391 protein-coding genes, 10 tRNA genes, 12 pseudogenes and 2 riboswitches (2 of these 415 only partly in view) are annotated in these 459,078 nt (G+C 67.7%); of the genes and pseudogenes, 178 read left to right on the top strand and 235 right to left on the bottom strand.

Annotated elements, in window-relative coordinates:
- The 7 genes from NSQ78_RS14635 to NSQ78_RS14665 form a co-directional block, all read right to left on the bottom strand.
- Window positions 1-704 carry the 5' portion of a sugar ABC transporter permease gene (locus NSQ78_RS14635; protein ID WP_005410323.1) on the bottom strand. 178 nt of this gene lie to the left of the window's left edge, so only the first 704 of its 882 coding nucleotides appear in the window; it begins with the start codon at window positions 702-704; the stop codon falls past the left edge of the window.
- Complete coding sequence (locus NSQ78_RS14640; RefSeq protein WP_064238878.1) at window positions 701-2,041, bottom strand: sugar ABC transporter substrate-binding protein; 1,341 nt, start codon at window positions 2,039-2,041, stop codon at window positions 701-703. The genes NSQ78_RS14635 and NSQ78_RS14640 overlap by 4 nt, the downstream gene beginning before the upstream one ends.
- 4 nt (window positions 2,042-2,045) lie before the next feature.
- Window positions 2,046-3,650: a glucoamylase family protein gene (locus NSQ78_RS14645; RefSeq protein WP_064238879.1), complete on the bottom strand. Its 1,605-nt coding sequence runs from the start codon at window positions 3,648-3,650 to the stop codon at window positions 2,046-2,048.
- A 243-nt stretch (window positions 3,651-3,893) separates the two neighbouring features.
- Window positions 3,894-6,950 (bottom strand): TonB-dependent receptor, encoded by a 3,057-nt coding sequence (locus NSQ78_RS14650; protein WP_049414530.1) that lies wholly within the window; start codon window positions 6,948-6,950, stop codon window positions 3,894-3,896.
- A 78-nt stretch (window positions 6,951-7,028) separates the two neighbouring features.
- Window positions 7,029-8,066 (bottom strand): LacI family DNA-binding transcriptional regulator, encoded by a 1,038-nt coding sequence (locus NSQ78_RS14655; protein ID WP_049465024.1) that lies wholly within the window; start codon window positions 8,064-8,066, stop codon window positions 7,029-7,031.
- 148 nt (window positions 8,067-8,214) lie between these two features.
- Window positions 8,215-8,490, bottom strand: a complete 276-nt coding sequence (locus tag NSQ78_RS14660; RefSeq protein ID WP_064238880.1) for a BolA family protein — start codon at window positions 8,488-8,490, stop codon at window positions 8,215-8,217.
- Complete coding sequence (locus NSQ78_RS14665) at window positions 8,487-8,786, bottom strand: YciI family protein (RefSeq protein ID WP_064239671.1); 300 nt, start codon at window positions 8,784-8,786, stop codon at window positions 8,487-8,489. Before NSQ78_RS14665 ends, NSQ78_RS14660 begins: the two co-directional genes overlap by 4 nt.
- Window positions 8,787-9,161: 375 nt before the next feature.
- On the opposite strand from NSQ78_RS14665, the gene NSQ78_RS14670 reads away from it, so the two are divergent.
- From NSQ78_RS14670 to NSQ78_RS14685, 4 genes are all read left to right on the top strand, one after another.
- Window positions 9,162-10,067, top strand: coding sequence for a ScpA family protein (locus NSQ78_RS14670; protein ID WP_005417635.1), 906 nt, complete (start codon window positions 9,162-9,164; stop codon window positions 10,065-10,067).
- A gap of 13 nt (window positions 10,068-10,080) precedes the next feature.
- Window positions 10,081-10,950, top strand: a complete 870-nt coding sequence (scpB, locus tag NSQ78_RS14675) for an SMC-Scp complex subunit ScpB (RefSeq protein WP_049465020.1) — start codon at window positions 10,081-10,083, stop codon at window positions 10,948-10,950.
- Window positions 10,943-12,577, top strand: a complete 1,635-nt coding sequence (locus tag NSQ78_RS14680) for a pseudouridine synthase (protein ID WP_053460875.1) — start codon at window positions 10,943-10,945, stop codon at window positions 12,575-12,577. The genes scpB and NSQ78_RS14680 overlap by 8 nt, the downstream gene beginning before the upstream one ends.
- A gap of 212 nt (window positions 12,578-12,789) precedes the next feature.
- A complete protein-coding gene (locus tag NSQ78_RS14685; protein WP_053091662.1) occupies window positions 12,790-13,035 on the top strand; it encodes a hypothetical protein in 246 nt (81 codons plus the stop codon).
- A 98-nt stretch (window positions 13,036-13,133) separates the two neighbouring features.
- On the opposite strand, the gene NSQ78_RS14690 is transcribed toward NSQ78_RS14685, so the two are convergent.
- From NSQ78_RS14690 to NSQ78_RS14700, 3 genes are all read right to left on the bottom strand, one after another.
- Window positions 13,134-13,568, bottom strand: coding sequence for a hypothetical protein (locus NSQ78_RS14690; protein ID WP_005417639.1), 435 nt, complete (start codon window positions 13,566-13,568; stop codon window positions 13,134-13,136).
- A gap of 110 nt (window positions 13,569-13,678) precedes the next feature.
- A complete protein-coding gene (locus NSQ78_RS14695) occupies window positions 13,679-14,485 on the bottom strand; it encodes an amidohydrolase (protein WP_064238881.1) in 807 nt (268 codons plus the stop codon).
- A 14-nt stretch (window positions 14,486-14,499) separates the two neighbouring features.
- On the bottom strand, window positions 14,500-15,648 hold the full coding sequence (locus NSQ78_RS14700; protein ID WP_339206588.1) for a pyridoxal phosphate-dependent aminotransferase: 1,149 nt from the start codon (window positions 15,646-15,648) through the stop codon (window positions 14,500-14,502).
- A gap of 187 nt (window positions 15,649-15,835) precedes the next feature.
- Between NSQ78_RS14700 and ccmA the strand changes: the two genes are divergently transcribed.
- From ccmA to NSQ78_RS14755, 11 genes are all read left to right on the top strand, one after another.
- Window positions 15,836-16,465 (top strand): heme ABC exporter ATP-binding protein CcmA, encoded by a 630-nt coding sequence (ccmA, locus tag NSQ78_RS14705; protein ID WP_049465012.1) that lies wholly within the window; start codon window positions 15,836-15,838, stop codon window positions 16,463-16,465.
- Window positions 16,462-17,157, top strand: coding sequence for a heme exporter protein CcmB (ccmB, locus tag NSQ78_RS14710; RefSeq protein WP_057493565.1), 696 nt, complete (start codon window positions 16,462-16,464; stop codon window positions 17,155-17,157). The genes ccmA and ccmB overlap by 4 nt, the downstream gene beginning before the upstream one ends.
- Before the next feature lie 43 nt (window positions 17,158-17,200).
- On the top strand, window positions 17,201-17,971 hold the full coding sequence (ccmC, locus tag NSQ78_RS14715; protein ID WP_064238882.1) for a heme ABC transporter permease CcmC: 771 nt from the start codon (window positions 17,201-17,203) through the stop codon (window positions 17,969-17,971).
- Window positions 17,968-18,156 (top strand): heme exporter protein CcmD, encoded by a 189-nt coding sequence (gene ccmD, locus NSQ78_RS14720; RefSeq protein ID WP_057493567.1) that lies wholly within the window; start codon window positions 17,968-17,970, stop codon window positions 18,154-18,156. The genes ccmC and ccmD overlap by 4 nt, the downstream gene beginning before the upstream one ends.
- Complete coding sequence (gene ccmE / locus NSQ78_RS14725) at window positions 18,153-18,614, top strand: cytochrome c maturation protein CcmE (RefSeq protein WP_014647764.1); 462 nt, start codon at window positions 18,153-18,155, stop codon at window positions 18,612-18,614. The genes ccmD and ccmE overlap by 4 nt, the downstream gene beginning before the upstream one ends.
- Window positions 18,615-20,534 (top strand): heme lyase CcmF/NrfE family subunit, encoded by a 1,920-nt coding sequence (locus NSQ78_RS14730; RefSeq protein WP_064238883.1) that lies wholly within the window; start codon window positions 18,615-18,617, stop codon window positions 20,532-20,534.
- Between the two features lie 8 nt (window positions 20,535-20,542).
- The gene (locus NSQ78_RS14735) at window positions 20,543-21,160 is read left to right on the top strand and encodes a DsbE family thiol:disulfide interchange protein (protein WP_049465004.1); all 618 of its coding nucleotides are present in this window, start codon (window positions 20,543-20,545) and stop codon (window positions 21,158-21,160) included.
- Between the two features lie 4 nt (window positions 21,161-21,164).
- Entirely contained in the window at window positions 21,165-21,623 is a 459-nt protein-coding gene (locus tag NSQ78_RS14740) for a cytochrome c-type biogenesis protein (RefSeq protein WP_064238884.1), read from the top strand.
- The gene (locus NSQ78_RS14745) at window positions 21,617-22,603 is read left to right on the top strand and encodes a cytochrome C biogenesis protein (protein ID WP_064238885.1); all 987 of its coding nucleotides are present in this window, start codon (window positions 21,617-21,619) and stop codon (window positions 22,601-22,603) included. The genes NSQ78_RS14740 and NSQ78_RS14745 overlap by 7 nt, the downstream gene beginning before the upstream one ends.
- 148 nt (window positions 22,604-22,751) lie before the next feature.
- Window positions 22,752-23,864, top strand: coding sequence for a homoserine O-acetyltransferase (locus tag NSQ78_RS14750; RefSeq protein ID WP_064238886.1), 1,113 nt, complete (start codon window positions 22,752-22,754; stop codon window positions 23,862-23,864).
- Window positions 23,865-24,209: a DUF1294 domain-containing protein gene (locus NSQ78_RS14755; protein ID WP_049464997.1), complete on the top strand. Its 345-nt coding sequence runs from the start codon at window positions 23,865-23,867 to the stop codon at window positions 24,207-24,209. It abuts the gene before it with no gap.
- Window positions 24,210-24,300: 91 nt separating this feature from the next.
- On the opposite strand, the gene cydC is transcribed toward NSQ78_RS14755, so the two are convergent.
- Together cydC and cydD are read right to left on the bottom strand one after the other, a co-directional pair.
- A complete protein-coding gene (cydC, locus tag NSQ78_RS14760; RefSeq protein WP_064238887.1) occupies window positions 24,301-25,974 on the bottom strand; it encodes a thiol reductant ABC exporter subunit CydC in 1,674 nt (557 codons plus the stop codon).
- Entirely contained in the window at window positions 25,971-27,716 is a 1,746-nt protein-coding gene (cydD, locus tag NSQ78_RS14765) for a thiol reductant ABC exporter subunit CydD (RefSeq protein ID WP_064238888.1), read from the bottom strand. Before cydD ends, cydC begins: the two co-directional genes overlap by 4 nt.
- Before the next feature lie 228 nt (window positions 27,717-27,944).
- Here cydD and NSQ78_RS14770 point away from each other — a divergent pair, with 228 nt between their 5' ends.
- The 10 genes from NSQ78_RS14770 (at window position 27,945) to pgaD (ending at window position 38,631) form a co-directional block, all read left to right on the top strand.
- On the top strand, window positions 27,945-29,534 hold the full coding sequence (locus NSQ78_RS14770; protein WP_049464990.1) for a cytochrome ubiquinol oxidase subunit I: 1,590 nt from the start codon (window positions 27,945-27,947) through the stop codon (window positions 29,532-29,534).
- Between the two features lie 15 nt (window positions 29,535-29,549).
- Window positions 29,550-30,701 carry a cytochrome d ubiquinol oxidase subunit II gene (gene cydB, locus NSQ78_RS14775; RefSeq protein WP_049464989.1) on the top strand — a complete coding sequence of 384 codons (1,152 nt, stop codon included), beginning with the start codon at window positions 29,550-29,552 and terminating at the stop codon, window positions 30,699-30,701.
- 53 nt (window positions 30,702-30,754) lie between these two features.
- Complete coding sequence (gene cydX, locus NSQ78_RS14780; RefSeq protein ID WP_021204639.1) at window positions 30,755-30,871, top strand: cytochrome bd-I oxidase subunit CydX; 117 nt, start codon at window positions 30,755-30,757, stop codon at window positions 30,869-30,871.
- Between the two features lie 55 nt (window positions 30,872-30,926).
- A tRNA-Pro gene (locus NSQ78_RS14785) sits at window positions 30,927-31,003 on the top strand.
- A 139-nt stretch (window positions 31,004-31,142) separates the two neighbouring features.
- Window positions 31,143-31,219 (top strand) — tRNA-Pro (locus NSQ78_RS14790).
- A gap of 221 nt (window positions 31,220-31,440) precedes the next feature.
- On the top strand, window positions 31,441-32,646 hold the full coding sequence (locus NSQ78_RS14795) for an MFS transporter (protein WP_064238889.1): 1,206 nt from the start codon (window positions 31,441-31,443) through the stop codon (window positions 32,644-32,646).
- Between the two features lie 341 nt (window positions 32,647-32,987).
- A complete protein-coding gene (pgaA, locus tag NSQ78_RS14800; RefSeq protein ID WP_064238890.1) occupies window positions 32,988-35,018 on the top strand; it encodes a poly-beta-1,6 N-acetyl-D-glucosamine export porin PgaA in 2,031 nt (676 codons plus the stop codon).
- Window position 35,019: 1 nt separating this feature from the next.
- Entirely contained in the window at window positions 35,020-36,906 is a 1,887-nt protein-coding gene (gene pgaB, locus NSQ78_RS14805; RefSeq protein WP_064238891.1) for a poly-beta-1,6-N-acetyl-D-glucosamine N-deacetylase PgaB, read from the top strand.
- Window positions 36,907-36,913: 7 nt separating this feature from the next.
- Window positions 36,914-38,164 carry a poly-beta-1,6-N-acetyl-D-glucosamine synthase gene (gene pgaC, locus NSQ78_RS14810; protein WP_188238400.1) on the top strand — a complete coding sequence of 417 codons (1,251 nt, stop codon included), beginning with the start codon at window positions 36,914-36,916 and terminating at the stop codon, window positions 38,162-38,164.
- Entirely contained in the window at window positions 38,161-38,631 is a 471-nt protein-coding gene (gene pgaD, locus NSQ78_RS14815) for a poly-beta-1,6-N-acetyl-D-glucosamine biosynthesis protein PgaD (RefSeq protein WP_049468144.1), read from the top strand. The genes pgaC and pgaD overlap by 4 nt, the downstream gene beginning before the upstream one ends.
- 108 nt (window positions 38,632-38,739) lie before the next feature.
- Here pgaD and NSQ78_RS14820 read toward each other — a convergent pair whose 3' ends face one another.
- From NSQ78_RS14820 to NSQ78_RS14870, 11 genes are all read right to left on the bottom strand, one after another.
- On the bottom strand, window positions 38,740-40,011 hold the full coding sequence (locus tag NSQ78_RS14820) for a glutamate-5-semialdehyde dehydrogenase (protein WP_064238893.1): 1,272 nt from the start codon (window positions 40,009-40,011) through the stop codon (window positions 38,740-38,742).
- Window positions 40,008-41,165, bottom strand: coding sequence for a glutamate 5-kinase (gene proB, locus NSQ78_RS14825; protein ID WP_064238894.1), 1,158 nt, complete (start codon window positions 41,163-41,165; stop codon window positions 40,008-40,010). The genes NSQ78_RS14820 and proB overlap by 4 nt, the downstream gene beginning before the upstream one ends.
- An 11-nt stretch (window positions 41,166-41,176) precedes the next feature.
- Window positions 41,177-41,440 carry a YciI family protein gene (locus NSQ78_RS14830; protein ID WP_064238895.1) on the bottom strand — a complete coding sequence of 88 codons (264 nt, stop codon included), beginning with the start codon at window positions 41,438-41,440 and terminating at the stop codon, window positions 41,177-41,179.
- Window positions 41,440-42,735, bottom strand: coding sequence for an argininosuccinate lyase (gene argH / locus NSQ78_RS14835; RefSeq protein WP_064238896.1), 1,296 nt, complete (start codon window positions 42,733-42,735; stop codon window positions 41,440-41,442). The genes NSQ78_RS14830 and argH overlap by 1 nt, the downstream gene beginning before the upstream one ends.
- A gap of 20 nt (window positions 42,736-42,755) precedes the next feature.
- Complete coding sequence (gene argC, locus NSQ78_RS14840) at window positions 42,756-43,709, bottom strand: N-acetyl-gamma-glutamyl-phosphate reductase (RefSeq protein WP_064238897.1); 954 nt, start codon at window positions 43,707-43,709, stop codon at window positions 42,756-42,758.
- Complete coding sequence (locus NSQ78_RS14845) at window positions 43,706-44,308, bottom strand: GNAT family protein (RefSeq protein ID WP_064238898.1); 603 nt, start codon at window positions 44,306-44,308, stop codon at window positions 43,706-43,708. Before NSQ78_RS14845 ends, argC begins: the two co-directional genes overlap by 4 nt.
- A 3-nt stretch (window positions 44,309-44,311) precedes the next feature.
- Window positions 44,312-45,640, bottom strand: coding sequence for an acetylglutamate kinase (locus tag NSQ78_RS14850; protein ID WP_064238899.1), 1,329 nt, complete (start codon window positions 45,638-45,640; stop codon window positions 44,312-44,314).
- A 75-nt stretch (window positions 45,641-45,715) separates the two neighbouring features.
- Window positions 45,716-46,804, bottom strand: a complete 1,089-nt coding sequence (locus NSQ78_RS14855; RefSeq protein WP_053460902.1) for an acetylornithine deacetylase — start codon at window positions 46,802-46,804, stop codon at window positions 45,716-45,718.
- Window positions 46,805-46,955: 151 nt separating this feature from the next.
- Complete coding sequence (locus NSQ78_RS14860) at window positions 46,956-48,152, bottom strand: argininosuccinate synthase (RefSeq protein ID WP_049468128.1); 1,197 nt, start codon at window positions 48,150-48,152, stop codon at window positions 46,956-46,958.
- A 119-nt stretch (window positions 48,153-48,271) separates the two neighbouring features.
- Window positions 48,272-49,282 (bottom strand): N-acetylornithine carbamoyltransferase, encoded by a 1,011-nt coding sequence (locus NSQ78_RS14865; protein ID WP_057493584.1) that lies wholly within the window; start codon window positions 49,280-49,282, stop codon window positions 48,272-48,274.
- Window positions 49,283-49,600: 318 nt separating this feature from the next.
- Window positions 49,601-50,164, bottom strand: a complete 564-nt coding sequence (locus NSQ78_RS14870; RefSeq protein WP_053460905.1) for a hypothetical protein — start codon at window positions 50,162-50,164, stop codon at window positions 49,601-49,603.
- Window positions 50,165-50,351: 187 nt separating this feature from the next.
- Between NSQ78_RS14870 and cysS the strand changes: the two genes are divergently transcribed.
- From cysS to NSQ78_RS14885, 3 genes are read left to right on the top strand one after another with little or no spacing between them, the layout of a single operon-like run.
- Complete coding sequence (cysS, locus tag NSQ78_RS14875; protein WP_064238900.1) at window positions 50,352-51,728, top strand: cysteine--tRNA ligase; 1,377 nt, start codon at window positions 50,352-50,354, stop codon at window positions 51,726-51,728.
- A 56-nt stretch (window positions 51,729-51,784) separates the two neighbouring features.
- Window positions 51,785-52,237, top strand: coding sequence for a SufE family protein (locus tag NSQ78_RS14880; protein WP_053460907.1), 453 nt, complete (start codon window positions 51,785-51,787; stop codon window positions 52,235-52,237).
- The gene (locus NSQ78_RS14885; protein WP_049468118.1) at window positions 52,234-53,481 is read left to right on the top strand and encodes an MFS transporter; all 1,248 of its coding nucleotides are present in this window, start codon (window positions 52,234-52,236) and stop codon (window positions 53,479-53,481) included. The genes NSQ78_RS14880 and NSQ78_RS14885 overlap by 4 nt, the downstream gene beginning before the upstream one ends.
- Before the next feature lie 383 nt (window positions 53,482-53,864).
- Here NSQ78_RS14885 and dksA read toward each other — a convergent pair whose 3' ends face one another.
- A complete protein-coding gene (gene dksA, locus NSQ78_RS14890) occupies window positions 53,865-55,055 on the bottom strand; it encodes an RNA polymerase-binding protein DksA (RefSeq protein ID WP_064238901.1) in 1,191 nt (396 codons plus the stop codon).
- 329 nt (window positions 55,056-55,384) lie between these two features.
- On the opposite strand from dksA, the gene yidD reads away from it, so the two are divergent.
- The 3 genes from yidD to NSQ78_RS14905 are packed head-to-tail and all read left to right on the top strand — an operon-like array spanning window position 55,385 to window position 57,775.
- Entirely contained in the window at window positions 55,385-55,582 is a 198-nt protein-coding gene (yidD, locus tag NSQ78_RS14895; RefSeq protein WP_229302008.1) for a membrane protein insertion efficiency factor YidD, read from the top strand.
- Between the two features lies 1 nt (window position 55,583).
- Window positions 55,584-56,930: a dihydroorotase gene (locus NSQ78_RS14900; protein WP_064238902.1), complete on the top strand. Its 1,347-nt coding sequence runs from the start codon at window positions 55,584-55,586 to the stop codon at window positions 56,928-56,930.
- Window positions 56,930-57,775, top strand: coding sequence for a M23 family metallopeptidase (locus tag NSQ78_RS14905; protein ID WP_053460910.1), 846 nt, complete (start codon window positions 56,930-56,932; stop codon window positions 57,773-57,775). The genes NSQ78_RS14900 and NSQ78_RS14905 overlap by 1 nt, the downstream gene beginning before the upstream one ends.
- Before the next feature lie 89 nt (window positions 57,776-57,864).
- Here the strand turns inward: NSQ78_RS14905 and NSQ78_RS14910 are convergent, their stop codons facing one another.
- The 5 genes from NSQ78_RS14910 to efp form a co-directional block, all read right to left on the bottom strand.
- Window positions 57,865-58,569, bottom strand: a complete 705-nt coding sequence (locus tag NSQ78_RS14910; RefSeq protein WP_064238903.1) for a phytoene synthase — start codon at window positions 58,567-58,569, stop codon at window positions 57,865-57,867.
- An 11-nt stretch (window positions 58,570-58,580) separates the two neighbouring features.
- The gene (locus NSQ78_RS14915; RefSeq protein WP_064238904.1) at window positions 58,581-59,276 is read right to left on the bottom strand and encodes a phosphoglycolate phosphatase; all 696 of its coding nucleotides are present in this window, start codon (window positions 59,274-59,276) and stop codon (window positions 58,581-58,583) included.
- Window positions 59,273-59,989, bottom strand: a complete 717-nt coding sequence (gene ubiG / locus NSQ78_RS14920) for a bifunctional 2-polyprenyl-6-hydroxyphenol methylase/3-demethylubiquinol 3-O-methyltransferase UbiG (protein WP_032956138.1) — start codon at window positions 59,987-59,989, stop codon at window positions 59,273-59,275. The genes NSQ78_RS14915 and ubiG overlap by 4 nt, the downstream gene beginning before the upstream one ends.
- A 24-nt stretch (window positions 59,990-60,013) precedes the next feature.
- Complete coding sequence (locus tag NSQ78_RS14925; protein WP_064238905.1) at window positions 60,014-61,357, bottom strand: TRZ/ATZ family hydrolase; 1,344 nt, start codon at window positions 61,355-61,357, stop codon at window positions 60,014-60,016.
- A 205-nt stretch (window positions 61,358-61,562) separates the two neighbouring features.
- Entirely contained in the window at window positions 61,563-62,129 is a 567-nt protein-coding gene (gene efp / locus NSQ78_RS14930; protein ID WP_005410381.1) for an elongation factor P, read from the bottom strand.
- Window positions 62,130-62,249: 120 nt separating this feature from the next.
- Between efp and epmB the strand changes: the two genes are divergently transcribed.
- Window positions 62,250-63,266 carry an EF-P beta-lysylation protein EpmB gene (gene epmB / locus NSQ78_RS14935; RefSeq protein ID WP_053460914.1) on the top strand — a complete coding sequence of 339 codons (1,017 nt, stop codon included), beginning with the start codon at window positions 62,250-62,252 and terminating at the stop codon, window positions 63,264-63,266.
- Window positions 63,267-63,332: 66 nt separating this feature from the next.
- On the opposite strand, the gene NSQ78_RS14940 is transcribed toward epmB, so the two are convergent.
- The 3 genes from NSQ78_RS14940 to NSQ78_RS14950 are packed head-to-tail and all read right to left on the bottom strand — an operon-like array spanning window position 63,333 to window position 67,205.
- Window positions 63,333-65,459: an EAL domain-containing protein gene (locus NSQ78_RS14940; RefSeq protein ID WP_064238906.1), complete on the bottom strand. Its 2,127-nt coding sequence runs from the start codon at window positions 65,457-65,459 to the stop codon at window positions 63,333-63,335.
- Window positions 65,456-66,388: a phosphate/phosphite/phosphonate ABC transporter substrate-binding protein gene (locus tag NSQ78_RS14945; protein ID WP_080355555.1), complete on the bottom strand. Its 933-nt coding sequence runs from the start codon at window positions 66,386-66,388 to the stop codon at window positions 65,456-65,458. The genes NSQ78_RS14940 and NSQ78_RS14945 overlap by 4 nt, the downstream gene beginning before the upstream one ends.
- 46 nt (window positions 66,389-66,434) lie before the next feature.
- Window positions 66,435-67,205: an RNA methyltransferase gene (locus NSQ78_RS14950; RefSeq protein WP_064238907.1), complete on the bottom strand. Its 771-nt coding sequence runs from the start codon at window positions 67,203-67,205 to the stop codon at window positions 66,435-66,437.
- Between the two features lie 120 nt (window positions 67,206-67,325).
- Here NSQ78_RS14950 and NSQ78_RS14955 point away from each other — a divergent pair, with 120 nt between their 5' ends.
- On the top strand, window positions 67,326-68,153 hold the full coding sequence (locus NSQ78_RS14955; protein WP_049468091.1) for an inositol monophosphatase family protein: 828 nt from the start codon (window positions 67,326-67,328) through the stop codon (window positions 68,151-68,153).
- Between the two features lie 671 nt (window positions 68,154-68,824).
- On the opposite strand, the gene htpX is transcribed toward NSQ78_RS14955, so the two are convergent.
- On the bottom strand, window positions 68,825-69,691 hold the full coding sequence (htpX, locus tag NSQ78_RS14960; protein WP_049466767.1) for a protease HtpX: 867 nt from the start codon (window positions 69,689-69,691) through the stop codon (window positions 68,825-68,827).
- Window positions 69,692-69,784: 93 nt separating this feature from the next.
- On the opposite strand from htpX, the gene gluQRS reads away from it, so the two are divergent.
- From gluQRS to phaR, 3 genes are all read left to right on the top strand, one after another.
- Window positions 69,785-70,720, top strand: a complete 936-nt coding sequence (gluQRS, locus tag NSQ78_RS14965) for a tRNA glutamyl-Q(34) synthetase GluQRS (RefSeq protein WP_064238908.1) — start codon at window positions 69,785-69,787, stop codon at window positions 70,718-70,720.
- Window positions 70,721-70,737: 17 nt separating this feature from the next.
- Window positions 70,738-71,478 (top strand): beta-ketoacyl-ACP reductase, encoded by a 741-nt coding sequence (locus tag NSQ78_RS14970; RefSeq protein ID WP_049466763.1) that lies wholly within the window; start codon window positions 70,738-70,740, stop codon window positions 71,476-71,478.
- 184 nt (window positions 71,479-71,662) lie between these two features.
- The gene (gene phaR / locus NSQ78_RS14975) at window positions 71,663-72,190 is read left to right on the top strand and encodes a polyhydroxyalkanoate synthesis repressor PhaR (RefSeq protein ID WP_049466761.1); all 528 of its coding nucleotides are present in this window, start codon (window positions 71,663-71,665) and stop codon (window positions 72,188-72,190) included.
- Between the two features lie 74 nt (window positions 72,191-72,264).
- Here phaR and NSQ78_RS14980 read toward each other — a convergent pair.
- From NSQ78_RS14980 to NSQ78_RS15005, 6 genes and pseudogenes are all read right to left on the bottom strand, one after another.
- A pseudogene (locus NSQ78_RS14980) lies at window positions 72,265-73,226 on the bottom strand (TraB/GumN family protein).
- Window positions 73,227-73,228: 2 nt separating this feature from the next.
- Window positions 73,229-74,158, bottom strand: a complete 930-nt coding sequence (locus tag NSQ78_RS14985) for a DUF1684 domain-containing protein (RefSeq protein WP_064238910.1) — start codon at window positions 74,156-74,158, stop codon at window positions 73,229-73,231.
- An 11-nt stretch (window positions 74,159-74,169) separates the two neighbouring features.
- Window positions 74,170-76,068, bottom strand: a complete 1,899-nt coding sequence (gene mutL / locus NSQ78_RS14990) for a DNA mismatch repair endonuclease MutL (protein WP_057493596.1) — start codon at window positions 76,066-76,068, stop codon at window positions 74,170-74,172.
- Window positions 76,069-76,219: 151 nt separating this feature from the next.
- Entirely contained in the window at window positions 76,220-77,803 is a 1,584-nt protein-coding gene (locus NSQ78_RS14995) for an N-acetylmuramoyl-L-alanine amidase (protein WP_064238911.1), read from the bottom strand.
- Between the two features lie 82 nt (window positions 77,804-77,885).
- Window positions 77,886-78,368: a tRNA (adenosine(37)-N6)-threonylcarbamoyltransferase complex ATPase subunit type 1 TsaE gene (gene tsaE, locus NSQ78_RS15000; protein ID WP_053460923.1), complete on the bottom strand. Its 483-nt coding sequence runs from the start codon at window positions 78,366-78,368 to the stop codon at window positions 77,886-77,888.
- Window positions 78,365-79,849, bottom strand: coding sequence for a bifunctional ADP-dependent NAD(P)H-hydrate dehydratase/NAD(P)H-hydrate epimerase (locus NSQ78_RS15005; protein ID WP_064238912.1), 1,485 nt, complete (start codon window positions 79,847-79,849; stop codon window positions 78,365-78,367). The genes tsaE and NSQ78_RS15005 overlap by 4 nt, the downstream gene beginning before the upstream one ends.
- A 23-nt stretch (window positions 79,850-79,872) precedes the next feature.
- Here NSQ78_RS15005 and queG point away from each other — a divergent pair, with 23 nt between their 5' ends.
- On the top strand, window positions 79,873-80,943 hold the full coding sequence (queG, locus tag NSQ78_RS15010) for a tRNA epoxyqueuosine(34) reductase QueG (RefSeq protein WP_064238913.1): 1,071 nt from the start codon (window positions 79,873-79,875) through the stop codon (window positions 80,941-80,943).
- A 44-nt stretch (window positions 80,944-80,987) separates the two neighbouring features.
- The gene (gene xseA, locus NSQ78_RS15015) at window positions 80,988-82,319 is read left to right on the top strand and encodes an exodeoxyribonuclease VII large subunit (protein ID WP_057493599.1); all 1,332 of its coding nucleotides are present in this window, start codon (window positions 80,988-80,990) and stop codon (window positions 82,317-82,319) included.
- Window positions 82,320-82,639: 320 nt separating this feature from the next.
- On the opposite strand, the gene NSQ78_RS15020 is transcribed toward xseA, so the two are convergent.
- The gene (locus tag NSQ78_RS15020; RefSeq protein WP_049466747.1) at window positions 82,640-83,536 is read right to left on the bottom strand and encodes a M48 family metallopeptidase; all 897 of its coding nucleotides are present in this window, start codon (window positions 83,534-83,536) and stop codon (window positions 82,640-82,642) included.
- 89 nt (window positions 83,537-83,625) lie between these two features.
- Window positions 83,626-85,518, bottom strand: a complete 1,893-nt coding sequence (locus NSQ78_RS15025) for a formylglycine-generating enzyme family protein (RefSeq protein ID WP_064238914.1) — start codon at window positions 85,516-85,518, stop codon at window positions 83,626-83,628.
- A gap of 84 nt (window positions 85,519-85,602) precedes the next feature.
- On the opposite strand from NSQ78_RS15025, the gene rnd reads away from it, so the two are divergent.
- Window positions 85,603-86,682, top strand: a complete 1,080-nt coding sequence (gene rnd / locus NSQ78_RS15030) for a ribonuclease D (RefSeq protein ID WP_049466743.1) — start codon at window positions 85,603-85,605, stop codon at window positions 86,680-86,682.
- 131 nt (window positions 86,683-86,813) lie between these two features.
- Here rnd and NSQ78_RS15035 read toward each other — a convergent pair whose 3' ends face one another.
- Window positions 86,814-89,144 (bottom strand): TonB-dependent receptor, encoded by a 2,331-nt coding sequence (locus NSQ78_RS15035; protein WP_049466742.1) that lies wholly within the window; start codon window positions 89,142-89,144, stop codon window positions 86,814-86,816.
- A gap of 232 nt (window positions 89,145-89,376) precedes the next feature.
- Between NSQ78_RS15035 and NSQ78_RS15040 the strand changes: the two genes are divergently transcribed.
- Window positions 89,377-89,452: transfer RNA gene (locus NSQ78_RS15040), tRNA-Ala, on the top strand.
- A 61-nt stretch (window positions 89,453-89,513) separates the two neighbouring features.
- On the opposite strand, the gene NSQ78_RS15045 is transcribed toward NSQ78_RS15040, so the two are convergent.
- Window positions 89,514-89,684, bottom strand: a complete 171-nt coding sequence (locus NSQ78_RS15045) for a hypothetical protein (protein WP_188238399.1) — start codon at window positions 89,682-89,684, stop codon at window positions 89,514-89,516.
- A 158-nt stretch (window positions 89,685-89,842) separates the two neighbouring features.
- Between NSQ78_RS15045 and NSQ78_RS15050 the strand changes: the two genes are divergently transcribed.
- Window positions 89,843-90,328, top strand: coding sequence for a hypothetical protein (locus NSQ78_RS15050; RefSeq protein ID WP_064238915.1), 486 nt, complete (start codon window positions 89,843-89,845; stop codon window positions 90,326-90,328).
- Between the two features lie 6 nt (window positions 90,329-90,334).
- On the opposite strand, the gene NSQ78_RS15055 is transcribed toward NSQ78_RS15050, so the two are convergent.
- Window positions 90,335-91,096, bottom strand: a complete 762-nt coding sequence (locus tag NSQ78_RS15055; protein ID WP_064238916.1) for an SDR family oxidoreductase — start codon at window positions 91,094-91,096, stop codon at window positions 90,335-90,337.
- A 132-nt stretch (window positions 91,097-91,228) separates the two neighbouring features.
- On the opposite strand from NSQ78_RS15055, the gene NSQ78_RS15060 reads away from it, so the two are divergent.
- Complete coding sequence (locus NSQ78_RS15060) at window positions 91,229-92,071, top strand: methylated-DNA--[protein]-cysteine S-methyltransferase (RefSeq protein WP_064238917.1); 843 nt, start codon at window positions 91,229-91,231, stop codon at window positions 92,069-92,071.
- Between the two features lie 45 nt (window positions 92,072-92,116).
- Here the strand turns inward: NSQ78_RS15060 and NSQ78_RS15065 are convergent, their stop codons facing one another.
- A complete protein-coding gene (locus tag NSQ78_RS15065) occupies window positions 92,117-93,142 on the bottom strand; it encodes an NADP-dependent oxidoreductase (RefSeq protein ID WP_049466733.1) in 1,026 nt (341 codons plus the stop codon).
- A 367-nt stretch (window positions 93,143-93,509) separates the two neighbouring features.
- Between NSQ78_RS15065 and NSQ78_RS15070 the strand changes: the two genes are divergently transcribed.
- The 7 genes from NSQ78_RS15070 (at window position 93,510) to dxs (ending at window position 99,912) form a co-directional block, all read left to right on the top strand.
- A tRNA-Phe gene (locus NSQ78_RS15070) sits at window positions 93,510-93,585 on the top strand.
- Window positions 93,586-93,653: 68 nt separating this feature from the next.
- A tRNA-Phe gene (locus tag NSQ78_RS15075) sits at window positions 93,654-93,729 on the top strand.
- 123 nt (window positions 93,730-93,852) lie between these two features.
- Window positions 93,853-94,404 carry a lipocalin family protein gene (locus NSQ78_RS15080; protein ID WP_064238918.1) on the top strand — a complete coding sequence of 184 codons (552 nt, stop codon included), beginning with the start codon at window positions 93,853-93,855 and terminating at the stop codon, window positions 94,402-94,404.
- Window positions 94,405-94,568: 164 nt separating this feature from the next.
- On the top strand, window positions 94,569-95,045 hold the full coding sequence (locus NSQ78_RS15085; protein WP_049466943.1) for an LEA type 2 family protein: 477 nt from the start codon (window positions 94,569-94,571) through the stop codon (window positions 95,043-95,045).
- A gap of 64 nt (window positions 95,046-95,109) precedes the next feature.
- Window positions 95,110-96,900 carry an acyl-CoA dehydrogenase C-terminal domain-containing protein gene (locus NSQ78_RS15090; RefSeq protein ID WP_064238919.1) on the top strand — a complete coding sequence of 597 codons (1,791 nt, stop codon included), beginning with the start codon at window positions 95,110-95,112 and terminating at the stop codon, window positions 96,898-96,900.
- A 333-nt stretch (window positions 96,901-97,233) separates the two neighbouring features.
- Window positions 97,234-97,899 (top strand): HNH endonuclease, encoded by a 666-nt coding sequence (locus tag NSQ78_RS15095; protein WP_032956174.1) that lies wholly within the window; start codon window positions 97,234-97,236, stop codon window positions 97,897-97,899.
- Window positions 97,900-98,004: 105 nt separating this feature from the next.
- Window positions 98,005-99,912, top strand: a complete 1,908-nt coding sequence (gene dxs / locus NSQ78_RS15100; RefSeq protein WP_049466971.1) for a 1-deoxy-D-xylulose-5-phosphate synthase — start codon at window positions 98,005-98,007, stop codon at window positions 99,910-99,912.
- Window positions 99,913-100,045: 133 nt separating this feature from the next.
- Here the strand turns inward: dxs and NSQ78_RS15105 are convergent, their stop codons facing one another.
- The 3 genes from NSQ78_RS15105 to NSQ78_RS15115 form a co-directional block, all read right to left on the bottom strand.
- The gene (locus NSQ78_RS15105) at window positions 100,046-100,249 is read right to left on the bottom strand and encodes a hypothetical protein (RefSeq protein ID WP_005417823.1); all 204 of its coding nucleotides are present in this window, start codon (window positions 100,247-100,249) and stop codon (window positions 100,046-100,048) included.
- Between the two features lie 185 nt (window positions 100,250-100,434).
- Entirely contained in the window at window positions 100,435-100,998 is a 564-nt protein-coding gene (locus NSQ78_RS15110) for a DUF3011 domain-containing protein (protein ID WP_049466947.1), read from the bottom strand.
- 131 nt (window positions 100,999-101,129) lie between these two features.
- A complete protein-coding gene (locus tag NSQ78_RS15115) occupies window positions 101,130-101,336 on the bottom strand; it encodes a hypothetical protein (protein ID WP_049466948.1) in 207 nt (68 codons plus the stop codon).
- 402 nt (window positions 101,337-101,738) lie between these two features.
- Between NSQ78_RS15115 and NSQ78_RS15120 the strand changes: the two genes are divergently transcribed.
- From NSQ78_RS15120 to NSQ78_RS15130, 3 genes are read left to right on the top strand one after another with little or no spacing between them, the layout of a single operon-like run.
- The gene (locus NSQ78_RS15120; protein WP_049466949.1) at window positions 101,739-102,023 is read left to right on the top strand and encodes a hypothetical protein; all 285 of its coding nucleotides are present in this window, start codon (window positions 101,739-101,741) and stop codon (window positions 102,021-102,023) included.
- Between the two features lie 12 nt (window positions 102,024-102,035).
- Window positions 102,036-102,269 (top strand): DUF1653 domain-containing protein, encoded by a 234-nt coding sequence (locus NSQ78_RS15125; RefSeq protein ID WP_064238920.1) that lies wholly within the window; start codon window positions 102,036-102,038, stop codon window positions 102,267-102,269.
- A gap of 33 nt (window positions 102,270-102,302) precedes the next feature.
- Window positions 102,303-102,635 carry an SMR family transporter gene (locus tag NSQ78_RS15130; RefSeq protein ID WP_049466951.1) on the top strand — a complete coding sequence of 111 codons (333 nt, stop codon included), beginning with the start codon at window positions 102,303-102,305 and terminating at the stop codon, window positions 102,633-102,635.
- Window positions 102,636-102,659: 24 nt separating this feature from the next.
- On the opposite strand, the gene NSQ78_RS15135 is transcribed toward NSQ78_RS15130, so the two are convergent.
- Window positions 102,660-102,833, bottom strand: a complete 174-nt coding sequence (locus NSQ78_RS15135; RefSeq protein WP_049466953.1) for a DUF1328 domain-containing protein — start codon at window positions 102,831-102,833, stop codon at window positions 102,660-102,662.
- A 94-nt stretch (window positions 102,834-102,927) separates the two neighbouring features.
- On the bottom strand, window positions 102,928-103,569 hold the full coding sequence (locus NSQ78_RS15140) for a LysE family translocator (protein ID WP_049466973.1): 642 nt from the start codon (window positions 103,567-103,569) through the stop codon (window positions 102,928-102,930).
- Window positions 103,570-103,730: 161 nt separating this feature from the next.
- Between NSQ78_RS15140 and NSQ78_RS15145 the strand changes: the two genes are divergently transcribed.
- The gene (locus tag NSQ78_RS15145; RefSeq protein WP_053460936.1) at window positions 103,731-104,423 is read left to right on the top strand and encodes an aspartate/glutamate racemase family protein; all 693 of its coding nucleotides are present in this window, start codon (window positions 103,731-103,733) and stop codon (window positions 104,421-104,423) included.
- 9 nt (window positions 104,424-104,432) lie between these two features.
- On the opposite strand, the gene NSQ78_RS15150 is transcribed toward NSQ78_RS15145, so the two are convergent.
- Complete coding sequence (locus NSQ78_RS15150; RefSeq protein ID WP_053460937.1) at window positions 104,433-104,828, bottom strand: hypothetical protein; 396 nt, start codon at window positions 104,826-104,828, stop codon at window positions 104,433-104,435.
- Between the two features lie 241 nt (window positions 104,829-105,069).
- Here NSQ78_RS15150 and NSQ78_RS15155 point away from each other — a divergent pair, with 241 nt between their 5' ends.
- Both NSQ78_RS15155 and NSQ78_RS15160 read left to right on the top strand, forming a co-directional pair.
- Window positions 105,070-105,585 (top strand): DUF3011 domain-containing protein, encoded by a 516-nt coding sequence (locus NSQ78_RS15155; RefSeq protein ID WP_057493609.1) that lies wholly within the window; start codon window positions 105,070-105,072, stop codon window positions 105,583-105,585.
- 86 nt (window positions 105,586-105,671) lie between these two features.
- Window positions 105,672-106,121, top strand: coding sequence for a GNAT family N-acetyltransferase (locus tag NSQ78_RS15160; RefSeq protein WP_064238921.1), 450 nt, complete (start codon window positions 105,672-105,674; stop codon window positions 106,119-106,121).
- Window positions 106,122-106,189: 68 nt separating this feature from the next.
- Here the strand turns inward: NSQ78_RS15160 and NSQ78_RS15165 are convergent.
- The 9 genes from NSQ78_RS15165 to thrS form a co-directional block, all read right to left on the bottom strand.
- A tRNA-Pro gene (locus tag NSQ78_RS15165) sits at window positions 106,190-106,266 on the bottom strand.
- A gap of 68 nt (window positions 106,267-106,334) precedes the next feature.
- On the bottom strand, window positions 106,335-106,691 hold the full coding sequence (locus tag NSQ78_RS15170; RefSeq protein WP_005410431.1) for a MerR family transcriptional regulator: 357 nt from the start codon (window positions 106,689-106,691) through the stop codon (window positions 106,335-106,337).
- The gene (locus NSQ78_RS15175) at window positions 106,672-106,971 is read right to left on the bottom strand and encodes an integration host factor subunit alpha (RefSeq protein ID WP_005410432.1); all 300 of its coding nucleotides are present in this window, start codon (window positions 106,969-106,971) and stop codon (window positions 106,672-106,674) included. Before NSQ78_RS15175 ends, NSQ78_RS15170 begins: the two co-directional genes overlap by 20 nt.
- A 27-nt stretch (window positions 106,972-106,998) precedes the next feature.
- Entirely contained in the window at window positions 106,999-109,395 is a 2,397-nt protein-coding gene (gene pheT / locus NSQ78_RS15180; RefSeq protein ID WP_064239672.1) for a phenylalanine--tRNA ligase subunit beta, read from the bottom strand.
- A 102-nt stretch (window positions 109,396-109,497) separates the two neighbouring features.
- Entirely contained in the window at window positions 109,498-110,493 is a 996-nt protein-coding gene (locus tag NSQ78_RS15185; protein WP_049466965.1) for a phenylalanine--tRNA ligase subunit alpha, read from the bottom strand.
- A gap of 193 nt (window positions 110,494-110,686) precedes the next feature.
- Window positions 110,687-111,046 carry a 50S ribosomal protein L20 gene (gene rplT, locus NSQ78_RS15190; protein ID WP_005410435.1) on the bottom strand — a complete coding sequence of 120 codons (360 nt, stop codon included), beginning with the start codon at window positions 111,044-111,046 and terminating at the stop codon, window positions 110,687-110,689.
- Window positions 111,047-111,057: 11 nt separating this feature from the next.
- A complete protein-coding gene (gene rpmI, locus NSQ78_RS15195) occupies window positions 111,058-111,255 on the bottom strand; it encodes a 50S ribosomal protein L35 (protein ID WP_005410436.1) in 198 nt (65 codons plus the stop codon).
- A 265-nt stretch (window positions 111,256-111,520) separates the two neighbouring features.
- Window positions 111,521-112,048 carry a translation initiation factor IF-3 gene (infC, locus tag NSQ78_RS15200; RefSeq protein WP_074725076.1) on the bottom strand — a complete coding sequence of 176 codons (528 nt, stop codon included), beginning with the start codon at window positions 112,046-112,048 and terminating at the stop codon, window positions 111,521-111,523.
- Between the two features lie 63 nt (window positions 112,049-112,111).
- Window positions 112,112-114,013 carry a threonine--tRNA ligase gene (gene thrS / locus NSQ78_RS15205; protein ID WP_049466967.1) on the bottom strand — a complete coding sequence of 634 codons (1,902 nt, stop codon included), beginning with the start codon at window positions 114,011-114,013 and terminating at the stop codon, window positions 112,112-112,114.
- Window positions 114,014-114,441: 428 nt separating this feature from the next.
- Here thrS and NSQ78_RS15210 point away from each other — a divergent pair, with 428 nt between their 5' ends.
- Genes NSQ78_RS15210 through NSQ78_RS15220 form a run of 3 tightly spaced genes read left to right on the top strand, consistent with a single transcriptional unit; the run spans window position 114,442 to window position 116,571 of the window.
- Window positions 114,442-114,738, top strand: a complete 297-nt coding sequence (locus tag NSQ78_RS15210) for a hypothetical protein (RefSeq protein WP_064238922.1) — start codon at window positions 114,442-114,444, stop codon at window positions 114,736-114,738.
- On the top strand, window positions 114,738-115,001 hold the full coding sequence (locus NSQ78_RS15215; protein WP_049469462.1) for a hypothetical protein: 264 nt from the start codon (window positions 114,738-114,740) through the stop codon (window positions 114,999-115,001). Before NSQ78_RS15210 ends, NSQ78_RS15215 begins: the two co-directional genes overlap by 1 nt.
- A 10-nt stretch (window positions 115,002-115,011) precedes the next feature.
- Window positions 115,012-116,571 (top strand): PepSY-associated TM helix domain-containing protein, encoded by a 1,560-nt coding sequence (locus NSQ78_RS15220; protein ID WP_339206654.1) that lies wholly within the window; start codon window positions 115,012-115,014, stop codon window positions 116,569-116,571.
- 24 nt (window positions 116,572-116,595) lie between these two features.
- Here the strand turns inward: NSQ78_RS15220 and NSQ78_RS15225 are convergent, their stop codons facing one another.
- The 29 genes from NSQ78_RS15225 to NSQ78_RS15365 all read right to left on the bottom strand — a co-directional run bounded on the left by NSQ78_RS15225 (window position 116,596) and on the right by NSQ78_RS15365 (window position 146,057).
- A complete protein-coding gene (locus NSQ78_RS15225; RefSeq protein WP_049469454.1) occupies window positions 116,596-117,000 on the bottom strand; it encodes a VOC family protein in 405 nt (134 codons plus the stop codon).
- Between the two features lie 94 nt (window positions 117,001-117,094).
- The gene (locus NSQ78_RS15230; protein ID WP_049469450.1) at window positions 117,095-118,285 is read right to left on the bottom strand and encodes a glycoside hydrolase family 18 protein; all 1,191 of its coding nucleotides are present in this window, start codon (window positions 118,283-118,285) and stop codon (window positions 117,095-117,097) included.
- Between the two features lie 287 nt (window positions 118,286-118,572).
- Window positions 118,573-120,681 (bottom strand): polyribonucleotide nucleotidyltransferase, encoded by a 2,109-nt coding sequence (gene pnp, locus NSQ78_RS15235; RefSeq protein WP_049469447.1) that lies wholly within the window; start codon window positions 120,679-120,681, stop codon window positions 118,573-118,575.
- 151 nt (window positions 120,682-120,832) lie between these two features.
- Window positions 120,833-121,093, bottom strand: coding sequence for a 30S ribosomal protein S15 (gene rpsO, locus NSQ78_RS15240; protein ID WP_005417886.1), 261 nt, complete (start codon window positions 121,091-121,093; stop codon window positions 120,833-120,835).
- Window positions 121,094-121,267: 174 nt separating this feature from the next.
- Window positions 121,268-122,176 carry a tRNA pseudouridine(55) synthase TruB gene (truB, locus tag NSQ78_RS15245; RefSeq protein ID WP_049469444.1) on the bottom strand — a complete coding sequence of 303 codons (909 nt, stop codon included), beginning with the start codon at window positions 122,174-122,176 and terminating at the stop codon, window positions 121,268-121,270.
- 91 nt (window positions 122,177-122,267) lie between these two features.
- On the bottom strand, window positions 122,268-122,651 hold the full coding sequence (rbfA, locus tag NSQ78_RS15250; RefSeq protein ID WP_049469441.1) for a 30S ribosome-binding factor RbfA: 384 nt from the start codon (window positions 122,649-122,651) through the stop codon (window positions 122,268-122,270).
- Between the two features lie 150 nt (window positions 122,652-122,801).
- Complete coding sequence (gene infB, locus NSQ78_RS15255) at window positions 122,802-125,447, bottom strand: translation initiation factor IF-2 (RefSeq protein WP_053460943.1); 2,646 nt, start codon at window positions 125,445-125,447, stop codon at window positions 122,802-122,804.
- Window positions 125,448-125,539: 92 nt separating this feature from the next.
- Window positions 125,540-127,051, bottom strand: a complete 1,512-nt coding sequence (nusA, locus tag NSQ78_RS15260; RefSeq protein ID WP_014647859.1) for a transcription termination factor NusA — start codon at window positions 127,049-127,051, stop codon at window positions 125,540-125,542.
- Window positions 127,052-127,055: 4 nt separating this feature from the next.
- Window positions 127,056-127,646 carry a ribosome maturation factor RimP gene (gene rimP, locus NSQ78_RS15265; RefSeq protein WP_019660578.1) on the bottom strand — a complete coding sequence of 197 codons (591 nt, stop codon included), beginning with the start codon at window positions 127,644-127,646 and terminating at the stop codon, window positions 127,056-127,058.
- A 367-nt stretch (window positions 127,647-128,013) separates the two neighbouring features.
- Window positions 128,014-128,090, bottom strand: a tRNA-Met gene (locus tag NSQ78_RS15270).
- Window positions 128,091-128,172: 82 nt separating this feature from the next.
- A tRNA-Met gene (locus NSQ78_RS15275) sits at window positions 128,173-128,249 on the bottom strand.
- A gap of 127 nt (window positions 128,250-128,376) precedes the next feature.
- On the bottom strand, window positions 128,377-129,837 hold the full coding sequence (gene nuoN / locus NSQ78_RS15280; protein ID WP_032957446.1) for an NADH-quinone oxidoreductase subunit NuoN: 1,461 nt from the start codon (window positions 129,835-129,837) through the stop codon (window positions 128,377-128,379).
- A 15-nt stretch (window positions 129,838-129,852) separates the two neighbouring features.
- A complete protein-coding gene (locus NSQ78_RS15285; protein ID WP_019660580.1) occupies window positions 129,853-131,361 on the bottom strand; it encodes an NADH-quinone oxidoreductase subunit M in 1,509 nt (502 codons plus the stop codon).
- A gap of 23 nt (window positions 131,362-131,384) precedes the next feature.
- Complete coding sequence (gene nuoL, locus NSQ78_RS15290) at window positions 131,385-133,553, bottom strand: NADH-quinone oxidoreductase subunit L (protein WP_064238924.1); 2,169 nt, start codon at window positions 133,551-133,553, stop codon at window positions 131,385-131,387.
- A 7-nt stretch (window positions 133,554-133,560) separates the two neighbouring features.
- Window positions 133,561-133,866 carry an NADH-quinone oxidoreductase subunit NuoK gene (nuoK, locus tag NSQ78_RS15295; protein WP_005417921.1) on the bottom strand — a complete coding sequence of 102 codons (306 nt, stop codon included), beginning with the start codon at window positions 133,864-133,866 and terminating at the stop codon, window positions 133,561-133,563.
- A complete protein-coding gene (locus NSQ78_RS15300) occupies window positions 133,863-134,519 on the bottom strand; it encodes an NADH-quinone oxidoreductase subunit J (RefSeq protein WP_064238925.1) in 657 nt (218 codons plus the stop codon). The genes nuoK and NSQ78_RS15300 overlap by 4 nt, the downstream gene beginning before the upstream one ends.
- Before the next feature lie 9 nt (window positions 134,520-134,528).
- Window positions 134,529-135,017, bottom strand: a complete 489-nt coding sequence (nuoI, locus tag NSQ78_RS15305) for an NADH-quinone oxidoreductase subunit NuoI (protein ID WP_005417924.1) — start codon at window positions 135,015-135,017, stop codon at window positions 134,529-134,531.
- A gap of 4 nt (window positions 135,018-135,021) precedes the next feature.
- Entirely contained in the window at window positions 135,022-136,116 is a 1,095-nt protein-coding gene (gene nuoH / locus NSQ78_RS15310; protein ID WP_014037948.1) for an NADH-quinone oxidoreductase subunit NuoH, read from the bottom strand.
- Entirely contained in the window at window positions 136,113-138,347 is a 2,235-nt protein-coding gene (gene nuoG / locus NSQ78_RS15315) for an NADH-quinone oxidoreductase subunit NuoG (protein WP_064238926.1), read from the bottom strand. Before nuoG ends, nuoH begins: the two co-directional genes overlap by 4 nt.
- A complete protein-coding gene (nuoF, locus tag NSQ78_RS15320) occupies window positions 138,344-139,684 on the bottom strand; it encodes an NADH-quinone oxidoreductase subunit NuoF (RefSeq protein ID WP_005417934.1) in 1,341 nt (446 codons plus the stop codon). Before nuoF ends, nuoG begins: the two co-directional genes overlap by 4 nt.
- A 4-nt stretch (window positions 139,685-139,688) precedes the next feature.
- Window positions 139,689-140,216, bottom strand: a complete 528-nt coding sequence (nuoE, locus tag NSQ78_RS15325) for an NADH-quinone oxidoreductase subunit NuoE (RefSeq protein WP_014647867.1) — start codon at window positions 140,214-140,216, stop codon at window positions 139,689-139,691.
- A gap of 97 nt (window positions 140,217-140,313) precedes the next feature.
- On the bottom strand, window positions 140,314-141,621 hold the full coding sequence (locus NSQ78_RS15330; RefSeq protein ID WP_049470672.1) for an NADH-quinone oxidoreductase subunit D: 1,308 nt from the start codon (window positions 141,619-141,621) through the stop codon (window positions 140,314-140,316).
- Complete coding sequence (locus tag NSQ78_RS15335; RefSeq protein WP_014647869.1) at window positions 141,618-142,367, bottom strand: NADH-quinone oxidoreductase subunit C; 750 nt, start codon at window positions 142,365-142,367, stop codon at window positions 141,618-141,620. Before NSQ78_RS15335 ends, NSQ78_RS15330 begins: the two co-directional genes overlap by 4 nt.
- Window positions 142,368-142,400: 33 nt before the next feature.
- A complete protein-coding gene (locus NSQ78_RS15340; protein WP_005417936.1) occupies window positions 142,401-142,955 on the bottom strand; it encodes an NADH-quinone oxidoreductase subunit B in 555 nt (184 codons plus the stop codon).
- The gene (locus NSQ78_RS15345; RefSeq protein ID WP_005417937.1) at window positions 142,946-143,302 is read right to left on the bottom strand and encodes an NADH-quinone oxidoreductase subunit A; all 357 of its coding nucleotides are present in this window, start codon (window positions 143,300-143,302) and stop codon (window positions 142,946-142,948) included. Before NSQ78_RS15345 ends, NSQ78_RS15340 begins: the two co-directional genes overlap by 10 nt.
- Window positions 143,303-143,413: 111 nt before the next feature.
- Window positions 143,414-143,498: transfer RNA gene (locus tag NSQ78_RS15350), tRNA-Leu, on the bottom strand.
- 51 nt (window positions 143,499-143,549) lie between these two features.
- The gene (secG, locus tag NSQ78_RS15355; protein WP_014647871.1) at window positions 143,550-143,987 is read right to left on the bottom strand and encodes a preprotein translocase subunit SecG; all 438 of its coding nucleotides are present in this window, start codon (window positions 143,985-143,987) and stop codon (window positions 143,550-143,552) included.
- Between the two features lie 31 nt (window positions 143,988-144,018).
- Window positions 144,019-144,774: a triose-phosphate isomerase gene (tpiA, locus tag NSQ78_RS15360; protein WP_064238927.1), complete on the bottom strand. Its 756-nt coding sequence runs from the start codon at window positions 144,772-144,774 to the stop codon at window positions 144,019-144,021.
- A gap of 305 nt (window positions 144,775-145,079) precedes the next feature.
- Window positions 145,080-146,057: a 2-oxoglutarate and iron-dependent oxygenase domain-containing protein gene (locus NSQ78_RS15365; protein WP_049470666.1), complete on the bottom strand. Its 978-nt coding sequence runs from the start codon at window positions 146,055-146,057 to the stop codon at window positions 145,080-145,082.
- Window positions 146,058-146,210: 153 nt separating this feature from the next.
- On the opposite strand from NSQ78_RS15365, the gene NSQ78_RS15370 reads away from it, so the two are divergent.
- The 3 genes from NSQ78_RS15370 to NSQ78_RS15380 are packed head-to-tail and all read left to right on the top strand — an operon-like array spanning window position 146,211 to window position 150,104.
- Window positions 146,211-148,088: a sulfatase-like hydrolase/transferase gene (locus NSQ78_RS15370; protein ID WP_064238928.1), complete on the top strand. Its 1,878-nt coding sequence runs from the start codon at window positions 146,211-146,213 to the stop codon at window positions 148,086-148,088.
- A gap of 20 nt (window positions 148,089-148,108) precedes the next feature.
- Window positions 148,109-149,254 (top strand): glycosyltransferase family 4 protein, encoded by a 1,146-nt coding sequence (locus NSQ78_RS15375; RefSeq protein ID WP_064238929.1) that lies wholly within the window; start codon window positions 148,109-148,111, stop codon window positions 149,252-149,254.
- Window positions 149,247-150,104 (top strand): polysaccharide deacetylase family protein, encoded by an 858-nt coding sequence (locus NSQ78_RS15380; RefSeq protein WP_064238930.1) that lies wholly within the window; start codon window positions 149,247-149,249, stop codon window positions 150,102-150,104. The genes NSQ78_RS15375 and NSQ78_RS15380 overlap by 8 nt, the downstream gene beginning before the upstream one ends.
- Before the next feature lie 80 nt (window positions 150,105-150,184).
- Here the strand turns inward: NSQ78_RS15380 and glmM are convergent, their stop codons facing one another.
- The 5 genes from glmM to trpB all read right to left on the bottom strand — a co-directional run bounded on the left by glmM (window position 150,185) and on the right by trpB (window position 155,387).
- A complete protein-coding gene (gene glmM, locus NSQ78_RS15385; RefSeq protein WP_049470657.1) occupies window positions 150,185-151,546 on the bottom strand; it encodes a phosphoglucosamine mutase in 1,362 nt (453 codons plus the stop codon).
- Window positions 151,546-152,421, bottom strand: coding sequence for an acetyl-CoA carboxylase, carboxyltransferase subunit beta (accD, locus tag NSQ78_RS15390; protein ID WP_005410473.1), 876 nt, complete (start codon window positions 152,419-152,421; stop codon window positions 151,546-151,548). The genes glmM and accD overlap by 1 nt, the downstream gene beginning before the upstream one ends.
- Before the next feature lie 260 nt (window positions 152,422-152,681).
- A complete protein-coding gene (trpA, locus tag NSQ78_RS15395) occupies window positions 152,682-153,491 on the bottom strand; it encodes a tryptophan synthase subunit alpha (RefSeq protein WP_064238931.1) in 810 nt (269 codons plus the stop codon).
- Between the two features lies 1 nt (window position 153,492).
- Window positions 153,493-154,173: a hypothetical protein gene (locus tag NSQ78_RS15400; protein ID WP_064238932.1), complete on the bottom strand. Its 681-nt coding sequence runs from the start codon at window positions 154,171-154,173 to the stop codon at window positions 153,493-153,495.
- Window positions 154,170-155,387: a tryptophan synthase subunit beta gene (trpB, locus tag NSQ78_RS15405; protein WP_053460952.1), complete on the bottom strand. Its 1,218-nt coding sequence runs from the start codon at window positions 155,385-155,387 to the stop codon at window positions 154,170-154,172. The genes NSQ78_RS15400 and trpB overlap by 4 nt, the downstream gene beginning before the upstream one ends.
- 97 nt (window positions 155,388-155,484) lie before the next feature.
- On the opposite strand from trpB, the gene NSQ78_RS15410 reads away from it, so the two are divergent.
- On the top strand, window positions 155,485-156,372 hold the full coding sequence (locus tag NSQ78_RS15410) for a LysR family transcriptional regulator (protein ID WP_064238933.1): 888 nt from the start codon (window positions 155,485-155,487) through the stop codon (window positions 156,370-156,372).
- 73 nt (window positions 156,373-156,445) lie between these two features.
- Here NSQ78_RS15410 and NSQ78_RS15415 read toward each other — a convergent pair whose 3' ends face one another.
- From NSQ78_RS15415 to prmB, 13 genes are all read right to left on the bottom strand, one after another.
- Window positions 156,446-157,555: a toxic anion resistance protein gene (locus NSQ78_RS15415; RefSeq protein WP_064238934.1), complete on the bottom strand. Its 1,110-nt coding sequence runs from the start codon at window positions 157,553-157,555 to the stop codon at window positions 156,446-156,448.
- 44 nt (window positions 157,556-157,599) lie between these two features.
- Window positions 157,600-158,301 carry a hypothetical protein gene (locus NSQ78_RS15420; RefSeq protein ID WP_194434388.1) on the bottom strand — a complete coding sequence of 234 codons (702 nt, stop codon included), beginning with the start codon at window positions 158,299-158,301 and terminating at the stop codon, window positions 157,600-157,602.
- Between the two features lie 2 nt (window positions 158,302-158,303).
- On the bottom strand, window positions 158,304-163,691 hold the full coding sequence (locus tag NSQ78_RS15425) for a DNA repair ATPase (protein ID WP_064238935.1): 5,388 nt from the start codon (window positions 163,689-163,691) through the stop codon (window positions 158,304-158,306).
- Window positions 163,692-163,776: 85 nt separating this feature from the next.
- Window positions 163,777-165,795, bottom strand: a complete 2,019-nt coding sequence (locus tag NSQ78_RS15430) for a hypothetical protein (protein ID WP_053460957.1) — start codon at window positions 165,793-165,795, stop codon at window positions 163,777-163,779.
- A complete protein-coding gene (locus NSQ78_RS15435) occupies window positions 165,792-166,466 on the bottom strand; it encodes a hypothetical protein (RefSeq protein WP_064238936.1) in 675 nt (224 codons plus the stop codon). Before NSQ78_RS15435 ends, NSQ78_RS15430 begins: the two co-directional genes overlap by 4 nt.
- 168 nt (window positions 166,467-166,634) lie before the next feature.
- Entirely contained in the window at window positions 166,635-167,291 is a 657-nt protein-coding gene (locus tag NSQ78_RS15440; RefSeq protein WP_049414718.1) for a phosphoribosylanthranilate isomerase, read from the bottom strand.
- Window positions 167,288-168,058 carry a tRNA pseudouridine(38-40) synthase TruA gene (gene truA, locus NSQ78_RS15445; protein ID WP_064238937.1) on the bottom strand — a complete coding sequence of 257 codons (771 nt, stop codon included), beginning with the start codon at window positions 168,056-168,058 and terminating at the stop codon, window positions 167,288-167,290. Before truA ends, NSQ78_RS15440 begins: the two co-directional genes overlap by 4 nt.
- Before the next feature lie 32 nt (window positions 168,059-168,090).
- Entirely contained in the window at window positions 168,091-168,453 is a 363-nt protein-coding gene (locus NSQ78_RS15450; protein ID WP_149901961.1) for a VOC family protein, read from the bottom strand.
- Window positions 168,454-168,479: 26 nt separating this feature from the next.
- The gene (locus NSQ78_RS15455; protein ID WP_149901962.1) at window positions 168,480-170,504 is read right to left on the bottom strand and encodes a FimV/HubP family polar landmark protein; all 2,025 of its coding nucleotides are present in this window, start codon (window positions 170,502-170,504) and stop codon (window positions 168,480-168,482) included.
- A gap of 147 nt (window positions 170,505-170,651) precedes the next feature.
- Window positions 170,652-171,680 (bottom strand): aspartate-semialdehyde dehydrogenase, encoded by a 1,029-nt coding sequence (locus NSQ78_RS15460; RefSeq protein WP_057493228.1) that lies wholly within the window; start codon window positions 171,678-171,680, stop codon window positions 170,652-170,654.
- 90 nt (window positions 171,681-171,770) lie between these two features.
- Window positions 171,771-172,808, bottom strand: coding sequence for a D-glycerate dehydrogenase (locus tag NSQ78_RS15465; protein WP_064238939.1), 1,038 nt, complete (start codon window positions 172,806-172,808; stop codon window positions 171,771-171,773).
- Entirely contained in the window at window positions 172,801-173,904 is a 1,104-nt protein-coding gene (gene aroC / locus NSQ78_RS15470; RefSeq protein WP_057493230.1) for a chorismate synthase, read from the bottom strand. The genes NSQ78_RS15465 and aroC overlap by 8 nt, the downstream gene beginning before the upstream one ends.
- Window positions 173,901-174,830 (bottom strand): 50S ribosomal protein L3 N(5)-glutamine methyltransferase, encoded by a 930-nt coding sequence (gene prmB, locus NSQ78_RS15475; protein WP_049470635.1) that lies wholly within the window; start codon window positions 174,828-174,830, stop codon window positions 173,901-173,903. Before prmB ends, aroC begins: the two co-directional genes overlap by 4 nt.
- A gap of 122 nt (window positions 174,831-174,952) precedes the next feature.
- Here prmB and NSQ78_RS15480 point away from each other — a divergent pair, with 122 nt between their 5' ends.
- Window positions 174,953-175,603 carry an SCO family protein gene (locus tag NSQ78_RS15480; protein WP_149901963.1) on the top strand — a complete coding sequence of 217 codons (651 nt, stop codon included), beginning with the start codon at window positions 174,953-174,955 and terminating at the stop codon, window positions 175,601-175,603.
- On the top strand, window positions 175,600-176,442 hold the full coding sequence (gene asd, locus NSQ78_RS15485; protein WP_064238940.1) for an archaetidylserine decarboxylase: 843 nt from the start codon (window positions 175,600-175,602) through the stop codon (window positions 176,440-176,442). Before NSQ78_RS15480 ends, asd begins: the two co-directional genes overlap by 4 nt.
- Before the next feature lie 91 nt (window positions 176,443-176,533).
- Here the strand turns inward: asd and NSQ78_RS15490 are convergent, their stop codons facing one another.
- Both NSQ78_RS15490 and NSQ78_RS15495 read right to left on the bottom strand, forming a co-directional pair.
- Window positions 176,534-176,881, bottom strand: coding sequence for a ribonuclease E inhibitor RraB (locus NSQ78_RS15490; protein ID WP_064238941.1), 348 nt, complete (start codon window positions 176,879-176,881; stop codon window positions 176,534-176,536).
- A gap of 23 nt (window positions 176,882-176,904) precedes the next feature.
- Window positions 176,905-178,515 (bottom strand): transglycosylase SLT domain-containing protein, encoded by a 1,611-nt coding sequence (locus NSQ78_RS15495; protein WP_049470625.1) that lies wholly within the window; start codon window positions 178,513-178,515, stop codon window positions 176,905-176,907.
- 122 nt (window positions 178,516-178,637) lie between these two features.
- Between NSQ78_RS15495 and NSQ78_RS15500 the strand changes: the two genes are divergently transcribed.
- Both NSQ78_RS15500 and greB read left to right on the top strand, forming a co-directional pair.
- Window positions 178,638-180,143, top strand: a complete 1,506-nt coding sequence (locus NSQ78_RS15500; protein WP_064238942.1) for a helicase HerA-like domain-containing protein — start codon at window positions 178,638-178,640, stop codon at window positions 180,141-180,143.
- An 88-nt stretch (window positions 180,144-180,231) separates the two neighbouring features.
- The gene (gene greB, locus NSQ78_RS15505) at window positions 180,232-180,738 is read left to right on the top strand and encodes a transcription elongation factor GreB (RefSeq protein ID WP_064238943.1); all 507 of its coding nucleotides are present in this window, start codon (window positions 180,232-180,234) and stop codon (window positions 180,736-180,738) included.
- A 157-nt stretch (window positions 180,739-180,895) separates the two neighbouring features.
- Here the strand turns inward: greB and NSQ78_RS15510 are convergent, their stop codons facing one another.
- Both NSQ78_RS15510 and rimO read right to left on the bottom strand, forming a co-directional pair.
- Complete coding sequence (locus NSQ78_RS15510) at window positions 180,896-181,732, bottom strand: DUF3025 domain-containing protein (protein WP_064238944.1); 837 nt, start codon at window positions 181,730-181,732, stop codon at window positions 180,896-180,898.
- Window positions 181,729-183,090 carry a 30S ribosomal protein S12 methylthiotransferase RimO gene (rimO, locus tag NSQ78_RS15515; RefSeq protein WP_049470615.1) on the bottom strand — a complete coding sequence of 454 codons (1,362 nt, stop codon included), beginning with the start codon at window positions 183,088-183,090 and terminating at the stop codon, window positions 181,729-181,731. Before rimO ends, NSQ78_RS15510 begins: the two co-directional genes overlap by 4 nt.
- A 204-nt stretch (window positions 183,091-183,294) precedes the next feature.
- Between rimO and NSQ78_RS15520 the strand changes: the two genes are divergently transcribed.
- From NSQ78_RS15520 to NSQ78_RS15530, 3 genes are read left to right on the top strand one after another with little or no spacing between them, the layout of a single operon-like run.
- The gene (locus NSQ78_RS15520; protein WP_053460970.1) at window positions 183,295-183,966 is read left to right on the top strand and encodes a dienelactone hydrolase family protein; all 672 of its coding nucleotides are present in this window, start codon (window positions 183,295-183,297) and stop codon (window positions 183,964-183,966) included.
- Window positions 183,963-184,385 carry an HIT family protein gene (locus tag NSQ78_RS15525; RefSeq protein ID WP_014037994.1) on the top strand — a complete coding sequence of 141 codons (423 nt, stop codon included), beginning with the start codon at window positions 183,963-183,965 and terminating at the stop codon, window positions 184,383-184,385. Before NSQ78_RS15520 ends, NSQ78_RS15525 begins: the two co-directional genes overlap by 4 nt.
- A 15-nt stretch (window positions 184,386-184,400) precedes the next feature.
- On the top strand, window positions 184,401-184,568 hold the full coding sequence (locus NSQ78_RS15530) for a DUF5668 domain-containing protein (RefSeq protein WP_005418011.1): 168 nt from the start codon (window positions 184,401-184,403) through the stop codon (window positions 184,566-184,568).
- Window positions 184,569-184,636: 68 nt separating this feature from the next.
- On the opposite strand, the gene dcd is transcribed toward NSQ78_RS15530, so the two are convergent.
- Window positions 184,637-185,209, bottom strand: a complete 573-nt coding sequence (gene dcd, locus NSQ78_RS15535; RefSeq protein WP_014037995.1) for a dCTP deaminase — start codon at window positions 185,207-185,209, stop codon at window positions 184,637-184,639.
- 77 nt (window positions 185,210-185,286) lie between these two features.
- Window positions 185,287-186,141: an iron-sulfur cluster carrier protein ApbC gene (gene apbC, locus NSQ78_RS15540; RefSeq protein ID WP_049470685.1), complete on the bottom strand. Its 855-nt coding sequence runs from the start codon at window positions 186,139-186,141 to the stop codon at window positions 185,287-185,289.
- 214 nt (window positions 186,142-186,355) lie between these two features.
- On the opposite strand from apbC, the gene NSQ78_RS15545 reads away from it, so the two are divergent.
- From NSQ78_RS15545 to NSQ78_RS15580, 8 genes and pseudogenes are all read left to right on the top strand, one after another.
- Window positions 186,356-189,145 carry a TonB-dependent receptor gene (locus tag NSQ78_RS15545; protein ID WP_049470610.1) on the top strand — a complete coding sequence of 930 codons (2,790 nt, stop codon included), beginning with the start codon at window positions 186,356-186,358 and terminating at the stop codon, window positions 189,143-189,145.
- A gap of 402 nt (window positions 189,146-189,547) precedes the next feature.
- The gene (locus tag NSQ78_RS15550) at window positions 189,548-192,454 is read left to right on the top strand and encodes a TonB-dependent receptor (RefSeq protein ID WP_049470608.1); all 2,907 of its coding nucleotides are present in this window, start codon (window positions 189,548-189,550) and stop codon (window positions 192,452-192,454) included.
- A gap of 107 nt (window positions 192,455-192,561) precedes the next feature.
- Window positions 192,562-194,556, top strand: coding sequence for a prolyl oligopeptidase family serine peptidase (locus tag NSQ78_RS15555; RefSeq protein ID WP_064238945.1), 1,995 nt, complete (start codon window positions 192,562-192,564; stop codon window positions 194,554-194,556).
- Between the two features lie 129 nt (window positions 194,557-194,685).
- Window positions 194,686-195,513, top strand: a complete 828-nt coding sequence (locus NSQ78_RS15560; RefSeq protein ID WP_149901965.1) for a sel1 repeat family protein — start codon at window positions 194,686-194,688, stop codon at window positions 195,511-195,513.
- A 187-nt stretch (window positions 195,514-195,700) separates the two neighbouring features.
- Window positions 195,701-197,803, top strand: a complete 2,103-nt coding sequence (locus tag NSQ78_RS15565) for a M13-type metalloendopeptidase (RefSeq protein WP_064238947.1) — start codon at window positions 195,701-195,703, stop codon at window positions 197,801-197,803.
- 257 nt (window positions 197,804-198,060) lie between these two features.
- Entirely contained in the window at window positions 198,061-200,070 is a 2,010-nt protein-coding gene (locus tag NSQ78_RS15570) for a M13 family metallopeptidase (RefSeq protein WP_053460975.1), read from the top strand.
- A gap of 126 nt (window positions 200,071-200,196) precedes the next feature.
- Window positions 200,197-200,691: a VOC family protein gene (locus NSQ78_RS15575; protein ID WP_064238948.1), complete on the top strand. Its 495-nt coding sequence runs from the start codon at window positions 200,197-200,199 to the stop codon at window positions 200,689-200,691.
- Window positions 200,692-200,766: 75 nt separating this feature from the next.
- Window positions 200,767-202,349: pseudogene (locus NSQ78_RS15580) on the top strand (NAD(P)/FAD-dependent oxidoreductase).
- Between the two features lie 91 nt (window positions 202,350-202,440).
- Here the strand turns inward: NSQ78_RS15580 and NSQ78_RS15585 are convergent.
- From NSQ78_RS15585 to NSQ78_RS15615, 7 genes and pseudogenes are all read right to left on the bottom strand, one after another.
- Entirely contained in the window at window positions 202,441-203,112 is a 672-nt protein-coding gene (locus tag NSQ78_RS15585; protein ID WP_014647919.1) for a rhomboid family intramembrane serine protease, read from the bottom strand.
- A 93-nt stretch (window positions 203,113-203,205) separates the two neighbouring features.
- Window positions 203,206-203,634: an MGMT family protein gene (locus NSQ78_RS15590; RefSeq protein ID WP_223224825.1), complete on the bottom strand. Its 429-nt coding sequence runs from the start codon at window positions 203,632-203,634 to the stop codon at window positions 203,206-203,208.
- Complete coding sequence (locus NSQ78_RS15595; protein WP_019660628.1) at window positions 203,541-204,461, bottom strand: DMT family transporter; 921 nt, start codon at window positions 204,459-204,461, stop codon at window positions 203,541-203,543. Before NSQ78_RS15595 ends, NSQ78_RS15590 begins: the two co-directional genes overlap by 94 nt.
- A 100-nt stretch (window positions 204,462-204,561) precedes the next feature.
- Window positions 204,562-205,920, bottom strand: coding sequence for a glutathione-disulfide reductase (gorA, locus tag NSQ78_RS15600; RefSeq protein ID WP_064239673.1), 1,359 nt, complete (start codon window positions 205,918-205,920; stop codon window positions 204,562-204,564).
- A pseudogene (locus tag NSQ78_RS15605) lies at window positions 205,901-206,080 on the bottom strand (hypothetical protein); the annotation flags it as partial. The gene gorA and the pseudogene NSQ78_RS15605, both read right to left, overlap by 20 nt.
- A 23-nt stretch (window positions 206,081-206,103) precedes the next feature.
- Window positions 206,104-207,348, bottom strand: coding sequence for a DUF418 domain-containing protein (locus NSQ78_RS15610; RefSeq protein WP_064238949.1), 1,245 nt, complete (start codon window positions 207,346-207,348; stop codon window positions 206,104-206,106).
- 99 nt (window positions 207,349-207,447) lie between these two features.
- The gene (locus NSQ78_RS15615) at window positions 207,448-207,930 is read right to left on the bottom strand and encodes a peptidylprolyl isomerase (protein WP_014647924.1); all 483 of its coding nucleotides are present in this window, start codon (window positions 207,928-207,930) and stop codon (window positions 207,448-207,450) included.
- Window positions 207,931-208,041: 111 nt separating this feature from the next.
- Here NSQ78_RS15615 and NSQ78_RS15620 point away from each other — a divergent pair, with 111 nt between their 5' ends.
- The 3 genes from NSQ78_RS15620 to NSQ78_RS15630 all read left to right on the top strand — a co-directional run bounded on the left by NSQ78_RS15620 (window position 208,042) and on the right by NSQ78_RS15630 (window position 210,745).
- Entirely contained in the window at window positions 208,042-208,581 is a 540-nt protein-coding gene (locus NSQ78_RS15620) for a C40 family peptidase (protein ID WP_014038010.1), read from the top strand.
- A gap of 131 nt (window positions 208,582-208,712) precedes the next feature.
- Window positions 208,713-209,486 (top strand): C40 family peptidase, encoded by a 774-nt coding sequence (locus tag NSQ78_RS15625; RefSeq protein WP_053091670.1) that lies wholly within the window; start codon window positions 208,713-208,715, stop codon window positions 209,484-209,486.
- Window positions 209,487-209,830: 344 nt separating this feature from the next.
- A complete protein-coding gene (locus tag NSQ78_RS15630) occupies window positions 209,831-210,745 on the top strand; it encodes an IS110 family transposase (RefSeq protein WP_064238742.1) in 915 nt (304 codons plus the stop codon).
- 175 nt (window positions 210,746-210,920) lie between these two features.
- Here the strand turns inward: NSQ78_RS15630 and NSQ78_RS15635 are convergent, their stop codons facing one another.
- Entirely contained in the window at window positions 210,921-212,255 is a 1,335-nt protein-coding gene (locus NSQ78_RS15635) for a dicarboxylate/amino acid:cation symporter (protein ID WP_005410518.1), read from the bottom strand.
- A gap of 153 nt (window positions 212,256-212,408) precedes the next feature.
- Between NSQ78_RS15635 and NSQ78_RS15640 the strand changes: the two genes are divergently transcribed.
- The 5 genes and pseudogenes from NSQ78_RS15640 to NSQ78_RS15660 all read left to right on the top strand — a co-directional run bounded on the left by NSQ78_RS15640 (window position 212,409) and on the right by NSQ78_RS15660 (window position 217,654).
- Window positions 212,409-214,115: an alkaline phosphatase gene (locus NSQ78_RS15640; protein WP_057493242.1), complete on the top strand. Its 1,707-nt coding sequence runs from the start codon at window positions 212,409-212,411 to the stop codon at window positions 214,113-214,115.
- Window positions 214,112-214,657 (top strand): WG repeat-containing protein, encoded by a 546-nt coding sequence (locus NSQ78_RS15645; protein ID WP_064238951.1) that lies wholly within the window; start codon window positions 214,112-214,114, stop codon window positions 214,655-214,657. The genes NSQ78_RS15640 and NSQ78_RS15645 overlap by 4 nt, the downstream gene beginning before the upstream one ends.
- 546 nt (window positions 214,658-215,203) lie before the next feature.
- Window positions 215,204-216,475 (top strand): annotated as a pseudogene (tilS, locus tag NSQ78_RS15650) (tRNA lysidine(34) synthetase TilS); the annotation flags it as partial.
- A 50-nt stretch (window positions 216,476-216,525) separates the two neighbouring features.
- Window positions 216,526-216,786, top strand: coding sequence for an exodeoxyribonuclease VII small subunit (locus NSQ78_RS15655; RefSeq protein WP_049412480.1), 261 nt, complete (start codon window positions 216,526-216,528; stop codon window positions 216,784-216,786).
- On the top strand, window positions 216,776-217,654 hold the full coding sequence (locus NSQ78_RS15660; protein WP_064238952.1) for a farnesyl diphosphate synthase: 879 nt from the start codon (window positions 216,776-216,778) through the stop codon (window positions 217,652-217,654). The genes NSQ78_RS15655 and NSQ78_RS15660 overlap by 11 nt, the downstream gene beginning before the upstream one ends.
- 91 nt (window positions 217,655-217,745) lie before the next feature.
- Here the strand turns inward: NSQ78_RS15660 and NSQ78_RS15665 are convergent, their stop codons facing one another.
- Together NSQ78_RS15665 and pmbA are read right to left on the bottom strand one after the other, a co-directional pair.
- Window positions 217,746-218,117 carry a DUF4870 domain-containing protein gene (locus NSQ78_RS15665; RefSeq protein ID WP_049467833.1) on the bottom strand — a complete coding sequence of 124 codons (372 nt, stop codon included), beginning with the start codon at window positions 218,115-218,117 and terminating at the stop codon, window positions 217,746-217,748.
- A gap of 87 nt (window positions 218,118-218,204) precedes the next feature.
- Window positions 218,205-219,572 carry a metalloprotease PmbA gene (gene pmbA, locus NSQ78_RS15670; protein ID WP_053460986.1) on the bottom strand — a complete coding sequence of 456 codons (1,368 nt, stop codon included), beginning with the start codon at window positions 219,570-219,572 and terminating at the stop codon, window positions 218,205-218,207.
- Window positions 219,573-219,640: 68 nt separating this feature from the next.
- On the opposite strand from pmbA, the gene yjgA reads away from it, so the two are divergent.
- Window positions 219,641-220,228 (top strand): ribosome biogenesis factor YjgA, encoded by a 588-nt coding sequence (gene yjgA, locus NSQ78_RS15675; protein WP_049467839.1) that lies wholly within the window; start codon window positions 219,641-219,643, stop codon window positions 220,226-220,228.
- 41 nt (window positions 220,229-220,269) lie between these two features.
- On the opposite strand, the gene tldD is transcribed toward yjgA, so the two are convergent.
- The 4 genes from tldD to NSQ78_RS15695 are packed head-to-tail and all read right to left on the bottom strand — an operon-like array spanning window position 220,270 to window position 227,747.
- Entirely contained in the window at window positions 220,270-221,715 is a 1,446-nt protein-coding gene (tldD, locus tag NSQ78_RS15680; protein WP_049467842.1) for a metalloprotease TldD, read from the bottom strand.
- 58 nt (window positions 221,716-221,773) lie between these two features.
- Window positions 221,774-225,628, bottom strand: a complete 3,855-nt coding sequence (locus NSQ78_RS15685; protein ID WP_064238953.1) for a YhdP family protein — start codon at window positions 225,626-225,628, stop codon at window positions 221,774-221,776.
- 30 nt (window positions 225,629-225,658) lie between these two features.
- Window positions 225,659-227,146 carry a ribonuclease G gene (gene rng / locus NSQ78_RS15690; protein WP_019662105.1) on the bottom strand — a complete coding sequence of 496 codons (1,488 nt, stop codon included), beginning with the start codon at window positions 227,144-227,146 and terminating at the stop codon, window positions 225,659-225,661.
- Window positions 227,139-227,747, bottom strand: coding sequence for a Maf family nucleotide pyrophosphatase (locus tag NSQ78_RS15695; protein WP_049467849.1), 609 nt, complete (start codon window positions 227,745-227,747; stop codon window positions 227,139-227,141). The genes rng and NSQ78_RS15695 overlap by 8 nt, the downstream gene beginning before the upstream one ends.
- 130 nt (window positions 227,748-227,877) lie before the next feature.
- Here NSQ78_RS15695 and NSQ78_RS15700 point away from each other — a divergent pair, with 130 nt between their 5' ends.
- The 4 genes from NSQ78_RS15700 to arcD all read left to right on the top strand — a co-directional run bounded on the left by NSQ78_RS15700 (window position 227,878) and on the right by arcD (window position 234,055).
- Complete coding sequence (locus tag NSQ78_RS15700; protein ID WP_049412455.1) at window positions 227,878-228,615, top strand: SIMPL domain-containing protein; 738 nt, start codon at window positions 227,878-227,880, stop codon at window positions 228,613-228,615.
- Between the two features lie 215 nt (window positions 228,616-228,830).
- Window positions 228,831-229,481, top strand: a complete 651-nt coding sequence (locus tag NSQ78_RS15705; RefSeq protein ID WP_057494615.1) for an energy transducer TonB — start codon at window positions 228,831-228,833, stop codon at window positions 229,479-229,481.
- A 200-nt stretch (window positions 229,482-229,681) separates the two neighbouring features.
- On the top strand, window positions 229,682-232,477 hold the full coding sequence (locus NSQ78_RS15710; RefSeq protein ID WP_053460991.1) for a TonB-dependent receptor: 2,796 nt from the start codon (window positions 229,682-229,684) through the stop codon (window positions 232,475-232,477).
- Window positions 232,478-232,633: 156 nt separating this feature from the next.
- Window positions 232,634-234,055: an arginine-ornithine antiporter gene (arcD, locus tag NSQ78_RS15715; RefSeq protein WP_064238955.1), complete on the top strand. Its 1,422-nt coding sequence runs from the start codon at window positions 232,634-232,636 to the stop codon at window positions 234,053-234,055.
- A 49-nt stretch (window positions 234,056-234,104) separates the two neighbouring features.
- On the opposite strand, the gene NSQ78_RS15720 is transcribed toward arcD, so the two are convergent.
- From NSQ78_RS15720 to NSQ78_RS15760, 9 genes are all read right to left on the bottom strand, one after another.
- On the bottom strand, window positions 234,105-235,070 hold the full coding sequence (locus NSQ78_RS15720; protein ID WP_064239675.1) for an alpha/beta hydrolase: 966 nt from the start codon (window positions 235,068-235,070) through the stop codon (window positions 234,105-234,107).
- Window positions 235,071-235,206: 136 nt separating this feature from the next.
- Window positions 235,207-235,283 (bottom strand) — tRNA-Asn (locus tag NSQ78_RS15725).
- Between the two features lie 22 nt (window positions 235,284-235,305).
- On the bottom strand, window positions 235,306-235,776 hold the full coding sequence (gene rlmH, locus NSQ78_RS15730) for a 23S rRNA (pseudouridine(1915)-N(3))-methyltransferase RlmH (RefSeq protein ID WP_014647944.1): 471 nt from the start codon (window positions 235,774-235,776) through the stop codon (window positions 235,306-235,308).
- Between the two features lie 64 nt (window positions 235,777-235,840).
- Window positions 235,841-236,251: a ribosome silencing factor gene (gene rsfS / locus NSQ78_RS15735; RefSeq protein WP_005410536.1), complete on the bottom strand. Its 411-nt coding sequence runs from the start codon at window positions 236,249-236,251 to the stop codon at window positions 235,841-235,843.
- 58 nt (window positions 236,252-236,309) lie between these two features.
- The gene (nadD, locus tag NSQ78_RS15740) at window positions 236,310-236,975 is read right to left on the bottom strand and encodes a nicotinate-nucleotide adenylyltransferase (protein ID WP_064238956.1); all 666 of its coding nucleotides are present in this window, start codon (window positions 236,973-236,975) and stop codon (window positions 236,310-236,312) included.
- Window positions 236,976-236,978: 3 nt separating this feature from the next.
- Window positions 236,979-238,016 carry a DNA polymerase III subunit delta gene (gene holA / locus NSQ78_RS15745; protein ID WP_053460993.1) on the bottom strand — a complete coding sequence of 346 codons (1,038 nt, stop codon included), beginning with the start codon at window positions 238,014-238,016 and terminating at the stop codon, window positions 236,979-236,981.
- A gap of 12 nt (window positions 238,017-238,028) precedes the next feature.
- Window positions 238,029-238,613 carry an LPS assembly lipoprotein LptE gene (gene lptE, locus NSQ78_RS15750; RefSeq protein ID WP_053460994.1) on the bottom strand — a complete coding sequence of 195 codons (585 nt, stop codon included), beginning with the start codon at window positions 238,611-238,613 and terminating at the stop codon, window positions 238,029-238,031.
- 136 nt (window positions 238,614-238,749) lie between these two features.
- The gene (gene leuS / locus NSQ78_RS15755) at window positions 238,750-241,392 is read right to left on the bottom strand and encodes a leucine--tRNA ligase (protein WP_064239676.1); all 2,643 of its coding nucleotides are present in this window, start codon (window positions 241,390-241,392) and stop codon (window positions 238,750-238,752) included.
- Between the two features lie 105 nt (window positions 241,393-241,497).
- Window positions 241,498-242,097, bottom strand: coding sequence for a DUF998 domain-containing protein (locus NSQ78_RS15760; RefSeq protein WP_064238957.1), 600 nt, complete (start codon window positions 242,095-242,097; stop codon window positions 241,498-241,500).
- A gap of 251 nt (window positions 242,098-242,348) precedes the next feature.
- Here NSQ78_RS15760 and trxA point away from each other — a divergent pair, with 251 nt between their 5' ends.
- The 5 genes from trxA to NSQ78_RS15785 all read left to right on the top strand — a co-directional run bounded on the left by trxA (window position 242,349) and on the right by NSQ78_RS15785 (window position 247,928).
- The gene (gene trxA / locus NSQ78_RS15765) at window positions 242,349-243,206 is read left to right on the top strand and encodes a thioredoxin (protein WP_064238958.1); all 858 of its coding nucleotides are present in this window, start codon (window positions 242,349-242,351) and stop codon (window positions 243,204-243,206) included.
- Window positions 243,207-243,314: 108 nt separating this feature from the next.
- Window positions 243,315-245,015 (top strand): FecR domain-containing protein, encoded by a 1,701-nt coding sequence (locus NSQ78_RS15770; RefSeq protein ID WP_064238959.1) that lies wholly within the window; start codon window positions 243,315-243,317, stop codon window positions 245,013-245,015.
- Window positions 245,012-246,637 carry a CHASE2 domain-containing protein gene (locus tag NSQ78_RS15775; protein ID WP_064238960.1) on the top strand — a complete coding sequence of 542 codons (1,626 nt, stop codon included), beginning with the start codon at window positions 245,012-245,014 and terminating at the stop codon, window positions 246,635-246,637. The genes NSQ78_RS15770 and NSQ78_RS15775 overlap by 4 nt, the downstream gene beginning before the upstream one ends.
- A gap of 74 nt (window positions 246,638-246,711) precedes the next feature.
- Window positions 246,712-247,164 carry a DUF4442 domain-containing protein gene (locus tag NSQ78_RS15780; RefSeq protein WP_053460998.1) on the top strand — a complete coding sequence of 151 codons (453 nt, stop codon included), beginning with the start codon at window positions 246,712-246,714 and terminating at the stop codon, window positions 247,162-247,164.
- A 47-nt stretch (window positions 247,165-247,211) separates the two neighbouring features.
- The gene (locus tag NSQ78_RS15785; protein ID WP_064238961.1) at window positions 247,212-247,928 is read left to right on the top strand and encodes a hypothetical protein; all 717 of its coding nucleotides are present in this window, start codon (window positions 247,212-247,214) and stop codon (window positions 247,926-247,928) included.
- Window positions 247,929-247,936: 8 nt separating this feature from the next.
- Here NSQ78_RS15785 and NSQ78_RS15790 read toward each other — a convergent pair whose 3' ends face one another.
- The gene (locus NSQ78_RS15790; RefSeq protein ID WP_064238962.1) at window positions 247,937-249,253 is read right to left on the bottom strand and encodes a hypothetical protein; all 1,317 of its coding nucleotides are present in this window, start codon (window positions 249,251-249,253) and stop codon (window positions 247,937-247,939) included.
- Between the two features lie 76 nt (window positions 249,254-249,329).
- On the opposite strand from NSQ78_RS15790, the gene NSQ78_RS15795 reads away from it, so the two are divergent.
- From NSQ78_RS15795 to rnfB, 9 genes and pseudogenes are all read left to right on the top strand, one after another.
- Complete coding sequence (locus NSQ78_RS15795) at window positions 249,330-250,013, top strand: DUF502 domain-containing protein (RefSeq protein WP_049427719.1); 684 nt, start codon at window positions 249,330-249,332, stop codon at window positions 250,011-250,013.
- The gene (locus NSQ78_RS15800; RefSeq protein WP_053461001.1) at window positions 250,010-250,795 is read left to right on the top strand and encodes a queuosine precursor transporter; all 786 of its coding nucleotides are present in this window, start codon (window positions 250,010-250,012) and stop codon (window positions 250,793-250,795) included. The genes NSQ78_RS15795 and NSQ78_RS15800 overlap by 4 nt, the downstream gene beginning before the upstream one ends.
- A 370-nt stretch (window positions 250,796-251,165) precedes the next feature.
- Window positions 251,166-252,826, top strand: a pseudogene (locus tag NSQ78_RS15805) (DUF885 family protein).
- Window positions 252,827-252,842: 16 nt separating this feature from the next.
- A pseudogene (locus NSQ78_RS15810) lies at window positions 252,843-253,914 on the top strand (serine hydrolase domain-containing protein).
- Window positions 253,915-253,922: 8 nt separating this feature from the next.
- Window positions 253,923-254,327, top strand: coding sequence for a VOC family protein (locus NSQ78_RS15815; protein ID WP_057494626.1), 405 nt, complete (start codon window positions 253,923-253,925; stop codon window positions 254,325-254,327).
- A gap of 374 nt (window positions 254,328-254,701) precedes the next feature.
- Entirely contained in the window at window positions 254,702-255,145 is a 444-nt protein-coding gene (locus tag NSQ78_RS15820; protein WP_049465074.1) for a DUF2147 domain-containing protein, read from the top strand.
- A gap of 100 nt (window positions 255,146-255,245) precedes the next feature.
- The gene (gene metG, locus NSQ78_RS15825; protein ID WP_064238965.1) at window positions 255,246-257,327 is read left to right on the top strand and encodes a methionine--tRNA ligase; all 2,082 of its coding nucleotides are present in this window, start codon (window positions 255,246-255,248) and stop codon (window positions 257,325-257,327) included.
- Window positions 257,328-257,405: 78 nt separating this feature from the next.
- Window positions 257,406-257,996, top strand: coding sequence for an HAD family hydrolase (locus tag NSQ78_RS15830; protein ID WP_064238966.1), 591 nt, complete (start codon window positions 257,406-257,408; stop codon window positions 257,994-257,996).
- A 26-nt stretch (window positions 257,997-258,022) separates the two neighbouring features.
- Window positions 258,023-258,436, top strand: coding sequence for an Rnf electron transport complex subunit RnfB (rnfB, locus tag NSQ78_RS15835; RefSeq protein WP_049465097.1), 414 nt, complete (start codon window positions 258,023-258,025; stop codon window positions 258,434-258,436).
- A gap of 50 nt (window positions 258,437-258,486) precedes the next feature.
- On the opposite strand, the gene NSQ78_RS15840 is transcribed toward rnfB, so the two are convergent.
- Window positions 258,487-258,834: a RidA family protein gene (locus NSQ78_RS15840; RefSeq protein ID WP_049465077.1), complete on the bottom strand. Its 348-nt coding sequence runs from the start codon at window positions 258,832-258,834 to the stop codon at window positions 258,487-258,489.
- A gap of 194 nt (window positions 258,835-259,028) precedes the next feature.
- Here NSQ78_RS15840 and mprF point away from each other — a divergent pair, with 194 nt between their 5' ends.
- Window positions 259,029-261,593 carry a bifunctional lysylphosphatidylglycerol flippase/synthetase MprF gene (gene mprF, locus NSQ78_RS15845; protein ID WP_064238967.1) on the top strand — a complete coding sequence of 855 codons (2,565 nt, stop codon included), beginning with the start codon at window positions 259,029-259,031 and terminating at the stop codon, window positions 261,591-261,593.
- 96 nt (window positions 261,594-261,689) lie between these two features.
- Here mprF and NSQ78_RS15850 read toward each other — a convergent pair whose 3' ends face one another.
- The 4 genes from NSQ78_RS15850 to NSQ78_RS15865 form a co-directional block, all read right to left on the bottom strand.
- On the bottom strand, window positions 261,690-263,036 hold the full coding sequence (locus NSQ78_RS15850) for an AcvB/VirJ family lysyl-phosphatidylglycerol hydrolase (RefSeq protein ID WP_064238968.1): 1,347 nt from the start codon (window positions 263,034-263,036) through the stop codon (window positions 261,690-261,692).
- Window positions 263,037-263,115: 79 nt separating this feature from the next.
- Window positions 263,116-263,733: a DUF998 domain-containing protein gene (locus NSQ78_RS15855; protein WP_053461009.1), complete on the bottom strand. Its 618-nt coding sequence runs from the start codon at window positions 263,731-263,733 to the stop codon at window positions 263,116-263,118.
- On the bottom strand, window positions 263,730-263,903 hold the full coding sequence (locus NSQ78_RS15860) for an oxidoreductase-like domain-containing protein (protein WP_074724965.1): 174 nt from the start codon (window positions 263,901-263,903) through the stop codon (window positions 263,730-263,732). Before NSQ78_RS15860 ends, NSQ78_RS15855 begins: the two co-directional genes overlap by 4 nt.
- 47 nt (window positions 263,904-263,950) lie before the next feature.
- Complete coding sequence (locus NSQ78_RS15865; protein WP_053461010.1) at window positions 263,951-264,553, bottom strand: hypothetical protein; 603 nt, start codon at window positions 264,551-264,553, stop codon at window positions 263,951-263,953.
- Window positions 264,554-264,783: 230 nt separating this feature from the next.
- On the opposite strand from NSQ78_RS15865, the gene NSQ78_RS15870 reads away from it, so the two are divergent.
- Complete coding sequence (locus NSQ78_RS15870) at window positions 264,784-265,935, top strand: transglutaminase-like domain-containing protein (RefSeq protein WP_053461011.1); 1,152 nt, start codon at window positions 264,784-264,786, stop codon at window positions 265,933-265,935.
- Between the two features lie 7 nt (window positions 265,936-265,942).
- Here NSQ78_RS15870 and NSQ78_RS15875 read toward each other — a convergent pair whose 3' ends face one another.
- Window positions 265,943-266,278: a zinc ribbon domain-containing protein YjdM gene (locus NSQ78_RS15875; protein ID WP_010482882.1), complete on the bottom strand. Its 336-nt coding sequence runs from the start codon at window positions 266,276-266,278 to the stop codon at window positions 265,943-265,945.
- 180 nt (window positions 266,279-266,458) lie between these two features.
- Here NSQ78_RS15875 and NSQ78_RS15880 point away from each other — a divergent pair, with 180 nt between their 5' ends.
- The 3 genes from NSQ78_RS15880 (at window position 266,459) to NSQ78_RS15890 (ending at window position 268,538) form a co-directional block, all read left to right on the top strand.
- The gene (locus NSQ78_RS15880; protein ID WP_064238969.1) at window positions 266,459-267,820 is read left to right on the top strand and encodes an Hsp70 family protein; all 1,362 of its coding nucleotides are present in this window, start codon (window positions 266,459-266,461) and stop codon (window positions 267,818-267,820) included.
- A gap of 275 nt (window positions 267,821-268,095) precedes the next feature.
- On the top strand, window positions 268,096-268,344 hold the full coding sequence (locus NSQ78_RS15885; RefSeq protein ID WP_229302009.1) for a YkgJ family cysteine cluster protein: 249 nt from the start codon (window positions 268,096-268,098) through the stop codon (window positions 268,342-268,344).
- A gap of 11 nt (window positions 268,345-268,355) precedes the next feature.
- Entirely contained in the window at window positions 268,356-268,538 is a 183-nt protein-coding gene (locus NSQ78_RS15890) for a hypothetical protein (protein ID WP_005410566.1), read from the top strand.
- Between the two features lie 49 nt (window positions 268,539-268,587).
- Here the strand turns inward: NSQ78_RS15890 and NSQ78_RS15895 are convergent, their stop codons facing one another.
- The 3 genes from NSQ78_RS15895 to NSQ78_RS15905 are packed head-to-tail and all read right to left on the bottom strand — an operon-like array spanning window position 268,588 to window position 270,588.
- Window positions 268,588-269,469, bottom strand: coding sequence for a DUF4097 family beta strand repeat-containing protein (locus NSQ78_RS15895; RefSeq protein ID WP_049465089.1), 882 nt, complete (start codon window positions 269,467-269,469; stop codon window positions 268,588-268,590).
- A 10-nt stretch (window positions 269,470-269,479) separates the two neighbouring features.
- Window positions 269,480-270,013 carry a hypothetical protein gene (locus NSQ78_RS15900; RefSeq protein WP_064238970.1) on the bottom strand — a complete coding sequence of 178 codons (534 nt, stop codon included), beginning with the start codon at window positions 270,011-270,013 and terminating at the stop codon, window positions 269,480-269,482.
- On the bottom strand, window positions 270,010-270,588 hold the full coding sequence (locus tag NSQ78_RS15905) for an RNA polymerase sigma factor (protein ID WP_064238971.1): 579 nt from the start codon (window positions 270,586-270,588) through the stop codon (window positions 270,010-270,012). The genes NSQ78_RS15900 and NSQ78_RS15905 overlap by 4 nt, the downstream gene beginning before the upstream one ends.
- 126 nt (window positions 270,589-270,714) lie before the next feature.
- On the opposite strand from NSQ78_RS15905, the gene NSQ78_RS15910 reads away from it, so the two are divergent.
- Both NSQ78_RS15910 and NSQ78_RS15915 read left to right on the top strand, forming a co-directional pair.
- Entirely contained in the window at window positions 270,715-270,894 is a 180-nt protein-coding gene (locus tag NSQ78_RS15910) for a hypothetical protein (protein WP_049465095.1), read from the top strand.
- A 34-nt stretch (window positions 270,895-270,928) separates the two neighbouring features.
- Entirely contained in the window at window positions 270,929-271,522 is a 594-nt protein-coding gene (locus NSQ78_RS15915) for a mechanosensitive ion channel family protein (protein WP_080355517.1), read from the top strand.
- Between the two features lie 513 nt (window positions 271,523-272,035).
- On the opposite strand, the gene NSQ78_RS15920 is transcribed toward NSQ78_RS15915, so the two are convergent.
- A complete protein-coding gene (locus NSQ78_RS15920; RefSeq protein ID WP_053461018.1) occupies window positions 272,036-272,302 on the bottom strand; it encodes a DksA/TraR family C4-type zinc finger protein in 267 nt (88 codons plus the stop codon).
- A gap of 170 nt (window positions 272,303-272,472) precedes the next feature.
- On the bottom strand, window positions 272,473-273,030 hold the full coding sequence (locus tag NSQ78_RS15925; RefSeq protein WP_049467917.1) for a DUF2058 domain-containing protein: 558 nt from the start codon (window positions 273,028-273,030) through the stop codon (window positions 272,473-272,475).
- A gap of 62 nt (window positions 273,031-273,092) precedes the next feature.
- On the opposite strand from NSQ78_RS15925, the gene NSQ78_RS15930 reads away from it, so the two are divergent.
- The 3 genes from NSQ78_RS15930 to NSQ78_RS15940 all read left to right on the top strand — a co-directional run bounded on the left by NSQ78_RS15930 (window position 273,093) and on the right by NSQ78_RS15940 (window position 276,060).
- Window positions 273,093-273,593: a M48 family metallopeptidase gene (locus tag NSQ78_RS15930; protein WP_043035443.1), complete on the top strand. Its 501-nt coding sequence runs from the start codon at window positions 273,093-273,095 to the stop codon at window positions 273,591-273,593.
- Between the two features lie 47 nt (window positions 273,594-273,640).
- A complete protein-coding gene (locus NSQ78_RS15935) occupies window positions 273,641-274,339 on the top strand; it encodes an RNA pseudouridine synthase (protein ID WP_064238972.1) in 699 nt (232 codons plus the stop codon).
- Between the two features lie 152 nt (window positions 274,340-274,491).
- Window positions 274,492-276,060 carry a phospholipase D family protein gene (locus tag NSQ78_RS15940; protein ID WP_064238973.1) on the top strand — a complete coding sequence of 523 codons (1,569 nt, stop codon included), beginning with the start codon at window positions 274,492-274,494 and terminating at the stop codon, window positions 276,058-276,060.
- A 3-nt stretch (window positions 276,061-276,063) separates the two neighbouring features.
- Here NSQ78_RS15940 and NSQ78_RS15945 read toward each other — a convergent pair whose 3' ends face one another.
- Window positions 276,064-277,140: an HDOD domain-containing protein gene (locus NSQ78_RS15945; protein WP_064238974.1), complete on the bottom strand. Its 1,077-nt coding sequence runs from the start codon at window positions 277,138-277,140 to the stop codon at window positions 276,064-276,066.
- A 277-nt stretch (window positions 277,141-277,417) separates the two neighbouring features.
- On the opposite strand from NSQ78_RS15945, the gene NSQ78_RS15950 reads away from it, so the two are divergent.
- Window positions 277,418-278,515 (top strand): Glu/Leu/Phe/Val dehydrogenase dimerization domain-containing protein, encoded by a 1,098-nt coding sequence (locus NSQ78_RS15950; protein WP_049467908.1) that lies wholly within the window; start codon window positions 277,418-277,420, stop codon window positions 278,513-278,515.
- 46 nt (window positions 278,516-278,561) lie between these two features.
- On the opposite strand, the gene NSQ78_RS15955 is transcribed toward NSQ78_RS15950, so the two are convergent.
- Window positions 278,562-281,405 (bottom strand): autotransporter serine protease, encoded by a 2,844-nt coding sequence (locus NSQ78_RS15955; protein ID WP_064238975.1) that lies wholly within the window; start codon window positions 281,403-281,405, stop codon window positions 278,562-278,564.
- 182 nt (window positions 281,406-281,587) lie between these two features.
- Here NSQ78_RS15955 and NSQ78_RS15960 point away from each other — a divergent pair, with 182 nt between their 5' ends.
- The 3 genes from NSQ78_RS15960 (at window position 281,588) to NSQ78_RS15970 (ending at window position 283,795) form a co-directional block, all read left to right on the top strand.
- Entirely contained in the window at window positions 281,588-282,763 is a 1,176-nt protein-coding gene (locus NSQ78_RS15960) for a thiolase family protein (protein WP_053461025.1), read from the top strand.
- A 122-nt stretch (window positions 282,764-282,885) separates the two neighbouring features.
- Window positions 282,886-283,227, top strand: coding sequence for a hypothetical protein (locus NSQ78_RS15965; RefSeq protein WP_049467903.1), 342 nt, complete (start codon window positions 282,886-282,888; stop codon window positions 283,225-283,227).
- 157 nt (window positions 283,228-283,384) lie between these two features.
- Complete coding sequence (locus NSQ78_RS15970) at window positions 283,385-283,795, top strand: hypothetical protein (protein WP_049467900.1); 411 nt, start codon at window positions 283,385-283,387, stop codon at window positions 283,793-283,795.
- Between the two features lie 170 nt (window positions 283,796-283,965).
- Here NSQ78_RS15970 and NSQ78_RS15975 read toward each other — a convergent pair whose 3' ends face one another.
- Window positions 283,966-285,603 (bottom strand): acyl-CoA dehydrogenase family protein, encoded by a 1,638-nt coding sequence (locus tag NSQ78_RS15975; protein ID WP_064238976.1) that lies wholly within the window; start codon window positions 285,601-285,603, stop codon window positions 283,966-283,968.
- Between the two features lie 113 nt (window positions 285,604-285,716).
- Between NSQ78_RS15975 and NSQ78_RS15980 the strand changes: the two genes are divergently transcribed.
- The 4 genes from NSQ78_RS15980 to pdeM are packed head-to-tail and all read left to right on the top strand — an operon-like array spanning window position 285,717 to window position 291,406.
- Window positions 285,717-286,715, top strand: a complete 999-nt coding sequence (locus NSQ78_RS15980) for a ligase-associated DNA damage response exonuclease (protein WP_049467895.1) — start codon at window positions 285,717-285,719, stop codon at window positions 286,713-286,715.
- Entirely contained in the window at window positions 286,712-288,319 is a 1,608-nt protein-coding gene (locus NSQ78_RS15985) for an ATP-dependent DNA ligase (protein WP_064238977.1), read from the top strand. The genes NSQ78_RS15980 and NSQ78_RS15985 overlap by 4 nt, the downstream gene beginning before the upstream one ends.
- Window positions 288,316-290,775: a ligase-associated DNA damage response DEXH box helicase gene (locus tag NSQ78_RS15990; RefSeq protein WP_064238978.1), complete on the top strand. Its 2,460-nt coding sequence runs from the start codon at window positions 288,316-288,318 to the stop codon at window positions 290,773-290,775. The genes NSQ78_RS15985 and NSQ78_RS15990 overlap by 4 nt, the downstream gene beginning before the upstream one ends.
- Window positions 290,765-291,406: a ligase-associated DNA damage response endonuclease PdeM gene (gene pdeM / locus NSQ78_RS15995; RefSeq protein WP_049467890.1), complete on the top strand. Its 642-nt coding sequence runs from the start codon at window positions 290,765-290,767 to the stop codon at window positions 291,404-291,406. The genes NSQ78_RS15990 and pdeM overlap by 11 nt, the downstream gene beginning before the upstream one ends.
- A 1-nt stretch (window position 291,407) precedes the next feature.
- Here the strand turns inward: pdeM and NSQ78_RS16000 are convergent, their stop codons facing one another.
- The 9 genes from NSQ78_RS16000 to rlmD form a co-directional block, all read right to left on the bottom strand.
- Window positions 291,408-291,677 (bottom strand): hypothetical protein, encoded by a 270-nt coding sequence (locus tag NSQ78_RS16000; RefSeq protein WP_049467888.1) that lies wholly within the window; start codon window positions 291,675-291,677, stop codon window positions 291,408-291,410.
- Between the two features lie 180 nt (window positions 291,678-291,857).
- Window positions 291,858-293,126, bottom strand: coding sequence for an NAD(P)/FAD-dependent oxidoreductase (locus NSQ78_RS16005; RefSeq protein ID WP_064238979.1), 1,269 nt, complete (start codon window positions 293,124-293,126; stop codon window positions 291,858-291,860).
- Window positions 293,127-293,227: 101 nt separating this feature from the next.
- Window positions 293,228-293,434, bottom strand: coding sequence for a cold-shock protein (locus NSQ78_RS16010; protein WP_005410590.1), 207 nt, complete (start codon window positions 293,432-293,434; stop codon window positions 293,228-293,230).
- Window positions 293,435-293,522: 88 nt separating this feature from the next.
- On the bottom strand, window positions 293,523-294,269 hold the full coding sequence (locus NSQ78_RS16015) for an S-methyl-5'-thioinosine phosphorylase (protein WP_049467884.1): 747 nt from the start codon (window positions 294,267-294,269) through the stop codon (window positions 293,523-293,525).
- A gap of 82 nt (window positions 294,270-294,351) precedes the next feature.
- On the bottom strand, window positions 294,352-294,906 hold the full coding sequence (locus tag NSQ78_RS16020; protein ID WP_005418223.1) for a hypoxanthine-guanine phosphoribosyltransferase: 555 nt from the start codon (window positions 294,904-294,906) through the stop codon (window positions 294,352-294,354).
- On the bottom strand, window positions 294,906-295,913 hold the full coding sequence (gene nagZ / locus NSQ78_RS16025) for a beta-N-acetylhexosaminidase (RefSeq protein WP_064238980.1): 1,008 nt from the start codon (window positions 295,911-295,913) through the stop codon (window positions 294,906-294,908). The genes NSQ78_RS16020 and nagZ overlap by 1 nt, the downstream gene beginning before the upstream one ends.
- Window positions 295,914-296,076: 163 nt before the next feature.
- Window positions 296,077-296,772, bottom strand: coding sequence for a DsbA family oxidoreductase (locus NSQ78_RS16030; RefSeq protein WP_064238981.1), 696 nt, complete (start codon window positions 296,770-296,772; stop codon window positions 296,077-296,079).
- Between the two features lie 115 nt (window positions 296,773-296,887).
- Entirely contained in the window at window positions 296,888-297,373 is a 486-nt protein-coding gene (locus NSQ78_RS16035) for a CYTH domain-containing protein (RefSeq protein ID WP_053506380.1), read from the bottom strand.
- Between the two features lie 34 nt (window positions 297,374-297,407).
- The gene (gene rlmD, locus NSQ78_RS16040; protein WP_064238982.1) at window positions 297,408-298,742 is read right to left on the bottom strand and encodes a 23S rRNA (uracil(1939)-C(5))-methyltransferase RlmD; all 1,335 of its coding nucleotides are present in this window, start codon (window positions 298,740-298,742) and stop codon (window positions 297,408-297,410) included.
- Between the two features lie 127 nt (window positions 298,743-298,869).
- On the opposite strand from rlmD, the gene NSQ78_RS16045 reads away from it, so the two are divergent.
- The gene (locus NSQ78_RS16045) at window positions 298,870-299,598 is read left to right on the top strand and encodes a response regulator (protein ID WP_057493175.1); all 729 of its coding nucleotides are present in this window, start codon (window positions 298,870-298,872) and stop codon (window positions 299,596-299,598) included.
- 533 nt (window positions 299,599-300,131) lie between these two features.
- On the opposite strand, the gene recO is transcribed toward NSQ78_RS16045, so the two are convergent.
- The 9 genes and pseudogenes from recO to rpoE all read right to left on the bottom strand — a co-directional run bounded on the left by recO (window position 300,132) and on the right by rpoE (window position 308,778).
- Window positions 300,132-300,851, bottom strand: coding sequence for a DNA repair protein RecO (gene recO / locus NSQ78_RS16050; protein ID WP_064238983.1), 720 nt, complete (start codon window positions 300,849-300,851; stop codon window positions 300,132-300,134).
- 18 nt (window positions 300,852-300,869) lie between these two features.
- On the bottom strand, window positions 300,870-301,766 hold the full coding sequence (gene era / locus NSQ78_RS16055) for a GTPase Era (protein WP_005410599.1): 897 nt from the start codon (window positions 301,764-301,766) through the stop codon (window positions 300,870-300,872).
- Window positions 301,763-302,443, bottom strand: a complete 681-nt coding sequence (gene rnc / locus NSQ78_RS16060) for a ribonuclease III (RefSeq protein WP_053461035.1) — start codon at window positions 302,441-302,443, stop codon at window positions 301,763-301,765. Before rnc ends, era begins: the two co-directional genes overlap by 4 nt.
- Entirely contained in the window at window positions 302,433-302,816 is a 384-nt protein-coding gene (locus tag NSQ78_RS16065; protein WP_049464366.1) for a DUF4845 domain-containing protein, read from the bottom strand. The genes rnc and NSQ78_RS16065 overlap by 11 nt, the downstream gene beginning before the upstream one ends.
- 37 nt (window positions 302,817-302,853) lie before the next feature.
- The gene (gene lepB / locus NSQ78_RS16070; RefSeq protein ID WP_049464368.1) at window positions 302,854-303,648 is read right to left on the bottom strand and encodes a signal peptidase I; all 795 of its coding nucleotides are present in this window, start codon (window positions 303,646-303,648) and stop codon (window positions 302,854-302,856) included.
- Between the two features lie 55 nt (window positions 303,649-303,703).
- Window positions 303,704-305,497 (bottom strand): translation elongation factor 4, encoded by a 1,794-nt coding sequence (lepA, locus tag NSQ78_RS16075; protein ID WP_049435304.1) that lies wholly within the window; start codon window positions 305,495-305,497, stop codon window positions 303,704-303,706.
- A gap of 179 nt (window positions 305,498-305,676) precedes the next feature.
- Window positions 305,677-307,208 (bottom strand): annotated as a pseudogene (locus tag NSQ78_RS16080) (DegQ family serine endoprotease).
- Between the two features lie 72 nt (window positions 307,209-307,280).
- Window positions 307,281-308,161 (bottom strand): annotated as a pseudogene (locus NSQ78_RS16085) (sigma-E factor negative regulatory protein).
- Window positions 308,158-308,778: an RNA polymerase sigma factor RpoE gene (gene rpoE / locus NSQ78_RS16090; protein ID WP_014038091.1), complete on the bottom strand. Its 621-nt coding sequence runs from the start codon at window positions 308,776-308,778 to the stop codon at window positions 308,158-308,160. Before rpoE ends, NSQ78_RS16085 begins: the two are co-directional and overlap by 4 nt.
- A gap of 235 nt (window positions 308,779-309,013) precedes the next feature.
- On the opposite strand from rpoE, the gene NSQ78_RS16095 reads away from it, so the two are divergent.
- The 4 genes from NSQ78_RS16095 to NSQ78_RS16110 all read left to right on the top strand — a co-directional run bounded on the left by NSQ78_RS16095 (window position 309,014) and on the right by NSQ78_RS16110 (window position 314,165).
- On the top strand, window positions 309,014-311,077 hold the full coding sequence (locus NSQ78_RS16095; RefSeq protein ID WP_049466844.1) for a 3-hydroxyacyl-CoA dehydrogenase NAD-binding domain-containing protein: 2,064 nt from the start codon (window positions 309,014-309,016) through the stop codon (window positions 311,075-311,077).
- Between the two features lie 728 nt (window positions 311,078-311,805).
- Window positions 311,806-312,669, top strand: coding sequence for a pirin family protein (locus NSQ78_RS16100; protein WP_064239677.1), 864 nt, complete (start codon window positions 311,806-311,808; stop codon window positions 312,667-312,669).
- A gap of 121 nt (window positions 312,670-312,790) precedes the next feature.
- Window positions 312,791-313,510 (top strand): aquaporin Z, encoded by a 720-nt coding sequence (gene aqpZ / locus NSQ78_RS16105; protein ID WP_057493448.1) that lies wholly within the window; start codon window positions 312,791-312,793, stop codon window positions 313,508-313,510.
- Between the two features lie 196 nt (window positions 313,511-313,706).
- Window positions 313,707-314,165: a hypothetical protein gene (locus NSQ78_RS16110; protein ID WP_049467474.1), complete on the top strand. Its 459-nt coding sequence runs from the start codon at window positions 313,707-313,709 to the stop codon at window positions 314,163-314,165.
- Window positions 314,166-314,293: 128 nt separating this feature from the next.
- On the opposite strand, the gene NSQ78_RS16115 is transcribed toward NSQ78_RS16110, so the two are convergent.
- Window positions 314,294-315,145 carry a pirin family protein gene (locus NSQ78_RS16115; protein WP_064238987.1) on the bottom strand — a complete coding sequence of 284 codons (852 nt, stop codon included), beginning with the start codon at window positions 315,143-315,145 and terminating at the stop codon, window positions 314,294-314,296.
- Between the two features lie 215 nt (window positions 315,146-315,360).
- Here NSQ78_RS16115 and NSQ78_RS16120 point away from each other — a divergent pair, with 215 nt between their 5' ends.
- Complete coding sequence (locus NSQ78_RS16120; protein ID WP_064238988.1) at window positions 315,361-317,442, top strand: carbon starvation CstA family protein; 2,082 nt, start codon at window positions 315,361-315,363, stop codon at window positions 317,440-317,442.
- Window positions 317,442-317,666, top strand: coding sequence for a CstA-like transporter-associated (seleno)protein (locus tag NSQ78_RS16125; RefSeq protein ID WP_049467479.1), 225 nt, complete (start codon window positions 317,442-317,444; stop codon window positions 317,664-317,666). The genes NSQ78_RS16120 and NSQ78_RS16125 overlap by 1 nt, the downstream gene beginning before the upstream one ends.
- A gap of 202 nt (window positions 317,667-317,868) precedes the next feature.
- Here the strand turns inward: NSQ78_RS16125 and NSQ78_RS16130 are convergent, their stop codons facing one another.
- The 3 genes from NSQ78_RS16130 to NSQ78_RS16140 form a co-directional block, all read right to left on the bottom strand.
- Window positions 317,869-319,119, bottom strand: a complete 1,251-nt coding sequence (locus NSQ78_RS16130) for a DUF819 family protein (RefSeq protein ID WP_057493449.1) — start codon at window positions 319,117-319,119, stop codon at window positions 317,869-317,871.
- Between the two features lie 117 nt (window positions 319,120-319,236).
- Window positions 319,237-320,523 carry a HAMP domain-containing sensor histidine kinase gene (locus tag NSQ78_RS16135; RefSeq protein ID WP_064238989.1) on the bottom strand — a complete coding sequence of 429 codons (1,287 nt, stop codon included), beginning with the start codon at window positions 320,521-320,523 and terminating at the stop codon, window positions 319,237-319,239.
- Window positions 320,510-321,223: a response regulator transcription factor gene (locus NSQ78_RS16140; protein ID WP_053461045.1), complete on the bottom strand. Its 714-nt coding sequence runs from the start codon at window positions 321,221-321,223 to the stop codon at window positions 320,510-320,512. The genes NSQ78_RS16135 and NSQ78_RS16140 overlap by 14 nt, the downstream gene beginning before the upstream one ends.
- A gap of 131 nt (window positions 321,224-321,354) precedes the next feature.
- Here NSQ78_RS16140 and NSQ78_RS16145 point away from each other — a divergent pair, with 131 nt between their 5' ends.
- From NSQ78_RS16145 to NSQ78_RS16160, 4 genes and pseudogenes are all read left to right on the top strand, one after another.
- Window positions 321,355-323,058, top strand: a complete 1,704-nt coding sequence (locus NSQ78_RS16145; RefSeq protein ID WP_064238990.1) for a glycosyltransferase family 39 protein — start codon at window positions 321,355-321,357, stop codon at window positions 323,056-323,058.
- A 111-nt stretch (window positions 323,059-323,169) separates the two neighbouring features.
- The gene (locus tag NSQ78_RS16150) at window positions 323,170-323,937 is read left to right on the top strand and encodes a phosphatase PAP2 family protein (RefSeq protein ID WP_064238991.1); all 768 of its coding nucleotides are present in this window, start codon (window positions 323,170-323,172) and stop codon (window positions 323,935-323,937) included.
- Window positions 323,934-325,583: a phosphoethanolamine--lipid A transferase gene (locus tag NSQ78_RS16155; RefSeq protein ID WP_064238992.1), complete on the top strand. Its 1,650-nt coding sequence runs from the start codon at window positions 323,934-323,936 to the stop codon at window positions 325,581-325,583. The genes NSQ78_RS16150 and NSQ78_RS16155 overlap by 4 nt, the downstream gene beginning before the upstream one ends.
- 688 nt (window positions 325,584-326,271) lie before the next feature.
- Window positions 326,272-328,232: pseudogene (locus tag NSQ78_RS16160) on the top strand (M2 family metallopeptidase).
- Window positions 328,233-329,220: 988 nt separating this feature from the next.
- Here NSQ78_RS16160 and NSQ78_RS16165 read toward each other — a convergent pair.
- The 3 genes from NSQ78_RS16165 to NSQ78_RS16175 all read right to left on the bottom strand — a co-directional run bounded on the left by NSQ78_RS16165 (window position 329,221) and on the right by NSQ78_RS16175 (window position 331,960).
- On the bottom strand, window positions 329,221-329,613 hold the full coding sequence (locus NSQ78_RS16165) for a hypothetical protein (RefSeq protein ID WP_057493454.1): 393 nt from the start codon (window positions 329,611-329,613) through the stop codon (window positions 329,221-329,223).
- A gap of 82 nt (window positions 329,614-329,695) precedes the next feature.
- Window positions 329,696-330,592, bottom strand: coding sequence for a siderophore-interacting protein (locus NSQ78_RS16170; protein WP_064238994.1), 897 nt, complete (start codon window positions 330,590-330,592; stop codon window positions 329,696-329,698).
- A 141-nt stretch (window positions 330,593-330,733) separates the two neighbouring features.
- Window positions 330,734-331,960 carry a multidrug effflux MFS transporter gene (locus NSQ78_RS16175; RefSeq protein WP_049468834.1) on the bottom strand — a complete coding sequence of 409 codons (1,227 nt, stop codon included), beginning with the start codon at window positions 331,958-331,960 and terminating at the stop codon, window positions 330,734-330,736.
- Window positions 331,961-332,260: 300 nt separating this feature from the next.
- Window positions 332,261-332,363: riboswitch (glycine riboswitch) on the top strand.
- A 62-nt stretch (window positions 332,364-332,425) separates the two neighbouring features.
- Here NSQ78_RS16175 and gcvP point away from each other — a divergent pair.
- On the top strand, window positions 332,426-335,293 hold the full coding sequence (gcvP, locus tag NSQ78_RS16180; RefSeq protein ID WP_064238995.1) for an aminomethyl-transferring glycine dehydrogenase: 2,868 nt from the start codon (window positions 332,426-332,428) through the stop codon (window positions 335,291-335,293).
- A gap of 87 nt (window positions 335,294-335,380) precedes the next feature.
- On the opposite strand, the gene NSQ78_RS16185 is transcribed toward gcvP, so the two are convergent.
- From NSQ78_RS16185 to NSQ78_RS16195, 3 genes are all read right to left on the bottom strand, one after another.
- Window positions 335,381-335,791, bottom strand: coding sequence for a VOC family protein (locus NSQ78_RS16185; RefSeq protein ID WP_053461053.1), 411 nt, complete (start codon window positions 335,789-335,791; stop codon window positions 335,381-335,383).
- A gap of 103 nt (window positions 335,792-335,894) precedes the next feature.
- Window positions 335,895-337,262 carry an amino acid permease gene (locus NSQ78_RS16190; protein WP_049468828.1) on the bottom strand — a complete coding sequence of 456 codons (1,368 nt, stop codon included), beginning with the start codon at window positions 337,260-337,262 and terminating at the stop codon, window positions 335,895-335,897.
- Between the two features lie 82 nt (window positions 337,263-337,344).
- Entirely contained in the window at window positions 337,345-338,067 is a 723-nt protein-coding gene (locus NSQ78_RS16195) for an AraC family transcriptional regulator (protein ID WP_049468825.1), read from the bottom strand.
- A gap of 112 nt (window positions 338,068-338,179) precedes the next feature.
- Between NSQ78_RS16195 and NSQ78_RS16200 the strand changes: the two genes are divergently transcribed.
- Both NSQ78_RS16200 and NSQ78_RS16205 read left to right on the top strand, forming a co-directional pair.
- Window positions 338,180-340,270 carry a catalase gene (locus NSQ78_RS16200; protein WP_064238996.1) on the top strand — a complete coding sequence of 697 codons (2,091 nt, stop codon included), beginning with the start codon at window positions 338,180-338,182 and terminating at the stop codon, window positions 340,268-340,270.
- 22 nt (window positions 340,271-340,292) lie between these two features.
- The gene (locus NSQ78_RS16205) at window positions 340,293-340,721 is read left to right on the top strand and encodes a hypothetical protein (RefSeq protein ID WP_064238997.1); all 429 of its coding nucleotides are present in this window, start codon (window positions 340,293-340,295) and stop codon (window positions 340,719-340,721) included.
- A gap of 8 nt (window positions 340,722-340,729) precedes the next feature.
- On the opposite strand, the gene NSQ78_RS16210 is transcribed toward NSQ78_RS16205, so the two are convergent.
- On the bottom strand, window positions 340,730-341,431 hold the full coding sequence (locus NSQ78_RS16210; protein WP_064238998.1) for an alpha/beta hydrolase: 702 nt from the start codon (window positions 341,429-341,431) through the stop codon (window positions 340,730-340,732).
- A 135-nt stretch (window positions 341,432-341,566) separates the two neighbouring features.
- Between NSQ78_RS16210 and NSQ78_RS16215 the strand changes: the two genes are divergently transcribed.
- Window positions 341,567-341,854, top strand: coding sequence for a hypothetical protein (locus NSQ78_RS16215; RefSeq protein ID WP_064238999.1), 288 nt, complete (start codon window positions 341,567-341,569; stop codon window positions 341,852-341,854).
- An 86-nt stretch (window positions 341,855-341,940) separates the two neighbouring features.
- Here the strand turns inward: NSQ78_RS16215 and NSQ78_RS16220 are convergent, their stop codons facing one another.
- Window positions 341,941-344,064 carry a methyl-accepting chemotaxis protein gene (locus NSQ78_RS16220; protein ID WP_064239000.1) on the bottom strand — a complete coding sequence of 708 codons (2,124 nt, stop codon included), beginning with the start codon at window positions 344,062-344,064 and terminating at the stop codon, window positions 341,941-341,943.
- Between the two features lie 216 nt (window positions 344,065-344,280).
- Between NSQ78_RS16220 and NSQ78_RS16225 the strand changes: the two genes are divergently transcribed.
- The 5 genes from NSQ78_RS16225 (at window position 344,281) to NSQ78_RS16245 (ending at window position 350,477) form a co-directional block, all read left to right on the top strand.
- On the top strand, window positions 344,281-345,630 hold the full coding sequence (locus NSQ78_RS16225) for an AAA family ATPase (RefSeq protein WP_064239001.1): 1,350 nt from the start codon (window positions 344,281-344,283) through the stop codon (window positions 345,628-345,630).
- Complete coding sequence (locus NSQ78_RS16230) at window positions 345,617-346,999, top strand: hypothetical protein (protein WP_064239002.1); 1,383 nt, start codon at window positions 345,617-345,619, stop codon at window positions 346,997-346,999. Before NSQ78_RS16225 ends, NSQ78_RS16230 begins: the two co-directional genes overlap by 14 nt.
- 90 nt (window positions 347,000-347,089) lie before the next feature.
- Window positions 347,090-348,046: a L,D-transpeptidase family protein gene (locus NSQ78_RS16235; RefSeq protein WP_057493461.1), complete on the top strand. Its 957-nt coding sequence runs from the start codon at window positions 347,090-347,092 to the stop codon at window positions 348,044-348,046.
- 4 nt (window positions 348,047-348,050) lie between these two features.
- The gene (locus NSQ78_RS16240; RefSeq protein WP_064239003.1) at window positions 348,051-348,707 is read left to right on the top strand and encodes a M23 family metallopeptidase; all 657 of its coding nucleotides are present in this window, start codon (window positions 348,051-348,053) and stop codon (window positions 348,705-348,707) included.
- Window positions 348,708-348,848: 141 nt separating this feature from the next.
- Window positions 348,849-350,477: a DUF4185 domain-containing protein gene (locus NSQ78_RS16245; protein WP_149901969.1), complete on the top strand. Its 1,629-nt coding sequence runs from the start codon at window positions 348,849-348,851 to the stop codon at window positions 350,475-350,477.
- A 111-nt stretch (window positions 350,478-350,588) separates the two neighbouring features.
- Here NSQ78_RS16245 and NSQ78_RS16250 read toward each other — a convergent pair whose 3' ends face one another.
- The 5 genes from NSQ78_RS16250 to hflK form a co-directional block, all read right to left on the bottom strand.
- On the bottom strand, window positions 350,589-351,233 hold the full coding sequence (locus NSQ78_RS16250; RefSeq protein WP_064239005.1) for a hypothetical protein: 645 nt from the start codon (window positions 351,231-351,233) through the stop codon (window positions 350,589-350,591).
- Window positions 351,234-351,348: 115 nt separating this feature from the next.
- A complete protein-coding gene (locus NSQ78_RS16255) occupies window positions 351,349-352,641 on the bottom strand; it encodes an adenylosuccinate synthase (protein WP_049468806.1) in 1,293 nt (430 codons plus the stop codon).
- Window positions 352,642-352,962: 321 nt separating this feature from the next.
- On the bottom strand, window positions 352,963-353,148 hold the full coding sequence (locus NSQ78_RS16260) for a DUF2065 family protein (RefSeq protein ID WP_005410640.1): 186 nt from the start codon (window positions 353,146-353,148) through the stop codon (window positions 352,963-352,965).
- Between the two features lie 68 nt (window positions 353,149-353,216).
- A complete protein-coding gene (locus NSQ78_RS16265; protein ID WP_014648031.1) occupies window positions 353,217-354,080 on the bottom strand; it encodes a protease modulator HflC in 864 nt (287 codons plus the stop codon).
- Window positions 354,077-355,210, bottom strand: a complete 1,134-nt coding sequence (gene hflK, locus NSQ78_RS16270; protein WP_057493463.1) for an FtsH protease activity modulator HflK — start codon at window positions 355,208-355,210, stop codon at window positions 354,077-354,079. The genes NSQ78_RS16265 and hflK overlap by 4 nt, the downstream gene beginning before the upstream one ends.
- Window positions 355,211-355,363: 153 nt before the next feature.
- On the opposite strand from hflK, the gene NSQ78_RS16275 reads away from it, so the two are divergent.
- Window positions 355,364-356,359: a YhdH/YhfP family quinone oxidoreductase gene (locus NSQ78_RS16275; protein ID WP_053461062.1), complete on the top strand. Its 996-nt coding sequence runs from the start codon at window positions 355,364-355,366 to the stop codon at window positions 356,357-356,359.
- Between the two features lie 88 nt (window positions 356,360-356,447).
- On the top strand, window positions 356,448-356,819 hold the full coding sequence (gene pilH / locus NSQ78_RS16280; protein WP_005410644.1) for a twitching motility response regulator PilH: 372 nt from the start codon (window positions 356,448-356,450) through the stop codon (window positions 356,817-356,819).
- Between the two features lie 85 nt (window positions 356,820-356,904).
- On the opposite strand, the gene NSQ78_RS16285 is transcribed toward pilH, so the two are convergent.
- Window positions 356,905-357,792, bottom strand: coding sequence for a DnaJ C-terminal domain-containing protein (locus tag NSQ78_RS16285; RefSeq protein WP_057493465.1), 888 nt, complete (start codon window positions 357,790-357,792; stop codon window positions 356,905-356,907).
- 262 nt (window positions 357,793-358,054) lie between these two features.
- Here NSQ78_RS16285 and NSQ78_RS16290 point away from each other — a divergent pair, with 262 nt between their 5' ends.
- Window positions 358,055-358,537, top strand: a complete 483-nt coding sequence (locus NSQ78_RS16290; RefSeq protein ID WP_064239006.1) for a peroxiredoxin — start codon at window positions 358,055-358,057, stop codon at window positions 358,535-358,537.
- Between the two features lie 29 nt (window positions 358,538-358,566).
- On the top strand, window positions 358,567-359,142 hold the full coding sequence (locus NSQ78_RS16295) for a ferritin-like domain-containing protein (protein WP_049468795.1): 576 nt from the start codon (window positions 358,567-358,569) through the stop codon (window positions 359,140-359,142).
- 77 nt (window positions 359,143-359,219) lie between these two features.
- Here NSQ78_RS16295 and pbpC read toward each other — a convergent pair whose 3' ends face one another.
- From pbpC to prpB, 9 genes are all read right to left on the bottom strand, one after another.
- Window positions 359,220-361,601: a penicillin-binding protein 1C gene (pbpC, locus tag NSQ78_RS16300; RefSeq protein WP_064239007.1), complete on the bottom strand. Its 2,382-nt coding sequence runs from the start codon at window positions 361,599-361,601 to the stop codon at window positions 359,220-359,222.
- Window positions 361,602-361,650: 49 nt separating this feature from the next.
- Window positions 361,651-366,558: an alpha-2-macroglobulin gene (locus NSQ78_RS16305; protein ID WP_339206806.1), complete on the bottom strand. Its 4,908-nt coding sequence runs from the start codon at window positions 366,556-366,558 to the stop codon at window positions 361,651-361,653.
- Between the two features lie 154 nt (window positions 366,559-366,712).
- Entirely contained in the window at window positions 366,713-368,173 is a 1,461-nt protein-coding gene (locus NSQ78_RS16310; protein WP_064239009.1) for a bifunctional 2-methylcitrate dehydratase/aconitate hydratase, read from the bottom strand.
- A 71-nt stretch (window positions 368,174-368,244) separates the two neighbouring features.
- Window positions 368,245-369,423: a 2-methylaconitate cis-trans isomerase PrpF gene (gene prpF / locus NSQ78_RS16315; RefSeq protein ID WP_064239010.1), complete on the bottom strand. Its 1,179-nt coding sequence runs from the start codon at window positions 369,421-369,423 to the stop codon at window positions 368,245-368,247.
- A gap of 23 nt (window positions 369,424-369,446) precedes the next feature.
- Window positions 369,447-369,773 carry a type II toxin-antitoxin system RelE/ParE family toxin gene (locus tag NSQ78_RS16320; protein ID WP_064239011.1) on the bottom strand — a complete coding sequence of 109 codons (327 nt, stop codon included), beginning with the start codon at window positions 369,771-369,773 and terminating at the stop codon, window positions 369,447-369,449.
- Complete coding sequence (locus tag NSQ78_RS16325; RefSeq protein WP_019338677.1) at window positions 369,760-370,017, bottom strand: type II toxin-antitoxin system ParD family antitoxin; 258 nt, start codon at window positions 370,015-370,017, stop codon at window positions 369,760-369,762. Before NSQ78_RS16325 ends, NSQ78_RS16320 begins: the two co-directional genes overlap by 14 nt.
- 100 nt (window positions 370,018-370,117) lie before the next feature.
- Window positions 370,118-372,736, bottom strand: a complete 2,619-nt coding sequence (gene acnD, locus NSQ78_RS16330; RefSeq protein WP_064239012.1) for a Fe/S-dependent 2-methylisocitrate dehydratase AcnD — start codon at window positions 372,734-372,736, stop codon at window positions 370,118-370,120.
- 97 nt (window positions 372,737-372,833) lie between these two features.
- Complete coding sequence (prpC, locus tag NSQ78_RS16335; protein ID WP_005418357.1) at window positions 372,834-373,991, bottom strand: 2-methylcitrate synthase; 1,158 nt, start codon at window positions 373,989-373,991, stop codon at window positions 372,834-372,836.
- 35 nt (window positions 373,992-374,026) lie between these two features.
- Entirely contained in the window at window positions 374,027-374,920 is an 894-nt protein-coding gene (gene prpB, locus NSQ78_RS16340) for a methylisocitrate lyase (RefSeq protein WP_005418360.1), read from the bottom strand.
- Between the two features lie 154 nt (window positions 374,921-375,074).
- Between prpB and prpR the strand changes: the two genes are divergently transcribed.
- Window positions 375,075-376,658, top strand: a complete 1,584-nt coding sequence (gene prpR, locus NSQ78_RS16345) for a propionate catabolism operon regulatory protein PrpR (RefSeq protein ID WP_064239678.1) — start codon at window positions 375,075-375,077, stop codon at window positions 376,656-376,658.
- Between the two features lie 56 nt (window positions 376,659-376,714).
- Here prpR and NSQ78_RS16350 read toward each other — a convergent pair whose 3' ends face one another.
- Genes NSQ78_RS16350 through pdxH form a run of 3 tightly spaced genes read right to left on the bottom strand, consistent with a single transcriptional unit; the run spans window position 376,715 to window position 378,128 of the window.
- Entirely contained in the window at window positions 376,715-377,074 is a 360-nt protein-coding gene (locus tag NSQ78_RS16350; protein ID WP_057493473.1) for a hypothetical protein, read from the bottom strand.
- Window positions 377,071-377,532 carry an aminoglycoside N-acetyltransferase AAC(6')-Iak gene (aac(6')-Iak, locus tag NSQ78_RS16355; RefSeq protein WP_064239013.1) on the bottom strand — a complete coding sequence of 154 codons (462 nt, stop codon included), beginning with the start codon at window positions 377,530-377,532 and terminating at the stop codon, window positions 377,071-377,073. Before aac(6')-Iak ends, NSQ78_RS16350 begins: the two co-directional genes overlap by 4 nt.
- Entirely contained in the window at window positions 377,529-378,128 is a 600-nt protein-coding gene (gene pdxH / locus NSQ78_RS16360; protein WP_057493475.1) for a pyridoxamine 5'-phosphate oxidase, read from the bottom strand. The genes aac(6')-Iak and pdxH overlap by 4 nt, the downstream gene beginning before the upstream one ends.
- 40 nt (window positions 378,129-378,168) lie before the next feature.
- Between pdxH and NSQ78_RS16365 the strand changes: the two genes are divergently transcribed.
- On the top strand, window positions 378,169-378,996 hold the full coding sequence (locus tag NSQ78_RS16365) for a kinase (RefSeq protein WP_057493476.1): 828 nt from the start codon (window positions 378,169-378,171) through the stop codon (window positions 378,994-378,996).
- 6 nt (window positions 378,997-379,002) lie between these two features.
- Here the strand turns inward: NSQ78_RS16365 and NSQ78_RS16370 are convergent, their stop codons facing one another.
- Window positions 379,003-379,206, bottom strand: a complete 204-nt coding sequence (locus NSQ78_RS16370) for a dodecin family protein (protein ID WP_005410663.1) — start codon at window positions 379,204-379,206, stop codon at window positions 379,003-379,005.
- Between the two features lie 98 nt (window positions 379,207-379,304).
- On the opposite strand from NSQ78_RS16370, the gene NSQ78_RS16375 reads away from it, so the two are divergent.
- The 5 genes from NSQ78_RS16375 to mdtD all read left to right on the top strand — a co-directional run bounded on the left by NSQ78_RS16375 (window position 379,305) and on the right by mdtD (window position 383,894).
- Window positions 379,305-379,847: a shikimate kinase gene (locus NSQ78_RS16375; RefSeq protein WP_049468779.1), complete on the top strand. Its 543-nt coding sequence runs from the start codon at window positions 379,305-379,307 to the stop codon at window positions 379,845-379,847.
- Window positions 379,844-380,956 (top strand): 3-dehydroquinate synthase, encoded by a 1,113-nt coding sequence (aroB, locus tag NSQ78_RS16380; RefSeq protein ID WP_064239014.1) that lies wholly within the window; start codon window positions 379,844-379,846, stop codon window positions 380,954-380,956. Before NSQ78_RS16375 ends, aroB begins: the two co-directional genes overlap by 4 nt.
- Window positions 380,957-381,043: 87 nt before the next feature.
- Window positions 381,044-381,283, top strand: a complete 240-nt coding sequence (locus tag NSQ78_RS16385; protein WP_064239015.1) for a WGR domain-containing protein — start codon at window positions 381,044-381,046, stop codon at window positions 381,281-381,283.
- Window positions 381,284-381,309: 26 nt separating this feature from the next.
- A complete protein-coding gene (hemE, locus tag NSQ78_RS16390; RefSeq protein WP_064239016.1) occupies window positions 381,310-382,392 on the top strand; it encodes a uroporphyrinogen decarboxylase in 1,083 nt (360 codons plus the stop codon).
- Between the two features lie 92 nt (window positions 382,393-382,484).
- Window positions 382,485-383,894: a multidrug transporter subunit MdtD gene (gene mdtD, locus NSQ78_RS16395; protein ID WP_103282599.1), complete on the top strand. Its 1,410-nt coding sequence runs from the start codon at window positions 382,485-382,487 to the stop codon at window positions 383,892-383,894.
- 645 nt (window positions 383,895-384,539) lie between these two features.
- Here mdtD and NSQ78_RS16400 read toward each other — a convergent pair.
- Entirely contained in the window at window positions 384,540-388,067 is a 3,528-nt protein-coding gene (locus NSQ78_RS16400) for a hybrid sensor histidine kinase/response regulator (RefSeq protein ID WP_149901971.1), read from the bottom strand.
- A 96-nt stretch (window positions 388,068-388,163) separates the two neighbouring features.
- The gene (locus tag NSQ78_RS16405; protein WP_064239018.1) at window positions 388,164-391,706 is read right to left on the bottom strand and encodes an ATP-binding protein; all 3,543 of its coding nucleotides are present in this window, start codon (window positions 391,704-391,706) and stop codon (window positions 388,164-388,166) included.
- 164 nt (window positions 391,707-391,870) lie between these two features.
- Here NSQ78_RS16405 and NSQ78_RS16410 point away from each other — a divergent pair, with 164 nt between their 5' ends.
- The 3 genes from NSQ78_RS16410 to NSQ78_RS16420 are packed head-to-tail and all read left to right on the top strand — an operon-like array spanning window position 391,871 to window position 393,660.
- Window positions 391,871-392,515, top strand: coding sequence for a YceI family protein (locus NSQ78_RS16410; RefSeq protein WP_053506781.1), 645 nt, complete (start codon window positions 391,871-391,873; stop codon window positions 392,513-392,515).
- Window positions 392,512-393,084 carry a cytochrome b gene (locus NSQ78_RS16415; protein WP_049465672.1) on the top strand — a complete coding sequence of 191 codons (573 nt, stop codon included), beginning with the start codon at window positions 392,512-392,514 and terminating at the stop codon, window positions 393,082-393,084. Before NSQ78_RS16410 ends, NSQ78_RS16415 begins: the two co-directional genes overlap by 4 nt.
- Window positions 393,085-393,087: 3 nt before the next feature.
- Complete coding sequence (locus NSQ78_RS16420; RefSeq protein ID WP_021202032.1) at window positions 393,088-393,660, top strand: YceI family protein; 573 nt, start codon at window positions 393,088-393,090, stop codon at window positions 393,658-393,660.
- Between the two features lie 93 nt (window positions 393,661-393,753).
- Here NSQ78_RS16420 and NSQ78_RS16425 read toward each other — a convergent pair whose 3' ends face one another.
- A complete protein-coding gene (locus tag NSQ78_RS16425; protein WP_053461085.1) occupies window positions 393,754-393,984 on the bottom strand; it encodes a glutaredoxin family protein in 231 nt (76 codons plus the stop codon).
- A 100-nt stretch (window positions 393,985-394,084) separates the two neighbouring features.
- On the opposite strand from NSQ78_RS16425, the gene NSQ78_RS16430 reads away from it, so the two are divergent.
- Together NSQ78_RS16430 and NSQ78_RS16435 are read left to right on the top strand one after the other, a co-directional pair.
- Window positions 394,085-395,467, top strand: a complete 1,383-nt coding sequence (locus NSQ78_RS16430; RefSeq protein ID WP_024956918.1) for an L-serine ammonia-lyase — start codon at window positions 394,085-394,087, stop codon at window positions 395,465-395,467.
- A gap of 204 nt (window positions 395,468-395,671) precedes the next feature.
- Window positions 395,672-396,667 (top strand): alpha/beta hydrolase, encoded by a 996-nt coding sequence (locus tag NSQ78_RS16435; RefSeq protein WP_064239019.1) that lies wholly within the window; start codon window positions 395,672-395,674, stop codon window positions 396,665-396,667.
- A gap of 58 nt (window positions 396,668-396,725) precedes the next feature.
- Here the strand turns inward: NSQ78_RS16435 and NSQ78_RS16440 are convergent, their stop codons facing one another.
- Genes NSQ78_RS16440 through NSQ78_RS16450 form a run of 3 tightly spaced genes read right to left on the bottom strand, consistent with a single transcriptional unit; the run spans window position 396,726 to window position 400,053 of the window.
- The gene (locus NSQ78_RS16440) at window positions 396,726-397,793 is read right to left on the bottom strand and encodes a homoserine dehydrogenase (protein ID WP_064239020.1); all 1,068 of its coding nucleotides are present in this window, start codon (window positions 397,791-397,793) and stop codon (window positions 396,726-396,728) included.
- Window positions 397,790-399,025, bottom strand: coding sequence for an O-succinylhomoserine (thiol)-lyase (locus tag NSQ78_RS16445; protein ID WP_049465652.1), 1,236 nt, complete (start codon window positions 399,023-399,025; stop codon window positions 397,790-397,792). The genes NSQ78_RS16440 and NSQ78_RS16445 overlap by 4 nt, the downstream gene beginning before the upstream one ends.
- Window positions 399,022-400,053, bottom strand: coding sequence for a homoserine O-succinyltransferase (locus tag NSQ78_RS16450; RefSeq protein ID WP_049465649.1), 1,032 nt, complete (start codon window positions 400,051-400,053; stop codon window positions 399,022-399,024). Before NSQ78_RS16450 ends, NSQ78_RS16445 begins: the two co-directional genes overlap by 4 nt.
- Before the next feature lie 77 nt (window positions 400,054-400,130).
- A riboswitch (SAM riboswitch) is annotated at window positions 400,131-400,249 on the bottom strand.
- A 148-nt stretch (window positions 400,250-400,397) separates the two neighbouring features.
- On the opposite strand from NSQ78_RS16450, the gene NSQ78_RS16455 reads away from it, so the two are divergent.
- The 4 genes from NSQ78_RS16455 to NSQ78_RS16470 all read left to right on the top strand — a co-directional run bounded on the left by NSQ78_RS16455 (window position 400,398) and on the right by NSQ78_RS16470 (window position 405,807).
- Window positions 400,398-401,282 (top strand): M23 family metallopeptidase, encoded by an 885-nt coding sequence (locus NSQ78_RS16455; protein ID WP_064239021.1) that lies wholly within the window; start codon window positions 400,398-400,400, stop codon window positions 401,280-401,282.
- 66 nt (window positions 401,283-401,348) lie between these two features.
- Entirely contained in the window at window positions 401,349-402,953 is a 1,605-nt protein-coding gene (locus NSQ78_RS16460; protein ID WP_049428108.1) for a peptide chain release factor 3, read from the top strand.
- Between the two features lie 160 nt (window positions 402,954-403,113).
- Complete coding sequence (locus tag NSQ78_RS16465) at window positions 403,114-403,752, top strand: hemolysin III family protein (protein ID WP_049465643.1); 639 nt, start codon at window positions 403,114-403,116, stop codon at window positions 403,750-403,752.
- A gap of 81 nt (window positions 403,753-403,833) precedes the next feature.
- Window positions 403,834-405,807: an AsmA family protein gene (locus NSQ78_RS16470; protein WP_064239022.1), complete on the top strand. Its 1,974-nt coding sequence runs from the start codon at window positions 403,834-403,836 to the stop codon at window positions 405,805-405,807.
- A gap of 482 nt (window positions 405,808-406,289) precedes the next feature.
- Here the strand turns inward: NSQ78_RS16470 and NSQ78_RS16475 are convergent, their stop codons facing one another.
- The 3 genes from NSQ78_RS16475 to mtgA all read right to left on the bottom strand — a co-directional run bounded on the left by NSQ78_RS16475 (window position 406,290) and on the right by mtgA (window position 408,513).
- Entirely contained in the window at window positions 406,290-406,721 is a 432-nt protein-coding gene (locus NSQ78_RS16475) for a CBS domain-containing protein (protein WP_049469311.1), read from the bottom strand.
- Window positions 406,681-407,700, bottom strand: coding sequence for a glycosyltransferase family 2 protein (locus tag NSQ78_RS16480; protein WP_049469308.1), 1,020 nt, complete (start codon window positions 407,698-407,700; stop codon window positions 406,681-406,683). The genes NSQ78_RS16475 and NSQ78_RS16480 overlap by 41 nt, the downstream gene beginning before the upstream one ends.
- Before the next feature lie 63 nt (window positions 407,701-407,763).
- Window positions 407,764-408,513, bottom strand: coding sequence for a monofunctional biosynthetic peptidoglycan transglycosylase (gene mtgA / locus NSQ78_RS16485; protein WP_064239023.1), 750 nt, complete (start codon window positions 408,511-408,513; stop codon window positions 407,764-407,766).
- A gap of 77 nt (window positions 408,514-408,590) precedes the next feature.
- Here mtgA and NSQ78_RS16490 point away from each other — a divergent pair, with 77 nt between their 5' ends.
- The 3 genes from NSQ78_RS16490 (at window position 408,591) to NSQ78_RS16500 (ending at window position 413,587) form a co-directional block, all read left to right on the top strand.
- On the top strand, window positions 408,591-409,484 hold the full coding sequence (locus NSQ78_RS16490) for an Hsp33 family molecular chaperone HslO (RefSeq protein ID WP_049469301.1): 894 nt from the start codon (window positions 408,591-408,593) through the stop codon (window positions 409,482-409,484).
- 116 nt (window positions 409,485-409,600) lie between these two features.
- Window positions 409,601-410,449: a hypothetical protein gene (locus tag NSQ78_RS16495; RefSeq protein ID WP_057493486.1), complete on the top strand. Its 849-nt coding sequence runs from the start codon at window positions 409,601-409,603 to the stop codon at window positions 410,447-410,449.
- A gap of 384 nt (window positions 410,450-410,833) precedes the next feature.
- On the top strand, window positions 410,834-413,587 hold the full coding sequence (locus tag NSQ78_RS16500) for a TonB-dependent receptor (RefSeq protein ID WP_064239024.1): 2,754 nt from the start codon (window positions 410,834-410,836) through the stop codon (window positions 413,585-413,587).
- A gap of 137 nt (window positions 413,588-413,724) precedes the next feature.
- On the opposite strand, the gene NSQ78_RS16505 is transcribed toward NSQ78_RS16500, so the two are convergent.
- Entirely contained in the window at window positions 413,725-414,327 is a 603-nt protein-coding gene (locus NSQ78_RS16505) for a TetR/AcrR family transcriptional regulator (RefSeq protein ID WP_005418411.1), read from the bottom strand.
- A 152-nt stretch (window positions 414,328-414,479) separates the two neighbouring features.
- On the opposite strand from NSQ78_RS16505, the gene NSQ78_RS16510 reads away from it, so the two are divergent.
- From NSQ78_RS16510 to NSQ78_RS16525, 4 genes are all read left to right on the top strand, one after another.
- Window positions 414,480-415,397, top strand: a complete 918-nt coding sequence (locus NSQ78_RS16510) for an alpha/beta hydrolase (protein ID WP_064239025.1) — start codon at window positions 414,480-414,482, stop codon at window positions 415,395-415,397.
- Complete coding sequence (locus NSQ78_RS16515; protein ID WP_064239026.1) at window positions 415,394-417,871, top strand: acyl-CoA dehydrogenase; 2,478 nt, start codon at window positions 415,394-415,396, stop codon at window positions 417,869-417,871. Before NSQ78_RS16510 ends, NSQ78_RS16515 begins: the two co-directional genes overlap by 4 nt.
- A gap of 74 nt (window positions 417,872-417,945) precedes the next feature.
- The gene (locus tag NSQ78_RS16520; protein ID WP_064239027.1) at window positions 417,946-418,413 is read left to right on the top strand and encodes a hotdog fold domain-containing protein; all 468 of its coding nucleotides are present in this window, start codon (window positions 417,946-417,948) and stop codon (window positions 418,411-418,413) included.
- Window positions 418,414-418,662: 249 nt separating this feature from the next.
- A complete protein-coding gene (locus NSQ78_RS16525) occupies window positions 418,663-418,788 on the top strand; it encodes a hypothetical protein (RefSeq protein WP_274601302.1) in 126 nt (41 codons plus the stop codon).
- A gap of 140 nt (window positions 418,789-418,928) precedes the next feature.
- Here the strand turns inward: NSQ78_RS16525 and NSQ78_RS16530 are convergent, their stop codons facing one another.
- Together NSQ78_RS16530 and NSQ78_RS16535 are read right to left on the bottom strand one after the other, a co-directional pair.
- A complete protein-coding gene (locus tag NSQ78_RS16530) occupies window positions 418,929-419,279 on the bottom strand; it encodes a DUF1304 domain-containing protein (RefSeq protein ID WP_064239028.1) in 351 nt (116 codons plus the stop codon).
- 76 nt (window positions 419,280-419,355) lie between these two features.
- Window positions 419,356-420,642 carry an MFS transporter gene (locus NSQ78_RS16535; protein WP_188238397.1) on the bottom strand — a complete coding sequence of 429 codons (1,287 nt, stop codon included), beginning with the start codon at window positions 420,640-420,642 and terminating at the stop codon, window positions 419,356-419,358.
- A gap of 326 nt (window positions 420,643-420,968) precedes the next feature.
- On the opposite strand from NSQ78_RS16535, the gene NSQ78_RS16540 reads away from it, so the two are divergent.
- Window positions 420,969-422,369 (top strand): serine hydrolase domain-containing protein, encoded by a 1,401-nt coding sequence (locus NSQ78_RS16540; RefSeq protein ID WP_049469759.1) that lies wholly within the window; start codon window positions 420,969-420,971, stop codon window positions 422,367-422,369.
- A 141-nt stretch (window positions 422,370-422,510) separates the two neighbouring features.
- On the opposite strand, the gene NSQ78_RS16545 is transcribed toward NSQ78_RS16540, so the two are convergent.
- Window positions 422,511-423,269 carry an SDR family oxidoreductase gene (locus NSQ78_RS16545; protein WP_064239030.1) on the bottom strand — a complete coding sequence of 253 codons (759 nt, stop codon included), beginning with the start codon at window positions 423,267-423,269 and terminating at the stop codon, window positions 422,511-422,513.
- Window positions 423,270-423,383: 114 nt separating this feature from the next.
- On the opposite strand from NSQ78_RS16545, the gene NSQ78_RS16550 reads away from it, so the two are divergent.
- Window positions 423,384-424,277 (top strand): LysR family transcriptional regulator, encoded by an 894-nt coding sequence (locus tag NSQ78_RS16550; protein WP_064239031.1) that lies wholly within the window; start codon window positions 423,384-423,386, stop codon window positions 424,275-424,277.
- Between the two features lie 119 nt (window positions 424,278-424,396).
- Here NSQ78_RS16550 and NSQ78_RS16555 read toward each other — a convergent pair whose 3' ends face one another.
- The 10 genes from NSQ78_RS16555 to nudE all read right to left on the bottom strand — a co-directional run bounded on the left by NSQ78_RS16555 (window position 424,397) and on the right by nudE (window position 431,842).
- The gene (locus tag NSQ78_RS16555) at window positions 424,397-424,891 is read right to left on the bottom strand and encodes a hypothetical protein (RefSeq protein ID WP_049469766.1); all 495 of its coding nucleotides are present in this window, start codon (window positions 424,889-424,891) and stop codon (window positions 424,397-424,399) included.
- Window positions 424,892-425,666: 775 nt separating this feature from the next.
- Window positions 425,667-426,062 carry a glycine cleavage system protein GcvH gene (gene gcvH, locus NSQ78_RS16560; RefSeq protein ID WP_049469771.1) on the bottom strand — a complete coding sequence of 132 codons (396 nt, stop codon included), beginning with the start codon at window positions 426,060-426,062 and terminating at the stop codon, window positions 425,667-425,669.
- A gap of 94 nt (window positions 426,063-426,156) precedes the next feature.
- On the bottom strand, window positions 426,157-427,269 hold the full coding sequence (gcvT, locus tag NSQ78_RS16565; protein ID WP_057494970.1) for a glycine cleavage system aminomethyltransferase GcvT: 1,113 nt from the start codon (window positions 427,267-427,269) through the stop codon (window positions 426,157-426,159).
- A gap of 130 nt (window positions 427,270-427,399) precedes the next feature.
- Window positions 427,400-427,843: an NfeD family protein gene (locus NSQ78_RS16570; protein WP_064239032.1), complete on the bottom strand. Its 444-nt coding sequence runs from the start codon at window positions 427,841-427,843 to the stop codon at window positions 427,400-427,402.
- A gap of 1 nt (window position 427,844) precedes the next feature.
- Window positions 427,845-428,804 carry an SPFH domain-containing protein gene (locus NSQ78_RS16575; RefSeq protein ID WP_049469781.1) on the bottom strand — a complete coding sequence of 320 codons (960 nt, stop codon included), beginning with the start codon at window positions 428,802-428,804 and terminating at the stop codon, window positions 427,845-427,847.
- Between the two features lie 66 nt (window positions 428,805-428,870).
- Window positions 428,871-429,173 (bottom strand): DUF962 domain-containing protein, encoded by a 303-nt coding sequence (locus tag NSQ78_RS16580; RefSeq protein WP_064239033.1) that lies wholly within the window; start codon window positions 429,171-429,173, stop codon window positions 428,871-428,873.
- Window positions 429,174-429,298: 125 nt separating this feature from the next.
- Window positions 429,299-429,628: a YnfA family protein gene (locus NSQ78_RS16585; RefSeq protein WP_064239679.1), complete on the bottom strand. Its 330-nt coding sequence runs from the start codon at window positions 429,626-429,628 to the stop codon at window positions 429,299-429,301.
- Window positions 429,625-430,464: a nucleoside triphosphate pyrophosphohydrolase gene (gene mazG, locus NSQ78_RS16590; RefSeq protein WP_064239034.1), complete on the bottom strand. Its 840-nt coding sequence runs from the start codon at window positions 430,462-430,464 to the stop codon at window positions 429,625-429,627. Before mazG ends, NSQ78_RS16585 begins: the two co-directional genes overlap by 4 nt.
- 14 nt (window positions 430,465-430,478) lie before the next feature.
- Complete coding sequence (gene cysQ, locus NSQ78_RS16595; protein ID WP_049469789.1) at window positions 430,479-431,282, bottom strand: 3'(2'),5'-bisphosphate nucleotidase CysQ; 804 nt, start codon at window positions 431,280-431,282, stop codon at window positions 430,479-430,481.
- Window positions 431,279-431,842 carry an ADP compounds hydrolase NudE gene (gene nudE / locus NSQ78_RS16600; protein WP_064239035.1) on the bottom strand — a complete coding sequence of 188 codons (564 nt, stop codon included), beginning with the start codon at window positions 431,840-431,842 and terminating at the stop codon, window positions 431,279-431,281. Before nudE ends, cysQ begins: the two co-directional genes overlap by 4 nt.
- Before the next feature lie 77 nt (window positions 431,843-431,919).
- On the opposite strand from nudE, the gene bioA reads away from it, so the two are divergent.
- The 4 genes and pseudogenes from bioA to NSQ78_RS16620 form a co-directional block, all read left to right on the top strand.
- On the top strand, window positions 431,920-433,311 hold the full coding sequence (bioA, locus tag NSQ78_RS16605) for an adenosylmethionine--8-amino-7-oxononanoate transaminase (protein ID WP_057494967.1): 1,392 nt from the start codon (window positions 431,920-431,922) through the stop codon (window positions 433,309-433,311).
- Window positions 433,302-434,039 (top strand): 16S rRNA (uracil(1498)-N(3))-methyltransferase, encoded by a 738-nt coding sequence (locus NSQ78_RS16610; RefSeq protein ID WP_064239036.1) that lies wholly within the window; start codon window positions 433,302-433,304, stop codon window positions 434,037-434,039. The genes bioA and NSQ78_RS16610 overlap by 10 nt, the downstream gene beginning before the upstream one ends.
- Before the next feature lie 166 nt (window positions 434,040-434,205).
- A pseudogene (locus NSQ78_RS16615) lies at window positions 434,206-434,310 on the top strand (16S rRNA (uracil(1498)-N(3))-methyltransferase); the annotation flags it as partial.
- A 161-nt stretch (window positions 434,311-434,471) separates the two neighbouring features.
- Window positions 434,472-434,576 (top strand): annotated as a pseudogene (locus NSQ78_RS16620) (16S rRNA (uracil(1498)-N(3))-methyltransferase); the annotation flags it as partial.
- Window positions 434,577-434,679: 103 nt separating this feature from the next.
- Here the strand turns inward: NSQ78_RS16620 and NSQ78_RS16625 are convergent.
- The 7 genes from NSQ78_RS16625 to pilG all read right to left on the bottom strand — a co-directional run bounded on the left by NSQ78_RS16625 (window position 434,680) and on the right by pilG (window position 446,678).
- Window positions 434,680-435,144: a chemotaxis protein CheW gene (locus NSQ78_RS16625; RefSeq protein WP_064239037.1), complete on the bottom strand. Its 465-nt coding sequence runs from the start codon at window positions 435,142-435,144 to the stop codon at window positions 434,680-434,682.
- Entirely contained in the window at window positions 435,141-436,466 is a 1,326-nt protein-coding gene (locus tag NSQ78_RS16630; protein ID WP_064239038.1) for a chemotaxis protein CheB, read from the bottom strand. The genes NSQ78_RS16625 and NSQ78_RS16630 overlap by 4 nt, the downstream gene beginning before the upstream one ends.
- Window positions 436,453-443,187: an Hpt domain-containing protein gene (locus NSQ78_RS16635; protein WP_064239039.1), complete on the bottom strand. Its 6,735-nt coding sequence runs from the start codon at window positions 443,185-443,187 to the stop codon at window positions 436,453-436,455. The genes NSQ78_RS16630 and NSQ78_RS16635 overlap by 14 nt, the downstream gene beginning before the upstream one ends.
- 100 nt (window positions 443,188-443,287) lie before the next feature.
- Window positions 443,288-445,324 (bottom strand): methyl-accepting chemotaxis protein, encoded by a 2,037-nt coding sequence (locus NSQ78_RS16640; protein ID WP_049468083.1) that lies wholly within the window; start codon window positions 445,322-445,324, stop codon window positions 443,288-443,290.
- Between the two features lie 41 nt (window positions 445,325-445,365).
- Window positions 445,366-445,896, bottom strand: coding sequence for a chemotaxis protein CheW (locus NSQ78_RS16645; protein WP_049468081.1), 531 nt, complete (start codon window positions 445,894-445,896; stop codon window positions 445,366-445,368).
- On the bottom strand, window positions 445,896-446,258 hold the full coding sequence (locus NSQ78_RS16650; RefSeq protein WP_005410717.1) for a response regulator: 363 nt from the start codon (window positions 446,256-446,258) through the stop codon (window positions 445,896-445,898). Before NSQ78_RS16650 ends, NSQ78_RS16645 begins: the two co-directional genes overlap by 1 nt.
- A gap of 18 nt (window positions 446,259-446,276) precedes the next feature.
- Window positions 446,277-446,678 (bottom strand): twitching motility response regulator PilG, encoded by a 402-nt coding sequence (gene pilG, locus NSQ78_RS16655; protein ID WP_005418455.1) that lies wholly within the window; start codon window positions 446,676-446,678, stop codon window positions 446,277-446,279.
- Between the two features lie 240 nt (window positions 446,679-446,918).
- On the opposite strand from pilG, the gene gshB reads away from it, so the two are divergent.
- Both gshB and NSQ78_RS16665 read left to right on the top strand, forming a co-directional pair.
- Window positions 446,919-447,866, top strand: coding sequence for a glutathione synthase (gene gshB / locus NSQ78_RS16660; RefSeq protein ID WP_064239040.1), 948 nt, complete (start codon window positions 446,919-446,921; stop codon window positions 447,864-447,866).
- Window positions 447,866-448,750 carry an energy transducer TonB gene (locus NSQ78_RS16665; RefSeq protein ID WP_053461113.1) on the top strand — a complete coding sequence of 295 codons (885 nt, stop codon included), beginning with the start codon at window positions 447,866-447,868 and terminating at the stop codon, window positions 448,748-448,750. Before gshB ends, NSQ78_RS16665 begins: the two co-directional genes overlap by 1 nt.
- Window positions 448,751-449,398: 648 nt before the next feature.
- Here NSQ78_RS16665 and tsaB read toward each other — a convergent pair.
- From tsaB to mrcB, 4 genes and pseudogenes are all read right to left on the bottom strand, one after another.
- Window positions 449,399-450,115: pseudogene (gene tsaB, locus NSQ78_RS16670) on the bottom strand (tRNA (adenosine(37)-N6)-threonylcarbamoyltransferase complex dimerization subunit type 1 TsaB).
- A gap of 9 nt (window positions 450,116-450,124) precedes the next feature.
- Window positions 450,125-452,173 carry an ATP-dependent DNA helicase gene (locus NSQ78_RS16675; protein ID WP_339206859.1) on the bottom strand — a complete coding sequence of 683 codons (2,049 nt, stop codon included), beginning with the start codon at window positions 452,171-452,173 and terminating at the stop codon, window positions 450,125-450,127.
- 452 nt (window positions 452,174-452,625) lie between these two features.
- Window positions 452,626-453,162 carry a hypothetical protein gene (locus NSQ78_RS16680; RefSeq protein WP_080473153.1) on the bottom strand — a complete coding sequence of 179 codons (537 nt, stop codon included), beginning with the start codon at window positions 453,160-453,162 and terminating at the stop codon, window positions 452,626-452,628.
- A complete protein-coding gene (mrcB, locus tag NSQ78_RS16685) occupies window positions 453,159-455,585 on the bottom strand; it encodes a penicillin-binding protein 1B (protein WP_064239043.1) in 2,427 nt (808 codons plus the stop codon). Before mrcB ends, NSQ78_RS16680 begins: the two co-directional genes overlap by 4 nt.
- A gap of 96 nt (window positions 455,586-455,681) precedes the next feature.
- Between mrcB and NSQ78_RS16690 the strand changes: the two genes are divergently transcribed.
- Window positions 455,682-457,781, top strand: coding sequence for a glycosyltransferase (locus tag NSQ78_RS16690; RefSeq protein ID WP_064239044.1), 2,100 nt, complete (start codon window positions 455,682-455,684; stop codon window positions 457,779-457,781).
- Here the strand turns inward: NSQ78_RS16690 and NSQ78_RS16695 are convergent.
- On the bottom strand, window positions 457,778-459,078 hold the 3' portion of the coding sequence (locus NSQ78_RS16695) for a hypothetical protein (RefSeq protein ID WP_064239045.1). The gene runs 265 nt beyond the window's last position; 1,301 of the gene's 1,566 nt are visible here — the last part of the coding sequence; the start codon falls outside the window, past its right edge — the gene reads right to left on this strand; its stop codon occupies window positions 457,778-457,780. The two genes, NSQ78_RS16690 and NSQ78_RS16695, sit on opposite strands and share 4 nt — an antisense overlap.

The raw sequence follows: 459,078 nt of genomic DNA on the forward strand, positions 1-459,078 counted from the left end.
ACATACGGCTCGGCGAACAGCTGGAAGTAGCCCGACACGGTGATCACCCCGACCACCAGCAGCACCGGGCCGAGCATCGGCAGGGTGATGTGCAGGAACTGCTTCCAGCGCGAGGCGCCGTCGATGCGCGCGGCCTCGTACAGGTCATGCGGGATCGCCTGCAGGCCGGCCAGGAAGATCACCATGTTGTAGCCGAAGTTCTTCCACACCGCGAACAGCATGATGGTCGGCATGGCCCAGTTGGGATCACCCAGCCAGTCGATCGGACTGATGCCCAGGTGGCCCAGGCCGTAGTTCACCAGGCCGTAGCTGGTGTGGAACAGGTAGCGCCAGATCACCGCCACCGCCACCAGCGTGGTCACCACCGGCGCGAACAGGGCCGTGCGGAACAGGGCCTTGAAGCGGGCGGCCGGCGCATTGAGCAGCATCGCCGCGCCTAGCGACACGCCGATCGACAATGGCACCCCGATCAGCACGAAGTAGGTGGTGTTCCACAGCGACTTCCAGAACATCGGCGTCTGCAGCAGGTCGATGTAGTTGCCCAGGCCGACGAAGCGCAGGTTGCTGCTGTCGGCCAGCGCGTACAGGTCGAAGTCGGTCACGCTCAGCGCGAGCGCCGAGGCCACCGGCAGGCCGAAGAACACGCCCAGCACGATCAGCGAGGGGCCGGCGAAGATCCAGCCGGCCAGCGAAGTACGTTTCATTGCGGGCTCCCGGCGGCCACGGCGCTGCTCGAGTGCGGCGGCGGCGCGCGCTCCTGCAGGCGTTGTTGTTCATGCATCCAGCGGCGCTTGGCCAGCACCTTGTCCACGCGCTGGTCGAGTTCTTCGACGGCCTTGTCCTGCGGCAGGCCACCGCGCACCACCTTCTCGGTGACGATGCGCATTTCCTGCACGATGCGCTCCCATTCGAGCACCTTCGGCGTCGGCTTGACCCGCTCCAGCTGATCACGGAACGCGGCAGCCAGCGGATCGCTGGCCAGCGACGGCGCGTTCCAGGCACTGCGACGCGGCGGCAGGTCACCGATGATTGAATGGAAGCGCGCCTGGATCTGCGGGCGCGACAGGAATTCGATCAGCTTCCAGGACGCTTCCTTCTGCTGCGATTTGCGGAAGATCACCAGGCTGGTGCCGCCGGCGATGCCCGCGCCCGGACCGTCCGGCCCCGGCAGCGCGGCAGTGCCCCACTGCCCTTCCAGTTCCTTCGGCTGCAGCTTCTTGAACTCGCGGATGTTCCAGGGGCCGGAAATGTAGAACACGTTGAAGCCGCGGAAGAACTCATCCCAGACGTTGGAGATCTGCGTCTCGGACATCTTCGGCGCCCAGCCCTGCTCGAACATGTTGGCGTAGAAGGCCAGCGTGCGGCGGAATCCCGGGCTGGCGAAATTGCCGCGGGTATCGTCGTCGCGCAGCAGTGGATCCGGCTGCTGCAGGGCCAGCGACAGCTGCTGCTCGAACTCGTTGATCGGCATCAGCACCGCATAGCGGTTGGGCCCCTGCATGCGCTTGATCGCTGCCATCTGCTCCTCCCACTCCGCCCACGTGCGCGGCGGGTGGTCGTAGCCGGCCTTGGCCAGCAGGTCCTTGCGGTAGTAGATCAGGCGCGTATCGACATACCACGGCACGCCCACCAGCTCGCCGTGGATCACGTTGGTGTCCCAGATGCCCTGGAAGTAGTCCTTCGGGTCGACCACGGCCGAGTGCTGCACGAACGGCTGCAGCGGGGTCAGTGCATCCAGCTCGGCGAACTCCGGCACCCAGGTGTTGCCGAGCTGGCATACATCCGGCAGGCCATCGGCCGCGAATGCGGTCAGCAGTTTCTCGTGCGCGGCCGTCCATGGGATGTTCTGCACATCCACCTTGATGCCGGGGTTTTCAGCCTCGAATTCGTGGATCAGCTCGCTGACCACCTCCGCTTCGCGACCCATCGCCCAGAAGCGTACGGCGGTGGTGCCCGTCTCGGGACGGGCGCAGCCGGCCACCGCCAGCGCGGCCAGGGCAGGCAGCGCCCAGCGGCGCAGGCGGTCGGTCCAGTTCGGCATCAGGTTACTTGCCCTGGCCTGTGGTGCGGTTGGCATTGTTCTTCTGTTCCTGCGCGGCAGCCGCGCGTGATTCGGCGATACCCACCGCGCGTGCTGCCGCGGCCTTCTCATCCTTCTGCAGTTCCAGGGGCTGGAACGACCCTTCCGGCGCCAGCCAGCCGCCACTGAACCCGGCCCGCTCCAGGCCCTTGCGGATGTACGGGTTCTTCTTCATCACTTCCCACACGAAATCATCGCGGTAGTTGGCGATCATGGTCAGGATCGGGCCCTGGTCGATGGCGATGTAATCGCTGGCGACCCAGCCACGATCCGGGATGACGCGGCCGGTCTTGATCGGGATGTCGTAGTTGAAACTGGGGTTGAACGAATCCAGGAAGCCGTAGCTGGAATAGATGTAGTCGCCGTAGCGCTTGTGCATCTCCAGCGTCGCCGGAATCACCTGCTCGGGTGCGAACACCACCGATGCGATCGCGGCAGTGGGGGCGATGGTGCCGTCATCGAAGTTCTCGCGCAGGCCGGCGCCGCGCGAGGAGTAATGGCGGAACTGGCGCTGCTCGCCGCGGTACTCCTGCGTGGTGTTCTGCGGGCCATCACTGGCGGTCAGGCCCCAGACGTTCTCGCCATAGTCCTTCCACTGCATCGGGTTGGCGATGGCGTATTCGCGCTGGGCCAGCGCGGCCGAGCGGCTGTTGAGGAAATAGGTGCTGCCGCGCTCGCGCATGTACGCGTCCTGGATGTCGCGGAAGTCGATCCAGACGTGGCTGTACTGGTGGCCGAACAGCGGGCCGAAGGACAGGTATTCCTGACCCTGGTAGACACCCCAGTCGTTGTCGTAGGTGCGCGTCCAGACCGTCCACGCGTCCGGGCTGACCGGATGCGTGGGCGAACCCAGGGCGAGGATGTAGACCATCATCGCCTCGTTGTAGCCCATCCAGTCGTGGTCGATGAAACCGCTCTCCGGGAACCAGCCCATCGAGATCAGCGGCGAACGCTGCTGCAGCCACGGCCAGTCGACCTTCTTGTACAAGGTATCGGCGATCTGGCGGATTTCCTTCTCGCGCGGATCGTCACCGTCGTAGTACGACTGCGCGAACAGCACGCCCATCATCAGCAGTGCGGTATCCACCGAGGACAGTTCGACCCAGCTGTCGTAGCGACGGCCTTCCTGCATGTCCAGGAAGTGGTAGTAGAAGCCCTTGTAACCGGCCTTGCCGGTGCGCTGCGGGCCCATCGGCACGTCGCGGAAGAATTTCAGGGTGGTCAGCGTGCGGTCGATCGCCTGGTTGCGGCTGACCCAGCCGTTCTCGATGCCGATCGGATAGGCGGTCAGCGCGAAGCCGACCGAGGCGATGCTGGCGAACGGCCGCGATGGGTAGCGGTCCGGGGTCAGCCCGTTGACCTCGTTGGTGGTGTCCCAGAAGAACTGGAAGGTGCGGCGCTCGATGTCATCGAACAGCGGCGGCAGCTCCGGCTTCATCGGCCGCGGCGGTGCGTCGGCCTCGATCAGGATCACCGGCGGGCGGGGCTTGGCAGGTTCCTGCTGGGCCGGCTGGCAGGCGGCCACGGCCAGGCTCAGCGCTGCGGCGGACAACAGATGGCGTGCCTGCATGGCGCGGTTCCTCCGGTGGTCTGATCGATGGGAAAGCATACCGTCCAATGATCTGAAATCGTTTACAAGGTGTGTGCTTAAAAAACCACGAAAAACGTGGCCTGACACCGCGATCATTGCCCACGCCGCTGCCCCCTGGCCGGCAGCGGCGTGGGCAATGGACCGGCACGGGGCCGGCCATTGCCGTTTTCACCGATGCCGCCAGCAAGCCAGCGGCATCGGGTCATGCATCACCGCCCGGGCTTAGAAGCGGAAGCCCACTTCGGCCTTGACCTGGCGCGGCGTACCGATGATGTCGCCGGTCTCGTTGTAGCTGGCCTGCAGCTTGCCGTTGGTCTTGACGTAGTTGTAGGTGGAGAAGTTGTCGAAGTTGAACACGTTGATGATGTCCAGGCGGGCGTACAGCTCGGTGTTGCCCGCCAGCTTGAACGTCTTCGTCGCCTGCAGGTCGACCGAGCGGTAGCCGAAGATCTTGCCACCCACCAGGAACTTGCCGGTGGCGTTGGGCACGGCCGCCTGCGGAGTCGGCAGGGTGTAGCCGCTGGCCTGCATCACCGGGTACCAGTCGTTGACGGCGGTCGGGGTGGCCAGGGTGATCTTGCCGCCGAAGGTGATGCCCCAGAAGCCCGCGTACGAACCGGTCACCACCAGGCGGTGGCGCGGTGCACCGTTGGAACGGATGGTCGGGTAATCACCGATCAGGCCGCGATCAAAGGCGTACTTCTCGTTGATGTCGCGGTTGTGGCGCGCGGTCGTCCAGGTATAGGCGATCGAGGTGCCCCAGCCGCTTTCCTTGGTGAACGGCTTCTGCGCCGACAGCAGGACCTGGGTGGCACGGGTCTTGATGCCCTGCTGGCCGATGATCAGGCTGCCGAAGCCCGGTACGTTACAGCTCCAGGCCTGGCTCAGGCCCGGGGAGGTGCCACCGCACAGGCGCGGATCATCGAAGAACTGGCCGGTCGGATAGCGGTTGCCCAGGGTGAAGGCGAAGCCGTCGTAGCTCAGGGTACGAGCGATGGTGGCGTCGGTCAGCCAGTCGCCGATCTGGTTGCTCATGCCCAGGCTGAACTGGTCCGAGTACGGCGCCTTCAGCTTGTTGTTGAGCAGGTCCACTTCCAGGCCGGCATTGCTGGTCGCGCCGACCAGTGCCTGCAGGTTGCCGATGCCGTTGAGCAGATTCGGGTTCCAGTCATAGCAGGCGGCCTGGCCGTTGATGCAGGCGCCGGTGGCCGGGTTGCGGAAGTAGATGGTCGGCTGCGGCAGGGCCAGCTTGGTGGTTTCCAGCTGCAGGTTGTCGAACAGGTCACGGTCGTAGGAACGGCCGGCACCACCGTGGATCACGTGCTGCTCGTCGGCATTGATGTCATACGAGAAGCCCAGGCGCGGCTGCCAGGCATCCTTGAATGCCTTGCGGTTGTGACCGTTGCTGATGTAGTCGCTAATGTCCAGGCCGCCCAGTGCCAGCGAATCGGCATAGGTCTGGCCGGCGGGGGCGCGCGGATCCTGCGAATAGATGGCGTCGACCACCTGCTGCGGGGTCACGAAGTCCAGGTAGGACGGGGTCTTTTCGTAGTCCCAGCGCAGGCCGATGTTCAGCTGCAGGTGGTCGTTGACCTGCCAGTCGTCTTGGATGAACACGCCGTACTGCTTGGACTTCGAACGCACTTCGCCGGACACGCCGGTCACGCCGGTGACCGGCTTGACGAACTGCGCCTTGTACGGAATGGAATCGGGGAAGTCCGGATCGCCCAGCGAGTAGGTGAAGGTCGGGTTGATCTGCGCCGCATCGGAAGCGTACAGGTCGATCTGCTTGTACTTCACGCCCATCTTGATGGTGTGGTCGCCCGCCCACTGGATGCCATCCAGGGTCAGGTTGTCTTCGATCGACCAGCCCTTCTGGCCCTTCACCTGCGAATCCAGTGCCGAGGCGCCACCGATCTTCACGATGGTGCGGTCTTCGGGGCCGTCCGGTGCGGTGTAGGTGATGCCGTTGGCCAGCGTCAGCGGGGTCGGGTTGTTGAACGAGTCTTCGTGGGTGACCATCAACTCGTTGTAGTAGCGCTCACCGCTGTGGTTCCAGCGCAGGGCGTAACGACGGTCGGTGTTGACCACTTCACGGCCGGCTTCCGGCGAGGTCTGGCCACTGAACTGCGACTGGGTTTCGTCGCGGTCCTGGAAGGTCAGCTCGATGCGATCGTTGTCGGTCGGCTCGAAGTCAATCTTGCCGAAGATCAGGTCCTGCTGGAACGGCTGGCTGGCCGGGCCAAGGCCGGCGGCGCCAGCCGGCGGCAGCAGGCCGGCAGCGCCGGTGACCGCGCCATCCGGCGCGATGGTGACCGGCAGGTCGAAGCGCTTCGCTTCGTAGGTCACGAAGAAGTGCGCCTTGTCCTGGATGATCGGGCCGCCCAGGGCGAAGCCGTATTCCTTCTCGGCCGAGACCATCTTCTCCTTGCCACCCTGGCGCTCGGCCGGGGTCTTGGCACGCATGTCTTCATCGGTGTAGCGGTAGAACGCCTCACCCTTGAACTCATTGGTGCCGGACTTGGTTGCAGCCGTCACCGCGGCGCTCGACACCTGGCCGTACTCGGCCTTGTAGTTGCCGCTGATGACCTTGTATTCGCCGATGGCCAACTGCGGGAACGGGTTGCCGGCGCTGCCGGACTGGCCGGCCACGCCGCCGCCCTTGACGTAGCTCTTCTGGCCCACGCCGTCGATGTACACGTTGGTGCCATCGGCATTGGTAGCGCCGCCGCGCAGCGAGGTGTTGCCCTTGGCGTCGCGGGTGAAGATCAGGCCCGGCACCGCGTCGGCGAACTCCAGGAAGTTGCGCGACACCTGCGGGGTGGTCTGGATCTGCTGCAGGCTGACGGTCTTGCCGACTTCGGAGGTGCGCACTTCCTGCAGCAGGGTCGGCGCAACAACGTTGACGGTGTCCAGGTTGGTGGCTGCGGTCGAACCCGGGGTGCTGCTGGCGGCACCGGCAAAGTTCAGCGTCGCGGTCGAGGCCACGGTGACGGTGACCTTCTGGGTCTGGCCGTTGGCGACCACGTTGTAGGTGCCCGGATCCAGGCCCATCAGCGAGTAGCTGCCGTCGGCGCGGATGGTGCCACGGCGGACGGTACCGGTGGCCACGTTGGTGGCGGTCACTTCGGTGCCTGCCTGGGCGCCGGCAACCTGGCCGCGCAGGCTGGCGTTGGCCGACTGCGCCATGACGTTGGGGGCGGCAGCCAGCATCAGGCAGCTGACCAGTGCGGTGCTCAGCAGCCGGCGCGCCGGCATGCGGAAGGTGGTATGCATCATCAACTCAATCTCCGGGTGGCGGTAACCGCTTGCGCGGTCCCTGCGATCAGTCAAAAAAAAGAAGGAACGCCTCTGGCTTCAACGGCCGGATGGCGGAGTGGTGGAATCGCGAACTATCAAGCGGGGAACCAGGGTCTGCTTGTCCCCTGTCCCATCCGTGGAGGTGCCGTCCATCAACTGCATCAGACGCGTCATGGCCCGGTCGCCGAGCTCGGCGATGCTGACCTGCATGGTGGTCAGCGACGGGTGGACGAAACGCGCCAGTGGAATGTCATCGAAACCTGCCAGGGCAACATCGGCCGGCACACGGACCCCTGCCTGCGTGAACGCATACAGGCAGCCCAGGGCCATCATGTCGTTGGCAGCGAACACGGCATCGGGCAGCGCTCCGGCTGCCAGCAACTCCTGACCGGCGCGATGGCCGGAAGCTTCGTCGAAATCACCGGGCAGCTCGATGCCCTCGGCGCCACTGCCGAATGCCACCAGCGCGTCACGGAAGCCGCGCAGGCGCTCGCGCGCGTCGAAGTTGAGGTCCGGACCAGAAATGAAGGCAATGCGGCGGTGGCCGGCATCCAGCAGGTGGCGGGTCATCGCCATGGCGCCAGCGTGGTCGTCGATGCTCAGCACCGGGTGGTCCTGCCCGGGCAGGTAGGTGTTGATCAGCACCGTGGGCAACGACTGCGGCAGGTTGTCGGTCAGGAAGCCCGGGCTCTCGGCATAGGGCGAGAGCACCAGCAGGCCGTCCACGCGGCCGCGCATGGCGCGCAGGGCAGCGCCCTGCTGTTCCTGGTCGCCGTGGTAGCTGGACACCAGCAGGTGCTGGCGGCGGTTGCGGGCCACGCCGTCGATGCCGCGCATCAGCTCGGAGAAGAATTCGCCGTACAGGTCCGGCAGCACCACGCCCACCGTATTGGTGCGGCGGCTGCTCAGGCTGCGGGCGGCGGCGTGCGGGGTGTAACGCAGCCGTGCGGCGACCTCCAGCACAAGCTGGCGGACCGGTTCGGCGACATTTTCATGCCCGTTCAGCGCGCGGGAAACCGTGGCCACGGAGACCCGAGCTTCGCGTGCGACGTCTTTGATTGTGATAGCTGCCTTGTTCACGAAGCCGCCCTCCACGGCTTGGACCTACCAGCATTGGCGCGGAATGTAAGCGTTTCCATCTGGGCTTGTAAACAGTCCGTTAGGCGAATGTCCTGAAATGGACATGAAAATCTGTCCGTGGCGCGGCCCGCAGGGACCGGCCATGACAGTGCGGGACAAGGGCTCAGCCCTGTTCTGACGGGGTCTGTGCGCGGATGGACAGCGCGTGGATATCGGTGTCCATCATCGACCCCAGCGCGGCATAGACCGCGCGATGCCGGGCCAGCGGCCCCAGTCCGGCGAACCGCTCACTCACCACATGGACGTTGAAGTGGCCGCGCCCGTCGCGGGCACCGGCATGGCCGGCGTGGCGATGGCTGTCGTCCTCGATCTCAAGAATGGTGGGAGCCAGTGCCTGCTGCAGCGCGTCACGGATCCGCTCGATCCGTTCCGTGCTCACGGCAGGACCTTGCGGAACGGCCGCACCTGCACGTGGGTGTAGACGCCTGCGGCGACGTACGGGTCGGCATCGGCCCAGGCCTGTGCCTGTGGCAGCGACTCGAACTGCGCAATCACCACCGAACCACTGAACCCGGCCGGGCCCGGGTCTTCACTGTCCACCGCCGGGCACGGCCCGGCCAGCAGCAGGCGTCCCTCGTCGCGCAGCGCGTGCAGCCGCGCCAGGTGTTCCGGCCGCGCCTGCAGCCGCTGTGCCAGCACATCCTGGCCGTCATACCCTTCGATCACATACCACACCGGCATTTCCTCGCGTGCGTTGTCGGTGCGCCGATTCTAGCCAATGCCGGCCCGCTCCCGGCCCCGGCTGGACACTGGCGCGGCAAAGGCTTACCCTAGTGTCCATTGCACGTGGCTGGATGCAGCAGCCCGTCGGTTTTTGCGGCCAACGCAGCCCCCGACGATCGTCCCGCTGCTTCAAACCGGACCACCCGGCCGGGCCACGTAGACGACCTCCCCGTAGTTCCGTCGCTGCCGTCTCCTGCGGCGCGTCCTGCTGTTTGATATGTGTGGAATCGCGCCGATCCCGGCGTGTCTGGTGCCCTGGGGCTCCGTGGCGTTGGCCCGGCGAACCCGGTGCCGCGACTGGTCCGTTGCAATCCTGATGTCCATTAGATGACTTCCGAACTCGCGCTCGACGCGAACCCGCCAACCCGGCCGCCCGCCCCCCAGCAGCAGGAAATGCCGCTGGCCGTGGTGCATGGGCAACCGGTCCTGCAGATCCCGCAGGACCTGTACATCCCGCCGGACGCGCTGGAAGTCATCCTGGACGCCTTCGAAGGCCCGCTGGACCTGCTGCTGTACCTGATCCGCCGCCAGAACCTGGATGTGCTGGACATTCCCGTCGCCGAAATCACCCGGCAGTACGTGGAATACATCACCGTGATGCGCGAGCTGCGCTTCGAGCTGGCTGCCGAGTACCTGGTGATGGCCGCGATCCTGGCCGAGGTGAAGTCGCGCATGCTGCTGCCGCGCCCGGTCAGCGAGGAAGGCGATGAAGCCGACCCGCGCGCCGAGCTGGTGCGCCGGCTGCAGGAGTACGAACGCTTCAAGCAGGCCGCCGAGGACATCGACGCCCTGCCCCGCCAGGACCGCGACACCACGGTGGCGCACGCCTTCATGCCCGAGCGCGCCACGGTGAAGCTGCCGCCGCCGGTGGACCTGAAGGAAATGCTGCTGGCCCTGCACGACGTGCTCAAGCGCGCCGAGCTGTTCAGCGGCCACGCCATCAAGCGCGAGGCACTGAGCGTGCGGCAACGCATGGGCGAGGTACTCGGCCGCCTGGAAGACGGCAAGTTCTATCGCTTTGAAGGGCTGTTCACGGCAGAAGAAGGCAAGCTGGGCGTGCTGGTCACGTTCCTGGCGGTGCTGGAGCTGGCCAAGGAACAGCTGCTGGACATCGTCCAGGAAGAACCGCTGGCGCCGATCTACGTCAAGTCGCTGGCGGCCGGCAACACCAACGCCCCGCTGCAGTTCAGCAGCGAGTTCGACGACAACGACGCCGCCAATGCCAATGAGTGAGCGCTGACTGCCGATGGATCAATCGCTGATCGACCGCATTGTCGAGGGTGCCCTGCTGGCTTCCAGCCAGCCGCTCACCCTGGCCCAGCTGAAGGACCTGTTCCCGGAGGAGGAGCCGGCGCCGCCGGGTAGCATCGAACGTGCGCTGGAACGGCTGCGCGAGGCCTGCGAAGGACGCGGCGTGGAACTGGTCGAGGTCGCTTCGGGCTTCCGCTACCAGGTCACCAGCGAAGTGCATGGCTGGATCAGCCGGCTGTGGACCGAACGCAAGACCCGCTACACCCGCGCCACCCTGGAAACCCTGGCGCTGATCGCCTACCGGCAGCCGATCACCCGCGGCGAGATCGAACAGGTGCGCGGCGTGGCGGTCAGCAGCAACATCATCCAGGCACTGGAAGAACGCGAATGGATCCGCGTGGTCGGCCACCGCGACGTGCCCGGCAAGCCGGCACTGTTCGGCACCACCAAGGGCTTCCTGGACTACTTCGGGCTGAAGCGGCTGGACGAACTGCCGCCGCTGTCGGAACTGAAGGACCTGGGCGAGCTGGAACCGCAACTGGCGCTGGACCGCGATGCTCCGGCCGTTGCCGGCGCCGACGGTCCGGACGTCTCGGCCGACGGCGCTGCCGCCAACGACGACGCCGGCCTGGCCGGCAGTGACACCCCCGATTCCGCCGATGCAGCGCCTGCGTCGGCCACCGATGAGCAAGCACCTTCGCCCCTCGATGATGGGCACCCCGATTCCGCGCCGGGCGAGCGCGCGGTGCCCCTGAACGAACGCGAAGACAACGCCGTCGCGATGACGACCGTGGCTGTTGACCAAGCCGATTCCGAACCAGAGGCCGACCTCGAAACCGTCGGCCGGAGCAAAACTGATGAGTGACACCCCCCGTAACAAGCTCTCGCTGAAGCGCGAAGCCACCTCCGAACAGTTCAAGCTGGAAGAGCGCCTGCACAAGGTGCTGGCCCAGGCCGGCCTTGGCTCGCGCCGCGCGCTGGAACAGCGCATCGCCGAAGGCCTGGTCAAGGTCAACGGTGAAGTCGCGCAGACCGGCATGTCGGTCAAGAGCGGCGACAGGATCGAACTGGACGGTCGCGGCTTCGTCGCCACCGCGCTGGCCGAACCGTCGCGCGTACTGGTCTACAACAAGCCCGAAGGCGAAGTGACCACCCGCGAAGATCCCGAAGGCCGCCCGACCGTGTTCGAATCGCTGCCGCCGCTGAAGGGCGCGCGCTGGATCGCGATCGGCCGCCTGGACATCAACACCACCGGCCTGCTGCTGGCCACCACCGACGGTGAGCTGGCCAACGCCATGATGCACCCGTCGTTCGAGGTCGAGCGCGAGTACGTGGTGCGCGTGCGTGCACCGGAAGGCGAGGAAAAGGTCTCCGACGCCATCGTCGACCGCCTCAGCCGTGGCGTCGCGCTGGAGGACGGCCCGGCCAAGTTCGACGAGATCGAACGCATCGGCGGCACCGATTCGCACGACTGGTTCCGCGTCGTGGTGAAGGAAGGCCGCAACCGCGAAGTGCGCCGCCTGTGGGAATCGCAGGGCTGCCAGGTCAGCCGCCTGAAGCGCACCCGCTACGGCAAGGTCAGCCTGCCGCGCGAACTGGCCCGTGGCCATTCGGTGGAATTGAGCACCCCGCAGGTTGAAGCCCTGCGCGCGCAGCTGAAGCTGGAAGAAGGCGCACCGTCGGCGCTGACGCTGCAGCCGGTGATCGGCCAGCGCCGCGCCGCCAAGACCACCGTGCGCGTGCGCGAAGGGGGCCGCGGCAACGCCTACGTCAACGGCCACAACACCGCTGACGAAGGTCGCGAGCTGCGCCGTTTCGACAACGTCCGCGAAGATCGCGGCCGTGGCCGCGGTGGCAAGGGCGGTGGCTTCAAGGGTGGCCTGACGGTCAGCGGTGAAGCGGCGGCCAAGCAGTCGCAGAAGCCGTTCAAGCAGCGCGCCCCGAAGAACGATCGCTCGCTGCCGGAAGGCAACCCGGCCGCGTTCCGCACCTGGTACGTGCCGGATGGCGTGAGCACCGGCCCGAGCGGCCATCGCAACGCCGGTCCGGGCGCGCGTGGCCCGGGTGCCCGTGGTCCGGGTGCTGGCGGCCAGGGCCGTCCGTACGGCAAGCCGAAGGGCCCGGGCGCTGGCGCCGGGGGCGGCCAGGGCCGTGGCGGTTTCGGTGGCGAAGGCCGTGGTGGCGCAGGCGGCCAGGGCCGGCCGGCCGGTGCGGGCAACCGCTCGCAGGGCCAGGGCAACAAGCATCCGTATGGCCATCCGGGCAATGCTCCGAGCTTCCCGTCCGACCACGCCACGCCGGGCTTCAACCCGTACGGCAGCCCGAAGCCGGCGCAGGGCGCCCGTCCGGGCGGTCGTGGTCCGGGTGGTGGCAACCGTGGGCCGGGCGGCAATCGCGGCCCCGGCGGTCCGGGTGGCAACCGTGGCCCGGGCGGCCCCGGTGGTAACCGCGGTCCCGGCGGCCCGCGCCGCAGCGGCCCGCGCGGCGGCTGATCGTTGGCCACGCTGACATGAAAAACCCCGGCTCCGGCCGGGGTTTTTCTTTACCTGGCAGGTCGCCCCCCGGGTGGATCCACGCCATGGGCGGACGCAAAGCGAGAACTAGGAATTCTTTGAAAACGAGCTGTTTGTGTCACGCGTCGCTGCATGACGCGCGAGGCCTAACTATCGTGCCTGTGTCATCCACACTACACACAGGAGCCGCAATGGCTTGGCACACCTCCGAATCCGTCCTGGGGCTGGGCACTGCCACCAACCGGTGGTGGAACACCATTTATGGGCCTGCCGACAAGGTTGAGGTTTCAGGCATCTATCGATGCCTGGGCTGCAAGCGCGAGGTCACCTGCAACAGGAACGATCCCTTCCCGCCCCAACCCAAGCACGTGCATACCCCGCAACAAGGCCCGATCCGTTGGAAGCTCAACGTACGCACCAACACCGAAGGCACCTGACAGCACCTTCGGCAAGAAAAAGGGGACGGAGGGGATTAAGTCGCTTTCGCCCCTTTGAGGCAAAAGCGACTTAATCCCCTCCGTCCCCTTTTTTGTTGTCAGCGCCGGCTGATGGTGAAGGCGGCGCCGTCCACGCCCAGGTCCCAGCCCTTGCCGGTGCCGGACAGGGCCAGCGAGATGTCGCCCTTGGTCATCACCTGCGCATTGCTGGATTTCACCGCGCCGGCATGCGCACCGACCGAGGCGTAGGTGCCCAGCAGCTCGTTGACGCTCACGGCGCCGGTGAAGCTGCCACGGCCATTGGTGATCTTCGACTTGCCCACGGTCAGGCCGCCGCCCTTCACTTCAATGCGCACCGGCAGGCTGGCGCCGTTGCTGCAGCTGACGGTGCCGTTGCCCGACGCGGTCTTGTAGATCAACGACCAGCCGGACAGGTTGTAGCGCAGCTGGCAATCGAGGTTGCCGGCGGCGTGCGCGGCCGGGGCCAGCGTGGCAGCGGACAGGGCCAGCAGCAGGGCGAAGGGCTTGTTCATGGCGGGACTTCCAGTTCGATCGACTGCCGGCGAATCTAGCAGCGCGCACGTGCACGTTGGATGCAGGCGCGCGCGCTGCGTGGCAGGCATTCAGCCGCCGTCGTGCTGTATCAGGCCTGCCCGTCCAGGTGGAAGGCATCGGCATCGAGCATCGCCGGGAAACGCGCGCGGTGGGCGGCCAGCGCCTCGGCCGAGATGGTGGTGGTGACCACCTGTTCGCGCTCGCGGATCTCCACCTGCGGCTGGCCGAGGAAATCCAGCACTGCGCTGTCGCCGGCGTAGTGCAGCTGGTTGCCATCGACGCCGATGCGGTTCACCGCCGCCACGAAGCACAGGTTCTCGATTGCCCGCGCACGCAGCAGGGTCTTCCACGCATAGGCGCGCGCCGACGGCCAGTTGGCGACGAAGATCTGCAGGTCGAAATCCAGCTGCTGCGGGCGTTCGACGTTGTAGCGGTTGCGGCAGAACACCGGGAAACGCAGGTCGTAGCAGACCTGCGGATTGATCCGCCAACCCTTCCATTCCACGCTCAGGCGTTCGCGGCCAGCAGCATAGCGTTCGTGCTCGCCGCCGTAGCGGAACAGGTGGCGCTTGTCGTAGTACTGCAGCTCGCCCTCCGGCGTGGCAAACAGCAGGCGGTTGTACACGCCCGCGCCATCACGCAGCTGCATGCTGCCGATCACCGCCGCGTCCAGCGCCTTCGCTTGTTCGTGCACCCAGGCCACGGTCGGGCCATCCATGCCTTCGGCCTGGGCGATGGCGTCATTGGAGAAGCCACTGGTGAAGGTCTCCGGCAGGATCACCAGGTCGGTGGTGCCGGCCAGCGGTGCGAGCAGCGCGCCGTAGTAGGCGCGGTTGCCGGCCGGATCGTGCCAGCGGGTGTCACCCTGGACGAGGGAAATGCGCAGGTCATTCATGTCCACGCCTCCGCTCACAGCAGCCGCAGGCGTTCGATCGCCGCGTCCATGGTCGCTTCGTTCTTGGCAAAGCACAGGCGCACCAGGCGCTGGCCGGCCGGCGGAGTCTCGTAGAACGGCGACAGCGGAATGGCGGTGACGCCCTTCTCGATGGTCAACCACTTCACGAACTCATGGTCGGGCAGGTCGCTGATGGCCGAGTAGTCCACCAGTTGGAAGTAGCCACCCGGCACCGGCAGCGCCTTCAGGCGGGTACCGGCGAGCTGCTCGCGGAAACGGTCGCGCTTGGCCTGGTAGAACGCGCCCAGTTCCAGGTGGTGTTCGGGTTCGTCGCGGATGATCGCGGCGAAGCCGTACTGGGCCGGGCCGAAGCTGGTGAACGTGTTGTACTGGTGCACCTTGCGGAATTCAGCGGTCAGCAACGGCGGCGCCACGGCGTAGCCGATCTTCCAGCCAGTGCAGTGGTAGGTCTTGCCGAAGCTGGAGATGACGAAGGTGCGCTCGCGCAGTTCCGGATAGCGCAGCGCCGACTCATGGCGGCGACCGTCGTAGATGATGTGCTCGTACACCTCATCGGAGATCAGGTAGATCTGCGTGCCGCGCAGCAGCGCGGCCAGCGCCTGCATGTCAGCCTCGTCCAGCATCGCACCGGACGGGTTGTGCGGGGTATTGACCATCAGCATGCGGGTGCGCGGGGTGATCGCCGCGCGCACGCGGTCCCAGTCCACGGCGAAGGTCTGCGGGTCCAGCGGCACGTGCACGGCGGTGGCCCCGGCCAGCTCGATCGCCGGCTCGTAGCAGTCATAGGCCGGATCGAGCACGATGACTTCCTCACCGGCACGCACCACGGCGTGGATGGCATTGAAGATAGCCTCGGTGGCGCCGCTGGTGACGGTGATTTCGGTGTCCGGGTCGATGGTGGCGCCGTACAGGTCCAGCGACTTCTGCGCGATGGCCTGGCGCAGCGGCGCGACGCCGGTCATCGGCGGATACTGGTTGAGGCCGGCCGCCATCGCCTTGGCGGTCTCGTCGATCAGGCGCTGCGGCGCGGAAAAGTCCGGGAACCCCTGGCCCAGGTTGACCGCGCCGTGTTCGGCGGCGAGCTGGGACATCACGGTGAAGATCGTGGTACCGACCTTGGGCAGCTTGGTGGTGGGTTGCATCGGCCTGGACTGTGGGGGAACAAGGGATCCGAGTTTACGCAATCCGCGCGCCGGTAGTGCCGGCCGCTGGCCGGCGCCTCGGCACACGCGGCTGGCACCCCGGGAAATTGCCGGCCAGCGGCCGGCACTACCATCGGCATTCACCGCTACAATTGCCGCCGCACTCCGGCATGAAGACCCCTGCCCCTTGAACACCCCTGCATTGCTGGCCGCCAGCGGCCTGAGCTTCTCCCGCAATGACGAGCCGGTGTTCGGCCCGCTGGAGTTCCATGTGGACGCCGGCGAGGCCCTGCTGGTGCAGGGCGGCAATGGCGCCGGCAAGACCACCCTGCTGCGCGTGCTGGCCGGCCTGGCCCGGCCCGGTGCCGGCCAGGTACGGATCGACGGCAAGCCGGCCAGCAATGCCGAGCGTGCGCGCTACGTGGCCTACCTCAGCCATCTGCCGGCGCTGAAGCCCGACCTCGGGACGCTGGAGAACCTGCACTTCCTGTGCGGCCTGCATGGCCGGCGTGCCCGGCAGATGCCCGGCAACGCACTGGCGATCGTCGGCCTGGCCGGCTACGAGGACACCCTGGTGCGGCACCTGTCGGCCGGGCAGAAGCGGCGGCTGGCACTGGCGCGCATCTGGCTGTCTCCAGCGCCGCTGTGGCTGCTCGACGAGCCCTATGCCAACCTCGACCTGGAGGGCATCACCCTGGTCAACCGGATGATTTCGGCGCACCTGCGCGCCGGTGGCGCTGCGCTGGTCACCACCCACGGCGCCTATGCCGCACCGCCGGTGCGCACCCGCCAGCTCGACCTCGGCGGTGCCGCATGATCGCGCCGGGCACCGAACCGGGCCTGTGGCAGACCGCAAGCGCCCTGCTCAAGCGCGACCTGCGCCTGCTCTGGCGCCGCCGCGGCGACGCGCTGCAACCGCTGCTGTTCGCGGTGCTGGTAGTGGTGCTGTTCGCCCTGGCCCAAGGCCGCGAACCACAGCTGCTGGCCGCCACCGCCGGTGCAGTGCTGTGGCTGGCCGTGTTGCTGGCCGGACAGCTGTCGCTGGATTCGCTGTTCCGTTCCGACGCCGAAGACGGCTCGCTGGAACAATGGCTGCTGGCGCCGGTGCCGCTGGCCTGGCTGGTGCTGGTGCGCGTGCTGCTGCATTGGGCCACCACCGCGCTGCCGCTGATCGTGGTCAGCCCGCTGCTGGCCGAAATGCTGCATCTGCCGCATGACCAGCTGCCGATGTTGCTGGCATCGTTGCTGCTGGGAACGCCGTTGCTGAGCCTGATCGGGGGCGTGGTCGCCGCGCTGACCGTCGGCATCCGACGCTCTGGTATTCTCGTGGCGCTGCTGTCGTTGCCGTTGTACGTGCCGGTGCTGGTGTTCGGCGCGGGCAGCCTGGCGGCAGCCGGGCGCGGGCAGGATCCGGTCGGTGCGCTGCTGATGCTGGGCGCTGGCCTGCTGGTCGCGCTGGTGCTGGCGCCGCTGGCCACTGCCGCTGCAATACGCATTTCTCTGAGTTGACCGAGCTGAGAGCCAATCCACCCCTGCTGGATAGCCGCCACGCATGAATCCGATTGTCCGCTGGTTCCACCAACTCGGTTCGCCTCCCACGTTCGATCGTTTCGCTGCCCGCTGGTCGCGGGTGTTCTACCTGGTTGCGGTACCGGTGCTGCTGGTCGGCATGTGGCAGGCGCTGCTGGTGGTGCCACCGGAAGCCAAGCAGCTGGACAGCTTCCGCATCCTCTACATCCACGTGCCCAGCGCCTGGATGAGCCTGTTCGTGTTCGCGCTGATGGCGCTGTATGCGGCCATCGCGCTGATCTGGCGGATCAAGGTCTGCGAGATCCTGGCCATGGCCTGCGCGCCGATGGGCGCCGGCTTCACCCTGATCACCCTGTTGACCGGCAGCATCTGGGGCGAGGGCACCTGGGGCACCTGGTGGGACTGGGACCCGCGCATGACCAGCGAGCTGGTGCTGCTGTTCCTGTACCTGGGCGTGATCGGCCTGTACCACGCCATCGAGGACCGCCGCAGCGCCGCGCGCGCGGCCGGCCTGCTGGCCATCGTCGGTGTCAGCCTGCTGCCGGTGATCCGCTACTCGGTGGACTGGTGGGGCGGCCTGCACCAGCGCCAGTCGATCAGCGTGTTCGGTGAATCGGCCATCAGCAGCGCGATGATCGCGCCGCTGTGGTGGATGGTGATCGGCACCAAGTTCTGGTTCGCCGGTTCGGTGCTGGCCAAGGCCCGCGCCGACAATCTCGACCGCGAGGCCGGCAAGGCCTGGGTCGGTGGCCGCGTCGATGCCCAACGCCCGGCCGGGGAGGCACAGCCATGACCCACCTGCCCTATGTGATCGGGGCCTACGCCGTGTTCGTACTGGTGCTCGGCGCCGATGCCATCGGTTCGTGGCTGCGCCTGCGCGTTGCGCGCCGGCTGGCACTGGCCCGCCAGCAGCGCCAGCAGACCCGCGCCGGGAGGCCGGACGCAGCGACGCCGCTGTCGACGGAGCTGGAACGATGACCCCGGTACAGCGTCGCCGCCTGGTGTGGGTGCTGCTGGCCCTGCTCGCCTCCGGCCTGGCCACCGCACTGGTGGCGATGGCACTGGAGCGCAACATCGCCTACCTGTACACGCCTTCGGAAGTGCTGCGCGGCGATGTCGATGCACAGTCGCGCTTCCGCCTCGGTGGCATGGTGGTGAAAGGTTCCTTCAACCGACCGGTCGGCTCGCTGGAGGCACGCTTCGAGGTGACCGACGGCGACGCGCAGCTGGCAGTGACCACGTCGCGGATCCTGCCGGACATGTTCGCCGAAGGCACGGCGGTGGTCGCCAGCGGCCGCCTGCAGGACGGCACCTTCGTTGCCGACGAAGTGCTGGCCAAGCACGATGAGAAGTACGTGCCGAAGGAAGTGGCCGACAAGATGGGCGACGCCCATCGCAAGCACGACGTGCCGGTGACGGCACCCGAGGTGCGCTGAGTGCTGCCCGAACTGGGTCAGATCCTGCTGTTGTGCGCATTGCTGGCCTCGCTGCTGCAGGCCGGCCTGCCGCTGGCCGGTGCGCATCGCAACAATGCGGCCTGGATGGCGGTGGCACGGCCGGCCGCCGTCGCGCAGCTGCTGCTGCTCGCCGGCGCGTTCGCGGTACTGACCGCCGCGTTCGTGCAGCAGGATTTCTCGGTGCGCTACGTGGCCGAGAACTCCAATTCGCTGCTGCCGATGATGTACCGCTATTCGGCGGTCTGGGGCGCGCACGAAGGCTCGCTGCTGATGTGGGCGCTGGTGCTGGCGCTGTGGACCGGCGCGGTGGCGCTGTTCTCGCGCCAGCTGCCCACGCCGGTGCTGGCGCGCGTGCTGGCGGTGATGGGCGTGGTCAGCGTCGGTTTCCTTGCCTTCCTGATCTTCACCTCCAATCCGTTCCTGCGCCTGAACCCGGCACCGCTGGAAGGCCGCGATCTCAACCCGCTGCTGCAGGACCCGGGGCTGATCATCCACCCGCCGATGCTGTACATCGGCTACGTGGGCTTCGCGGTGCCGTTTGCATTCGCGGTGGCGGCACTGCTGGAAGGCCGTGTCGACGCACGCTGGCTGCGCTGGACGCGGCCGTGGACGAACGTTGCGTGGGGCTTCCTGACCCTGGGCATCGCACTGGGCAGCTGGTGGGCCTACTACGAGCTGGGCTGGGGCGGCTGGTGGTTCTGGGATCCGGTGGAAAATGCCAGCTTCATGCCGTGGCTGGTCGGTGCGGCACTGATCCACTCACAGGCCGTCACCGAAAAGCGCGGCACTTTCGGCAGCTGGACCCTGCTGCTGGCGATCGCCGCCTTCGCACTGTCACTGCTGGGCACCTTCCTGGTGCGCTCGGGCGTGCTGACCAGCGTGCATTCGTTCGCCGCCGATCCGTCGCGCGGCCTGTTCATCCTGGTGTTCCTGTCGGTGCTGGTCGGCGGCAGCCTGTTGCTGTACGCGCTGCGTGCCAGCCAGCTGAGCGTGGATGCCGATGACCCACGCCGCGGCTTCACCGCTGCCTCGCGCGAGACCCTGCTGCTGGCCAACAACCTGCTGCTGGCCACCGCCTGCGCGATGGTGCTGCTCGGCACGCTGTACCCGCTGCTGGCCGACGCGCTGTCGCTGGGCAAGATCTCGGTCGGCCCGCCCTACTTCGGCAGCCTGTTCCTGCTGCTGATGGCGCCGATGATCCTGCTGCTGCCGTTCGGCCCGCTGGTGAAATGGCAGCGTGACCAGCCCTCGCGCGCCTTTGCGCTGCTGGCACCGTGGCTGGGCCTGGCACTGCTGCTGGGCGCGCTGGCCTGGTGGCGGGCGCCACAGAACGGCTGGAAGGCCGGCATCGGCGTGGCTGCAGCGGCCTGGGTTGCACTCGGCACCGCACGCTTCGTCTGGCAGCGACTGCGCGGCAATGGCCGCTTCACCGCCGAAATGCTCGGCATGATCGTCGCCCACGCCGGCATCGCCGTGTTCCTGGCTGGCGCGCTGCTGGTGGAGGCACTGAACGTGCAGCGCGAAGTTGCATTGGCACCGGGCCAGCAGCTGGTGGTCGGCCGCCACGAAGTCCGCTTCGAAGGCGTGGACCATCGCGAAGGCCCGAACTTCATCGCCGACCGTGGCCATCTGCGCGTCTACCGCGACGGCCGCGAGCTGGCCCTGCTGCACCCGGAGAAGCGCCAGTACGCCAGCGGCGGCCAGGTGATGACCGAGGCCGGCATCGATGCACGCTTCGACGGCGATGTCTACGTGGCATTGGGCGAGCCGCTGGGCAACAATGCATGGGCGGTCCGGGTCCACATCAAGCCGTTCGTGCGCTGGATCTGGCTGGGCGCGCTGTTGATGGCCCTGGGCGGATTCATCACCGCCGCCGACCGCCGTTTCCGTCGTCCGTAGGAGTTTCCATGTCCGAGTCCCCCGCCCCTCGCCCCTCCCGCCCGCTGCCGCCGGTAGCCATCGTGATCGGCGTGCTGTTCTTCTTCGGCCTGCTCGGGCTGATGATCTATGGGGTGATGAAATCGGGCGACCCGCAGCGCGACATACTGCCGTCGCCGCTGATCGACAAGCCGGCACCGGCGTTCGCGCTGCCGGTGCTGCACGATCCGGAGATGATCGTGCACAGCGACGACCTGCGCGGTGCGCCGTACCTGCTGAATGTGTGGGGCAGCTGGTGCGCGGCCTGCCGCGAGGAACACCCGGTGCTGACCCGCTTTGCCGAGAGCAAGCGCGTGCGCGTGATCGGCTACAACTGGAAGGATGATCCGAAGGACGCGCTGCACTGGCTGGAACAGCTCGGCAACCCGTTCATGGTCGTGCTCAGCGACGTGGAAGGCCGCACCGCGATCGACTGGGGCGTGACCGCCGCACCGGAAACCTTCCTGGTCGACGGCAGCGGCATCGTGCGCTGGAAATACAGTGGTGCGATGACCCAGCGCGTGGTCGACGAGAAGCTGATCCCGGCACTGCAGAAGATCGAGAAAGCGCAGGGCAGTGCCGGCAACACCCTGCATACGGCGCCCTGAACCCATGCGCTGGCTGCTGGCGTTGCTGCTTCTGATGCTGCCGCTGGCCGCGCTGGCCGCGCTGGCCCAGCAGCCACTGCACGACCCGCAGCCGCTGCAGTTCCGCGACGGCGCCGAAGAACGCCGCTTCCACGACCTGGCCGCGCAGCTGCGCTGCGTGCAGTGCCAGAACCAGTCGCTGGCCGACTCCAACGCGCAGATCGCCCAGGACCTGCGCCGGGAGGTGCTGCAGTTGATGCAGCAGGGCCACGACGACGCACAGATCAAGCAGTTCCTGGTCGCCCGCTATGGCGACTTCGTGCTCTATCAACCGCCCCTGCAGCCGGGTACCTGGCTGCTGTGGGGCGGCCCCTTGCTGGTGCTCGGCGCCGGCGCGCTGGTGGTGCTGCGCATCGTCCGCCGCCGTGGCCGGGACGTCACGGCCGCACCGGCCGGCAGCACCGATGAAGGAGACGGATGGTGAGTGCCGGGCTACCGCTCGTGGCCGGTCTGGTGGCAGCGCTGACGGCCGCGCTGGTGCTGTTGCCACTGCGCGGCCAGGGTCGCCGTGGTTTCGCGCTGGGCGTACTCGCACTGGGCGTGGCCGGCGCCTGCCTGTACCTGCTGGTCGGTGACCCGCGTGCCGCGCAGGTGCCGCCGACGGCCTCGGTGGCGACGCTGCGCGATGGCGTGCAGGCCCTGCAGGATGCGCTGAAGGATGACCCGCAGCGGGCCGATGGCTGGGCCCTGCTGGGCCGTTCGCAGGCCGAACTCGGCAACGTGGCCGCCGCAGCGGATGCCTTCGCACGCGCCGCCGCACTCGCCCCGGAAGATCCCGGCGTGCTGGTGGAAGCCGCACAGGCGCGTGCGCAGGCCGATGCCGGCAAGCAGTTCGATGACACCGCGATGGCCTGGCTGCAGCAGGCGCGTGCACAGGCACCCGATGCCGAACGTGCCAGCTGGCTGCTCGGCATCGCCCTGCGCCAGCGCGGAAAGAACGCCGAGGCCGCTGACGTGTGGAGCGACCTGCTGCCCCGGCTCGAACCGGGCGCCGCGCAGGCGTTGCAGGCGCAGATCGCCATCGCCCGCGAGGCCGCCGGCCAGGCGCCCGATACCGGCGCGGCGCCGCCGGCGCTGCTGCAGGTGCGCGTGCAGCTGCCTGCGCTGAAAAGCACTGAGTGGCCCGCCAGTACCCGGGTGTTCGTCATGGCCCGCGCCGTGGGTGGACCGCCGATGCCGGTGGCCGCACGCAAGCTGCCGCTGGCCGGTTTTCCGGACCCGGTCGGTCTGAGTGATGCCGACAGTCCGATGCCGACCGCGCCGCTGTCGGCCCATCGCGAAGTGGAAGTGCTGGCGCGCATCTCGCGCTCCGGCAGCGCCAACCGCAGCGAGGGCGACCTGCAGAGCGTGCCGGTGAAGGTGAGCCTGCCCCACGACGGTGTTGTAGAGCTGCGCTTCCCATAACGCGCCGCGGTAGTGCCGGCCGCTGGCCGGCAACCACGCAGGCGCATCAGGATTCATGAGGTTGCCGGCCAGCGGCCGGCACTACCTGCATCGCCGATGGAAACCAGCGTGTCGCCAGCTCCACATGCCGCCCCGCTAGAATGCCTGCATGACCGAATTCATCCCGCCCGGCACCCGCTTCCACGCCCTGCCCTCACCCTTTCCGTTCAAGCGCGGCGGCACCCTGCACGGCGCACGCGTGGCCTACGAAACCTGGGGCACCCTGGCGGCCGACGCCAGCAATGCGATCCTGATCGTGACCGGCCTGTCGCCGGACGCGCATGCGGCGGCCAACGAGGCCAACCCCGCACCCGGCTGGTGGGAAGCGATGGTAGGCCCCGGCAAACCGATCGACACCCATCGCTGGTTCGTGGTGTGCGTGAATTCGCTGGGCAGCTGCAAGGGCTCGACCGGCCCCGCCTCGCTGGATCCGGCCAGCGGTGAGCCCTATCGCCTGGACTTCCCCGAGCTGTCGATCGAAGACGGCGCGCGCGCCGCCATCGAGGTGGTGCGGGCACTGGGCATCACGCAACTGGCGTGCGTGATCGGCAATTCGATGGGCGGCATGACCGCGCTGGCCATCCTGATGCTGCATCCGGGCATCGCGCGCAGCCACATCAACATTTCCGGCAGTGCGCAGGCGCTGCCATTCTCGATCGCGATCCGTTCGCTGCAGCGCGAGGCGATCCGCCTGGATCCACGCTGGAACGGCGGCCACTACGACGATGCCGAGTACCCGGAGTCCGGCATGCGCATGGCGCGCAAGCTGGGCGTGATCACCTACCGCTCGGCGCTGGAGTGGGATGGCCGCTTCGGCCGCGTGCGGCTGGATTCGGACCAGACCGATGATGATCCGTTCGGCCTGGAGTTCCAGGTGGAAAGCTACCTGGAAGGCCATGCACGACGCTTCGTGCGTTTCTTCGACCCCAACTGCTACCTGTACCTGAGCCGCTCGATGGACTGGTTCGACCTGGCCGAGTATGCCGACGGCGACGTGCTGGCCGGGCTGGCGAAGATCCGTGTGGAGAAGGCGCTGGCGATCGGCGCCAACACCGACATCCTGTTCCCGGTACAGCAGCAGCAACAGGTTGCCGATGGCCTGCGGGCCGGCGGTGCCGATGCGCACTTCATCGGCCTGGAATCGCCGCAGGGCCACGACGCCTTCCTCGTCGACTTCGAACGTTTCGGCCCGGCCGTGCGCGGCTTCCTCGACGCGCTGTAAGTGGCCTGGCGGCGCAACCTCGCGCTGGCCGCGTTCGGCGCGCTGGCCGCATTGATGGTCAGCGGTGTGCTGCCGCTGTGGCTGGGTGGCTGGTGCCTGTTGGCCAGTGCGGTGTCGTTCGGCCTGTATGGCCACGACAAGCGCGCCGCGCAGCGCAAGCAGTGGCGGATTCCCGAGCGCACCCTGCAGCTGCTGGCCTTTGCCGGCGGTTGGCCGGGGGCGCTGCTTGGCCAGGCGCTGTTCCGCCACAAGCACCGCAAGGCTGCGTTCCAGTGGGTGTTCTGGCTCTGCGTGCTGGCCAACGTGGCCTCGATCGCGGTGATGCTGCGCGAGCTGTCGCGGTAACCACCCGCTGAGGTAGTGCCGGCCGCTGGCCGGCAATTCCGTATCCGTATCAAGTGCCACGAGGTTGCCGGCCAGCGGCCGGCACGACCGTTCACGCTTCGCGCACCAGGACCCCATCACGCAACCTGTACTGCGCGTCGACCACGCCGTCGGGCAGATCGTCGTGGGTGATCATCAGCAGGCTGCGCCCGTCCAGCAGGCCGGAAAGGTCCTGCAGCAGCGCGCGCGCCGTATCCACGTCGAGGCCCTCGGTCGGTTCGTCCAGCAGCAGGATCGGCGCAGCGCGCAGCAGCGCGCGCGCCAGCGCCAGCCGCCGTGCCTGGCCGGCCGACATCGTCGCGCCGTTCTCGCCCACCCACGCCTGCAGGCCACCGTTGCGCTCGGCCCATTCCCCCAGGCGCACGCGGCGCAGCACTGCCCACAATGCGGCGTCACTGGCCTCGGGATCACCCAGCCGCAGGTTCTCGGCCACGCTGCCGGCAAACACCGGCGCGTTCTGTGGCAGCCACGCAAGCTGTCGGTGCCACTCGGCCTGGGCCACGTCGCGCAGGTCGCGGCCACCATAGGTGATTCGCCCGTGCTGCGGGTCCCACAGCCGCAGCAGCAGGCTGGACAGCGTGGTCTTGCCGCTGCCGCTGTCGCCGCGGATGGCGATGCGTTCCCCCGGTGCCAGGGTCAACTGCAGGCCGGACAACACCGGCCGCGCGGCACCCGGCCACTGGAAATGCACGTCATCCCAGTGCACGCGCGCCGCCTGCGGCACCGGCTGCGGTACCTGGGGATCCTCCACCGCCGGGGGCTGCCCGACGATGGCCTGCAGGCGATCAGCGGCGATGCGCCCGGACTGCAGCGACTGCCAGGCCAGGCCCATGCCGGCCCACAATTCAATCAGCGCCACCGTCAGGAACATGAGGCCCGCAGCCATCTCCGCTGCAATGCGCTGCTGTTCGGCTGCGTGCAGGGTCAGCGCCAGCATCGCCACCAGGCCCAGTCCGGCAACCAGGCCGTGCAGGGTCGAGGCCGCGATCAGGCGCCAGCGGCGGCGGCGATCACGCGAGGCCAGCTGCTTGGCCGCCACGCGCACCTTCAATTGCCACGCTGCATTGGCGTGCAGCGCGGCCAGGTCGCCGGCGCCTTCCAGCCCTTCAAAGGCCGCGGTCCGCAATGCGGCGCGATGCGCGGCGCGGTCGGCCTCTTCATCGTCACGCCCCCGCACGCCCAGCCATGGCACGCCGAAGGCGATCAGCACCGCCAGCACCGCCAGCAGCAGCGCCGCCGACGGCAGGATCAGCGCCGCCGATGCCACCGCGACCAGCGACAGCGCGGCCAATGCCAGCAGTGGCCCGATGGCACGCACCAGCAGGCCGTCCACTTCGCCGATGTCGCCCAGCAGCCGGGCCAGCAGCTCGCCGGTGCGGGTAGCACCCAGCCGCGCCGGTGCCAGTGGCAGCGCGCGGCGGAAGAACCACACGCGCAGATCGCGGGCGATGCGCAGCGTGGCATCGTGGCCGATCAGCTTTTCGAAGTAGCGCGACACGATGCGCGCCATGGTCAGGCCGCGGATGCCCGCCGACGGCGAGAAGAAATTGAAGCCCTGGCCGAGGCCGGCCGCACCGGCCAGCGCGGCCGCAGTGAGGAACCCACCGGACAGGCCCAGCAGAGCGGTGCCGGCCAGCATCGTGGTCCACAGCAGCAGGACGGTCAGCAGCAGGCGCGGGCGATGGCGCAGGAACACCGCGCGCAGCGTATCGGGTGAACGGCTCATGCGCGCACCGCCTGTGCTGGTTCCAGCAGACGCCCTTCCGGCAACAGCAGGCAGCGGTCGGCCCAGGCGATCACGGCCGGGCTGTGGGTGGCGACCACCACGCTGCGGCCACGCGCATAGGCCGCCAGGCTGCGCAGCAACGCGGCTTCGGTGTCGGCATCCAGGAACGCGGTGGGCTCGTCCAGCAGCAGCACCTGCGGGTCCCGCAGCAACAGCCGGGCCAGGCCGATACGGCGCGCCTCGCCACCGGACAGGCCGAAGCCGCGCTCGCCGATCACCGTGTCCAGCCCCTGCGGCAGGCGCTGGGCAAACTGCACTACCTGCGCGGCCTCGGCGACCGCGCGCAGGCGCGCCTCGCTGGCACCGGGATCGGCCAGGCGCAGGTTGTCGGCGATGCTGCCGTGGAACAGGTACGGCCGCTGGCTGGCATAGGCCACCTGTACGCCCGGCCGCACCTGCAGCTTGCCGGCACGGGGTGGCAACCACCCGGCCAGCGCCTCCAGCAACGTGCTCTTGCCGGAACCGCTGGGACCGACCAGCGCCAGGCGCTGGCCCGGTTCCAGCAGCACGTCCAGATCCTGCAGCACATCATGCGGCGCCCCCAGCGGGCGCAGCGCCAGGCCTTCCGCGCGCAGCGGCGGCAACGCGGCCTCGGCCGGCTCCACCGCGAGCGGCACAGCCTCGCTTTCGATCAGGCCCTGCTCGTCCGGCAGCGACTGCAGCAGGCGTTCCACTTCGGCGGCGGCGGCCAGTGCATTGGCGCGGTCGTGGTAGTGCGCGGCCAGCCGGCGCAGCGGCGCGTAGAACTCCGGCGCCAGCAACAGGCAGAACAGGCCCGCGCCCAGTGTCGGCACCACTGCGTGCAGCGACATCATGCCCAGGTAGCTCAGGCCCAGGTACAGCGCCACCATCGCCACGCTCACCGAGGCGAAGAACTCCAGCACCGTGGACGACAGGAAGGCGATGCGCAGCACCTTCAGGGTGCGCACGCGCACGCCTTCGGCGGCGGCCTCCACGCCGGCCAGTTCGGCGTCACCGCGGCCATACAGCCGCAGCAGGCCCAGGCCTTTGATGCGATCGGCGAAATGGCCACTCATCCGCGCCAGCTCCCCCAACTGGGCGCGGCCAGCGGCTTCGGCGCCCCACCCCACCAGCATCATGAAGAACGGCACCAGCGGCGCGGTGAACAGCAGGATCAGCGCCACCACCCAGTCAACCCAGGCGACTGCGGCCAGGATCAGCAGCGGCACCACCACCACTTCGGTGCGCACCGGCAGGAACCCGCTGTAATAGCTCTCGATCGCATCACCGTGATGCAGCATCAGTTCGCCCAGTTCGCCGGTGCGGCGCTGGCGCAGCCACAGCGGGCCATGGCCGAGCAGGCGCGCGAACACGCGTTCACGCAGGGCCAGCCGCGCGGCATCGGCCACATCGCCGGCGGCCGCCTGGGTGGCGCTGCCCAGCAGCGTGCGCAGCACCAGGATCACCGCCAGCCCTGCCAGCACAGGCAGCCCCGAGGCCAGCGGCACGCGCTCCACCAGTACCTGCTGCACCAGCCAGGCGATGGCAGCCGCCTGGCCGATCAACAGGGCGCCGGACAGGCTGATGCACATCGCCGCCAGGCGCTGGCGGCCGCGCGCGGGCCGTGCCAGATCGGCCAGCCATGCACTGCGGGCGCGCCGCTGGCGGGTCGTTTCGGCGTCCTGGGACAGGCCGTCAGGGGTCGGTTCGGCGGCGCTCAAGGGGTCTTCACGGCAAACAGGGGAGACACGGCATTGTAGGCGCAGGCAACCGCCCACCCCTGCGGCCGGCGGTCGCAGTCTTCATCAGGTTGGCATACGATCAACCGGGGCACCTGTTCATACATTGATCTGGATCAAGGCTGTTTGAAGTAGTCGGTCACATCATTCACGTCGTAGACCACCCTTCCCGCCACCTGCAACGGCACTATCCAACGAGGTAGCCAGGCCATGATTGATCAGACAGTCGTAGAACTGTCGCGGCTGCAATTCGCGCTGACCGCGATGTACCACTTCCTATTCGTACCGCTCACTCTCGGCCTGTCCTTCATGGTGGCCATCATGGAGAGCGTGTACGTGATGACCGGCAAGGAGATCTGGCGCAGGATGACCCTGTTCTGGGGCGTCCTGTTCGGCATCAACTTCGCCATGGGCGTCGCCACCGGCATCGTCATGGAATTCCAGTTCGGCATGAACTGGTCGTACTACAGCCACTACGTGGGTGACATCTTCGGTGCGCCGCTGGCCATCGAAGGCCTGATGGCCTTCTTCCTGGAAGCCACCTTCGTCGGCCTGTTCTTCTTCGGCTGGAACCGCCTGACCAAGGTCAAGCACCTGATGGTGACCTGGCTGATGGCGCTGGGTACCAACCTGTCGGCGATCTGGATCCTGGTCGCCAACGGCTGGATGCAGAACCCGACCGGTGCGGTGTTCAACCCGGAAACCATGCGCATGGAAGTGGTCGACTTCATGGCGGTGGTGTTCAACCCGGTGGCGCAGGCCAAGTTCGTGCACACCGTCAGCGCCGGCTACGTGACCGGTGCGGTGTTCGTGATGGCGATCAGCGCCCTGTTCCTGCTGCGCAACAAGCACAAGGACCTGGCCCGTCGTTCGTTCGCGGTGGCCGCAGCGTTCGGACTGCTGTCGTCGCTGTCGGTGGTGGTGCTGGGTGACGAGAGCGGCTACGCCGCCAGCGAACACCAGAAGATGAAGCTGGCCGCGATCGAAGCGATGTGGGAGACCGAGCGTGCGCCGGCCGACTTCACCGCCTTCGGCATTCCCAACCAGACCACTCACCAGAACGATTACGCGGTGAAGATCCCCTACCTGATGGGCCTGATCGCCACCCGTTCGTTGAACCAGCCGATCCCGGGCATCCTGGAGCTGGTCGAGCGCGCCGAACACCGCGTGCGTGGTGGCCAGCTGGCCTACGGTGCGCTGGAACGCCTGCGTGCCAACAAGAACGACCTCGAAGCACGCGAGATGTTCGACCGCCACTGGCAGGACCTGGGCCACGGCCTGCTGCTCAAGCGCTACCGCGATGACATCCTCAACGCCACCCCGCAGGAGATCTCGCAGGCGGCGATGGACACCGTGCCGCGCGTGATGCCGCTGTTCTGGACCTTCCGCGTGATGGCCGGCCTGGGCTTCTACCTGATCGCCTTCTTCGCGCTGGCGTTCTACTACTCGTGCCGCAACAACTTCCAGGACAAGCGCTGGTTCCTCAAGCTGGCCCTGTGGACGCTGCCGGCACCGTGGATCGCGATCGAGTGCGGCTGGTTCGTCGCCGAGTACGGCCGCCAGCCGTGGGCGGTCGATGGCGTGCTGCCGACCTTCTATGCGGCATCGGGCCTGGCCCTGCATGAAATCGTGCTGACCCTGGCCGGCTTCACCGCGATCTACACCGCACTGATCGTGGTCGAGATCAAGCTGATGCTCAAGGCGATCCGCAAGGGTCCGGACGAACTGCTGCCGTCGCTGCAGTCGCCCCAGCCGCATGCTTCCCACAATGCCTCGGCGCCCGCCGCCGGCCAGGCCTGAGGCAGGAGAACCAAGATGGACTTCATTCTTCTGGACTACACCACGCTGCGCGTGATCTGGTGGCTGCTGCTCGGCATCCTGCTGATCGGTTTTGCCGTGATGGACGGCTTCGACCTGGGCGTGGGCACCCTGCTGCCCTTCGTCGCCCGCAACGATGCCGAACGCCGCCGGGTGATCAACACCATCGGCCCGGTCTGGGAAGGCAACCAGGTGTGGCTGATCCTGGGCGGCGGTGCGATCTTCGCCGCCTGGCCGCCGCTGTATGCGGTCAGCTTCTCGGGCTTCTACCTGGCGATGTTCGTGATCCTGTTCGCGCTGATCCTGCGCCCGGTCGGCTTCAAGTTCCGCAGCAAGATGCCGAGCGAGCGCTGGCGCAACACCTGGGACTGGGCGCTGTTCATCGGCGGCTTCATCCCGGCGCTGATCATGGGCGTGGCGGTGGGCAACGTGGTGCTGGGCGTGCCGTTCCACTTCGATGACAGCATGCGCATCTTCTACACCGGCTCGTTCTTCGGCCTGTTGATGCCCTTCGCGCTGCTGGCCGGCCTGCTCAGCGTGTCGATGCTGGTCGCCCACGGTGCCGCCATGCTGGTGCTGAAGACCGATGGCCCGGTGGCCGAGCGTGCCGCCCGCTTCGGCAGCATCGCGGCGATCATCGCCTTCGTGCTGTTCGCGGTGGGCGGCGCCTGGGTGGCCTTCGGCCTGCCGGGTTACCAGATCACCTCGCAGGTGGTTACCGATGGCGCCACCAATCCGTTGCTGAAGACCGCCGAACTCGGCGCCGCCGGTGGCTGGATGCGCAACTACAGCGCGATGCCGGCCACGATCCTGGCCCCGCTGCTCGGCCTGGCCGGCCTGCTGGCCAGTGCGGCGCTGCTGCGGGCCCGTCGCGGCGGACTGGCGTTCATCGCTTCGGGTGCGGCCATCGCCGGCATCATCCTGACCGTCGGTTTCGCCATCTTCCCGTTCCTGCTGCCGTCCTCGAGCCAGCCCACCTCCAGCCTGACCGTGTGGGATGCCTCGTCCAGTCACCTGACCCTGTGGATCATGCTGCTGGCCACGGCGGTGTTCCTGCCGATCATCCTCGCCTACACCACCTGGGTGTACCGCGTGCTGAAGGGCAAGACCACCACCGAAGAGATGGGCAACAACCCGAACGCCTATTGATTGCCGGTGTGCCGGCCGACCGCCGGCACACCCTTGAACTAAGGAGATTGACCATGTGGTACTTCGCCTGGATTCTCGGTGCCGGTCTCGCCTCGACGGTGGCCATCCTCAACGGCATGTGGTTCGAAGCCCGCGAGCAGAACCGCATCGAGAATGAAAATCGTCGCTGAGCTGTAAAAAAACCTTGCCGCCCTGGCCTTCACACGGTATCTTAGGCGGCTCCTTCGGGGTGTAGCTCAGTCTGGTAGAGCGCTACGTTCGGGACGTAGAGGTCGCAGGTTCGAATCCTGTCTCCCCGACCACTTCGGTGGTCGCATTGAAGCCTGGTGAAGTCATCCAGGCTTTTTTGTTCCCTGAAGTGACACCGCTTCGGCAGTGTGAAGGAACAGCATTTACCCCTTGCCGCCACCGGGGTGAATCGCTAGAATAGGCGGCTCCCTTCGGGGTGTAGCTCAGTCTGGTAGAGCGCTACGTTCGGGACGTAGAGGTCGCAGGTTCGAATCCTGTCTCCCCGACCACTTCGGTGGTCACCAAGAAGCCTGGAAGACGTCACTGTCCTCCGGGTTTTTTTGTATCAGCCGCCAGGCCGCCCGCATGACGGGACCTTGCCGGAGCGCGCACGTACAATGGCCGCGCTGCCGGCTTGCCTGCAGCCACTCCCCCACCTGCCGCTTCGGCGTAGACCGATGCCGGCGCTGCATGCCATTGCCCGGGCATGCGACACCTGCAAGGACCACCGATGAGTTCCTCCCCTTCCGATTCGCCGTCGCTGCTGCACGGACGCGTGCTGGCTTTCGCGGCCATCCTGCTGGCCGCGATCAACCTGCGCACGGCAGTCACCTCGATCACGCCACTGCTGGACGTGCTCGGCCAGCAGTTCGGCTTCGGCACCACCATGACCGGCGTGCTGGGCATGCTGCCGACCGCCTCGTTCGCGCTGTTCGGCGTGGCCACGCCGGCGCTGGCGCGGCGCCTGGGCCTGGAACGCACCACGCTGCTGGCGATGGTGATGGCGATGGCCGGCCTGCTGCTGCGCTCCAGCGCCGGCAACGTCGGCACGCTGCTGCTCGGTTCGGTCGTGGCGCTGGCCGGCATGGGCATCGGCAACGTGGTGGTCCCGCCGCTGGTGAAGCGCTACTTCGCCAACAAGGTCGGCACCATGAGCACCCTGTACATCAGCGTGCTGCAGCTGGGCACGATGCTGCCGGCATTGCTGGCGGTGCCGGTGGCCAATGCGGCCGGCTGGCGGGTCTCGCTGGGCATGTGGGCGCTGCTGGCGCTCGCCGCTGCACTGCCATGGCTGCTGCTGGCCAGGCGCGCACCGGCGCCGCAGGCCGACGCCACCGATCCGGCCGCGCAGCCACACGGCAGGGTCTGGCGCACGTCACTGGGCTGGAGCATGACGCTGATGTTCGGCATGACCTCGCTGATGACCTATTCGATGTTCACTTGGCTGCCGCGCATCGTGGTCGAAGCCGGCGGCACGCCCGCGTTCGGTGGCGTGATGGTGGCGGTGTTCTCCGCGTTGGGGCTGCTGCCGTCGCTGGTCATCCCGTCGATGGCGGTGCGCATGCAGAACCCGTTCCCGCTGGTGCTGATCGGCTATTCCTCGTTCGTGATCGCGTTCGCCGGCCTGCTGCTGGCACCGCTGAAGGCACCGCTGCTGTGGGCCTGCCTGCTCGGCGTGGGCCCGTCCACCTTCCCGCTGGCGCTGACCCTGATCAACCTGCGCACCCGCACCCCGACCGGTTCGGCCGCGCTGTCCGGCTTCATGCAGGGCGTGGGCTACAGCTTCAGCTGCCTGGGCCCGTTCCTGGTCGGCTGGCTGCACACCGTCAGCACGGGCTGGACCCTCCCGTTCAGCTTCCTGTTCGGCTGCGCCACGCTGATGCTGTGCGCCTCGTGGGTGGCCTGCAAGCCGCGCAAACTGGAAGATCTCTGGTAACCGGCCGGGGCCGCCAGACAGCCCCAGCTACCGCTCGTCAGCCACCCGGGGAATTTTGACGCCGGGCTGACAATTCCGGGCGGATAGTGCCCACGAATGCCCATCCTTGCCGCGTGCCGGCATCGGGCATGGGGGCGGCACCGCCGCCCAGGCCACCACTCGGTGTGCGGGGGACTCTCGTTTCAGACAAGACATTGCAGGTCGCTGTCCGGGTTGTATCCGTCTTCGCTGGGCGGGAATGCACGAAGGGAGTGACGCGGGCCACGGCCACGCCAAAAGCTGGCATGTGATGTGCGTCACATTTTTCAGGTTGTCTGGTTTGGAAGCCAAGGGGGTCCCCAATGGTTGTCCACCGTCGGCTGGCGCTCTGCGTCGGCCTTGCCTGTACCGCGCTGGCCTGGGCCAGCAGCGCTGCTCCACCGAGCGGCCGCGAGGCGGCCCTGGCCGAGATCGGCCACTACCGCGACCAGGCCCGCTGGCTGGATGCCCTGGGCGCGATCGAGCGCGCCAGCCAGCAACAGCCCGATGACGACCTGCTGTTCAAGCTGCGCGTATTGACGCTGGGCGACATCGGCAACGCCTGGCGCGCGTGGGAGCTGTACCAGCAGCGCCCGCAACTGTTCGATGCCGCCCAGAAGCAGCGCCTGGAAGGTGACTACCTGGCCAAGCTGGTGGTCTGGAGCCTGGCCTACAGCAGCAGCGAGGACAGCCGCCTGCAAGAGGCCGAATCGACCCTGGCCCGCATGCAGCGCTACCTCGGCGGCGAAGGCACCCCACCCTCGCAGGCACCACTACGCATCCGCATGGACCGGCTGATCCTGCTCAACCGGCTGGGCCGCCATGCGCAGGTGCGCGAGGAAGCACGGGCGCTGCAGGCCGAAGGCCACACCCTGCCCGACTACGTGCTGCCCGCCGTCGGCGATTCGCTGATGGGCACCCTGCACCCGGAGGAAGCCATTCCGGTACTGCAGGCGGCGGTGGCAGGCGACCCGACGCGCGATGCCTCGCATTCGGAGCTGGCCTATGCCTATCTGGAAAGCGAACAGCAGGAAAAGGCCATCGACCTGTTGCAGGCATGGCGCGACAAGGAACCGGCGTGGCGCTGGAGCAACGGCAAGGCACCGTACGCGAACTGGTCGCGCTACGAGGCCGATCTCAACCTGGCGATGGTGCGCGCCTACAGCGGTGACCTGCGCACCGCGCAGCACGACCTGGAATCGATGGTCGACATCGCACCGGGCAACGGCGGCCTGCAGAGTGCGCTGGGCAGCGTCTACATGATGCGCGGCTGGCCACGCCGGGCGCTGCAGCGGCAGCAGATGGCACACGCGCTCGACCCGCGAGACATCGAACCGCGGCTGGGCATGGAAGAGGCCTATGTCGCCCTGCAGCGCGACGACCTGGCGCGGCCGCTGCACGATGACCTGGTCGCGCGCTACCCCACCCAACCGGCGGTCGAACGCATGGACCAGGCCTGGCGCGCGCATCGCGGCTGGCAGCTGAAGGCCTGGACCGACATCGGCCGCAGCTCCGGGGGCGGTGGCACCTCGCCACTGGGCAACAACGACCGCCACTACGGCGTGGAAGTGGAGACACCGCTCCTTGATGACCGCTGGCGGTTGTTCGCCCTGGCCGACCGGCGCTCGACCGACTTCCAGGACCAGCGCATCGATCCGCTGTGGCTGGGTGCGGGCGTGCGTTACCGCTTCGGGCGGCTGGATGCGGAAGCGGCGGTGCTGCGCGCCAACGACCACATCGGCGACACCGGCCTGCGCTTCGGCGTCGGCTGGCAGTTCAACGATTCCTGGCACGCCGGCCTGGTGGTCGCACGCAATGACCCGGAGGCCTCGATGCAGGCGCGTGCGGCCGGCATCACCGCCGACAGCGTGAGCGCACAGGTGGACTACCGGCGCAGCGAGCTGACCCACTGGACGTTCGGCGCGAGCCGCTTCCGCTATGACGACGGCAACCACCGCGAGCTGTTCGGCACCAGTGTCCAACAGCGCCTGCTGACCCGCCCGCGCTGGCTGATCGATGGCCTGGCCAGCGCCTACACCAGTCGCGGCAGCCGCGACGATGCGCCCTACTTCAACCCGAAGCGCGACCGCATGGTCGAGATAGGGCTGCGCATCGACCAGCAGCTGTGGCGGCACTACGAGCGCCACTTCCGGCATCGCCTGACCGTCTCGCTGGGCGACTACTGGCAGGACGGTTTCGGCAGTGCACTGGTACCGACGGTGTCCTACATGCACGAGTGGCAGCTGGGTCCCGGCCGCGTGTTCGAGTATGGCGTGCGCTGGTCACGGCCGGTCTACGACGGCCACCGCGAGCGCCACATCGGCTTCGAAGCCGCATTGCGCTGGGGAGACTGACATGGCCCGCATCCTGCGACTGATCGTGCTCCTGCTGCTGGCCATTGCGCCATCGGCCCCGGCGCAGCAGGCCCTGGATCTCGATGCGATCGACAACGGCCTGCTGATCCTCAGCTACCACGACATCCGCGACCAGGTCGCCGCCAAGGGCGATGCCGACAGCTACGCGGTGAGCACGCAGAACTTCGCCGCGCACCTGGACTGGCTGGGCGCACACGGCTACCACCCGGTTTCGCTGTCGCAGCTGATCGAGGCCTCGCAGGGCCGCGCCACGCTGCCTCCCAAGCCGGTGCTGCTGACCTTCGACGATGGCCTGCGCAGCGTCTACGACAAGGCCTTCCCGCTGCTGCAGGCCTACCGCTACCCGGCGCTGGTGGCGGTGATCACCGACTATGTGGACATGGCACCGGGCCGCACCATCGACTACGGCTACCGCCGGTTCGGCCACGATGACTTCGTGACCTGGGCGCAGCTGAAGCAGATGCACGACAGTGGCCTGATCGAAGTGGCCAGCCACACCGATGACCTGCACCACGGCGTGCTTGCCAATCCGCAGGGAAACTCCACGCCCGCCGTGGTCACCCGCATCTACACCCCGGCCACGCGCAGCTACGAGAGCGAGACGCAGTATGAGCAGCGCCTGCGCACTGATCTTTCGCGCAGCGTGCAGCGCATCCAGCAGCACCTGGGCGTGCGCCCGCGCGCCATCGTCTGGCCATATGCCGCGTACAACCAGTTGAGCAACGACATTGCCGAGCAGCTGGGCATGCCGGTCTCGTTCGACCTGGAAGGCCGCAGCACGCCGGTGGCCAGCGACCTGCACGGGCTGGCACGGTTGCTGGTGAGCAACAACCCGACCGTGGAGGGCCTGGCCTACGAACTGCGCCGTGACGTCGCGCTCGACGGCATCCGCGCCCTGCAGATCGACCTGGATGATGTCTACGACGCGGATCCGGCGCAGCAGGCACGCAACCTCGACGCGCTGGTCGAGCGGGTCAAGCGCATCGCGCCCACCCACGTCTACCTGCAGGCCTTCGCCGACCCGGACGGCAACAACACGGCCGACGCACTGTACTTTCCCAACCGGCACATGCCGATGCGCGCGGACCTGTTCAGCCGTGTTGCCTGGCAGCTCAAATCGCGCGCGGGCGTGAAGGTCTACGCATGGCTGCCGGTGCTCGGCTTCGAACTGCCCCACCCGGCGCAGCGCAAGACGCTGGCGATCCGCAACGGCGATGCCGACGGCATGTATCGGCTGGACTTCACCAACCCGAAGGCACGCCAGATCATGCTCGACATCTACGAAGATCTGGCGGTCAATTCCTATTTCGAGGGGCTGCTGTTCCATGACGATGGCTACCTGCGCGACACCGAGCTGCCCGCGCTGGCCGCCGGTGCCGACGGCAGCGCGCGTACCCAGGCCCTGATCGACTTCACCCTGGCCCTGCGCAACAGCGCGCAGCGCTGGCGGCCGAAACTGGCAACGGTGCGCAACCTGTATGCCGAACCGGTACTTCGTCCGCAGAGCGAAGCCTGGTTCGCGCAGCGCCTGGACCTGTTCAACCGGGCCTACGACCAGACCGCGCTGATGGCGATGCCCTGGATGGAAGGCAGCAAGCAGCCGGAACGCTGGCTCGACCAGCTGCTGGCTGCGGTACGCGCGCACGACCCGCAGCTGCAGCACACGCTGTTCGAACTGCAGACCGTCGATTGGCGCAGCGGGCAGCCGATTCCCGCCGAACGCCTGCGTGCGCAGATCCGCCAGCTGCAGGCGCAGGGCGTGCACCACTTCGCCTGGTACCCGGACGACTTCATCGGTGACCAGCCTTCCACCCACGATGCCCGCGCGGCGATGTCCGCCGGCAACTTCCCGTACCCGGAGAAGTGACGTGGACATGCATCCGCTGCTGCAGGTTCTGTTCCAGTTCGCCTTCTACTACCCGATGGTGATGGCGTTCTTCTGGATGTCCGGCGGCCTGTACTACTACTTCCGGCGTGAACGCCACTCGCGCCCGCGCAACGATCCCCCGTTGATGATCGCTCCCCCCTTCGCCACCCTGCTGGTGCCCTGCCACAACGAAGCGGAGAACCTGGACGACACGCTTGCCGCGGCGCTGGCGCAGCGCTACCCCGCCGACTATGAGGTGATCGCCATCGACGATGGCAGCAGCGATGACACCGGCGCGCGGCTGGACGCCCTGGCAGCGAAGCACCCGCGGCTGCGCGTGCTGCACCTGGACCGCAACCTGGGCAAGGCCAATGCGCTGCGCATGGGCGCGCTGGCCGCGCGCTCGGAATACCTGGTCTGCATCGATGGCGATGCCATGCTGGAGGAACATGCGCTGCACTGGATGGTCTGGCATCTGGTCAGCGGCAACCGGGTCGGTGCAGTCACCGGCAACCCGCGCATCCGCAACCGCTCCACCCTGCTTGGCCGCCTGCAGGTCGCCGAGTTCTCCTCCATCATCGGCATGATCAAGCGCGCACAACGCGTCTATGGCCGCATCTTCACCCTCTCCGGGGTGATCGCCGGCTTCCGCCGTACCGCCCTGCACCAGGTGGGCTGGTGGTCGGATGACATGGTGACCGAGGACATCGACATCAGCTGGCGCCTGCAGCGCGCGCACTGGGACATCCGCTACGAGCCCAATGCGCTGTGCTTCATCCTGATGCCGGAGACACTCAAAGGCCTGTGGCGGCAGCGGCTGCGCTGGGCGCAGGGCGGCGTGGAGGTGATGCTGCGCCACGCGCGCTCGCTGCTGCACTGGAAAGAGCGGCGCATGTGGGGCGTGCTGCTGGAGTACGTGCTGAGCGTGATCTGGGCCTACACCATGCTGTTCATCGTGCTGCTGTGGGCGCTGGGCAAGTTCTTCGAGCTGCCACCGCAGCTGCACATCGCCACCCTGCTGCCGGAGTGGCATGGCGTGATCCTGGCAATGGTCTGCCTGCTGCAGTTCGCCAGCAGCCTGATCATCGACCGGCGCTACGAGACACAGATTGGACGCAACTACTTCTGGGTCATCTGGTACCCGATGGCGTACTGGCTGATCAGCCTTTCCACCACCCTGGTGGCGCTGCCGAAGACGCTGCTGCGCCGTCGCAGCAGGCGCGCCACCTGGACCAGCCCTGACCGGGGGATCCGATGAACGCGCACCACCCGTCCAACCGCTTCGACTCGCGGATGATCCGCAAGCCGCATCGCCAGCCACGCTTCCAGCGCACCGCCTGGGGATTTGTCACCCTGGCGTTCTGGGGCTTCTACTTCTACCTGTGGGCACCACTGGTGACTCTGCTGTCGTGGTTGATCGGCGGCCAGCTGGCCTGGCGGCAGCTGTACGAACGACAGGGCCAGTTCGACCCGTACGTGCTGGTCGCGCTGCCATTGCTGCTGCTGTGCGCCAGCGTACTGCTGATCACCTGGGCCGAGTACAACCGCGCCCGCTTCCGTGGCCGCGAACGTCGCCAGCCAAGGCCACTGGCCAGCCTCAACGAAGTCGCGGCCGATCTGGGGGCCAGCGCAGGACTGGCCGAACGGCTGATGGGCTGCAAGGCCGCCACCCTGCACATGGATGACCACGCACGGCCGGTCGGCATCCGCCGCGAGGTGGTGTAGCCCGACGACCTGGTGGATGCCGACCTCGGTCGGCGCTTGGGCCTGGTGGGTGCCGACCTTGGTCGGCACCGGGGTCTACCGCGAAGAGCATCCACGCATGGCGTGGATCTACTTGCGCGTCTGCCCTTCACCGCGCACGACAAATCGTTCGACGGTGAGTGCTTCCAGGCCCATCGGGCCATACGCATGCAGGCGCGTGGTGGAGATGCCGATCTCGCTGCCCAGGCCCAGCTGGCCACCATCGGAGAAGCGCGACGAAGCGTTGACCATCACCACCGCCGAGCGCAGCGCGTTGACGAAGCGCTCGGCATGGCCGGCGTCTTCGGTCGCGATCACTTCGGTGTGGTCGGAGGTATAGGTGCGGATGTGGGCGATGGCCGCCTCGAGATCATCGACCACGCGCACCGCCAGCACCAGATCGAGGAATTCGGCGGCATAGTCCTCTTCGGTGGCCGCCGTGCTGCCAGGTAGCAGCGGCTGTGCCTGCGCATCGGCGCGCAGCTGCACGCCGCGCTCGCCCAGCGCCTGCGCTACGCGCGGCAGGAACGTTCCGGCGACCTCGCGGTGCACCAGCAGCGTTTCCAGGGAATTGCACGCCGCCGGCCGGCTGCACTTGCCGTCCACCAGCAGGTCGATGGCTTTGCCGAGGTCGGCACTGGCGTCCACGAACAGATGGCAGACGCCCTTGTAGTGCTTGATCACCGGCACCCGTGCATGCTCGGCAACAAAGCGGATCAGGCCTTCGCCGCCGCGCGGGATCGCCAGGTCGATCAACTCGTGCAACTGCAGCAGTTCCAGCATCGCTTCGCGGCGCAGATCGGTCAGCACGGTCACTGCCGCCGCCGGCACACCGTTGGCGTTCAGGGCACCGGCCAGCGCCTGGGCGATGGCGGTGTTGGAATGGATCGCCTCGGAGCCCCCGCGCAGGATCACGCCGTTGCCCGCCTTCAGGCACAACGCCGCGGCTTCGGCGGTGACGTTCGGGCGAGCCTCGTAGATCATCGCGATCACGCCCAGCGGCACGCGCACCTTCTGCACGCGGATGCCGTTGGGACGTACGTCATCGCGGGTCACCTGGCCGACCGGGTCAGGCAGCGCGGCCACCTCGCGCACCGCCTCGGCCATCGCGAACAGCCGCGGCGGGTCCAGTGCGAGGCGGTCGAGCATGGCACTGCCAACGCCCTTGTCGCGCGCGGCGGCGAGGTCGCGTGCGTTGCCGGCCAGGATCAGTCCGGCATTCACCTCCAGGGCCTGCGCCATCGCCAGCAGCAGCGTGCGTCGCGCCGCACTGTCCAGGCCGGCAACGATCTGCGCTGCATCACGGCAGGCGCGCGCCTGGGCTTCGATTTCGCTCATCGGGGTGTCCTTCAAACCGGTCATGGCAGCACCAGGTCGTCACGATGGACGACGCTCCCACCGTAGTTGTAGCCGAGCACGGCCTGGATGTCGCGCGAATGATGGCCGGCGATGCGGCGCACGTCGTCGGCCGCGTACTGGCTGACCCCGCGGGCCACGCAGACGCGGCCCTGCGGCGCGTTCCAGCAGACCTGCACCATGTCGCCGCGCCGGAATGCCCCCTCCGCAGCGGTGATGCCACCGGGCAGCAGCGAGGCCCCCTTCTCGCGCATCGCCTGTGCCGCACCGGCATCGACGACGATCGCGCCTTCAGCCAACGGCGCGTGCCGCAGCCAGTGCTTGCGGGCGGCCTCACGGCTGCGTGCGGCATGGATGCGGGTACCGAACAGGCGGTCCTGTGCCAGCGCGCGCACCACATCAGCGCTGCGGCCGTTGAACAGATAGGTCTCGATGCCGAGGCGGCCCGCCTTCGCCGCTGCCTCCAGCTTGGTGCGCATGCCGCCGGTGCCAGCCCGCGAACCGGCACCGCCGGCCATCGCCAGCACCGGGTCGCTCAGTTCCGGCACATCATGCAGCGGCCGTGCGTCGGGCACCGTGCGCGGATCGGCGCTGTACAGGCCATCGATGTCGGTGGCGATGAACAGCGCATCGGCATCGACCAGCGCCGCCACGGTGGCCGCCAGGTTGTCGTTGTCGCCGAGCTTGAGCTCGTCCACCGACACGGTGTCGTTCTCGTTGACCACCGGCAACGCCCCCAGCCGCAGCAGTTCGCTCAGCGTGGCGCGCGCATTGAGGTAGCGGCGGCGGTTGCGCAGGTCGTCGTGGGTCAGCAGCACCTGCGCCACGGGGCGCTCGAAGAAGCGCTGCCAGAGCCCGATCAGCTGGGCCTGGCCGAGCGCGGCCAGGGCCTGACGCGCCGCCATCGCCGCACCCGGTTCATCGGCCCGTGGCAGGATCGCGCGCCCTGCGGCGACCGCACCGGACGACACGATCACCACCTCGCGCCCGGCCGCTACATTGGCCGAGACGAACTGCGCCAGGCCCAGCGCATGGCGCGGCGACAGGCCGCCACCATCGGCCGCCAGCAGGCTGCTGCCGACCTTCAGCACCGCGCGCCGCCACGGCGGCAGCGCCTGTTGCGGGAACGGCGAAGCGACGTTGGCAGCGTGCAGGGTCATTGGTCAGGCTCTCAGCGGATGTTCCATTCGTGCAAGGTCAGGTCGGAGGCCTGCATCGTCACCAGCGGGTCGGTGGCGACGATGGCCTGCGCCTGCGCCAGGCTGTCCACGTTGCACAGCACGTAGGCGCCACCGCTGCCATCGGCGAAGCCGCCGGTCAGCTGCAGCTTGCCCTGTGCCTGCAACGCATCGAGGAAATCGCGGTGTGGTTGCACCGCCGCAGCATTGAAGTCCGGACGGCGCATCGCCAGCACCAGGTAGACGGTGCCCGCCATCAGGACAGCGCCTGCCAGCGTGCGTGCAGTTGCTCCAGGCGCAGGTCGGCCGCCGAGCCGGGCGACACGCGCGCAGCCAGGCTGCCTTCCGGCGTGCGCCCCTGCCCTGCACTGTCGGCACCTGCCGCTGCCGCCTTGTAGGCCTCGCGGAACGGCACACCGGCCACGGCCGCTTCCACCGCCACGTCGGTGGCGTACATGCCCGAGTCGATCGCTGCGCGCAGCCTGTCGTCGCGCCATTCCAGGTTGGCCAGCAATGCCGGCAGCAGCTCCAGCGCGGCCAGGCCGCGGCCGAAGCCATGGAAGATGGCGCCCTTGGACGATTGCAGGTCGCGGTGATAACCCGAGGGCAGCGACAGCAGCTGCTCGATCTCGGTGCGCGCGGCAGCAACGCTGGCGTGGGTGGCGCGCATCAGCTCGATCACGTCCGGATTGCGCTTGTTGGGCATGATCGAACTGCCGGTGGTGTACTGCGCCGGCAGCGCGACGAAGCCGAACTCGGCACTGGTGAACAGCGACAGGTCCCAGGCGATGCGGCGCAGGTCCAGCGTGGCGCCACCGAGGGCTTCCAGCGCTGCCAGCTCGAACTTGCCGCGCGACAGCTGCGCATAGATCGGCGAGATCTGCATGCGCGCGAAGCCGAGCGCCGCCGTGGTGTGCTCGCGGTCCAGCGGCAGGTTCACGCCGTAGCCGGCAGCGGTACCCAACGGATTGGCGTCGACCAGCGCATGGGTGTCGCGGGCGCGGATGGCGTTGTCGATGAAGGCCTCGGCCCAGCCGGCCCACCACATGCCCGCCGAGGACACCACGGCGCGCTGGATGTGGGTGTAACCGGGAATCGGCAGGGCCTTCTCGGCCTGCGCACGGTCGAGCGCGACCTTGGCCACTTCCGCGCTGAGCTGCGCCACGCGCTGCAGCTTCTCCTTCAGCCACAGGCGCGTGGCCACCAGGATCTGGTCGTTGCGGCTGCGACCGGTGTGGATCTTGCGGCCGGCATCGCCGAGACGCTCGGTCAGCCGTGCTTCGATCGCCGAGTGGCCATCTTCGTACTGCGTATCCAGTATGAAGCGGCCCTCACGGAAGTCCTGCGCCAGCACCTCCAGTTCGCGCAGCAGGCCGGCCCGCTCATCGGCGCTGAGGATGCCGATGTGCTGCAGGCCCTGCGCGTGCGCGGCGCTGGCGGCAATGTCGTGCAGGAAGAACTCGCGGTCGAGGATCACGTCGTCGCCGGCGAGGAAGGTCTGGATCTGGGCGTCGACGGCGACGCCGGGCTTCTGCCAAAGAAGGTCTGCCATGGGGGCTCCGGAAGGCGGGTTCAGTGCGGGATCGACGTCAGTTCGTCGATGCCCAGCGCGAGGTTGAGGTTCTGCATGGCCTGGGTGGCCGCGCCCTTGAGCAGGTTGTCCAGGGTCGCCACCACCACCACCCGCTTGCCGCCCGGGGCGAGGGTGAAGCCACCGACCTGGGCACCGTGGCGGCCGGCGATGCGCCTGACCCACGGCGCTTCATCCACCACGTCGATCAGGGGTTCACCGGCATAGGCCTGCTGGAAGCGCTCGACGATCTGTTCGCGGGTCTGCACGCGGTTCAGCCACAGGTTGGCGGTCAGCGTGATGCCCCGGAAGTGCGGCGCGACGTGCGGCATGAATTCCACGGCCACGCCCAGCTGCACCGACACCTCGCGCTCGTGCACGTGGTTGGTCAGCGCATACGGCATCAGGTTGTCGGCCAGCAGTTCGACGTTGTTCTTGTCCGACGGCGTGGTGCCGGCGCCGGAGTAGCCGGACACACCGAAGCACTGCGGCGGGCCGGCCAGCAGGTCCAGCAGCGGATGCACCGCCAGCTGCATCGCCGTGGCATAGCAGCCCGGGTTGCTGATGTGCTTCTGGCCGGTGTAGCGGCCGCGGGTCAGCTCCGGCAGGCCGTAGTACCAGCCGTTGTCGAAACGGTAGTCGGCCGAGAGATCGACGATGACGGTATCCGGCTTCGCTGCGTCCAGCGCGGCCACGAACGGCGCGGCCAGGCCGTTGGGCAGGGCCAGGATCACCGCGTCCACACCCTTGGCCGCCACCGCGTCGGCGTCCAGGTTCTCGTACTGCAGGTGCCCCTGGAATTCCGGATGGTGGTCGGACAGGCGCTGTCCGGCGCGCTCGCGCGAAGAGACGAAGGCAAGTTGCAGCCGCGGGTGGGCGGCCACCAGCTTGATCAGCTCGGCGCCGGTATGGCCGCGGGCACCGACGATGCCAAGGGTAAAGGTCGAATCGTTCATGCGTGGCTGTCCAGGCGGTACTGCAGGTGGCGCTTCACGCCCTGCCATTCCGCGTCGATGATGGAGAAGATGACGGTGTCGCGCGGCGTGCCGTCGGCGTGCCGCTTGTGGTTGCGCAGCACGCCATCCTGCTTGGCGCCGAGGCGGGCGATGGCGGTGCGCGAGGTGAGATTGAACCAGCTGGTTTCCAGCACCACACTGATGCAGCCCATCACCTCGAACGCATGCTGCAGCAGCAACAGCTTGGCTTCGGTGTTGGCACCGGTGCGCTGCACGCGCGGCGTGTACCACGTGTAGCCGAGGCTGAGCCTGGGCACGCTGGCATCCATGTCGTAGAAGCGCGTGCTGCCGATGATGGCGCCGGCCGCATCGCGGATCACGAACGGCAGTACCTTGCCTTCGCTCTGTGCCTGCAGCGCCGCCTGCACATAGGGCTCGACCTGCTGCGGCGACGGCACCTGGGTGTACCAGAGCTGGTCACGGCCACTGCCTTCGAGCGCATCGCGCAGGCCCGGCACGTGTGCAGGCTGCAGCGGCTGCAGCGTCACGTGCTGGCCGCGCAGGGTGGGAACCGCGTTCCAGGCGTCAGGAGGGCTCATCGCTCACCCCAGCAGGCTCGGCGCGCGCTGGGCGCAGTGGTCGACATAGGTCTTGATGCGGTCGATGCCATCGGCACCGAACCAGAACACCTTCCAGTGATCCTGCTTGTAGCAGCCATCGGATTCGGCGTAGTAGAAATGATTGATCGGATTGCCATGGCGCGAACGCCAGAACAGCTGCGGGGTTTCCTCCAGCATCACGTTCCAGACCGCACGGCCCAGGCCTTCGCCCTGCGCATCGTCGAGCACGGCGAACTTGTCCAGGTACACGCCCTCGGCCTCGTCGGTGAGGATCACGGCGGTGCGGTAGTTCTCGCTGACATAGGCACGCAGCAGCCGGGTCTTCTCGAAGTAGTCCGGCACCAGGGTGCGGCCGAAGCTGGACTCGATCAGGCCCTTCAGGCGCGGCAGGTCCAGTTCGTCCCAGGCGGTGGCGCGCAGCACCTTCTCGCCCTTGCGCACCAGCGTGCCCGAGCCCTTGTGGGTGAACAGTTCCTTGGCCAGGTCGGCCGGCCGGGTGATCGATACCGACGATTCCAGCGGCAGGCGATCAAGCAGATCCTTGATCTGCTCGATCTTCACCTTCATGCCGCCATGAATCCATGGCTGCGCGATCAGGTGGTCGTACTCGGTGGACAGGTTGATCGAATCGATCACGTTGCCCTGCTCGTCCAGCAGGCCACCGGTGCCGGTCAGGAAGATGATCTTGTACGGCTGCAGTTCCTGCACCAGTTCATTGGCGGCAAAGTCGGCGTTGACGTTGAGGATCTGCCCGCCCGCGGTTTCGCCCAGGCTGGTGATGACCGGGATCGAGCCGGCGCGCAGGCTGGCCTCGATCGGGGCCAGGTTGACCTTCTTCACCTCGCCGACCAGGCCGTAGGTGTCCACGTCCAGGTACTCGGCCTCGAACACGCCACCGGTGATCGAGGTGGCACGCGCACCGTTCTGCTGCAGCGCTTCGACCAGGCGCAGGTTGGACTGCTGGAACACCCGGCGCACGATCGCCAGCGCTTCCGGCGAGGTCACGCGCAGGCCGTTGACCGTCTGCTTCTCGATGCCGGCGGCCGACAGCTCGGCGTCCAGCTGCGGACCGGCGCCGTGCAGCACGATCGGGGTCAGCCCGACTTCCTGCAGGAACGACAGTGAGGAGGTCAGCGCGTCGAGGTCGTCGCGCAGCACTGCGCCGCCGACCTTGACCACGGCGAAGCGCTTGGCATCCAGCTGCGAGAAGCGCTTGAGGTACTGGCTGATCTCCTTCGCGCTGGCCATGCTGGAGAGCAGGCGCACGATGGTCTGGCGGGTCTGGCGGTGAGGCTGGAGGGCAGGAGACATTTCGGTTTCGTCACAGGCGGCGGTCGCCGCGTTGCAGGTCCACCCGGCCGGGGCCGGGCGGCGTTGTAGGGTCGATCAGGCGCCGGCGGCGATGATCCGGTGCACGGCGTGGGTATAGCGCTGCAGCTGGTCCAGCGTCACGAACTCGTCGGCGGTGTGGGCCTGGGCGATGTCGCCCGGGCCGAACACCAGCGTGGTGTAGCCAGCGGCCGAGAACAGCGACGCCTCGGTCCAGAAATCCACGGCATTGCCGATCGGCAGCTCCAGCGCATCGGCCACGTCACGCGCCAGCAGGCGGCGGTTCTCGGCTTCGGCGATGTCACCGGCCGGCAGGCTCGGGCCACGGAAGGTCTCGGTGAACACGGCAGCGTCCGGTTCGGCGAATCCGGCGAAGGTCGCCAGCAGGCCGTCGATGTCCATCGACGGCAGCGGGCGGAACCCGAACCGTACTTCGGCAGCCGGTGCGATCATGTTGGCCTTGATCCCACCTTCGACGCGGCCGATGTTGAAACGCAGGCCGGTCAGCCCACCAAAGCGCGCCGAGGCCAGCGATTCCACATGGTCCAGCGCGCGGTTGCCCCAGCGCATGGCCTGGTGCAGCGCGCTGGCGGCCGCATCCTGCTTGCCCGAGGCGTGCCCGGCACGGCCGGCGAACTGCATCAGCACCGAACTGATGCCACGGTGCGCGAGCACCGCTTCGCTCATCGTCGGTTCGGCCACCAGTACCGCTTCATACGGCAGGCCACGGGCCAGGAAGGCGGCGATGCAGCGCGGATCGTTGGCTTCCTCGTCGCTGGAGAACAGGAACGCGGCATCACCGTCGCTGGCATTGGCCGCGGCCACCAGCGCCGCGGCCGCGCCCTTGATGTCGCACACGCCGAGGCCGACCACGCGGTCATCCAGCCGGCGCATCACGTGCGGGTCGGCACTCCAGTGCGGCGAATCGGGCACGGTATCCAGATGCACGTTGAACAGGTACTTCGGCGTACCACGCACGGCATACAGGCTGACCGCACCGGCGCCATGGTCGATCACCTCGACATTGAAGCCGGGCAGGTTCGCGCGCAGGTAATCGAAGATGCCACCGGTGGTGATCGCACGCGGCGGGTTGCGGGTGTCGAAGGACACCAGGGCCTGCAGGTGATCGAGCGTCTGGTCAAGCATGTGTCTGAATATCCGTAGGGTTCGAAATCGGTAGTGCCGGCCGCTGGCCGGCTCCGCAATGATCCAGCCGTGCCACGAGCCGGCCAGCGGCCGGCACTACCTTCCATTGACGTTGCGAGGCGCCGGCCAGCGGCCGGCCCCCCGTCACAGGTCAACCGCGATTGACCTGCGCATAGACAGTGGAGCTCATCCCGAACAGCTTGATGAAACCTTCGGCCTCCTCCACGCCCCAGTCGGCCGACTGCGCGTAGGTGGCGCCCTTGGTGTTGAGCAGGTGCGGCGACTTCACGGCCACCGCATCGACGCGGCCACCACGGGTTTCCAGCACCACTTCACCGTTGACCTTGGCCTGCGAGGACTTCAGGAAGGCTTCGATGTCGGTCTTCAGCGGGTCGTGGTAGAAGCCTTCGTACACCAGCTCCACCCACTTGCGCGCCACGTCCGGCTTGAAGCGGTTCTGCTGCTTGGTCAGCACCGCATCTTCCAGCGCGCGGTGTGCGGCCAGCAGCGAGACCAGGCCCGGGGCCTCGAACACGATGCGGCCCTTCAGGCCGATCACGGTGTCGCCGGTGTAGACGCCGCGACCCACGCCGTACGGAGCGAACAGCTTGTTGAGCTGGGCCAGGATCTGGTCGCCCGGCAGCGCCTTGCCATCCAGTTCGACGGCTTCGCCCTCAACGAACTTCAGGGTGACGGTCAGCGCCTGTTCCGGCCACTCGCTGCGCGGTGCGCACCAGCCGCGCGCGCCCTCGCCCGGGGCTTCCCACCGGTCGATCTCGCCGCCGGACATGGTCAGGCCCAGCAGGTTCTCGTTGATGGTGTAGGCCTGCTGCTTGGCGCGCACGCCGAAGCCACGCTCTTCCAGGTACTTCTGCTCGTAGGCGCGGGTCTGGGTGTGTTCCTTCTGGATCTCGCGGATCGGCGCGATGATCTGGTAATCGCCCAGTGCCTTCACGGCCAGGTCGAAGCGGACCTGGTCGTTGCCCATGCCGGTGCAGCCGTGGGCGATGATGTGGGTACCCAGTTCGGCGGCACGCTTCAGCGCGGCATCGACGATCAGGTAGCGGTCCGAGACCAGCAGCGGGTACTGGCCCTGGTAGCCTTCGCCGGCCCATACGAACGGCTTGACGAAGCCTTCCCAGATGGCCGGGCCACCGTTGACGGTGACGTGGCTGGCCACGCCCAGTTCGGCGGCGCGCTTTTCGATGAAGTCGCGCTCCTCATCATCCACGCCGCCGGTGTCGGCGAACACGGTGTGCACGTTGTAGCCACGCTCCTGCAGGTACGGCACGCAGAAGCTGGTATCCAGGCCGCCGGAGAAGGCGAGAACGACGTCTTTGTTGCTCATGGGGGTCAGGTCCACTTGGGGGATGAGAATTCGGTAGAGCCGACCATTGGTCGGCCGAAATGTTGGGTGCGCCGCTGCGGGAGCAGCCGACCAGCGGTCGGCCCTACCCCTTGTGCGATCTAGCGCCCGGCAACTGCCGCCATGATCGCCTTCTGCACGTGCAGGCGGTTCTCGGCTTCGTTGATGGCGATGCACTGCGGCGAATCCATCACCGCGTCGGTGGCCTTCACGTTGCGGCGCAGCGGCAGGCAGTGGCTGAACACACCGTTGTTGGTCAGCGCCATCTTCCGTTCGTCGACGATGAAGTGCTTGAACTGGTCACGGATCGGCTTCTCCGGTTCCCAGTTGCCGAAGAACGGCAGCGCGCCCCAGCTCTTGGCGTAGACCACGTCGGCGCCGGCGTAGGCGCTGTCGATGTCATGGCTGATCTTCAGCGAACCGCCGCTCTCGGCCACGTTCTGCTCGGCCCAGCCCATGTAGCGCTCGTCGAGGATGTAGTCGGCCGTCGGGCACAGCAGGGTCACGTCCATGCCCATGCGGGTGGCGATGGTCAGCGCCGAGTTGGCCACGGCGGTGTTGAGCGGCTTGGGGTGGTAGGTCCAGGTCAGCACGTACTTCTTGCCACGCAGGTCCTGGGTGCCGAAATGCTCCTGCAGCGCCATGATGTGGGCCAGCTCCTGGCACGGGTGGGTGATGGTCTCCATGTTGATGACCGGCACCGGCGAATACCTGGCGAAGCTGTTGAGGACGATGTCTTGGCGGTCGTACGCCCAGTCCTGGAATTTCGGGAACGCACGCACGGCGATGATGTCGCAGTAACGGCCCAGCACCTTGGCCACTTCCGCAATGTGCTCCTCGGTATCGCCGTCCATCACCGTGCCGAGGTTGAACTCGATCGGCCACGCATCCTTGCCCGGCTGCAGCACCACCGCATGGGCGCCGAGCTGGAACGCGCCCAGTTCGAAACTGGTGCGGGTGCGCATGGACGGGTTGAAGAACACCAGCGCGATCGACTTGCCCTTGAGCTGGTCGCCGAGCTTGTTGCGCTTGAACAGCGCCGCCTGGGTCAACAGCGCATCAAGATCGCTGCGGCTCCAGTCCTGGGTGTTCAGGAAGTGCTTGGGGGACATCATCTTTCCTTGCGTGGCGGCGCCGGGTTCGACGCGGTGGAAGGGAAAACAGGAAGCAAAGGTGAAGCGAAAAGATTGCAGTTGCAGCTTTCAGAACGCGGAAACGAAAAAACCCAGCCGGCGGGCTGGGTTTTTTTCGGACGAACAGCAAAAAGCTCCGGTTACCCAGCGAGAATGTGGGGTTCCGGTCGACGCGCACGCGAGGTCATGCCCGACGCCTGTCGGGCTGCGCTGCTGTCGTGCTGGAAGTCGGTGAGCTTCATGGCCGGATATCTTTGCATGCGACCGGGGCCGGCGCAAGGGGCCGGGGTCGCAGAATCAGGGATTGCTGGCCGTGCCCTGCTCAGGGCCGACCCACGGGGTGATCGACACCCGGATCTTGAGCCGGTTGCCGGGGTCTTCCGGCAGCCGCGAGCGGTACTTGGTGCCCTTGTAGACGTAATCCACGTCATAGGCGATGGGGCGGCGGAATTCACGCCCCACCGGCACGATGCGGCAGTCGCGGGTCAGCATCGGCCCGTTGCTGGCCGGGGCGGGGGCGGGCGTCTCGGCAGCGGGGTCCTCGGAAACCTCGTCATCGCTGCGCTTGAACATCGAGCGCACCGAGTCCCAGAAGCGGCTGATCCGGCCCTTGTCCTCGACCGGTTCCTCGCCGGTCACGTTGACCGGGGCCAGAGTACGGGTCGACACCGGCTCGCAATGCTCCTCGGTGCGGGTTGCGCGCAGGGTCTGGAACACCGGTTCGACATTCAGCACCTGGGCGTAGTCGAACTTCACGTTCTCCACGATCACCACCCGGTTGCGGGGCTCGGCCTCCTGCGCCAGCACCACGGCGGGCAGCGCCGACAGGCAGGCCAGGGTCAGCAACGCGGTGGGTTTCATTGGCGACGGGAGCAAGGACACGGCAATAGTGTAGGCAGTGGCGAGCGCAAGGGGCTGAACATTACCCGTCCACGCCGCTCCTGCCCACCCCACCCTGGAACAACCGGCGTCCACCGGTGGCAACCGGTGCCCCCAAAGGGGCGCGACACGTTCTAAAATCACAGGCTTGTCCCCCAGCCACAGCCCCATGACCCTGCGCCTGCACAACAACCTGACTCGCCAGCTCGAACCGTTCACCCCGCTCGACCCGGCCTGTCCGACCCTGTATGTGTGCGGCCCGACGGTCTACAACTACGTGCACATCGGCAACGCCCGTGGCCCGGTGGTGTTCGGGGTGCTGGCCGACCTGCTGCGGCGCCGTTTCGGCGCACTGCGCTACGCCCGCAACATCACCGATGTGGACGACAAGATCAACACCGCCGCGCGCGAGCAGGGGGTGCCGATCAGCACCATCACCGACCGCTTCGCCGCCGCCTACCGTGAAGACATGGCCGCGCTGGGCGTGGTGCCGCCGGATATCGAGCCGGAAGTGACCGCGCACATGCCGCAGATCATCGCGATGATCGAGCAGCTCATCGCCAATGGGCATGCCTATGCCGCCGAGGGCCACGTGCTGTTCGCGGTGGCCAGCTTCGACGGCTACGGCAAGCTTTCGCGCCGCGACCCGGACGAAATGCTGGCCGGTGCCCGCGTCGACGTGGCACCGTACAAGCGTGACCCGGGCGATTTCGTGCTGTGGAAGCCGTCCAGCGACGACCTGCCCGGTTGGGAATCGCCGTGGGGCCGGGGCCGTCCGGGCTGGCATATCGAATGCTCGGCGATGGCCGCCGCCCACCTGGGCGAGACCATCGACATCCACGCCGGCGGCGTCGACCTGCAGTTCCCGCACCATGAGAACGAGATCGCGCAGAGCGAATGCGCCCACGGCGGCAGGATCTTCGCCCGCTTCTGGCTGCACAACGGCATGCTCAACTTCGGCGGCGCCAAGATGAGCAAGTCGCTGGGCAACATCGAGCGCGTGCACGACCTGGTGCGCCAGCATCCGCCGGAAGCGCTGCGCCTGGCCCTGCTGTCGGCCCACTACCGGCAGCCGCTGGACTGGTCCGATGCACTGATCGAGCAGTCGGTGCGCACCCTGGACCGCCTGTACGGCACCCTGCGCGAACTGGCATCGGTCGAGGCGGTCGTGGCGATCCCGGCCACGGTCGAGGCCACCCTGGATGATGACCTCAACACGCCGCAGGCGCTGGCCGAAGTGGCCCGCATCGCCGCCGATGCGCGCCGGGCCACCGACCCGGCAGAGCAGGCACGCCTGAAGGGTGAGCTGCTCGGTGCCGGCCTGGTGCTCGGACTGCTGCAGGCCGATCCGGAACAGTGGTTCGGCACCACCGCCAGCGATGACGGCGACGATGCCCGCATCCAGGGCCTGATCGATGCGCGTGCCGCCGCCAAGAAGGCGCGCGACTTCGCCCGTTCCGACGCCATCCGCGACCAGCTGGCCGCCGAAGGCATCGTGCTGGAAGACACCCCGCAGGGCGTGCGCTGGTCGCGCAAGCGCGGCTGACGACCCGCCCTGCCCCGTGGCCGGTCCGCCGGCCACGCCCCACCGTAGAGACTGTTGTGACCGACTCCCCGTTCCCGCTTGAACCCACCGCCGCCGAGGCCCAGGCCGCCATCGCCGAGGAATTCGGCTTCTTCGGCGACTGGTCCGAGCGCTACCAGTACCTGATCGACCTCGGCCGCAAGCTGCCGCCCTTCCCTGAAGACTGGAAGACCGAACAGCATCGCCTGCTCGGCTGCCAGTCGATGGTCTGGATCGTGCCCGAAGGCAACGCGCAGTCGCTGCGCTTCCATGCCATCAGTGATTCGGCGATTGTCTCCGGCCTGATCTTCCTGGCCCTGCGCGTGTACTCCGGGCGCTCGGCGCAGGAGATCCTGGACACCGAGCCGAGCTACATCCAGGACATCGGCCTGGCCCGCCACCTCTCGCCCACCCGCAGCAACGGCGTGGCGGCGATGCTGGCCTTCATCCGCGAGACCGCGCAGGCCCAGCTGCAGCGCGACCCGTCGTGAGCGAGCCTGCCACGGCCGAAGACACCGCGCTGGGCCTGCTGTCCCGGCCCGGCTTCGCCAGGCTGCTGGCGTACCGCATCTTTGCGATGCTGTCCTACCAGGTGGTCGCGGTCACCGTTGGCTGGCACATCTACGAAGTCACCCGCAATCCGTTCTCGCTGGGCCTGATCGGCCTGGCCGAGGTCGTGCCGTTCTTCTGCGTGGCGCCGTTCGCCGGTTACCTGGTGGACCACCTGCCGCGCCGCCGTCTCGGCATGGTCGCCTGCTGCGGATTGATCGCCACCGCCCTGGTGCTGACCAGCGTGGCCATGGGCGGGCTGCCGATTGCCGGCGTGTGGCCGATCTATGCGGCCATCGCACTGACCGGCATGGTCCGCGCCTTCCTGTCGCCGATCTACAACGCCCTGTTCGCCCGCGTTCTGGCCCGTGACCAGTTCGCCCGTGGCGCCGGCCTGGGCGCGGTGGTGTTCCAGGCCGGCATGATCGCCGGCCCGGCACTGGGCGGCGTGCTGGTCGGCTTCGGTGGCAAGGGGCTGTCCTACGCGGTGGCCACCGCCTTCGCGCTGGTGGCGATGGCCTGCCTGGCCACGCTGAAAGTGGAAGAACCGGTGCATGCCGGCCCGGCCGCCCCGATCTTCAAGAGCATCGCCGAAGGCGCGCGCTTCGTGGTCGGCAACCGGATCATGGTCGGCGCGATGGCGCTGGACATGTTCTCGGTGCTGCTGGGGGGCGTGGTGGCGATGCTGCCGGCGTTCCTGCACGAGATCCTGCACCACGGCCCGGAAGGCCTGGGCATCCTGCGCGCCATGCCGGCGCTGGGCTCGGTGTGCGTCGGCCTGTGGCTGGCGCGCCACCCGCTGCACCGCAATGCCGGCCGCGTGCTGTTGTTCGCGGTGGCCGGGTTCGGCCTGTGCGTGATCGGCTTCGGGCTGTCGCAGCACTTCTGGCTGTCGGCGCTGATCCTGCTGTTCTACGGCGCCTTCGATGGCGTTTCGGTGGTGATCCGCTCGACCATCCTGCAGCTGGCCACGCCGGAAGAGATGCGCGGTCGCGTATCGTCGATCAACGGCATCTTCATCAGTTCGTCCAACGAGCTGGGCGCGTTCTATGCCGGCACGATGGCAAAACTGCTCGGCCTGGTGCCGGCCGTGGTGCTGGGTGGGTTCGCCGTGCTGAGCGTGGCCGGGATCACCGCGTGGAAGAACCCGACGCTGCGGAAACTGAATCTTCGCGACCTGCAGTGACGCTGCGAACAGCGGATTCGGCGGCGCCGGGCGTTTGGCTGGGGCCGTTGCTCTCCGTCGATGATTGGGCTTGTCACCTTCTTTTCGCGAAAAGAAAGTAACCAAAGAAGCGCGCCGCCATCCGCGAGCCGGTGCTGCGCACCGGTGTCCTGTGCTCCTCGGTGAATCAGGGGACGGCGCGGAGAGCGAGCCGACTAGCAGTCGGCTCTACGGGATAGAGCGGCCTCTTCGCCCCTGATTCCCCTGCGGTGCTCGGCTCGCTACAAGGCGGACCCAACAAGGTTCACCACTGCCCGTGCCAGCCACGATCGCGCACCAACGATCCGCCAACAAAAAACCCGGTCAAGGCCGGGTTTTCTGCATGACCAGACAACGATCAGGAATCAGTCGCCCTGCTGCTTCTGCAGGTGCTCCCAACGCTCCTGGGCGTCGATGGTGCGCTCGGCGGTCAGGCGCGCTTCCAGGCGCTCCAGGCCAATCTCTTCGCCGGTGTCGACGCAGTAACCGTAGTCGCCGGCTTCCAGGCGCTTCAGGGTGCTGTCGATCTTGCCGATCAGCTTGCGGTAGCGGTCGCGGGTACGCAGTTCCAGCGAGTTCTCGGTCTCGCGCGTCGCGCGCTCGGCTTCGTCACCGATGTCACGCACTTCCTCGCGCAGGTTCTCGATGGTCTGCTTGGACTCCTCCACCAGGTCCGCGCGCCAGTTCTGCAGGCGCTGGCGGAAGTATTCCTGCTGCAGCGGGCTCATGTATTCCTCTTCCGAGGACGGCTTGTAGCCAGCCGGGAGGATCGGGCGGCCGGTGGCCTCGTCGGTCTTGTATTCGACCACCTTGTACTTGCTGCGCGGGGCCGGTGCTGCCGAGCGGGCGGCGACGGCCACGGCAACCTTGCCGACAGGGCGCGACACGGTCTTCGGGGCGGAATCGGATTTCACGGCGGATTTGGCAGGCGATTTCGAAACGGGCACGGGATTCTTGGATTGCGGGGCCTTCGCAGCGGCAGGGGCGGCGGCCGGGGCCGGCTTGGAAGCCGGTTGGGCTGCTGCCACTGCCACGGTCTTGGCCGGGACAGGCTTGGCCGGAGCCGCCTTGGCGGCAGGCTTCGGTGCGGACTTCACTACAGGGGCCGGCGTCGGCTTTGCGGCCGGCGCGGCGACATTCTTGGCAACCTTCTTTGCAGCAGCGGGCGTGGCGACCGGCTTGGCCGCTGGCGCCTTCTTCACCGTCGCCTTCGGCGCCGGCTTGGCGGCTGCTTTGCTGGCCACCGGCTTGGCGGCGGCCTTCTTTGCCGGCGCGGCCTTGCTGGTGGCCTTCTTCACCACTGGCGCCTTCTTGCCAGCAGCAGGCTTGGCCTTGGCGGGCGCGGCAGCGGCCTTCTTTGCCACCGGCTTGGTTGCCTTGGCCGGCGCTTTCTTTGCGGTGGCCTTCCTGGCCGCCGGTTGCGAGGACGCTGCCTTGCTGACCGGCTTGCTGGCCGGCTTCTTGGCAACGGGCTTTGCCGCCAACTTCTTCACAACAGGCTTGGCGGTTTTCTTGGCGGCCGTTGCGGCCTTCTTTGCAGTTTTTTTAGCAGCCACGAAACGCTCTTCCTTGGATTTCCCGGGGCCCGGGAAAGCGGGCCTTTATAGCCTACCCGACCCGCAGCAGCAACCTTGGCACCCTGCTCCATTCAGTCCTGGAGCCAAGGCGCCCTGGAGGGCAGTCCGACGAACACGGACCGCCTTGCGCGGTACGGAACCTGGCCAGCACCCGACGGTGCTGGTACCGGTCGCAGGCCATCGGCGACATGCGACCAACGGCCCATCCTGCACAAATGCGGCCTTCATGCCAACTGGCATAAGATGACTGGGTGATCTCGCGCCTGCTCATCGCCCTGCTGCGCTTCTACAAGCGCTTCATCAGCCCCATGCTGGGGCCGCGCTGCCGTTTCGTGCCGAGCTGTTCTGAATACGCGATGGACGCCATCTCGCGGCACGGCCCGCTGCGCGGCAGTTGGCTGGCTGCGCGCCGGCTGGGCCGCTGCCATCCGTTCCATCCCGGCGGCTTCGATCCCGTGCCCGAGTCCCCCAACGCCCCCTCTTGCCGTTGCACAGGAAAACACTGACATGTCCTCCACCCTCATCACCAACGCCCGCATGGTCAACGAAGGCCGCACCTTCGATGGTGACCTGCGCATCGAGAACGGCCGCATCGCGCAGATCGGCAGCGGGCTCGCGCCGCGCGACGGCGAGCAGGTGGTGGACGCGGCCGGGCGCTGGCTGCTGCCCGGCATGATCGATGACCAGGTGCACTTCCGCGAACCGGGCCTGACCCACAAGGGCGACATCGCCAGCGAGTCGGCGGCGGCCGTGGCCGGTGGCCTGACCAGCTTCATGGACATGCCCAACACCAACCCGCCGACGCTGGATTCGACCATCCTGGAAGCCAAGTACGAACTCGCGCGCGGCCGTGCCTGGGCCAACTATGGCTTCTACCACGGCGCCAGCAATGACAACCTGGAGGCGATCCGCGCCCTGGACCCGAAGAAGGCCCCGGGCGTCAAGGTGTTCATGGGCGCGTCCACCGGCAACATGCTGGTCGACAATCCGGAAACGCTGGACGCGATCTTCCGCGAATGCCCGACCCCGATCATCACGCACTGCGAAGACACGCCGATGATCGATGCCAACCTGAAGGCCTTCCAGGAGAAGTACGGCGACGCGCTCACCCCGGACATGCACCCGGACATCCGCTCGCGCGAGGCCTGTATCAAGTCGACCCGGCTGGCGATGTCGCTGGCACGCAAGCACGGCACCCGCCTGCACGTGCTGCACATTTCCACCGCCGACGAGCTGGCGCTGTTCGAGAAGGGCCCGCTGATCCGTGCCGACGGCAGCCGCAAGCAGATCACCGCCGAAACCTGCGTGCACTTCCTGCATTTCGCGCGCCCGGACTATGCGACCAAGGGCAACCTGATCAAGTGCAACCCGGCGATCAAGGAAGTGTCCGACCGCGAGGCGATCACCGCTGCGCTGGCCGACGACGTGCTGGACGTGCTGGCCACCGACCATGCGCCGCACACCTGGGAAGAGAAGCAGAAGCCCTACGCGCAGGCGCCCTCCGGCCTGCCGCTGGTGCAATATGCGCTGGTGGCCGCGCTGGAGCGCGTGCACGAAGGCAAGCTGACCCGCGAGCAGGTGGTGCAGAAGTTCGCGCATGCCCCGGCGCAGCTGTTCGATGTGGAGGAGCGCGGTTTCCTGCGCGAGGGCTACTTCGCCGACCTGGTGCTGGTCGAGGACGTGCCGTTCACGGTCAAGCGCGAGGACGTGCTGTCCAAGTGCGGCTGGTCGCCGTTTGAAGGCACCACCTTCCGTTCGCGCATCGCCTCCACCTGGGTCAACGGCCAGCTGGTGTGGGACGGCAACAAACTGGTGGGCGAACCGGCCGGCCAGCGCATGACCTACGACCGCTGATGCGTTCGGCACTTCTGATCGGGGCGCTGCTGGCCACGCCCCTGTTTTCCGTACCCACGCTGCACGCGCAGGATGGCATCGGCCGCCTGATCGACAGCCGCGTGGTGTTCCCGGCCAGTGCGTCGCAGGGCGCGCTGGTGATCGGCAAGGTTCCCGCCGGCAGCCGCGTGCAGTACGCCGGCCGACAGCTGCGGGTGAGCGGTTATGGCAGCGTGGTGTTCGGCATCGGCCGCGACGAGAAGGGTCCGCTGCGCGTGCAGGTGCAACGGCCCGACGGTGGCAGCGAGACCGCGACCATCGCGGTGACGCCGCGCGACTGGCCGACCGAGCGGGTCAACGGCGTACCACCGAAGACGGTCAATCCGCCGCCGGCGATCGCCGAGCGGATCAAGCGCGAACAGGCGCAGGTGACCGCCGCACGTTCGCGCGACGACGACCGCACCGACTTCACCCAGACCTTCATCTGGCCGGTACAGGGCCGCATCAGCGGCCGCTTCGGCAATGCGCGGGTGTACAACGGCCAGCCCGGCGCCGGTCACTCCGGCATGGACATCGCGGTGCCGACCGGCACCCCGGTGAAGGCGCCGGCTGCCGGCATCGTCACCTTCGCCGGCCCGGACCTGTACCTGACCGGTGGCACGCTGCTGCTTGATCACGGCTTCGGGGTCAGTTCCAACTTCCTGCACCTGTCGCGCATCGACGTGAAGGTCGGCGACCGCGTGGAACAGGGCCAGGTGATCGCCGCGGTCGGCGCCACCGGACGCGCCACCGGGCCGCACCTGCACTGGGGCATGAACTGGTTCGATACCCGTATCGACCCGTTGCTGGTGCTGGAACGCAAATAGCGGTACTGCCGGCCGCTGGCCGGCAACCTCATCCTCTTCGGCGCCCTGCTGGATGCCGGCCAGCGGCCGGCATTACCCGTTACGTTGGATCAACCGCGCGCCGCCCACCACACGCGCAGCAGGGTGCGCACCGGGGTGGCTTCGATCGGCTTGCCCGCGGCCTGCGCCGCCAGGCGCGCACGCGCCAGGCTGGACCACACGCGGCGCGCGCGCGGGCCGGGCACGCGGGTGCCCCACCCCTTCAACAGGTGCTGCGCCCAGCGCTGCGCGGCCGTACTGGAATCTTCATCCAGCAGGCTGCGCGGCACACCGGCCACGCCGGCATCCTGCAGGCGCTGGGCCAGGGTCTGCAGCTGCACCGCACGACCGGCACCGGTGCGCGGCTTGTCCGCGAACAGCGCCACTTCCACCGCAGCCACGGCGTCAGCGTAATGGGCCAGCGCGCGCTCGGCACCGGCCACGTCCAACGCAACGGTGCGCGCCTCGACCAGGTCCGGCAGCGCCTCGGCCAGCTGCGCCCACGGCGCACGCACCGGCTCCAGCAGGCGGCCCAGCGGGTGGCGCGAACGGTGTGCCGCCCAGCTGCGCAGTTCCTCGCCCCACCACGCCAGCTTGGCGTCGGCCGGCAGCGGATCGCCGCTGGTGTTGAGCATGTCGTCGAACTCCTGCAGCAGCGCAAACCACGCCACTGCCAGCTCGCGTTGTGATTCGGCCACGAACCGGGCGGCCACCGACCATTCCGGCCAGCGGCTGCGCCACTTGTCGAGGAAACTGTCCAGCGCGGTACTGCTCACTACGGGGTTCCTTACGGATGGGCCGGGGCTGCCGGCCGGGTCGGCCAGAGACTGGCCAGTTGCAGAAGTTCGGCGTTCTCGACCAGCACGTCGGCCTGCCAGGCCAGCGGGTCGTCACTGTGCAGGCGGTAGCCCCACAGCGCCGCCACCGACGGCATCGCGGCCGCGCGTGCGGCGATGATGTCACGCTCGTCGTCCCCCACGTAGACGCAGTCCTCGGCGGCAACGGCAATCGCCTGCGCGGCGTGCAGCAGCGGCAGCGGATGCGGCTTGCGCTCGGACAGGCTGTCACCGCCCACCAGCACGGCGCAACGCTGCTGCCAGCCGTGCTGCGGCAGGATCAGGCGTGCCAGGTACTCGGGCTTGTTGGTGACGATGCCCCACACCGTGCCGGCGTCATCCAGCGCGGCGAGCATGCCGGCCACGCCATCGAACAGCACCGCGTGCTGGCCGATCAGCGCTTCGTAGCGCTGCAGGAATTCGGGGATCAGCGCATCGCGCTCGGCGGCATCCAGGTCCGGGAAGGCGGCCCCGACCATCGCACGCGAGCCCTTGGAGACCACCGGGCGCAGCACCGCCGGATCGACCGGTGCACGGCCGCGTTCGGCCAGCATCGCGTTGCAGGTGGCGACGAAATCCGGTGCGCTGTCCAGCAGGGTGCCGTCCAGGTCGAACAGCACCGCGCGCGGAAAGCCGGCGGCGGTCATGCCGGCTTGACCGCGTAGGCCAGGTAGTTGATGTCGGTGCGGCTGCTCAGGCGGGCATGGTTGCGCCACGGCTCGTAGGCCATGCCGCTGACGTCCACCAGCTGCAGGTCGGCTTCGCGCAGCCAGCGCGCCAGCTCGGCCGGCTTGATGAATTCCTGGTAGTGGTGGGTGCCCTTGGGCAGCAGCCGGGCCACGTACTCGGCGCCGACGATCGCCACCGCGAACGCGGCGGCGGTGCGGTTGATGGTCGACAGGAACAGATGCCCGCCCGGCTTCAGCAGGCGCTTGCAGGCCTCGATGATCGCGCCGGGATCGGGCACGTGCTCGAGCATTTCCATGCAGGTCACCACGTCGAAGCTGGCGGGCTGCTCGGCGGCCAGATCCTCGGCCGCCTGCACGCGGTAATCGACCTGGGCGCCGCTTTCCAGCGCATGCAGTCGCGCGACCTTGACCAGTTCCGGGGCCAGGTCGATGGCCGTGACGTCGGCACCGGCCTGGGCCAGCGCTTCACTCAGCAGGCCACCACCGCAGCCGATGTCGAGCACGCGCGCGCCACGCAGCGGCACGCGGTCGGCCACGTACTGCAGGCGCACCGGGTTCAACGCATGCAGCGGCTTCTGCGGGCCGTCAGCATCCCACCAGCGGTTGGCCAGTGCGGCGAACTTGTCCAGCTCGGCCTGATCGAAATTGGAGGAAGCGTGGGGGGCAGTCATGGGATGTCCTTGCGGCGCCAGGGATCAGGCGCGGATGTGGCGGATGCGCTCGCGCCACTGGCGCGCGTTGGCGATGATGCCCGGCAGGTCCATGCCGACCAGTTCGCGCTGCACCAGCTTCGGCTTGCCGGCGATCCAGACGTCGCTGACCTGCTGGCGGCCCGTGGCGTACACCAGCTGCGACAGCACGTTGTGCAGCGGCTGGGTTTCCAGCGCAGACAGGTCGACGCAGACCATGTCGGCCTGCTTGCCGACTTCGATCGAACCGATGCGATCACCGAAGCCCAGCGCACGGGCACCGCCCAGCGTGGACGCGCGCAGCGTGGTCGCCGCGTCCAGAGCGGTGGCGTCGTCGGCCACGGCCTTGGCCAGGATCGCCGCAGTACGGTTCTCGCTGAACATGTCCAGGTCGTTGTTGCTGGCGCAGCCATCGGTGCCGATCGCCAGGTTCACGCCGGCGCGCTGCAGGGCACAGGCCGGGCAGAAACCGGACGCCAGCTTCAGGTTCGATTCCGGGCAATGCACCACGCTGACGCCACGCTCGGCACACAGGTGGATTTCCGCTTCGGTCAGCTGGGTCATGTGCACCGCGATCAGGCGGTCGTTGACCAGGCCGAGCCGATCCAGCCGCGCCAGCGGGCGCTGGCCGTGCAGCTTGATCGAATCGTTGATTTCCTGCGCGGTCTCGTGGGTGTGCAGGTGCACCTGCATGTCAAGCTGGTCGGACAGCATCCGCACCCGCTCGAAGTTGGCATCGTTGACCGTGTACGGCGCATGCGGCGCGAACGCGGTGCCGATCAGCGGATCGGTGCGCCACTGGTCGTGCAGTTCGCCGGCCTTGGCGAAGTACTCGTCGTCGGTCTTGGCCCAGGCGGTGGGGAAGTCGATGATGACCGCACCGACCAGCGCGCGGAACCCGTGCTTCTTGTAGACCGCGGCCTGCACGTCGCCGAAGAAGTAGTTCTCGTTGGCGCAGGTGGTGCCACCGCGCAGCATCTCGGCGATGGCCAGCGTGGTGCCGTCGGCGACGAACTCAGGACCGATCACGGCCGCTTCCACCGGCCAGATGTGCTGCTGCAGCCAGGTCATCAGCGGCAGGTCGTCGGCGACGCCGCGCAGCAGGGTCATCGGGTTGTGCGTGTGCGCGTTGACCAGGCCCGGCATCAGCGCGGCCTCGGGGCGGCTGACCACCTGCGCAGCGCGGAAGCGTGCGCGTGCTTCCGCACGCGGCAGGATGGCGACGATCTCGCTGCCACGCACGGCAACGGCGTGGTCTTCCAGCACCACCGCATGCGGCTCGATCGGAACGACATAACCGGCTTCGATGAGCAGGTCGCAGGCTTTGGGGAGGTGCGGGCTATCGCTCATGCGGGCTCACTGGCTGGGGGGCGGCGAGGTACTTCTGGGGACACGCCCCTGAGTCAGGGGCTGCCGCGAAGCGGCGGGGTCTGGAGACTCGTGAAGCGGGGCCCATGATCTGCCGAAGCAGATCACGGGAGCGCCAGCGCGAATGCGATGGCGCGTACCCGGCCAGCGGCCGGCACTACCGTAAGGTCGGCCTATGGCCGGAACCTTACTTGACGCGTGCGGAGTATTCGCCCGAACGGGTATCGACGCGGATCACTTCGTCCTGGTTGACGAACAGCGGCACGCGCACCACGGCGCCGGTTTCCAGGGTCGCCGGCTTGCCGCCGCCGCCCGAGGTGTCGCCACGGACGCCCGGATCGGTTTCGGTGATCTTCAGCTCGACGAAGTTCGGCGGCTGCACGAAGATCGGCTCGCCATTCCACAGGGTGACCACGCAGGACTCTTCGCCCTTCAGCCACTTCTCGGCGCCGCCCATGCCGGCCTTGGTGGCCTGGACCTGCTCGAAGGATTCCGGGTCCATGAAGTGCCAGTATTCGCCGTCGCTGTACATGAAGTTCATGTCGGTATCGACGACGTCGGCTGCATCCAGCGAGTCGGTCGACTTCATGGTGACTTCCTGGGTACGGCCGTCCTTGATCAGGCGGTACTTCACGCGGGTGAAGGCCTGGCCCTTGCCCGGCTTGACGTATTCGGTGTCGATGATGACGGCCGGTTGGTTGTTGACCAGGATCTTCATCCCGTTCTTGACGTCGTTCATGCCGTAGCTGGCCATGCGTAAACTCCTGTGTGGCAAAAACGCCGCGGGTGCGGCGAGCCGTTAGAATGGAAAGCCCACCGGATGCCGGTGGGCGACTGTTTTTCTGCCCCCATGATAACCGCAGGCCCCCTCTCCATGCAGCTTTCCGCCTTCCCCCGGCCCCAGTCGCCCGGTGCGCCCGCGCGCTGGCAGCAGCTCTGGCGCCAGGCGCTGCGCGACCCGCACGCCCTGCTGGCCCGGCTGCAGCTGGACCCGGCGGCACTGGGCGTCTCCGAAGCGGCCATGGCCCAGTTCGCGCTGCGCGTTCCGGAAGGCTTCGTGGCCCGCATGCGCCCCGGCGACGCGGCCGATCCGCTGCTGCGCCAGGTGCTGCCGATCGATGAGGAAATGCGTCCCGCGCCCGGATTCAGCTTCGATGCGGTGGGCGATGGTGCAGCCAGGAAGGCCACCGGCGTCATCCAGAAGTACCGCGGCCGTGCCCTGCTGGTCGCCACCGGCAGCTGCGCGATCAACTGCCGCTACTGCTTCCGCCGCCACTTCGACTATGCCGCGGAGAACGCCGCCAAGGGCGGCTGGCAGGAAGCGGTGGCCGCCATCGCAGGCGATCCGGACATCGACGAGGTGATCCTGTCTGGCGGCGACCCGCTGTCGCTGGCCACGCACAAGCTGGTCGAGCTGACCGACGCCCTGCGCGCCATCCCGCATATCCGTCGCCTGCGCATCCACACCCGGCTGCCGATCGTGCTGCCGGAACGCGTGGACGATGAACTGGTCTCCTGGCTGGGCAGCCTGCCGTGGCCGCTGGCGATCGTGGTGCATGCCAACCACGCCAATGAGTTCGATGCCAGCGTGGACGCGGCGATGGCCCGCCTGCGCGGCCTGGGTGCCCAGCTGCTGAACCAGGCGGTGTTGCTGCGCGGGGTCAATGACAGCGTGCAGGCCCTGCAGGACCTGAGCGAGCGCAGCTTCGCCGCCGGCGTGCTGCCGTACTACCTGCACCAGCTGGACCGGGTCGAAGGCGTGGCCCACTTCGAAGTGGACGATGCCCGGGCCAAGGCGCTGATTGCCGGCCTGACCGCACGCCTGTCCGGTTACCTGATTCCCAAGCTGGTGCGCGAACTGCCCGGCGATCCGAGCAAGCGCCCGGTGTAATTCCGCAGGGGGTCAGATCCCTTTTCCTGCGGAAAAGGGTTCTGACCCCGACACAACAACCGTCGGTCAGAGGCCCGATTCGATCATCCGCACCACTTCGGTGGCGGTCACCGGGTGGCTGAGCCAGTAGCCCTGGCCGAGGTCGCAACCGCGCTGCGCCAGCAGTTCGTACTGCGCCTGCTGCTCGATGCCCTCGGCCACCACGGTGATGCCCAGCGCGTGGGCCATGGCGATGATGGCCGTGGTCAGGGCCAGGTCGTCGGGATCGCGCTGCATGTCGGCCACGAAACTCTTGTCGATCTTCACGCCGTCAACGGGAACCTTGCGCAGGTGACTGAGCCCGGAGAAGCCGGTGCCGAAATCGTCCAGCCAGACCTTCACGCCGGTGCGGTGCAGCTTGTCCAGCAGCTGCGCGGCGACCATCTCGTCACCGATCACCGCGGTTTCGGTCAGCTCCAGATGCAGGCGCGACGCCGGCAGCCCGGACTCATGCAGGCATTGCGCGACCAGTGCCGGCAGTTCACCGCCGCGCAGCTGGCGTGGCGACACGTTCACCGAGACGAACAGGTCGTCGCCGGCCGCGCCACGCGGCCACTGCGCGGCCTCCATGCACGCCGCGCGCAGCACCTTCGGGCCGATGATCTCGATCAAGCCGCTCTGCTCGGCCACTTCGATGAACACCGACGGCGGAATCGTGCCCAGGGTCGGATGCTGCCAGCGCAGCAGCACCTCCACACCGACCATCCGCCGGTCGCGCATGCGGAAGATCGGCTGGTAGGCCAGGCGCAGCTCGCCGCGCTCCCAGGCCCCGCGCAGCTCCTGCTCCATGTGCACGCGGCGCTCGACCGCATGGTCCATCGCCCGGCTGTAGTAGCGATAGCAGTTCTTGCCGGCCATCTTCGCCTGGTACATGGCGATGTCGCCGTTCTTCAGCAGCGTGGTGGCATCGGCCGCGTCGTCCGGGAACAGGGTCACGCCGATCGAGGTCCCCAGGAACAGCTCCCTGCCCTGCACCACCAGCGGTTTGCCCAGCTCGCGCACCAGCACCTCGGCCAGCAGGCGCGCGTTCGCGGCCACGTCGCCCTCGCCGACCAGGATCACGAACTCGTCGCCGCCGAAGCGGGCCAGCAGTGCCTCGTCGCCACCGGCTTCGGTCACCGCGCGACCGATGCGCTGCGCGAACTGCAGCAGGGCTTCGTCACCGGCCTCATGGCCGAGGGTGTCATTGACGCGCTTGAAATCATCGATATCGGCAAACAGCAGGCCCAGCCGATGATTGGACGCGCGCGCCGCCATCAGGCGATGGTCCAGCGCCTCGCGGAAGGCCAACCGGTTGGTCAGCCCGGTCAGCGCGTCGGTATAGGCCATGCGCCGCACCTCGCGGTCATGCCGGGCGATGGCGTCGCGCATGCGGGCAAAACCACGCACCAGCTCGCCGACCTCGTCATTGCGGGTGTTCTCGGCCAGCGGCGCCTGGTAGTCGCCCGCCTCGATGCGGCGCGCCGCCGCGGCCAGGTCCCGGATCGGCGCGACCAGGGTGCGCTGCACGTACACGATCACCGCCACCCCGATCACCACCAGCAGGCCCAGCATCAGCAGCAGCCAGCCCAGGTGGCGGCTGCCGACCTGCTGCAGGCGCTCGCCGAGGGTGGCATTGGCCGCCTGCTCGCGCTGCTGCACCTCGTCCAGCGCCATGCCGACCCGCACGCCACCGATGCGCTGGTTGCCGACCATGATCGGCATGGTGTTGTCCAGCACCTTGGGCGACTCCTGCACCACCAGCGCCTGCGCCCCTGCGGCCTTCGGGGCCAGCGGGTCGGTCATCGGCTGGCCGAAGCCGGAGACTTCGATCGAGCCGTCATGCACCAGCCGCCCACGCTCGTCAAACACCAGCACATAGCGCACGACCGGCTGCCGTGCCGTGCCGCGCACCAGCGCACCGACCTGGTCCAGGTCGCGGTAGTACAGCGGATTGGCCAGCGCATCGGACAGCTCGCGCGCCATTGCCTCGCCACGGCTGCGCACGCTGCGGTCGAACAGTTCATGGATGACGCCGCCGCTGAGGTTGCGCACCTCGCCCTGCATCGCCGCCTGCCGCCCCAGCAGCACCGCCAGGATCGCCACCACCACGACCATCGCCCCGCCCATCGCGAGCAGGAACCGGGCCTGCATTCCCGAGCCGAGCCACTTCATTCCACTTCCATCCGCACGCGCGTCAATCCTTGTTTCAATTCATCCAGCCGCTGCTGCGCATGCGCATCGACGCGGTGGAAACCCGAAGTGCCGAAAAACCGATGCAACGCCCCCTGCGCCTGCGGGTCGCTGGCCGCCTGCAGCAGGACATCCCGCAGCCGCTCACGCACCGCCGGATCGAGGTCGGCGCGGACCATCTCCACCGCCCGCGGGTAGGGTTCGGTGCGCAGCAGCTCGCGGAAGTCGCGCCGGAATGCCGCTGGCACCCGTCGCTCGTCGTTCCAGTCCACGCTGCTCACCGCCCCTGCCTCGACCATGCCCTTGTGCACGAACGTGGCGATGTTCAACTCGCTCCGCGCGAACACGTACCCCACACTGTCCCGTCCCGGCACGTCCCACACGCCGGCCAGGATCTGCGGCGCCAGCCCCTGCTGCAGCAGCGTCATCACCGGCACCAGGTAGGCGCTGGTCGACGCGGTGTTCTGCAACGCCAGGCGATGCCCGCGCAGCCCCTGGAGCTGCTGGATCGGACTGTCGCGGCGCACGAAGAACACCGTCTGGTACTGGCGCACGCCATTGCGCTCGGTCAGCAGCAGCGGCCGTGCGCCACTGCGCTGGCCCAGCGCCACTGCCGTGCCCGACGTTTCCGTGACCCAGTCGACCCTGCCCCGCCGCAGATAGCTGGCCATCTGCTGTGGATCGCGTGCCATCAGGATCCGCCCTTCGGTGATGCCGACGTCATGCATGCGTGCCACCACATAGTCCAGCAAGGGCTGCAGCTGCTCGTAATGCGCCTGCGGATCATCACTGATCCGGCCCAGCACCAGCACCGGATCCGGTGCTGCATGCACCGTCCCGGCCAGCAGGATCATCACCAGGCTCAGCAGTCCCCTCTGCACTGCCCTTCGCAGACCCGACACAGGCTTCATCCCCCCTGGGTATCCGGACAGACTACCCGAAAAAATGAGAACGTCGTCAGCTGTCCTTGTTGCCCGCCTGCGCCAGTCGCGCCATGCGCTGGGTGTCGGCGAGGATGCCGCGCAACAGGCGCACTTCCTGCTCGCTCGGCTCGCTGCGCAGGAACAGCCGGCGCAGCTTGCGCATCGCCGATTCCGGGGCCCGGCCCTTGTGGAAATCGATCTCGTCCAGTGTGTCGCCAAGCTGGGCGAAGAAACTCTCCATCTGCTCGTGGCTGGCCGCCTGTTCGCGGAAGCCCGGTTCGGCCCCGGCCACCGGCTGCGCGCCCAGCAGCTGCATGCGCGTTTCGTAGGCCAGCACCTGCACCGCGGCCGCCAGATTGAGCGAGCTGAACGCCGGGTCGGAGGGGATATGCACCGCCGCGTGGCAGAGCTGCAGCTCTTCGTTGGTCAGCCCGGTGCGCTCGCGGCCGAACACCAGCGCCACCTCGGCCCCCTCGCCTGCCTTGGCCACCGCCCGGGCGGCGGCATCGGCCGGCAGGTACTCCTCCAGCTGCACGCGGCGGGCACGGGCGGTACAGCCCAGCACCAGGCGGCAATCGGCCACGGCCTCGGCCAGGGTGGCCACCACCGTGGCGTCGCCGAGCACGTCCTCGGCACCGGCCGAGCGGCGGAAGGCCTCCTCGTCCAGCGGTTTTTCGGGGGCAACCAGGACCAGGCGGGCCAGGCCCATGGTCTTCAGCGCACGGGCGGCGGCGCCCATGTTGCCGGGGTGCTGGGTACCGACCAGGACGAATCGGAGGCGGGTGGCGGCGGGAAACTGGGACATGAACAGGGAAAAGGTCGAGCTGGACGATGACCAATGGTAAACTGTGCGGCCGGCCACTGCGCCGGACCCGCTCTTTTCCCCCGCCAGTCCATCTCTTCTGCCTTTCCGGGAGCCCACGCCATGCAGAAACCCGCCGTCACCGTCATGGTCAAGGCCGCCCGCCTCGCCGGCAACGTCCTGTTGCGCAACATCAACAAGCTCGAGGCACTGAACGTGGTGCAGAAGGGCCGGATGGACTACGCCAGCGAAGTGGATGCGGACGCGGAAAAGGTGATCGTCAAGGAACTCAAGCGCGCCTACCCGGACTACGGCATCTTCGGTGAGGAAGGTGGCGTGCAGGGCGAGCGCCGCCAGATGTGGGTCATCGACCCGCTGGACGGCACCAGCAACTACCTGCGCGGCGTGCCGCACTACTGCGTGTCGATCGCGCTGGTCGAGAACGGCGAGCCGACCGACGCGGTCATCTTCGACCCGCTGCGCAATGAACTGTTCACTGCCAGCCGCGGCGCCGGTGCCGTGCTCAACGACCGCCGCATCCGCGTGGCCGAGCGCAAGGACCTGGAAGGCACCATGATCCACACCGGCTTCGCCCCGCGCGAGCGCAGCCGCGCCAGTGCCCAGCTGAAGGCGGTCGACGCCCTGCTGGTGCACGGCGAGGACATCCGCCGCACCGGCTCGGCGGCGCTGGACCTGGCCTACGTGGCCTGCGGCCGCGCCGACGCCTACTTCGAAGCCGGCGTGAAGGCCTGGGACATCGCTGCCGGCCTGCTGCTGGTCCGCGAGGCGGGCGGCAAGGTCTGCGACTTCAAGGGCGCGACGCTGGGCCGCATGGACAACCGTGGTCCGGAGACCCACCAGATCGTGGCCGGCAACCTGAAGGTGGCCGAGTCGCTGCAGAAGGTGCTGGTGAACACTGGCTACGCGGCGGAGTTCGACGCGAAGTTCTGAGATTCCGTGTAAAGCGGTTCATGGAGACGGCACCTGCGAGGGTGCCGTTTTCGTTTGCGCGGACGGAGAGTCATTTCCGCGACTGCGGAGGGGTGTCACTTTCTTTGCGCGCAAAGAAAGTAACCAAAGAAACGCTCCGCCAGCCGCGAGCCGTCGCTACGCGACGGTTCCCTGTGCTTCTCGGAGAATCAGGGGACGGCGCCGAACTCGCTGCGCTCAAACACCGGCGCCTCTTCGCCCCTGATTCCCCTGCGATGCTCGGCTCGCTCAAGGCGGACTGGAAGGTCAAGATCAACAGCAAGAGCATCCACGCATGGCGCGGATCTACTGGGGGCAGCTTTTGCCTTTGACGTTGGGTCCGCCTTGAGCGAGCCGAGCACCGCAGGTCCGGCGAGGGCGAAGAGGTGCGGGTGTCTGAGCGCAGCGAGTTCCCGCACCGTCCCTCGACGGACCGAGGAGCGCAGGGTACCGGCGTGCGCAGCACGTCGGCTCGCGCCCCGGCGGCGTGTTTCTTTGGTTACTTTCTTTGCACGAGCAAAGAAAGTGACACCCCTCCGCGGTCGCGGAAACGACTCTTGCCGGGTCGTACCCGGCGCCACCCATGCGTCGGCGCGCAAACAAGAACGCCCGGCACGGAGCCGGGCGTCTCTCACTCCTCTGCAAGCCGAGGCTTACGCCACCGTCGACGCCCGCAGCGCGGCAATGCGCTCTTCCAGCGGCGGATGGCTCATGAACAGCTTCTTGGCCGTCGAACCGGAAATGCCGAAGGCGGCGATCTGGGTCGGCAGCGTGCTCTGGCCGTGGTTGAGCTGCAGGCGCTCCAGCGCGGCGATCATCTTCTGGCGGCCGGCCAGCGAGGCACCGCCAGCATCGGCGCGGAACTCGCGGTGGCGCGAGAACCACATCGAGATCATGGTGGCGAACAGGCCGAACACCATCTCCAGCACGAACACGATGATGTAGTAGGCGAAGCCACGGCCGCCGCCTTCGCGGTTGCCCGACAGCGCGCTGTCGATGATGCCGCCGACCACGCGGGCCAGCACGATCACAAAGGTGTTCAACACGCCCTGCAGCAGCGCCATGGTGATCATGTCGCCGTTGGCGACGTGGGCGATCTCGTGGCCCAGCACCGCTTCGGCCTCGTCCTCGCTCATGTTGTGCAGCAGGCCGGTGGACACCGCCACCAGCGCGTTGTTGCGGTTGGCACCGGTGGCGAAGGCGTTGATCTCCGGGCCGTCATAGACCGCCACTTCCGGCATGCCGATGCCGGCCGCCTTGGCCTGGCGCTCGACGGTGGCCAGCAGCCAGCGTTCGGTCGGGTTGCGCGGTTCGGTGATCACCACCGCACCGGTGGAGCGCTTGGCCATCCACTTGGACAGGAGCAGCGAGATGAAGGAGCCACCGAAGCCGAAGATCGCGGCCATCACCAACAGGCCGCTCATCTGGCTTGGATTGACCCCGAGCAACGACATCACGATGCTGGCGAGAATCAGGACCGCGAAGTTGGTCGCCAGGAACAGGGCAATGCGGGTAAACATGGGAAAATCCGGCTCGGAAGGGGTCGATACCGGTCAATTTGCGGCGTGGTCAGCTTGAATTCAAGCGCCAACCTGACCGACGATTCAGCCAGCATGACCTCCCCCATTCCCTGCGGTCGTTTCGCGCCCTCGCCGACCGGCCTGCTCCACCCCGGATCCCTGCTCGCCGCCTTCGGCAGCTGGCTGCTCGCGCGCCATCATGGCGGCCTGTGGCGGCTGCGCATCGAAGACGTCGATCCGCCGCGCACCGTGCCCGGGGCCGCCGCGTCACAACTGCAGGCGCTCGCCGCGTTCGGCCTCGCCCACGACGGCCCGGTCCTGTGGCAGAGCGCGCGTGGCGAGGCCTACCAGGCTGCGCTGGACATACTGCTGGCCAGCGATCTGGCCTTCATCTGCCACTGCAGCCGCAGCGAGCTGGCCGCCAACGGCGGCATCCATCACCGCTGCATTGCGCGGCAACCGCGACCGGACCCTGCCGTCCGCTTCCGCGTGCCCCCGGGCAGCGTCGTGCACTTCGATGATGGCCTGCGTGGCCCGCAGCGACAGGACGTGCATGCCGAAGTCGGCGATTTCGTGCTGCGCCGCGCCGACGGTTGCTGGGCCTACCAGTTGGCCGTGGTGGTCGATGACGCCGCGCAGGGCGTGAACGAAGTGGTGCGCGGCGCCGACCTGCTCGACTCCACCGCGCGGCAGATCCTGTTGCAGCAGGCATTGGGGCTGGCGGTGCCGCGCTACTGGCACCTGCCGCTGCTGCTCGATGCCACCGGCCACAAACTGTCCAAGTCGCTGGCATCGCTGCCGGTGGACAGCACACAGCCGGTGCCGGTACTGCGCGCGCTCTGGCAGCTGCTGGGACAGGCACCGGACGCCCTGCAGCATGCGCACGACCTGGACACGCTGCTGGCCACGGCCCGACGGCGTTTCGACCCGGCGCGGCTGCCGCGCACCGACATCCTGATGGGAACGGGCCTGCCGCCGGCCGGCGCACTTTCCGCGCCGATGTTGCAGAATCCCCCTTCCCCCACCTGATACCCGGACAGCACTCCATGACATCTCGCGTCGCACTGGTCACCGGCGGAACCGGCGGCATCGGTACCGCCATCTGCCAACGCCTGGCCGACCAGGGCCACCGGGTCGCCACCAACTACCGCGACGAGGCCAAGGCCCGCGCCTGGCAGCAGGCAATGACCGAGCGCGGCTACCACGTGGCGATCTTCCCGGGCGATGTCTCCGATCCGGACAGTGCCGAAGCGCTGGTGCGCGCGGTCGAGGCCGAGCTGGGCCCGGTCGAGATCCTGGTCAACAACGCCGGCATCACCCGCGATACCACGTTCCACCGCATGCGCGCGGATCAGTGGCACGATGTGATCAACACCAACCTCAACTCGGTGTTCAACGTCACCCGTCCGGTCATCGAGGGCATGCGCCGCCGCGGCTGGGGCCGGGTCATCCAGATCAGCTCGATCAACGGCCTGAAAGGCCAGTACGGCCAGGCCAACTACGCGGCGGCCAAGGCCGGCATGCACGGCTTCACCATCTCGCTTGCCCGCGAGAACGCCGGCTTCGGCATCACCGTCAACACCATTTCGCCCGGCTACGTGGCCACCGACATGGTGATGGCGGTTCCGGAGGACGTGCGCGCCAAGATCATCGCCGACATCCCGACCGGGCGCCTCGGCAAGCCCGAGGAAATCGCCTATGGGGTGTCCTTCCTGGTGGCCGACGAAGCCTCGTGGATCACCGGCAGCAACCTGGACATCAACGGCGGCCACCACATGGGCTGGTAAGCCGCGCAGGGGGCCTGGCGGCCACTGCTGCCGGCCCCTGCCACAGGCCATGCTGCGCAGCACGCAAACCCTTGCTGCGCAACATGATCGAGCCTGAAAGCCAAGCCTGGCGGGGGCTGGGGCGGTTGCAACGGCTGCTGCACTGCGCCATGCTGCGCACCTACTGTGACGAGTGACCGCTTCAATGGCTGCGACCCGCATCATCAAGAAGTATCCGAACCGCCGTCTCTACGACACCGAGATCTCCAGCTACATCACCATCGAGGACGTGCGCCAGCTGATCCTGGACGGCGAGGACTTCGAAGTCCGCGACGCCAAGAGCGGCGACGACCTCACCCGTTCGGTCCTGCTGCAGATCATCGCCGACCAGGAGCAGGACGGCGAACCGATGCTGTCCACCCAGCTGCTGAGCCAGCTGATCCGCTTCTATGGCGATTCCCTGCAGGGCTTCATGGGCAACTACCTGGAGCGCAGCATGCAGGTCTTCCTCGACCAGCAGCAGCAGTTCCGCCAGCAGATGGGCAACCTGCTGGGCCAGACCCCGTGGGCGATGATGAACCAGCTGACCGAGCGCAACCTGGAGCTGTGGCAGGAATTCCAGCGCAGCATGGGCAGCGGCTTCGGTGGCCCGCGCCCGGGCGGCACCGGAACCGGCACCGGCAACAAGCCCGGCGAACCGGGCACCGGCACCGGCGGCAAGACCCGCCGCTGAGCTGCAGCACCGGCGGGAACGAAAACGGCGCGCCCCTGGCGCGCCGTTTTGCTTGGAACCACGCCAACGATGCGTCAGCGTTTCGCCCTGCACGCGGTACACACCCGCTCGACCTTGTAGCCCTTCGCCTTCAGCTTCTCGACCACGCCATCACTGCCCAGCAGGTGCAGCGTGCCGACCACCACCAGCGTACCGCCCTGCCCGGCCTGCAGGTACGGCTGCAGCTTGGGTATCCAGGCATCATTGCGCCCGGTGTTGATGCGCTGGTACAGCTGCGGATACTGCTGGCGCATTTCGGCGGCCATCTTGGTCCACAGCAGGCGCTCGTCGCCGCGGCGCCATGCATCATGCAGCAGCCGCGCCTGCTCATCGGCCTTGCCGGCCTGGTCCAGCGCTTCGGCCAGCATCTGCCGCTGCTCCTGCACGGTCATCCCGTCGAGCATGCCGATCTGGGTATCGATGTCCTCCAGGCCCGCCGTCTTGCGGCCCGTCTTCTGCGCACGCTCCATGAAGTGGCGGTCCAGGCCCAGCGCCGGGTCCAGGCCCAGCTTCTGCATCTGCCCGACCGAAATGCTCAGGCCGACGAACCAGGGCTTCATGCCCTGCATCTGCGCCAGCGGCAACTGGTTCTGCGCAGCGAAGGCCTGCAGCTTCTGCCAGGTCGCCGCATCCAGATCACGCTTGAGCTCGCTGCCATCGGTGCGGGTCGCGGCCTGCACCATGCGGCTGGCCAGCTGTGGCGACTGCATGTCTTCCGGCGACAGCTCGAACACGACCCGCTGCGAGGCCTCGAACGCCTGTTCGACATCGGGCGACAGCGGGTAGTCCTGCGGTTTCAGCAGGTGGAACGACCCCAGCAGGTACACGCGGGCATCGCCCGGGCCGGTGACTTTCCACAACAGCGGCACGGGCGGCTTGGCCGCCGTTGCGGTCGCGGCCGCCGCGGGGGCGGCCTGGGCATCGCGGGCGGCGGCCAGGGGGCGACCGCGCAGGCCGCCAGCAGCAGCGCGGCACGGAACAGGTGGTTGATCGGCATCGTCAGCCTTCTCCTTCAGGCAGGTGGTACGCCTTTTCGCCCGCTTCCACGCGCAGGTCCAGCCGGTTTTCCGGCGGTGCCAGCGGACAGGTGGCGTAGGCGGTGAACGCGCACGGCGGGTTGTAGGCATGGTTGAAATCGATGCGCAGCGTGCCGTCGGCGGCGGGTGCATCGGTATCCAGGTAGCGACCGGCCGGATAACTGCCGTGGCCGCTGGTGCGGTCGGCGAAGATCAGGAACAGCGGCTGCCCGGGCGCACCGATGGCTTCCAGGCGCCAGCTGCGACCGTCGCGCTCGAACTCGACCGCGCCAGCGTTGGGCATCTCGGTGGTCAAGCCGGTGATGTCGACGATGGGGATCGTCTTGCCCGGCGGATGCGCGATGAAGCGCGCCTGCACCTGCCAGTCCGCCCCGCCCGGCCAATACTGCAGGCCGGCAAAATCACGGCGCGCCGCCGCATCGGCGTGCTTGACCCGCAGCGCATCACGCGGCCCGCGACGGATGATGCTGAGCTGGCCCTTGCCGCCATCGAACGCCAGCAGTGTCGGCTGCGCGTCCTTGTCGGTGTCGACGCGGATGCGGCCGCGCACTGGCTGGCCCTCATGGCTGACGTCGACGCCGGTCTCTGGGGTGAACCACCACTGCGTGCCCTCGCGGCGCAGCAGGCCCAGCTTGTCCGGTCCGACCGCCAGGCGGATGCCATTGGTCGCGCCACTGCCGACGAAGTGCGACGTGTTCTGCAGCCAGTGCATGCCCACCAGCGCCGTCCAGCCATCGGGCCGGGTCAGGTCCTGGTAGCGCGCCACGCGCCATTGCTGCTGCGCGGCCGCGTAGGCCGGATCTTCAGTGACCGCTGGCGCCGCCGGCGGCGCCGGGCTGCAGGCGGCCAACATCCAGGCGGCCAGCAGGCCCGCCATTCCCCGATAACGCATCGATGCTCCCCTCAACGTCCGCGCAGGAACCAGCGGTCGATCTCCGCCAGCGAAAAACGGGCCCAGGTGGGCCGGCCGTGGTTGCACTGGCCGGACCGCTCGGTGATCTCCATGTCGCGCAGCAGCGCGTTCATTTCCGGCACGGTCAGGCGCCGGTTGGCGCGCACCGCGCCATGGCAGGCCATGGTCGACAGCAGTTCGTCGCGGGCACTGGCCACGCGGCGGCTCTGCCCATGCTCTCGCAGGTCGGTCAGCACGTCGCGCAGCAGCCCTTCCGGTTCGGCATGCGCCAGCAGCGCCGGAATGCTGCGCACATGCAGCGAACCGGGGCCGGCACGGGTCACCTCGAAGCCGAGCGCCGCCAGGGTTTCGGCTTCGCTTTCGGCGGTATCCGCCTCGCGCTCGCCCACCGCCAGGGTGATCGGCACCAGCAGCGGTTGCGACTGCAGGCCGATGCCATCGTGCGCGTTCTTCAGGCGCTCGTAGCCGATGCGTTCGTGAGCCGCATGCATGTCGACCACGATCAGGCCTTCGGCGTTCTCGGCCAGGATGTAGATGCCGTGCAGCTGCGCGATCGCATAGCCCAGCGGCGGCACGCCCGCGTCGGCGCTGGTCACCGGCAACCCGTTCTCGCTCGGCATCGGCGGCAGTGCCACTGCACGTTCGGCGCCTGCCGGCGTGGCATACAGCGCCGCATAGGCAGCCGGCGCGTCGGCCACCTGCAGGCCCAGCGGCTGCTGCGGTCGCCATCCGGAAAAGCCACCACCGCCTCCACCGGAGCCAGCCCCGGGTGCCGGGCCGCGCACCAGCCCGAAAGCGGAGGCGCCCGATGCGGTGGGCACGGCCGTGGCATCCACCGGCTGCGCAGCACCGGCACCGATCTCCTGCGCCGACATGCCAGCGCGGGTATCGGCCAGTGCATCCTTCAACGTGCGATAGACGAAGTCATGGACCAGCCGCGAATCGCGGAAGCGCACCTCGTGCTTGGCCGGATGCACGTTGACATCGACGCGGGTCGGGTCCAGCTCGAGGAACAGCACATAGGCCGGCTGGCGGCCGTGGTACAGCACGTCGCCGTAGGCCATCTTCACCGCGTGGGCCACGCTGCGGTCACGCACCGAACGGCCGTTGACATACAGGTACTGCTGGTCGGCGCTGGCGCGCGAATAGTGCGGCTGCGCGATCCAGCCGTGCAGGCGCAGGCCGGCGCCGCTGTGGTCCACGCGCACCGCTTGGTTGGCGAAATCCTCGCCCAGCGTTTCGGCAAGGCGCGCGTCGGAATACAGATCGCCCGGCTTGTAGCGGCGCGAGGCCTTGCCGTTGTGCGACACGCGCAGTTCGACATCCGGCCGCGCCAGCGCCAGCGACCGCAGCCATTCTTCGATATGGCCCAGTTCGGTGCGCTCGGCGCGCAGGAACTTGCGCCGCGCCGGCACGTTGTAGAACAGTTCGCGCACTTCGACGGTGGTGCCCGGCGCATGCGCGCGGGGCGTCACCTCGCCGATCTTGCCGCCTTCGATCTGCAGCGCCGAGCCGTGCTCGTCGTGCGCGCGGCGCGAGCACAGGGTGAAGCGGCTGACCGACGCGATCGACGGCAGCGCTTCACCCCGGAAGCCGAGCGTGGCCACCGATTCGAGATCGTCCAGGTCGGCGATTTTGCTGGTGGCATGCCGCGACACCGCCAGCGGCAGTTGTTCCGGCGCGATGCCGCTGCCGTTGTCACGGATGCGGATCAGGCGCACGCCGCCCTCTTCAAGATCGATATCAACGCGGCTGGCGCCCGCGTCGATCGCGTTCTCGACCAGCTCCTTAACCACCGACGCGGGCCGTTCGACCACTTCGCCAGCGGCGATCTGGTTGATCAGGATGTCCGGCAACGGCCGGATCGGACGCGGACCGGGCGCACTCATGGGTGGTGATGGGCAGCAGACTTCATGGGTCGATGATAGCGGAGGCTGCGCACGTAGAGTCGACTGCTCTTCGCCGGGCACCGCCCCCGCGCTGCGCGCGTCGTCGAGTGACAGTCGACGCTACAGAAAGCAGTAACCCGCCGTCGGCGGGTTACTTGCTGCCGCCGGCCATGGTGCCGGCCGCGTCGATCTCGGCCTGGGCGCGGGCGGCATACAGCGTACCCGGCGGCGGCTGGCGGCTGAAGAAGGTGTGCACGCCATCCAGCACCGCGCCCGCGACCTTGCGCTGGTAGGCCGGATCCATCAGGCGGCGCTCTTCATCCGGATTGGAGATGAACGCGGTTTCCACCAGCATCGCCGGCATGTCCGACGTGCGCAGCACGGCGAAGTTGGCGCGCTCGATGTTCGGCTTGTGGTTGTTGCCGATCCGCTTCAGGCCACCCAGCACATGACCGGCCGCGTCTTCCGACGCCTTCATGTAGCCGCTCTGCGCCAGATCCAGCAGCACGTTGGCCAGGGTGCCCTCGGTCTGCTGCAGGCGCACGCCGCCGACCAGGTCGGCCGCGTTTTCCTTGTCCGCCAGCCAGCGGGCGCGCTGCGAAGACGCACCCTTGGTCGACAGCACGTAGACCGACGAGCCGGTGGCGGATCGGTTCTCGGCCGCATCGGCGTGGATCGAGATGAAGATGTCGGCCTTGTTGGCGCGCGCCTTCTGCGCACGCATCGGCAGCGGAATGAACACGTCGCTGTCGCGCGTCAGGTAGGCCTTCAGGCCCGGCGTGGCGTTGACCTGCCGGGCCAGTTCACGTGCCACCGCCAGGGTGACGTCTTTCTCACGCTTGCCGGTCGGGCCGATCGCGCCCGGGTCCTGGCCACCGTGACCGGGATCGATCGCCACCACCAGGTGGCGCATGCCCGGCTGCATGCGGATGCGCGAGGCATCGCTGGGCATGACCGGACGCGGCGGCTCGACCGGCGTCGGCGCCGGTGCCGGAACCGTGGACGGCGGCGTGGTTACCACCGCAGCGGTGCGCTGGCCGGCGAGGATCGCGGCCGGGGACGACGAAGGGCTGCTGCTGGCCGTGACCCCGGCCGCAGCGACCTGGGCCGGCGCGGTGGACGGTGCCGGCGTCGGCGTGGCCGGTGCGGCGGCCGTGGCGCTGGCCTGCTGCTGGACCTGCGCGGTCAGCAGGGCGGTGGCACGCGCGGCATCGGTACGCGACGAAGCGTTGGCGACCGGGCTGGACGCGGCCGGAGCGGGTGCGGGCGCAGCCCCCGCAGCAGGCGCCTGCGAGTGCACGGCCGGCGTTGCCGCCGGGCGGCTGGCGGCCACGGCCGGGCCATCACCCGGCCATTCGATCACCAGCTTGGATTCATTGCCCTCGCGCTGCATCTGCGGGCGGAACGGGGCCACCGATTCGGCGAGGTCGAAGACGACACGGAACGTCCCCGGAACCGGCTGCCCGGTACGCACCGCCGTGACCACGCCTTGCGCGGCCGGCATCTTCAGGTTGCGTATCGCGCTGGAGTCGGGGAAATCGACCACCAGGCGGTTCGGGCTGGCCAGCGACAGGGTCTTGTAGCCGCCACTGCCCACCAGCGAGATCTCCGCGCGGGTGCCGGTGGCGCCGGTATTCAGCAGCACCTGGCGGACTTCGCCCGCCCACGCACTGACGCTCGCCAGACCCAGTCCGACGGCGGCACAGATGGCGATGAGACGGTTCCCCGGGCGCATGGCTCAGGATTCAATCACCGCGCTGAACGGAATGCAACACCTTTTTCCTTAATAATCCGTAACCTGCCGATGTTTGTTCTCGTCAGCCGACAGAAATGGCCTGCAAGTCACCACCGCTGGGCAGCCGCGTGAGCCATTCACGACCCACGTCGCTGGCTCCAGTGAGACGGACGCGACGCCCCGTTCCTTCGATCTCCAGCGCCACCACCAGGTCGGTTGGCGGCAGCGCACCGGCGCCCCGCTCGGGCCATTCGACCAGCCACAGCACCGCGCTGCCTTCGTCCAGGCCGAGGAAATCCAGCTCACCGGCCTGGCCGATGCGGTACAGGTCCAGGTGCCAGGCCTCACCACCGGTGGCCAGCGGATAGCGCTCGACCAGGGTGTAGGTGGGGCTGCGGATGGCGCCCTGCACGCCCAGCGCGCGCAGCAGCGCGCGGGCCGTGGTGGACTTGCCGGCCCCCAGGTCGCCGCGCAGTTCGACCAGCGCCTGCGGCGGGCGGGTCGCCGCCAGCCACTGCCCGAGCAGTTCGGTGGCATCGCTGTCGGCAAGGAAGAAATCGGTCATGGCGAGAGTTCCGGGTTGGCCAGTCGCCGCAGCGGCGCCAGCAGGTCAGTAGGAAGCAGGCCACGCGCACCGTCAGCGGCAGCCCTGTCGCCGGCCAGTGCGTGCAGCAAGGCACCCGCAGCAGCCGCGTCGAACGCTGGCAGGCCCTGCGCGCGCAGGCTGGCGATGATGCCGGTGAGCAGGTCGCCCATGCCACCGACGGCCATGCCCGGGTTGCCGGCGGCAATCAACCGTGGCCTCTGGCCAGGCGCCGCCACGATGCTGCCGGCCCCCTTCAGCACGACCACCGCGTGGAAGCGCTCGACGAGCGCCTGCGCTGCGGTATAGCGGTCGGACTGGACATCGGCGGTGCTGCAACCGAGCAGCCGCGCGGCCTCCCCCGGGTGCGGCGTGAGAATGGCAGCGGGCAAGGCGCGCGGGTCCTGTGCCAGCAGGTTCAGGGCGTCGGCATCGAGCACCAGGGGGCGGGGGCTGGCCAGCACGCGCGCAAACAGGGCGCGTGCCCATTCGTCCTGGCCCAGCCCGGGTCCGATCGCCACCACCTTCGCCTTGTCCAGCAAGGCCGGCAGTGCATCGCTGTCTTCCAGCGCATGGGTCATCGCTTCGGGCAGCCGCGCCAGCAGCGGCCCCACGTGGTCGCGGCGGGTCCCCAGGCTCAACAGCCCCGCACCTGCGCGCAACGCGGCTTCGGCCGCCATCGCGATGGCGCCGCCGCTGCCATGGTTGCCGCCCACGCACAGCACGTGCCCGGATTCGCCCTTGTGGGTATTGGCACGGCGCGGCGGCAACAAGGCCGGCAGGCGCGCCTGCGTCCAGTGCTCTGCAGCGGGTGCCACGCCCTGCCAGGCGGCTGCAGGCACCTGCAATGGCGCCAGATGCTTCTGCCCGCAATGATCCAGCGCGTCACCGGTGTACAGCCCGCGATGCGCCACGATGAACTGCAGGGTCAGCGCCGCACGTACCGCCACGCCCGGCACCGCCCCCCGGTCGGCGTCGACGCCGCTGGGGACATCCAGCGCCAGCACCGGCGCCGCCTGCGTAGTGAGCGCGACAATCAGCGCTTGCGCCGAACCCTCTGGCGCGCGATCGAAGCCCAGCCCGAACAGGGCATCGACCCAGATATCAGCCTGCGGCAGCGCACCGTCAAAATCGATGACCGAGCCGCCTGCGGCGCTGAAGTCCGAGGCTGCACGCTGTGCCAGCGCAGTCGATGGCGGCCTGCCCGGCATGGCGACCACCCTCACCTCGCGCCCGGCCTGCAGCGCGTGGCGGGCCAGCACAAGGCCGTCGCCGCCATTGTTGCCCGCACCGACCACCACGCCGATCCGCTGCGCCTGCGGCCAGTGCTGCAACAGGCACTGCCAGGCGGCCTGGCCGGCCTGTGACATCAGGTCCCAGCCGCCTTCGGCGGCCAGCGCCGAGGCCTGCGCATCAAGCGCACGCGCGGCAGCGGAATCGAACAGATCGGCAAGGTTGGCCATGCAGGGATTTTATACTGGTGCACATGTCCCCCGCCCCCGCCCCCGTCGATCCGGCCCAGGCCGTGCAGCGCATCCGCGCACTGGCCCGCGCGCATGGTTTCCAGCGCTGCGGCATCGCCGGCATCGAGCTGGGCGAGGATGAAGCGCACCTGGCCGACTGGCTGGGCCAGGGCCTGTACGGCACGATGGACTGGATGGCGCGCCACGGCATCCTGCGCGCACGCCCCGCCGAACTGTTGCCCGGCACCGTGCGGGTGATCTCGGTCGGCATGGACTACAGCCACAAGGACGACACCGAGGCCTGGGCGACGCTGGCCGACCCGGGCCGCGCGTACGTGGCGCGTTACGCGCTGGGCCGCGACTACCACAAGCTGATGCGCAACCGCCTGCAGAAGCTGGCGACGCAGATCAACGACGAAGTGGCGCCACTGGGCTACCGCGTGTTCGTCGATTCGGCCCCCGTGCTGGAGCGCGCACTGGCCCGCAACGCCGGTCTCGGCTGGATCGGCAAACACACCTGCCTGATCGACCGCCATGGCGGTTCCTGGTTCTTCATCGGCGAGATCTACATCGACATTCCGTTGCCGATCGACACGCCGGCCACCGCGCACTGCGGCACCTGCACGCGCTGCATCGATGTCTGCCCCACCCAGGCCATCACCGGCCCGCAGCGGCTGGACGCGCGGCGCTGCATTTCCTACCTGACCATCGAACACGACGGCGCCATTCCCGAACACATGCGGCCGTTGATCGGCAACCGCATCTACGGCTGCGACGACTGCCAGCTGGTGTGCCCCTGGAACAAGTTCGCCAAGCGCACCGACGAAGCCGATTTCCGCGCGCGCAACAACCTCGATACCGCGCGGCTGGACCAGCTGTTCGCCTGGGACGAAGGCGAGTTCCTGCGCCGCACCGAAGGCAGCCCGATCCGGCGCAGCGGTCATGAGCGCTGGCTGCGCAACATCGCCGTGGCGCTGGGCAATGCACCGTCCTCGGCCGAAGCGCTGGCCGCATTGCACACCCGCGTCGATGATCCCTCGCCGCTGGTGCGCGAACACGTGCAATGGGCGCTGGACCAGCACACGGTGCGCTGACGTGCGATCCTGAAGCCCCGGTCCACCTGCAGCACGCCGTTCCCATGCAGCCACGCAACAACGACATCTTCACCCCCAGCCAGCTCAACACCCTGGCACGCGACCTGCTGGAAGGCAGCTTCCCGGCGATCTGGGTCGAGGCCGAACTGGGCAGCGTGGCGCGTCCTGCCTCCGGGCATCTGTATTTCACCCTGAAGGACGCGCGTGCGCAGCTGCGCGCGGCAATGTTCCGGATGAAGGCGCAGTACCTGAAGTTCGTGCCGCGCGAAGGCATGCGCGTGCTGGTGCGCGGCAAGGTGACCCTGTACGACGCGCGTGGCGAGTACCAGATGGTGCTGGACCACATGGAGGAAGCCGGCGAAGGTGCGCTGCGCCGCGCGTTCGAAGAGCTGAAGGCACGCCTGGAAGCCGAAGGCCTGTTCGACCCGGCACGCAAGCGCCCGCTGCCGGCGCACGTGCAGCGCCTGGCCGTGATCACCTCGCCCACCGGCGCCGCCGTGCGCGACGTGCTGAGCGTGCTCGGCCGCCGTTTCCCGCTGTTGGAGGTCGACCTGCTGCCGACCCTGGTGCAGGGCAGCAGCGCCGCGGCGCAGATCACCCGGCTGTTGCAGGCTGCCGACGCCAGTGGCCGCTATGACGTGATCCTGTTGACCCGCGGCGGCGGTTCGCTGGAAGACCTGTGGGCGTTCAATGACGAAGCCCTGGCCCGTGCGATCGCCGCCAGCCGCACGCCGGTGGTATCGGCGGTGGGCCACGAAACCGACTTCAGCCTCAGCGACTTCGCCGCCGACCTGCGCGCACCGACGCCATCGGTGGCGGCCGAGCTGCTGGTCCCGGACCAGCGCGAACTGGCGCTGCGCCTGCGCCGCACGGCCGCGCGCATGGTTCAGCTGCAACGGCATGCGATGCAGCAGGCCATGCAGCGCGCCGATCGCGCCCTGCTGCGCCTGAATGCCCAGAGCCCGCAGGCGCGGCTGGATCTGCTGCGCCGCCGCCAGCTGGATCTGGGCCGGCGCCTGCATGCCGCGTTCAACCAGCAGCAGGAGCGCCGTGCCGCGCGCCTGCGTCACGCGTCTGCGGTACTGCGTGGGCATCATCCGCAGCGCCAGCTGGACGCGATGCAGCGTCGCCTGGCCGCCCTGCGTGGGCGGCCGCAGGCGGCCCTGCAGCGGCGGCTGGAACGTGACGCGCTGCGCCTGCGCGGGCTGGCCCGCTCGCTGGAAGCGGTCAGCCCGCTGGCCACCGTGGCCCGCGGCTACAGCATCCTGACCCGCAGCGACGATGGCACGCTGGTACGCCAGGTCGATCAGGTGCGGCCCGGTGACGCGCTGCAGGCCCGGGTCGGCGACGGCGTGATCGACGTGCAGGTCAAGTAGAGGGGTGTTCGGCAGGGCTGCGCCCTGCACCCGCGGTGGTGCCGGCCGCTGGCCGGCAGCCTCAACAGCAACAGCCAAAGCGGCTCTGGATTGCTGATGGCTTGGCGGGACGGTCGGTAGATCCACGCCATGCGTGGATGAAATCTGCCAGATGGCGAATCAATTCGGGCTCAGATCCGCTTTCCCAGGGAAAACGGCTCTGACCCCAGGAGCATTTCCGACAGACCGCAGCACACTGTCGAAACCCGCTTCTGCTGTTGCTGTTGCTGTTGCTGTTGCCGGCCAGCGGCCGGCACTACCTAGCGCGGGGACAACACACCCTACTTTGCCTGCTCGCAGAACTTCTGCCGGTACTCGAGCGCCTTCGGCATCAGCGCCTGCAGGTTCTGGATGCGGGTGCCCGGATTGGGATGGGTGGAGGCGAACTCCGGCGGCGACTGGCCACCACTGGCCTGGCCCATGCGCTGCCACAGCGGCACCGCCTCGCGGGGATCGAAGCACGCCGCTGCGGCCAGCATCAGCCCCACTTCGTCGGCCTGCGTCTCGTGGCTGCGCGCATAGGGCAGCAGGTAGCCGTAGCCCATCGCCGACATCATCATCTGTTGCTGCTGCGCATCCATGCCGCTGGCGGCGCCGGCCACCTGGCCGATCTGGGTCAGCTTCTGCTGCGCCATGCGCTGCGCACCGTGACGCAGCAGCGCGTGGGCGATCTCGTGGCCCATCACCACCGCCATCGCGTCGCGCGTGCGCGCCACCGGCACCAGGCCGGTATAGACCGCCATCTTGCCGCCGGGCAGGCAGAACGCATTGGCCTGTTCGGATGGAATCACGTTGACCTCCCACTGGAAGTCACGTGCGAAATGCGCCGGCTCGACGCCGTGCTCCTGCGCCAGCGCGGTCTCCACCACATCGACCTTGGCAATCAGGCGCTGGGCGATGTCGCGCACATCGCGCGCGATCGGCGCGTTGGGGTCCATCGGCGGCTCCTCCGAGAGGATCTGCTGGTACGCCTGCAAGCCCAGCGCAGTCTCCTGGCGGGCGTCCAGGCTGCTGTCGATCATCACCTTCTCGCCGGTGTAGGGATCGACCGTGCGATTGGAGAACCAGTAGAACACCGCATAGCCGGCCGCCAGCAGCAGCACCCACCAGCGGATGTTGCCGAACAGGCCGCGACGCTGCGGGCCTTGCGGCGAGCGGGAAAAGGGATCATTGCGCATCAGGGGTCCGTCCAGCAGGCCCCGCCGGCCGGCGGGCACGGCGCAATCTTAGTGCGCGGGCGCCAGCAGCGGGTGAAGCCCGGTGCCGCTCAGATGCCCCGCACCAGGCGGAAACCGATACGCGCGCTGGTGGTGTCCGAATCCTGGGACTGCCGCCACGCCGCACGGGTCTGCTCGGGCGCGTTGGCCCAGTTGCCGCCCCGGATCACCCGCGACCGGCAGCCCGGGTTGAACCAGGCGACACCATCGGACGGCGCACGCCGGTAGCTGGCATGCCAGCAGTCGGCCACCCACTCGCTGAGATTGCCGGCCATGTCGTGCAGGCCGAAGGCATTGGCCTGGAAACTGGCCACCGGCGCGGGCCCCCACCAGCCGTCGCCATAGCCGACGAAGGCGTTGTGCCAGTGCCGCCCCGAGGGCGAGACATCCTTGCTGCCGGTGAAGTTGCCAGCGCCGGGCGGCGGCGTGCCGGCGTCGCCCCATGGATAGCGGCCACTGCTGCCGGCGCGCAGCGCATACTCGAATTCGGCCTCGCTGGGCAGCCGGTAGCTGCGGCCAGTCTGCTCGGACAGCCACGCCGCGTAGTTTTCGGCATCACGTACGCTCACATGCATCACAGGCGAGTTTCCCAATGCGCGGCCACCGTCATAGTCCGAACGCCAGTCCACCCCGCTGCGACGGATGAAGTTGCCGCTGCGTTCGTCATAGACCACCGAATGGCCGCGCCGGGTCGCGCGCGGGCGCGCATTGGACGCCTTCACGTAGCGCTCGAAATCACTGACCGTGATCTCGGTGATCGCCATCGCAAAGCCACGATCGAAGCGCACGTAATGCGAGGGCCGCTCGGCATCGCTCGCGCCCGGCTCGGTATCGCCCGCGCCCATCTGGAAGCCACCGTGCGGCACCACCACCATCTGCGGCCCGCGCCCGCCATCGCGCATGGCGTCGCTGAACACCTGCCCGGGGCGGAAGCTGCCGTAATGGGTGGCCAGGTCGATGCGTTCGCGCAGCTGGGCCACCACCGCATCACCCGGCAGGGCGATGCGCAGGGCCTCGGCCAGCTTCTCGCGCGCCGGCTTCAGGCCCTGCGGCGTCGCCAGGTCGCGCAGGCCATCGTCGCGCAGCTGCAGCAGCGCCGCCGCGCGGATCTGTTCGACGCGCTCGAACGCGTCGGCGATGGTCGGTGAAGAATCGCGGACCTTGCTGGCCTCGGCCAACCACGTCCCCGCGCTGGCGAAATCGCGCACGCGCGCCGCCTCCTCGGCACGGCGGATCAGGCCACTCTCGGCCGCCGCCAGGCCCTGCCGTGCCCGGCTGTTGTGTTCATCCAGCGCCAACGCCTCGCGGAAGTTGCCGATCGCACCGTCACCGTCCTCGCCGATGCGCCCCGAACGCAGGTCCTCCTCGCCGGCGCGGTTGTAGGCGACCACGCGCTGTGCGCGCTCAACCCGGGCCTGCAGCGCACGCACCTGTTCGTCCTTCGGCGCCAGGGTCAGCAGCACCAGCGCCTGGCGGCTGGCCTCGGCCAGCGCTTCACGCTGCTTCAGCGGCCGCACCAGCAACGCATCGGCCTGCTTCTGCAGCCGCTGGCGGGCACGTTGCAGGCCCAGCCGGGCCTGGCGGTCGTCCGGATCTTCCTGCTGGACCGCCAGCCACAACGGAATGGCGGCATCGGCGTCCTCGTAAAGGTGGTCCTTGGCAAACGCCTGTTCGGCCGCACGCCGCAGCTGGGAAAGACTGCGGCCCTGCCGGTCCACCCGGGGAGGCGTCCACTGCTGCACATCCTCGGCGGCATCCTCACCGGCAATGGTGACGCTGCCCTGCCCGTTCCCCGGGGTCGCGTCCGCCTGCGAAGCTTCCTGCTGCCGCGCGTCTTTGCCAGCCACCGGCCCCGGCTCCGGGGTCGCCGAGGGCGATGGCGTGCAGCCGGCCAGGACCACGGCCAGGGCGGTGCACAGCACGGACGACAGCGGAAAACGCAAGCAGGGTCTCCTTCGGCACGGATGCGCACCGACGTTAGGCTATTCTCCCCTGCCTGAGCAAACCCGAGTAGTAGGCCCTGACCCGTGGCAACCTGGATCACCACCCCCGCCGAGCTGGATGCGTATTTCCAGCAGCGCCCGGCCCGCATCGGCCTGGATACCGAATTCATCCGTGAACGTACCTTCTGGCCGCAGTTGGCACTGGTGCAGATGGCGGTCGGGCAGGACATCCTGCTGATCGACCCGCTGATTCCCGGCATGACCGAGGCGCTGGCGCCCTGGCTGGCCGATGAATCGATCGTCAAGGTGATGCACAGCGCCAGCGAAGACCTGGTCGCCTTCAAGTGGGCGTGCGGCGTGTTGCCGCGACCGTTGTTCGACACCCAGATCGGTGCCGCGCTGGCCGGCATCGGGGGCGGCATGGGCTACCAGAAGCTGGTGGCGGAAATCACCGGCGTGGCGCTGGCCAAGGGCGAAACCCGCTCGGACTGGATGCGCCGTCCGCTCTCGGAATCGCAGTTGCAGTACGCCGCCGACGATGTCGAGCACCTGTTCGCGCTGCACGACGCCATCGATGCCAAGCTGCAGGCGCTGGGCCGCCAGCAGTGGCTGTACGACGACGGAGAGCGCCTGCTGGCCAGCGTCGCCAACGACGAGGACCGCTGGCCACACCTGGCGATGCGCTCAGCGCAGTTCCTCGATGCCGCTGCGCAGCGCCGCCTGCTGCGCCTGCTGCGCTGGCGTGACGTGCAGGCACGCAGCAGCGACCGACCGCGCAGCTGGATCCTGGACAACGAACTGGCCGCCACGCTGGCACGCACGCCACCGGCCGATGCCGCTGCGCTGGCCGCGCTGTTCGAACAGTTCCCGAAAGCGCCGCGCAAGCTGGCGGGCGCCGTGTGGCAGGCGCTGGACACGCCGCTGGCCGATGAGGCCGAGGCTCCGCTGGCGCTGCCGGCCAACGACAGCAACAAGCAGGCATTGAAGAAGCTGCAGGACGCCGTTGCCGAGCGCAGCCGCGAGCTGGGCCTGCCGGATGGCGTGCTGGCCTCGCGCAAGCATCTGGAAAGCTACCTGGAGCGCCGCCAATGGCCGGCCGCGTTGGCCGGCTGGCGCCAGCAGGAGCTGGAAGCGCAGCTGCAGGCGCTGCTACCGGCACGCTGAAGCAGCGGGCGCGGCGCCGGATTGCATTCCCGCCGCCGTCGAACGCAACAAAAAGGGCGGCCCGGATCACCGGGCCGCCCTGCGCACTCCAGCAGTGCGAGGGTGGGACCACCCACCCTCGCGGCAACGCCTTACCAGTTCATGTTCAACGAGACACCGACGGTGCGCGGTTCGTTGTAGACCGCGGCCATGTAGTTCTCGATCACACCCTTGAGGTTCTTCTCATTGGTGATGTTGCGCGCGAACAGCGCCACTTCGTAGGCACCATAGTTGCCCGAATAGCCGATCTTCAGGCCACCCTCGAAGTCACCCTTGGAGTTGAACTCCTTGCTGTCGTACAGCACGAAGCTGGTGTAGCCCTGCTTGTTCCAGTCGGTGGACACGAACAGGGTGCCCGCGTCGCTGACCGGGACGTCATAGCGGGCGGCCAGGTTGACGTTGTACTTCGGCGCATTCGGCAGCGGGTTGCCGTCGATCTGCGCGAAGGTGTTGGCACCGACCTTGATGGTCGGGTCATTCACCGTGCACACCACCTGGCCGTTGAGGCCGCAGACCTGCGCGTAGACGCGCTTGTCCTTGATCTCGCTGTGCAGCAGGCTCAGGCCGGCGCTCAGGGTCAGGTTCGGGATCGGGCGCAGTTCCATGTCCGCTTCGAAACCGTAGGCCTTGGCCTTGTCGGCGTTGAACAGCACGCCATTGCCGTCCGAATCGTTGCCGTTGAGCTGGATGTCATTGACGGTGTAGGTGAACGCGGTCGCGTTCAGGCGCAGGCGGTTGTCCCACAGGCTGCTCTTCACGCCCGCTTCCCAGGACAGGATGGTCTCGGAATCGGCGGTGGTGAAGTCGGCATTGAACACCGCCGAACGGCCCTGGATGGTCGGGCCACGGAAGCCGCGCGCGACCTTCGCATAGACGCTCACGTCCGGGGTGATCTGATACATCGCGCTCAGATCCCAGCTCGGGGTGGTGTCGGACATCCTGACGTCGGTGCGGCCCTTGTAGGTGACCACGCCGGCGGCAGTGTCAGCTGTCTTCAGCAGGCGGGTGTGCTTCTCGTCCCTGGTCTGGCGCAGGCCGGCGGTAACGGTGAACTTGTCGGTGAAGGCGTAACTCAGCTGGCCAAAACCGGCCCAGGAGGTGTTCTTGTTGCGCAGGCGCACCCAGTTGTTCGGATTGCGCGCGGCACCCTTCAGGAACCAGGCGCGCTGATAGAAGTCGGTGGTGTCGCTGCCGTTGAAGTAGAACGCACCGGCCTGCCACTGCAGCGCGCTGTCGTCATGGCTGGCCAGGCGGAATTCCTGGGTCCACTGGTCCAGGTCGCGGATGCGGCCCATCGACTGGCCGTAGCCGTTCGGCACGCCGTTGACCGGGAAGTTCACCGCAGCGCCGCCGTCGGTGTCGCCACGGCTGTAGCCGGAGGTGGTCTCATAGGCGGTGATCGAGGTGAAGTCGATCGCACCGAAGTCGTAGCGTGCCTTCACCGAACCGCCGTAGGTCTTGTAGGCCTGCGGGTTGTTGTCAGCTTCGTCGTAGGCGACCTGGTCGCGCGGCACGTCGGTCTTGTTCGAGCCCTTGGTCAGCGCGCCGCGCAGGAACAGGGTCGAGGTGCCTTCGTAGTCACGGGCATGGGCCGAGGCCAGGATCGAGAACTGGTCGCTCGGGGTCAGCAGCAGCTGCGCACGCACGTTGCGATCATCGAAGCCGCCCATGGCGTTCTTCTTCGGGCTGACGGTGCCGTCGGCGCTCGGGCCCTTGTAGGTGTTGTCGACGTAGTCGTCGCGGTGCTGGTACAGCGCCGACACGCGGAACGAGGCGATGTCGTTGATCGGGCCGCCGAAGCCGCCGTCGATCGACACGCTGTTGTAGGTCGCGTAGCTGGCGCTGACGCGGCCGGTGTAGTCCTGGGTCGGCTTCAGCGTGTCGAACTTGACGATGCCGGCGGTGGTGTTGCGGCCGAACAGCGAGCCCTGCGGGCCGCGCAGCACTTCCACCTGGTCCACGTCATAGACCGGGTTGGACTTCAGCACCACGTGCTCCAGCACCACATCGTCCTGGATGATCGACACCGGCTGCGAGGCACCCAGGTAGAAGTCGATGTTGCCCAGGCCACGGATGTAGAAGCGCGGGAAGATGCGGCCGGTGGTGGTTTCCGCATACAGGCTCGGCACGCGGCCGGACAGCGCCAGCAGGGTGTCGTCGCCGCCAGCGGTGAAGTCGCGCATGCGCTCGCCCTGCACCACGCCCACCGATACCGGCACTTCCTGCAGGTTCTGCTCGCGGTGTTCGGCGGTCACGGTGATCGTGTCCAGGCCGGTCGGGGTCGGTGCACTGTCCTGCGCGGCGGCACCGAAGCTGCCGACCAGGGCCAGGCCGGCACAGGCCAGCGCCAGCGGATGGCGGCGGAAGGAAACGAAGGAAGACGACAGACCCGACGGGCGGCGGGAATCGGAATGGGAGGGCATGGAATGCTCTGAGGAGGCGTCCGTGCGGCCTGCGCGAGCCGGGCGGCAAAGAGGAGGAAAACTGCGCAAGCGGCCATTATCCCCCAAATTGTTACGATTTCGTTGCGCGGCATCCGAGCCCGGCAAACCGGACGGTTTCGGCACAGTTGCGCGTGCTCACGCCACGTCGCCCGGCACATCCCGGGTCGGCTTGGCAAGGCGCAGCCAGTTGGCTACACTGAAGCCCTGCCGTGGGGCCATAGCTCAGCTGGGAGAGCGCGTCGTTCGCAATGACGAGGTCAGGAGTTCGATCCTCCTTGGCTCCACCACTCATAAGAAAACCCGCAGATCGTCGCGATCTGCGGGTTTTTTCTTTTCAGCGCCTCCGGCTCAGGCCGGCTCCTGGTTTCCATCCTTGCGTTGCGGGCCGCGCGAGTGCGCGTCGCGCACCTGTTGATCGCGCTGCCCCGGCCGCTGCTTGGCCACATCGTCCTGCTTCCTGTCCTGGCGGCTTTCCTGGATGCCCTGCTTCGGGTCCTGATCCTTGCGTTGCTCGTTCATCGAAAACTCCCTCGCCGGCAGCAGGCCAACGTTGCCACCACGCTAGAGGTTGCCGGGTGAGCCGCAGGTCAGTCCCGTGCCAACATCGTGTGGAGGAGCGGCTTGCCGCCACCGCCCCGCGCGGCCAGAATCCGGGGCACCACGCTCACCGGTATGCCATGCCCTCCCCCGCCCAGCACGCAGCCCACGCGTTGCCGATGCGCCTTGATGCAACCGACGGCAGCATCCAGCTCGGCAATCTGCCGACGCTGATCGGCCCCACCCTGTCCCGGGATGAAGCGAGCGTCGCCTTCGCCGCGCTGGTGCGAGGGGAGCGCGATGTCGGCACCGGCTACGTCTGGCTCAGCCTGCACCGGCTCAGCCTGGGCGGTGCACCCGCTGGCATCAGTCTGTGCTTCCGCGGGCAACAGCTCGACATGGTGGCGATCGGCGTCGATCTGCCGGGTGCGACACGGGAAGACGGCTGGCCGACCCAGGCCGCGATCGATGCCGAAGTCGCTTTCATGCGTCGCACCTTGGCCACGGCACTGGGGCGCAAACTGGCAGGTGGCCGCGCCCGGTTCGACTGGGGCGAAGCCTGGGCCCGTTTCGATCCGAAGGGCTTCATGGCCAGCAGCGGAATCCGCTACGCGCCACGCTCGTGACGCCGCTCAGGTACGGGTGATCGACACCCCGCCCTCCACGCGCATCGCCGTACCGGTAACGAAACTGCTTTCATCACCGGCCAGGAACAGCGCCGCGTTGGCGATCTCCTCCGGCTCGGCCATGCGCTTCAGTGCGTGCAGCGAGCGCACGAAGTCGCGGGCATCGCCGGTGGGTGCGGCCTGCCGGCCCATTTCGGTATCGGTACCGCCGGGCAGCAGCACGTTGCTGCGCACGCCCTGCGGCCCGTATTCGGCCGCGATCACCTGGCTCAGGCCGATCAGCCCGGCCTTGCTCGACGCATAGGCCGCCATGCCCGGGAAGCCCACGGTATGGCCAACAAAGGTGCCGACAAACACCAGCGAGCCGCCGCCACCTGCCAGCAATGCCGGCAACTGCGCGCGTGCCGCGTGGAAAGCGGCATCGAGATTGGTCGCCATCACTTCGCGCCAGGCCTCTACCGGGAACTCCGCCGCCGGTGCGCCGGGACCGAGCATGCCGGCATTGTTGAGCGCGATGTCCAGGCCTCCGAATGACTGCTGGGCCAGATCGACCAGCGCCTGCGCCGTGCCCGGCTCTGCCACGTCGGCGGCATGCACCACGACCTCGCCGCCGGCGGCACGGATCTGCTCGGCCAGTTGCTGCAGCGGTTGCAGCCGCCGCGAGTTGAGCACCAGTTTCGCGCCTTCGGCAGCGAAGCGCAGCGCACTGGCGCGGCCAATGCCGGCGCTGGCACCGGTGATGAGGGCGATCTTGTTGTTCAGGCGCATGGTCGTGGTAGCGGGTGTGAAGTGGCCACCACGATGCCGCGCCTGTGGCCGGCCAACACTCCGTTTCAGGGCCAGGCAGAGGGGTGCAGGAAACGGAGTTTCCGCGGAACCGGCACGTGCCAGAATCCGGCCATGGACAGTACCTCCACCCCCGCCCTGGATGCCCGTGTCGAACGGGTCTGCCGCCACCTGCAGGCCAGCCTTGACGAGCCCTCGCTGCAGGAACTGGCCGACATCGCCGGCTGCAGCCCGACCCGGCTGCATCGCCTGTTCAAGCAGGCCACCGGGCTGACCCCGAAGCAGTACGCCGCCGCGTTGCGCGCCGATCGCCTGCGCAGCGGGCTTGAGCAGCATGAACGCATCACCGATGCCTTCCACGATGCCGGCTTCGGTTCCAGCGGGCGCTTCTACGAAAACGCGCCGCGGCTGCTGGGCATGACACCGAAGCAATGGCGTGCCGGTGGTCGCGGCGAAGTCATTCACTTCGCGCTTGCCGAGAGTTCGCTGGGCAGCGTGCTGGTGGCCAGCAGTGCCACCGGCGTGGTCGCGATCCTGCTCGGCGACGATCCGGAGACGCTGCTGCAGTCGCTGCAGCAACGCTTCCGCCAGGCCGAACTGGTCGGCGCCGACCGGGGCTATGAGCAGCTGGTGGCACAGGTGGTAGGCCTGGTCGAGGATCCCTCGCGAGGCGCCACACTGCCGCTGGATATCCGCGGCACCGCCTTCCAGCAACGGGTATGGCAGGCACTGCAGCAGATTCCGCGAGGACAGACCGCCTCGTATGCCGATATCGCCGCGCGCATCGGCGCGCCCCGCTCGAGCCGCGCCGTGGCCCGCGCATGCGCGAGCAATCCATTGGCGGTGGCGGTGCCCTGCCACCGCGTGGTCCGGCGCGACGGCGACCTGTCCGGCTACGCCTGGGGTGTGGCACGCAAGCGCGAACTGCTGCGCCGGGAAAACGCGGCACACGGCTGACACGACCCGGCCGCCCTCCCCTTGCTCGGCACAGCCGCAAGGCCCTCAGTCCAGCTTCACCACCAGCTTCCCGAAGTTGCGCCCCTGCAGCAGCCCGAAGAACGCCTCCGGCGCATTCTCCAGTCCGTCCACCACGTCCTCGCGGTACTGGATGCGGCCTTCGCGCAGCCACTGCAGCATCTCGCGTTCGAACTCCGGCCACAGATGGTTGAAGTCGTGCACGATGAAGCCGCGCACGGTCAGGCGCTGGCGCAGGATCTGGCTGAACAGCGCCGGCAGGCGGTCGGGGCCGGGCTGCGCGACGCCGCGCTCGTTGTAGGTGGCGATGGTGCCGCACACGGGAATGCGGGCGAAGTTGTTGAGCAGCGGCAGCACCGCATCCAGCACATGGCCGCCGACATTCTCGAAGTACACATCGATGCCCGCTGGCACCGCGTCACGCAGCTGCTGGGCGAAATCAGCGGCGCGATGATCCAGCGCTACATCCACGCCCAGCGTCTGCAGGTAGCTGCGCTTGGCCTCGCCACCCGCGATCGCCACCACCCGCGCGCCCTGCAGCTTGGCCAGCTGGGCCACGGTGGCACCCACCGGCCCGGTCGCGGCGGCCACCACCAGCGTCTCGCCCGGCTGCAGGCGGGCGATTTCATGCAGGCTGGAATACGCGGTGAAGCCCGGCATGCCGTACACGCCCAGGGCTGTGCTCAGCGGCAGGCCGGCCGGATCCAGCCGGCGCCCCAGTGCCGTGGCCGGCAACACTGCATGGGTCTGCCAGCCACCGGGCGCCAGCACCCGCTCGCCCACTGCCACGCCCTCGGCACGGGACTGCAGCACCTCGGACACCGTCTGCCCCTCCATCACCGCGCCCACCGCCACCGGCGCGGCATACGAGGGGCCCTCGTCCATGCGTCCGCGCATGTACGGGTCCAGCGACAGGTAGCGGTTGCGCAGCAGCACTTCACCCTCGGCCAGTGGCGGCAACGCGGCCTGCTCCAGGCGGAAGTTGGCCGCACGCGGTGCGCCCTGCGGACGCGAGGCCAGCACGATACGGGAGGTGGTCGATGAGTCGGACATGGCGAACGTCTCTGCTGTGGGCAGCATCGGGAAAGGAAAGCCGACACTACGCCGCAGCGTCGCCCCATGGCGGCCACGAAAACAGCGTTCCATCGACCGGCGTGGCCATCGCCGCGTGCAGGCCTTGCCAGTGCAGCTTTGCCGATCAACATGGCCCGCTGATTTCTGCCGCAGGTGACGATCACCACGCCCCTGCGCCGGGTGAATCGGCCTGCAGGGCCCTGCCCTCCGTGCCGCGACGGAGGATCAAGCACTTGCACCTGCGCAGACGGCAATGTGAAGGTTTTTTGCCAAAATGCTTGCCGTAGGCGGCCGACCTCCGTAATATGCGCGTCCTTGGCAGCGACCTCGCTGCAACGAAACACGTGGCCGAGTAGCTCAGTTGGTAGAGCAGGGGATTGAAAATCCCCGTGTCGGCGGTTCGATTCCGTCCTCGGCCACCATGTTTGAGGACCTGCAGAAATGCAGGTCTTTTTTTCCGGAAATCGCAATGGCGGTTGCCGCACAATTTGGCCGAGTAGCTCAGTTGGTAGAGCAGGGGATTGAAAATCCCCGTGTCGGCGGTTCGATTCCGTCTTCGGCCACCATCTTTCGAGACCTGCAGAAATGCGGGTCTTTTTTTTGCCCGTGGCGTGCGCCCGGTTGACGGAACATTTACACCGGCCTACGCCGCGACACCTACGCTCAGGGCTCCTGCCTGGAGTCCATCGATGCTGACGCGCCCTGCCCTGCTCGCATTCCTGCTGCTGGCCGCCTGCCCGGCCCTCGCCGCCGAACCGGTGCGCGCGGTCGACCATCTGGACATCGACCGCTATGCCGGCCAGTGGCACGAGATTGCCCACCTGCCGGTCTCGTTCCAGAAGCAGTGCGTCGGTGACATCACCGCCAATTACGGGCTGCGCAGCGACGGCCGCATCAGCGTCACCAATGCGTGCCGCAAGGGCGACGGCGAACGGGTGGTCGCCGAAGGGGTGGCTCGGCCGGTGGCCGGTCATCCCGGGCAACTGCAGGTCCGCTTCGTCCCGGACTGGCTGAGCTGGGTGCCGCTGGTCTGGGCGGACTACTGGGTGCTCGCGCTGGACCCGGACTATCAGTGGGCACTGGTCGGCGAACCCGGCCGCAAGTACCTGTGGATCCTCTCGCGCCTGCCGGAAATGGAGCGCGGCCGGTTTGAACAGCTCAAAGCCACGGCCGAATCGATGGGGTACGACCTCGCGCCGCTGCGCCTGATGGCCCCGCTGCGCGATTCCGCGGCTGACTGAACCGCCCTGCATCGGGCGCATCGCACGCGGCCGATCCGGCGTTTCGCACGCCCGGCCGCCATCTTCACGCGCTACCCTCTGCGACGGGTCGCCTTGGGCGATCCACAAAACCATACGCCGTAGTATGCTTACCCCAACGCACCCCCTGCAGAGGACTTGCGCCCATGCTCCACCGTGTCCGTACCGTCTTGATCGTCCTGTTCACCCTCGCCCTTGCTGCCTGCAGCAACGGCATCGTCAAGCGTGTCTCGGAACCGGCGGCCAGCCTGCAGCAGTTGACCGTGCGCGCCGACGGCAGCTGGACCGTGGCCCTGCGCCTGCAGAACTACAGTTCGATGCCGATGACCTTCGATGACGTCGCACTGGCACTGACCGTGGGCGACAGCGCAGCCGGCACCCTGCAGGTCAAGCCCGGCATTTCCATCGGCGGCACCTCCGCCGACGTCATCAATGTCGACCTCGTGCCCAGTTCGGCCGCGCGCCTGGTGGTGGCCGACGCGCTGGCCGGCAACCGCACCCTGGCCTATGGCCTGAAGGGAACGGTGGCAGCCACCCCGCAGGAAAAGAAGCAGCGCAGCTTCGACATCAGCAGCCGCAGCACCCTCAACCAGGCCCCGGGCCTGCCGGGCGTGCTGCGCTGACGTTCGCCTTCCGTTGCGGCGCCCCCGCGCCGCGCCCCCGCCCTGATCAAATCGAGACGTACCGATGAGCAGCTACACCGCCCCGCTTTCCGACCTTCGTTTCGCCCTGCACGACGTGCTCAAGGTCGAACCCCTGTTCGCCCGGCTGGGCTTCACCGACGCCACCGCCGACGTGGTCGACGCCGTGCTGGAAGAAGCCGGCCGCTTCAGCGCCACCGTGCTGGCCCCGCTCAACAGCGTGGGCGACGAGATTGGCTGCGTGCTCGACCAGGCCACCGGTGAAGTGACCACCCCGCCCGGCTTCAAGCAGGCCTACGACCAGTTCGTCGATGGCGGCTGGACCGGCCTGACTGCTTCGCCGGAGCTGGGTGGCCAGGGCCTGCCGCACACCCTGGGCGTGCCGCTGAACGAAATGATCAATGCTGCCAATCTGGCGTGGGGCAACTTCCCGCTGCTGTCGCACGGCGCCATCGAAGCGCTGAAGCAGCACGGCGAAGCCTGGCAGCACGACGCGTTCCTCAAGCCGCTGATCGAGGGCCGCTGGACCGGCACCATGTGCCTGACCGAGCCGCATTGCGGCACCGACCTGGGCCTGCTCAAGACCAAGGCCGAGCCGAACGCCGATGGCAGCTATGCGATCACCGGCACCAAGATCTTCATCACCGCTGGCGAGCACGACCTGACCGACAACATCGTGCACCTGGTGCTGGCCAAGCTGCCTGACGCCCCTGCGGGCGCCAAGGGCATCTCGCTGTTCGTCACCCCCAAGTTCAAGGTCGACCGCGAAGGCAACGTCGGCGAGCGCAACGCACTGCGCTGCGGTTCGATCGAACACAAGATGGGCATCAAGGGGTCGGTCACCTGCGTGATGAACTTCGATGGGGCACAGGGCTACCTGGTCGGCCAGCCGCACAAGGGCCTGCAGGCAATGTTCACCATGATGAACACCGCGCGCCTGGGCGTCGGCCTCCAGGGCATCGGCCTGTCCGAGCGCGCCTACCAGAACGCGCTGAAGTACAGCCGTGAGCGCCTGCAGTCGCGCGCCCTGAGCGGGGCGAAGTTCCCGGACAAGGCAGCCGACCCGATCCTGGTGCACCCGGACGTGCGCCGCATGCTGCTGACCGTGAAGTCGCTGGTCGAAGGCAGCCGCCTGCTGGCCCTGCACGCGGCCACCCTGATCGACGTCGCCCACCACGCCGAGGATGCCGCCGAGCGCGAGCGCGCCGACACCCTGGTGAGCTTCCTGACCCCGATCTCCAAGGCCTGCCAGACCGAATGGGGCATCGAGAACACCTACAACGCCCTGCAGTGCTTCGGTGGCCATGGCTACATCCGCGAACACGGCATGGAACAGCTCGCCCGCGATGCCCGCATCACCACACTGTATGAAGGCACCACCGGCATCCAGGCGCTGGACCTGATCGGCCGCAAGACCGCGTCCAGCCAGGGCGCCGGCCTGAAGCTGATGCTGGCCGAGATCGAAGCGTTCGCCAAGGAACAGGAGGGCAACGAAGCGCTGGCCGAGTTCATCGGCCCGCTGCGCGCCAAGGCCGCCGAATGGGGCACGCTGACCCGCGACGTGCTGCAGCGCGCGGCCGCCAACCCGGACGAACTGGGCGCCGCCAGCTACGACTACCTGTTCTATTCGGGCTACGTGGTGCTGGCCTACTGGTGGGCCCGCAGCGTGGCCGCCGCCGATGCCAGCGCACACGGCGCCGCGTTCGCCCAGGGCAAGCGCGAAACCGCCCGCTTCTACTTCGCCCGCGTGCTGCCGCGCACGCTCAGCCACGCCGCAGCGATCCAGGCTGGCGCCGCCCCGCTGATGGCGATGGACGACGAGCGCTTCGGCGCCTGAGCCGGGCTTCGCCCGGCACCGGTGGTGCCGGCCGCTGGCCGGCAACCGCAACAGCCGGCTTCCTGCGGGATGGCGAGGTGGGTCCAATTGCGGGGGACGGCGCACGCAACCGGACCCACCCCGCCTTCGACAGATTTCCGCTGCTGTAGCTCCACGCCACGCGTGGATGAGAACCCCTGAAATCCTTCTGGAGAAGAGCCCCCTTTTGTTAAAGGGGGCGCGCCGACAGGCGCGGGGATTAGGAGGAATGCGTGGACCTGAATGTTGACGATTTGCGTATCGCCGACAGGCGATACACAAATCGTCAACATTCAGGTATAAGCTGTTCTCCCGATGGAGACAGACACTACACGCTTGGGTCTGATCGAAGCCGGAGCTCCGTTTTCTGCTCCGGGCGCCGAAGCATCGCCCAACGCCACGACGCTGCATCGCCCCGGCTCGGTCCGGCTGCTCTCGCTGGATGCCCACGGACGCGTACTGGACTGGATCACCTGGCAGGATGCGGCCTGCCTCTACGCCCGCGAAGCGGTGGCCTGGACGCTCGGCGATCCCTGCCTGCACATCCACGGCGGCACCAACCGCTTCAGCGGCCTGCAGAGCGGCATGGACCTGCACCCGATCATCGCCGCCCGCGGCCACGCCCGCTCGCGCGCGATTGACCCGACGCCGAACCTGACCAACCAGGCCCTGTTCGCCCGCGACGCCCATCTGTGCATGTACTGCGGCCAGCAGTTCAGCCGCCCCACGCTCACCCGCGACCATGTCATGCCGCTGTCCAAGGGCGGCCTGGACTGCTGGGAAAACGTGGTCACCGCCTGCTTCCACTGCAACTCGCGCAAGAGCGACCGCACCCCGCAGCAGGCCGGCATGCCCCTGCTGGCGGTGCCCTACCGGCCCAGCTGGATCGAGCACCTGATCCTGTCCAACCGCAACATCCTGGCCGACCAGATGGCCTTCCTGAAGGCACAATTGCCCAAGCGGTCGAAACTGAGCACCTGAACGCCTGAAAATGCAACCCTCACCGTCCTGTCACGGGCGGCGGCGTTTGCTTGCCCCACCCCCGTTTGAGGGCGAAAATGGGCATTCAGAAAAAGTGCGAACATGATGATCGACTCTGCCCGCTATCCCCGCCTCGCGCGCATCCAGACACCGGATGACCTGCGCACGTTCGACGAATCCGAATTGAGGGCGGTCGCCGACGAACTGCGCGCCTACCTCATCGAATCGGTGGGCAAGAGCGGCGGCCACTTCGCCGCCGGCCTGGGCGTGATCGAACTGACCGTGGCCCTGCACTACCTGTACCAGACCCCGGTCGATCAACTGGTCTGGGACGTCGGTCACCAGACGTACCCGCACAAGATCCTGACCGGTCGTCGCGACGAGATCCACACCGTCAAGCAGAAGGACGGCATCGCGCCGTTCCCGAAGCGCGAGGAAAGCGAGTACGACACGTTCGGTGTCGGCCACTCCTCGACCTCGATCTCGGCCGCACTGGGCATGGCCATCGCACGCCAGTCCGAAGGCGACGACCGCAAGATCGTGGCGGTGATCGGTGACGGTGCGATGACCGCGGGCATGGCGTTCGAAGCACTGATGCATGCCGGCGGCATGGAGCCGGAACCGAACCTGCTGGTGATCCTCAACGACAACAACATGTCGATCTCCGAGGCGGTCGGTGGCCTGACCAAGATGCTGGGCCGCGCCACCGGCAGCCGCACCCTCAACGCACTGCGCGAAGGCGGCAAGAAGATCCTCGGTGACAAGAAGAACAACCCGGCGCGCTTCGTGAAGCGCTGGGAAGAACACTGGAAGGGCATGTTCGTCCCCTCCACGATGTTCGAGGAAATGGGCTTCCACTACACCGGCCCGATCGACGGCCATGACATGCCGGCCCTGCTGTCCACGCTGAAAACGCTGCGTGCCTCCAAGGGCCCGAAGCTGCTGCATGTCATGACCACCAAGGGCAAGGGCTACGAGCCGGCCGAAGGCGATCAGATCGGCTACCACGCCGTCGGCCCGTTCGACCCGGACAAGGGCCTGGTGGCCAAGGCCGGTGCCAAGAAGCCGACCTACACCGATGTATTCAGCGACTGGCTGTGCGATGCGGCCGCCGCCGAGCCGCGCCTGTACGGCATCACCCCGGCGATGCGCGAGGGCTCCGGCCTGGTGCGTTTCAGCAAGGAGTACCCGCAGCGCTATTTCGACGTGGCGATCGCCGAGCAGCATGCGGTCACCCTGGCCGCCGGCATGGCCACCCAGGGGGGCAAGCCGGTGGTGGCGATCTACTCGACGTTCCTGCAGCGCGCGTACGACCAGCTGGTGCACGACGTGGCGATCCAGGACCTGGACGTACTGTTCGCGATCGACCGCGCCGGCGTGGTCGGCCCGGACGGTGCAACCCATGCCGGCAACCTCGACCTGAGCTTCCTGCGCTGCGTGCCGAACCTGGTGGTGATGGCACCATCCAACGAAGCCGAGTGCCGGCAGATGCTCAGTACTGGCCTGCAGCATCCCGGCCCGGCCGCCGTGCGCTATCCGCGTGGCACCGGCACCGGCGTTGCCGCTGGCAACGACCTGTCCACCCTGCCGATCGGCAAGGGTGAGCTGCGCCTGCAGGGCAGCCGCATCGCCCTGCTCGCCTTCGGCAGCACCGTGGCCGCCGCTGAGCAGGTCGGCCGCGAACTGGGCCTGAGCGTGGTCAACATGCGCTTCATCAAGCCATTGGATCGGGAACTGGTGCTGTCCATCGCTGCCCAGCACGAGGGCCTGGTCACGATCGAGGACAACGTGGTGGCCGGCGGCGCCGGCTCCGGCGTAGGCGAACTGCTGAATGCCGAAGGCGTGCTGCGCCCGATCCTGCACCTGGGCCTGCCCGACAGTTACCAGCACCACGCCAGTCGCGAAGATCTGCTGGCCGAGGCCGGCATCGACGCGGCAGGCATTCGCGCCGCCGTGCTCAAGCGTTGGCCACAGCTGGCCGTTGGCACGCCGCCGCTCAGCGCGGCAGGCTGAGGCCGGTCAGGAACCCACGCATGACGGTGAAGGTGCGGCCGAGGGCCTGCACCTTCTACGGTGGAAGCAGGTAGTTCCACGCCACGCGTGGAAGGCGGCACTCCGCAGGCCTGCCTCGGCAGGCACCGCACGCTCAGCCGTAGCTGACCGCTTCGACGAATGCGCCGCTGGCTTCCACGCGCACGGCCGCACGCTGCCCGGTGTCGACGAAGTGCAGTCGGGCCAGGGTCTCGGCGAAGTCATAGGCACGGGCGCCATCGCGGAACTCGATCGGCTCCGGCCTATCCGGATGCAGCACGCGCCACTGGCGCTGTTCGCATTGCAGGCGGATCAACATGCAGCTCACTCCTTGAGGCAGCGTATCGATGGCGGCGATGCCCCTGCCGGTAACGGCGCGAGGCACGCAGGGAATCAGGGCATATGGGATGCCCTGATCGCGGACAATACGGCGTTCAAAATGTGAGCTGTATCAGATTATTCTGATTTTTACGGGCTGAATCCGTAAAGCTCAGTTCACCTGGATCAGTTCACCTGGAACTGTGCCCGGCAACCGTCACTGACCCAGATGCCGCGGCGGTCCCAGCCCCAGGTCTGGCCTTCGATGCAGGCGCTGCGCGAATCCTGGCGGATCAGGCGCACACCGCGGCGGATACGCGCATCGCAATATTCCTGGCGATGGCCGTTGGAATGGCAGGTGACCACGTCACCGCCGCCCCATCCGTTGCCATTGCCATTGCCCCAGCCGCCGCCATTGCCGCCCCAGCCGCCACCGCGGCGGTACTCACCCACGAATTCGGCCCGGCAGCCCTGCGTGACCCACACGCCATTGCGCGACTGGCCCCAGGTCTCGCCTTCCACGCACGGTGAGCCGGACAACTGCCGGATCAACCGCGCGCGACCGTCCAGGCGGCACTCGTTGCTGCGGTTCTTGACCGACTCGCAGCGCACGATGCCACTGCCGTCGCGGCCGCCGTAGCGGTCGTCGTCATAGCCGTAGCCGTAGCTCTGCGCCTGGGCGCCGCCGGCCGCCGCCAACATCGGCAACAGGGTGCAGGCCAGGGTGCGCCAGGTGAGTGCCTTGCCCATCGAAATCTCCAGATGAATACGATGGCGCAAGCATCGGGGATTCCCGGCCCGGCGCACAGTAGGGCCGACGCCGGCAGTTTTTCCCCATTCAAACAACTCAACCGTGGCTGACTGTGCCACGGCCGCTGCTGTCACTCTCCGACGTGAAGCGCGTCCACCGTGTTGCCGAGCGCCTCGACCCGCACCGTGCTGCGCTGGCCGGTTCGGCGGTGATGTTCCAGGGCAAGCGCGGCGGCGGCGTCAAAGGCGTCGGCACCCCGGGCATAGGCGGTGGCATCGCGCAGCTGGGGATGCAGCACGGACCATCGCTGGGCCGAGCATTGGACGGTGATGACCATGGGGAAGCTCCTGTGGCTGGAAGGGGGCGTGGCAGGCCGATGGGGGGCCCGCCGGTACACCATCAGGCTAGCGATCGCCTCGGAGTCGGCCTATCAGATTTGTACGAAAATGCCGCGCCCTCGGGTCGTCCCTTCACACCCTCACATCCCTGAGCCCGTTTAGCCGGTTCATTCCGTGATCCTTGTCACGGAGTCAGCCTGGCTTCACACTACCGTCATCAACAGGGGCCCCTTCCACATGCGCACCTTCTTCTCGCACCAGCGTTCGACGTTGCTGAAGTTCTATTTCGTGGCCAGCTATCTCGTCCTGATCGAAGAGCTGATCCGCGCCGCCGTGCATTGAGCGCTTGCTGGCCCGGCAGCCGGCAAGCACACTGCGGCTTTAGGCACGGAGCCCGCCGGATGAAAGCGCTGTTTCTGATCCCCGCCCTGCTGGTCCTGGCCGCATGCGCCAGCCCGGACAAGGCACCCCCGCGTGCCGACGACGGTGCGGCATCGACCTCGATGCCGACCGTAGGCGGTGATCGCGACGCCCACGGCTGCATTGGTTCCGCGGGCTACCAGTGGTGCGAGCACACCCAGCGCTGCGAGCGCCCATGGGAGCTGGCACAGGCGCAAGGCCTGGCCAACACGGCCGAGGCGATCGACGCCTATTGCGCCACGCCGGCGACGCCGGCACGCAAGTGAGCACGATCGGTCATGGCTGAATTGAGTCCCCTGCCCGACCTGGCCCGCGGCCGCTACCGCCACTTCAAGGGCGGCGAATACGAGGTGATCGACATCGTGCGCAGCAGCGAGACGCTGCAGCCCATGGTGCTGTATCGCGCCCTGTACGGCGACGGTGGCCTGTGGGTACGCCCCTACACGATGTTCATCGAGCAGGTGGCCGGCGAACACGGTACGCAACCGCGCTTTGCCCGCATCGACGACTGATCCGGTGCAAGCCGCGGTGACCTGGAGTGCCCGATGAATCCCTATGTCTATCTTGCCGCTGCCATCGTGCTGGAAGTGATGGCCACGTCGCTGCTGAAAGCCTCCGACGGCATGAGCCGGCTGTGGCCAACCGTCGGCGCGCTGGCCGGCTATGGGCTGTGCTTCTACCTGCTGTCGGTCACCATGAAGTCGGTGCCGACCGGCATTGCCTACGCGATCTGGTCCGGCGTCGGCATCGTGCTGATCTCGCTGATTGGACTTGTGGTGTTCAAGCAGCGCCTGGATGCACCGGCGCTGGCCGGCATCGCGCTGATCTGCGCCGGCGTGCTGGTGATCAACCTGTTCTCGCGCAGCAGCGCGCACTGAGTGCACGCTGCCGCGCAACACGCACTAGCTGACCTTCCTGGCCACGCTCATGCCGATCAGGAACAGCACCACGGCGATGATGATGCCGGCCCAGAACAGGAACTTGGCGATGCCGACAGCGGCACCGGCAATGCCGCCGAAGCCGAGCACGCCGGCGATGATGCCGATGACGGCGAAGATGATGGCCCACTTGATCATGTCAGTCCTTTCCCCACAGGGAATGCAAACGGTGTGATCAGGCTAGGCCGCAGCCGATGCGGCAGTCGTGAACAGGCCGCGTGCGCGGCGTGAATCAACGCGGGCGGAAACGCAGCAATGCCACCGCAAAAGCCAGGAACACACTCCCCACCAGCCGCTCGAACCAGCGCCGCGCGAACGGCGTTGCGAGCCAGCGACGCAGGCCGTGCCCGCCGGCCGCGTACATCACGTACCAGAACAGTTCGCAGGCCGCGAAGGTCGCCACCAGCACGCTGTACTGCACGGCCTGGCCACGTGACGGGTCGACGAACTGCGGAAGGAACGCCGCGGCGAACAACAGCAGCTTGGGGTTGCTCAGGCCAACCCACAGGCCGCCACGGAACACCGTCCCCGCGCCATGTACCGGCGCCAGCGTGACTTCTGCATCGTCGGCCCCTGCGGGCGCTGGCCGGCCGCTGTCACGCCACGCCTTGATGCCAAGCCAGGCCAGGTAGGCCACGCCGAGATAGCGCAGCACCTCGAACAGCCTCGGTGAGGAGTGCAGCACCGCGCTCAGGCCTGCAGCGGAGGCGGCCAGCACCAGCAGCATCGCCAGCAGGCAGCCGGCCATGGCCGGCACGCTGCCGCGGAAGCCCAGCCCGACGCTGCGTCCCAGGATGTGCAGCATGTTCGGCCCGGGCGTCCCGCACAGCACGAAGACCGTGACCAGGAACCACCACCAGGTATGCAGGGCCATGCCGGTTTCCACTTCAGAAGACGGTGCCAGCATACGGCGCTCGCCCGCGATGCGGCACATACAGCATTCGGCGGATGTGGCGGTTACAGATACCGGCGCCCCTGCACGGCAACGCCACCGCCATCTGTGCTGCAATGGCCCCTTCCGGCATGGAGCAGTGCATGAAGACCCTCGGCCTGATCGGCGGCATGAGCTGGGAAAGCTCGGCACAGTACTACCGGCTCATCAACGAGGCGGTGCGTCATCGCCTCGGTGGCGCGCATTCGGCGCAACTGCTGCTGTGGTCGGTGGATTTCGCCGGCATCAAGCAGCTGCAGCACGACGGCCGCTGGGACGTGCTGGGCGACCACATGCTGGACGCCGCACGGCGGCTGCAGGCCGGTGGCGCCGAGCTGCTGGTGATCTGCACCAACACCATGCACACACTGGCGGCGCGGATCGAAGCGCAGTGCCCGTTGCCACTGCTGCACATCGCCGACCCCACTGCCGCTGCGATCCGCCAGGCAGGCCTCCGCAGGGTAGGCCTGCTGGGTACCGCGTTCACCATGGAGCAGGCCTTCTACCGCGACCGCCTGCAGGACCGCTTCGGCCTGCAGGTGCTGGTTCCGGAAGCCGATGACCGCCGCATCGTGCACGACATCATCTACCAGGAACTGATCGCCGGGGTGGTCAGCGCACACTCGCGGCAGGTCTACGCAGGCGTGATCGCGCGCCTGGTCGCACGCGGTGCCGAAGCGATCATCCTCGGCTGTACCGAAATCATGTTGCTGGTCCGCGCCGAGGACAGCCCGGTGCCGCTGTTCGACACCACCACCCTGCACGCCCGGGCAGCGGTGGATGCGGCACTGGCCTGAGCCGCGCGCTCAGCCTTCGCCCTGCACTTCCAGCGCGGTGATGAGCCAGTCGACCACCGCCTGTGAATCACACAGGAAGAAAATGGCATCGCCCGACCGCGCTTCGGTCAGCAGCCGATAGACCGTGATCGCCACCGCCGACTGGTTGGCGATGAACACCTCCGGGCTGCGCGGCCCTTCGCTGTGCCCCGCGACGGCATGCAGTGCCTTGCGCGCGGCCACGGTTGCGGCCGGGTCTGCGCTGCGGGCCAGTTCCGGCCCGCGCAGGCCCCACGCAATGAACACGTGCTTGCCCTTGAACGTGGTGTCCAGGACACGCACCTGCCCGGCCTCTGCGCCAGCCGAGCGATGAATGACGGTACTGCTGATCAACGCAACCCCCTGTGGTCGTCGTGGTCCGCGCATCCCTCCTCCACACGCCGGCCGCACGCCAGTGACGGCAGCCACAGGCTGTGCCGACACACGTGGGAAACATGTAAGAAGGTGTAAGCCGATGCGATCGGATGTGCAGCGATGATAAGGGATGTAAGGCCCTGAATGGGTTCGTGCGCACTACTAAATCCCTACTGAGCCGACGTCGGAACGATCCGTTCCGGAGGCCTCGGGCTGGTCCATCCTTGCGGCCCGTTCCCCCGCCGAGGTTCCCATGACCCATCGCCTGCTGCTCCCGATCACCACCGTCACGATGGCCCTGCTGCTGGCCGCCACCACAGTGGCCGCCCAGGATGACGACAGCGATCACATCCCGCCGCTGCGCTGCGAGTCGCAGTTCAACAAGACCGAACAGTGCCCGATCGAGGGCCGCATGCGCCTGGCCAGGCAGCTGTCGGTCACCCGCTGCGTGGAGGACCAGAACTGGGGACAGAGCCGTCGCATGCTCTGGGTCACCGCTGGCTGCCGTGCCGAGTTCGTCGCCGATGGGCAGGGACGCGGGCGCTGGCCGGAGCGCGGCCGGGGCCGTGACCGGGATGACGATGGCGAGCGCCTGGTCTGCGAGTCCTACGAGCAGAAGGACAGGGAATGCCGCATCCGTGTGCGCCGCGAGGTGCGCCTGGTCAAGCAGAAGTCGGTGACGCCGTGCGTCGAGGATCGCAACTGGGGCTGGGACCGCCGCGGCGTGTGGGTCAGCGACGGCTGCCGTGCCGAGTTCCGTGTGTATTGACGGCCGACCACACGCTGGCAGTGGCGGATACGCAGATACGGCCGAGGTGATCGATAGACTGGGCGCACCCAGCCCAGGAGCCTTCGATGGCACCGCCCGATCCTTCCTTGACGACGCTGCGTATCCGCGAAGCAATGCCCGCCGACGTTCCCGCGTTGATCGCGCTCGACAGCGTTGCGGCCCACGATCCGCGGCGCGCACGGCAGATCAGCGACTGGCAGGCCAGCGGTGGCATGCACGTGGCCGAACGGGCCGGCCAGCTGGCCGGTTATCTGGTCATCCACCATCACTTCTTCGGCGAAGCCTTCGTCGAGATGCTGATGGTGGCGCGCGGACAACGCAACCAGGGCGTCGGCGCCGCCCTGCTGCGCCATGCCATCGCGCTGCAGGGGCAAGGCAAGCTGTTTACTTCGACGAATGCTTCCAATACCGGCATGCAACGCCTGCTCGCCGCCTCGGGTTTCATCGACAGCGGCATCGTGCATGGACTGGACGAGGGCGATCCGGAACTGGTCTATCGATTCGCTGAGGACTGATCATCGGCATCGGCCGCACGCACAAAAAAGCCCACGCATCGCTGCGCGGGCTTCTTGATTCATCACAGTGGTCGGGACGGCCGGATTCGAACCGACGACCCTCTGCCCCCCAGGCAGATGCGCTACCAGGCTGCGCTACGCCCCGACTGATGCTGCGATGTGCCCGCCAGTGCGGCGGGCCGTGAAGTATAGCGGATTACGAGGGAAATGGGGTCAGCGGCGCAGCAACTGCAGCACTTCTTCCAGCTCCATGCGCACCTGCTTGATGATCTGGTTGCTCAGCGCCGATTCCTCGCGGGCATCGGGGCCATCCAGGCGCAGGCGGGCACCACCGATGGTGTAGCCCTGTTCGTACAGCAGGCTGCGGATCTGTCGCACCATCAGCACGTCATGGCGCTGGTAGTAGCGGCGGTTGCCTCGGCGCTTGGCCGGCTCAAGGCTGGGAAACTCGGTCTCCCAGTAGCGCAGGACGTGCGGCTTGACGTCGCACAGCTCGCTGACCTCACCAATGGTGAAGTAGCGCTTGGCCGGGATCGGCGGTAGTTCGCGGTTACTGCCCGGATCCAGCATAAGCTTCCACCCTCTCCTTGAGCTTCTGGCCCGGACGGAAGGTGACCACCGTACGGGCGGAAATCGGAATTTCCTCGCCGGTCTTGGGGTTGCGACCCGGGCGCTGGTTCTTGCGCCGCAGATCGAAATTACCGAAGCCCGACAGCTTCACCTGACGTCCCTGTTCCAATGCTTCACGCAGCACATCAAAAAACGCGTCGACGAATTCCTTGGCTTCCCGCTTGTTCAGACCGACTTCGTCGAACAGCTTTTCCGCCATCTCCGCCTTGGTCAATGCCATTGCCTGCTACCCCCGAGTGCTGCCCGCTCAGCCGCGGATCCGGGCGTGGTGTTCACGCTCGATGGCAGTGACCGCCTCGGCCACCACCGCATCCACGTCGCGGTCCGTCAGAGTGCGCGACTTGTCCTGCAAAATCAAGCCCATAGCGAGACTCTTGAATCCCGGCTCGACGCCCTGGCCGACGTAACGGTCGAACAGGTTGAGGTCGCGCAGCAGCGGGCCGGCGGCCTGGCGGACGGTGGCCGCCAGGTCCGTCCACGCCACCTGTTCAGGCACCAGGAAGGCCAGGTCGCGGCGCACCGCCGGGAAGCGCGACAGCTCGCCGGCACGCGGCAGGCGACGCGCAGCCAGCGGCTCCAGATCGAGCTCGAAGGCATAGACATCGGCCTCGATGTCCATCGCCTTGGCCAGACGCGGGTGGATCTGGCCGATCCAGCCGATCGCCACGCCCTCGCGGAACACCTCGGCCGAACGCGCCGGATGGCCGTAGGCACGGTCCGACGGACGGAACTCCAGCTGCGCGCCACTGGCGGCCGCCAGCGATTCCAGGTCGCCCTTCAGGTCATGGAAATCGACCTTGCGGGTCGGCAGGCCCCACTGCACCGCCTGCGCCTCGCCGCAGACCGCAGCGGCCACGCGCAGGGTTTCCAGCGGTGCCGGCCGGCTTTCGCCAGTCGACGCCCCGCCAGCCTGCTGGGCGAACACCCGGCCGATCTCGAACAGGCGCACGCGACCGAGCTGCCGCGCTGCATTGCGGCCCAGCGTGGCGACCAGGCCCGGCAGCAGCGACGGGCGCATCACCGCCAGTTCGGCCGACAGCGGGTTGGCCAGCGGCACCAGGCCGTCGCGCAGCTGCCACTGGGCCAGCAGGGCGTCGTCGACGAAGGCGAAATTGACGGTTTCCTGCTGGTCACGGGCGATCAGCTGGCGGCGCACGCTCAACGCGTCCAGCTGGGTTTCACTGGGCATCGCCACGCGCGAGGCACCGCCCGGCAGCGTGGTCGGGATCTGCTCGTAACCGTGGATGCGGGCCAGTTCCTCGATCAGGTCCTCTTCGATGGCGATATCGAAGCGACGGCTCGGCGCGGTGACCTGCCAGCCGTCGGCGCTGGCGACCACGTCCATGCCCAGCGCGCGCAGGATGCGTTCGACTTCGGCATCCTCGATGGTGATGCCGAGCACGCGGGTGATCCGCGCGCGGCGCAGCAGGATCGTCGCCGGCTGCGGCAGATCGCCCTCGCGCACCGCCTCGGTGACCGGTGCCGGAATGCCCCCGGCCAGGTCCAGCACCAGGCGGGTGGCGTACTCGATCGCGGTACGCGGCAGTGCCGGATCGACGCCACGCTCGAAACGGTGACCCGCGTCGGTGTGCAGGCCGAGCTTGCGTCCACGGCCCATGATCGCGGCCGGGGCGAAGTGCGCGGCTTCCAGGAACACGGCCGTGGTGGCGTCGGTGACGCGCGTGTCGAAGCCGCCCATCAGGCCGGCCAGGCCAACCGCACGATCGGCGTCGGTGACCACCAGGAAGCTGTCGTCCAGCGCGGCATCGCGGCCATCGAGCAGCTTCAGGCTCTCGCCCGCGCGCGAACGGCGCACGGCGATGCTGCCCTGCAGGGTGCCCAGGTCGTAGGCATGCATCGGCTGGCCGAGTTCGAGCATCACGTACTGGGTGATGTCGACCAGCAGCGAGACCGGGCGCACGCCGCTGCGGCGCAGGCGTTCGGCCATCCACAACGGGGTCCTGGCCGCGGCGTTGACGCCTTCGATGACGCGCCCCAGGTAACGCGGCGCCTCGGCGCCCGCGTCGAGCTGGATGCTCAGCTCGCGGCTGCCGACCGCCGGAATGGCATCGGCGGCGAAGTCCAGCACTTCACTGCGGGTAGCGGCGGCGACATCGTAGGCAATGCCGCGCAGGCTGAAGCAGTCGGCGCGGTTCGGGGTCAGCTTGATCTCGATGCTGGCGTCCGGCAGGCCGAGGTAGGCGACCAGGGCCTGGCCGACCGGGGCGTCATCGGGTAGCTCCAGCAGGCCGGAGGCATCGTTGTCCAGGCCCAGTTCCTTGGCCGAGCACAGCATGCCGTTGGACTCGACGCCGCGCAGCTTGGCCGGCTTGATCTTCAACTCGCCGATCTGCGCACCGACCATCGCCAGTGGCGCGACCAGGCCCGGGCGGGCGTTCGGCGCACCACAGACGATCTGCAGCAGCTCGCCCTGCCCGGCATCGACCCTGCACACCTGCAGGCGGTCGGCTTCCGGATGGCGCACGGCCTCGACGATGCGTGCCACGACCACGTGATCGAGGCCTTCGCCCAGCGCGGTCACGTCTTCCACTTCCAGGCCGATGGCGGTCAGCACCGCACTCAGCTCATCACGCGAAGCGCGGGTCGGGACGTGGCTGCGCAGCCAGTTTTCGGAGAATTTCATGGTGTCATCCTGGTGGGCCCGGCGCATGCGCCCGGGCCTGCGAATTTGGGAGCAGTCGTTTCAGGAGCAGCCGGGCATGGCCCGGCTCTACAGGGTTGCGGCTTACGCGAACTGTTTCAGGAACCGCACATCGTTCTCGAAGAACGCGCGCAGGTCGTTGACGCCGTAGCGCAGCATTGCAAAGCGCTCCACGCCCATGCCGAAGGCGAAGCCGGTATAGCGCTCCGGATCGATGCCAACGTTGCGCAGCACGTTCGGATGCACCATGCCGCAGCCCAGCACTTCCAGCCAGCGGGTGCTGCCATCGGGCTGCTGCCAGGCGATGTCCACTTCCGCGCCCGGTTCAACGAACGGGAAATAGCTGGGGCGGAAGCGCATCTCGAAATCGCGCTCGAAGAAGGCACGCACGAACTCGGCCAGCGTGCCCTTCAGGTCGGCGAAGGTCGAATGCTCGTCCACCAGCAGGCCTTCGACCTGGTGGAACATCGGCGAGTGGGTCTGGTCGCTGTCGCTGCGGTACACCTTGCCGGCGGCGATCATGCGCAGCGGCGGCGCGTGGTCGCCCATGTAGCGCACCTGCACGCCGGAGGTATGCGTGCGCAGCAGGCGGCCATCGCCGAAGTAGAAAGTGTCGTGCATGGCGCGCGCCGGATGGTGCGGCGGGAAGTTCAGCGCCTCGAAGTTGTGCCAGTCGTCCTCGATCTCCGGCCCTTCCGACAGCTCGTAGCCCAGCCGGCCGAAGATGCCGGTGATGCGCTCCAGGGTGCGGGTGATCGGGTGCAGGCCGGCGCGCTCGCCGTTGCGGCCCGGCAGGGTGATGTCGATGGCTTCGGCCGCCAGGCGCGCATCCAGGGCCGCGTCTTCCAGCAGCGCCTTGCGCTCGCCCAGCGCGCGGGTCAGCGCGTCGCGGGCCTGGTTGATCGCTTCACCGGCGGCCTTGCGCTCGTCGGCCGGCAGGGCGCCGAGCTGCTTGAGCTGCGAGGTGATGCTGCCGCTCTTGCCAAGCAGGGCCACGCGCAGCTGTTCCAGCGCATCGGGGCTCTGTGCGGCGGCCACATCGGCCAGCGCCTGGGTGGTGAGGGATTGGATGTCGCTCATGGGGGGCCGGAACTCCAGTCGATCTGCCATCGCGATGCGCGAAGGGCCGACCCCTGTCGCCACCGCCGTCCCCGCGCTGCCGCTGTGGCCGCGCCGGGACCCAAAAAAGAATGGGGAAGGACTTGCGCCCTTCCCCATGCATTGCCTTGACCTGACACCGTTCCGAGTGAACGGTTACGGCATCGGGAAGGACTTATGCCGCCAGCGCGCCCTTGGCCTTTTCGGCCAGCGCGGCAAAACCGGCTGCGTCGTGCACGGCGATGTCAGCCAGGACCTTGCGATCCAGGGTGATGCCGGCCTTCAGCAGGCCGTTCATGAAGCGGCTGTAGCTCAGGCCGTTGATGCGGGCAGCCGCATTGATGCGGGTGATCCACAGCGAACGGAAGTTGCGCTTCTTCTGCTTACGGCCGATGTAGGCGTACTGCTGTGCCTTGATGACCGCCTGCTTGGCAACGCGGAAGACCTTGCGACGGGCGTTGTAATAGCCCTTGGCGAGATCCAGAATCTTCTTGTGGCGGCGACGCGCCTGTACGCCACGCTTAACTCGTGCCATTTTTCAGTTCCTCAGAGGTAAGGGAGCATGCGGTCCAGACGGCCTGCGTCTTCTGCACGGACATGGCCCGTCTGACGCAGATTACGCTTACGCTTGGTCGCTTTCTTCGTGAGGATGTGGCTACGGTTGGCGTGGCCGCACTTGTACTTGCCCGAGGCGGTCTTGCGGAAACGCTTGGCCGCTGCCCGGTTGGTCTTGATCTTGGGCATTGCAATGTCCTTGATGGGATTTGACCCTGGTTTCTGACTGATCTGGCGGCGGCCTGGGCCGCTCTTTCCGTCCTGCCATGATCGGCGTACGACCCGTCCTGGGTGGGTCGAGCCGGGCATGATACAGGCAAAACCGCCCTGCTGCCAGCCCCTGCCCCGCTTTCACCGGCAACCCGCGGCCTGTCGGAAAAGCAAAGGGACGCCAGCGGCGTCCCCTTACCCTGAACCATTCAGCCAGGCGCCCCGGAAGGCGGCCCGTCAGGCCTCAGGTCTTCTTCTTCGGCGCGATCATCATGACCATCTGACGCCCTTCCAGGCGCGGACGGGATTCAATGACGATGTCCTCGCCCAGATCGGTCTCGATCCGGTTGGCCATTTCACGGCCCAGTTCCTGGTGGCTCATTTCGCGGCCACGGAAGCGGATGTTGACCTTGATCTTGTCACCATCCTCGAGGAACCCACGCATCTTGCGCAGCTTGATCTGGTAGTCGCCCTCGTCCGTGACCGGACGGAACTTCACTTCCTTGATCTCGACCTGCTTGGTCTTCTTCTTGGCCTCGCTGGCCTTCTTCTGCGCTTCGAACTTGAACTTGCCGAAGTCCATGATCTTGCAGACCGGCGGGTCGGCCTGCGGCTGGATCTCGACCAGGTCCAGGCCTTCATCTTCGGCCATGGACAGCGCTTCGTCGCGCGACAACACGCCGATCATTTCTCCGTCACTGCCGATCACGCGGACGCGCGGCACACGGATTTCCTGATTCTTGCGGTTCTGTTTGTTGTCAGGGGTGCTGATATTACGTTCTCCCAAGGGTATCGAACCGGCCCGGGTGCCTGTGCCCCCGGACCGGACCTTTGCTTACGCGCCCTCGGCGTGGAGCCGCTCGATGAAGGCCTGCAGGCTCATGCTGCCCAGGTCTTCGCCAGAACGCGTACGCACCGCCACAGCCCCATTCTCCTTCTCGCGGTCACCGATGACCAGCAGGTAGGGCACGCGCTGCAACGTATGCTCGCGGATTTTATAGCCGATCTTCTCGTTACGCAAATCCGAGCTGACGCGGAAGCCTTGCTCCGCAAGGGTTTTGGTCACGCCCGAGACGTAATCGGCCTGGGCGTCGGTGATGTTGGCCACCACCACCTGGGTCGGCGCCAGCCAGGTCGGGAACTGGCCGGCATGGTGCTCGATCAAGATGCCCAGGAAGCGCTCCATCGAGCCGACGATGGCGCGGTGCAGCATGACCGGATGCTTCTTCTGGCTGTTCTCGTCCACGTACTCGGCGCCCAGGCGGCCCGGCATCATGAAGTCGACCTGCATGGTGCCCAGCTGCCAGGTGCGGCCGATGGCGTCCTTCAGGTGGTACTCGATCTTCGGGCCGTAGAAGGCGCCCTCGCCCGGCAGCTCCTGCCATTCCACGCCACAGCTGGACAGCGCCGAGCGCAGGGCGCCTTCGGCCTTGTCCCAGGTGGCGTCATCGCCAAGGCGCGATTCCGGGCGCAGCGCGATCTTGATCTGGATCTCGTCAAAGCCGAAGTGCTTGTAGACCGCCAGCGCCTGCTGGTGGAACGCGGTCACTTCCGACTCGATCTGGCTCTCGGTGCAGAACACATGGCCGTCGTCCTGGGTGAAGCCGCGCACGCGCAGGATGCCGTGCAGCGCGCCGGACGGCTCGTTGCGGTGGCAGGAACCGAACTCGCCGTAACGGATCGGCAGGTCGCGGTAGCTGTGCAAGCCCTGGTTGAACACCTGCACATGGCCAGGGCAGTTCATCGGCTTGACCGCGTAGGTGCGCTTCTCCGACTCGGTGAAGAACATGTTGTCCTGGTAGTTGTCCCAGTGGCCGGACTTCTTCCACAGGCTCACGTCCAGGATCTGCGGGCAACGCACTTCGCCGTAGCCGCTGCTGCGGTAGACCTTGCGCATGTACTGCTCGACCACCTGCCACAGTGCCCAGCCCTTCGGGTGCCAGAACACCAGGCCCGGCGCCTCTTCCTGCAGGTGGAACAGGTCCTGCTGCTTGCCGATGCGGCGGTGGTCGCGCATCTCGGCTTCCTCGATGCGCTTGATGTACGCCTCGAGCTGCTTCTTGTCGGCCCAGGCAGTGCCGTAGATGCGCTGCAGCTGTTCGTTCTGCGCATCGCCGCGCCAGTAGGCACCGGAAATGCGGGTCAGCTTGAAGGCCTTCAGGAAGCGGGTATTCGGTACGTGCGGGCCGCGGCACATGTCCACGTATTCCTGGTGGTAGTACATGCCCATCGCCTGGATGTCATCGGACATGTCCTCGATCAGGCGCAGCTTGTAGTCCTCGCCACGGGCCTTGAAGATCTCGATCACTTCGGCGCGCGGGGTCATCTTCTTGATGACGTCGTAATCCTGGGCGATCAGTTCACCCATGCGCTTCTCGATCGCGGCCATGTCGTCCGGGGTGAACGGGCGCTCGGAGTAGATGTCGTAGTAGAAGCCTTCGGCGATCACCGGGCCGATGACCATCTTCACATCCGGGTACAGCTGCTTGACGGCATGGCCGACCAGGTGGGCGCAGGAGTGTCGGATGATCTCCACGCCCTCCTCGTCCTTGGCGGTGATGATGCGCAGGCTGGCATCGTGATCGATGACGTCGCTGGCATCGACCAGCACGCCATCGACCGAACCGGCGATGGTGGCCTTGGCCAGGCCGGCGCCGATCGACTGGGCGACGTCCATGACGCTGACGGGGTTTTCGAACTCGCGGCGGCTGCCGTCGGGAAGGGTAATGTTGATCATCGCAGTGGCTTCGTGCGGGGCCCGCGGGGCGGGCTGGAAAGCGTTCCCGGGCCGTTGCCCGGGCAATAAAAAAGCGCCGCGAGGGCGCCTGCAACACAGGGCCTTCGGGGGCAGGTCAACAGTGGGCGGAGGTAGTGCTCATGTCGCACGCTCGGCCGGCGCTGGGCGCGGGCCACCTTGTTCCAGTCAGGGTTCTGCGGTGATCTTAAACCAGCGCACGGGAAAGCCCAAGGGCTGCCGTACGGTCCGCTGAATGGCGAGTGCTGGCGGCGTGAAAACGCAATGATTACCATGTCCGCGCAGCCCGCCCCGTGCCAGCCTGCCCGCTTTCCCCAGGACCTCGTGATGCGCCACCCGCTCCGACCGGCCCCCGCCGGCCCCGCCCGTGCCCCGCGTTCGCCGGCCCGCTGCCACGGCGGCCGCCCGCGATGATCACCGTCGGCCTCTCCACGCTGGGCTTCTGCAGCCTGGGCATGCTGGCGGCGATGTTCTCGGCACTGGCCTTCTATGCCGCCTCGCCGCACTGCCGCTGGCCCCGCCTGCGCCGCGCCGGCCGTCTCGGCCGCCAGATCGGCGTGGTCGCCGCTGCGGCCGCATTGTGGTTGTGGATGGCCGAGCTCGGCGTAGCCGCGGGCCTGGTGGCGATGCTGTGCACCTGGATGCTGGCCGCGATGCTGCTGCCGGCGCTGGCCGCCTGGCATCGCCCGGGCACGGAGTCACCCTGATGTGGCCGCGCGCCTTTGCCGGCATCATCGCCGGCTTCCTGCTCGCAGCCGCCGTCACCGGCCTGCTGGCCTGGCTGCCACCGGGCCCGTGGCAGCGTGCGCTGGTGCCGACCCTGATTGCCTTCATCCCGCTGTGGATGCTGGCCGCCCTGTGGGCGTTCAGCTTCCGCAGCGCACTGCGCGCCTGGCTGGTGCTGGGCGGCAGCGCCGCCGTTGGCTTCGCCGTGCTCGCGCTGCTGCGCCTGACCGGCGCGGTGCAATGAGATCCCTGCCATGAAGTTCAGTTCGCAGACCCTGCGCACGTTCACCACCCTGCACACCTGGGTCGGCCTGGTCGCCGGCTTCGGCCTGTTCGCGGCCTTCTACGCAGGTGCGCTGACCCTGTTCCATCACGACCTGCCGCTGTGGCAGACCCCGGGCGCAGCCACGGCGTTGCCGGCCGGCCTGGATGACGCGCAGTACCTGCTGGAAGACGTGCTGGCGGCCCATCCGGAAGCGCGCCGCCACGTGGGCATGACGTTCCCCGGCGCCGAGCACCCGCAGCCACTGGCGTACTGGCAGGCCGACGACGGCAGCTGGCGCTATGCCTGGCCGGGCCAGATCGCCGGCAGCCCAGCCCCGCCGCAGACCGGACTGGCCGAACTGGTCAACGAACTGCACTACAGCCTCGGCCTGCCGGTGGCCGGCGTCTACGTGATGGGTATCGTCAGCCTGCTGTATGGCATGGCGCTGCTGAGCGGGCTGGTGATCCATCTGCCGAAGCTGTTCGGCGACCTGTTCGCGCTGCGGCCGGGCCGCAACCTGAAGCAGTTGTGGCAGGACGCGCACAATGTGATCGGCGTGCTCAGCCTGCCCTTCCACCTGATGTTCGCGGTCACGGGCGCCCTGCTCTGCCTGGTGTTCGTGCAGATGGCCCTGCTCAATCCGCTGATCTACGACGGCAAGGCACTGCAGGCGGTACCGACGGCGATGGACACCGCACCGGTGCGCGAGGCCAGTGGCATTCCGGCGCCGCCGGGCAGCCTGCGCGTGCTGCATGCGCGCGCACTTGAAGTCGCCCGCGCACAGGGCGTGGCCAACTTCGAGCCGGCCTACCTGAAGCTGGCCAACGCCGGCGACGCCAACGCCACCATCGAGATCACCGGCGAGGCCAGTGGCACCCTCGGCCCGCTTGGCGCCGTGGCGTTGGATGTGGCCAGCGGCGACCTGCTGGCCTCCCAGCTGCCGGGCCAGCGCGATGCCAACCACGCCACCCTCAGTGCCGCCTATGCACTGCACTTCGGTGAGTTCGGCAACGGCGTGGTGGTCTGGCTGTACTTCCTGCTCGGCCTCGGCGGTGCGTTCCTGTTCTACTCCGGCAACCTGCTGTGGATCGAGTCGCGGCGCAAGCGTCGCCAGCCGCACCAGCCGCGTGCCGGTGTGAACATGGCGCGGGCCACGGTCGGCGTCTGCATCGGCCTGTGCGTGGCGATCTCGGTCGCGTTCATCACTGCACTGGTGCTGGAGCGGCTGGCACCGTCGGCCGTCGACCACGGCATCCGCTGGGCCTGCTTCGGCAGCTGGGCGGCCTGTGCGCTGTGGGCCGCGCTGCGTCGCCCGGCGCAGGCCGCACGCGAACTGCTGTGGGCCGCGGCGATCAGCACCGCGCTGGTGCCGGTGCTGCACGGCGCGCTCAATGGAGATTGGCTGTGGCGCGCGGCCGCGCGGGGGCACTGGCCCCTGTTCTGGGTCGATGCCATCGCGCTGGCGATGGCCTTCGGCTTCGCCCGCCTGGCCGTGGCCAGCCAGCGGCGCGCCCGCAGCGGCGACCCCAACAGCGTCTGGGCCAACTAAGCTTTCGCCGGGCATGGCCCGGCGCTACCGCTGCGGGTGTTCTTCGCCCGGGTAACGACTTATTTCGATCAGGTTGCCATCCGGGTCGCGGACGTACACCGATTCGATCGGCCCCAGCGCACCGGTGCGTGCGACCGGCCCCTGCTCCACCGCCACGGCATGCGCCCGCAGGTGTGCCAGCACATCGGCCGTCGCTGTGCGCGTGACCAGGCACAGGTCGGCACTGCCCGGCGTCGGCCGCAGCGCGTGCGGTTGCAGCGGTGCGCTGGCCGGATGCAGGTTGATTTTCTGCTGGCCGAACTGCAGCGCGGTGCGACCGGCACCGAAGCGCACGATCTGCATGCCGAGCACGCGCTGGTAGAAATCACAGCTGCGTTCGATGTCGGCGACGGTGAGGACCAGGTGGTCCAGGCGTTCGAGATGGATCATGCGCAAAGCGTAGCGCCGCCGGCGTCGTCGCAGTGTGCGGTGTCGGGCCGGTGGCGTTGCCGCACGGCGCCGGGCGTGACCCGGCGCCGCCGACTCAATCGCCGATGCGCGCTTTCTGCCACGGGCCGAGCATGGCGTTGAGCAGGCTGGCCTGCCCGTCGTCGCCGGTCAGTTCCCACATGAACACCCCGGCCAGGCCCTGCTCGCGGGCGAACTGGGCACGCAGGCCGATCGAGCGCGGGTCTTCATAGCTGATGAAGATCTTCTGCCCGGCGTTGTACAGCCACGGGCTCTGCGCCTGCGGTTGCCAGTGCTTGGTCCAACCCGGCTGGTCGAGATAACGCGCTTTGATCACCCGCCAGTCGCCGGCATCGGCGGGTGCGCTGTAGGGCTGATACAGGCCATCCGGCGCATCACCGGTAACCTTGAAGCCGCGCCCGTAGAAAGGCACGCCCAGCACCAGCTTGTCGGCCGGCACGCCGTGCTCGCGGTAGTACTGCACCGCACCGGCCACGTTGTTCCAGCGCCGCAGTTCCGGCGCCAGCGGATCGGCCGGCACTTCATGCAAGGGCGCATTGAAGGTCGACACCGAAGAGAAGCCGGTGCCCATGTCGTAGCTCATCAGGTTGATGAAATCCAACACCTTGGCCAGCGCCGGCAGGTCGTAACTCGCGGCCGGATCGTAAGGACCGTCGGTCTGCAGGCGTCCAGCGGCCAGCGCGGCAGTCAGCAGCATCGGCTGTCCCGCCTTGCGGCCGCGCGCGTCGAGTGCCTGGCGGAACGCCTGCGCGAGCAGGGTCAGGTTGGCGCGATCCTGCGGGCGGTGCGCCAGCTCCTTCGGCCCGCCACTGACCGGAAATTCCCAGTCGATGTCGACGCCGTCGAAACTGCCCGCGTGGCGATCGAAGAACAGCGCCATGCACGAGTCGACCATGCGCCTGCGGCTGGCCTCGGTCAGTGCCGCATCGGAGAACCCGCCTGCGCCCCAGCCCCCAATCGAGATCAGCGTGCGCAGGTGCGGATGCGCCCTCTTGAGCTCGGCCAACGCGGCGAAGTTCTTCGGCGCTTCCGCGCCGACCGTGCAGCGCCCGTCCTCGAGGGTGGAGAACGCATAGAACAGGTGCGTCAGGCGCTCGGCCGGAATGTTCGAGACCGGATAGCGCTCGGCCGAACCGCCCGGGTAGTAAGCGCCGAAGATCGGCGGCTGTGCGGGCCGCGCATGCGCGGCGATGGGCAAGGCACCGGCAATCAGCACGGCAAGGACGGCCACGGTCTGGCGGAACATGGGATCTCCCGGTTCGAAGGCGCAGCCACGTTAGCAAACGGATGGGGCGGCGGGACGCATGTCGCGGCATGTCGTCCCATGGACAGGCGCGATCCGTACAACCATGACAGAACGATGGCCACGTCGCGGCTTCCATGCACTGCAGCAGGACATGCAGCGACCTGGATGAGCGGCACTTCATGACATCAAGGCAAAGAAAAAGCGGGCCGAAGCCCGCTTTTTCATTTCAGCAATTCCAGAAGCGTGTCAACCAAGGTTGACAGCTACCGTAATCGACCTGAGGTCGATTACTCGGCGCTGACGGCGTCGCCTTCTTCCACGGCCTTCATCGACAGGCGGATACGGCCCTGCTTGTCGACTTCCAGCACCTTGACCTTGACCACATCGCCTTCCTTCAGCACGTCGCCGACCTTCTCGACGCGATCGCTGGAGATCTGCGACACGTGGACCAGGCCGTCCTTGCCCGGCAGGATCGTGACGAACGCACCGAAGTCCATGATCTTGGCGACCTTGCCTTCGTAGATGCGGCCCGGCTCGACGTCCGAGGTGATCTGCTCGATGCGGGCCTTGGCGGCCTGGGCAGCGATGGCGTTGACCGAAGCGATGACGATGGTGCCGTCATCCTGGATGTCGATCTGGGTGCCGGTTTCCTTGGTGATGGCCTGGATGGTCGAACCGCCCTTGCCGATCACTTCGCGGATCTTGTCCGGGTGGATCTTGATGGTCAGCAGGCGCGGCGCGTAGTCCGACAGCTCTTCACGCGGCGCGGTCAGGCCGTGGGCCATTTCGCCCAGGATGTGCAGGCGGCCAGCCTTGGCCTGCTGCAGGGCCTGCTTCATGATCTCTTCGGTGATGCCTTCGATCTTGATGTCCATCTGCAGGGCGGAGATGCCCTCAGCAGTACCGGCCACCTTGAAGTCCATGTCGCCCAGGTGATCTTCGTCACCCAGGATGTCGGACAGGACGACGAAGCGCTCGCCTTCCTTGACCAGGCCCATGGCAATACCGGCCACCGGTGCCTTCACCGGCACGCCGGCGTCCATCAGGGCCAGCGACGAGCCGCAGACCGACGCCATCGACGAAGAACCGTTCGACTCGGTGATTTCCGAGACGACGCGGATGGTGTACGGGAACGATTCCAGCGACGGCATGACAGCCAGCACGCCACGCTTGGCCAGGCGACCGTGGCCGATTTCGCGGCGCTTCGGGCCCATCATGCGGCCGCACTCACCCACCGAGAACGGAGGGAAGTTGTAGTGGAACAGGAAGTTTTCCTTGTACTCACCAGCAACGGCGTCGATGACCTGGCCGTCACGGGCGGTGCCCAGCGTGATGGTCACGATGGCCTGGGTTTCGCCACGGGTGAACAGCGAGGAACCGTGGGTACGCGGCAGCACGCCGGTCTTCACGGTGATCGGGCGGACGGTGTCCAGCGCACGGCCGTCGATGCGGACCTTGGTGTCCAGCACCGAGTCACGCATGGTGCGGTATTCCAGTTCGCCGAATTCCTTCGACAGCTCGGCCGGGTTCCAGCCTTCGGCGGCCACGCGGCCGGCCAGGGCTTCGAACACGTCCTTCTTGATCGCCGAGATGGCGTCACGGCGCTGCAGCTTGTCACGCACCTGGAAGGCTTCGCCCAGGCGCGGGCCGATGGCTTCCTTCAGGGCGGAGATCAGCGCGTCGTTCTTGGCCGGGGCTTCCCAGGTCGACGGCTTGGTGCCGGCTTCGACGGTCAGTTCGTTGATCGCGTTGATGACCTTCTGCATTTCGCGGTGACCGAAGGTCACGGCGCCCAGCATCACTTCTTCGGACAGCAGCGCGGCTTCGGATTCAACCATCAGCACGGCGTTGGAGGTACCGGCGACGACCAGTTCCAGCTGCGAGTCAGCCAGTTCGCTGACGGTCGGGTTGAGGATGTACTCGCCGTTCTTGTAACCGACCTTGGCAGCGCCGATCGGACCCATGAACGGGGTGCCGGCCAGGGCCAGGGCAGCCGAGGCACCGATCAGGGCCGGAATGTCACCGTCCACGTCCGGGTTCAGCGACATCACCGTGGCGATGATCTGCACTTCGTTCTTGTAGTCTTCCGGGAACAGCGGGCGGATCGGACGGTCGATCAGACGCGAGATCAGGGTTTCCTTCTCGGTCGCACGGCCTTCACGCTTGAAGAAACCACCCGGGATACGGCCGCCGGCGTAGAACTTTTCCTGATAATCGACGGTCAGCGGGAAGAAGTCCTGGCCTTCGCGCGCGCTCTTGGCGGCGACGGCGGTGACCAGCAGTACGGTGTCATCCATCTTGACGATGACGGCGCCGCTGGCCTGACGGGCGACTTCGCCGGTCTCAAGCGTGACGGTGTGCTTGCCGTACTGGAAGGTTTTGGTGATTTTTGCCACGGAGGGTGTCCTTGGGGATGCTGTCTGCGAATTTGGACCGTCGGCGACCCTTGCCGCCAGCGGGTGACCGGATCGTTCCGGCCTGAATCGGGGATTGCGGTACTACAAAACAAAACCGCGGCGCATCGCTGCGCCGCGGGGGATTCGTTGCTTAGCGACGCAGGCCAAGCTTCTCGATCAGGGCCTTGTAGCGCTCGACGTCCTTCTTCTTCAGGTAGTCGAGCAGGCTGCGACGGCGGTTGACCATCTGCAGCAGGCCGCGGCGGCTGTGGTGGTCCTTCTTGTGGGTCTTGAAGTGGCCGGTCAGCAGTTCGATGCGGGCGGTCAGCAGGGCCACCTGGACTTCCGGGGAGCCGGTGTCAGCGGCGCTGCGCTTGTTGTCTTCAATGACCTTCTGGGTGTCGATCGACATTTTCTTTTTTCTCTGTGATGCGTGGCCGGCAGGAACGCGCTTCGCGCACCGCCAGGCTCGCCGTGGACTACGAGGATGAAACCTGCGCGGGGCAGGCTGCCGGAAAACGGCCGCGAAATTGTAACGGCCGGGGGCTTCCGGGACAAGGACCGGGGCTGAACCGGGAGGCCCGGGTCAGAGGTTGAAACGACGCTGCGGGGCCAGCAGGCCACTCTCATCGACCTGGCCCAGGCCCTGGACAGCATCGTCCGGTCCAAACACGGCCACCAGGCCACGGGGCCAGGACAGGTCGCGCTGGCGCTGGCCGACGCAGAACCGGTGGGCCTGCTCGGCATCGAGGTCGACCCGGGGGTATTCCGCCAGGCCGGCCGCCAGCGGCAGCAGCAGCGCGTCCATGCCCGCCTCGTCCCCGGCCTCGGCCATCGCCCGCAGCTGGTCCAGGGTGACCATGGCCGGCTCGCGGAACGGCTCGACCCACAGCCGGCGCAGCGCACTGATATGGGCGCCACAGCCCAGGCGTTCGCCGAGGTCGCGGGCCAGGCTGCGGATGTAGGTGCCGGAGCCACAGGTCACGCGCAGCCGCAGTCGTTCCGGCTGCTGCTCGAGTACGTCGATGGCGTGCACCTGCACCTCGCGTTCGGGCGCCTCGATGACATCACCGCGGCGGGCCTTCACATACAGCGGTTCACCGCCCTGCTTCAGCGCCGAATAGATCGGGGCACGCTGGCGGATGTTGCCGGTCAAAGGCGCCAGCGCCGCCTGCAGGGCTTCGGCGCTGATTGCCGGCACCGGGCGCTGCAGCAGCACCTGGCCTTCGGCATCGTCGGTATCGGTGGTCTGGCCGAGCACGATCTCGGCATCGTAGGCCTTGGCCGACCCCAGCAGCAGGCCAGCGATCTTGGTCGCCTCGCCGAAGCACAGCGGCAGCAGGCCGGTGGCGAGCGGGTCGAGGCTGCCGGTGTGGCCGCCCTTCTCGGCACGGAACAGGCGGCGCGCCACCTGCAGGGCGGCGTTGGAGCTCATGCCGGTCGACTTGTCGAGCAGCAGGATGCCATCCAGGCGGCGGAACTGAATTCGGGTCATGACAGGATTGTGTAGCGCCGAGCCATGCTCGGCTTCCGCAGCGATGCGCGAGATCGAAAGCAGCCGAGCATGGCCCGGCGCTACAGGGACATTATTCGTCGTCGCTCTCGCGACGCTTCTCGGCGGCCAGCGTATCGGGCAGGTCGCGCAGGATGTTGTCGATGTGCTCACCACGGTCGACCGAGTCGTCGTAGTGGAAGTGCAGTTCCGGCACGTGGCGCAGCTTCATCGCACGCGCCAGGTCCATGCGCAGTCGGTAGCCCAGCTCCTTCAGCCCGGCCACGGCCTCGGCGGAGCGCTCGGGCATCAGCGCGGTGACGAACACCTTGGCATGGGCCATGTCACGGGTGATTTCCACGTCGGACACGCTCACCGAGGGCAACCCATGCTCGCGCACGGCGTTGTGCACCAGGGTGCCGAGTTCACGGCGCAGCTGGGCGGAGACACGGTCGGTTCGATGGAAAGTCTTGGGCACGAGGAGCTCTTGGTTCAGTTGTCGCCCGACCAACGGTCGGGCGCTACATCTACATGGTACCCGACCGTGGGTCGGGTTCTACAGCATGGCAGGGCCCGACCGGGCTCTACCAGGGCAGGGCCCGACCGCTGGTCGGGCCACCGTGCAGCATTACAGGGTGCGCGGCACTTCGATGCGCTCGAAGCACTCGATCTGGTCGCCCGGCTTGACGTCGTTGTAGGCCTTCACCGCGATACCGCATTCGGTACCGTTGCGGACTTCCTCGACGTTCTCCTTGAAGCGGCGCAGCGATTCCAGTTCGCCCTCGAAGATCACCACGCTGTCGCGCAGGACGCGGATCGGCTTGTTGCGCTTGACCACGCCCTCGATGACCATGCAGCCGGCGACGGCACCCAGCTTCGAGCTGCGGAAGACGTCGCGGACCTCGGCGATACCGATGATCTCTTCGCGGATTTCCACGCCCAGCAGACCGGAAGCCACCTGCTTCACCTGGTCGATCACGTCATAGATGATCGAGAAGTAACGCAGGTCGACTCCGTTGGATTCGATGATGCGACGCGCCGAAGCGTCCGCACGCACGTTGAAGCCGATGACGGTGGCCTTCGACGCGGCTGCCGAGTTGGCATCCGACTCGGTGATGCCGCCCACGCCGGAGTGGATCACGTTGATGCGGATGTCGTCGTTGGACAGCGCGACCAGTGCCTGGCTCAGGGCCTGCACCGAACCCTGCACGTCGGCCTTGATGACCAGGTTGAGGACCTGCTGGCCCTCGCCCTTGCCCAGGGTCGCCATGATGTCTTCCATGCGGCTGCCGGCAGTAGCGACCAGGCGCGATTCACGGCGCTTGGTCTCACGCTGCTGGGCCACGTCCTTGGCCAGGCGCTCGTCCTCGACCACCACGAAGTCGTCACCCGCTTCGGGCACGCCGGACAGGCCCAGGACCTGCACCGGAATGGACGGGCCGGCGAACTCCGGCTGCTTGCCGGTCTCGTCGAACAGCGCACGCACGCGGCCGTACTGGATGCCGCACACCAGGTAGTCGCCCTTCTTCAGGCGGCCCTGCTGCACCAGCACCGTCGCGACCGGGCCGCGGCCCTTGTCCAGCGACGATTCGATCACCACGCCCGAGGCGCGGCCTTCATCGACCGCCTTCAGTTCCAGCAGTTCGGCCTGGATCGAGATGGCGTCCAGCAGGTCGTCGATGCCCAGGCCGGTCTTGGCCGAGATCTCCACCATCTGGGTGTCACCACCGAAGTCTTCGGCCACGACCTGCTCGGACAGCAGTTCGTTCTTGACCCGCATCGGATCGGCGTCGGACTTGTCGATCTTGTTGATCGCCACGATCAGCGGCACACCCGCCGAACGGGCGTGCTGGATCGCTTCCTTGGTCTGCGGCATGACGCCGTCATCGGCGGCCACGACCAGCACCACGATGTCGGTCAGCTTGGCGCCGCGCGCACGCATCGAGGTGAAGGCGGCGTGGCCCGGGGTGTCCAGGAAGCTGATCACGCCCTTGGGCGTGTCCACGTGGTAGGCACCGATGTGCTGGGTGATGCCGCCCGCTTCGCCGGTGGCGACCTTGGTGCGGCGGATGTAATCCAGCAGCGAGGTCTTGCCGTGGTCGACGTGGCCCATGATGGTGACCACCGGCGGACGCTGGGTGGCCTCGCCCTGGTTTTCACCGGCGGAGGCCAGCAGTGCGTCTTCGGCGTCGTTGTCGTTGGCACGGATCGCCTTGTGGCCGAGTTCTTCGGTCACCAGTGCGGCGGTGTCGTGGTCGATGGACTGGGTGATGGTCGCCATCACGCCCATCTTGAACAGCGCCTTGACCACCTCGCCGCCCTTCAGCGCCAGCTTCTGCGCCAGGTCGGCCACGGTGATGGTGTCGCCGATCGCCACTTCACGCACCACCGGTGCGGTCGGACGCTCGAAGGCGTGCGGACCGGCATTGTTGCCACCGCGCGACATGTCGCGACGGCCACCGGCCTGGTTGCGGCCGCCCGGACGACCCCGGGTGTTGCTGTTGTTGCTGTTGCCACGACGCGCACGATCGGCGGCCGACAGGTGCATCTGGCCGGCGAAACGGTCACCCGGGCCACGCTCGTTGCGCGGCGCGCTGCGGTTGTTGCGGTCGTCGTTGCGCGGCGGCGGCGGTGCACCACGCGGCGCAGCCGGGGCTGCGGCCGGGGTACGCGGCGGGCGCGGCGCGGTTTCGTCGATCGGAGCACGCTTGGGCTTGCTGGCAGCCAGCGTCTCGGCCGCCTTGGCGGCAGCCGCAGCTTCCTCGGCGGCCTTCTTCTCGGCCTCGGCGCGTTCCTTGGCGGCGGCCTCTTCCTCACGGGCACGGACGATGGCTTCGTCGCGCAGACGATCCTTTTCGGCCAGGGCCTGCTGTTCGGCGAGGTTGCGCGCGCGCGACTCTTCCAGCTTGCGCAGGATGTCGGCGCGCTCTTCGTCCGGCGTCATGGCGCGAGCACCATCCTTGACGTAGGTCCGCTTCTGGCGCACCTCGACATTCACGGTCGTCTTGCTGCGACCGGAATTGACCGTCACTTCCTGCTGCTTCCGGCGGTTGAGCGTGATCTTCTTTGCAGACTGATCGGTCTCTTCCGGGGCCTGCTCGGGCTTGCCGTGCGAACGACGAAGGAAGCCCAGGAGCTTCACCTTCTCGGAGCTGGTCACGACCTGGTCGGGACCGCTGAACTTCATGCCGGCACCGGCCAGCTGTTCCAGCAGTTTTTCGACCGGCGTGTTGACCAGTTCGGCAAGCTTGCGGATGGTGGTTTGCTGCGACATTCGGATCCTATGATCTTGTGGGCGCCCCCCCGCATCTGGAGGTGGCGCGGATTCTACGCCCTGAGCGGCTCAGGGCCCTGTTCATTGCCGGCTCATTCGCCGCGTTCCAGTCGGGCGATCTCCTCGGCACGGGCGGCCAGGATCAGCGCAGCGGCGCGCGCCTGATCCAGTCCTTCGATGCCGAAGTCCATGACCTCGTCGGCGGCCAGGTCGGACAGATCCTCGCTGGTACGCACGCCGTGGCCGGCCAGCGCGTATGCGGTGGCTTCGTCCATGCCCTTCAGGGACAGCAGGTCCTGCGCCGGCTGGCCGTCTTCAAGGCCTTCTTCGACTGCCAGGGCCTCATTGAGCAGCGCATCGCGGGCACGAGCGCGCAGCTCTTCGACGATGTCCTCGTCGAAACCTTCCACGGCCAGCAGTTCGCCGACCGGGACATATGCGATTTCCTCGACGGTGCCGAAGCCTTCGCTGACCAGGATGCCGGCAATTTCCTCGTCCACTTCCAGCTTGTCCATGAACAGCTGGCGGGCGGCAGCCTGCTCGGCCTCCGACTTGGCGGTGACCTGGTCCTGGGTCATCACGTTGAGCTGCCAGCCGGTCAGGCGGCTGGCCAGCCGTACGTTCTGGCCACCCTTGCCGATCGCCTGGGCCAGGCGGTCTTCGGCAACGGCCAGGTCCATCGAGTGCTTGTCTTCATCGACGATGATCGACTGCACTTCGGCCGGTGCCATCGCGTTGATGACGAAGTTGGCCGGGTTGTCGTTCCACAGCACGATGTCCACGCGCTCGCCATTGAGCTCGTTGGACACGGCCTGCACGCGCGAACCGCGCATGCCGATGCAGGCACCGATCGGATCGGTGCGCTGGTCGTGGGCCAGCACGGCGATCTTGGCGCGGTCGCCCGGGTCACGTGCACAGGCCTTGATTTCCACCAGGCCCTGGCCGACTTCCGGCACTTCCAGCTTGAACAGCTCGATCATGAATTCCGGCGCGGCGCGGCTGATGAACAGCTGCGGGCCACGCGGCTCGGAACGCACTTCGGCCAGGTAACCACGCACGCGGTCACCGGCGCGCAGCACGTCGCGCGGGATGCCCTTGTCCTTCGGGATGAAGCCTTCGGCGTTGCCACCCAGGTCGACATAGATGTTGCCGCGCTCGGCGCGCTTGACCACGCCGGTGATCAGTTCACCCACGCGGTCCTTCCACGCATCCACGACCTGCTGGCGCTCGGCTTCGCGCACGCGCTGGACGATGACCTGCTTGGCCGCCTGGGCAGCGATGCGGCCGAAATCCGGGTTCTCGATCTGCTCTTCGATGTAGTCGCCGACCTCGACGCCCTCGGCTTCGTCGACGGCGTCCATCAGGCGGATCTGGCGGTCGGGCGATTCCATGACCACGTCATCGGCCACCACTTCCCAGCGGCGGAAGGTTTCGTAGCTGCCATCCTTGTGGTCGATGACCACGCGGGTCAGCACTTCCTCGTCGGGATAGCGCTTCTTCGCTGCCGAGGCCAGGGCGGCCTCGATGGCATCGAAGATCACTTCACGCGGCACGCCCTTCTCGTTGGCGACTGCGTCGACTACCAGCAACAGTTCCTTGCTCATTGGCTCACTCCGCGCGCGGCTTCTTTGCCGCCGGCTCGTTGGAAGAAGAATTCGTGTTCGGCTTCGGACGCTTCGGTGCCGGACCGGTCGGCTTGCTCGGGGCCAGCCCCAGCGCCACCCAGTCGGGCATGATCCGTGCCTTGTCGATGTTGTCGGCCGACACGACCACTTCGGCCTTGTCGACGATGAACGTGATGGTCCCCGCCGCCTCGTCGGTCGCTTCGATACGACCCTGCAGGCGACGACGGTTGTCCTGCGGCAGCTTAAGCGTGACCTTGGCCGATTCGCCCTGGTGGCGGGCAAACTGCTCCAGGTTGAACAGCGGCCGGTCCACGCCCGGCGAGGACACTTCCAGCGTGTAATTGCCGCTGATCGGGTCCTCGACGTCCAGCTGCGCCGACACTTCGCGGCTGACCCGCTCGCAGTCGTCGACATTGATGATGCGCTCGGGCTGTTCAGCCAGCGGCACGTCGATGTAAAGGCGCAGGGTCGCACCGCCGGGGGCCGGCAGATACTCAACGCCCAGCAGCTCCAGGCCCAGCGACACAACGGTCGGGGCGAGCAGATTCGCGATGTCGGTTGCCTTGTCGCTCACAGCCTGCCTTGATCTCTATGGTTGGGTGCCGGCCTTGGCCGGCGTGGAAACATGACGCCCCGGAAACGACAAAGGGCCCGCTGGGCCCCTTTTCCGGAAAGACTCCGGTGACTGGATTCCGGTTGCAACCCGCATGGCCTGCTGGTTGCGGCCCTCCTTCCGGATCTGGACTCCCGCCGGGAGGCCGCCTTCAGGGGTACTGCTAGGCCGCTGATGATAGCGGCTGCACCGCGCTGGTGCAAGGTGCGGACCCGGGGTCAGATCCCTTTTGCCGTGGAAGAGGGATCTGACCCCGATCACGCGGACACGACGCAGACCCCAAAGAAAAACGCCTCCGAAGCAGGGCTTCGAAGGCGATTCCTTTACTTGGTAGCGGGGGCAGGATTTGAACCTGCGACCTTCGGGTTATGAGCCCGACGAGCTGCCAGACTGCTCCACCCCGCATCAGAAGCGGAATTATGAGCGATTGCTTCGAAACATGCAAGCGATCCCTCATTCATCAAACCGGTTGGCGCCGATCCGACGTTGGTAGCGGGGGCAGGATTTGAACCTGCGACCTTCGGGTTATGAGCCCGACGAGCTGCCAGACTGCTCCACCCCGCACCGGAAGTACTTGAACTGCTGCCCCGCCCTTTCGAGGGAGGCTGCCGCAACGATGTTCTGGCTGAACCGCTGCAGTGACAACTCAGGCTGCGCATATTACACGAATCGCGCAGCTTTGTGTCAACTTTTATGCAAGATGCGCAAATGCCTGCTGGCACCAGACCATGATCGGGTTCCAGGCCAGGCCCAGCGCGAGCAGCGCCAGGGCATTCACGCCCAGCACCACGCCCAGCACGCGGTCATTGCTGCGCGGCATGGCCTCGCCCACCGGCTCATCGAAGTACATGACCTTGATGACGCGCAGGTAGTAGAAGCAGCCGACCACGGCGCACAGCACGCCGAGGATGGCCAGCCACAGCAGGCCGCCGTTGACGGCCGCGCCCAGCACCGCCAGCTTGGTCCAGAAGCCCAGGAACGGCGGGATACCGGCCAGCGACGCCATGATGCACAGCACCAGGCCGGCCATCCACGGGTTGCGGGCGTTCAGGCCCTTGAAGTCCTCGATGTTCTCGGCTTCAAAGCCGGCACGCGACAGCGCGATGATCGCGCCGAAGGCCGCGGTGGACATGATCGCGTAGGCCAGTGCGTAGAACAGCGCGGCGGCGTAGCCCTGCGAACCGCCACCGGCGATGCCCATCAGCAGGAAGCCGATGTGCGAGACGGTGGAGAACGCCAGCATGCGCTTGAGGTTGCTCTGCGCGATGGCCATCAGGTTGCCGATGACCAGCGATACCGCGGCCAGGCCGGCGATCAGCAGCTGCAGTTCGGTCGACAGCGGACCCACGCCCATTTCCAGCAGGCGGTAGGCCATGCCGAACGCGGCCAGCTTCGGCGCCGAGCTGATGAACAGTGCGATCGGTGCCGGGGCACCCTGGTACACGTCCGGCAGCCACATGTGGAACGGCGCGGCACCCAGCTTGAAGGCGACGCCGGCGATCATGAACACCGCACCGGTGATCAGCAGCACGCGCTCTTCCGAGTGCGGGATGGCCTCACGGATCACATCCAGGTGCAGGCTGCCGGTGGCGCCGTAGATCAGCGACATGCCGTACAGCAGCAGGCCCGAGGCCAGCGAACCCAGCACGATGTACTTCATCGCCGCTTCCGAGGCCAGGCCGCTTTCGCGGTTGCTGGCGACCAGGGCGTAGGAGCACAGCGCCAGCAGTTCCAGGCCCAGGTAGACCATCAGCAGGCTGCCGGCCGAGACCAGGATCATCATGCCGGCGGTGCCGAACAGGATCAGCACCGGGATCTCGCCCTGGAACAGGTCGCGGTCACGCAGGTAGCGCCAGCCGTAGACCAGGGTCAGGCCGCTGAGCAGCACGATCCCGGTCTTCATCACGTCCGCGGCGGTATCGCGCACGAACATGCCATGGAAGACCTCGCCCTGCCCGCCCACGCCGGTGGCCAGCATGAACAGCACCACGGCCAGCGCAGCGAGCGAGAACAGGTGGGTGACGATCTTGTTCCGGTTGCTGACGAACAGGTCGAGGATCATCAGGGCGAAGGCGCTGCCGATCAGCACCAGCTCGGGAGCGAGCGGTGGCAGGTCAGCGGCGGTCAATGGCAGCAGCGGCGAGGTGGTCATCATCAAATCCTGGAATTACAGCAGCTTGCTGGATGCGATCTGCATCGCCAGCTTCGCGATCGAGGGCTCCATCAGGTCGGTCAGCGGCTTGGGGTAGATGCCCAGGGCCAGCACGCCGATGGCGAACACGCCCAGCACCAGCCATTCGCGGCCGTTGATGTCCTTCAGTTCGGCAACATGGCTGTTGGCCACTTCACCGAAGAAGATGCGCTTGTACAGCCACAGGGTGTAGGCGGCGCCGATGATCAGGGTGGTGGCCGCGCCCAGGGCGATCCACGGATTACGCTGGAAGGCCGACAGGATGACCATGAACTCGCCAACGAAGCCGCTGGTACCCGGCAGGCCCGCGTTGGCCATGAAGAACAGCATCGCGAAGGTGGCGAACCACGGCATCACGTTGACCACGCCGCCGTAGTCGGCGATGCGGCGGCTGTGCATGCGGTCGTACAGCACGCCGACGCAGGAGAACATCGCGCCGGACACGAAGCCGTGCGAGATCATCTGCACCATGGCGCCCTGCAGGCCCAGGCGCGCGGCATCGGCGTTGCCGGCTTCACGCACCAGCCACAGCGCGATGAAGGTGCCCAGGGTGACAAAGCCCATGTGCGCGATCGACGAATAGGCGATCAGCTTCTTCATGTCGTCCTGCACCAGGGCGACCAGGCCGACGTAGATCACCGCGATCAGCGACAGTGCAATCACCAGCCAGGCCCACTCCTGCGACGCGTCCGGGACGATCGGCAGGTTGAAGCGCAGGAAGCCGTAGCCACCGATCTTCAGGGCGATCGCGGCCAGGATCACCGAACCGGCGGTCGGCGCTTCCACGTGGGCGTCCGGCAGCCAGGTGTGGACCGGGAACATCGGCACCTTGACCGCGAAGGCGATCAGGAAGGCGAAGAAGATCCAGGTCTGCTCCTTGGCCGACAGCGGCAGCGCGTACAGGTCGGCCAGCTGGAAGCTGCCGCCCTTCATGTACAGGTAGATCAGCGCCACCAGCATCAGCACCGAGCCGAGGAAGGTGTACAGGAAGAACTTCAGCGCGGCGTAGATGCGGCGCGGACCGCCCCAGACACCGATGATCAGGAACATCGGGATCAGCATCGCTTCGAAGAACACGTAGAACAGCATCGCGTCCGTCGCGGCGAAGATGCCGACGGTGACGCCTTCCAGGATCAGGAAGGCCGCCACGTACTGGTTGACGCGCTTGTCGATGGCGCTCCAGGCGCCGATCAGGGCAAGCACGCTGACCAGGGTGGTCAGCAGGATCAGCGCCACGGCAATGCCGTCCACGCCCAGGTTGTAGCCGATCTTGTACGCCGGGATCCAGGCATGGGTCTCGACGAACTGCAGACCATCGACGCCTGCGTTGTAGCCGCTCAGCAGCGAGAGGCTCGCCACGAACGTCAGCACCGCTACGCCCAGCGACGCCCAGCGGGCGGTCTGCGCATCACGGATCGCAAGGATCAGGGCACCACCGATGATCGGCAGCCAGATGAGGACACTGAGTAGAGGCCAGTTCGACACGTCTTCTTATTCCGTACAGGTCATCAACGCAGGTAATGCATCAGCACGCCCAGCAGGGCAATCAGGCCGATGATCATCGCGAAGGCGTAGTGATAGAGGAAACCGGATTGGGTACGACGCAGCACGCCGGCTGCGACGTCCACAACACGTGCCGAGAGATTGACCACGCCGTCGACGATGTTGCTGTCGATCCAGCGCGAGACCTTGCCCAGCTTGACGCTGCCACCGGCAAAGCCATCGATCCACAGCTTGTCGAAGCCGTACTTGTTTTCCAGTACCGACACCAGCGGAGCGAAGGTCTTGCGGGCCTTGCCCGACAGGTCCGGCTTCCACAGGTAGAACAGTGCGGCCAGCAGGAAGCCCGCAACGGTCAGCATGAACGCCGGAGCCATCATGCCGTGCAGCGCGAAGGCGACCGGGCCATGGAACTCCTCGCCCAGGAAGCCGACGGTGTTCTTGGCCGGATCGTAGAAGTCGACGATGCCGGTGAAGAACGTGTGCGCCTGGCCCTTGATGGCATCGTGCGCGTGGTTGCCGGCCCAGTCGGTGCCGTACAGCATCGGGCCGATGCTGAAGAAACCGATGGCGATCGACGGGATGGCCAGCAGGATCAGCGGCAGGGTCACCACCCACTGGGTTTCGTGCGGCTCGTGCGGACCGTGGCCATGGCCGTGGTCGTCATGATGCGCATCGCCGTGGTGGGCGTCGGCAGCGTGGTGATCGTCATGGCCGTGGCCATGGGCGTGGTCATCATGCGCGTCGCGGAAACGCTCCTTGCCGTGGAAGGTCAGGAACAGCAGGCGGAAACTGTAGAAGCTGGTGACGATCACGCCACCCAGCACGGCCCAGTAGCCATAGGTGGCCACCCAGCTGTTGGACAGGTGCGCGTGCAGCTCGGCCGCCTCGATGATGGTGTCCTTCGAGTAGAAGCCGGAGAAGAACGGCGTGCCGACCAGCGCCAGGGTACCGATCCACATGGTGATGAAGGTGATCGGCATGTACTTGCGCAGGCCGCCCATCTTGCGCATGTCCTGCTCGTGGTGCATCGCGATGATGACCGAGCCGGCGCCCAGGAACAGCAGGGCCTTGAAGAAGGCGTGGGTCATCAGGTGGAACACGGCAGCCGAATAGGCCGACACGCCCAGCGCAACCGTCATGTAGCCCAGCTGCGACAGGGTCGAGTACGCGACCACGCGCTTGATGTCGTTCTGCACGATGCCGATCAGGCCGGTGAAGAACGCGGTGGTGGCGCCGATGAACAGCACGAAGTTCAGCGCGGTCTGCGACAGCTCGAACAGCGGCGACATGCGGGTGACCATGAAGATACCGGCGGTCACCATCGTCGCGGCGTGGATCAGTGCCGAGATCGGGGTCGGGCCTTCCATCGAGTCCGGCAGCCACACATGCAGCGGGACCTGGGCCGACTTGCCCATGGCACCGATGAACAGGCAGATGCAGATGACGGTGGCGATCGACCAGATCACCGGCTCGTTCAGCAGCTGCATGCCCAGGATCGTGCCGTCCCAGATCTGCAGCTGGGCGCGCGGGTCGGCCAGCATGCCGGCCTGCGAGAACACCTGCGAGTAGTCCAGGGTGCCGAACACCCACAGCACGCCGGCGATGCCCAGCAGGAAGCCGAAGTCACCGACGCGGTTGACCAGGAACGCCTTCATGTTGGCGAAGATCGCGGTCGGGCGCTTGAACCAGAAGCCGATCAGCAGGTACGACACCAGGCCCACCGCTTCCCAGCCGAAGAACAGCTGCAGGAAGTTGTTGCTCATCACCAGGGTGAGCATCGAGAAGGTGAACAGCGAGATGTAGCTGAAGAACCGCTGGTAGCCCGGATCGTCCTGCATGTAGCCGATCGTGTAGATGTGGACCAGCAGCGACACGAAGGTCACCACCACCATCATCATCGCGGTCAGCTTGTCGACCATGAAGCCGACGTGCGCCGAATACTGGCCCACTTCGAAGAACGTGTAGATGTTCTGGTTGAACGGCTGCGCACCGCCCCACAGCAGCTGGTAGAGCGTGTACATCGACAGGCCGCAGGCCACCGCGACGCCGAGGATGGTGATGGTCTGCGCGCCGAAGCGCTTGACCTGGCGACCGAACAGGCCGGCGATGATGCTGCCGAACAGCGGTGCGAGCACCACTGCGATCAACAGACTCTTGGAGAGAGTGATTTCCATCTGTGGATCAGCCCTTCAACGAATCGACTTCGCCGACATTGATCGTGCGGCGTGTACGGAACAGGGTCACCAGGATCGCCAGGCCGATGGCGGCTTCCGCGGCGGCGACGGTCAGGATGAAGAACACGAACAGCTGGCCGGACGGATCGCCCAGCTGACGCGAGAAGCCGACGAAATTGATGTTCACCGACAGCAGCATCAGTTCGATCGACATCAGCAGGACGATGACGTTCTTCCGGTTGAGGAAGATGCCGGCCAGGCTGATGGCGAACAGCACCGCGCCCAGCGCGAGGATATGGCCAAGGGTGATCACGGCTGGGTCTCCTCGCCGGCGACCGGCTTGCTGTTGCTGTGCACGACCGGCGCTTCGGCACCCATCTTGACCATGCGCAGGCGCTGGCCGGCCTTGACCATGGTCTGCTCGCCCGGGTTCTGGCTCTTCACGCCGGTACGGCGACGCAGGGTCAGCATCACGGCGGCAACCACGGCCACGGTCAGGATGACGGCGGCGAACTCGAACGGCAGCAGGTACTCGGTGAACAGCGTGCGTGCCAGCCAGGTGATGTTGGAGCTGTCGGCGGCGACCGCAGCGGCGTTGTCGGCCGGGAACGGCGTGATCGAACGCGCCTTGACCCCGATCAGGATCAGCATCTGCGCCAGCATCGCGACCGCGACAATCAGGCCGACCGGCAGATAGCGCACCCAGCCCTCACGCAGCTTGGTGGGGTCGATGTCCAGCATCATCACCACGAACAGGAACAGCACCATCACCGCGCCGACGTAGACCAGCACCAGCGCCACACCGAGGAACTCGGCGCCCACCAGCAGCCACACGCAGGCGATGGAGAAGAAGGTCAGCACCAGGCAGAGCACGGCGTGAACCGGGTTGCGCACGCTGATCACCGCACCGGCCGAAACCGTTGCCGCGATGGCGAACACCCAGAAAGCGATATTTACCCAATCCATCTCTCGACCTCAGCGGTAAGCGGCATCGGCGGCGCGACGCTCGGCGATCTCGGATTCGAGACGGTCGCCCAGCGCCAGCAGCTGCGGCTTGGTAACGATGTTTTCGCCACGATTCTCGAAGTGGTACTCGAGGATGTGGGTTTCGACGATCGAGTCCACCGGGCAGCTTTCTTCACAGAAGCCGCAGAAGATGCACTTGAACAGGTCGATGTCATAGCGCGTGGTGCGGCGGGTGCCGTCCTCGCGCTTGGCCGAGTCGATGGTGATGGCCAGCGCCGGGCACACCGCTTCGCACAGCTTGCACGCAATGCAGCGCTCTTCGCCGTTGGGATAACGGCGCAGCGCGTGCAGGCCACGGAAGCGCGGCGACTGCGGGAACTTCTCCATCGGGTACATCATCGTGTACTTCGGCTTGAAGCTGTACTTCAGCGTCAGCCAGAGGCCCGCCAGCAGTTCGAGCAGCAGCAGGCTCTTGAAGTAATGGGTAATCCTGTTCATCACTTTAGACGCCCTTTTGAATCACGCCGAAGAACACCATGACGGCGGTAACCGCGATCCACAGAATGGCCAGCGGGATGAAGACCTTCCAGCCCAGGCGCATGATCTGGTCGTAGCGGAAGCGCGGGAAGCTGGCACGGAACCAGATGTAGGCACTGGCGAAGAAGAACACCTTGACGAACAGCCACGGCGCGCCCCCCTTCCAGATCCAGTCGACCAGCGGCGAGACATCGCCGAAGTTGACCCAGCCCTGGACCGGGCTCAGCCAGCCGCCGAGGAAGAAGATCGAGATCAGGAAGCTGATCAGGATCATGTTCGCGTATTCGGCCAGGAAGAACAGGGCGAAGGCACCGCCGGAGTACTCGACCATGTGGCCGGCGACGATTTCCGACTCGCCTTCCACCACGTCGAACGGCGCGCGGTTGGTTTCAGCCACGCCCGACACCCAGTAGATGACGAACAGCGGGAACAGCGGCAGCAGGAACCAGTCGAAGAAGCCGGAACTGCCGGCCTGCGCCATCACGATGTTGCTCAGGTTCAGGCTGCCCGAGGCGATCATCACGCCGACCAGGGCGAAGCCCATGGCGATTTCGTAGCTGATCATCTGCGCCGAGGCGCGCATCGCACCCAGGAACGCATACTTCGAGTTGGATGCCCAACCGGCCAGGATGATGCCGTAGATGCCCAGCGAGGTCATCGCCAGCAGGTACAGCAGGCCGGCGTTAGCGTTGGACAGCACGATCTGCGAATCGAAGGGCACCACCGACCAGGCCGCGAAGGCCGGGGCCAGGGTGATCAGCGGGGCCAGCAGATAGATCGCCTTGTTGGCGCTGCTCGGCTGGACCACTTCCTTGAACAGCAGCTTGAAGACGTCGGCGAAGGCCTGGAAGATGCCCATGCCCACGTACATCGGGCCGTGGCGGACGTGCATCCAGCCGATCAGCTTGCGTTCCCAGACCACGTAGAAGGCCACCGAGATGATCACCGGAACGGCGATCACCAGGATCTTCAGGATGATCCAGATCAGCGCGCCGATGTCACCGAGGCCCAGCAGCCACTGGTGCAGCGGGTCGACCGCGTTCAACAGCAATTCGTTCATGCAGCCACCACCGATACGCGAGCGGCACCCAGCGGCGCGGTCGCGCCGTGGCCCGATTCAATCCAGACCGAACCCGCAGCGACGCGGGCGTCGACCACCACCGGCAGGGTGGCCTTGCCGGCATCGGTGCCGACCTTGGCCATCTGCCCTTCCTGCAGCTGCAGGCGAGCGGCATCTTCTGCGTTCAGCACGATGCGCGGGGCGTTGTTGAGCGGATGCGACTGCAGTGCCGGGGCGCGACGGACCACCGCATCGGTGCGGTAGATCGCGGCGGTCGAAGCCACTTCCAGGCCTTCGCCGGCAACCACCGGCTGCGCCGAAGCGGCAACGGTGACCGACACCGGGGCCAGGCTGGCACGCAGGCCGGTCAGGTCGGTGAAGTCGAAACCGGCCAGCGCCATGTCGCCGCCCAGGGCACGCAGCACGCGCCAGCCCTCACGGGCCTCGCCCGGCAGCTTGCCGCCGGCACGGGCCGACTGCTCGCGACCATCGAGGTTGGTCAGGGTGGCGTCGATTTCCGGCAGCGCACCGATCGGCAGGATCACGTCAGCGACGTCGCGGGTCGAGGCACAGGCGAACTGGCTGAAGGCCACCACCTGGGCGCCGACCAGCGCCTTGCGCGCGGCAGGGGCATCGGCGAAGTCCAGGCCCGGCTCCAGGCCGTACACCACGTAGGCCTGGCGCGGCTGCGCCAGCATCGCGGCGACGTCCTTGCCGGCCGGCAGCACGCCGGCGCGGGTCAGGCCAACGGCGTTGGCGCCCTGCGGGATGCGGCACAGCTTGGCACCGGTGGCGGCGGCGAACTCACGCGCGGCAGCGCGGATCGCGGCAGCCTGCGGGTGGTTTTCGGCGATGCCACCGACGATCAGCACGGTGTTGTTGCCGCCCTGCACTGCCGAACGCAGCTCGGCGTTGGCCAGCGCGTCGACGAACTTCGACGGCGCAACGATCTGCTTGCCGGCGATGCTGAAGGCGAAGTCGAAGTCCACCGGGTTGACGACGTGGATCTTCGCGCCGTTGGTGGTCTGCGCCTTGCGCAGGCGGGCGTGCAGCAGCGGCAGTTCGTGGCGGATGTTGCTGCCCAGAACGACGATGCGGTCGGCGCCTTCGATCTCGGCCAGCGGCAGGCCGAACACTTCGGCGGTTGCGGCGTCGGAGAAATCGCGGTTGTTGATGCGGTGGTCGATGTTGCTCGAGCCCAGGCCCTTGGCCAGGCGGGCCAGCAGCGCACCCTCCTCGTTCGAGGTCGACGGATGCACCAGCACGCCCAGGTTGTCGCCCTGGTTCGCCTTGAGGATCTCGGCGGCCGCGGCCAGGCCTTCGGCCCAGCTCACTTCCTTCCACTCGCCATTGACCTTGCGCAGCGGCTTGACCGCACGGTCTTCGCTGTACAGGCCCTGGTGCGAGTAGCGGTCACGGTCGGACAGCCAGCACTCGTTCACCGCTTCGTTGTCGCGCGGCACGGTGCGCAGCACCTCGCCGCGACGCACGTGCAGGAACAGGTTCGACCCCATCGCATCGTGGTAACCCAGCGATTCGCGCGCGGTCAGTTCCCACGGGCGGGCGCGGAACTGGAACACCTTGTTGGTCAGCGCGCCGACCGGGCAGACGTCGACGACGTTGCCGGACAGCTCGGTGGTCAGCGGCTTGCCGTCGAAGGTACCGATCTGCAGGTTCTCGCCGCGGTACATGCCACCCAGTTCATAGGTACCGGCAACGTCGGCGGTGAAGCGGACGCAGCGGGTGCACTGGATGCAGCGGGTCATCTCGGTGGCGACCAGCGGGCCCATGTCCTCGTCCGGCACCACGCGCTTGCGCTCGTTGAAGCGGCTGACCGAACGGCCATAGCCCAGCGAAACGTCCTGCAGCTCGCACTCGCCGCCCTGATCGCAGATCGGGCAGTCCAGCGGATGGTTGATGAGCAGGAACTCCATCACCGAGCGCTGGAACTTCAGTGCCTTCTCGCTGCGGGTGGCGACCTTCATGCCGTCCATCACCGGGGTGGCGCAGGCCGGCGCCGGCTTCGGCGACTTTTCCACGTCCACCAGGCACATGCGGCAGTTGGCGGCGATCGGCAGCTTCTCGTGGTAGCAGAAGCGCGGAATCGGAATGCCGGCCTTGTCGGCCGCCTGGATGATCATCGAACCCTTGGGCACGACCAGCGACTTGCCATCGATCTCGATGGTCACGTGATCCGGTGGCACGTTCGGGTTTACGGGTTGCGCGCTCATGCGGCGGCTGCCTCCACCTTCTTGCCGTCAACCATCGAATGACCGTTGACGATGTAGTACTCGAATTCGTCCCAGAACTGGCGCAGGAAGCCCTGGATGGGCCATGCAGCCGCTTCACCGAACGCACAGATGGTGTGACCTTCGATCTGCCCGGCCACCGCCTTCAGCTGGTGCAGGTCCTCCATCGTGGCCTTGCCGGCGACGATGCGCTCCAGCACGCGGTGCATCCAGCCGGTGCCTTCACGGCACGGGGTGCACTGGCCACAGGATTCCTTGTGAAAGAACTGGCTGATGCGGCAGGCGAACTTGACGCAGCACACGCTGTCGTCGAGCACTACGATCGCACCCGAGCCCAGGCCGGAGCCCAGCGCACGGATGGTGTCGTAGTCCATCGGCAGGCCCTTCAGCTCGGCCGCGGTCAGCACCGGCATCGACACGCCGCCCGGGATCGCGCCCTTGAGCTTGCGGCCCGGACGCAGGCCACCGGCCATTTCCAGCAGGTCGTCGAAGGTGGTGCCCAGCGGCACTTCGAAGTTGCCGCCGTTCTGCACGCAGCCGGACACCGAGAAGCACTTCGGGCCGCCATTGGCGGTCAGGCTCAGGCCCTTGAACCACTCCGGGCCGTTGCGGATGATCGCCGGCACCGAACCGTAGGTTTCGGTGTTGTTGATCGTCGACGGCTTGCCGTACAGGCCGAAGTTGGCCGGGAACGGCGGCTTGTAGCGCGGCTGGCCCTTCTTGCCTTCCAGCGATTCCATCAGCGCGGTTTCTTCGCCGCAGATGTAGGCGCCGGCGCCCAGCGCGCCGTAGATGTCAATGTCCACGCCACTGCCGAGGATGTTCTTGCCCAGCCAGCCGTTCGCATAGGCGTCGGCCAGGGCCTGCTCGAAGTGCTCGAACGGCTCGTGGTGGAATTCACCGCGCAGGTAGTTGTACCCCACGGTCGAACCGGTGGCGTAGCAGGCGATCGCCATGCCCTCCACCACCGAGTGCGGGTTGTAGCGCAGGATGTCGCGGTCCTTGCAGGTGCCCGGCTCGGATTCGTCCGAGTTGCAGAGGATGTACTTCTGCATGTTGCCCTTGGGCATGAAGGACCACTTCAAGCCCGTCGGGAAGCCTGCGCCACCGCGGCCGCGCAGGCCCGAGGCCTTGACCATCTCGATGACCTGCTCCGGCGGGATCTTCTCTTCGAGGATCTTGCGCAGGGCGGCGTAGCCACCGGTCTTCAGGTAGCTTTCGTACGACCACGGGGTGTCGTAATGCAGGGTGGTGTAGACCACCTGGTGCGGCAGCGGCGCCGGGCCGACCGGACCCTTGGATTCGTGGTGATGTGCCATGCCCTTACTCCAGCCCGTCCAGCAGCTCGTCGACCTTTTCCAGGGTCAGACGCTCATGGTAGTGACCGTTGATGACCATCATCGGTGCGCCGCCACAACCGGCCAGGCACTCTTCCTCGCGCTTGAGGTAGACGCGGCCGTCCGGGGTCGATTCACCGTGCTTGATGCCCAGCTTCTTCTCGCAATGGCGGACGATGTCCTCGGCGCCATTGAGCCAGCAGCTGATGTTGGTGCAGATGGCCACGTTGTTGCGGCCCACCTTCTCGGTCTCGAACATCGAGTAGAAGCTGGCGACCTCGTAGGCCCACACCGGCGGCAGGTCGAGGTACTTGGCGACGGCGGCGATCAGCTCGTCGGTCAGCCAGCCCTGGTTCTGCTCCTGGGCCGCATGCAGGCCCTGCAGCACGGCAGAGCGCTTGCGGTCCGGCGGGAACTTGGACAGCCAGTGATCGATGTGAGCGCGGGTCTTGTCGCTCAGCACCACCATCGGGTCGACGTCGCGCGCCGCCTCGAAATTACCTGTCGCCTTCATCGGCCGACCTCAGCGAAATGCATAACGTGAAATTCCAGAAACTGCGGCGCCGGCTTGCGCCGGCTGCCTGCAGCGGGCGTTGGCGTGGCGGACGGCATTACCGGTCAACCTCGCCGAACACCAGGTCGTAGGTACCGATCATCGCCACCACGTCGGCCAGCATGTGGCCGCGTACGATCGAATCGATCGAGGACAGGTGGGCGAAGCCAGGTGCGCGCAGGTGCACGCGGAACGGCTTGTTGGCGCCATCGGAGACCAGGTAGCAGCCGAATTCGCCCTTGGGCGCTTCCACGGCCGCATAGGTTTCACCCGCCGGCACGCAATAGCCTTCGCTGAACAGCTTGAAGTGGTGGATCAGCGCTTCCATGTCGTCCTTCATGTCCTCGCGCTTGGGCGGAGCGACCTTGAAGTTCTTGACCATGACCGGGCCGGGGTTGGCCTTCAGCCACGCCACGCACTGCTTGATGATGCGGTTGGATTCGCGCATTTCGGCGACGCGGACCAGGTAGCGGTCGTAGCAGTCGCCTTCCTTGCCCAGCGGGATGTCGAAATCGACGGCATCGTACTTGGCATACGGGCGCTTCTTGCGCAGGTCCCAGGCGATGCCCGAGCCACGCAGCATCACGCCGGTCATGCCCCACTGGTGGGCCAGTTCCGGAGTGACCACGCCGATGCCGACGGTACGCTGCTTCCAGATGCGGTTGTCGGTCAGCAGGGTTTCGTATTCGTCGACGCGCTTGGGGAACTCGACGGTGAAGTTTTCCAGGAAGTCGAGCAGCGAGCCTTCGCGCGAAGCATTCAGCTGCTTCAGCGCCTTGCCCTTGTGCCAGCGTGATTCCTTGTACTTCGGCATGTGGTCCGGCAGGTCGCGGTAGACGCCGCCCGGACGGTAGTACGCCGCGTGCATGCGCGCGCCGGAGACCGCTTCATAGCAGTCCATCAGTTCTTCGCGCTCGCGGAAGGCATACAGCATCACCGCCATCGCACCCAGGTCGAGCGCGTTGGAGCCCAGCCACATCAGGTGGTTGAGGATGCGGGTGATTTCGTCATACATGGTGCGGATGTACTGCGCACGCTCCGGCGCTTCGATGCCCATCAGGGTCTCGATCGCGCGCACGTAGGCGTGCTCGTTGCACATCATCGACACGTAGTCGAGGCGATCCATGTAGCCGATCGACTGATTGAACGGCTTGGACTCGGCCAGCTTTTCGGTGCCACGGTGCAGCAGACCCACGTGCGGGTCGGCACGCATGATGGTTTCGCCGTCCATTTCCAGGATCAGGCGCAGCACACCGTGAGCGGCCGGGTGCTGCGGGCCGAAGTTCATGGTGTAGTTGCGGATTTCCTGCCGGCTTTCGGCGGCGTTGCTGGCGAACGCTTCGCCGGCCTGGTGTACGTGGCTCACTTCACTGCCTCCTGCGCGCGCTCACCGGCTGCGGTCTGCAGACGAGCGTCGTCACGGATCACGCGCGGCACGCCGACACGCGGCTCCACCGAGGTGACCGGTTCGTAGATCACGCGCTTCTTTTCTTCGTCGTAGCGGACTTCGACATTGCCGATCAGCGGGAAGTCCTTGCGGAACGGATGGCCGACGAAACCGTAGTCGGTCAGGATCCGGCGCAGGTCCGGGTGGCCTTCGAAGATCACGCCGTACAGGTCGAACGCTTCGCGCTCGAACCAGTTCAGGCCCGGCCACACGCTGGTCAGCGAGGACACCACCGGCAGCGCTTCGTCAGGGGCGAAGCAGCGCAGGTGCATCATCAGGTTGTGCTGGTACGAACGCAGCTGGGCGACCACGGCGAAACGCTGGGTCGGCATGTGCTGCGGGCGGGCACCGTCGGCACCGTTTTCCTCGGTGGGGAACTCGCCCCACGCGAAGCGGCCCTGGGCCTTGCCTTCGACGCCACGGCTGAAGCCCTGCGAGGACACGTCGGCGGTGTCCCATTCGTCGGAGCCATAACCGAGGTAGTCGACGCCGCACAGATCCACGGCCTGCTCGAAACCAAACTCGTCACGCAGCGCCAGGGCGGTGGCGTGCCACTCGGCGGCAGGCACTTCCAGCGTCACTTCGCCGCGGGGTTCGACCACGATGACCTTCGCACCAGCGAAACGTGCGGAGAGTCGGTCGATGAAGGATGCTTGCTCTGCCATGGGGGCTTGGCGCGCTCTTGTCAGGTGAAGGGGTCAGCGGGCGATGGTCTGTGTACGCCAGATCTTCTTCTGCAGCTGCAGGATCCCGTACACCAGCGCCTCGGCGGTCGGCGGGCAGCCCGGGACGTAGACGTCCACCGGCACCACGCGATCACAGCCGCGCACGACAGAATAGGAGTAGTGGTAGTAGCCACCGCCGTTGGCGCAGCTGCCCATCGAGATGACCCACTTCGGGTCCGGCATCTGGTCGTAGACCTTGCGCAGCGCCGGGGCCATCTTGTTGACCAGGGTACCGGCCACGATCATCACGTCGGACTGGCGCGGCGACGGGCGGAACACCACGCCGTAGCGGTCAAGGTCCAGGCGCGCGGCGCCGGCGTGCATCATCTCGACCGCGCAGCAGGCCAGGCCGAAGGTCATCGGCCACATCGAGCCGGTGCGCGCCCAGTTCAGCAGTGCGTCGACGCTGGTGGTGACAAAGCCCTTTTCCAGCAGCGGGTTGTCGCCTTCCGGCCGCAGGATGTCATCAACCCGGCCTTCCGGCGACGGGTTGTTCATGAGGCCATCGAGAGTCTGAATCACTCCCATTCCAGCGCTCCCTTCTTCCAGACGTAAATGAAACCGAGGAACAGCATGCCGACGAACAGGCCCATGGTGACCAGCGAACGGGCGCCCAGCTCCATGAAGACCTGGGTCCACGGCACGATGAAGATGATTTCCAGGTCGAAGACGATGAACTGGATCGCGATCAGGTAGTAGCGCACATCGAACTTCATGCGCGCGTCTTCGAAGGCCTCGAAGCCGCACTCGTACGGCGAGAGCTTTTCCAGATCGGGGCGGCGGGGACCGAGGAATCGACCAACCAGCATCAGCGTAACGCCGATACCGGTGGCAACGATCAGAAACAGCAGAGAAGGCAAATATTCGGCCAGCACAGCGATTCTCTCTTGCCTCTGCCGCCGCGCCTGCAGGCGCTTTGGCATGGGGGAGTGGACGGGAACCTGCCTGGCGCCTTGCGCGCCAGACGAACCCGCTTTACTTACAAATGGTGCCCAAGAGGGGACTCGAACCCCTACGACTTGCGTCGCTACCACCTCAAGGTAGTGCGTCTACCAATTCCGCCACCTGGGCAAACGATCACATCAGACTATCTTCCCGATGCGCCGCGTATTGTAACCGGCTTCAGTGTTTCTGGGAGCCTTCCGAAGGCTTTTCTTCACCAGAAACCGAAGATTCCGCCTGAGCCGGCACATTTGCCGCCGGAACCGGGGCGGCCGGGACCGGATCGGCCTTCGGAACGGCCGGCAGTTCGCCCGCCGGAGCCGCCGGCGCGCTGGCCGCCGGGGCGGACATCAGGCCCAGGTCCTGGTCGGCCGCCGGACGGGTGCCGTGACCGGCATACCAGGCCATGAAGAGACTGATGCCGAAGAACACGACTGCCAGCCACTTGGTCGACTTGGACAGGAAGTTCGAGGCGCCACGCGCACCGAACACCGTGCCCGAGGCGCCGGCACCAAAGCCCGAACCCGCCGCCGCACCCGAGCCACGCTGCATCAGGATCAGCGCGATCATGGCCACAGCGACCAGCACGTAGACGACATTGAGGATCAACATCAGCATTGGAAACCGCCCTCGGACAATACTTCTAGGATTAGTTCGCGGCCGCCGCCCGTGCGATGGCCAGGAAGTCCGCGGCCACCAAGGAGGCACCGCCGACCAGCCCACCATCGACATCCGGCTGCGCGAACAGTTCCCCGGCATTGTCGGGCTTCACGCTACCGCCGTAAACAATGGGCAGTGAATCAGCAATTCTAGCATCGATGCGCGCGACTTCGCCACGGATGAAAGCGTGCACCTGCTGCGCCTGCTCCTTGCTGGCGGTACGCCCGGTGCCGATGGCCCACACCGGCTCATAGGCGACCACGGCCTGGGCGAAGCCGGCCGCGCCGGTCAGTTCCAGCACCGGCGCCAGCTGGCTGGCGATGACCGCTTCGGTCTGCCCGGCCTCGCGCTGCTCGAGGGTTTCCCCCACGCACAGCACCGGCACCAGCCCAGCGTGCAGGGCCGCGGCGAACTTGCGCGCGACCAGTTCGCTGCTCTCATGATGGTACTGGCGGCGTTCGGAATGACCGACCAGGCCATAGCGGGCCCCCACCTCGACCAGCATGGCGGCGCAGACCTCACCGGTGTAGGCGCCCTTCTCGTTGCTGCTCACGTCCTGCGCGCCAAAGGCCAGGCCGGTCTGGCCGAAGTCCTCGACCAGCTCGCCCAGGTACGGCAGCGGCGGCAGGATCACCACATCCACCCCATCCACCGGCAGCCCGGCAGCCACCTGCCCCAGCAGTTCATTGGCGAATTGACGGCTGCCATGCAGCTTCCAGTTTCCGGCGACGATCTTGCGGCGCATGAGCGGGTGGCTCCTGTGTGAAGTCAGCCGATCATGATACCCGTTACGGCAAAAATCCGTTTCCGTGTAAGCGGTTACATGGAGTTTCAGCCAACGGCGCAGCCCCTCGTGGCGGGGGTCTGGTTGGGTTGGTCGCGGAAGGCCCGGTTGGATGGGTGGGCTTGGCCGGGCGGGTGGGGATGGCGGGGGACGCCGTAACCCGTCCGTTCTGGCCGTGGACTTGCCGGCCAGCGGCTGGCACTACCGCAGCTGCAGGGTGCAACCCTGCAAAGAAAAAGGCCGCCTTTCGGCGGCCTCGCTTCTCGTTACTTCAGCTTGATCTCGCGCAGGCGTTCCTCGAGGAAGCCGTGGGCGGTGATCGGCTCCGGATACCGGCTCGGGTTCTCCGGGGTGATGCACGAGGGCAGCACGTCGATCAGGAAGTCCGGGTTCGGGTGCAGGAAGAACGGCACCGAGTAGCGCGGCTGGCGCGCCAGTTCGCCCGGGGGGTTGACCACGCGGTGGATGGTCGACGGATACACGTGGTTGGTCAGGCGCTGCAGCATGTCGCCGATGTTGACCACGATGGTGTCCGCGTCCGAGGTGAACGGCACCCACTCGCCATCATGCGACTGCACCTCCAGGCCGGCGGCACTGGCGCCGACCAGCAGGGTGATGAAATTGATGTCGCCATGGGCGCCGGCGCGCACGTTCGGAATGTCGTCGGTGGTGATCGGCGGGTAGTGGATCGGGCGCAGGATCGAATTGCCGAAGTTGGTCTTGTCGGCGAAGAAGTTCTCCGGCAGGCCGATGTGCAGGGCCAGCGCCGACAGCACGCGCGAACCCAGGTTGTCCAGCGCCTGGTACAGGCCGTAACCGCGCTCACGGAACCCCTCGACCTCGGTCGGCCACAGGTTCGGCGCCATCACGTCACGGTACTTGGAGTCGTCGGCGATCTCGCGACCGATGTGCCAGAACTCCTTCAGGTCGAAATGCTTGGAGCCCTTGGCGGTTTCCACGCCGAACGGGGTGTAGCCGCGGGCGCCACCGCTGCCAGCGACGTGGTACTTGCGCTTGACCTCTTCCGGCAGGGCGAAGAAGGCCTTGAAGGCATCGTAGGCCGCGTCGATGTCGGCCTGCGGAATGCCGTGGTTGCGGATGCCCGCGAATCCCCATTGGCGGTAGGCCGCGCCCAGCTCGGCCACGAAGGCCTCGCGGTCGCTGTCAAAACGGGTGATGTCGAGGGTGGGGATCTGGCTCACAGCGGTTCCTGGCTTGTCGTTGGGTCTGGGGGGCCAGCGCATTCATGGCCCGCCTGAACATTGTGACAGATCGCCCGGAGGACGCCACTCGATACGAAGAAACAAACCGATACAATGCGCGACCCGCGCGTGGCGCAACGCGGCCATCACGTTGCCGCCGCTCCCCGTTCCCGCGCTCCCCGAACCCGCCCCGCCATGCCCGCCGCTGTCTCCGCCGCCCCTGCCGTCGAAGGTCCCGCCCAGCGCTGGCGCCGGCTGGCCTGGTGGTCGCTGTTCATCGCCGGCAACGCCGTCCTGGCGGCGGCGATCGCGCTGGGCAACGTACCACTGCGTGACAATCCGGGCGGTGCCACGGGCCTGGCCTATCTGGCGATCGCCCTGCCCGGCCACCTGCTCGCGTTCGGCGCGCTGGCCGGCCTGCTGCCACTGCTGCTGGGCCTGTGGCCGCGCCGGGCGCGCACGTTGAGCGTCAGCGCCGTACTGCTGCAGGGGCTGTGGCTGTGCCTGCTGCTGGTCGACGCCAAGGTCTTCACCCTGTACCGCTTCCACCTCAATGCCATGGTCGTGAACATGGTGTTCGGCGGCGCCCTGCAGGACCAGGTCGCCCTGTCCTGGAAGACCTGGCTGCAGGTCGCGCTGCTGGTCGCCGCGGTCTTCACCGCCGAAGGCCTGCTGGCCTGGGCATGCTGGAAGCTGCTGCCGGCGGCATCGCATCGGCGCCGGGTGCTGCAGGCCTGGGCGGCGGTCGCGCTGCTGATGGGCGGTGGCCAGCTGGCCACGGCCTACTACGACGCGCGCGGCGACCGCGATGTGATCGCACAGTGGAACTACCTGCCGTGGGCACAGCCGATCACGGCCAAGAGTTTCATGCGGCGCCTGGGCGTGGTCAGCCAGCAGCAGGCCGGCCTGCCCGACCCGCGCCACGCGCAGCTGCTGTACCCGCTGCATCCGCTGCGCTGCCAGAGCCCACATCGCCCGAACGTGCTGATGGTGGTCCTGGAATCGCTGCGCCACGATGCGCTGACACCACAGCTGATGCCCCATACGTCGGCGCTGGCGCAGGACGCGCGCGTGTTCGACCACCACTTCAGTACCGGCAATGCCACCCGCTACGGCCTGTTCGGGCTGCTCTACGGCCTGCCCGGCGGCTACTGGCCGAGCATGCTGGACGAGCAGCGTGGTTCGCAGCTGTTCCAGGTGCTGGGCCAGCAGGGCTACGACCTGCACCTGTACGGCAGCGCGCCGATGTACAGCCCGGAATTCGATCGCACCGCGTTTGCCGATGTGCGCGACCAGCTGCACCAGGGACCATCGGCGCTGAAGTCCGACGGTCGCGACCGCGCGATCGTCGGCGCGCTGCAGCAGGACATCCGCGCCAGCCAGGCGGCAGACCACCCGTGGTTCGGGTTCGTGTTCCTCGACTCCACCCACGCGCCCTACCACATGCCCGAGGGCTATCCGCCGGTGGCCACACCGATGGCCGCCGACATCGACTTCCTCAAGTTCGGCCCGGAGCATGACCCGACGCCGGAGCTCAACCGCTACCGCACCGCCGTGCACTATGCCGACAGCCTGATCGGATCGCTGCTGGACGACCTGCGCGCGCAGGGCCTGGCCGAGGACACCATCGTGCTGGTCACCGGTGACCATGCCGAAGAGTTCAACGACCTCGGGCTGAACTACTGGGGCCACAACGGCAACTTCTCCGACTACCAGCTGCAGGTGCCGTTCGTGCTGCATTGGCCGGGCAAGGCCGCTGGCCACGACGCACGCACCAGCTCGCACGAAGACTGGGTGCCAACACTGATGCGCCACGCGCTGGGCTGCGAGAACGCACTGGCCGACTACAGCACCGGACAGGACCTGCTGGCCGAGCCACAGGGCCAGCGTGCGCTGGTGGTCGAAAGCTGGTCGCAGCGCGCGGTACGCCATGGCGATGCGATCTATGTGTTCGACAAGTTCGGCAACGCCACCGCCCTGGACCTGCACTATCGCCCGCTGCCGCAGCAGGTGCCCGATGCCGCCGCCGTACGTACCGCATGGGAAGCGCTGACCCGCTTCCGCAATCGTTGACCTTCAAGGATCGATCCCGCATGAACCGTCCGTTGCGCATCCTGCACACCGAAGCCGCCAAGGGAATGGGCGGGCAGGAGATCTACATCTTCCGCCACATGCAGGTGATGCGCGCGCGCGGCCACCAGGTGGCCCTGCTGTGCCAGCCCGAAGCCCGCCTGGCCACGCTGGCCCGCGATGATGGCTTCACTGTCCACACCCTGCGCATGGGCGGCCTGCTGCGCCTGCTGCGTGGCATCTGGTCGGTCTCGCGGCTGGTGCGCCGCGAGCGCTACGACGTGGTCAACACCACCAGCCGTCGTGACGCGCTGATCGCTGCCGCCGGCGCCCGCCTGGGCGGCACGCCGCTGGTGGTGCGCTCGCGCCACCTGATGAGCCCGGTCAATTCACTGCTGACCTATACCGGCCTGCCGCACCGGGTGCTGACCGTCAGCAGCTTCGTCAAGCAGCTGCTGACCGAGCGCGGCATTCCGGCCGAGCGCATCGGTATCGTGCCGCCCATCGCCGTGCCGCCGCGCTGGAGCGAGATCCGCAAGGCCGATCCCTGGCAGTGCCTGCAGGAGGTGCGCGCGGACGTGCGTGCCGAACTCGGCTTCGGCGCACAGGACATCGTGGTCGGCTGCGTGGCGGTGCTGCGCGAGCCCAAGGGCCACGCCGACCTGCTGCAGGCGATGGTGCCGCTGTGCAGGACGCATCCGAACCTGCACCTGGTGGTGATCGGCGATGGCCAGCCGGTCATGGATCGGCTGCAGGCGCTGCGCGACGAGCACGGGCTGCAGCAACAGGTGCATCTGCTGGGCTACCGCGATGGCGCCTGCCGGCTGATGGCCGGTTTCGACATCTTCGCGCTGGCGTCGCACAAGGAAGCGGCCGGTACCGTGTTCCTGGAAGCGGCCTATGTCGGCGTGCCGATCGTGGCCACCCGCGTTGGAGGCGTGCCGGAGATGGTGGTCGATGGCAGCAATGCGATCCTCACCCGGCTGGGCGACAATGCAGCCCTGACCGGTGCCCTGCGCCTGTTGGTGGACGATCCGGAACGGCGCCGGCAGATGGGCCGCGCCGGGTGGGACTGGATGCGCAGCGCGCACCGCTTCACCCCCGACGGCCACGGCGAGACCACCGAACACTATTACCACCAGTGGCTGAAGGAGCTGGGACATGGCTGATGCCCGAACCGTACCGGTGCTGATGCACCACCACGTCAGCCCGTCGCCGGGCATGATCACCGTGTCGCCGGAGAATTTCGAAAGCCAGATCGCCTGGCTGGCCGGCAACGGCTGGACTTCGCTGACACTGGACCAGTACGCCGGTTTCCTGGCCGGCCGGCCGGTGCCGCGCAAGTCGATCGTGATCACCTTCGACGATGGCTACCTGGACAACTGGGTGTATGCGCACCCGATCCTGCAGAAGTACGGGATGCACGCGGTGGTGTTCGTGGTCACCGGCTGGATGGGCGAAGGCCCGCAGCGGCCGCATGCGGGGATGGCCGGCGCAACGCTGCCCACCACGCCCGACCACCGCGGCTGCGAAGCGGCGATCTACGAGCAGAACCGCAGCGACGACGTGATGATGCGCTGGAGCGAAGCGCGCGCAGCCATTGCCGCTGGCACTTTCGAAGTGCATTGCCACACCCATACCCACACCCGCTGGCTGCGCCGCGACGACCTGGACCGCGCGCAGCGCCGTGCCGGCCTGAGCCGGGACCTAGCAGTCTCGCGCGAGGTCCTGAAGGAAAAGCTGGGCGAGGTGTCGGACACGCTGTGCTGGCCCTACGGCGATTTCGACCAGGATCACATCGAGGTGGCCCGCGAGCAGGGCTTCCGCTACCTGCACACCACCCACCCGTTCGGTCGCAACGTGGTGGGCGGCGACCCGGAACGCATCTACCGCTTCGCGATCCGCAACCGCCCGGCCAGCTGGCTGCGCAAGCGCATCGCGCAGAGCTACAACCCTCTGATCGCGCCGCTGTTCAATGGCTTCAAGGCACGCCAGAAGAAGATGGTGCCGGGCCCGTAAGCGTCACGCTGCCCTGTCGCTTGAACGAAAAACGCCCCGGCTTTGCGGAGCGTTTTCCGTTGGCTGAAGGTGCAGCCGCCTCAGGCAGCGGCTTCACGCACCGCTGCGGACAGGCGATCCAGCGTGTCCTGCATCAGCGCTGCGTCATCGGCCTCGACCGTGACCCGCACCACCGGCTCGGTGCCGGACGGGCGCAGGAACGCACGGCCGCGACCGGCCACCGACTGCTGCGCGACGGCCAGTGCGGCCTGCACGCTGTCGGCCTGCACCGTGGCCTTGGCCGAGACATTGCCCAGCCGCACGTTGACCGTCTTCTGCGGCACCCGAACCAGCCCCTTCAGCGCCTGGCGCAGGGTCTGGCCGCTGTTGCGCAGCGCCACCAGCACCTGCAGCGCGCTGACGATACCGTCACCGGTGGTGGCGCGGTCCAGGCACAGCAGGTGGCCGGAGGCCTCCCCGCCGAGCACGCCACCGCCTTCGATCAGCGCCTGGTGCACGTAGCGATCACCGACATTGCTGCGCACGAACGGAATCTGCAGGTCGGCGAACGCCTTCTCGATGCCATAGTTGCTCATCAGCGTGCCGACCACCGGGCCGCGCAGGCGGCCTTCGTCCTTCCAGGCACGGGCCAGGATGTACAGCAGGTCATCGCCGTCGACCGGATTGCCCTGGTCGTCGGCCATCAGCACGCGGTCGCCGTCGCCATCAAAGGCGATGCCGAGATCCGCGCGGGTCTCGCGGACCTTGGCCGCGAGGTTGTCGATATGGGTCGAGCCCACGCCGGCATTGATGTTGACGCCATTGGGCTCGGCACCGATGCCGATCACTTCGGCGCCCAGTTCGCGGAACAGCAGCGGTGCGATCTGGTAAGTGGCACCGTGCGCGCAATCCAGCACCAGGCGCACGCCACGCAGGTCGAACGCGCGCGGTACGCTGGCCTTGCAGAACTCGATGTAGCGGCCGACCGCCTCGCGCGCGCGCGCGGCCTTGCCCAGCTTTTCCGATTCGGCGGTGGTGAACGGAACGTCCAGCGCCGCTTCCAGGGCCAGCTCGGTGGCATCGTCGAGCTTCTCGCCCTGGGCGGAAAAGAACTTGATGCCGTTGTCGTAATGCGGGTTGTGCGAGGCGCTGATGACGATGCCGGCATCCACGCCCAGCGTACGGGTCAGGAATGCCACCGCCGGGGTCGGCATCGGTCCCAGCAGCTGCACGTCGGCACCGGCGGCGACCAGGCCGGCTTCCAGCGCCGCCTCGAACATGTAACCGGAAATGCGGGTGTCCTTGCCGATCACCACGATCGGCCGCCGCCCATCCTGGCCGCGCTGGGCGACCAGGACGCGACCCAGGGCGTTGCCCAGGCGCAGCACGAAGTCGGCCGAGATCACGCCCTGGCCGACGCGGCCTCGGATGCCATCAGTACCGAAGTACTTGCGGCCTCCCATCAAGCCACCTCCGGCGCCGGCTGGCGACCCAGCATCGCCAGCAGGTCGGACAGGCGGTCGCGCATTTCGCGGCGGTCGCAGATCTGGTCGATGGCACCGTGCTCGAGCAGGAACTCCGAGCGCTGGAAGCCCTCCGGCAGCTTCTCGCGCACGGTCTGCTCGATCACGCGCGGGCCGGCGAAGCCGATCAGCGCCTGCGGCTCGGCGATGTTGATGTCGCCCAGCATCGCGAAGGAGGCCGAGACGCCACCGGTGGTCGGATGGGTCAGCACCGAAATGTACGGCAGGCCGGCTTCACGCAGCTTGCCCAGCGCGGCCGAGGTCTTGGCCATCTGCATCAGCGAGAACAGGCCTTCCTGCATGCGGGCGCCGCCGCTCTGCGAGAAGCACACGTAGGGCGCACCGATCTCGACTGCGGTTTCGGCAGCCAGTGCGAAGCGCTCGCCGACCACCGAGCCCATCGAGCCGCCCATGAAGGCGAAGTCGAAGGACGATGCCACCAGCGCGCGGCCCTTGAGCAGGCCGCGCATGGCGATCAGCGCGTCGTACTCGCCGGTGTTCTTCTGCGCGATCTTGATGCGCTCGCTGTACTTCTTCTGGTCCTTGAACTTGAGCAGGTCGGTCGGCCCCAGGCGCGCACCGATCTCGGTGGTGCTGTCGGCGTCGAACAGGGCGGCCAGGCGCGCGCGCGCGCGGATCGCCATGTGATGGCCGCACTTCGGGCAGACTTCCAGGTTCTCTTCCAGTTCCGGACGGTACAACGCGCTGCCGCAGTTGCTGCACTTTTCCCACAGGCCCTCGGGGACGCTGCGCTTCTTGCTGGGGGTGTTGTCGGTGCGGATGCCGGACGGCATCAACTTGCTGAGCCAACTCATGCGGGAGGACACTTCCGTTCAGGGCGGCCCAGGGGCCGCAAAGGCGGACAGTCTAGCTCCGCTTTCCCCGCCCGTGCACCCCCTTGCCAGCGGCGGGGCAGCCGGAAAAAACCATGCTGGGACGTACGTTTAGGTGCTGGGCGGTGCCCGCCGCTGGCCGGCAGCCCTTGCGTGCAGACCGATGGGTAGTGCCGGCCGCTGGCCGGCAGCCTTTGCACGCGCGCCCTCAGGAGGATGCCGGCCGGCGGCCGGCACGACCATTACGCGTCCAGCGCCTGCCGCAGCGGGGCCAGGAAAGCGCGGGCACGCTGCGCGGCCTCTTCAGCCGAGCCCGCTTCGGCCAGCGCCGCCACCAGCGCGCTGCCCACCACCACGCCGTCCGCCTGGCGGGCCATGGCTGCGGCACTGGCGGCATCCTTGATGCCGAAGCCCGCCACCACCGGCACCGACGCGCGCGCGCGCAACGCCTGCAGGCGGGCACTGGCGGCATCGCTGTCCAGGCGCTCGGACGCGCCGGTGACACCGGCAAAGCTGACGTAATAGAGATAGCCACGGGCCAGCGCCAGCAGCTTGTCGGCACGTGCTTCGCTGGTGGTCGGCGATGCCAGCAGGACCAGCGCAAGGCCGGCGGCGTCGAACGCCTGCTGGGCCTCGCCCGCCTCTTCCGGCGGCAGGTCGACCAGCAGCACGCCGTCCACGCCGGCGTCGACGGCGGCCTTGGCGAAGGCCGCGTAGCCGTGGATCTCCACCGGGTTCAGGTAGCCCATCAGCACCACCGGGGTCTGCGCATCGCGCTCGCGGAACTGCGCCACGGCCTGCAGTACGTAGCGGCTGCCTGCACCGCGGGCCAGCGCGCGCTCGGAGCTGCGCTGGATGGTCGGGCCGTCGGCCATCGGGTCGGAGAACGGCACGCCCAGTTCGATCACGTCGGCACCGGCCTCGACCAGCGCGTGCATGACCGGCACGGTGGCCTCCAGCGACGGATCACCGGCCGTGACGAAGGGAATCAGCGCCTTGCGCTGCTGATCGCGCAGTCGCTTGAAACAGGCATCGAGTCGGGATACGGACATTTCAGGCACATCCTTCAATCAGTTCAATCGCATCGCTGGTTCCCCAGTACATCCGGGTGACCCGCCCTTCAAACAGTTCCACGCGGATACCCAGGTCCGAACCGGGGTCCTGCCAGGTGAGGTACTCGCCCTGGTCACCGTCGTAGGCATGCGGGCTGGATACCGGCGGCTTCGGGAACTGGGCCATGGCCTGGGCGCGGGTCATGCCGACGCGCAGGCCGAACGGACCGGGCTGCGGCGTGGGCGCGCCGCTCTCCGGATCCCGTCCGAGGTCGAAACGGACGACGCGATCTTCATCGGTCATCATCGACACGCCGGGCGGCAGCCCCTTGCCGTCGTAATACTCGCAACTGCCGCCCATGGCTTCGACGGCGCCCTGTGCCGTCCACGGCCCGAGGGCCTGCAGATCGCTCATGTGCTGGCCGATCAGCACCTCGCCGGCATGGTCCAGCGCCACTGAGGCCACCGCGGGCGCATCATCGCCGTCCGTGCCTTCCACCGGTGGCGGATCGACAATCGGCGTGCGTGCGATCGGGTCGAGGTCGTCGTTGGCGGCCGGCTGCTGTGCCGGCTGCGTGGTGGCCCTGGCGGCCGGCGCCAGCACCGGCGGCTCCGGCGGCTGGCACGCGGCCAACCCCAGCGCCAGCAGCAGCACGCCACTGTTGCGCAGCAACGCGCTCACAGCACAAGCCCTTCGCGCGCGGCGATGGTGTGCACGTCCTTGTCGCCACGGCCGGACAGATTGCACAGCACGATCTGGTCACGCGGACGCTCGCGCGCCAGCTTGATCGCCTGCGCCAGCGCATGGCTGGACTCCAGTGCCGGCAGGATGCCCTCGGTATGCGCCAGCAGGTGGAACGCCTGCAGCGCTTCGTCATCGGTGATGCCGAGATAGCGGGCGCGGCCGGTGTCGGCCAGGAACGCGTGCTCCGGGCCAACGCCCGGATAGTCCAGGCCGGCCGACACCGAATGGGTCTCGATGATCTGGCCGTCGTCGTCGCACAGCACATAGGTGCGGTTGCCATGCAGCACGCCCGGGCGACCGGCAGCGATCGATGCGGCGTGGCGCCCGGTGCTGATGCCGTCACCGGCGGCCTCGGCACCGACGATCTCGACCTGGCGGTCGTTGAGGAAGGCATGGAACAGGCCGATGGCATTGCTGCCGCCGCCGACGCAGGCGGTGATCGCATCGGGCAGGCGTCCATACTCGGCCAGCATCTGCTCGCGTGCCTCGCGGCCGACGATGGCATTGAAGTCGCGCACCATGCGCGGATAGGGATCCGGGCCGGCGACCGTACCGATGATGTAGAAGGTGTCCTGCACGTTGGTCACCCAGTCGCGCATCGCTTCGTTGAGCGCATCCTTCAACGTGGCCGAACCGGAAGTGACCGGCACCACCGTCGCGCCGAGCAGCTTCATGCGGTAGACGTTGATCTTCTGCCGCTCGATGTCGGTGGCGCCCATGTACACCACGCATTCCAGGCCCAGCCGCGCGGCAACGGTGGCGCTGGCCACGCCGTGCTGGCCGGCACCGGTCTCGGCGATGATGCGCTTCTTGCCCATCCGCGCCGCCAGCAGCGCCTGGCCGATGGTGTTGTTGATCTTGTGCGCGCCGGTGTGGTTCAGGTCTTCGCGCTTGAGCAGGATCTGCGCACCGCCCACATGGTCGCTCAGGCGCTGGGCGTGGTAGATCGGGCTCGGCCGGCCCACGTAGTGGGCCAGGTCGCGGTCGTAGGCCGCCTGGAACGCCGGGTCCTGGCGGGCCTGGTCATAGGCCTGGGCCAGTTCCTGCAGCGGGCCGACCAGGGTTTCGGCGACGAAGCTGCCGCCGTAGCGGCCGAAATGGCCGTGGGCATCCGGGAAGGCGTGGTAGTCGGCAATGGGGGAGGCAGACATGGAAGCGACCGCAGGTTCGAGACAGGTTGATACTCTAGCGCACGGGTCATGACCGGAAAATGGATATTATCTGGCGAATATCGTCAGGAAATCTCACATGAGCCGTTCCCTGCTGCCACCGCTCAATGCGCTGCGCGCGTTCGAGGCCACCGCCCGCCTGGGCGGCGTTGGCCGCGCCGCGCAGGACCTGCATGTCACCCACGGCGCGGTCAGCCGGCAGCTGAAACTGCTGGAAGACCACCTCGGCCTGGCACTGTTCCAGCGCGCCGGTCGTGGCCTGCGCCTGACCGCTGCGGGCACGCGCCTGCAGGCAGCATGCAGCGACGCGTTCGGCGGCATCGAAGACTGCGTGCGGGAACTGCGGCGACCGGCGGCGGCCCCGGCGCTGGTGCTGGGCTGCAGTGGCAGCGTGCTGGCCCGCTGGATGATCCCGCGCCTGCCCGCGCTGCAGGCCGCCCTGCCCGGCGTGCGCCTGCAGTGGTCGGCACTGGATGGCAGCTTCACCGAGGCGCAGGCAGCGCTGGATGCGGTGCTGCTGCTGGCCCAGGGGCCGTGGCCGCGCGGTTGGCAGGTGCGTGAGCTGGCGCCGGAACGGGTTGGCGTGGTGGTGGCGCCATCGCATCCGGCCGCGCAGCGCCTGCGACATGTACCGCCCTCGGCACTGCTGCAGGAGACGCTGCTGCACACCAGCTCACGACCGCAGGCGTGGCCAGCGTGGGCGCAGGCACAGGGTCTGGACGTGTCGAAGCTGCAGCTGGGTACTGCCTTCGAGCACCTGTACTACCTTCTGGAGGCGGCCGTGGCCGGGCTGGGCCCGGCGATCGCGCCAGAGCCGCTGGTGGCCGAGGACCTGGCGGCGGGCCGACTGATTGCCCCGTGGGGATTTTCCGCCACCGGTGGCTTCTGGGTGCTGGCACGGCCGGATGGACCGGCAGATGCGCGCGTGGACGCGCTGGCCGACTGGGTGGCCGCGCAACTGCGCTGACAACAAAAAGGGGACGGAGGGGATTAAGTCGCAAGTGGCACAAACGACTTAACTCCCTCCGTCCCATTTTTTTTCAGCTGGCAGTCGGGGTGGCCAGTCGCTGCTGCAGGTCTTCGCGCAGGCGCGACAGCTCGACTTCGGCCTGCTGCCGCTGCTGCATTCCTTCGCGATGGATGCTGCGCACTTCCTCGACCGTGGCGATCAACTGGTCGTGCACGTGGCGCAGCGTGGCCACGTCGATCACGCCGCGCTGGTTGCTGCGTGCGGTATCGACCGAGGCCTGGCGCAGCAGGTCGGCGTTGCGGCGCATCAGCTCGTTGGTGGCATCGTCGATGGCGGTGGACAGCTCGACCGCGGCCTTCTGCTCACCCAGCGAAAGCTGGATGGCGAACTGGCGCTTCCACGACGGGATGGTGATCTCGCGCACCGTGTTGAATTTCTCGATCAGCTGCAGCGCGTTGGCCTGGATCAGGCGGATCATCGGCAGCGACTGGTCGGCCGCATGCTGCATCAGCTGCAGGTCGGACACGCGCTTTTCGAGGAGGCGGATCGCGTTGTCGACTTCGCCCTGGCGGATGCGCTGCTGCGGATCCTCACTGCCCTGCCCGGCCTGCTGCTCGGCCTGCAGTTCGGCCAGGCGCTGCTTGCCGGCCGCAGCATACAGGCCCAGCGCATGGCGTTCTTCGCGGACGATGTCGTGCATGCGGTCGAACTCGCCCACGCGCTTGCCCATCAACGCCTGCTGCACACCGACATCACCCAGCAGCTGCTCGATCTGCGCATTGGTGTCGCTGAACTTCTGCACCAGCTCGCCCTTGGATACGCGCAGGCGGTCGATCAGGGCACCGATCACCGGCACCTTCGACCGCTGCGCGAAGCCGTCCAGCTTCAGGCTGCGCGCGATGCGCACCACTTCGCCCAGTTTCTCGCCGCTGGCATCGAGGTCACGATTGCGCACCTGGTCCAGCAACTGGCTGGAAAACGCTGCGGTGCGCGTGGCCGCTTCGCGACCGAAGACCTGCAGGTTGCCCGGGCGCAGGTCATCCAGCTCCAGACGGATCTCGGCGATGCGCGGCAGATCCTCGCGGACCAGGCCAAGCGCCTGCAATACGCCTTCATCGAGCGGAGCGACGGTGGTCGTGCCGGGCACGAGGGCACCGGGGGTCTGGCTGTCCTGGGTCATCGGGCAGTCTCCTTGCAGTTGGGTAAGCGGCAGCGGCGGCCGGCTCAAGGCAGTCTAGCCTGAGCCGCCGCGACCTCGTCATCGATTTGTGCGTGCAGCGTGGCGGCCTTCGCCGCCAATGTGGCGCCGGCCGCAGCCTGGCCCGCCGCAGCGGCCTGCCGCCAGGCTGGCAACAGGACGTCATGGATGCGCGCGAAGCGTTGCAGCAGCACGTTGTCCTGGTCCTGCAGGAGCTGCCACTGGCCGGCCTCGAGACGGCGCAGCGTGGCCAGCCGGCGCAGATGATCGAGCCGTTGCGACAGCGCGGCCTGGCCGGCGATATCCAGCGACGCCAGCCGCACCGCTGCCAGCTCGACCCAGGCGTCCAGCGCTGCGGCCGCCGCTGAATGTCCGGCAATGGCCATGGCCCGCAGCTGCAGCTGCCGCTGCAGCTGCTGGGCCTGCTCGCGCGCCTGCAGGGCCAGCACGCCCAGTTGCGACTGCAGCGCACGTGCTTCCGCCTCGCGATCGACATCGCGCCCCAGCAGGCGGCCCCACCAGCCCGCCTGCCGCCGGATCTGCGCCGGGTTATCGGCCTGCAGGGCCAGCGCGATGCGTGCCAGTGCGGCCACCAGGCCTGCACCCGCGCCCGGCGGCAACGGTGTTTCGCGCCGCGCCAGCGCCTGCAGCAACGGCGCACCATAGCCGGCCAGCACGGCGACATCGGCCGTGTCCGGCAAGCTCGGTGGCGGCAGTGGCGCCTGCATGGTCACGGCAGCGGCGGCGGCTGCGGTGTCGTTGCTGGAATCTCCTCACTGTCGTCCGGCGGCAACGACTCGCCGTAGAAGTGACGCATCAGGGCCTCATCCAGCGCGCGCTCCTCCGGCGTCGTGGCACGGCGCACACGCGCACGCTGCGCCACCGCACTGTTCGGCACCCCACGCTCGACCTGCTGCCGCGCCCAGCCGGCGAACGCGGCCAGGGTCTGCGACACCTGTGCCTGCTGCGCCTGCGATGCCGCCAACAGTTCCACCAACGGTGCCAGGCCAGCCTGCAGGTCGTCGGCCAGGACCGTCGTCGGCACACTGGCGGCTGCCGCGACCGGCACCGGCGCGGCGGCCGGACGTGTTTCAGAAAGACGATGCAGGGCCTCCAGCAACGCCGGCCACGGTGCCGGGTCGGCAACGGCAATCGCTTCCGGCGCCGACGGTGGAAGCTGCAGGGCGGTGGCGATGTCGGCCAGCTGCGCGACCACGCGCCCGCCGACATCGCTGTCGTCGGCCCCCATGGCCTTGTTGCGCAGGAAGTCGCGCTTGATCTGCGCCCAGCGTTGCGCCTGCGTGTCGTCCAGCACGCCGCGCAATTCGGCCAGCTTCAACAGGTTTTCTTCGGCGCCGGTAGTCAGCAGCTGTGCCTCGCCCAGGTAGTGGTCGGAGATCAACTGCTGCAGCTCGTCCTCGTTCATCACCGGCGAGATCTTCTCGGCCAGCTTGTTCATGTTGCGGTAGCTACCCTGCAGCCGGAACGGCGGCTCGGTGCGGTAGCGGTCGTCCTGCGCGGCACTGGCGATGTACTGCTGGTTGACGCGGTAGACCACGTCGCGCACGCGCAGCATGCGCTGCAGGGTGGCGGTGATTTCGTTGATCTCCGCGCTGCTGTAGGCGTGGCTGAGGCCGTTGGTCGAGACCTCCTTGCCCATCGCCCGGTCGACCAGCGTGTACAGGTCAGCCATGTCGCGCGTAGCCAGCGGCGCCAGCACCGGGTTGGAGGTCAGGCTGTTCTCGATGTAGCTGAGGGTAAAGGCCGCCTCCATGCCACCGAGCACATCACCCAGGTTGTAGATGTCGGCACGGTTGGCCAGCATGTCCGGGATCTTGAACACCTCGCCGGACTCGGTGTACGGGTTGCCGGCCATCACCACGCAGAACTTCTTGCCACGCATGTCGTACGTACGGGTGCGACCGCGCCACACACCCTCGATACGGCGGGTGCCATCGCACAGCGAGATGAACTTCTGCAGGAACTCGGGATGGGTGTGCTGGATGTCGTCCACATACAGCATGGTGTTGTTGCCCATTTCCAGCGCCAGGTTGAGTTTCTCCAGCTCCTGCCGCGAGGTCGCATCCGGTGCCTGGGCCGGGTCCAGCGAGCGCACCTCGTGACCCAGCGCCGGGCCGTTGATCTTCATGAAGACCAGGCCCAGGCGGTGCGCCACGTATTCCATCAGCGTGGTCTTGCCGTAGCCGGGCGGCGAAATCATCATCAGCAGGCCCATCAGGTCGCTGCGCTTGTTCTCGCCGACCGTACCCATCTGCTTGGCCAGGTTGTCACCGATCACGCCCAGGTAGACATCGTTGATCAGCTTGTTGCGTACGAACGAGGACAGCGGCCGCGCCTTGAACTCGGAAAGCCGCAGGGTCTCGCGCTCGCGGCCGATGATGCCCTGGCGCAGCGCCTGATAGGCATGGAACGCTGGCACGAAATGACGCAGGTGCTGCTTCAGGCGCGCCAGGAAATCATCCAGCGATACCACCAGCGTGCCGTTGCTGATGCGGGCGTGTTCACCCAGCAGGCCACTGACCTCCGCCTGCAGCGCGGCGTCGCTGGCACGGGTGCGCAGTTGACGCTGCACCAGCAGCAGTGCTGCAGCCTCGTCGACATAGCCGGCATGCGGGGCATGCGCCGGCATCCGCGCCAGCGCCCGCAGCCACTGCCCGGCCAGCGCCCAGCGCGTGGCCAGCGGATCCTGGCTGCGCTGCAGGGCGCGTTCGACCGCCTCGCGTTGCCCGGCCTGTTCCAGCTGCCGAGCCAGTGCCTCCAGCAGCGCTACCGCATGGCGGCTGCTGCTGAACACCGGCTCGCCGGCCGCCAGTTCCTCGCCCAGATAGGCGGCCGCGGCCTCTGCGGCATCGGCATCGAACGGCAACGCGTGGGATTGCGCATACGCCAGCAGTGCCTCGGCCATTTCCGCACGCAACGCCAGGCGCCCTTCGTCGGACCCCAGCAGCCGTGCCAGCGCTTCAGCCCCCATCTGGCGGGCCGGCCATTGCGCCACCGCTTCGTGCCGCTGCTCGGCAGCCCAGAACAGTACCGCCAGCGCACGCACCCGCGGTGCATGGCGCAGGCTGCCGGCCGCCTGCTGCAACGGCAGCAACGCACGCAGGATCAGCGCGGCATCATGGTCATGGATGCCGCGCTCGTAGCCTTCGCGGTGGCGCGGTGCGGCGAACGCACGCACGCGCTGGTCCAGTGCTTCGGGCGTGGCGACGTCGTGCTGCAGCGTGGCCAGATCAAGGCCGTCGCTCCCCTCCTGCGCGGCCATCAACAGGCTGCCGGCCAGATACTCGCCGCGATACAGTGCAGGTGATTCGGAGTCCAGGGTGACCGGCCAGAACGGCTTCAGCGCATCCAGCTCCGGATCGTGCAGGGTCTCCAGGAAGTCGGTGCCGGTCAGATGGATCGCCAGCGTGTCACCACGCGGCAGCAGGGTCAGGTCCAGTGCCTGGGTGTTGACGCTGAAGCGATGACGCGGCCCCAGCCGCACCACGTTGCCGCCTGCTTCGTACAGATCACTGCGGTCACGCAGCTGACGCACCGCCTGGTCACGCACACCCTTCAGGCGTGCTTCGATGTCGTCGGCCTTGACGTTGTCATGCAACGCGCGCAGGCGTTCGGCCAGCTCACGCAGCTTGAGGATCAGCGGATCGCCGGCAAAGAACGCATTGAGCTCATCGGCGGTGGCGAAGCGCTCGGTGCGCTTGGCCAGGCCATCGAGGATGCGGCTGGCTGCATCCAGCACCGAACGTGCCTTGCGCTGGCGGTCATCCAGCAGTGCCTGCTTGTGCGTTTCGAAGGCTTCAACCAGCTCTTCGCGCTTGCTCAGGATGTCGCCGAGGAACTGCTCGTGTTCGCCGAACTGGCTCTCCAGCTCCTCCAGCTGCACCAGCAGGCGAGACAGCTGCTCGTCGGCACGCTCCGGATCCGTGGCCAGCGCCAGCGCGCTGGTGATCGACTGCGAGAACAGCGCGAACTGCGCGGCGAACTGCGCCACGGCCTCGGCTGAACCGAGCGACCTGCGGCGCTGATCGGCACGCGCGCGGGCCTGGTTGAGGCGACCGTACAGCACCGAAATGGACTCGACCACGCGGGTGCGGGCGGTGGCATCGTCCACCTTCAGGCCGGCCATCAGTTCGGACAGCATATCCAGATCGGCCGCCATCCCGCGCAGCCCTTCCAGCTGCTCATCCAGCTGGCAGGCACTCTGCGCCTGCTGCGCAGCTTCATCCAGGGCCTGCAGGCGCGTGGTCAGCGGCATCAGCGCGGCATCGCCGGCGAGGAAGTCACCCGTGGCGGCGCCGACATGATCCTGCGCCTCCACCAGCTCGGCCGTCATCGTCTCGATACGCGCGGTGTCGATGTAGCGCAGCTCGCGGATGGTCAGCAGCCGTCCGCGCAATGCGGTGATCGCATTGAGGGCCTCGACGAAGGCCTGCACCTCGTTCCAGTTCTGCGGCTGCAGCCGGCCCAGCAGCGCCTTGTGCGCGGCCTCTGCCTCGACCATCGCCTGCGCCGACTGCTGGCGGATCGACTGCACCTTCTCGTACTCGTCCAGCACCGATTCGCCGGTGGCGCTGATCTGCCGCAGCAGCGCCTCGGCGCCATCGCAGGCCGCGTCACCCAACCAGTGGTGGGCATCGAACAGGCGCCGGGTGTCGGCCACCAGGCGCTGGTAGCGCTGCACCGACACGTCCTGGCCATCAATCTCGCGCGCCAGGTTGAACAGGTTGGAAATGCCGCGCACCAGTTCGGCGTTGCCGATGCGGCCCATGAAGGTGTTGCCGGGCGGTCGGCTGGCGGCAAACTCATCACTGCTGAACGGGGTCTGCCAGACCTGCATCGGATGGATGCGGGTCGGTTCGCTGCCTTCGGCATGGAACAGCACCATGCGCCCGTCCTGCATCAAGGCGTAGCCATGGCCGAACACCGGGTTCTGCAGCACGCGCTGGATGGTGTTGTAGACGAACAGCGCCGAGCGCCCACCTTCGCGCTCATAGAAGATGTACAGCACGTCCTCGCCATTCGGTGAACGGATGCTGCGCTTGAACTGCATCCCGGCCATCGAGGCGTCGAATGCCTTGTGCTCGCCGCCCTGCAGGTAATAGCCACCCGGGAAGATCACGCCGTGGTCTTCGGGCAGCTGCACGCAGGCCTGCACGATCGCATCGTTGCGCACGATGCCGCCGGTCAGCGTGTTGTAGATCAGGCCGCGCCACTCTGTCTCGCGGTATGGCAGCACCTTCAACAGCACCAGCGAACCGACCCGGGCGAACTCGAACTGGGCGTCGTCCAGCGACTGCGTGCTGTCCTCGACCGGTTCGCTGTAGATGCCCTGCCCGGTCTCGGTATTGTTCTCGACCTTGATGGTGAGGTCGCCGCCGGTGGTCTCCACGAACAGGGTGTCGAGGATGTTCAGGTGCGAATGGCGGCCGTTGACCGCCAGGTCGCGGGTCGCCCGGGTCCATTCGAAGTCGAACGGCGGCGGCAGTGCGATATCCCGCTCGCCGCGCGCATCCAGATAGGTCAGTTCGCCATCGCGCGACAGCGCCCAGCGGAACACGCGCACGTCGCTGCTGCGCTCGCCGATCTGGAACGAGGCCAGCAGCTTGTCGCCCACCACGATCAGCTGCAGCAGGCGTGCGTGCTTGTAGTAGGCATACAGCTCGTTGAAATCGTGCACGAAGCCCGGCTGGTCGAGGAAGCTGCCCTTCAGCTCCAGCGCAGCGACGTCGTAGCCGTCGCTGCCCTGCACCAGCCGGTACAGGCCGAACACATCTTCGATGCGGGTCTGGGTCTTCAGCCCGATGAATACGTTGTAGCCGAACAGCAGGCGGTCCGGGCCCACCTGCACGATGTCACGGCCGACGCAGTTGTTCTCGCTGCGGATACGGAAACGCCCGACCACTTCCAGGCGGCTGTCGCCGAACTCGGCCAGGCGCTGGCGGTTGAGCGTCTCGGCCAGGCCCTGCAGGCGCTGGCCCTGCTCGGCCAGGCGACGCCGCAGGACTTCATAGGCGCCACCCTGGGCAACGGCCTGGTCGACGGTGTTGCCGCCGGCCTCCGGCGCGGTGGATTCGGCGGACGGATGGGTTTCAGACATCAGCAGGCTTCCGGCTCACGGGCGGACGGCCGCGGTTGCGGCCGGCGCGGGCGGGCGGTGGCCGCAGCGGCCACCGCCCGATGCATCAACGGGCGCTGTCGACCACGGTGGCCGACACGGTCGGCACCGCGTCGGCATCCTCGGCGATCTGGCGCGGTGCCGGTTCGGCCACGGCCACGCCCAGGTAGCGCTGCATCAGCTCCTGCACGATCGGGCTCTTGCCGGCAAAGCCTTCGATCGACTTGCCCAGCGACACCGCCTTGACCAGGTTCTCGAACATGCCGCCGTCGCCACCGACCAGATCGATATCGGCGTTGCGCAGCGCGCTGGCGATGACGTTGGCGTTCTCGCGCGAGACTTCCTTGCCGGCTTCGATCGAGGCCAGCGCCTGCTTCAGGCTGTTGTCCAGCATCATGCGGAACTCTTCGTGGCCACGTGCCTGGTCGCTCAGCGAAGCGATGGCTTCGAACTTGCGCACCAGGCCTTCGGCCTCGGCCAGCAGCTTCTTCTGCACCACGCCGGCCTCGGCGTTGCCCAGCGATTCGGTGGCGGTGGCACGGGCCAGGCCCATCTTCTCCTCACCCTGCGCCTGCGCCTGCAGGGTCTCGGCCAGCACGCGGGCTTCGTTGCTGCCCTGCTTCAGGCTGGCTTCGGCCTTGGCTTCGATCACGCGGGCCTCGGCGATGCCGACCTTCTCGATGGCCAGTGCCGAAGCTTCACGCACCTGCGCTTCGGCCAGGCCCGGCGCAGCCTGCTCGGCGCGCAGCGCGTCGGCCAGCAGGCGCTTGGCTTCGGCCTGCTTGCCGGCCGCTTCGTGTTCGGCCTGGGCCAGCGTGGTCAGTTCCACTGCGCGGTGCTTGGAGGCGGTTTCGCGCGCCTGCGCTTCCTTCACTTCGCGCACCAGCGATTCCTGTGCCTTGGCCTCGGCTTCCAGGATCAGCACCTGCTTCTGGCGGTCGGCCTCGGAGACCTCGCGCACTTCCTTGATGCGCTCTTCCTCCTGCGCCACGGTCTTGTCGATGGAGATGCGTTCGCGGGTGATGTTGGCCACGTCCATCTTGCCCTGCTCGACCACCTTGTCGCGCTCCACGCCCTGCAGCTGCACTTCGCGGTCGGTGGTGACCTGCTCAAGCTGGCGTGCGCGCTCCACGCGCTCGGCCTCGATGGCCACGGCACGCTGGCGGTTCTGCTCGGCCACTTCCACTTCGCGCAGGCGGTTCTGGTCGCGGATCTCGATCAGCTGCTGTGCTTCGATGCGGGCGTTCTCGGACAGCTGGCGCTGCTCTTCCTGCACCTTGGCGGTCTCGGCCTCCTCGCGCGCGCGGATGGTCTCGATCTCGCGCTTCTGGCGTGCTTCGGCTTCGGCCTGCTGGCGTTCCAGCGCCAGCAGCGCTTCACGCGCTTCCACGTTCTTCTTGGTGATGGCGAGCTTCTCGTTCTGCTCCAGCTCGTTGGTCACCACGTTCTGCGCGGCGGTCAGCTCGGTGATCTTGCGGATACCCTGCGCGTCAAGGATGTTGAACTGGTCCAGCAGCGCCTTCGGGGTCTGCTCCAGGTAATCGATCGCCACGTCTTCCAGCACATAGCCGTTGAGGTCGTTGCCGATCACCGCGATGATCTCGTCGCGGAACTCCTGGCGCTTCTCGAACAGTTCGGTGAAGTCGAACTTCTTGCCGACCGTCTTCAACGCTTCGGAGAACTTGGCGTTGAACAGCTCATCGACAGCATGCTTGTCCGACGCACGGTCGGCACCGATGGCCTTGGCCACGCGCAGCACGTCGGCCTGGGTCTCGTTCACCCGCAGGTAGAACGCCACGGCGATGTCGGCACGCATGTTGTCGCGGCAGATCAGGCCTTCCTTGCCACGGCGGTCGATCTGCAGGGTGATCAGGCTGATCCGCATCAGCTCGGCGCGGTACAGCACCGGGATGATCAGCGCACCGGTGAAGTGCACCTTGGGCGTGGAGCTCATGTCGTTGACGATCAGGGCCACGCCCTGGTCGACCTTGCGGTAGAAGGCCTTGAACAGCCCGGCCACGCCCAGCAGCAGGACGAGCAGGCCGCCGGCGACGGCCAGGAACGGTAAGAGGGATGCCAACGTCATTGATGAGTCTCCTTGTTGCCCGGAAGCAGGTTGTCCTGGAAATCGAGGGCGATCGCATCGGCGCGGACCACCCGGTAATAGTGTTGTTCGGCCACGTGCTCGACCAGCACGATGCGCTCGCCACGCTGCAGTTCGAGGTCGCTGCGGATCTGCAGCACCAGCCCGGCGCCGCCATCATCGACCGTGGCATGACCGCTGCGTGCGTCCACCTTCGGCGATGCGACCACGCCGGCCCGGCCCAGCAGCGATGCCTGCGGCACCGGCCGCAGGCGCAGCAGGAAGCGCCGGACCGGGCGCAGGATCAGCGCGGTGAGCGGTACCGCTGGCAGCGGTGCCAGCACCGCCACGAGCGTACCCAGGCCCCAGCGCAGCAGGTCCGGCAGCGGCAGCAGTACGGACAGATGGATGAAATAGGTGAGGAGCCAGCCGAACAGGCCCAGCAGGGTGACCACCACCATGATCGGGACGCCACCCAGGCCCCAACGCGCCAGCATGGCCGACAGGCCACTGAGGTCGGTCCCCGCCTCGAGCGCGCCGTCGGCGCCGAGATTGCCAAAACCGTCATCGACCAGGCCGAACGCCGCAACCGCCCAATACATCACCGACACCAACAGCAGAATGCTGTACGGCAGCGTCGGGTAACCGAGTACGACGGTGAGAAACTCCTGCATCGCTTGCCTTCCTGGGCTGTGGGCGGCGGCCGCCCGTTCGGGGCGCGCCGAGCGCGTCCCGTCGATCCCCGCGCCAGCCCTCATGGCAGGCGCGCTTGGGACCATCCTATGTGAAGAGTGCGTGCAGGCTCAAATCCAGGTCCAAATCACGACAGATAGTGACGCCAATCACTCCAGAACCGCGCAATCGGCCCGACGCACTTCTTCGACAAAGGTGCGCATCCTGTAGCCGTCCTTGATCCCCGGCTCCAGCTCGATGCCACTGGAGACATCCACGCCCCACGGCAGGGTGGCCAGCACCGCGTCGTAGACGTTTTCCGGGTTCAGGCCGCCGGCAAGCAGGAACGGCCGATGCAGGCCGGTCGGGATCCGTCCCCAGTCGAACGCCACGCCGGTGCCGCCACCGCCGCCCGGCGCGTGGCTGTCGAACAGGAAGCCCGCGGCGCTGGGGTAGCGCAGCTGCAGGGTGCGGGCGTTGATCTCTTCACGCCCGCCCATGGCGATCGCCTTCAGGTAGGGCATGTTGAAGCTGCGGCAGAAGCTCTCGTCTTCTTCGCCATGGAACTGCAGCAGGGTCGGGCGCACCGTGCGCAGCACCTCGCGCACCTCTTCCTTGCTGTTGTTGCGGAACAGCGCCACCACGTCGACCATCGGTGCGATCGCCTGGCGCATCGCGCGTGCCTCGGCCGGGGCGACCCGGCGGCTGCTTTCACGGGCGAAGATGAAACCCACCGCGTCCACGCCCAGTTCGCCGGCCAGGCGGACGTCGCCGGCCCGGGTCATGCCACAGAACTTGATGCGCGTGCGGTAGTAGGAGCGGCTCATAGCGTGACCTCGGCGGGCAGATGCCAGTTGTCGGGGTACAGGGGCCCAAGGAACACCAGGCCCTGCGGCGGTGCGGTGGGACCGGCTACGGTGCGATCGCGCCCGGCCAGCAGTTCGGCGATCCATTCCACCGGCTTCTCGCCACTGCCCACCAGGATCAGCGATCCGACGATATTGCGGACCATGTGATGAAGGAATGCATTGCCCTGCACGGCGACCTCGATCACCTCGCCCTGGCGGGTGACCTGCAGTGACTGCAGTTCGCGCCGCGCATGCAACGCCTGGCACTGCACCGAGCGGAACGCGCTGAAGTCGTTCTCGCCGAGCAGGGCCTGGCCGGCAGTGTGCATCAGCGTCTCGTCCAGCGCGCGGCGCTCCCAGCTGAGCGTCTGCCGCTGCAGCGCCGGCCGCACCTCGCGGTTGAGCAGGCGGTAGCGGTAGCGGCGCGCACGCGCCGAGAAACGGGCATGGAAGTCGTCGGCCACCGGCACGCACCAGCGCACCGCGACTGAGCGTGGCAGGCGGGTGGTGGTGCCCAGCATCCAGGCGCGCGGATCACGCGCCACGTCCGTATCGAAATGCACGACCTGGCACTGGCCGTGCACGCCGGCGTCGGTGCGGCCGGCACAGACCACCTGCAGCGGCGCGTCTGCGACCGACGACAGCGCCTGCTCAAGGCTGGCCTGCACGCTGGGGCCACCCTCGCCCAGGTTCTGCCAGCCCCTGAAATCGCTGCCGTCGTACTCGACGCCAAGCGCGTAACGCATGTGCTACCTCGATGTTGCGGGTGGGGCGGCGCTCAGGCCGGGTCGCGTTCGGACCAGACCGCCAGTTCGTTGCCACCAGGCTCGACGAACTGGAAACGGCTGCCCCCGGGGAAGGAAAACACCGGCCGCACGATCTCACCGCCAGCATCGCGCACCGCCGCTTCGATCGGCGCAAGCTGGTCGGCGTACAGCACCAGCAGCGGCGCACCGCTATCGCTGGCACGCTGTGACTGGCCGCGGAAAAAGCCGCCCTGCAGGCGGCCGTCGTCGAAGGCGGTGTAGTCGCTGCCGTAGTCGACGAACGACCAGCCGAACGCCTTCTCGAAAAAGGCGCGACTGGCCGCAGGATCCGTCGAGGCGAATTCAACATAGTCGATGCGGCGCTCGCGGCTCATGGCAGGGTCCTTGTGGGCGGAATCGGTCACGGCAGCCGGGCCAGCAGTTCGCGGGCCTGGGCCTGGCAGTGCAGGTCACCGCCGTCGGCGACTTCCTGCAGCAGCGTACGCGCGGTCTGGGCATCGCCCAGGTCGAGATAGGCGATGGCCAGTTCCAGGCGCTCCTGCCCGGCCCGCGGTGCCCAGCCGGCATCAGCGGCCGATGCAGCAGTGCCTTGTTCATGCACCGGTGCGGCCGGCGCGTCCTCCGGCACCGCCGGCGCATCCTCGCTGCCAGGATGCTCGGCCGGCAGGTCGAACACGCCGCGGAACTGCGGCTGCTGCTCGGCGTGCAGCGCGTAGTCCGGCACGGCCACCTCGTCAGCGGCCACGTGCGCGACCGGCTCATCCTGCACGGCGTCGGCCGGCACGGAATCGTCCTGCGTGGCCGCCGGCTCGTCCCAGCGAGGCAGGTCGGTCACGGCCTCGGGCAGCGCCACCACCTCGTCATCGCGCAGCGTCTGCGCCTGCCAGTCCGCCTGTGCATCCAGGTCGGCAGCGGAGGCGGCAGCCACTTCATCCTGCGCCGCGCGCTCGGTCGCCCAGGCCGGCATCGCCGGCTCCTGGCGCCCCCCCTCGGTCGCCACCGAGGACCATGAGGACTGCTCGGCCAGTGTATCCAGCGCAGCGCCCGCCGGAACCGCAGCGGCCAGGCCGGCGGCATCGTCTTCTTCGCGCAGCGGCGGCAGCGGCGACGGCTTGCGTCGACGCAGCAGCCAGGCCGCGCCGGCTGCCAGCAGCAGCACCGGCAGCCCCAGCCAGTACCACGGTGTTGCCGCATCGCGGGCACCCGGTGCCTGCGCCAGGCGCTGCTGCGCGGCGGCCAGGTCGTTGTCCTTCATCGCGATCAGCGACCGCTGCTGTTCCTTGAGTTTTTCCAGGTCGGCCACGCGCTGCTTGAGCTCGCCGATCTCGGCATCGCGGGTCGCGATGTCCTCGCGTGCCTGGCGCAGTTGTTCGTTGCCCAGCATGTCACCCTCGCTGCCGGCTGCAGTGCCGGTGGTTGTGCCCGCATGCGCGGCGTCGGAGGCCAGCGCCGGAGCGATTTCAAGTCGTGCCCCATTGGCCGCAGCCGGGGAAGAAGCGTTCGCGGTCGCCGCCGTGGCGGCCGGGGCGACGCTGCCCGCCGGTTGCGGCACGGTGCGCGCCTGCCGCCACTGTGCGGCATGCTCACGCACCAGCGCGGCGGCCTCGGCGGCATCAACGGCCGCCAGTGCATCGCTACCGGGCATGCGCAGCACGGCGCCCTGTTTGAGCAGGTTGACGTTGCCGCGGATGAAGGCTTCCGGGTTGGCCCGCAGCAGGGCGATCATCGCGCGGTCGCGGCTGACCTGGTTGCCGCGGGCCACCGCGCTGGCGATCTGCGACAGGGTCTGCCCGCGCTGGACGGTGACGCTGCCATCGGCCGCCGGCGCCGTGACCGGCGCAGCCGCTGCACGGGGGCGCGGCGCGGGCACCGGCGCAGCGGCGGTGGACGGTGCAGGCGCGCGGGCGTCGTCCGCAGGGGCAGGCGCCGCGGTCGGCTCGCGCGCGATGGTGTTGGACAGGCTGCCGGCCGGCGCGACGATTTCCGGTTCGGCCACCGCCAGTGCACTGGAGGGTGCATCGACCAGCGCCGAGTACTCGCGGACCAGCCGGCCCTGGCCCCAGTCGGCCTCGATCAGGAAGCTCAGCGACGGCGTCTCGACCGGCGTCTGCGAGGTCACCCGCACCACTGCCCTGCCCTGCGCGTTGCGGGTCAGCTCGAACTGCAGTTCGCTGACCAGCCCGGTCGGGCGCTGCAGGCCAACGCGTTCGAAGGTGACCGGAGAGGCCAGCGCGACACGCAGGTTCTCCAGCTCGGACGGATCGGCCGAGACCACCGGGATTTCGGCCAGCAGGGGCTGGCCCGGCTTGGACAGGACACGGATGTCGCCCAGGCCCAGGGCCAGCGCCGAACTGCTGGCCAGGGCCAGCAGCGCAGTGGATAGATAGAGGAGCGGGCGCTTTGCGCCCCTGGCCCGTTTATTCATGGGCGACACTATAAAGCGTGCGGACCGCGGTCCGCATCCATCGAGAGGGACCTTCGGTAGTGCCGGCCGCTGGCCGGCAGACACGCACGCCCCCATCACGGCAATGCCGGCCAGCGGCCGGCACTACCGGTGAGGCAACCGCTGTGATCAACGCTGTTCGGCGGCGACCAGTTCGGCCAGCTGCACCGCGTTCAGGGCAGCGCCCTTGCGCACGTTGTCCGACACGATCCAGAGGTTGAGGCCGCGCGGGTGCGACAGGTCCTCGCGGATGCGGCCGACGTACACCGCGTCGGTGCCCGAGGCATGGGTGACCGGGGTCGGGTAGCCACCGGCCTCGTGGCGATCCACCACTTCGACGCCCGGCGACTGCTCCAGCAGCGCGCGCGCTTCGGCCACGGTGACCTTGTCGCGGGTCTCGATCGCCACCGACTCGGAGTGGCCGTAGAACACCGGCACGCGCACTGCGGTCGGGTTCACCAGGATGCTGTCATCGCCGAGGATCTTGCGGGTCTCCCAGATCAGCTTCATTTCTTCCTTGGTGAAGCCGTTGTCCTGGAAGTCATCGATGTGCGGGATCAGGTTGAAGGCGATCTGCACCGGGAAGCGCTGCGGATCGATCTCCTGGAAGCTCAGCAGCTGGCCGGTCTGCTTGCCCAGTTCCTCGGTGGCCGAACGACCACCGCCGGACACCGACTGGTAGGTGGAGACGTTGATGCGCTCGATGCCGTACTTGCGGTGCAGCGGCGCCAGCGCCACCAGCATCTGCATGGTCGAGCAGTTCGGATTGGCGATGATGCCGCGCGGACGGTTGGCGACCTGCTCCGGATTGACCTCGGACACCACCAGCGGCACGTCATCGTCGTAACGGAAGGCCGAGGAGTTGTCGATCACCACCGCGCCGGCGGCGGCGAACTTCGGTGCGTATTCCTTGGACACGCTGCCACCGGCCGAGAACAGCGCGATCTCGACGCCGGTCGGATCGAAGGTAGCCAGGTCCTGGACCTTGACCTTCTGGCCGTTGAACTCGATCTCGCCGCCGGCCGAACGCTCGGAGGCCAGGACGCTCAGGGTACCGACCGGGAAATCACGCTCGGCCAGGATCGACAACATGGTCTCGCCAACGGCGCCGGTGGCACCGACGACGGCGACGTGGAAACTGCGCTGTGCATTGCTCATGGGGGAACTCTCACGAAAACGGGAATGGGGAAAAACACGCACGACAGCTGGGTTCGGGGAACCTCCTCAAGCGGGGCGCGCGGAGGTTCCCTATCGTTTCCCGGTTTTTTTGCCCAGCGTCACGCGCGCGGCCATCGCCGCGTCAGCGTTGATCGCGCTCGGCATCCGCGACGGGCCGCCGTCCAGGCCGAGCCCGGCAAGCAGATTATCCACGGCCAGCTGTACCATCGCCGTGCGCGTGGCCAGCGAGGCACTGCCGATGTGCGGGGTCAGCACCACGTTGCGCAGCGCCAGCAGTTCCGGGCGCACCTTCGGCTCGCCCTCGTACACGTCCAGGCCAGCGGCAGCCAGGCGTCCGTTGGCCAGCGCGTCGGCCAGCGCGATCTCATCGACCAGGCCACCGCGGGCGATGTTCACCAGCGTTGCCGACGGCTTCATCTTCGCCAGCGCGGCGGCATCGATCAGGTGGTGCGAGGCCGGGGTATACGGCAGCACCAGCAGCAGGTGGTCGGACTGTGCCAGCAGCGTGTCCAGGTCCACATAGGTCGCGCCCACTTCCGCTTCGGTCGCCGCCGGCAGCTGCGAACGATTGTGGTACAGCACCTTCATGCCGAAACCGTGCGCGCCGCGGCGGGCGATGCCCTGGCCGATGCGGCCCATGCCAAGGATGCCCAGCGTGCTGCCGTGGATATCGGCACCGAGCATGGTCTGGAACGACCACTGCTGCCACTGGCCGTCGCGCAGCCAGCGCTCGGATTCAGTGATGCGGCGCGCGGTGGCCATCAGCAGCGCGAAGCCGAGATCGGCGGTGGTTTCGGTCAGGACGTCCGGCGTGTTGCTGGCCAGGATGCCGGCCGCGCTGAGCGCGTCGACATCCAGGTTGTTGTAGCCGACGCCGACATTGGCGATCACCTGCAACTGCGCGGCGTCGGCCACCTGGGCCGCACCGATGCGCTCGTTGAGGGTGATGATCGCGCCGTCGGCGCGGGCCAGCTGTCCGGCGATCTGGTCCGGCGACCAGGCGGTGACGGTGTCGGTGACGCGCAGCTGCACGCGATCGCGCAGCGGCGCGATGGCCGCGTCGATCAGCGGCTGGCTCACCCACACGGTCGGCCGCGTGTCAGCCATCGATCTGCCCGGGAATGCGCGGGGTGATCGTGCCGACATCGCCGCATTGCGCGCGGTGGCGCAATGCCTGGTCCATCAGCACCATCGCCACCATGGCCTCGGCGATCGGGGTGGCGCGGATGCCGACGCAGGGGTCGTGGCGGCCGGTGGTGACCACCTCGACCACGTTGCCAGACGTATCCAGCGACGGGCCCGGCAGGCGCAGGCTGGAGGTCGGCTTCAACGCGATTGAGGCGACCACTGGCTGGCCGGTGGAGATGCCACCGAGGATGCCGCCGGCATGGTTGCTGGCGAAGCCCTGCGGGGTCAGCAGGTCGCGGTGTTCGGTGCCCTTCTGCGCGGCGCTGGCGAAACCGTCGCCGATCTCCACGCCCTTCACCGCGTTGATGCTCATCAGCGCGGCAGCCAGCTCACCGTCAAGCTTGCCGTAGATGGGTTCACCCCAGCCCGGCGGCACATTGTCGGCCACCACGTCCACGCGCGCACCGACCGAATCACCGGACTTGCGCAGCGCATCCATGTACGCCTCCAGCGCGGGCACCTGTTCGGCGTGCGGCCAGAAGAACGGATTGTCTTCCACGGCCGACCAGTCGAAACCGGCCGGGGTGATGTCGCCCAGCTGTGACAGGTAGCCACGCACGATGACGCCGAAGCGCTCGGCCAGCCACTTCTTGGCGATCACGCCGGCGGCCACGCGCATGGTGGTCTCGCGCGCCGAGGAACGGCCACCACCGCGCGGGTCGCGGATGCCGTACTTGTGCCAGTAGCTGTAGTCGGCATGGCCCGGGCGGAACTGCTGGCCGATGCTGGCGTAATCCTTGCTGCGCTGGTCGGTGTTGCGGATCAGCAGCGCGATCGGGGTGCCGGTGGTCAGGCCCTCGTACACGCCCGACAGGATCTCGACCTCGTCGGCCTCGCGCCGCGCCGAGGTGTGCCGGCTCTTGCCGGTGGCGCGGCGCTGCAGGTCGTGGGCGAATTCGGCCGCGTCCAGCGCCAGCCCCGGCGGGCAGCCATCGACCACGCAGCCGATGGCCGGCCCGTGCGACTCGCCGAACGTGGTGACGGTGAACAGCTTGCCGAACGAATTGGAGCTCACGGGCGCTGCGCCGCCAGTTCGGTGATGCGTGCGCTGTGGGCGATCAGCTCGCGGCATTCGACCGCGAAGATGCCCATCTGGCCGACCTTGAATTCGATCCAGGCGAAATCGACTTCCGGCAGCAGCTTGACCAGATGCTGTTCGGATTCGCCCACTTCGCAGATCAGCAGGCCGTCTTCGCTCAGGTGCAGCGGCGCGTCACGCAGGATCTTCAGCACCAGGTCCAGGCCATCGTCGCCGGCACGCAGGCCCATTTCCGGCTCGTAGGAGTACTCCTGCGGCAGGGCATCGGTCTCGTCGTTGGTGACGTACGGCGGATTGGTGACGATCAGGTCGTAGTGGCGGCCGGTCAGGCCGTTGAACAGGTCCGACTTGATCAGGGTGACGTTGTGCGCCTGCAGGCGCTCCTTGTTTTCTTCGGCCAGCGACAGTGCATCGTCGCTCAGGTCGACGCCGTCCACTTCCCAGTTCGGGTAGTAGTGGCCCATGGCGATGGCGATGCAGCCCGAACCGGTGCACAGGTCCAGCGCACGGCTGACATCGCGGCCGGCCAGCCACGGCTCGAAGCCGCATTCGATCAGTTCGGCGATCGGCGAGCGCGGTACCAGGGCGCGCTTGTCGCTCTTGAAGCTCAATCCTGCAAACCAGGCCTCACCGGTCAGGTAGGCGGCCGGGATGCGTTCATCGATGCGGCGCTGGAACAGCTCCAGCACGCGCAGCTTTTCGGCCTGCAGCAGGCGCGCCTGGCCGTAGGCCGGGCCCAGATCGTGCGGCAGGTGCAGGCTGTGCAGCACCAGCTGGGTCGCCTCGTCCAGCGCGTTGTCATAGCTGTGCCCGAAGGTCAGCCCGGCTTCGTTGAAACGGCTGGTGCCGTAGCGGATCAGATCGATGATCGTGTGGAGTTCGGCGGCCGTTTCAGCGGTCATGGCGGTACTGCGGGCAAAGTGGCCCCCGATTATAGGGGCTGGCGCCGGCGGCGGCATCCGTTGCGGCGGAAACGATCCGGCCTCACCCGGTATGATGGAGCCCATTTCGCGCGGGAGCCCCCATGTTCAATCGCAACGCCGGCATCATCCTGCTGATCGCCCTGGCGGCGGGGCTGGGCCTGCTGGCCGCCCAACAGGTGTTCGCGCCGAAGCCGCCGGCCAACGCCCCGGCCACCGAAGCCATCACCCTGTACCCCACGCCGCGTGAGCTGCCCGACTTCAACCTGGCCCAGTCCGACGGCACCCGCCTGATCCCGGGCGAGCTGAAGGGCCACTGGACTCTGGTGTTCCTCGGCTTCACCTTCTGCCCCGACGTCTGCCCGACCACGCTGGCCGAGCTGGCCGGCGCGCAGAACCAGTGGGAAGCCCTGCCCGACAGCCTGCGCCCGCGCGTGCTGTTCATCTCGGTCGACCCGGACCGCGACAGCGCCACCCGCCTCGGCGAATACGTGCACGGCTTCCACAAGGACACCCTGGCCGCCACTGCTGACATCCCCTCGCTGGAGCGCTTCGCCACCTCGCTGGGCTTCGTGTTCCAGAAGGTGCCGGGCAAGCATTTCGACGAGAACCCCGAGGATTACACCGTCGAGCATTCGGCCAGCCTGGCCGTGCTCGACCCGCAGGGCCGCCTTGCCGGCCTGGTACGCCCCCCGTTCAACGCGCCGGCGATCGCCCGCGACCTGCAGAAGCTGACCGAGAAAACCGCCCCATGAGCCTCACCACCGCCCTGACGTACGCCCTGCCCCACCGACTGCTGTCTTCGATGGCGCGTTCGCTGGCGTACTCGGACGATCCGCGCGTGTCGCGCTGGCTGATCGACACGGTCACCCGCAAGTTCAACGTGAACCTGGACGAAGCGGCCAACCCGGACCCGCGCAGCTATGCGACCTTCAACCAGTTCTTCACCCGCGCGTTGAAGCCGGGCGCCCGCGTGGCCGACGCCGATCCGCGCAGCCTGGTGATGCCGGCCGACGGCAGGATCAGCCAGCTCGGCAGGATCGAGGCCGGCCGCATCTTCCAGGCCAAGGGCCAGTCGTTCACTGCCGCCGAACTGCTGGGCAGCGCCGAGGATGCCAAGCCTTACAACGATGGCCTGTACGCCACCGTGTACCTGTCCCCGCGCGACTACCACCGGGTGCACATGCCGTGGACCGGCATCCTGCGCGAGACCGTGCACGTGCCGGGGCGCCTGTTCAGCGTCGGCCCGGCGGCGGTCAACGGCGTGCCTCGCCTGTTCGCACGCAACGAGCGCCTGGTCTGCCATTTCGACACCAGCTTCGGGCCGATGGCCAGTGTGATGGTGGGTGCGCTGCTGGTGTCCGGCGTGGAAACCGTCTGGAGCGGCGAGGAGATTCCGCACTACGGCGATCGCATCACCCGCAAGGACTACCGCGGCCAGGGCATCCGGCTGGAGCGTTTCGCCGAGATGGCGCGCTTCAACTACGGCTCGACCGTGATCGTGCTGCTGCCGCCGGGCGTGGCCGAGTTCGCCCCTCACCTGGACGCCGAAAGCCCGGTGCAGCTGGGCCAGGCGCTGGCGAAGCTGCGCTGAGGCTTCGGGAGTGCCGGCCGCTGGCCGGCATCCCCGTTGATCCAACGCGGCGGGCATTGCCGGCCAGCGGCCGGCACTACCGGTGCGCGCGTTACTGCAGGGCCGGGGCCGGGCCGACGTCCATGCCGTCGTAGTCCTCCACGCCCTTTTCCTTGGCCAGCGCTGCGAATTCCTGGTTGCGGCGATCCAGCGACGCTTCGTCGTTGATCTCCACGCGCTCCACGTGCAGCACGTGGAACGGCGCGTCACCCTCTTCCGGCTCCTGCTCGAACAGTTCCACGAAGGTGTAGCCCTGCGCCTGCAGGTGCCCGGCCAGTGCCTGCAACGGCTCAGCGGTGGAGTGCACGAAGAAGTACCCCCACAGCAACGGGCCGTTGATGTCCCAGTCGGTGTTTTCGCGGAGATTGGCGAACAGGTTGCGGGTGTCTTCGAGATCCATGTGGGTTCCAGGGGTCGGGGGGATTACTTGTCGCAGCCCTGCAGCTTCAGCGTCTGGCCATGGCGCAGGCTGTAGGCCGGGGCCTTCAGGCCGTTGGCGCGGGCCAGCGTCGGCACGTCGCACTGGAACTTCGCCGCGATGGCACCCAGGGTTTCACCGCGGCCCACCTTATGGCTGCGCACCGGCTTTGGCCGCGCAGCCGGTGCCGGGCGTGGCGTCGACACCGGCGCCACCGGCGCGGTCGGCACGCTGGTGGAGGCCGCCGCATCGGCCACCGGCACCACGCCCCCCACCGCCACGCTGCCGGTGTAGCTGGCAGCCGTCGGGCGCTTGATCGCAGCATTCAGATCGGCGGTGATCAGGGTGCGGGCCAGGTCGGCACGCGGGCCACTGATGCAGTTGCGCTGGTACAGGCCAGCGATGCGGGTGGTGGCGTTGATCAGGGTGCCGGCCGGGATCCAGCCATCGGCTTCATAGCGCGGGTTGAGGTTGCGCAGCGCGCGCATGTAGCCGTCGCGGGTGCCGTGGCTGCCCAGGCAGATGGTCAATTCGTAGATGGTGGTGGACTTGGCCAGGCGCAGCGTGGCCGGCTGCGCGCTGATCTTCGGGAACTCCACGCCATACTGCTGCGGGTGCAGGAAGATCCAGGCCGCGGCAATCACCATCGGCACATAGTCCTTGGTTTCGCCCGGGAACTGGTTGTAGACGCTGTCGGTCCAGAAGCTCTGGCCGGCGCTCTGCTTGAACACGCGTGCGGCACGGCCTTCACCACCGTTGTAGGCGGCCACCGACATTTCCACGTTGTTGTTCAGTTCGCGCAGGCGTTCGTTGAGGTAGCTGGCGCTGGCTTCGGCGGCACTGCGTGCATCGAAGCGGGTGTCGAACCCGGTGCCGTCCGGGCCGAGGCCGAAGCGGCGGCCGGTGGCCGGCATGAACTGCATCAGGCCGGCGGCGCCGGCGCGCGAGGACGCATGCACGCGGCCGTTGGATTCCTTGGCCATGATGCCGAACAGCAGTGCTTCGGGCAGGCCGCGCTTTTCCCACTCCGGCCACATCACCGCGCGCAGGTTCTGGTAGTTCTCGTAGCTGGTCAGCAGCGCCGGGCGCATGTCGGTCAGCCAGCGGCGGATGCCGGCCTGCACCGCCGGGTTGTATTCGACCATGCTGTCGAAGGCGTGCCGCTTGTCGTTCAGCAGCGCGGCAGCGCGCGCGGCCTCGGGCACGTCCGCGGTGAGCGGGCCGATGTGGTCAGGGTCGGCTTCCAGGCGGTCACCGCCCTCGTCGGCCACCTCATCGCTGGCGGCCGCATCGGCGTCGTGCTTGAGCAGGCGCTTGTAGCTGGCCAGCAGGGTGCCCATCTGGCAGCCCTTCTGCTTCACGCAGTCGTTGAGGACATCTTCCATGTCCTCCAGCGCGGCATCGGCCTCGTTGCTGCCCTTGGGATCGGCGTTGGAGACCAGCAGCAGGGCGTCGCTGTAGCGCTTCTCGGCGGCGGTCATGCGCTGCTGCAGCGCATCCACCTTCACCTTGTCCCGGGCCGAAACCCGCTGTGCGTGGGCGTCGGGCGCCAGGGAAACCAGGCCGGCCAGGGCCAGCAGCGGCCAACCGCGGGAAATCAGGACAGGAACGGGCATTGATGGCACTGTGTGCGAAACAGGCAGGCAGAGTAGCGGCGCCGCCAAGGTCCGGGCAAGCCGACCTTCGGACCGTCACTGCCGGCGGTTAACATTGGGCTATTCATCACAAGGGCTGGACCATGGATCCGATTCTGCTCGGCAAAGGCATTACCGACGATATTGCCGTCACCCTGCTGCCGAAACTCGGCAACCGCCACGGCCTGGTGGCCGGCGCCACCGGCACCGGCAAGACGGTGACCCTGATGACGCTGGCCGAGGGGTTTTCGCGACTGGGCGTGCCGGTGGTCCTGGCCGATGTGAAGGGTGATGTGTCCGGCCTGGCGGTGCCCGGCAGCGGCGCCGAGAACCTGCTGCAGCGTGCCGCCGAGATCGGCGTGGCCGACTACGCGCCAGCCGCCAGCCCCGCCATCTTCTGGGACTTGTACGGCAAGCTCGGCCATCCGGTGCGCACCACGGTCAGCGAGATGGGCCCGACTCTGCTGGCGCGCATCCTCGAATTGAACGACACCCAGGCCGGCGTGCTCGATATCGTGTTCAAGCTGGCCGACGACCGCGGCCTGCTGCTGCTGGACATGGACGACCTGCGCGCCCTGCTCGGCCTGGTCGCCGAGAAGCGCAAGGACATCTCCACCGAGTACGGCCTGGTCAGCGCGCAGTCGATCGCCGCGATCCAGCGTTCGGTGCTGCGCCTGGCGCAGGACGGTGGCGAGCATTTCTTCGGCGAACCGGCGCTGGAGCTGGCCGACATCATGCGGGTCAACCACGACGGCCGCGGCGTGATCGGCATCCTCGCCGCCGACCAGCTGGTACTCAAGCCCAAGCTGTACTCCACCTTCCTGCTGTGGCTGCTGTCGGAGCTGTTCGAGCAGCTGCCGGAAGTGGGCGACCTGGACAAGCCGAAGCTGGTCTTCATCTTCGATGAGGCGCACCTGCTGTTCGATGATGCACCGCCGTCGCTGGTGCAGCGCATCGAGCAGGTGGTGCGGCTGATCCGTTCCAAGGGCGTGGGCGTGTACTTCTGCTCGCAGTTCCCCGACGACGTCCCGGGCAACATCCTTGGCCAGCTCGGCAACCGCGTGCAGCACGCGCTGCGTGCGTTCACCCCGCGTGACCAGAAGGCGGTGAAGACCGCGGCCGAGACGTTCGTGCCGAACCCGAAGCTTGACGTGGCCAAGGTGCTGAGCCAGCTCGGCACCGGTGAGGCACTGGTCTCCACGCTGCAGGACAAGGGCATCCCGATGCCGGTGCAGCAGACCCTGATCGCGCCGCCGCGCTGCAGGATGGGCCCGATCACCGAGGCCGAGCGCGCCCAGGTGCGTGCCGGCAGCCCGGTCGGCAGCCGCTACGACACTGCGGTCAACCGCGAATCGGCCGCCGAGCTGCTGGCCCAGCGCGCGCAGAAGAGCGTCGAGCAGGCCCAGGCGCCGGCCGCGCGCAGCCGCGAGCAGGACGACGCACAGGAAGGCGGGTTCGGCCAGGCGATCAAGGACGCGATCTTCGGCACCAAGCGCCGCCAGGGCATGATCGAAACCATGGCCAAACAGACCACGCGCACCGTCGGTACCAAGCTGGGCAACCAGATCGTGCGCGGCATCCTCGGCGGCATCTTCGGCGGCAAGCGCTGATCTGCCACGGCCGGGGTCAGAGCCCTTTCCGCTGGAAAGGGTTCTGATCCCGCTCCCCGTTCGTCATCCAGAAAAGAAGTCGTATTGCATGTCGCGTTGGCGCCCCCCCGCAGAAAAGAGCACCGCCCTGATCACCGCCTCCGGGCATGCGCGGCTGAAGGCCGAACTGGACGAGCTGTGGCGCGTGCGCCGTCCGGAGGTGGTGAAAGCACTCGCCGCCGCTGCCGCAGAAGGCGACCGTTCCGAGAACGCCGAGTACACCTACCGCAAGAAGCAACTGGGCGAGATCGACCGCCGCGTGCGCTACCTGACCAAGCGGCTGGAATCGCTGCGCGTGGTCGACACCACGCCGACCGACCCGTTGGCGGTGTTCTTCGGCGCATGGGTGGAACTGGAGAACGTGGACAGCGGCGACACCAGCCGCTACCGCATTGTCGGGCCGGATGAGACCGATGCGGGCCTGGGCTGGATCAGCATCGATTCCCCCCTGGCGCGTGCGCTGCTGAAGAAGCGGCTGGATGATGAGTTCTCGGTGGAGCTGCCCGGCGGGCAGTTCACCTTTGCAGTGATCGGGGTGGAGTACGCGCCGTTGTAGAGTCGACTGTCGGTCGACTAGCGCGCGAAGCGCGGCACAGACCTCCGCAGCCGGACGGCAAACGCACCGCGATCCTCATCGCCGCTGATGACTCGCCGGAGCCATCTGTCAGGCGTCCACGGCCTCGGAACGAAGCGCAGTCGACTGACAGTCGACTCTAGATGGCCCCGTGCAATGGTGGCGGGTACGTGCGCCCTGCACGCAGCGGGCGGAAGTAGTCGGCATCGCGATAGAAGGCGGAATCCTGCACGTCGTGCCAACCCGGGATTCCAGCCAACGGCAGCGGACGCAGCTGCAAGGGATCGGTCACTGCCCTGCCCTCGGCGATGGCCGCGGTCACCGCGTCAACACAGGCCGCATCGGCATCGCTTTGCACCACCACGCACTTGCCCACCAGCAACCGCCCCGGCAGCAGTGCCTGCTCCATCAGCGCATGCCCGAACACCGCCACGATGGCGATGTCGCCGCTGTGCCAGCGCATCGGCTCGAACACTGCAGGCCAGTCATGCCCATCCCATGCGCGCAGCATCGTGCCATCGCGCACACGCACGATCACGCCGGTCTCGTCGAACTGGGTCAGGGCGGCCTGCGCACGGTTGCGCTGGCCGGGTGGCATGGCCTCGATATGCCGGCACTGCTGCACGTTGAGCGCACGTTTCAGCTGCGGGTAGGCGGCCCACACCAGCGCATTGAACAGGTCGTGCCAGTTGTCGGCGCGGGTGGCGATGCGCCCCCGCGCGATGCGGGTTTCGTAGTGCAGCCCATCGGCCAGCAGCGCGGCATCCTGTTCGACCAGGCGCTTGCCCGGCACGGCCAGGCGTGCATCCAGCGCCGCGACGGGTGGCCATGCAGTGGCGTCCAGCAGGTCACGGAAGCCCTGCAAGCCGGCGAACAGCGGATGCTCGAAACGCCGCGCAGCCACCGCCGCACGTGGCGGCGGGACGAAGCGCCGTGAACCGCCGCCGTCACCGGTGGCGGTCGGCGCAAGGGTCACAGCACCTTGAGGTCGAATGCCGGGCGGGTAGCGGCGGGCAGCGCGTCACCGTACAGGTCGTGTTCGTCGCTCTCGGTGATTTCCACGTCGACGAATTCGCCCACGCGCAGCGGCACCTGGTCGGCGTTCTGGATGTGCACCAGGCCATCGATCTCCGGCGCATCGGCCCTGGAACGGGCCACGGCGATATCGCCTTCGATGGCGTCGACCAGGCACTGCTGCACGGTGCCGATCCTGGCCTCCAGGCGTGCGGCGGAGATCTGCGCCTGCTTCTCCATGAAGCGGGCCAGACGCTCCTGCTTCACTTCCTCCGGCACCGCATCGGGCAGATCGTTGGCGGTGGCCCCCTCGACCGGCGAATAGGCGAACGCGCCGACGCGATCCAGCTGCGCTGCGTCGAGGAACGACAGCAGTTCTTCGAACTCGGCCTCGGTCTCGCCCGGGAAGCCGACGATGAAGGTCGAACGCACGGTGATGTCCGGCGCGATACGGCGCCAGTTCTGCACGCGCTCCAGGGTCTTCTCGACCGCGCCGGGGCGCTTCATCAGGCGCAGGATGCGCGGGCTGGCATGCTGGAACGGGATGTCCAGGTACGGCAGGATCCGGTTCTCGGCCATCAGCGGCACGATCTCGTCCACGTGCGGGTACGGGTAGACGTAGTGCATGCGCACCCATGCATCGAGTTCGGACAGGCCTTCGCACAGCGCCTTCAGGCGGGTCTGGTAGGCCTTGTTGCGCCACATCTTCTCGGCGTACTTCACGTCCACGCCGTAGGCCGAGGTGTCCTGCGACACCACCAGCAGCTCGCGCACCCCGCCACGCACCAGGCGCTCGGCTTCACGCAGGACCTCATCCACCGGGCGCGAGACCAGCTTGCCGCGCATCGACGGAATGATGCAGAAGCTGCACGTGTGGTTGCAGCCTTCGGAAATCTTCAGGTAGGCATAGTGGCGCGGGGTCAGCTTGATGCCGTAGTCGGGCACCAGGTCCACGAACGGATCGTGCTTGGGCGGCAGTGCTTCATGCACCGCCTCCATCACGCTCTGGTAATCCTGCGGGCCGGACACCGCCAGCACGTTGGGGTACGCCTCGCGGATCTGCTCCGGGCGCTTGCCCAGGCAACCGGTGACGATGACCTTGCCGTTCTGGTTCATCGCCTCGCCAATGGCATCCAGCGACTCGGTCACCGCCGAATCGATGAAGCCGCAGGTGTTGACCACCACCACGTCGGCCGAGTCGTAGGACGGGACGATGTCGTAACCTTCCGAGCGCAGCTGGGTGAGGATGCGCTCGGAATCGACGAGGGCCTTCGGGCAGCCAAGGCTGACGAAGCCGACTTTGGGGTTCAGCTGGGACATGGAATCGCGGGACTCTGGGGGCCTGGGCCCCTGCCGGCGTGGCAGGGGTTCCTGGGGGCCGGGGCCTGAAAGGGCGCCAGTATACCGGGGTTGGCGGCCATGCTCTGAACGGCCAGCCGCCCGATCACGCACAGCCGCTGACATCGTGCTAACCGGCACAGCACTGACAATGCAGCTCTGTTCCCAGCAACGAGGAAGATGACGATGGCCGAGTGGATCACCCTGGATACGCATCACGGACCGGTACGGGCCTGGCAGGCCCTGCCGGACGGCACCGCGCGTGGCGGCCTGGTGGTGGTGCAGGAAATCTTCGGCGCCAATCCGCACATCCGCAGCGTGGCCGAGCGCTTCGCGGCCGAAGGCTATGCGGTGCTGGCGCCTGCGTTCTTCGACCTGCTGGACGGCACCGACGCCGATCCGGACGCCCTGCCCTACGACGCCGAGGGCGTGAAGCAGGGCCTGGAGCGGGTCGGCGCACTGGGCATGGAGCGGGCGCTGGAAGTGGTCCGGGCCGCCGCAACCCGGCTGGCCCCTCATGGCAAGGTCGGCACGGTCGGCTACTGCTGGGGCGGCACGGTGGCGTTGCTGTCGGCACTGCGCCTGGGGTTGCCGTCGGTCAGCTATTACGGTGGGCGCAACGTGCAGTTCCTCGACGAAGCGCCCAAGGCCCCGGTGATCTTCCACTTCGGTGCGCAGGACCGCAGCATCCCGCCGGAAGCGGTCCAGGCCCACCGTGAGAAACTGCCGCAGATGGCCACCTACGTCTATCCGGCCGACCACGCCTTCAACCGGGAGGTCGGACATGCGTATGATCCAGACAGCGCCGCCCTGGCGCTGCAACGCACCCTGGACTTCTTCTCGGAGCATCTTGGATGAGCGAATTCGAACTCGATTCACGCCTGGCCACCGATAGCGTACTGGTGGCGGAAGGACCGTTGTCGCAAGTGCGGCTGATGAACGACGAACGATTCCCCTGGCTGGTGCTGGTACCGCGCCTGGCCGGGGTGACCGAGTGGATCGAGCTGGATGGCGAGCAGCAGGACAAGCTGCGCACCGAGCTCAACCGCGCCTGCAAGGCCCTGAAAGGCTCCGACGGCGTGGAAAAGATCAACATCGGGGCGCTGGGCAACATCGTGCGCCAGCTGCACTTCCATGTGATCGGCCGCCATGACGGCGATCCGGCGTGGCCGGGCCCGGTCTGGGGCAGCGGCCCGGCGCATCGCTACGAGCCGGCGGCGCTGGACCAGCATGTCGCCTACTGGAAGGAACGGCTAGGATATCCGGCCCAGTCCTGAGCGTTTGCCGACCCGATGCGATTCAACCTCGTTGCCGCCGTCCTGCTGATCCTGATCGGCCTGTTCATGCTCGCCAGCAACCTCGGCTGGACGCACCTGAACCTGTCCAAGCTGCTGCTGACCTGGTGGCCGGTGGCACTGGTGGGCGTCGGCATCGCGATGCTGTTCGGTCGCGGCAAATAAGTAAAGGCGGCGCAAGCGCCGCCCTCTGCCCTGCCAGGAAGCCGAGCATGGCTCGGCTCCATAACCGATCAGGTCCGCGGCAGGGTCACGCCGGTCTGGCCCTGGTACTTGCCGCCACGATCGCGGTACGAGGTCTCGCAGACGTCATCGGCGGCCGCCTGGAAGAACAGCATCTGCGCCACGCCTTCATTGGCATAGATGCGCGCCGGCAGCGGCGTGGTGTTGCTGAATTCCAGGGTGACGTGGCCTTCCCATTCCGGTTCCAGCGGGGTCACGTTGACGATGATGCCGCAGCGCGCGTAGGTGCTTTTGCCCAGGCACACCACCAGGGTGTCGCGCGGGATGCGGAAGTACTCCACCGTGCGCGCCAGCGCGAAGCTGTTCGGCGGGATGATGCACTCGTCGGCGGTGATGTCGACGAAGCTGCCCGAGTCGAAATGCTTGGGGTCGACAATCGTCGAGTTGATGTTGGTGAACACCTTGAACTCGCGCGAGCAGCGCACGTCGTAGCCATAGCTGGACGTGCCATAGCTGACGATGCGCTGGCCGTTGGCCTGCTTGACCTGCCCGGCCTCGAACGGCTCGATCATGCCGTGCTGCTCGGACATGCGGCGGATCCAACGGTCACTCTTGATGCTCATGCTTTGTCCTGGGGTACGAGGGGGCGCGAGGATTCTAGCAGGGGCCCGGCCTCGGCCGGCGGCCCCTGCCCCGGCGCTTACAGCAGCGACGACAGGATCGGGATCGAGGCCCGCGGACGCTTGCCGACCTCCTCGATCAGGCGCTGCGCGGCGTGGCGGTAGGCCTGGGCCGGCGCCGAATCCGGCTGGGCCACCGTGATCGGGGTGCCTGCGTCGCCCTGTTCGCGGATGCCGATCTGCAGCGGCAGCGACCCCAGCAGCGGCACGCCGTACTGCGCGGCCATGCGCTCGCCACCGCCTTCGCCGAACAGGTGCTCGATGTGCCCGCAGTTGCTGCAGGTGTGCACGGCCATGTTCTCGACGATGCCCAGCACCGGCACCTCGACCTTCTCGAACATCTTCAGCGCCTTCCTGGCGTCCAGCGTGGCGATGTCCTGCGGCGTGGTGACGATCACCGCTCCGGCCAGCGGAATCTTCTGGGTCAGGGTCAGCTGGATGTCACCGGTGCCCGGCGGCAGGTCGATCAGCAGGAAATCCAGGTCATCCCACAGGGTGTCATTGAACAGCTGGGTCATCGCCGAGGTGGCCATTGGCCCACGCCAGATCATCGGCGTGTCCTCTTCGATCAGGTAGCCGATCGACATGGTGTCCACGCCGAACGCGCGCAGCGGCTCGATGCTCTTGTTGTCCGGGCTTTCCGGGCGACCGGACAGGCCCAGCATGGCCGGCACGCTGGGGCCGTAGATGTCTGCGTCGAGCACGCCCACGCGCGCGCCAAGCTGCTGCAGCGCCACGGCCAGGTTCACCGCGGTGGTGGACTTGCCGACGCCGCCCTTGCCCGAACCGACCGCGATGACATTGCGGATGCGGGCATGCGGCGTAAGTCCCTTCTGGACCTGGCTGGCATGGGGACGGCGGGGGGAACTGTTCACAACGAGCACCGGCAGGGTCAAGGGGATAACCCAACATCATACAAGCTGGACGCAACCTGACTGAAATTCAGGATTGCGACGGATTCGTGCACAGATTGTTAAGTTCATGTTACGTTCGATGAGCACTGTTTTTGAGCTGCGGAGCCCGCTGTTCCGGCCCGCGCGATGGCGCATGCGCAGTGCCGTTTTTGTTTTTGCTCTCCATTGGAACTTCATGAAACACGTCAGCAATACCGCACGTCGCAACACGCTCGCCGTCGCCCTGATTTCCGCTCTGATGGCCGCCGCCCCGGCAATGGCCCAGGACAAGGCGACCAACCTGGACAAGATCACCGTCACCGGCTCGCTGATCCCGCAGACGCAGATCGAAACCCAGACCCCGGTGATGTCCATCACCGCCGAAGACATCCAGACCCGCGGCTTCAGCAGTGTTGCTGAAGTGCTGCAGCAGTCGTCGCTGACCACGGGCGGCCTGCAGGGTGGCCAGACCTCGGGTGCGTTCACCCAGGGCGCCGAAGCGGCCGGCATGTTCGGCCTGAACCCGGGCTACACCAAGTACCTGATCAACGGCCGCCCGATGCTTTCGTATCCGGCGCTGTACAACGGCAGCGAGTCGTTCAACAACATCAGCGGCATTCCGATCGACATCGTCGAGCGCATCGAGGTCCTGCCGGGCGGCCAGTCGTCGCTGTACGGCTCGGACGCGATCGCCGGCGTGGTCAACATCATCCTGAAGGAACGCATGGACGGCGGCACGATGTCGATCCGTGGCGGCACCTACACCGAAGGTGGTGGCAGCAACATCCGCTTCAGCGCCGCCAAGGGCTTCAACGCATTCGACGACCGCTTCCACGCGCTGGTCAACGTGCAGATCGAAAACGGCAGCCCGATCTGGGGCTACCAGCGTGACATCACCAAGCAGAACAACCCGGTCGGCTACACCGCGCAGCTGCCGTCGAACGACTTTGCCGTCATCGGCAACGCCGACAACAAGCTGTACATGATGGACCCGACCCGCTGCGGCAACGTCGCAGGCCTGTACGACGGCACCACCACCGTCGGCAAGCGTGCATCGGGCGAATCGTGCGGCTCGGTGTACAGCGCCGGCTACAAGACCCTGAAGAACGGCAAGAACAGCGGCCAGTTCTACTCGTCGATGACCTTCGACGTGAACGACAACTTCCAGCTGTTCGCCGATGTGCTGTACAGCAAGGAGAAGACCGAGTTCACCTCCGGCTCCAGCGCCCTGTGGTGGGGCACCAAGTCGGTGATGGGCGGCTTCTACGACCAGGGCCTGGGCAAGGTCGTGAACCTGCAGCGCGCCTTCGCGCCGGAAGAAATCGGCCCGGGCCACTACAACAACATCCTGAACTCCGATGAGAGCCGTTCCTACCAGGTCACCCTGGGCGGCAAGGGCATGGTCGGCGATTGGGACTACAGCGCCAGCTTCACCCGCGGCGAATACCGCCTGGACCAGAACCGCTTCGCACGCTGGAAGGACAAGATCGAAGGCTTCTTCGGCGACACCGTGCTGGGCCCGCGCCTGGGCACCACCGCTGATGGCTTCGGCATCTACAACCCGGACTACACCGCGTTCTACTCGCCGATCACCCCGGACCAGTTCGCCAGCTTCACCGGCTATGGCACCCATCGCAGCAAGACCTGGCAGAACCTGGGTCGCGTGCAGGTGACCAACGGTTCGCTGTTCTCCCTGCCGGGCGGCGACGCCGGCCTGGCCGTGGTGCTGGAAGGCGGCAGCGAAGGTTGGGACTACTCGCCCGACCAGGCCTTCGTCGATGGCAACGCCTGGGGCGCCACCGCCGTGGCCGGTGCCGGCCACCGCAGCAACTACGCGGTGACCAGCGAACTGCGCATGCCGGTGTTCGAATCGCTGACCATCAGCGCCTCGGGCCGCTACGACGCCTTCAAGATCGCCGACAAGACCGTCGACAAGGCCACCTACAGCATCGGCCTGGAATACCGCCCGGTTGAAAGCCTGCTGCTGCGCGGCAAGTACGGCACCGCATTCCGCGCGCCGACCCTGTCCGATGCCTTCCAGGGCATGAGCGGCTCGTTCGCCTCCGGCCAGAACGACTACTACCGCTGCAGCCAGATGGGTTACGCGCTGCGTGACGAAGCCTGCTCGTTCTACAAGACCACCTCGGTGTACAGCGAAAAGTCCGGCAACCCGGACCTGAAGCCGATCACCGCCGACGTGTGGAGCGCGGGCGTGGTGTGGGCCCCGGTGAGCAACTTCTCGCTGTCGGTCGACTACTACAACTGGAAGATCAAGAACGAGGTCAAGACGCTGAGCACCGACCAGCTGCTGCTGGCCGAGTACCAGTGCCGCAACGGCCTGCCGAACAACACCTCGGCCAGCTGCCAGAACGTGACCGACTGGGTGTCCCGCGACGCCGGTGGCAACCTGACCCGCGTGTACACCCCGAAGCTCAACGTGGCCAGCCAGAACCTGGAAGCGGTGACCGTCGGTGCCAAGTACCAGCAGGACCTGGGCCGCTTCGGTTCGCTGATGTTCTCGGGCAACTACACCAACATGCTGAAGCGTGAAGTGGTGCCGCTGCCGGGCGCGCAGAAGCTGGATCTGCTGAGCGATCCGTACAACATGTGGTACTACGACAACTTCGCCAAGGTGCGCGGCGATGTGTCGGTGGGCTGGGCCATCTCCAAGTTCACCACCACCGTGTACGCCAACTACGTCGGCAGCACCCCGAACTACCTGGCCTACACCGGCCGCAGCTATGACTACGTCCACGCCTCCGGCGCCAAGGCCGGCAAGTGGGGCTCGTACACCACCTACAACATGAGCCTGAACTACCAGGCGCAGGACGATCTGACCCTGTCGCTGATGGTCAACAACGTGTTCAACAAGCTGCCGGAAGGCCAGCGCTACAACTACCCGGGCAACGAATCGACCCCGTTCAACGACGGCTTCTACAGCGTCTACGGCCGTCAGATCTCGGCCCAGGTCAAGTACGACTTCTGATCCCGTCGTATTCCGGACTGCGTGTCTGGACCAGGCCCCGCTTCGGCGGGGCCTTTTTTTTTGGCCGGTCGCGCGCGATGCAGCGGAGCACCGCCCGTCGCCGACCACCCCAGCCTGAATGCATGGCTAATGCACCTCCCGGAGCGCCGGGGACGGACCTCACCGTCCCATATGAGAAAAAAACATAAGAAATCAATGACATGGCAAAAGGCTGATACTCAACCCGGGTTTGCCGAATCCGCCATTATGACGAGAGCATGAATGGTTGACAGGCCAAGTTAAGTCTGTGTTAACGTTGGATCGTCGGCTTGTGAAGCCGGTGAAACGTGGGCAATGCCCACCAGGGACGGCGGCGGCTGCGACAGGCGCCGACCGAGGTTTGATTCATCAGGGGATCCACATATGACCATCCGCAAGGCACTCATCCGCCACCCGCTGAGCTTTGCGCTCACCACGGCCCTCCTGGCAACCGGCATCGCCCCCGCGTTCGCCCAGGAAGCCGGCAACGAGGCAGGCGGCAAGAACAGCAGTGCCACCAATCTTGATCGCGTCTCGGTCGTTGGCTCGCGCATCAAGCGCGCCGACGTCGAGGGCCCGGCACCGGTCACGGTGATCACCCGCACGGATATCGACCGTGAAGGTTTCCAGACCGTTGGCGACATGCTGCAGACGTTGACCCAGAACACCACCTCGTCCTTCACCGGCGACCTGGCGGTGACCGGCTTCACTCCGAACGCACAGGTGGTCAACCTCCGCAACCTGGGCCCCGGCTACACGCTGACCCTGGTGAACGGCCGTCGCCCGGCGCAGTACCCGCAGCCGTACAACCGCGACAACAATGTCGCCAACATCAACTCGATCCCGAGCAGCATCGTCGAGCGCGTGGAAGTCCTGACCGGCGGCGCCTCGGCCATTTACGGCTCTGACGCCGTGGCCGGCGTGGTCAACATCGTGCTGCGCGAGCATTACGACGGCAACCTGGTCCGCCTGACCACCGGCACCACCGCAGAAGGCGGCGGCGACACGGTCAACCTGGAACTGACCGGCGGCCGTACCGGCGATCGCTGGAGCGCGGTTTGGGCCCTGCAGTACAGCGATCGCGAGGCTGTCTACGCCAACCAGCGCAAGTTCCTGTCGGATCTGCGTGAGGGCCCGCTGGGTTCGACCGCAACCCCGGGCCTGTCGCTGATCGCGATCCGCGGCCTGGCCTCGGCCAATGGCCGGGTCAACCAGAACGCCTACTATCCGGGCCAGGCCAAGTGCGATGCACTGGGCTTCACCACGGTGACCACCGCCGCCCGTGGCACCTACTGCGGTTCGTACGACAGCAACGCGGCGCGCTCGATCTCCAACCAGCGCCAGTTCTACTCGGCCTACGGCTACGGCACCTTCGACTTCACCGACACCACCCAGGGCTGGGCCAGCGTCAACTATTACACCACCAGCGCCAAGGCCAGCGCCGGCACGGAGTTCTGGGGCACCTCGGGCGACAAGTTCAACATCCTGTCCAATGGCACCACCAGCGCGTACTACTACGATGCCGGCCTGCGCGACATCGTGCAGTTGCAGCGTGTCTTCACCGCCGCCGAACTGGGTGGCAATGAAGCGGCCAGCACCAAGTACGACGAATACACCTACGACTTCGCTGCCGGCGTGCGTGGCACCTTCGCCGACCGCTTCGACTGGGAAGCCACCGGTGGCTACGGCTACTACAACTACAAGATGGACCGCCCGCGCCTGCTCGCGAAGTCGGTGCATGACTACTTCCTGGGACCGGTGCTGGGCTACAGCAACGCCACCGGCACCGGTGCAGGTGTCTACCCGATCCACCGCCTGAACCTGGATCGCTGGTCCTCGCCGATCACCCCGGAGATCTACCAGTCCTTCGCGACCCGCGTGATCAACCGCTCCGAAACCAGCGTGGCGAATGCCGCCTTCAACGTCAGCGGCGACCTGTTCGAACTGCCGGCCGGCGCCGTTGGCTTCGCCAGCGTGCTGGAATGGAACCGCCAGAAGATGGACATGGTGAGCGACCCACGCACCGACCAGCTGCGTCCGATCGACGGCCAGACCATCTACAACCTCACCAGCTCCGGTGAGACCCACGGCACCCGCGACCGCTACGCCGTCGGCGCCGAGTTCCGCGTGCCGATCTTCAGCAATCTGAGCGTCAACGCTGCGGCGCGCTATGACAAGTACGACGACATCTCGTCGGTTGATGCATCCACCACTTACAACCTCGGCCTGGAATTCCGCCCGTTCAGCAACCTGCTGCTCCGCGGCAGCTATGCCACCAGCTTCCGCGCGCCAGACATGCAGCTGATCTACGCCGGCGGTGCCGCGTCCTACACGACCGAACTGGACGAATACTCCTGCCGCTCCGGTACCGGTCCGGGCGCTGCCCAAGGCCCGCGTACCCGCACCCAGTGCAACACGCCGACGAGTGACCCGACCAAGTACTCGGTGCAGACCCTGGTGGCCGGCAACCCGAACCTGACCGAGGAAAAGGGCAAGTCGTGGGGCGCAGGCTTTGTGTGGGACGTTACGGATGGCATGTCGCTGACGGTCGACTACTACCGCATCCGCCTGGAGGACGCCGCCGCCCAGCTGAGCAACGACTACCTGCTGCGCGCTGAGGCGGCCTGCCGCCTGGGCACCGCCAGCGACGGTCGCGCGGTCCCCAGTGCTTCGGTCTGCCAGAACGTGCTGGGCCTGATCACGCGCACCAACCTGCCCGGCTCGCCGGACGATGGCCGTATCCAGCGCATCAACAACGCCTACATCAACACCGCACTGCAGGACACCAGCGGTATCGATGCAACCTACAAGTACGCGCTGGACACCGACCGCTGGGGCCGTTTCAACGTCGACCTGGGTTACTCGCTGACGCTGACCAACAAGTACAAGCAGACCGCCGACGACGACCTGATCGATTACCGCGACCTGCCGCCGGAGTACTTCAATCCCGAGCGCAGCCGCGCCCGCGGCAGCCTGACCTGGACCAAGGGCGACTGGGCCACCACCGTGTTCGGCACCCGCTACGGCTCGGCCTTCAGCTATGCCGAAGCTGATGGCACCAACAGCGCGGGCGGTGCCTACTCGCGTCGCCTGGCGCCGTACTTCCTGTGGAACCTGAGCGTGGGCAAGAAGTTCGGCGAGAACGTGCTGGCCACCTTCCAGGTCGTCAATGTGTTCGACAACCAGTATCGCAAGGACAACAGCAACACGACGTACCCGTTCTACAACCCGTTCATCGGCGCAGACCCACTGGGCCGTCGCTTCTACGTGAGCCTGCAGTACAAGTTCTGATCCTCGCTGCATGAGGTAGGAACGCATGGGAAAGCCCGGGTCTGAACCGGGCTTTCCTTTTTTGAACCGGCCGTAGCTACCGCTGGCCAGGACAAGGACCCCTGATCATGAAGAAGACCTCGCTGTTGACGCCGTTGGCCCTGGCGCTCGCCGCCGCCCTCCCCGCTGCCTTGCCGGCCGCCGCTGCGGGCGCGGCGACGCCCTATTCGATCGAAGACTTCGCCAGGCACGCCAGCTACAGCTCGGCCAGAATCTCACCGAGCGGCGCCTACCTGGCTATCAGTGTCGATCTGGGCGACCAGGACGTGCTGACCATCCTGCGCACCAGTGACCTGAAGGTACTCAAGGTCAACCAGCTGCCGGACAAGAAGAGCGTGGGCAGCTTCCACTGGATATCGCCGGAACGGCTGATGTTCAACGCGGTGAAAAAGCAGGGCGGCTACGCCCAGCCCTTCCCCACCGGGGAATGGTTCGCGGTCAACGCCGACGGCAGCCAGGCCCGCCCGGTGATCTTCTACGGCACCCGCGATGCCACCCAGCGCAGCAAGAGCGTGGGCAACGAATCCTATTCGTTGCTGGACACGCTGCGCGGCGATGACCAGAACGTGATCATGCAGGTCCGCTACCCGCGCTCTTCCGAAGGCGCAGGCACCCAGGTGGTGAGCGTGGACACCATCAGCGGCAGGCGCACGCCCTTGGCGCGCGCACCCAAAGAGAACTGCGACATCGCACTGGATGGCGCCAAGGAACCGCGCTTCGCGGTCTGCAGTTCCAGCCGCGATGAGAGCGGCGAATATGATGAGCGCAGCGAGCTGTACCGCCGCGACGGCACCACCTGGACGTTGATCAACGCCTCCAAGTCCGACGGCCAGCATCTGCGCGTGCTGCGCACCAGCGCCGACGGTACCGTCTACGCCGAACAGGATGATGGCAAGGTCCCATCGGCAATCGGCACGCTGGACACCGGCAGTGGCCAGTTCCAGAAGCTGTTCCAGGATCCTGTCAGCGAAGTCTCGCAGATGATGTGGAGCACTGATGACAAGCGCCTGATCGGCGTGGTCAACCAGGCCGGCAGCCCCAAGGTCACCCTGCTGGATGAGGATCACCCCGATGCCGCGCTGTACCAGTCGCTGGCCCAGGCATTTCCCGGGCAGATGGTGCAGTTCTCCAGTTCCACCGAAGATGGCAACCGCATCCTGGTGTCGGTTTACAGCGACACCAATCCAGGGGAGCTGTACCTGTTCGACCGCAAGACCGGCCAGGCCCGTTTCCTGCTGCAGGGCCGCGACTGGCTTGATCCCAAGCGCATGGCCAGCGTCACCCCGTTCACCGTCAAGGCACGGGACGGCCAGCTGCTGCATGGTTACCTGACCGTTCCGCAGGGAGCGCAGGGCAAGCGCCTGCCAATGATCGTCAACCCGCACGGCGGCCCGATCGGCCCGCGCGACAACTGGGGCTTCAATCCCGAGGCGCAGCTGCTGGCGAGCCGTGGCTATGCCGTCCTGCAGGTCAACTTCCGTGGCTCTGGTGGCTATGGCAAGGCCTTCGAGAACGCGGGTCACCGGCAATGGGCCGACGGCATCCAGAACGACATCCTCGATGCCACGCATTGGGCCATCGACCAGGGGGTGGCTGACAAGGACCGCCTGTGCATCTATGGCGGCAGCTTCGGTGGCTACTCTGCACTGATGGCGCCCATCCGCGAGCCAGGCCTGTTCAAGTGTGCTTTCGGCTACGTCGGGGTATACGACGTGGACATGCTGTTCAAGAAGGGCGATATCCCGCAGCGCGAGTCCGGTCAGCGCTATCTGCGCCGCACCCATGGCACCGACGTGGCCGAATGGAACAAGGTCTCGCCCGCCCGCCGGGCCGGTGAGGTCAGGATTCCGGTATTCCTGGCCGCAGGTGCCCGCGACATGCGCGCCGTGCCCGAACAGACCGAGCTGATGGCCAAGGCACTCACCGACGCCGGCAACCCTCCGGAAGGCGTGATCATCCAGTCCGGTGAAATGCATGGCTTCTACGACGTTCCGGCCCGGGTAAATCTGTACTCGAAGATGCTCGACTTCTTCGGCCGGCATATCGGCACGCCCGCACGCTGAACGAACCGGGGCAGCACGCCTGCCCCGTGTTTCCTTTGGCACAATGACCTACGCCGCATGTCCCGAAGCGCGCTCCGGCCGATGATTGGGGGCACGCGGCCCCCTTGCTGCCATCACGGATTGATGAACATGAAACTGCATTGGCTTTCGCCACTCCCTCTCCTGGTCGCGTTGGCCTCGCCGGCCATGCTGGCGGCGGCGCCTCCAGCGCCTTCCAGGGCCCCGCTGCCCAGCGATCCAACCGATGATCCGCTGATGATCAGCGCGGGCTTCCTGAACGGTCATCCCGACCTGCGCTTCCGCATGCTGGGCATGGAAAAACAGCGCGCCAACGACCTGTCCGCTGCATTTGCGTTCTTCCAGCGCGCCGGCTTCTACGGGGACAAGGTCTCGCAGGCAAGGGTCGCTGAAATGCTGTGGAACGGCACTGGCACGGCGGTCGACCGCCCGCTGGCCTACGTCTGGATGGACCTGGCTGCCGAGCGTGGCTACAAGGGCTTCGTCGAACTGCGCGAACGCTACTGGGCCGCGCTGGATGAACACCAACGCAACCAGGCCATCGGCCAGGGCGAAGCGGTGTATGCACGGTTTGGTGACGCTGCTGCCGAGCCACGCCTCGCATTGGCAATGCGGCGTGAACAGAAGCGCATGACCGGCAGCCGCACCGGCTTTGCGGGCAACGTCAAGATTCTCGTGCCGGGCCCGAATGGCACCACTGAACAGATTGATGGCAGCAAGTTCTACGACACCCGTTACTGGGACCCGCAGCTGTACCGGCAATGGCAGGACAGCATCTGGTCGACACCGCGGGTGGGACGCGTGGAAATTGGCAACGTGGCCCCGGTTTCCACCGAAAACCAGGCGCGTAGCCGAATCCCCGATGTTGCTCCACAGGTTGACGCCCCCGAGCCGGTGACCGGGGACGAACCGCCCCAGCCGACCCCTGGCCTGCGCTGAGGGCGCACCGCCGCCCCCAACGGACCATGCCGATCCTGCCTGCTGGCGACCGACCACCGCCAGGGCAGGCCGGCTTGCCATTGACCATGACCTTCGACACCCTTGCAGGTCTGGCCGGCGGCGTATCGTTCGGCCACGGTCGCACCTGCGGCCACTCCCTGACTCACTCGGCCCGGAGGCCATTCAAGTGACCCGTACTCCCAAGATCGTGCTGCTGACCCTGGCCGTTTCGGCCGCGCTGGTCGGCTGCGGCAAGACTGAAGCCCCGGCCAAGGACGCCGCCGCCTCCGCCCCGGCCACGGCCGAAGCCACCACCTATAAGCTGGACGAGAGCAAGCTGCCGGCCTACAACGCCTTCCAGCCGAGCGACCTCGACACCACCAAGGACGCTTGCACCGCCTTCGGCGACTACGTCAACAGCAAGTGGCTGGCCGCCAATGAAATCCCGGGCGACCGCACCAGCTGGGGCGCGTTCACCATCCTCGACGAGCGCTCGGTGGCCGTGCAGCACCAGCTGGCCGAACAGGTCGCGCAGGTCAAGAACCCGAACCACATCGAGAAGATCGTCGGCGACCTGTGGGCCACCGGCATGGACGAAGCCAAGATCAACGCACAGGGCATCGCGCCGCTGAAGGCCGACCTGACCGCGATCGACGGCCTGCAGGACAAGGCGGCCATCGCCGACTACCTGCGCACCAGTGCCGCCAAGGGCGACAACCTCCTGTTCGGCTTCGGTGCCGAAGCCGACTTCAAGAATTCGGCCGTGAACATGGCCTACGCCAGCCAGGGCGGCCTGGGCCTGCCGGATTCCACCTATTACACCGACGCCAAGAACGCCGACAAGCTGAAGGCCTACCAGGCACACGTGGCCAAGGTGCTGGAACTGTCCGGCGTCGCCGCTGCCGATGCCGCCAAGCAGGCGGAAGAGGTCGTCAAGTTCGAGACCCGCCTGGCCAAGGCCTCCAAGTCGCGCGTCGAGCTGTCGCGCAATGTCGAGCTGTACTACAACCCGGTCACCCTGGCCGACGCCGACAAGCTGACCCCGAACTTCAGCTGGACCGAATTCTTCAAGTCGCAGGGCGTGGCCGCACCGGAGAAGTTCTCGCTGGCCATGCCGGCCTTCCATGAGGAAGTGAGCAAGGCGCTGGGCGACACCGATCCGTCGGTGTGGCGCGCCTACCTGCGCTTCCACACCGTGGACAGCGCCTCGCCGTACCTGGCCGACGCGTTCGTGCAGGAGAACTACGAGTTCTACGGCAAGACCCTCAACGGCCAGAAGGAACAGAAGCCGCGCTGGAAGCGCGTGCTGGGCACCATCGAGAATGACGCCGGCGAAGCCTTCGGCCAGCTGTACGTGAAGGTGGCCTTCTCGCCGGAAGCCAAGGCGAAGATGGAAGAGCTGGTGAAGAACCTGGCTGCCTCGCTGAAGGACCGCATCCAGGGTCTGAGCTGGATGAGCGAGGAAACCAAGGCCAAGGCCATCGCCAAGTGGGAAACCTTCACCCCGAAGATCGGTTACCCGGACAAGTGGCGTGACTGGTCGGGCCTGCAGACCCAGCGCGACAGCTTCCTGGGCAACGTGCGCGCGGCCAACGAGTTCAACTACAAGTTCAACCTGTCCAAGATCGGCAAGCCGGTGGACAAGACCGAGTGGGGCATGACCCCGCAGACCGTCAACGCCTACTACAACCCGCTGCAGAACGAGATCGTGTTCCCGGCCGCCATCCTGCAGCCGCCGTTCTTCGACCCCAAGGCCGACGACGCGCTGAACTACGGCGGCATCGGTGCGGTGATCGGCCATGAGATGACCCACGGTTACGACGACCAGGGTGCGCGCTTCGGGCCGACCGGCAACATGGAAGACTGGTGGACCCCGGCCGACAAGAAGAACTTCGAAGGCCTGACCGGCAAGCTGGTCAAGCAGTTCGACCAGTACAAGGTCGACGGCCAGGCGGTGAACGGCCACCTGACCCTGGGCGAGAACATCGCCGACCTGGGCGGCCTGGCCACCGCCTACGACGCCCTGCAGAAGGCCACCGCCGGCAAGGAAGATGCCAAGGTCGACGGCTTCACCCGCGACCAGCGCTTCTTCTTCAACTGGGCCACCGTGTGGCGCACCAAGTACACCCCGGAAAACGCCAAGGTCCGCCTGGCCACCGACCCGCACGCCCCGGCGCAGTTCCGCGCCATGGGTGCGCCGTCGAACCTGCCGACCTTCGCTGCCGCGTTCCAGTGCAAGGCCGGTTCGCCGATGGCCCGCACCGGCGAGCAGCAGGTGGTGATCTGGTAAGCCACGGCTGACGCTGCGGCAGACCTGCAAGGGCCCGGGACTTCCCGGGCCTTTGCTTTTTTTTGCGATGCCCGCCGTCCACGCAAGGCGTGGCACCCCTGCCGACCACGCCGTGACGCGTGCATGTCGCGCGCCTCCCCGCGCCCGGTGGCAGCGCCGCGCGATGCCCGGCAGACGGCGCGTGATGTGTGCATGCCGCGCCCATGCCCGGCTTGCTATAGTGCGCGCGCCCTCAATCCATCACGGATTCGTTCCACATGCCCAATTTCCGTCCGCTTGCCATCGCCCTGGGCATCAGCCTGGCGACCCTGGTCCCGACCCACGATGCGTTTGCTGCCGCCAAGAAGAAGGCCGCTCGCGCCCCGGCCGTCAGCGCCCAGTGCAGCGACTTCTACGACGCCACCAATGCAGGCTGGCTGAAGGCCAACCCGGTGCCGCAGACCGGCGCCACCACCGCGCTCGGCCAGCTGGTCGAGCGCAGCCGCCAGCAGCAGCGTGAACTGCTCGACGCCGCGATGAAGTCGCCGCAGGGCAACGTGCAGAAGCTGCTGGGCGACTTCTGGGCCAGCGGCCTGGACGAGGCAGCAGTGGAAGCGGACGGCTCCAACCCGATCGCGCCGCTGCTGACCCGCATCAATGCCATCAAGAAGGCCAAGGATGTGCCGGCGTCGATCGCCGCGCTGCACCAGGTCGGCATCCCGGTGGCCTTCAACTTTGGCCCGGACGTCGATCTGAAGGCGCTTGATCGTCACATCGGCTACTTCATGCAGGGTGGCATGGGCCTGCCGGATCCGGCGTTCTACACCCGCACCGACGCCGACACCGTGGCCCTGATGGGCCGCTACCGCACCTACGTGAAGCAGATCCTGGCACTGACCGGCACGCCGGCGGCCAAGCTCGATGCCGAGTCGCAGTCGGTGATCGCACTGGAGACCGAGCTGGCGCGCAACGCGCAGTCGCTGGCCGGGATCAACAACCCGTTCAACAACTACGCGCCGATCTCCACCAAGGAGCTCAACAGCCGCTACCGCAACCTGCAGCTGGACGCGTTCCTGAAGGCCCAGGGCGTGGACGACGACCTGGTTTCGCTGGCCGACCCGGGCCTGTTCAAGCAGCTCGATGGCATGGTCACCAAGCTCAAGCCGGACCAGTGGAAGGCCTACCTGCGCTGGCGCGTGGGCGACTCGATGGCGCCCTACCTGTCCAAGGCCTACCGCGACGCGGAGTTTGAGTTCCGTGGCCGCGTGCTGCGTGGCGAAACGCTGCCGCCACCGCGTTGGGAAGATGTGCTGGAGGCGATCAACGTGGCCGCCGGCCCGATGCTCGGCCGCGAATACGCCGCCCGTTACCTGTCGGCCGAAGACCGTCGCCAGGCTGCATGGATCGTCGACAAGGTGCGCGAAGTGCAGATCGAGGCGGTCAAGAACAGCAGCTGGATGAGTGCCGAAGCCAAGACCGAAGCGCAGGCCAAGCTGGCCGCGCTGAAGATCGAGATCGGCACCCCGCTGCGTGATCTCGACTACAGCGTGCAGCCGATGGGCCGCGGTTCGTTCGGCGGCAACATGCTGATCGCGTCGACCTGGCGCCACCGCGAGGAAATGAAGCGCATCGGCAAGGGCAACGCCGACCGCCGCTGGGACGTGCTGCCGCAGCAGCCGTCGCTGGCCTACGATCTGGCGCAGAACCGCCTGATCGTCACCGCGGCGATCCTGCAGGGCCCGGTGTTCAACGCCAAGGCCGATGCCGCCGACAAGTTCGGCAGTTTCGGTGGCCTGGTCGGCCATGAGCTGACCCGTGCGATCGATGCCAAGGGCGCACTGGTCGATGCCAAGGGCGAACTGCGCAGCTGGTGGACGCCGGCAGACAAGACCGCCTGGACCCTGCTCGGCAACCGCGTCGCCGCGCAGTACAGCGCCTACGATTTCCCGGGCGTGAAGGGTGCCAAGGTCAACGGCACGCTCACCCAGGAAGAGAACCTGGCCGACATCGCCGGGCTGGAACTGGCCTGGGCCGCATACACCGCGCAGGAGCCGAAGGCCAAGCCGGCACAGCAGCAGGGCTTCTTCCGCGCCTGGTCGGCGTTGTGGGCGCAGCAGCTGTCGCCGAACGAGGCCGCGCGCCGCTTGACCGCCGACATCCGCGCGCCGGGCCTGTGGCGCAGCAATGGCACGCTGGCCAACCTGCCGGCGTTCGGCGCCACCTTCAGCTGCAAGGCCGGCCAGCCGATGCAGCGCAGCGAAGCCGAGCAGATCAAGGTCTGGCGTTGAGCCTTCAGCGGCCGTGGTAACGCAAAGGGCGCCTTCGGGCGCCCTTTTTTTTTGCGGGTGCAGCACGATCCCGGGTTAACACCGGGCATGCTATCGCTGCGGCTTCGTCCATCGCGGAGCCCCGACATGGCACACAAGAACACGATCTGCCTCTGGTACGACAACGACGCGCTCGAGGCCGCCACCTTCTATGCCGGCAACCTGCCCGACAGTGCGGTGACGGCCGTGCATCATGCCCCGGGCGACTATCCGGACGGCAAGGAAGGCGACGTGCTGACCGTTGAATTCACGGTCTGCGGCATTCCCTGCGTCGGGCTCAACGGCGGACCTGCGTTCAAGCACAGCGAAGCGTTCTCGTTCCAGATCCAGACCGACGACCAGGCCGAGACCGACCGCCTCTGGGATGCGATCGTCGGCAATGGCGGACAGGAGAGCCAATGCGGATGGTGCAAGGACCGCTGGGGTATCTCGTGGCAGATCAGCCCACGCATCCTGATCGAAGCGGTGACCAGCCCGGACAAGGCGCTGGCCAAGCGCGCCTTCAACGCGATGATGCCGATGAAGAAGATCGACATCGCCACGCTCCAGGCCGCCATCCAAAAAGGGGACGGAGGGGATTAAGTCGTTTCTCCCCACCGCTGCTGACCCCGTGCGAATTGCGACTTAATCCCCTCCGTCCCCTTTTTCGAGGTGCTGATGTCCTGGGATGCGATCATCATCGGCGGTGGCCACAATGGCCTGGTCTGCGCGGCCTACCTGGCACGCGCCGGAAAGAAGGTGCGGGTGCTGGAGCGTCGTGGCGTTCTCGGCGGTGCTGCGGTCACCGAGGAGTTTCATCCAGGCTTCCGCAACTCGGTGGCGTCATACACCGTGTCGCTGCTGCAACCGAAGGTGATCGACGACCTGCAGTTGCATGCGCATGGGCTGCGCATCATCAATCGCCCGGCCAACAACTTCCTGCCATTGCCCGACGACCGCTACCTGCTGTCGGCACCGGGCCGCACCCAGGCCGAAGTCGCCAGATTTTCCGAGCGGGATGCGCAGCGCCTGCCCGCCTACGAAGCGCGCCTGGAGATGTTCGCCGACGTGCTCCGCGCATGGGCCCTGCGTGCACCGCCCGATCTGGGCGTGGCCGGCGGTTGGCGTGCCCTGCCCGCGCTGTGGCAGATGGGCCGCCTCGGCCGCGAACTGGCGGTGCTGGATCCATCGCTGCGGCAGGAACTGCTGGACCTGTTCACGCTGTCGGCGGCCGAGTACCTGGACCGCTGGTTCGAGAGCGAGCCGATCAAGGCCCTGTTCGGCTTCGATGGCATTGTCGGCAACTATGCAAGCCCGTACACACCGGGCAGCGCCTATGTCCTGCTGCATCATGTGTTCGGCCAGTGCAATGGCGTGAAGGGTGCGTGGGGCCATGCGATCGGCGGCATGGGCGCAATCAGCCAGGCCATCGCCGCCGCTGCACGCGCTGCTGGCGCGGAACTGCAGGTGGACGCCGGCGTGCGACGCGTACTGGTTGAACACGGCAGTGCCGTGGGAGTGGAACTGGCCAACGGTGAAATCCTGCGTGCACGCGCGGTGATCGCCAACGTCAATCCGAAGCTGTTGTACGAGCAGATGCTGGCCCCGGCACAGGTACCGGACGCGACCCGCGAACGCATGGCGAACTGGCGCTGCGGTTCCGGCACGTTCCGGATGAACGTGGCGCTGTCGCGGCTGCCGGACTTCCGCGCCCTGCCCGGCCCCGGCGATCACCTCAGCGCGGCATCATCATGGCACCCAGCCTGGACTACATGGACCGCGCCTGGCTGGATGCGCGCCGCGACGGCTGGTCGCGCGAACCGATCGTGGAGATGCTGATTCCCAGCACGCTGGACGCTTCGCTGGCGCCGCCCGGCCGGCATGTGGCCAGTCTGTTCTGCCAGCACGTGGCACCGGTGCTGCCCGATGGACGTCACTGGGATGATCACCGTGACACGGTGGCCGATCTGATGATCGCGACCGTCGACCGGTATGCACCGGGCTTCGCCGACAGCGTGCTTGGCCGACAGGTGCTGTCGCCGCTGGACCTGGAACGCACCTTCGGCCTGGTCGGCGGTGACATCTTCCACGGCGCACTGAGCGCCAACCAGCTGTTCTCGGCACGGCCGATGGTCGGCCAGGCCGGCTATCGCGGCGCCCTGCCCGGGCTGTACCTGTGCGGTTCGGGCACACACCCCGGCGGTGGCGTCACCGGTGCGCCGGGACACAACGCGGCGCAGGTGGTGCTGCAGGATCTGTAGAGGCGTGCCGACCGACGGTCGGCACCTACCCGCGTGGGAGAAGGCGTGCCGACCACGGGTCGGCGCCTACAACGTCAAATGATCCTTCCGATCATTTGACGCTGCGCAGATGGTTGGGGCGCTTCGGTGGGCCGGGCGGGCGGCGCTTGAACGGCGGCTGCCCGCGCCAGTAGCGGATCAGCAACCAGCCGAACAGCATGCCGCCCAGGTGCGCGAAGTGGGCCACGCCCGGCTGCCAGCCGGTCATGCCCAGCACCAGTTCGCCCACGCCAAACAGGATCACGAAGGTGCGCGCCTTCATCGGGATCGGCGGGAACAGCAGCATCACCCGCTGGTTCGGGAACAGCATGCCGTAAGCGAGCAGCAGGCCGAACACGCCGCCGGAAGCGCCCAGCACCGTGGCAGGGTTTTCCAGCAGCGTACCCACCAGCAGCTGGCAGACACCGGCACCGGCCACGCAGACCAGGTAGTACAGCAGGAAGCGCTTCTCGCCCCACGTCTGCTCCAGCGGCGCGCCGAACATGAAGACCGCCAGCATGTTGAAGAACAGGTGGCCGAAGCTGCCATGCAGGAAGCCATAGGTCAGCAGCTGCCACGGCTGGAAGTTGCCGCCGGGGGAGAACGCGTCGAAGCCCTGCTGCAGCGGTTGCAGCATGAACGGCTCGAAGGTCTGCATGCCGAGCAGGAACGGCTGCTGCAGCAGGAACAGGATCGCGTTGGCGATCAGCAGGGCCTTGGTGACGGTTGGCAGTCGCGGGAACATGGGAGCACCGGCATCGAACGGCCTCCATCATAGCCGCAGCACCGTGTGATGTTGGCGCGCCCCCGGGATGCCCTGTTCAGTCGCCAGCGATGCTCAGCCAGGCCCCCACACAGCAGCATCCAGCGCCGCCGCCGGATCGGCTGCCGGCATCCGCACCCGGCCGTTTTCCACCTGCACGCCCTCGGCACGCAAGCGCTGCGACTGCTCGCGCCAGCCGGCCGACCCTTCCGCCATGGCGATGCGCCCATCCGAGCGCAGTACACGGTGCCAGGGCAGGTCGGGATCGTCGTTCTGGCCCAGGACGCGCGCGGCCAGGCGCGCACGCCCGGGCAGGCCAGCGCGCATCGCGACCTGGCCATAGCCCATCACCTGCCCCGCCGGGATCGCGCGGATCACCGCCAGGATGCGCGCACGCGCCTGCTCCGGGGTCAGCGCCGCAGCCGGGTCACCAGCAGCACGCCGATCAGCACCAGCACGGTGCCGGCGATCTGCGCCGGCCCCATCGGTTCGTCGAGCAGCCATAGGCTCATCACGATGGTGGAAACAGGGCCCAGCATACCGACCTGTGCGGCCAGCGACGAACCCACGCGCTGCACCGCCAGCATGATCGCCAGCACCGGCAGCACCGTGCACACCGTGGCGTTGACCAGCGACAGCCACTGTACCGGCGCCGGTGCCTGCCACAGCAACGGCAGCGGATGGGTCACTGCGAAATGCAGCAGCACCAGCACGCTGGCCACGCAGCTGGCATAGGCGGTCAGCCGCACCGCACCGATGCGCGCGACCACCTGTCCGCTGCCGAACAGGTACAGCGCATAGCTGAGCGCACTGCCCAGCACCAGCAGGCTGCCGACGATGATCTGGCCGCCTTCGCGCTGCAGGTCGTGCCCGAAGGCCAGCAGCACGCCGAGGTAACTCAGCACCAGCGCACCGATCTGCCAGCGGCCCGGCCGCTGGCGCGCCAGCAGTACGTTGATCAGCAGTACCAGGGTCGGGTTCAAGTACAGGATCAGCCGCTCCAGGGTCACGCTGATGTACTGCAGTCCCTGGAAGTCGAGCAGGCTGGACAGGTAGTAGCCGGTAAAGCCCAGCCACAGCACGCGGGCGCGATCAGCCCAGGACAGCGGCTCGGCCCGGCGCGCGGCCCACAGGGCCATCAGCACGAACAGCGGCAGCGCCATCAGCATGCGCAGCGCGAGCAGCGTGGTGGCATCGACGCCATGGCGCAGGCCGAGCTTGACGATGATCGCCTTGCCCGACGCGGCAATGGCGCCGATCGCGGCGAGGCCGATGCCGCCCAGCGCAATGCGCGGGGAAGCAGTGGCGATGCGGGAAGCGGGAGTGGACATCAGGACGACGGCGGGCCGCGCAGGGCGGCCCGGTAAGGCGTGGGGACGCCCATTGTCGCATGGGGGCGCCCGATGCCCTGTAAAGCCACAACGGCCCGGCTCAGCGCATCAGCACCACTTCCTCGGCCGAGGTCGGGTGGATCGCCACGGTGTCGTCGAACTGGGCCTTGGTCGCGCCCATCTTCACCGCCACGGCAAAGCCCTGCAGGATCTCGTCGGCCGCTTCGCCCAGCAGGTGGATGCCCACCACGCGTTCTTCCGGGCCGGCACAGACCATCTTGAACAGGCTGCGCTGGGTGCCGTTGGCCAGCGCCTGCAGCATCGGGCGGAAGCGGCTGTGGTAGACGCTCACCTGGTCGAAACGCCGGCGCGCTTCTTCCTCGCTCATGCCCACCGCGCCCAGCGGCGGATGCGAGAACACCACGCTGGCCACGTTCTCGTAATCCATCTTCGACTGCGGGCGGCCCCCGAACAGCCGGTCCATCAGCCGCCGCGACGCGGCCACCGCCACCGGGGTCAGGCCGACCTTGCCGGCGATGTCGCCGACCGCGTGCACGCTCGGCACACCGGTGGTCTGCCACTCGTCCACCTGCACCTGCTCATGCTCGCCAATGCCGATGCCGAGCGCTTCCAGACCCAGGCCCCGGCTGTTGCCGCGGCGGCCGGCAGCGAAGAACACCGCATCGAACACACTGTCCATCGGGCCGTCATGGCCGAACGCACGCACGCGCTCGCCATCGCGCTGCAGTTCGCGCAGGCGATAGCCGAAGTGGATCCGCACGCCCTGCTGTTTCAGGTTCTCGGCCAGCTGATCGGTCAGCTCGTAATCGAAGCGCTCCAGCAGGCGCTGCCCCCGTACCAGCAGGCTTACCCGGCTGCCCAGTGCCTGCAGCAGCCCGGCCAGTTCCACCGCGATGTAACCGCCACCGATGATCGCGACCTCGGCCGGTGCCGCGCGCAGATCGAAGAAATCATCGGAGACCAGGCCCAGTTCCGCGCCGGGAATATCCGGGCGCAGCGGGTGCGCGCCGGTGGCGATCAGGATGTGCTCGGCGCTGTAGCGCACGCCGTCGCTGCAGGCCACGGTATGCGCGTCGAGCAGATGGCCGCGCGCCGGAATCCGTACCACGCCGGTTTCATCCAGGCGCTTGTGGTAGCTGGTGTGGATGTTGCTGATGTAGGCCTGCCGATGGATCACCAGTTCCTTCCACGACAGCGCCGGGCGTGCTTCCACATCGAAGCCCATCGCGTTGGCCAGGCCGATGCGCTCGTGCAGGTCGGCCGCCAGCCACATCGCCTTCTTCGGCACGCAGCCGACGTTGACGCAGGTGCCGCCCAGTTCACCCGGCTCCAGCAGCGCCACGCGCCGGCCATGCTGGGCCGCGCGGATCGCACCGGCCAGGCCGGCGGAGCCGCCGCCAAGGACGATCAGGTCGTAATCATAGGGTGCAGTGCTCATCGGAATCGCTCGGTCGGTAGGGGCAGGATCGATCACCAGCGCGCGGCCGCAGGACGTGATCGGCGATCCGCTGGCCACCACCGGTGCTCATGCTGATGCCGAGCATGCCATGCCTCGCGGCAAGCCTGGCGTGAGGACGCACGGGGCCGCGACCGATCAGCACAGCGCATGCGCGCCCATCGCTCAGCCCTGCTCCGCGCTGCGCCGCATCGGTGGCCACTGCCGGTAGGTCATCGCACGCCACAGCCATTCCATCGGACCAAAGCGGAAGCGCGCCAGCCACGCGTGCGAAACAGCCACCTGCGCTGCGAACACCAGCAGCGCGAACAGCAACTGCACGCTGCGCGGCATCCGCTCGAACCCACCCAGGCCATAGTGGTAGAACAGCCAGGTACACAGCAGCGACTGGGCCAGGTAGTGGGTCAATGCCATGCGCCCCACCGGCGCCAGCCATCCCAGCCGCGCGCGCCAATGCACGATCCACGCCAGGTAACCCAGGCACATCGGCAGCCCGCCGATCGTCACCAGTGCCATCGCTGCGGTCACCGGCAGGTCGTAGGCGCCCGGTGCCAGATACGGCTTCCAGGCAACGCCGAGCAGCGTGACCGCCAGGCCCAGCGGCAGTGCCACCCAACGCAGCAGCGCGTACAGCCGTGGGAAGCGCTCGGGTGAAGCCAGTGCGCCGCTGGCGGTGAACCAGCTGCCGATCAGGAACATGCCCAGCACTTCCGGACCGGTGATCAGCAGCGCGCCCATCGACGATCCGAACTCGTGCAGGCGCTGCGCGGTGGCCTGCATCCAGCTGCCGTGGCCGTAGACCAGGCGCTGCTGCGCGATGGCCTGCTGGGCTTCGGCGAGCATCTTCTGCACATCCTCCGTCGAAGCCATCGACACCATCGCGCCCACCAGCAGCATCATCGCCACGCCGCCCAGGTAGACCGTCACGCCCATCCACGGCAGCCAGCTGCGCGGCGCCTCGCGGCAGGCCAGCAGCGGCAACGAGACCAACGCGTACATCACCAGGATGTCGCCGGACCAGACCAGCAGCGCGTGGCACAGGCCGATCAGCAGCAGGCCAGCGCTGCGGCGCAGGTAGAACGGCGCGAACGCGCGCCCGGCCACCTCGGCGCGCTGCGCCATCACTGCGAAGCCGGCGCCGAACAGCAGCGAGAACAGGGTGAAGAACTTGCCCTGTACGAACACGTAGACCAACGCATCGGCCCAGGAGTCGATGCCCTGCCAGTGCGTGTCGATGCCGGTGAAGGCCAGGTCCAGCGGGCCGCTGAAGGCCTCGATGTTCATCAGCAGGATGCCCAGCAGTGCCGCGCCGCGCAGTACGTCCAGCACCGCGATGCGTTCGCCGGAGGCCATCGGCTGCAGGGAAGGAGAAACAGCGTTCACGGGGCGTCCGTCGGGCAGGTCCGCCATTATGCCGCCGGCCCGCGCGGCATGGACGCCCGCGTCGTGGCCCGGAAACACAACGGCCCGCCGAAGCGGGCCGTCGCTGCCATCACGATCGCGCTGCGATCAGTGCTGGTGACCACCGTCGCCATGGACGTGGCCGTGGTCCAGTTCTTCCTTGCCGGCTTCGCGCACGTCGACGATTTCGACGTCGAAGTGCAGGTCCTTGCCGGCCATCGGGTGGTTCAGGTCGACGTCGACGACGCTCATGCCGACCTTCTGCACGGTCACCGCACGCGGGCCGAAGTTGGTCTGCAGCACCACCTGCTGGCCCGGAGCCAGCTTGGTGTTGCCGAAGTGCTTCTTCGGCACGCGCTGGGACAGGCCCTCACGGCGCTCGCCGTAGGCGTCGGCCGCCTTGACGTCGACGTTGAACGTCGCGCCGGCTTCCTTGTCCATCATGGCGTTTTCCAGGCCCGGGATGATGTTGCCGTGGCCGATCAGGATCGCCAGCGGCTCGCCGCGGTCCTTGGACGATTCGATCGGCTCCTGGCCGACTTCGGAAACGGTGTAGTGGAAGCGGACAACGCGGTCTTTTTCGATCTTCATGCGCAACTCTGTCTGGATCTGCCGGAGGCAGGCGGGTTGGGGCGGGTTGTCGCCCGACGGGGACGCCGCCATCATGACGGCCATTCCAAGGTGGCGCATTATCCGGAGATCATGCACATCACGCCAGTTTCGTCCGGCCCGCGCCGGTTCCTTGCCCCGGCCCTGCTGCTGGCCCTGCCCCTGCTGATGACCGCCTGCGGCGGCGGCAAGGCCACCCGTCCGGCCCCGCCGCCGCCGACGGCGAACTGGCCAAAGACCGTGCCGGACAACCCCGAGGCCGCCAACTCGGTGCTGATGCGCGCCATCAGCCTGGTCGGCACGCCCTACCGCTATGGCGGCAATACCCCGGACTCGGGCTTCGACTGCAGCGGCCTGGTCGCCTATGTCTACCGTGAGATGCTGGACCTGCGGCTGCCGCGCACCTCGCGCGACCTCGCTGCGGTACAGGGCCCGAAGATCGATCCGCAGCGCCTGGCCACCGGCGACCTGGTGTTCTTCGGCAGCCGCGGCAGCGTCACCCACGTCGGCATCTATGTAGGTGAAGGACGCTTCGTGCACGCGCCGAGCACCGGCGGCACGGTGCGCCTGGACTCGCTCAGTGGTCCTTACTGGAAGGACCACTACACAGGGGCGAAACGCGTCCTTCGCTAAAATGAACAGGCGATATGTTCAAAACTGTGACGAGAATCACCATGCAACTAACGAATTACTAACGGAATTTTTAACTTATCCGCGCTTTTACAGGGCATGATGCCCCATCGTTTTTTTCCTGTGACCGACGCGTGACGACTGACGACCTGAAAAGCGAAGGCCAGACTTCCGTATCTTCACGTGGTGCCCGCCCGCTGCTGCTTGGCCTGGCACTGTGCCTGACCAGCCTTCCGGCCTGGTCGCAGACGGTTCCGAACCGTTCCGATGCACCCGCGGCCCCGGTGGCCGAGAGCACCGCCCGACCGGCCGCCAAGGCCGAGGCTGCCGCTCCCCAGCGCAGCCGCGTCGATGCCGCCGCCAGCGCCACGCTGGCCGCGCTGCTGCCGCACCTGGCCGCCAACGACACCATTCCGCTGATGGACCGCTCGGCCGTGGTGGCCGGTGACCTCAGCCGCCTGCTCGCCAATTACGACACCAGCAGCGCCGCCAATGGCAGCGTCGTCGGCACCGCCGCGGACAACGGCAAGGTGCAGTCGCTGCTGCGCCGCGCGATGACCCTGCTGGGTACCCCCTACCGGTGGGGTGGCAGCAATCCGGACAGCGGCTTCGACTGCAGCGGCCTGGTCGGCTATGTGTTCCGCTCGGCCCTGGGCATCGAGCTGCCGCGTGTCTCGCGCGAGATGGCGCACGATGACAACGCCGAGCTGATCAACGACCGCACCGCGCTGGCGGCCGGTGACCTGGTCTTCTTCGGCCGCAAGGGCCGCGTCGACCACGTCGGCATCTACGTGGGGGACGGCCGCTTCCTGCACGCACCGAGCTCGGGCAAGGACGTGCGCGTGGACACCCTGCTCAGTGGCTACTGGGGCAACAAGTTCATGCAGGCCCGCCGGGTCGACCTCTGACCGGCTGGCGCCACGGCGCCGCCTGATACGCAAAGCACAGCCGCTGCCCTGCAGCGGCTTTTTTGTTGGGCCCGCGTAATGGTGGGTCGCTGCCGACCTGGGTCGGCACCGCCCTCATCCACGCATGGCGTGGATCTTATCTCTTGCCGATCTGGCACCTTGGGTGCCGAGAGCCCGGCGTGGGCGACCGTGTGGATCCAGGTCTTGCGACCGAGAAGTAGCTTGGGTCCCCACGCCGGATTCTCCCTGAACCGCCCGAACAGTTGGTTGAGTTGGCGCTCGAACTGATAAGACTGGGCAAGCGGGGAGAGCTCTCGACCCTGTCAGCCTAGCGGAGTTCTGCCATGTTTGGGATCGGGATTGATGTGAGCAAAGCCACGCTGGATGTGGCCGTCCATGGAGAGCAGTTTCGCCAATTCAGCAACGACAAGCGTGGCTTTTTACGCTTAATTCGGTGGCTGAAGACGTGGCCGATCAAGCAGGTTGTTCTTGAGGCAAGCGGGGGTTACGAGCGTGCTGCTCTGGATGCACTGCACGCCGCCGGCCTGCCGATGGTGCGAATCAATCCGGCGCGTGCACGGCGATTTGCCCAAGGCACGGGCCGTGCCGCCAAGACCGATCGGCTCGATGCGACAGTGCTGGCGCAGATGGCCCATTTGTTACCGCTGACCCGCTACGTACCGCCTGCCCCTTGGCAGCAGCGTCTGGCTGAATTTGCGCAATGCCGCAGGCATCTGGTGCAGATGCGCGTCAGTGAGATGCAGCGCTTGCGGCGATTGGTCGATCCGGATCTGATTGCGATGAAGCAACGCTATATAGCTCAGCTATCTGACGACCTGAAGCAACTGGACAAAGCTATTGCCGAGCAGCTTGAGGGACAGCCTGGCTGGAAGAACATCGGCGCGCTCAAAGGCGTCGGCCCCATCCTGATCAGCACACTGGCCTGCGAGTTGCCCGAACTGGGCAGCTTGGGAAGCAAAGCCATAGCGTCGCTGGTGGGGTTGGCCCCGATGAACCGGGAAAGTGGCACCTGGCAGGGCCAACGGCGGATCAGTGGTGGGCGCGCGGTGGTACGCGAAGCCCTTTACATGGCGGCCCTGACGGCCATCCGGTACGAGCCAAGACTGCGCGCGTTTTACGCTGGCCTGAAGGCCAAGGGCAAAGCGAGCAAGGTGGCGCTCGTGGCGGTCATGCGCAAAATGCTGGTGATCCTCAACGCCCGTAAGCGGGACGCCGAGGTGGCCCTCGGCTGCCCCTGACAAGACAGTTGCTACTGACCTCTGGTGACCTTTGGTGGGTGCCGACCTGGGTCGGCACCGCCTCCATCCACGCATGGCGTGGATCTACCAGGCCCGGCTTGACCGCCACCGCGCCAGCCAGCTCCCAGACAAGAAGCCCGCCGGTTTACGGCGGGCCTTTCATCTCCACTCAACCTCAGCCGCGTGGTGGTGTCGGGTCGGGGTCGTCCACGCCCACGTTGCTGGACGGGTTGTCATACACCGCCTGGTCCAGCAGCCCGGTCTCCTTGGCCACGATCACCGGCACCAGCATCTGGCCCGTCACGTTCGTCATCGTGCGCATCATGTCCAGGATGCGGTCGATGGCGTACAGGTAGCCGATGGTCTCCAGCGGCAGGTTCGCCGCGCTCAGCACCACCGTGGCCATGATCACCGCGGTCCCCGGCACGCCGGCCGTACCGAAGCTGCCCAGCACCGAAGCGATCAGCACCACCACGTACTGTTCCGGGGTCAGCGGCACACCGCTGTACTGCGCGATGAACACCGCGCACAGCGCCGGATAGATCGCGCCGCAGCCGTCCATCTTGATGCTGGCGCCCAGCGGCACCGCGAACGAACCGTAGTCCTTGTTCACGCCCAGGTTGTGGGTGATCGAACGCAGTGCCACCGGCATCGCGGCGAAGCTGGACGAGCTGACGAAGGCCACCTGCATGCCCGGCGCCGCGCCGCGGAAGAACTTCAGTGGGTTCAGGCCGTGCGCCAGCAGCAGCGCGCTGTAGACCACCACGATGTGCAGGGCGCAGGCCACGTACAGGGCCAGCACGAAATGGCCCAGCGGCAGCAGCTTCTCGAAGCCATAGCTGCCGACCAGGCCGGCGATCAGGCCGAAGGTGCCGATCGGGGTGACTTCCAGCACGAAGCGGGTCACCTGGATCATGATGTCGCTCATCTGCCCGACCAGCTTGCGCGCCTCGGTCACCTTCTCGCCGAGCTTGACGATGGCAAAGCCGACCAGCCCGGCGAAGAAGATCACCGGCAGGATCGAGCCACGACCGGCCGCCAGCACGGTCTCACCGGCCGCGTTGACCTTGGTGCCGATGCCGGACAGCGCGTAGAAGACATTGGCCGGCACCACGTCCAGCAGCACCTGCACCACGCTGGGCACTTCACGCGGCACGTAGTTGCTGGCCATCGTCAGCTGCAGGCCACCGGCGCCGGGCTGCAGCACGGTGCCCACGCCCAGCCCGACGCACACCGCCAATGCGGCGGTGATCACGAACCACAGGAAGGTACGGCCACTGAGCGCGGCTACCGACTTCTGCCCGTGCAGCGACGAGATCGCGTTGATGACCGCGAAGAACACCAGCGGCACGGCGATCATCTTGATCAGGGTGACGTACAGCTCGCCGAGCGGGCCGAACCACGTTTCCGCAGCGGGGCCGAGCGCCCAGCCGGCCAGCGCACCGAGCACGAAGCCACCGACCACGCGCTGCCAGAATGGAATCCGCAGCCAGGCAGAGACCAGCTTCATAGGCAATCCAGAGGGAAGGAAGGGATGCTGGCACGATAGCCCAACGCGGCCTGCGGAACGACCGCCCGACCGGCAAATCAGTGTGTCATCGGCGTGCCTTGCGAGGGCGGGCATAATGAATGTCCCGTTACAGTTTGTGAGATCCCAGCGTCCATGCGCCGTTCTGTCTCCCTGTTGGCCGCCTGCGCCACCACCCTGCTGCTCGGCGCCTGCGCCAGCACCTCCCCTGCCTCCGCCCCGGCCGGCCTGAAGATCGCCGTCGACCCGGTCGCCCACCCGGCCGGCGAAACCCCGCAGTGGTGGTACCGCAGCGGCGCCGCCCAGGCCGCCGCCAACGGCGCGATGTCCGGCAAGGCCAGGAACGTCATCCTGTTCCTCGGCGACGGCATGAGCCTGACCACCGTGGCCGCCTCGCGCATCTACGAGGGCCAGCAGAAGGGCGGCTCGGGCGAAGAGAACCTGCTGTCGTGGGAGCGCTTCCCGGCCACGGCGTTCAGCAAGACCTACAACACCGATTCGCAGACCCCGGATTCGGCCGGCACCATGACCGCCATCACGACCGGCGTGAAGACCCACATGGGCGCGATCGGTGTCAGCGCCGGCAGCCGTACCGACTGCGCCGACAGCCTGTCCAAGGGCCTGCTGACCTGGCTGCAGCTGGCCGACAGCGCTGGCCTGGCCACCGGCGTGGTATCCACCGCGCGGCTGACCCATGCGACCCCGGCCGCCACCTACGCGCACTCGCCGGAGCGCAACTGGGAAAACGACACCGACCTGACCGAGGCGGCCAAGGCCGCGGGCTGCAAGGACATCGCCCAGCAGCTGCTGTCGACCTCGCGCTACGGCCGGGGCCCGCTGGTTGCCCTGGGGGGCGGTCGCGGTGAATTCACCACCGTCGAAGAGCGCGATCCGGAGTACGACGACAAGGTCGGCCAGCGCCTGGATGGTCGCAGCCTGGTCCAGGAATGGCAGCAGGCGCACCCGCAGGGCGCCTACGTGTGGAACAGCAAGCAGCTGGCCGCCGCCGCCAATGCACCGGCCATCCTCGGCCTGTTCGAGCCGGACCACATGCGCTACGAATACGAGCGCCCGCAGGATCCGGGCGGCGAGCCGAGCCTGGCCGAACTGACGGCGGCAGCGATCAGGAATCTGTCGAAGCACCCGGAAGGCTACGTGCTGATGATCGAAGGCGCGCGCATCGACCACGCCAACCACAGCGGCAACGCCTACCGTGCACTGACCGAGACCGTGGCGCTGTCCGACGCGGTGCGCGTGGCCAACGAGCTGACCTCGGCCGACGACACCCTGATCATCGTTACCGCCGACCACTCGCACACGCTGAACTTCGTCGGCTACCCGGCGCGCGGCAACCCGATCCTGGGCAAGGTGAAGGACAAGGGCGGCGAAGATGGCGCCGGCAAGCTGGACTACGCACTGGATGGCACCGGCCAGCCGTACACCACGCTGAGCTACGCCAATGGCCCGGGCCACACCGGCAGCAGCAACCAGCAGCCGGCCGGTCCGAAGCGCTACCCGCACAACCCGAGCAGCTTCGAACCGGCCAACGGCCGCCCGAACCTGCGCGAGGTCGACACCGAGCATCCGGACTACATGCAGGAGGCGCTGGTGCCGATGAAGTCCGAGTCGCACGGCGGCGAGGACGTCGGCATCTGGGCGCGCGGCCCGGGCAGCAAGGCGATCCGCGGCACGCTGGAACAGAACGCGATCTACCACATGATCGTGCAGGCCACCCCGGCCCTGCGCGAGCGCCTGTGCCAGGCCGGCACCTGCGACGACAAGGGCGTGCCGGTACAGCTGCCGGTGCCGACGGCGTTCGAACGCAAGGCCGAGGCCAAGTGATCGTGCGGCAGGCCCGCCCTGCCCCTGCCAGCGACCGCTTCGCGCGGTCGTTGGCCCTGCTTGGCGTGCTGGTCAGTACCAATGCAGCGGCACAGGCACCGGCATGCCAGCTGCTGACCGACGAACACGGGTTGTGGCCGCTGCCCGGCTGCGAGGTGGTCGATCATCGGCCGAAGATCAGCGCCGGCACGTTGAAAGACCTGAACTACGACGACCACGGCCTGGCCGTGGTGTACGCCGACCAGGGCTTCCACTACGTCGACCGCAAGGGCCGCAGCCTGCCGGTGCTGACCTGGGACAACGGCCCGGAAACACCGCAGGAAGGACTGCTGCGCGGGCGCATCGGCAAGCGCATCGGCTACTTCGACCTGACGTTCCGCCAGGTGGTACCCGGCACGTTCGATTTCGGTTGGCCGTTCCAGGAGGGCGTGGCCGAGGTCTGCAACGGCTGCCGTCGTGGCACGCCGGATGCCGATGGCCACACGCCGATGGAAGGCGGAGAGTGGTTCCGCATCGACCGCTCGGGCCGCCGGGTGAAGTAGTTTTTTCGGCAGGGCTGCGCCCTGCACCTGCCGAAGCCGAAGCCAAATCAAGATCAAAAGCGGCTCTGGTTTTCTGTGAGTTGGGCGGAGCGGTGTGGGTGGTCAGGACACGCCGTAAACCCGTCCATGGGGGCTCGATGGCGCCATCCATGGCGCCAACGGTCCTGCCCACCCACACCGCCCCACCCCCGACAGATTTCCGGTGACGGTTGGACCATCCACGCTTTGCGTGGATCGAATCTGTCAGATATCGAATTGAATCCGGGGTCAGATCCGTTTTCCGCAGGAAAATGGATCTGACCCCATAAGCAACCCGACAGTTCGCAGGAAACTGTCGAAGGCGGGGTGGGTCCGGTTGCGGGAGTGTCCGCGGCATGGATGCCGCGGCCAAGCCCCCATGGATGGGTTTACGGCGTCTCCCGCAACCGGACCCACCCCGCCAACCTTCAGGAAACCAGCTTCTGCCGTTGCTGTTGCTGTTTCTCTGGCTCGTAGCGGGTGCAGGGCGCAGCCCTGCCAAGTAAACCTCACCCTATACTTGCCGCCGTGACTGCCTTCCCCGCCCCTGTTGCGCTGGATGCGCCGCTGCTGGTGGGCTACAGCGGCGGTGTCGACTCGACCGTGCTGCTGCACTGGCTGTGGCGCTGCGCACAGCTTTCCGGCACGGCACTGCGTGCGGTGCACGTGCACCATGGCCTGCAACCGGCCGCCGATGACTGGGTCCTGCATTGCGAGCAGCAATGCGCAGCACTGGGCATCGAACTGGCCGTGCATCGCGTGCAGGTCGACAACCGCGCAGGCCTCGGCCTTGAGGGCGCAGCGCGGCAGGCCCGGCGTGCGGCGTTCGCGGCCGAGTTGCGCGACGGCGAAACGCTGGCACTGGCACAGCACCAGGACGACCAGGCCGAGACCTTCCTGCTGCGTGCGCTGCGGGGGTCCGGCGTCGATGGCCTGGCCGCGATGTCGGCGCACAGCCACCTCGGCCAGCATCCGCTATGGCGGCCGCTGCTGGCGGTCCCGCGCAGTGCACTGCTCGACTACGCGCGCCAGCACGCGCTGCCGTGGATCGAAGACCCCAGCAATGGCGACGACCACGCCGATCGCAACTTCCTGCGCCTGCAAATGCTGCCGCTGCTGCGCCAGCGCTGGCCGCATGCCGCTGCGGCGCTGGCGGGCAGCGCGGCGCACTGCGGGCAGACCCGCCAGCTGCTCGATGAGGAGGACGCCGAGCTGATCGCGCACCTGGAAGTGGCACCGCGCGTGCTGTCGCTGCCATTGCTGCGCCAGGTCTCGCCCGGGCGCGCCGCGCGGGTGCTGCGTGCCTGGGTGGTCGGCCACGGCGCCGCCCCACTGCCGGCGAAGGTGCTGCAGCAGGGACTGGACGAACTGCTGCCGGCCGGCAACGATCGCCAGGCCCGGCTGCGCTGGCGCGATCATGCCATCCGGCAATGGCGCGACCATGCCTATCTGCTGCCCGCGCAGCTGCCGGCGCTGCCCCGCCAGTGGCAGGCCGACTGGGATGGGCATGCCCCCCTGGCGTTGCCTGACGGCGGCCAACTGCGCCTGCAGGGCGCCGCCAGCTTCGAACGGCCACTGCAGGTCCGGGCACGCGTGGGCGGTGAGCGCATCCTGCTGCCCGGTCGCCCGCATTCGCATGCGCTGAAGGACTGCCTGCAACGCGAACACCTTGCCCCCTGGCGGCGCGCCCAGCTGCCGCTGCTCTTCGATGGACCACAGCTGCTGGCCGCCGCCGATGTGGTCATCGGCGCGCCGCTGCAGGCCTGGTTGCAGGCCCATGGCGCGCAGCTGCTGTGGCGTCCCGGCGGCTGTGAATTGACCCCCGCGCGCGGCCCGTCCACACTTGCCGCATGGTCAAGAAGTCCCCCGAAAACGCCTCCCCGGTCGCCCAGTTCGAGCAGTCGCTCGAATCGCTGGAACAGCTGGTGGAGCAGATGGAAACCGGCGAGCTGAGCCTGGAAGCTTCGCTCAGTGCTTACGAACGCGGTGTCGGTCTGTACCGCCAGTGCCAGCAGGCGCTGGAACAGGCCGAACTGCGCGTGCGCCTGCTCAGCGATCCGGCGCAGCCGGAAGCATCCGAGCCTTTCGATCCGCCCAGCCATGACGGCTGAGGTTCTGTTCGCGCGCTGGCGCGACCGTATCGAAAGCCAGCTCGACGCCGCCCTGCCCTCGCCTGCCGAAGCACCGCAGCGCTTGCACCAGGCGATGCGCTATTCGGTGCTGGGCGGCGGCAAACGCATGCGCCCGCTGCTGGTGTACGCCAGTGGCCACCTGTTCGGCGCGCAACCGGAACACCTGGACGCGGCGGCGATGGCCGTCGAGCTCATCCACGCCTATTCCCTGGTGCATGACGACCTGCCGGCGATGGACGATGACGCGCTGCGCCGCGGCAAGCCGACCACCCACATCGCCTTCGACGAAGCCACCGCGATCCTCGCCGGTGACGCCCTGCAGACCCGTGCCTTTGGCCTGCTGGCCGATGCGCCGCTGCCGGCCACGCTGCGCGTGGCCTGCCTGCAGACCCTGGCCCACGCGTCCGGTGCCTCCGGCATGTGCGGCGGCCAGGCGCTGGACATCGATGCTACCGGCCAGCAACAGACCCTGGCGGCACTGACCCGCATGCATGCACTGAAGACCGGCGCACTGATCCGCGCGGCGGTGCGCATGGGTGCGCTGTGCGGCCAGGCCCACGAACCGCAGCTGGCCCAGCTCGACAGTTTCGCCGATGCACTCGGCCTGGCCTTCCAGGTCCGCGATGACATCCTCGATGTCGAAGCCAGTTCCGAACAGCTGGGCAAGACCGCCGGCAAGGACCAGGCGCAGGACAAAAGCACCTTCCCCGCGCTGCTTGGCATGGAAGGTGCGAAGGCCCAGCTGCACGAGCTCGCAGCGCGCATGCAGGCGATCCTCGCCGGATACGGCGAAGAGGCCGATGCACTGCGTGCGCTGGCCACGCTGGCGGTCGAACGCGATCATTGATCGCTGCTCGCTCGTCGGCCCCCCGTCGCTCCCCGCACATGAAAACGCCCGGCAATGCCGGGCGTTTTCAGTTCCGCATGCAGCCTCGGTCTTACTTGATCAGGCGCAGGGTGAACGGGTAGCGATAGGCTTCGCCGTTGTTGGCCTTGACTGCGGCAATGATGCAGAACACCAGGTTGACGAGGCCCACGATCGGCGCCAGGATGCCGCCGATGATCACCACCATCAGGATGATGCTGATGACCATCGCGATGGTCACGGTGATCTGGAAGTTCAGCGCTTCCTTGGCCTGGTCGGTCACGAAAGCCTTGCTGGCGTCATCCTTGTTGATCAGCCAGATGATCAGGGCGCCGATGAACCAGGTGAAGATGCCCAGCAGGTGCGCAGCCAGCGCCATGGTGCGCTGGTCGGCCGGGGCATCCGTGGTTGCCGGCGGCGGCGGGACGTTATCGAATTCGCTCACGACAAAACTCCTTTTCATTGGGTGGTCTTGACCCACCAGCACCAAGCTGGTCGCGTCAGGCGGGCATAGCTTACGCCATCAACGCCATCAATCATTACCCGCGATGGTCATCCGCCCCAGCAGGATCGAGCCGGTCCGGATGTGCGAACGCGGGTCGACGTCGCTGCCGACCGCCTCGATGCTGCTGAACATCTCGCGCAGGTTGCCGGCAATGGTGACGCCGTCCACCGGGTACTGGATCTCGCCGTTCTCGACGCGGAAACCGCCGGCGCCCCGCGAGTAGTCGCCGGTCACCCCATTGACGCCCTGCCCCATCAGTTCGGTCACCAGCAGGCCATCGCCCATCTGCCGGGCGATCTCTTCCAGCGAGCCGGCATTGGCCGCCAGCTGCAGGTTGTGCACGCCGCCGGCATTGGCGGTGGTCTGCAGGCCCAGCTTGCGTGCCGAATAGCTGCCCAGCACGTAGCGCTGCAGGACGCCGTCGCGCACCAGTGCCGAGGCACGGGTCGCCACGCCATCGCCGTCGAAAGCGGCCGAACGCAGGCCACGCCGCAGGTGCGGCAGTTCGTCGATCTGCATCCATTCCGGGAACAGGCGCTGCCCCACGCTGTCCAGCAGGAAACTGGCCTGGCGGTACAGCGCGCCGCCGGACACCGCCGACAGCAGGTGGCCGACCAGGCTGCGCGCCACTTCCGGGGCGAACAGCACCGGCATGCTGCCGGTGGCCAACGAACGCGGCTGCAGGCGGGCGATGGTGCGCTCGGCGGCACGACGCCCGACCCGGCCCACTTCCTCCAGGTCCTCGCGGGCCAGTGCGCTGGTGTACCAGCCATCACGCTGCATGCCGTCGCCCTGCCCGGCAATCAGTGCACAACCGATCGAATGGTGGGTGCCGCGCTCGCGGCCGATAAAGCCATGCGAATTGGCGTAGACCGACAGGCTCTGCATGCTCGACACCGAAGCGCCATCGGAATTGCGGATCTGCGCGTCGGCCTCGCGCCCCGCGTTCTCGCAGGCCAGCGCCAGGTCCACCGCCTCATCGGCCTGCAGCGCCCACGGGTGCCAGCCGTCCAGGTCGGGGAAGTCGGTGGCCATCAGCGCGGCCTCGGCCAGGCCGGCGGCGGGGTCGTCCTCGGTGTGCCGGGCGATCGCGCAGGCCTGCTCGACCGTGGCGGCCAGGCTGGCCTCGTTCAGGTCACCGGTGCTGGCGCTGCCCTTGCGCTGGCCGAAATAGACGGTCACCGCGATGCCACGGTCGCGGGTGGACTGCACGGTCTCCACTTCGCCAAGGCGGACATTGACCTCCAGGCCACGATCCTCGCTGCAGCTGACCTCGGCCTGGCTGGCGCCCAGCGCGCGGGCACGGTCGAGCAGCTGCTGGGAGAGGTCGGCCAGCCGTTCCAGCCGGGCCGGGCTGTCGTCGCCGACGGCCACTTCAGGGGCGATCACGTTCAATGCTTTATCCTGTACGGGTTGGGCCCGGCATCACGCCGGGCGACTTTTTTTGAGATCAGGTAGGGACGATGCGCGGACGCGACGAAGAAACCGGTGAATTCCACGACAAGAGCCGCAGCCAGAACCGGCGCGAAGCGCTCGACGTCCTGGCCCTGGGCGAGAAGCTGGTGTCGTTGACTCCGGCCCAGCTGGCGCGCCTGCCGATCCCGGAAGACCTGCTGCCGCATATCGCCGAGTGCAAGCGCATCACCGCCCACATCGCCCACAAGCGCCAGCTGGCGTTCCTGGCCAAGCACATGCGCCGCGAGGACGAGGCAACGCTGGACGCGATCCGCGATGCGCTGGACGCCAACAGCGAGACCGGCCGCCGCGAAGTGGCGATGATGCACCGCGTGGAGGACTGGCGCGACCGCCTGTTGGCCGACGGCGACAAGGCGCTGGCCGCCCTGCTTGACGACTACCCGCAGGCCGACCGGCAGCAGCTGCGCACCCTGGTACGCAACGCGCAGACCGAAAAGGCGAAGAACAAGCCGCCGCGCGCCTACCGCGAGATCTTCCAGGTGCTGCGCGCGCTGATGCTGCCGGCGGCGCTGGGCCTGAAGACGACGGGCGACGAACACGCCGGCGATCCGGTCGACGAGGCCGACGAGGACTGAGTCCGCGCCGGCCCGGGCGGTGGCCGCGGCCATCGCCACGCTCAGGCCTGCGTACCGCCGACGGTGATGCCCTCGATCAACAGCGAGGGCTGGCCGACACCCACGGGCACACTCTGCCCGTCCTTGCCGCAGATGCCCACGCCCTCGTCCAGGGCCAGATCGTTGCCGACCATGCGCACCTTCTGCATGGTTTCCGGGCCGTTGCCGATCAGGGTCGCGCCCTTCACCGGGGTGGTGATGCGGCCATCCTCGATCAGGTAGGCCTCGGTGGCCGAGAACACGTACTTGCCGCTGGTGATGTCGACCTGGCCACCGCCGAAGTTGACCGCGTACAGGCCCTTCTTCACCGAACGGATCATCTCCTGCGGGTCGTGCTCGCCGGCGCGCATGTAGGTGTTGGTCATGCGTGGCATGGTCAGGTGCGCGAACGATTCGCGGCGCCCGTTGCCGGTCGGGGCCATGCCCATCAGCCGCGCGTTGAGGCTGTCCTGCATGTAGCCGACCAGGATGCCGTCCTCGATCAGCGGGGTGCACTGGCTCGGGTGGCCTTCGTCGTCGATGTTCAACGAACCGCGGCGACCGTCCAGGGTGCCATCGTCGACGATGGTCACACCGGGCGCGGCGACGCGCTCGCCGATGCGGCCGGCGTAGACACTGGTGCCCTTGCGGTTGAAATCGCCTTCCAGGCCGTGGCCGACCGCCTCGTGCAGCAGCACGCCCGGCCAACCCGGGCCCAGCACCACCGGCATCATGCCGGCCGGCGCCGGCACCGCGTCCAGGTTCACCAGCGCCTGGCGCAGTGCTTCCTGGGCCAGGGCTTCGGGGCGACCGCTGGCAAACAGATCTTCATAGCCATAACGGCCACCGCCACCGGCGTAGCCGGACTCGCGACGGCCGTTGTGCTCGACGATGACCTGCACGTTCAGGCGTACCAGCGGACGCACATCGGCGGCCAGCACGCCGTCGCTGCGGGCGATCAGCACCGTATCGACGCCGCCGGACAGGCTCACCATCACCTGCTTCACGCGCGGGTCGGCGGCACGCAGGTAGCCATCCAGGCGCTTGAGCACCTCCACCTTGGCCTCGTTGCCGATGCCGTCGATCGGGTCCAGCGCCGGATACAGCGCGCGCGCATTGCCGCGCAGCAGCGAACGTCCGGTCTGCGCACCGCCCTCGCGCGAGATCGCGCGCGCCGACTGCGCCGCCGCCAGCAGCGCATCGGCATGGATGTCATCGGAATAGGCGAAGCCGGTCTTCTCCCCGGAAATCGCCCGCACGCCCACGCCCTGTTCGATGGAATGGGCACCGTCCTTGACGATGCCATCTTCCACGCTCCAGCTCTCGCGGCGGGCGTGCTGGAAGTAAAGGTCACCGAAGTCGACACCGGGGCCGAGCAACTGCCCGAAGGTGCGCTCCAGGCCGGCGGTATCCAGGCCGCCGGGGCGCAGCAGGCGGTCTTGGGCAAGCGTCAGGGCGATGTCAGTCATGGTCTCGATCTGGGGGTGCGGGGGCGCTCAGGCAAGCCCCGTGGACAGGAAGCCGCGCTCAGCGCGAGCGCGGCAGGTCGGTGACGGTCGGCGGGATGGCTGGCGCCGGGCTGGGCGGCGGCGGCGGGGTCTTGTCGCGGCTGCGCTCGATCACCTCCACCTTCGGTTCCTTCCACGGGCCGGTCACCTTGTAGGTACGGGCACCGATCTCGCCCAGCGGCTTGGACAACACCGCATTGGTGGCTGCACCCAGCGCGGCCCCCACCGGGCCACCGGCCACCGCACCGACCACGGTGAGCAGGTTGCCCGCGCGCGGGTTGACGTCGATGGTCTGGTCGAACTGCTGGTTGCGCAGGTCGGCCTGGCCACGGATGGTGATGTTGGCCGCCGGGCCTTCGATCAGCACCTTGTCGGTGCGCGCCATGCCCTGCCCGAACTGCATGCTGCCGTCGATCTGGTTGAATGCGAAACCCTTGGAGAAGAAGTCGCGGAAATCGAACATCAGGCGCCGCGGCAGCTGCGCGACGCTGAGCAGGCCCAGCACGCGCCCGGCGCCCGGCTCCAGCTCCAGCAGCTGGCCATTGCGCGCCTGCAGGTCGAGGCTGCCCTGCAGGTTGCCCAGCTGGAAGTCCGACGGTCCCCCGCTCCAGGCCGCCTGCAGCTGCGCCTGGCCGGAACCGCCGCGCAGCTGGCCGCCGTAATCGAGGTTCTGCATCAGCCCGCCCAGGTCCTCGCTGCGCACCTGCGCGGTCAGTTCGGTACGGGCGCCGCCCGTGCGGCCGAGCCAGCGGCCGGTGATGTCGATTTCCTGGTCCGGCGCGCGGAAACGCAACGCGTCCACGTTCAGGCCGTTGGCCAGCGGCCGCGTGCGCAGCACCGCCTGGCCCAGCACCACCTTGCCGAACTTCAGGTCGGCGATGTCCAGCGCGAACGGCGGCAGCTTGGCCGGGTCCATGTCATTGGCGCCGGCCTGTACCCGCGCCGGCGCGGCCGCCGCACCCGGTGCCGCCGGCAGTGACTGCCAGTGCACGCGGTCAAGCTGGCCGCTGATGGTGCCACCGTCGGCGTTGGGCACGGTCAGGCGGCCGGCCAGCGACGGCCCGTCCAGGCGCACGTCCAGTGCCTGCGGCCCCGGGTGCAGCTGCAGCCGGGTCTGCTCGAACACTCCGCCGATCAGCTTGAGCTGGCCGACCTGCACGTCGACCGCGCGCAGCGGCATCGCGTCGTCGTCACTGCCACCGCGCGCCAGGCTGATCCACTCCAGCGCATCCAGGGTCGGGCTGCGGCCATTGACCGTCAGTCCGCTCGCCGGCGGCTCGCGGTCGACATGGTCGCTGCCCAGCGTGACCTGCACACCGGTCTGGTTGTTGTGGCTGCGCGCGGCCAGGGCCAGGCGCTGGCCGAAGGCCACGTCGATGCGGCCGGCGCCCATCGGCAGCTGCGCGGCCACCGTGGTCGCCAGCGGCTCGGAGGCCGGCTTGTCCAGCGGCGCCGGCAGGTCGAGCCGGGTGCCGACCAGGTCCGAGCTCAGTCGCAGCTCGCTCGGCGGCGCAGGGGCGCCTGGCGCCACCTTGGGCAGGTTGACGCCGATGGTCCAGGCCGAATTGCCGGTGATGTAAGGCTTGAGCCAGGCCATCTCGGGGGCACGGTCAATCAGCACGCCGGCATCGAGGCGGGCGGTCAGCTGTGACTCGAAGGCGCGCGTGCTGTCATGCACGTAACCGCCGGCACGCAGGCTCAGCCGTCCCTCCTGGCCGAGGTGGCGCACCGCCAGTTCTTCGGCGCCGAAACCGCCGTTGCTGTAGCGCGCCTGCCCGTGCATGTTGTCAAAGGTCAGCTGGAAGCGCTTGTCGACCAGCTTCACCCCGGCCAGATCGACCGTGCCCTGCAGGTGGCCCTCGCCTTCATCCTGATGCAGCGGCTGCAGCAGGTCGAAGGTCACATGGGCCGGACCGCTGGCGACCAGATTGTCCAGCGTATCGCCGTAGTCCTTGTGCAACGGGCTCTGGCGCAGCATCGCCAGCAGCTTGCCGGCCTCGCTCGGCGCATCGGCACGCACGTACAACGGCTGGTGCCCGAAGTCCGGAATGCCCGCTTCGAATTTCTGCACCGCCACGCCGGCAAGATCACCCCGTCCACGCATGTCGAAGCCAGGGCCGATGAAGGCGATGTCGGCGTCGACCTGGCTCATCAGCGGCCAGTCGTGCTGGAAGCGGATGTCGCCATTGGTGATGTGGCCGGTGGCCTCGAAGCGGCCATCATTGTTGTCGAACGGCCAGTCGTCCAGGTCGCCGGTGACCAGGCCGACGCCATTGCGCACCTGGCCACCGGCCAGCGCCATGTCCAGCCAGTCGGTGGCGCCCTTGCTCATCTTGGAATGGATCCAGAAGCGCTTGGCCGCCGTCATCGGCACGTCGTCCAGCTTCGCGGCCAGCTGCAGCCACGGCCGCGTGCCATCGCCCTGGAACCAGACCCCGCCGCGCACGTCGGCCGCGTAGTCGGTACCTTCCACACGCATCGTCGGCGTTCCGATCCGCCAACCACCGCCCTCGTCGCGCCAGCCCACGATCTGGCCGGCCAGGTGCAGGTCATGGCGCACGCCGAAGCCGGTCGGCCAATCGAACTGCAGCTGCCGTTGCGGTTGCAGCTGCAGGCTGAAGCCGTCGGCGTCGCCTTCAAAGCGCCCGCCCAGGCCGCGCAGGCCGGGCGAGTTGCCCACGCTGGCGAAACCCAGCGACTGCAGTTCACCCTGCGCCCACAGGGGGCCATCGCGTTCGCCCGACAGCTGCAACGCGCGCACGTCCAGCTGCGGCCTGGACAGGAACAGCCAGCGGCGCAGACCCGGCTCAAGGCGATCACTCAGGGCCAGCGCACGCAGTGCGATGCCGGCCTGCACGTCGCCGGAGCGGACCCGCAGCTGTTTGCCGACCTGCAGCTGCAGGCCATCGAGGCGCTGCTCGCCGTCTTCATTCTTCAGCCGCAGCCGCGGTACCTGCAGCGCCCAGCCCTCGGCCTGGCGCTGCCAGCGCAGGCGGGCCTGCAGTCGCTGCAGCTGCAGCTGCGGCGCCGCCATGCCGGGTATCGGTGCGCCATCGATGCGCACGTCGCGCAGGTCCGAATCCGTGGTCAGCGCCACCGGCGCGAAATCGCGCAGGGTCAACCACAGGTTCAACTCGCCCTTGCCCTCGCGCAGGCGCACGCCGCCAGCCGCCAGCAAGGGCGCCCAGGCGTGGAAATCGACCGGGTCGGCGCCCAGCCAGGCCTCGCCGTTGCCGCGCGCGCGGTCCACGTCCAGCACCGCGGTCAGCGGCAGCGCTTCGGGCTGCGCCCAGGCGCGCACGCCCACGCGCAGCCGATCCCCATTGACCCGCAGGCGCAGATCGATGCGCGGCAGCGTGCTGTCGATGCCCAGCGCCGGCGCGTGCACGCTCAGGCGACCACCGATCACCTGCAGCTCGCCCAGCCGGCGCAGTGCATCGAGCGGATCACCGCCGTTGTCGGACTGCGGCAGCCCGCGCACCGACCAGCGGCCGTGTTCATCCTGCTGCAGGTCCAGCGCCAGGCCGCGCAGGCGCAGCTCGGTCAACGAATGCCCGGGCAGCAGCCCGCTGTACATCGACACCAGGACTTCGGCCTCGCCGATCGGCAGGCCCTGCCCGGCGCCGATGCGCAGGCCCTTCAGCTGCAGCAGCGGGCCACGCCGGGTCCAGGCGGTCTGCAGCTGGTCGAAACGCACCGGCTGGCCGGCACGCTCGCTCAGCCAGGCGGCAATCTTCTCCGGATGGCGCTCGGCCAGCGGCAGCAGCTGGCTGAGCGTGCCCACCAGCAGTGCAAGCCCGACCAGGCCCACCGCACAGGCGGCAATGAAATGACGGCGGATCCTTCGCAGTCGCAGGCGCGGCGGCGCGCTCATCGGCCACCGCCGGCCTGCGGCCGGCGACGATCAGAGCAGAACGACATCGAATTGCTCCTGCAGGTACTGCTCGTCCGCCTGGAAGCGGATGCTCTTGCCGAGGAATTCCTCCAGTTCGGCCACCGCCGCGGACTCCTCGTCGGTAATGCGCGCGACCACCTTGGTCGACGCGATCACCAGCAGGCGCGCGGCATCGAACTGTCGCACCGCGCGGGTGATCTCGCGGAAGATCTCGTAGGTCACCGTCTCGGTGGTCTTGATGCTGCCGCGGCCACTGCACTGCGGGCAGGTTTCCGACAGCTGGCGCTCCAGGCTTTCCACCGTGCGCTTGCGGGTCATCTCCACCAGGCCCAGCGGCGAGAAATCATAGACCGTGGTCTTGGCGTGGTCGCGCGCCAGCGCCTTTTCCAGCGTGCGCAGCACCTGCCGGCGATGCTCGGCATCATCCATGTCGATGAAGTCGATGATGATGATGCCGCCCAGGTTGCGCAGCCGCAGCTGCCGCGCCACCGCCTGCGCAGCCTCCAGGTTGGTGCGGAACACCGTTTCTTCCAGGTTGCGCTGGCCGAGGAACGAACCGGTATTGACGTCGATGGTGGTCATCGCCTCGGTCTGGTCGATCACCAGGTAGCCACCGGATTTCAACGGCACCTGCTTGTCCAGCGCGCGGCCGATCTCGTCCTCCACCCCGAACATGTCGAAGATCGGGCGATCGCCGGAATACAGCTCCAGCTTCTCGGCCAGCACCGGCATGTACTTGGCGACGAAGGCCTGCAGCTGGCCGAAGGTCTCCTTCGAGTCCACCTTCACCTTGTCCACGTCCTTGCGGATCAGGTCGCGCACCGAACGCAGCGGCAGGCTCAGGTCTTCATAGATGATGCTGCACGAGGGCGCTTCGCGGCCACGGCGCTCGACCACGTTCCACACGCGCGACAGGTAGGCGATGTCCTCGGCGATGGCCTCGGCCGGCTGGCCTTCGGCGTTGGTGCGCACGATGTAGCCGTAGCCGCCGTGCTGCGCCGACAGCTCGGTCACCAGCGCCTTCAGGCGGGCGCGCTCGGCTTCGTCCTCGATGCGCGCCGACACGCCCACCACCTTGGACTGCGGCAGCAGCACCATGTAGCGCGAAGGAATGCTGATCTGCGTGGTCAGGCGGGCGCCCTTGGTGCCGATCGGGTCCTTCACCACCTGCACCACGATGTCCTGGCCGTCGCGCAGCAGCTCGACGATCGGCACGCTGGCCGGCGGCGGCAGCGTGGTGTTCTCGGTGTCGGCACTGGCCACCGGCGCCGGCCGCACCACGTCGTTGGCGTGCAGGAACGCGGCGCGCTCCAGCCCGACCTCGACGAAGGCGGCCTGCATGCCGGGCATGACCCGCTGCACCTTGCCCTTGTAGATGTTGCCGACCACGCCCCGGCGCCAGCCGCGCTCGATGTGCAGTTCCTGCAGCATGCCGTTTTCGATCACCGCGACCCGGGTCTCGCGCGGGGTCACATTGACCAGGATTTCCTCAGACATCGGCAGCCTCCCTGGCGGCATCGGCAATGGGGGCTGGCACGCCACAACGCGCCAGCAGACGATCGGTGTGCAGCAGCGGCAACCCCATCACGCCGGAGTAGCTGCCGGAAAGATGTTCGATCCAGCGCTCGGCCCCACCCTGGATGGCGTAGGCGCCGGCCTTGTCCAGTGGCTCGCCGCTGGCGACATAGGCGGCGATGCTGGCGGCGTCGATCGGGGCGAAGGTCACCTCGGAAATGACCAGCTCACTGTCCAGGCCGCCCGCGCCGACCACCACCACCGCGGTCATCACCTGGTGGGTGCGCCCGGCCAGTCGCGCCAGCATCGCCCGCGCGTCGGCGGCATCGACCGGCTTGCCGAAGACCTCGCCGTCCAGCACGACCTCGGTATCCGAACCGAGCACCCGCGCCTGCGGGTCATCGGCCAGCACCTGGGCCAGCCCGGCGCGCGCCTTGTCGGCGGCAACCCGGCACACATACTGTTCGGCGCTTTCAGTGGCCGCGCGCTGCTCGACGACCTCCAGGTCAAGGGCCTGGAAGGGGCGTCCGAGTCGGGCCAGCAGCTGGTTGCGTCGGGGGGAGCGGGAAGCAAGATAGAGCATCGGCACAGCATAACCTGAGGCCACCGCCTGAATCGTCGGCAACCCGTTACGGAACCGCTGCAACCCCGATCAGGCTCACAGCGCGTTCATCGCTACGACACCACCCTCACCGCCACAACAAGGAGATCCCATGCGCCTGACCGCCACCCCGCTGCTGCTCGCCCTGTCCCTCGCCCTTGGAACCTCGATGACCGCCCATGCCGCTCCGCCGTCGCCGCCGATCGCCGCCCCGGCCGAAGGCACCCTGCTGAACATCTCGGCCAACGCCGAGGCCACCCGTGTACCGGACGTGGCCACGCTGTCCGCCGGCGTGGTCACCCAGGCCGCCGACGGCAACAGCGCCATGCGCCAGAACGCCCAGCAGATGGACAAGGTGCTGGCCGCGATCAAGGCCGCCGGCATTGCCGAGCGCGACGTGCAGACCAGCGGCGTCAGCCTCAATCCGCAGTACCGCTACGCCGACAACGAAGCGCCGAAGATCACCGGCTACCAGGCCAGCAACACGGTCAGCCTCAAGGTGCGCGACATCGCCAAGCTCGGCAAGGTGCTGGACGCGCTGGCCGCGCAGGGCGCCAACCAGATCAACGGGCCCAGCTTCGAGATCGACCAGCCCGAGCCGGTCTATGACGAAGCCCGCCTGGCCGCCCTGAAGAAGGCCCAGGCCCGCGCCCAGACCTACGCCAGGTCGCTGGGCCTGCAGGTACGCCGCATCGTCAGCATCTCCGAGAACAGCAACGGCGGTTTCCGCCCGATGCCGATGATGCGCACCATGGCGGCCGGTGCGGCGATGGACAAGGCCACCCCGGTCGCGCCGGGTGAATCCACCGTCTCGGTCAACCTGGACGTGGTGTTCGAACTGGGCCGCTGACCGCGTCTGCCCTGGCCGACAGAGGCGGGTCCCGCTGGGGCCCGCCTTTTTCATGCGTTCCGACGGCGCTGGCTGAAGGCCAGCCCAACACCCCTGCCCCTGCCTCTATGCAGTGGCGGCCCGGCCGCGCTACTGATGCAGTGCCAGCCGCGTGCGGCAACCCCGCCACGGACCCTGGTGCGTTGAGGACTTCGTCACTGGCATGGAGGTGGATCATGGTTCGTACGTACCCCGTTGCATCCCTGCATTTCGACCCCGCCCGGGTGGCCGCCTGGAGCGCGGCGATCGCCCTGCACCTGCTGGCCTTCCTGTTGCTGCTCATCCCTGCGACCTACCAGGCCGTGCAGGTCCCGCGTGAAAAGACGCCGGTCCGGCTGATCGAGAAGATCCCGCCCCCGCCGACGCCGCCGGTGCCGGTACCGCCCAAGGAGATCGTCCAGGTGGTGCCGAAACCGCGAACGCAGCCGGTGGTACCGCCACTGCCCGCGCCCACCGCGACCGTGGAGGAGACCCAGGGCATCGCGCTGCCGGCCGCCGAACCGGCTCCGCCGCAGCTGGCGCCCAGCATCGACGCGTCCACCCCATTGGCCGGCGCCCAGCTGCAGTATCGCAGCGCCCCTCCGCCGGCCTACCCGATCCAGTCCCTGCGCAACCACGAACAGGGCACGGTGCTGTTGCGGGTGGAAGTGGACAGCCATGGCCAACCGGTCGCGGTCAGCGTCGAGCGCAGCAGTGGCTCGCGCAACCTGGACCAGGCCGCCCGCCAGCAGGTGCTCCGGCACTGGCGCTTCGAGCCCGCCCAGCGTGACGGCATGGCCGTTCCGGCCATCGGCCTGGTACCGGTGCAGTTCTCGCTGCCCGACTGAGCCCCACCACCGGCCCGGCCTCGCGCCGGGCCGCCCTCCTCCGGGGCCTGCGCCCGGAATGCGGACGGGGCGGGACCAAGCGTTACTGATTAAGCAAAATTTCACGACTTCGTCACCTGCAGGAAACCTAGATTGGCGCGTCCCGGCATCGATCCGGCGACAGCCCTCAACGCTACGGTTTTCCAGTTAGGAGAGAAGCTGTGAAACACCCGATCCAACGGCCCGCCAGCCGCCGCCGCAGCACCCTGGCATCGTCCATCACCCACATCCTCACCGGCGGCGCCCTGCTGCTGGCCGGCGCCGTCGCTTCCTCCTCCGCCTTCGCGCAGGAAAAGGCCACCAACCTCGACCGCATCACGGTCACCGGCTCCAACATTCCGCGCACCAACACCGAGACACCGTCGCCGGTGCAGGTGGTGACCCGCCAGGAAATCGACCGCACCGGCAAGACCTCGCTGGCCGAGTACCTGCAGACCATCACCGCCGATGGCGCCGGCTCGATTCCCAAGACCTTCGGCAACGGTTTCGCCGGCGGTGGCGCCGGCATCTCGCTGCGTGGCCTCGGTGCCGGCTCGACGCTGGTGCTGTTGAACGGCCGCCGCATGGCCACCTATGGCCTGGCCGATGACGGCCAGAAGGTCTTCACCGACCTCAGCACCATTCCGCTCGATGCCGTCGAGCGCGTGGAAGTGCTCAAGGACGGCGCCTCGGCCATCTATGGCTCCGACGCGATCGCCGGCGTGGTCAACATCATCCTGCGCAGCGACTTCCAGGGTGCCATCCTGCGTGGCTCCTACGGCCTGTCCGGTGACAGCGATGGCGACGCGAAGAAGGCGACCCTGACCGCCGGTACCGGCGATCTGGCCACCGACGGCTGGAACGCGTTCTTCAGCCTGGACGTCGGCAAGACCGACGCGATCAAGATCAGCGACCGCAAGAACCGCAAGTGGATCGGCACCGGCGACACGCGCCCGTGGGGCTATGACAAGACCGCCCAGTTCCTGGGCGGTGCATATACCCGTGGCGGCACCTCCGGCGGTTCCGGCCCGAACGGTTCCTACCTCGACGCCACCGGCCACCTGGTGCCGCTGCCGGGCTGTACCGGCCTGACCACCATCGGTGGACAGACCCCGGCCAGCATCGCCGCCGATGGCTGCCTGTGGGATCCGGCGCAGCAGTACCGCGACCTGATTCCGGAAGAGAAGTACGTCAACGTGTTCGGCCGCGCCAGCTTCGCCTTCGGTGAAGGCGGCGAGATCTACACCGAGATCGGCTACTCGAAGAAGGAAACCATCTTCAGCAACACCCCGTCCGGCGTGTCGGGCGGCTGGGGCTACCCGGGCGGCCCGGTCAACGCCAACAGCGGCGACGGCGCGACCGTGCTCGGCCCGAACCACCCGGACAACCCGACCCCCGGCACCGCGCGCCGCGTGCGCTACTCCGCCTGGGATGTCGGCCCGCGCGTCACCGACAACACCAATGAGTTCAACCGCTTCCTGGTCGGCGTCAAGGGCAACTGGGGTGACTGGACCTACGACACCGCCTACCTGCACTCGGGCACCGACCTGACCAACAAGCGCACCGGCTTCCTGCGCTACAGCGCCGTTCGCTGTGCGCTGGGCAATGCCAACTGCGCCGGTGGCGTGTGGCGCATCGGTGACGATGCGGGCAAGAACTCGCAGGCCCTGTACGACTACATCTCGCCCACGATCAGTGCCCGCGCCAAGTCCAGCCTGGACATGTTCGACTTCACCGTCTCGCGCAGCCTGGCGGACCTGAAGGGTGGCCCGCTGGGCCTGGCGATCGGTACCGAATGGCGCAAGACCAGCAACAGCCTGACCCCGCAGACCTACACCGACCAGGGCGACATCATCGGCCTGGGCTACTCGGCCTATGACGGTACCCAGAACGTGTATGCCGGCTACGTCGAACTGTCGGCACCGGTGCTGGAACAGCTGGAACTGTCCGGTGCTGTGCGCTATGACAAGTACGAAAGCGGTGAAGGCAAGGCCACGCCGAAGCTGGGCGTGAAGTGGACCCCGGCCGACTGGATCGCCCTGCGCGCCAGCTACGCCGAAGGTTTCCGCGCGCCGAACCCGGCCGAGAACGGTGACGGTGGCCTGGCCGCCTTCTCCACCGCGGTCGACCCGGTGCGTTGCCAGATCAGCGGTGGTGCGGCCAGCGAGTGTGGCGCCAATTCGGTGGCGATCATCACCAAGCCGAACAAGCTGCTGAAGCCGGAAGAGTCCAAGAGCTACTCGGTCGGCATCGTGCTGCAGCCGACCTCGACCACGTCGATGACCGTCGATGCCTGGCAGATCAAGCGCACCAACGAGATCGTGCAGGGCAGCACCTCGGCGGCGATCCTCGCCGGCAACGTGCTGCGCGACAGCAACAATCTCAATGGCGTGGCCAACAGCGGCACGATCCTGGCAGTCAACACCGGCTACGTGAATGCCAGCTCGTCGCGTGTCCGCGGTATCGATACCGATATCCGCCAGACCTTCGAGATCGGCCCGGGCCAGCTCGAGCTGGACCTGCAGTGGAGCCACATCCTGAAGTTCGAGCGCACCGAAGGCGGCGACACGGTTGATTACGTGGGTACCCACGGCAACTGCGACGTCACCAACTGCATCGGTACGCCGAAGGACAAGGTCAACTTCGGCACCACCTGGAAGCAGGGCCCGTGGAGCGTCAGCGGCATCGTCAACTACATCAGCAAGATGGACAACACCGACAGCCGCGGTGGCAGCTACCTGGCCTTCTACGCTGACGGCACGCCGGTGACGAAGATCTCCTCGTTCACCACGATGGACCTGTCCGGTCGCTGGAGCATCAACGACTCGTTCGAACTCAACGCCTCGGTGGCCAACGTGTTCGACCGCATCGCCCCGCTCGACCCGACCACCTACGGCGCAGTGAACTACAACCCGATGCACTTCTCCGGTGCGCTGGGCCGTTACTACACCGTCGGCTTCAAGTACACGTTCAAGTAAGTCCGGTTGCAGTGTCACCTCGAAGGCCCGGGCCATTGCCCGGGCCTTCGTCGTTCCGGCACGGACGGGCGCCAGCGGGCCAGGCCTTTCTTGCAGGCCTGTTCACAGGTACACGGCTACCGTGTCCCTGCGGCATCGCCGCCGCAGGGGATCTCCATGGCCGCAACATCGCAACGGCTGGGCCTGCCCGCGCTGACCGCACTGGTGGTCGGCTCGATGGTCGGCGCCGGCATCTTTTCGCTGCCGCAGAACGTCGCGCGCAGTGCCGGTCCGGCCGCCGCGCTGATCGGCTGGGCGGTCAGTGGCGCCGGCATGCTGATGCTGGCCTTCGTGTTCCAGGCCCTGGCCAACCGTCGGCCGGATCTTGATACCGGCATCTACGCCTACGCGCGCGAAGGCTTCGGCAACTACATCGGCTTCTCCGCGGCGTGGGGCTACTGGGTGGCCTCGGTACTCGGCAATGCCAGCTTCTTCGTGCTGATCTTCAGTGGCCTGGGCCACTTCATGCCGGTGTTCGGTGAAGGCAACACCCCGGCCGCCGTGGCGGCATCGTCCGTGCTGCTGTGGACCGTGCACCTGCTGGTGCTGCGCGGCCTGCGCACGGCCGCCATCGTCAACGGCCTGGTGACGGTGGCCAAGCTGCTGCCCATCGCACTGTTCCTGGTCCTGGCCGCAGGCGCGTTCCGCATGGACGTGTTCCGGGCCGATTTCCTCGGCACGCCCGCCCTCGGCGATCTCGGCCAGCAACTGCGCGGCATGATGCTGGTCACCGTGTGGGTGTTCATCGGCATCGAAGGCGCCAGCATCTACTCGCGGCGCGCGGCACGGCGCGCCGATGTCGGCCGTGCCACCGTGATCGGTTTCCTCGGGGTCTGGCTGCTACTGGTGCTGGTCAGCCTGCTGTCGATGGGCGTGCTGTCGCAGGCGGAACTGGCCGGGCTGCCCAACCCATCGATGGCCTACGTGCTGCGCGCCATTGTCGGCGAATGGGGCGCGACGGTGATCATCATCGGTTCGATCATCTCCGTGCTCGGCGCATTGCTGGCCTGGGTGCTGCTGTGCGCCGAAGTGCTGTATGCCGCCGCCGGTGATGGCACCATGCCGGCCTTCCTCGGCCGCGAGAACGCGCGTGGCGTGCCGGCCAATGCACTGTGGCTGAGCAATGGCCTGATCCAGTTGTTCCTGCTGCTGGTGCTGGTCAGTTCGGGCAGCTACACCGGGCTGGTGCTGCTCGCTGCGTCGATGAGCCTGGTGCCCTACTTCCTGTCCACGGCATTCGGCGTACAGCTGGCCTGGCGCGGGCAGGCCTACGCCGATGAGCCCGGTGTGCGCTGGCGTGACTTCGCGGTCGCATTGCTGGCCAGCGCCTACGCGCTGTGGCTGGTGTATGCCGGCGGCCTCGACAACCTGCTCTTGTCGGTGCTGCTGTACGTGCCCGGCGTGGTGCTGTTCGCACTGGCCCGGCGCCAGCGCGGCGAGCCGGTATTCACCCGTTGGGAATGGGTGCTGTTCGGCGCGATCCTGGCGGTGGCGATCGCCACGCTGGTCGCGTTCTGCAGGGGCCAGCTGGCACTGTAGAACCGAGCCCACGCTCGGCTTCACACAGGCATCCGAGCATGGCTTGGCTCTACAACTGGCGTTCCGCCAGCATGCCGATATCCTGCATCCAGCGCTCGGCCAGCTGCGGCCACGCCGCGACCGGTGCATCCTTCATGCGCAGCCCGAACGCATGGCCGCCGCGTGCGAACAGGTGCATTTCCACCGGAACGCCCGCGTCCACCAGGGCACGGTAATAGGCCAGCGATTCGCGCACGTCATCGGTGCGATCGTCGGTGGCTTGCGCGATGAACGTCGGCGGCACGTTGTCATCCACGGTGATGTCGCTGACCAGCGACAATCCGCTCCCGTGCCCCGCCCACAGGTGCCCGGAATACATCACCATCGCGAAATCGGGACGGCTCGGCTGCTCATCTGCAGCATCCACCGGCGCGTAGCTGCGCAGCGCGTGCGTGCTCAGTCCAGCCACCACGTGACCACCGGCGGAAAAACCGATCACCCCGATCCGCTTCGGATTGATTGACCAGCGCTCGGCCTGTGCGCGCAGCAGGCCCATTGCACGCTGTGCATCCTGCAGGGCCATCGGCACCTTCGGAATGTCGCGGCAGTTGCACTCCGGGTCCCAGTTCGGCCCGGATGCGGGCACGCGGTACTTCAGCAGTGCACAGGTGATGCCCTGTGCGGCCAGCCAGTCGCAGATCTCGCTGCCTTCCAGGTCCATCGCCAGCACCCGATAGCCTCCGCCAGGCACCACCATCACCGCGGTGCCGGTGGCCGGCCCCTTCGGTGGAAACACGGTGAGGGTCGGCGCAGCGACGTTCTGCAGCATCATCCAGTGTTCGCCACTGGCTTCGGAGGTCACTTCGCTGATCTGCTCGGGCCCCTTCAACTTCGGCGGCGCGCTCACCGTGCCCTGCAGCCACAACGGAAGCTCGGTGGTGCCCTGTGGCGGATGCCAGGTGGAAGGGGCGGCCTTCGTTGTGGCGAACGGCACCATCGCCAGCAGCAGGAAGCTCGAGGACAGGAGCGCACGCATGATCGGCATCCATGGTTGCAGCACAAGAGTGTAGCGCCCGGGCCCATGCTCGGCTTCGAGAAGGCAGTCGCGCGTGGACTCGGCGCTGCAACACGACAAAAAAAAACCTGCATCTCGCGATGCAGGTTTCTCAAGGTGGCGCCCGAAGTTGGACTCGAACCAACGACCCCCTGATTAACAGTCAAGTGCTCTAACCGGCTGAGCTATTCGGGCAGACGACTAGTATAACCCCTCTTCACGCGCGATGGTAGGGGTGATTGGCAATCATTGCGGCGGCGCGATAAAGCTGCTCGGCCACCACCAGGCGCACCAGCATGTGCGGCAGCGTCAGCGGCCCGATCGACCACTTCTCATCGGCCAGCGCGGACACCTCCGGCGAATGCCCTTCCGGGCCACCGATCAGGAACGCCAGGTCCCTGCCCTGCCCGCGCCAGTGTTCCAGGCGCTGCGCCAGCTGTTCGGAGCTCAGTTGCCGCCCTGGCACATCCAGCGCCACCACATAGGCGTTCTTCGGCAGCGCGGCGATCACACGCTTGCCTTCCTCTTCGGTGGCGCGACGCGGATCACGCCCCTTGCCGCGCAGGCCGGGCTCGATCTCCACCAGCTCGAACGGCAGCCAGTGCGACAACCGCTTCTGGTATTCGGCGAAGCCCTGCGCGACCCAGCTGGGCGCGCGTTCACCGGTGGCGATCAGGCGGGCTTTCATCAACGGTCCTCCAAAACGTCGACGGCGCCATCGGCGCCGTCGAAGGGATGCATCAACGTGCGGCTCAGGCCACTTCGTCGTCGCTGGACGGCGGCTGGTCGCCGACGGTCCACAGGCGCTCGAGCGCGTAGAACTCACGCACGCGCGGCAGCATCACGTGGACGATCACGTCGCCCAGATCGACCAGCACCCATTCGGCTTCGCGCTCGCCTTCAACACCCAGCGGCATCACGTCGAGGTTCTTGGCGAAGCGCACGACTTCATCGGCGATCGACTTGACGTGGCGGGTCGAAGTACCCGAGACGACGATCATGTAATCGGCAACGCTGGACCGGCCGCGCACATCGATCTCGACCAGGTCCTTGGCCTTCAGGTCTTCGGTGGCTTGGCGGACGCTGGCCAGCAGTTCCGGCACGGACGGCGGCGGGCTGGGCAGATCGACCTTGATGGTCTGGGGCTGGGTCTGGTTGCTCAAAGTGGATCGACTCGGTAAACGTGGGGGCGATTATACGGGGATGGCGCGGCCGCGCCATTCACGCTGTGGCCGGGCGGTACAGGCCGTGTGCAGCGACATAGTCGGCCACGGCCGGCGGCAGCAGCGCGCGCCAGGGGCCACCGGTGGCGATCTGCGAACGCACGGTGCTGGCCGATTCTTCGCGCAGCGGGTGGTGCAGGCGCAGGATGCGCCCGGCCGGGCTGGCGAACAGGGCCTGCTCGTTGTCGGCCCAGCGCCCTTGCAGGGCACGCCCCAGCGCGCCGTCGACCGCCCCCTGCAGGGGGCTGCCCGGCCGTTCGGCCACGACGAAGTGGGCCAGCCCGAACAAGGCCTCCCACTCGTGCCAGGCCGACAGGCCCAGCAGGCTGTCGGCGCCGACCAGCCAGGCCAGTGGCCGGCTCGGGCCCAGCTCGGCACGCAGTTCGCGCAGCGTGTCGACGGTATAGGACGGGCGACCGGGAAAGCGGCTGGCACGGTCCAGCTCGCGATGGTCCAGCAGAAGGCCGGGTTCATCGCCGATGGCCAGAGAAAGCATGGCAAAACGCTGTTCAGCGGTTGCGCCCGGCACCTCGCGATGCGGCGGATCGGCCGCCGGCAGCATGCGCACTGCCACCTGCAGTTCGTCGCGGGCGGCCCGCGCGATCGCCAGGTGCCCCAGGTGCACCGGATCGAAGGTGCCCCCGTAATAGATCCGCAGGCTCATCGCTCAGGCCCGTGCCAGCAGGCGCACGGCACGCGGCTCGGCCACCGCCACCAGCAGGCGCTCCAGCGCCAGCCAGGCATCGCCGTCAGCCCGCCCCTTGGCGATGCGATCGACCAGCCCTGCTTCGGCCACGAAGCGCTCCCAGCGCTTGCCTTCCGGGTGACGTTGCAGCGCGCGCTTGTAGGGCGCCTGCCGCGATTCCCAGATGCCACGCGATTTCATCTCGGCGGCCAGGTTGCCGCCACGCGCCTGCACGCGCGCGAGGCCGGCACCCGCCAGCAGTTCGCGGATCACCATCGGCATCAATGCAGCCACCGCCTCGCCTTCACCGCGCAGGCCGGCCAGCATGCGCAGCACGGCCGGTGGCTGGCCGGAGAACGTCGCCTCCACCAGCCGGAACACGTCGTAGCGGGCGGCGTCAGCCACCAGCGACTCCATCCGTTCCACATCCAGCGGCTGGCCGTCGGCCAGCAGCGCCAGCTTGTCGATTTCCTGGGCCGCGGCCAGCAGGTTGCCTTCCACCCGCTCGGCCAGGCGCTGCACGGCGGCGGGATCGGCACGCAGGCCCTTGCCGCGCAGGCGGCGTTCGATCCAGTCCGGCAGTTCGTGCGGCTTGATCGCCCAGGCCACCGACAGCACGCCGATGCGGCTGACCGCCTCGGCCCACTTGCCCTGATGGGCCTTGCTCCATTCATTGGCAGTGATCATCAGCACCACGTCCGGCGCCGGGTTGGCGCAGAACTGGCTGATCACCTCGGCACCGTCCTTGCCCGGCTTGCCGCTGGGCAGGCGCACCTCGACCAGGCGGCGGGCACTGAACAGGCTGGGCGCGTTGAAGCTGGCGTCGAGCTGGTTCCAGTCGAAGTCACGGCCGTCGGCGTCGAACACCTCGCGTTCGCCGATGCCCGAGGCGCGCGCGCGCGCGCGGATGGCATCGGCCGCCTCCAGCACGCGCAGGGTCTCCGGGCCTGCGATCAGGTACACCGGCGCCAAGGGGGTGTCAGCGCCCTGGCTGGCCAGCTGCTCCGGACGCAGTTCCATCGTCGCTGCCGCTCAGTGCTTGGCGTCGGCGGCCGGCACGGCCGGCACCGCACCCTCGATCGGCTTCGGCTTCGGCGCGGACAGGCTGCCCCCCTTGTCGAGCTCGGCGCGGACCACGCTGTCGATGCGGCGGATGATCGAGGCGGACATTTCCCGGCGCAGCTCCGTGGCCAGGATTTCGCGTTCGGTGGTGGTACCGGTAGCGTCGGTCGGCGGCGACACGTAATCGCGCGACAGCTCAATCACCTGCTGCGGCACCAGCTCGCTGCCATCCTCGCGGCGGAAGATGAAGATCACCGCGTAGCGCAGGCTGTATTCCTGTGCGCGGCCCTGCGAGTCGATGGCGATCGGCAGGTCACCCCAGCGCTCGGACAGCACCTGCAGCTGGGCACTGGGCTCCTTGCTGTCTTCGTCGGCGAGCCTGGCGCCGGAGGCCAGCAGGCTGCGGTTGAGCAGCTTGACCAGTTCGCTGTACGGAGCGGTGGATACCACCTTCACCGGGGCGGTGTCGGTCGGCAACATCAGCTTGTTGCGCAGATGGAAGCCGCAGCCGGCAAGGCCGAGGACAAGAACGAGGGCAAGCAGGATTCGGGTCATGGAGACAGTCTGGCGGAGCCGGGCGATCACGGCAACACACAGCCTGCCCGAAGCCGCGTGAATGCAGGGCCATCAACCGCCTGGCCCTGCACCGGAAAGGCACCGTCCGCCACGCGGGCGGACGGTGCGGGGTACATCAGGCGGCGACGATGTTCACGATCTTGCCCGGCACGATGATGATCTTGCGCACCGTCAGGCCTTCCATGAACTTGGCCGCGTTGGGCTCGGCCAGGGCCAGTGCCTCCACCTGCTCGCGCGCGGCGTCGGCCGCGACCTCGATGGTGCCACGCAGCTTGCCGTTGACCTGCACCGCCAGGGTCAGCGCATCGCGCACCAGCGCGCTGCTGTCGGCCTGCGGGAACGGCTGGTCTTCCAGCAGCGTCTCGCCGTGGCCCAGTACCTGCCACAGGGCGTGGCTGGCATGCGGGGTGATCGGGTTCAGCAGCAGCACGATGGCCTGCAGCGCTTCCTGGCGCACCGCGCGGCCCTGCTCGCTGGCGTCCTCGAACTTGGCCAGTGCGTTCATCAGCTCCATCACCGCAGCGATCGCGGTGTTGAAGCTGTGGCGGCGGCCGTAGTCGTCACCGACCTTGCCGATGGTTTCGTGGGTCTTGCGGCGCAGCGCCTTCTGGTTGGCGTCCAGCGCAGCAACGTCCAGCGCCGGGGCGGCGCCGTCGGCGGCATGCTTCTGCACCTGGGCCCAGAGGCGGCGCAGGAAGCGCGCCATGCCGTCCACGCCGGCCTCGTTCCACTCCAGCGACTGCTCCGGCGGCGCGGCGAACATCGAGAACAGGCGCACGGTGTCGGCGCCGTACTTGCCGACCATCGCCTGCGGGTCCACGCCGTTGTTCTTCGACTTGGACATCTTCTCGGTACCGCCCACCACCACCGGCTGGCCATCGGCGATCAGGGTGGCACCGGTGATGCGGCCGCGCTCGTCGCGCTGCACTTCCACATCGGCCGGGTTGATCCAGTCCTTCGAACCGTCCGGGTTCGGGCGGTAATAGGTTTCGGCGATCACCATGCCCTGGCACAGCAGGTTGCGTGCCGGTTCGTTGCTGTCCACCATCCGCGCGTCGCGCAGCAGCTTGTGGTAGAAGCGGAAATACATCAGGTGCAGGATCGCGTGCTCGATGCCGCCGATGTACTGGTCGACCGGCAGCCAGTAGTTGCCGCGCTTGTCGACCGCATCACGGGCACCCGGCGAGGTGTAGCGGGCGTAGTACCAGCTCGACTCCATGAAGGTATCGAAGGTATCGGTCTCGCGCTCAGCGGCGGCGCCGCAGTCCGGGCAGGTGGTCTTGCGCCATTCCGGGTCGGTCTTGATCGGCGAACCGGTGCCGGAGAACGCCACGTCCTCCGGCAGCACCACCGGCAGCTGTTCTTCCGGCACCGGCACTGCGCCGCACTTGGCGCAGTAGATCACCGGAATCGGGCAGCCCCAGTAGCGCTGGCGGCTCACGCCCCAGTCGCGCAGGCGGTAGTTGACGCGGCGCTGGCCCTGGGCCTTGCGCTCGAAACGTTCGGCCAGCGCTTCGAAGGCGCCCTGGAAGTCCAGGCCGTCGAATTCGGCCGAGTTGACCAGTTCGAAGGCACGGCTCTTGTCGCTGTACCAGTCCTGCCAGCGGCTGCCGTCCCAGTTGCGCTCTTCTTCAGTGCGCGGGTCCTTCAGCGCGATGACCTGCTTGATCGGCAGGCCGTACTTGTTGGCCACTTCATTGTCGCGCTGGTCATGGCCCGGCACCGCCATGACCGCGCCGGTGCCGTAGCCCATCAGCACGAAATTGGCGACCCACACCGGGACCGGCTCGCCGGTGACCGGGTGCAGCGCGCGCAGGCCGGTGTCCATGCCGCGCTTTTCCTGGGTCTCCAGCTCGGCCTCGGACACACCGCCCTGCTTCAGGTCGGCCAGCAGCGCGGCCAGTTCCGGATTGTTCTTCGCCGCGTGCAGCGCCAGCGGGTGTTCGGCGGCGATCGACACGAAGGTCACGCCCATCACCGTGTCCGGGCGGGTGGTGAACACGCGCAGCGGGTCCAGCGCGCTGCCGTCGACATCGCGCACGTCGAACTGGATTTCCAGGCCTTCGGAACGGCCGATCCAGTTGCGCTGCATGGTCTTGACCGATTCCGGCCAGCCGTCCAGCTCGTCCAGGCCATCCAGCAGCTCCTGGGCGTAGTCGGTGATGCGCAGGAACCACTGCGGGATCTCGCGCTTCTCGACCAGGGCGCCCGAGCGCCAGCCACGGCCGTCGATGACCTGCTCGTTGGCCAGCACGGTCTGGTCGACCGGGTCCCAGTTCACCACGGCATTGCGACGATAGGCCAGGCCCTTGCGCATCAGGCGGGTGAACATGCGCTGCTCGTGGACGTAATAGTCCGGACGGCAGGTGGCGAACTCGCGCGACCAGTCGATGGCATAGCCCAGCGACTTCAGCTGGCTGCGCATGTGGTCGATGTTCTTGTAGGTCCACGCCGCCGGCGCGGTCTTGTTCTTGATCGCGGCGTTTTCCGCCGGCAGGCCGAACGCGTCCCAGCCCATCGGCTGCAGCACGTTGTGGCCGGTCATGCGCTTGTAGCGGCTGATCACGTCGCCAATCGTGTAATTGCGCACGTGGCCCATGTGCAGCGCACCGGACGGGTACGGAAGCATCGACAGGCAGTAGTACTTCGGCTTGTCCGAAGTCTCGTCGACCTCGAAGGCACGGGTGGCGTCCCAGTACTGCTGGGCGGCGGATTCAACCTGCTGCGGGTCGTAGGCGTTGGTTTCAGCGCTGGTCATGGAACACGCGGATGCGGCGGCAAAGCGGTACAGCGTACCGCAGTGCGGCAAACGTCTCCAATCCTGCCCGCCGGACAGCAGCGCCGCCGCGCTGCCGGGGCCGTCTCAGCGCAGGCGCGACAGCGGCAGGGCCGCGGCCAGCCAGACCGCCCAGCAGGCAAACGCCAGCCGTTGGGCCAGCGGCGCCGGCAGTACGCCCTGCAAGGCAAACGCCGCCAGCGCGGCCAGCACGCCGCAGCCCAGCGCCAGGACGCCCAGAGCGCGGCCATGCGCCTGGCGCAGACCGGACACGGCCAGCAGCACGCTGCCGGCGACGAAGCCCAGTACCCAGATCATCCAGGCACTGGCATGCAGCTGGCTGGCCGGCCCATGCAGGTCGTCCACGTCCAGCGGCAGCGCGCCCATCGCGGCAAACGCCAGGCCGGCCAGCAGCAGCATCTGGCTGCCGACCCGCGGCGCCCAGCCGGCCCCGGTCGGTAGGGTGCGCCGCAGGCGTTCAGCCACCCCCGCCGCCAACAGCCCGGGCAGCACGAAGCCGACGAGATTGAAGGCCAACGCATGCGGCACCCCGCGCGCGCCCAGCAGCGCCACCGGGTGGCGTCCCTGGGCATAGCCGTCCAGGCCAGCACCAAAGCCGGCCACGGCAAGGACGAACGCGACTGCAGCAAGCAGCCCCAACCAACGATCAAGCCGGACCACAGACATCGCGCGCAAACACCCGGAACAGGAATGGACCGCCGCATTGTCGCGGCAGCGGCACGAAGCGCCAAGCGGTCGTGCGTTTCAGCATCGGCAGGTGGGTGAGCCACACGCGGTACTGCGTGCCGCGCCCCTGGGGCCGTCACCGCGGGCCTGTGGGCCCGCCGCGCGGGTGCGCGGGATGTGATGGCAGGGTTGAGACCGACATCGATCGTCACCATAGAATCGGTCTCCAGAGACCAAGCGATGCCTCCCCCATGACCGAGACGACCTACGTATTCGACGCCACCACTGCGACCTTCGAGGCCGAAGTCCTGCAGAAGTCGCTGCAGACGCCAGTGCTGGTCGACTTCTGGGCCACCTGGTGCGGGCCGTGCAAGACCCTGGGCCCGATGCTGGAAAAGCTGGCCGCCGAATACAACGGCGCCTTCGAGCTGGCCAAGGTCGACGTCGACAAGGAACAGCAGATCGCGGCGGCCTTCCAGATCCGGTCGGTGCCCACCGTGTTCCTGGTCAAGGGCGGCCAGCTGGTGGATGGATTCCCCGGCGCGATTCCGGAAGGCCAGCTGCGTGAGTTCCTGGCCCAGCATGGCGTCGTGCCGGCCGATCTCGGCGATGCCGCCCCCGAAGACGACACGCCGCTGGACCCGCAGGCGCAGGTCGACGTGCTGCGCGCGCAGATCGCCGCCGAACCGGACAAGGATGAGCTGAAGCTCGACCTCGCCCTGGCCCTGCTGCAGATCGGCGGCGTCGACGAGGCTGGCACCCTGATCGACGGCCTGCCGGCCAATCTGGCCACCGACGACCGTGCCGTGCGCGCGCGCGCGCGTCTGGCCTTCGCCGCCGCGCTGAAGGACGCCCCGCCGGCCGAGGTGCTCGACGCGCGCATCGCCGCTGATGGCAAGGATCTCCAGGCCCGCCACCTGCGCGGCGTGCAGCTGCTGCTGGGCGGCCATGACGAGGCCGCGCTGGCCCAGTTCCTGGAAATGCTGCGGATCGACCGCGGATTCGAGGACGGCCTGCCGCGCAAGGCCCTGATCGACGCCTTCAATGTGATTGCCGACGAGGACCTGGTTGGCCAGTACCGCCGCCGCATGGCGTCGCTGCTGTTCTGAACAGGAGCCCGCTCCGTTCAGAATCCCTGCACTGAACGCGGGCAATAATGCGCGCGCTGGCGGCCATGCGGCCGCCACGATCCGTTCGGGGGGGATGAGGTCGGGGCCATGGGGTCTTGCAGCTGCACCCCCGCATTGCCGGGATTGCAAACTGTGACCGTCGTCCGCTCTCTGTCGTTCGCCAAGCGTTTCACGGGCGCCCTGCTGTGCGCCCTCTTCGCGCTGCCCGCCCTGGCCGGCGCCCAGGACTGGAACTACCGGGTCCGCCCCGGCGATACCCTGTGGGACCTGGGCGGGCTGTACCTGAAGCCTTCGGTACGCTGGCAGCAGCTGCAGCAGCACAACCGCATCGACAATCCCTACCAGTTGCCGCCGGGCCAGCTCCTGCGCTTCCCGATCAGCTGGCTGCGCACGGAGCCGGCGCCGGCACGGGTGCTGTCGGTGCGCGGCAAGGTCGAACTGTCCGGCGCCGATGGCAGCGCGACCCGCGCGCTCCGGGCCGGCGAGCAGCTGCACATCGGCGACACGGTGGAAACCGAAGGCGATTCCAGCATCACCCTGGAGTTCGCCGACGCCTCGCGCCTGCAGCTGCGCGAATACTCGCGGCTGCGGCTGGACCAGTTGAGCCGCTACGGCCACACCGGCATGGTCGATACCCGCCTGCGCCTGCAACAGGGGCGGGCCAGCAACCGGGTAACGCCGGCGCGCGGCCCCGCCTCGCGATACATCATCGATGCGCCCACCGCGACCAGCAGCGTGCGCGGCACGGTGTTCCGGGTCAGCGCCGGCGATGCCGGCCACGTCGGCGCCACCGAGGTGCTGCAGGGCAAGGTGCAGGTCGGCAACCTCCGTGGCCAGCGCCTGGTCCAGCCAGGCCAGGCCACCCGCAGCAGCAGTGTCGACGCGGCCCCCACCGCCGCCGTCGCCTTGCTGCCGGCACCGCAGCTGCGCACCGGCGAGCTGCGCCTGGCACCACTGCCGACCCTGCTGGCCTGGGAGCCGGTCAGTGGCGCCGCCCACTACCGGGTGGAAGTGGTGCAGGCGGCAATGCCGGAGATCCTGCTGTTCGCTGCCACCACCGCCGACACCCGGCTGGCGATCGGCGACCTGCCACCGGGCCAGCTGCGCATCCTGCTGCGCGCGGTCGATGCGCAGGGCGTCGAAGGCCTGGACGCCAGCGCCGATTTCGAGCTCAGCGACCAGCCACCGCCGCCGCTGACCGTGTCGCCGCTGCATGGGCAGACGATCAACAGCGACCGCCCGCGTTTCCGCTGGAGCCAGGCCCCCGGGGCGCGCAGCAGCGTGCTGCAGATCGCCGCCGACGCCAGCTTCGTGCAGCCCCTGCAGGAACAGACCAGCACCGGCACCGACCTGCGCCTGGCACAGCCGCTGCCACCGGGCCAGTACTACTGGCGGGTGGCCTCGCGCGATGCCAACGGCCACCAGGGTCGCTACGGCCAGGCGCTGCCACTGCACCTGAGCGATGAGCCGGTGGACCCGGCACTGCAGCCGCCCGAAGCCGCGCATGGCGAACTGACCCTGCGCTGGCAACCGGGCAGCGCAGGCCAGCGCTATCGGGTGCAGGTGGCGCGCGGCGCGGACTTCAAGGCGCCGCTGGTCGACGAAACGGTGTCCGAGCCACAGGTCAGCTTCAGGCGCCCGTGGAGCGGCACCCTGCACGTGCGCGTGCAGTACATCGACGATGACGGTCACGCGGGCGCGTTTTCCCCTGCCCAGCAGATCCCGCTGCCCTGCCGCCTCTGCTACGGTGCCGGCGGCGGTGCCCTGCTGCTCTGGTTGTTGTTGTGAGGCGTTCGCCGCTGCCGTGGTCGAAGCGAATCCTGCTGGCCCTGCTGGCCGGCGTGCTGACCCTCGTCGCCAGCCAGGGACAGTGGCTGTGGCGGCAGGACGAAGCCGCCTATGACACGCTGGTCGGCACCTGGGATTACCGCCCCGACCCCAGCGTGCTGATCGTGGCCATCGACGAAGGCAGCCTGCAGCGCATCGGCCAATGGCCCTGGCCGCGCTCGGTGCACGCGCGCCTGCTGGACCGGCTGACCGATGCCGGTGCCGAACGCGTCGCGCTGGACCTGATGCTGTCCGAACCGGACCGGCGCGACAGCCGCCAGGACGATGCGCTGGCGGCCGCGATCCGACGCAACGGCCGGGTGGTGCTGCCGGTGCTGGCCGCACCTGCGGCCGGCGACCGCATGGCCGAGGAGATGCTGCCGATTCCCCAGATCGCCGCCAGTGCCGCCGCCATCGGCCATACCGATGTCGAGGTGGATGGCGACGGCGTCGCCCGCGGCGTCTATCTGCGCGCCGGTATCGGACGGCCGCACTGGCCGGCGCTGGGCCTGGCACTGGCCGATCTGCCTGCAGGCGCGGTACGTGGCCTGCCCGATCCCGACCCGGACGTGGGCTCGCCCTACCAGTGGCGTCGCGACGATTACGTGCGCGTGCGCTACGCCGGCCCGCCCGAGCGGCTGCCACAGGTGTCCTATGCGGACGTGCTCGATGGGCACGTGGACGCCGCGATGCTGCATGGCCGCCGCATCGTGGTCGGCATGACGGCCAGCGGCATCGCGCCTCGCCTGCTGACCCCGACCACCCGCGAGTTCTGGATGAGCGGCAGCGAATACCAGGCCAACATCGCCTCGATGCTGCTGCAGCACAAGCAGATCGACGTGCTGCCGCACGCCTGGCAGCACGCCATCAGCGGCGTGCTGGTGGCGCTGTGCGTGATCCTGCTCGGCCTGCGCCTGCCGTGGCTGGTCGCTCTGTGTTCGCTGCCGATGCCGCCCCTGCTGAGCTGGCTGCTGCTGCGCACCGGCGACCTGTGGTGGGCACCGGCCAGCGCGATGCTGGGCGTGGCGCTGGCACTGCTGGTCTGGGCGGTGTGGCGGATCTCGGCCTGGCACCGCCAGGCCAACCGCGATGCCCTCACCGGGCTTGGCAACCGCCTGCGCTTCGAGCAGTCGCTGCAGCAGGAATGCGATGCGGCGCGGCGCACTGGCAAGCCTCTGAGCCTGGCCCTGATCGACGTCGATCACTTCAAGCGTCACAACGACCGCCACGGCCACCAGGTGGGCGACCGCGTGCTGCGCGATGTCGCCCGCCTGATCGGCGCGCATGCGCGCCGCCCGCGCGACATGGCGGCGCGCTACGGGGGCGACGAGTTCGCGCTGGTGTTGCCGGATACGCCGGCCGAAGGCGCACGCCAGGTGGTCGAGGACCTGATTGCCTGCGTGCGTGCCCTGCCGGCGCCGGGCGATGACGGCAACGACGCCGTGACGCTTACCATCGGCGTGTTCACCCGTATCCCCGATGGCGAACTGCAACCGCACCATTTCGTCGAAGGCGCCGACACCGCCCTGTACCAGGCCAAGGCCAACGGCCGCGACGGATACACGATCGACGGCGGGGCATGACATCCCGGCCCCGGGTGCAACATACGCCTGCGAATGGTTAGACTGGACGCCCCGCCCTGCGCTCCCGGATCTGCATGAACGCCCGCCTGTTCCGCGTCGGCATCAACCTCTGGCCACCGTTCCTGTTCACCGGCATCCACGTCACCCGGATCACGCCCGACTACCGGCAGATCGACGTGGAACTCCGGCTGCGGCCCTGGAACCGCAATTACGTGGGGACGCATTTCGGCGGCAGCCTGTTTGCGATGACCGATCCGTTCTGGATGCTGGGCCTGCTGCACATCCTCGGCCGTGACTACTACGTGTGGGACCGGGCCGGTGCGATCGATTTCCTCAAGCCGGGCCGGGGCACGGTGCGCACCTCGTTCCGCATCGACGACGCACTGCTGGCGGAACTGCGTGCCGAAGCCGCTGGCGGCGAGAAGGTGCTGCGCTGGTTCAGCAACGATGTCATCGACGAAAGCGGCGAGGTGGTCGCCCAGGTACGCAAGCAGGTCTACCTGCGCTTGAAGCCACACGTACGCTGATCCAGAGCGCCGGCGCTATCCTCTGCCTCCCTGCCATGGAGGCTACGATGCGCCCGTATGCGCTTGCCACACTGCTGATCCCCCTGTCCTTCACCGCCCACGCACTTGACCTGCCACCGGTGCAGTATCCGACGCTGCCGGCCCAGGCGGCCCATGCCGCTGGGTTCGTCCCCCAGGGCTGGACACTTGAATCGAGTGTCGAAGGCGATCTCGACCAGGATGGCCGCGCGGACCTGGTACTAGTGCTGCGCCAGCAGGAGCCGCACAACATCATCGAGCACGATGGCTTCGGCCCCTCGCCGTACGACAGCAACCCGCGCATCCTCGCCGTGGCGTGGTCGCGCCCGTCCGGCTACGTGCTGGCGGTGCAGGACCACCAGCTGATACCGCGTCCCGACAATCCGGTGATGAGCGACCCGCTCGAAGACGGCGGCGTCAGCATCCAGCGCGGCACCCTGAAGGTCGCACTGTTTTCATTCGCCAGCGCGGGAAGCTGGTCAATGGGCACGACCGTTTTTACCTTCCGCTGGCAGGACGATGCCTTTGCGCTGATCGGCTACGACCAGAATTCGGTGATGCGCAATTCCGGGCAGACCGAATCGGTGAGCGTGAACTTCTCCACCCGCAGGGTAAAACGGAGCGAAGGCAGCATCGAGGACGACAAGGACAGCGTGCGCTGGGAGCCGCTGCGCAGCCGCCGCCACTGGACGCTGCAGACCGTCGGTGATGGCTGGGCGTTCGATCCGCTGGCGGGCAGCGACTGAGCCACTGGTCAGTCGCGCACAGCAGCGCCCGGGGCGTTCTCCATCACCAGCGGCACCGACAGCCACGGGCTCTCGTCGCTGCTGCGCGCCGGTGAACGCCGCGGCACCTGCAGGCGGCGGCCATCGGCCGACAGCTGCGGTGCCCGCACCGGTGAGCGGAACCGGTCCGGCAGGTGCTGCAACGCATCCACCGGGTCTTCGGCCTGCTGCCGCAACCAGCGCTGCGCGCCGATCAGCCGCACCATCGCCGCGGCATCCTGGGGCCGGGACGCGTACGCGGGATAGACCGGGCCGGCGATATCGGTCAGCACGCACCCCATGAGATTCGACAGGCAGCCGAAGTCGTGCTGCGGCGGCGCAGGCACCGGCAGTGGGCGGTCCGCTTCCAGCGCGGCCGTGGCCGCGGCTCCACAGGCCCAGCCCATGTTGCCGGCGGCGCGTGCCAGGGTGCTGTTGCGATCCAGTACCAGCACACCGCCGAATGCCTGCGCCGAGGTTTCGATCGCCGCCCGGGTCATCGCGTACTCGCCCTGCATCGCCCGGCACAGGCTCTGTTCGGGGGCCAGCATCGGCCGCATCGCCTGCTCGCATTCGGCCGGCAGCGGGTGGTCGGCCGGCAGTTCGACCAGCATGTCGGCCAGCAGCTGGGCATTGGCCTGCACCAAGCTGGCGCCGACGATGCTGTCCACCAGGTAGCTGCCGCCGGTCAGCAGCCGGCGCCCCAGCTGCAGGCCGCGGCAACTGCCGCGCAGGGCGCCGTCGGTATCACCCTGCACGAACGCCAGCGCGCGTGCGCTGGTGGCATCGATCATCAGGCCATAGGTCGGCAACGGCACCAGGATGGCCTCGCCCCGGGGCAGGAACGGCGATGCGAAATGGTCCGCATCGGCCAGCTGGTCCAGGCGCGCATGCAACTGCTGGTGGCCCGCGTGGGCATCGATGAAGCGTTGCGGATCCGCGCGCACCTGACGCAGGCAGTCGCTGGCGGTCGGTCCGCAGCTGGCCGCCGGCCGCGATTGCAGCGCGTGGTGATCCTCTGCCAGCCGCGGACGGGCGACGTTTTCGCCGCGCTCATCCGCCTCCCAGCGTCGCACATCCCCCGCCAGCGCCTGTTCGCGCTGGCGCGTGTCGAGATCATCGAACGCGAGCGTCCACAGCAGCGCGAAGCCGTTGTGGCCCGGGGTTGGCAGGCGCGCCTGCAGGCGCTGCTGGGCCTGCAGCCGCGATTCCGGCACCGGCCACATGCGCGAGGCGCCCCACACCACGATGGCCAGCACCAGCAGGCCGGCCACGGTCCAGCCCAGTCCGCGCAGAATCTTCAACACAGCTTCCCTTCCATGTGTCGTTGCCGCAGTCGATTCCCCAGCGTAATCGACCGGCCGTGGCCGCTACAATGCGCGCATGTCGCTCGAAGCCCCCGCCCTGGTCCCCCGCCCTTCCCTGCAGCGCCTGTTCCTGACCGGCCTGCTGACCCTGCTGCCGATCTGGCTGACCTGGGTCGTGGTCAAGTTCGTGTTCGTGCTGCTGTCAGGCATTTCCAGCCCGCTGGTGGTGCCGCTTTCCGAGCAGATCGCGACGAGCTTCCCGCATTACCTGGGCTGGGTGCGTGCCGAGTGGATCCAGGACACCATCGCCCTGCTGGCCACCCTGCTGGTGATCCTGGCGGTGGGCGTGGCCAGCCGCCGCGTGCTCGGCCAGCGCCTGCTGCGCTGGGTCGGTGCGGTCATCAAGCGCATTCCGCTGGCCAGCATCATCTACGACAGCGCCAAGAAGCTGCTGGACATGCTGCAGACCGAGCCGGGCAGTACCCAGCGCGTGGTGCTGATCGACTTTCCGCACCGGGACATGAAGTCGGTCGGGCTGGTCACCCGCGTGATCAAGGAACACGGCACCGACCGTGAGCTGGCCGCGGTGTACGTGCCAACCACGCCGAACCCGACCTCGGGCTACCTGGAAATCGTGCCGGTCGAGCTGCTGACGCCAACCGACTGGACCGTCGACCAGGCCATGAGCTTCATCATTTCCGGCGGCGCGGTCGCGCCGTCCAGCGTACCGTTCACCCGCGCCGGCGAACGCGCCGAATGACCACCGCGCCGATCGAGCGCCCGCTGCAGGACCGTGCGGTGCTGCTGTTCATCGTGCTGGCCGCGTTCTTCTGCGGCAATGCGGTGCTGGCCGAGCTGATCGGGGTGAAGATCTTCGCGCTGGAAGACACGCTCGGCATCGCCCCGCTGAACTGGAACCTGTTCGGCCAGACCGGCTCGCTCAGCTTCACCGCCGGCACCCTGCTGTGGCCGGTGGTGTTCATCATGACCGACACCATCAACGAGTTTTTCGGCAAGCGCGGCGTGCGCTTCATCTCGTGGCTGGCCGTGGTCCTGATCGCCTACGGCTTCCTGTTCGCCTTCGCAGCGATCTCGCTGGCGCCGGCCAGCTGGTGGGTCACCTCGATGGACGGCCACGGCGTGCCGGATTACCAGGCCGCATTCGCGGCGGTGTTCGGCCAGGGCATGTGGACCATCGCCGGTTCACTGGTGGCCTTCCTGCTCGGCCAGCTGATCGACGTGGCGGTGTTCCATCGCATCCGCCAGGCCACGGGCGAGCGCCACGTATGGCTGCGTGCGACCGGATCGACCGCGATCTCGCAGGTGGTGGACAGTTTCGTGGTGATCTGGATCGCCTTCGTGCTCGGCCCGCAGCACTGGCCAACCTCGCTGTTCCTGGCCGTCAGCAGCGTCAACTACATCTACAAGATGGGTTTTGCGATCGCGCTGATTCCGCTGCTGTACCTGATGCGGCGGGCGATCACCCGCTATCTGGGCGCCGACCGGGCCGCCGCGCTGCGCGCCGCGGCCGCGGCTGACTGAAGCCCCAGCGGCGAAAAGCTGACTGCGCCTTCACGCTGGCCGTACGCGGCCGGATCGTGCAAGCTCCACGGTCTGTGTTCCACGGAAGCTCCTGATGCCGCATCCCACCCGCGTCCTGGCCGCCGCCATCGCCGCGTTGTTCCTGTTCAGTGCCGTGCCGTCGGCCGAGGCAGCGAAGAAGAAGGCCAGCCGCCCTGCCGCCGCGCAGACCCGCCAGGCCGCCAAGCCCAAGGCCAGGCCCGCGCGCGCCACCGCGCCGGCCCGCGGCAGTTCGGCGCGCCGCGCCGCGCCGCGTCCGGTTGCACCGGCCCGTGCCGTGCCCAAGCAGGTGCAGCTGGAGCGCCTGTACGATGAATACTGGGATGCCTCGATGCGGTTGAACCCGCTGCAGGCCACGTTCCAGGGGGAATCGCGCTACAACGACCAGCTGCCCAACATCCTGTCCGCCGCCTGGCGCCAGCAGTCGCACGACTTCACCACGCAGTGGCTGGGCAAGGTCGAAAAACTCGGCAGTGACGGCCTGCAGGGCCAGGACCTGCTCAGCTACGAGATCTTCGTGCGCGACGCGCGCGCCTCGCTGGCCGCCGAACGCTACCCGAGCTGGATGATGCCGATCAGCCAGTACTACAACATCGGCAGCATCATGGCGATCCTCGGTTCCGGTGCCGGCGCGCAGCCGTTCAACACCGTGCAGGACTACGACACGTGGTCGCGCCGATCGCTCGGCATTCCCGAGCTGTTCGACCAGGCCATCGACAACATGCGCCAGGGCATGAAGGCCGGCGTGGTGCAGCCGCGCGACCTGATGGAAAAGGTGCTGCCGCAGCTGGATGCGGTGATCAAGCCGACCGCCGAAGAGAGCATCTTCTGGTCGCCGATCCGTACCATGCCGAACACCATCACGGCCGAGGACAAGGCGCGCATCAGCGCCGAGTACAAGCGCATGATCGAGCTGCGCATCATGCCTACCGCGCCCTGCGCGGCTTCATCGCCACCGAATACCTGCCCGCCACGCGCGCCAGCAGCGGGCTGGGTGCACTGCCCGATGGCCAGGCCTGGTATGCCAACCTGATCGTGCAGACCACGGCCAGCGAACAGACCGCAACGCAGCTGCACGCGCTGGGCGAACAACGCGTGCAGGAGCTGCAGGCGCAGATCGCCACGGTGATGAAGGACGCCAGGCTGCGCGGCACACCGACCAAGCTGCTGCGCAGCATGCGCAACGACCGCCAGTTCCAGTACGGCGATGCCAACGCGCTGATCAACCGCTACCGCCAGGTGCAGCAGCAGGTCAACGCACGCCTGCCACAGGTGCTCGATACGCTGCCCAAGTCGACACTGGACGTGCGCGCGGTGGAACCGGAGCGTGCGCTGACCGCCGCCGCGGCGGCCTATCAGCCGTCTGCGGCCGGGCAACCGGGCGTGCTGTACGTGAACACCCGCGACCTGCCCAGCCGCAAGCGCTGGAACGTGCCGGTGCAGTACCTGCACGAAGCGATTCCCGGCCACCACGTGCAACTGGGCCTGCAGCAGGAGCTGGCCAAGCTGCCGCGCTTCCGCCGCCTCGGTGGCGATCTCGCCTTCGTCGAAGGCTGGGGCCTGTACGCCGAAACGCTGGGCGAAGACCTGGGCATCTACACCGATCCCTACGACCGCATCGGCTACCTGTACTCGCGCCTGCTGCGTGCCGCCCGCGTGGTGGCCGATACCGGCGTGCACGCACAGGGCTGGAGCAAGCAGCAGGCCGTCAGCTACCTGCAGAAGACCGTGGACATGAGCAGTGACGACGCCAACGCCGAGGTGGAGCGGATCATGGCCCAGCCCGGCCAGGCGCTGTCCAACGTCGCCGGTCTGACCACCATCGTCGCCCTGCGCGACAAGGCCAGGGCACGGCAGGGTGCAGCCTTTGACCTGCGCCGCTTCCACGCCGAACTGCTGAAGGACGGCTCGATGCCGCTGGACGTGCTGGACCGCAAGATGGAACGCTGGATGGCACAGCCTACCACCGCCACGCCTGCCCCTTCACCCTGACCCCTACGGAGCCACCATGCGCCCTGCCGTCGCTCTGTTCGCCGCCGTGCTGGGACTGCTGCCTCTGGCCGGTACCGCCGCGCCGGTGCTGACCCCACCGGACAGCCGGCGTCGACGGCCTGATGCAGGCCTACTATGGCCAGGTGCCCGGCGCCGCAGTCCTGGTGCTGCACGACGGGCAACCGGTGTTCAGCCGTGGCTACGGCCTGGCGGTGGTGGAGGACGGCACCGCCGTCACCCCCGCAAGCAACTTCCGGCTGGCCTCGGTCAGCAAGCAGTTCACCGCTGCGGCGGTGCTGCTGCTGGTGGAAGACGGTCGGCTCGGGCTGGACCAGCCGGCCCGGCGCTGGCTGCCCGAACTGCCGCCGGCTGCCGCCGCCATCACGATCCGCCAGCTGCTCTCGCACACCAGCGGCCTGCTCGACTACGAAGACCTGATGGATCCGGCTGACCCTCGGCAGGTGCATGACGCCGATGTACTGGCCCTGCTGTCGCACCAGGACCGCCTGAATTTCGCGCCCGGCACGCAGTACCACTACAGCAACAGCGGCTATGCGCTGCTGGCACTGATCGTCGGCCGCGCCTCCGGCCAGGATTTCGCCGCCTTCCTGCAGCAGCGCATCTTCCGCCCACTGGGCATGGCCCACACCGTGGCCCACCAGGACGGCATCGACACCGTTGCCGCGCGGGCCTACGGCTACAGCTGGCTCGAGGGCCGCTGGCAGCGCACCGACCAGAGCACCACCAGTGCCGTGCTCGGTGATGGCGGCATCCATTCCTCGCTGGACGACCTGGCCCGCTGGGATGCGGCGCTGTACGACGACCGCCTGCTGTCGAAGGCCTCGCGCCGCGCGATGTTCAGCCCGGCCACGTCGACGCCCGAACCGGATGTGCCGCACTACGGCTTCGGCTGGCGCCTGAATGGCCCGGTGCAATGGCACAGCGGCGAGAGCATTGGCTTCCGCAACGTGATCGTGCGCCATCCGGAAAAGCACCTGACCGTGATCGTGCTGACCAACCGCAATTCCCCCGAGCCCTATCCGCTGGCGCAGAAGATCGCCCAGCGCTGGCTGGACGTGCTGCAATGACCGCTGCAATGGACATCGAATCCGACGCCCTGCTGGGCATCCACCACGCCGCACTGATCTGCAGCGACTACGCGCGCTCGAAGGACTTCTACGTGCGCATCCTCGGCCTGCGCGTGCTGGCCGAGAACCATCGCGCCGCGCGCGATTCCTGGAAGCTGGACCTGGCCCTGCCCGACGGTGGCCAGCTGGAGCTGTTCTCCTTCCCCTCGCCGCCGCCCCGTCCCAGCCGCCCCGAAGCGCAGGGGCTACGCCACCTTGCGTTCCGGGTCGCCACGCTGGAGCCGTTCATCCAGCGCCTGTCAGCGCATGGCGTGGCGTGCGAACCGATCCGCGTGGACGAATACACCGGCCGCCGCTTCACCTTCTTCGCCGACCCCGACGGCCTGCCGCTGGAGCTGTACGAAGTCGGTTGACGTCCCTGGGGGTCAGATCCCTTTTCCGACGGAAAAGGGATCTGACCCCATCGACACCCACCCAGAGCAGGCCGTGCCATTCCGACAGATTGCGGAGACCTGTCGAAGGCGGGGTGGGTCCGGTTGCGGGGGCGTGAGCCGCATGGATGCGGCGACCGAGCTTACATGGACGTACTTGCAGCGCCCCCCGCAACCGGACCCGCCCCGCCCTCCCACGGATAGCCGCCTTTGCTTTTGAGGTTGCCGGCCAGCGGCCGGCACTACCGCAGGTGCAGGGCGCAGCCCTGCAAAGACCCTCTTCCCCATACCCCGCCGAATGGGTATACAGTCGACCCGTACCGGCACCGTGCCGGAATGAACCCTGGGAGGGGACCATGCGCAACACCTTCAAGACCCTGCTGCTGGCACTGCCGCTGTGCCTGGCCGCCCTGTCGGCGCAGGCCGCCGACGGCGCCGCCGGCCGCTGGAAGACCATCGACGACAAGACCGGCAAGGTGAAGTCGATCGTCGAGATCACCCAGGCCGCCAACGGCACGCTGAGCGGCAAGGTGGTCGACATCCTGCACTCGGACAAGGGCCCGAACCCGGTCTGTGACGGCTGTGAAGGCGCCAACAAGAACAAGCCGGTGAAGGGCATGACCATTCTCTGGAACCTGAAGCCCGACGGTGCCAACAAGTGGTCCGGCGGCACCATCCTCGACCCGGCCAACGGCAAGACCTACAAGTCGAAGATGGAACTGCAGCCTGGCGGCACCCGGCTGGACGTGTCCGGCTGCATCGCCTTCATCTGCCGCGCGCAGACCTGGCAGCGCGAGTAAGCACCCGCCCGCGCTTCATTCCCGTGACCCGGCCCCGGCCGGGTCACGCCGTTGCGGGCGTGCGATAATCTGCGGTTCCCCTTGGATCCACCCCGCGACCATGACCCGTACCGCGCTCGTCACCACCGCCCTGCCCTACGCCAACGGCCCGCTGCATCTGGGCCACTTGGTCGGCTACATCCAGGCCGACATCTGGGTGCGTGCGCGGCGAATGAGCGGCGGCAAGACCTGGTTCGTCTGCGCCGACGACACCCACGGCACGCCGATCATGCTGGCCGCGGAAAAGGCCGGGGTCACCCCCGAAACCTTCATCGCCAACATCCAGGCCAGCCACGAACGTGACTTCGCTGCCTTCGGCGTGGCCTTCGACCACTACGACTCGACCAACTCGGCGGCCAACAAGGCGCTGACCGAGCAGTTCTACCTGAAGCTGGAAGCGGCCGGCCACATCAGCCGCCGGTCGGTGGCGCAGTTCTATGACCCGGCCAAGGGCATGTTCCTGCCCGACCGCTACGTCAAGGGCATCTGCCCGAACTGCGGCAGCCCCGACCAGTACGGTGACAACTGCGAAGTGTGCGGCGCGACCTATGCGCCGACCGACCTGAAGGAGCCGCGTTCGGTCATTTCCGGCGCCACGCCGGAAATGCGCGATTCGGAACACTTCTTCTTCGAGGTGGGCCACTTCGATGCGTTCCTGCGCGAATGGCTGGCCGGCGATGTCGCCCTGCCGGGGGTGAAGGCCAAGCTGGGCGAGTGGCTCAACGCCGAAGGTGGCCTGCGCGCATGGGACATCTCGCGCGATGCGCCGTACTTCGGTTTCCAGATCCCCGGCCAGCCGGGCAAGTACTTCTACGTCTGGCTGGATGCGCCGATCGGCTACCTGTCCAGCTTCCAGACCCTGTGCGGCAAGCTCGGCGAGGACTTCGACGCGCACCTGCGCGCCGGCACCGCCACCGAGCTGCACCACTTCATCGGCAAGGACATCGTCAATTTCCACGGCCTGTTCTGGCCGGCGGTGCTGCACGGGACCGGCCATCGCGCGCCGACGCGCCTGCACGTGAACGGCTACCTGACCGTGGACGGCGCCAAGATGAGCAAGTCGCGCGGCACCTTCGTGATGGCCCGCACCTTCCTCGACGCCGGCCTGGAACCGGAGGCGCTGCGCTACTACTACGCCGCCAAGTCCGGCGGTGGCGTCGACGATCTTGACCTGAACCTGGGTGACTTCATTGCCCGCGTCAACGCCGACCTGGTCGGCAAGTTCGTCAACCTGGCCAGCCGCTGCGCCGGCTTCATCAGCAAGCGCTTCGACGGCCAGCTGGCCGCGCAGCTGCCCGACGCGGCGCAGTACCAGCGCTTCGTCGACGGCCTGGCGCCGATCCGTGAAGCCTACGAGCGCAACGACCCGGCCGCGGCGATCCGCCTGACCATGACCCTGGCCGACGAAGCCAACCGCTACATCGACGACGTCAAGCCGTGGGTCATCGCCAAGCAGGAAGGCGCCGACGCGCAGCTGCAGGCCGTGTGCAGCCAGGGCCTGAACCTGTTCCGCGTGCTGGTCACCGCATTGAAGCCGGTGCTGCCGGCCACCGCCGCGCAGGCCGAGGCCTTCCTGGCCGCGCCGGTCAATGACTGGACCGAACTGGCACAGCCGCTGCTGGGCCACCGCATCACCGACTACACCCCGCTGTTCACCCGTATCGACCCGAAGAAGATTGACGCCATGATCGACGCCTCCAAGGACACCCTGCAGCCGGCCGCCGCGGCCGCTCCCGCCGCCAGGACCGAAGCGGTCAAGCCGGCCGCACCGGCACCTGCCAAGGACGAAGCCAAGGGCGCCGACGCCCCGGCCTACATCGGCATCGACGATTTCGCCAAGCTCGACCTGCGCATCGGCAAGGTGCTGGTGTGCGAGTTCGTGGACGGTTCGGACAAGCTGCTGCGCTTCGAACTGGATGCCGGCGAACTGGGCAAGCGCCAGATCTTCTCCGGCATCCGTGGCAGCTACGGCGAGCCGGAAAAGCTGGTCGGCCGCAGCGTGGTGTTCATCGCCAACCTGGCCCCGCGCAAGATGCGCTTCGGCCTGAGCGAAGGCATGATCCTGTCGGCCGGTTTCGACGGTGGCGCGCTGGCGCTGCTGGACGCCGACAGCGGCGCGCAGCCGGGCATGCCGGTGCGTTGATGCCTGCAGCGGGCGTGGCCAGGGCCGCGCCCGCCGGTGCCCATGGCCAGCGGAGGCAACGTGATGGAAGGCGACGGAATGGAACTGGCGCTGTTCGACTTCGACCACACCGTGACCACCTGCGATACCTATGGCCGTTTCCTGCGCCGTGTGGCCACCGCCGAACAGCTGGCGCAGGCGTGGTGGAAGGTCGGTCCGTGGCTGGCGGCGTACAAGCTGAACCTGATCTCGGCCGAACGCATCCGCGCACGCGTCACCCGCCTGACCTTCAGCGACCGCCACAGCGATGACATCGCCACGCTCGCGACCGGCTTCTCGCGCGAGGTCCTGCCCGAGGTGGTGCGGCCGGAGATGCTCGAGCAGATCCGCTGGCACAAGGAACAGCAGCACACCGTGGTGATCGTGTCCGGCTCGCTGGACCTGTACCTGCGGCCGTGGTGCGAGCCGCTGGGCCTGCAGCTGATCTGCAACCGGCTGGAAAGCCAGGGGGGGCGCCTGACCGGCCGTTACGCCGGTGGCGACTGTGGCCCGCGCAAGGTCGAGCACATCCGACGCCAGTACGATCTGTCGCGTTATGTGCGCATCCATGCCTACGGCGACAGTTCCGAAGACAAGCCGATGCTGGCGCTGGCGCATGAGCGCTGGTTCCGTGGCAAACCCCTGAAGTGACCCTGACGCGCAGCCTTTCGCCACGCATGAGCCTGATCCCGCCCCTCACCGAACGCCTCGACCGGCTGCTGCCGCAGACCCAATGCGGGCAATGCGGCTATGACGGCTGCCGCCCCTACGCGCAGGCGATGGCGCGCGGTGAAGCCGGCGTGGACCGCTGTCCGCCGGGCGGCGACGCCGGTGCACGCGCGCTGGCCCAGGTGCTGGGTGTCCCGGCGCTGCCCTTCGACCGTTCGCGCGGCGAGCACAAGGCGCCGCAGGTGGCGTTGATCGTGGAAGCCGACTGCATCGGCTGCACCAAGTGCATCCAGGCCTGCCCGGTGGATGCCATCGTCGGCGGCGCCAAGTACATGCACACGGTGATTGCCGAGCTGTGCACGGGCTGCGAACTGTGCATTCCGCCGTGCCCGGTGGACTGCATCGAGTTACTGCCCCTATGACAGGGGTCAGATCCCTTTCCGCAGGAAAGGGATCTGACCCCATCCCGCAGTTACGGCACCGCTGCCGTCACGACGATCTCGACCTTCCACTCGGCATGGGCCAGCTTGGCCTCGAAGGTTGCGCGGGCGGGAGTCGCACCCTCGACCACCCACTCGTCCCACGCCTTGTTCATGCCCTCGAAATCGGCGATGTCGGCCAGGAACACTTCCGCGCGCAGCACGTGCTGGCGGTCGCTGGCGACCAACGCCAACAACTTGTCGATCTCTGCCAGCACCTGACGGGTCTGCCCGGTGATGTCCTGGCTGGTGTCTTCCGGGATCTGGCCGGAGAGGTAGGCGACCTTGTTGTACACGGTCATTTCGGACATGCGCGGTCCGACGTCGTAACGCTCCATCATGGGCGTGGCTCCTGCGGGTGATCAGGCCTGCATTGTCCTCCAAACCGGTCAACGATGGGTGCAGGGGCGAGCGGCCACGCAGCCGCACTACCGCGCTCCGACACGGCCGCTGGTCAAATGGCGGCAACAGGCGCAGGATGCGCCACGCCCCGCGTTGACACCGCACTCGCCCTCCCTGACGCACCCTTGCGCCGATGACCGCCCCCACCGAATCCCCCGCTGCTCCTTCCACGCCCACCTGGAAGCGGGTCGCCACCATCGTCATCCCGTTGCTGATCCTCGCCCTGGCGCTGCACGGCCTGGCCAGCGAGTTCGATGAGAACGGCTACCGCGCCATCCGCCACGCCTTCCGCCAGCTCAGCGGCACCCAGATCGCACTGACCGTGGTGCTGGGGCTGGCCAGCTACGCCTGCCTGATCGGCTTTGATGCCATCGGCCTGCGCCGCAGCGGCATCCGCGTGCATCCGGCCCGCATCGGCATCACCGCTTTCCTGGCCCACACCCTTGGCCAGACCGTGGGCTTTGCCGCGCTGACCGGTGGCGCGGTGCGCCTGCGCGGCTATCGCACGGCCGGCCTCGATCTGGCGCAGATCGGCCAGGTGGTGCTGATGAGCACGCTCGGCTTCGTGTTCGGTGCGTGGCTGCTGATCAGTGTGGCGCTGTGCATGGAACCGGCGGCGGCGGCGCTGGCATTGCCACTGGATCCCGATGCCGTGCGCATCGTCGGCATCGTCGCCCTGCTCGCCTATGCCGGCACGGTGCTGCTGGTCGGCCGCAATGGACGGCAGTTCAGTGTGTTCGGCCATGCATTGTGGCTGCCCGACCGCCGCACCATGCTCGGCGTCACCGTGCTCAGCGTGATCGAACTGGTGCTGGCCAGTGCCGCGTTCTACGTACTGCTGCCGGACTCCACGCCAACCGGCCTGCCCGGCTTCGTCGGCCTGTACCTGGTCGCGGTGCTGGCCGGCCTGGTCTCGACCGTGCCGGCCGGCCTGGGGGTGTTCGAGTGGAGCCTGCTGAAATTGTTGCCGCAGGTGGCGCCGGCGGCGGTCCTGGCGGCGGCGCTGATCTACCGCGTCACCTACTACGTGCTGCCGCTGGTGCTGGCCACGCTGCTTGCGCTCGCACCCGCGCTGCGGCAGCCGCTGCAGGCCAGTGCCGGCGCGACCCGTGCCGGCTGGAACGCACTGCGCCCGTGGCTGCCGCAGATCATCGCACTGGCGGTGTTCAGCATCGGCGCGGCGCTGGTCATCGACGGCACACTGCCGACGCCGCGCCGTCACCTGGTGAACGCCTCGCTGCCGATCCTGGAAACCTCGCACCTGATCGGCAGCCTCAGTGGCGTGGCGCTGCTGCTCATCGGCCAGGGCCTGGCCCGGCGCAGCCATGCGGCCTGGATGCTGGCGATGGCGGTGTGCGTGGTCACCCCGCTGCCGCTGTGGCTGCGCGGTGGCCAACCGCTGATCGCCGTCTCGGCCGTACTGGTGGCGATGGCGCTGTGGGCTGCACGGCGCGAGTTCTACCGCCAGGGGGCACTGCTGGATGAAGCCTGGTCATGGCCATGGCTGCGCAACCTCGGCCTGGTGCTGGTGGCGGTCACCTGGCTGCTGTTCTTCACCTACAGCCATGTCGAATACCAGAACGAGCTGTGGTGGCAGTTCGCGCTGTCCGGCAACGCGCCGCGTGCGCTGCGTGCCTTGCTGGTGGTGGCCATCGCGCTGGTGATGTTCGGCCTGGCACGGCTGCTGCACAGCACGCGCAGCCCGCTGCCAGCCGCCGATGAAGCAACGCTGCAATCGCTGGCGCCAGTCCTGGCCGGTGCCACCGACACCCAGGCCTGCCTGGTGCTGACCGCTGACAAGGCGGTGCTGCGCGATGATGCCAGGCAGGGCTTCGTGATGATGCAACGCTACGGCGGCTCGCTGATCGCGATGGGCGATCCGGTCGGTCCCCCCGACGTGGCGCGCGCGCTGATCTGGCGCTTCCGCGAGGAAGCCGACCGGCTTGGCCTGCGCCCGGTGTTCTATCAGGTGGGCGAGACCTACTGGCAGACCTATCTCGACCTGGGCCTGGGCCTGGTCAAGCTGGGCGAAGAAGCGATGGTGCCGCTGCACGACTTCGGCCTGGAAGGCCGCGAACGCGCCGACCTGCGCCAGGCCTGGAACCGCGGCAAGCGCAGCGGCCTGTCGTTCCGCGTCGCGCCGGTGGAGGAAATCCCCAGCCTGCTGCCACGCCTGCACGCCATCTCCAACGCCTGGCTGGAAGACAAGGCCGGCGACGAAAAAGGCTTCTCGCTCGGCAGCTACGACCCGGATTACCTGGTGCGCTTCCCGGTGGCGCTGGTGGAGGCCGAAGGCCAGATCGTGGCATTCGCCAACCTGTGGCAGGCGCCGGCCGGTGCCGAGCTGTCGGTGGACCTGATGCGCCACGTCAACGAAGCACCGAAGGGCACGATGGACTTCCTGTTCATCGAGCTGTTCCTGTGGGGCCGGGCGCAGGGCTATGCGCGTTTCTCGCTGGGCATGGCGCCGCTGTCCGGGCTGGCACAGCATCGGCTGGCCGGCCGTTGGAACCGCCTGGCCGGCCTGCTGGCGCGGCATGGCGAACGCTTCTATGGGTTCAGTGGCCTGCGCCGCTTCAAGTCGAAGTTCGACCCGCAGTGGCGGCCACGCTATCTCGCGGCACCCGGCGGCATGCACCTGCCGGCGGCGCTGCTGGACGCCACGCGCCTGATCTCGCTGGACCCGCGGCGCAACTGACGCCGCATACCGCCGGGCATGCCCGGCACCACCTGCCGCCCGGTGGGTGTCGACCTTGGTCGACACGTCGGCGACAGCCGTCGGCATGGCTTGACGCTACGTGCCGCCCTTGAGGATCACTTCGGCCAGGCGATCGTAGTCACCACCGAAATGGTGGTCACCCGGCAGCTTCACCTTCTTCACGCCGTCATTGGCCGGCAGGTCCGGGCACAATGCGTCCTCATCCTTGTCGCCGTACACGCACAGCGTTTTTTCCGCCGGCAGCCTGGCCACTTCCGGCGCGATCGGCAGGCCATCGCCGCCGCCGCCCAGCCAGTTGCTGACATGGAACTCGAAGTCGGCCTTCTTGCCCACCGACAGCAGCACGATACGCTCCAGCGCTTCACGGGTGCCGGCGTCAAGCTGGTTGATGGTGGCCGGCAGCACGTCGGCGCCCTGCGAGAAACCGATCAACATGACCTTGTCGCGGTGCCACTGCTGGCGGTAGTGGTCGATGATCTTCTGCAGGTCGGCGGCAAAGCCCTTCGGCGTGCGTTCACTCCAGAAGTAGCGCAGCGAGTCGATGCCGACCACGGCCACGCCGTGCTCGTTGAGCGACGACGCCACGTCCTTGTCCAACCCGGCCCAGCCGCCGTCGCCGGACACGAACACGGCCAGCGTGTCACCGTTGCCACTCGCCGGCACTTCCACTATCGGCAGGCCCTTCAGCGCGGCCGGTGGCGGTGCCAGGCTGACACCCGCCTGCGCACCGATCACGCGGGCCGCGGCGACCAGGCCCGGCGATGCATCACCGCGCGCGGTGCGCTTGAATTCGCGCGCCATCGCCACCTGCTGCACGAACCTGCTGGCCTCGCCCACCTTGCAGCCGTGGTCACCGGCTGCACTCAACCACGGGAAGTTCAGTTCGGCCGGCTGCAGCCGGTTGTGCTTCACGCCATCGCCGCAGACCATGCGCTCGTGGGCGTGGTCCGGGCAGAAGCCGGTGGTCAGCAGGCCGGCGAACACCTGCGTATCGGCCTGCGCAGCCAGCGCATAGGCCATTTCAGCGCCTTCGCCATCGCCGCCAACCAGCGGCAGGTGGTACCCGGGCAGATGCAACGAAGCCTGCAGCCAGCGCGAGAAATTCTCGACATCGCCGGAACCGAACGAACAGGTCGGGTTGCCTTCGCGCTTGAGCACGCCGCGCAGGTGCGCGATGTCCACGGCGGCGACCATCGCGCCGTCGGCACGCAGGGCCTCGATCGGCAGACGACTGGTATCGCCACCGGGAGTCGGTTCGTGGAACCAGATCACCACCCGCTGCGGGGTACCGGCCGGCAGGTGCACCGGAATCTGCTCGAACCGCCCATGGCTGAACTGCTGCACGGCCGCTGCCGCTGTTGCCGGCAGCGCCGCCAGCGCCAGCACCACACCCATTGCCCTGCCCAGCCCTGCACGCTTCATGTCGCATCCCCGATGGAATGCGCACACGATACGCTGCCTCCACGTGCACGGCACGTACCGGTGCAGGCCGTTGGGGGTTTCAGCAGGCAGCGGTGCGCCGGCTGCGACGGTACAGGGCCAGCGCCAGGTACAGCAGCCAGCCCACGATCACCACGATCACGGCCTTCTGCCCCAGCCCACGGGGCGGACCGCCGCGCCACAGTACGTGCAGCCACAACAGCACGAAGGCCAGCCAGGCCCAGCCCCAGAGCAGGCCGGCGGCAGACTGCCAGCCCGGTTCGCGGCGCAGGTACCAGGCCTGCAGCAGCATGCCGACGCTGGCGCAGAGGAATGCGGTGTTGGCCGCCAGCCCATGGATGAACGGCGCCAGCAGTGGCGTGGCGTCGGGCAGCCAGCTGTCACCGATGGCGACCGTGGCCAGGCCCAGCGCCGAGACGGTGAACAGCAGCGGTGCCGCCGCGCTGCGCCGCGGGCCGATGCTGTCGCGATACAGGGCGATGCCGAGCAGGGCGATCGCCACTGCCAGCACGCAGTAGGCCGCGCGCAACGCCAGCCCCCAGGGCCCGTGCAGGTAGAGGCTCAGCGTGGCCCGCACCCAGTCCAGGTCGGTGCGGACGAACTGGGTCCACAGCGCGGTCGCCAGGAACAGCAGCAGCGCCGCCGTCGCCAGCAGCGCCGCCGGACGCGCGCGGCTCATGGGGACGCCTCCGGGTGCCGTGCCTGCCACTCGGCCAACGCCTTTCGATAACGCTGCAGCTCGTCGGCATACAGATCCAGCACGCACAGCGGGCAGCCGCTGCCGCAGCATTCGTTGGGACCGGGCTCTTCGGGTGGCTGCGGACGGGGATCGGGATCAGGGACGGACACGGTGGGAAGGCAATCGGTGGAAACGGGCGCCAGTGTAGCGGGCGGACTCAGCGATCCAGCTGGCGGCGCAGGTTGTCGCGGGCAGCCGCATCCAGGCGTTGATGGAAGAAATCACTGAGGAAAATGCGGGGTGCACGCAGCAGCCCCTGCAGGAAACGACGGCGGCCGGCCCGGTACAGGAAGCCTGGCACCACGCCCTTGTACTCCTCGGCCACGCCACGGTCATAGGCGGCGAACACCGGCTCGGGCGCTGCCAGGATCGCCATGTCGCAGTCCAGGAACAGCGCCGCCTCGGCATCGACATCATCCGGACCGAGCTCGCCATGGCGGGCGGTCAGCAGGATCAACTGCTCGACCCGGGCGGCATCGACGGTCGCCAGTTCCGGCGCCTGCGCGATCACCTGCAGCGCCAGTTGCGCCGAACGCGCCTCGTTGTCCTTGCGTCCCGCCACGTAGATCGCGTCGTGGTAGAGCACGGCCAGGTAGACCTCGGCCGGGTGCTGCCAACCGGGGCCGTCGGCGACCTCCTGGCAGTGCTGCAGCACCGCGCGCACGTGGCCGAAGTGATGGTAGGCGCGTGGTGGCGTTGCATAACGGTCCTGCAGCGCCTGCCACTGTGCCGGAGCAAGCGTCAGCGGGGAAAAATCCATGCCCCGATCATCCCGCCTGCGTCGGCGGCGGGCAAGCGGGCGATTTTTTCACCAGCCGCTCACAATGCTTGCCCGGCCAGGCCTGGACGCGGTTGTCCACAGCTTTGTCGAGCACTGGTCCACACCGGTTGTGGATGAACATCCGGCCCGACCAGCGGTCACCGCAACGGTGCGTGCACAGGTCTACACTCGCCCTCAGGCGGAAGCGCCCGCCGCTGCCGGGAACCGTCATGTGCCGTCCTGCCGCCCGATCCGTACTGCTCGCATTGGCCGCCTTGGCCGCATCCCCTGCAGTCGCGCAGGAGCGTGCGGCGACCGCAGCCCCCGTGGTCGCGGCCAGCCCTGTCGCGCCGACGATTCCGACGCCGCCGCAGGTGTTCGCGATCCCACCGGCGATGCACGACATGCTGCGCACGCAGGTGATCAATCGCAGCTACTCGCGCGAGCAACGCCTGCAGGCCCTGGTGGAGATGATCTTCGACCGCCATGGCCTCGACCTGCAGTACGACGCCGACGCGACCCTCACCGTCAGCGAAATCTGGCAGCAGCGACGCGCCAACTGCCTGGCGTTCACCCTGATGTTCGTCGCGCTGGCCCGCGAGGCCGGCATCCAAGCGCGCGTGCAGGAAGTCGGCCAGGTGGTGTCGTGGTACCAGGACCAGGCACAGGGGCTGGTCTACAGCGTGGGCCACGTCAATGCCGGGGTCGGCTTCGCCGACCGCTTCGCCACGGTCGACCTGGACCGCAACGTGCTGTACGACCGCCGCGGGCCGCTGCCGATCAGCCAGGCACGGGCCTTGGCTCACTTCTACAACAACCGTGGCGCCGAACGCATGGCCAGCGGCGATCTGACCGGCGCACGTGCCTTCTTCAACACGGCGCTGGCGCAGGACGCCGGCTTTGCCGCCACCTGGAACAACCTGGGCGTGCTGGAGAACCGGACCGGCAATACAGCCGCTGCGCGCCGGGCACTGGAAACGGCGCTGCGCCTGGACGGTCGCCAGGATGCGGCACTGACCAACGCCAGCGCGCTGTACCGCAGGCTGGGCATGAACGTGCAGGCGCAGGCGCTGGAGCAGCGGTTGCAGTCGGTGCAGCGCGAGGACCCGTTCGCGCAGTACATGCTGGGCGCCGAAGCCGAGCGAGCCGGCCAACTGGACCAGGCGATCCGCCATTACCGGCAGGCCGTGCGCCTGTACGACACCGCGCATCAGTTCCACTTCGGGCTGGCGCGGGCCTATTTCCTGGCCGGCCAGCTCAAGCGCGCCGATCGTGAGCTGCTGCGCGCGCAGGAACTGGGTGGGGCGCCGCAGCAGGCGCGCTACCAGGCCAAGCTGGACAGCCTGGCCCGCTGGCGCGCGCAGCAGCAGGCCAGGCGCTGAAGGCCGGTCAGGCCTTCTTGAGGAAACAGGTCTTCAGGACCAGGCCCTTGATCTTGTCCGAGTTGCCTTCGATGTGCTCGGCATCATCCTCGACCAGGCGGATGTTGCGGATCACGGTGCCCTGCTTGAGCGGAATCGAGGAGCCCTTCACCTTCAGGTCCTTGATCACGGTGACGGTGTCGCCGGCCTGCAGGGTGTTGCCGTTGCTGTCGCGCACGACCAGGGTGGAACCGGCGCTTTCCTCGGCGGTCCATTCGAAACCGCAGTCGGCGCAGATCCACAGCGCGCCATCGGCGTAGGTGTTTTCCAGCGTGCACTGCGGGCAGGCGGGGGCAGAAGACATCAGCAAGTACCTCAAAGTGAATCAACAGCCGCCATTGTAACCGCCCGGCTCCCCGGGCCTTTGCCTTTGCGCGCGGCGGCCGGCGGCCCTGCCTGCGCCGGCACTAGAGGCTGTGGAAACTTGCAGTCGGCGGCGAACTGCAGCAGAGTGCGCGGCCCCTGATCGCCCCCGGAACTCCCCATGCGCCTCGGCATCGACTTCGGTACCAGCAACTCCGCCGCCGCCATCGTGCATGAGGGGAAACTGCTGCCGATCCGCTTCGGCGACGCCGAGCAGTTCCGTACCAGCGTGTATTTCCCCGGCGTGGTACCCGACCCGGACGATTTCCAGCTCGATGACGGCCAGGAACACCAGCTGCAGCAGATGATCGACAGCGCCACGCGCGCCGCCCGTGCCGCCGGCCAGCAACGCACGCCGCAGGCGCTGCGCCGCGAAGCCCTGCGCGCCCTGCGCCGCGAATGGATGGAAGCCCGCGCCGGCAAGGAACGCAGCGCCAGCGACCTGCTGCAGAACGCGGTCTATGGCGACGACGCGCTGGACGCCTATTTCGAGGAACACGAAGGCAACCTGGTGCAGAGCCCGAAATCGATGCTGGGCTACAACCTGCACCCGCGCGCGAAGCAGACCATCACCGGTATCGCCGCGCACATCCTCGAACACATCCGCCTGACCGCCAGCGCCCAGCTCGGCCAGCCGCTGCGCGCCGCCCTGCTCGGCCGCCCGGTGCAGTTCCGCAGTTCGATCGGCGCAGCCGGCAACGACCAGGCGCTGGACATCCTGCGCGACGCCGCCACCCAGGCCGGTTTCGACCAGATCGATTTCCTCGAGGAACCGGCTGCGGCCGCCATGCATTACCACGCCGAAAGCCGCGAGCGACACCAGGCGGTGATCGTCGACATCGGTGGCGGTACCACCGACATCGCCCATGCCGAAGTCGGCGGCGATGACGCGCCGCGCATCCACCGCGCCTGGGGTATCGCCTGCGGCGGTACCGATATCGACCTGGCGCTGAGCCTGTCCAGCTACATGCCACTGTTCGGCCGCGGCGTCACCCGCGTGCCCGCCCACCACTACGTCGAAGCGGCCACCGTGCAGGACATGACCCGCCAGCGCGAGTTCCGCCTGCACAAGTACGATCACGTCGACGCCCCGTGGGGCGCGCGCCTGCAGGCCCTGCAGGACACCGGCAACACCGCCCGCCTGTACCGCGACGTCGAGCGCGCCAAGATCGCGCTCAGCACCGCCAGCGAGCACCGCAGCACGCTGGACTACATCGCCCGCGACCTGCATGCCGACAGCAGCGCCGACGGCCTGGCCGCCGCCGCGCATGGCTACCTGGAGCAGATCCGCGAGCTGCTCGCCCAGGTCCGCAGCGACATCGGCGGCGACCCGGACGCGGTGTTCCTGACCGGCGGCATGTCCCGCGCCGGGTACCTGCGCCAGGCGGTGGCGCAGGCCTTCCCGGGGGCCCGCATGGTCCATGGGGAGCCCTCGTTGGGCGTGGTCCAGGGCCTTGCTCTGGCGGCAGCCAGCCGGGATTAACAAAACGTTACGGGGTCTAAGTTACCCTTGGTCGGCTAGAACCACCGCTGCACCTTCCACTGGCCACGCCGGTGTGTGTCCACAGTGCAGCCTGGCCCGTCCTGCGGGCCTAGCGGCCATGCCTTCCTGGCTCGTTCATGGTCCGCGTACTACCGGAGCCGCCATCGAGACCCGCTTTGGGCACCCGCCAGGCCCCCGTGGCCTTACAACCTGACGCAGCACCTGCACCCATCGACTGCCGCCGTTGTGACGCGGTCTGTTGCCGGTTGCCGGTACTGCTGCAGCCCGGCGACCACGTGCCCGGCCAGTTCCTGTCACGCGACACCCACGGCCGTGCCGTGATGGCGCGCAACGAGGAAGGCTGGTGCGCGGCGATCGATCCCTATCACCTGCGCTGCACGATCTATTCGCAGCGCCCGGCGATCTGCCGCCAGTTTTCGATGGGCGGCGATGACTGCCGCCGCGAGCGGCAGGACTACCTGCGCCAGGCCGACGCCTGGGCGCTTTCCTCCCCTTCCACCTGACAGGAGCAACCATGCCCCGCAAGGCAAAGACCCCCGCGAAGGCCAGCAACAGCATCCGCAGCGAACGCAAGGGCGCGGCCGCCAGCACCGTGGTCAGCAGCGATTCGATCGCTTCGGACCTGGCAGCGTTCCGCAAGGCCGGTGGCAAGATCGAAGTCCTCGGCACCACCTGGGCGCTGAAAAAAGCCAGCTGACCCCGCTCCGACCGCGGCGGCGCTGCCGCCGCGGCCTGCCGGACCGCGCTCAGCGATCCAGGCGCACCTGCACACTGCCCGAATGCGACTGGATGCGGATGTCACCATCGCCGCTGCCCAGGCGCGTGTCCAGATGGCTGCCCGGCCCGTAGCGCGGGCGCTCCACCTGGCCGGCATCGCTGTTGATCGAGCCACTGAAGCTGTTCACCGACAGCTGCGCCGAGACCGTGCGTGGCAGCCGCAGGTTGACCGACGCACTCACCGATTCAACATTGATGCGACCGCCCGGCGCCAACCCGGCCGCCGACAGGTCGATGCTGCCCGATACGGTTTCCACCGCCAGCCGCTGCACCCGGCCGGCATCGACCTCGACCCGTCCGGACACGGTCTGTGCGCCGATGTCGCCGGACACGCCGCCGCCTGCGTCGATACGGCCACTGACCGTGTTCACATCCAGCTTCGGCGTCTGCAGGCGGGCGCTCACGCTGCCGCTGACCGTGTTGAGCTTGCTGTCGCCACTGCGGCCCGCCGCGCTCAGGCTGCCGCTGACGGTGTCGGCCTGCAGCCGACGCACGTCGATGCCACTGATGTCCTGGCTGGCACTGACCGTGCTCAGCAGCAGCTCCACCGAGCGCGGCACGTTCAGCACCAGCGTCGCGCCGCCATTGTTGCTGCGGCGCGGATACTCGATCTCCCAGCGCACGCGGTTGGCACTCTTCTCCTGGCGCAGCTGCAGGCCGTCGCTGAGCGTGCCGGTGAGCTGCACGTCGTTGCGGTCCCAGCCACGCACGGTCACCTTGCCGGCCACGTTGCTCAGTTCGATGCGGCCGCCCGCAGCCAGGTTGTGACGCTCGTCGATCCGGGTGTCAGCCAGGGCCACTACGGGCACCAGCAACAGTGCCGCACAGCAGGTCATCAGGGTTCGGGTCATGGGGGTCTCCTCAGGTCGTCAGGCCGGACTCGGCGGCATAGGCCGCCTGCCGGGTCAGTTCCAGCCGCAGCGCGTAAGTGCGCCTGAGCTGTCCAAGCAGGTGCGGCGCTCGCGGGTCCTGCGCCAGCGCGGCACGGATCTGCGCCGCGCTTTCATCCAGTTCGTGCAACGCCGGCTGCCATTCCGGCGCGCGGCCATCGGGCAGCGAGGCGACGGCCTGCTGGTACTGCTCGGTCATGGCCGCCGCCTGCAGCTGCAAAGTGGATGGCACCGGCGCGTCTGGCTGCGCATGGCGCCAGGGTGCCACGGCGTAGACCGCCAGGCTGGCCGCCAGGGCAGCGCCGACCGGCAGCCACCAGCGGCGCCGCGAGCGCGTTGGCAGGGCCACCACGTTGTCCGTTGGCGCAGGTGCTGCCTGCGGTTCACGCGGCGGCAGCCGGGCCGACAGGCGTGCCCAGCCATCGGTGGGGACATCGCGCTCGCTGGGCAGCGCGCGCAAGCGTGCCACAAGGTCGTGGTCGGAATCGTGTTCGTGTGTACTCATGTCATGTCTCCCAGCCGTGCGCGCAACAGGCCGCGCGCACGATGCAACTGTGCCTTCGAACTGCCGACGGCCATCTGCAGCTGCTCGGCGATTTCCTGGTGTTTCCAGCCTTCGATGTCGTGCAGTACCAGTACCGCACGGGCCCTCGGCGGCAACGTCGCGAGGGCGCGCTCCAGGTCGCGCTCGGTACCGGCACAACGGTCGTGCACCGCCAACTCCTGCAGGCCGCCGTCGACTTCGTCCAGGCTGTCGTGGTCCTGCCCGGCAGCGCGCCCGCGCAGTTCCATCAGTGCGGCGTTGACGCCCAGACGGTGCAGCCAGGTCGACAGGCTGCTTTCGAACCGGAACCCCGGCAGCGCCTTCCATGCCTGCAGGAACGCTTCCTGCAGGGCATCTTCGGCACGTGCCTGCTGGCCGCCACACAGCCGCCACAGCACGGCGAACACGCGTGGTGCATGGCGCCGGTACAGATTTTCGTACGCTGCGGTATCGCCGGCGGCCGCCGCCCGCACCAGGGCGGGTTCGTCGATGGCGTCGTGGGCGGCAGGCGGTGCTGGCATGGTGGTGTCGAGCATATCGCTTGGATGCGGCGGCCCGGGAAAAGGTTTAGAGCCGATCGTCGCGGCGGGCGATGCAACCTTTTCGGCGGCGGCTGCATCCATGGAAGGTCCTTCGCGAAAACGTCGTCCGGGAGTCCTGCCATGTCCAGCCCTGCCTGCGCCGCCCTGCTGGTGATCGCCACCTGCGCCGTACTCCAGGCATTGGGGCTGTCAGTGCAGCTGCGCCCGGACCACGGCCGCGCCTGCCTGCAGCAGCATCGCCAGGCGCTGGTCTGCCTGGCCTGGACCCCGGCGGTCGAATCCCCTGCACGCGCCGGGTAACATCGGGGGCCGTTTCTCGCTCTGTCGTCACCCCATGATGTTGTCGCTGAAGGATCACCTGCCCCCCTGGACCCACCCCTGGCTGCATGACGTGGGCATCGCCGTGAAGATCCTGCTGACCCTGCTCGCCGCGTGGCTGCTGCGGGTGCTGGCGCGGCGCCTGATCCGTCGTTTCGCCGAGCACTACACGCTGCCGCCCGAGATGGCGATGGGCGCCCGGCGGATCAGCAGTTTCGTGGTCTATTTCAGCGCCCTGCTGTACATCCTCAGCCTGCTTGGCGCGTCGCCTTCGGTGCTGTGGACGGCGTTCACCGGCTTTGCCGCAGTCGGTGCCGTGGCCTTCTTCGCGGCGTGGAGCGTGCTGTCCAACATCTTCTGCACGCTGCTGATCTTCACCACCCGCCCGTTCCGCCTGCACGACTACATCGAGGTGCTGGAGAACGGCGAGAAGCCCGGTCTGAAGGGCCGGGTGATCGACGTGAACCTGATCTACACCACGCTGCAGGAGACCGGCGACGGCCACGAAGGCACGGTGCTGCAGTTGCCGAACAACCTGTTCTTCCAGCGCACGGTGCGCCGTTGGCGCGACCCGGCACAGGCGCCCGGCGGCATCCAGGGCGACGGCTGAGGGTGGCTTTGCAGGGCTGCGCCCTGCACCTGCCGAATCAACATCAACCGCCAGTGCAACAGCAAAAGCCAGCATTTCGTGGGCTGGCGGGGTGGGGCCGGTTGAGGGGGACGCTGCAAGTACGTCCATGTAAGCTCGGTCGCCGCATCCATGCGGCTCACGCCCCCTCAACCGGCCCCACCCCGCCTTCGACAGATTTCCGCGATCTGTCCGTTCTTCTGTAGAGCCGAGCCATGCTCGGCTCAAATCGTTCCGATATCGAAATTTTCGATTTCGATGGAGATTTATCCACGCACGGCGGGATCTCCCGATCGCGGAAATCTGTCAGAGGCGGGGCGGTGTCGGAGCGGGGTGTCCGCGGCATGGATGCCGCGGCCAAGCCCCCATGGACGGGTTTACGGCGTCCCCGCACTGCGACACCGCCCTGCCAACCCACGGAATGCCAGCTGTTGCTGTTGCCGGCCAGCGGCCGGCACTACCGCGGGTGCAGGGCGCAGCCCTGCCGAGCACCCCTTACCTCAACTGGCTGTCCTTGCTGCCGCGCCGGTTGTAGCCGGCATGCGCCTGCGCTTCGTCGTCATGCGCCTGCTGGCACGCCACGCACAGCCGTACGCCGGGCACGGCGCGGCGCCGCGCCAACGGGATCGGCGCGTCGCATTCCTCACAGTGTTCCAGACCGGGGCCGTCGCGCAGCTGGCGCCGCGCGCGGGCAATCGCATCATCGACAGTGGCGTCGATCTGGTCCTGGACCGCGCCATCTCCTGCCCAACCGGTGGCCATGGCTATCCTCCGCAGGTGTGTCGCCCGATATGGGGACGATACACCCCGGCAAAAAGGAAGGCCTTCATGTAGAGCCGAGCCATGCTCGGCTGCGCTTCAGGATGCCAAACAGAACGCGGACGGATCCGATCAGGCCGATTGCGACTTAATCCCCTCCGTCCCCTTTTTGCTTACCAGACCAGGTCGTCGGGCACCTGGAACTGCGCGTAGTAGGCGTCGTCTTCGGCGTTGCCGGTGGAGATTTCGGCGGTCGAGCCCGGCTGGCCGTGGTCGACGATGATGGCTTCGGGTGCGCGCTCACGCACCTTTTCGGCGGCGGCGCGGGGCAGCAACGCATAGCCGTCGCCGTGGGCGACGATGACCAGCACGCCCACCGACAGCGCCTTGCGCAGCTTGGGATCGATCAGCAACGTACGGATTGCGGCGCCATCGCTGAAGCGGTACTCATCGTCGCCCTTGTACGGCACCGCGTGGGCCGTGATGATCTGCCGGGCCTGGGCCTTCTGTTCCGCCTGCCTGGCCTGGGCGTTGCGCTCGGCGGCCAGCGCGCGGTCGCGCTCGACCTTTTCGGCACGGGCGCGTTCAGCCTCGCGCTGGACCTCGGCTGAGGTCGATTCGGCCTTGCCCTGGCGGGCCTTGGCCTGCTCGCGTGCGGCGGCGCTGGCCTGCGACTTCTTGGCCAGGCCGGCCTTGAGCAATTGTTCCTGCAGCGCGTTGGGCTTTGCCATGGTCGGTGCGTACCGCGTGTAATCTTGGATGCCCCATTCTACCGACGCCCCGCCGGCCCTGCATGGCAGTCCTGAAGTACCTCACCGGTTATCCCGAACCCCTGGTCGCCCAGGTCAGCGAGCTGCTGGCGCAGGGCAAGCTCGGCCCCTGGCTGCAGCAGCGCTATCCCGACCCGCACGAGGTGCGCAGCGATCGGCAGCTGTACGACTACACCCAGGAGCTGAAGGACCGTTACCTGCGCAAGTCGGTGCCGCTGAACAAGGTCTGCTACGACAACACGCTGGAAGTGATCAAGCACGCGCTGGGCACCCACACCGCCATCTCCCGCGTGCACGGTGGCCGCCTCAAGGCCAGCCGCGAGATCCGAATCGCCACCGTATTCCGCCAGGCACCCGCGGCGTTCCTGCGCATGATCGTGGTGCATGAGCTGGCCCACCTGAAGGAAGCCGACCACAACAAGGCGTTCTACCAGTTGTGCCAGCACATGGAGCCGGACTACCTGCAACTGGAGTTCGACACCCGCCTGTACCTGACCGAGCTGGCCAATCGCGGCCAGCGCTGACCGGCCGCAGCAGCTACACTGCGCGCCCCCTGCCCGACCTGCCTGTCATGGAACCGATCCGTCTCGACAAACGCCTGTCCGCCCTGCTCGGCATCCCGCGTGGCGAAGCCCGGCGCTACATCGAGGGCGGCTGGGTCACGGTCAATGGGGAGGTGGTGGAACAGCCGCAGCGGCCGGTCGACGACAGCGCGGTGATCGTGGTGGCCGAACAGGCCAGCGATGAAAAGGCCGAACGGGTCAGCATGCTGCTGCACAAGCCGGCCGGCGTCGCCGCCGAAACCCTGTGCAGCCTGGTCAGCAGTGACAGCCGCAGCGAACTCGACGCCAGCGACATCCGTCCGCTGCAGCGGCATTTCCATGGCCTGCAGCTGGGCGCTTCGCTTCCGGCCAGCGACAGCGGCCTGGTCGTGGTCAGCCAGGACCCGGCCACGCTGGCCCATCTGCAGCGCAACCTGGGGCGCACCGAACAGGAATACCTGATCGAGGTGGCCGACGGCGGCCCCGAGCGCGGCCCGTGGCTGCTGGCGCGGCTGCAGCAGGAATCCGGTGGCGCGAAGGTGAGCTGGCAGAGCGAACAGCGCCTGCGTTTCGCCGGCAAGGGGCTGACCGCCAAGGGCCTGCGCGTGGCGGTGACGGCTGCCGGCGTGCAGGTGACGGCGGTGCGCCGCCTGCGCATCGGCCGCGTGGCGCTGGGGCCGCTGCCGCCGGGGCAGTGGCGCTACCTGGGCAGCGACGAGCGGTTCTGAGGTATGCGGGTCAGGGCCCTTGCCTGTGGCAAGTGATCCGACCCATCGGTGACGCTCCCTCGGGTTGGGTCCCTTGCCGCAGGCAAGGGCCCTGACCCCCTATCGATCCTGCAGGCATTCCTTCACGCATGGCGTAGCTCTACCATCGGGGCATGAGCCTGCCCAAGCCGCTGTGGCGACGCCTGCTGCGTGTTGCTGCGATCATCCTCGCCGCGCTGGTGCTGCTGGTCCTGTCCGGACTGCTGCTGGCCGACCATCTCACGCCGCAGGCGCATGGCGCGCCTTCGCACGTGCTGCCGCTGCAGCCGGCACAGACCCGCATCGACCAGCAGATCGTGCCGCTGCAGGCGGCCCATCCCGGCCAGTCGGGCGTGGCCTTCCTCAGCGATGGCATGGATGCCTTCGCCGCGCGCGCGATGATCACCACCCAGGCCGGGCGCAGCCTGGACCTGCAGTACTACATCTGGCACGACGACCTGATCGGCCACCTGATGGCCAAGGCGCTGTATGACGCCGCCGAGCGCGGCGTGCGCGTGCGCATCCTGCTCGATGACATGAATGCCAAGGACAAGGACGCGCTGATGATGGCGCTCGATGCCCATCCGAACATCGAGATCCGCCTGTACAACCCGTTCCGCAACCGGACCGGCATCCTGCGCATGGTGGAGATGGTGCAGCGCTTCTTCAGCGTGAACCACCGCATGCACAACAAGAGCTGGATCGCCGATGGCCGCGTCGCGATCGTCGGTGGCCGCAACATCGGCGAGGAGTATTTCAGCGCGCGCACCGATGTGAACTTCCAGGATCTGGACCTGCTGGTCGCCGGCCCCGCGGTGGAGCAGGCCAACCGGATCTTCGACGACTACTGGAACAGCGAAACCGCCATTCCGGTATCCGCGCTTGCCTTCCATACCGACGCACAACTGCGCCTGCTGGTGCGCGAATCGGACCATGAGGCGCAGCGGGACGTGGCCCGCCCGTACCTTGCGCGCGTGGCCGAATCACGCCAGCGGCAGCGCCCGAGCCCCGAGCCGTTGCACTGGAGCGGTGCAGTGCGCATCGTGTCGGACCCGCCGATGAAGCACCGCAGGGATGATCGCGCCGCCTGGCTGGTGTCGACCCTGATCAGCGAGCTGCAGGCCGCCCGACACAAGGCCCTGTTGATCTCGCCCTACTTCGTGCCTGGCAACGAGGGCCTGGATGGCTTTTCGGCGATGGCCGGGCGGGGCGTGCAGGTGGGCGTGGTCACCAATTCGCTGGCCGCCAACGACGTCGCCGCCGTGCACGGGGGCTACATGGGCTACCGCGTGCCGCTGCTGGAAGCCGGCGTCCACCTGTACGAGCTGAAGGCACAGGGACAGTCCGGCGATGCCGGCGTGTTCGGCAGCAGCGGCGCGAGCCTGCACACCAAGGCATTCCTGATCGATGACCGCCGCGGCTTCGTCGGCTCCTTCAACCTGGACCCGCGCTCGGCCTACCTGAACACTGAAATGGGTGTGCTGTTCGACGATCCGGTGCTGGGTGCACAGCTGCGGGACGAATACCTTCGCCTGGCTGACCCCAGGCACAGCTGGTGGCTGGCACTGGACGACCGCCGCCGGTTGCGCTGGCTGGAGCGCGAACCGCCGCCGCACTGGGTCGAGGCCGAGCCCGGGTCAACAGCGCGCAAGCGCTGGTTGTCGCGCGTGATCAGCTGGCTGCCGGTCGAATCGCAGCTGTAGCGCTCAGCGCGCCGTGCCGGTCGGCGCGTGTCCGGCGTCATCCAGCGTCTCCACGCTGCGCCCATGCAGGCGTCGCCAGATCCAGCGCAAGGCGTGCGGCGGCGCGGTCGGCAGCTGTTCCAGCAGGGCCAGCATGCGGCTCTGGCTGGCATGCCCATGGCGGCACAACAGGCTGGCCGCTGCGGCGGCGCTGGCCAGGCGCAGGCTGTCGGCCAGCGGTCCCTGCGCATCCACCGCCAGGGCCTGGTGCACCGGCTCAGGCAATTCCCACGCTGCGGCGACGCGCTGCGCCAACGGCAACGACCACTGCTGCAGCAGCTGCAGGGCCAGCGCCGGCTCCACGGCCTCGCCGCGGGCCTGTGCCTCCTGCAGCAACTGGCGCATCACCAGGGCAGCCCCCAGCCCCTGTACCAGGCCCAGCCACTGCGCGGCGAAGGCATCGCCGAAGGTCACCGTGCGCGCATGGTCGGCCGCGGCGCGTGATGCCAGCAGCGCGTGCTCCCAGATGATCGTGCTGAACTGCGGGAACACCTCGCATTGCACCTGCATCACCGGCTGTACCAGCACCGCGCTGATGATCTGCCGCACGCCTTCGGTGCCGACCAGCGTCACCGCCCGCTGCAGGCTCTCGACCGGGCGCTCGTGGACCTTGTAGGCCGGGCTGTTGGCGATGCGCAGCAGGTTGCCGGTCAGCACCGGGTCTTGGCCGATGATCGCGGCCATCACCCGTGCCGAGGCGGCATCGTCGTTGACGGTCTGGATCAGCTGCGGCAGCAGCTGCGGCCGGCGCGGCAGCTGCCTGGCCGCCCAGTCGCGGTCGTGCAGCGCGCGCGCCACCGCCTCGCCCAGGCCCGGGTCGTGCACTGGCGTCGGCTCGCCGGCCAGCCGCGGGTACAGGGCAAGCGCATGCAGCCCGCGTTGCAGGTGGCCGGCGATTTCCGCCGACGGCAGCGGCTCGCCCTGCAGGCTGGCCGCTGCGGCAGCCACGGCCTGGCGGGACGCAGCGACCAGCCGCGACGGCGCCGTCCCGGTGGAACGCGACAACCAGCTGCGTAGCGATCGCCACCAGGCCCGTGTCATCGCCGCCCGACCTGTCGTTGTAGTGCCTTTGCCGTCACTGACCGCCTGCCTCTTCACGCCCGTCCGGCCACCCGCCGTCGTCGCAGCATCGGCCGCACTTTCATCTTCTTTAACCGAAAGCCCGCCAACCTCGACGGCATCGGCCGGGGGAATGGACTAGAATGGCGCCGCGCGACCCGTCCCCCTGCCATGACGACGTCGCTTTTTTTGTTTTGGGACCCTACCGTTCACTGGCCGTTCGCTGCAGTTCGCCGCTGTTCGCGCCATCGGAGACGCCATGCTATTCGAAACCCTCGCCACCACCGGCCACGAACAAGTGGTGTTCTGCCACAACCACGATGCCGGCCTGCGGGCGATCATCGCCATCCACAACACCACCCTGGGCCCGGCCCTGGGCGGCGTGCGCATGCGTCCCTACGCCAGCACCGACGAGGCGCTGGCCGATGTGCTGCGCCTGAGCCGGACGATGACCTACAAGAACGCGCTGGCCGGCCTCAACGTTGGTGGCGGCAAGGCGGTGATCATCGGCGACCCGAAAGTGGACAAGACCGAGGTCCTGTTCCGCGCGTTCGGCCGGTATGTCGACTCGCTGGGCGGGCGCTACATCACTGCCGAGGACGTCGGCACCGACGTCAACGACATGGAGAACATCTACCTGGAGAGCCAGTTCGTGACCGGCGTGCACCAGGTCCATGGCGGCTCCGGCGACCCGGCGCCGTTCACCGCCTACGGTGCACTGCAGGCGCTGATGGCGGCGATGCGCTTCAAGTTCGGTCATGAGGAAGTGGGCAAGACCAGCATCGCGGTGCAGGGCCTGGGCCACATCGGCATGGAACTGGTGAAGCTGCTGCGCGATCGCGGCGCCAAGCTGTATGTCACCGACCTGGACAGCGCGCTGGTCGACCGTGCAGTCAGCGATTTCGGCGCCGAAGCCGTCAAGCCGGACGAGATCCACGAAGTGAACGCCGATGTGTTCGCACCGTGCGCGCTGGAAAGCGCGATCAACGCCGACACCCTGCCGCGCATCAAGGCCAGGATCATCTGCGGTACCGCCAACAACCAGCTGTCGAGCCTGGAGATCGGCGATGAGCTGCACGCACGCGGCATCCTCTACGCACCGGACTATGCGGTCAACGCCGGCGGCGTGATGAACGTGTCGCTGGAGATCGACGGCTACAACCGCGAACGCGCGATGCGCCTGATCCGCAGCATCTACCACAACCTCACCCGCATCTTCGAACTGTCGCAGCGCGAGAACATCGCGCCGCAGCGTGCGGCCGACCGCATCGCCGAAAGCCGCATCCTGTCGATCGGCAAGCTGAAGATGCCGCTCGGCCGCAGCACCCCGCGCCTGGGCAACCTGCGCGGCGGCTGAGCCTGCGATGTCGCGCCGGGGCTTTCGACCCGGCGCGACCGCCCGTTCAGAACCCGGTGCTGTAGCGCAACGCCGCCTGGCGCGCGCCCTCGCCACCGACGCGCTGGTCGAAGCCCAGGATCAGGCGGCCAGTGCGGCCCCACCACGACTCCAGCGCCACGCCGAACAGCGCACTGCCGCGCGGCGTGTTCCATCCCGCCAGCGGCGCCCAGGCATCGACACCCACGAAGCTGGCCTGCCAGTCCGCATCGGCACCGTCGAGCCGCTGCTGCCACTCGGCGTGCCCGCGCAGGGTCCAGCGGCCCCAGCCGCGTTCGCCACGGATACCGGCCAGCATCTGGCTGCGCTGCACGCGGTTGGCCTCACCGCGCAGGCCAAAGCCGAAACCGCCCCGCTCGTTGAAGGCATCGGTATCCACGCGCGTGGTGCTGGCGCCCAGGTACGGCGTCAACGACGCGCCCGCGTGGCCGAAGCGGTAGCCGCCTTCAACGCTGGCGCTGCTGAAGCGTCCGCCATAACGCGCGGAAACACCGTACGCGCCCGCGCCCAGCAGCAGCTGGCGATCCAGCGCACGGGTGAACTGGCCGCTGCCGACCTGGGCCAGCGCATAGCCCCGGCCCAGGTTCCAGCCGGCGTACAGCTGCGCCTGCGCCTGGCGATCACGGCCACGATCACCGCCGAAGCTGTTGCCACCGTTGCTGCGGGTTTCGCCAAAGGCGACGCCCATCAGCCCAGCGCTGCCCAGCGGCAGGTCCTGGCCGGCCATCCAGCCACGGCTGTCGGCCGCGTTGCCGGCGAAACTGCCCTGCCCGGCCTCGCCGAGCGCACTCTGCCAGGCCCCGCGCAGGCGTGGCGCCGCCTGCACGCGATCGAAGCGCTCGGCGATCGCACGGCGTGACATGTCGATGCTGTCGAAGGTGGCCGACTCGGCGCGTGCATGGGCCTGCCCGGACAGGCTCTGCAGGCTGGCCGCCAGGCCTTCGCTGCCGCCGCCGGTCCACTGCAGCGCACCGGCCGCCGTGCCGAAGGCCGAGCCCTGCAGGGCGGGACTGCCATCGAGCGCGCCGAATGCGCTTTCCACGCGTTGCGCGGCGGACTGCGCCGAGGCCGTGAGCCCAGCCGCCGCTGCGGTGACGCTGACCTGGGTCAGGTTCAACCAGGCCGTGTTGCTGTCATAGCCATAGCTGCTCTGCAGCAACGACAGGCCCTGCAGGCCGCTGGAGGTGGCCGGGCTGCTGAAGGTGCCGCTCAGGCCACCGGCGGCGTGGATCAGGTCCTGGCGGCTGCCGTTCTGCGGCACATAGCCGGAAACGAAGCCATGCACGCGCACGCCGCCATTGAGCGTGGCGTTGCCGGTGACCTGCAGCGCATTGGCACCGAGCGCGATCATCAGCTGTGCGCCCGCCTGCTGGGTGTAGTTGCCCTCGATGGTGCCGGTGGTGTTGCCGGTGGTCAGGAACACGCTGCTGCCGTTGACCACGTTGCCGATCACGCGCGGCGTCCCCCCATTGAACTGCAGGCCGGTCGAATCCGGATCGGGCTGCGCCAGGATCGTTACGTTGGAACGGATCACGCTGCCGTTCTGCAGCGACAGGATGCCGCGCTCGATGCGGGTGGCGCCGCTGTAGCTGTTGTTGCCACCCAGCACCAGGGTGCCCCCACCCTGCTTGACCAGGCCGCCGCTGCCGACGATGTCGTTGCTCCACAGCGAGCCACTCGACGGCGCATCGACATTGGCCACCACATCGCCCCAGTCGAAGCGCCCTGGCCCCTTGATCGCCCGCGAGATGTCGAGCAGGCCGTAGCCGAACACCGCATCCACGCCGGGCGCACCGATGTCCTTGGCGGTCCCCAGCAGGGTCTGCCGGACCAGGTTGTTGTCGAAATACGGATAGCGCTGCCAGACCAGTGCGGCGGCGCCGGAAACCAGCGGCGCGGCAAAGGACGTACCGTAGTTCCAGTAATAGGTGCTGCCATTGGCGTCGGGATAGACCGCGCTGCCCGGCGCGGCCAGGCAGTAGCGCGCGGCCTGGCCGCACGCGTTGGCATAGCTGGCCAGCGTACCGGGCGTGTAGGGGTCGACCGCGGTCGCCACCAGCCAGCCGCGCTCCAGGTCGGCCGCCGGCAGCGAGCCGCCGACGCCCTGCTGGCTGGGCAGTGCGGCCAGGCTGCTCGGTTCGGCGCGCGCATCATTGCCGGCGGCGAACACCACCAGGCCGCCATGGTTGATGACGAACGGACGGTACTCGGCCGCCACCTGGGCCGTGGTCGGCAGGTCGGTCCAGTACAGGCCGCCCCAGGAGTTGTTCATCACCTTGACGTTGTAGCTGATCAGGTCCTGGTGGACCTGCGCCACACCCAGCGGACCGCTGAAGGAATTGCCCTTGCCGCTGCCGTCATCGACCGGCGGCTTGTCGGCGATGATCCGCGCCGAAACGATCTGTGCGCCGGGGGCAATGCCGCCCGGCCAGGAGCCCACCGCGGCACCGGCGGCCAGGCTGGCCACCGCCGTGCCATGCCCCACCACGTCGTCGACCTGCAGGTTGTTGCGGGCGGGATCGATGTAGTTGAGGTTGGCGACGACGCGCCCGTTCAGCGCCGCCGCGTTGCGCTGCACGCCCGAATCGACGATGCCGATGCGCACCCCCTGCCCGGTCAGGCCGGCAGCCTGTGCGGCCCGCGCGTTGGTCACCGACAGGTGCGCGTCGAACGTCGGCTCCTGCGGCTTGGCCGGCGGCGGTGTCGTCGGCGGAGGCGTGGTCGGGGGTGTCGGCGTGGTCGGAGGAGGATCAATGCGGACGTTGCCGCCGCCCCCGCCTCCCCCGCATGCCGTCAACGCCATCGCCATCGCCGTTGCCAGCGCGGATTTCACCCTCATCGTGCGTTCCATCGATTCCTTCCCATGAACGTTGGCCTGCCTACATCCCGGCAGGCGTGCGGCGCTGCCCAGCGGCAGCCCTTCCCGACCCTCTATACTTGGGCCGACCCCCACGCAGTCTGCCGGGAAACCGGGGCGCTTCCAACGTCCACGGTCTCCTTTCCGAACATTGCTTACGCATCAACGAGATTGCCATGTCCAACATCGTCATCGCCGCCGCCAAGCGCACTGCCATCGGCTCCTTCCTCGGCCAGTTCAACGGCGTGCCGACCCCCACCCTCGGCGCGGCCGCCATCGCTGCCGCCCTGGAACAGTCGGGTGTCCCGGCCAGCGACGTCTCCGAGGTCCTGATGGGCTGCGTGCTGCCGGCCAACCTCGGCCAGGCGCCCGCCCGCCAGGCCGCGATCGCCGCCGGCATTCCGCTGTCGACCGGCGCCACCACCCTCAACAAGGTGTGCGGCTCGGGCATGAAGACGATCATGCTCGGCCATGACCTGATCAAGGCCGGCTCGGCCAGCATCGTGGTCGCCGGCGGCATGGAATCGATGTCCAACGCCCCGCACCTGCTGCCGAACTCGCGCACCGGCAACCGCTTCGGCAACTTCCAGGCGGTCGACCACATGGCCCACGACGGCCTGGTCAATGCCTACGACGGCAAGGCCATGGGTGAATTCGCCGAGTGCGCCGTGGACAAGTACCAGTTCAGCCGCGAGGAGCAGGACGCCTACGCGATCGAATCGGTCAAGCGCGCGCAGGCCGCGCAGGCCAGCGGCGCGTTCGCCGACGAGATCGTCGCGGTCAAGGTCGCCACCCGCAAGGGTGACGTGGAGGTCGCCACCGACGAACAGCCGGGCCGCTCCGACATCGCCAAGATCCCGACCCTGCGCCCGGCCTTCAAGAAGGATGGCAGCGTGACTGCGGCCAGTTCCTCCAGCATCTCCGACGGCGCCGCTGCGGTGGTCCTGCTGACCGAGGAAGATGCTGCCGCGCGTGGTATCACGCCGCTGGCGCGCATCGTCGGCCACGCCACCCATTCGCAGGAACCGGAGTGGTTCACCACCGCCCCGATCGGCGCGATCCACGCGCTGCTGGCCAAGACCGGCTGGTCGCTGGACCAGATCGACCTGTTCGAAATCAACGAAGCCTTTGCCGTGGTGGCGATGGCGCCGATGCGCGAACTGGGTATCCCGCACGACAAGCTCAACGTGAATGGCGGCGCCTGCGCACTCGGCCATCCCATCGGTGCCTCCGGTGCGCGCCTGGTGGTGACGCTGGTCAACGCCCTGCGCACGCGCGGTGGCAAGCGCGGCATTGCCACCCTGTGCATTGGTGGCGGCGAAGCAACGGCAATTGCCATCGAATTGATTTAAAAAGATTTAACGATGATTTCGCAAAAATGAATGCGGGATCGCTTGACACCCAATCTTGGCTTGTCATCATGTTGTCGGCGCGCAGTTGCGCGTTGCCTAATCTAACGACGAGGATTCACACAATGAGCATCAACAAGCTGCTGGTCGCGATGTCCCTGGCTCTGGCCCTGGCCGCCTGCTCGAAGCAGGAAGCTGCCCAGGACGCCGCTGCTTCGGCCAACGAAGCCGCCACCGAAGCCCAGGCTGCTGCCGACCAGGCCGCCGCTGCCGGCGCCCAGACCGCCGCTGCTGCCCAGCAGGCCGCTGACACCGCCGCCACCGCTGCTGACGCTTCGGTCGACGCCGCTGCCCAGACCGCCGCTGCTGCCACCGACGCCGCTGCTGGCGAAGCCAAGGACGCCGCCAAGGCTGCCGAAGCTACCGCTGAAAAGGCCAAGGACGCTGCTGAAGAAGCCAAGAAGTAATAACTTCTTTCTTCACGCTGTTCTGGAAAAGCCGCTGGTTCGCCAGCGGCTTTTTCTTTGTAGCGATGCCGGCGACCACGCCGCTGCATCGCGACCCCGTCTTCACAACGGCATGAATAGGCTGGCGTCCCCATCCATTGCAGCACCGGAGACCGCCATGAAGATTCGCCCGATCACCACGCCTCTGCTGGCTGCTTCCCTGCTGCTGGCGCTGGCTGCCTGCAAGGGCCCGGAAGCCGAACAGGCCAAGCAGGACGCGCAGCAGGCCGCCGACAGTGCCGGCGCTGCCGCCCGCGACGCCGTGGACAAGGCCGCCGCCGCGACCCGCGAAGCCGCCGACAAGACGGCCGCCGCCTCCGAGCAGGCCGCGGCCGACACCCAGCAGGCCCTGGACAAGGCCGCAGACGCCACCGCCAACGCCGCCGACAAGGCCAAGGACGCGGCGACCGATGCCGCTGCCCACGCCAGTGACGCAACTGCCGATGCCGCGCAGAAGGTCGCCGACAAGGCACGCGATGTCGCCAATGACGCGAAGGCGAACGCCGCCAAGGAAGAAGCCAAGCACTGAGGCGCTTAGCGACGTCGTATCAGCCGGGCATGGGCCCGGCGCTACAGGAAAGCCGCGGCGCCGCCGCGGCTTTTCTGCTTTTCGCTCTCTGCCCGCGGGCAGGTGGCGCAGGGGCGCAAGCGGCATGGATGGCGCGCCCGGGCCTGCACGGACGTATGCACGGCGCCCCCTTACGGCAGCGCACGCGCCAGCATTGCCGACAGATCCACGCCCGCCGGCAGCGTCCCGAACGCCAGGCCATGCTCCCACTGCAGCCGGCTGCGCACGAACGCCTCGGCCATCGGGCTGCGCGCACGCAGCAGCAGCGCCGCCTGCAGCAGCAGCGCAGTGCGCTCGCAGAACGTCCGTGCCTGCGACTCGTCGGGCGCCGGCGCCGCTGCCCAACGCTGCAGCGCTGCCGCGTAGCGCGCATCACGATCGGCCACCGCCGCCAGCTCAGCGCGCAGCGCCGCCAGCGTCTCCGGTTCGCGTGCCAGCGCGCGCAGCACGTCCAGGCACTGGATGTTGCCGCTGCCTTCCCAGATCGAATTCAACGGTGCCTGCCGGTACAACCGCGGCAGCATTGATTCCTCCACATAGCCCGCTCCGCCCAGGCATTCCTGCGCTTCGTTGACGAAGGCCGGTGCGCGCTTGCACAGCCAGTACTTGCCCAGGGCCGTTCCCAGCCGCGCCAGCGCGGCCTCGTTGGCATCCACGGCGGCGCGGTCCACCGCACGTGCGATGCGCATCGACAGCACCGTGGCTGCTTCCGATTCCAGCGCCAGGTCGGCCAGCACGTTGGTCATCAACGGGTGCTCGACCAGCAGCTTGCCGAAGGTGCGGCGATGGCGTGCGTGGTGCAGCGCCTGGGCCAGCGCCATGCGCATTTCCGCTGCGGCGCCCAGCATGCAATCCAGGCGGGTCATCATCACCATGCCGATGATGGTGGCGACGCCGCGCCCTTCGTCGCCCACACGCCAGGCCTGCGCACCGCAGAACTCGACTTCGCTGGAGGCATTGGCCCAGTCGCCGAGCTTGTCCTTCAACCGCATCAACCGGAATGCGTTGCGGTCACCGTCGGCCAACCGGCGCGGCATCAACAGGCAGGTCAGCCCGCCCGGCGCCTGCGCCAGCACCAGGAAGCCATCGCACATCGGTGCGGAAAAGAACCACTTGTGGCCGACCAGGCGATAGCGCTCGCCATCGATCGGTTCGGCGCGCGTGCTGTTGGCGCGCACATCCGAGCCGCCCTGCTTCTCGGTCATGCCCATGCCCAGGGTGATGCCGCCCTTGTCGGCCACCGGCACGTCGCGCGGGTCATAGACCGGCGCCGCGGCCTTGCGTGCCCACTCGGCCAGGTGCGGCTGCGTGCACAGCACCGCCACTGCCGCGTGGGTCATCGTCAGCGGGCAGCTGGTGCCGGCCTCGGCCTGGTGATGCAGGTAGCTCAGCACCGCACGCGCGACGTGCGCGCCAGGCTGCGGCTCGTGCCAGGACAGTCCGGCCACGCCGTGCGATTTGGCCGTGCCCATCAACTGGTGATAGGCCGGATGGAACTCCACCGTGTCGATGCGATGGCCCTGCGCATCATGCGTACGCAGGCGCGGGCGATCGCGGTTGGCATCGAAGCCGAGCCGGTACAGCTCGTCACCGGCCAACCCGCCATAAACATCCAGTCGCGGTGCGAAGCTGCCAGCGCCCTCGCGCTGCACGGCTTCCATCAGCGCCACGTCGTCGGTCCACAACTGGCGCCCCGCGAACGGCGGTGGCTGGTTCAGCACCACATGCGTTTCAAACGGCGCGTTGCTGTCGAAGCGGGGTCCACTCATCCGGTCCATCCTGGCGCCAAGAAGTCTGCGGCCCGATTGTGCCGCATGATCCGCCAAGCCCGTGTTCAGGCCGGTTCTCACTGCGTGCACGAGGCGCAGGCCACAGTGGGCCCATGGCAGGCAATGACGATCTGGTGGTGCTGCGCCCGGAGGGGCTGTACTGCGCCGCCGGCGATTTCCATATCGATCCCTGGCGACCGGTGCCGCGTGCGGTGATCACCCATGGCCACGGCGATCACGCACGCCCCGGCATGGGTGAATACCACTGCAGCGAAGGCAGCCTGCCGATCCTGCGCTGGCGCCTGGGCGACGTGCAGGTGCAGGCGCATGCCGAAGGCGTGCCATTCGGCCTGGGCCGGGTGCAGGTATCGCTGCATCCGGCCGGACACGTGCTCGGCTCCTCGCAGGTGCGCATCGACGACGGCCGGCAGGTCTGGGTGGCCTCGGGCGACTACAAGCGCCAGCCCGACCCGACCTGCGCGCCGTTCGAGGTGGTGCCCTGCGATACCTTCATCACCGAAGCCACCTTCGCCCTGCCCATCTACCGCTGGCCGGACACGCCGGCGGTGGCGGCCGAGATCGTGGCGTGGCGCCGCGAATGCGAACAACGCGGCGAGGCTGCGATCCTGCTGTGCTACGCGCTCGGCAAGGCACAGCGCGTGCTTGCCGAGCTGCTGCCGCTGGACGACCGCCCGGCCTGGCTGCACGGTGCCATCGCCAACGGCGTGGCGGTCTACCGGCAGGCGGGCGTGCCCCTGCTGGAGACGCACACGGTCGCCGAACAGGGACGCCAGCCGGATGCGGCCGGCCAGCTGATCCTGGCGCCGCCGTCGGCGGCAGGCACGCCGTGGATGCGTCGTTTCGGCCGCCACCAGCTCGGCTTTGCCTCCGGCTGGATGCAGCTTCGCGGCAACCGGCGGCGTCGCAATGTCGATCGCGGCTTCGTCATTTCCGATCACGCCGACTGGCCGGCGCTGCTGCAGACCATTGAACAGACCGGCGCGCGCCGGGTGATCGCCACGCACGGCAACACCGATGCGTTGATTCCCTTCCTGCGCGAGCGCGGCGTGGCCGCCGAAGCCTTCCGCACGGATTTCGGGAGCGAGGAATGAAGGCCTTCGCTGCGCTTTACCAACGGCTGGACCGCAGTACCGCCACGCTGGACAAGCGTGCGGCGCTGGTCGATTACTTCCGCCAGGCAGGGGCGCATGACGCGGCATGGGCGCTGTACCTGCTCAGCGGTGGCAAGGTAGGTGGCGCACGCCGCAAGATCGCCGCCAGCGGCGAACTGCGCGCCTGGATCGCCGACGCATCGGGGCTGCCCCCGTGGCTGGTGGAAGACAGCTATGCGCAGGTGGGCGACCTGGCCGAAACGCTGACCCTGCTGCTGGATGATCCGAAACAGCCGGCGCCCGACCGCCCCCTGTCCGAATGGATCGAACAGCACCTGCTGGCGGTGGCCAACCAGCCCGAACCGGTCCGCCGTGCGGCGGTCGTCGCAGGCTGGACGCAGCTCTGCAGCAGCGAACGCCTGGTGTTCAACAAGCTGCTGACCGGCGCCCTGCGCGTAGGCGTTTCGCAGAGACTGGTGCAGCAGGCGCTGGCCGAGTGGTCCGGCCTGGACATCGCACGCATCGCCCAGCGCATGCTCGGCGAGTGGGTGCCCTCGCCCGGACTGCTGGCTCAGTTGCTGTCACCGGACGAGCTGCCGCTGGACCGGCAACAGCCCTACCCGTTCTTCCTCGCCTCGCCACTGGAAAGCGAACCTGCGGAGCGCCTCGGGCCGATCGGCGATTGGCTGCTGGAATGGAAATGGGACGGCATCCGTCTGCAGCTGCTGCGCCGGCGTGGTGAGGTCGCGCTCTGGTCACGCGGTGAGGAGCGGCTGGATGGCCGCTTTCCCGAGATCGAGCAGGCCGCGATGGCGCTGCCCGACGGCTGCGTGCTGGACGGTGAGCTGCTGGCCTGGGACGAGGCCGCCAACCTGCCGCGCGCATTCACCGCATTGCAGACCCGCATCCAGCGTCGCAAGCCCGGTGCAGCGACCCTGCGCAACACGCCGGTGCGCGTGCTGGCCTATGACCTGCTGGAGCAGGATGGCGTTGACCTGCGTGAGCTGCCCCTGCAGGAGCGGCGCACCCGGCTCGCCAGCGTCCTCGGTGCGCTGGCGGATGCGCGGATCCAGCTGTCGCCCGAGGTTGCCGCTGACGACTGGCCGCATGCCGCCGCACTGCGCGACGTCGCGCGCGAACGCGGGGTGGAAGGACTGATGCTGAAGCGGCGGCTGTCCGCTTACCAGGCCGGCCGCCGACGCGGCGACTGGTGGAAGTGGAAGGTCGATCCACTCACGATCGATGCGGTGCTGCTGTACGCCCAGGCCGGGCACGGGCGGCGCAGCACGCTGTATACCGACTACACCTTCGGCGTGTGGGACGGCGAGACGCTGGTGCCGGTGGCCAAGGCGTACTCGGGGCTGGACGACAAGGAGATTCTCGCGCTCGATCGCTGGATCCGCGCCAACACGCGCGAGCGCTTCGGACCGGTGCGAAGCGTGCGCGCCGAACAGGTGTTCGAACTGGGCTTCGAGGCAGTCAACCGCAGCAGCCGCCACAAGTCGGGCATCGCCGTGCGTTTTCCGCGCATCCTGCGCTGGCGCCAGGACAAGCCGGCCAGCGAGGCCGATCAGCTGGCCACGCTGCAGGCGCTGGCCCGATGAAGCGCAGCCAGGCGCTGCGCCGGCTGGAAGACTGGTTCGCGGCCCAAGGCTGGCGTTCGCTGCCGTTCCAGCGCGCAATGTGGCGGCACTACCTTGCCGGCGAATCCGGATTGCTGCATACGCCCACCGGCAGCGGCAAGACGCTGGCGATGTTCGGCGGTCCCCTGCTGCAGGCGATGATCGATCCACCGCCGCTGCCCCGGCGCGCAAGCGCGGTGCGCCCGCTGCAGGTGCTGTGGGTAACGCCCCTGCGCGCGTTGGCCAGTGACACCGCACGCGCGCTACAGGCGGTCGTCGACGGGCTGGGACTGGGATGGCGCGTGGGACTTCGCAGCGGTGACGCCAGCAACCGCGAACGGCGGCAGGCACGCGAGGGCCGCATCGACGTCCTGGTGACCACGCCCGAATCGCTGGCGCTGCTGCTGAGCTATCCCGATACGCTCGCACGCATGCGCCAGCTGCGCTGCGTGGTGGTGGACGAGTGGCATGAACTGCTGGGCAACAAGCGGGGTGTGCTGCTGCAGCTGAACCTGGCGCTGCTGCGCGACACCGCCCCCGCGCTGCAGCTGTGGGGGCTCTCGGCCACGCTGGGCAACCTGGATGAAGCCCGTGACGTGCTGCTGCCCGGGCAACCCGACGCACCGATCGTGCAGGGTGTACGCCCGCGTGCGACCACGGTGCGCAGCCTGCTGCCCGAACCCGGTGAACGCTTTCCCTGGGCCGGGCACCTGGGCCTGGCCCAACTGCCGCGGGTGCTGGACGCATTGATGCAGGCACGCAGCAGCCTGCTGTTCACCAACACCCGTGCACAGGCAGAACTGTGGCATCAGGCGCTGGCGTCGGTCTGGCCCGAGCAACAGGACACGCTCGCGCTGCACCACGGTTCGCTGGATCCGGTGCTGCGCCAGCAGGTGGAGGACGGGCTGCGTGCAGGCACGCTGCGCTGCGTGGTCGCCACCTCCAGCCTCGACCTCGGCGTGGACTTTCCCGAGGTCGAACAGGTGCTGCAGCTGGGCAGCCCGAAGGGCGTCGCCCGCCTGCGCCAGCGCGCCGGACGTGCGCGCCATCGTCCCGGTGCCAGCGGCGCGATCCTGTGCGTGCCGAGCCATGCGCTGGAATTGGCCGAGTACGCAGCCGTGCGTCGTGCACTGGCCGAAGGCGTGGTCGAAGCACGCAGGCCGCCGACGCTGTCGCTGGACGTCCTGGCCCAGCATGCGGTCAGCCGCGCCCTGGCCGGTGGCTTCCACGGTGATGCGCTGCTGGCTCAGGTCCGGCGCACCCATGCATTCGCATCCCTGGCCGAGGACCAGTGGCAGGCCGTGCTGACCTTCATCGTGCAGGGGGGCCAGGCCCTGGCCCAGTACCCTGACTTCCACAAGGTCGTGCAGGACGCCGATGGCCGTTACCGGATGCACGACCGGCGCCAGGCACTGCGCCACCGGCTGTCGATCGGCACCATCAGCAGCGATGGCAGCGTGCGCGTGCAGTTCCTGCGCGGGGCCAGCCTCGGCGCCGTGGAGGAACAGTTCGCCAGCCGCCTGCGCCGCGGAGACCGCTTCCAGTTCGCCGGGCGCCTGCTGGAACTGGTGCAGCTGCGCGACATGACCGCTTTCGTGCGATTGGCACACGGGCGCGGTGACGGTGTCGTGCCCCGCTGGCAGGGAGGCCAGCTGCCGCTGTCGATGGCACTCGGCAGCGAACTGGAGTCGGTGCTGTCAGGCGCCGACGACAGTGCCGAAGCGCGCTGGCTGGCACCGCTGCTGGCACTTCAGCAGCAGGTGTCGGCGCTTCCCGGCCCGGACCACGTGCTGCTGGAAGACGTACGCCGCCGCGAAGGCCAGTTCCTGTTCGTCTATCCCTTTGCCGGACGCCACGTGCACGAGGCGCTGGCCGCCCTGTTGGCACTGCGGTGCACCCGCCAGCAGCGCAACAGCATCGGCTATGCCGTGAATGATCACGGCCTGGTGCTGGCGCCGGCGCAGGCGATCGACCTGGACGCGGCGCAATGGCATGCGCTGTTCAGCCCCGATCAGCTGCTGGACGATCTGCGTGCGGCGGTGAACCTGGGCGAGCTGGCGCGGCGCCAGTTCCGTGGCATCGCGCGCGTCGCAGGCCTGCTGGTACCCAGCCTGCCCGGGGGCATGCCACGATCGCTGCGCCAGCTGCAGGCCTCAGCGGGGCTGCTGTACGACGTATTGCGCGAGCATGACCCCGAGCACCTGCTGCTGGCGCTGGCCGAACGCGAAGTGCTGCATGACAGCCTTGACCTGCCGGGGCTACGCCAGGTGCTGGTCCGGATCGGCGCGCGACGCATGTCGATGCAGCGCCCTGCATCGCTCACGCCCCTGGGCTTTCCACTGTGGGCCGAACGCCTGCGCGGGCAGTTCAGCAACGAAGACTGGCGCACCCGCGTGCAACGCGCGGCGCAGCAGCTCGAGCGCCGCCATGGCCGATGAACTACCGCTGCTGCTTGCCGGCGAACCGGTGACCCTGGCGGGCGCGCGCGCACTCTACTGGCCGGCGCGGCAGGCGCTGCTGATCGCGGATCTGCACCTGGGCAAGGCCGATGTGTTCCGCCGCGCCGGCATTGCGCTGCCCCGCGGCGGTACCGGCGAAGACCTGCAGCGACTGCAGTCACTCCTGGACAGGTACGCCTGCCGCGAACTCTGGATCCTCGGCGACATCCTGCATGGACCGGCCCATCGCGCAGCGTGGTACCAGCAATGGCTGGGCTGGCGCGAACGCAATGCCGCACTGGAGGTGCATGTGCTGCGCGGCAACCACGACCGCCAGCTGCCGCATGCCCAGCTGCAGGTGCAGATCCACGAGGAGGTGCGGCTGGCACCGTTCCTGCTGCGCCATGAACCGTGCGCAGACCCGGCGTGGCACGTGATCGCCGGCCACCTGCATCCGCAGGTCGCACTGCCCGCATTGCGCCGCCGCTTCCCGGCCTTCTGGCTGCGCGAACGAATGACGATCCTGCCGGCCTTTTCCGCGTTCACGGCAGGCATCGTGCCAGTGCCCGTCCGCGGCGAACAGATGATCGCCTGCGTGGACAACGGCGTGGTGACCTTGCCAGTGGCGTGAATCAGGCCGGGCGGATGTCCAGCTGCGGCATCACGCGGAACACGGGTGTGTCATCGCCGCGTCGCCGCGGCAGGGCCCGGATGGCTGCCAGCATCTCCTGGGCGCAGGCGCGGATGCGCGGGTGGTGTTCCGGCGATGCATGGCTGATCAGGCTGCCGACGTGGAACTCGAAGACATCCTCCAATACGTCGGGCTGGTCCTCGTGCAGCATCTGCAGCAGTCCGCGCAGCTTGCAGATTTCCGATTCCAGCTCCTCGACCGCGAACAACATGGCATCCTCCTCGTCAACATCAGCGGCGCATCCGGGCCGCAGCGGGCTGCAACGGCAGCGCCGCCCGGGGCCATGCGCGATGTTGATCACGGAAAGGAAAACGGGCGACGCGCAATCGCGTGCCACCCACTTCTCGCATATCCGCGGTGAGATAACCGTTAATTCACGTGACGGAGCAGTTCACGCATTGGCGGTGACCGCACTGATGGGAGGCGCGTCCGCTGCGGTGGCCAGTGCGTCGATGAAGGCCGGATCCAGTGCGAGTGAACCGAACCAGCCGTGCTGTGTTCCGCTCAGCACGCGCAGCATGTGGCCGCGGCCGCCGGGCAGGCGCCCCATCGGGCCCAGCAGGACGTCGCGCGCTTTCGCCCACGCATCGCGATCGGACTGGAACAACGGCGTCAGCCAACGGCTCCAGCGCTGGTAGACCGCCACGTGCGCCCGCCGTTGCGCCTGGTACGCCTGCAACGCTTCGCCCGCTGCGCCATGGGTGCGCACGGCATCGCGCAGCGCCACTGCATCGAGCAGCGCCATGTTCACGCCCTGCCCCAGCTGCGGGCTCATCGAATGGGCGGCATCGCCGGCCAGCACCATGCGGCCCTGGTGCCAGCGTGTCATCACTGCATCCCGGTAGACCGCCCGCGCCAGCTGGCTGGCATCCCGCAGATGAGCGAAGCGCGCACTGGCCTGTGGCCACAGCGCGTGCAGCTCGCCCAGCCAGGGCGCCATGCCATCGGCCTGCCAACGCTCGAAGTCGGCGCGCGGCAGGCTCCAGAAGAAGCTCAGGCGCGGCGTATCGTCACCGGGCCGGGTGCCTACCGGCAGCAGCCCGATCATCTTGCGCGCGGCCACGTAGCGCTGCCGCAGTTCCTGCAGGTGCGGCCAGTCCTCGGCCGGCAGCAGGCACCACAACGCCCCCCACGGATACACGCGATCCAGGCCGGTACCGCCTTCGATCGTGCCGCGCAGCGTCGAGGCCGCGCCGTCGGCGGCCACCACCAGGTCGAACGGGCCGTGCACGCGCCCCTCGCTGTCGCGCAGGCGGCCCTGCCCGGCATCCACCGTGGCGATGGTGGTCCCGGCATGCAGCTGGCCCGCGCCCGCACGTGCTTCGTCCAGCAGCGAGAACAGCGCACCGCGCTGCATGCCGAGCCCGTGCAGGCGCACGTCCAGGCCCTCATAGCGCATGTCCATCACGGCGCGTTCGCACGGCGTATCGCCGTACAAGCGGTGCACCGGCGCGGCATGCGCACGCACCGCATCCAGCAGGCCCATCTGCCACAGCACCTGCAGGCCGCTCGGCTGCAGCAGGAAGCCGGCCCCGACCGGCCCGGGCGCGGGCACGCGTTCAAAGATCTCCACCTCGTGGCCGTCACGGGTGAGCAGGATGGACACAGCCTGTCCAGCGGTGCCGTAGCCGATCACGGCGATGCGCAGTCGTTCCTTCATGGCTGCATTGTGCCCGAGGCGGATGGATCGCGAACGGACTGCGTGCACCCGGCAAAAAAAAACCCCGCCGGAGCGGGGTTTTCAACGCACTGTCGAGTGGGTCACTCGGCCGGCGTGATGTTCGAAGCCTGGGCGCCCTTCGGGCCCTGGGTCACGTCATAGGTGACACGCTGGCCTTCCTGCAGGCTGCGGAAGCCCTTGGAGTTGATGGCGGAGAAGTGCGCGAACACGTCGGCGCTGCCATCCTCCGGCGAGATGAAGCCAAATCCCTTGGCGTCGTTGAACCACTTGACGGTACCGTTCGGCATGGTGATGCGAGACCTTATGCAATGAATGGGTGGTGTACGCTGAACCCGCGCACAAGCTGAGTATGCAAAGCTTGCTCGGCGAAGACAATCACCCCCGTGCCAATTCGCCCACCAGTTCCGGAAGTCCGTTGCTGGCCGCCTGGACGTTGGCCAGCACTTCGGCCATCGTGATTTCCTCGCCATCACCGCAGCCGGCGGCCCAGTTGGCGACGATCGCCAGGCAGGCGTAATCCAGCCCCAGCTCCCGTGCCAGCGCGGCCTCCGGCATGCCGGTCATGCCCACCAGGTCGCAGCCGTCGCGGCGCATGCGGGCGATCTCGGCGATGGTTTCCAGGCGCGGGCCCTGCGTCGCGCCGTAGCAGCCACCGTCATGGACCGTGACGCCGGTCACTCTGGCCGCGGCTAGGATCTTGCTGCGCAGCATCGGCGTGTACGGATGGCCGAAATCGACGTGGACCACGTCGGTGCCCTCTTCTTCACAGATCGTGCTGATGCGGCCCCAGGTGTAGTCGATGATCTGGTCCGGGCAGGCCAGCACGCGCGGACCAAAGTTCTCGGTGATGCCACCCACCGTGTTCAATGCCAGCACCCGCTGCGCGCCCAGCTGCTGCAGCGCGGCCAGATTGGCGCGGTAGTTGACCTTGTGCGGCGGCAGTGAATGGCCCTCGCCATGCCGCGCCAGGAACGCCACGCGATGGCCGAGCAGCGTGCCCACGCGCACCGGGCCGGACGGGCGGCCAAAGCGGGTGTCGACCTCGTGGGTCTGCACGTCGTCGAGCTTGGCCAGGTTGTAGACACCGGTACCGCCGATCACGGCCAGGGCGATCTGTTGCATTCAAAGCACTCCATGGAAAGACGAACGCCGGCACCCGAGGATGCCGGCGGTGGAAGAAGACGCGTCGCAGGCAGCTGCGCCGTTACTCCTTCATTGCGTAGATCGCCGGCACGCAGCGCAGGGTCTCGTTGACGTCCATGCCGAAGCCGAAGACGTAACGGTCCGGCAGTTCGATGCCGGCGTAGTCGGCGGTCACGTCCGGCAGCGCGCGGTCGTGCTTCTTCACCGTCATCGCCGCGATGCGCACGTCGGTCGCGCCCTGTTCCAGGCACCAGGTGCGCACGCCCTGCAGGGTGTAGCCCTCGTCGAGGATGTCATCGACCAGCAGCACGCGGCGGCCGAACAACGACGTGGCCGGCTTGTGCTTCCAGACCAGGTCGCCGCCGGTGGTTTCGCCGCGGTAACGGGTGGCATGCAGGTAATCGAACTGCACGTCCTGGCCACGCGCGCCCAGTTCCAGCGCCAGCTGGCCGGCGAACGGCAGCGCACCGTGCATGATCGACAGGAACAGCGGCACCTCGCCCTTGTAATCGCGCGCGATGGCGTCGGCGATCGCTGCGATGGCCTTGTCGATGGTGGGGCGGTCGACCAGCAGGTCAGCCTGGGCCAGGGCCTGGGAAATGGTGAGGTTGGGCATCAGACGGTTCTTCCAAGGGTTTCAAGCAGACGGGATTGGGTGTCGCCATGGCGGGCATCGGCCAGCAGGCCGTCCCAGCCGAGCGCGCCGCGGCCCAGCAGGCCCAGCAGCGCAGCAGTGTTCAGAGCGCGTCCCTGCACGGCGTGCAGGGCTTCGTCGACCAGTTCCGGGTGGCAGACCAGCACCACGTCGCAGCCCGCATCCAGATGCGCGTGCACGCGTGCCGGCACGCCACCGGCGCTGTGCGAGGCGGCCATGCCGATGTCATCGGAGAACACCACGCCACGGAAACCGAGCTCGCCACGCAGGATGTCCTGGATCCAGCGCGGTGAGTAGCCGGCGGGCTCCGGTGCCACCTGCGGATAGATCACGTGCGCCATCATCACCGCGTCGGCACCGGCGGCGATGCCGGCCTGGAACGGCACCAGGTCCTGGCCGCGCAGTTCGTCCAGCGCGCGCGGATCGATCGCGGTATCGACGTGGGTGTCTTCCAGCACGGTGCCGTGGCCGGGGAAATGCTTGAGCGTGGCGGCCATGCCGACCGCGTGCATGCCGCGCACATAGGCGGCGGTGAACGCGGCCACCACCTGCGGGTCTTCACTGAAGGCACGGTTGCCGATGGCGCGGTTGCCACGGCCCAGGTCGACCACCGGCGCGAAGCTCAGGTCCACGCCGCTGGCGCGCACTTCGCTGGCCATCAGCCAGGCGTGCTGCTCGGCCAGCGCCAGCGCCTGCTGCGGATCGGTGGCGTACAGCGCCCCGATGTCCTGCAGCGGCGGCAGCGCACTGTAGCCCTCGCGGAAACGCTGCACGCGGCCTCCTTCCTGGTCCACGCAGATCAGCTGTGGGCGCGGGGCAGCGGCACGGATCGCCGCACTCAGATCGGTCACCTGCTGGCGCGAGGCGAAGTTGCGCTTGAACAGCACCACTCCGGCCACGGCATCGTGCTGCAGCCAGTCACGTTCCTGGGCGGTCAGTTCGGTGCCGGCAACGCCGATCAGCAGCATGGTCGATCTCCACAACACGCGCCCGCATGGCGCAGTGCCGCATTGTCGCAGAACCGGCCGACAGGCGCAGGGGTCACAACAAGGGGGAAGCGTGTGGGGTCAGAGCCCCTGCGGGCACCTGACCCCGGGGCCGGATCCCCGCAGGGCGCTGCCCCCGATCTGCTCAGACCTTGCAGCCGTCCGGGCCGCAGGCCTCGTCCCCGTCAGCCGGGCTGGCCGCAGCCCCCTGCTCGGCGGCGATCTGGCGCAGCGCGTTGGCGAAGGCCTCGGGCGGCTGTGCCCCGGAAATGGCCCACTTTCCATCAATGACGAAGGTCGGCACCGAGGAAACGCCCAGTGCATGGGCCTGGCCGAGCTTGGCTTCGACCTCGGCCAGGCCGCGGTCAGAGGCCAGCATCTGCGCGATTTCGCCAGCGTCGAGGCCACCTGCCACGCCGGCCTTGATCAGCACCGAGGGGTCCGCCAGGTTCTGGCCATGCTCGAAGTGGGCGCGGAACAGCGCCTCGCCGACCGCGTCCTGCACGCCATGCTCGCCCGCCAACCACAGCAACCGGTGGGCCGGCAGCGTGGTCACCCGCACCTGGCCACGGCTGAAGTCCATCGGCAGGCCCTCGGCCCGCGCGGTGGTCTGGGTCTGGCCGAGGATCTGCTCGGTGCGCTCGACGCCACCGAACTTGCGCACGTATGCCTCGCGCAGCGGCACCGGGGTAGCGTCCGCATCCGGGTCCAGCTGGAACGGCTGCCAGTGGATATCGAGGTCAGGCGCGTTCTCGCCCAGCAACTGCACGCCCTGCTGGAAACGATGCTTGCCGATCCAGCACCAGGGGCAGACCACGTCGGAGTAGATGTCGATTCTCATCCCCACCACATGGGGCCCGTCGCCCTCGAAAAAAGGGGACGGAGGGGATTAAGTCGTTTCCCGCACAGGTGGGGTAAAGACGACTTAATCCCCTCCGTCCCCTTTTTTGGAGATTTCACCACTGTGAATAGGGATGATTGGCCAGCGCTACGTTGTAGTAGCGGGCGTCGTCGGTCACTTCGGCGCCGACCCAGTCCGGCAGGTCGATCGCCTGGTCGGCGCTGTCCAGCTCGACCTCCGCCACCACCAGGCCAGCGTTGTCACCGAGGAACTCGTCCACTTCCCAGGTCAGGCCGGCGTGTTCGACCAGATGGCGGCGCTTGTCGATCAGGCCACCGACGCACAGCGCCAGCAGGGCGCGCGCATCCTCCACCGGAATCGGATAGTCGAACTCCTGGCGGGTATGGCCGATCGTGCGCGACTTCAGGTTCAGCGCGGCGTGGTCGCCTTCGATGCGCACGCGCACCGAGGCGTTCTGGGTGCCGCGGTCGAGCGCGCCCATATCGTTGATGTAGCCCTGCGCCATCGGGATCACCCGATGCGCGGCGGTGCGCCAGCCCTCACTGCTGACGAGGAATTTGCGTTCGATTTCGATGCCCATGGCGCAATTATGCGCCACGGGTGATGACCGCCGCTCAGCGCTTCTCGAATACCGCGATGCTTTCCACGTGCGCGGTGTGCGGGAACATGTCCATCGCACCGGCACTGACCAGGGTGAAGCCCTGTTCGTTGACCAGATAGCCGGCATCGCGTGCCAGCGAGCCCGGGTGGCAGCTGACGTAGACGATGCGCTTGAACTGCTTCAGCGGCAGCTGCTGCAGCACTTCGATCGCGCCCGAGCGCGGCGGATCCAGCAGCAGCTTGTCGAAGCCCTGGCGCATCCACGGGGTGCTGCGCTGGTCCTGGGTCAGGTCGGCGCTGAAGAACTGTGCGTTGGCCAGGCCGTTGCGCCCGGCGTTCTCACGCGCACGCGCGACGAGGCCGGCATCGCCCTCCACGCCCACCACCTCGCGCACACGGCGGGCCAGCGGCAGGGTGAAGTTGCCCAGGCCACAGAACAGGTCCAGCACGCGCTCGTCCTCGCCCGGCTGCAGCAGGTCCAGGGCATGGGCGATCATCTTCTCGTTGAGCTTGGCATTGACCTGGATGAAATCCAGCGGGCGGAACGCCAGTTCAACGTCCCACGGCGCCAGCCGGAACGACAGCGGCACGCCCTGCCCGTCCAGCGGCTGCACGGTGTCCACGCCGCCGGACTGCAGGTAGATCACGAACCCATGCTGCTGGCCGAAGGCCGCCCAGGCCGCGCGGTCCGCATCGCTGAGCGGTTGCAGGTGGCGCACGGTCAGCACCACCGCCTGGTCACCGGCGATGAACTCGATCTGCGGGATGTCGCGCTTGCCATCGAGCGATTCGATGAAGGTGGACAGCGCCTCGACCTTGGTGCCGATTTCCGGAATCACCGTCAGGCATTGGCTGAGGTCGGCGACAAAACGCGGATCCTGTTCACGGAAGCCGACCAGGGTCTTGTCCTTCTTCTCGACCCGGCGCACCGAGAAGCGGCCCTTGCGGCGGTAACCCCAGCTCTCGCCGACCAGCGGCGGCAGCACGGTGCCCGGCTTCACATGGCCGATCCGCTCCAGGTTGTCCATCAGCACGCGCTGCTTGGCGACGATCTGCTGGGCCTCGTCCAGGTGCTGCAGCACGCAACCGGCACAGGTGCCGAAATGGGGGCACTTCGGCGTCACCCGCTGCGGCGAGGCCTGCAGCACCTCCAGCGTGCGTGCCTCGTCGAAATGGCGGCTGCGGGCGGTCTGTTCAGCCTTCACCACCTCACCGGGCAGGGCGCCGCTGACGAAGGTGACCTTGCCGCCCTCGCCTTCACGGCGGGCGACGCCGCGACCATCATGGCTGAGGTCGAGGATCTCGGTCTGGAACGGGGTACGGTCGGTGCGGGAGCGGGATCGGGCCACGTGGCAACAGGCTGCGGGCAAAAATGGGGGCGTATTGTCGCAGATCCTGACTGATGGGGTCCGGACCCGCTTGCGCCGGTGGCCGTCGTGCTTGATGATTGGGCCAGCTGACATGGAGGCAGCCCTGATGCAGATGACCCCGCGGGCCGCACGGCCCCGCTTCCTGCTTGTCGAGGACGACATCATCAGCCGCGGTTTTTTCAAGGCGGCGTTGGAAACGTTACCGGCGGATGTGGACACCGCAGATTCGCTGGCCAGTGCGCTGGCCAGTGCCGAACCCGGCGCGCATGATCTGTGGCTGATCGACGTCAACCTGCCGGACGGCAATGGCGCGCAGCTGCTGCGCGAACTGCGCCGATCCCATCCTGACACGCCGGCGCTGGCGCATACCGCCGACGGCGATGCCACCATCCACGCCCGCCTGCGCGAAGCCGGCTTCAGTGACACGCTGGTCAAGCCCCTCGGACGCGACCAGCTGCTGAAAGCAGTGCGCCGCGCCCTGGTCAACAGCCCGGCGGGAATTTTCGTGGCGCAGGCCCCGGCCGCCGTCGAACTGCAGGTGCAGGACTGGGACGAGACTGCGGCGTTGGCCGCGCTCAATGGCCAGCGCAACCATCTGATCGCCCTGCGCGAGCTGTTCCTGGCCGAGTTGCCCGGTGTGCGCGACGCGGTCGAGCAGGCGGTGGACCAGCACGACGAGCGCCAGCTGCGCAGCCAGTTGCATCGGCTGCAGGCGAGCTGTGGCTTCGTGGGGGCGGCCCGGTTGGGCCGGGCCGTGCGCCAGCTGCATTACGCACCCGACTCCGGGCAGGCCCAGGCGGGGTTCCGCGACGCGGTAGCTGCCCTGCTGCATTGAGGGGTGTTCGGCAGGGCTGCGCCCTGCACCCGCAGAGGCTTCAAACCAAGGCAAAAGCAACAGCAAAAGCAAAAGCTGGCATTCCGTGGGTTGGCGGGGCGGTGTCGGAGGGCGGGGACGCCGTGAACCCATCCATGGGGGCTTGGCAGCCGCATCCATGCGGCTGACACCCCGCCCTCCGACACCGCCCCACCTCTGACAGTTTTCCGCGATCGGGTAGATCCACGCCATGCGTGGATGAATCTCTATCAGATATCGAAATCAATCTGGGGTCGGATCCGTTTTCCTGCGGAAAACGGATCCGACCCCATGCCATTCCGACAGCTCGCACGAATCTGTCGAAGGCGGGGTGGGTCCGGTTGAGGGGGCGTGAGCCGCATGGATGCGGCGACCGAGCTTACATGGACGTACTTGCAGCGCCCCCTCAACCGGACCCACCCCGCCTACCCACGGACAGCCAGCTTTTGCCGTTGACGTTGCCGTTGATTCGGCTTCGGCAGGTGCAGGGCTGCAAGCCCTGCCAAAGCCCTCCCCTACCTGCGGGGCGCAAGCTGCTCGAGCATTTCCCAGGACTTCAGCCCGCGCGCGCCCAGATGATGGGCCAGGACCCGCCGCATCGGCAGGCGCAGGCTGGCCAGATCGGCGGCATCCGGCTCTTCGTCGGCCGCCAGGGCCAGCAGCGCCGAGCCAGTGGCCGCCGCCCGACGCTCCCCGCCACGCTCGCTCAGCAGGCGCTGCGCCCCCTCCTGCGGGTCCAGTTCGTAGCGCGCCGCCGGGTCGATGGGCTGGCCGTCGCTGGCACTGTCCAGCGCAAAGCCAAGGCCCAGCGCGGCCAGCAGCTCGCGTTCGTAGCGGCGCAGGGTCCAGGCCAGCCCGGCACCTATCGCCAGCCGTGCGCGTGCTTCGCCGTAAGCCAGGTACAGCTCCGGCAGCGGGTCCTGGCGCGGGGCCAGGCGCAGGGTCAGTTCACTCAGGTAGAAGCCGGCCAGCATCGCCTGGCCGACCAGGCGTGGCGCCGCATCCAGCGCTTCGGCACCCCGCAGCTGGGCCAGTTCACCGCGCTGCTGGGCACTGAAGCGGATCCACTGCAACGGCTGCAGGGCCGCGCGCAGCACCTGGCCCTTTGCGGTGGACACGCCGCGCGCGAGCAGTCCGATACGGCCGTGCTGCGCGCTCAACACTTCGACCAGCAGGCTGGTCTCGCGGTAGGCCCGTGCGTGCAGCACGAAGCCGGTGTCGTCCTCGATCATCATCGAAGCGACCGCGACCGCTTACTCGTAGCCGAAGGCCTTCAGTGCGGCCTCGTCGTCGGACCAGCCTTCACGCACGCGCACCCAGGTTTCCAGGAACACCTTGGCTCCGAACAGGCGTTCCATCTGCAGGCGCGACTTGGCGCCGATCTCCTTCAGGCGGGCGCCGCCCTTGCCGATCACGATGGCCTTCTGGCCCTCGCGCTCGACCCAGATCACCGCACCGATGCGCAGCAGATTGCCGTCTTCGGTGAAGCGCTCGATCTCGACCGTGGTGGCGTAAGGCAGTTCCTCGCCGAGCTGGCGCATCAGCTGCTCGCGCACCAGTTCACCGGCCAGGAAGCGCTGGCTGCGGTCGGTGATCTCGTCCTCGCCGAACATCGGCGGGGCTTCGGGCAGCAGCTTCAGCACGTCGCGCACCAACGCTTCCAGGCCGTTGCGCTTCTGCGCCGAGATCGGGTGCACCGCGGCGAAGTCGCGGCCTTCGGTCACCTGCTGCAGGAACGGCAGCAGCGCGCCCTTTTCCTTCAGGCGATCGATCTTGTTGACCACCAGCACCACCGGGATGCCGGCGTCGCGCAGCACGTTGAAGGCCAGGCTGTCCTCTTCGTCCCAGCGGCCGGCTTCGATCACCAGCAGGCCGGCGTCGACGCCTTCCAGCGAGCCGCGCGCAGCGCGGTTCATCACCCGGTTCATCGCCCGCTTCTGCACCTTGTGCAGGCCGGGGGTATCGACCAGCACCAGCTGGCCTTCCGGATAGGTGGCGATGCCCAGCAGGCGATGGCGCGTGGTCTGCGGGCGGTTGGAGACGATGCTGACCTTGGCGCCGACCAGGGCATTGGTCAGGGTCGACTTGCCCACGTTCGGGCGGCCGATGACGGCCACGCTGCCGCAATGATGGGGAGTTTGTTCGCTCACTTGGAATCCAGTTGTTCTAGGACGGCCGCAGCCGCCTGTTGTTCGGCAAGCCGCCGCGAGGGGCCTTCGCCCTCGGTGCTGGCGGCCGGGTCAGCTACGTTGCAGCGTACCCGGAAATGTTTGGCGTGGTCGTCACCGGATTCTGACACCAGTTCGTACTGCGGCAACGCCTTCTGTCGGGCCTGCAGCCATTCCTGCAGGCGGGTCTTGGGGTCCTTCTCGGGCCGGCCGGAGGCCGGCAGTGCCTCGATCGAAGCGCTGAACCAGGGCAGTACCACCGCCCGGCAGGCCTCGAAACCGGCATCCAGGTAGATCGCAGCCACCACGGCTTCCAGCGCATCGGCCAGGATCGAATCGCGGCGGTGGCCGCCGGACTTCATCTCGCCCGGCCCCAGCGTCAGGCGTTCGCCCAGCTGCAGCGTGCGGGCGATCAGCGCCAGCGCCCCCTCGCGCACCAGCTCGGCGCGGGCGCGGGTCAGCGCGCCCTCGTCGGTCTTGGGCCAGCGCTGGTACAGCGCTTCGGCCACCATCATGTTGACGATGCTGTCGCCCAGGAATTCCAGGCGCTCGTTGTGCGGCGCGCCGGCACTGCGATGGGTCAGCGCCTGCGTGAGCAGCGCCGGGTCGCGGAAGGGATGACCGATCAGGTCGCCACGTTGGAAAGGTTTATTCGGCACCGCTTCGGGTCAGGTCCTGGGATGAATCGAATTTGCCAACCACATCCAGGTTGCCGACCAGCGGACGGCGCACTTCGTAGTTGACCTTGAGGGTCCAGCCATTGTCGCGACGGTCGAACTTCACGTTGGCCGGCTTCACGTTTTCCGAGTAGTTGATGTACAGGCGCTTGAAGAACAGATCCTGGATCCGGGCCGGCTCCATGCTGCCCACGCCCGGCTCGTTGGCCAGGCTCTTCATCGCCGAGCGCACCGCGTAATACTCCTGGTACATCGGGAACAGCTTCATGCCGATGTACAGGAAGAAACCGACCACGATCAGGACCGTCAGGAACGAGGTCAGGGTCATGCCACGCTGCGTGTTCATCGTCTTCATTGCGTTCTCCCCAGATACGCGTTGGATGTGAAGGTACTCAGTTGATGCCCGAGCCGATCCGCGACGGCTCGAAGCCATCCTTGCAGAACCAGCCCTGGCAGTTCAGCCAGATCAGGAAGGCCTTGCCGCGCAGGTTTTCTTCCGGCAGCAGCCCCCAGAAACGGCCATCATCGCTGTTGTCACGGTTGTCGCCCATCACCAGGTACTTGCCGGCCGGCACGGTCCACTGGCCCTGGCCACGCGGGTAGTCGGTCTCCAGCACGGTGTGGGTGCGGCCCGGCAGGTGCTCGACCAGCAGGTTGGCACCCTCGCCCTGGCCCTTGTGCCCGGCATAGATGCCCTTGTTGTCGTACTTCAGCGGCTCGCCGTTGAGGATCACGCCGTCGCCTTCGAAGACCACGGTGTCACCCGGGACGCCGATCACGCGCTTGATGAAGTTCTCGCCCTTGGCCGGATCGTTGTCGCTGTGGCCGGGGAAGTGGAACACCACCACGTCACCGCGCGACGGCTCGCCAAACGGCACGATCTTGGTGTTGCTGATCGGCAGGCGCAGGCCGTAGGAGAACTTGTTGACCAGGATGAAATCGCCGATCAGCAGGTTCGGCATCATCGAGCTGGACGGGATCTTGTACGGCTCGGCGATGAAACTGCGCACGATCAGCACGATCGCCAGCACCGGGAAGAACGCACGCGAGTAATCCACCAGCACCGGCTCGGAGTCGAGCAGGCCCGCGCGCTGGGCGCGACGCTTGGCGAGGTACAGCTTGTCCGCGAGCAGGATCAGGCCCGAGGCCAGGGTCAGCACGACCAGGAGGATCTCAAACAGTTTCATTCAGGGTCCTTTGCAACGTCACCAAACGACCGGCCCCGCAGGGCCGGTGCGGGCCTTACTTGTTGTCCATCTGCAGGACGGCCAGGAACGCTTCCTGCGGAATCTCCACGCGTCCGACCTGCTTCATGCGCTTCTTGCCTTCCTTCTGCTTTTCCAGAAGCTTCTTCTTGCGCGAAACGTCGCCACCATAGCACTTGGCCAGCACGTTCTTGCGCATGGCCTTGACCGTGGTGCGGGCGATGATCTGCGAGCCGACGGCAGCCTGGATGGCCACGTCGAACATCTGGCGCGGGATCAGGTCCTTCATCTTCTCGCACAGTTCGCGGCCACGGCGGTCGGCGTGGCTGCGGTGCACGATCAGCGACAGCGCATCGACCTTGTCACCGTTGATCAGCACGTCCACGCGCACGAACGGGCCTGCGTCGAAGCGCACGAAGTGGTAATCGAGCGAGGCATAGCCGCGGCTGACCGACTTCAGCTTGTCGAAGAAGTCCAGCACCACCTCGGCCATCGGCAGCTCGTAGCTGATCTGCACCTGGCTGCCCAGGTAGTTGATGCCGATCTGGCTGCCGCGCTTTTCTTCGCACAGCTTGATGATGTTGCCGATGTACTCCTCGGGGGTGAGCACGTTGGCGCGGATGATCGGCTCGCGGATCTCCTCGACCTGGTTCACCGGCGGCAGCTTGGCCGGGTTGTCCATGTTGATGATCGAGCCATCGGTCTTCAGGACCTCGTACACCACCGTCGGCGCGGTGCTGATCAGGTCCAGGTTGTATTCGCGTTCCAGGCGTTCCTGCACGATTTCCATGTGCAGCATGCCCAGGAAGCCGCAGCGGAAGCCGAAGCCCATCGCTTCGGAGCTTTCCGGCTCGAAGCGCAGCGCGGCATCGTTCAGGCGCAGCTTGTCCAGCGCTTCGCGCAGGTCCGGGTAGTCCTCGGCATCGACCGGGAACAGGCCGGCGAACACGCGCGGCTGCATTTCCTGGAAGCCCGGCAGCGGCTTGGGCGCCGGGTCGCCAGCCAGGGTGAGGGTGTCGCCGACCGGCGCACCATGCACGTCCTTGATGCTGGCGGTGACCCAACCCACTTCACCGGCACGCAGCGCCGGCAGCACTTTCCGCTTCGGCGTGAACACGCCGACGTTGTCGACCTGGTGGTTGCGGCCGGTCGACATCACCTGCAGCTTGTCACCGGCCTTGATCTCGCCCTGCATCACGCGCACCAGCGACACCACGCCGAGGTAGTTGTCGAACCACGAGTCGATGATCAGCGCCTGCAGCTTGTCGGTGTCGCGCGGCGCCGGCGGCGGAATGCGGTGCACGATCGCTTCCAGCACGTCCTGCACGTTCAGGCCGGTCTTGGCACTGACCGGCACGGCGTCGGAGGCATCGATGCCGATCACGGCCTCGATCTCGGCCTTGGCGCGCTCGATGTCGGCGGTGGGCAGGTCGATCTTGTTGATCACCGGCACCACTTCCAGGCCCTGCTCCACGGCGGTGTAGCAGTTGGCCACCGACTGGGCTTCCACGCCCTGCGCCGCATCGACCACCAGCAGCGCGCCTTCGCAGGCGGCCAGCGAGCGGCTGACTTCATAGGAGAAGTCGACATGCCCGGGGGTGTCGATGAAGTTCAGGTGGTAGGTCTGCCCGTCCTTGGCCAGGTAGGGCAGCGACACCGACTGTGCCTTGATCGTGATGCCACGCTCGCGCTCGATCGGATTGGAGTCGAGCACCTGCGCTTCCATCTCGCGGGCCTGCAGGCCACCACAGAGCTGGATGATGCGGTCGGCCAGCGTGGACTTGCCGTGGTCGACATGGGCGATGATGGAGAAGTTGCGGATGTTCCGCATCGAATCAGAAGACATAGGTGGCGGCGGCGCGCGGCGTCGTCAGGGTAACGGTCGATTATCGCATGCCCGGCGCCCCGCCGCGAAAACGGCCGCATCGTGCCCGCCCTGGAACGGCCGAAGCCCCGCCAGGGCGGGGCTTCGGGGGGAGACGCAGGCCGCCGGAGCGGCCCCGGCGGGCCTTACTGGCCGGCCTTGACCGCCACGAAGGCGCTGTTGCCGTTGGCCGTGCGGACCAGCAGCATCACCACGTCGTCCTTCTTGAAGCTGGACAGCGCCCGGTTCAGGGCATCCACGCTGCCGACCGCGACCCGGCCAACCTGCAGGATCACCATGCCCGGCGACAGCCCGGCATCACGAGCGGCCTGGCCCTTGACCGCGGTGATACGCACGCCTTCGTTGCTGTTGAGCCCGAACTGCTTGCGCTGGGCCGCGCTCAGGTCGCTCACGTCCAGCCCCAGCAGGGCATTGACGCCGGTCTGCGGCGCCGCCTCGGCCCCGCCGGCCGCCGGCCCGCGGGCAGTGGCCTGGCCGTCTTCACTCAGTGCGGTCAGGGTCGCGCTGAGGTCATGCGGCTTGCCGTCGCGGTACACCACCAGGTTGACCTTGCTGCCCGGCGCCATTGCACCGATCAGCGGCGGCAGATCGGACCAGCTGTTGACCGGGCTGCCGTTGACCGAGCGGATGACATCGCCCACCTGCACGCCCGCCTTGGCGGCCGCACTGCCGGCCACGATCTGGTTGACCAGGGCGCCACGGCTGTCCGGCAGGCCCAGGCCCTGCGCCTTCAGCGAATCGATCGGCTCGACCACCGCGCCGAGCTGGCCCCGGGTGACCTTGCCGCTCTTCTTGATCTGCTCGACCGCACTCATCGCCAGATCGATCGGGATCGCGAAGCTGATGCCCATGTAGCCGCCGGAGGCGGAGAAGATCTGCGAGTTGATGCCGACCACCTCGCCGCGGGTATTCAGCAGCGGGCCACCGGAATTGCCCTGGTTGATCGCCACGTCGGTCTGGATGAACGGCACGTAGCGCTGGTCGGGGCCCCCCGTGCTGCGGCCGACGGCGCTGACCACGCCCGCGGTAACGGAATGGTCGAGGCCGAACGGCGAGCCGATCGCGACGACCCATTGGCCCGGCTTCAGGGTGTTGGAATCCCCCACGCGCACGGTCGGCAGGTTCTTGCCATCGATCTTCAGCAGCGCGACGTCGTACTGCTGGTCGCTGCCCACCACCTTGGCGGTGAACTCACGGCTGTCGCCCAGCTTGACCTTCACGTCGCTGGCGTCGGCCACCACATGGTAGTTGGTCAGCACATAGCCATCGGGCGAGATGATGAAGCCCGAGCCCATGCCACGGCCCTTGATGCTGGGGCCACCGTCCGGCCCACCCGGCCCCTGCCCCGGCATCGGGAAGTCGGGACCAAAGAAGCGGCGGAAGAACTCCGGCATGTCATCGTCGCCCATCGGGCCGCGCGCGGCCTGGCGATTGTTGCGGACGATGGTGGTATCGACGTTGACCACGCCCGGGCCGACCTGTTCGACCAGGTTGGTGAAGTCGGGCAGGCCACTGACCAGCGGCTGCGCCGGTGCCCGCGCGGCCGCGGCTGGCGCGGGCTGGGTCTGCGCGACGGGCGCCGCGCCTGCGCGCAGGCCGCCAGGGGAAGGGTCAGGGCCAGCAGGCCAATGGCCTGCGTGCGAAGTCGGGGAATCATCGGACGGCAACCTCCGGGTCGGATGGAAAGAGGAATACGGGCCCCGCCGACGGCGGGGCGTGAAGGCCCGGCTCAGTCGCGCGGGCGCGGCGGCACCGGCAGCTCGTCCTGCAGGCGCGGCTCGAACGGGTAGAACGCCGCGCCGCCGGCATGGGCCGGGAAGCTGGCATTGAGTGCGCCACCGGCAGCGGGCGCCAGGCTGGAGCGCGGCCACGGCCGGGCCTGCAATCCGCCCACCTCGCCGAACGGCAGGTTGCGGTTGGCGTTGGCCGGCACGGTCGGGGTCAACGGCGCCGGCGCTGCGGCGATGGCCCGTTGCGGGGCCTCATCGCGCTGCGCGGCACGCCCGGACTGCTGGGTACGCGTGGCGCTGGCACGGCGGGCGTCCTGGCGGCGGCTGGAGGCGGCCATCGCCACGGCCGGCGCAGCAGCCACGGCCATCGCGGCCGTATCCACCGACGCCTCGGTCACCGCGGCCGGTGCGGTCGGCGCCGCGCCAGTTCCGCCTGGCTGGCGATCACCTGCGGCGCCAGCGGCTCACCCGGCGTCGCCTCCTTGAGTTTCTCACCGCCGATGAACAGCGCGACGGCGGCCACCGACGCGGCCAGGGCGGCGCCGCCGCCCCAGGCCCGCCAGCCACCGCGGCGCACCTGGCGACGCGGCTCGGACGGTGGCACCGGCTCGGCGGCGATGGCAGCGGCCACGGCGGCGCTGAAGCCGGCCGGCGCCAGCGCCGGGGCCTGCCCGCGCATCACGTCGCCCAGCAGCTGCCAGCGCTCCTGGCAGCCGGCCAGTTCGGGGTCGTGCTCCATGCGGCGTAGCAGGAAGCGCGCTTCATCGGCACCGAGCTCGCCATCGACCAGCGCCGACAGCTGCTCGCGATGGCGCTGGTCCAGGCGCTGTCCGGCGGGCGATTGATGGTTCTGCGATTCGTTGAACGGGTTACTGGTCATACGCGGCTCTTCTCACGGGTGGCGCTGCCGATGTCCAACAGCGGCCGGAGTTCGGTGTCGATCGCCTCGCGCGCCCGGAAGATCCGTGAACGCACGGTGCCGATCGGGCACCCCATCTTCTGCGCGATATCCTCGTAGCTCAGGCCTTCCACCTCGCGCAGGGTGATCGCCGACCGGAGTTCTTCCGGCAGCGCGTTGACGGCCTTCATGACCGTCTGTTCCAGTTCCTGGCGCATCAACTCGCGTTCGGGCGTATCGGTGTCGCGCAGGCGGGTACCGCTGTCGAACTGTTCGGCATCGCCGATGTCGATGTCATCGGTCGGCGGCCGTCGATTGTGTGAAGCCAGGTAGTTTTTGGCGGTATTCACGGCGATTCGATGCAACCAGGTTGAGAACTGGGCATCGCCACGGAAACTCCCGATCGCGCGGTAGGCACGGATGAAAGTGTCCTGGGCGACGTCCTGACATTCGCTCCAGTCGGCGATGTAGCGACCGACCAGGGCCACGACCCGATGCTGGTACTTGCGCACCAGGACATCGAACGCGGCACTCTCGCCGTGCTGCACGCGCCGGACCAGCTCCAGATCCAGCTCCTGAGGTGTATCAACATCGGCCATGAGGGGCCGCACTCCTGTCAGCCCAACCGACGTCGGGCAATGAGACTGCCAATCCCGGGAAAAGTTCAGTCGCCGATCACCTGGCGCCGCACCAGCTTTTAACCACCGTTCCGTTAGCGTTCCGGTCCACGGCCATGGATCCGGGGACGCCACACCCCTGCTATTGGGATTTGACGCGGGGGAAACAACCTCTGGATCATAGCCGCTTCTCCATACACAACCGGATGGAACGTCCATGCTCTCAGGCTTCGATGGTCTCCGCTTCAGCCACTGGCACCCCGAGATCCGCGACGACGGCGTGGTGGTTCTCTCCCTGGATCGCCAGGACAGCAGCGTCAATGCGATGTCGCAGGACGTGCTGCTGGAACTGGGCGACCTGCTTGAGCGCATTGCCCTGGACCCGCCCAAGGGCGTGGTCATCCAGTCGTTGAAGAAGGCCGGCTTCATTGCCGGTGCCGACCTGAAGGAGTTCCAGGAATTCGATCGGCGCGGCACCGTCAACGACGCGATCCGTCGCGGCCAGGCCACGTACCAGAAGCTGGCCGAGCTGCCCTGCCCTACGGTGGCGGCCATCCACGGCCACTGCCTGGGCGGCGGCACCGAGCTGGCGCTGGCCTGCCGCTACCGTGTGGCGTCCAATGACAGCAGCACCCGCATCGGCCTGCCGGAAACCCAGCTGGGCATCTTCCCCGGCTGGGGCGGCAGCGCCCGCCTGCCGCAGCTGGTGGGCGCTCCCGCAGCGATGGACATGATGTTGACCGGCCGTACCCTGTCGGCCTCGGCCGCGCGTGGCATCGGCCTGGTCGACAAGGTGGTGGCACCGGCAGTGGTGCTCGACACCGCCGTGGCGCTGGCCCTGTCCGGCACCACCCGCCCGTTCAAGCAGCGCGCCACCGCGTGGGCCACCAACACCTGGCTGGCGCGCACGCTGCTGGCCCCGCAGATGGTCAAGCAGGTCGCGCGCAAGGCGAAGAAGGACCAGTATCCGGCGCCGTATGCGCTGATCAGCACCTGGCAGCGCAGCGGCGGCAAGCCGATCCAGGCCCGCCTGGACGCCGAACGCCGTGCGGTGGTGAAGCTGGCGAGCACGCCGACCGCGCGCAACCTGATCCGCATCTTCTTCCTGACCGAACGCCTGAAGGGCCTGGGCGGCGGTGATTCCGGCATCCGCCACGTGCACGTGGTCGGTGCCGGCGTGATGGGCGGTGACATCGCCGCATGGGCCGCCTACAAGGGCTTCGAGGTGACCCTGCAGGACCGCGAGCAGCGCTTCATCGACCCGGCCATGGAGCGCGCGCAGGCGCTGTTCGCCAAGAAGGTGCGCGATGAAAGCAAGCGCCCTGCCGTGGCCGCGCGCCTGCGCGCCGACCTGGAAGGCCACGGTGTGGCCGAGGCCGACCTGGTGATCGAAGCGATCATCGAGAACCCTGAGGCCAAGCGTGCGCTGTACCAGACGCTGGAACCGAAGATGAAGCTGGACGCGCTGCTGACCACCAACACCTCCTCGATTCCGTTGGTGGAACTGCGCGACCACATCCAGCGCCCGGCGCAGTTCGCTGGCCTGCACTACTTCAACCCGGTCGCGCAGATGCCGCTGGTGGAGATCATCCACCACGACGGCATGGCGCCGGAAACCGAGCGCCGCCTGGCCGCGTTCTGCAAGGCGCTGGGCAAGTTCCCGGTGCCGGTGGCCGGCAGCCCGGGCTTCCTGGTCAACCGCGTGCTGTTCCCGTACATGCTGGAAGCGGCCACCGCCTATGCCGAGGGCATTCCGGGCCCGGTGATCGACAGGGCTGCGGTGAAGTTCGGCATGCCGATGGGCCCGATCGAGCTGATCGACACGGTTGGCCTGGACGTGGCCGCCGGCGTCGGCCGCGAACTGGCGCCGTTCCTGGGCCTGCAGATCCCGGCCGCCCTGCAGACGGTGGAACCGGACAAGCGCGGCAAGAAGGATGGCCAGGGCATCTACACCTGGGAGAACGGCAAGCCGAAGAAGCCGGACGTGGCCAGTGACTACCAGGCCCCTGCCGATCTGGAGGACCGCCTGATCCTGCCGCTGTTGAACGAAGCGGTGGCCTGCCTGCACGAGGGCGTGGTGGCCGACGCGGACCTGCTGGATGCTGGCGTGATCTTCGGTACTGGTTTCGCGCCGTTCCGCGGCGGTCCGATCCAGCACATCCGCGCGGTCGGTGCCGATGCGATCGTCGAGCGGCTGAAGGCGCTGCAGCAGCGCCACGGCGACCGCTTCGCCCCGCGCCCGGGCTGGGACAACCCCGCCCTGCGCGAACCGGTGGTCTGAGTTCATCGGCCGGGCCTGCGGCCCGGCACCCGCAGAGGCAACGTCAAGTTCCACAGCAGAAGCCAGAGCCAAAGCGGCTCTGGCTTTTCTGTTTGTTGGGCGGGGCGGTGTCGGGTTGCGGGGACGCCGTAAACCCGTCCTTGGGGGCTTGGCCGCAGCATCCATGCCGCGGACACCCCGCAACCCGACACCGCCCCACCCCTGACAGTTTCCCGGTGACGGTGGGTGAACTGCGATGGCTGTAGGTGTCGACCTTGTTCGGCACGGATCATTACGAACTGGTGGGTGTCGACCTTGGTCGACACCAGGAGCGAAGCGACCCGCGTTTGATTTTGATTTTCTTTTTTCTTCTCCGTGGCTGGACGCACACGGAAACTGTCAGAGGTCGGGCGGGTGGGTTGCGCAGGACCGTTGGCGCCATGGATGGCGCCATCGAGCCCCCATGGGTGAGGGCGCTTTGCTTGCGAAGCACTGCTTCGCAAGCGCCCGAACGCACAGCCGCCAGCGGCTGGGCCGGACCGCGGAGCGGGGTTTACGGCGTGTCCTGCGCAACCCACCCGCCCGGCCAAGCGCGGCTTTTGATCTTGCTTCCGCCTTCAGCGACCACCCCCACAGCCACGAGGGGCTGCGCCGTTGGCTGGAACACCCTGTTACCCGCATGGGGCATGTACCCATCACGACCACATGCCATGCTGGCACCCTTGATCCCTGCCAGCGAGAACGCCCGCATGACCACCATCATCGCCCCGCGCGTGCATGACATCGGCGGCCTGGAAGTCCGTCGCGCCGTCCCCACCCTGCAGGCGCGCAGCATCGGTTCGTTCGTGTTCGTCGACCAGATGGGTCCGGCACTGATGCACCCGGGCACCGCCATCGACGTGCGTCCGCACCCGCACATCGGCCTGGCCACCGTCACCTACCTGTGGTCGGGCGCGATCGGGCACCGCGACACGCTGGGCTCGGATCAGGTGATCCGCCCCGGTGACGTCAACTGGATGACCGCCGGCCGCGGCATCGCCCATTCCGAGCGGACGCCGCAACCGGACCGCGACCATGACAATCCGATCCACGGCATGCAGACCTGGGTCGCGCTGCCGAAGTCGCACGAGGAAATCGAGCCGGCGTTCTACCACCATGCCGCTGCCACCCTGCCCGAGCAGCGCCGCAACGGCGCCTGGCTGCGTGTGATCGCCGGCCGCGCCTACGGCGAGGAATCGCCGGTGAAGGTGTTCGCCGACACCCTCAACGTGGCCATCGATCTCGACCCCGATGCCGAAATCGATATCGACGACGGCCACCGCGAGCGCGCGCTGTACATCCTCGAAGGCGAGGCGCAGCTGGATGGCGTGGACATTCCTGCGCAGCACCTGGTGATTCCCGAGGCCGGCGCACGCGGCCGCCTGCGCGCGAAGACGCCGGTGAAGGCGATGCTGTTTGGCGGTGAGCCGCTGGATGGCCCACGCCACCTGTGGTGGAACTTCGTGTCCAGCTCGAAGGAGCGCATCGAGCAGGCCAAGCAGGACTGGGAGGCCGGTCGCTTCGGCACCATCCCCGGCGACGACAAGGAATTCATCCCGCTGCCGCAGTACTGAACATCGCGTGTTGCACACATCCGAAGGTGTATCCCTGCACCCGGCGTTGACGCTACAGTCACCCGCTGATCACTGAAATGTGACATAAATCACACTTTAGACCGTCAAACGATTGCAACACATGAGCATGGGTAAACGCTTGTCCGCCGAATTCCTCGGCACGTTCTGGCTGGTTCTGGGGGGCTGTGGCAGTGCGGTGCTGGCCGCCAAGTTCGGTGGCGACGGCAATCCGCTGGGGATCGGCTTCCTGGGCGTGGCGCTGGCCTTCGGCCTGACCGTGGTGACCGGCGCCTATGCGTTCGGCCATATCTCCGGCGCGCACTTCAACCCGGCAGTCAGCGTCGGGCTGTGGGCCGGTGGTCGCTTCCCCACCAGGGATCTGGTGCCGTACATCATCGCCCAGGTTGCCGGCGGCCTGCTGGCCGGCTTCATCCTGCTGCAGATCGCCTCCGGCGCCAGTGGCTTCGCCATCGATGGCAGCCAGGCGGGTGCGTTCGCCAGCAATGGCTATGGCGCGCTGTCGCCCGGTGGATACAGCGTGGCAGCCGCCTTCCTGTGCGAAGTGGTGCTGACGGCGGTGTTCCTGATCGTGATCATGGGTTCCACCCACGGCAAGGCACCGGCCGGTTTCGCCCCGCTGGCCATCGGCCTGTCGCTGACCCTGATCCACCTGATCAGCATTCCGGTCACCAACACCTCGGTGAACCCGGCCCGCTCCACCGCCGTGGCCTTCTTTGCCGGCAGCGGCGCGGTCAGCCAGCTGTGGCTGTTCTGGGTCGCCCCCCTGCTGGGCGGCGCGATCGGCGGCCTGATCTACAAGTGGATCGGCAACGACCGCTGATCCATGAGGCACCCATTGCGACCGCCCTGCGGCCGCAATGGTTACGTCTGTAACCGCGAATTGTGCGATTGCTCACGTTCCGTTAAGGTTGAGTTGACCATCCGTGCACATGCCGGAAGGGGCGGCATCCGGGGATGGGATGCCATGCCGCCGGGCCTGCTGGCGGAGCCAAACAACTCATCACCTTGGGGGATGCATGAAGTTCGTGCCTGTCATCTTGTCGAGCCTGTTGTTCGCCGCGGCCCAGGCCGCCGCGCAGGCACCGTCCGAATGTCCTTCGCTGCCGGCCAGCAGTGGCCTGCAGTGGCAGCAGCAGGTGCAGGCCGATTTCCTGGTCTGCCGCGCCAGCACCGCTGACGGTCGCGAAGTGCTGAGCCTGATGCTCAGCGCGCGTGATCCCGCCATTCCGTTGAACCGCTCGCTGCGCCAGGAAAAAGGCAGCTTCGGCGGTGAATCGCTGTACTGGTACCAGCCCGACCTGGGCGGCCAGCAACCGCCGGGTTACGCCGAACGGCGCATCAGCGTGGTCAAGATCGACAAAGGGCGTTACGCGCAGATTGCGCTGTATCCGGACAGCGCGCAGGAGCTGGGCTCACTGCAACAGCTGGCGCAGGGCATGAGCCTGACGCCGTCGGCCGTGGCCGCCGGGCGCTGAAGGTGACGGGGATGACTGCCTGGCAGCATCCCCGCAATACACCTCGATCCGCAGGTAGTGCCGGCCGCTGGCCGGCAAACCCTTCGATCCTGATCAAAAGCAGTTGCCGGCCAGTGGCCGGCACTCCCTCAGAACCTGCCTTCCTGGAAATCGACGAAGGCCTGCATCAGTTCCTGCCGCGTGTTCATCACGAACGGGCCGTGCCGCATCACCGGCTCGCGCAACGGACGGCCGGCCACCAGGATCAGCCGCGCGCCTTCGCTGCCGGCCGACACGTGCAGCTGTTCGCCACCGCCCAGCACCGCCAGTTCCTGGCGCGCGACATCGCGGGCGGCATCCTGCTCGCCCACCGTCAGCGCACCTTCGAACACGTAGGCAAAAGCGTTGTGGCCCTCCGGCAGCGTGTAGGTCCAGGCGCGGTCGGGCGCCAGCGTGATGTCGAGGTAGAGCGGCTCGGTGGCCGGCTGCACGATCGGGCCGCGGGTGCCATCGACCGTGCCGGCGATCACCTTCACTTCCACGCCGGCGGCCGGCTGCACCACGGGAATGCGCTCGGGCGCGAACTCCTGGTACTTCGGCGCGGTCATCTTCTCCTTCGCCGGCAGGTTCACCCACAGCTGGAAGCCGCGCATCTGCCCGCTTTCCTGCTCGGGCATCTCCGAGTGCACCAGGCCGCGGCCGGCGGTCATCCACTGCACGCTGCCCGGGGTCAGCAGGCCCTCGTTGCCGTGGTTGTCGCGATGCCGCATGCGTCCATCGAGCATGTAGGTGACGGTCTCGAAACCGCGATGCGGGTGTTCCGGGAAGCCGGCGATGTAGTCCTCGGCCCGGTCGGTGCCGAATTCATCGAGCAGCAGGAACGGGTCCAGGTCCGGCAGCGTCGGGCCGCCGATGACGCGGGTCAGGCGCACGCCGGCACCGTCGGACGTGGGCATGCCACGGATGGTCCGCAGCACGCGGACCGGTTCGGGAAGGCTCATGGCGACTCCTGTTGGATGGATGCCGGTCAAGATGGACGCCACGCGGCCTTACGCCAATGGATGGCACCGCAACCGATTGTTCCATCCCTGATGTTCGCTGCACGTCAGCACCACCGTCGTACGACCAAAGTACTACCGCCGATTCGTCCTGTGCCAATTGACCCTGTCGAGGGCACGCGGGACTCTTTGACTGTCTTTCCGGGAGAGAGCACCTCATGAAAGGGTTTTCCAAACTGGGCTGGGCGGTACTCGCCCTGCTCGGCGCATTCTGTCTGGGCACCGTGGCCCTGCGCCGCGGCGAGCACATCAACGCACTGTGGATCGTGGTGGCCGCGGTCTCGCTGTACCTGGTCGCCTACCGTTTCTACAGCCTGTTCATCGCCAACAAGGTGATGCAGCTGGATCCGACCCGGGCCACCCCGGCGGTGATCAACAACGATGGCCTGGACTACGTGCCGACCAACAAGCACGTCCTGTTCGGCCACCACTTCGCCGCCATTGCCGGTGCCGGCCCGCTGGTCGGCCCGGTGCTGGCCGCGCAGATGGGCTACCTGCCCGGCCTGCTGTGGCTGGTGGTGGGCGTGGTGCTGGCCGGCGCAGTGCAGGACTTCATGGTGCTGTTCCTGTCCAGCCGTCGCAACGGCCGTTCGCTGGGCGACCTGGTGCGCGAAGAGATGGGCCAGGTGCCCGGGACCATCGCGCTGTTCGGCGCGTTCCTGATCATGATCATCATCCTGGCGGTGCTGGCGATGGTGGTGGTCAAGGCGCTGGCCGAAAGCCCGTGGGGCATGTTCACGGTGATCGCGACGATGCCCATCGCGATCCTGATGGGCGTGTACATGCGCTACATCCGCCCCGGCAGGATCGGCGAGATCTCGGTGGTCGGCCTGATCCTGCTGCTGGCCGCGATCTGGTACGGCGGCAAGGTCGCCGCCGACCCGGTGTGGGGCCCGGCGTTCACCTTCACCGGCACCCAGATCACCTGGATGCTGATCGGCTACGGCTTCGTCGCTTCGGTGCTGCCGGTGTGGCTGCTGCTGGCCCCGCGTGATTACCTGTCGACCTTCCTCAAGATCGGCACCATCATCGCGCTGGCCATCGGCATCCTGGTGGTCATGCCGGAACTGAAGATGCCGGCGCTGACCCAGTTCGCCGCCAGCGGTGATGGCCCGGTGTGGAAAGGCGGCATGTTCCCGTTCCTGTTCATCACCATCGCCTGCGGCGCGGTATCCGGTTTCCACGCGCTGATTTCCTCCGGCACCACGCCGAAGCTGCTGGCCAATGAAGCGCACATGCGCTACATCGGCTACGGCGGCATGCTGATGGAATCGTTCGTGGCGGTGATGGCACTGGTGGCGGCCTCGATCATCGATCCGGGCATCTACTTCGCGATGAACAGCCCGGCGGCGGTGATCGGTGCCGATGTGGCCTCGGCGGCGCACTACATCACCAACACCTGGGGCTTCACCATCACGCCCGAGCAATTGACCGCGACCGCGGCGGCGATCGGTGAACCGACCATCCTGCATCGTGCAGGTGGTGCGCCGACCCTGGCGGTGGGCATCGCGCAGATCCTGCACGAAGCGATACCCAGTGGCAGCGACGCGATGATGGCGTTCTGGTACCACTTCGCGATCCTGTTCGAAGCACTGTTCATCCTGACCGCAGTGGACGCCGGCACCCGCGCCGGGCGCTTCATGCTGCAGGACCTGCTGGGCAACTTCGTGCCGGCCCTGAAGAAGACCGAGTCGTGGACCGCCAATATCATCGGTACCGCCGGCTGCGTGGCGCTGTGGGGCTACCTGCTCTACACCGGCGTGGTCGACCCGTTCGGCGGCATCCAGACCCTGTGGCCGCTGTTCGGCATCTCCAACCAGATGCTGGCCGGCATCGCGCTGATGCTGGGCACGGTGGTGCTGTTCAAGATGAAGCGTGACCGCTATGCGTGGGTCACCGCGGTACCGGCGGTGTGGCTGCTGATCTGCACCACCTACGCCGGCTTCATCAAGATCTTCGACAGCAACCCGGCGCAGGGCTTCCTGGCGCAGGCACACAAGTTCCAGGCGGCGCTCGCCAGCGACACCATCACGGCACCGGCCAAGTCGGTGGCGCAGATGAAGCAGATCGTGGTCAACGCCTACGTCAACACCGGCCTGACCGCGCTGTTCCTGCTGGTGGTGGGTGCGGTGCTGGTGTATTCGATCAAGACCATCCTGGCGGCACGCCGCAATCCGCAGCGCAGCGACCGCGAGACCCCTTACGTGGCATTGAAGCCGCATGAAATGGTGGACCTGTGATGAGCACGCAACTGGTTCCCGTGGGGCAGTACCAGGCGCACCGCCGCATCTGGCGGCGCCTGGTGCAGACCGCACGGCTGTGCTGTGGCATTCCCGATTACGACAACTACGTCCGGCACATGCTGGAAAAGCACCCGGACCAGGAGCCGATGGACTACAAGACGTTCTTCCGCGAGCGCCAGGAAGCGCGCTACGGCGGACGCAACGGTGGCCGCTGCTGTTGAGGAGTGAGGTGGGTGCCGGGCTTGCAGCCCGGCCCCCACCTTCGACAGATTTCCGGTGACGGCGAGAAGCATCAGGGGTCAGATCCGTTTCCTCCGGGAAACGGATCTGACCCCTTCTTTGTTCATGGGTCTCGATGAAGTGCATCCACGCATGGCGTGGATCGACCGCCGATCGCGGGAAAGCGCAGCCAGGGCGCCCCACTCAGCCGTTGGCCATCCACTTCAGGATCAGGCCGGTGACATAGGCCAGCCCGGTACCGGTGGCATAGCCCACGGTACCCAGCAGCACGCCCACCGGCGCCAGCGTCGGGTGGAACGCCGCGGCCACCACCGGTGCCGACGCCGCCGCGCCGATGTTGCCCTGCGAACCGATCGCAAAGAAGAACAGCGGCGCGCGCAGCAGCTTGGCTACCCCCCACAGCACCAGCACGTGCGTGGCCATCCAGATCGCGCCGAGCAGGAACAGCCACGGCCGATCCAGCAGCGACAGCAGGTTCATCTGCATGCCGATGCAGGCGATCAGGAAGTACAGGAACACCGTGCCCAGCCGTGAAGCGCCTGCCGCTTCCAGCCGGCGTGCACGGGTGAAGCTCAAGCCCAGGCCCATCGCCGTGGACAGCAGGATCACCCACACGAACTGGCTGTCCAGGCTGAACTGGCTGGCCCAGCTGACGTTGGCCTTGAACCAGCCCGACAGCGGTGCGGCGATGGCGTGGGCCAGGCCGACGCCCCCCAGTGCCACGCCGACGATCACCATCAGGTCGGTCATGCTGGGAATGCGCGCGTTCTGTGCCTCGTAGGCGCTGATCCGTGCCTTCATCTCGTCGATGGCGCGGGTATCGGCCCCGTTGCGGGTGTCGATCTGCTGCGCGCGGTTGGCCAGGAACAGCAGGATCGCCATCCACAGGCTGGCACAGGCCACGTCGACCACGGCGAACTGGCCGAAGGTGGTGGCGTCGGTGCCGAACACCTCGCGCATGGCCACCATGTTGGCGCCGCCCCCGATCCAGCTGCCGGCCAGCGCGGCCATGCCGGCCCAGGTATCACCGGCCACGGTTTCCGGGTGGATCAGCTTCATCAGCTGGAACGAGACGATCGCACCGAGCATGATGCCGGCCGTACCGGCGCAGAACACGATCAGCAGCTTCGGGCCGAGCTTGGCGATGCCTTTCAGGTCGATCGACAGCGTCAGCAGGACCAGCGCGGCCGGCAGCAGCACGTCACGCGCGACCGGGTTGTACAGCGAGGTGTTGTGGCCATCGATGACACCGGCGGTGTTGTAGATGGCGGGGATGAAGTAGCACAGCAGCAGGGCCGGCACCCAGGCGAAGATCTTCTTCAGCAGCGGCGTCGGACCACTGGCGGCCCAGAAGATCAGGGCCAGGGTGGCGGCAATCAGGCCCAGTCCAACGATGTCGTTGCTGATCAGGGCAGGAGCGGGTTCGGTCGGCATGGGATCCTCTGTCGATCGAAAGAGCGGAAAAAAAAGCGCCGCATAAAGCGGCGCAGGTTGAGATTAACATTGTCTTCACGCCGGGTCATGCGGCAGTGCGCAGCGGGCGGGAGCCGGTCAGGCGGGGCGCGAAGCGCCGAAGTCCAGGGTGACGCGCGTCCCGCGCGGTTCGCAGGGGTGCAGCTGCAGGGTCCAGCCCAGGTGTTCGCACAAGCGCGCAATCAGGTCCAGCCCGATACCGCCGCCACGATCGGCGCGTCCGCCACGGGCCATGCGCGCGTGGATGGCAGCGATCTCCTCCGGGCTCATGCCATGGCCCGGGTCCTGCAGGGTCAGCACCGCCGACGGGCTCAGCTGCAGTTCGATATGGCCGCGACCGCTGTTCTCGATGGCATTGCGCAGCAGGTTGCCGATCGCCGCCTGCACCACCGCCATCGGCGCGACGATATCCACCGGTGCGGCCTGGATGCCGATGCTCAGGTCCTTGTCGCCGAGCAGGTGGCGATGGTCGTCGACGATTTCCGGCAGCAGCTGGTCCAGCGCGATACGCTCGGCACGCGCGGCCAGGCGCGCCGGGTCACGTGCCAACACCAGCAGCAGCTCGATCAGCTGCTCCACGCTCTGCGCGGTGCGCAGCACCCGCTGCATCTGCTGGCGGGCGCGCTCGGGCAGGCCCGGTTGCTCCAGTGCCAGTTCGGCGGCACCGGTCATCACCGCGATCGGCGTGCGCAGTTCGTGGCTGGTGGTGCTGATGAAGACCCGCTCGCGCTCGACGAACTGCTCGTTGCGGTCAAGGTAATCGTTCAACGCATCGGCGATGGTGTGCAGCTCGGAACTGCCGCGCGGGTCGACCTCGATACGCTGGCCCTGCACCCCTGGGCGCAGGGCGCCGATGTGCTGGGCCAGCAGGCTCAGCGGGCGCACCATGCGCTCCATGCCGAACGACGCCATCAACACGGTGACGAAGATCATGATCACCCCGGCCAGCATCACCCAGCGCGTGGCGAACTGCTCCAGGTCGTGGAAGTCGGAGATGTCCAGCGCCAGCGCCACCCGCCCCATCGAGCCGGTGTCGCGCACCATCACTGCGGTCTGCCGGTCCTTGATCGGCACGCCGTCGTGCAGCCCCGGGTGCAGCGTGCGCACGCTCTCGGGCATGTTGCCCTCGTCGAAGCGGAACAGGCTGAGCGTGTCCGAGTCCTGCCAGCGGTAATGGGGCTCGTGCTCGGTGTGGTCGACAATGCTGTCCAGTTCGGAATTGAGCAGTGCGCGCCAGGCCGCATGCTCGGCGTGCTCGTGCACGTAGTTGCCAACGCTGAACACGGCGATCGACAGCAGGGCCAGGTAGCCCAGCAACCACCACACCACGCGCCGGTACAGCGGGCCCGGCTTACGCGCCTTCATCATCATCCTTGCCTGCATCACTGGCGGCGGTCACCGCCAGGCGATAACCGACCCGCGGCAGGGTGTGGATCAGCTTGTCGGCGAACGGGCCGTCGACGCTGCGCCGCAGCTCGTAGACATGTGAGCGCAGCAGATCGCCATCGGGTGGCTCGTCGCCCCACAGGGCGAACTCCAGCTGCTGGCGGGTCACCGCGCCCGGGCTGGCCCGCATCAGCACCTCCAGCAGCTTGCGGCAGGCCGGGTACAGATGCAGCACCTGGCCGCCACGCTGGGCCTCCAGGGTCGCCAGGTCCAGCACCAGGTCGCCGACCTGCAGGCGCTTGCGCGGATTGCGGCCCTGCGCACGCGTCAGCAGTGCCTCCAGCCGCACCTCCAGTTCGGGGAGGGCGAACGGCTTGGTGAGGTAATCGTCGGCCCCCGCGCGGAAGCCGGTGATCTTGTCCGGCAGCTCGTCGCGCGCGGTCAGCATGATCACCGGCACCTCTGAAGCATGCTCGGCGCGCAGGCGGCGCAGCACCTCCGGCCCCTCCATGCGCGGCAGCATCCAGTCCAGGATCACCGCGTCGTAGGGGTGGCTGCCGGCCAGGTGCAGGCCGGTGATGCCGTCCGGGGCCACGTCGAGCACGTGCCCGCGCGACTCGAAGTAGTCGAACAGGTTGGCCACCAGCTGGCGGTTGTCCTCGATCACCAACAGACGCATGCACGAAAGATCCACGGAAGTTCGTACCATGGTAGCGCTGACCATGTCGGAATGCGGTCGCCGTGCGCCCGCTCCGACGCCTTTCCTACCCCTGCCACGTCAGAGTGGCCGTTTTGCTCCCGGAGCCTGCCGTGCCCGTAGCCCTGCCCCGCCATTGGCGCCTGCCCCTGTTGTGGCTGCTGATCATCGCTGCGTTGGCCGCCGGCATCGGCCTGCGCCAGCCGCAGCCGCCGGACGAGCCGCGCTTCGTGCTGGCGGCCCGCGCCATGGTCGAAAGCGGGGAATGGCTGCTGCCGCACCGGGGCGTGGAGCTGTACGCGGAGAAGCCGCCGGTCTTCATGTGGCTGCAGGCGGCCGCCTACGAACTGGTCGGCAGCTGGCAGTGGTCGTTCCTGCTGCCGTCGCTGCTGGGCGCCCTGCTCAGCCTGTGGCTGGTTTCGGACCTGGCACGGCGGCTGTGGTCACCCCGGCATTCCCTGTATGCCCTGGCGGCGCTGTTCTGCACCCTGCAGTTTGGCCTGATGGCCAAGCGCGCGCAGATCGACATGGTGCTGGTGGGCATGACCACGGTGGCCCTGTGGGGCCTGATGCGCCACCTGTGCGAGCGCCGCAACCTGCCCGCACTGTGGCTGGCCGGCTTCGCGGCGGGCCTGGGCACGGTGACCAAGGGTGTGGGTTTCCTGCCGCTGCTGATGGTGCTGCCGTGGTTCGGCTGGTGGCTGTACCAGCGTCGCCGCGGCCACCGGGTGGACGGTCCGCACCCGGCAACGCTGCTGTGGCTGATCCCGGCCTTCCTGCTCGGCGTGGCGGTATGGCTCGCCCCGCTGGGCTGGGCCCTGTTGCATGAGCCCAGTGCGGCCCTGCAGTCGTATGCCCACGAACTGTTGTTCAAGCAGACCGGCACCCGCTATGCCAACGCCTGGCACCACCGCCAACCGGTCTGGTATTACCTGCAGGTGATCCTCACGCTGTGGCTGCCGGGCAGCCTGCTGCTGCCGATGCTGTTCAAGCCGTGGTGGCGCCGCATCCGCCGTGGCGACCGTCGCCAGTGGCTGCTGCTGGGCTGGGCCGTTCTGGTCCTGGTGTTCTTCAGCGCCAGCCCGGGCAAGCGCGAGGTCTATGTACTGCCGATGCTGCCGGCAATGGCGCTGGCGGTGGCCCCGTTGCTGCCGGGGCTGCTGCGCCGGTTGTGCGTGCGGCGCTACCTGTTCGGCTACAGCGTCGTGCTGATGCTGGCCACCGGCGTGCTCGGCGTGCTGCTGCTGACCGAACACCCCTGGGCCCTTGCGCAGCTTGAGCGCCGGGCAATGCCCGATACGCTGCTGCCGGTGCTCGGCGATGGCCTGCTGACCTTCGCCATCGCCCTGGCCACGCTGATCGTGTGGCTGCGGGTGCGCCGTGCGGCAACCCTGGTGCTGTTGGCCCACGGCATGCTGTGGATGCTCTACGGCCTGGTGCTGATCCCGGCGCTGGACCCGTACGCGTCGGCGTCCGCGGTGATGCGCCGGGTGGGCGCGAGGATCGGCCCCGACGCAGAGCTGGCGCTGGTCGCCTGGCGCGAACAGAACCTGCTGCAGGCCGACCGCCCGGTGCGCGAGTTCGGCTTCAAGCGGCCCTGGGCCGAGCAGTGGCACGATGCCGGCCCCTGGCTGGCCGAGGCGCCGGACACGCGCTGGTTGCTGGTGCTGGACGAGGCAATGAGTCCCTGCGTGGACCCGGCCAAGGTGATCGATATCGGCATCGCCAACAGGAATCGTTGGCAACTGCTTCCCGGCTCCGCATGGAACCCGGAATGCCATGCCGAGCGGACAGGATCGACCGCAGACGAAGACTGAACGTTGACGTGCGCCGGGGAGTCATTAACCCGGCGCGAACGGGCGTCCGACCCTTCTCCGACATCAAGGTGACGAGCATGAGCGCGGATTCCCGAACCGCCCCTTCCCAGCATGCCCGTTCGTCCCATTGATGCGGTTGCGCCGCCTGCGACATCGCCACTGGCGTCAAGATTCGCCGTAACTCACTTCTGGCTGCCTGTCGCAATCGGTCTGCCCGTGTTTACGCTGCTGATGGGTTTCGGCGGCGATCAATGGGTGGCCGATCACCTGTTCCGCCTTGAAGGTGGCCACTGGTCGTTACAGGACGCCTGGGTCACCCGCACGGTGGTGCACAAGGCCGGCAAATGGCTGAGCACGTCGGCGGCGCTGGTCGCGATCCTGTTGTGCGTGCACCACTGGCGCAAGGGAGGCGATCGCACCCTGCGATGGGCGCTGCTTTATGTCGTAATTGCCATGGCGCTGGGGACGGGCGTGATCTCCCTGCTGAAGGCCCTGGTGCCGATGGAATGTCCCTGGGACCTGCTGCGCTTCGGTGGCCATCAGCCCTATATCGGCCTTTTCACGCAGCGCCCGGCCGGAATGCCCGCCCAGGCGTGCTTCCCTGCCGGCCACGCCAGCGCGGGCTATGCGTGGCTGTGCCTGTACTATTTCGCCCTGCTGTGGCGCCCGTCGTGGCGCTGGGCTGGGTTGTGGATCGGCCTCGGCACCGGCCTGGTGTTCGGCATCAGCCAGCAGCTGCGCGGCGCGCATTTCCTTTCGCATGATGTTGCCACCGCGTTGATATGTTGGCTGCTGTCACTCGGCCTGTACCTGATCGTCAAAGGCATCCTGATCCGCCATCCGCTGGACCGTCCCAACCGCCAGGAGGCAAACGCATGAGTGCATCGGTCCAACGCCCCGCCCGCCCGTCTGCGCTGGCGGGTCTTCGCCACTGGCGGCCACAGCTGTCCACCGAAGCACTGATCGCGTTCACCAGCCTGTTCTTCGCGGTGGCCGGCAACGGCCTGTTCTGGCACAGCGCGATGGCCAGCCATCCGGGCAGCCTGCGCTACGCGCTGTCGCTGCTGCTGTTGCTGCTGGGTGCGCACGGCGTGCTGCTCGGCATCCTGGTCTGGCGCTGGAATGCCAAGGTGGTGATCAGCCTTCTGCTGCTGGTGACCGCGTTCGCCGCGCACTACATGGGCCGCTACCACATCTACCTGGATGCGGACATGCTGCGCAACGTGCTGGCGACCGACCCCAAGGAAAGCCGCGAGCTGATGACCGTGTCGCTGATATGGCCGGTACTGCTGCTGGCGGTGCTGCCGATGCTGGTGCTGTGGCGCGTGCAGCTGCGCCGGCGCAGCTGGGGCCGCAGCCTGCTGTGGCGGCTGGGCTTCCTGGCAGTAGCCGCGGTCACCGCCGTCGGCGGCGCGTTGATCTCGTTCCAGGATGTCTCGGCGCTGATGCGCAACCAGCGCGAAGTGCGTTACCTCGCCACGCCCGCCAATGTGCTGCTGGGCATGCCGCGTGCACTGCGTGGCGACAACCCGGTGCAGCGCGCACCGAAGTTGCCGATCGGAACCGATGCCAAGGCCACGCCGCGGGCGCCGGCCAGCAAGCCGCGCCTGCTGGTGATCGTCATGGGCGAAACCGTGCGCGCGCAGAACTGGGGACTCAATGGCGGCCGCAACACCACCCCGGAACTGGCGCAGGCCAGCGTGATCAATTTCCCGGACATGCATTCGTGTGGCACCAGCACCGAGGTTTCGCTGCCGTGCCTGTTCTCGCCGTGGGGGCGCCACGATTACGACGAGAAGAAGATCCGCGCACACCAGTCGCTGCTGCACGTGTTGAACCGCGCCGGCATCGCGCCGTTGTGGCGTGACAACCAGTCCGGCTGCAAGGGCGTGTGCGAGGGCCTGGACTTCCAGTCGCTGTCCGATGCCACCACGCCGGGCCTGTGCGCCGATGGCCGCTGCATGGACGAGATCCTGCTGCAGGACCTGGCCACCCAGGTGCGGGCCAGGCCCGGCGACCGGGTGGTGGTGCTGCACCAGCTGGGCAACCACGGACCGGCCTACTTCGAGCGCTATCCGCCTGCATTCCGTCGCTTCACCCCGACCTGCGATACCCGTGACATCGGCCGCTGCTCGCGCGAAGAGATCACCAACAGCTACGACAATGCCGTGCTGTACACCGATCACTTCCTGACCAAGACCATCGGCACGCTGCAGGGCATGCAGGACTACGACACGGCGATGATCTACCTGTCCGACCATGGCGAGTCGCTGGGCGAGAAGGGCCTGTTCCTGCACGGCGTGCCCTACGCCATCGCCCCGGCCGAACAGACCCGGGTACCGATGACGATGTGGTTCTCCCCGGGTTTTGCCAGCAGCCGCGGGTTGGACCTGCAATGCGTGCGCAAGCGCTCGGCGGCCTATACCGACCACGACAACCTGTTCCCGTCGGTGCTGGGCCTGATGCAGGTGAAGACGGCGCTGTACGAGCGCGACCGCGACGTGTTCGCCAACTGTGAAGGTTGAGGGGTGTCCGGCAGGGCTTGCAGCCCTGCACCCGCGGTAGTGCCGGCCGCTGGCCGGCAGCCTCGACAGCAACAGCAGAAGCGGGTTTCCTGAGGGATGGCGGGGTGGGTCCGGTGGCGGGAGACGCCGTAAACCCATCCCTGGGGGCTTGGCCGCGGCATCCATGCCGCGGACACTCCCGCCACCGGACCCACCCCGCCTTCGACAGTTTTCCGCGATCTGTTGGACATGCCGATGGGGTCGGATCCGTTTTCCGTAGGAAAACGGATCCGACCCGATTTTGATTGTCGATATCTGACAGATGTGTCGACCAAGGTCGACACCTACCAACAGCACACGGAATCTGTCAGAGGCGGGGCGGTGTCGGAGTGCGGGGTGTCAGCCGCATGGGCCCGAGGCATGCCTCGGGCGGGTTGGGCAGGACGCCCAACCCCGGTCTTGCCGTGTGCGCAGGAAAGCGCACACGAGCAAGCGGCTGCCAAGCCTACACGGACGTACTTGCGGCGTCCCCGCACTCCGACACCGCCCCGCCAAACCAAGAATAGTCCGCTGTTGCTGTTGCTTCTGCCTTTGCCCTTGCTTGAAGGCCTCTGCGGGTGCCGGGCGCCGCCCGGCAGACTTCCGCCACTTGCGGTGACAGCGGCTGCCCACTAGCCTTCGGCCGTCGTTCACCACCCAAGGATCGCCCGTGAAACACCGTCATCTCCTGCTGGCCTCGGCAATCGCCGTTGCCACGCTGGCCCTGGCTGCCTGCAAGAAGGAAGCTGCCCCAGGCACCGATACCGCCGGCAGCAGCGCCCCGGCAACGAAACCGCCGACCAGTTCGTGGCCCGCATCAATGCCGAGTTCAAGGCCGCCTACCCGGAGATGACCTCGGCGCAGTGGTTGTCCTCCACCTACATCAACAGTGATTCCGAGCGCATCGCGGCCAAGGCCAACGAGCGCTCGCTGACCCAGCTCAACAGCTGGATCGAACAGGCTGCGAAGTTCGACGGCCAGCCGATGAGCGAGGACAGCAAGCGCGCGATCCACCTGCTGAAGCTGATGTCCTCGATGCCGGCGCCGCGCGATCCGGCCAAGCTGGCCGAGCTGACCCAGATCGCCACCCGCATGGAAGGCAGCTACGGTGCGGGCAAGTACTGCACCGACGCCAACGATCCCAACTCCTGCCGCCAGCTGGGCGAGCTGGAGCAGGTGCTGGCGCGCAGCCGCGACTACGACAAGCAGCTCGACGCCTGGCAGGGCTGGCACAGCACCACCAAGGGCATGCGCGGCGACTACCAGAAGTTCGTCGGCCTGGTGAACGAAGGCGCCAAGGGCATGGGCTTCACCGATGCCGGCCAGATGTGGCGCAGTGGCTATGACATGCCGCCGGAGCAGATCGGCCCGGAAACCGATCGCCTGTGGGAACAGGTCAAGCCGATGTACGAGCAGCTGCACTGCTACGCACGCGGCAAGCTGGACAAGACCTATGGCAAGGACAAGGCCGTGGGCAACGGCCTGATCGCCGCGCACCTGCTGGGCAACATGTGGCAGCAGGACTGGTCAAACCTGTGGGACCAGCTGGAACCGTACCCCGGCGCCGGCAGCCTGGACATCACCGCGGCACTGGAAAAGCAGTACCAGACCAACCTGAGCGCGGCGCTGGCCAAGGCCGGCAAGGACGCCAACGTCGCCGCGCAGTACAAGGCGCAGCGCGAGGCCGAACTGCGAACCGCCAAGCAGATGACCGAACGCGCGCAGGACTTCTACGTGTCGCTGGGCATGCCGTCGCTGCCGCAGTCGTACTGGGAGCGCACCCAGTTCATCAAGCCCGATGACCGCGACGTGGTCTGCCACGCCAGCGCCTGGGACATGAACATGGAAGGCGACGTGCGCACCAAGATGTGCATCAAGCCGAACGAAGAGAACTTCACCACCATCTACCACGAGCTGGGCCACATCTATTACGACCTGGCCTACAACCCGCTGCCGCCGCTGTTCCAGGGCGGTGCCAACGATGGTTTCCACGAAGCGATCGGCGATACCATCGTGCTGGCGATGACGCCCAAGTACCTCAGCTCGATCGGCCTGGTCGATGCGCCGACCGAAAGCCGCGAGGCAGTCATCAACAACCAGATGCGGATGGCGCTCTCGGGCGTGTCGTTCCTGCCGTTCGGGCTGATGATCGACCGCTGGCGCTGGGGCGTGTTCGATGGCTCGATCACCGCCGACAACTACAACAAGGCGTGGTGGGACCTGAAGGCCAAGTACCAGGGCGTGGCCCCGGCCAGCACCCGTGGCGAAGAATTCTTCGACCCGGGCGCGAAGTACCACGTGCCGGGCAACACTCCCTACACCCGCTACTTCCTGGCGCGCATCCTGCAGTTCCAGTTCTACAAGGGCCTGTGCGATGCGGCTTACTACAAGGGCCCGCTGCATGAGTGCACCTTCTACGGCAACAAGGAAGCCTACCAGAAGTACTGGGCGATGCTGAGCAAGGGTGCCAGCCAGCCGTGGCAGGCCACGCTGAAGGAACTGACCGGCACCGACAAGCTCGATGCTTACCCGATGATCGAGTACTTCACCCCGGTCAACGAGTGGCTGAAGCAGCAGAACGAAGGCCAGATGTGCGGCTGGCAGGCCAACGCGGCCCCGGCGGCGAAATGAGAAAAGGGGCGGGTCCGCGAGGATCCGCCCCTTCCTGGTCGTGTAAAGCCGCTGGTACAACTGCACGGTGGAAATCCGTCTGGCACCAGCGGCCGGCGGTAAGCTCTACCGGAACAGCGATCAAGCCAAGGCCAGGTGTGCGGCTGGCAGGCAAACGCGGCCCCAGCGGCGAAATGAAAAAAGGGGCGGGTCCGCGAGGATCCGCCCCTTCCTGGTCGTGCCGGCCGCTGGTAAGCGCAATTACGCGATGAAGATCCCGCGGGCAGCTTACCAGCGGACGGCTCTACCGGAACAGCGATCAAGCAAAGGGAAGGTGTGCGGCTGGCAGGCCAACGCGGCCCCGGCAGCGAAATGAGAAAAGGGGCGGGTCTGCGAGGATCCGCCCCTTCCTGGTCGTGCCAACTGCCGCTGGCCTAAGCGGCAACAGCCGCCAGCGGGCCGGCTCTACCGGAACAGCGATCAAGCCAAGGCCAGGTGTGCGGCTGGCAGGCCAACGCGGCCCCGGCGGCGAAATGAGAAAAGGGGCGGGTCCGCGAGGATCCGTCCGTTTCTGGTCGTCGCTTACGGCTGGTACGGCAACTGCACGGTGGAAATCCGTCTGGCAGCCGCCAGCGGCTACTCTACCGGAACAGCGATCAAGCAAAGGCCAGATGTGCGGCTGGCAGGCCAGCGCGGCCCCGGCGGCGAAATGAGAAAAGGGGCGGGTCCGCGAGGATCCGCCCCTTCCTGGTCGTCGCCGGCCGCTGGTAAGCAACTGCACGGTGGAAATCCGTCTGGCAGCCGCCAGCGGTAGCTACTACCGGAACAGCGATCAAGCAAAGGCCAGATGTGCGGCTGGCAGGCCAACGCGGCCCCGGCGGCGAAATGAGAAAAGGGGCGGATCCGCGAGGATCCGCCCCATTCTGGTCGTCGCCGGCCGCTGGTAAGCAACTGCACGGTGGAAATCCGTCTGGCAGCTACCAGCGGCGGTACTCTACCCCGACAGCGATCAGCTGTCCTTCTTCGCGGCCATCGCCGCAGCCAGCTCCGCCTTGAACTCCTCGAACGTCTGGCCCTTCTCCTTCGCTTCGGCCTGCGCGGCATCACGCAGCGCGTCGGAGTACATCAGGCGCACCGGCGTGCCATTGCGTTCGTGCAGCTCACCGGCCTGCATGATCAGCGCCAGGACCTGCGCGGCGGAGTCACTGTGGCCGGCGATACGGCCATCCATGCCCAGCACCCATTCGCCGTCGCGGCGCACGACACCGGCCAGCAGGGTGCGCTGCGCGTCGCGCAGTTCGGCATGCGGCTCCACCGGCGACGCCTGGGCGGCGGCCTTGTTGGCGGCCTGCTTTTCCTGGCGACGGCGCTGGTCGCGGCGGATCTTGGAGGTGGTGGACATGGTGCGGTACCGCGGCGAGGGGGGCGCAAGGATAACCCACCCCGCCGGCCAGGCCGCTTCACGCGGCCCCGGTTCGACACGGTCAATCCAGCACCCTGCCCTGCCGCCAGTAGCCCATGAAGGTGATCGCGCGGCGATCCAGCCCGCACGCGCGCAGCAGGTGGCGCCGGATCGCCATCACCGCCCACGCCTCGCCCGCTACCCAGGCATACAGCGGACCGGCCACGCGGGAATCGGCCTGTTCCCAGAGGATCTGCGTATCGACGGCGATCTCCTCCAGCGCCTCCCCCGCTACCCCGCCGGGAGCGGCGGCCAGGCGCGCCTGGACCGCCTGCAGCAGCGGCTGTCCGTAGCTGGCCCGCCCGCGCGGCAGCCAGACCAGCTCGGCCGTGGCCGGTGCCTTCAGGCGCACCGCGTCGCCGGCCTGGGCCACTTCCAGCAGCGCCAGCGTGCGCGGCGGATCCACCCTGGCCGCCAGTTCCTCGAGGATGCCGGCCACCGCCGGTAGCGCGGTTTCATCGGCCACCAGCAGCACCTGGCCGACGCCGACCGGCGGTTTCCATTCCCAGCCCTCGCTGCTGTCGGCGCAGTCGGCGTCCGGGGCCAGCAGCAGCACCCGGTCGCCCGGGCGTGCGTGGATCGCCCAGCGCGACGCTGGCCCGGTCTCGCCGTGGAGGACGAAATCGACGTCGACCTCGCCCTGCTCGGCGCGCAACTGGCGCAGTGTGTAGGTGCGCATCGGTGGGCGCTGATCATCCGGCAGCGCCCGGTAGCGCCGGTACCAGTCCGCACCGCTGGGGACCTGCGGCACCCGCTGGCCAGGCAAGGGGAAGAACACCTTGATGCGCTGGTCCGGGCCTTCGGTCTTCATCCGCGCCACGTCGGCACCGGTGAACACCATGCGATCCAGGGAAGGGGAAAGAACGCGGCGCTCCTTCAGCGCCACCTCGAACAGGCGGTAGGTCTGCTGCGCAGCCATCGGGAAACCTCATGCAACGGCATCGGATCGGCTGGCTGTGGTGCATCCGCGCACCGGCTGGCTGGAGTGCCCAGCCTAGCCCGGTGGTGTCCCGCCGCAAGGGCTGCGGGCGCTGCGACCGCCCCTACCCCTGCGTGCTGCTCAATGGCCCGTGCAGGCCGCCTGCGCCGCGCGTTCGCGCTGGTGTTCCCAGTACCAGAACACGAAGCCGGCGCCGAAGAACCCGGCCTGGCCCAACGCCAGATGCAGCGGGCTGGCACTCAGCAGCGGCGACACCACGCCGGCCACCACGGTGCTGATCATCAGCTGCACGAACGCCTGCAGCGACGAGGCCAGGCCGCGCTGGTGCGGGTACATGTCCAGCACCGCCAGCGCCAGGATCGGGAAGATCAGCGCCATGCCCATGCCACCGAGGAAGATCGGCAGCACCGCCCACGGCAGCACGAACTGCGGCGACAGCGCCACGTAGCCGACGTTCAGCAGCACCGACAGCGCGCACAGGCCGAAGCCGATGGACACCTGCCGTGTGGGCGTGGTGTGCCCGGCCATGCGCCCGGACAGGAACGAGCCGGTGGTCATGCCGCCGATGGTGGGAATGAACAGCCAGGCGAAGCCGCCCTCGCCCAGGTGCAGGTGCTGCATCACGAACACCGGCGCCGAGGAGATGTAGAGGAAGATGCCGCCGAAGCCGATGCTGCCAGCCAGCGCCAGGCGCAGGAAGCGTGGGTTGAAGCCGATGCGCACGTAGTCGCGCAGCAGCACGCGCGGCGACAGCGGCACGCGTGCTGCAAGCGGATGGGTCTCCGGCAGGTAGCGTGCGGTGGCGACCAGCAGGACCAGCGAGAACACCACCAGGAACCAGAAAATCAGCGGCCAGCCCGCGCCACTGAGCAGGATCCAGCCGCCGATGATCGGCGCGATCGCCGGTGCGATGCCGAACAGCATCGATACCTGGCTCATCAACCGTTGCGCATCGTGGCCATGGTAGAGATCGCGGATTACCGCGCGGCCGACGATCATACCGACGCCCGCGGACAGGCCCTGCAGCGCGCGGAACGCCAGCAGCGTGGTCAGGTCGGTGGACAGCGCGCAGCCCACCGAGGCGCCGGCGAAGACCACCAGGCCGCCGAGGATCACCCGCTTGCGGCCCCACGCATCGGACAGCGGGCCGTGCGCCAGGCTCATCAGGCCGTAGAACAGCAGGTACACGCTGATGGTCTGCTGCACCGCCACCTCGTCCACCGCCAGGCGCTGCGCCAGCTGCGGGAAGGCCGGGAAGATGGTGTCGATCGAGAACGGGCCGAACATGGCCAGGCCGGCAAGCAGCAGGGCCATGCGGCGGGTGGAGGGAGCAGCAGCGGCGGTCATGATGAAGGCGTCCGGCAGGGCCATGCGTGGCACGCACGGCGGGCGCCGGTCCCCCTTCTGCAGGGACGGCGCCAGATGAATTCGGGTATGCGGCCATGATAGGTGGGGATTGCGCCCGATGCCATGCAGCGGTGCACAAAACGCATGGCCGGGCCATCGGCCATTCAGGCGCGGCGGCCGGCCCCAGAGGCGGCCGGCGGGCCCGCAACGGGCTATAATCGGCGGGCAACACGGTGGGAGAAGCGGAACACCGCTGCCGAAGGCGCAACGCCCGTAATCGCTCAGGCCCGATACCACCCGTAACAGAACTCTGGAGAGACCGGTTCGATCCGGCGCCGAAGGGGCACGAAGCCGCAGTTTTCCGCGCTTCCAAACTCTCAGGCAAAAGGACAGAGGGGCGCCCCGCAGACCGCCGACCGGCGGCTTGTGCCCGTGCGTGTGCCCTTTCCTGACGGATCCTTCGCCATGTCCCAGAACACCCCTTCCCTGCGTGAGCTCGAGCACCACAATGCGTTCGTCGAGCGCCACATCGGCCCCAACGATGCCGAGATCGCGCAGATGCTCGACGTCGTCGGCCACGCGTCGCTGGATGCGATGACCGATGCCATCGTGCCGGCCAAGATCAAGTCGCCGGCACCGCTGGCACTGCCCGAATCGATGACCGAAGTGCAGGCACTGGCGAAGATCCGTGCGATCGCCGACAAGAACACCGTGCTGCGCAGCTTCATCGGCCAGGGCTACTACGGTACCCACACGCCGAACGTGATCCTGCGCAACATCCTGGAAAACCCGGCCTGGTACACGGCCTACACCCCGTACCAGGCGGAAATCTCGCAGGGCCGCATGGAAGCGCTGATCAACTTCCAGACCCTGTGCGCCGACCTCACCGGCATGGAAATCGCCAACGCTTCGCTGCTGGACGAAGCGACCGCAGCGGCCGAAGCGATGACCCTGGCCAAGCGTTCGGCCAAGTCGAAGTCGGACACCTTCTTCGTGCACGATGCCGTGCACCCGCAGACCCTGGAACTGCTGCGCACCCGCGCCGAGCCCATGGGCATCGTGCTGCGCGTCGGCACCCCGGCCGAGGCACTGGAAGCAGAAGCCTTCGGCCTGCTGCTGCAGTACCCGGACACCTTCGGCCAGATCGGCGATTACAAGGCCCTGGTCGAGGCCGTGCACGCACGCGGCGGCCTGGTGGCCGTGGCCACCGACCTGCTGGCGCTGACCCTGCTGGCCGCACCGGGCGAATGGGGCGCGGACATCGTGGTCGGCAACAGCCAGCGTTTCGGCGTGCCGTTCGGCTTCGGCGGCCCGCACGCCGCGTTCATGGCCTGCCGTGACGCCTACAAGCGCTCGATGCCGGGCCGCCTGATCGGTGTCTCCATCGATGCCCAGGGCAACCCGGCCTACCGCCTGACCCTGCAGACCCGCGAGCAGCACATCCGCCGCGAGAAGGCCACCTCCAACATCTGTACCGCACAGGTCCTGTTGGCGGTGATGGCCTCGATGTATGCCGTCTACCACGGCCCGGAAGGCCTGACCCGCATCGCCCGCCGCACCCACCGCCTGGCCTCGATCCTGGCCGCGGCGCTGCGCAAGGCCGGCGTGCAGGTCGGTGGCGACTTCTTCGATACCCTGCACATCACCGGCGTGCATGCCGATGAGATCCACGCCAAGGCACGCGCCGCCGGTTACAACCTGCGCGCGATCGACAGCGACTCGGTCGGCATCAGCCTGGACGAGACCGCCACCCGCGCCGACGTGGTCGCGCTGGCCGCCGTGTTCGGCGCGCAGGCCGACATTGATGCGCTGGATGCCAGCACCGCCGACGCACTGCCGGCCGGCCTGCTGCGCCAGTCCGCGTTCCTGACCCATCCGGTGTTCAACACCCACCACAGCGAGCACGAACTGCTGCGCTACCTGCGTTCGCTGGCCGACAAGGACCTGGCGATGGACCGCACGATGATCCCGCTGGGCTCGTGCACGATGAAGCTCAACGCCACCGCCGAGATGATCCCGGTGACCTGGCCGGAGTTCTCGCAGATCCATCCGCTGGTGCCGGCCGACCAGGCGCTGGGCTACAAGGAACTGATCGACTCGCTGGAAGCGATGCTGGTCGAATGCACCGGCTACGATGCGGTCAGCCTGCAGCCGAACTCGGGTGCACAGGGTGAGTACGCCGGCCTGTTGGCGATCCGCGCCTACCACCGCTCGCGCGGCGAAGGCCATCGCGACATCTGCCTGATCCCGGACTCGGCGCACGGCACCAACCCCGCCTCGGCGCAGATGTGCGGCATGAAGGTCGTGGTGACCAAGACCGATGCCAACGGCAACGTCGATGTCGAAGACATCCGCCTCAACGCCGAGAAGTACAGCGACCGCCTGGCGGCGATCATGATGACCTACCCGTCCACGCACGGCGTGTTCGAGGAAGAGGTGGTCGAGATCTGCGAGATCATCCACAAGCACGGCGGCCAGGTGTACACCGACGGCGCCAACATGAACGCGCTGGTCGGCGTGGCCAAGCCGGGCAAGTGGGGTTCGGACGTATCGCACCTGAACCTGCACAAGACCTTCTGCATCCCGCACGGCGGTGGCGGCCCGGGCGTCGGCCCGTGCGCGGTCAAGGAGCACCTGGCGCCGTTCCTGCCGGGCAAGCTGGGTGACAACGGTCCGGTCGGCATGGTCAGCGCGGCCAGCTTCGGCAGCGCCTCGATCCTGCCGATCAGCTGGATGTACATTGCGATGATGGGCCGCGAAGGCCTGCGCAAGGCCACCCAGGTCGCGCAGCTCAACGCCAACTACATCGCCAAGCGCCTGGCGCCGCACTTCAAGACGCTGTACACCGGCCGCAACGGCCTGGTGGCGCACGAGTGCATCCTCGACGTGCGCCCGCTGGAGAAGACCAGCGGCATCGGCGCCGAGGACGTGGCCAAGCGCCTGATCGACTTCGGCTTCCACGCCCCCACCCTGAGCTTCCCGGTGGCGGGCACGCTGATGGTCGAACCGACCGAGAGCGAGTCGCTGCACGAACTGGATCGTTTCGTCGACGCGATGATCCAGATCCGCGAGGAAATCACCGCGATCGAAGACGGCCGCCTGGACCGCGAGGACAATCCGCTGAAGAACGCGCCGCACACTGCCACCGCGGTGACCGCCAGCGAGTGGACCCACGCCTATCCGCGCGAGCTGGCCGCCTTCCCGCTGGCCAGCCTGAAGCAGAGCAAGTACTGGCCGCCGGTGGCGCGCGTGGACAACGTATACGGCGACAAGAACGTGATGTGCGCCTGCATCCCGGTCGGTGCCTACAAGGATGATGAAGTCGAGGCGTGATTCCTCGCTGCATCGGATGACAAAACGGCCCGCGAAAGCGGGCCGTTCTCATAAGGGCGCGTGGACCAAGGTCCACACCCACAATAATCACGGGTCCGGCATCTGCCCCAGGCTCAACTGCCACGATACGCCGAAGCGGTCCTGCACCCAGCCGTAGCGGTTGCTGAAATCGTACTCGCCCACCGGCATCAGCCAGTGCCCGCCCTCGCCCAGCACGCGTGCCGCGCGCTCGAACTGTTCGGCACCGGAACACTCGACGAACAGCGAGATCGACGGCGAGAAGGTGAAATCGTGCACGTCCAGGCTGTCGAAGCACAGGTAGTGGGTGCCGCCGAGCAGGAAGATGGCCTGGCGGACCTGGCCGGACACGCCAGCGCCGGCACCGTCAGGATGGCGCTGCAGGGCCAGCAGGCGGAAATCGGCAAAGGCTTCGGCATACAGGGCCAGCGCGGCCTCGGCCTGGCCGGTGAACATCAGGAAGGGACGGCTGCGCAGCATGCGGTACTCCTGGTCGACAGGCCGTTGACGGCCTACACGATCAGGATGGCACGGCGGATGTGCAGCCCCCGTGGTAGTGCCGGCCGCCGGCCGGCACCCCCCATCAAGCCTCGCGCATGCGCCGGGCGATGGCGCTGCCGGCGGCGATCGTGGCCGTCAGCGCCACCATCGACAGGAACTGCAGGCGCGTGTGCGATTCACTCAGCAGCAGGCCGAAGATCAGCGCCAGAATCGCCAGTGCACAGCAGGTCAGCCACGGGAAGCCGGCCATGCGGAACGGCAGCCGGGTGCCACGCCGATCCGCGCGGCGGCGCAGCACCAGCTGCGACACCAGCGACAGCGTCCACACCAGCAGGCAGGTGGAACCGACGATGTTCAGCAGCACCGGCAGCACCCGGTCGGGGAACAGCAGTTCCATCACCGTGGCGGCGAAACCGAACAGCACGCTGGCCAGCACGGCAATCACCGGCACCTGGCGCGGATCGGTCCAGCCCAGCACGGCCGGGGCTTCGCGGCGCTGCGCCAGCGAGTACATCATGCGCGAGGCGCCGTAGAGGTTGGCATTGAGCGCCGACAGCAGCGCGATCACCGCGATCAGGGTGATGGCGGTGCCCGCGCCCGGAATACGGGCAATGTCCAGCACAGCGGCGAAGGGCGACTTCAGCGCCTCGCTGGTCCACGGGACAACCGCGATGATCACGCTCAGCGAGCCGATGTAGAACACCAGGATGCGCCAGGCCACGGTGCGGATGGCCCGGGCGATGCTGCGCTCCGGGTCTTCGGTCTCGGCTGCGGCAACGGCCACGATTTCGGTGCCGCCGAAGGCGAACACCACCACCAGCAGCGCCGCGCCGATCCCGGCCAGGCCCTTCGGCGCAAAACCACCGTGTTCGGTGAAGTTGCTCAGGCCCGGGGAGGTCACCTGCGGCAGCCATCCCATCAGCAGCGCCACGCCAATGGCGATGAACGCCAGGATCGCCGCGACCTTGAGGATGGCAAACCAGAATTCGAACTCGCCGAAGTTCTTCACCCCCAGCAGGTTGATCGCGGTGAAGAACAGCATGAAGGCCAACGCCGCCATCGGCACCGGTACGGCCGGCCAGACCGTCGCCAGCAGCCCGGCCGCGCCCACCGCTTCGGCGGCGATCACGATCACCAGCTGCACCCACCACAGCCAGCCCACCGTGGCGCCCGCGGTGGCGCCCATGGCATCGGCGGCATAGACCGAGAACGCGCCACTGGTCGGCTTGGCCGCCGCCATCTCGCCCAGCGCGTTCATGACGATGATCACCAGCGCGCCGGCCACCAGATAGGACACCAGCACCGCCGGCCCGGCGGCCTGCACTCCCACGCCCGAGCCGAGGAACAGGCCGGCGCCGATGGCGCTGCCCAGGCCCATCATGATCAGCTGGCGGGGCTTGAGCGAATGTCCGAGGCGGGACGGCGAAGCGGTCGGAATCGAGTTGGGCATCGGCGGGGCTGGCGGCGGGCTACAGGGGCGACACCTTACCCTGTCCCGTGCCTGCCCGGATAGGCACAGCGCAGCAGCCGGCTCAGGCCAGCGCCGGCTCGCCGATACCACCGCCGATACGGGCGCGATAGGCACGCGGCGAGAAACCGGTTTCAGCCTTGAACTTGCGGGTGAACGCGCTCTGGTCGCTGAAACCGCAGGCCTGGCCGATGCAGGCAATGCTGTCGTCGCCATGCAGCAGGTGCATGGCCATCTGGATCCGAAGCCGGGTCAGCACTTGCTGCGGGGTCATCTGGAACACCTTGCGGAAGCTGCGCTCCAGCTTGGACAGCGAGAAGCCGGTGATGTCCAGCAGCGTCTGCATGCGCACGTTCTCGGCGTAGTGCGCGTTGAGATGGGCCAGCGCCAGCCGCAGCTGTTCGTACTGGGTGCCCAGGCTGTCCTTCTGGCCCAGGTCGCGGGAAATGCCGATCAGGCCCGCGATGGCGCCATCAACCACCAGCGGACGCTTGCAGGTCAGGCACCAGCCCGGTTCGCGGTTGGCGAACAGGTGCAGCTCCATCAGGTTCTCGATCACCTCGCCGGACAGGACGCGGGCGTCCTGGTCGACGTAGTCGGCGCTGAGGCCGGTCGGGTAGATCTCGGCTGCGGTACGCCCGATCACGTCCTTGCGCGCGCGCAGGCCCAGCCGCCGCAGCATGGTCTGGTTGACGTGGGTGTAACGCCCCTGGCGGTCCTTGATGAAGAACAGCACGTCCGGGATGGCGTCGAACAGGGCTTCGATGTCGGCGGGCTCGACTCGCATGCGGCAAGCATACCCGAGCCTGCTTTTGCCCGTACGTTCACCTTTGCCGGACCGTGGTTTAACGGGACCGGTCCCAGTGTGGTGGCTCCTTGACGATCCGGAGCCACCGTCCATGGCCGCCAGCAAGCCCACCGGCAAGCGCGCAACTGCCCACCCCGAAGACCTGCATCGCGGCCAAGGCGGCGAGCTGCACCTCCAGGCCGGCGGCAGCCACCCGGCAATGACCACCGACCAGGGCATTCCGGTGGCAGACAACCAGAACTCGCTGCGGCAGGGGCCGAGGGGTCCTACGCTGCTGGAGGACTTCATCCTCCGCGAGAAGATCACCCACTTCGATCACGAACGCATCCCCGAGCGCATCGTGCATGCCCGCGGCAGCGCCGCGCACGGCTACTTCGAGTTGACCCGTTCGCTGTCGCGCCATACCCGCGCGCGCATCCTCACCGAGGTGGGAGTGAAGACGCCGGTGTTCACCCGCTTCTCGACCGTGGCCGGTGGCGCAGGCTCGGTGGATACCCCACGCGACGTGCGCGGCTTTGCGGTCAAGTTCTATACCAAGGAGGGCAACTGGGATCTGGTCGGCAACAACATCCCGGTGTTTTTCATCCAGGACGCGATGAAGTTCCCGGACCTGGTGCACGCAGTGAAGATGGAGCCGGACCGCGCCTTCCCGCAGGCCGCTTCGGCCCATGACACTTTCTGGGACTTCATTTCGCTGATGCCCGAATCGATGCACATGATCATGTGGGCGATGAGCGACCGCGCCATCCCGCGTTCGCTGCGGATGATCGAAGGCTTCGGTGTGCACAGCTTCCGCCTGCTGAACGAGGCCGGCGAGTCGACGTTCGTCAAGTTCCACTGGCGGCCCAAGCTGGGCATCCAGTCCACGGTCTGGGACGAAGCGTTGAAACTGCAATCGGCCGACAATGACTTCCATCGCCGTGACCTGTTCGAGGCCATCCAGCGCGGCGACTTTCCCGAATGGGAGCTGGCGGTGCAGCTGTTCACCGAAGAAGAAGCCGACGCCTTCCCGTTCGATCACCTGGATCCGACCAAGATCATTCCCGAATCGCTGGTGCCGTTGCAGGTGATCGGGCGCATGGTGCTGGACCGCTGGCCGGACAACTTCTTCGCCGAGACCGAGCAGGTGGCGTTCTGCCCGGCCAACGTGCCGCCCGGCATCGACTTCAGCAACGACCCGCTGCTGCAGGGCCGCCTGTTCTCCTACCTGGACACCCAGCTGCTGCGCTTGGGCGGCCCGAACTTCCACCAGATCCCGGTGAACGCGCCGAAGTGCCCGTTTGCCAATCATCAGCGCGATGGCCGCATGCAGATGCAGGTGCCCAAGGGCCGGGTGGCCTACGACCCCAGCTCGCTGCAGGACGACACCCCGCGCGAGACGCCCACCGGCTTCCGCAGCCACGCCAGCGCCGACGATGGCCGCAAGGGCCGCACCCGCGCAGAGAGTTTCGCCGACCACTACAGCCAGGCCCGCATGTTCTTCCGCAGCCTGGAAAAGCCGGAGCAGGCGCACCTGGCATCGGCGCTGGTCTTCGAGTTGTCCAAGGTGGAAACGCTGAAGGTGCGGGTGCGCACGGTCAGCCACCTGCGCAACATCGATGACACGCTGGCGCAGCGCGTGGCCAATGGCCTGGCCCTGCCTGCACTGCCCGACCCCGCGCCAACCGCTACCCCGGTGCGAGACATGCCGCCGGCCCCGGAAGTGCGCGTGATCGGGCGTAACAAGCCCACCCTGCAGGGTCGCTGCATCGGCATCCTGTTCGACGAAGGCTCCGACGCGCGCGTGATTGCCAGCCTGAGCAAGGCGGCCCGGAAGGCAGGTGCAGACGTGAAGCTGGTTGCACCAAAAGTGGGAGGCGCCACGCTCAGTGACGGCAGCGTACAGGCCGCTGATGGGCAACTGGCCGGCACGCCATCGGCCGTGTTCGATGCGGTGGCCGTGGTGCTGAGCGTAGAGGCATCAAAGGCGTTGTCGAAAGAGAGCGCCGCCCTTGAGTTCGTCAGCCAGGCGTGGGCACACCTGAAGGCCATCGCCAGCGACGCGGGCGGCCAGGCGCTGCTGAAGGCGGCGCGGGTCGGCAACGACCCCGGCATCGTCGAAGCAGAAGACGCCAAGGCATTCCTGGCGGCGGCCGCCACCCGCCAGTGGGCGCGTGAGCCCAAGCTGCGCCTGCTGGCCTGACCACAACGACAGGAGAATCGTCATGCCCCGTGGTGACAAATCCGCATACACCGAAAAGCAGAAGCGCCAGGCCGAGCACATCGGGGAAAGCGAACGTGATCGCGGCGCGAGTGAAGGCACCGCCGAGCGCATTGCCTGGGCCACCGTGAACAAGCAGGACGGCGGCGGCAAGCGCGCCGGCAGTGCCCGCAAGGGCGCGAAGAAGGCGACCAGCAAGAAGGCTGCCAAGAAGGCGCCTGCGAAGAAGGCGGTGGCGAAGAAGGCACCGGCTCGCAAGACCGCGACAAAGAAGGCCACAAAGAAGACGGCGAAGAAGGCTGCGGCCAAGAAGGCGGGTACGGCCGCCTCGCGGAGCGCCGCCGCAAAGAAGGCGGCCAAAACGCGGGCCGCGAAGAAGACCGTGCGCAAGGCGGCGGCGAAGAAAGCTGCGCGTACGCGTGCGCGCGGCTGAAGCGTCGGTCAGGAGGGGAGCGTCCTCATCCATGCGGCAACTTCGGCTGCGGCTGCGTCAGCACGGGCCTGCAGCAGCAGATGGGGCCCTTCCAGCGATACGTGCCGGGCGTCGGGCAACAAGAGCTGCAGCTCGGCCACGCTGGGCGGCCACAACAGGTGGTCCTGTCGTGCATGCAGGCATAACGTCGGCAGCGTGAGCTTCGGCAACTGCGCGCGGACATCGATCTGCAGTGTCGCCGCAGCGCGCTGCCGCAGTATCGCGGCCGGCGCCGCAGCGATCGCATGTCGCAGCTCGCGAAGGTTCATGCGTGTCCGCCAATGCCCCAGCAGAAGCCGGGCCAGCAACGCCAGCGGTGGCCGTGGCCATGCAGGGGCAAGCAAGCGTGCGCTCGCCGCTGGCAGCGGCACCGGTCGCCGCGCGAAGGTCGTACTCAGTATCAATCCGCGCAATCCCGGCGGTGAAGCCGCCGCCAGTTCGATGGCCAGTGGCCCGGCAAACGATTCAGCCAGCAGCACAAAGAGAGACACGGGAAGCTGTGGACGCAGGATCGACGCCAACGTAACGTAGTCCTGCGGCCCGTGCATGGGTAGCGGCAGCACCTGCACGGTAACTCCCTGGCCCTGCATCGCCTCCACGAAGCATGTCGACAGCAGGCCGCTGCCATCCAGCCCGGGCAGCATCACGATCGGGAGCATCACGGCGCTCATCACATTGCTCACCTTCCAGGCCCCTTCGCACGATTCCCTGCCCCGCAGCTTCGCTTATCGGCTCGACCCAGGGAAGTGCACGCCGCTGATCGCGGCGCTACCCTGATGGCCCCCCGACGGAACAGAGAAGGTGGCATGCGCAAGCCCCGCTGGCTCAGCTTGACCGGCATCGCCCTATGCGCGCTCTATCTCGCGCTGACCGCCTGGCTGGTGTTCGATGCCCGGTCCAACAGCGACCCCAAGAGCGTCTACATCCTCATGCAGCTGCCGGTGATGCTGCAGACCGCAGCACTCAACGCCATCGGCGTAGGAAGCTGGCTTTCCGGAATGACTTGGATGACCGTCTACCTCCTGGTGATTCCCCCCACGCTTGGCGTGCTGTACCTGCTTGGGGCCATGCTCGGCAGCGTCCTGGAGCAATGAGGGCGATCCTCCCTGCTGCCTGAGCGGGAGATGGGAATACGGCCGCTCAAGGCGGCCGTATTCCTGTCACTGCACTGGCAGCCCGCTCAGGCTGCGTGACGGGGCACAGCAGAGACCACCGCGCCTTCCACCTTGAATACCGCCACCGACGTGGTCAGCGCATGCGCCTGTTCTTCCAGCGCGCGGCTCGCGGCAGTGGCTTCTTCCACCAGGGCCGCGTTCTGCTGGGTCACCTGGTCCATCTGCACCACCACCTGGTTGACCTGCTCGATACCGGCGGCCTGCTCCTTGCTGGCCGCTGCGATGTCGCTCATCAGCTGGGTGGTACGCGAACTGGCTTGGGCCACGCGCGCGATTGCAGCTTCGGATTCAACGGTCACCGCCAGGCCACTCTTCACCTTGGCAGCGGCGTCTTCGATCAGTTCCTTGATTTCCTTGGCGGCGACACCGGCACGCTGCGCGAGCGTACGCACCTCGCTGGCGACCACCGCAAAGCCACGCCCCTGCTCGCCCGCGCGGGCGGCTTCCACTGCAGCGTTCAGTGCCAGGATGTTGGTCTGGAACGCGATGCCGTCGATCACCGTCGAGATTTCCGAAATGCGTGCCGAAGACTGATCGATCTCGCCCATCACCGAGGCCATCTGTGCCATCGCCTGCTCGGTCTCGCGCACGGCGGCACCGGCGGCATGCGCTTCACTGTCGGCCTGCCGCGCCAGTTCGGCGTTCTGGCGTACGGTCGAGGTCAGTTCCTCCATCGACGCGGCGGCCTCCTCCAGGTTGGCCGCCTGCTGTTCGGTGCGGCGCGAGAGGTCGTTGTTACCGGCCGCCAGTTCCTGCGCGGCATTGTTGATGCTGTCGGCGGCGGCCTGGATGCCCTGCACGATGCCGGTCAGCTGCGCGGTGGTGGTATTGGCGTCGTCACGCATGCGGGCGAACACGCCGTCGTACTCGCCGTCCATGCGCGCGGTCAGGTCGCCGTGCGAAATCGCGCGCAGCACGTCGGAGACATCGGCGATGCTGGCCTGCGAACTGGCCATCATGCCGTTGAGGTGCTCGACCATTGCCTTGAACTGGAACTGGAACGCAGCGGCATCACCACGCATGCTGAAGTCACCGGCGCGAGCGGCGCGGGCCAGTTCATCAATCTGCGCGTTAATCGCCATCAGGCTCTGCTTCACTGCAGCCAGGGTACGGGTCAGCGTGGACTTCTCGCCGGGGTAGTCAGGCAGATCACGGCTGAGGTCACCGATGGCGTAGCGCTGCATCACCTCGGCCATCAGCAGTTCCACCTCCACGTGCGATTCGACCAGGCTGTTGGTGGCCTGCACCATGCGGCCGAAATCGCCGGGGAAGGCGCTGGCGTCCATGCGATAGCGGATCGCACCGGCCTCGTGCTGCTCGGCCATCTGCAGCTGCGCGCCGATCGCCGCATGCACGCTCTGGCGGACGCTGGCCATGGCCTCGCCCAGCTGGGTCAGTTCGTCGCGGCCACCGAGGCGGAACTCCTGGTCCAGCTGCCCCTTTGACAGCCGCTCGGCCAGGTTCACCGCGCGCGCCAGCGGGCCGGTCAGGCTGCGGCCGATCATCACCGAGGCAGTGATGCCCGCCAGCAGCGCGACGCCGCCCAGCACCAGCAGCTGCAACAGGCTGCGCTCGCCCAGGCGGATCGCTTCGGCAGCAGCCTTGCGGCTTTCCTTTTCCTCGAAGTCCACGCCGTCCGACAGCGCCTTGTTCCAGCCGTTGGCCGCGTCCTGCACCGGGCCCAGGGTCAGCGCCACGGCACCCGGATAGTCGCCCTGCTCCATCAGCTCGCTGGTCTGCTTGTTGAGCGGGCGTGCGATGGCTCGCTTGGCGGCGATGGTTTCCGCAATGGCTTTGCCTTCGGCATCACCCGGAAGCGCCTGGTAGGCGGACCAGCTGGCCTCGTAGCGCTTGACCAGATCGGCAATGCGCTTCTCGTCGCTGCTGCGGTCGTCACCTTGGCGGATCAGCATCTCGCGGCGCACCACCATCATCTGATTGTTGGCATCGAGCATCTGCGACAGCAGGCGCACCTTGGCCACGCTGATATCGACCACCTGCTGCATCGCGCGCTTCTGCACGACGCTGGCGGTGGCCCCGGTAGCGACCACGGCGGCAACCAGCAGCAGCAACAGGCCAAAGCCCAGCCCAAGACGCCAGGCAACCCTGACATTCCTCAAGTAGTTCATCGGTACATCCAAAACGGGGGGATGCGCCCTTATCGGCGTGGCCCGAAGCGCCTTGATGGGAGCTGCCACGCTCGTCCGGGTGCGGTTCAGAGAGGTGATGGCGTCGATTCCTGGCGCTAGCGACCCTAAAGTTCCCTTCCATGCTGCCAAGGGTGCCCGCCTACATCGTGGCCCCTTAGAATCGAATCGATCCTTGAAGATGAATGGATACATCTGATGAGCCACGATTTTCCCCACCAGTTGATTATTTTCGGCCCACCGGGAACCAGCAAGAGTTACAAGGCCCGGCATGAGAAGACGCCGATGCTCGGCATTCGCCCGGACGAGGTCATCCCTGTGACGTTCCACGCCGAGTTTGGTTACGGCGATTTCGTCTCCCGCCTGTTGCCACTGTCCGAGGGCAACAAGGTCCATTACCAAGTGCATGCCGGCCCCTTCATCCGCGCATTGGCACTTGCCCTTCACCGTTCAGAGCATGGCACGGCCGATTCGCCGCCTCGCAACGTTGTCCTGCTCATTGACGAAATCAACCGCGGCAACTGTGCGGAAATCTTCGGCGACATTTTCCAGCTGCTGGACCGGGACGATGACGGACAATCCAGCTATTCCGTCTGTGCCTCGAAACTGACGGTGCAGGCGCTGATCAACGAGATCCGCGAACTTGAAGCTCGCGATGACAGAGACTCCTCCACGCTGATCGGTCGTATCGAAGATGAGCGCATGCTGAGGCTTCCGGCGAATCTCTACCTGATCGGGACCATGAACACTGGCGACGAATCGATCTTCTTCATGGACTCTGCATTCAAGCGCCGCTGGAATTTCCAGTTCAGTCCAGCCGAGTTCAATGCAGTTCCCGCTGCGCAGGCCAATGCAACGATCGAAGGCCACCCATCGGTTACCTGGAAGATGCTGGTGGATGCTCTCAATGCGATGATCGTCGAGAAATGCACCTCTCCGAATCTCGACGACAAACTGATCGGCCCCTGGTTCATCAAGGCGCGGGCCATCGCTGCAACAACACCACCCGCGACGCTGGAACAGACGCACGCTGCATCGATTGCCGAACTGCGCAAGCTTGCCCCAGGGGCTGCGGAGTACATGCAGGGCGCGGACTACAGCCAGAGGTTCGACGATGCATTCTGCAAGCTCCGGAAATCCTGCAATGCCGAGACCTTGAAGGCAATCGACACACTCTCGGGCTTTGACGAGTCCGCCAAGCGCAAATTGAAGACTATTGCCTTTGCCATCAGTGGCTCATCCCCCTACTACAAGTCAAAGATAAACTTCCAGAAGACCAAGGACGGGATGCTCATTGAGGATTTCGTCGAAGCGCTTGCCGTGACACAGGAAGTCCATCCCATTGCCCACCATATCGCCGCCAGTGATATCGAGGGAAAGCTATTCCTCTACCTGTGGGACAACGTCTTCGAAAGGGACAAGTCCCCACTTGCAGAATGGCTGCGTATTCCCCCGGAATCACTGAGGACCTTCGGACAGTTTTCCGCCCGACGCGATGACTTCATCCGCAGCTGCACTGTTTCGGAAGATCTGCATGCAGCTGCATGACGTCAGCGTCGTCGCGGCTGGGTCCAGCGCTGTGGGCCTGTTCGTGGAAGATGGACGCACCGAGCTGCGCGTGCCGCATGGCATGCCGACCTCCACCGCGCCCCGCGACGCATTCCGTCTGCTCTACCTGGCTTTCGCCGCTTTCAGGAATGTCCAATCAGATCTCGGACATGCACCGCAGCAAGACGGCGTTGAGGCAGACACGCATGGACGTGGACTTGCAGCGGCCCCCGCTTCGTTCGTCGACGCCATTGCCATCGACTCGCTGTTCAACCATTCCAATCCACTTCGACTGCTGTCACTTCGCTCACAGATGGCGCGGCGGCAGGATGGCAATCTGAAGTACGCTGACCGCCAGCTTCACCATGCATTGTTCAACGACGACGACGCCCCCTTCTTTCCGAAGCTTCCCACCCGGCGAAGCGTATGCGAACGCGGAACCGCCGACATCGTCGGCCTGTATTTTTTTCTCGCTGACGACTTCTATCGCAACCTGCTGCAGATCGATCCCGGCATCATCTGGGGACGCTTCACCATGGATGCCGTACAGCGCGCAACGGACTTCCGCCATCGCCATCTGCGCGAGGGTGACTCGCTGCATGAAGGTGATGCCTGGGCACAGGAGCTGCTGCTGCGGCGACTCCAGCAACTCCTGAGAACGTGCTACCGGCAGGCAACGCTGCGCAGCGCGGAGTTTCTTTCGCTGCATGCAGCACTGGAACGCTACCTTCATCCCGCGCTCGCAGGTAGTGTGCAGCAGGGCCAGGTCTGGGGCATGCGGGATTTCTGGCCTGTCTGGGAATCCATGTGCCTGCATGATGCCCTGCAACAGGCGAGCGACACGCACGGCACATCCGTCGTCACCTGTGACAGTACTTATCTCCCATCCCACCCCATCGCCATCGAGCAACGGGACACCTGGGGACAGCGACAGCATTCAATGTTCGCCCATAACGGACTCTGTCGCCGTCCCGACCTGTTGCTGCAACGCGGCTCCGCGTACACCGTGGTCGATTTCAAGTACTACCCCATCGCACCCGACTGGCATCAGCGAAGCCGTCGCGACGAAGACGAGAAGGCGCCCTCCTTGAAGGAGAAAGCGCAGAAGGATCTGGACAACATTGAGTTGTATGGACTTCTGCTGCACCGTCACCTTGCTGCGGTGGAGCAGGTATCGGCAACGATCACCCTGGAGTTCTGGCTCCCCGGAGGCGAAGCGCAGCGGATTCACATCCGCAGCTCGCCTGCCTGGAACCCACCACTAGAGGTAGTGACTCTTCCTCTGCCGGACATGATCAGGCGCTACGGAGAGCGACATGCCTTCAGCATGCGCGGCAACCACGCGCATGCAGTTGCCAAAGCTGCGTGAAGACAGACTGCTCAGGTGTGGGTCAGGCTTTTCACGCGGGCTGCTCGTGCTCCGCTGGCATGGTGGACGGGCATCCCCTTGGAGCCGCCCATGCTTTCAGCCCGCGTCGCTTTGCTGTCCCTCACCTTGCTGGCACCTTCTGTCTTTGCGCAGGCTGCGCCTCTTGGCCTTCCCGCCCCGATCGCTGAAAAAGCCGGGCCGGACACCGCAGCACGCTCCGCCCTGCACGCCCAGGTGCTGCTGGATCGCGCGAATTTCTCGCCGGGCCAGATCGACGGCGAAGTCGGCAGCAACCAGCGGCGCGCGGTGTCGGGTTTCCAGGCGGCGCACGGCCTGACCGTCACCGGTGAACTGGACGACGCGACCTGGAAGGCCCTGCAGGCTGATACGGTCACCCCCCTGGCCAGCTACACGCTGACCAGCGAGGATGTCGCCGGGCCGTTCCAAGCGGTGCCGAAGGGCCCCGCCGCACAGGCCAAACTGAAATCGCTGGGCTTCAACAACGTCGAAGAGTCGCTGGGCGAACGCTTCCACGCATCCCCTGAGCTGTTGAAGCTGCTCAATCCGGGCGTGGATCTGAGCAAGGCCGGCAACCGCATCCAGGTGCCCAACATCGCACCATCGGCACTGCCGAAGGCAGCCAAGGTGGTCGTCGACAAATCCGACTCGACCCTGCAACTGCTGGATGCCCAGGGCAAGGTGATCGCGCAGGTGCCTGTCTCATCCGGCAGCCAGCATGATCCGCTGCCGATCGGCGAATGGAAGATCCTGGGCGTTTACCGCGACCCGCCATTCCACTACAACCCCAAGCTGTTCTGGGATGCGCGCAAGGGCGAAAAGAAGGCGACGCTGCCGCCGGGTCCGAACAATCCGGTCGGCCGGGTCTGGATCGACCTGTCCAAGCCACACTACGGCCTGCATGGCACGCCCGAGCCCGGGCATGTCGGCAAGACCGAGTCACATGGCTGCGTGCGCATGACCAACTGGGATGCACTGCGCGTGGCCGACGCAGTAGACACCTCGGTACCCGTGCTGATGCAGGAGTGAGCCGATGCGCCTTTCTCAGCTGATCGTACTGGGCGTGCTGCTGGGACTGGGGGCCGGCTGGTGGCTGCACCGCGATGCAGGCGAGCCGGTAGCCGCCTCGCTGCCGGAAGCACAACCGGCAGCCGCTGTGGCGCCGGCGAAGGAATCCGTCGCGCCGCTCGCCACGGCCCCTGTCCCCGCCCCAACCGCACCGTCAGCCGCGCGGGCTGCGGATGCGCCGTCCGGCCTGCTGCTGCCGGTCCAGGGCGTCGCGGCCTCGCAGCTGCGCGACACCTTCACCGATGCGCGCAGCGAAGGCCGCGTGCACGATGCCATCGACATCCTGGCCGATGCCGGTACGCCGGTACTCGCGGTGGCTGATGGCACGGTGGAAAAACTGTTCGACAGCAAACGCGGCGGCTTGACGATCTACCAGTTCGAGCCCAGCGGACGCTGGTGCTACTACTACGCGCATCTGCAGCGCTATGCCGACGGCTTGGCGGAAAAGCAGGTGATCAAACGCGGGGAGGTGATCGGCTACGTCGGCAGCACCGGCAATGCCAGCGCCGAGGCCCCGCACCTGCACTTCGAGGTGCATGTGCTGGGGCCGGAAAAACAGTGGTGGAAGGGAGAGTCGATCAATCCCTATCCCTTGCTGCATCCACGGTACGCGGGAGACTAGCTGCGACGTTGCCTCATGCCTGGAGGGCCTGTTTCCCACAGAAGTCGGGTTCAGTAATCACCAGTCTTACGTGGACTGGACAGCCCAGGATGCAGCGAAAAAAATATTCTGGCATGTTTGCACGGCTGGATAACCAGCACTATGGAGATGAAAGTCATGGACTCGCATGCCTGCCAACAAGGGCCCAAACGCCTCTCGAACTTCTGGCTTGCTCTTACCCTATTGATAGCTCCTATCTGTGCCCAGGCGCAGATCCAGACGAGTGCCAAATCTTCTTCCCCAATCATCGTTGCAGACTTCTCCAGCATGACCAATGGGTCACTGGCGGGAACCCAGATGGATGCCCCAATGTCCACATTTACCGTCAATGGCCAGCGGCTATGGATAAAGTCCGAATGGAACTACCAAGCTGGGGGAATCAAGCATTCACTTCATCAAGGCTCCCTGGATGCGCCCTATACTTCACTGAAATGGTCGAAGAACAGTTGTAACAGAGGAACAAACAACTTCTGCGTCAATGGCCCTGGCACTGCATTCACTGCATTCAAAACCAGCGACACCATCGATGTGTGGTTTGTGAACACCTATCAAGCAAACGAGCAGGGAGAAATCCTTGCGTTCGTACATGAGGAGCGCGTAGGCGGATCCGGCGGTGTGGCAGGAAACCAGGAGGGGAAGACCAGAATAGGACTCGCATGGTCCAGTAATGGTGGAGAGAGCTGGGCCTATCTGGGGCGAATACTCAGCGCCCATGGCGAGCCGCAACCGCACAACATCCAGGGACTTCCATACGTCACGCGCGATGGTTACATCTACGTCTACTTCACCGATACGTCAGGCATAGCCATCGCACGCGCGCCAATCGCCGACGTCATTGCAGAGGCACGACAGGGCAACGCAGGTGCGCAGCTGTGGAAAAAGTACTATGCAGGCGCATTCACCGAACCTGGGCTGGGTGGGAACTCAAGCAGGATTGCGCCGTGGGGCATCACGCATTCGCAAGCAACCTACAGCACCCACACGGGGAAGTACTACATGGCGTTGACGTTCATGACCTGGGGGGGCCGAAACACCAACGTTGATCTCTACGAATCGGATGATGCAATCAACTGGAGCCCCTCACTCAGCATCGCCGACGAAACCGCATCCAATTCTCACCCGGTCAGCGGCTACCAATACTGCTCGATTGCGGACGCGGCAGGGCGCACCAACGCCATTTCCGGCCAACACATATACATTTACTGCCTCAAGGACCCAGGCGTTGTGCCTCGGAACTTCGCCATCTACCGCTGGAAAGTCAATCTTGGCGTATCCACGGATACTTTTCGGCAATCGACCGACTTCTCATCATCGCAGGGGCCGTACTGGTGGTACCAGAAGGGAAGCGATGCAGGCATATTCGATCTGAACTGGATCAGTTCGTATTGGGGAAGCAGCACGGACTGGCCGCGCATCTGGCGGGATAGCATGCACCCGGCTCCGGTGGAGATTCCCGTACTGAAATGGGTCGCGCCCAAGGCGGGAACCGTGAGAATCGAAGGCACATTGCGCGACGCGGACATCACCTGCGGGGATGGGATCAACGCATCGGTCGTACACAATGGCGAGCAGATCTATTCAACGGCCATCGACAACGGAGACACTGTCGGCAAGTCATTGAACATCGTTCGGCATGTCGTGCCCGGCGACGGTATATTCTTCATGGTGGGAGCCAGAGCGAATCACTTCTGCGACAGCAGCCGTTGGGATCCATCTATTACTTACGAATAGAGTTGAGACAGGTCTTCGAGTCAATTTTCGACTCTACGTAGGACTCTACGTAGGCAGATGAATTCGGCCGACCAGCTCCACTTACTCGGTGAGCCTCCAATCTTGACATTGTCACGATTGAACACAGGTGGTGCGGCGCTGCCAGCGCCGCAACGCCAGAGTGAAGACAGCCAGCGCGGCCCCTGGAATCAGCAGGAACAGCGCCGCCATTTTCCAGAAGAAGAACGGCCACAGCCAGAGGTAATCCAGGTCGGTCAGCTTCAGCAGGTCCAGCGGTGGCTGCAGTTCGATGTCTGCCGAGTGCCCCGCCAGCGCCGGGTCCACCTCCAGCACCGTTACCCGCAACCATGAGCGGCCGCGTGGCAATGCGTCGCCGCGGCCATAGCCGTAGTAGGGCGCCATGAGGCCGCTGGACTCAACCGAAGCCAGCGCGCGATTGATGCCTTGCCCGGCCACTCCCGAACGCTCCCCTGCGCGGAAGTCTCCATGATCGGTCGGAGTTTCGATGCGCAGCAGCACCTCGGGGTCAGCCTCTGTACCGTCCGCGGCATAGCGCAGGCGCAGCCGAAGTTGATCACCGATGAGGCGATAGACGGTGAACTGGGCGGTTGCGCCAGGGCTCAGCACCAACGGCACCGTCTGCGTGCGCGAAGCCAGGCTATTGGCAGCCGCACCCAGCAGCAGTACCAGGCAGGCGATGCCCCACAGGCTCCACAGCACCCACAGGGTGACCCGTATAGCCATCGCGCCCTTCAAGCTGACGTCCTGGTCATCGCGTCGCTTTCCCGCTGGCCCTGCCCCCCAATGACGAAAAAGCCCCGCTTGGGCGGGGCTTTTCCTGTCACCTATGCCGGGCAGCCCCGGCATTACCTCAGGCGAACGGATCCTGCAGCACCATGGTGTGGTCGCGGTCCGGGCCGGTGGAGACGATGCTGATCGGGCAGCCGGCCAGCTCTTCCAGCGAACGCAGGTAGGCGCGTGCGGCCGGCGGCAGGTCGTCCCACTGGGTGATGCCGTGGGTGTTCTCGCTCCAGCCCGGGAACTCCAGGTACACCGGAGTGCATTCTTCCCAGCCCTGTGCGTCCAGCGGCGCGTACTCGGTGCGCTTGCCGTTGTATTCGTAGGCGATGCAGACCTTCAGCTTTTCCATGCCGTCCAGCACGTCCAGCTTGGTGATGCACAGGCCGCTGATGCCGTTGATAGCCACCGCACGCTTCAGCGCGACGATATCCATCCAGCCGCAACGACGCGGACGGCCGGTCGACGCACCGTACTCGGCGCCGCGGTCACGGATGCCCTGGCCGATTTCGTCGTCCAGTTCGGTCGGGAACGGGCCGCCGCCGACGCGGGTGGCGTAGGCCTTGGCGATGCCCAGCACGTAGTCGATCGAATCAGCACCGACGCCGGAACCGGCCAGCGCACCACCGACGGTGGTGTTGGAGCTGGTGACGTACGGGTAGGTGCCGTGGTCGATGTCCAGCAGCGCACCCTGCGCACCTTCGAACAGCACGCGCTTACCCTGCTTGCGCAGGTCGTGCAGGATGCCGGCCACGTCGGACTTCATCGGCTGCACGTATTCGCCGAAGGCCAGTGCTTCGTCGAAGGTCTTCTGGAAATCGACCGCATCGGTATTCAGATACTTGGTCAACACGAAGTTGTGGTAATCCAGCGCGGTGCGCAGCAGTTCTTCCAGCTGCTTGGGGTAATGCAGGTCGGCGATGCGGATGCCGCGACGTGCCACCTTGTCTTCGTAGGCCGGGCCGATGCCGCGCCCGGTGGTGCCGATCGCCTTGCCACCGGCGGCGCGCTCGCGCGCCTGGTCCAGGGCGATGTGGTACGGCATGATCAGCGGCGCGGCCGGGGAGATCTTCAGGCGCGAACGCACTTCCACGCCGGAGGCTTCCAGCTCGGCGATTTCCTTCTGCAGCGCAGCCGGCGAGATCACCACGCCGTTGCCGATCAGGCACAGCGCGTCGTCACGCAGGATGCCCGACGGGATCAGGTGCAGGACGGTCTTCTTGCCGTTGATGACCAGGGTGTGGCCGGCGTTGTGGCCGCCCTGGAAGCGCACGACGGCGCCGATTTCCTCAGTGAGCAGATCGACGATCTTGCCCTTGCCTTCATCGCCCCACTGGGCACCCAACACTACGACAGACTGACCCATGACGGGCTCCTCGATTTGTTGCGGCCATCGGGGCCGCGGACGGGTAAACCGTGGCGGGGCTGGCCAGCACCTGGAGGGCGGCTCCAAACGGGGAGCGGCCGGCGATGGAAGGCCCAGACACGGAAAAAGCCGAACGGGGAGGCCCGTCCGGCTTTTGTGCATTATCCGGGTTTCCGGGGTCCGCTGCCACCTTTCCGACGGACGGCTTCACCGGCCGGTCAGCCGCCCCGCCCGGTCGTGCCGGCCGGTCAGGCCCCGACCGGTAGTGCCGGCCGCTGGCCGGCAATCCCGGGATGCCGGCCAGCGGCCGGCACCACCCTGCTAGTGGCGCGCCCACCACAGCAGGCTCAGGCCGGCCAGCAGCACCAGCCCCCCGAAGCTGCGCAGGGCCGGGCTGGGCAGGTCCAGCAGGCGTTCGGCCATGCGCTTCCAGGCAAACGGCGCAACGAACAGGAACAGGCCTTCCAGCACCGCCACCAGGCAGACGGCGGCGAACAGATCTTTCATGGGGGAACTCCGGAAAAAGCACGGGGCCCGGCGTTTGGCCGGGCCCCGTGGGGTAATGCCCTGCGACCTCAGCGGTCGTTCTTCAGGTACTGCAGGAACGGGTCGTTCTTGTCGAGCACGATCACGCCGTTGCCGTCGGTCATGGAGCCGCGGTACGCCTCCAGGCTGCGGTAGAACGCGTAGAACGACGGATCAGCCGAACCGGCCTTGCCGTAGATGCGGGTGGCTTCCGCGTCACCTTCACCGCGCAGGCGCTGTGCATCGCGCTCGGCCTCGGCGATCAGCACGGTGCTGTCACGGTCGGCCTGGGCGCGGATGGTCAGCGACTGCTCCTCGCCTTCCGCGCGCAGCTTGGCCGCTTCCTGCTTGCGCTGGGCACGCATGCGCTCGTACACATCGTTGATGACCTGGCTGTCGGTCGGCAGGTCCACCTGCTTGATGCGCAGGTCGATCATCTGCATGCCCAGGCCCGCCACGGCCTCGTTGATCCCCTTCAACTGCTCGGCGATCAGCTCGCTGCGGTCGCCGGACACCAGCTGCTGCAAGGTGCGCGAGTTGATCTGGTTGCGCAGCGAATCGGTGATGATCGGCGCCAGGCGGGCGTTGGCCACGCGCGGGTCGCCGCCAGTGGCGCGGAAGTAGTCACCTACGTTGGAGATGTAGCCGATGGCGAAGAAGTCGACGCTGACGTCCTTCTGCTCGGCGGTGAAGTAGCGTGCCGGCGCGGTGTCGAGCACCTGGAAGCGGCGGTCGAAGACCTTCACCGTTTCCACCACCGGCACCTTGAAGTGCAGGCCCGGCTTGATGTCCGAACGCACCACCTTGCCCAGGTTCAGCACCATGGCGGTCTGGTCCTCGCGGACCACGTACACCGAGCCGAGCAGGCCCAGCACCACCGCCACGATCACGGCGATCCAGATTGGACTCTTCATCGGCTGCCCTCCTCACGGCCGCTCGGTCGCCCGGTCGGGCGGCCCACCGGCCGGCCCGGATCACGGGAAGCTTCCACCGCTGCACCCGGCAGCGACGGCATGACCACGTCCGGGTTGGCCACGGCGGCCGGAGCCGACGTGCTCGGACGGGTATCGCCGGTCATCGGCACGTAGATCAGCTGGCGTCCATCACCACCGATCACCTTGCGGTTCTCGCTCAGCACCTGCTGCACGGTCTCCAGCCACAGGCGCTTGCGGGTCACTTCCGGCGCGTCCTTGTACTGGGCCTGCAACAGGCTGAAGCGCTGCGCGTCACCCTCGGCCTTGGAAACCACGGCCTGCTTGTAGCCTTCGGCGGTGGTACGGGCGCGCGAGGCCTGGCCACGGGCCTCCGGCACGACCTTGGCGGCGTACGCCTGGGCTTCGTTGATCAGGCGCTCCTTGACCTGCTGGGCACCGTTGACCTCGTCGAAGGCCGGCTTCACTTCTTCCGGCGGACGGGCGTCCTGCAGGGTCAGGCCGGTCACGGTGAGGCCGGTCTTGAATGCCTTCAGCAGCGCCTGCAGGCGCTCCTCGGCGGCCACGGCCAGCGGGCCGCGGTTGTTCAGGACGGCATTGAGGTCGGCGCGGCCGACTTCCTCGCGTACTGCGCTCTGCGCCGACTGCTCCAGTACCTGGTTGGCATCGACGGTGCCGAACAGGTACTGCTGCGGATCGTCGATGCGGTACTGGACGTTCAGCGACACGTTGACGATGTTCTCGTCGCGGGTCAGCACCGGCACCTGGATCGAGAACGTCTTGATCTCGGTGGCGTTGACCTTGGTGACCGATTCGATCGGCCACGGCAGCTTGAAGTTCGGGCCGGGCTGCAGGATGCGCGAGAACTGGCCGAAGCGCAGCACCACGCCGCGCTGCTGTTCGCCGATCAGCTGGAAGCTGGAGAACAGCACCAGCAGCACCACGGCGGCCACCACCCAACGCACGATGCCGCCGTCGAACAGGTCCTTCAGCGGCCCGGGCAGTCCGCCCCAGCCACCACCATTGCCACCGCCGCGCGACCCGAACGGCCCGCGTCGATTGTCCTCGGGGCCTTGTCCGCCCTTGTTGCCGCCGGGTGTATTCCAGGCCATGCACGCTCCATCAAGATGTGGGCTGCGGCGCGGGCCCTTCCCGCGGCGCCAGCCGTGAAACCATCACCGATCATACAAGATGGGGCGGATCGGCAGGATCGAAAGGGGGCCGACGGGGTAAGGTGGCGTTTTCCTCGAAGTCAGGCAACGCCGATGGCCCCCACCACCCCGTTCACCGCCTTCCGCATCGAAAACGACGACGCCGGCTACCGCAGCGGCCTGGCCCAGCTCGGGATCGACGACCTCAATCCCGGGCAGGTGCTGATCCGCGCCCAGTGGTCTTCGGTCAACTACAAGGATGCCCTGGCCGGCACCGGCAAAGGGAAGATCCTGCGCCGCTTCCCGCTGGTGGGGGGGATCGATGTGGCCGGCACGGTGGTTGCCAGCACCGATCCGGACTGGCGTGAAGGCGATGCCGTGCTGGCCACCGGCTGCGGCCTCAGCGAGACCCGCGACGGCGGCTACAGCCAGTATGTGCGGCTGGAGTCGCGTGCAGTGATCGCGCAGCCGGCCGGGCTGAGCGCGCGCGAGGCGATGGTACTGGGCACCGCTGGATTCACTGCGGCGCTGGCCCTGCTGCGCATGCAGGACAACCGGCAGACCCCGGCGCTTGGTCCGCTGGCGGTCACCGGCGCCAGCGGCGGTGTCGGTGCGCTGGCCCTGTCGATCTTCAGCCGTGCCGGTTACACGGTGCATGCGGTCAGCGGCAAACCGGACCAGGCCGACTTCCTGCGCAGCATCGGCGCCACCGAGGTACTGCCGCGCGAAGCGCTGGCCGATACCGCTGCGCTGCAATCGGCGCGCTTCGGCGGGGGCCTGGACAATGCGGGCGGTGCGATGCTGGCCGGCCTGCTGGCGCAGACGGTGCCCTATGGCAGCGTGGTCAGTGCGGGCCTGGCGGCCAGCCCGGCGCTGGACATGACGGTGATGCCGTTCATCCTGCGCGGCGTATCGCTGCTGGGCGTGTCCTCGGCCAATGCACCGCGCAACCTGCGCGAGGACGTGTGGGCACGGCTGGGAGACGAGTGGAAACCGCAGCACCTGGACCGCATCTGCACCGCCGAGGTGGGCCTGGATGGCCTGCCGGCGGTGTTCGAGCGGATGCTGTCCGGTGGTTCGCTGGGGCGCACCGTAGTGCGGATCGACTGAACGTCGCAGGCAGGCGACGGACGGCAATCGCGCCCCTCCCGCCGGTAAGGTGCCCGCACTACACTGCGGGCATTACATGGGGAACAACATGGCACGCATTCTGATCGTCGACGACTCACCGTCGCAGCTGTTGGGGATACAGCGCATCGTCGAGAAGCTCGGGCACCAGATCCTGACCGCCACCGATGGCGCCGCAGGGGTCGAAACCGCCAAGGCCGAACTGCCCGACCTGGTCCTGATGGACGTGGTGATGCCCAACCTCAATGGTTTCCAGGCCACCCGCACCCTCGCCCGCGACGAGGCGACCCGGCATATCCCGGTGATCCTGGTGACCACCAAGGACCAGGACACCGATCGCATGTGGGGCATGCGCCAGGGCGCCAAGGCCTACATCACCAAGCCGTTCTCGGAAGACGAGCTGTCCGAGGTGCTGGAGCGCGTGTTCGCCGGGCAGGGCTGAACGCGCGGTGGTGCCGGCCGCTGGCCGGCAACCACGCATCACCGTCCAGGGCAATGAAGTTGCCGGCCAGCGGCCGGCACTACCTTCAAATGGCCTCGCCGAAGGCCTTGGCCAGATTGCGGTAGGCCTTCTTCTGCGCCTCGTCGGTCGCCGCCGGCGCCACGATCTCGATTTCGACGATCTGGTCGCCCTCCGGGTTGCCCGGCAGGCCACGCCCGCGCAGGCGCAGCTTGCGGCCGGCATCCGAATCGGCCGGGATCTTCAGTTCCACCGCGCCGCCCAGGGTCGGCACGCTGATGCTGGTGCCCAGCGCGGCCTGCCACGGCGTGAGCGGCAGCGTATAGAGGATGTTGCGGCCATCGACTTCGAACTGCGGGTGCGCGGCGTACTCCACCTCCAGCAGAAGGTTGCCGCCATGGTTGCCCTGCCCGGCCAGGCGGATCACCTGGCCCGGGCGGATGCCCTTGGGCACGCGAACGTCCAGCTGCTTGCCGTTGACGGTGATGCGCAGGCTGTCGCCGTTGTAGGCCGCTTCCAGCGGCACCGACAGCTTGGCGCGGGTGTCGCGGTTGGGCGCGTGGCCCTGGCTGCTGAAGCCCGGGCCCGGGCCGGCACCGCCGCGCTGGCGCGCGAACAGGCTTTCGAAGAAGTCGCTGAAGCCGCCGTTGGCGCCACCGCCACCGAACACTTCCTCGAAATTGAAGCCTCCGGCACCGCCGTAGTTCGGCGGCACGTTGAACTCCTCGCCCGGGCGATAGCCCTGTGCGCGCAGCTGGTCGTAGGCGGCGCGCTTTTCCGGATCGCGCAGTGCCTCATAGGCTTCGTTGACCGCCTTGAACTTGTCCTCGGCCCCGGCCTCCTTGCTGACGTCCGGGTGGTACTTGCGTGCCAGCCGGCGGTAGGCGGTCTTGATCTCCGCCTCGCCCGCGCTCGGTTCCACCCCCAGGGTGGCGTAGTAATCCTTGAATTCCATCCAGCTACCTCGATTCGCTTCGGCCGCGCCGGTGGCGCCGCCCCGGGTTCATTCTACGCGCCGGCGATGCTACGCCGCCCCTCGTGCGGCCCCGGTGAGGCCGACTGATCCTGCGCAATGCCGCTGCCCTGCCGATGCACCACGCTAGGGCTGGAAGCCCCCGCCACGAGGCCTGAAGATGGGGCCTGCACACCGGGTTTCCAATGTCTTGACGCCCCTGTCCCATCCGGCCCACTAGCCTGCCCCCAGCAAGGAGTTCACCATGACCATCCATGTCGGCGACCGCATTCCGGAAGTGACCCTCAAGCGCATCCGCGAGGGCATCGAAACGCTTGATACGCATTCGCTGTTCGACGCCCGCAAGGTCGTGCTGTTTGCGGTGCCCGGCGCGTTCACGCCCACCTGCTCGGCCCGCCACCTGCCCGGCTACGTCGAAAAATTCGATGCCTTCCGCCAGCGCGGCATCGATGTCTACTGCATGGCGGTCAACGACCCGTTCGTGATGAAAGCCTGGGCAGCCGACCAGAAGGTGCCCGACGGCCTGCTGATGCTGTCCGACGGCAATGCCGAGCTGACCCGCGCATTGGGCCTGGAGCTCGATGCCAGCGCCTCGGGCATGGGCATCCGCGCGCGGCGCTTCGCGCTGTACGTGGTCGATGGCGTGGTGCGCGCCGCCTGGATCGAACAGCCCGGCCAGTTCGAGGTGTCGTCCGCCGAATACGTACTTGAACACCTGCCCACCTGACCCCCCATTGCAAAAGGAAACGGCCAGCCATGTCCAGCAAGCCAGCCAAAGCCAGCAAGCCCGCCGCCGGGATTCCCGGCATCAGTGACCGCCAGACCCTGCGCGAGCGTGCCCGGCACAACATCGAAGACGGCGCGATCACCGACAGCTACAGCGCCGACCGCAAGGTCGTGATCAAGCTGCTCAACGATGCCCTGGCCACCGAGTACGTGTGCGTGCTGCGCTACTACCGGCACTATTTCATGGCCAAGGGCATGCTGGCCGACGCGGTCAAGGCCGAGTTCCTGGAGCATGCGCAGCAGGAGCAGGCGCACGCCGGCAAGCTGGCCGAGCGCATCGTGCAGCTTGGCGGCGAGCCGGACTTCAACCCGGACACGCTGACCGCGCGCTCGCACGCCGAGTACAAGGAAGGCAGCGACCTGCGCGACATGGTGCGCGAGAACCTGGTCGCCGAGCGGATCGCCATCGACAGCTACCGCGAGATGATCAACTTCATCGGCGACCGCGATACCACCACCAAGCGCATCCTTGAAGAGATCCTGGCGCAGGAGGAAGAACACGCCGACGAGTTCGCCGACCTGCTGGAAGGGTGGATCGGGGAATAGCGGCGCGGCGCTCCCTGTAGAGCCGAGCCCATGCCCGGCTGCACAATGGCGTGGCCGGCCCCGACCAGGGCCGGCACCTACCGGAGGACGTTGAACCTGACCTGCGTCCACGCGCCGTCGGCCGCCAGCGCGGTCAGGGTATGTGCGCCCGGCTCGGCGAACTCGCGCTGCATCAACTGCGCGCCGTGGGTCTGCGCGATCCAGCGGCCATCCAGCAACCAGTCCACGGCCTGCTCGCTGCCCAGCGCGCGCAGCTGCAGGCGCACACCGTGTTCGGCATTCGGCGCGCGCGCCAGCGTCGCGCCATCATTGAGCCCGTCCACGTGCAGTGCCACGCTGGCCTCGCGGCCGTCGTCGCGGCAGTCCGGTGACAGCGCTGGCAGCTGTGACGCCTCGCGCGTGGCCCTGGACAACCACGGCGAGAGCAGCGCCGGCCAGCGTGCAATCTCGCGCGCCACTTCCTCATGCGGAAGACGGCAGTCAGCGGACACGCGCAGGCCGGTCCGCGCATCGGCCAGGTAGCGCTGCCGGCCCGGTTGCCACCGCCGCGCCTCGCGCTCGGGGAAGGTCGGCGGTGCTGCGCCTTCCAGCAGATAGGCCGACATCCGCCGCTGGCAGAGTGCCGCCGGCAGGCCCTCGGCACGTTCGCCGGTGGGCCAGCAGACATCCTCCTGGCTGACGCTGGCCGGCATCGGCGCGGCCGCCGAGTCACCCCGCTGGCGCGGCAGGCTGTCCACCACTTCGAACATCAGCGGCAGCGCGGTGACCGCGCCGTACTGGCCCGGCAAGGGTGTGCCGTCCGGCCGGCCCACCCACACGCCCACGGTGTAGTGGCGGGTACTGCCGATCGCCCACGCATCGCGATAGCCATAGCTGGTACCGGTCTTCCAGGCCACGCGCGGGCGGCCTCCAACATCGAACGTCCCTGCGCTGTATCCCGGGCGCGGGTTCGATTCCAGCATCTCGCGCACGATCCAGCTGGCACCCGGCGAGGCCAGGCGCCGCTCGATCATCGGCTCGTCGTCGGTGTAACGCACGCGGCCGGCAATGCCGTTGCGGTTGAGCGCGGCGAACGCGCCGACCAGGTCTTCCAGGCGTGCGCCGGTTCCGCCCAGGATCAGCGACAGATTGGGCGTACTGCCTGGCGGGAAGCGCAGCTGGATGCCCGCGTGCGACAGGCGTGCGGCGAAGCGCGCGGCGCCGACCCGCTGCAGCAGGTCAACCGAGGGCACGTTCAGTGACAACCGCAACGCGCTGGACGCGCCGATCGGCCCATTGAAGGCCATGTCGAAGTTGCCGGGGCGATAGCTGCCGAAACTCTGCGGCGCGTCGACCAGCAGGCTTTCCGAATGGATCAGGCCATCGTCCAGCGCCATGGCATACAGGAACGGCTTGAGCGTCGAGCCCGGCGACCGCCAGGCCTGCACCATGTCCACGTGGCCCAGCCGCTGGCGGTCACCGAACGCCAGCGTGCCGACATAGGCACGCGCCTGCAGGGTCTGGTTGTCGACCACCAGCAGGGCCGCCGAGGTACGCTCTGGCAGCGTCGAGAAATAGCTGGCCACGCGCTCTTCCAGCGTGCGCTGCAAGCCGACGTCGATGCTGCTCTGGATGCGTGCCTGGCCTGGATGGGCCGAGTGCATGCGCTGTGCCAGCAACGCGGCATGCAGCGGCGGCCGCAGCGAGCGTGCGACCACGTTCTCGATGCGCGCATCTTCCACGTCTTCCGCCGTCCACGCGCCCAGTTCGGCCATGCGGGACAGCACCTTGTCGCGCGCCTTCTGCGCTGCTTCCGGATGGCGGTCCGGGCGCAGCCGGCTCGGCGCCTGCGGCAGCACTGCCAGCAACGCGGCCTCGGCATGTGACAGCTGCGCCGCCGGCTTGCCCAGGTAGGCCCAGCTGGCGGCCTCCACACCCTCGATGGTGCCGCCGTAGGGCGCGCGCTCCAGATACAGGGCCAGGATCTGCGGCTTGCTCAGGTGCACTTCCAGCTGCATCGCGCGCAGCATCTGCTTGAGCTTGCCCCACGGCGTGCGTGAGTGCGGGTCGAGGATGCGTGCCACCTGCATGGTCAGGGTCGAGCCACCGGAAACGATGCGGCCCCCACGCAGCAGCTGGCCGCCGGCACGCACGATCGCCACCGGGTTGATGCCCGGATGGCGCCAGAACCAGCGGTCTTCGTAGGTCAGCAACGCCTGCAGGTACAGCGGCGAAACGCTGTCGATCGAGGCCGGATAGCGCCACACGCCCTCGGCATCGGCGAATGCACGCAGTGGCGTGCCGTCGGCAGCCACCACCAGGGTGCTGGTATCGCGCTGTTTCGGCAGCGGCGGTGGGAAGGCGAAATCCAGCACCAGCAGCAGCGCCAGCGTGGCGGCCGTGCCCCAGCGCAGCCATGGCCACAGCGGCCGCAACCGGCGGCGCAGCGCCGCCAGCCGGGTCGTCATCGTGTTCTTCATTGCAGGTTGCCAGCAGGACGGGCCGCGCCGCCGCGGCCCGTCCGCGCGGTCACGGCTGTACCACCGTGATCGTGGTCGGGTTGCTGCGGCCCACCCCACGCAGCTGCGGCCGGTACATGTCCTCCACCAGCGGCGGAGGCACCGAGTAGGTTCCCGGCGTCACCGCGCGTACCAGGTAGAACACGTTGGCCTTGCTGCCACGCGAGAGCTTCAGCGCGGCCACATAGCGGTCATCGCGGAACTCCTCGTGCTTGGTGTCGGCGGCCTCACCACGGTCGCTGATGGTGATGCCATCGACCACCACGTCGGCCCACTGCTTGGCGTCGCCCAGGTTGAAGTTCTCGATTTCCAGGCCCGCCGGCAGCAGGTCGGTCAGCAGCGCATCGGGCATCGTGGTGTCGGCAGTCACCGTGACGCGCACGATCAGCGCTTCGCCTTCCTTCAGCGGCCGCGGCGACCACGGCTTGCCATCGGTGCCGTAGTAGCTGCGCTCGACGCCAAGCACGCTGTTGTCCGGTGCGGGTGCGCTGCGCGGAATGCCGGCCACATCGATGCTGGCGAACATCGGCGGCTGGCCCTGCGGGGTGAAGCGCACGCCGCTGGCCAGTTCGCTGGCGCTGAAGTTGCGGCCGAACAGCTTGCGCTCGCCGATGGCTTCGGTGTTGCCACCGATCACCAGCTCACCGGCCACCAGCGCCTTCTGGTTGGCAGCGAGCGCCTTGCCGAGACGTGCAATCGCCACCTGTTCCTGCGTGCTCAGCCACATCCAGCCGGCGTTGCGGCGCGCATCCAGGCCACGGCCGAGATCGACCGCACGCGCATCCCAGGCCGGCTTGGCCAGCTTGTTCTCGTGGGTCAGCGCGATCATCAGCGCGTCATCGCGGATGGCGCTGCCATAGTCGCCGAAGTACGACGGCCGCTCGCTGCTGGACTTGGCAAAGGCCGCCGCCAGCGCGACCTGGCCACGCTTGGCATCACCCTGCAGCGACAGCGCCACGCCCAGGTGGACCAGCGACAGGCCGCCGACCGCCTTGCTGCGCTCGTTGTCGTACAGCGTGCGCAGGGTACCCAGCGGCGCACGGTTGACCCGGGCCAGCACGTAGCCCGAATACGCCTGGTTGGCGAACTTCAGCTTCTCTCGGTCGTCCTGGCCATAGAACTGGTTGCCACCGGACAGCAGATCCTCGCTGAGCCGGTTCAGCGCCTTCTGCAGCACGTTGTCGGGCACCGCGAAACCGGCATCCTTGGCGTCGAGCAGGAACTCGGTGATGTACGGGGTCAGCCACGGGTTCACGTAGCCGTCGTCACCCCACATCGAGAAGTTGCCATTGGCCACCTGCATCGACGCCAGGCGACCGAACGCACCCTCCATGCGCTCGCGGCGGGTCTTGGCATCCAGCCCGTCGGCGCCGAGCATCGACGAGGTGGCCTGGTCCAGGATCAGCGCGGCATAGCCCTTGCTGGTGGTCTGCTCGGCACAGCCATACGGATAGTTCAGCGCGCCCTGCAGCGCACTGGCGAACGGGATCGGTGGCAGCGGGCTGACCAGCAGGCGCGCATTCACCGATTCGGCCATCAGGCCATCGGTCAGGCTGTTGTCGAGGCTGACCGCGGCCAGCGGATCCAGCGTACGCACCTGCGAACGCAGCACCTGCGGCCAGGCCGCACGCACCGGCAGGTCATAACGGCGATCGGCCTTGAAGCCGTTGCCGTCCACCCGCACCCGCACCTTGGCCACGCTGTGGCCCTCGCGTGCCGACAGCGGGAAGCTCAGCGTGGTCTTGGCATCGGCATTCAACTGCACGCTGCGGCTGCCCTCGCCCAGGTTCAGCGGACCTTCGGTATCCACCTTCACGTTGAACTGGCCCGGCTTGCCGGTGAAGTTCTGCACATCCAGGGTCACGGTGCTGCGGTCACCCGGGGCGAGCACCCGCGGCATGCTGGCCTCGGCCAGGATCGGCGCGCGCACCACGGTCTCCACGTCACGCTTGCCGTACTGGTCATCGCTGTAGACCAGTGCCGACACGCGCAGGGTGCCGTTGAAGTCCGGCACCTTCAGGCGGATGCGGGCATTGCCCTTGGCATCCAGCTGCACTGGGCCGGAGAACAGGTCCACGGTCTGTACGCGCGCGGTCGGGCGCTTGGCCTGCGGCAGCGCCTGCAAGGCCATGTCGCCGCCGAACTTGAGCTTGCCACTGCCGCCGTCGAAGCTCTCGATCACCCGGCTGTAGATGTCATAGGCGTCGATGCCGAGACGGCGCTGGGCGAAGAAGTGCGCGCCGGCATCGGGCACCGGGAAGCGGGTGATGTTGAGGATGCCCACGTCCACCGCCGAGACGGTGACATGCGCCGTCTTGCCGGCCAGCTGCGGCGCGCTGACCGTCACCGGCAGGTCCTGCTCCGGGCGCATCTGCTTGGGCGCGACCAGGCCGACGGCCACGGTGCGGCCCTTGCGGTCCATCGGCACGTGCACCACGGCCACGGCACGGGCCGGGGTGATCTTGCTCGGCGCACTGCCGCCACGGAACACCAGCGCGGTGATGTAGACGTCGTGCCGCTCCCAGTCGGCGGTGACCGGGATCTTGAAGGTCGAACCCGGCTTGGCGTCGATGTCCTGCACGTACAGCATGCGGTCGGTCTCGACCATCAGGATGCCCTTGCCGGCATGCGGCGGGGTCACCGTCACTTCCAGGGTGTCCCCGGCCTTGTAGCCGGTCTTGTCCAGGCCCAGCTTGATCTTGTCCGGGCGCGCGTCCAGGCCACGGTTGTCATCGCCCCAGCTCCAGCCGGCGCGGAACGGGTAGCGGCTGGTCAGGCCGGTGGACGGATCGAACACGTCCACCCGGTACTCGCCCCACTCCACCGGGAAATCGAAGGCGACCGCACTGCTTCCAGCATCGACGGTGCGCGTTTCCTTGTTCTCGAAACGGCGGGTGAAATCGTAATCCCAGCGGTTGTCGTTGAAGGTCCAGTGGTAGTCGCGCAGTTCCCGCACCAGGGTGATCTTCAGGCCCTTGGCTGGCTGCGGTGTGCCGGCGGCATCCACGCGCATCAGTTCGAAGCGTGCGTTGCCGTTGGAATCAGCACCATCGTCGGGGTTGAACAGCGGCCGCACGCCGACCAGCGCGTTGGCCGGCCACATCACCCGCTTCAGGGTACGGGTGACCGTGCGCCCGCCTGTTTCATACAGGCTGCCGGACAGCACCACGGCGATCGGTGCCTTGGCCTTGGCCGCCTCTTCCGGCAGCGCCACGTCCTCACGCAGCTGGCCGTTGGCCGGCAGCGTGGCATCGATCACGTCCTTGGCCTCGCGAGGCAGCTGCAGGGTCGGGTCACCGAAGAAATAGCCCGGCAGGCCCTCCACCGGCTGCTGTTCGGCGGCCACCGCCATGCGCGCGGTAAAGCGGTTGCCGTCGGCCGGCGCACCGTACAGATAGGCGCCGTTGGCCTGCAGGCGCAGGTCCTCGCCCGGCTTCAGCGTCTTCTGCGCGCTGTCCAGATCCAGCTTCATGCGCTCGGGCAGGAACTCCTCGATGCGCAGGGTCATGCCCTGGATCGCTTCCTTGCTGGCCGGGTCGGTGCGGAACTCGACCTGCCAGCGCCCGGTCGGCGCCTCGGCCGGGATGACCTGCTCGAAACTGATGTAGCCCTGCTCGCCCGGCTGCAGGCGGGTCTCACGGAAGGTCTTGCCGTCGGGCTGTTTCAGGCGCAGGAACACCGGCTGCGCCTTGACCGGCTTGCCATCGTTGTCACGCAGCAGCGCGGACAGGCGCACGGTCTCGCCCGGGCGGTACAGGTCGCGGCCGGACCAGGCGTAGACGTCGAACCAGGCGTTGTCACGACCGGCCACGGCGAATTCGCTCAGGTCCAGCGCCGGCTGGTTGAACGGCAGGAAGCTGGTGTCCTTGCCGCTGCTGGCGACCAGCACGTGGGTGGCATCCAGGGTGTAGTTCAGCAGCGCATTGCCATTGCCGTCGGTGCTGCCCTTCAGCACCACCTCGCCCTTGGCGTCGAGCACGCGCAGGTCGATGCCCTTCAGCGGCGCGCCGTCCTTCAGGCCGGCGGTGTGCACGAACAGCTTGTCCTTGTAGGCACGGGTATGCAGGCCGATGTCGCTGACCGAGAAGAACGCGGTATCGAACTCGCCTTCGTAGTCACCGGTGCGCTTGAGCAGGGCGAAGTACAGGCCCGGCTCCTGCAGTTCCTTGATGTCCTGGGTCGGCAGGTAGGTCAGCACCCGCTCGTTCTTCTTGCCGCCCAGGATGAAGCGGTTGACGTAGACCGGCTCGGCCAGCTTGTTGATCGGGCTGCGCTCGTAGTCGCTGCTCAGCTCCCAGCTGCCGCGGCGACCGCCGCGCTGGTACTGGCTGAAGAAGGTCGGCAGGTCCTTCTCGCGCACGCGCAGGAACTCGACGTCGACCTCCGGCACGTTCACCGAAACCACCGGCAGGCCACGGCTATCCTTGGCCGGCAGCACGCTGCCCTGCGAGGCGAAGCCGACCACCGGCTTCAGCTCGCCGCTGAAGACCTTCTGCTTCAGTTCCTTGCCCAGCCGGCTGCCGTCGGCGGCCAGCAGGTCCGGCGACACCACCAGGCTGAACTCCTTGCCGGCCTCGACGAACGGGTAGCGCAGGGTCAGGCCGTCATCGGACAGGGTCCAGCTGCTGTCGTCGGTGCCGACCTTCTCCTCGAAGCGCACCAGCGTGTCGAAATCCTGGGTGCCGACCAGGGGGCGCGAGAACTCCAGCGCCAGCGACAGGCCGTCATTCTTCTGGTCCGGGTAGGCGCGCAGCAGGGTGAACTCCTTCACCTGCTCGGCCTTGGTGGTGATGGCCTCGCCACTGGCCTTGGGCAGCTGCCCGCTGTCATTGCGACAGCCGGCCAGGCCCAGCAACAGGCCTCCTGCCAGTACGGCCGCCGCCCATCCCCACCGCTTCCGCCGTGCCGGACCGCTCATGTCGTCACTCCTTGATCGAGGCGGCCATTATAGGCAGGCCACGTCAAGGTGTTGACGCGAATTCGGCAATCGCCCCAGTGCGGGCAGTGCCGGCGCTGGCCGGCATGGCAGGTTGGATGGAATTGCCGGCCAGCGGCCGGCACTACCGATCGCCCTACCCCGGCAGGTACAGGTCCACGTAGTCGGTCACCGGCATTGCCGCCAGGGCCACCGGGTCCAGCGATGCGGCCAGGATGCGCTGCTGCTGGCTGGTCGGGAAGCGGTGGGCCAAGTGCCGGCGGAATTTGTCCATCAGCAGTGGAATGCCCTCCTCACGTCGGCGCGCGTGGCCCAGCGGGTATTCCACCAGTACCTCGGGCAGCTCGGTGCCATCGATGAAGCGCACTGTCAGGCCGTTGGCGATGCTGCGCTTGCCCGGGTCCAGGTAATCGGCGCTGAGCTGCGGGTCCTCATGGCAGGCCATCTTCGCGCGCAGCGCGTCGATGCGCGGGTCGGCCGCGACGTCATCCTCGTAGTCCTCGGCCACAAGCCGCCCGTGCAGCAGTGCGATGGCGACCATGTACTGCACGCAGTGGTCGCGGTCGGCCGGATTATGCAGCGGTCCCTGCTTGTCGATGATGCGGATGCAGGCTTCCTGGGTCCGGATGGCGATATGCGCGATGTCCTCGACCCGTCGCCCCATCGCGCGCAGCTGCTGGTGCAGCGTGATCGCCGCCTCCACCGCCGTCTGGCCGTGGAACTCGGCCGGGAAGCTGATCTTGAACAGCACGTTCTCCATCACATAGCTGCCCAGCGGTCGCCCCAGCATCAGGGCCCTGCCGTGCATCGATACCGCTTCAAAGCCCCAGGTCGGCGCACTCAGCACGCTGGGGTAACCCATCTCGCCGCTGGCCGCCATCAGCGCCAGTCGCACGCCACGACTGGTCGCATCGCCGGCCGCCCAGCTCTTGCGCGAGCCGGTGTTGGGCGCATGCCGGTAGGTGCGCAGCGCCTGGCCATCTACCCAGGCCAGCGACAGTGCATTGAGCATGTGTTCGCGGTCGAGCCCAAGCAACTGCGCGACCACCGCGGTGGTGGCGACCTTGACCAGCACCACATGGTCCAGCCCGACGCGGTTGAAGGAGTTCTGTAGGGCCAGCACGCCCTGGATCTCGTGCGCCTTGATCATCGCCAACAGCACGTCGTGCACCGTGGGCACCGGGCGGCGCAGGGCCTGCGCGTTGCGCCCCAGCCAGTCGCAGACGGCGAGGATGCCGCCCAGGTTGTCCGAGGGGTGACCCCATTCCGCGGCCAGCCAGGTGTCGTTGAAATCCAGCCAGCGCACCATCGCGCCAAGGTTGAAAGCCGCCTGCACGGGGTCCAGCACGTAATGCGTACCCGGCACGCGCGCACCGTTGACCACGCTGATGCCCGGCACCAGGGGGCCGAGCAGCTTGCTGCAGGCCGGGAAGGACAGTGCTTCCAGGCCGCAGCCGAGCGTGTCGAGCAGGCAGTGGTGCGCGGTCTGGAACGCCAGCGGCGAGTCGATGCGCGCGTCGCGTACGTAATCGACGATGTCCACCAGCAGCGCGTCCCACGCTGCACGCTCGTTGGATCGGGTGTGGCTGTCGGACATCGTGGCCCTCCTCGTGGGAGTGCACGGTTGCCCGTGCACCATGCCAACCCCGGTTGGCGGTTACCCGAGCATCACTCGGCCGGCACCCGCACCTTGCCCTCCATCAGCACGCGGGCGCTGCGGCTCATGATGGCCTTGGTCACTGTCCACTGGCCGTCAACGAGACCGGCCTGCGCACCCACGCGCAACGTGCCGGAGGGATGGCCGAAGGTCACCGCTTCGCGTTGTCCACCACCGGCCGCGCGATTGACCAGCGTGCCCGGGATCGCCGCTGCGGTACCGATTGCAACCGCGGCAGTGCCCATCATCGCGTGGTGCAGCTTGCCCATCGACAGCGCCCGCGCGTGCAGGTCGATGGCCGAGGCCGGGATGGCCTTGCCACTGGACGACACGTAGTCCTGTGCCGGCGCCACGAAGGCCACCTTCGGCGTGTGCTGGCGGGTCGCGGCGTCTTCCAGTTTCGGGATGAGGCCCATGCGCAGCGCACCGCAAGCACGAATGGCCTCGAATTTCTGCAGCGCCGCCTTGTCTTCGTTGATGGCAGGCTGCAGCTCGGTGCCGGTGTAGCCCAGGTCGGCCGCATTGAGGAAGATGGTCGGGATGCCGGCGGTGATCATGGTCACCTCGAAACGACCCACGCCCGGCACGTCCAGGGTGTCGACCAGGTTGCCGGTCGGGAACATCGCGCCCGCATCGCCGTCATCGGACGGATCGATGAATTCCAGCTGGATCTCAGCGGCCGGGAAGGTCACGCCATCCAGCTCGAAATCGCCGATCTCCTGCACTTCGCCGTCGCGCATCGGCACGTGGGCGATGATGGTCTTGCCGATGTTGGCCTGCCAGATGCGCACGGTGCACAGGCCATCGCGCGGCACGCGGGCCGGATCGATCAGCCCGTTGGCGATCGCGAACGGCCCCACTGCCGTGCTGAGGTTGCCGCAGTTGCCGCTCCAGTCGACGAAGGCGGTGTCGATCGAGACCTGGCCGTACAGGTAGTCGACGTCGTGGTCGGGCACCGAAGCGGCGGAGAGGATCACGCACTTGCTGGTGCTGGACGTTGCACCGCCCATGCCGTCGGTCTGCTTGCCATACGGATCGGGCGAACCGATCACGCGCATCAGCAGCGCATCGCGTGCGGCGCCCGGCACCTGCGCGGCCTCGGGCAGGTCCTGCAGGCGGAAGAACACGCCCTTGCTGGTGCCACCGCGCATGTAGGTGGCGGGAATACGGAGTTGCGGGAGGAAGGTCATCGTCGAATCCACGCGTTTGAATTTCAGGAAATGTCTTGCGTCAGCGCGTCAAGACCACGATCAACGCACCACACACGCATGATGTCCACACGGTCCGGTCGATCGAGGTAATAAACGAGGTAGCGTTCGAAGCCCGGAACCAGCATGAAGCGCAACGGCACCGGCAGCTGTGCTGCGAGGTCGGCGTGCCGGGTGGAACCCGAGCCAGGAAACACCGCGATGCGTTGAAGCGTGGCTTCCAACTCGGCGAGAAAGCGCCGACCCAGTACCAGCCCACCCTGCCGTGCGAACCACAGCGCGGCATCGGCTGCGTCGGCTTCGGCCTTGGGCCGCCATTCAATCGCCTTCACGCTCCATCCTTTCGGTCAGTTCGCGACGCATGCGCTCGAATGTGTCGGCCGTCACCGGGACGCCAGGCCCAGAAGCCAGCCCCTCGGCTATCAACTGCTTGAGCAGCTCTTCCGCCTTGCTGCGCTGGCGCTGGCGGATCAGGTCACGCACGTAGTCCGACGTACTGGAGTAGCCGCCTTCACGCACTTCCTCGTCCACGAACTGCTTGAGCGGGTCGGTCAGCGAAATGTTCATGGTGGCCATGAGACTCTCCATTGGCAGTTTTTGCCAAGCCAGTGTGCGCCCTGCCCGGGTGTCGGACAAGCCCGCCCCCGGCCTCCGGGGGCAGGCATTCAGGCCGGTATCACGCCACCTTGGCGCCTTCCAGGAAGTCCTGGGCGAAGCGCTGCAGCACGCCACCGGCTTCGTAGATCGCCACTTCCTCGTCGCTGTCCAGGCGGCAGGTCACTGGCACGATCACGTCCTGGCCGTCTCGGCGGTGGATGACCAGGGTCAGGTCGGCGCGCGGGGTGCGCTCGCCGATCACGTCGAAGGTCTCGGTACCGTCGATGCCCAGGGTCAGGCGGGTGGTGCCCGGCTTGAACTCCAGCGGCAGCACGCCCATGCCGATCAGGTTGGTGCGGTGGATGCGTTCGAAGCCTTCGGCCACGATCGCTTCCACACCGGCCAGGCGCACGCCCTTGGCGGCCCAGTCACGCGAGCTGCCCTGGCCGTAGTCGGCACCGGCGATGATGATCAGCGGCTGCTTGCGGTCCATGTAGGTCTCGATCGCTTCCCACATGCGCATTACCTTGCCTTCCGGCTCCACCCGCGCCAGCGAGCCCTGTTTCACGCTGCCGTCGTCGTTGCGCACCATCTCGTTGAACAGCTTCGGGTTGGCGAAGGTGGCGCGCTGCGCGGTCAGGTGGTCGCCACGGTGGGTCGCGTAGGAATTGAAGTCCTCTTCCGGCAGGCCCATTTTCGCCAGGTATTCGCCGGCCGCACTGGATGCCAGGATCGCGTTGGACGGCGACAGGTGGTCGGTGGTGATGTTGTCCGGCAGCACTGCCAGCGCGCGCATGCCCGACAGCGTGCGCTCCCCGGCCAGCGCGCCTTCCCAGTAGGGCGGGCGGCGGATGTAGGTGCTCTGCGGGCGCCAGTCGTACAGCGGGCTGACCGCCGCACCGTGCTCCACGCGCACGTTGAACATCGGGTTGTACACCTTGCGGAACTGCTCCGGCTTCACCGCGGCCTTCACCACCGCGTCGATCTCGGCATCGCTCGGCCAGATGTCCTTCAGGCGCACCTCATTGCCGTCGGCGTCCACGCCCAGCACGTCCTTCTCGATGTCGAAACGCACGGTGCCGGCGATGGCATAGGCGATCACCAGCGGCGGCGACGCCAGGAAGGCCTGCTTCGCATAAGGGTGGATGCGGCCGTCGAAATTACGGTTGCCCGACAGCACGGCCGTGGAATACAGGTCACGGTCGATGATCTCCTGCTGGATCGCTGGATCCAGCGCGCCACTCATGCCGTTGCAGGTGGTGCAGGCGAACGCCACGATGCCGAAGCCGAGCTTCTCCAGGTCGGGCAACAGGCCGGCTTCCTCCAGGTACAGTTGCACCGCCTTCGAGCCCGGCGCCAGCGACGACTTCACCCACGGCTTGCGCAGCAGGCCACGTTCATTGGCCTTGCGTGCCAGCAGGCCGGCGGCGATCACGTTGCGCGGGTTGGAGGTGTTGGTGCAGCTGGTGATGGCGGCGATGATCACCGCGCCATCCGGCATCAGGCCCTGGGCCTGCTCGGCCTTGCCCGCTGCCAGCTTGGCTTCGTCGGCGATGCCGCGCTCGGCCAGCTCGGCGGTGGCCACGCGCTTGTGCGGATTCGAGGGGCCGGCCATGTTGCGCACCACGCTGGACAGGTCGAAGCGCAGCACGCGCTCGTACTGCGCGGTGGCCAGCGCGTCGGCCCACAGGCCGGTGGTGCGCGCGTAATTCTCGACCAGCGCCACCTGCGACTCCTCGCGGCCGGTCAAGCGCAGGTAGTCGATAGTCTGCCCGTCGATATAGAACATCGCGGCGGTGGCGCCGTATTCGGGGCACATGTTGGAGATGGTGGCGCGGTCACCGATGGTCAGTGCCGACGCTCCCTCGCCGAAGAACTCAAGATACGCACCGACCACGCGTTGCTTGCGCAGGAATTCGGTCAGTGCCAGCACCACGTCGGTGGCGGTGATGCCCGGCTGCGGCCTGCCGGTCAGCTCGACGCCGACGATATCCGGCAGGCGCATCCACGACGCGCGGCCCAGCATTACGTTCTCCGCTTCCAGGCCGCCAACACCGATCGCGATCACGCCCAGCGCGTCCACGTGCGGGGTGTGGCTGTCGGTGCCCACGCAGGTATCCGGGAAGGCCACGCCATCCTGCACGTAGATCACCGGCGACATCTTCTCCAGGTTGATCTGGTGCATGATGCCGTTGCCCGGCGGAATGACGTCCACGTTCTGGAACGCCTGCTTGGTCCAGTCGATGAAGTGGAAACGGTCTTCGTTGCGGCGATCCTCGATGGCGCGGTTCTTCTCGAACGCCTGCGGATCGTAGCCACCGCACTCCACCGCCAGCGAGTGATCGACGATCAACTGCACCGGCACCACCGGATTGACCTTGGCCGGGTCGCCGCCCTTGTCGGCGATTGCATCACGCAGGCCGGCCAGGTCCACCAGCGCGGTCTGGCCGAGGATGTCGTGGCACACCACGCGTGCCGGGAACCACGGGAAGTCGAGGTCGCGACGGCGCTCGATCAGCTGCTTCAGCGAATCGCCGAGCGTGGCCGGATCGCAGCGGCGCACCAGGTTCTCGGCCAGCACGCGCGTGGTGTACGGCAGGGTGGCGTAGGCGCCGGGCTGGATCGCATCGACCGCGGCGCGCGCGTCGAAATAATCCAGCGCGCTGCCGGGGAGGTTCTTGCGGTAATCGGTATTCATGGGCTGGCGGAGTACTTGGGGCGGGCCGGGTGCCGGCGGAGCGGCGGCGAGAGCATCCGGCCGGCACGCGGCCGGCCGGATGGGGACAGCAGGGGGATCAGACGCGCTTGTCGATGGCGACGAAGTCGCGGTCTTCCGGGCCGATGTAGTTGGCGCTCGGGCGGATGATCTTGCCGTCGATGCGCTGCTCGATGATGTGCGCGCTCCAGCCGGCGGTGCGCGCGATCACGAACAGCGGGGTGAACATCGCGGTCGGCACGCCCATCATGTGGTAGCTGACCGCACTGAACCAGTCCAGGTTCGGGAACATCTTCTTGATGTCCCACATCACCGATTCCAGGCGCTCGGCGATGTCGTACATCTTCATGCTCGACTGTTCTTCGGACAGCTCGCGGGCCACGTCCTTGATCACCTTGTTGCGCGGATCGGAGACGGTATAGACCGGGTGGCCGAAACCGATCACCACTTCCTTGCGCTCGACGCGCGCCTTGATGTCTTCCTCGGCCTCATCCGGGTTGTCGTAGCGCTTCTGCACTTCGAACGCCACTTCGTTGGCGCCGCCATGCTTCGGGCCACGCAGCGCCCCGATGCCACCGCAGATCGCGCTGTACATGTCGCTGCCGGTACCGGCGATGACACGGCAGGTGAACGTCGAGGCGTTGAACTCGTGCTCGGCATACAGGATCAGCGAGGTGTGCATCGCCTTCACCCACGAATCCTGCGGCTTTTCGCCATGCAGCAGGTGCAGGAAGTGGCCGCCGATCGAATCATCGTCGGTTTCCACGTCGATGGCGCGGCCGTTGTGGCTCCAGTGGTACCAGTACAGCAGCATCGAACCGAGGCAGGCCATCAGCTTGTCGGCGATGTCACGCGCGCCCGGGTGGTTGTGGTCGTCCTTCTCCGGTGCCACGCAGCCGAGCACGGACACGCCGGTGCGCATCACGTCCATCGGATGCGCCGACGGCGGCAGCTCTTCCAGCGCGGCCTTCACCGCGGCGGGGATGCCACGCAGCGACTTCAGCTTGGCCTTGTACGAAACCAGCTCGGCGCGGGTCGGCAGCTTGCCGTGCACCAGCAGGTAGGCGATTTCCTCGAACTCGCTGGTGTTGGCCAGGTCCAGAATGTCATAGCCGCGGTAGTGCAGGTCGTTGCCGCTGCGGCCCACGCTGCACAGCGCGGTGTTGCCGGCCGCGGTGCCGGACAGGGCGACGGACTTCTTCGGCTTGAAGGTCGGGGTTGCGGTCGTATCGTTCATGTTTCCCTCCGAAACTTGATGGTGCAGGGTACTGCTTATTTCTTGGCGGCGAACAGCGCATCGAGCTGCTGCTCGAAGGCGTGGTAGCCGATGCGGTCGTACAGCTCTTCGCGGGTCTGCATGGTCTCCACCACGTTGCGCTGGTGGCCATCGCGGCGCACTGCCTGGTAGACGTTCTCGGCCGCCTTGTTGGCCGCGCGGAACGCCGACAGCGGGAACAGCTGGATGGCGACGCCGGCCGAGGCCAGTTCATCGCGGCTGAACAGCGGGGTGGCACCGAATTCGGTGATGTTGGCCAGCACCGGCACCTTCACCGCGTCCACGAAGCGGCGGTAGGTGTCCAGATCGTAGGCGGCCTCGGCGAAGATGCCGTCGGCACCGGCCTCGACGCAGGCGATGGCGCGCTCGATCGCCTTGTCCACGCCGTCCACCTGGATGGCATCGGTACGCGCGATCAGGAAGAAGTCCGGATCGGTCTTGGCATCGGCAGCGGCCTTCACACGGTCGACCATTTCACCCTGCGAGACGATCTCCTTGCCCGGACGGTGGCCGCAACGCTTGGCACCGACCTGGTCCTCGATGTGGCAGGCGGCCGCACCGGCCTTGATCAGCGACTTCACGGTGCGCGCGATGTTGAACGCGCTCGGGCCAAAGCCGGTATCGATGTCGACCATCAACGGCAGGTCGCAGACATCGGTGATGCGGCGCACGTCCACCAGCACGTCTTCCAGCGTATTGATGCCGAGGTCCGGCAGGCCCAGCGAGCCTGCCGCAACCCCGCCACCGGACAGGTAGATGGCGCGGAATCCGGCGCGCTTGGCCAGCAGGGCATGGTTGGCGTTGATGGCGCCGATCACCTGCAGCGGCGATTCGGCAGCCAGCGCCTCACGGAAGCGGGCACCGGCAGAGAAAGGGGCGGAAGCGGTCATGCGGCAATCCAGGTTGAAGTCCGGAAACGAGGGCGCAAGCACCGTGCCAAGCTGCAAGCTCTTGATTTCACGGGCGTGACGGGTCGACCAAAGTGAAACATATGAAACATTGAAACGGATGTATCATGAAACATTCCGACCGATGGCTGCCGCCATGTACCTGCCCCGCTCGCCCCTGCGCCACGCCGATGCCGACCCCGGCCGCCCGGTCATCTGGACCGTCAGCGTTTCGCGCCTGACCGGCCTGCTCGGCGACGTCATTCCTGAGTTCGACCGTCGCGCGCGCATCGAGCAGATCAACCTCGGCTTCGAGGAAGCGGTGGCCGTGATCGGCCAACGCCTGCGCCGGGAACACTGCGACGTGGTCATCGCCGGCGGCTCCAATGCGGCGTGGCTGCGTGGTCGGCTGGAGCTGCCGCTGGTGCCGATCCAGGCCAACGGCTTCGACCTGATGGAAGCGCTGGCGCGCGCGCGACGGATCGCCAGCCGCATCGGCCTGGTCACCCACGCCAGCGACGTACCGGTGTTCAGCAACTTCCAGCAGAGTTTTGGCCTGGAGATCGAGCACCGTCGCTTCGTCACCCGCGAGGACGCACGCGATTGCATTGCCGACCTGCGTGCCAACGGCATCGAAGTGATCGTCGGCACCGGCATGGCCATCGACCATGCCGAGCAGGCCGGCCTGCCCGGCGTGCTGCTGTACTCGGCCGATTCGGTACGGCAGGCGTTCGAACACGCCCTCGAACTGACCCAGGCCCTGGCTCGCTCCACGGGCAGCCGGCCGCCCCTGCGCCGGCGCCCGGCAGTGCGCAGCGACGCGCATGAACTGCTTGGCGACAGCGACGCGATGGCGCAGGTGCGTGCGCAGATCGCGCTCTACGCGCCGCATGACAGCACCGTGCTGGTCAGCGGCGAAACCGGCACCGGCAAGGAACTGGTGGCGCGCCAGCTGCATGCGGCCAGTGGCCGTCGTGGACGCTTCGTGGCGCTGAACTGCGGCGCGATCAGTGAGTCGCTGCTGGAAGCCGAACTGTTTGGCTACAGTGATGGCGCCTTCACCGGCGCGCGCCGCGGCGGCCGCGTCGGCCTGGTCGAAGCGGCCGACGGCGGCACCCTGTTCCTGGATGAAATCGGCGAGCTGCCGCTACCGCTGCAGACCCGCCTGCTGCGGGTGCTGGAGGAACGGGAGGTGCTGCGCGTCGGCGCCACCGAACCGACCCCGGTCGACCTGCGCGTGGTGGCCGCCACTCTGCAGTCACTGGAGCAGCGCGCGGCGACCGGCAGCTTCCGTCGCGACCTGTACTACCGGCTGGCCGCGCTGCGCATCACCCTGCCCGCGCTCCGCGCGCGACGTGGTGACATCCCGTTGCTGGCACAGCACTTCTTCCGCCAGCTGCGTGGCATCGACGCGCCGTTGGATGAGGAGGCACTGGCGGTACTGAGCGCGGCCGAGTGGCCGGGAAACGTGCGCGAACTGCGCAATCTGGTCGATCGGCTGCGCATCCACTGGCAGCCCGGTGAAGGGCTGATCGATGCGGCGCGGCTGCTGCAGCTGGCACCCGAGCTGGTGCATGAAGGTGTCGCGACGTTGCCGGTGGAAAGCAACGGCAAGCGGCCACCGCGTGCGCAGCTGGAAGCACTGCTTCGGGAACACCGGCATGATCGTGAGGGCATGGCGCAGGCGCTGGGCGTATCCCGCACCACGCTGTGGCGCTGGTTGCGCGCTGAAGGCCTGTAAAGCCGAGCCCATGCTCGGCTGATGTTCGCGCGAAAGCAGCCGGGCATGGCTTGGCGCTACAACCGCCGCCTGTCAGCGAGCAGCAGCTCGATGTCCTCCACCTGCACCACCGGTACCTGCCACGGATGATGCGGCACGATGCCCTGCTCGAAGATGCGCCGCAGCCGCTGCGGATCGCGCGGCAGGCAGAACTCCAGGCGCACGCTGTCGACCACTTCGGTGCGACCCGCTTCACCCTGCACGGGCGACGCCCCCATGCGTGGGCGGAACTGCTCGAATCCGGGCGCCGACCACCACATGCCATGCTCGTAGTCGCCGGCCGCGAGCGCATCCACCGCGAGGATGCCCTGCTTCACTGCGTCCAGCGCGGCCGATGGAACCAACACCACCACGCGGTACAGCGCCACGCGATTCACGCCGATGGCTCCAGCGGCATGCGGAAATAGACCACCCGTTCGGTCTCTTCGAAGCCGCAGGCCCGATGCGCGGCGTGAGCCTGCACGTCCTCCACGCGACTGTCCGAAGCCAGTTCGCGGCAGCCCGCGTCGCGCGTCCATGCCCGCACCGCCGCCAGCAGGGCGCGGCCCACGCCGCAGCCTTGCCACTGCGGCTGCACGTACCAGCCCTCCAGGAAGCCCACCGGCGAGGAATCGGTGCCGTTCACGTAGTCATGGCGCAGGCGCACTTCGGCGAAGCCGATCGCCTGGCCACCCGCTGCACACGCCAGGAAAACCGCACCTGCGTCCTCGGCCAGCGCCGCCACCAGCGTCTCCAGCGGATCATCGGCATCGGGCCACAGGCCCAGACGCAGCTGCGCCCACGCGACCGCATCGGCCGCCTTGGCCGGGCGGATCGTGGCCGCGCTGCCGGTCACGGGTACAGCAGGCGCTTGCTCCAGCGCCCTTCCGCACCGCCTTCATAGCACCAGCGCTCGTGCAGGCGGAACTGCGCGCCGTACCAGAACTCGATGCGGTCGGGCACCACGCGCAGGCCGCTCCAGCCTTCCGGGCGCGGCACGTCCTTGCCTTCGAAGCGCGCTTCGACCTCGGCCACGCGCGCGTCGAACTCCTCGCGGGTTGCCAGCGTCTTCGACTGCTGCGAGGCCCAGGCGCCGATCTGGCTCATGCGCGGGCGGCTGGCGAAATAGGCGTCGGCCTCGGCGTCGGCGACCTGCTCGACACGACCCTCGATGCGCACCTGGATGCCGGCCTCGCGCAGGCTGCGCCACAGGAACAGCAGCGCGGCCTGCGGATTGGACCGCAGCTCACGGCCCTTGTGGCTGTCCAGGTGCGTGTAGAAGACGAAGCCGCGCTCGTCGAAGGCCTTCAGCAGCACGGTGCGCGCCGACGGGCGTCCCTGCGCATCTGCAGTCGCCACGGTCATCGCGTTGGGCTCGACCTCGCGGCTCTGTTTGGCCTCCTCGAACAGGCGGGCAAACGTGGACAGGGCTTCGGCGTACAGGTCGCTCATGATGGCGTTGTTCTCACACGGTTTGGGCTATTGTGGCTGCATGGCCGCTGCTGCGTATATGCCCCAGGTGAAAGGATTCCCCGAAACATTGGCCGAACAGGCGCTGGACGATGCACTGTCCAGCGGTGCAGCGGTTCCAGTATTGGCGATCAGCGGCCTGCAGGGGAGCGGCAAATCGACGCTGGCCGCACAGGTGGTCGCACGCGCCCGGGCTCGCGGCCTGTGCGCGGCCAGCCTGTCGATCGACGATGTCTACCTGACCCGTGCGCAGCGCCAGCGCCTGGCGCGCCAGGTGCATCCGCTGCTGATGACCCGCGGCCCACCCGGTACCCATGACCTGACGCTGGCGCACAGCGTGCTGGACGCCGTAGCAGCGCGCCGCCCCCTGGCGATGCCGCGCTTTGACAAGCTGGCCGATGAACGCTTGGCCGAGGCGCAATGGCCGCACCTGGACACGCCACTGGACCTGCTGGTGTTCGAGGGATGGTTCCTCGGTACGCCCGCGCAGGATGACGCTGCGCTGGACGCCCCGTTGAACGCGCTGGAACGCGAAGCCGACAGCGACGGCCGCTGGCGCCACTGGTGCAACCAGGCGCTGGCCCGCGACTACCCCGCGCTGTGGCAGCGCTGCGACCGCCTGTGGTTCCTGCAACCGCCGGATTTCGCGGTGGTACCGCGCTGGCGCTGGCAGCAGGAGCAGAACCTGCAGGCCGCGCAGCCGGGCCGGCACGGCATGAGCCGGCCGCAGCTGGAGCGTTTCGTGCAGTACTACGAGCGGGTCAGCCGGCAGGCACTGCGCACGCTTCCCACGCTCGCCGACCACGTCGTGGTCCTGGACGGCCAGCGGCAGGTGCAGGCCGTGCGCTGAGCGCGGCTATTCCACCAGGAAGGTCACCCGCAGGTTGACCCGCCATTCGGTGATCTCGCCGCTGCCGTTGGTGACCACCTTGGTCTCGTTCACCCAGGCGCCCTGGATGCCCTTGACCGTCTCGGAAACCTTCTTCAGTCCGCTGCGCACCGCATCCTCCACGCTCTTCGGCGAGGAGGCGGTGATCTCGATGACCTTGGCGACCGTCATGACCTGTGCTCCGGTTGGCGCGGGAACCCCCGCAGGAATGCCCACCCTGACGTGAAGAACGTAAAGGGCAGGGCACGGAGGTGTTAGCATCAGAGGGCATGAATCCTGCTCCGAACCTGATCCTGATCGGCCCGATGGGCGCCGGCAAAACCTGCATCGGCCGCCGCCTGGCCGAGCGCTTCACGCTGGACTTCGTCGATGTCGACCAGGCCATCGTCGAGGCTGCCGGCGCCGGCATCCCGACCATTTTCGAGCATGCCGGCGAAGCCGGTTTCCGCCACCATGAACGCCAGGCCCTGGCCCGCGTGCTGGAAGGCCGCGGCCAGCTGGTCTCCACCGGCGGTGGCGCGGTGCTGGATCCGGACAACCGTGCACTGATCGCCCAGCGTGGCTTCGTGGTCTACCTGCGGGTCAGCGTGGCCGCGCAGCTGGAACGCCTGGCCCGCGACAAGGGCCGGCCGCTGCTGCAGCGCCCGGACCGCGAGCAGGTGCTGCACGATCTGGCCGCGCACCGCGACCCGCTGTACCGCGAACTGGCCGACCTCACCCTCGATACCGACCCGTACACCGCTGCCGACGCGACCGCCCAGCTGGTGGTCAAGCTGGCCACGCAATGGCAGCGCCAGGACCTGAACGCATGACTTCTCCCGCCCTGTTGCAGGTCGCCGTTGGCGGCGACCGGCCCTACTCCATCACCATCGGCGCAGGCGCGCTGGCCGACGGCGCCGCGCTGGCCGCGCATGTGCGCGGCCGCCATGTGCTGCTGCTCAGCGACAGCGAAGTGGCCCCGCGTTATCTGGCGCCGGTGAAGCAGGCGCTGCTGGCCGCGCGCCCCGACCTGATCGTCGGCGAGCATGTCCTCGCCGCGGGCGAAGCGTCCAAGACCCTGGCCGAATTCGGCCGCGCGATCGAAGCGCTGGCTGCGCTCGGCGCCACCCGCGATGCCTGCGTGTTCGCGCTCGGCGGCGGCGTGGTCGGTGATCTCGCCGGGTTTGCCGCGGCCTGCTGGATGCGCGGCGTCGACTGCGTGCAGCTGCCCACCACCCTGCTGGCGATGGTCGATTCGTCAGTCGGTGGCAAGACCGCGGTCGACATTCCGGCCGGCAAGAACCTGGTCGGTGCGTTCCATCCGCCTCGCGCGGTCATCGCCGATACCCGCGTGCTGGCCACCCTGCCGCCGCGCGAGCTGCGTGCGGGCCTGGCCGAAGTGGTCAAGTACGGCGCGCTGGGTGATGCCGTGTTCTTCGAATGGCTGCAGCAGCATGCCGATGCGCTGCTGGCCGGCGAGGATGCCACGTTGGCCGAAGCCATCGCGCGCAGCTGCCGGCACAAGGCCGCCATCGTCGAGCGCGATCCGTTCGAGAAGGGCGAACGTGCCCTGCTCAACCTCGGCCACACTTTCGGCCATGCCATCGAAACCGAGCAGGGCTACTCCGCGCCCGGCCGCGATGCGCTGAACCATGGCGAGGCAGTAGCGGTGGGCATGGTGCTGGCGGCGAAGCTGTCCACCGACCTGGGCCTGGCCGACGATGCCGACCGCGTGCGCCTGCAGGCGTTGCTGGAACGCCTGGGCCTGCCCGTGGCGATCCCGGCCGGGCTCGACCCGCAGGCCCTGCTCGGCCGCATGCGCCTGGACAAGAAGAACGTGGCCGGCCGCCTGCGCCTGGTGCTGTGGCGCGGCATGGGGCGTGCCGAAGTGGTGCCGGACGTGGATGAGGCGGCGGTGCTGAAGGTGCTGTCGGCCCGGTAGAGCCGGGCTGCGCGGCAGGATTGCCAGCCAGCGGCCGGCACGACCGCGTTGCGGCCGGGGTCACCCTGGCCCCGCTACAATCGGCCCATGCACGTCTACCTGCAACATCCCGACGCCGGTGCGCAGGCACCACGCTTCCTGCGCCTGAGCCTGCAGCCGGACCTGTTCGGCGGCTGGGAGCTGCTGCGCGAGAGCGGTCGCGTCGGCAGCCGCTCGCAGTTGCGGCGCGAGCTGTTCCTGCACGCTGACGAAGCCCTCCACGCCTTCGAGAAGGCCCGCGATGCCGAACTGCATCGCGGTTTCCAGATTCTCTCGCACGGCGACTGACGCCGCTGCCAACTTTCGCCCAAGGAATGCCCATCGTGACCAGCCCTCTCCGCAACGATCGCCTGCTGCGCGCCCTGCGCCGCGAACCGGTGGACTGCACCCCTGTCTGGCTGATGCGCCAGGCTGGCCGCTACCTGCCGGAATACCGCGCGACCCGGGCCAAGGCCGGCAGCTTCCTGGCCATGGCCAAGACTCCGGAGATTGCCTGCGAAGTCACCCTGCAGCCGCTGCGCCGCTTCCCGCTGGATGCAGCCATCCTGTTCTCGGACATCCTCACCATTCCCGATGCGATGGGCCTGGAGCTGTACTTCGTCGAAGGCGAAGGCCCGAAGTTCCGGCACCCGGTGCGTGACGAAGCCGCCATCGCCCGGCTGGCGGTGCCGGACATGGAACAGGACCTGGGCTACGTGATGGATGCGGTGCGCCTGATCCGCCGCGAACTGGACGGCCAGGTGCCGCTGATCGGCTTCTCCGGCAGCCCGTGGACACTGGCCTGCTACATGGTGGAAGGCGGTGGCAGCAAGGACTTTGCGCGCATCAAGGCCATGGCACTGAACCACCCGCAGGCCCTGCACCGCCTGCTGGAGGTCACCACCGACGCCGTGATCGCCTACCTCGGCGCGCAGCGCGCGGCCGGTGCACAGGCGCTGCAGGTGTTCGACACCTGGGGTGGCGTGCTGTCGCCGTCGATGTACCGCGAGTTCTCGCTGCGCTACCTGCAGCGCATCGCCGAGGGGCTGGAGCGCGGCGAAGGCAGCGAGCGCACGCCGCTGATCCTGTTCGGCAAAGGCACCGGCCTGCACCTGGAAGCGCTGTCGCACACCGGTGCCGATGCGCTGGGCCTGGACTGGACGCTGGACCTGGACGAGGCACTGCGCCGCACCGGTGGCCGCGTCGCCCTGCAGGGCAACCTCGACCCGACCACGCTGTACGCCTCGCCGGATGCGATCGCCGCGGCCGCCGCACGCGTGCTCGACACCTATGCCGCCGGCAACGGCGGCTCGCGCGAGGGCCATGTGTTCAACCTTGGCCACGGCATGTCGCCGGACATGGACCCGGCACACGTACAGGTGCTGGTCGACGCGGTGCACGCGCACAGCCAGCGCTGAGCATTCCGCAGGCCATCACGGCGCGACCTTGATCGCGCCGTGACCCGCAGTGCGCGATCATGGCGGCCCCCATGCTGCACCGGCCGCACGCCATGCCCACATCGTCATCGACCTACAACCGCCACCGCCCCCTGCTGTGGCTGGTGTCCCTGGCGATCTTCATGCAGATGCTGGACTCGACCATCGTCAACACGGCGCTGCCGGCGATGGCGGCCAGCCTGGGCGAGAGCCCGCTGCAGATGCAGTCGGTGGTGTTCAGCTACGCGCTGGCGGTGGCCACCTTCATTCCCGCCTCCGGCTGGATTGCCGACCGCTACGGCACCCGCCGCACCTTCCTGGTGGCGATCATCCTGTTCACCCTCGGCTCGCTTGCGTGCGCGCTGGCCCAGCACCTGCACCAGCTGGTCGGGGCGCGCGTGCTGCAGGGCATCGGCGGCGCAATGCTGCTTCCCGTGGGCCGCCTGGCAGTGATGCGTTCGGTGCCACGCGAGGATTTCCTGCGCGCGATGAGCTTCATCGCCATCCCCGCGCTGGTTGGCCCGCTGATCGGCCCCACGCTGGGCGGCTGGCTGGTCGAGATCGCCTCATGGCACTGGGTGTTCCTGATCAACCTGCCGATCGGCGTGATCGGTTTCATCGCCGCGATGAAGATCATGCCCGACCACTACGCCAGCCATCGCACCCGCTTCGACCTGCGTGGCTACATCATGCTGGCCTTCGCGATGGTGGTGCTGTCGCTGGCGCTGGACGGCATCTCCGGCCTGGGTACGCCACATGCGCTGGTGATGCTGATGACCGTGGCCGGCCTGGCTGCGCTGGTGGGTTACTGGCTGCACGCCGCCAACTCCACCGCGCCGCTGTTTTCGCTGGCCCTGTTCCGCGTGCCCAGCTACCGCATCGGCATCCTGGGCAACCTGTTCTCGCGCATCGGCAGCAGTGCCATGCCGATGTTGATCCCGTTGCTGCTGCAGGTCGGCCTCGGCCTGGGCCCGATGAACGCCGGCCTGATGATGGTGCCGGTGGCGGCGGCCGGCATGGTGTCGAAGAAGCTGGCGGTGAAGCTGGTCGAGCGCTATGGCTACCGCCGCGTGCTGATGGTCAACACCGTGCTGGTGGGCCTGGCGATGGCCAGCTTCATCCTGATGACACCGGGCCAGCACCTGGCCTGGCGCCTGCTGCAACTGGCCTTCTTCGGTGCGGTCAATTCGCTGCAGTTCACCGTGATGAACACCGTGACCCTGCGCGACCTGGACCGCGAATTCGCCAGCTCCGGCAACAGCCTGCTGTCGATGGTGATGATGCTGGCCGCCGGTTTCGGTGCCGCAGCCGCCGGCAGCCTGCTGGCCGCGTTCGGCAATCACCTGGACAGCAACAGCGCCACCGCAGCACTGCACGCGACATTCCTGTGCGTCGGCGCGATCACCCTGACCTCGACGATGATCTTCTGGCAGCTGCCCGACACCAAGCCCGAACCGCGGCAGGTCGAGCACGTCGCGGAGTGAAGGCGTTCGGCAGGGCCTGCGGCCCTGCACCCGCGGTAGTGCCGGCCGCTGGCCGGCAACAACAACAGCGAGCATTCCGTGGGTTGGCGGGGCGGTGTGGGCTTGCAGCACACGCCGTAAACCCCGCTCCGCGGTCCGGCCCAGCCGCTGGCGGCTGGGCGTTCGGGTGCTCGCGAAGCAGTGCTTCGCAAGCAAAGCGCCCTCCCCCCTGGGGGCTCGATGGCGCCATCCATGGCGCCAACGGTCCTGCAAGCCCACACCGCCCCACCTCTGACAGATTCACGCGGCTGTGGGTAACAGCGACTGTTGGAACGCGCGGTTGTTGGTAGGTGTCGACCTTGGTCGACACATCTGTCAGATCTCGAATTCCAGATTGGGGTCAGAGCCCGTTGCGCAGCAACGGGATCCGACCCCGTGCTCCGACAGATCGCGGAAAACTGTCGAAGGCGGGGTGGGTCCGGTTGCGGGAGTGTCCGCGGCATGGATGCCGCGGCCAAGCCCCCATGGATGGGTTCACGGCGTCTCCCGCAACCGGATCCACCCCGCCATCCCACAGGAAGCCAGCTTTTGCTTCTGCTGTTGCTGTTGCTGTTGCTGTTCCTCCGGCTTGCAGCAGGTGCAGGGCCGCAGGCCCTGCCGAACTCCCTACCTGCCCATCACCCTGGCAATCGCTTCCACCAGCAGCTCGCCGGTCACCGGCTTGCGCAGGAAGCCACCGATGCCGACCGCTTCCACCTGCTGCTGCAGGTCCGGGTCGGTCCGTGCGGTCACCGCCAGCAACGGCAGCATGTAGCCCTGGTTGCGCAGGTGCTGGGCCAGCTCGAAACCGCTCAGGCCCGGCAGGTCCAGGTCCAGCAGGCCGACGTCGAAATCGCCCGCACTGATCTCGCGCAGCGCCGCCAGCGCATGGCCGGCGTGCACCACCTCGTGGCCACGCGCGCTCAGCAGTCCGCGCACCACATCGGCCACGGTGGCATCGTCTTCGACCAGCAGCACCCGCAGTGGCGGCACGTTGGCCGCCTCGTCGCGATGCCCGTCGGCGGCGCCCTCGGCATCACTGTCCACCACCAGCGGCAATGGCAGGGTCACGCCGAAACAGGTGCCCCGGCCCAGCTGGCTCTCCACCTGGATGCGCCCCTGCATCGCGTGCGCCAGCTCGCGGCAGATGGCCAGGCCGAGGCCGCTGCCGCCGTACTGCGCGGCGGTACGTGCACCGTCGGCCTGCTCGAAGCGGCGGAACAGGCGCTGCTGCTGTTCCTGGCTGATGCCGGGGCCGGTGTCACGCACTTCGAAGTGCAGTGCGCGCAGTTCGCCATCGCAGCGCGCGTGCAGGGTGATGGTGCCACGGCTGGTGAACTTCACCGCGTTCGACAGCAGGTTGAGCAGGATCTGCCGCACGCGCATGGCATCGCCGGTGGCCTGCAGCCCCGGCGGCAGCTGGTTGTCGAGGGTGAAGCGCAGGCCCTTCTGCGCGGCCAGCGGGCCCATCAGGGCCGCCAGGTCGTGCAGCAGGCCGTTCAACGCAAAGGTCTTCGACTGCAGCTCCAGGCGACCGGACTCGATCCGCGCCAGGTCCAGCGCATCGTTGACCAGGTGCAGCAGGTGCTCGCCGGCATGCCGGATCGACTGTGTGTAGCCGCGCTGTTGCGGGTCCAGTGGCGACGCCAGCAGCAGCTCGCTCATGCCCAGCACACCGGTCATCGGCGTACGGATCTCATGGCCCAGATTGGCCAGGAAACGGGTCTTGGCCGCTGAAGCCTGCTCGGCGAGTTCCTGCTTGTGCAGCGCCAGCTGGTAGGCGTGGCGCCGCTGCAGGCGGCGCCGGTACAACCAGGCGAACCAGCTGGTCAGCAGCAGCCCGACCGACGCCAGCACCAGCAGGCCGGACAGGCTGCGCCACCATGGCGGCTGCACGCGGAATTCCAGGCTCTGCACCCGCGACCACACGTGGTCGGCCGACCGGGCCTGCACTTCCAGCCGGTAGCTGCCCGGCGCCAGGCGCGAGAACAGGCGCTCGCCGGCCGGGCCGACTTCGACCCAATCGGGGTCGTAACCGGCCAAGCGGTAGCGGTAGGTATTGGACGCCGAGTCGGCGAAGGACAGCAGCCGCGCGACGATGCGCAGGTCGCGGTCGCCGTCGGCGATCTGCAACGGCGCATCGTGGGTCATGTCCAGCACCTGCTCGTTGCGGCGCACCTCCACCCGCTCGATCACCAGCGGGGCCCGACGCACCGAGGGCCGCACCTGCTCCGGGTCGAACACCACCGCACCTGCCGCCGTTCCGGCCACCAGATGGCCGTCGCCCGCCGCAATCAAGGTGTGGTCGCGGAATTCCTGGCTCGGCAGGCCGTCGTGCACGCCATACAGGCGCACGCTCTGCCCATCCGCACTGACACGCACCAGGCCGCGTGCGCTGGTCGCCCACGCCACGCCCTGTGCATCGACCACCAGGCCGGTCGCGGAGATTGCCGGATAGCCCTGCTCGGCCCCCACCACCGCCTGTCGTTCCAGGCGCCCCTGGCTCCAGCGGTAACGCGACAGTCGGCCATCCTCGGACAGCCAGACCTGGCCATCCCGGCCCACGTGCAGCGCGTGGATGGCGGTTGCCGGCGCACCCGGCACCGGCTGGAAGCGTTCGCTTTCCGGCAGCCACTGCAACAGGCCGCGACTGCTGGCCAGCCAGATGTGGTCCTGCGGTCCGCATTCCACGTCGAGGTTGAGCTGGCCCTGCTGCAGCCCGCGCTGGCCATTGTCCAGCTGGCGCCGCAGGTGTCCGTCAAGGTCGCGCTGCTGCAGGCCGGCGGGCAGCATCAGCCAGAGGCTGTCGCCGTCACAGGTCATCATCGATTCGATGACCCCTTCCATCGCCGCATCAGCACCGGCATCACGACCCCAGCGACGCAGCTCGCGACGCTGCGGGTCATAGCGCACCAGTGCGTCGTTCGATCCAATCCACACCTGCCCGCGCCGGTCCTCCCTCACCGAGGTCAGCCAGTGCATGCCGTTGACCCAGGTGCGGTGCTGCTCGATCCGGCCCGTCTTCGGATCGAAGCGATCCAGCGCACCGTGGCTGCCCACCGTCCAGACGCCGCCGTTGCTGGACGGGCTGGTGCCCAGCACCAGTGCATTGCGCAGCGAGGCGGGGTCGTCCTCCAGGCGCGACAGCACCGAGAACTGCCACCAGCGCGGCAACAGGTGCCACAGGCCGGCGTTGGTGCTGGCCAGCCAGATGCCGCCTTCCCGATCCTCATAGGCACCGGTCCAGTTCGGCCGTACCGGGCCGCGTGCGATGACGCTGTACAGCGGCACGGTCTGGTACTGGCCATCCACCGCACGTCCCAACCCGGTGCGATTGTCCAGCCAGTGCCCACCCTGCTCGTCGCGCAGCATCATGCCCAGCACCTGCTCGCCCGGTGGCAGCTTCCACGGCGGTGCCTCGAAGCGGCCGTCCGGGCGGCGCACGGTGGCCCCGGCCATCGTGCTGATCCACAGGCTGCCGTCCGGCTCGGTGGTCAGGCCGTTGATCAGCAGGCTGGGAATGATGTCCGTACCGACGCGCTCGAAGTCGGTCCCGGTCCAGCGCGCCACGCCATGCTTGGTGCCGATCCACAGGCTGCCATCAGGCAGCGTGGCCAGATAGGGCACCGACGACGACGGCAGGCTGCGCGGATTGTTCGGCTCGGGCAGGAAGCGCTGCAGGCGGTCCTGGCTGTCCAGGCGGTACAGGCCGCCCTCGTGGGTGCCGAACCAGATCGAGCCGTCGGGCGTGCTGGCCAAGCTCCAGACCGTGTTGGTGCCCATCAGCGGCTGGCTGCTGCGGTCGTAGAAGTGCAGCTGCCTGCGGTCGGCCGACATGCGTACCAGGCCTGCGTTCTCGGTGCCTATCCACAACTGGTTGCGGGCATCGACCAGCACCGTCCAGATGCGGTTGTCACGCAGTCCATCCTCGGAACGCCACACCCGGTAGGTACGCCCGTCGTAGCGGGCCAGGCCATCGTTGGTGGCGATCCACAGGTAACCGTAGCGATCCTCGGCCATGCGGTTGACGGTATTGGACGGCAGGCCGTCGAACACCGTCACCTGCCGTGGGCTGGGCGGCACCGGCTGTGCCGCAACGGGCAACGCGCAGCACAGCAGGACCAGCAGCAGCATCGCCGCCCGCAGATACACCACCGATTGCCTCCTCACGCTGGTCCTGATGATTCCCGCGCCGCGGGCGTCGGCATGGTAAACCGAAAGTCGCACCGTTCACGCCCGGCGCCGGCGCGGTCACGCAGTCGCCTGTCGCTTCGCACGCGCCTGGGCGATGGCCGCCACCAGCAGGTCGCCGGTCACCGGCTTGCGCAGGAAGCCATCGAAGCCAGCCGCCAGCACCTGGGTTTCGGCATAGGCATCGGAACGGGCGGTCACCGCCACAAGGGGCAGGTCATAGCCCATCGTGCGCAGCTGGCGGGCGATGGCCGTACCATCCAGCGCGGGCAGATCGAGATCGAGCAGGCCCACGTCGAAGCCGTCGGTGGCGATCTCTGACAACGCGCCCAGGCCGTGCAGCACGTGCACCACCGTGTGCCCGCGCACGCGCAACAGGCCGGCGATGACCTCGGCCACCGTGGCATCGTCCTCCACCAGCAGGATGCGCAACGGTGGCAGTACCGGCAGCACTGCCGCCTCGCCCGCCGGGCTGACGGCCTGCCGCGTCCAGGGCAATGGCAGGCGAACGCGGAAGCGCGCGCCCCTGCCGGGCTGGCTGACCACATCGATACGCCCGCCCATCGCCACCGCCAGCTCCTGGCAGATCGCCAGCCCCAACCCACTGCCCCCGTAGCGCGAGGCAGTGCGCGGGCCGTCAGCCTGCTCGAAGCGATGGAACAGGCGCTGCTGCTGCTCGGCATTGATGCCCGGGCCGCTGTCATGCACTTCAAAGCACAGCCCGCCCTTTTCTTCCAGGCGGACGGCCAGGCCGACGTGGCCACGTTCGGTGAACTTGATGGCGTTGCCGAGCAGGTTCAGCAGGATCTGGCGCACCCGCATCTCGTCGCCACTGACCGTGATCGGCCCGGGCGGGTCCTCGCCGCGCCGGAATTCCAACTGGCGCTGCTGCGCCATCGGCTGCATCAGGCCCTGCACCTGGTCGAGCAGTTCGCCGAGGTCGAACGGGCGCAGGTCCAGTTCCAGCCGCCCGGCTTCGATGCGGGCCAGGTCCAGCGCATCATTGACCAGCCGCAGCAGGTGGCTGCCGGCCTGCTGGATCGAGCCGGCATAGCTGCGCTGTACCGGGTCCAGCGGGGTGGCCAGCAGCAGTTCGCTCATGCCCAGCACGCCGGTCATCGGCGTGCGCACTTCGTGGCCAAGCGTGGCCAGGAAACGGCTCTTGGCCTGCGAGGCCTGTTCGGCCAGCTGTTGCTTGTGCACCGTCAACTGCCACTGCTGGCGACGCCGCAGCCGCGCCCGGATCGACCAGACCAGGATCACCAGCAGCAACGACCCCAGCAGGATGTAGCCGAAGATCGCCATGCCGCTTCGCCACCACGGCGGCAGCACCTTCACCTGCAACTGCTGCGAAGGCGTCCACGCGCCCCGGGCAGTCGCGGCCTGTACCTCGATGAGGTAGCTGCCGGTCGGCAGCCGCGACAGGGTGCGCTGGCCATCACCGCCCTGCTCCACCCAGTCCTGGTCGTAGCCCTGCACGCGGAACCGGTAGCGGTTGCCCTGCGGGCTGGCGTAGGACAGCAGCCGCGCATCGATCTGCAGGTCGCGGTCATCCGGCCCCAGCAGCAGGGTGCCGGTGAGCGGCAACGGCTGCCAGCCGCGGGCGTCGTCGCGGCGCACCCGCACTTCGGCGATCACCAGCGATGACGCCGGCAGCACGGTGTCGTCGGCGTTCACATCGAAGGCAACCAAACCGGTCTGGGTCACCGCCAGCACGCGACCATCGGCGTTCACCGCCGGTGGCCGGCCCGTGAACTCCGCGTCGGACAGGCCGTCGCGCTCGTTGAACTGCTGCAGGCGCCGCGTCTTCGGATCCCAGCGCAGCAGGCCGCGCGGCGTGGTCGCCCACAACTGGCCGTTGGCGGCCAGGGCCAGCCCCCCCATGGTCAGCGGTGGCACGCCGGCGCCGCCGTCGATGCGCTGGATCAGGCGCAGGCTCATGCCGTCCCACTGGTAGCGCTCGAAAGCGCCTTGGCGCGCCAGCCACAACTGCTGCGGATCGATCCACACCAGGTCGTAGATCGGCCCCCGCGATACGCCCGGCACCGCCTCGAAGCGTCCGGCCTGCTCACGCCAGATGCCCATGTCACCCATCACCCACGGCCGGCCGTGGGCGTCGAAGCGGATCTGCTCGATCGGCGCATCGGCGGTACCGCGGAAATACTCCAGCGGATAGCGGTGCAGCAGCCGGCCCTCTGCACTACGCTGCTGCAGTTCCAGGCCCATCACCGACACCCACACCGTACCGTCAGGGGCCTCGCGCATCAGATCGATGCGCTGGCGCAGGTCGGCACTGCCGTCGATCCGCAGGTCACGCAATGCACCGGAGGCCGGATCGTAGAGGGTGATGCGGCCGCCGCGCCCGAGCCACAGGCGACCGTCCGGGCGCGGCAGCACCGACCACACCACGCCGTTGCCCAGCTGCCGATCGGTGGCCAGCAGGCGCAGCGTGCCCTGCGCATCCAGCTGGTAAACCCCGCGCGCCGAGCCGACGTAGTAATTCTTCCCGTCGCTGGCCGCACTCAACAGGTACTGGCTGTCCAACGGCTTGCCGTCGAGCTGGTTCCAGATCGAGAAGCGCCGCCAGTCCGGTGGCAGATAGGCCAGGCCCTGGGTCAGCAGGGCCACCCACAACCCACCCTCGTGATCCTGCAGCAGATCCAGCACACCGCTGTGCGCGGTCAGGAAGCCACTGCCGCGGTCGCCCTCCAGCCGGCGCAGCGCGGCCGCGTCGCCCCGCAACAGGCCATCGGAGGTGCCGGCCCAGTAGCCCCCCTGGCGATCGGCCAGCACCAGCGCCGAGCGCAGCTGGGCACTGTCGGCCCATCGCGGGCGACTGACCCGATCCTGCGCATCGATACGGTACAGCCCGTCGTTCTGGCTGCCGACCCAGATCGAACCGTCCGCATCACGGCTCAACCGCAGCACGCTCAGCGTTCCCAGCTGCGACGCGGCCACCGGCTCGAATCCGCTGCCATTCCATCGCGCCACACCGGCTTCGGTGCCTACCCACAGGCGCCCCTGCGCATCGACCAGGCTGGTGAAAATGCTGTTGCTGGGCAGCCCATCCGGGTGCGCTGGATCATGCGTGTAGAGGCGCACGCTGCCGTCTTCGCCCAGGCGGCAGACGCCGTGGTTGTTGGTGCCGATCCACAGTGCATCGTCGACATAGGCCAGTGCCCAGAACTGCCCCTGGCAGGTGGCATTGACCTTGTCGAAGGTCCGGAAGCGCTCGCGGTCGGCATCCAGGCGGGCCACGCCCTTGCCGTTGATGCCCACCCAGACGCGGTCCAGCGGATCGATCAGCAGGGTCTCGATTTCGTTTCCCGGCAGCGCGCCCGGCTGTTCCGGGTCGTGCTCCCAGACCCGCAGGCTGTTGCCGTCGTAGCGGGCGAGCCCGCCATCGGTGGCGACCCAGATATGGCCCTGCCGGTCCTCGGCCAACGCCACCACCATGCGCGACGGCAAGCCTTCGGCGGCACCGAAGCGGCGCAGGCGCGGTGTTTCTGCGATATCCAGGGTCGCAGCCGCCGTGGCCAACGCCATCAGCAGCAGTCCCATACCCGCGATGCCACGGCACCACCGGCGCCAGCCGCTCGTCATCCTGAACCCCCTGTCCTGGCCCGATTGTCACACAGGGCCGGGTTCATGGCTGCAACAGCCTGTTTCCAGCGATGGCGCCACCACGAACTGTTGCAGCCATGTACGCAACGTTGTCGGGGGGCTGTGCGTATGATCGCAGCGTCCCCTTCCGGAGCCCGCCATCGATGCGTCCCTGCCTGGCCCTGCTGCCGATGCTGCTCGCCACCGCTCCTGCCTGGGCGGCCGCTGATACCTACCGCCTCGATCCGGTGCATACGCGGGTGCTGTTCTCGATCGACCATGCCGGCTACTCGCAGGCCATGGGCACGGTGTCCGGCAGCGAGGGCCGCGTGCTGTTCGATCCCGACAACTGGCGCGATGCGACCGTGGAAGTGGACATTCCGGTGTCGCGACTGGACCTTGGTGACGCCAAGTGGAACCAGGCCACGCTGGCGCGCAGCCTGCTCGACGGCGAGCGCCATCCCACGGCACGCTTCGTCTCCCATCGGGTGGAACCGATCGACGCCCGACACGCGCGCGTGATCGGCACGCTGACCCTGCGCGGGGTCAGCCAGGAGGTCACTCTGGAAGTGACCTTCAACGCGCTCAAGCGCTATCCGCTCCCGCCGTTCCGGCGCACCGCCGGGTTTTCCGCCAGCACCACGCTGAGCCGGCGCGCGTTCGGCATCACCGCCTGGCCGGGCGTCATCGGTGATGCGGTGCAGGTGCGGATCGAGGCCGAAGCCACCCTCGACCGCAACGACGCCCCGGGAACTCCGGCTCCTGTTTCCCACTCCGACCACACGACGGCCCCCAAGGACCCTTCATGACCGCCAAGAACACCCCCGCCGCGTGGGGAAGTGTCAGCCAGATCCTGCATTGGTTGATCGCACTGCTGATCCTCGCCCTCGGCGTGGTCGGCCTGACCATGGGCGAACTGCCCAAGACGCCCAAGTACTTCTGGGTGTACACCGCGCACAAGTCGATCGGCATCACGGTACTGGCCCTGGTGCTGTTCCGTCTCGGCTGGCGCCTGTATGCCGGTGCGCCGAAGCCGGTGCCGGGCGTGCCCAGCTGGCAGGAGCGCATCGCCAGTGCCACCCACGTGCTGCTGTACGTGCTGATGTTCGCCATTCCGCTGTCGGGCTGGTTGTACGATTCGGCCAGTGGCCTGCGGCCGTTCCGCTGGTTCGGCCTGGTTGACGTGCCCAAGCTGAGCGCTCCGGATCCGCAGGTCGTCGCGGTGTCCCATGCCCTGCACGAATATGGCTTCTGGCTGCTGATCGCGGTGGTGCTGGCACATGCCGGCGCTGCCTTCTACCACCACCTGTTCCAGCGCGATGCAACACTGTCCCGCATGTTGCCACGCGGTTGGCTCGCCTCCCCTCAGAAGGACTGACCGATGAACCTGAAACTGACCACCCCGGCCGCTGTGGCCGCCGCCCTGGCCGGCATGCTGGCCACTGCCCCGGCGCTCGCCGCCGACTATGCGCAGGCCCCGGGTGCCGGCTCGATCCTGGTGTTTGCCACCAAGTACGACGGTGAAGTGTTCACCGGCAGCTTCCCCGGCTTCGCCACCAAGCTCAGCTTCGACCCGGCCAATCCGGCCGCCGGTTCGCTGGACGTGGTGATTCCGCTGGCCGGGGCCAAGAGCGGCAACAGTGACCGTGATTCGACCCTGCAGGGCGCCGACTTCTTCAATGTCGGCAAGTTCGCCACGGCGCGCTACACCGCCAAGGGTTTCCGCGCGGTGGGCAACGACCAGTTCGCCGCCGATGGCACGCTGGAACTGCGCGGCGTCAGCAAGCCGGTCACGCTGACCTTCACCTGGAAGCCGGGCACCCAGCCGGTGCTGACCGGCAAGGCCACGGTCAAGCGACTGGACTTCGGCGTCGGCGGCGGTGACTGGGCCGACACCAAGACCATCCCGGATGAAACCGCGATCAGCACGATCGTGAAGTTCGACGCGAAGTAAATCGCGTCTGGACCGGGCATTGCTACGCATTGGGTAGTGCCGGCCGCTGGCCTAGCATCACCGGGAACAGAGGGGTTACCAGCGGCCGCGGCACTACCGGTCGGCGGCCAACCACGCCTGCACCGTGGCCGCGTCGAACGGCCAATCCAGCTCGCGGTCGCCGCGCTCGTCACGCAGTACCGGCACCCGCGCGCCGTAGCGGGCCTCCAGCGCGGGCTGGTCATCCAGGAACACCGATTCGAACTCCGGCGCCCGCGCCCTGGCCAGCTCGGCCAGGGCCATATCGCACAGGTGGCAATCGTCACGCTGGATAAGGATCAACACCGGCCGGGCTCCCGTGGCGGAAATGCTGCGCCGCAGCCATGGAACTGCGGCGTGAACCGCTAGAATAGCGGTCTCTTCCGGTACCCGCAGTACGGCAACCATGGCTGTCAGCACGTTCGACGTTTTCAAGATCGGCATTGGCCCGAGTTCCTCGCACACCGTCGGGCCGATGAAGGCCGCCGAGCGATTCATCCATCGCTGGCTGCTCGACCCGGGCCGCCTGCACGAGGTCGCGCGCATCCGCGCCGATGTCTACGGCTCGCTGGCGCTGACCGGCCGCGGCCACGGCACCGACAAGGCGATCCTGCTCGGCCTGGAAGGCCAGCGGCCGAACCTGATCGACCCGGACATCATTCCGGCCACGCTGGAGCGCATCCGCAGCAGCAAGCGCATCCAGCTGATGGGCCAGCACGAGATCGCCTTCGACGAGAAGCGCGACCTCGGCATGAACAAGCGCCAGAAGCTGCCCTACCACACCAACGGCATGCGCTTCACCGCGTACAACGCCGAGGACGAAGTGATCGCCACCCGCGATTACTACTCCGTCGGGGGTGGCTTCGTGGTCAACCAGGACGATGCGGCCGATGACCGCATCGTGCCCGATGAGACCCCGCTGCCCTACCCGTTCAAGAGTGGCGACGAACTGCTGGCGCAGACCGCGCGCAGCGGACTGAGCATCGCCCAGCTGATGTTCGAGAACGAGAAGTGCTGGCGCAGCGAAGACGAGATCCGTGCAAACCTGCGCGAGATCTGGAGCGCGATGCAGTCCTGCGTGGCGCGCGGCATCCGCGAGGAAGGCGTGCTGCCCGGTGGCCTGAAGGTCGGCCGTCGTGCACCGGCGCTGTACCGCGAGCTGTCGTCGAAGCCGGAAGCGGCGATGCGCGACCCGCTGACCACGCTGGACTGGGTCAACCTGTATGCGCTGGCGGTGAATGAAGAGAACGCGGCCGGCGGCCGTGTAGTGACCGCGCCGACCAATGGCGCCGCCGGCGTGCTGCCGGCGGTGCTGCATTACTTCGATCGTTTCTGCCCCGGCGCCAATGAGCAGCGCGTGTTCGACTTCCTGCTGACCTCGGCGGCGATCGGCATCCTGTACAAGGAAAACGCTTCGATCTCCGGGGCCGAAGTGGGCTGCCAGGGCGAGGTCGGCGTGGCCTGCTCGATGGCCGCCGGCGGCCTGGTCGCGGCCCTGGGTGGCAACCCGAGCCAGATCGAGAACGCCGCGGAGATCGGCATGGAACACAATCTCGGCCTGACCTGCGATCCGATCGGTGGCCTGGTGCAGATCCCCTGCATCGAGCGCAACGCGATGGGTGCGGTGAAGGCGATCAACGCCTCGCGCATGGCGATGCGCGGTGATGGCAAGCACAAGGTATCGCTGGACAAGGTCATCAAGACCATGCGCGATACCGGCCGCGACATGCAGGACAAATACAAGGAAACCAGCCGCGGTGGCCTGGCGGTGAACGTCATCGAGTGTTGAGGGCGGCCGGCTCCGGCGCGATGGCGACGGGCCACAGGTAGAGTCGACTGTTAGTCGACTATCGCGCGCAGCGCGGGATTTTCACGGCCTGAGGGAAGAGTAGTCGACTAACAGTCGACGCTACCCCGCCCACCCTGGCCCGCACGGGCGACATCGTCACCGCGTTGCGGTTAGGCTCGGGGTTCCCCCGCCCCGGATTGCCCCATGCGCGTGATCGCCGCCGCCCTGCTTGCCTGCCTTCCGCTGCCTGCCCTGGCCGCGCCCACCTACGGGCCGCGGCTGGAGGGCTTCGACTATGGCTATCCGGTAAAGACCTTCGCGCTGGAATCGCAGCGCCAGCCACTGGAGATGGCCTACCTCGACATCGCGCCGAAGAAGGCACCGATCGGCGTGGTGGTGCTGCTGCACGGCAAGAATTTCTGCGCGGCCACCTGGAAAGAATCGATCAAGCCGCTGGTCGCCGCCGGCTACCGGGTGATCGCCCCGGACCAGGTGGGCTTCTGCAAATCCAGCAAGCCCGAGCGCTACCAGTATTCGTTCGCGCAACTGGCCGCCAACACCCATGCCCTGCTGCAGCAGCTGCAGCTGGGCGAGGTACCGGTGCATCTGGTGGGCCACTCGATGGGCGGCATGCTGGCGGTACGCTACGCGCTGATGTTCCCGCAGGACCTGCGCAGCCTGTCGCTGGTCAACCCGATCGGGCTGGAGGACTGGAAGGCGCTGGGCGTTCCGTGGCGCAGCGTGGACGCGTGGTACGCCGGCGAAATGAACATCAGCTATGACAGCATCCGCCGCTACCAGCTGGAGGTGTACTACGACGGCAAGTGGAAGCCGGCCTACGAACCGTGGGCGCGGATGCAGTCGGGCATGTACGAAGGGCCGGGCAAGCAGGCTGTTGCATGGAGCCAGGCGCTGGCCTCGGACATGGTGTTCAACCAACCGGTGGTTTACGAGCTGAAGCACCTGCAGGTGCCGACCACGCTGTTCATCGGCCAGAAGGACCGCACCGCGATCGGGCGCGACCTGGCGCCGCCGGCGGTGAAGGCGACGCTGGGCAACTATCCGGCGCTCGGCAAGGCGGCGGCCGCGGCAATTCCCGGGGCGACCCTGGTCGAGTTCGCCGAACTGGGCCATTCGCCGCAGGTGCAGGACCCCAAGCAGTTCAACAGCGCGTTGCTGAAGTCCTTGAAGTCACGCTGACCGATGGATGTGCTCCTGTAGAGCCGAGGATCGGCTCGGCTCTACAGGCACCCTGCGATCAACCCACGATCCGCAGCACGTCATCCAGCAGCGCGGCAGCGGTGACTTCCGCACCGGCACCCGGTCCCTGGATCAACAGCGGCTGGCGCTGATAGCGATCACTGTGGATGGCCACGCGGTTGTCGGTGCCTGCGCCCTGCGCCAACGGGTGATCGGACGGCAGTTCGCGCAGGCCGACCTGCGCACCCTGGCCGTCAACACGGCCCACGAAACGCAGCACGCGGCCGTTGTCCCGTGCCTGTTGCCAACGCGCCTGCAGCGGTGCATCCAGCAGCTCCAGTGCAGCCACTGCATCCTCCAGCGGCAGCGCTGCCAGCGCGTCCGGGACCAGTGAATCCACCTGCACCTGCGCGGCATCCAGGGCCAGCCCGCTGCTGCGCGCCAGGATCAGCAGCTTGCGACGCACGTCCTCGCCGGACAGGTCCAGGCGCGGATCGGGTTCGGTGTAGCCGGCCGCCAGCGCCTCGCGCACCGCCGCCGAGAACGGCGACTGCCCGTTGTAGCGGTGGAACAGCCACGCCAGCGAACCGGACAGCACGCCCTCGATGGCATGGATACGGTCGCCACCGGCGACCAGCGCGCGCAGGCTGCTCAACAATGGCAGGCCGGCACCGACGGTAGCGCTGTCGCCATAACGCGCACCACTGTCGGCGCAGCTCTCGGCGATGGCCGTGGCGCGTGCCAGCTGCGCGCCGCGGCCGAGCTTGTTGGCGGTGACCACATGCACGCCCCGCGCCAGCCACTGCACGTGGCGCGCGGCCACCTCTTCGCTGGCGGTGGCATCAACCACCACATCACCCCGTTCCAGGCCTTCGGCGCTGGCCCAAGGCGGCGAACTGAGGCCGTCGCGCGGTGCGCGGCGCGCCAGCTCCAGCGGCAACGCCAGATCGCGGTCGATCGCCAGTGCGGTGCGCGAGTTGGCCAGCCACTGCACGCTGGGCAGTTCCAGCCCGCGTGCCTGCAACGCCTGGTAACGCTGCACGAAGGCCGACCCGACCGTGCCGGTGCCGAGCAGCGCCAGCCGCCCTGTGCCCAGCGCGGGAATTTCAGCGGCGAGCGCGCTCATGCGTCCACCACCTGTTTGCGGCGTGCGGCCGCGTCGATCACCGCTTCGGCGCGCTGCAGCGCGGCGCCGAGATCGGCGAGCAGGTCACGCTCAGCCTCGATGCCGATCGACAGGCGCAGCAGTCCTTCACTGATGCCGGCCGCCGCACGCGCTTCTGCGCTCATCGCCGCATGGGTCATGGTCGCCGGATGGGCGATCAGGCTTTCGACGCCGCCCAGCGATTCGGCCAGGGTGAAGCAGCGCAGGCCATCGACGAACGCGCGCACCGCCGCATGCGGATCGTCACCGGCGCAGTGCGCCAGTTCGAACGATAGCATCGCGCCGAAGCCGCTTTGCTGGCGCGCCGCGATGGCGTGGCCCGGATGATCGGCCAGGCCCGGGTAGTACACCCTGCCGACGGCCGGGTGCTGGTCCAGCAGGGCAACGACCGATGCGGTGTTCTCCTGGTGCACGCGCAGGCGCGCGTCCAGCGTGCGCAGGCCGCGCAGGGTCAGGAAGGCATCGAACGGCGAACCGGTCAGGCCTAGGGCATTGCCCCACCACACCAGCTGTTCGTGCAGCGCCGGATCGCGCGCGACCACGGCGCCGCCGACCACGTCACTGTGACCATTGATGTACTTGGTGGTCGAATGCAGCACCAGGTCCGCACCGAACGACAGCGGCTGCTGCAGGGCCGGCGACAGGAAGGTGTTGTCGACCACGACGAGGGCACCGGCCTTGTGCGCGGCGTCGATGACGAAGCGCAGGTCGGTGATGCGCAGCAGCGGGTTGGACGGGGTTTCCACCAGCACCAGCTTCGGCTGGGTCGCCAGTGCCTGGGCGAGCGCACGCGGGTCAGTCAGGTCGGCAGTGACCAGTTCGAAGTGCCCCTTCCGGGCCAGCGCATTGAACAGGCGCCAGCTGCCACCGTATGCATCGTGCGGCACCACCAGCGTATCGCCCGGCTGCAGCAGCGCGTTCAGCACCAGGTTGATCGCGCCCATGCCGGTGGCGGTGATGACGCCACCGGCGCCACCCTCCAGTTCCGCAAGCGCCTCACCCAGCAGGTCGCGGGTCGGGTTGCCGCTGCGCGTGTAGTCGTACTGGCGCTTGTTGCCGAAGCCTTCGAAGCTGAAGTTCGACGACAGCACGATCGGCGGCGTGACCGCGCCATGCGCGGTGTCCCGATCGATGCCGGCACGGACGGCGGCAGTGGTGCGACTACAGGACGGCTCGTTTGCGTGCAGGCTCATGCGGACTCTCCAGAAGTGCGGAAGGCGGTGGCGAGGATCGCGTCGATGCGATCGGTTTCTTTGAGGAAGGCGTCATGGCCGTAAGGCGAGCGCAGCACGCGCAGGCTGCCGCGCGGGCCCAGCCCTTCGACCAGGCCGACCAGGTCGGCCAGCGGCACCAGGCGGTCACCCTCCACGGCCACCACCACGGTCGGCGGCAGGATCGCGGTGGGGTCCACACGATGCAGGTCGATCGATTCGGACAGGCGCAGGTAGGCGGTCACCGGCGTGCGCGCGACGTACTGCGCACCGGCCGCGTCGAGGTAGTCTTCGGCGGCCACGCGCACGCGGCCGTTGATCACTTCCGGCGCGGCATCGAAGCGCTCGCCGAATTCTTCCGGCGTGCGGTAGCTGAGCATGGCGAACTGCCGCGCCAGGGCCAGGCCGTGGTCTTCGCCGCACTGCAGCTGGCCGAGCGCGACCGCACGGCGCTGCAGCGCGCGCCAGGCGGCGGCATACGGATGCGGGCGATGCGCGCCGCTGGCCAGTACCAGCTGGCGCACGCGGGCCCGGTGCCGGATCGCGAACTGCTGGCCGACCAGCGCACCATACGAATAGCCCACGAACGCCTTCAGCGCACGGATGCCGAGGTGGTCCAGCAGCAGCGCCAGCGCATCGGCCTGGTCGGCGGTATCGATCGGCACATCCAGCGCACCGTCGGCACCGATGAAGTCGAAGGCCAGCACGCGCAGTTGCTGCGGATCCAGCGCGCGCCCGCTGCCCACCAGGTCTTCGGCCCAGCCCTTCTCGCCGAACTGTGCATTGGACGCCACGTGGCGGTGCGCGGAGATGCCACCGGCCAGCACCACCACCGGTGCATCGGCCGGGCCGACCCACTCATAGCGCAGGCGCACCGGGCTGGGGCCGGCGTGGCGCATCGACAGCACCGCGGCGAACTCGCCGCGCTCGGCATGCACGCGGTCTTCGACCGGCACGCTGACGGGGACAAAGGACTCGGAGCGAATGGCGGTACTGGCGGCGAAGCTCATGGCGGGATCCGGTTGGGGAATCGGCCATCGAGCCTTCGCGGGGCCCGCGTTCGAGATGCACGTGGGGTGCATGGTTCGAACCATCTTTCGGTGGACGCCACGGTCCCCGCAGGATTTGGCACCTACGCAGACGCTTGCGCGCCTGCGGGCTGCCCCGGCTTCAAAGGGCCTGTCCCTCTGCCGGTCTCGATGGTGGAGCCACGATGCCAGCCCTTTCCGGCACTGTCAATCCCTTCATGCGGATAAAGCGATGAATATTTTCAGGTCGACACTGCGCAGTCCGTTCCGGTCGCCCCGTTCAGGATCGGGTACAGTCCCGGCGGTCCATTCCGCTGGAAACGCCGATGTCGCGCCTGCCCCTGTCCTGCCTGCTGTTGTCCCTGCTGGCGAGCGCGAGCGTGCACGCCGACAACTGGCGCCAGGGCTGGGGACTGGTTCCCCCGCCTGGCCAGGCGACGCCCGCAGGCGGGTCCGCGGGCGCCGCCACCATGGCCCAGCTGCGCCTGCAGCCGGTCGGCGGGCAATGGCAGGCACGCATCGACAACGCCCTGGCCGGCCCGCTGCAGATCGAACTGCGCGCGGCCCCCGGTCACCCGGTCGACGGCCTGCCGGTGCAGTCACTGATCCAGGGCGACAGCAGCCTGGTGGTCGGCCACCTGCCCGCCCCGATCGATGGGCGCACGCTGGACCTGCGCCTGCAGTCGGTGCCGGGCAACCCGGCCGCGCAGGCCGAGGATGTTGCCTATCGCCTGCCCTTCGATGCAGCCCGCCTGCGCGTGGACCAGGCGCCGCAGGGACGGTTCAGCCATGGCGACGAGGAGAACCACGATGCAATCGACTTCGCACTGCCGGAGGGCACCCTGGTGCTGGCCGCCCGCGAGGGCACGGTGATGCAGATCCAGGATGGCTTCCGTGGCAACGGCCAGGACCGCGAGCGCGATGGCGCCCGCGCCAACTTCATCCGCGTGCTGCACAGTGACGGCAGCATGGCCCTGTACGGCCATCTGCAGGCCGGCGGCATGCGCGTGCGTCGCGGCCAGGCCGTGGGGGCCGGGCAGCCGATCGGCCTGTCCGGCAACAGCGGCTACAGCAGCGCGCCGCACCTGCACTTCGTGGTGCAGGTCAACCGCGGCATGGGCCTGCGCTCGGTGCCGGTGCGCATCTTCGCCGAACAGGGCCAGCTGCAGTTCGCCCGCCACGGCGAAGCCGACGGCGGGACCGGGCGCTGACCGGCCCCGGCCGGTATAATCGGGCGCTTATCTCTTTGAAAAGCGCCCCGGGCGGGCGCCACTGCCATGTCCGAAGTCGCCAACGAAGCGTCGCGTCGCCGCACCTTCGCCATCATTTCCCACCCTGACGCCGGCAAGACCACGCTGACCGAAAAGCTGCTGCTGTTCGGAGGCGCGATCCAGATGGCCGGTTCGGTGAAGGGCCGCAAGGCCGCCCGCCATGCCACCTCCGACTGGATGGCACTGGAAAAGGAGCGCGGCATCTCCGTGACCTCCTCGGTGATGCAGTTCCCGTACGAGGGCAAGATCGTCAACCTGCTCGACACCCCCGGCCACGCCGACTTCGGCGAGGACACCTACCGCGTGCTGACCGCGGTGGACTCGGCGCTGATGGTGATCGACGTGGCCAAGGGCGTGGAAGAGCGCACCATCAAGCTGATGGAAGTGTGCCGCCTGCGCGATACCCCGATCATGACCTTCATCAACAAGCTCGACCGCGAGGGCAAGGACCCGATCGAGCTGCTGGATGAGGTGGAAACCGTGCTCGGCATCCAGTGCGCGCCGGTGACCTGGCCGATCGGCATGGGCCAGCGCCTGAAGGGCGTGGTCCATCTGCTGACCGGTGAAGTGCACCTGTACGAGCCCGGCCGCAACTTCACCCGCCAGGACTCGACCATCTTCCCGTCCATCGATGCCCCCGGCCTGGCCGAGAAGATCGGTGCACAGATGCTGGCCGACCTGCGCGACGAGCTGGAACTGGTGCAGGGCGCCAGCCACCCGTTCGACCTGGACGCCTACCGCGCCGGCAAGCAGACCCCGGTGTTCTTCGGCTCCGGCGTGAACAACTTCGGCGTGCAGCCGCTGCTGGACTTCTTCGTCGAGCATGCACCGTCGCCGCAGGCGCGTTCGACCACCGGCCGCGAGATCGCCCCGGAAGAGAACAAGCTGACCGGCTTCGTGTTCAAGATCCAGGCCAACATGGACCCGCAGCACCGTGACCGCGTGGCCTTCATGCGCGTCTGCTCCGGCCGTTTCAGCGCCGGCATGAAGACCTTCCACGTGCGCACCGGCAAGGAAATGAAGCTGGCCAACGCGCTGACCTTCATGGCCAGCGACCGCGAGATCGCGGCCGAGGCCTGGCCGGGCGATGTGATCGGCATCCACAACCACGGCACCATCTCCATCGGCGATACCTTCACCGAAGGCGAAGCGGTGACCTTCACCGGCATCCCCAACTTCGCGCCGGAACTGTTCCGCCGCGCCCGCCTGCGCGACCCGCTCAAGCTCAAGCAGCTGCAGAAGGGCCTGGCCCAGCTGTCCGAGGAAGGCGCGACCCAGTTCTTCCGCCCGCTCACCAGCAACGACCTGATCCTGGGTGCGGTCGGTGTGCTGCAGTTCGACGTAGCCGCCTACCGCCTGAAGGACGAGTACGGCGTGGAAGCCACCTTCGAGCCGGTCAGCGTGACCACCGCGCGCTGGGTCCACTGCAGCAACGAGAAGAAGCTGGAAGAGTTCCGCGAGAAGAACGCGCTGAACCTGGCCCTGGATGCCGCCGGGCACCTGGTCTACCTGGCGCCGACCCGGGTCAACCTGCAGCTGGCGCAGGAGCGCTCGCCGGATGTCCGCTTCTCGGCCACGCGCGAAGCCGCCCATACCGTGTCGGCGGGCTGAACAACGGGGTCAGGTCCCTTTCCGCAAAGAAAGGGCGCTCCCCCCACCGGCGCAGGCCGGTAGTTCATCGACCATACGGTGACGGGCGTGCACATCCCGCCCATCGCGGCGATGATAGGGGGGCGCGGGTCCCCACCTCCCCGCGAACGATGCCTACGCCATGTCCACGACTTCCGTTGCTTCGATCCGCGAAGAAATCGCAAGTGCCTTGACCCACGGCCTGGGTGCCGTGTTCGCGCTGGGTGCCGGCGCGGTCCTGATCACCCTGGCCGCGATCTACGGCGATGGCTGGCAGCTGGCCGGTGCCATCGTGTTCGGCATTGCGCTGCTGCTGCTGTACACCGCCTCGACCCTGTACCACGCCATCCAGCACCCGGTCGCCAAGGGGCGACTCAAGGTGTTCGACCACTGCGCGATCTACGTGCTGATTGCAGGCACCTACACCCCGTTCACCCTGATCGGTCTCCGCGGCCCGTGGGGCTGGGGCCTGTTCGCCGCAATCTGGACCCTGGCCCTGGCCGGTGTGGTGTTCAAGCTGTTCTACACCGGCCGCTTCAAGCGCCTGTCCACGGCCATCTACGTCGCCATGGGCTGGCTGGTGATCGTGGCGGTCAAGCCGATGCTGGCTTCGATCGACGGCTGGACGCTGGGCTGGCTGCTGGCCGGCGGCCTGTCGTACACACTGGGCACCTATTTCTACCATCGCGAATCGATTCCCTATTCGCACGCGATCTGGCACCTGTTCGTGATCGGTGGCAGCGTCTGCCACTTCGTCGCAGTGACCATGCAGGTGCTGTAGACCGGCGTCCGCGCCGCTTGTGCACGCCACGCACATGGACGCTTCGCGCCCCGTCCACGATGAGGGGGCAACCATGCCAGCGTGAATGCTGCCGCCTCCCCTGCTGCACGGCGCTCGCCCCGCTGGCGCCTCCGCCGCCCCGGTCCCCGGGGCCGCCGCTGGCTGACCGTGCTGGTCTTCCTGCTCGCGGCGGTGCTGGTGTTGATCGCGCTCTGGGACTGGAACTGGTTCAAGGGCCCGGTTGAACGCGCGGTGCAGGCCCGCACCGGCCGTGCGCTGCAGATCGGGAATCTCGACGTCGACCTCGGCCGCACCAGCACCCTTCGCGCCGATGCAATCACCTTCGCCAATGCCCGCTGGGCAAAGCAGCCGAACATGGCCACGGCCGACCGCGTCGAGATCGACGTGCGGCTCTGGCCACTGCTGCGCGGCCGCGTGGAACTGCCCGAAGTACGCCTGACCCGGCCGGACCTGCTGCTGGAGACTGCCCCGCGCAAGGGTGAGCCCGGCAACTGGGATTTTCTCGGTGACAGCGCCGGCGGGACACGTCCCCAGCTGAAGCGACTGCGCATCGACGACGGTCGTCTGCAGTTCCTCGACGCGCTCGGCCGCACGGATATCCGCATGGAGGTGCGCAGCGGCCAACCGAAGCAGACCGACGGCGCGCCGCCGCTGCTGGTGCAGGGCAAGGGACGCTGGCAGGGCAACCCGTTCACCCTGCGCGGTGGCACCGAATCCCCGCTGGAGCTGACCGACAGCGACCACCCGTTCCGCATCCACCTTGACGGCCGCGCCGGCGCTACCCACGCCGTCGCCACCGGCACGCTCACCAATCCATTCCAGCTGCGCGTGTTCGACCTGCAGTTCGCGCTGAGCGGGCAGGATCTTGCCGACCTCTACCCGCTGCTCGGCATCGCCATCCCGCCCTCCCCGCCGTATGCGTTGAACGGCCGCCTCAAGCGTGACCACGACACTTGGCGCTACGAGCGGTTCTCCGGCAAGGTCGGCGACAGCGACCTGGGTGGCAATCTGCAGTTCGACGTGGGCGGCGCTCGCCCGCGATTGACCGCCACGCTGGAATCCAGGCGCCTGGACTTCGATGACCTGGCCGGCTTCGTTGGCGCCCCGCCAAAGACCGGCGGTGGCGAAACCGCCAACGCGGAGCAGAAGGCCGAGGCGGCGCGGGTAGCTGCCCGTGCGCGCGTGCTGCCCGATACGCCCTACAACCTCGGCAAGCTGCGGGCGATGGACGCCGACGTGCGCTGGAAAGCCCATCGCATCAACGCTCCGTCGCTGCCGCTGGATGACATGGATGCGCACCTGCTGCTGGATGACGGCCTGCTGCGGCTGGACCCGCTGAACTTCGGCGTCGCCGGCGGCGATATCCGCAGCACGGTCCGCATGGACGCGCGGCAACCGCAGATCAGCACCGCACTGAAGGCCAGCGTGCGCGGCGTGCAGCTGGGCCAGTTGTTCCCCGATGCCAAGCTGGCCGAGCAGGCCAAGGGTGGCATCGGTGGCGAAGTGGACCTGAGCGGCCGTGGCAATTCGATCGCGGCAATGCTCGGCAGCAGCAGCGGCAAGGTCGGCCTGGCGATGGGCCGCGGCCATGTCGGCAACCTCGTGATGGAGCTGGCCGGCCTGGACATCACCGAGTCGCTGAAATTCCTGGTGACCGGCGACAAGCAGATTCCCCTGCGGTGTGCCTTCGCCGACTTCGGCGTGCGCGACGGCCTGATGACCAGCCAGGCACTGGCGGTGGACACCACCGACACGATCCTCATCGGCGAAGGCACGGTGAGCCTGCGCGACGAGACCCTGGACCTGCTGTTGAAACCGCGCCCGAAGGACAAGAGCATCCTGGTGCTGCGCTCGCCGCTGCACATCGCCGGTACGTTCAAGGACCCGTCGTTCCGCCCGGACTTCAAGGCGCTGGGCATCCGCGGCGCGGTGGCCCTGGCATTGGGCAGCATCGCCCCGCCGGCGGCGTTGCTGGCAACCATCGAACTGGGGCCGGGCAAGGACGCCGACTGTGGTGGGCAGTATGCGAAGTAGGATTACAGCGTTGTTCGCGGCGCCTCCTTTCCCGCGCGTAGAGCCGGAGCAAGGCGACAGGCAGGACACGCCGTAAATACGTCCCTGTAGGCTCGGTCGGCGCATCCATGCGCCTCACGGTCCTGCCTGCCGCCTTGCTCCGGCTCCGGACAGTTTCCTGCGCGCGCGGAACGAGAGCGAAATTCAAAGTCAAAAAAAAAAAAGCAAAGTCAAAAGCTGTTGCCAACCAAGGTTGGCGGCTACCAAAGGCGAGGCACAGCGCATGTACGCACCGCGCTCGCGGAAATGTTTCCAGAGGCGGAGGGCATGGGCGTGCAGGACCGTTGGCGCCATGGATGGCGCCATCGAGCCTACAGGGACGTACTTGCGGCGTGTCCTGCACGCCCATGCCCTCCGCCTCTCCGACGTATCAGGAAGGCGCTGCTTCTGCTTCTGCATTTGCTGTTGGCGGGCCGGCGGGCCGCAGGCCCGCCAGCGAAAACTCACCCCGCCACGATGTACTGCTGCAGCTGGTCCAGCTCCCGCCGCTGCGCATCGATCACCGACTTCACCAGGTCGCCGATGGAGATCACCCCCAGCACCTGCGCGCCCTCCACCACCGGCAGGTGGCGGATGCGGTAGTCGGTCACCAGCTGCAGGCAGTGCTCCACCTGCTCGCCCGGCGACACCGTCACCACCTGTGCCGTCATGATCTCCGCCACCGCGGTATCCCGCGACGAACGATCGCGCAGCACGATCTTGCGCGCGTAATCACGCTCGGACAGGATCCCGACCAGTTTCGGCCCGTCCATCACCAGCACCGCACCGATGCCTTTTTCCGCCATCAATCGGATCGCATCGATCACCGCCGCTTCCGGCGCGACCGCATGTACTTCAGGAGACTTGCCGTCCAACAGTTGCCGTACCGTGGTCATCTGCCTGCCCTCCGAGGGTGGGTTGCAGGGCCGAGTCTGCCACGGCGGATGCTAGCCAGGCGTCAACCAGGTACAGCGGCCGCTGCTTGGACTCTTCGTACAGCCGCCCCAGGTACTCGCCGATCAGGCCCAGCGCGATCAGCTGCACCCCACCCAGGAACAGGATCACCGCCATCATCGTCGGCCAGCCCGCCACCCGGTCGCCATACAACGCCGCTTTGACGATCACCCACAGGCCGAACAGGAAGGCGACCGCTGCCGTTGCCAGCCCCAGGTAGGTGGCCGCCCGCAGCGGCACGGTGGAGAATCCAGTGATGCCCTCCAGCGCGAAATTCCACAGCCGCCACAGGCTGAATTTGCTGGTGCCGGCCACGCGCGCGTGGCGGTGATAGGGCACGGCGATCCGCTTGAATCCGACCCAGCTGAAAAGCCCTTTCATGAAGCGGTGGCGCTCACGCATGCCACGCAGGGCGCTCAGCGCGCGCGGCGACAGCAGGCGGAAGTCCCCGGTGTCGGCCGGAATCGGTGTACGCGACAGGCGGCCCATCACCCGATAGAACATGGCTGCCGTGGCGCGCTTGATCCAGGCCTCGCCATCGCGGGCCATGCGCGTGCCGTAGACGTTGTCATGGCCCTCGCGCCAGCGGGCGACGAACTGCGGCACCAGCTCCGGCGGGTCCTGGCCATCGGCATCCAGGATCATCGCCGCGCCTTCGTGCACCAGGTCCAGTCCCGCCGTCAGCGCCGCTTCCTTGCCGAAGTTGCGCGACAGCTTCAGCGCCGATACGCGCGCATCGGCCTGCGCAAGCCCGGCAATCACCTCCCAGGTGCCGTCGTGGCTGCCGTCGTCCACATAGAGGATGTGACCCTCGATGTCGGGCATGCCGTCGAGCACCGCGCACAGCCGCGGATGCAGCAGCGGCAGTGCCAGGGCCTCGTTGTAGGCGGCGATGACGAAGGTGAGCCGTTCGCGGGTCATGCCCGGATTGTACGTTGCCGGCACGCACGCGGCCGGTCGCATGACGATCACGCCGTATGCGCCTCAGTCCTCCGACAGGTAGGACGCGCCCCCCAGCTGGCGCGCCTGGCGCTGGATCCAGGCGGCACGCCGCTGCACGTAAGGCCCGGGCGCGGCCGCGTTGTAGCGCCGCGGTGCCGGCAGTACCGCAGCCAGGCGCGCACTCTCGGCCGGGCTCAGCCGGGCCGCGTCCTTGCCCCAGAATTTCTGCGCCGCCGCCTGTGCCCCGTACACGCCATCACCGAACTCGGCGATGTTGGCGTACATCTCCAGGATCCGCTCCTTCGGCCACAGCGCCTCGATCAGCACCGTGTACCAGACTTCCAGGCCCTTGCGTATCCAGCTGCGGCCCTGCCACAGGAACAGGTTCTTGGCCACCTGCTGGCTGATCGTGCTGGCGCCGCGCAGGCGCCCGCCCCTGGCATTGTGGTCGCGGGCTTTCTCGATGGCCTGCAGGTCGAAGCCGTTGTGGTCGGGGAAGCGCTGGTCCTCGGCGGCCACCAGCGAGATCGGCAGGCTCGGCGCCATCTGGTCGAGGTCGCGCCACTGGTAATGCAGCCGATAGGACCAGTCCGCCTCGCCCAGCGCTTCGCCGTAGCGCCACAGCATCACCGTGGACACCGGCGGGTCGATGAAGCGCAGCACCAGCACCTGCAGGCAGCTGAAAGCAGCCAGGAGCACCGGCAGCCACAGCAGCCGCCTCCAGCGCCAGCGCCGCCGGCGCGGCGCGGTGGCCGCCGCCTCTACCTTGTGCTGCTCTCCCGCTGCCCCCATTACTGGTGCATCCTTCTTCTGTCTGGTTGTCGGCGCATTATCCGGCAACCGCCCCCGTTTACGCGCGATGTGAGCCGATGACCGCCAACCCCGATTCCCTGATCCGCTTCCTGCTCCCCGCCGCCGGCGTCCGCGGCGTGCATGTGCATTTGCAGGCCACCTGGCAGGAAATCCTGTCCCACGCGGCGTACCCGGACGCCGCTGCCGAACTGCTCGGCGAAGCCTGCGTCGCTTCGGCACTGTTCACCGGCCACACCAAGATCGACGGCCGCCTGTCGGTGCAGCTGCGCAGCAGCACCGCGCTGCGCACCCTGTTCGCCGAATGCACCGCCGCCGGCACGCTGCGCGGTATCGCCCAGCTCAGCGAGGGCGCCGACGCGCCGCGTGACCTGTCCAGCCTCGGCGATGACGCGATCCTCGCCATCACCATCGAAAACCCCGGCCTGGATCCGCGTGAGCCGCAGCGTTACCAGAGCCTGGTTGCGCTGGCCGCGCCGGAACTGGACGAGGCCTTCGAAGACTATTTCCGCCAGTCCGAACAGCTGCCGACCCGCCTGCTGCTGGCCGCCGACCGCAACGGCGCCGCCGGCCTGCTGCTGCAGAAGCTGCCGGGCGACGAAGGCGACGAGGACGGCTGGGCGCGTGCCAGCGCCCTGTTCGAAACCCTGGGCAAGGCGGAACTGCTGGCCACCCCGGCCGAAGCGCTGCTGCACCGCCTGTTCCACGAAGAGCGGCCGGAACTGCTGGGCAGCAAGCCCCTGTCCTTCGCCTGCTCCTGCTCGCGCGAGCGGGTGGCCGGCATGCTGCAGTCACTGGGCGAGGAAGAAGCCCGTGCGGCCGCCGAGGACACCGGCGCGGTCGAGGTGCGTTGCGAATTCTGCGGGCGTGAGTATCACTTTCCATTGACGGAGTTCGGCATACTGTTCCACGGCGCCCAGGGGGCTGTACCGGCGCCTGAACGGCTTCAATGAACGGCAGTCTTGTACCTGGGGAGGATCAAGGCTTGTTAAGAATTCATAAACACCCTAGGATCAAGTTCCCGTCCCCACGGGAACTTCCGTTGTCTGTCCCTGTCTGAACTGGTCCGATGCGTACCTTCCTGCGTCTACCGCTGGCCCTGCTGATCGCCCTTGGCGCGATCACGGGCGCGCATGCGCAGAGCAAGGACACCCGCACCGTGCTGCCGGTATGGAACAAGGGCAGCGGCAAGGTGGAGGCGCTGCTGTACCTGGAGCCGACCGGCGAACAGGCGGCCGGCGCCCGCTGGCATTTCGGCCGCAATTCCCTGGACGCGGCCTTTGGCCTGTCGTCCGGCGATTCGCTGGGCCTGCTCTGCAACAGCAGCAGCGGCACCAGCATCAGCGGACTGGCCAGCCACTGCATGCTGGCCAGCCTGGGCGACGACGATGACCTCAACAGCCGCCGCTTCACCGGCACCGCGGCACTGAACCGAGGCAACAGCCGCCTGGGCATCACCGCCGGCACCGGCCGTGAAACCCTGCCGGCCTGGTTGTCGGGCCCGAACAAGACGCCCTCCCTGCGTGCCGAGCAGAACGATCTGACCGTGTTCGCGCAGAAGAACATCGGTCGCGAAGGCTTCGTGTCCATCGCCGGCACCTATGCCAAGGCCCGCCTGGTCCCGCTGGCCGACGCCTCGCCGGCCCTCGTCGATCGCTGGGACAGCAAGAGCCTGAGCCTCGGTGCCGGTTACGGCAACTTCACCGGCAGCATCATCGGCCGCGTGGTCGACGTCCCGGGCAAGCCCGGCAAGTGGGAAGGCCTGGGCATCGGCCTGACCTGGCGGACCCCGTGGTCGGGCCAGCTCACCGTCGGCGCCGAGAACGTGATCAGCCGCGGCAAGAACCCGTTCTCCCCGCGCAATGAAAGCAACGACGACGGCACCGTGCCGTATGTCCGTTACGAACAGGATCTCTGATCCCGGCAGTCACGCTGTGCAGCGACAGACCCGAGGGCGCCGAAAGGCGCCCTTTGCATGTGCGTGCCGGACGCACAACGACGCGTTCGCAATGGTCGCTGGGAAATGAAACACAACGCGCCGAAATACTCGGATACATAACAACGGAAATTTTTTCATCATTCCTTGTTAACAAACGAGGCATGACGGCCCCCTCCTTTCAGCAACACATTGATTGGCATGGATAAAGCGGATCTTGGCCAGAAATACAGGCTTGATTAACACAGCTTTAATTCTTGGCGAACGCCCGCTACTATCGGGTCAGCCTCGCGATTTGGGAGCGCATTTTCGCTCCCCCGCCGGGCACTAACCCCAGCCAAGATTTCTTGGAGAGAGAGAGAGCCAATGAAACTCAAGTCCAGCCGACTGCGCGACGCAGTCGTGATCGCGCTTGTCGCCGGTGCCACTGTCGCGACGGCCCATGCCCAGGAAGCCACCAACCTGGACCGTATCTCGGTCACCGGTTCGCGGATCAAGAGCACTGACATTGAAACATCGCAACCGGTTCTGAGCCTGACTCGCGCCGACATTGAAAAGCAGGGCGTGACCTCGGTCGCCGACATCCTCCAGCGAGTTTCCGCCAACGGTGCCGCGCTGAACCGCACCTTCAACAATGGTGGTGACGGCTCGGCCGGCGTCAGTCTGCGCAACCTGGGCGCTGAGCGGACCCTCGTGCTGGTCAATGGCCGCCGCTGGACCACCGGCCTGGACGGCAGCGTCGACCTGAACACCATCCCAACCGCGATGATTGAGCGCATCGATGTCCTCAAGGACGGTGCATCGACCATCTACGGCTCGGATGCGATTGCCGGCGTAGTGAACATCATCACCAAGCGAAACTTCGACGGTGCGGAGGCGAACTTCTACAAGGGCCAGTACAGCGCCGGTGATGGCGAACGCGAAGCGGCCGATTTCACCATTGGTACCACCACTGATCGCGCGTCACTCGTGCTCGGTGCGTCCTACGTGAACGAAAAGGAAGTGATGGCTGGCGATCGCAAGATCTCCGCCGGCGGCCCGCCGTTCTTTGGCGGCCAGAGCAGCACCGGCCTGCCGGGCTCGTACATCCGCAATGACCAGCGCTACGTCATCATCAATGGCGTTGAAACTCCGTTCAACGCCAATGTCCACGGCTACAACACTTCTCCGGACAACTACTTGCTGACCCCGAACGAGCGCACCTCGCTCTTCGCGATTGGCTCGTACAACATCACCGACAATGTGATTTTCCGCACCGAGGCGATGTACAACGAGCGCAAGTCCGAGCAGCTGTTGGCGGCCATGCCCGTGACCGGCCAGCGTCTGAGCGCCTCAAGCATCTACAACCCCTACGGTGTGGATCTGACCAGCGTATCGCGTCGTTTCAATGAAACCGGCGGTCGCTCGTTCAATCAGAACGTCAAGAACTGGCACTTCTACGGGGGCTTCGAAGGCTTCTTCGAAATCGCTGACAGGAACTTCGACTGGGATGTCGGCTACCGCTACGACAAGACCGATCAGAATGACCTGACCTACGGCCTGTTCAATCGCCAGCGCCTGGCAGAAGCCTACGGTCCGTCAGCGATCCGCGACGGTCAGCCGGTCTGCCTGACCTCTGCCGGTGCGGTCATCACTGGCTGCGTACCGATCAACCCGCTGGGTGGCCTGGGTTCCATCTCGCAGGCTGCGCTGGACTACGCTTCATTCACGGCGCATGACTCTGCCAGCCTGGTTTCCAAGAGCTATTACGCCAACATCTCCGGTGAAATCGTGCAGCTCCCGGCGGGTCCGCTGGGCTTTGCGGCCGGCTATGAGGGTCGTAAAGAAAGTGGCCAGTTCGATCCAGATGCCTTCATCGCCGCAGGCCTTAGCACTGGCAACGGTGCGGCACCCACCAAGGGCGCTTACGACCTGGACGAGTTCTTCCTGGAACTCTCGATCCCTGTGCTGGCCGATCTGCCGGGTGCCAAGCTGCTCGACTTCAGCGTCGCCTCGCGCTTCTCTGACTACAGCAACTTCGGCAACACCACGAACAACAAATTCGGTTTCCGCTGGAAGCCGATTGATGAACTGATGGTCCGCGGCAACTACTCAGAGGGCTTCCGCGCTCCGAGCATCAACAATCTGTATCGCGGCAACACCGATTCGTTTGAAACCTACGCCGATCCCTGCTCCGCTTCCAGCGGTCGTCGCACCGGTGCGGTTGCCGCCCAGTGCGCCGCCGAAGGCGTCCCGGCGAACTTCCAGCAGCCCGGTGCCGGCAGCGGTGCCAACAAGCAGACCCCAGAAGCGTTTACCTGGAAGTCGAATCCGAATCTGAAGCCGGAAACGTCGACCAGCAAGACGCTGGGTCTGGTGTGGAGCCCGAGCTTCGTCAGTGGCCTGAACGTGACCTTGGACTGGTGGCAGATCAAGATCGAAGACGCCATTACCCGTCCTGCAATCCAGGACATCATGGATCGCTGCTACGGCGGTTCGCCGCAGGAACAGGCAGCTTACTGCGGCCTGATCACGCGTGATCCGAACTACGGCACCTCGACCCAGCGCTACACGATCACCAATGTCGACATGCCGCTGCAGAACCTCTCGTCCTACAAGGTGGAAGGTTGGGATCTGGGCATCCAGTACAAGCTGCCGGAGACTTCGATCGGCCAGTTCACCATCAGCCTGGATGGCACCTATCTTTCCAAGTGGGACACTCAATCGACCGACGACGCACCGGTTGACGGCCGAGCCGGCCGCTATCTGGACCAGGATCCGTACTGGCGCATTCGCTCCAACGTCTACGTTGACTGGTCGTACGGTGATTTCGGTGTCAACTACGGTCTGCGTTACAAGTCCGGCATGACCGAGGCCTGCCCGTTCGATCCGGTTGGCGATGCCGATCTGGTGGGTTACTGCTCCGACGGTGCAAATGGCAAGAACCATATGGGTGCGACGACCTACCACGACGTCCAGTTCCGCTACAACACTCCGTGGAACGGCATCATCATGGTGGGCCTGAACAACGTGTGGGACAAGGATCCGCCGGTTTCCTACTCGACCTCGTACAACATGTTCGACCCGCAGTACGACCTGCCGGGCCGCTACATGTACATGCAGTACAAGCAGAAGTTCTGATCGGTACTCCGATCAGCTGATGCCGCAACGGCCCCGCAAGGGGCCGTTGTTCGTTATGCCGCCTGGAAAGGGGCTGCGCCACCTGAAAAAAAACCGCGGCATCGCCGCGGTCCTTGTTCACCCTGATCCCGGGGCGCTCATCCGTTCGGAATCAGCGTCTCGATCAGATGCTCGACGTACGCTTCGAAGTCCTCGCGCGCCTGCTTGGGCTGCTGCAGCTGCAGCGACAACTGCAGGAAGCCGACGTAGGCGGCATAGGCCAGGCGCGCGCGATGGCGTGCATCGGTCGAGCTGAGGCCGGCCTGTCGGAACGAGGCGACCAGATAGTCGAGGCGACGCTGCGAGACCCGGTCGATCACCGGCCGCACCATCGGATGGTCCAGCGCCTTCAGCAATTCGCTGTAGATGATGTGCGGCTGCACTTCATGCGCCACCATCTGGAACAGCTGGCGCAGGCGCACGCGCGGGTCCGGCACGTCTTCCAGGCTGCCGAATACCTGTTCCTGCTCAAACAGTTCCCAGCGTTCCAGTGCCGCCTGCAGCAATGCGTCGCGCGAGGGGAAATGCCAGTAGAAACTGCCCTTGGTGACACCCAGTCGCCGAGCCAGGGGCTCCACCGCGACGGCGCCGACACCTTGTTCAGCAATCAAATCGAGGGCCGCCTGGGCCCAGTCTTCGGCACTCAGGCGGCTGTTGCGGCCGGCGCGCGGTTCGCCGGCGGAAGCGTCAGGTTGATTCATGGACTGATTTAACCATACGCCGGGGTTCGTTGCAGTACGCGGTTGCGGTCGAAACCGTCACAGGGTCCCGTGAGCCCCTCTCCAGGCACCTTCCGCAGCGCACCATACCCTGCAGTATTGACATCCCTCGGAAGCGATCCATACTAGCAAGTATGGTTACGTCCCCAACTCCCGCTGCGTTTCATGACCTGCGCCTGGACGCCGCCCATGGCGCTCGCCTGGCGGCGACCGTAAGCAACCATGGCCGGCGCGGCCGGGTGCTGTTCGCGCATGGCTTCGGCCAGACCCGCCACGCCTGGAATGCCACCGCCCGCGCACTGAACGCGGCCGGCCTGCAGACGCTGGCCTACGACGCGCGCGGCCATGGCGATTCCGACTGGAATGGCGCCGACCTGCCCTATCACGGCGAACAGTTCGCCGACGACCTGATCGTGCTGGCCGGTGAACAGCCGCGCCCGCCGGTACTGGTTGCCGCCTCGATGGGCGGGCTGTTCGGGCTGCTGGCCGAGTCGCGCTGGCCGGGGCTGTTCTCGGCGATGGTGCTGGTCGACATCACCCCGCGCTGGGATACCGCCGGTGTCGAGCGCATCCTCGCCTTCATGACCGCCCATCCCGACGGCTTCGCCTCGCTGACCCAGGCCGCCGACGTGATTTCGGCCTACATGCCCCACCGTCCGCGCAAATCCGAGCAGTCGCTGCGTGCGCTGCTGCGCGAGGACGGCCACGGGCGTTGGCGCTGGCATTGGGATCCGCGCCTGGTGGCCGAACTGGCCCGCGACAGCGAGCAGCATCAGGATGCGCTGGCCGACGCAGCGCGCCAGGTGAAGTGCCCGCTGCTGCTGGTCAGTGGCGGCCGCAGCGACCTGGTCACGCCACAGACCGTGGCCGAATTCCTGGCGTTGGCGCCGCACGCTCGCCATGTACAGCTGCCGCAGGCCACGCACATGGTCGCCGGCGATGACAACGACGCCTTTACCGCTACTGTGTTGGACTATCTGGACGTGTTGCCCGCAGCGGACGCTGCGGCTTCGTCCGCCACAAACGAGCACGTCACCGGAGCACGCTCATGAGCATCGTTCTTCCCTTCCTCGCCCTGCTGCTGGCAGGCGCGTTCGTCGCCTACCACCGCATGCGGCTGGTTACCTGGACGCTGATCAGCGTGGCCCTGCTGGTCGCCTGCTGGTTCATTCCCTACGTCAACCAGACCGCCACGATCGTCGCCGCAGCGGTGCTGGCCGTCATCGCCGTGCCGCTGCTGCTGCCGTTCATCCGCAAGCCGCTGTTGACCGGCCCGATGATGAAGGTGTTCCGCAAGGTGCTGCCGCCGCTGTCGCAGACCGAGCGCATCGCGCTGGAAACCGGTTCGGTCGGTTTCGAGGGCGAACTGTTCACCGGTGATCCGGACTGGAACATCCTGCTCAACTACCCCAAGCCGCAGCTGACCGCCGAAGAGCAGGCTTTCCTCGATGGCCCGGTGGAAGAGCTGTGCGCGATGGTCAACGACTGGGAAATCACCCACGTCCATGCCGACCTGCCGCCGGAGCTGTGGGCCTTCATCAAGAAGAACAAGTTCTTCGGCATGATCATCCCGAAGGAATACGGTGGCCTGGGCTTCTCCGCGCTGGCCCACCACAAGGTGATCCAGAAGCTGGCCTCGGTGTCCTCGGTGGTCAGCTCCACCGTCGGCGTGCCCAACTCGCTGGGCCCGGGTGAACTGCTGGTGCATTACGGCACCCAGGAACAGAAGGACCAGTACCTGCCGCGCCTGGCCGATGGCCGTGAAGTGCCCTGCTTCGGCCTGACCGGTCCGTTCGCCGGCTCCGATGCCACCTCGATTCCGGACTACGGCATTGTCTGCAGGGGCGAGTGGAACGGCGAGCAGGTGCTCGGCGTCAAGCTGACCTTCGACAAGCGCTACATCACCCTGGCTCCGGTCGCTTCGCTGATCGGCCTGGCCTTCCGCATGTATGACCCGGATGGCCTGATCGGCGACACCCGCGACATCGGCATCACCCTGGGCCTGCTGCCGCGCGACACCGCCGGCGTCGAGATCGGCCGTCGCCACTTCCCGCTGAACTCGACGTTCCAGAACGGCCCGATCCGCGGCAAGGACGTGTTCATTCCGCTGACCCAGCTGATCGGTGGCGCGGCCATGGCCGGCAAGGGCTGGAACATGCTCAACGAGTGCCTGGCCGTGGGCCGCTCGATCACCCTGCCGTCCACCGCCAGTGGTGGTGCCAAGGCCGGTGCTGCGGTCACCGGCGCCTATGCCCGCATCCGCAAGCAGTTCGGCCTGTCGGTCGGCCGCTTCGAGGGCGTTGAGGAAGCACTGGCCCGCATCGGCGGCAAGGCCTACAAGATCAGCGCACTGTCGCAGGCCACCGCTGCCGCGGTCGACCGTGGCGACGTGCCGTCGGTGCCGTCGGCGATCGCCAAGTACCACTGCACCACCATGAGCCGCGAAGTGATCTCGGACATGATGGACGTGATCGGCGGCAAGGGCATCATCCTGGGGCCGCGCAACTTCGCCGGCCGCAGCTGGCAGGCCGCGCCGATCGCGATCACCGTGGAAGGCGCCAACATCATGACCCGCAGCCTGCTGATCTTCGGCCAGGGTGCGATCCTCTGCCACCCGTGGGTGCTGAAGGAAATGAAGGCCGCGCAGGATCCGGATACCCGCGCCGGCCTGCAGGAGTTCGACCGCAGCCTGTTCGGCCACATCCGCTTCGGCATCTCCAATGCCGTGCGTTCGTTCTGGTTCGGCCTGACCGGCGCGCGCTTCGGTGCCGCCCCGGGCGACGCCTACACCCGCCGCTACTTCCGCAAGCTGGACCGCTACTCGGCCAACCTGGCGCTGATGGCCGACATCTCGATGATGACCCTGGGCGGCAAGCTGAAGTTCAAGGAATCGCTGTCCGGCCGCCTGGGCGATGTGCTGAGCCACGTCTACATGACCAGCGCCATGCTCAAGCGCTACCACGACGAAGGCGCGCCGCAGGCCGACCAGCCGCTGCTGGCCTGGTCCTTCCATGACAGCGTGCACAAGATCGAAGAGTCGCTGTCGGCCGCGCTGCGCAACTTCCCGATCCGTCCGATCGGCTGGCTGATGTGGGCGCTGATCTTCCCGCTGGGCCGTCGTGCCGAGGCTCCGGGCGACCGCCTGAGCCGCCGCGTCGCCGCCCTGCTGATGGCGCCGAACGAAGCCCGCGACCGCCTGGCCAGTGGCGTGTTCCTGACCCCCTGCGAGAACAACCCGGGTGGCCGCATCAACAGCTACCTGAGCAAGGCCATCATGGCCGAGCCGGTGGAGCGCAAGTTCCTGAAGGCGCTGAAGAGCAAGGGCATCGAGGCGCTGGACTTCAAGGCACAGCTGGACGAGGCCGTGGCCGAGGGCGTGATCACCCAGGACGAGCGCAGCTTGCTGGAAGAGCTGCGCACGCTGACCCTGGACACCATCACCGTGGACGACTTCGACACCCACGAACTGCGCGCGGCCAGCTACTACGACCGCCAGCGCAAGGATCCGCATTCGCAGGCCGCCTGATCGCCCGCGATACGCGTTGCCTCGACGGCGGGCCTCGGCCCGCCGTCGCTTTATCCGCCAAACGGTATCCCACCATGTCCACGCCCCTGCTCTCGCTCTACAACCGCCTGCAGCGCTGGCCTGCCGGCAACTGGCTGTTCTCGCGCGCGGTGTGTTTCAAGGCGCCCTACTTCGCCAGCATCGCGCCACGCATCACCCGCCTGGAACACGGCCGCTGCGAAGGCACGCTGGCCGACCGCCGCAGGGTGCGCAACCACATCGGCACGGTGCACGCGATCGCGATGTGCAACCTGGCCGAACTGACCGCCGGGTTGATGGTCGATGCATCGCTGCCGAAGGGGATGCGCTGGATTCCGAAGGGAATGCAGGTGCAGTACCTGGCCAAGGCACGGGGCACGCTGCAGGCGGTGGCGTTGCCGGCGCAGCCGATTGTCGTTGCGGCCGAGGGGTATGCGCTGCCGGTGACGGTCAGCGTGCGCGACCGCGCAGGGACGGAGGTGTTCAGCGCGGTCATCGACATGTGGATGTCGCCGGCGAAGTAGTGTTCCCGCGAACGGCGCAGCCCCTCGTGGGTAGACGGTTGATCGCGGAAAGCCCTGGCTGGGCTGGGGACGGTGAGTTCGCGGGGGACGCCGTGAACCCATCCCTGGGGGCTTGGCCGCGGCATCCATGCCGCGAACACCCCCGCGAACCCACCGCCCCCAGCCTCGGACGGATCTCTGCGGCGTCCACCCACGCAAGAGAAAAAAGAAGAGCAGAAGCAACAGCAAAAGCGGCCCACCGGCCGCTTCTTGCTGTTGCTGTTGCTGTTGCTGTTGCTGTTGCTGTTGCTGTTGCTGTTGCTGTTGATCTTCTTTTTCTTCTCCGTGGGCTGGCCGCGCCCTGAAACTGTCAGGGGTGTGGCGGGTGGGCCGTGAAGGGGCGTTGGCGCCATGGATGGCGCCATCGAGCTTACATGGACGTACTTGCAGCGTCCCCTGCACGGCCCACCCGCCACACCCAACACATGACCCGCTCCACGCGACCACCCACGAGGGGCTGCGCCGTTGGCTGGAAACTACGCCAGCGCGCGAAACACCAGCGCCAGGATCGCCGGCACCGCCTGGATCATGAAAATGCGCCGGCTCACGCTGTATGCGCCATAGCCCCCCGCCACCACCACACAGGCCAGCGAGAACGTCACCAGCACCGGCTGCCCGATCACCAGCCCCACCACGATGCCTGCTGCCAGGAAGCCGTTGTACAGGCCCTGGTTGGCCGCCAGCACGCGCGTGGTCTCCGCCTTCTCCGGCGTGTTGCGGAACGTCTTCAGGCCCAGCGGGCGGGTCCACAGGAACATCTCCAGCACCAGGAAATAGACGTGCAGCAGTACGACCAGCAGGGTCAGGGCGAGTGCGATCCAGTACATGGGCGGTTCCTTGGACAGGGAAGGAGAATGGGGTCAGAGCCTTTTCCCCGCGGGAAAGGGCTCTGACCCCGGCAAATCAGCGGTCGCGCGGCAGTTTCTTTTCTTCGCGCAGCACGCCGAATGCGGCAGCGGTCATGCACGCGGCCACCACCACGCCACCGATGAACACGACGTGCGATCCGAACAGGGACAGGCCCTTGTGCAGCCACGCGAAGCTCAGGTCCGCGCCGCGGTAGACCACCGTGTCAATCGCCGCACCGGCCTTGTAGCGCCACTGCCGGTCCACGCGCGTGTAGATGGTCTCGCGCGCCGGCTTGGCCAGCGCGAACTCGCTGGCGCGGGTCATCACCTGCACCACCGCGACCATCAGCGGCATCGGCGAGGCCGCCAGCACCGAGAAGCCGATCAGGATCGCGAACCCGGGAACCAGCAGCGCCGGCGCGATGCCATGGCGCGACAGCAGCCAGCGGGTCAGGCCCAGCTGCATCAGCAGCGCCAGCGCGTTCACCGCCAGGTCGATGCGCGAGAAGAACGCGGTACTGGCCGCCGGGTCGGTGAAGGCCGCACGCACGATGCTGGCCTGCTGGTTGTACAGCAGCGTGCCGACGCCCACGCCGAACACCACCATCACCGCCAGCCAGCGCAGCAGCGGCTCGCGCACGATCAGTTTCAGGCCATCCAGTACGCTGCCACCCATCGGCTGCTCGCCGGACACCAGTTGCTGCTCGCGTTCGCGCAGCACCGCCCAGTGCCGCAGCCGCCAGATGCTCAACAGACAGATGGCGAGGAAACCGGCCGAGACCAGCATCAGGTTGGCGATGCCCACGCGTTGCACCAGCGCACTGGTGATGATCGGGCCGAGGAAGGCCCCGAGGGTGCCTGCCGCGCCGATGTAGCCGTAGAAGGCGCGTGCCTGCGCGTTGGAGAACACGTCGGCCATGAAGCTCCAGAACACCGCAACCGCAAACAGGTTGAAGACCGTGATCCAGAAGAAGAACGCCATGCCGCGGCCCGGCACGCCGCTGTCGAACATGACATAGAAGCCCAGCAGGGTAACGATGAAGAAGCCATACACCGCGGGCAGGAACACGCGCCGCGGGAAGCGGCTGACCAGCCAGCCGTACACCGGCTGCAGCACCAGCATGATCACGAACACGCAGGAGAACAGGAACTGCAGGACGAAATCCTTCAATGCGATGCCATGGCTCTCGAACCAGGCAATCAGCACGGGCGGAAACACCGTTTCCAGGTCGGCGGAAGCGGCCATCGCCTCGCGCACCGGGCGCAGTACGTAGTAGCCGCTGAGCAGGCAGAAGAAGTACAAGAACGACCACCACAGCGCCGGCGACTCGCGCAGCGCCATCGTCAGTCCGCGCAGTGCCCCCTTGTCCGGTGCCGCGCTCACACAGCGGCCCTCGCCCGCAGACGGCGGTTGGACAGCGGCATGGCAGGCTCCGGGGGGCAGTGAAGCGCGTACGTTAGCCAATGCACCGCAACAGCGCCAGCGTGCCCCGTCCTGCCGCCTGCGACGGCGCAGGACGCAGCCCGGCGGCGACACGTTCCGACACACTTTCGGGGCGTCAAAATTCCAACTTTTTCAACGAGATGCGCATTCATCTTCGCTTTGTTTGTGCACAGAGGAAAAGCGGCGCTAGAATCGCCATCAGCAGTCGCGCACGGGTCCAACCGATGAAAAAGAACAGCCTGCGTCGTCCGATCCGTTCGGCGGCCACCGGTTTGCTGGGCATGTTGATGCCCGTTGCCTTGTCCACCACCGCGCAGACCCCGCCGGCGTTGCCACCGATGCCGGCCAACATTGAATCGGCCGCCACCAGCGCCGTGCCGCACACCCAGCCAGCGGCCTACCGCACCGGGCTGGTGCCGCATGTGCAGGCGCCGGCCCCCGGCTTCAACGTCGCCAACATTGAGTCGATGGCGCAGCAGCTCACCTATGGCGAGCGCGTGCCGGGCATGGCGGTGGCGATCGTGCAGGGCGGCCGCATCCTCAGCGCGCGCGGCTATGGCGTTACCGACGTCAACAATCCGCAGCCGGTCGATGCGCACACCGTGTTCCGCCTGGCCTCGCTGTCGAAGGCGTTCGCCGGCACCATGGCCGGCCTGCTGGTCAACGACGGTACGCTGCGCTGGGACAGCAAGGTCACCGACTACGTGCCGGGCTTCCGCCTGAGCTCGCCGGAAGCAACCGATCGGCTGACCGTGGCCGATGTGCTCAGCCACCGCGTCGGCCTGCCCTACAACGCCTATGACCGCGATATCGAAGGCAACGCCGAGTACTACGCGCTGACCCAGAAGCTGGCCAACACCAGCCTCAAGTGCCTGCCGGGCGACTGCTACGCCTACCAGAACGTGGCCTTCAGCCTGATCGGCGACGTCGTCTATGCCGCGTCCGGCAGCTTTTACGAGCAGTCGGTGGAGCGCCGCATCTTCAAGCCGCTGGGCATGAACGATGCCAGCCTGGGCCTGGCCGGCATCCAGGCCAGCTCGCGCTGGGCGCGTCCGCACGTGCGCAGCCGCAATGGCTGGGTCTCGCTGACGCCGAAGCCGACCTATTACCGCGTGGCGCCGGCGGCCGGCGTCAATGCCAGCGCCAGTGACATGGCGCAGTGGCTGCTGGCCCATACCGGCCATCGCCCCGACGTGCTGCCGGCCCCGCTGCTGGCCACGCTGCATTCGAGCCTGATCAACACCCCGGGCGAAATGCGTTCGGGGTGGCGTCGCGAGCGCCTGCACTCGGCGGGCTACGCCCTGGGATGGCGCACGTTCGACTACGCCGGCCACGACGTGGTATTCCATGCCGGCGCCGTGCAGGGCTATCGCGGCCTGGTCGCGCTGGTGCCGGAACGCGACCTTGGCATCGCCATCCTCTGGAATGGCGAAAGCGGCCTGCCCAGCGGCCTGCTGCCGACCGTGCTCGACTCCGCGCTGGGCCTGCCGGCGCAGCGCTGGCTGGATGTGGACACCGACTTTGGCAGCGACAACCTGATGGCCGAGGGTGCGAGCCCGGCGCAGCAGGACAAGCGCAAGGGCAAGGGCGCATCCGGCAATCGCGCGGTTGCCTCGCCGCGCTGATCGGGCGGGCTCGACCGTGAGCCTGAAGGGCGGCCTGCGGGCCGCCCTTTTTGTTGTTGTGTTGAGCCGAGCCACGCTTGGCCGAGCGGCATCGTGGCGAAAAACAGCCGAGCATGGGTTCGGCGCTACAGCTCCGCAGCGCTAGTGCGCAAAGTAGTGCATGCCACCGTCCACCGGGATCACCGCACCGGTGATGTAGCCAGCCAGCGGCGAGGCCAGGAACGCCACCAGCGGCGCCACTTCCTCCGGCTCTCCGAAGCGTCCGATGGGGATGTTGCGCGCAATGAACTCGCGCCGGCTGGCTTCGGTGGGATGCAGGCGATCGAGGATCTGCGCGCTGTTGATACGCCCCGGCGCGATCGCATTCACCGTGATGCCCTGCCCGGCCAGCTCCGATGCCAGCCCCTTGCTCCACAGATGCAGTGCCGCCTTCGCCGCGGTAGCGGCATTGACCGCGCGTGGCTCCATCGAACCGCTGAAGTTGATCACCCGCCCCCATCGGCGCGCCTGCATGTCCGGCAACAGTGCCTGGGTCAGCCGTCGCGCAGCGGAGAAGTTCAGGGCGATCGCCTCGTCCCATACCTCGTCAGCGGCGTCCACCGTGGTCGGACGCGAGCCTCCCGCCGCATTGACCAGGATGTCGATGCGCTGCAACGCGGCCCGCGATGCCTGTGCGACATGCAGGACATCATCGGCAACGGTGAGATCGCCGGCCACGACGACCGGTGCTGCGCCGCCGTCGGCTTCGATCCGTGCGGCCAATGCCAGCAGCGGTTCCTGGCGCCGCGACGTGAAGGCGACGTGCACGCCCTGCGCCGCCAGCTGCCTGGCGACGGCGGCACCGATGCCGCTGGCCGCGCCCGTCACCAGTGCGGTACGGCCTGCAAGATTCAAGTCCATGGGGGTCTCCTGTCAGTGCGGCCGGTGCATCCGGCCGGTGCAGGACAGGCTGTACGATCACCCCTGATTGATAAACTCCGCGCAGGTTTCAGCATTCAACACCCGGGGTGTCAGATGAACCTGCTGGAAAGCATGCAGGTCTACGTGCTGATCGTGGACAAGGGCAGCCTCAGTGCGGCCGCGGCGGCGATGGAGATCTCCGCAACGATGGCGGGCAAGCACCTGCGTGCGCTGGAAGCCCGGCTGGGGATGCAGCTGTTGAGCCGTACCACCCGGCGCCAGCACATGACACCGTTCGGCGAGGACTACTACACGCGCTGCAGGGAGATCCTGCGCCTGGTGGAGGAGACCGACGCGCAGGCGCAGCACCAGCAGCTCTCACCGGCGGGCACGCTGCGCATCAGTGCACCGGTGATCTTCGGTACACACGCGCTGGTACCGGCGCTGGCCGAGTATATGGCGCGTCATCCGGATGTCCGCGTCGAAGCCACGCTGACCGATCGTGTGGTCGACCTGGCCGAAGAGGGCTTCGAGGCGGCGCTGCGCATTGGAACGCTGGCCGACAGCAGCGTGCTGGTTGCGCGTGCGCTGGCGCCCTATCGCCTGATGATGTGCGCCTCGCCCGCGTACCTGGCCCGGCATGGCACGCCACACAGCGTGCAGGCGCTTGCCCGGCACCAGTGCCTGTCGTTCGAACCGAGCGCGCTGGCACAGTGGCTGCAGGGCGATGCTGGCGGGCTCGACCGCGTTCCCGACGGGCGGCTGCAGATCAACAATGGCGAAGCGCTGCGTTCGGCGGCGCTGCATGGCCTGGGCATCGTACTGCAATCGACGCTGCTGCTGGGCGCCGATGTCGACGCCGGACGCCTGGTGCAGCTGTTCCCCGAACACGGCCAGGCCGGTCGGCCGATGCACGTGGTCTACGCCCACGACCGTTACCGTTCGACCCGCCTGCGCAGCTTCCTGGATTTCCTGGTGGAGCGCTTTCCACCGACGCCGCACCGATAACGTCGACCATCTGATAAGCCGTCGGGCATGGCTTGACGCTACAGGCGGCCCCATAAAAAAACCCCCTCCCCGCTGGGCAGCCAGGGAAGGGGTTTCAGGATGTGGCTATCGGGAAGTACTTAGATCAGCGGCGCCGGGGTTGCCGGCAGAGCGACCGGAGCGGCCTTCTTCTTGCGGGCGGCCGGCTTGCGCTTGGCAACCTTCTTCGCCGCCTTCTTCGGGGCAGCCTTCTTGGTGGCCTTCTTCGCGGTCTTCTTCACTGCCTTCTTGGCGGTCTTCTTGACGGCCTTCTTGGCAGTGGCCTTCTTCGCGACCTTCTTGGCAGGCTTGCGGGCCGTTGCCTTCTTGGCGGTCTTCTTGGTGGCCTTCTTGGCTACCTTCTTCGCGGCCTTCTTGGCAGTGGACTTCTTGGCGACCTTCTTTGCCGCCTTCTTCACTGCCTTCTTCGCAGTGGCCTTCTTGGCGACCTTCTTCGCCGCCTTCTTCACTGCCTTCTTGGCGGTCGCCTTCTTCGCGACCTTCTTCACTGCCTTCTTGGCAGCGGCCTTCTTCGCGACCTTCTTCACCGCCTTCTTGGCGGCGGGCTTTTTCTTCGCAGCTTTCTTGGTTGCCATGGGATGGCTCCTCGTCAGTGATAGGGAGTTGAAACGCCCAGGTGGATCAAACCCGCGGATGCTGCGTGCGGGGACCGCCGGCGCGTCAGGCGCGCCGTTACGGATGCGGCAATGCCCGCCTCGATCGGCGGAGCGGGCACTGGAACGGAAGGTGCCTTGCATTTCTCCGGGGGAAGCGGGGCCGTGTCCACCGTCATCAGGGTCGCGGTGGTCTTGAGGGGGCTGCTTCGCATCGGACGATTGATTCTGCGCACTCGGTTGGGCAGGCAAGGTCTGCTGAGGCGAAACCTAATCACGGTTTTTTTTACTGTCAACAACCCCCGCGAAAAATTTTCACATCCGCGCCATCCCGGACACCGCCTGCGCCGCCGGCACGCACGGCCTGCAATGGCGGTTGACGCGCTGACCACGTGCGCCGCAGCGACCAACGCCAATGCACACGTTGAACAAAAACCACTTGAAATAAGCACTCCGCGCAATCATGCGCAGTGCCGCCGCGCGCGTGCGCGTGCTTCGCCGATGGTTGCTGGCACCGCCGCCACCGCCAGCACAACGGGGCCGCAACGGGGGGCGAAAAGTTTTCACATCCGACTGCGTCGGAGCGGGGCGGAAACGTGGATTTGCGCAAAACTGCGCACGCCTGTCGGCACCGTTCGTCTGTCTGCTGATGCCGCGCCGAGGGCGCGCAGCGAACCGGCCGGCATGAGTCCGATGCGGTCGTCAAAACAAAAACGGCCACCCGAAGGTGGCCGTTCCAGAACCCGGAGGCGACGACTCAGTGGTCGTCGTTCTCCAGGGCTTCGGCGTACGCGTCCGGATCGAGCAGGTCGTTGATCTCTTCGGCGTTGGTCAGTTCGACCACGAACATCCAGCCTTCGCCGTAGGCATCTTCGTTGATGGTTTCCGGCTTGTCGGACAGCGCCGCGTTGACCTCGACGACCTTGCCGCTGACCGGGCTGTAGACGTCCGAGGCGGCCTTCACCGACTCGACGACGGCGATCTGCTCGCCGGCCTTGGCGTCGGCGCCGACTTCCGGCAGTTCGACGTAGACCAGGTCACCCAGCAGGCCCTGGGCGTGGTCGGAAATACCGACGGTGACGCGGCCATTGCCTTCGACACGGGCCCACTCATGGGACTTGAGGAACTTGAGGTCGCCGGGGATCTCGCTCATGGGACTGCTCCAGAGATATGCAGGGGGTGGAAAAAACGGGGCTAGTGTAACCAACCGGCCGCCACTGCTGTCAGTGACGACCGGCATGTCCGGATCAGGCGTCGGCGAGCACGCCGGGCTGGGCCTGGCCTTCGCGCACGAACGGGAACTTGACCACGCGCACCGGCACCTGCCGACCGCGGATATCGACGGTGACCTCGCCGAGCTCACCGGCCGGCACACGGGCGAAGGCGATGCCCTTGGCCAGGGTCGGCGAGAAGGTGCCGGACAGGATCTCGCCCTGGCCACTGGCCGTGGTCACCGCCTGGCCGTGGCGCAGCACGCCCTTCTCGTCCATCACCAGACCGATCATCTGGCGCGCGGTGCCGGCGGCCTTCTGCGCCTCCAGCACGTCGCGGCCGATGAAGTCGCGGCCTTCGTCCAGCGACACGGTCCAGGCCAGCGCCGCTTCATACGGGCTGATCTCTTCATCCATGTCCTGGCCGTACAGGTTCATGCCGGCTTCCAGGCGAAGGGTGTCGCGCGCGCCGAGGCCAGCCGGCTTCACCCCTGCCGCCAGCAGGCGGTTCCAGAACGCGACCACGGCATCCTGCGGCAACAGGATCTCGAAACCATCTTCACCGGTGTAGCCGGTGCGCGCGACGAACAGCTCGACGCCATCATCGGACTGCGCCTGCAGGGCGGCGAAACGCCCCAGCTTGGTCAACGCGGCACGGTCGGCTTCGCGGGCCAGGCCGATCACGATGTCGCGCGCCTTCGGGCCCTGCACGGCGAGGATCGCCAGGTCCGGACGCTGCTCGACCGAAACGCCGAACGGCGCGGCCTGCTCGCGCAGCCACGCCAGATCCTTCTCGCGGGTGGATGCGTTGACCACCATGCGGAAGAAATCTTCGTCCAGGTAATAGACGATCAGATCGTCGATGACACCGCCGCGCGGATTCAGCATGCACGAGTACAGCGCCTTGCCGGTCACCTTCAGCTTGTCGATCGAGTTGGCCAGCAGGCGACGCAGGAACGGCTTGACCTGGTCACCGCGCAGGTCGACCACGGTCATGTGGCTGACGTCGAACACGCCGGCGTCGCGACGCACCAGATGATGCTCGTCCAGCTGCGAGCCGTAGTGGATGGGCATGTCCCAACCCCCGAAATCGACCATCTTGGCGCCGAGGGCGCGGTGGGTATCGTTGAGCAGCGTCTTCTGGGTCATGACCGGGTCCGGCAGCAGAGGAAACAAGAATCCCATTATCCCAGATCGGTCGCCCGCAGGCGTGCCGCAGCGCAGCGCCGGAGCGGAAGCGCCGAGCCCACGCCCGGCGCCCGCACGAAGCGGCCCGGCTCTACAAGGAGCGGCCCGCAGCCTCGACCTGCAGCGTGCTGCCCTGCACCGCCACCACCCGCACCCAGGTACCCGCCGGCAGCTCCGGGCCGCTCACCGGCCAGGACGCATCGTCGATGCTGACCCGTCCCTGGCCATCGACGATGCCCTGCTGCAGTACCACCTCCCGGCCGACCAGCTGCTCGGCGCGGCGGTTGAGCAACGGCGCATCGCTGGGCCGTGCCCGCGGCCGTCCCCAGCGCCGGTAGCACTGGATCGACACCACGCTCAGCAGGACGAAGGCGATCACCTGCCACAACAGCGGAATGTCGCTGAATACCGCAACCAGCACGAACACGGCGGCCGCGCCAATGCCGATCCACAGCATGAACGCACCCGGCGCCAGCGCTTCGGCCGCGAACAGCAGCAGCGCCAACGCGCCCCAACCGACGACTTCCCAGCGCATGTCAGCCTCCGAGCGGCGGCGGCCGCTTGCCCGCGGCCTTGTTGTCCTGGCTGGCCAGCGCCTGCTTTGCCAGTTCGGCCACGCCTGCGATCGATCCGATTACCCCGCTGGCCTCCATCGGCATCAGCACCAGCTTCTGGTTCGGCGAACTGGCCAGTTCCTTGAACGCTTCCACGTACTTCTGCGCGACAAAGTAGTTGATCGCCTGCACGTCACCCTCGGCGATCGCCGCCGACACCACCTTGGTGGCCATCGCTTCGGCCTCGGCCAGGCGTTCGCGCGCCTCGGCATCGCGGAACGCGGCTTCGCGACGGCCCTCGGCCTCCAGGACGGTGGCCTGCTTTTCGCCATCGGCGCGCAGGATCTCCGACTGGCGTGAACCCTCTGCCTCGAGGATCTGCGCGCGCTTTTCGCGCTCGGCCTTCATCTGCCGCGCCATCGCGTCCAGCAGATCGCGCGGCGGCTGGATGTCGCGGATCTCGATGCGGTTGACCTTCACGCCCCAGGGATTGGTGGCATGGTCGACCACGCTCAGCAGCTGGGCATTGATGACCTCGCGCTGGCTGAGCGATTCATCCAGGTCCATCGAACCGATCACGGTACGGATGTTGGTCTGCACCAAGGCGATCATCGCCACTTCCAGGTTGGCCACCTCGTAGGCGGCCTTGGCCGCATCCAGGACCTGGAAGAACACCACGCCGTCCACGCGCACGGCGGCGTTGTCCTTGGTGATCACTTCCTGGCTGGGCACATCCAGCACCTGCTCCATCATGTTCACCTTGCGTCCCACGCCGTACACGATCGGGATCAGGAAGTGCAGGCCGGGGCTCATGGTGTGCGTGTACCGCCCGAAGCGCTCGACGGTCCATTCGTAGCCCTGCGGTACCATCCGTACCGCCTTGAACAGGATGACCACGGCCACGAAAGCCAGTACCGCGGTAAAAAACATGGTCGGGAACATCTCGCTTTCCTTATCTGTGACGTCCAGGCCCCAGCATAGCGCGTGAAGGCCCCATTCACAGGGGAACTACCAGGGCACGCGCCCGCGCAGGATGTCGGCGAACATCATCCAGTCGCCCATGAACGAGTACAGCGGGTGCTGGAATGTCGCCGGGCGGTTCTTCTCGAAAAAGAAGTGACCGACCCAGGCGAAGCCGTAACCGCAGAACAGGGCGGCCAGCACGAGGATGGCTTGCCCGCGCAGGATTGCCGCCGCAACCAGCAGCAGCACCCCGCAGCTGCCGATGAAGTGCAGGCGGCGCGACACCGGGTGGCGATGCTCGCTGAGGTAGAACGGATAGAACTCGCGGAAGCTGGCGAAGCGGGACATGCGCGTGCTCCGGGAACCAGGGTCGTCGCCATCATGCACCATCGCCGACCTTGTGGCGCCGAGCCATGCCCGGCTTGCGCGCGCCAGCGCGGTCGGCAGGAAGCGCCGCCACGCATGGCCCGGCGCTACCCTGATGAGGTGCGCGGCCCGAACATGATCACCGCCATGCCGGCCAGGCACAGCGCAGCGCCCAGCAGGTCCCAGCGGCTGGGGCGGATGCCGTCGACCAGCCACAACCAGAACAGCGCGGTGCCGATGTACACGCCACCGTAGGCCGCATAGACCCGCCCACTGGCGGTCGGGTGCAGGGTCAACAGCCACGCGAACAGGGCCAGGCTGGCCGTGGCCGGCAACAACAACCAGACGCTGCCGCCCTTGCGCAGCCATACCCAGGGCAGGTAGCAGCCGACGATCTCGGCCAGCGCGGTCAGCAGGAACAGGCCCAGCGTCTTCACGCCTTCTCCGCCGCCTTGGCCTGCTGCCACAGCGCTTCCTGCGCATCCAGGTCCAGCGCGGGCAATGCGCTGCCCTGTGCTTCGGCCTGCGCCTCCATCGCACGGAAACGGCGCTCGAACTTGTGGTTGGCGCCGCGCAGGGCGGCGCCCAGGTCGACATCGGCATGGCGTGCCAGGTTCGCGCAGACGAACAGCAGGTCGCCGAGCTCTTCCTGCAGCCGCGCCTTGTTGCCCGCGATATCGCCGCGCTCGAACTCCTCGCGCAGCTCCTGCAGCTCCTCGGCCGCCTTGTCCAGCACCGGCAGCGGACCTGGCCAGTCGAAACCGACCTTGGCCGCGCGCGACTGCAGCTTCACCGCACGTTGCCACTCCGGCAGGCCGCGCGAGATGCCGGCCAGTGCGGAGGTGTCCTGCTCGCCCTTGGCGGCACGCTCGGCGCGCTTGATCGCCTCCCAGTTGCGCATCACCCCATCGGCATCGTCGACGCTGACATCGGCGAACACGTGCGGGTGGCGGCGCTGCATCTTGTCGCTGATCGCGCGGGCGACGTCGGCGAAGCCGAACGCGCCCTGCTCCTCGGCCATGCGCGCATGGAACACCACCTGCAGCAGCAGGTCGCCGAGCTCGTCGCAGAGATCGTCGAGGTCGCCGCGGTCGATCGCATCGGCCACCTCGTAGGCTTCCTCGATGGTGTACGGGGCGATGGTCGAGAAGTCCTGCTCCAGGTCCCATGGGCAACCTCCCTGCGGGTCGCGCAGGCGCGCCATGATGACCAGCAGGCGTTGCAGTTGATGGCTTGCCTCGCTGCCGGCGGCAGGGGTGTCGTGCGCGCTCATGCGGCCTCCAGGAATCAGTCGGACAACCAGTCCCGCCACGGCAGGCTGGTATCACCAAGGGCGATGAAATCGCCGTTCAACAGGGTTTCGCGGCGGTTGTAGCGGAACGGCTTGCCGGTCGCCGCCGACAGCACCGCACCACCAGCGGCGTGCAGCACGCACTGGCCGGCCGCGGTATCCCACTCAGAGGTCGGGCCGAGCCGCGGGTAGACATCCAGGCCGCCTTCGGCGATCCGGCAGAACTTCAGCGACGAGCCCTGCGCGATGGTCTCGATGCGGCCCATGCGCGCCAGCAGCGCCTCGGTTTCCGGCGAACGGTGCGAGCGGCTGGCGGCAACGCGCAGCGGGGCGGTGGCCGGCGTGCGGGTACGCAGCACGGTGTCGTGCAGGCCCTGCCGCCGGTAGGCCAGCTCGCCACGCATGGCATGCCAGACGATGCCGGTAACCGGCGCCAGCACCACGCCGAAGGCCGGCGCGCCCTGGTAGATCAGCGCGATGTTGACGCTGAACTCGCCATTGCGCTTGACGAATTCACGGGTGCCGTCAAGCGGGTCCACCAGCCAGTACGCGCCCCAGTGGCGCCGTTGTTCCCACCCCACCTGTGCCGATTCCTCGGACAGGATCGGCAGGTCCGGGGTCAGCTGGCGCAGGCCCAGTTCGATGACCTGGTTGGCGGCCAGGTCGGCAGCGGTGACCGGGCTATCGTCGTCCTTGATCTGCACCTCGAAGCCATCGGCGTACACCTGCATGATGGCCTGTCCGGCTTCCTGGGCGATGGCGATGGCGGTCTCGCGCAGGTCCGTGGTCAGCTTGATCATCGCGTTCCCTGCAGCCACTGTCGGGCGATGAACAGCGCCGCCAGCGAGCGTCCCTCGGAGAAGTCCTCGCGCAGCATCAGCCGGTCCAGATCGGCCAGCTTCCACGGCACCACTTCCAGTTCTTCCGGCTCGTCGCCGGCCAGCTTTTCCGGGTACAGGTCGCGCGCCACCACCAGCCACGACTGGTGGCTCATGTAGGTCGGGGCCAGGGTCATCGCGCGCAGCACGTCGACCCGGCGCGCACCATAACCGGCCTCTTCCTTCAGTTCGCGGTCGGCGGCCTGCTCGGGGGTCTCGCCGGCGTCGATCCGGCCCTTGACCAGCCCCAGCTCGTAGCGGTGCATGCCAGCGGCGTATTCACGTACCAGCAGCACGGTTTCGTCGTCGAGCATCGGCACCACCACCACCGCACCATGCCCGCGGCTGACCAGCCGCTCGAAGCGGCGGCGTTCGCCGTTGGAGAACTCCAGGTCCAGATGCTGGCGCTGGAAGGGGCCGTTCTCCTCATCGGTGATCCGATGGATGATCGGCAAGCGACGGCCGGCACGGTCATCGTTCATGCGGGATCTCCGCGGCGACCGGCGGCTGTGCCGGGGCCGATAGAATGTGCAGGCAGCAACATGTTCATGAGCCCGAAATGCTAGCAGACCCAACCCCTTCCCCGCTGGCCAGCCATTGGCGGCAGCGCGACCTGCAGGTGCTGTGGCACCCGTGCACGCAGATGCGTGAGCATCCCGATACCCTGCCCCTGGTGCCGATCGCCCGTGGCGAAGGGGCCTGGCTGATCGACCACGATGGCAATCGCTACCTGGACGCGGTCAGCAGCTGGTGGACCAACCTGTTCGGCCACGCCGAGCCGCGCATCGGGGGCGCCATCGCCGCCCAGGCCGGGCAACTGGAACAGGTGATGCTGGCAGGCTTCGGCCACGAGCCGGCCATTACCCTGGCCGAACGCCTGCTGGCACTCGCGCCACGCCAGGCCGGCCGTGCACCGCTGGCCAAGGTGTTCTACGCCGACAACGGTTCGGCCGGCGTGGAAGTGGCGCTGAAGATGGCCTTCCAGTACTTCCAGAATCGCGGAGAGTCCCGGCGCACCCGCTTCATCGCGCTCGAGAACGGCTACCACGGCGAAACCCTGGGCGCGTTGGCGCTGGGTGACATTCCGCTGTATCGCCGGGTCTATGCGCCGCTGCTGGCCGAAGGCCTGTTCGCCCCCTCGCCCGATGCCTACCTGGCCGAACCGGGCCAGAGCGCGGCCGATCGTGCGCGGCAGGCGGCCGATGGCCTGGCCACGCTGTTCGACCAGCACCCGGGAGAAGTCTGCGCGGTGGTGCTGGAGCCACGGCTGCAGTGTGCCGGTGGCATGCGCATGCATGATCCGGTCTACCTGCAGCGCGTGCGCGAACTGTGCGACGCGCACGGCGCGTTCATGATCGCCGACGAGATCGCCACCGGCTTCGGCCGCACCGGCACCCTGTTCGCCTGTGAGCAGGCCGGGGTGATGCCGGACCTGATGTGCCTGTCCAAGGGCCTGACCGGCGGCTTCCTGCCGCTGGCCGCAGTGCTGGCCACCCAGGCGCTGTACGACGCCTTCCTTGACGACACGCGCGAGCGTGCGTTCCTGCATTCGCACAGCTACACCGGCAACCCGTTGGCCTGCGCAGCCGCACTGGCGACGCTGGACATCTTCCGCGACGACGATGTGATCGCCCGCAACCGCGGCATCGCTTCGGTGATGGGCACCCTGGCGGCTCCTTTCAGCGACCATCCGCACGTGGCCGACGTGCGCCAGGCGGGGATGGTGGTCGCCTTCGAACTGTCGCGTGACGGCAACCGGCGCACGCCGTTCGACCCGGCCCTGCGGCTGGGCCTGCACGCGTACAAGGCCGCGCTGAAACGTGGCGTGGTGCTGCGCCCGCTGGGCGACGTGCTGTACTGGATGCCACCCTATTGCGTGGACGACGAACAACTGGAGCTGCTGGCGCATGCGACGCTGGCAGCCATCGACGAGGCGATTGCATGCGCGTGACCCGCTGCCCCATCGACCTGGCGCTGCACAGCGGCCAGACCGTGACCCTGCCGGAAGAGACGGCCAACCACCTGGTGCGGGTGATGCGCCTGCGCGAGGGAGATACCTGCGTACTGTTCAATGGCGACGGCCATGACTACAGCGCGACGCTGACCGTGGCCGGCAAGCGCGAGGTCCAGGCCCGTATCGACGCGGTGCAGGCCGTCGACAACGAATCGCCGCTGGCCATCACCCTGCTGCAGGGCATCGCCCGCGGCGAGAAGATGGACCTGATCCTGCAGAAGGCCACCGAACTGGGCGTGGCGGCGATCATTCCGGTCAACGCCGAGCGGACCGAGGTGAAGCTGGATGCGGCACGGGCCGAGAAGCGCGTGGCGCACTGGAACAACGTGGTGACGTCGGCCTGTGGCCAGTCCGGGCGTGCACGCATCCCGCAGGTGGGTTCGCCGCTGTCGCTGGCCCAGGCCGCCGCTGCGCTGCCGGCCGATACGCTGCGCCTGACCCTGGACCCACTGGGCGCGCATCGGCTGTCGACGCTGCAGGCTGCGCCGGCAGGCGGCATCGTGATCGCGATCGGCCCGGAGGGCGGCTGGTCACCCCGTGATCGCGATCAACTGGCTGCGGCCGGCTTCCAGGGGCTGCAGCTGGGCCCGCGGATCCTGCGCACGGAAACGGCCGGGCTGGCCGCGATTGCCGCATTGCAGGCGCGGTTGGGCGACCTGGGGTAAGGCAGATTCGTGGTGGTGCCGACCGCTGGCCGGCATCCATGGGAACATGACGTTGCCGGCCAGCGGCCGGCACTACCAGCTACCCGACCGGCGGATTACCGATCAGGCCGCCAGCGAATGTCGACGCAGGAAGCCGCTCCCGCTGGCGGCATCGTGATTGCAAGCGGCAGGGTTCCAGGGGCTGCACCTGGGGCCGCGGATCCTGCGCACGGAAACAGCCGGACTGGCCGCGATCGCGGCGTTGCAGGCGCGGTTGGGCGATCTGGGCTAAGGCTTCGTGGTAGTGCCGGCCGCTGGTACATCCACGGGATCATGGGGTTGTAGGCCAGCGGCCGGCACTACCGGGAACCCGAGGGGCGGATTGCCGATCAGGCCGCCAGCGAATGTCGACGCTGGAAGCCGCTCCCGCTGGCGGCATCGTGATTGCAAGCGGCCGGCTTCCAGGGGCTGCAGCTAGGCCCGCGGATCCTGCGCACGGAAACGGCCGGGCTGGCCGCGATTGCCGCATTGCAGGCGCGGTTGGGCGACCTGGGGTAAGGCAGATTCGTGGTGGTGCCGACCGCTGGCTTCAAGATCCATGGGAACATGACGTTGTACCAGCCAGGCGGCACTACCGGGAACCCGACCGGCGGGTTCCCGATCAGGCCGCCAGCGAATCCAGCGCCGCTTCCAGAGCATCCAGGTTCGGCAGCAGGGCGCTCTGCTCACCCAGCAGCACGCGCATGTGCACGGTCTGCGGCAGGGTTTCCTCGGAGGCGTCGGCCAGCAGGCCATCGCGTGGCACCGAGATCAGCTGCGGGAAGTTCTGCGTCAGCAGCGCATAGTACGGGCGCTGCGCGTTGCCGCTGAGGGACTTCAGCACCACCACCTTGTTGTGGCCGGCCACCACCTCTTCGCCCAGCCCCGAAAGCCGCGCGAACGACACCAGCGGCACCTGCCAGCCATGCCAGCCGATCTCGCCGACCAGCCAGCGCGGCGCCTCGGAAACCGGCTGCACCGGCACCCGCGACATCATTTCGGCCACGGTGGCATTGGGCAGCAGCACGCGCTCGTTGCCGGCCTGGATCAGGACGCCGCGGATTTCGTCATTGCTGGCGTAGCTCATGGTGCCTCTCCGTTCTCATGCTGTTCGCCCCAGCGCGCGGCAATCGCCTGCGCCAGTTCCTGCGGCTCGCCGGCCACCATGCCGGCAGCGACCACTGCGGTGGCCGCAGCCGGGTCATAGCAGCCCTCGCCCACCTGCCCGGCCACCCATGCACCGGCGGCCGCCAGATCCAGTGCCGGACCGACGTGGGCCAGGTCGGCACCACTGAGCAGCACCAGCGCGGTGTGACCTGCCGGCAGCGAAGCGAGCGAAATGCCCTGCGCATCGCTCTGGAAATGCAGGCCATCACCGGCCGCGCGTACGCCGATGTCATCGGCCAGCACGTGCACCTCGCCCGGTACGGCGCGCTGGCCAGCCTCGGCCAGCTGCACCGGCAGAGGCGAAACGCGCGACATCTGCTTGACCAGGTTGCCGTAGCGGCCACCGTCCAGGCGCATGTGCACCAGTACCGGGACGCTCAGCGATGCAGGCAGCGCGCCGAGCAGGCGACGCAGTGCATCCGGCCCGCCAATGCCGGCCAACACCAGCAGCGAGGCGGCCCGCGCACCGACCGGTGCCGCGGCGTCCAGGTCGACCAGGCTCAAATGATCGGTATCAAAGGCCGGCTGCGTCGCGGCCACGGGCGCCGCCACGGCGGCGGGTGCCGGGGACTCGCTGGATTCGTCGACCAGCGACCAGGCCGTGTGATCGAACGAAACCGGTGGTGCCGCGGGCGCCGCCGGCTCGGCCAGCGGCGGCGGATCCAGCGGGGCCGGCACGACCGGCTGCAGCGCCGCCAGGGCCTGTTCGAGCGCGATCGGCTCGTGCAGCTGCGTCGGCGGCGAATACAGGCCGTCGGCCGGGACGTCATCGGCCCAGCTCAGCGCCTGTTCGAGGTGCGGCTGCAGGGCTTCTTCCTGTGGCGCCGGCGCGGGCGCCGGATGGCCGGGCTCCAGCTGCAGGCCCGGTTCGTCCTCGGCACCCGGCGGCAACACCTGCTGGTGGCCGTGCAGCTTGGCGGCCAGATGCCGGCCCCAACGCTGGGCTTCCCAGCCATCGCGGCGTGCGGCCAGCTCGGCTTCATCGAACACCAGGGTCAGCCCGGGGGCGGAGAGGACGGCTTCCAGGCGTTCCAGCGCGTCCTCGATCGCCGCTTCCAGCGCGATCACCACGAACTGCGGGTCCGCAGCCTGCAGGACCTGTGGCTCCAGGCCGTTCGGATCATCTTCCAGGACCAGCTGCACATCCGCATGCGACAGCGCTTCGCGCAGGCGCTCACGCGCCGCGCCGGGGCGCGCCAGCAGGGCAACGGCCGGGGCCGGATGGGCTTCACTCACGGACACGGGCGATCCCCAGCAGGTCGTACACGTTACGCATCAGGTCCAGTTCCTGGTACGGCTTGCCCAGGTAACGCTGGACACCGATCTCGAAGGCGCGCTGGCGGTGCTTGTCGCCGCTGCGCGAGGTGATCATCACGATCGGCACATCCTTGTAGCGCGGGTCGGCACGCATCGCGGTGGCCAGCTCGTAGCCGTCCATGCGCGGCATCTCGATATCCAGCAGCATCAGGTCCGGCACGCGCTCTTCCAGCCGCTCCAGTGCTTCCACGCCATCGCGGGCGACGCTGACTTCGAAGTTGTGCCGTTCGAGGATGCGACCGGTCACCTTGCGCATGGTCAGCGAATCATCGACCACCATCACCAGCGGCACCTGGCGTTCGTCACGCGGCGCATTGGCCAGCACCGGTGCGGTCGGATTGGCCAGGAAGCGGCGCACCAGCGGCGCGACGTCCAGGATCACCACCACGCGGCCATCGCCGGTGATGGTGGCACCGTAGATGCCCGGTACCGAGGCGATCTGCAGGCCGACCGGCTTGACCACGATTTCGCGGTTGCCCAGCACCTGGTCGATCGCTACGGCCGCGCGCAGGTCACCGGCACGGACCAGCAACAGCGGCACCTGGTCCTGCCCATCCGCCCGCGCCGGGGCCTGCCCGACCAGGCTGCCCAGGTCATACAGCGGATAGTCTTCGCCGCTGTAGCGGTAGCTGCTGTCGGCGGCCTCGAAACGCTCGCGTGACAGGCGACCGATGCCACTGACCGAGGCCACCGGCACGGCAAAGGTGGTGTCGCCGATCTGCACGAACACCGCTTGGGTGACAGCCAGGGTCTGCGGCAGGCGCAGGGTGAAACGCACGCCCTGGCCGCGCACCGACTGGATGTCGACCGAGCCGCCGAGCTGGCGCACTTCATTGCGCACCACGTCCATGCCCACGCCGCGGCCGGCCAGCTGGCTGACCTGGTCGGCGGTGGAGAAGCCGGAGGCGAAGATCAGGTTGTCCAGGTCCTGCTCGCTGGGCTGCGCATCGGCTGCCAGCAGCCCGCGATCGATGGCGCGCCGGCGGATCGCTTCGCGATCCAGGCCCGCGCCGTCATCGGCCACTTCCAGCACGATTTCCGAGCCTTCGCGATGCAGGCGGATGGCGACCTCGCCCTCTTCCGGCTTGCCGGCGGCGCGACGCTGCTCGGGCGCTTCCAGGCCGTGGGCCACGGAGTTGCGCAGCATGTGCTCCAGCGGCGCGACCATGCGATCCAGCACGTTGCGGTCCAGTTCGCCGTGGGTGCCTTCCAGGGTCAGGTGCACCTGCTTGCCGGTGTCCATGCCGGACTGGCGGACCACGCGACGCAGGCGCGGCACCAGGCCGTCGAACGGCACCATGCGCGCGCGCATCAGGCCATCCTGCAGTTCGGAACTGACACGCGACTGCTGTTGCAGCAGCGAGTCGTACTGGCGCGACAGATCGTCGAGCACGCCCTGCAGGCCCCCGAGGTCGGCCGCCGATTCGTTCAGCGCCCGGCTCAGCTGCTGCAGGGTGGAGAAGCGGTCCAGTTCCAGCGGATCGAACTTCTGGTCGGCCTGGTCCTGCTCACGCTGGTAGCGGGCGACGATCTGCGCTTCGGTTTCCAGATCCAGGCGGCGAAGCTGGTCGCGCAGACGCGCGTTGGTGCGCTCCAGTTCGCCCATGGCACCACGGAAGGCACCCAGCTGCTGTTCCAGCCGCGAACGGTAGATCGCCACTTCACCGGCATGGTTGACCAGGCGGTCGAGCAGATCCGCGCGCACGCGCACCTGTTCCTGCTGCGGGCGTGCCAGCGGATCTTCATCGACCCCGCCTTCGGCCGGCAGCGGCGCCGACAATGGCGCATCGAGCAGGGCCGGTGCCGGGACCGCGTCCGGCGCCTGCGCCGTTTCGGCAACAGTGGCTTCGTTCGCGGCTGCCGCTGCGGCTGCGGACGCCGCCGCAGCGGCGGCGATGTCGGTGGTGGTGCGCACTTCGAACGCGTCCACCAGGTCCTGCGCCGGTTCCACCACGCGGTGGTCGCCGGTGCGGGTCAGCAGCTGGTGCAGGCGATCGAACCCGCGCTCCAGCAACTGCACATCGCGGCGTTCGATGTCGGTGCGACCGGCAGCAACGGCTTCCAGCAACGATTCGATGCTGTGGCCCAGATCGCCGATGGCGTTGATGCCGGCCATGCGTGCACCACCCTTCAGGGTGTGCAGGTCACGCTGCAGGCCGGCCAGCACCTCGCGGTCCTGCGGCGCATCGCGCAGTTCGCTGATCAGGCCGTCGCAATGGTCGAGCAGGTCCTTGCCTTCCTCGACGAAGATGTCGACCAGTTCGCGATCATAGACGCTGAAGTCAAGTGCATCGGCACTCTCTTCCGCCACCGTCGCGGCAGCAGCCTCGGCTGCCTCGGGTTCAGATGCAACGCCTTCGGCCGCATCGGCTTCCACGTCATCCAACGCGGTGACCGCCCCTGCGTTGCCGATGTCGGCGTGGCCTTCGGCCTGGCCCGGCGCGTCTTCCATTTCGAAGAAGCGCACCGGTTCGGCGGTGCCCGGCGCTGCGTCCGCGGCCGCCTGCTGGTTCACCGTCGCCGGGGACGGCTGATCGGCGCTCTCTCCTTCACCGATCGCCGCCTCCCCGCCGACGTCCGCATCCTCGGCAAAGGCTTCCGCCTCGCCCGGCGCGAGTTCGCTGGCCTGCAGGCCGAGCACGGGCCATTGCCCGTCGTCGGCCAGGGGCTGCTCTTCGTCGATCACGTGCAGGCCGGCCTCGAGCGCGGCTTCCAGCGAGACCGGTTCTGCAAACCCCGGCGCAGCCATTTCATCCTGCAGGCTCGACAGCTCGCTGTCGAGTGGCAGTGCAACAGGCGTCTCGAACTCCACCGCGTCGGCGAGGTCTGCACGCTCCGGCGCTGCCCCATTCAGGTCAGGGGCGACGGATTCGACAGTCGTCGGATCTTCTTCCGCATCGCGGTCGTCGACCGGCAGCGCACTGGCGTCCAGGTAGGGCGACAGATCGTCGACGACGGTCAGCCCCGCCTCGTCGGACAACGGCGACACGCGCTCGGCCTCCGCCTCGACCTTATCCGCCTCGGCTTCCTGTGCCACCTCCGCGACCTGGATCGATTCACCCTCCGGCAGGCCCAGCTCGCCCTCGCCCGGCGCGGACGGCCATTCCGCATCGAAATAGCGCGACAGGTCGTCGCTGGCAGTCAACTCGCCCACCTCCAGCCCGGCCTCGACCGCCGCGTCGGCAACTGCGGTAGCCCCAGCATCGGTAGGCGCGTCGCGCTCCGGTGCCGGTTCGGCAGGCGACAGCGACAGGGCATCGGTTTCGACGTCGGCGGGCGCCGATGCGTCCGCCTCCGATTCCGCCGCCGGTCCGTCCTCCAGCGCCAGCTCGTCGTCGTCGGCTTCCAGGCCGACCATCGGCCAGCGCGCTTCCGGTAGCTCGCCGGCCAGCGCCTGCAGGCGCTGCGCCAACACCTGCTGCGGCGCGATGCGCGGCTGTTCGGCCTGCAGCGCTTCCATGGTGGCGGTGATCGCCTGCGCGGTCGCATCCAGGGCGGCCACGGCGTCTTCGCCCGGCACCACCTCGGCCGCCAGGGCGCGCTTGATGTAGGACTCGGCCCCGCCGGTCACGGCGGTAATCTCGGGCACTTCGGTCATCGCGAAGGCGCCGTTCATGGTGTGCACCGCGCGCAGCAGTGCATCGCTGACCGGCAGCGGCGCCTGCTGCGCCGAACGCAGCCAGTCCTGCAACGTGGCCTGGTGGACTTCCACCTCGGCCTCGAGAATCTCGCGCAGCACGCTGTCGATGTTGGCCGGCGTGCCGATGGCCTCGGCCTCGGCGGTTTCGCCCGCTTCCGGACCTGCAGCCTCGGCCTCGAGAATGCGGCTGATCTCGTCTTCGGCGTCGGCATTGCTCTCCGCCGCCACCGATGCGGCAGCGCCCGGCAGCGGTACGTAGTAGGTTTCCTCGCCTGCACCGACGCGATCGGCGATGGCCTGCATGGCCTGCAGGTCGACGCTGATGCGCTGGCCGTGGCGCAGCGCCGCGTTCAGCTGTGGCAGCGCCGCATGGGCGTTGTCGACCATGGCCAGCACCGCCGGCGACGCGACGCGGCTGCCATCCAGCACGCGGTTGAGCATGCCTTCGATCTTCCAGGCGAACTCGCCCAGGGTACGCGCGCCGACCAGGCGGCCGCTGCCCTTGAGGGTGTGGAAGATGCGGCGGATCGGACGCAGCCGGTCCATGTTGTCCGGCTGCATGCGCCACGCCGGCAGCAACGTGCCGAGGTTGGCCAATTCATCGTCGAACTCTTCCAGGAACACCTCGCGGATGTCCTCGTCGATGTTCTCGGCATCGTCGTCAAAGCCGGCGTCGAAGCCCGCATTTGCGTCGGCGTCGGCGTCGGCCGCATTCGCAACCGCCGTTTCCGGGGTTGCAGCCGCGGCCATCGCCTGCGGATTGAAATCGGCAGCCGCCGCACTCAGCTCGGCGAAGAACTGGGCATCGGCTTCGCTGAAATCGATCGGCGCGATGGTGTCGATATCGATCACCGACACGGCCGGAGCGGACGCTTCTGAAGTCGCAGCCGCCTCTTCGGGCGTCGGCAGCGCAATGGATGGTGCCGGCGGCTCATCCGCGGCCGCATCCATCCCGGGCTCCGTCGCCGGCACGGCATCGGCCTGCGGCGGCATCACCGCATCGGCAAACTCCAGCGAAGCCGGCAACCCGGCGTCGTCATCCAGCGACAGCGTCTCCATCGCATGCAGCGACAGGACATCGTCAGCGTTGTCCAGTGCATCGGCGTCGAAGCGGAACACCACGTCATCGGCCACCGCAACTGCATCCTGTTCCGCGGCGACCGGATCGAACACCGGTGCAGCATCGAACTCGGCTACGGAGGCCAGCACTGCGTCGGTCGACTCGTCGCTGGCAGGCGCATCGACATCCTCAAGCACCTGTGGCGCCTCGGACAGCGACCACTGCGGTGCACCGGCGTGATCGCTGTCGGCCAGTTCGAAGCTGACGGGATCGAAACTGGCGAACGTCGGCGCGCGTTCGTCGGCGATCGCGAGCGCTTCGGCTTCGGGGTAGAACGGCGCCAGCTCCCACTGCGGGACATCCGGCGCAGGTGCGCTGGACGCGGCAAAGACCAGTGCTGCCTCGGCATCTTCCTGCGTTGGCAGCGGCGAGGCACCAGCATCCAACGGGCTGGCGGCCACGACGCCTGCGGTGCGCAGCGCGCCGAACATCAGGCTGTTGTCGGGCACCCTCGGTGCCGGCGTGGCCGGCGGCGGATCGAAGGTGAAGTCCGGCAGCGGTACCGGCACGTCGCCGGCCGCGGGCGCAGCAGGCTGCACCGGCACCTCGATGCGCTCGGGCCGCAGCGGCTCGGCCTGCAACGCAACCGGCTCGCGTTCAACCGGCAGCAGTGCCGGCGCTTCCGGTGCGGCGGCGTTGCGTTCGGGCAGCGGCCAGTAGCGCAGTGCCTCGAGGCTGCTGCGAGTGATTTCGAGAATATCCTCGCGGCCCGGGCGGCGGTCGCGCAGGGCTTCCAGGTAGTACTCCAGGCTGGCCATGGCATCGGCCAGGGTGTCCAGCTGGCGGCCGCTGGGTACGCGCTGGCGGCCGATCAGCTCGGCCTCGATGTACTGCTGCACGCCGCGCAGGTAGTCGGCGGCAGTACCCAGGTCAAGCATGCGCAGCGCGCCGGACACATCGCCCAGCAGGCGTGGGACATCCTGCAGCTCGGCATGGTTCCAGCTGGTTTCGATGAAGGCGACGAAATGCTCGCGCGCGGCGGCGAAGTTGGCGATGGCTTCATGCGCCAGCACCTCCACCGTGCGCCGGTTCTCGACCGCGCTCGGGTCGTCCTCGCCACTGCCGCCGGCGCCCAGATGGGCGACCTGATCGTCCAGCGACGCATCGACGTACAGCAGCGCACCGGCGATATCCAGCAGCAGGTTCTCGTCGATCTGCTGGCGGCCTTCGACCACGCCACGCAGCGCGTCGCGCTGCTGCACGACCACGCCGCGGGCCACGCCCAGGCCCATCATGCCCAGCGTGTCGGCCACGGCGCCGAGCTCGTTGGCCTGGGTCTGCAGCTGTTCCGGCGCACCGCCGGTGCGCAGGTGCAGGTCCAGCGCATCCTTGATGCGCAGCAGTTCTTCCTTCACCGCGCTGCCGACCGTGTCGAGCAGTTCGCGGTTGCGCCCGCTCAGGCTGCCCCGGGCATGGTCCAGCTCGGCCTCGGTGGCGGTGACGCTGTCCGGCGCAAAGGCCAGCAGCACGCTGTCATTGACGCCTTCTTCGCCGCGCGACGCACGGATCTCGTTGAGCAGCGGCATCAGCACGATCGGAATGTCGCGATGGCCGTTCTGCAGGCGCTCCAGATAGTCAGGCAGCAGCACGCTGCCACGCATCAGGGTCGCGCAGGCTTCGTCCCGGTCGGCCACCTGGCCGGCGCCGATGGCATTGGCCAGCTGCTCCAGCTCTTCGGCCACCATCGCCGGGGCATACAGCTCGACCATGCGCAGGGTGCCCTGCACCTGGTGCAGGTAGCCGGCGCAGATGCGCATGCGGCTGGCATCGCTCGGGTCTTCCGCGTAGTACTCGACCTCGTTGCGCACCTGGCGCAGGGTCTCGTCCAGCTCGGGCTTGACCCAGCCCAGTGCTGCGTGGCTCATCGCATCGCGCAGACTGCTCATGGACGCGCTCCGTTCGCCGCCGCGCGGTGGCCGCGCGGATTCTGGCGTGGGGAATGGAAATGCTTCATCGACTGGTTCCTTGCTCGCCGCCCTGCCCGCGTCACGCCGGCAGCTTGAAGTCGGCGACCGAACGGCGCAGGTCCGCCGCCAGCTGCGCGAGGTGGCCGATCGACTCTGCGGTCTGCCCGGCACCCTGCGAGGTCTGGCCGGTGATCTGCCGGATCACGCCCATGGTGCGGGTGATGTCCGAGGCCGCGGCCGACTGCTGCTGGGCGGCGATGGAGATGTTCTTGATGAGGGTATTGAGGGCGTTGGACACGCGCTCGATCTCGGTCAGCGCGGTACCGGCGTCCTCGGCCAGGCGCGCACCGGATACCACTTCGGCCGTGGTCTGCTCCATCGAGGTGACCGCTTCATTGGTATCGGCCTGAATGGCCTGGACCAGGTTTTCGATGCGTCGGGTCGCACCCGAGGTACGTTCTGCCAGGCGCTGCACTTCGTCGGCCACGACCGCGAAGCCCCGGCCGGCTTCACCCGCCGACGCAGCCTGCACCGCCGCGTTCAGCGCCAGGATGTTGGTCTGCTCGGAAATGTCATTGATCAGTTCCACGATCGAACCGATTTCCTGCGACGACTCGCCCAGGCGCTTGATGCGCTTGGAGGTTTCCTGGATCTGGTCGCGGATCTGGTCCATGCCCTGGATGGTCTCGCGCACCACGCCGGCACCTTCGGCGGCGATCACCACCGAGCGCTGTGCCACGTCGGCCGACTCGGCCGAGTTGCGCGACACCTGCTCGATGCTCGCTGCGATTTCACCGATGCGGTCCGAGGCGGAGGTGATCTGGTTGGCCTGGTGGCCCGCCGCCTCTGCCAGCTGCATCGCGGTGGCCTGTGTTTCCTGGGTGGACATCGCGACCTTGGCCGAGGTGTCGTTGATGGTGGTCACCAGGTGGCGCAGTTCGTCCACCGCATAGTTGATCGCGTCGGCGATCGCGCCGGTCATGTCCTCGGTCACCGACGCCTTCACCGTCAGGTCACCCTCACCGAGCGAGGAGATTTCGTCCAGCAGCCGCATGATCGCCTGCTGGTTGCGGCTGTTGAATTCCACCTGGGTCTGGTAGCGCAGTTCCTGTTCGCGCGAGCGGCTGCGCACGTTGGTGGAGACGAAGCCGATGATCGCGATCAGCGACAGCGCGCCGGACACCACGCCGATCCAGAAGTTCGGGAACAGGCGGGTGTCGGAGACCGAGCCGAACGAGGAGAACGCATCGAACAGCTTGCGGCTGTCGTCCAGCATGTGGGCCGAGCCCTGGCCCAGCGCGGTGGCGGCGGACTGCGCCGCGAACAGCTGGCGCGAGCTGGCCAGGATCGCGTCGGCGTCCTGCTTCATCGCTTCCCACTTCTGCTGCGACTGCTCCAGTGCGGCCACGGCGGCGCCGCCGCGCACGGCGGTGATGCCCAGTTCCTCGTTGCCGTTGCGCAGGCCGTCGAGCACCTGCGAGAACACGGTGATGTCACGCGCCAGCGCATCACCGGAGGTCGCCGCAGCGCTGCCACCGGCACGCATTTCGGTCACGCGGCGCGCCATCGAACCGGCCACCACCACCTGCTGCAGTGCGCTGTACACCTGCGACGAGGGGGCGCCGGAGGCGGACATCGCGCGCACCAGCTCGTTGAGCTGGGCCTGCAGGCCCGGTACCGCGCCGGTGAAGTTGTTGGCATTGCCGGCCAGCGCCAGCACCGCCGGCTCGCTGGCCACCAGCTGCCCGGCCTGCTTGCCCAGCGGCGCCCAGGTTTCGCCCAGGGTGGCGATGGCGCCGGACACGCCCGGCTCCTTGCCATAGCGGCCCTGCAGCGTCGACACGTTCTGTTCGATCGCGTTGCGGGTGGCCTTGAAGGCGGTGAAGGCCTGGGCATTGCCGCCGACCGCGTCACGTCCCTGGTTGGCCAGCTGCTGCGACAGCACCTGCAGGTCGGCGGCCTTGGAACCGGCGTCGGCGAGGCGACTGCCCTGCCAGGTGGCGACGCCGGTATTGACGCCGAACAGGATCATCGATGCCAGCAGCAGGAACAGCCAGAGGTTGCTGCCGCCCAGCCGCAGCTTGCCGGTCTTGGTGGCGTCCGAAGCAGTACTCATCGTTCAACCTCGATCTTCAATGCAGGGGGCGATGCCCGGCCTCAGGCCGCGGCTTGCCGGAATTCAGGGGTGCGCGACAGCAGCGAGAGCGAGAACACGCCCCAGTCGTGGCCGTCGGCATGGAAGGCACGGTCAACGAAATGGCCGTAGCGACCTTCGGCCAGCGTGCCCGCTTCGATCTGCTGGTCGAGCTCGAAGCTGCGCTGGCCGAACAGTTCATCGATGGTCAGTGCGACGTCGCCGCCGGCCTGGCGCATGATCAGCACGCGCTGGCCTTCCTGCTGCACGGTGCGCGTGCCTTCCAGGAAGTACTTCAGGTCGACCACCGGGAACAGGTTGCCGCGCAGGTTGCCCACGCCCAGCAGCCAGGGCTGCGCGCAGGGTACCGGGGTCACCGGCGGCATCGGCACGATTTCCACCACTTCGCGGAAATCCGACACCAGCCGGCGCTGGCCGACGCGGTAACCCACGCCACGCCACAGGTCCTGGGCGAACTGCCGCCCGGGCAGCTGCACTGCATGGGCCAGGCTGCGTCGTTCGTAGGCTTCAAGAATGTCGAAGGGCGAGCGCATCAGGCCACCAGTTCGTTGATCCGCGCGATCAGTTCATCCTCGCGCGGCGGCTTGACGATGTAATCGGCCGCGCCCTGGCGCAGGCCCCAGGCCTTGTCGGTTTCCATCGCCTTGGTGCTGACGATGATCACCGGGATGTGCTTGATCGCCGCATCGCGGGCCATCGCCCGGGTGGCCTGGAAACCACTCATGCCGGGCAGGACCACGTCCATCAGCACCAGCTGCGGCACCTGGTCGCGGACCAGCTGCAGGCCATCCTCGGCGTTGTCCGCTTCCAGCACCTCGTGGCCGGCACGGCGCAGCCACTGGGTGAACACCGCGCGGTCGGTCGGTGAATCCTCGATCAGGACGATACGAGCCATTGTGCCTTTCCCCCCTGGTCAGGCGTTGACGTATGTGCGGATGGCACCCAGCAGTTCTTCGCGCGTGAAAGGCTTGGTCAGGTATTGCTCCGAGCCGACGATGCGCCCCCGCGCCTTGTCGAACAGACCATCCTTGGATGACAGCATGATCACCGGGGTCGCCTTGAACAGCTGGTTGCCCTTGATCAGCGCACAGGTCTGGTACCCATCCAGGCGCGGCATCATGATGTCGACGAAGATGATCTGCGGTTGCTGGTCTGCGATCTTGGCAAGCGCTTCGAAGCCGTCGGTGGCGGTGACCACCTCGCAGCCTTCGCGCTTGAGCAGCGTTTCCGCAGTCCTGCGGATGGTCTTCGAATCATCGATGACCATCACCCGGAGTCCTGCGAGTTCCCCGCCCGCAGTCGTGTTTTCAGTCATTGCCTATCCCCAAGCGCACGGCCCAATCTCTGGCGGGAGCCGCTGCGAAAGCGTATCTATATCGCACTTTCCGCGCCCGCTTCAAGGCCGACCTGCCGCGCAGGGGGTAGCACCGGGCTGAACGTGACCGGGTTCGCAATGACTGCGCCGCCGGCAGGCGGACGCTGCGTTGCAGTCCGCCGGGGAGGCGCGCGGCCAGCGTTGCCGCTACCATCAACGCCTTGCCTGACAGGTGCGCCCATGCCGTTGAACGTCATCGTGGTGATGGATCCCATCGCCCACATCAAGATCGCCAAGGACACCACCTTCGCCATGCTGCTGGAAGCCCAGCGCCGCGGCCATGCCCTGCACTACGTGCGACCAGGCGGCCTGGCGCTGGAAGGTGGCGTGGCGGTCGCCCAGACCGCGCCGCTGCGGGTGCGCGACGACCCGGCCGGCTGGTATGAGCTGGGCGCGTTCAGCCGTACCGCGTTCGGTCCCGGCCAGATCGTGCTGATGCGCAAGGACCCGCCGGTCAACGCCGAGTACGTCTATGACACCCAGGTGCTGGACGTGGCCGCCGCCGCCGGCGCCTGCGTGGTCAACAACCCGCAGGGGCTGCGCGACTACAACGAGAAGCTGGCCGCCCTGCTGTTCCCGCAGTGCTGCCCGCCGACCCTGGTCAGCCGCGATGCCAAGGCGCTAAAGGCCTTCGCCCTGGAACACGGCCAGGCCGTGCTGAAGCCGCTGGACGGCATGGGCGGCCGCTCGATCTTCCGCAGCGGCCAGGGCGATCCGAACCTGAACGTGATCCTGGAGACCCTGACCGACGGCGGCCGCAGGCTGGCGCTGGCCCAGAAGTTCATTCCCGACATCACGGCCGGCGACAAGCGCATCCTGCTGGTCGACGGCGAACCGGTCGACTACTGCCTGGCGCGCATCCCGCAGGGTGACGAGTTCCGCGGCAACCTCGCGGCCGGCGGCCGCGGCGAAGGCCGCCCGCTGAGCGAGCGTGACCGCTGGATCGCCGCCCAGGTCGGGCCGGAGATGAAGCGCCGTGGCATGCGCTTCGTCGGCCTGGACGTGATCGGCGATTACCTGACCGAAGTCAACGTGACCAGCCCGACCTGCGTGCGCGAGCTGGACGCGCAGTACGGCCTGAACATCGCTGGCACCCTGTTCGACGCGCTCGAGGCCGGCCTGCGCTGATGGAGGCCGCACCCGCCGTCCTGCCGCCGCCGCGGCGCGAAGCGCAACGGCTGGGCGCCACCGTTGCGTTGTCGGTCGTGGTCCACGCCCTGCTGATCCTGGGCGTGGGCTTTGCGGTGAAGGGCGATGCACCCCTGGTGCCGACGCTGGAGGTGATCTTCAGCCAGACCCGCACTGCGCTGACGCCCAAGCAGGCCGACTTCCTTGCCGCAGCCAGCCAGGAGGGCGGTGGCGAGCACGACCGTGCGCAGCGCCCACGCGACAACCAGGCCGGCATCGTGCCGCAGGCCCAGGCCGGACTGAGCCCGGTACCGCAACAGCAGCAGTCGGCCGCCCCGGCGCCCCCGCCGCAGGCGCGGGTGGTCAGCAGCCGCAACGGCGAAGAGGCGGTGGCCCAGGCACAGTCGCGCCCGACACCGGAGCAGCCGGAACCGGATGCACCGCTGACGGCACGTGAGCAGCGTGATGCCGAAATGGCGCGGCTGGCGGCCGAGGTGCATCTGCGCTCGGCGCAGTACGCCAAGCGCCCGAACCGCAAGTTCGTGTCGGCCAGCACGCGCGAATATGCCTACGCCAATTACCTGCGCGCCTGGGTCGACCGCGCCGAGCGCGTCGGCAACCTGAATTACCCGGACGAGGCCCGGCAGCGCCGGCTCGGCGGCCAGGTGGTGATCAGCGTCGGCGTGCGCCGCGATGGCAGCGTGGAGAGCAGCCGGATCCTGCGTTCGAGCGGGACGCCGTTGCTGGATGAGGCGGCGTTGCGGGTGGTGCAGCTGGCCCAGCCGTTCCCGCCGTTGCCGAAGACCGAGGACGAGATCGACATCCTGCAGGTCACCCGCACGTGGGTGTTCCTGCCGGGTGGCACCCTGCACGACGACCGGTAAGGTTTTGTTGCCCGGGCCTGCGGCCCGGGACCCGCTGCAAGCCCAGGCAACTGCAACAGCAGGAACAAGAGCTGCGGCTGGGCTTCGGGTTTGGCGGGGCGGTATGGGCTTGCAGGACACGCCGTAAACCCATCCATGGGGGCTCGATGACGCCTTGCTCGTGTGCGCTGTCCTGCGCACACGGCAAGACCGGGGTTGGGCGTCCTGCCCAACCCGCTCGAGGCGTGCCTCGGGCCCATGGCGCCAACGGTCCTGCAAGCCCACACCGCCCCGCCTCTGACAGATCCCGACGCATCATTGCTGTTGGTAGGTGTCGACCTTGGTCGACACGCATCCACGCTATGCGTGGATGCGAGCGAAGCGATCCGCTTTTGACTTTGATTTTCTTTTGATTTTCCGTGGCGGACGCACACGGAAACTGTCAGAGGTCGGGCGGGGTGGGTTCGCGGGGGGGGCCGCGGCATGGATGCCGCGGCCAAGCCCCCAGGGGTGAGGGCGCTTTGCTTGCGAAGCACTGCTTCGCAAGCGCCCGAACGCACAGCCGCCAGCGGCTGGGCCGGACCGCGGAGCGGGGTTCACGGCGTCCCCCGCGAACCCACCCCGCCCGGCCAAGCGCGGCTCGTGCTTTCGCCCTCCGTCACGAGGGGCTCAGCCGTTGGCCTTCGCCTTCGCTTCTCGCGCCGCCTGCTGCTCGACCAGGGTCAGTGCCACGTTGTCGCGCAGGTAGGCCTACTCGACCTTCTCCGGTGCAATGGCTTCGCCGCGCGCGAACGCCGGCACCGCCAGTGCGAGCACGTCCGACGCACGCGGCAATGCCGTGGCGTCGAAACCGCGCAGGCCTGTACCGAGCTGCGCGACCAGCGCACCCTCGGCTGCGGCGAAACCGGTACCCACACCGTAGACGGACAGCCCTTCCGGCAACGCCACCGCCGCCGGCGCGCAGACGCGCTCGGCATCGCGCGCCACCGGCAGGCCGTCCACGCGCTCGAAGCGGGCGACATACAGTTCGCCCATCCGCGCATCGATCGCCGACAGGAGCTGCGTTTCCCCGGCCGGTGCGCGCAGCGCCAGCACCTGCAGCGTCGAGACCGGCAGCAGCGGGCGGTCCAGCGCGAGGGCGATGCCCTGGGCGATGGCAATCGCCAGGCGCACGCCCGTGAATGCGCCCGGGCCGCGACTGAGCGCGATGCCATCGAGCTGGCGACGGCTGATGCCGGCGTCGGCCAGCAACGCCTCGGCCCATGGCAGGCTCAGCTCGGCATGCCGCCGGCGCGGGGCGATCTCGAACCGTTCCATCACCTGCCCATCGACATGCAGGGCAACGGAACAGGCTTCGGTGGCGGTTTCAAAGGCGAGCAGTTTCATCGGATCGGGTCAGAACAGGGGGAACGTGGCACCGTGAGCGGGCTTCGGGCCCGCCACGGTGGCCGCCGGAGCAGCCGCATCGTCGGCCACGGGCGCCCATTGTGGCGCAAAGAAGGCCTGCACATCGGCCAGGCTGCGGGTACGGCGGAACGGCGGCAGTGAATCCAGGAAGACCCGGCCATACCCCCGGTTGAGCAGGCGCGGATCGCACAACACCAGCACACCACGATCGCTTTCGCTGCGGATCAAGCGGCCGACGCCCTGCTTCAGGGCGATCACCGCCTGCGGCAGCTGTTCGTCGCGGAACGGATTGCCGCCCTGGCTGCGGATCGCCTCCAGCCGCGCTTCGTAGACCGGATCGTCCGGTGCCGCAAACGGCAGCTTGTCGATCACCACCACGCTCAGCGCTTCGCCGACGACGTCCACGCCTTCGCGGAAACTGGCCGAACCGAGCAGCACGCCGTTGCCCGACTCGCGGAAGCGCTGCAGCAGTGTTGCGCGCGGCGCCTCGCCCTGCACGAACAACGGCCACGGCCCATCCCGCAGTGCCTCGGCGGCCTCGCGCAAGGCGCGGTGCGAGGCGAACAGCAGGAACGCCCTGCCCTGCGAGGCCTGCAACACCGGCCGCAGGGCCTGGATCAGCGCGGTGCCGAATCCGCGCGCCGCCGGATCGGGCAGGCCTTCGGGCAGGTAGCACAACGCCTGCTCGGGCCAGTTGAACGGGCTTGGCTGGACCAGCGTGTGGGGATCGTCCAGGCCTAGGCGCGTGGCGATATGGTCGAAACCACCGCCCACGGTCAGCGTGGCCGAGGTGAAGATCCACGCCGCACGGCTGCGTTCGCGATGCTCGCGCAATGGGCCGGACACATCCATCGGCGTGCGCTGGCAGCGGAACCCGCGCGACGTGAGTTCGTACCACAGCACATCGGCGGGACTGGCAGCGTCGGCCGGGTCGGTATCGAAATCGAGCGCTGGCGCATCATCGCCCAGCCAGCGACCGAGCCGCGAGACCGCCTCGCGCGCCCGTGCATGGCAGGCATCCAGGCCCGCCGCCGCTTCGCGCAGCGGCTGCAATGCCTGCTCGAGCGTCACCAGGCCTACCATCACCGTATCGAATCCGTCGCGGACCTGCGGCATGGCCAGCGCACGCCACTGCGTACCCCGCAGTGGCAGCCCTTCCATCGCCGAACGCAGCGCCAGCAATGCCTGCTGCAGCTGATCCACCGGTTCCTGCAGGGCCGACTGCGCGCCCCCTACACCGCGCGCCTCGGCCAGGCAGTCGCGGCCCAGTTCCTGCCATGGGCGCATGCCGAACCCCTCGCCGAAGAACTGCGCAGCCAGTTCGGGCAACTGGTGTGCCTCGTCGATGACAAAGGCCTGCGCCCCCGGCAGCAGTTCGCCGAAACCGTCCTGCTTCAGGGCCAGATCGGCCAGCAGCAGGTGATGGTTGACCACCACCACATCGGCGGCCTGCGCACGTTGCCGCGCACGCACCACGAAGCAGTCATCCCAGAACGGGCAATCGGTACCCAGGCAGTTGTCGACGGTGGAGGTGACCATCGGCAGCAGCGGCGAATCATCGGCCAGGCCGTCGAGCTCAGCGATGTCGCCGAACTCCGAGCGACCGGACCAAGCCAGGATGCGCTGGAACTGCGCGGCCTGTTCGGGGCTGGAGAACCGCGGTTCGCCGCGGGCCTGCTGCAGGCGGTAGCGGCACAGGTAATTCGCGCGCCCCTTCAGCAGTGCACTGCGCAGGCCGACGCCGAGCGCCTGGCGCACGCGCGGCAGGTCGCGATGGTAGAGCTGGTCCTGCAGCGCGCGGGTACCGGTGGAGATGATGGTGCGCAGCCCGGAAAGCAGCACCGGCACCAGGTAGGCGAAGGTCTTGCCGGTGCCGGTACCGGCCTCGGCCAGCAGCAGGTCACGCTGCTGCAGCGCGTCGGCGATGGCTTCGGTCAGGTGCAGCTGTGCTGGACGCGGGACAAAGGCATCCAGGTGCGAGGCGAGCGCGCCGCCGTCGCTGAGGGCTTCGCGGCTGGCATGGACAAGGTCGGACATCAGAGGGAGAGGATACCCGGCCGGGCGCTGCCCGGCACCCGTTTCAAGCCAGGGCAACAGCAACGGCAACGACAGTCATGGCTCTGGGTTGCACTGAGGGCAGGCGGGTCCCGGTGACGGAGGCACGCGCTTCGTAGAGTCGAGCTTGCTCGGCTGGGATGTCAGAAGCGGTGGAGGGAACGGGGAAAGAGGATGAATTACCGCGCGCGCGCAGCGCGCGACCCGCTTTTGATTTTCTTTTTCTTTTTCCGTGGCTGGACGCACACGGAAACTGTCAGAGGCCGGGCGGGGTGGGTTCGCGGGTGTCCGCGGCATGGATGCCGCGGCCAAGCCCCCAGGGACGGGTTCACGGCGTCCCCCGCGAACCCACCCCGCCCGGCCAAGCGCGGCTTTTGCTTCTGGCTTCAGCGACCAACCCACAGCCACGAGGGGCTGCGCCGTTGGCTGGAAATTCAGTACCGCTTGATCCCCGGCACCGTGCAGCCTTCAATCTGCGCGTGCGCCGACACCGCATTCTCCTTCTCGCCCCGCGCCAGGCGCGACTGTTCGATCGTCGCCCAGTGCCGGCGGCACAGCGGCCCGGTCTTCGAACCCAGATCCACCGCCTTGCGTGCGAACGTCTCCGCCTGCGCCCACTGGCCCTGCAGCAGCGCCAGTTCAGCCCGCTCCTGCAGCACGGCCGGGTCCCCGGCCACGATGTCCAGCGCATGGTCCAGGCTGCTGGCGGCACCGGACAGGTCGTTGGCCTGGCGCTGCGCCTGTGCGGTCAGCCGCAGGTCTTCCACCTGCGAATCACGCAGCGGCTGCACCGACAATTCCTTGTCATCCGGGCCCGCGGCCGCGTCCACCGCGGCCAGCCGCTGCGCCGGCGTCGTGGTATCCACCGGCTTGACCACCGGCGGTGCAGTACTGACGCAGGCGGCCAGGGCCAGGCTGAGGCCGGTCAGGGCAAGGGGCTGCAGCAGGATTCGCATGTTCATCGGCATCATCGGCTTGGCGGAGGAGAGGCGGCGGCAGGCTCGGCAGGGGCATCCGGCTTGCGGTCCAGGCCGAACCAGCTGCGCCAGCCACCGCCCTCGCCTTCAGCCTCGCCCTGCCCGTCCGGCGGCGCGGCCGGTGCACACGGAGCGTAGGCCGGGGCATAGCCCACCACGAACGGGAAACGGCGCGCGCCGGGGCAGCCTTCATCGGTGCTGTTGAGGCCGGTCGGGGCCACCGACTGCCAGTCCAGGCCCTTGTTGCTGACCCGTAGCGGCGCGCTCGGCAGGCGCTGGAAGATGCCCGACCAGACCCGCATCGCACCGGTGGCGCCATACAGGCCGGCCTGCTCGTTCTGGTCGTTGCCGATCCAGATCACCGCCAGGTGATCGCCGGTGTAGCCGGCGTACCAGCTGTCGCGCCCGTCGTTGGTGGTACCGGTCTTGCCGGCCGGCTGCAGGCGGCCAAGGCCGTCGGCATTGAGCCGCTGTGCGGTGCCGCTGGCGACCACCTGCTGCAGGCCGACACTGATCAGGTTGGCGGCAATCGAGTCGCCTTCCTGTGCCGGTGCCGGCGTCTTGTCGTAACGCTTGAGCAGCTTGCCCTGCGGATCGAGCACGCCACGCACCGCGTGCAGCGGCTGGATCTCGCCGCCGGACGCCAGGAACTGGTACAGCTGCGCCATCGCGTACGGGCTCTGGTCGGTCGAGCCGAGGATCACCGCCGGGTTGGCGTCGGCCTTGATGCCGGCCAGGACATGGATCAGCTGGGTCACGCGCTCCGGGCCGACCTGCATGCCCACGCGCACCGTGGCCTGGTTGTAGGAATGCGCCAGTGCGTCGATCAGGCGCACCGTGCCGTGGCTGCGGTTGTCCGCGTTGCCGGGACTCCAGTTGCGGCCGCGGCCGAGCTGCACCGTCACCGGCGAGTCATCGACCCAGCTGGCCAGCGAGTAACGGTCCGGCTGCGCCAGGGCCAGCAGGTAGACGAACGGCTTGAGCAGCGAACCGACCGGACGCTGCGCCTCGATCGCGCGGTTGAAGCCGACCTCGGACACCTCGCGGCTGCCGATCACCGCCAGCACGTCGCCGTTGTGCACGTCGGTCAGCACCATGCCGGCCTGCAGCTCGGGGCGGCGCTTGCTTTCCAGCGACTTGATGGTGCGGGTCACCGCGCCTTCGGCGTAGGCCTGCGCGGACGGCGACATGCCGGTCATCACGCTCAGGCCCGCACCCTGCAGCGCCGATTCCGGGTAGTCATGGCCGAGCTGGCGACGGACCAGGTCAACGTAGGCCGGGAAGCGGTTGGCCGCGACCAGGCCCGGCGTCTTGGGAACGCCCAACGGTGCCTTCAGTGCGCGCTGGTACTCGGCGTCGTCGATCAGCGTGGCCTCGTGCAGCTTGCCCAGCACGAAGTTGCGGCGATCCAGCGCGCGCTCCGGGTTGCGCCGCGGGTCGTAGAAGGACGGTCCCTTGACCAGGCCGATCAGCAGGGCGATCTGCTCGGTCTCCAGCGACTGCAGGTCGCGGCCGAACCAGAACTCGGCACCGGAGGACATGCCATGGATCGCCTGGCTGCCGCGCTGGCCCAGGTACACCTGGTTGAGATAGGCCTCGAAGATGGTGCGCTTGTCGTAGCGCGCTTCCATGATCAGCGCGTACAGCACTTCGTTGAACTTGCGGGTGATCGTCTGTTCCTTGCCGATGCCGAGCAGGCCGCTGCGGGCCAGCTGCTGGGTCAGCGTCGAAGCGCCCTGGCGGCTCTGGCCACCGGAGCGGATCGTCACCCACACGGCGCGCGCGATGCCGGACAGGTCGATGCCGTGGTGGCGGTTGAAGTCCTTGTCCTCCACCGCCTGCAGGCCGGTCACCAGCAGGTCCGGCGCCTCGTCCATGCGGATCAGCCGGCGTTCTTCCTGCTTCTGCCCATAGAGGGTGGCGATACGCGCCGGATCCAGCCGCGCCGCCTTCAACGCCTTGCGGCTGTCGGCGTCACGCAGCGAGGCCACGCCGCCATCGGCCAGCGTCAGTTCCACCCGGCGCGGGGCCACCCGGCCGTCAACGTCGTTGTAGCCGCGGCTGGCGATCACGAAGCGCCCGCCGTTCACCGCGTAGGTGGCCGGCTCCTTGCCCTGGCCGTCATCGCGGTAGGCCGAGGCGGCCAGCTCGGTCTTCAGCGTGGACGCATCCATCGCCTTGCCGGGGGTCAGTACCAGCGGGCGCGCGTACACGCGCGTCGGGATCTGCCAGCGCAGCTCGCCGAAACGCTGGGTCACCTGCTGGTTCAGGTACAGCGTATAGGGAATGAGGAACCCCAGCCCCAACGCGACCGCAGCCATGCTCCAGGTGATCAGCCGGCGCCGCCACAGCGGACCGCTGTCCTGCTGGTCGTCGTCGAAATCGTCGATGTCGTCGGAATCGTAGCGTCGGGGCACGGGAATGCGAGAATGTAGGGTCTGGCGAGTCTACCCCAGCCGCTGCGGCTGGCGGGTTCTCCCGGGTTCCCCTGCTTAAGCTGGAGTTGCAACCGGATGGCGATGTCCCTGGCCGAGATCCGATACCTGATCAACCGCCTGTCGGGCCTGGCCCGCCGGAGCCTGGCAAGCCTGCGCACCCGTGGCTGGCGGGCCACCTGGCAACGCATCCGCGTGCACACCCAGCGCGCCGTTCCCGCGCCGCGCACGCCGCTGTTCCTGCCGCCGGCCCAGGAGTTCGCCCCCTTCGCGGTGCCGTTCAGCGCGTCGCCGGAGGTGAGCATCATCATTCCGGTCTACAACCATGTCGACCACACCCTGGCCTGTCTGCGCGCGCTGGCGGCGCACCCGCCGGCGGCCGCCTGCGAGATCCTGGTGGTGGATGACGGCAGCAGCGATGCCACCGTGCAGTGGATGCCGCAGGTGGCCGGGCTGCGCTATGAAGTACGCGAGCACAACGGCGGCTTCATCGACGCCTGCAACGATGGCGTGTCGCGCGCACGCGGCCGCTACGTGGTGCTGCTCAACAACGATACCGTGCCGCAACCCGGCTGGCTTGATGCCCTGCTGGACACCTTCGGCAGCGTGCCCGGCGCCGGCCTGGTCGGCAGCCAGCTGCTGTACCCGGATGGCCGCCTGCAGGAGTCGGGCGGCGTGATCTTCACCGATGGCAGTGGCTGGAGCTATGGCCGCTTCGGAGCGGCTGACGATCCGCGCTTTGCCAGCCTGCGCGACGTCGACTACTGCTCCGGTGCGGCGCTGATGCTGCCGCGCGCGCTGTGGCAGCAGCTGGATGGCTTCGACACCCGCTACAGGCCGGCGTACTACGAGGACACCGACCTGGCCTTCCGCGTGCGTGCACACGGCCTGCGCGTGCTGGTGCAGCCGGCCAGCCGGGTGGTCCACGACGAAGGCACCAGCAACGGCACCGACACCGGCAGCGGGGTGAAGGCCTACCAGGTGCGCAACCAGGCCATCTTCGCCGCCCGCTGGGCCGCCGAACTGGCCCGCCACCCGGCGGTCGGCGACGTGCCGTCGCCGGCGTTGCTGCTGCGCGGCCGGCGCCAGGTGCTGATCCTGGACGAGGAAGTGCCGCAGCCGGATCGTGATTCCGGATCGCTGCGCCAGGTCAATCTGATCCGCCTGCTGCTGCAGGGCGGTGCGCATGTGGTGTTCGTGCCGACCCGGCGCGAGCATGCCGGGGCGGCGACCGAAGCGCTGCAGCGGATGGGCGTGGAAGTCTGGTACGCCCCGTTCCTTGACGGCGTGGCCGGCTGGTTGCGCAGCCACGGCTCGCGGTTCGACGTGGCGATGCTGGTGCGCCACCACGTCGCCCACGAGTGCCTGCCCCTGCTCAAGCGCTATGCGCCGCAGGCACGCACGGTGTTCGACACCGTCGACCTGCACTACCTGCGTGAACGCCGCGGTGCCGAAGTGGCCGGCGATGCGGCCCTGCTGCGCGCCGCAGAACGCACCCGCAGCAGCGAACTGGCCGTGATGGAACAGTGCGACATCACGGTGCTGGTCAGTGCCGCAGAGCGCGAGCAGCTGCAGGCCGATGCGCCACGGGTGCGGGTGGAGCTGATCTCCAACCTGCACGAGGTTGCCGGTGCCGGCGCGGCGTTCGAGCAGCGCCACGACCTGGTGTTTGTCGGTGGCTTCCGCCATCCGCCGAACCTGGATGGCATGCAATGGTTCATCGGCGAGGTCTTCGCGCGCATCCGTGCCCGCCTGCCGGAGGTACGCCTGCACTGCATCGGCGCGGCGGCCCCGGAATCGCTGCTGGCACTGGCCGCGCGCCAACCCGGCGTGCAGATGCACGGCTTCGTCGAAGACATCACGCCCTACATGGACGGCGCGCGCATCGCCATCGCACCCCTGCGGTTCGGCGCCGGAGTGAAGGGCAAGATCAACCTGAGCATGGCCCATGGCCAGCCGGTGGTCGGTACCACGTGCGCCGTGGAAGGCATGCACCTGCACGCGGGCAAGGATGTGCTGGTGGCCGACGACGCCGAAGGATTCGCCGATGCGGTGATCCGCCTGTACCAGGATCCGCAGTTGTGGCAACAGTTGTCCGACGCCGGTCTGGCCAATGTCGCCGAGCATTTCTCGCTCGAAGCCGCCCGCGCAACCGTGCAGCGCGTGTTCTTCGACTAGTCCACCCGTCCACCGGCGCGGCGCAGGCGATCTTCAAACGCCGGCAGTTCGGCCAGATCCGGTTGCAGCAACCGCGCCTGTTCGGCGGCATGTTCGGCAAAGGCCAGGTCGCCGCTTCCGAGCCGTTCGCTACCGATTGCCAGCCAGCGCTGGGCCAGGCGCAGCCGCGCCGAGGGCAACCCCGACGCAGTCGGTGACAGGGTCTGCCAGGCCTGCAGGCAGGCGCCTGCGGCCTGTACGCGGTTCTGCCGCAGATTGTCGTCGAAGCAGCGGCGACTGGCGGGCAGCAGGCGCGCGGCAGCGGCCTTCACCCGCGCGTCGCGGGGCGCCAGTGACTGGGCTTCGCGCAGCGCGTCGAACGCGCTGTGTCCCGGCGGGCTGATCCACTGTCCTGCACGCTCGGCGCGCTCGATCTTCCGCAGGTGGTCGCGCAGCTGGCGTTCGCGCTGCGCACTGCTGACCGCAGGCTGCTGCAGGGCCTGTTGCGCCTGCCGCGCGCGCTGCAGGCGTTGCGTCAGCTGCTGCTGCACTGCCTGCGACGCCCCCAGCTCCACGGCCAATGCCGCATCACGTTGCGCCGCGTCGAACTGGAAATCGTCGGCGAGCTTCTGGCTGCGCGCCACCACCGCCTGCAAGGCCTGCTCACGCCCGCGCTGGGCGTTGGGATCATCGGCGGCCACCGCCAGCACCGCCAGGAAGCCCCTGGCCGCTGCGTCCAGCTGCTGCCGTTGCAACGAACGCTGCGCCTGCCGAAGGCGCTGGTCGACCGCGCGCGCCAGGGCTTCCTCGCTGGCTGGCAGATCGGCATGCCCGGCATCGAACTGACGGGCGCGGCGCAGGATCGTCGCTGCGTCGGCAAGCTCCCCTCGCCCGGCCCGCATGCGCGCCTGCTGCAGCAGGTCGCTCAATGCGTCTTCGCGCCCTTCCAGTGCGGGCAGGTTGTCCGGCTGCAGGGCCAGGATGCGTTGGAACAGGGGCAATGCACTGCTCTCGCCGTCATCCAGGCGCCCGGCCGCGAACGCATTGCGCGCCTGTGCCAGCAATGCCCCGATTCCCGCACCGGCACTGCGTCGCGCCTGCAACTGACGGGCAACCGCTTCGGCTTCAGCCTGCGGCACCTGCAGTTCGCGGGCCAGTGCCAGTGCCCGTGCACTGCCCTCCAGGTCATCGGCCAGCAGGCGGTCGCGGGCCTGTTGCAGCGCTGCCGCGCCGGTATTGGCCAGGCCCTGGCGCGCCTGCGGCCGATCGCCATCCAGTGCCAGCACCGCCTGGTAGCGCTCGCGTGCACCGCTGCCAT

This window comes from Stenotrophomonas sp. FSL W7-1447 (assembly GCF_037966425.1).
Lineage (GTDB): Bacteria > Pseudomonadota > Gammaproteobacteria > Xanthomonadales > Xanthomonadaceae > Stenotrophomonas > Stenotrophomonas pavanii.

Bases quoted from the DNA above. Each gene is read 5' to 3' on its own strand.
- NSQ78_RS16535 (WP_188238397.1), bottom strand. From the start codon at position 420,642: ATGGCGCTGCGCGAGTCGCCGGCGCTGTGGTGGTCGTTCTTGTACTTC.
- NSQ78_RS16460 (WP_049428108.1), top strand. From the start codon at position 401,349: ATGTCCGAAGTCGCCAACGAAGCGTCGCGTCGCCGCACCTTCGCCATC.
- NSQ78_RS15945 (WP_064238974.1), bottom strand. From the start codon at position 277,140: ATGACACGGGCCTGGTGGCGATCGCTACGCAGCTGGTTGTCGCGTTCC.
- NSQ78_RS14795 (WP_064238889.1), top strand. From the start codon at position 31,441: ATGAGTTCCTCCCCTTCCGATTCGCCGTCGCTGCTGCACGGACGCGTG.
- NSQ78_RS14650 (WP_049414530.1), bottom strand. From the start codon at position 6,950: ATGATGCATACCACCTTCCGCATGCCGGCGCGCCGGCTGCTGAGCACC.
- NSQ78_RS15610 (WP_064238949.1), bottom strand. From the start codon at position 207,348: ATGGCGGACCTGCCCGACGGACGCCCCGTGAACGCTGTTTCTCCTTCC.
- greB (WP_064238943.1), top strand. From the start codon at position 180,232: ATGTCGCGTTGGCGCCCCCCCGCAGAAAAGAGCACCGCCCTGATCACC.
- nudE (WP_064239035.1), bottom strand. From the start codon at position 431,842: ATGAACGATGACCGTGCCGGCCGTCGCTTGCCGATCATCCATCGGATC.
- NSQ78_RS14940 (WP_064238906.1), bottom strand. From the start codon at position 65,459: ATGAAGTGGCTCGGCTCGGGAATGCAGGCCCGGTTCCTGCTCGCGATG.
- NSQ78_RS15110 (WP_049466947.1), bottom strand. From the start codon at position 100,998: ATGGGCAAGGCACTCACCTGGCGCACCCTGGCCTGCACCCTGTTGCCG.
- NSQ78_RS15905 (WP_064238971.1), bottom strand. From the start codon at position 270,588: ATGCTCGACACCACCATGCCAGCACCGCCTGCCGCCCACGACGCCATC.
- rpmI (WP_005410436.1), bottom strand. From the start codon at position 111,255: ATGCCCAAGATCAAGACCAACCGGGCAGCGGCCAAGCGTTTCCGCAAG.
- gshB (WP_064239040.1), top strand. From the start codon at position 446,919: ATGCCGTTGAACGTCATCGTGGTGATGGATCCCATCGCCCACATCAAG.
- NSQ78_RS16375 (WP_049468779.1), top strand. From the start codon at position 379,305: ATGAATCCTGCTCCGAACCTGATCCTGATCGGCCCGATGGGCGCCGGC.
- NSQ78_RS16010 (WP_005410590.1), bottom strand. From the start codon at position 293,434: ATGCCGAACGGTACCGTCAAGTGGTTCAACGACGCCAAGGGATTTGGC.
- NSQ78_RS16100 (WP_064239677.1), top strand. From the start codon at position 311,806: ATGACCACCATCATCGCCCCGCGCGTGCATGACATCGGCGGCCTGGAA.
- NSQ78_RS16665 (WP_053461113.1), top strand. From the start codon at position 447,866: ATGGAGGCCGCACCCGCCGTCCTGCCGCCGCCGCGGCGCGAAGCGCAA.
- NSQ78_RS16515 (WP_064239026.1), top strand. From the start codon at position 415,394: ATGAGCATCGTTCTTCCCTTCCTCGCCCTGCTGCTGGCAGGCGCGTTC.
- pgaA (WP_064238890.1), top strand. From the start codon at position 32,988: ATGGTTGTCCACCGTCGGCTGGCGCTCTGCGTCGGCCTTGCCTGTACC.
- NSQ78_RS14905 (WP_053460910.1), top strand. From the start codon at position 56,930: ATGCGTTCGGCACTTCTGATCGGGGCGCTGCTGGCCACGCCCCTGTTT.
- accD (WP_005410473.1), bottom strand. From the start codon at position 152,421: ATGAGTTGGCTCAGCAAGTTGATGCCGTCCGGCATCCGCACCGACAAC.
- NSQ78_RS16555 (WP_049469766.1), bottom strand. From the start codon at position 424,891: ATGGCAACCAAGAAAGCTGCGAAGAAAAAGCCCGCCGCCAAGAAGGCG.
- ubiG (WP_032956138.1), bottom strand. From the start codon at position 59,989: ATGACTGCCCCCCACGCTTCCTCCAATTTCGATCAGGCCGAGCTGGAC.
- NSQ78_RS15990 (WP_064238978.1), top strand. From the start codon at position 288,316: ATGAAGCGCAGCCAGGCGCTGCGCCGGCTGGAAGACTGGTTCGCGGCC.
- NSQ78_RS15055 (WP_064238916.1), bottom strand. From the start codon at position 91,096: ATGCGCCTGAACAACAAGATCGCCCTCATCACCGGTGCCAGCGCCGGC.
- prpF (WP_064239010.1), bottom strand. From the start codon at position 369,423: ATGACCTTCCTCCCGCAACTCCGTATTCCCGCCACCTACATGCGCGGT.
- NSQ78_RS16235 (WP_057493461.1), top strand. From the start codon at position 347,090: ATGCTTTCAGCCCGCGTCGCTTTGCTGTCCCTCACCTTGCTGGCACCT.
- NSQ78_RS15585 (WP_014647919.1), bottom strand. From the start codon at position 203,112: ATGTTCCCGCGACTGCCAACCGTCACCAAGGCCCTGCTGATCGCCAAC.
- NSQ78_RS14820 (WP_064238893.1), bottom strand. From the start codon at position 40,011: ATGACCGGTTTGAAGGACACCCCGATGAGCGAAATCGAAGCCCAGGCG.
- NSQ78_RS15115 (WP_049466948.1), bottom strand. From the start codon at position 101,336: ATGGTCATCACCGTCCAATGCTCGGCCCAGCGATGGTCCGTGCTGCAT.
- NSQ78_RS15135 (WP_049466953.1), bottom strand. From the start codon at position 102,833: ATGATCAAGTGGGCCATCATCTTCGCCGTCATCGGCATCATCGCCGGC.
- NSQ78_RS14690 (WP_005417639.1), bottom strand. From the start codon at position 13,568: ATGAACAAGCCCTTCGCCCTGCTGCTGGCCCTGTCCGCTGCCACGCTG.
- NSQ78_RS16580 (WP_064239033.1), bottom strand. From the start codon at position 429,173: ATGTCCCGCTTCGCCAGCTTCCGCGAGTTCTATCCGTTCTACCTCAGC.
- NSQ78_RS16520 (WP_064239027.1), top strand. From the start codon at position 417,946: ATGTCCACGCCCCTGCTCTCGCTCTACAACCGCCTGCAGCGCTGGCCT.
- NSQ78_RS15095 (WP_032956174.1), top strand. From the start codon at position 97,234: ATGGAGACAGACACTACACGCTTGGGTCTGATCGAAGCCGGAGCTCCG.
- NSQ78_RS16305 (WP_339206806.1), bottom strand. From the start codon at position 366,558: ATGAGCGGTCCGGCACGGCGGAAGCGGTGGGGATGGGCGGCGGCCGTA.
- NSQ78_RS15420 (WP_194434388.1), bottom strand. From the start codon at position 158,301: ATGCAGGCGCCACTGCCGCCACCGAGCTTGCCGGACACGGCCGATGTC.
- acnD (WP_064239012.1), bottom strand. From the start codon at position 372,736: ATGAATACCGATTACCGCAAGAACCTCCCCGGCAGCGCGCTGGATTAT.
- NSQ78_RS15035 (WP_049466742.1), bottom strand. From the start codon at position 89,144: ATGCCCTCCCATTCCGATTCCCGCCGCCCGTCGGGTCTGTCGTCTTCC.
- NSQ78_RS15865 (WP_053461010.1), bottom strand. From the start codon at position 264,553: ATGGATTTTTCCCCGCTGACGCTTGCTCCGGCACAGTGGCAGGCGCTG.
- dcd (WP_014037995.1), bottom strand. From the start codon at position 185,209: ATGAGCATCAAGAGTGACCGTTGGATCCGCCGCATGTCCGAGCAGCAC.
- NSQ78_RS15595 (WP_019660628.1), bottom strand. From the start codon at position 204,461: ATGTCCACTCCCGCTTCCCGCATCGCCACTGCTTCCCCGCGCATTGCG.
- lepA (WP_049435304.1), bottom strand. From the start codon at position 305,497: ATGCGGAACATCCGCAACTTCTCCATCATCGCCCATGTCGACCACGGC.
- NSQ78_RS15145 (WP_053460936.1), top strand. From the start codon at position 103,731: ATGAAGACCCTCGGCCTGATCGGCGGCATGAGCTGGGAAAGCTCGGCA.
- NSQ78_RS15955 (WP_064238975.1), bottom strand. From the start codon at position 281,405: ATGGAACGCACGATGAGGGTGAAATCCGCGCTGGCAACGGCGATGGCG.
- cydB (WP_049464989.1), top strand. From the start codon at position 29,550: ATGGACTTCATTCTTCTGGACTACACCACGCTGCGCGTGATCTGGTGG.
- NSQ78_RS16130 (WP_057493449.1), bottom strand. From the start codon at position 319,119: ATGCCGACCGAACCCGCTCCTGCCCTGATCAGCAACGACATCGTTGGA.
- hemE (WP_064239016.1), top strand. From the start codon at position 381,310: ATGCCCATCGTGACCAGCCCTCTCCGCAACGATCGCCTGCTGCGCGCC.
- ccmC (WP_064238882.1), top strand. From the start codon at position 17,201: ATGAATCCGATTGTCCGCTGGTTCCACCAACTCGGTTCGCCTCCCACG.
- NSQ78_RS14845 (WP_064238898.1), bottom strand. From the start codon at position 44,308: ATGAGCCCTCCTGACGCCTGGAACGCGGTTCCCACCCTGCGCGGCCAG.
- nagZ (WP_064238980.1), bottom strand. From the start codon at position 295,913: ATGCTGCTGATCGGCGTTGCCGGCACCGAACTGACCGCCCAGGAACGT.
- NSQ78_RS15640 (WP_057493242.1), top strand. From the start codon at position 212,409: ATGCGCCGTTCTGTCTCCCTGTTGGCCGCCTGCGCCACCACCCTGCTG.
- NSQ78_RS16450 (WP_049465649.1), bottom strand. From the start codon at position 400,053: ATGAGCTTCGCCGCCAGTACCGCCATTCGCTCCGAGTCCTTTGTCCCC.
- NSQ78_RS16490 (WP_049469301.1), top strand. From the start codon at position 408,591: ATGACCGCCAACCCCGATTCCCTGATCCGCTTCCTGCTCCCCGCCGCC.
- proB (WP_064238894.1), bottom strand. From the start codon at position 41,165: ATGACCCTGCACGCTGCCAACGTCGCTTCGCCGTTCCCGCAACAGGCG.
- NSQ78_RS15855 (WP_053461009.1), bottom strand. From the start codon at position 263,733: ATGAGCCGCGCGCGTCCGGCGGCGCTGCTGGCGACGGCGGCGCTGCTG.
- rlmH (WP_014647944.1), bottom strand. From the start codon at position 235,776: ATGAAAGCCCGCCTGATCGCCACCGGTGAACGCGCGCCCAGCTGGGTC.
- NSQ78_RS14735 (WP_049465004.1), top strand. From the start codon at position 20,543: ATGTCCGAGTCCCCCGCCCCTCGCCCCTCCCGCCCGCTGCCGCCGGTA.
- NSQ78_RS15925 (WP_049467917.1), bottom strand. From the start codon at position 273,030: ATGGCAAAGCCCAACGCGCTGCAGGAACAATTGCTCAAGGCCGGCCTG.
- NSQ78_RS15480 (WP_149901963.1), top strand. From the start codon at position 174,953: ATGTTCAATCGCAACGCCGGCATCATCCTGCTGATCGCCCTGGCGGCG.
- truA (WP_064238937.1), bottom strand. From the start codon at position 168,058: ATGCGTTACGCGCTTGGCGTCGAGTACGACGGCAGCGATTTCAGGGGC.
- NSQ78_RS15300 (WP_064238925.1), bottom strand. From the start codon at position 134,519: ATGGATTGGGTAAATATCGCTTTCTGGGTGTTCGCCATCGCGGCAACG.
- NSQ78_RS14860 (WP_049468128.1), bottom strand. From the start codon at position 48,152: ATGAGCAACAAAGACGTCGTTCTCGCCTTCTCCGGCGGCCTGGATACC.
- gcvT (WP_057494970.1), bottom strand. From the start codon at position 427,269: ATGACCCAGAAGACGCTGCTCAACGATACCCACCGCGCCCTCGGCGCC.
- NSQ78_RS15440 (WP_049414718.1), bottom strand. From the start codon at position 167,291: ATGAGCCGCTCCTACTACCGCACGCGCATCAAGTTCTGTGGCATGACC.
- NSQ78_RS15435 (WP_064238936.1), bottom strand. From the start codon at position 166,466: ATGCAGGAGTTTCTCACCGTCGTACTCGGTTACCCGACGCTGCCGTAC.
- NSQ78_RS14985 (WP_064238910.1), bottom strand. From the start codon at position 74,158: ATGCGTTATCGGGGAATGGCGGGCCTGCTGGCCGCCTGGATGTTGGCC.
- NSQ78_RS15705 (WP_057494615.1), top strand. From the start codon at position 228,831: ATGGTTCGTACGTACCCCGTTGCATCCCTGCATTTCGACCCCGCCCGG.
- metG (WP_064238965.1), top strand. From the start codon at position 255,246: ATGACCCGTACCGCGCTCGTCACCACCGCCCTGCCCTACGCCAACGGC.
- NSQ78_RS15380 (WP_064238930.1), top strand. From the start codon at position 149,247: ATGGCTGATGCCCGAACCGTACCGGTGCTGATGCACCACCACGTCAGC.
- epmB (WP_053460914.1), top strand. From the start codon at position 62,250: ATGCAGCTTTCCGCCTTCCCCCGGCCCCAGTCGCCCGGTGCGCCCGCG.
- NSQ78_RS16245 (WP_149901969.1), top strand. From the start codon at position 348,849: ATGGAGATGAAAGTCATGGACTCGCATGCCTGCCAACAAGGGCCCAAA.
- lepB (WP_049464368.1), bottom strand. From the start codon at position 303,648: ATGAAACTGTTTGAGATCCTCCTGGTCGTGCTGACCCTGGCCTCGGGC.
- NSQ78_RS15375 (WP_064238929.1), top strand. From the start codon at position 148,109: ATGAACCGTCCGTTGCGCATCCTGCACACCGAAGCCGCCAAGGGAATG.
- NSQ78_RS14830 (WP_064238895.1), bottom strand. From the start codon at position 41,440: ATGGCGGGCACCGTCTACCTGGTGCTGGCGATGCGCCGTCCGGACTTC.
- nuoE (WP_014647867.1), bottom strand. From the start codon at position 140,216: ATGAAGGCGACAGGTAATTTCGAGGCGGCGCGCGACGTCGACCCGATG.
- NSQ78_RS15830 (WP_064238966.1), top strand. From the start codon at position 257,406: ATGGAACTGGCGCTGTTCGACTTCGACCACACCGTGACCACCTGCGAT.
- NSQ78_RS15820 (WP_049465074.1), top strand. From the start codon at position 254,702: ATGCGCAACACCTTCAAGACCCTGCTGCTGGCACTGCCGCTGTGCCTG.
- nusA (WP_014647859.1), bottom strand. From the start codon at position 127,051: ATGAGCAAGGAACTGTTGCTGGTAGTCGACGCAGTCGCCAACGAGAAG.
- NSQ78_RS16570 (WP_064239032.1), bottom strand. From the start codon at position 427,843: ATGCGCTGGGAAGTCGTCGGTTGGGGCGCGTTGGCGCTGCTGCTGTTC.
- trpB (WP_053460952.1), bottom strand. From the start codon at position 155,387: ATGTCTGCCTCCCCCATTGCCGACTACCACGCCTTCCCGGATGCCCAC.
- NSQ78_RS16690 (WP_064239044.1), top strand. From the start codon at position 455,682: ATGGCGATGTCCCTGGCCGAGATCCGATACCTGATCAACCGCCTGTCG.
- lptE (WP_053460994.1), bottom strand. From the start codon at position 238,613: ATGACCCGAATCCTGCTTGCCCTCGTTCTTGTCCTCGGCCTTGCCGGC.
- NSQ78_RS15220 (WP_339206654.1), top strand. From the start codon at position 115,012: ATGAAGTTCAGTTCGCAGACCCTGCGCACGTTCACCACCCTGCACACC.
- htpX (WP_049466767.1), bottom strand. From the start codon at position 69,691: ATGTTTACCCGCATTGCCCTGTTCCTGGCGACCAACTTCGCGGTCCTG.
- glmM (WP_049470657.1), bottom strand. From the start codon at position 151,546: ATGGGAGGCCGCAAGTACTTCGGTACTGATGGCATCCGAGGCCGCGTC.
- xseA (WP_057493599.1), top strand. From the start codon at position 80,988: ATGCAGCCACGCAACAACGACATCTTCACCCCCAGCCAGCTCAACACC.
- NSQ78_RS16545 (WP_064239030.1), bottom strand. From the start codon at position 423,269: ATGGACTTGAATCTTGCAGGCCGTACCGCACTGGTGACGGGCGCGGCC.
- NSQ78_RS15125 (WP_064238920.1), top strand. From the start codon at position 102,036: ATGGCTGAATTGAGTCCCCTGCCCGACCTGGCCCGCGGCCGCTACCGC.
- NSQ78_RS16435 (WP_064239019.1), top strand. From the start codon at position 395,672: ATGCGCGTGATCGCCGCCGCCCTGCTTGCCTGCCTTCCGCTGCCTGCC.
- NSQ78_RS15090 (WP_064238919.1), top strand. From the start codon at position 95,110: ATGAGCAGCTACACCGCCCCGCTTTCCGACCTTCGTTTCGCCCTGCAC.
- NSQ78_RS14995 (WP_064238911.1), bottom strand. From the start codon at position 77,803: ATGCGCCCGGGGAACCGTCTCATCGCCATCTGTGCCGCCGTCGGACTG.
- NSQ78_RS14915 (WP_064238904.1), bottom strand. From the start codon at position 59,276: ATGACCGCCGCCGGCTTTCCGCGCGCGGTGCTGTTCGACCTGGACGGC.
- NSQ78_RS16575 (WP_049469781.1), bottom strand. From the start codon at position 428,804: ATGTTCCCGACCATGTTTTTTACCGCGGTACTGGCTTTCGTGGCCGTG.
- NSQ78_RS16550 (WP_064239031.1), top strand. From the start codon at position 423,384: ATGAACCTGCTGGAAAGCATGCAGGTCTACGTGCTGATCGTGGACAAG.
- NSQ78_RS15975 (WP_064238976.1), bottom strand. From the start codon at position 285,603: ATGAGTGGACCCCGCTTCGACAGCAACGCGCCGTTTGAAACGCATGTG.
- efp (WP_005410381.1), bottom strand. From the start codon at position 62,129: ATGGCCAGCTACGGCATGAACGACGTCAAGAACGGGATGAAGATCCTG.
- mazG (WP_064239034.1), bottom strand. From the start codon at position 430,464: ATGAGCGCGCACGACACCCCTGCCGCCGGCAGCGAGGCAAGCCATCAA.
- NSQ78_RS15045 (WP_188238399.1), bottom strand. From the start codon at position 89,684: ATGAACGAGCAACGCAAGGATCAGGACCCGAAGCAGGGCATCCAGGAA.
- NSQ78_RS16260 (WP_005410640.1), bottom strand. From the start codon at position 353,148: ATGAAAGATCTGTTCGCCGCCGTCTGCCTGGTGGCGGTGCTGGAAGGC.
- NSQ78_RS15815 (WP_057494626.1), top strand. From the start codon at position 253,923: ATGGACATCGAATCCGACGCCCTGCTGGGCATCCACCACGCCGCACTG.
- NSQ78_RS15370 (WP_064238928.1), top strand. From the start codon at position 146,211: ATGCCCGCCGCTGTCTCCGCCGCCCCTGCCGTCGAAGGTCCCGCCCAG.
- pgaD (WP_049468144.1), top strand. From the start codon at position 38,161: ATGAACGCGCACCACCCGTCCAACCGCTTCGACTCGCGGATGATCCGC.
- aroB (WP_064239014.1), top strand. From the start codon at position 379,844: ATGACTTCTCCCGCCCTGTTGCAGGTCGCCGTTGGCGGCGACCGGCCC.
- mdtD (WP_103282599.1), top strand. From the start codon at position 382,485: ATGCCCACATCGTCATCGACCTACAACCGCCACCGCCCCCTGCTGTGG.
- NSQ78_RS14925 (WP_064238905.1), bottom strand. From the start codon at position 61,357: ATGAGCGATAGCCCGCACCTCCCCAAAGCCTGCGACCTGCTCATCGAA.
- NSQ78_RS15020 (WP_049466747.1), bottom strand. From the start codon at position 83,536: ATGCGCAATGATCCCTTTTCCCGCTCGCCGCAAGGCCCGCAGCGTCGC.
- NSQ78_RS16415 (WP_049465672.1), top strand. From the start codon at position 392,512: ATGACCGCCAAGAACACCCCCGCCGCGTGGGGAAGTGTCAGCCAGATC.
- tldD (WP_049467842.1), bottom strand. From the start codon at position 221,715: ATGACTGACATCGCCCTGACGCTTGCCCAAGACCGCCTGCTGCGCCCC.
- NSQ78_RS16530 (WP_064239028.1), bottom strand. From the start codon at position 419,279: ATGTACTGGATCGCACTCGCCCTGACCCTGCTGGTCGTACTGCTGCAC.
- prmB (WP_049470635.1), bottom strand. From the start codon at position 174,830: ATGACCGCTGAAACGGCCGCCGAACTCCACACGATCATCGATCTGATC.
- nuoG (WP_064238926.1), bottom strand. From the start codon at position 138,347: ATGAGCGCGCAACCCGTAAACCCGAACGTGCCACCGGATCACGTGACC.
- NSQ78_RS15545 (WP_049470610.1), top strand. From the start codon at position 186,356: ATGAAACACGTCAGCAATACCGCACGTCGCAACACGCTCGCCGTCGCC.
- NSQ78_RS16680 (WP_080473153.1), bottom strand. From the start codon at position 453,162: ATGATGCCGATGAACATGCGAATCCTGCTGCAGCCCCTTGCCCTGACC.
- prpB (WP_005418360.1), bottom strand. From the start codon at position 374,920: ATGACCGCTTCCGCCCCTTTCTCTGCCGGTGCCCGCTTCCGTGAGGCG.
- NSQ78_RS15525 (WP_014037994.1), top strand. From the start codon at position 183,963: ATGAGCGAATTCGAACTCGATTCACGCCTGGCCACCGATAGCGTACTG.
- NSQ78_RS14855 (WP_053460902.1), bottom strand. From the start codon at position 46,804: ATGCTTGACCAGACGCTCGATCACCTGCAGGCCCTGGTGTCCTTCGAC.
- bioA (WP_057494967.1), top strand. From the start codon at position 431,920: ATGCTAGCAGACCCAACCCCTTCCCCGCTGGCCAGCCATTGGCGGCAG.
- NSQ78_RS15850 (WP_064238968.1), bottom strand. From the start codon at position 263,036: ATGAAGCGTGCAGGGCTGGGCAGGGCAATGGGTGTGGTGCTGGCGCTG.
- pgaC (WP_188238400.1), top strand. From the start codon at position 36,914: ATGCATCCGCTGCTGCAGGTTCTGTTCCAGTTCGCCTTCTACTACCCG.
- NSQ78_RS15800 (WP_053461001.1), top strand. From the start codon at position 250,010: ATGACCACCGCGCCGATCGAGCGCCCGCTGCAGGACCGTGCGGTGCTG.
- NSQ78_RS15495 (WP_049470625.1), bottom strand. From the start codon at position 178,515: ATGCCCGTTCCTGTCCTGATTTCCCGCGGTTGGCCGCTGCTGGCCCTG.
- NSQ78_RS16225 (WP_064239001.1), top strand. From the start codon at position 344,281: ATGAGCCACGATTTTCCCCACCAGTTGATTATTTTCGGCCCACCGGGA.
- NSQ78_RS15655 (WP_049412480.1), top strand. From the start codon at position 216,526: ATGGTCAAGAAGTCCCCCGAAAACGCCTCCCCGGTCGCCCAGTTCGAG.
- rpsO (WP_005417886.1), bottom strand. From the start codon at position 121,093: ATGTCGATCGACACCCAGAAGGTCATTGAAGACAACAAGCGCAGCGCC.
- yidD (WP_229302008.1), top strand. From the start codon at position 55,385: ATGCTGGGGCCGCGCTGCCGTTTCGTGCCGAGCTGTTCTGAATACGCG.
- ccmE (WP_014647764.1), top strand. From the start codon at position 18,153: ATGACCCCGGTACAGCGTCGCCGCCTGGTGTGGGTGCTGCTGGCCCTG.
- NSQ78_RS16240 (WP_064239003.1), top strand. From the start codon at position 348,051: ATGCGCCTTTCTCAGCTGATCGTACTGGGCGTGCTGCTGGGACTGGGG.
- gcvP (WP_064238995.1), top strand. From the start codon at position 332,426: ATGTCCCAGAACACCCCTTCCCTGCGTGAGCTCGAGCACCACAATGCG.
- asd (WP_064238940.1), top strand. From the start codon at position 175,600: ATGAGCCTCACCACCGCCCTGACGTACGCCCTGCCCCACCGACTGCTG.
- NSQ78_RS15560 (WP_149901965.1), top strand. From the start codon at position 194,686: ATGAAACTGCATTGGCTTTCGCCACTCCCTCTCCTGGTCGCGTTGGCC.
- argH (WP_064238896.1), bottom strand. From the start codon at position 42,735: ATGGCAGACCTTCTTTGGCAGAAGCCCGGCGTCGCCGTCGACGCCCAG.
- NSQ78_RS16275 (WP_053461062.1), top strand. From the start codon at position 355,364: ATGGCCCCCACCACCCCGTTCACCGCCTTCCGCATCGAAAACGACGAC.
- rplT (WP_005410435.1), bottom strand. From the start codon at position 111,046: ATGGCACGAGTTAAGCGTGGCGTACAGGCGCGTCGCCGCCACAAGAAG.
- NSQ78_RS15620 (WP_014038010.1), top strand. From the start codon at position 208,042: ATGCACATCACGCCAGTTTCGTCCGGCCCGCGCCGGTTCCTTGCCCCG.
- NSQ78_RS15770 (WP_064238959.1), top strand. From the start codon at position 243,315: ATGGGGTCTTGCAGCTGCACCCCCGCATTGCCGGGATTGCAAACTGTG.
- NSQ78_RS15450 (WP_149901961.1), bottom strand. From the start codon at position 168,453: ATGAGCCGCGAGCGCCGCATCGACTATGTTGAATTCGCCTCGACGGAT.
- NSQ78_RS16045 (WP_057493175.1), top strand. From the start codon at position 298,870: ATGCAGATGACCCCGCGGGCCGCACGGCCCCGCTTCCTGCTTGTCGAG.
- NSQ78_RS15005 (WP_064238912.1), bottom strand. From the start codon at position 79,849: ATGGCCAACCTTGCCGATCTGTTCGATTCCGCTGCCGCGCGTGCGCTT.
- NSQ78_RS15875 (WP_010482882.1), bottom strand. From the start codon at position 266,278: ATGTCTTCTGCCCCCGCCTGCCCGCAGTGCACGCTGGAAAACACCTAC.
- NSQ78_RS14745 (WP_064238885.1), top strand. From the start codon at position 21,617: ATGGTGAGTGCCGGGCTACCGCTCGTGGCCGGTCTGGTGGCAGCGCTG.
- NSQ78_RS16030 (WP_064238981.1), bottom strand. From the start codon at position 296,772: ATGAGAATCGACATCTACTCCGACGTGGTCTGCCCCTGGTGCTGGATC.
- NSQ78_RS15175 (WP_005410432.1), bottom strand. From the start codon at position 106,971: ATGGCATTGACCAAGGCGGAGATGGCGGAAAAGCTGTTCGACGAAGTC.
- NSQ78_RS16510 (WP_064239025.1), top strand. From the start codon at position 414,480: ATGGTTACGTCCCCAACTCCCGCTGCGTTTCATGACCTGCGCCTGGAC.
- NSQ78_RS16150 (WP_064238991.1), top strand. From the start codon at position 323,170: ATGCCCGTTCGTCCCATTGATGCGGTTGCGCCGCCTGCGACATCGCCA.
- NSQ78_RS16625 (WP_064239037.1), bottom strand. From the start codon at position 435,144: ATGAGCTACGCCAGCAATGACGAAATCCGCGGCGTCCTGATCCAGGCC.
- NSQ78_RS16385 (WP_064239015.1), top strand. From the start codon at position 381,044: ATGCACGTCTACCTGCAACATCCCGACGCCGGTGCGCAGGCACCACGC.
- NSQ78_RS16135 (WP_064238989.1), bottom strand. From the start codon at position 320,523: ATGAAGGCGCGTAAGCCGGGCCCGCTGTACCGGCGCGTGGTGTGGTGG.
- NSQ78_RS15660 (WP_064238952.1), top strand. From the start codon at position 216,776: ATGACGGCTGAGGTTCTGTTCGCGCGCTGGCGCGACCGTATCGAAAGC.
- nuoL (WP_064238924.1), bottom strand. From the start codon at position 133,553: ATGGAAATCACTCTCTCCAAGAGTCTGTTGATCGCAGTGGTGCTCGCA.
- NSQ78_RS16195 (WP_049468825.1), bottom strand. From the start codon at position 338,067: ATGCGAGTCGAGCCCGCCGACATCGAAGCCCTGTTCGACGCCATCCCG.
- NSQ78_RS15415 (WP_064238934.1), bottom strand. From the start codon at position 157,555: ATGACCCAGGACAGCCAGACCCCCGGTGCCCTCGTGCCCGGCACGACC.
- rpoE (WP_014038091.1), bottom strand. From the start codon at position 308,778: ATGGCCGATGTTGATACACCTCAGGAGCTGGATCTGGAGCTGGTCCGG.
- NSQ78_RS15940 (WP_064238973.1), top strand. From the start codon at position 274,492: ATGAGCCTGCCCAAGCCGCTGTGGCGACGCCTGCTGCGTGTTGCTGCG.
- rnfB (WP_049465097.1), top strand. From the start codon at position 258,023: ATGAGCCTGATCCCGCCCCTCACCGAACGCCTCGACCGGCTGCTGCCG.
- NSQ78_RS15210 (WP_064238922.1), top strand. From the start codon at position 114,442: ATGATCACCGTCGGCCTCTCCACGCTGGGCTTCTGCAGCCTGGGCATG.
- NSQ78_RS15340 (WP_005417936.1), bottom strand. From the start codon at position 142,955: ATGGGAGTGATTCAGACTCTCGATGGCCTCATGAACAACCCGTCGCCG.
- NSQ78_RS16020 (WP_005418223.1), bottom strand. From the start codon at position 294,906: ATGCCCAACCTCACCATTTCCCAGGCCCTGGCCCAGGCTGACCTGCTG.
- NSQ78_RS15985 (WP_064238977.1), top strand. From the start codon at position 286,712: ATGAAGGCCTTCGCTGCGCTTTACCAACGGCTGGACCGCAGTACCGCC.
- pbpC (WP_064239007.1), bottom strand. From the start codon at position 361,601: ATGAAGAACACGATGACGACCCGGCTGGCGGCGCTGCGCCGCCGGTTG.
- NSQ78_RS15130 (WP_049466951.1), top strand. From the start codon at position 102,303: ATGAATCCCTATGTCTATCTTGCCGCTGCCATCGTGCTGGAAGTGATG.
- NSQ78_RS14695 (WP_064238881.1), bottom strand. From the start codon at position 14,485: ATGAATGACCTGCGCATTTCCCTCGTCCAGGGTGACACCCGCTGGCAC.
- NSQ78_RS15185 (WP_049466965.1), bottom strand. From the start codon at position 110,493: ATGAGCGACATCCAATCCCTCACCACCCAGGCGCTGGCCGATGTGGCC.
- NSQ78_RS16410 (WP_053506781.1), top strand. From the start codon at position 391,871: ATGCGTCCCTGCCTGGCCCTGCTGCCGATGCTGCTCGCCACCGCTCCT.
- prpR (WP_064239678.1), top strand. From the start codon at position 375,075: ATGTACCTGCCCCGCTCGCCCCTGCGCCACGCCGATGCCGACCCCGGC.
- NSQ78_RS16610 (WP_064239036.1), top strand. From the start codon at position 433,302: ATGCGCGTGACCCGCTGCCCCATCGACCTGGCGCTGCACAGCGGCCAG.
- holA (WP_053460993.1), bottom strand. From the start codon at position 238,016: ATGGAACTGCGTCCGGAGCAGCTGGCCAGCCAGGGCGCTGACACCCCC.
- NSQ78_RS15490 (WP_064238941.1), bottom strand. From the start codon at position 176,881: ATGGATCTCGAAGACACCCGCAACCTGTTCGCCAATCTCCGCGAAAAC.
- NSQ78_RS14870 (WP_053460905.1), bottom strand. From the start codon at position 50,164: ATGAAACCCACCGCGTTGCTGACCCTGGCCTGCCTGTCGGCGCTGCCC.
- thrS (WP_049466967.1), bottom strand. From the start codon at position 114,013: ATGATCAACATTACCCTTCCCGACGGCAGCCGCCGCGAGTTCGAAAAC.
- NSQ78_RS16505 (WP_005418411.1), bottom strand. From the start codon at position 414,327: ATGAATCAACCTGACGCTTCCGCCGGCGAACCGCGCGCCGGCCGCAAC.
- NSQ78_RS16015 (WP_049467884.1), bottom strand. From the start codon at position 294,269: ATGCAACAGATCGCCCTGGCCGTGATCGGCGGTACCGGTGTCTACAAC.
- argC (WP_064238897.1), bottom strand. From the start codon at position 43,709: ATGAACGATTCGACCTTTACCCTTGGCATCGTCGGTGCCCGCGGCCAT.
- NSQ78_RS16455 (WP_064239021.1), top strand. From the start codon at position 400,398: ATGTCGCGCCTGCCCCTGTCCTGCCTGCTGTTGTCCCTGCTGGCGAGC.
- NSQ78_RS14970 (WP_049466763.1), top strand. From the start codon at position 70,738: ATGACATCTCGCGTCGCACTGGTCACCGGCGGAACCGGCGGCATCGGT.
- NSQ78_RS15915 (WP_080355517.1), top strand. From the start codon at position 270,929: ATGATGTTGTCGCTGAAGGATCACCTGCCCCCCTGGACCCACCCCTGG.
- prpC (WP_005418357.1), bottom strand. From the start codon at position 373,991: ATGAACGATACGACCGCAACCCCGACCTTCAAGCCGAAGAAGTCCGTC.
- NSQ78_RS16420 (WP_021202032.1), top strand. From the start codon at position 393,088: ATGAACCTGAAACTGACCACCCCGGCCGCTGTGGCCGCCGCCCTGGCC.
- NSQ78_RS15695 (WP_049467849.1), bottom strand. From the start codon at position 227,747: ATGCTCTATCTTGCTTCCCGCTCCCCCCGACGCAACCAGCTGCTGGCC.
- NSQ78_RS16440 (WP_064239020.1), bottom strand. From the start codon at position 397,793: ATGAGCGCGCTCGCCGCTGAAATTCCCGCGCTGGGCACAGGGCGGCTG.
- pdeM (WP_049467890.1), top strand. From the start codon at position 290,765: ATGGCCGATGAACTACCGCTGCTGCTTGCCGGCGAACCGGTGACCCTG.
- NSQ78_RS16645 (WP_049468081.1), bottom strand. From the start codon at position 445,896: ATGCGCTCGCCCTTCGACATTCTTGAAGCCTACGAACGACGCAGCCTG.
- NSQ78_RS15430 (WP_053460957.1), bottom strand. From the start codon at position 165,795: ATGACGTTGGCATCCCTCTTACCGTTCCTGGCCGTCGCCGGCGGCCTG.
- NSQ78_RS15105 (WP_005417823.1), bottom strand. From the start codon at position 100,249: ATGTTGATCCGCCTGCAATGCGAACAGCGCCAGTGGCGCGTGCTGCAT.
- NSQ78_RS16000 (WP_049467888.1), bottom strand. From the start codon at position 291,677: ATGTTGTTCGCGGTCGAGGAGCTGGAATCGGAAATCTGCAAGCTGCGC.
- NSQ78_RS16265 (WP_014648031.1), bottom strand. From the start codon at position 354,080: ATGAAGAGTCCAATCTGGATCGCCGTGATCGTGGCGGTGGTGCTGGGC.
- NSQ78_RS16500 (WP_064239024.1), top strand. From the start codon at position 410,834: ATGAAACTCAAGTCCAGCCGACTGCGCGACGCAGTCGTGATCGCGCTT.
- NSQ78_RS16140 (WP_053461045.1), bottom strand. From the start codon at position 321,223: ATGCGTCTGTTGGTGATCGAGGACAACCGCCAGCTGGTGGCCAACCTG.
- pilH (WP_005410644.1), top strand. From the start codon at position 356,448: ATGGCACGCATTCTGATCGTCGACGACTCACCGTCGCAGCTGTTGGGG.
- NSQ78_RS15935 (WP_064238972.1), top strand. From the start codon at position 273,641: ATGGAACCGATCCGTCTCGACAAACGCCTGTCCGCCCTGCTCGGCATC.
- NSQ78_RS15590 (WP_223224825.1), bottom strand. From the start codon at position 203,634: ATGGCTGCTCGACGAACCGATGGGGCCGGCGCAGATCGCCGGCACCGT.
- NSQ78_RS16465 (WP_049465643.1), top strand. From the start codon at position 403,114: ATGTCCACGACTTCCGTTGCTTCGATCCGCGAAGAAATCGCAAGTGCC.
- NSQ78_RS16255 (WP_049468806.1), bottom strand. From the start codon at position 352,641: ATGGGTCAGTCTGTCGTAGTGTTGGGTGCCCAGTGGGGCGATGAAGGC.
- NSQ78_RS14700 (WP_339206588.1), bottom strand. From the start codon at position 15,648: ATGCAACCCACCACCAAGCTGCCCAAGGTCGGTACCACGATCTTCACC.
- cysQ (WP_049469789.1), bottom strand. From the start codon at position 431,282: ATGATCAAGCTGACCACGGACCTGCGCGAGACCGCCATCGCCATCGCC.
- NSQ78_RS14850 (WP_064238899.1), bottom strand. From the start codon at position 45,640: ATGTCTCCTGCCCTCCAGCCTCACCGCCAGACCCGCCAGACCATCGTG.
- NSQ78_RS15555 (WP_064238945.1), top strand. From the start codon at position 192,562: ATGAAGAAGACCTCGCTGTTGACGCCGTTGGCCCTGGCGCTCGCCGCC.
- NSQ78_RS16445 (WP_049465652.1), bottom strand. From the start codon at position 399,025: ATGAGCCTGCACGCAAACGAGCCGTCCTGTAGTCGCACCACTGCCGCC.
- NSQ78_RS16215 (WP_064238999.1), top strand. From the start codon at position 341,567: ATGCGCAAGCCCCGCTGGCTCAGCTTGACCGGCATCGCCCTATGCGCG.
- cydX (WP_021204639.1), top strand. From the start codon at position 30,755: ATGTGGTACTTCGCCTGGATTCTCGGTGCCGGTCTCGCCTCGACGGTG.
- nadD (WP_064238956.1), bottom strand. From the start codon at position 236,975: ATGAGCCTGCGGATCTATTACGGGGGCACCTTCGATCCGGTGCACCTG.
- secG (WP_014647871.1), bottom strand. From the start codon at position 143,987: ATGCTGATGTTGATCCTCAATGTCGTCTACGTGCTGGTCGCTGTGGCC.
- tsaE (WP_053460923.1), bottom strand. From the start codon at position 78,368: ATGACCGATTTCTTCCTTGCCGACAGCGATGCCACCGAACTGCTCGGG.
- NSQ78_RS15170 (WP_005410431.1), bottom strand. From the start codon at position 106,691: ATGCTGGATCCGGGCAGTAACCGCGAACTACCGCCGATCCCGGCCAAG.
- NSQ78_RS14645 (WP_064238879.1), bottom strand. From the start codon at position 3,650: ATGCAGGCACGCCATCTGTTGTCCGCCGCAGCGCTGAGCCTGGCCGTG.
- cydC (WP_064238887.1), bottom strand. From the start codon at position 25,974: ATGAGCCGTTCACCCGATACGCTGCGCGCGGTGTTCCTGCGCCATCGC.
- NSQ78_RS14640 (WP_064238878.1), bottom strand. From the start codon at position 2,041: ATGCCGAACTGGACCGACCGCCTGCGCCGCTGGGCGCTGCCTGCCCTG.
- pheT (WP_064239672.1), bottom strand. From the start codon at position 109,395: ATGAAATTCTCCGAAAACTGGCTGCGCAGCCACGTCCCGACCCGCGCT.
- NSQ78_RS16205 (WP_064238997.1), top strand. From the start codon at position 340,293: ATGCCCCGTGGTGACAAATCCGCATACACCGAAAAGCAGAAGCGCCAG.
- trxA (WP_064238958.1), top strand. From the start codon at position 242,349: ATGACCGAGACGACCTACGTATTCGACGCCACCACTGCGACCTTCGAG.
- NSQ78_RS16185 (WP_053461053.1), bottom strand. From the start codon at position 335,791: ATGCTGCGCAGCCGTCCCTTCCTGATGTTCACCGGCCAGGCCGAGGCC.
- NSQ78_RS15050 (WP_064238915.1), top strand. From the start codon at position 89,843: ATGCCCTCCCCCGCCCAGCACGCAGCCCACGCGTTGCCGATGCGCCTT.
- gcvH (WP_049469771.1), bottom strand. From the start codon at position 426,062: ATGAGCGAGATCCCCGGCGACCTCAAGTTCCTCAAGTCCCATGAGTGG.
- queG (WP_064238913.1), top strand. From the start codon at position 79,873: ATGTCCCCCGCCCCCGCCCCCGTCGATCCGGCCCAGGCCGTGCAGCGC.
- NSQ78_RS16480 (WP_049469308.1), bottom strand. From the start codon at position 407,700: ATGACCCGCGAACGGCTCACCTTCGTCATCGCCGCCTACAACGAGGCC.
- NSQ78_RS16650 (WP_005410717.1), bottom strand. From the start codon at position 446,258: ATGGCTCGTATCGTCCTGATCGAGGATTCACCGACCGACCGCGCGGTG.
- pgaB (WP_064238891.1), top strand. From the start codon at position 35,020: ATGGCCCGCATCCTGCGACTGATCGTGCTCCTGCTGCTGGCCATTGCG.
- NSQ78_RS15335 (WP_014647869.1), bottom strand. From the start codon at position 142,367: ATGGCAGAGCAAGCATCCTTCATCGACCGACTCTCCGCACGTTTCGCT.
- ccmD (WP_057493567.1), top strand. From the start codon at position 17,968: ATGACCCACCTGCCCTATGTGATCGGGGCCTACGCCGTGTTCGTACTG.
- NSQ78_RS15785 (WP_064238961.1), top strand. From the start codon at position 247,212: ATGCGCCCGTATGCGCTTGCCACACTGCTGATCCCCCTGTCCTTCACC.
- NSQ78_RS15410 (WP_064238933.1), top strand. From the start codon at position 155,485: ATGAGCCGTTCCCTGCTGCCACCGCTCAATGCGCTGCGCGCGTTCGAG.
- aqpZ (WP_057493448.1), top strand. From the start codon at position 312,791: ATGAGCATGGGTAAACGCTTGTCCGCCGAATTCCTCGGCACGTTCTGG.
- NSQ78_RS14900 (WP_064238902.1), top strand. From the start codon at position 55,584: ATGTCCTCCACCCTCATCACCAACGCCCGCATGGTCAACGAAGGCCGC.
- hflK (WP_057493463.1), bottom strand. From the start codon at position 355,210: ATGGCCTGGAATACACCCGGCGGCAACAAGGGCGGACAAGGCCCCGAG.
- NSQ78_RS15840 (WP_049465077.1), bottom strand. From the start codon at position 258,834: ATGATGGAGCGTTACGACGTCGGACCGCGCATGTCCGAAATGACCGTG.
- NSQ78_RS15950 (WP_049467908.1), top strand. From the start codon at position 277,418: ATGCTATTCGAAACCCTCGCCACCACCGGCCACGAACAAGTGGTGTTC.
- infB (WP_053460943.1), bottom strand. From the start codon at position 125,447: ATGTCGCAGCAAACCACCATCCGCAAGCTTGCCGAACTGGTCAACACG.
- NSQ78_RS16640 (WP_049468083.1), bottom strand. From the start codon at position 445,324: ATGAGTACTGCTTCGGACGCCACCAAGACCGGCAAGCTGCGGCTGGGC.
- dxs (WP_049466971.1), top strand. From the start codon at position 98,005: ATGATCGACTCTGCCCGCTATCCCCGCCTCGCGCGCATCCAGACACCG.
- NSQ78_RS16200 (WP_064238996.1), top strand. From the start codon at position 338,180: ATGGCCGCCAGCAAGCCCACCGGCAAGCGCGCAACTGCCCACCCCGAA.
- gluQRS (WP_064238908.1), top strand. From the start codon at position 69,785: ATGACCTCCCCCATTCCCTGCGGTCGTTTCGCGCCCTCGCCGACCGGC.
- mtgA (WP_064239023.1), bottom strand. From the start codon at position 408,513: ATGGGGGCAGCGGGAGAGCAGCACAAGGTAGAGGCGGCGGCCACCGCG.
- NSQ78_RS16295 (WP_049468795.1), top strand. From the start codon at position 358,567: ATGTCCAGCAAGCCAGCCAAAGCCAGCAAGCCCGCCGCCGGGATTCCC.
- NSQ78_RS15615 (WP_014647924.1), bottom strand. From the start codon at position 207,930: ATGAAGATCGAAAAAGACCGCGTTGTCCGCTTCCACTACACCGTTTCC.
- NSQ78_RS16220 (WP_064239000.1), bottom strand. From the start codon at position 344,064: ATGAACTACTTGAGGAATGTCAGGGTTGCCTGGCGTCTTGGGCTGGGC.
- mutL (WP_057493596.1), bottom strand. From the start codon at position 76,068: ATGAGTGCGCCCGGTCCGCGTCCGATCCGGCCGTTGCCGGACATCCTG.
- NSQ78_RS16365 (WP_057493476.1), top strand. From the start codon at position 378,169: ATGGCCGCTGCTGCGTATATGCCCCAGGTGAAAGGATTCCCCGAAACA.
- scpB (WP_049465020.1), top strand. From the start codon at position 10,081: ATGGATCAATCGCTGATCGACCGCATTGTCGAGGGTGCCCTGCTGGCT.
- NSQ78_RS15225 (WP_049469454.1), bottom strand. From the start codon at position 117,000: ATGATCCATCTCGAACGCCTGGACCACCTGGTCCTCACCGTCGCCGAC.
- NSQ78_RS16290 (WP_064239006.1), top strand. From the start codon at position 358,055: ATGACCATCCATGTCGGCGACCGCATTCCGGAAGTGACCCTCAAGCGC.
- NSQ78_RS16120 (WP_064238988.1), top strand. From the start codon at position 315,361: ATGAAAGGGTTTTCCAAACTGGGCTGGGCGGTACTCGCCCTGCTCGGC.
- NSQ78_RS15085 (WP_049466943.1), top strand. From the start codon at position 94,569: ATGCTCCACCGTGTCCGTACCGTCTTGATCGTCCTGTTCACCCTCGCC.
- NSQ78_RS15150 (WP_053460937.1), bottom strand. From the start codon at position 104,828: ATGCGCGGACCACGACGACCACAGGGGGTTGCGTTGATCAGCAGTACC.
- pdxH (WP_057493475.1), bottom strand. From the start codon at position 378,128: ATGAGCGACCTGTACGCCGAAGCCCTGTCCACGTTTGCCCGCCTGTTC.
- NSQ78_RS15965 (WP_049467903.1), top strand. From the start codon at position 282,886: ATGAGCATCAACAAGCTGCTGGTCGCGATGTCCCTGGCTCTGGCCCTG.
- NSQ78_RS15465 (WP_064238939.1), bottom strand. From the start codon at position 172,808: ATGGCTGACACGCGGCCGACCGTGTGGGTGAGCCAGCCGCTGATCGAC.
- nuoH (WP_014037948.1), bottom strand. From the start codon at position 136,116: ATGAACGAATTGCTGTTGAACGCGGTCGACCCGCTGCACCAGTGGCTG.
- NSQ78_RS15635 (WP_005410518.1), bottom strand. From the start codon at position 212,255: ATGAAGCTGGTCTCTGCCTGGCTGCGGATTCCATTCTGGCAGCGCGTG.
- NSQ78_RS15630 (WP_064238742.1), top strand. From the start codon at position 209,831: ATGTTTGGGATCGGGATTGATGTGAGCAAAGCCACGCTGGATGTGGCC.
- rimO (WP_049470615.1), bottom strand. From the start codon at position 183,090: ATGTCCCAGCTGAACCCCAAAGTCGGCTTCGTCAGCCTTGGCTGCCCG.
- NSQ78_RS15120 (WP_049466949.1), top strand. From the start codon at position 101,739: ATGAAAGCGCTGTTTCTGATCCCCGCCCTGCTGGTCCTGGCCGCATGC.
- NSQ78_RS15155 (WP_057493609.1), top strand. From the start codon at position 105,070: ATGACCCATCGCCTGCTGCTCCCGATCACCACCGTCACGATGGCCCTG.
- NSQ78_RS15520 (WP_053460970.1), top strand. From the start codon at position 183,295: ATGGCCGAGTGGATCACCCTGGATACGCATCACGGACCGGTACGGGCC.
- NSQ78_RS16125 (WP_049467479.1), top strand. From the start codon at position 317,442: ATGAGCACGCAACTGGTTCCCGTGGGGCAGTACCAGGCGCACCGCCGC.
- NSQ78_RS16005 (WP_064238979.1), bottom strand. From the start codon at position 293,126: ATGAAGGAACGACTGCGCATCGCCGTGATCGGCTACGGCACCGCTGGA.
- NSQ78_RS15080 (WP_064238918.1), top strand. From the start codon at position 93,853: ATGCTGACGCGCCCTGCCCTGCTCGCATTCCTGCTGCTGGCCGCCTGC.
- NSQ78_RS16405 (WP_064239018.1), bottom strand. From the start codon at position 391,706: ATGACGAGCGGCTGGCGCCGGTGGTGCCGTGGCATCGCGGGTATGGGA.
- rng (WP_019662105.1), bottom strand. From the start codon at position 227,146: ATGTCTGAGGAAATCCTGGTCAATGTGACCCCGCGCGAGACCCGGGTC.
- NSQ78_RS14670 (WP_005417635.1), top strand. From the start codon at position 9,162: ATGACTTCCGAACTCGCGCTCGACGCGAACCCGCCAACCCGGCCGCCC.
- NSQ78_RS16110 (WP_049467474.1), top strand. From the start codon at position 313,707: ATGAAGTTCGTGCCTGTCATCTTGTCGAGCCTGTTGTTCGCCGCGGCC.
- NSQ78_RS15570 (WP_053460975.1), top strand. From the start codon at position 198,061: ATGCCCAATTTCCGTCCGCTTGCCATCGCCCTGGGCATCAGCCTGGCG.
- NSQ78_RS15880 (WP_064238969.1), top strand. From the start codon at position 266,459: ATGCGCCTCGGCATCGACTTCGGTACCAGCAACTCCGCCGCCGCCATC.
- NSQ78_RS16635 (WP_064239039.1), bottom strand. From the start codon at position 443,187: ATGAGCAGTCTGCGCGATGCGATGAGCCACGCAGCACTGGGCTGGGTC.
- nuoF (WP_005417934.1), bottom strand. From the start codon at position 139,684: ATGGCACATCACCACGAATCCAAGGGTCCGGTCGGCCCGGCGCCGCTG.
- NSQ78_RS14740 (WP_064238884.1), top strand. From the start codon at position 21,165: ATGCGCTGGCTGCTGGCGTTGCTGCTTCTGATGCTGCCGCTGGCCGCG.
- NSQ78_RS15910 (WP_049465095.1), top strand. From the start codon at position 270,715: ATGTCCAGCCCTGCCTGCGCCGCCCTGCTGGTGATCGCCACCTGCGCC.
- trpA (WP_064238931.1), bottom strand. From the start codon at position 153,491: ATGTCCGTATCCCGACTCGATGCCTGTTTCAAGCGACTGCGCGATCAG.
- NSQ78_RS15160 (WP_064238921.1), top strand. From the start codon at position 105,672: ATGGCACCGCCCGATCCTTCCTTGACGACGCTGCGTATCCGCGAAGCA.
- NSQ78_RS16430 (WP_024956918.1), top strand. From the start codon at position 394,085: ATGGCTGTCAGCACGTTCGACGTTTTCAAGATCGGCATTGGCCCGAGT.
- NSQ78_RS15900 (WP_064238970.1), bottom strand. From the start codon at position 270,013: ATGAGTACACACGAACACGATTCCGACCACGACCTTGTGGCACGCTTG.
- NSQ78_RS16675 (WP_339206859.1), bottom strand. From the start codon at position 452,173: ATGTCCGACCTTGTCCATGCCAGCCGCGAAGCCCTCAGCGACGGCGGC.
- NSQ78_RS16285 (WP_057493465.1), bottom strand. From the start codon at position 357,792: ATGGAATTCAAGGATTACTACGCCACCCTGGGGGTGGAACCGAGCGCG.
- NSQ78_RS14750 (WP_064238886.1), top strand. From the start codon at position 22,752: ATGACCGAATTCATCCCGCCCGGCACCCGCTTCCACGCCCTGCCCTCA.
- NSQ78_RS15455 (WP_149901962.1), bottom strand. From the start codon at position 170,504: ATGAATAAACGGGCCAGGGGCGCAAAGCGCCCGCTCCTCTATCTATCC.
- NSQ78_RS16310 (WP_064239009.1), bottom strand. From the start codon at position 368,173: ATGTCCGACAGCCACACCCGATCCAACGAGCGTGCAGCGTGGGACGCG.
- NSQ78_RS14770 (WP_049464990.1), top strand. From the start codon at position 27,945: ATGATTGATCAGACAGTCGTAGAACTGTCGCGGCTGCAATTCGCGCTG.
- NSQ78_RS16170 (WP_064238994.1), bottom strand. From the start codon at position 330,592: ATGGCTGCGCAGCAGACCTACCGCCTGTTCGAGGTGGCGCTGAAGGAG.
- NSQ78_RS16115 (WP_064238987.1), bottom strand. From the start codon at position 315,145: ATGAGCCTTCCCGAACCGGTCCGCGTGCTGCGGACCATCCGTGGCATG.
- NSQ78_RS15980 (WP_049467895.1), top strand. From the start codon at position 285,717: ATGGCAGGCAATGACGATCTGGTGGTGCTGCGCCCGGAGGGGCTGTAC.
- NSQ78_RS15930 (WP_043035443.1), top strand. From the start codon at position 273,093: ATGGCAGTCCTGAAGTACCTCACCGGTTATCCCGAACCCCTGGTCGCC.
- NSQ78_RS16165 (WP_057493454.1), bottom strand. From the start codon at position 329,613: ATGTCCACCACCTCCAAGATCCGCCGCGACCAGCGCCGTCGCCAGGAA.
- NSQ78_RS15500 (WP_064238942.1), top strand. From the start codon at position 178,638: ATGGATCCGATTCTGCTCGGCAAAGGCATTACCGACGATATTGCCGTC.
- NSQ78_RS15230 (WP_049469450.1), bottom strand. From the start codon at position 118,285: ATGTTCCGCCAGACCGTGGCCGTCCTTGCCGTGCTGATTGCCGGTGCC.
- NSQ78_RS16035 (WP_053506380.1), bottom strand. From the start codon at position 297,373: ATGGGCATCGAAATCGAACGCAAATTCCTCGTCAGCAGTGAGGGCTGG.
- NSQ78_RS15460 (WP_057493228.1), bottom strand. From the start codon at position 171,680: ATGAGCAATGCACAGCGCAGTTTCCACGTCGCCGTCGTCGGTGCCACC.
- NSQ78_RS14865 (WP_057493584.1), bottom strand. From the start codon at position 49,282: ATGTCCCCCAAGCACTTCCTGAACACCCAGGACTGGAGCCGCAGCGAT.
- nuoI (WP_005417924.1), bottom strand. From the start codon at position 135,017: ATGAACAGGATTACCCATTACTTCAAGAGCCTGCTGCTGCTCGAACTG.
- yjgA (WP_049467839.1), top strand. From the start codon at position 219,641: ATGCGCGGACGCGACGAAGAAACCGGTGAATTCCACGACAAGAGCCGC.
- gorA (WP_064239673.1), bottom strand. From the start codon at position 205,920: ATGAGCACTGCACCCTATGATTACGACCTGATCGTCCTTGGCGGCGGC.
- NSQ78_RS15575 (WP_064238948.1), top strand. From the start codon at position 200,197: ATGGCACACAAGAACACGATCTGCCTCTGGTACGACAACGACGCGCTC.
- NSQ78_RS16190 (WP_049468828.1), bottom strand. From the start codon at position 337,262: ATGCCCAACTCGATTCCGACCGCTTCGCCGTCCCGCCTCGGACATTCG.
- NSQ78_RS15060 (WP_064238917.1), top strand. From the start codon at position 91,229: ATGGACAGTACCTCCACCCCCGCCCTGGATGCCCGTGTCGAACGGGTC.
- NSQ78_RS15700 (WP_049412455.1), top strand. From the start codon at position 227,878: ATGCGCCTGACCGCCACCCCGCTGCTGCTCGCCCTGTCCCTCGCCCTT.
- NSQ78_RS15365 (WP_049470666.1), bottom strand. From the start codon at position 146,057: ATGCGCTGGCCCCCCAGACCCAACGACAAGCCAGGAACCGCTGTGAGC.
- NSQ78_RS16065 (WP_049464366.1), bottom strand. From the start codon at position 302,816: ATGAAGACGATGAACACGCAGCGTGGCATGACCCTGACCTCGTTCCTG.
- NSQ78_RS14680 (WP_053460875.1), top strand. From the start codon at position 10,943: ATGAGTGACACCCCCCGTAACAAGCTCTCGCTGAAGCGCGAAGCCACC.
- pilG (WP_005418455.1), bottom strand. From the start codon at position 446,678: ATGACTGAAAACACGACTGCGGGCGGGGAACTCGCAGGACTCCGGGTG.
- NSQ78_RS15970 (WP_049467900.1), top strand. From the start codon at position 283,385: ATGAAGATTCGCCCGATCACCACGCCTCTGCTGGCTGCTTCCCTGCTG.
- NSQ78_RS15920 (WP_053461018.1), bottom strand. From the start codon at position 272,302: ATGGCCACCGGTTGGGCAGGAGATGGCGCGGTCCAGGACCAGATCGAC.
- NSQ78_RS15895 (WP_049465089.1), bottom strand. From the start codon at position 269,469: ATGACCCGAACCCTGATGACCTGCTGTGCGGCACTGTTGCTGGTGCCC.
- NSQ78_RS15760 (WP_064238957.1), bottom strand. From the start codon at position 242,097: ATGTCTGTGGTCCGGCTTGATCGTTGGTTGGGGCTGCTTGCTGCAGTC.
- NSQ78_RS16210 (WP_064238998.1), bottom strand. From the start codon at position 341,431: ATGAGCGCCGTGATGCTCCCGATCGTGATGCTGCCCGGGCTGGATGGC.
- NSQ78_RS14685 (WP_053091662.1), top strand. From the start codon at position 12,790: ATGGCTTGGCACACCTCCGAATCCGTCCTGGGGCTGGGCACTGCCACC.
- leuS (WP_064239676.1), bottom strand. From the start codon at position 241,392: ATGACCAGCGCTGAAACCAACGCCTACGACCCGCAGCAGGTTGAATCC.
- NSQ78_RS16230 (WP_064239002.1), top strand. From the start codon at position 345,617: ATGCAGCTGCATGACGTCAGCGTCGTCGCGGCTGGGTCCAGCGCTGTG.
- NSQ78_RS16325 (WP_019338677.1), bottom strand. From the start codon at position 370,017: ATGGCCACCATGAACATTTCGCTGACCGACCCGCTCAAGCAGTTCGTG.
- NSQ78_RS15795 (WP_049427719.1), top strand. From the start codon at position 249,330: ATGTCGCTCGAAGCCCCCGCCCTGGTCCCCCGCCCTTCCCTGCAGCGC.
- phaR (WP_049466761.1), top strand. From the start codon at position 71,663: ATGGCTGCGACCCGCATCATCAAGAAGTATCCGAACCGCCGTCTCTAC.
- NSQ78_RS16095 (WP_049466844.1), top strand. From the start codon at position 309,014: ATGCTCTCAGGCTTCGATGGTCTCCGCTTCAGCCACTGGCACCCCGAG.
- truB (WP_049469444.1), bottom strand. From the start codon at position 122,176: ATGACCCGAATTCAGTTCCGCCGCCTGGATGGCATCCTGCTGCTCGAC.
- NSQ78_RS16155 (WP_064238992.1), top strand. From the start codon at position 323,934: ATGAGTGCATCGGTCCAACGCCCCGCCCGCCCGTCTGCGCTGGCGGGT.
- mprF (WP_064238967.1), top strand. From the start codon at position 259,029: ATGACCGCCCCCACCGAATCCCCCGCTGCTCCTTCCACGCCCACCTGG.
- NSQ78_RS14955 (WP_049468091.1), top strand. From the start codon at position 67,326: ATGCAGAAACCCGCCGTCACCGTCATGGTCAAGGCCGCCCGCCTCGCC.
- NSQ78_RS15065 (WP_049466733.1), bottom strand. From the start codon at position 93,142: ATGTCCGACTCATCGACCACCTCCCGTATCGTGCTGGCCTCGCGTCCG.
- NSQ78_RS15425 (WP_064238935.1), bottom strand. From the start codon at position 163,691: ATGTCTGAAACCCATCCGTCCGCCGAATCCACCGCGCCGGAGGCCGGC.
- recO (WP_064238983.1), bottom strand. From the start codon at position 300,851: ATGATGATCGAGGACGACACCGGCTTCGTGCTGCACGCACGGGCCTAC.
- NSQ78_RS16370 (WP_005410663.1), bottom strand. From the start codon at position 379,206: ATGACGGTCGCCAAGGTCATCGAGATCACCGCCTCCTCGCCGAAGAGC.
- NSQ78_RS15870 (WP_053461011.1), top strand. From the start codon at position 264,784: ATGTGCCGTCCTGCCGCCCGATCCGTACTGCTCGCATTGGCCGCCTTG.
- NSQ78_RS15685 (WP_064238953.1), bottom strand. From the start codon at position 225,628: ATGAGCGCGCCGCCGCGCCTGCGACTGCGAAGGATCCGCCGTCATTTC.
- NSQ78_RS15550 (WP_049470608.1), top strand. From the start codon at position 189,548: ATGACCATCCGCAAGGCACTCATCCGCCACCCGCTGAGCTTTGCGCTC.
- arcD (WP_064238955.1), top strand. From the start codon at position 232,634: ATGGCCGCAACATCGCAACGGCTGGGCCTGCCCGCGCTGACCGCACTG.
- NSQ78_RS16175 (WP_049468834.1), bottom strand. From the start codon at position 331,960: ATGACCGCCGCTGCTGCTCCCTCCACCCGCCGCATGGCCCTGCTGCTT.
- NSQ78_RS14950 (WP_064238907.1), bottom strand. From the start codon at position 67,205: ATGTCCCAGTTTCCCGCCGCCACCCGCCTCCGATTCGTCCTGGTCGGT.
- tpiA (WP_064238927.1), bottom strand. From the start codon at position 144,774: ATGCGCCGCAAGATCGTCGCCGGAAACTGGAAGCTGCATGGCAGCCGT.
- nuoN (WP_032957446.1), bottom strand. From the start codon at position 129,837: ATGACCACCTCGCCGCTGCTGCCATTGACCGCCGCTGACCTGCCACCG.
- NSQ78_RS15215 (WP_049469462.1), top strand. From the start codon at position 114,738: ATGTGGCCGCGCGCCTTTGCCGGCATCATCGCCGGCTTCCTGCTCGCA.
- NSQ78_RS16540 (WP_049469759.1), top strand. From the start codon at position 420,969: ATGAAAAAGAACAGCCTGCGTCGTCCGATCCGTTCGGCGGCCACCGGT.
- NSQ78_RS14945 (WP_080355555.1), bottom strand. From the start codon at position 66,388: ATGAAGCCTGTGTCGGGTCTGCGAAGGGCAGTGCAGAGGGGACTGCTG.
- NSQ78_RS15890 (WP_005410566.1), top strand. From the start codon at position 268,356: ATGCCCCGCAAGGCAAAGACCCCCGCGAAGGCCAGCAACAGCATCCGC.
- NSQ78_RS15960 (WP_053461025.1), top strand. From the start codon at position 281,588: ATGTCCAACATCGTCATCGCCGCCGCCAAGCGCACTGCCATCGGCTCC.
- NSQ78_RS16475 (WP_049469311.1), bottom strand. From the start codon at position 406,721: ATGACCACGGTACGGCAACTGTTGGACGGCAAGTCTCCTGAAGTACAT.
- NSQ78_RS15140 (WP_049466973.1), bottom strand. From the start codon at position 103,569: ATGGCCCTGCATACCTGGTGGTGGTTCCTGGTCACGGTCTTCGTGCTG.
- NSQ78_RS15720 (WP_064239675.1), bottom strand. From the start codon at position 235,070: ATGCGTGCGCTCCTGTCCTCGAGCTTCCTGCTGCTGGCGATGGTGCCG.
- cysS (WP_064238900.1), top strand. From the start codon at position 50,352: ATGACCCTGCGCCTGCACAACAACCTGACTCGCCAGCTCGAACCGTTC.
- NSQ78_RS15780 (WP_053460998.1), top strand. From the start codon at position 246,712: ATGAACGCCCGCCTGTTCCGCGTCGGCATCAACCTCTGGCCACCGTTC.
- ccmB (WP_057493565.1), top strand. From the start codon at position 16,462: ATGATCGCGCCGGGCACCGAACCGGGCCTGTGGCAGACCGCAAGCGCC.
- NSQ78_RS15530 (WP_005418011.1), top strand. From the start codon at position 184,401: ATGCGATTCAACCTCGTTGCCGCCGTCCTGCTGATCCTGATCGGCCTG.
- NSQ78_RS16495 (WP_057493486.1), top strand. From the start codon at position 409,601: ATGCGTACCTTCCTGCGTCTACCGCTGGCCCTGCTGATCGCCCTTGGC.